Here is a 461,373-nt window from a genome sequence, read left to right as displayed (position 1 = left end):
TTCCGCGCCGTTCAGCCGCACCTGCGATAATCCGGTTAAATGCTTGTATATAGGTATCGTCCAGTTGGTCGATCGATTTGTCATAACGAGCGCCTTCCGCTGTGATATTGATCCAACGAGGAATGACGGCCATGCTGAAGGAAACCTGGCGCTCATCCAAATAGTCGATTACCGCCCTTAACTTGCCCAAGCCTTCGAGCGAGCTGTAATAGCCTCCCGGCCCGATGTCCTCCAACCGCAGCATCATGAATCGCGGCGTATTGTCCGCCCCTTCCACAGTCATCATATGGTACAAACCAAGATACAAGCCGCAGGAAACTGTCCCTGCAACGACATATCGCAGCCATGCGTGTTTATGCAGTAATTGTCTCATCGTGCAAGCTCCCCCAAACATGCTAACCCGATCTGTTAGCTGGTTAAAGATACTATTCGGCCCTCCATAGCCCCTTCTCCTGCTCCAAAAATGCTCCTACAAATTTTGAATACGCTTACAAAATTAACCAAATCATTTATTGGCTTCACTCGGCTTTATCTGTTATTGCCGCCTATCTTATCTTATCACCGCAGCCACAGGTTGAAAATACAAATTGCACCCAGCACGTTTGACTAGACCCATTTGAAGTGCTACAATTCAAGCACATTTGGTTTCATGCTATCCAAAGGGGGGATGACCCTTGCATCGTTTTACTCGAAAGCACCAATGGCAAATATTGGTTTGGATCATTCTCGGCCTTTTCATTTTTCCTTTAACTCCGCCAATATCCCATCACTTTACTAACGATACCGAAGTGCTTGTGCTGGCCAATACGACGCAAGTTCTGACCATACAGGAACCGACGCCTACCAAAAAAACGATTTATACGCTTATCGATGACCTTCATTCTTACAATGACTTCTTTGCTGATTATGAAACGACCGTATTCGTCATCTTTATTGTTTTCATCCTTTCGAAAATATGGCTGCGTTTAAAAGCGATTCTGCTCTCATTCCTGAAATTTTCCTCTGGTTACACGGGCCTCATTTATCATTATTCATAGGCGTAAGATGGAAATGAATTATGGAAAAGAGGAATCTACATGTCTAACCTGTCAACTGGGGCTGAACAAGCCATTTCCAAGCACCAAAAGCTTAGCCGCATCACCTTTCTGCGCAGAATCATGTTCATGATCGTCGGTTCTGCCTTAGTATCCGTCGCTTTGGAAATCTTTCTCGTTCCGAACAATATTATCGACGGCGGGATCGTCGGCATTTCGATCATTTTGTCACATCTGACTCATTTTTCACTCGGTATATTTCTTGTTTTGCTCAATCTGCCGTTCCTGTTAATAGGCTACAAACAGATCGGGAAGACCTTTGCTTTATCTACGCTATTTTCCGTCATCCTGATGTCCATTGGAACCACCCTGCTGCACCCGGTCCAGGCCATTACCATAGATCCGCTGCTGGCCGCCGTGTTCGGCGGGATCATTCTCGGCATCGGTGTCGGACTTGTCATCCGCTCCGGCGGATCGCTCGACGGTACGGAAATCGTGGCGATTCTGGTCAGCAAGAAATCGCCTTTCTCCGTCGGCGAAATCGTGATGTTTTTCAACTTCTTCATTCTCGGCAGCGCCGGCTTCGTATTCGGTTGGGATCATGCCATGTACTCGCTGATTGCTTACTTCATCGCCTTCAAATTGATCGATATTACTATCGAAGGACTTGACCAATCCAAGTCCGTATGGATCATCTCCGATGAGTACAGCAGAATCGGCGACTCGATTACATCGCGCTTGGGCCGCGGCGTTACCTATTTGCAAGGTGAAGGAGCGTTTACCGGCGATGATAAGAAAGTCATCTTCAGCGTCATCACCCGGTTGGAAGAAGCCAAGCTGAAATCCATCGTCGATGAGCTGGATCCCAAAGCTTTCCTTGCCATCGGCAACATTCATGATGTCAAAGGCGGGCGCTTCAAGAAGAAAGATATTCACTAGCGATACCAAAAAGGTTGGACAGGATCATCACCTGTCCAACCTTTTTTTTAACTCCAATAGCTCCTCAGATCCACCTTCTGGCCGCTCTTCGCGCTGTCGAGAGCGCCGAGAACCATCGCCATGCTCTTGATGTTGTCACGGCAGTCGGTCTCTGCACGTCTGCCCGATTGCAGCGCCTCGAACATCTCGTCTAGGCACCCCGCGTGCCCCTTCTGGCCGGTCCAATTGACCTCCGCTTCCACTCTCGTAGATTCGCGGATAAACTTGCCGGTCTGATCGCCGCTCGCCACGACCTCCGCATACGGCACTCCCGCACCGTCCCAGATCGCTGTGCCCTTCTCGCCCGTTACGCGCCATGACGCCTCCCATGAGGTCGGCGCTCCCTCCGCGCACCAGGAACCGCGATAGCAGAACACCGTTCCGTCCGACATCTCATAGATGCAGATCGCGGATGCATTCCCGGCATACCAGGAGCCGGGCGGGTTGAATTCATGGCAGTACACCGTGACGGGATCTGCTCCTGTCAGAAGGCGTGCCTGATCGAAGGTATGGATCGCCATGTCCAGGATCAGCGGGCTTGCCATAGCATCGCGGAAGCCTCCGAAATGCGGGCCGAGGAAGAAATCGGCCCCCACATAGCCGACGCGTCCGATCGTTCCCGCGCGGAGCAGTTCACGCAGCGCGCGGATATTCGGATCGTAGCGGCGGTTCTGCATGACGGAGAGCGAGCGGCCTGTCCGCTCCGATAGCTGCACAAGCTCCCGCGCTTCGGCCATCGTAGCGGCCATCGGCTTCTCGCCGAACACGCTGCATCCGTGGCCAAGCGCCGTCGTCGCAACGGTATAATGGCTCGCCGGGATCGTGATGTCCAGCACGAGATTCGCGCCCGTCGCCTCTATCGCTTGATTCAAATCGGTGTATATCCCGCAGGTCAGACGATGCCGATCCGCCATCGCTTGCGCGAATTCCTCTTTGATATCGACAAGCGCGACAATCGAGCTGTCCGCCCGTTTCAATACATATTCCACCCACACATTGGCCATGCTGCCGCAGCCAACGACTACAATCTGATATGTGCTCACCGTATTTGCCCCTTTCATCCTATCCTATAGATCATCACCGGTAAGATTCGAACAAATCAAACATAAAGTGCATCGCTTCCTCTTCGTCCTTCCCCTTGGTCCAGAGGCGCAGTGTCGTACCGGCCTTGATCGGTATCAAGAGCATGCCCAACAAGCTTTTGACATCCACACTATGAGGCATATGGTCATGCTCAAAATCAATGATAATGTCCGACATAAAATGAGAAGACTTGGATGAAATCTCAATCAAATCATGCCGCTGCAAATCCGCATGGATTTCAAATTCATGTACTCTCATAGACGCGCCTTCCTCATGTATAAAATGTAGGGAAACTAATCATGACAACTAGATTGTACCACGAGCTCTGCGAAAATTCTTCCATTTTCGGTAACTTCTCCGCACAACATTGAGCGCGAAATCGGGGATCTGAATTTTCCCCACCCATGGAAAATAAAACCGGTCATAAGCGCTTTTCAAATCGTCCCACATCGGGCAATATTCGGTCTTCAGAAAATCGGAGACGTCGACAACGAGTCCCCGGCCATCCTTCATCATCACATTCTTGCCATGCACATCGTGGGGATTTAAGCCTCTGCTGACCGCATAAGCCAGGGCTTCATCGATATCCTTAATCACTTGGCGCGGGATTGGTATACCGCGATGCAAGCATTTGTATAAAGTAACGCCCGTCAAACGCCGCAGGACCAAATAATTGCTCCCTGCATGCAAACATTCGGAGTATGCGGGGTGCGGGCCTAACCGGCGGTACACTTCCGTTTCTTCCTCGATCCCCGGCCGGCCTGGCGCATAGACCTTGACCACAATATCCGGATAACTCGGATGCATGACAACAGCCGCATAATTGCCTGACCCAACCACTTTCCAAGGTTTCGGAATATAATGTACAACGATCGGCTCGTACGGTTGTTCGCTATTTAGTTCCAGCTGCGGTAACAATTGATGTTCAATCTCTACTAACCAAGGCTTCAACATATGAGTCGTCTTCTTCCTTCCACCCATCATTGAGCCTACTTGCGCGAACTCCCGGCCCATGATTTGTTAATTCCCGCTATGTGTGGTATTATACAAAGATATTTGTGTAAAGTGAAGTGTTGAATATGCCCTATTTTTATTTACTAGATTATCATATAGAGATTTTCAAAAATCCCTTGACCTGAGCAGTACCCAGGTCAAGGGATTTTTTTTCCTTGGGGAAACACTTCTGTAGGAGGTCATCATTCATGATTACAGACAACAAATCTTCCGTACTCGCAATCTGGCTGTCATTGATCAGCAACATTGTCCTAACCTTGATGAAAGTTATCATCGGGCTATTGTTTCAAAGCGAGGTCTTATTGGCCGACGGTCTCCATAATGCGGGAGATATTATCGCTACGGTTGCGGCGCTTAGCGCTATGCGCATATCCAAGCTCCCGGCCGACGAAGACCACCCTTATGGCCATGGCAAAGCGGAGGTGCTGGGCTCCGGTTTCGTCGCTTTCGTTTTACTCATCGCGGCGCTTTATATCGGCTATCATTCTACTCTTGCCTTATTCCATGAACCGACTTCGCCAAGCTGGATCGCTTTCACGGCCGCCGTCATCTCTACCCTTTGGAAATACGGACTCTATGTATACTGCATGCGAATCGGCCATTCTACCAGCAGCAAAAGTCTTATTGCTACGGCCAAGGATCATCTGGCAGACGTGTATGCATCGCTGGCCGCTGTCGTCGGGATCGGCCTCGCATTTGCAGGAAGAGCCTACGACATTCACTTTCTCGCTTACGGCGATGCAGCGGCGGGAATTATCGTCTCGCTCCTCGTCCTGAAGCTGGCAGTCGAAATGGGCAGGGAATCTTTCGATATTTTGATGGAGAAAACCGTCGATCACGAGAAGCTGCAGCAGTATACCGACCTTATTGAGGCAGTCCCGCAGGTGAAGCGCATCGACCGCATCCGCGCGCGCGAGCATGGGCATTACATTTTGGTAGATTGCAGAATCTCCATTCCGGGGGAACTGACCGTTCAAGAGGGCCACGATATTACCCGGATCATCAAGAAATCGATCATGGACCGGCACAAGGACGTGGATGAAGTACTCATTCATTTGAATCCTTGGTATGATGAATAAACGCATGAAAAAAGACGCCGGCAGGACTTAGTCCTGCCTGGCGTCTTTCTTATTTGCCTTCTTCGAAGAAACGAAGGTAGGCTCCGTAGCCTTCCTTCTCCAAATCGGCTAACGGAACGAACCTCAACGCTGCCGAATTGATGCAATACCGGAGCTTAGTCGGCCCCGGGCCGTCGTTGAAGACGTGGCCCAGATGCGAATCCGCCTCCGTGCTCCGAACTTCCGTCCGGACCATGAAGTGGCTCGTGTCGATTTTCTCTTTCACGTGCCCTTCATAAACCGGCTTCGTGAAGCTGGGCCATCCGCAGCCCGAATCGAATTTATCCATGGACGTAAATAACGGCTCTCCGGACACAATGTCCACGTACAATCCGACATCGTGAGAATCCCAGAACTCGTTGTCGAACGGTCTTTCCGTACCGTTATTTTGCGTAACCTCATACTGCAGCGGCGTTAGCTGCTTTCTGCGCTCCTCTTTATCCCTGGCTGTGTTCCAATGCTTCTCGATGAACGCATCGCGGCCTGAGCCTTTGCGGTACGCTTTGTAACGCATCGGATTTTTGTGATGATAATCCTGGTGGTACTCTTCCCCCGGATAGAAGGCATCCGCATCAATCCGCACGATGTCCGTCACGATCGGCCGATCGAAGCGGCCGCTCGCCTCCAGCGCCTGCTTGGACGCCTCCGCCTCGGCGAAATGCTGGTCGGTATGCGCGAAGATCGCCGTCCTGTAGGAAGAACCGCGATCATGGAACTGACCTCCGGCATCGGTAGGATCGATTTGGCGCCAGTAGGTGTCCAATAATTTATGATAAGGATAGAGCTCGGGATCAAAAGTAATTTGAACGGCTTCGGCATGACCTGTCGTTTCCGAGCACACCTCTTGATATGTCGGATTCTCCGTATGCCCGCCTATATAGCCTGAGACGACAGAGATGATTCCGGGCAGTTTCTCAAACGGCGTGACCATGCACCAGAAGCATCCGCCGGCAAATGTCGCTTTCTCGTATTTGCTTTGCTGAACGTTAGCATCCATGTTCTACTCCACCTCTTTTTCAATAAAATCACTTCTATCATACCAAAAGTTCGCGCGATAACCAAAAGTCGCTGCGAAGTCTCCGTGTACATGCCCCTTCTAGCCCGGCTAACGGACACAGTGGACCTTATTTCGGCGAAGTTGTGCCAATGTATGAATCTAACGGACACCAGCGCAGTTAATCGCCGTTCTGACCGCATTTCGCCTCGATTTCGGCCAAATAAGCGCTGTGGTGTCCGTTGGATACACAACGGGCCGTTCTTCTTTGGGATAACGGCTGTGGTGTCCGTTAGACGTATTGCGGCTGCTTGCTTGTTTGTTGAGGATTGCAGATACCACAGGAGATGGCGATTTACGGTGAGGATGCCTTCGACCTGCAACTACTCAGCACTTCATCTTCGCGTCTGCTACGGGGTAGAAGCCGCCTCCTTGCCCGGCTAACGGACACAGCGGACCTTATTCGGCGATTTTGTGCAACTATGAAAATCTAACGGACACCAGCGCAGTTAATCGCCGTTCTGACCGCATTTCGCCTCGATTTCGGCCAAATAAGCGCTGTGGTGTCCGTTGGATACACAACGGGCCGTCTAACTCTGGGATAACGGCTGTGGTGTCCGTTAGACGTCTGTCGGCTGCTTGCTTATTCGTAGCGGAAGTGTAGAGTGCCGGCAGCAGCAACAAAAAAAGGATGCCCAAGCCATGAAATGGCTTGAGGCATCCTTCCTAGCACTTACAGGCTGTTAAAAATGTCAGTAAGCACCGGTACGATCTGGGACTTACGGGAAACTACGCCTTTAAGCAGAGCTTTGTTGTCGGCAAGCGTTACGTTGTAAGCTTTCTCAACTGCCACCGCTTTGCGGCCCAGCGCAATACCTACGGAATCATTGTTCAAAATGTCCGTTACGACGAACAAGAACAAGTCAAGATTTTTCTCGGCAATGATCGTGTTCAAGGCAGCTTCGATTTCCGCTTGCTTGGACAGCACGTCGTTCACATCAACGGCATTGACTTGGGCAATTTCTACTTTATAGCTGCCCATTTGGAACTCTTTGGCATCCAGGGAGATGAGCTGTGCAACAGTTTTGTCGCTCAGGTCTGCGCCTGCTTTCAGCATGGAAAGACCGTACTCTTCAGCGTTCACGCCGGCGATAGCCGCAAGTTCACGGGCAGCTGCCACGTCTTGCTCAGTGCAAGTAGGGGATTTGAATAACAACGAATCGGAAATGATAGCGGAAAGCATCAAGCCTGCGATTTCTTTGTCAATGGCAACGCCATTCTCTTTGTACAATTTATTCAAAATCGTTGCTGTACAACCAACCGGCTCAGCGCGGTAGTAGAGCGGGTGACTCGTCTCGAAATTAGCGATGCGGTGATGGTCGATAACTTCCACTACACGTACTTGATCGATATCGGTAGCGCTTTGCTGGCGCTCAACGTGGTCAACCAAGATAACGTTCTCCGCTTCGTTCGCAACCGTATCCACTTGGCGAGGCGCCGCAACCTTGAACGTATCCAAGGCGAATTGCGTTTCACCGTTAACGCTGCCCAGACGAACAGCCTCAACCTCTTGGCCCAGTTTCGTTTTCAGCGCTGCATATGCAATTGCGGATGTGATTGAATCAGTGTCCGGATTTTTATGTCCGAAAATAAGTGTTTTTGACATGATACGACTCCTTACAGTTTTTAGTGTAGTGAGAGTTTACAGTCTCTACATACGATTATACTAAAAAATCTTGGTAAATCCATTACTTAACCAAAGCTTTAGTGAGGATTGGAAAATTGCGCGGAAAAACCATCCAGCAAAACGCCAAGTCCATAAAGAAATTCTTTCTCTTCATCGGGGCCGGTCGTATAAGCTGCAAGACGGATCATGTGCGGAAACTGCTCTGCCGGCAAGCTCCGAAAAACAGCTAAATAAGCGGAGCCAAACGCTTCCGGCGGTCCTTCCACACTCCGAGCCATATCTATATGCCTGGCTTCTTCGGCGGCGAAGCTGGTGATGTAATTCTTCAACATCCCGGCAAGCCATGGAATATGCTTGTCCTGAAATCCCGCTTCAGCCAGCACGCCGTAAAGAGTCTCAATATGCCGCAAACGTCCGTAACTGGTCGCAATGGTGCCATTGAATATGTCCACCGAGTCCCGATAGGAAAGCAGCGCCGTGCGAAAATTTATGGCCCAGCCGATGATTCGCTCTTTCCAGTTCATATCCCCCTCCGGCCACGCCAACTGGTCGCTGATATAATCCCCGAGAAGCTGCAGCAGCTCGTCTTTATCTTTCACGTGGTAATAAAGCGATGCCGCCTTTACTCCCAACGAATCGGCTATCTTGCGCATGCTAAGCTCCTTAAGCCCTAACGCATTGAGCTGTTCCAAAGCATGGCGAATGATGCGTTCTTTATCTAATGGCGTATGCAGCTGACCGTCCGCCTCGCTGCTCGTCCCCGTTTGCGCCGATTGAATCCGTCTTCTTCCCATCCACCCGTCTACCGCCTTTGCGCCTTCTTATCATTTATGTATTGACAATTATATCACACTGATTTAATCTAACACCAATAAATTAATTTCTAACACCGTTAGATTAATTGAAATCACAAGCACTCAGCAAAGGAGAAAATAAAATGAAAACTTTAAGCTCTTACCTGCACGACAAAGAACCTGCTATCGGTACCATCGTTAAATATGCCAATTACGTATTAAACGAAACTTGGCAGAACGTACTCAGGACGGAACAAGCTGAGCTTACCCGAATGTTTATCGAATACGGTGACCGTGCTTACGGTGTCTACATTCAGCACTTCATGTCACCATTCTTCGAACAACTGTCCCAAAACGATCTCCACACCCGCCATGGCTTTAATTTGGCAGATTCAATCGAGAACTGGGGTCCCCCCGAAGAGCGGGAGCGCTGTGCCTGGTACGTCATCAAAAAGGCGGACGGCACTCCTATCGGCACTCTCGTGCTGCAAATTTACCACTCGCATGTCAACTTCAACGTCCCGCATGCCCCTCGTGCATTTGCGCTTGAAGTCACCGAACGGGAGGATATTCTTGAAGCCATCAGCTATGCCGTCATGCGTGTTGTCAAACAACCGAAAGACAGCTTCCAAGCTATGCCTGACGTCGATGCCTATTCCAAATGGGAGTACAGCGTAGAAACCGGGCTAGCCGATGCGCTCCGACCTTATAAAGGGCAGACCGGCGGCAATTTTGTTGATTTGGCGCTGGCTGCATGGGGACGAAACGGCTGGGAGCTCGTATCCGTTGTACCGCAAGGTCAGCAGCTTGCCGCTTTCTTCAAGCGGCGGATTGCCGCCACATAAGGAAAGCCCCGAGGCTTATGCCTCGGGGCTAGTATCTTGACCGCATCCGTTATCCGCGTGAATTCCGCATGGCGAATAACAGCTTGAGACAGTCCTGCTGTTGAGTTCCGGCTTCCACAAATTGCCGGTATTGTTCCGATTCCATCGCATATAGGGCGATTTTTCCTTCTTCGTTGAAATGCACGCCCCACCCATGCTTTTTGGGTAGCATAGAAGCCCTTAAACAAGGATGGTTTTTGGAAAACAATGCCGAACGAATTTCATCGCCGTGCAGCTCGCGTTCCTCCTGCGGAATTTGCTTATGCTCCAAGTGAACCTCATAAATAAGGTCGCCTTGAGAATACTTGTACGGATTTTGCGATAGAAGCTCGTATTGGATCCGGTGCGCGGTTTTGCCTTCTTTTTTCATGGCGGGAATCGTTCCCGTTTCTACTGGACAATCCGGAGCTACTTGAATAAATGTATGCTTGTAGCTCATGTGCTCGTCATTATAGGGCATTAAAGTCAACCTCCGCTTGTGCATATTAATTCCCATTATACACCATTTCTTAATCGAGCTTCTAGATATTGAGCTACGCCGTCCTGATCGTTGCGCGCTGCGATTTCAGTTGCCATTTGGAGTAAATCCGGATGGGCATTCGCCACGGCAATCTTCCGACCTGCCGCTTGGAACATCCCGACATCGTTCAGATTATCACCGAAAACAGTGATCTCTTCACAACTACACCCGACATGTTCAGCCCACAGCAGCAGTCCCTCCCGCTTATTCGCTTGCGGATGACTGAACTCCAGGAAATAATGATCTGCAATGTAATTGTCTTTCATCATATGGATATGAATCTTCGAGCCTAACGCTGCTGCTATCGCGTCTCTTAGCGGCTGGACTTCTTCCAGCATGCCTATATAGGTGACGAGCAGCGTCCGGTAATTCTCCGGACAGCTCAATGCCTTCACTTCTGTAAACCGCGGATCCCCCGGCCTGCTGGCGGCAAACTGAAGGTCACCGCTTCTGACCAGCTTTTCATGCAAAACACGCTCCCGATCCTCATGATCCAATGCGAATAAAAGCGGCACCAACCCCATCGTTCGGCCGATCGCAACAATGGCTTCCGTACTTGTCCGATCGAGAAAAAAACCGTCCATCACCCGCTTCTGAATAGGATCGAACAATAAAGCCCCATTATAAAGCACAAGCGGATACCGCCATGGAATTTGTGAGGCAACAGCCATGGAACTTTGATAGCTTCTTGCCGTCGCATAGCTGATGACGGCTCCTTCCTCCAAGCCCTTCGTGACCACACGGGCTGTGTGCTCGGATAGGGTCGCGTTGGAACGAAGCAATGTACCGTCCAAGTCCGTCAAAAAATAATCTTTCATATGGCATCCTCCTTCAGATGTTCCCTTGACAGCTCCTTGCTCCCTTGTTAAATTAATCGGCGAGAGGTGATGATCGTGAAAGCTTTGAAACGTCACTGGTGGAAATGGGGATTAGCTCTCCTGCTGATCTTGATTGCCGCGATTACTTGGCTGCTGCGGCCCTATCAACCTGAATCGGAAGCATTGGCCGCCATGCAATCAACCGGGGAAGTTCAAGTGTCTGAAGATGCCCAGGCATTGTATTTTGAGCCAAAATCTCCGGTTCAACCGAGCATGATTTATTATCCCGGCGGCTTAGTCAAGCCCGCGAGCTACGCTCCCTATGCCGCAGAGCTTGCCAAAGCGGGACATCGTGTTTATATCGTGAAAATGCCGCTCAATCTCGCCATATTCGGCAGTGACCGGGCCTTGCCGATTATAACGGCCAAACATCCGGACGAAACGTTCCTGATCGGCGGGCACTCGCTTGGAGGCGTGATGGCAGCCCGGTTCGCCGCCGCACATGCAGCCGAATTCGCCGGCGTATTTTTTCTGGCCTCGTACCCGGATCCCAAGGGCAGTCTGGTCTCGGCCAATTTGCCCGTCATCTCCTTGGTCGGCTCAAGAGACGGCGCTGTCAACATGGATGCGCTGACAGAAGCCAAACTGTATTTGCCAAGCACGACGGAGTACCATACGCTGCAGGGAGGAAATCACTCCCAGTTCGGCAGCTACGGCTTGCAAAACGGGGACCTTCCAGCCGAAATGACGCCCGAACAACAAAGAGACGAGACGATCAAGCTGCTGCTCGATTGGATCAAAGCATCGGTTCAGCCGGCAAAAACCGGTACATTAAAAGGGCTGTTCTCAAGTCATTCCGATCTTGAGACAGCCCCAGTTTGCTTGTCTGGTCTACGGTTATCTGCTCTTCACAAGCAGCTCAACGGCTTCTTCGATCACTTTGTCCGGTGAATTCCCCTTCTCGAGCTCCTCTTGTATGCAATGCTTCAAATTGGAGCCGATCACGACGCCGATCGTTCTGTCTACCGCCGTGCGGACCGCCGACAACTGTGTCACAACTTCCCGGCAATCCTCCCCCGCTTCCAGCATGCCAAGGATGCCGCGAATTTGGCCTTCCATTCGTTTCAGTCTATTTTTCAGTGCTTTATCATACTCCACGTCCATCTCTCCTTATATAAAGAGATTCAAGCCGGCATCCTCCGCTTCGCCCAAATAACTGGCAACTCCGGCATAGACAATGCCATCTATTAACTCTTCTCTTTTAATACCCATTATATCCATACTCATCGTACATGCAATTAATTTTACGCCGGCCCGGATAGCCCCCTGCATGAGCGACTCGAGTGACTCCACGTTTTTGCGCTTCATCACATGGCGGATCATTTTGGATCCCATCCCGCCCATGTTCATTTTGGACATCGGGAGCTGACGCGTTCCCTTCGGCATCATCATGCTGAACATCGTCTCTAAGCCATCCTTGGCAACCGGCGGCGCCTCTTCTTTGCGCAGCACGTTAAGCCCCCAGAACGTGAAGAACATCGTCACTTGCTTCCCCATCGCAGCCGCCCCCGAAGCAATAATGAACGCAGCGATCGTCTTGTCCAGATCTCCGCTGAAGACAACCATCGTTGCTCCTTTCGCGCTTGCGGCACCGGCATAGGCATCTGCATCGGCATCTGCATCGGTCCTCTGCTCGGGCGATGCCGTCCGTCCTTTGCGTACGATAGCTTTCACGATACCGGACGAGGTATCGATGGCTTCCATCGTGTTCCCTGTTTTATCCGCCCACTTCCGAATATCCGCGGCGAATCCGAAATCGGTCGCATGCACCTCGATCCGCTCCCCTTCCTTCAAGCCCTGCATCGTTTCGTACACGCTCATAATCGGACCTGGGCACTGCAAGCCGCACGCATCGATGAGAACCGGAGGCCGTTCCGCAGGCACAGTAAGTTCCGGCGCGCGGTCCGCACGTTTGACCGATGGAGGCGGCGTTGGCACCTCCTCTTTCATAACGGCATACGTTTTGTATCCGCCATCCACATTTCTGACCTTGCAGCCATGCTGCTGCAGAATACGGGCCGCCAAGTACCCCCGCAGTCCGACCTGGCAGGAGACAACGACGTCCGCTCCTTTTGGAATGTCATGCAGCCGGCTCCGTATATCATTCAGCGGTATGCAGATCGAACCGGGGATATATCCCGTTTCCCGTTCGATTTCGTCCCTGACATCGATCAACAGGCCGCCTTGCTCCACATAGGCGTCGACCTCATGCCACTGCATCGTATCGACGAGACCGCCGATAACGTTGGAGGCTACATAACCGGCCATATTGACGGGATCTTTGGCCGACGAATACGGCGGCGCATAAGCCAGCTCCAGATCGGCAAGCTCTTCTGCCCGCAACCCGCCGCGCATCGCTGTTGCAATCACATCGATACGCTTATCTACACCGTCGGCGCCGACGGCTTGAGCGCCGAGAATCCGTCCGCTTTTTTTGTCAAAAAGAAGCTTGAGCGCCATGGAAGCCGCTCCAGGGTAATAGCCCGCATGCGAATTCGGATGAATATGAACCACTTCATATGGCACGCCCAAGCGGCGCAGCGTCTTCTCGTTATTGCCGGTAACCGCCGCCGTCAAATCGAACACCTTGACGATCGCCGTGCCGAAGGCGCCTTCGTAGCTTGCTTGAAGGCCGTTGATATGATCGGCGGCGAGCCGGCCTTGACGATTCGCGCCCCATGCCAAGGGCACAACCGTATCGAAGCCTTGGACGCGATCCTTTACCTGGATCGCATCGCCTATCGCATAAATCGCAGGATCGCTCGTCTGCAGATGCCGGTTGACTTGAATGGCTCCTTTGACGCCTAATGCCAAGCCGGCATCTTCCGCCAATCGATTCTCGGGCTTTACGCCGACAGATAAAATAATAAGATCGGTGGCAAGCCTTGTGCCTGATTGCAGTTCAACGGTTTTGCCGCTGTCTTTCACCGCCAGGACGCCGTCCTGCATAATCAATTGGACGCCTTTTTGCCGCAAATGCCGCTCAACCGGCTTCACCATCTCCACATCGAGCGGACCCAGCACCTGCGGATTTCGTTCGATAACCGTTACATCCAAACCGCGCTCGCGCAGGTTTTCGGCCATTTCAATGCCGATGAAACCGCCGCCCACTATCGTGGCATGCTTCGGCCGGGCATGGTCGACATACGCTTTAATCCGATCCGTATCCGGGATATTTCGCAGTGTGAATACGTTATCCGCCTCTTGAATCCCTGCGATTTCCGGAACAATCGGCTTGGCCCCAGGCGACAAAATTAAAATATCGTAGGGCTGCTCTTCCAACGCACCGGTAATTACATGGCGGGAGCGTACCTTTTTGGCTTCCCGATCGATCGCCGTAACTTCCGTCTGAACGCGAACATCGATGCCGAACCGGTTCTTCATCGCCTGAGGGGACTGGATGAGCAGCTTGTCGCGGTTCGCGATCGTTTCCCCGATATAATACGGCAGCCCGCAGTTGGCGAATGAAATGTGCTCGCCTCTTTCGTACATAATGATATCATCATTTTCATTCAACCTGCGTAACCGCGCGGCCGCGGAAGCACCTCCGGCAACTCCGCCGACAATAACAATCGTTCTTCTCATGTAAGATCACTCCTGATGTTTAGTATACCCCTATGGGTATACATAATACCCCATGGGGTATACATTTGTCCAGAGCTCATTATTATTTATGAACGGCAGCCGCATTGCCCTTAGGTTTTAGCGTCAAAATGGTATATACTTTTGGCAAATACATATCAGGAGAGAATCGTTCATGGAGCATCTCCCTTCTCATGCAGCTACCAATTATGAAATCGCTCAAGTCTGTTTGCTGGCCGGTAAAATCATGCTGGAGAACGGCGGAGAAACCTACCGGGTCGAGGATACGATGACCCATATCGCAGAAGGCTTCGGTATTCGCAACTCGCACAGCTTCGTGACGCCTACCGGCATTATTTTCTCGATCGACGCTCCCGAGCAGACGACGCGGCTGATTCGCATTTCCGCAAGATCGACGGATCTGCACAAAGTAACCGTCGTCAACGCGATTTCCAGACGGATCGCCCAAGGAAAGTTATCGCCGCAAGATGCTTATAAGCAGCTCTCCGACATCGATGCCGCGAACACGAGCTTTCCTTTTTGGTTCAAAATTGTATCCGCTGCAATTGCCAGCGGCTGCTTCTTGATCATGTTTCAAGGGACATGGTCTGATTTCTTGCCGGCCTGCGTCACCGGAGGGGCCGGGCTGGCCTTTCTCGGCTATTTCCACCGATTGGTGCCGATCAAATTTTTCGCGGAATTCTTGGCCTCACTTCTCATCGGGGGCATTGCGTATTTATTCGTCCGGACAGGAGTCGGACATGACCTGGACACCATTATCATCGGCTCCGTGATGCCGCTTGTCCCGGGCCTTCTCATTACGAATGCCGTACGGGATCTCATGGCAGGACACTTTGTGTCAGGCGTTTCCAAGGGAGCGGAAGCCTTCTTAACGGCTTTTGCCATCGGTGCCGGCATCGCCTTCGTGCTGTCCTTTTATAACGGGGAGGGAATCGCATGAACATGCTGGAACAGTTGATCACGAGCTTCGTATCAACGGCGGCTTTCGCCATCTTGTTCAATGTGCCCAGAAGCACGATTGTTCAATGCGGCTTCGTCGGAATGGTCGGCTGGCTGCTATATATATCGCTGCAGCGGGTCTCGCTGGATGCGATCGTAGCCACCTTGATCGCCTCTTTCATCGTGACCGTCATCAGCCAGCTGCTGGCGCGCATCTACAAAACGCCGGTCATCGTATTCAGCGTCGCCGGAATCATCCCGCTCGTGCCGGGCGGGTTGGCCTACGATGCGATGCGCAACGTCGTGCTCAATCATTATGACGTGGCCGTGCAACTCGCGGCCAAAGCATTCATGCTGTCCGGAGCCATCGCGATGGGCCTCGTCTTCTCCGAGGTGCTGAATCAGCTTGTCCGGCGGAAAAAAGCTTAGTTCACCGACCTACTCCAATAGGTCGCCACACTTTTATAGCTTTTACCTATAACGATGATCGGTTATATATCTTAGCTTTTTCCTCCTTTTCCCTATAGAATGAAGCCAAGATATCCACAGCACCACTTAGGAAATGGAGTTGAAACTCAATGAAAGATCAAGCCAACCAACAGATCACGTCCAAATTCAATGAGATCGCAGAGAAATACGACAGTCAGCGCAGAAAACTGATTCCCTGCTTCGATGATTTCTATCAAACCGCCGCTTCGCTCGTTGAGGCGGATACGGCATCCCCGCGCATCCTTGACTTAGGGGCCGGGACGGGCCTGTTATCCTCATTCATATTGGAAAAGTATCCTGCGGCCAAGGTTACACTGATCGACTTGTCGGAAGGCATGCTCGATGTAGCCAGACTGCGCTTCGAGGGCCAACCGTTCGATCTGACGATTGTTGCCGGTGATTACACGGCTTTCGAGTCCTCCGAACCATTCGACTGCATCGTGTCCGCGCTTTCGATTCACCATCTGGAAGATGAGGATAAACAAAAGCTGTTCCACTGCATCTACCGGCTGCTGAAGCCTGGCGGCATCTTCGTGAACGCCGATCAAGTTCAAGGCGCGAGCCCGTACCTGGATCGTCTGTACCGGTCGGACTGGGAAGCGAAAATCGAAGCCACAGACCTAAGCCCGGAAGCGCTGAAGGCGGCTTACGAGAGAACGAAGCTGGACCGGATGGCCCCGCTGAACCAGCAGTTGAACTGGCTTCAAGCTTGCGGCTTCGCCGACGCCGATTGTATCTACAAGTACTACAATTTCGTCGTCATGTACGCCCGCAAGCCGGCGGACTGAATCCCCGCCATCACCAGAAGCTCGGTTTGGCCACCATGAACCACATCATCGTCAGCGTGATGATCACGTACCAGATCAGCGCTTTGCGCAGTTGATTCACCAGCAAATCCCGGTCTTCATGGGGTGCGCGCAGCTTGCGGAGGAGCGGCGAGAACGCCCTGGCAATGAAATAGAGCGAGGCTACCATAATGAGTACGGTGAAGACGATCCATGAGGTTTTCCACGTCCAGGCGGTCAGCCATGTAAGCAGAATGCCTGTTGCCACCAGCACATGGCCCGCATGCTTCGTGAGCCTCACCGTAATGCGAAACGGCTCCAAATATTCGGGCAGCAGCTCGAAGGGGGCCGTTCTTATTTTCGCTAACAAGGGAAATAGAATGAAGTACGGCCCAATACTGAGCACAACGCTAAAAATATGAATATATAAAAGCCATACGTACCAAGACAACCTCATCATCCATTCTCACGTCAAATTCAACAAACCAGTGCGAATCTCGGATTCGCACTGGTTTGCGCTGTTAAACTTTCTGAAATTCGTGAACCCAAACTTTCATTTGCGGCAGCCACGGCATGCCCGGGTGCATAGCCAAAATACTGTCGCGGTACTCCTCGACCGACTCATGTCCTTCAGCCTTCGCATCTTCCACGGTCAATTCGCCGAGCGACTGCTGATATACCTTCGTTACCTGAAACGTTGTACCCTGAAGGTCCATCGTCTCCCCGATATCGGCATAACGGCCATTGCGTCTGCACGCTGTTTTTTGCCCTGCAAGCACTTTGCTCACTTCAGCTTCCTTCGTAACAAGCCGATCGATCGAGCAAGTTTTTGGCGGTAATGTTTCGTTCATTTTCATTTCCCTCCTTTTACCAGTACTCATTATAGCGAATGATCGCCGTTTTGTCGAACTGTGCCGGGAACCTTACTCTCTTAGTGCTTCTTTCAATTTCGTGGACATGCTGTCCATCGCTCCGGCCGACGTTCGTTTGACTCCGCGAAGCCTCGCGATTTCCTGTTTCAGCCTTTCATTTTCCTGCTTAAGCTTTTCAATCTCTGCAAGTAACTGCTCTTTGTCCATACAGCCCAACCTTTCGATGCAAATACCCCCTTGCCGCTTAGCGAGCATCACGTCGGATTCTCTCCATGCGTCATAGGGGGCATTACGGTAATCTAGGATCTATTTCTTTAATTCAATCGTATAAAGACGTGCGGATTCGCCCCATACTTCACCTGGCTCCAAGCTGACCAATCCAATTTGATCTGCCGGAAGATCCACATTAGGCGCGTTGACAAGATTCATCTGCGGCTCCGGACAGAAGAACCCTTCTGTAGCGCCGTTGTTCCAGATCATCCATTGTTTATAAGACGTTCCGACGTCATAAACCAATTTGACACCTTCACGGGCGTCGGTCAACTCCATGTAGTTGCGGCCGTTTTGCGGCGATGTGGTGTAATGATTATCCATCGATTCGAAGAACGGCGACAGGCCGCCTACTTTCATTTTCGCTTCTTCGTCCGAGAGCGGTTGGTACTCGCCAGTCGGCAGCATTCTTTCGCTCATCGCCCAGCGGTCGCCGATCGTCATTTTGAAGCTGTAGTCGGAAGCCTGCGAATGAGGAGCGAATGGTGCGTTGATGGTCGTATGGTAGGCGATCAAGCAAGGCATTGCCTCTCTGCCCTCATTATGTACCGATATATGCTGGTGCAAACCGAACTCGTTCAACACATACGTAAGGCGAATCGTGAAATCGAACGGCAAATACGTATAAACGGAATGGCCTTCGCGAACGCGCAATGCCAGAGTCACACGGCTCTCGCTTTCATCGGAGCCGAATTTCTCCACTTCCCAAGGAATATCATGGACGAAGCCATGGAGATGATTGCCTGTTTTCGGTTCGTTAACCGGGAATTGAAAAACTTTGCCCTGCCATGGGAATTTGCCGTCTTCATAACGGTTCGGCGGGAATAGCACAGGGATGCCGTGAATAATTGGACGTGCTTTAAACGCTTCCATTTCGTCCAAGGACGGCTCGCGGAGGAAACGGTAATCCTTCTCATTATCTCTAAAAGCAATCAGGTTGGCGCCGATTTCCGGCAGCACAGCGGCTTCGTAGCGGCCCGCCTGCAGCCACACCGCTTTCTCTCCTTGGAATGATCCTTCATAAGCTTTCGTTGTCATCTCGAGTCATCCTCCTACCACATTGTCCATCATTTGGACAAGCTCATATCAATTTACTTTAAAGCATCGGAAACGAAGAAGTCAATGCAAATGCAAGAAAACCGTCCTCCGCAAAGGAAGAACGGTCTTCGCTTATAACCTGTGCCTGCCTAGCGTCTCCACGCAGCCTCGCTCCAGCGAAGTTCATTGCGGAATTGCAGCGGCGATGTATGCTTATTAATAATGGCTACCTCGATGCCGGCAAGATCCGCCCAATCCACCAATTGCTCCGTGCTGACATTGTAAGAGAATACCGTATGGTGCGCACCGCCTGCATAGATCCAGGCTTCCGCCGATTCGCTAAGCGAAGGCTGCGGCTTCCATAAGACGCGGGCCACTGGCAGCTTAGGCATCGCTTTAACCGGCTGTACGGCGTCCACCTCGTTAATCAGCAAGCGGAAGCGGTTGCCCATATCGATCAGCGAAGCATTGAGCGCTGCGCCGGAAGCGCCGTCGAATACGATACGAGCCGGATCGGCTTTTCCGCCGATGCCTAGCGGATGAACCTCGATCTTCGGGCGAGTCGCTGCGATCGTCGGACAAACCTCCAGCATATGCGCACCGAGTACAAGCTCCTGACCCGGTTCCATATGATACGTATAATCTTCCATGAACGACGTCCCCTTGTTGCCGGCAATGATCTTCATGACGCGAGTGAGCGCCGCCGTCTTCCAATCGCCTTCGCCGCCGAAGCCGTAACCTTGCTCCATCAGCCGTTGAACAGCTAGGCCAGGCAGCTGTTTCAGGCCGTGCAGGTCTTCAAAAGACGTTGTGAACGCCCCGAAGCCGCCTTCCTGCAGAAAGCTCTTCATGCCGAGCTCGATGCGCGCCTGCTCGCGGATCGCTTCGCGAACCGGGCCAGCGCTGCGCCCTTCCGGCGTAATATCATACAGCTCGTTGTATTCGTCCATCAATTGGTCCACTTCCGCTTCGGAAATGTCCCCGACACGTTGAACAAGATCTCCTACGCCGTATCCGTTGATGGACCAGCCGAACTTGATTTGCGCTTCAACCTTATCCCCTTCCGTTACGGCAACTTGACGCATGTTATCGCCGAAACGGGCTACCTTCAGCTCGCGTCCTTCAACGAACGCAACCGCAGTGCGCATCCATCCCGCAATGCGGGAGATGACCGCCGGATCTTCCCAGTAGCCGACGACAACTTTGCGGGAAATGCCCATGCGCGCCCCGATGAATCCATATTCGCGGTCGCCATGCGCCGCCTGATTAAGGTTCATGAAATCCATATCGATCGTTTCCCATGGGATGTCGCGATTGAATTGCGTATGCAGGTGAAGCAGCGGCTTGCGGTACTCGCTTAAACCTGCAATCCACATCTTGGCCGGAGAAAACGTATGCATCCAGGTAATGATTCCGGCGCAATTATCGTCCGCATTGGCATCCAGGCACAATCTGCGAATCGCATCCGGCGTCGTCAGAACCTCTTTGAACACCAGCTTGCTCGGAATCGACGCGTCGCGGTCAATTCCTTCCGTAATTTGTCTGGAATGACTCTCCACTTGCAGCAATGTCTCAGGACCATATAAGTGCTGACTTCCCGTAACGAACCAAAATACTTTATCAGAGTGAGCGTTCATGGCGATTAGCCTCCTTGGAATTAAGTAAAAGAGCTTTGGAAATTATAACGGGCCTCCTCCCGGTTCATGCGCAGACGCTTCATAACGTCATTCCCGCCACGACCGGAACGATCATGCTGCTCGCTCGCTGTACGCCTGGTACTCATGAACTGCGACCACTGCATCAAACATGGCCAATACGGCACGACCGGGCTCCGTTCCATCGTTAACACCGATTGCTAACTTATTAGCTATAGAGTGCCCTTTCCAAATCCCAATCTCTACTCCCAGTATAACACTTGTACGTACAAGTTGACCAGAAATAATTTTCCAACCTTAAATCCGCATGGTAGACTCCCTGACGATTAATTCAGGCTTATAGATTCTACCGGTTTCTCTCCCGCTAATGCGCTTATTCTCAATCATATCAAGCAGCAGCTCGGCGGCATCGGACCCCAGATCCGTCTTCGGATGTGTGAGCGTCGTTAACTTCACTTCCGTAGCCGTAGCCAAAAAAGAGTCGTCAAAGCCCACGATCGAAACCTCCTGCGGGACTTGCAGGCCAAATGTACGTACAGCCTCAAGCAGGTGCACCGCCAGCTCGTCGTTGTAGCAAACGAATGCCGTCGGCCTGTCTTCCGCTTGGGCAAGGAGCGAAACGGCGCTCGCGTAGGGCTTCTCCCGTTTTTCTTCAGTTGTGTAATGGATCACGAGCTCCGGCAGCAGCGGGATTTGGTAGTGGTGATGAGCCCGAATGAACCCTTTCAAGCGGTTAACTCCTTGCAAATCGTCCGTCTTAAAAAATCCCGCGATACGACGATGCCCCAGCTCAATCAAATGCTGCGCGGCTTTGAACCCGCCTTCTTCATCGTCAACGACCAGCGACGGACAATTCATCTCCGGATACCGTTCATTGATCATCAAATAGGGGATATGCTGATAATCAAGAGATAGATAATAATTGAGATTGGGATTCCCCTCCGCGCTTTTCGTCGGCTCAATAATAAGCCCGCTGAGCGGTTGGCTCATCATCATGTTGAGGCTTTCCTTCTCTTTCTCCTTGTCATTGTCTGTTGACGACAACAGCAGCCTGTAGCCGCGCGCCCGCAAAGCGGACTCAGCTCCTCTGACGATGTGCGGAAAAATATAATCGGATATATACGTAGTCAGGATGCCGATCGTTTGCACATCCCGGCCTTTTTGCGATTGAGGCGTGGAGACGAAAGTTCCCTTCCCCTGCATCCGGTACAACCAGCCCTCTTGCTCCAGTTCGCCGAATGTTTGGCGAACCGTCTGCCGGCTCATCTGAAATTGCTCCGCAATCTCATTCTCCGACGGCATCTGATCGTTCGGTTTCAGCTTCCCGGTGTGAAGCCACGATAAAATTTCCTGTTTCAACTGCAAGTATTTCGGCATTTGCTTTTCTTTCATGATTCACCTCAGGCGTTTGATTCTCAACGTATTATACACCGCCTCAACTTGTATGTACATATTCGCCTCCCTTCTGCAGGCCGCCATTTCACGCTCTCCTTTGGGCACTATTCCCTTGGCTCAGACTCGGCACGATACGCTTAGAGCACTATCCCCTCGCTCAGGCTCGGATGCGATACGCTTAGAGCGCTATCCCCCTCGCTCAGGTTCGATGCGATACGCTTAGAGAACCATCCCCCTCGCTCAGGCTCGGGTGCGATACTCTTGGAGCACTATTCCCTTCGATCAGGTTTGGCACGATACGCTTAGAGCGCTATACCCTTCGATCAGGTTCGGGCGCGATACTCTTAGAGCACTATACCCTTTGCTCAGGTTCGGTACCATACTCCTGGAGCACTATTCTCTTCGCTTAGGCTCGGCGCGATACTCTTGGAACACTATCCCCTTCGCTCAGGTTTGGCGCATTGCTCTTGGAACACTATCCCCTTCGCTCAGGCTCGCGGCACTGATCGTTGGAGTGACGATAGCGATGGCTGAATCGCTACACTGAGCGATGGGGATAGTGACCATAGCATCAACTGACCCGCTACACTGAGCGGTAGGGATAGTGTCTATAGCGACGGCTGAATCGCTGCACTGAGCGGTAGGGATAGTGTCGATAGCGGAGGCTGGATCGCTGCACTGAGCGGTGGGGATAGTGACCATAGCGACAGCTGATCCGCTAGACTTAGCGGTGAGGATAGTGATCATAGCGGCGGCTAACTCGCTACACCGAGCGGTGAGGATAGTGACCATAGCGGCGGCTAACTCGCTACACCGAGCGGTGGGGATAGTGTCGATCGCAACGGCCGTCACACAGCACTGAGCGATGGGGATAGCGACGACAAAAACCCGTGAAATCACGGGTTCAATTGTTTTTTTCTCGCTATAATCGCTTGATAGTCAGGCTGCATATCCGCCATCGGAAGCACAGCAAAATGCTCGACCTCGAACACCTCGCCAACCTTCTTCTGGATGCGCTCATCCTCGTAAAAGGCGAAGAAACGCTGAGGCCTATACGAATCGTTTTCCCAAATTCCTTCGCTTTCATAACCGCCATACAGCCCCATATAGAAAATGCCGTCGGGCTTAAGAACTCGCTCTACATTCTGGAGCACTTGGACGAGACTGCTTTTGGGCACATGAAGCAGCGTGTTCATGGACCACACGGCATCGAACGATGCGGGAGACAAATGAAGGTCATAGAAGTCCATCGCATGCGCTTCAAAGCCTTTTTCACGGCAGATGCCAACCATTTCTTCCGATAGATCGATGCAGATGACTTCGCAGCCGTGCTCTCGCAGGTACTCCGCCTGATGTCCAGGACCGCTGCCCAGATCGAGCACCGTTTTCCCGCTTCCGCCCAATCTGGTCAAAAAACGGTCAAGCTCTTCGATTTTCCACCCCTGCATCGATTCGCCGTTCCTTTGTCTGGCTTGCTGATCATAGCTTGTCCGGAGAACCTGCTTCATTTCAATATCATCCGACAAATCAATTCCCCCTCTTCTCCTCTAATCCGTCTCCCAAAGTGCAACTATTTCTCAAGCGCTTTAAGCCCTGCTTGGACCAGCAGATCGAACCACTCGTCCTCCTCCAAAAGCTCCTCTACCGCTTCAATCTCTTCTTCCTTACCGGATTCCCGCAAAAAGTTCAGCGCGTAGCTCCAATCATTTTTGCCGCGCGGGCTTTGCAGCGTAATTTCGTACGGGTGTTCATGGCCTTGCACGCTAAATTGCACATGTCCAAGATAGCCATCCTCTTCGCTGTGCTCCATGTCAGCCTTCAAAACTTCAATCATATTCATCTTCCTTTTCAAATTTATGTTCGCCATTCAACTCAAGCTCTTTCAATTGACTTAACCATGCCCAAATCGTTCCGATGGTCGTTTGCATGTTCGTCGTTTCCTGCCATATGTAAGGATTGTGGTCTCTAAAATAATCCGCGTGCCCACCGATCATCGGAATTGTTTGGCGGTGAGAGGGAGCATGTTTCTGTCCATGCCACTGAAAGACCCCGTAGCGCCCCTTGATCCAGCCGCCCCAGGTACCCAACCGCGGGATTGGATCAAGCTTCCGATCCTGCGGATTCGCGCCGTGCAAATAAAGGATGCGGTCCTTCAACGCAGGCGGCACGGCGCATCTCGGCGATCCGATCTGGATTACCCCAAGAATGGGCAAGCCGTGCTCCATGAGCGCCTTCGCAGCTTGAATGGATGCGACGGCACCCGCGCTGTGGCCGACGAGGAGCAGTTGCTGTCCCGGGCGCCAATGCTCGCGTATGAGCTTCGTTAAGTTTTTGCCCCCGTAGCGAGATGGCTTGTTATGGGCATTGTTCCATAGATCGCCGGTGATTTCGAGGAGCTGCCTTCGACGACTCCGGCTCCAGTCACCGTACGGAAAATGGATGACAATGCGGACGCGGGCGCCCGTCTGTTCCGAGAAGCAGCCGGCAAGCGCATCGCCAAAACGGTCGAGAAAATCCGGCGCCGTTGCGAAGCCTGCGGAAATATAAATCACGATCTCTCCGGGGACGGAGTGCTTAGTCATCGGTAACTTCTATCCCTTCAAACGCACAGTATGTGCGTGTGCAATCATTCAAACCCGCGGTTTGGCGCGATTCGTCGGAATCGCCGCCATGGGGTCATCCGGCCAGTAATGTTTGGGATAGCGGCCTTTGAGGTCTTTTTTGACCTCGAAATACGCATCCCGCCAGAAGCTGGCCAAGTCCTTCGTCACTTGAACCGGACGCTGCGCCGGCGACAACAGGTGCAGCGTCAGCGGCACCCGGCCTTTCGCGATGCGCGGCGTATCGGCCAAGCCGAACATTTCCTGCAGCCGGACCGAGAGTGTCGGAGACGCTATGTCGCTATAATCAACAGGAATGCGCGAGCCGCTAGGGACAATGATGTGTGTAGGCGCCCATTCATCGAGTGAACGGCGCTGCTCCCACGTCAGCATGCCTTCCAAAATTTGTGTCAAATTCAAACGACCGAGCGCTCCCTTGCCTGTCATTCCGTAAAGATGAGGGGTAAGCCATTCCTCCAGCGTATCCAGCAGCGCCGTATCCCTCATGTCCGGCCAGTCACCGAAATGGCGGTGCACGAAGATAACGCGTTCCTGCAGCTGACGCGCAGCCCGATTCCAGGGCAGCAGCTCCAATGATTCCGATCGGATACCGGCGATCAAAGCGCCGACGAGCAGGTCGGGATTCGGATTAGGCAGCGGCCTTTCTTTGAATACAATGGCGCCAAGCCGCAGGCGCTCTCTCGCTTTAACGGAGCCGGACGCCGAATCCCAGAGCACCTCCTGCTCCTGCAGCAGGCGTTCCTCGAAAGCGTTCAGCAGCTCCTCCTCGCTGACCGGCGCAGCGAGCAGCACGCGGCTCTCGACACCGCTGTCGTCGAGCTCCGCCGCCACGACGTAGCGCTCGTTCGAGAGCGCCTGCAGTTCCGGCAGCACGGCTCCGCGCCCGCTGCTGAGCAGGAACCGCCCGATCGTGCGCCGCTGCGCAATCCGATCGGGATACGCGAAGGCGAGCAGCACTCCGCTCGCCGCAGACCGCTGCGCGCCAGGCCGTATGCCGAGCGCGCCCATCAATGCTTTGGCTTCCGCCGCAATCCGGCGGCACAAGCCAAAGTCAACATCATCGCGCTGCTCGCCTTGCGCAGCGCGCCAGATCACTTCGATGCGGGTGCGCACATCCGCATCCCGGCCGCGAGCGCCTGCAAGCACATCGCGCTCGCTCAGCATTGCCGCGAGCTCGCACGCCAGCGCGCCGAGCTCGAGCGGAATGGCTTGCAGCACCATGTGCGCAAGCCGCGGGTGCAGCCCCAGCGCCGCCATGCGTTTGCCGTGCGCGCTGGGGCTCCCGCTCTCTTGCAGCGCGCCTAGCTGCAAGAGCAGCTCCTTCGCCTGCTGGTAGGCAGCAGCAGGCGGCGGGTCGAGCCAGACCAGCTCCGCAGGGTCTGACACGCCCCAGGCGGCCAGCTCAAGTGCGAGCGGGGCCAGATCCGCTTCGCGGATCTCCGGCGTAGAGCTCGGTGCCAGCTGGCGCTGCTCGGTCTCGGTCCAGAGGCGGTAGCATACGCCTGGACCGAGACGGCCGGCCCGACCCCGGCGCTGGTCGGCCGAAGCCGCGGACACCGGAACCGTCGTCAGACGGGTCATGCCGGTACGCGGCGAGAAGCGCGGCACCCGCATCAGGCCGCTGTCGATCACGACCGTGACGCCTTCCACGGTCAGTGACGTTTCGGCAATCGACGTGGCCAGGACGATTTTCCGCTTCCCCGACTGGCACGGCGCCAAAGCGCGGTCCTGCGCATCCTGGGGCAGGTTCCCGTACAGCGGCGCAACTGTCGCGACATGGTCAAGCTGCAGCGCGGCGAGAGCGCTGGCTACGCGATGAATTTCCGGTGCGCCGGGAAGAAATACGAGGATGCTGCCTTCATCGGTTTGTAAGGCATGCCTAATGCTTCTGACTACCGTGTTTTCCAGTCTTTCGTCTTGTTTGGACGCGCTTAAGTAATGGGTAGCAACAGGATACGTGCGCCCTTCACTCAAAATGACCGGCGCATCATCCAGCATTGCGGATACCGGTTCGGCTTCGATGGTCGCCGACATGACGAGGATCCGCAGATCGTCCCGCAGCAGCGATTGGGACTGCCGGCTGAGCGCCAGCCCCAAATCGGCATGCAAGCTGCGCTCGTGAAACTCGTCGAAAATAACGATTCCGGCTTCTTCCAACGCCGGGTCCGACTGCAGCATCCGAGTAAGGATGCCCTCCGTAATTACTTCTATCCGCGTTTGCGGACCGACGCACGTATCGTTTTTCACCCGGTATCCGACAGTTTGCCCAACGGCTTCGCCGATAAGACTTGCCATATAGCGAGCAGCTGACCGCGCGGCCAGCCTTCGCGGCTCCAGCATCACGATTTTCTTGCCCTGCAGCCAGGTCTCTTGAAGAAGAGCTAACGGAACCCGCGTTGTTTTGCCGGCACCGGGCTGTGCGACCAGAACGGCACATACATGTGTCTGGAGGGCTTTTTTCAGTTGGGGGAGTACGTCTTCAATCGGTAATTTGCTCATTTGCTCACTTATACCTTCTCTATCATTTGCTATCATTTGTCGATTATTGTTCGGATTTCACCCTGTAAAAACTGTTCCTGCCCTTTACAATCGTGTATACTGGATTAGAAACTGGTCACGAAAGGAGAACTTGAAGATGAATGTACATGAAGCGATTACCAAACATTCGAATGCACAGCATATGCACCTTGTTCATTTCGCCGAACTGGATGCCCAGCGCGAGGAAGCGATCGAAGCTGCCGTCGAATTGTGCCGACGCGGGCTGCCGTTTACCGTAGATGCGATCAATGATGTAACAGCCAAGATCATCGCCCATGCCAAAGAAGGCATTTCTCCGCTCCGTTCTTATGTAACCGAAGACATGGTACGTGATTACGTAAACAAAGGATAGGGAGATCAAGATTCATGGGTATTCTCACGTTTATTTCTATGTTGTTCATAGGGTCGGCTTTCAGCGCGGGTTTCGTGCTGCTGTTTAAGCGTAAAATTGCGCTTGGCATTCTGTGTATCGGACTCTCCATCGTCGGTTATATTGCTTATGCCTACATAGCGAACAAGTATTTTGTCTAACACCTTCGCGTGTTTGGAGAGCCGGTCGGGTTACCCGATTCGGTTCTTTTTCATATCAGGAGGCCATGCTTCCGCAGTGAATTGAACACAAGGTCATAATACGCCGCCGGATGCGGCACCACCTTGTCCAAGGTCACAACCAGTTCGGCTGGTTCAAGCCGGCCGTTCTCGCCGCTCCTAACCCCTCTCGCCTCCAGTTGTTGCGCTTCCCCATGCACCAGACGTTCCAAGCCGGCCGCACTTACTTTGAATAAAGCGGTCACTTCATCGGCCTGCAGCTTGTACTGCGACAACGGTTGATCGCACCGGTAGAGGAACACATGACAATATTCACGATCGATGAGCAGGTCCGACACCAAATCTTCCTCTGCAAAAATGCCGCAAGGAACGAGCTCGCTGAAATCAACGTGAAGTCCCAGCTCTTCCTCGAGCTCCCGCGCCCCGTCTGCCACTGTTTCGCCTGCAGCCAGATGTCCGGCGCAAGAAATGTCCAACAGGTTCGGGAACAAATCTTTATCCGGATGCCTTAGCTGAAGCAGAAGCGCCGGTTCCTCTTCCTCCATGCTAATAATCCAGCATTGAAACGTGCAATGCCAGTATCCGTTCGCATGCACTTCCGAGCGCGGGGCTGCGCCTAGCCAATTCATTTTGTCATCATAAATGTCGAACAGCTCTTCTTGCTTACTCAATGCGGCTATGCCTCCCCTGCTTGTTATCTGCGCGATTTTCTCATGATTTTCATCGCATACAGGTCATCTTCCATCGCACCCATTCGCTCCATCAGGAGTTTGCCTGCATCCTCGACCGCTTGATTATATATAGGCGCATACAGCTGCTGGGCCATATAATCAATTAGCTGTTCAACCGCTAAATTGCCCATCTCGATCCCATGATCGTTCTCCAATTGACCTTGCAGATCGCTAATCAGCGCTTCCTTCTCTTCCTTAGGGATTTTGAACGGCTTCATGGCATTCTCTCCTTATTCGAACTTCGTCAAATCGATCTCTTGAAACCGGCTGACTTCCTTCACCCAGCGCTCGGCAACATACTGCGTATGCACTGGATGCACGTTATAAGCATCATAAGCGGCTTGATTTGCAAAAAACATGGAAAAGCCGTAATCATAATTCGTTTTGGCGCTAACTTGACGAAACACTTCGAATTGCTCTACGCCGGGAATCGCGGCGAGCTCCTCGGCGCTTTCTCTCAAGAACGCCTCTGCTTCCGGTGTATCCTTACCTGCATGCAAATTAAAAACTACCATATGTTTAATCGCCATCGCACTCATCGTCTCATTTCTCCTTTATTATCCAACTTCACTTATTATAGCTGATTTTGTCCGCTCGAACTACACGCCTGCAAGCAGTCCTTCCTCTTCCCTGCTGCAGGGAATAAAATCCTGCCGAAGTGTACACGTTAAGGCTGAAAGTGAAAACCAAACGATGAGAGGATGATGATTCTTGGAGAACAAGAAGCATACCGGCAATTACAAAGGAACGACGAATATGAATGCCAAAAATCAAGACATGGAGTTCGTGAACGACACCTTGGAGAACGCACCTGGCTTAACGCCCGTCAATATAGCCAAAGACGACATCAGCGAAGCGGATGAGAGCCGCCAATTGAACCAGAAATAACGTCAAGATCCGCCGGGCAGGCAGCGTATTCCGAACGTTAATCGGAGAGCTGTCTGCTCTTTTTTTACCTCCCTGAGCTTGGCATCCCCGTTAGGTTGCGTTACTATTAGTTGGGGAAACAGTTATGGAGGGGGTTGTCAACATTGGAACAAGTCATTGTGATCGGGGCCGGACCCTGCGGTCTGTCTGCGGCTGTCGCCTTGCAGCGCGAAGGTCTTTCCCCGTTACTCATAGAAAAAAGCTGCATCGTCAACGCCATCTATCAATATCCGACGTACTTGCAGTTCTTCAGCACGCCGGAGCTGCTGGAAATCGGCGGCTACCCTTTCACCACGCCTAACGATAAGCCGTACCGGCAGGAAGCGTTGGTCTACTACCGCGAGGTCGCACGGCGAGAAAAGCTGCGCATTCATTCTTATGAGGAAGTTGTATCCGTGGAGCGTAATGCGCCGGGCTTCCTAGTACATACAGTGAATGCAGCAGGTCGGAAGACTGAATATGCAGCCGTCCATGTGGTCGTTGCTACCGGGTATTTTGACCACCCGAATCTTCTCGGCATTCCCGGCGAAGATCTTCCGAAAACGACGCACTATTATAAAGAGGCGCATCCTTATGCCGGAGCCAAAGTTGCCATTATCGGCGGGAACAACTCTGCCGTCGATGCCGCCATGGATCTGCTCAAGGTTGGCGCTGAAGTCACGGTTATTTACAGGGGGAAAGACTTCTCGGCCAATATTAAGCCTTGGGTCCGGCCGATTTTCGAAAGCATGGTGAATAAAGGCCGTATCGCAATGTGGTTCGATTCTCAGGTGGAAGTTATCGAGGAGATGAACGTCACCGTACGCAAAGGAAGCGAACGAGTCACGCTCGAGAACGATTTCGTGCTTGCGCTCACAGGCTTCCGGCCTGACCGCACGCTTCTGGATACGATCGGCGTCGTTTTCCACGAAGAGACGAACGCGCCTGTCGTGAACCCCGAGACGATGGAAACGGCCGTACCGGGCTTATACGTAGCTGGTGTTGTCGCTTCATCTAAATACGATGCCAACGAAATTTTCATCGAAACGGGCCGGCTCCACGGCCTGGCGATTACCCGGCATATCGCTGCACAAAAGAACCTTCGATCCGAGTGATTGAAGGTCTTTTTTCTATGATTTTCTATGAAAATATTTCCTTTAATTTTAGAGATTCCTCTTCCAATACGAACATTTGTTTGATATAATGAAAACAAGAACAAATGTTCCGTATAGATGAGGAGGTAGTTAACATGATGAACACCAGTCACAATTTCCGTTTTATTGAGAGAGATTATTGGTACCACAAGGCATTGTGTGAAACTGACCATCTTCTTCCCGGACAGATTGACGCCATGCTTGACGAAACGGACACTCCTTACGCCGACTACACGTTTAAGTTCTATGACGACGGCTCTGTGATTATCATAGATAACGATACGAACAACCGGATCAAACCGAGAGAATTGAAGGGTGCCGTCTACGACTTCTATGTGCGCAAGCGGATTTATTTAATTAAATATAACTTGATGGAGAAACAGCTCCAATATGCCTAAGTGAAGCACACAAAAGGCCATCCGGTTCGGACATTCGTCCTCCTGGATGGCCTTCTCTATTTCGTTCAGCTATGATAACGGAAGCACATTTGATTATGATCGTTGACCATGCCCACGGCTTGCATGTACGCATAACAAATCGTCGAGCCGACGAACTTGAAGCCGCGCTTTTTCAAATCCTTGCTCATGGCGTCGGAAATCTCCGACGTTGCCGGAACCTGCGACATATCCGCCCAATTGTTCTTAATCGGCTTACCGCCTACGAAGCCCCAGATATATCGGTCGAAAGAGCCGAACTCTTCCTGAACCTTCAGGAAGGCCTTGGCGTTCTGAACGACAGCCGCAATTTTCAGCCTGTTCCGCACAATGCCCGGATGCTGCAGCAGTTCAGCCAGCTTCTTCTCATCATACCGGATAATCTTATGAGGATCGAAGCCTTCGAATGCTTCCCGGTAGCCTTCTCGCTTCTTCAGTATCGTATACCAGCTTAGACCGGCTTGAGCGCCTTCCAAATTGAGCATTTCAAACAATTTACGATCGTCATGAACAGGTACACCCCATTCATGATCATGGTAATCGACATATAACGGATCTTCATTTACCCAACTGCATCTGACCGTCATGTATACACGCACCCTTTCAATATAACGAACACTTGTTCTATTTCATTATAGGAGCTGTGCGAACAGATGTCCAGATCCAAATTAACCAACGGTATGAAGGCCATAAAATTGCTTGGTGGTGTGCATGATTCGCTCAGCCACCGCTTCGCTCGTTCTGCCATGCAGCAGGGCGATCTGCTCGATAACGGCATGAATCATGCGCGGATGCGTCATCTGGCCTTCGAATGGTCCCTCGAACGGCCATGGACCGTCCGTTTCGACCATGAGCAGCTCAAGCGGATAGCTGCGAACAAGCGAACGAATGTCATCCTCGTACAGAACGTCAGGCGTGATAGAAATGACGTACCGCGATTGAATCATTCGCTGAATGGTCTGCGGCGAACCTTTGAACCAATGGAAATGCGCCTTCCGAATGCCGTACTTGCGGAGCAGGTCGCACACGATGTCCCCATCCTCATAGACGGCATGAAGGACGACCGGCTTGTCCAACTCCGCAGCAAGACGAAGGAACTGTTCCAGCAGCCGGATATACGGCGCAAGATCCAAAGAACCTCCCTGCTCCTCTGCTTCCGTCCGCATATAATAGGGCAGGCCGATTTCGCCTACCGCCACCATTTCAGCCGCATGCTGCCGGATCCACGCAAGCAGCTCTTGTAGATCCTCCTCTGCAGGCAGCGCCTGCTCGGGATGATAACCATACGCAGCATACACCCGCTGCGGAGCAAGCGAACGAAGCCGCATCGTTGCCTTACACGAGGCAAGATGTCTCGAGACGGCAATTAGCGCCTCGACTTTGTTTGCTTCCAGCTCGGACAGGATGGCGCTGGCTTGCAGCTCATCATACATGTCCAGATGAATATGGGCATCAATGGCTCTGTTCATGATCTCATCTCCTGACGCAGCAAATCTTGTATATGCTGTCGCAGCTCGTGGAAGACGGGCTGCACGGTAACTGTCTCCTGCCGGGGCCGTGGGAATGGCACGGCCAGTTCCTCGATAACACGCGCCGGCTTGTTGGAAAGGACATAGATCCGATCGGACAGGAACAAGGCTTCTTCAATGCTGTGGGTAATGAACAGGATGGATCTTTTGTTCTGCTCCCAGATGTTCAGCAGCCATGTCTGCATGCTCTGGCGGGTCAAAGCATCCAATGAGCCGAACGGCTCATCCAGGCACATGAGCTCCTGCGGGCCCAGCAGAGCTCTCAGGAACGATACGCGCTGCTGCATCCCGCCGGAGAGCACATGCGGAAGCTCCTGCTCGTAGCCGCCCAACCCTACTCTCGGCAGCCACTCCCTTGCTTTGGCCAGTGCGGCGGAGCGCGCTTCTCCGGCTACCTCCTGCGAAAGCGCTACATTCGCTTCAATGGATCGCCATGGAAACAAGGCGGGCTGCTGCGGCATATAGCTGATAAGTCCCTTCCTGCCGGTTACATGGACGCCATCCAGCCAAACCTCTCCGGTGTCGGGTGCAAGCAGTCCGCCGATGATGTGGAACAAGGTACTCTTCCCGCTGCCGGAAGGGCCGATTAGGGAAACGAATTCCCCCTCATCCACATGCAGCGACAGATCGGACAGCACAGCGACCTGTTGTTTTTTGCCTGGGAATGTATGATGAATACCTTTGAGCTCTAATTTGACCTTACGTTCATTCATGACTTCGTTCCTCTCCCTTCCTAAGATGACCGCTTGGCGTTCCACCGGATCACAAGCTTCTCCAACCCTGCGATCAGCCAGAAGAAGAGCAAGCTGAGAATAACGATGATCAGAATGGCAACGAATTCCCGGTCTGCCCGGAATGCCGATTTCTGCAAGATCATGTAATAGCCGAGCCCGACACCCCCGCCAAGCCACTCTGCGATCACGGCTCCCATCACACTGTAGGTAGCGGAAATTTTGAGTCCGGTAAATACGAACGGCATGGCATGCGGCAGCTCCAGTTTATAGAAGATTTGCCGTTTGCCTGCGCCGATCATTTGCATATAGTTATACATGTTTCTATCCGTTTGCATGAATCCGTCCAAGGTAGACATCGTCACAGGAAAGAAACATACGAGCGATATCAAAATAATTTTAGGTAAAATGCCAAAACCGAATAAAATGATCAGCAGCGGCCCCAGCGCGATAACCGGCACGTTCTGCGACAGAATCAACAGCGGATACAATCCCGCCTTCAAGAAGGGGACGCGATGCAGTATGCTTGCAGCAGCGATGCCGCCAAGGCTGCCGACAAGGAAACCGATCAACATCAGACGCACAGTTGCCCACGTATGCATCCATACCCTGGCCATATCCGTTGTGCCGTCCCGCCAGATTTTGAGCGGACTCGGCAGCAGCCAGCTTGCCGTCCCTCCCCACGTTACGGCAAGCTGCCAAATAAGCAAGAGAAGGATGACCACAACAACCGGTGGCCACCCTGCTTTCAATGCGTTCTTCAGCTTCATTATCTGTACTTCTCCGTCAGCTTGTCCATGGAAGCGCCGGATGGATTGAAATAAATTTTCACCTGGGAGATGACGTTCGGGCTGCCCATCTCAATCATCGCTGCATTCATATCCTGAATGATGAGCATCAATTGATCCAGCTCCCCTTCCATCGTTGTCTCAAGCGGGGAGACGAAGTATTTCACACCTGACTTTGCGATGACTTCGATCGCACGGTCCACATAAGGAATGACATCTTCGTTGTTTTTCGTTTTGGGAATGATTTGAATACTGACAAGTGCATTAGCCACATGAACGGCCCCTTTCGGTTTAACGATTTATTTCCGGTATGATGATTATTTCGAGCTTGCAGGCAAGAAGTTGTTCGTAAATGCCGCATCGACATCGAGATTTTTCTCGAGCAGCTTATGTTCCAGCATCCAGTTGGCATAGTTCTCCCATACCTGACGCTTCTGCTCGCCCCAACGAGGCGCATCGTCCTGATAACGCGGACTCAGCCATTTCTGACTGGCCAGCACGAGCTTCGGATCCAGATCCGGTACGGCTTTGATCAAAATATTCGCCGCATCCTCCGGTTTGGAGATGGCAAATTGATATCCTTTGGCGGCAGCAGCGGTGAACGCTTTTACAATTTCCGGTTTTTCTTTGATCATTTTCTCGTTCGTTGCCAGAACCGGCGTATAATAATCCAGCTTATCGGAATACTTGTTCAAATAAATCATGTTGAGCGGTTCGCCGCGAAGTTCAGCGTCCACACCTGTCCATGCATAGTAGATCCAGGCGAAATCGATATCTCTTTTCACGGCTGTGAAGTAATCCGCATCTCCGATGTTCACAATTTTCACTTTGCTCGGATCGGCTTTCTCCGATTGCATCAAGGATTCGATCATTGCGCTTTCCGCCGGAGCTCCCCAGCCTCCATACGTTTTGCCTGCAAAATCCTTCGGTGTGACGATATTTTTCGCAACGGGAGATGCGAAGCCCGAGGTGTTGTGTTGAATAACTGCGGCAATCGAGACGATCGGCACGCCTTGAATACGGCCTTGCGTAATGCCTTCCTGATAGGATACGCCGAACTCGGCGGCTCCTGAAGCAATCATCGCGTCAGCCCCCGCTTCGCCAGGCGCGATAATTTGAACGTTCAGCCCCTCTTGTTCAAAAAATCCTTGGTCTTTGGCCACATATAAGCCCGTATGGTTGGTGTTCGGCGTCCAGTCCAAGACGACTTTCACATCCGTCAGCTTCTTGGCGGTAGCAGCCGGCGCCGTTGAAGCGGCAGGCGTAGCGGGCGACGCTCCTTGCTTCCCGCAGCCTGCGGCAAGGACGGTCAAGCTCACGAGCATGAGTGGTGCAATTTTCTTCCAGTTCATTTCTTGTTTCCCTCTCCCTTTATCTGTATAACCACAAGAAAAAGCCCCCGTTTACCGGGAGCGCCATAGGTAGAAAATGATATTCTCATTCCGAACATTGCGAATGGACATGCATTTGTATGAATTCTCTACGCTGGCATTACCCAGATCAGATTAACGGTTAGTGACATAACGGTCACAATCTCAGCCTGACTCCTCAAGCTCCCGTGGGTTCTTATTGGTTTGATATTACCATACCTCATGTTCGCAATGATTGCAAACATTAATCATTAACTTAGCTAAATAACCATTCCTTCATCCGCGAGCCGATCCGTTTCGCATCTTCATACCCGAGTTCATGCAGCGCTTCCAGCTTCTTCGGACTTTTCTCCATCCGGCCAACAACGACTTTGGACGAGGGGCGGATGACTATCGCGCTTCCATCCTCTTCCATCTTCCTCACCAGCTCAAGCGTTCCGTTATAGATCTCGCTCCGATTGACAAGCACATCCACGAGTCCGTCATACTTCGGATAAAAGCTTTTGGCCAGCCATCTCTGCTTGAAGGGCGTTTTGCGGTAGCCTTCTTCCTTCGTTAACACAATGACGTGCTTACGGTTCCCATCGGCAAGCGATTTCTGCACAGGAATGGGATCGACAAGGCCTCCGTCAAATAAGGTTCGGCCTTCATAATGGATAGGCGTGGCCACAAACGGCAGCGAGCTGGATGCTTGAACGATCGGCATCGTTTGCAGCTGGAGCTGATGCTTCGTGTAGTAAATCGGTTCGCCGGTGTGCGCATCCGTTGTCCCGATTGCAAACTGTTGCGGCGAACTATAGAAAGTATCGTAATCGAAGGGCACCAGCTTATTAGGCAATTCATTGAATATAAAATCCATGCCGAATATGCTTTTGTAGCGCAGTAAATTACGATAGCTTAAATATCTGTGATCACCGATATAATCGATGGTTACTTTCTTATTGCGTCCGCGTTGTTTGGAGATGTATGAAACCGCATTGCAGGCTCCGGCGGACACCCCGACGACATACGGGAAATACCAGTCTTGCTCCATAAAGTATTCCAAGACTCCCGCGGTGTACACGCCACGCATACCTCCGCCTTCCAGTACGAGTCCAATTCCTTCCATGGTGACACCTTCTTTCTCTCTACTCTAGCCACCTCTAAGCATACAGGAAATGTAAAATAAAAGAAATGCTTCTCCGTCTCCGTAAAAGGGACAAAGAAGCAGGTTCGAGCCATTTTATGATGCGGATTCGGGAAATACCCCGGATAAACCGCGTTTTTGACGAATTTTCCGAATGATGAGACCATTGGTTGGCGATAAAAGGAAAGCCAGAACGAACATGGCCCCTGCCACGCTGATCATGCAGCCGGCAATCGAAGCGTCCAACAAATAAGCGACATAATAGCCGACTACCGAGGAGAGCACGCCGATCGTCATACTCCAAACAATCATGACGTTCAGCTTCTCCGTTAACAAATATGCCGTCGCTGCCGGAACGATCAGCATGCCTACGACGAGAATCGCTCCGACGCTCTCGAAGGAAGCTACAGTTGTTACCGACACCAAGCCCATCAAGAGATAATGGAACAGCAAGACCGGTATGCCCACAGCTGCGGCAAGCGCCGGATCAAACGAACAGAGTTTAAACTGTTTATAGAACAGTCCGATGACAACCGCGCTGAGCAGCAAAGCGAAACCTACCGCCCAGACAGCCTTCGGCCCGATGCTGATTCCGCCTACCTCGATGGTGTTCCACGGCACATAGGCAATCTCACCGTACAGCACGCAGTCCAGATCCAAATCGATTTGTCGGGTATATAAACTGACAAGAACAACACCGACCGAGAATAGCGCTGTGAACACAACGCCGATCGAAGCATCGGATTGCAAGCCGCTCTGCTGAAACAGCTGGATGAGGAACACGGTGATCAATCCGATGGCCGCAGCGCCGATCAGCATGAAGATCGAGCCTCTCGACCCGCTGATCAGGAAGGCGATGACGATGCCCGGCAATACGGAATGGCTGATCGCATCTCCGATCATGGCCATTTTACGCAGTACGAGGAAGCACCCGACCAACGAGCAAGCCGCGGCAACGAGAGCAGCCGTCAAAATAATCCAGAAATCATTCAACTTGGCTCACCCCTTTGGCCTTGATGTACGGATCCGAATCCTTCTGCACCTGCTGTTTCAAGGAGGACTGACGGAACAGTTTAACCAGCAGTCCGCGTTTGGGCGCAAAGAAAAGGGAGAAACCGAAGACTCCGGTAGCCGCCAGCACGCTCAGCGGTCCGGTCGGCAAATTGCTGCCCATCGTACTGAGGTAGGTGCCGACAAACCCGCTGAATGCACCGAACAGACCCGCCAAGATGACCATCAGCCCGAGCTTCTCCGTCCAATATCTGGCGGCCACTGCGGGGGTAATGAGAAGAGCGGCCATCAGGACGACGCCAACCGCTTGAATGCCGACAACTACCGCCACCACGATCAGGAACATCATGAAATGATCAAGGAGCCCTACCGGGAAGCCAAGTCCCCTGGCGTATCCGGGATCGAAGCTGAGCAGCTTGAATTCTTTGAAGAACAGCGTACAAATACCAACTAGAACGAAAGAAATTATAGCCATCGTGACCACATCCGAATGCACCATCGAAGCCGCTTGCCCGAACAGAAATTTATCCAAACCGCTCTGGTTTCCGCTGGAGCTGTGCTGAATTTGGGTTAGCAATACGATACCTACCCCGAAGAACACGGATAAGACAATGCCGAGCGCCGAATCCTGCTTGATCTTGGAATGCCGCGTAATCCAACCGATGCTTAATGTAGCTAATAATCCCGCCAGCGCAGCGCCGATCAAGAAGAACAGGATCGATTTGGAGCCTGTTATCATGAAGGCGACGCACACACCGGGAAGCGCTGCGTGCGACAAGGCGTCGCCCATGAGAGATTGCTTGCGCAAATATGCGAAGCTGCCCAACACTCCGCTGCTCAATCCGAGAAGCGAGCAGCCGAGCAAGATCCAGCGCGCATTCGGATCCTGCCATAAATGAAGCAATGTGTCCAACATGGTGATCACCTCATCCTATTCGCGTGTGGGTATCTTCCCGATCCCAAATCGCCAGTTTCCCGCCATACGTTTGCTGCAATTTCTCCTTCGTGAACACCTCATCGGTCGGTCCGATGTCGACGATCCCTACGTTGAGCAATATGACCCAATCGAAATATTCCTTCACTGTCGATAAATCATGATGGACAACCAGCACGGTTTTCCCTTGCTTCTTCAGCTCGCCAAGGAGCGTAATTATCGCTTTCTCCGTCGCGGCATCAACCCCGACGAACGGTTCATCCATGAAATACAAGCTGGCATCCTGTGCTAGCGCGCGGGCGAGGAAGATGCGCTGCTGCTGTCCGCCGGAGAGCTGGCTGATCTGCCGTTCGGCGAAGTCGGCCATGCCCACCTTCTCCAAGCATGCCATCGCGATCTGCTGTTCCTTGCTGCCGGGTCTGCGGAACCAGCCCAAGTGGCCGTACCGTCCCATGGTCACGACATCCAGGGCGTTCGTCGGGAAATCCCAATCGACCGATTCCCGCTGCGGGACATAGCCGACAAGTTTGCGCTGTTCTTTGTACGGCTTGCCGTAAATTTTCACATCGCCTGATAATTTGGGTATAAGCCCGAGCGCGGCTTTGATCAAGGTCGATTTGCCCGCACCGTTCGGACCGACGATCCCGATGAGCTTGCCTTCGGGAATCGTGAGGGATACTTGCTCAAGAACCGGCTTCTTATGATAAGCAACCGTCATATTATGAATGGAAAGCGGGGCATCAGAATGTTTCATTGTCGTTCCTCCTCAATAATGCGAATCTATTCGGTCGCTACTTCAGCGCTTTGACAATGGTATCTACGTTGTGCCGAACCATGCCGACATAGGTGCCCTCCGGAGTTCCGGCCTGGCCCATGGCGTCGGAGAAGAGCTCCCCCCCGATTTGAATCTCATGCCCTTTCTCCTTCGCTCCTTGAATGACCGCTTCGATCGACTTTTTGGGAACGCTGGATTCCACGAACACCGCTTTGATCTTCTTCTCGACCAGGAAATCCCTGAGCTGACTAACGTCCTTGGAGCCGTATTCCGACGCTGTGCTAATTCCCTGCAAACCCTTCACTTGAATATGATAAGCATCTCCGAAATAACCGAACGCATCATGTGCGGTAACAAGAACGCGTGTGGCTTCGGGAATCAATGCGATCTGCTCGGTTGCATACCGGTCCAGCTCTTCGAGCTCCTTCAAGTACGCAGCCGCGTTCTTGCTGTAATCGTCCTTATGTGCCGGATCGTGCTCACTCAGAGAATCCCTCACTTGCTCGGTCGCTTTCATCCAATGCTTCACATTGAACCAAATGTGCGGATCATACTCGGTCGCCATCTCGGCGCCGGAACGCAGCGCCTTGCGATCAATGTTGTCGGAGACAGCGACGGTCGGTTTCTGTTTGCCCATTTTCTCCAAAATCTCAACCATTTTCCCTTCCAAGTGCAGCCCATTGTAAAAAATAATTTGTGCTTCATCCAGCTTCTTAATATCGCCCTGCGAAGCTTTATATAAATGCGGATCGACACCTGCGTTCATTAACCCCGTAACTTTTACATGTTCCTTGCCCACATGCTCCACAATATCCGTAATCATTCCGATCGTTGTTGTTACCTGGATCTCCTTCTCTGTCTTCGCGGCCGGCTGAGTCCCCGTGTTCCCACATGCCGTCACAGTCAACATGATGCTTAGTAAGGCAGCCTGGGCTGCCATCTTCCAAACCCCTCTAATCTTCATTGTGTTCCTCCCCGATTGGATCTTCTTTGCAAATTGGACAAGCGCATATTTGTTTACCCAAGGAAACTTTATCATATGTACATTATTAACCAGAACCACAAATGTTGCAATAGGGAAAAATATTTTCTTCGATACATTTTTTTTATCCACGCCCACATTCCTTCAAACAGTCTTTTATCATGCAGGACAGACACACGAGAGCACGGTTCGTGACACCGCTAGCGCTAACAGTCAAATAAAATAACCAACCGGTCGTGAAGCACACGCCGCTTTCATCAAAGGCTGTAAGGGTTGAACCCTACAGCCTTTGATGCGAGCGGCGTTTTGTATTTCGAGGAGAAAGGAGGGATTTCATGAAGTTTGAACGTGCCTTCGAAATCATCATGGCATCACAGCTTGCTTCGGAGAGGAATGCCCCCAGGCGGGAAAAGTTGGAAAGGGGGTTGGGGCATGGAGAAACGGAGTTTCTGAGAAAGGAGTGGTATCCGGCAATCGGCAGTTTCGATCATTTGTACCCCGAGTGCGAGGAGCGTGATTTCTCGAATGGGTACCGCTACTTGGACTTTGCTTATATGCCTGGCGGCGCCAAAGCTGCCATTGAGATCCAAGGATACGCCACCCATGCGCGCGATATTGAGCTTTGGCGGTTCAAGGATCTGTGCATGCGCCATTGCCTTCTGGGTTTAGATGACTGGCTCGTCATGCCGCTCGCCTACCCTGCTTTCGCGGAAACGCCAAAACAGTGCCAACAGCTGATCCTGGAATTTGTTGGAAAATTTGTTTCTTATTCTAATTCCGATGCCATGAATGGGTTCGAGCTTGAAACTGTTCGCTTTGCACGCAGATTGCTGCAACCCTTCTCTCCTTCAGAGCTCGCCGCGCATCTTCGCGTAAGTCCTCGCCACGCTCGCAACCTTATGCGCAGTTTGTGTGACAAGCAAGTACTCATGGTATCCTTATCTCGCCATTGTTCCTTCAATTTCAGTGGCAAACCGCTCAATAGCGAATCGTATTTCCTCTTCATTCGCAGAATGGGTGAATTTGGGTGAAATAGCGAACTGTATTTCCTTTGCGTTGATGATGCGTGCGACGCTGGAGCTTGTGGGGGTAGACATGCTACCCCTCACCAGCAGTTAGCGGAAATACGATTCCTTATTTCAGCCTGAGAGGGAATTTTGGGGGAGGATGCGGAAATGTAAGACCTTATCTCGCCATTGTTCCTTCAATTTCAGTGGCAAACCGCTCAATAGCGAATCGTATTTCCTCTTCATTCGCAGAATGGGTGGATTTGGGTGAAATAGCGAACTGTATTTCCTTTGCGCTGATGATGCGTGCGACGCTGGAGCCTGTGGGGGTAGACATGCTACCCCTCACCAGTAGTTAGCGGAAATACGATTCCTTATTTCAGCCTGAGAGGGAATTTTGGGGGAGGATACGGAAATGTAAGACCTTATCTCGCCATTGTTCCTTCAATTTCAGTGGCAAACCGCTCATTAGCGAATCGTATTTCCTCTTCATTCGCAGAATGGGTGGATTTGGGTGAAATAGCGAACTGTATTTCCTTTGCGCTGATGATGCGTGCGACGCTGGAGCTTGTGGGGGTAGACATGCTACCCCTCACCAGCAGTTAGCGGAAATACGATTCCTTATTTCAGCCTGAGAGGGAATTTTGGGGGAGATGCGGAAATGTAAGACCTTATCTCGCCGTTGTTCCTTCAATTTCAGTGGCAAACCGCTCAATAGCGAATCGTATTTCCTCTTCACTCGCAGAATGGGGGGGTTTGGGTGAAATAGCGAACTGTATTTCCTTTGCGTTGATTATGCGTGCGACGCTGGAGCTTGTGGGGGTAGACATGCTACCCCTCACCAGCAGTTAGCGGAAATACGATTCCTTATTTCAGCCTGAGAGGAAATTTTGGGGGAGGATACGGAAATGTAAGACCTTATCTCGCCATTGTTCCTTCAATTTCAGTGGCAAACCGCTCAATAGCGAATCGTATTTCCTCTTCATTCGCAGAATGGGTGAATTTGGGTGAAATAGCGAACTGTATTTCCTTTGCGTTGATGATGCGTGCGACGCTGGAGCTTGTGGGGGTAGACATGCTACCCCTCACCAGCAGTTAGCGGAAATACGATTCCTTATTTCAGCCTGAGAGGGAATTTTGGGGGAGGATGCGGAAATGTAAGACCTTATCTCGCCGTTGTTCCTTCAATTTCAGTGGCAAACCGCTCATTAGCGAATCGTATTTCCTCTACACTCGCAGAATGGGGGGTTTTGGGTGAAATAGCGAACTGTATTTCCTTGGTGCTGATGATGCGTGCGATGCTGGAGCTTGTGGGGGAGGCATACAAAAAAAGCTGCCCCCATGGGACAGCCTACAAATTGCTTTATCTATGCTTCGATTCAAATCCGCGCGGTTGCGCCCGGCCATCGATTAATGACATTAACGTTGTTCCTTATAAAGCTCCTTGATCGCCAGGAACTCATCCAAATGCTCCAGGAACAGATCTACAATTACGGGATCGAAGTGACGCCCGCGTTCCGTTCTCAACAGCTCGAGTACACGGTCAAGCTCCCAAGCTTTCTTGTACACGCGATCACTGCACAAAGCGTCAAAGACGTCCGCAAGCGCCGCGATACGTCCATAGAGATGAATCTGCTCGCCTTGCAGCCCTTGCGGATAGCCGGTGCCGTCGAACCGCTCATGATGCTGCTGCGCGATGATCGCCGCCGCATTCAGCACCTGCTTGTTCGAGTGCTTCAACATTTCGTAACCGAGATTCGAATGGGTTTTCATAATATCGAATTCTTCCTTGGTCAGCGCCCCCGGCTTGTTCAGGATCGCATCCGGAATCCCTACCTTGCCGACGTCATGCATCGGAGAAGCGAGCCGAATGACCTCAGCCTCCTGATCGGACAACCCGTATTTCTTGGCAAGCAAGCTGGAATATTCCGCGACCCGCTTCACATGATGCCCTGTTTCCCGGGATCGCGTTTCGGTGATTTCCCCCATCGTATAAATAATTTCCTGCTGCGTGCTCTCGAGCTCTTCGTTCAAATAAATATTTTCAAACGCGACGGAAACATTCGCGCAATAGATGTCGATCAAATACTTCTCCCACTCGCTTAGCGACTTGAAGCCATTCATGTAGATGACGTTCTCCATCCCCATTTTGCTTTGGAAATAAATCACGAAGCGATCCGGCGCGAAAGAGCTCTTCTTCGTGAGGAAAGCCTTCTCGATCTCCTCCAGCACGTTCGCCGGCACGACATCCCGCGCCCGCTCGTCCTCATTGGACGCGTAATCGCCGCTAGCCGCCAGTATGTAGATATCTTCAACGCCCTTCGTTACGGCGAAGGAGCAATGCAGCGCATTTTTGTGCAGATTGACGATCGAAGTCATCTGCGTCAATACGCCGGAAGCGAATTTCTTCATTGATTGCAGCTCGAATAACGTGGCGGAAGACTTAATGATTTCCTCAAGACCGGCTCTGCTCTTCTCGATCGTTCGCAAATCCCGGTAAGACCGCAGCGCCGTTACGACCGTAGTGAACAGCTTCTGAGTCGTAAGCTCCGTCTTCTCCTTGTAATCGTTAATGTCATAATCCATGATGACGGTGCGCTCAGGCGCTTGTCCTGGCTGTCCGGTTCGGAGAATGATGCGTATGGACGTATTTTTCAATTGTTCGCGTATATATCTGACAACCTGGAGCCCGGCATCTTCCTGCTCCATCACGACATCCAGCAGAACCAGTGCCGCATCGGGCTGTTGCTGTAAAATCAGTTTCGCTTCCGCTGCCGAATAGGCACTGTGAAACTCCAGCATTCTGCCGTCAAATTCAAAATCCTGCAGAACCATCTTCGTTACTTGATGGACTTGCTTGTCATCATCGACGATTAAGACAATCCAAGGATCTTGTTCAACGGTCATCTCGCTTACATGGAGGATCTCTTCTTCATCGGCGAATAGAAGCTCATCCTGGTCCAATAACCCATCCTGTCTAGTCATCCTTCTGACTCCTCCTCTTTCGGAATCGTGATCATAAATAAGCTTCCCTGCCCAAGTGTGCTGAAACATTGAATGGTACCGTTCAACGATTGGGTGACAAGGTTATAGACGATATTCATCCCTAACCCGGTCCCACCTTTGCCGCGGCTAGTCGTAAAGAACGGGTCGAAAATCTGATCCAGCACGGCCTGCGTCATGCCTTTGCCATCATCCGAATAGGCTAGCTGAATGTGATCCGCCTCTTCGCTGACCCGGACGCTCAAAGTACCTTCTTCTTCCGGTGCATAAGCATGATTCAGTGAATTCATCACCAAATTCGTGATGATTTGCGATAAAGCCCCTGGATATGTATACAAATTCACGTGACTATCGCCATAAACCTCCACACGCAGGCGCGATTTCTTAAGTGACGGCTTTAGACTGGCGATAATCCCTTCCAAGTATTCGAGCAAATGAAAGGTACGCTTCACTTCAACGCTCTGGTCGACCGAAATTTGCTTGAAGCTGCGAACCAAGGAGGAGGCGCGCTCCAAATTGGATTGTATCATAGCGTTCGTTTCTTCCAGAACGGTAAGAAACTGCTCCAAATCCGACTTTTTCATTTTGCCGGTTGCATATAAGCTGCGGAAATCTTTCGTCTTTTGATCCAAATACGTTACCGCGGTAACCCCGATTCCTATCGGCGTATTGATCTCATGGGAGACGCCGGCCACAAGGTTGCCTAGTGCCCCCATTTTCTCCGATTGGACCAATTGATCTTGGGTGATCTGCAGGGTATGCAGCGCCTGCTGCAGCTCCATATAGCGTTCATCCAGATTGTTGACCATATCGTTGAAAGCTTCCGAGACTTCGGCAATCTCCGGCGACGTCCGGAACTGCAGCTTCGGCAGCTCGCCGCCCTGCTTCACGATCACAGCGGCTTCCCGAAGCCGGCTTAACGGACGAATAACGATCCTGCGCAAAATTAACCAGAGTAACACAGATAAAATCACCGCAATGGAGATGCCGACAATGAGAATAAGCTTCGTACGCTTCTCCAGCAGCGCCGTTTCCTCCGAGGAGTCGAATATAACTTCCACCGCGCCGACGACGAGTCCGTCTTCCTGCAGCGGTGCGGTCAGACGGACGACCGGTCGGTCATTCTCCTCAATCGGCAGGCGGTCGACAATCGTTTGATCCTGATTCGGAATGACCACGGATGATGCCGGCAGCTTGCGGCCGACTTCCGAGCGGTTGGAAGCTGCGAGGATCGTGCCCTCTTTGTTGTACAGTTTCATCTCGATGACACGGTCGTTCTTGTATTCTATGTAGTCAAATATCTGCTGTACGTCGGAAATCGACCGCGATTCTTCATAACGCCCGTTGATGGCGATCGTCATGCCGCTGATTTGACTGACGTATGCTTCTTTGATGGAACGGTTAAGGCTCATCGTGTCGAAAACCATCATCGTGGAAATCATGACCACGGTAACGGAGGTAATCAGAAATACAATTCGCTTCTGCAGGCTCATTCTTTTACGAGGGAGTGACATTGGCGGGCCGCTCCTATTTCACATCGAACGTTATTGTCTTACTAACGTTATAAGGCGTATGGTCGTTGTTATGCAGAGATACCAAAACTTCATGCGGTCCTTTGCTGAGATGCTCCAGTACCTTCTCTTTATCCGTTACGACGATCTTCTCCCCTTTATCCAAGGAGACATGGACATGCCCTTCCCCTTGTACGCGTTGATGATCGTAGTGCTCCTTGGACAACTTGAGGTCCGTAGTAAACTGTAGAGTCGCCGAGTCGCCGTTAACCGTTGCGCTAACCTCCAAAGTCGGTGTAAATGCGCTAGCCGGCGCCGCCGTCTTCTTCGATGTCCCGCAGCCGGAAATTACGAGAGCAAGCGCGGCGGCGAGACACAAGCTTTGACAAATCTTCATCATTTCATCCCCTATTTAGACCCTATTTGTCTTTTCATGTCAAAAAAAGCCATCCTCTCTAGCTTATGAATATTCATACGGTTTGTCTACTTATATTTTAGGAATAAAGTCCTTATTCGACGCAATAGTATCTGTATTCCAAATTTTCAGACTATTACTGTCGAATTTTCTTGAGAACGCTCGCATTTTGCGCTTCCCCAGGAAATAATTTCATTTCCCGATTGAGGAATGATTTCCCCGCATTTGGCGCAATGTAGTAAAGTCGCTATTCATCTTCAACACTTGATCCCAAGGAGGCTCTCCCCTATGACCGACACCCGTGAGTTTTCGATGCAGGTCCAACATGCCGTTGACGCGGCCGATCACGCCATGCTCGCAGCCCAAGAAGCCGAGCATAGACTTCAGCGGGCTATTACTACGGCCAATCCTAGCGAAATCCAATCCGCACAGGCGGCTCTTGTACAAGCCAAGCACAAGGTTAATGACGCGCATGCTCAGCTTGAAGTTTATAACAATGAACAATACGGACAGCAGATCAAGCAGACGATGGAGCAGCTGATCCAGGCTTCCCAGGATCTCGATGCCAATCATGTCAAGTTTCACACGCCGAAACAAATCCGATAAGGCTGCTCCTATGCAAAAGGTGATCGAATTTCGATCGCTTTTTCTTTTTGTACGGACAATATGTTAAACTACTGGGGAAGGTTTTCAAGTTACTTGGGGAGGCACTACATTTCATGCTCGTTATCGGAATTGCCGGAGGTACCGGTTCAGGAAAAACAACAGTGGCCAGATCGATCATCAACAAGCTGGGCTCCACGAACGTAACTCTAATATCGCAGGATAATTATTATCTTCATCATAGCGGTCTGTCGTTCGAAGAACGTGAGCGCATCAATTACGACCACCCTCGGGCGTTCGAGAATGAGTTGCTGCTTAAGCATCTGAACGAATTAAAGAACGGCAATCCCGTCCATATCCCGGTCTATGATTTCTCGCAGCATGCCCGTTCATCAGAGACGATTCGGATTGAGGTCAAGCCGATTGTGCTGCTGGAAGGCATTCACGTGTTAACCGACGAAGAGCTGCGCAGCGCCCTGAACATCAAAGTGTTCGTCGATACGGATCCGGATGTGCGCATTCTGCGCCGGCTTTCCCGGGACATTAACGAGCGCGGACGGACGCTGCAATCGGTCTTCGATCAGTACTTGACGACTGTGAAGCCGATGCACGATGCATTCATTGAACCGTCCAAGAAATATGCGGACATTATCATTCCTGAGGGCGGCGAGAATCAAATCGGCATCTCCATGCTGACGATCCTGACGGAACGATACATGACCGATCAAGCGGCCAGCTACGAAATCGGCTAAACGCAAAGACACTCCGCCTTGCTCAAGGCTGGAGTGTCTTTTGTTTATGATTCGGCTTGTTCTCGACCGGCTTGAACACGACGAAATCGAAGTCCGGAAAGCGCAAAAACGATATAAATGAATCCGAGTACATAAAAAATGCTGGTTACACTCGTATAGCGAATGGCCATGCCGCCAATGAGCGGTCCCGCTATACTTCCGATGCTATACTGTATCGAAGCCAAAACATTCGCCGTAGGCAGCAGATGCTTCGGCAAAATATCCGCCGCATAGGCAAGTCCCAGCGAGAAAAACGAACCGACCATGCCTCCGGCAAGGCCGAATAAGAGGCCGATGCCCCATAGGCTATCCCCGGCGAACGGCATGCAGAGAAAGGCTGCGGCTCCGGTCAAACCGGCGGCGATCAGAATCTTCTTCCTGCCGATACGATCGCTCCAGATGCCCAGCGGCAGCTGCATGATGAGACTGCCGACGCCGATGATGGGCAGCAGTATGCCGATTTCGTGCTCTGCAAGGCCGACCCGCAGGCCATAGAGCGGAAAGTTGCTGTTCATGGACGATTCCATGTATCCGAACAGCAGTGAAGTCGTCAGCGGAAACCAAGCGAGAGCCATCACTTTGGTAGCGCGCTTATGCACGGCTTCCATGCGTTCGCCGTGCTCCGGCCGCTCATTCGGCAGTTTCAGCAGCAGCATGAGGACGACCAGGAAGAAGCCGCTTGTCGTTAAGAACGGCACCCAAATCCCTGCTTTAAGCAGCGTTATGCCGATAGGGCCTAAGCTGAAGCCAATTCCGTAAGCCATCCCGTATAACGAAATGTTGCGCCCCCGGCGCTCCGCGGGACTGGACGAGACGATCCACAATTGCGTGGCATAATGAAGCGCACTGTCCCCAATGCCTACGAGCAGCCGCAAGACGAACCAGAACCCCAGCTGCTGCCAGGCAGGGAACAAACACGTCGCCGTGATGATCAACCCCATGCCGGTCACAATGACCGGCTTATATCCGAAGCGCCGCACCGGCTTCTCAATGAAGAACATCGTGGAGAAGATGCCGATGTAGAGCGCAGCGGCGTTCACGCCGTTCGTATCCGCAGAAACGCCGGAGCGGTCCAGCAGAATCGTCAGCAGCGGCATGAGCATGCCTTGACTCATCCCAGCCACGACGATGACCATAATTAATATGGTTAATTTATTGGACGAAAGTCTAGTTGGAGCTGTCATGTCCGAAACAAACGGTTTCCCAACGTCCTGCATATTCGTCCAGCCTGCTGCTCAGCGGAACATGAAACTGCTCGTTGATATAAAGTCTCAATTTTCGAATCCATTCCTTGAAGGAAGGATAGGTGACGAATTGATTGGCATAACGGTCGCTAAGGCATAAGAAATAAGGTCCCGGGGATTTATCCGTTAAAAAATGAAGCGACGTGTCCATGGGCGTATATTTCTTCCGTTTGCCTTCCCATGTGTCCAAATCCAACTGCACGGTCGTATTCGCACTCTTCAACAAGCTCTCCAAATGCTTCACACGCGCATAATAGGGCTCCTCGCATGTAATCTCCATCCTGCGCAGCGTTTCTTCATGCTGCGGATAGAAAATGGCCCGAACGAACTTCTTCTCTTCCGCCCATGCGGTGCAAGCGTTAATATCCGCCTCGGTCCAGTCCTCGAACGTCTCAAATATAAAAAGCGTGCCCTTCCGGCTCTGCGGCGGGGGTTCGTACCCAAAGGGCACTTTGATTTGCTCTCTTGCCATCCGTGTCCTCCTCTTGTTGTCTGACTTCCTTCACTTATCCAGTCCTCTATTGTAGCATACCCTTTTAAAATTAACGAAATCAGGGGACGATTGGCTTTAGATCGCCCAGTACGATATACTTTCTTTGTATTCATATTCCATTAAGGGAGACCTAAGCATGAGAGATCCACGACTTCAAACTTTTGCTCGCAACATTATCCGTTACTCGGTAAGTCTTCAGCCAGGGGAGAACATATTGATCGAAATGATCGGTGTCAAAGATCCGGAGCTCGCGAAATGCTTCATCGAGGAAGTATACGCCGCAGGCGGCACTCCATTCATTGAGCTGCGCGATCCCATGATCATGAGAAGCTTGCAAATGAAAGGCACCCAAGAGCAATTCAGCGAGTGGGCCGGCTTCGAGCTTGCCCGTATGAAGCGGATGGATGCCTATGTGGCAGTTAGAAGCGGAGACAATATTACGGAATCGTCGGACGTTCCGGACGATCAAATGAAACTGTACTTAAAATATTTCCAGCGCCCTCTCTTCGACGAGCGCATCAACAATACCAAATGGTGCGTCATGCGCTATCCGAATGCTTCTATGGCCCAGCTTGCCGGCAAAAGCACGGAGGAATTCGAAGACTTCTACTTCAACGTCTGCAATCTGGACTACAGCAAAATGGCCGAAGCGATGGAATCGTTGGTTCAGCTCATGAACCGTACGGACCGTGTTCGTCTCGTGGCCAAAGGCACGGACATCTCCTTCTCCATCAAAAATATCGGCGCCGTACCTTGTTCGGGCCGCCGAAATATCCCGGACGGCGAAGTGTACACGGCTCCCGTGAAAGATTCCGTGAACGGCGTTATCTCCTATAACACGCCGACGATCTACTCCGGCACCTCTTTCGAGAATATCGTCCTGCGTTTCGAGAACGGCCGCATCGTAGAGGCGACCAGCAACGATACGAAGAAGTTGAACGACATTCTGGATACGGATGACGGTGCAAGGTATATCGGTGAGTTCGCAATCGGCGTCAATCCGCATATCAAGCATCCGATGAAAGATATTTTATTCGATGAGAAGATTGACGGCAGCATTCACTTCACCCCAGGGCAAGCGTACGAGACCGCGGATAACACGAACCGGTCCTCCGTGCACTGGGACATGGTGCTGATTCAACGTCCGGAATACGGCGGCGGGGAAATCTACTTTGACGATGTGCTGATCCGCAAGGACGGCCGATTCGTCATCCCGGAGCTGGAGAAGCTGAATCCGGAGAACTTAATGTAGTGAAATAAGCAGCCGAAGCTGCCCGGAAGGGTGCTTCGGCTGCTTTTCTGTAATGACATTAACGATAACGGCACGCTATCCAAGCCAGTGGAATACAACGCGCTCCGGAGACTCGTCCGGCCCGTTCCGAACGGCCGGAACGAGCCGTTCGGCGCCTGCAACGGGCTGCAAGCTAGCGGAGCTCCAAGCCGAAGCTTGAATCTGCACTTGTGCCCCTTTCGGGACCCAAGGGAACAGCTGCTGCACATCTTCATTCGACAACCGGACGCAGCCCAGCGATTTATTAGCTCCGATCGAGCTTTCATCATAGGTGCCGTGCAGCGCGATGGACCCGAGCCCGAGCCCCGCCTCTCCGTAGACTTGGGGATGGCTGCCCCGCGGCTGTTTGACGCGGTCCTGTACGATATAATCTCCCTGCGGCGTACGGTCATCGGCGCCAAGCCCGATCGTTTTGTCCCAAAGGACATACTCACCGCTAACCAATCTTAACTGGTGCGCCGCTTTATTGATCTCTATATGCACCGGTGCGTACGGCCAATTCGGTCCTGCAGCGGTATTGGCGTAAAATCTGCGTGCCGGATCAGCCGCAGCGGCATCATAGACCCAACCGCCTTGACCGTTATAAGCCGTTATAACGCCGTTAGAGCCCGTTGAAGCCTCGAGTGGAATAAAGCTTAAGTAGTTGTTCGGATAATCGCCAAGCAGCGCCTCCAGACGTTCTGGCGCGCTTCCATGATCCTTGACGTAGGCTTCCAGAGCCGTCCGAACTAAATTAGCACCAATCGCGTTAAGCGGTTGGTGCTTTTCAAATTCGGCGTTCATGAAACGGATACGGACCGCATCGTCCGTCTCCGGATGATACTGCGCCACGACGATTGCGCTTGCGGCAAGCTGTTGATCCCTTAACAGCAAGGTCTTCCCTTGATTCGCAGCGTCAAGGGAAACGACGCCGTAGATGACGATGTTCGTCTTCGGCATCTCCTTGGCCAGCTCCAATGCCATCTTGTGCAGCTCTGATTCTATTGCTTTCTCCTGCGTCTCGGGCGCTATGTACAGAACGAACGGGGCGTCGACCGTTTCATACGTGATCATACTCCCTGTCCCCCATTCTTTCATCGCCGAGATCGTCTTATAGAGAGGCTGCCGGCCGGCAAATAACAGCACGATCAGAACATTCAACACAAGCAGGACGATAAGCAGCGTCTTCAGGAATGGCGGCAGAAGCCTCTTGCGTTCATCCGGAAAAGCTTGCTGCAGTTGAAGCGCATGCGCGGATTGCTCCGCTTCAATCTGACGCAGGGCCCGGTTAGCCGCGGAATAGAACGGGGACGGATACGTCCGCAGCACTTCTTTGTAATGAAATACGGCCCGTTTCATATTCCCTTTTCCGTGAAATTTTTGCCCGATCTTGAAATGAGCTTCCGGAGAGGTCGCATCCAAATAACGGATCACTTTCTCGTGATACATCGGATCGGACGGAGAGATGAACAAGTTTTTGCGCAAATGAATGAGATGGTCATCGAGATGGTTGCGAAAGCGTTGATTGTGGCGGATCATTCGGCTCCTCTCCATTCCATAAATTGGCTTGTCTCATTCGTGATGTTCGATACATTTAGTATCTCTGATACATAATGTATCACGTTTGGCAGCGGCGTGACAACTGTTTTGTGCTTCCTGAAAGCACCAGCATGAACGCCCCCCAAATGGCACAAGCTGAATCACGGAGGTGATTACGATGGGTGGGAGAAACAGCAAGCCGAAAAACAATGGTCCAGCCGGCAGCCCTTCTCGCTTGGAGCAGTTCGGCGAGAAAGCTGTCCAACAAGAGAAGCGCGAAATGAAAGAACGCCATCACAAAAATTCGTAATCATACCAAAAAAAGACGCTCCGTCCGCGATTACCGCGGATGGGAGCGTCTTTCCTCTGTTAATGTGCCACTTGGTTGTAAGTCATAATCCAAATCGAACCGCCGACGATGGTAATGAGAATGATCAAACCAAAGATCAACGTCATAATATTCCAGCGTGCGTTCTCGCCTTCTCTCACATGCATGAAGAAGAACAATTGCACGACGAACTGCAGAATCGCCATAAGCAGAATCAGAATGAGCGTTCCTGTGCGGCCCATCATATGGTTCATGACCGCTACCAGCGGTATGATGGTCAAAATAATCGATAGCGCGAAGCCGATGACATAAGATTTCATCGATCCATGTCCGTGATTGCCGTGTGAATCCGTATGGTGCTGACTCATCTTACATCACCCCCATTAAATAAACGACTGTAAAGACGAAGATCCAAACAACGTCAAGGAAATGCCAGTACAAAGAAATGACTTCCACTTTCCGTTTGGTTACCGCCGTAATGCCTCTGCGTCTGAGCTGCAGGATCAGTCCTACCATCCAGATCAGACCGACCGACACGTGCATGCCGTGAGTCCCTACCAAGGCGAAGAAGGCGGACAAGAATGCGCTTGTCGAGATTGTCGCTCCCTCATGATTAACCATGCTAATAAACTCAGCTACTTCTAATCCGACGAAGGAAGCCCCGAGAAGCGCTGTGACGGCCAACCAGCCGATCAGCTGTTTCAAGTTCCCTTTGTGCATGCCCAGAACCGCCAGACCGCTTGTAAAAGAGGACGTAAGCAAGATGAACGTCTCGGCAATAATGCCCGGCATCTTGAACAGCTCTTCCGGCGTCGGTCCCCCATTCGTATTCTGATGGAGAACCATATAAGTGGCAAATAAAGATCCGAATAAGATAACGTCGGTAATCAGGAAGATCCAGAACCCGAACGTCTTGAGCGATTCGTGATCATGTTCATGGTCGTGTTCGTGAGCGTGCTGCTCACCGTGCGCGGCTGCATGTGCCATTAGACTTTCGCTCCTTTCAATGCGGCTTCCGTACGTTTTATTTCGTCTACCGGAATGTAGTAATCCGTGTCGTAACTGAACGAACGTGCCAGCATACAGATTCCGACACCGATTAGCGCAGGAATCGTCAGCCACATCCAATCCCAGACGAAGCCGAAGCCTGCGAAGAACCAGCATGCCGATTTGATGAATGGTATCGCCGAATTTTTCGGCATATGAATCGGTTCATAAACGGCCGGAGCCTGTTTACCCGCTTTGCCTTGCATTTTCTGTTTCGTTTCCCACCAGTCGTCGACATCTTTCACTTGCGGAAGAACGGCGAAGTTGTAGAGCGGCGCAGGTGAAGGAATCGACCATTCCAGCGTCCGGCCATCCCACGGATCTCCCGTCACGTCCTTCTCTCTAAACTTGATGGAGTGAGCGATTTGCCATACTTGGAACAAGAAACCGATCCCCATCAAGAAACCGCCGATCGTGGACACCAGGTTGAGCGGCCCCCAGCCCATATCGAAATCGTACGTGTACGTACGGCGTGTCATTCCGTCTAATCCTAAGAAATATTGCGGCATGAAACATACATAGAAACCGATGTTCCACAGCCAGAACGCCCATTTGCCCAAGTGCTCGTTGAGCTTGAAGCCGAACATTTTCGGCCACCAGTAGTATAAGCCTGCGAAGTAGCCGAACGCTACGCCGCCAATAAGCACCTGATGGAAATGCGCAATCAGGAAGTAGCTGTTATGGAACTGGAAGTCAGCCGGCGCAACCGACAGCAAGACCCCGGTCATCCCCCCGACGACGAAACAAGGAATGAACGCAATCGTCCACATCATCGGCGTCGTGAAACGTATTTTACCGCGGTACATCGTGAACAGCCAGTTAAATACTTTCGCCCCCGTAGGAATGGCGATCAGCATGGTCGTGATGGCGAAGAAGGCGTTGACGTCCGCTCCGGATCCCATGGTGAAGAAGTGATGCGCCCATGTGAAGAACGACAGTAAGGAAATAATCAACATGGCGAATACCATCGATTTATAGCCGAACAATTTCTTTTTGGAGAATGTCGCGACAATTTCCGAGAAAATCCCGAATGCCGGAAGTACCACGATGTAAACCTCAGGGTGACCCCACATCCAGATTAAGTTGATATACATCATCGGATTTCCGCCGCCGTCCAGGGTGAAGAAATGTGCTCCGAAGAAACGGTCCAGGAACAAGAGTGCGAGCGTTACCGTCAAGATCGGGAAGGCGAAAATAATCGTAATACAGCTGGATAAAACGGACCACGTAAACATCGGCATTTTCATCAGCGTCATGCCTGGAGCACGCATTTTGAGGATCGTTACAATGAAGTTGATCCCTGTCGCCAAACTGCCGATACCGGAAATTTGAATACCCCAAATATAGAAGTTCTGTCCGACGCCCGGGCTATGCGAAAGCTCTGAGAGCGGCGGATAGCTGAGCCAGCCGGCATCCGGGGAACCGCCGATAACGAACGAGACGTTGAACAGCATCGCGCCCCAGAAGAACAGCCAGAAGCTGAGGGAATTCAAGAACGGATACGCAACGTCCCTCGCACCGATTTGCAAAGGAACGACGATATTAAATAAACCGAACATGAGCGGCATCGCCATGAACAAAATCATGATGACACCATGCGTTGTGAAAATAGCGTTATAGTGTTCTGCTTGCAGAAACTCCGTATTCGGCATCGCCAGCTGCAAGCGCATCAGCAAGGCGTCCACGCCGCCGCGGAACAGCATCAGGATCGAACAGACGATGTACATGATCCCGATCCGTTTATGATCCACACTGGTCAGCCACTCCCGCCAGAGCCAGCCCCATTTCCTAAAGTAGCTCAAGACGAAAATGATGGCGACGAGCGAGAGCCCGATACTTACCTGTGCACCCAAGATGAGCGGATCGCCCGTTACGAAAAATTCGGATGCGAACTGTTTGATTGTATCCAACATGAGCATAACTTCCTTTCATGAAACTTTCTATCGATCACTTTGTCATGTTCATTTGACTATGATCCATTTGATTATGATTCATTGGGGCATTCGTGCCTGATGATGAAGATTTCGCTGTATCTTTGGCGGAATCAGCGGAGCTGGAAGCGCCGTGACCGCTGTGAGCCGGTTGACCGTTCGTATATTTCGTTACGATTTTCTCGAACAAGCCGTCAGGGATCGAGGAGAAATATAGAACCCCAGGCGATTTGCTCGGCTTCGCCAGTTCTTCATAACGTTCCATCGTCAGCTTGGTAGGCACGCTCTTCGTTTTGGCGACGAAGGCATCAAAATCCGCGCGCGAGGTCGTATTCACGTCAAAGGTCATATCGGCGAAATGAGCTCCGCTGAAATTCGCTCCCGTACCGAAGTAATGGCCAATCTCATCGGCCTGCAGATACAGCGTCATGGCCATGCCGGACATCGTGTAGATTTGTCCGCCAAGCTGCGGAACCCAGAACGAATTCATCGGCGCATCCGACGTAAGCTCGAATTTAATCGGCGTATCTTCCGGAATCTGCACATAGTTGACAGTAGCGATCCCTAGCTCCGGATACGTGAACAACCATTTCCAATCCAAGGATGTGACTTGAATGGTGATCGGGTCTTTCTCCGACTTAAGGGCCTTTGAAGGCTCCAACGCGTACGTATATCGAATCGTGATCACGGCCAGTGTAACAATGATGATAATCGGCACCGACCACCATACGACTTCTAATGTCGTATTATGAGACCAATTCGGCTTGTACGTAGCCTTATTGCCTTCTTTATCCCGGTACCTCCAGACGATCCACGCCGTCATCGCAAGTACCGGTATAAGGATAATTGCACACAGTATCGAGGAAATGTAAATCAAATCTCTTTGCTCGGCCCCGACAGGACCTTTGGGATCCAGCACCATCGCTTGATCGCTGCAGCCAGCCAGTAAAACGACGAAGGCGATCATCATGACCGGCAGCAAAGCTTGTACGAGTTTTCTCTTCTTCATCCAATTAACCTCCCAAACCACTTTCTGAAGAGTGCTTTCCATATTTACTTAAGATGCTCTTTTTTATCTAATACTAAGATATCAATTTTCATTTAAAAGTACACTGCCGCTAGCAGGTCTTAACAAATACGTCAAAGGATCGACGTTTTACTGTAAAACAAATGTCACACAACGTTTGTTGACTAATAAAGCAAAGTATGAAAATCCATGAAAACCAAAAAGCCCTTCAAGTTATTCACCTGAAAGGCTGATTTTATTCATGAAATGGTTTTGTTCACTCTGTCTTCGATGCTGCCCGGGAGTGTACCAAATGAATGGCTGTCCGGATCACATAAACATGCACGCTGCCGACCATGAAACCAATTCCGACCATCAATGAAGGGTTACGGTCACTGAAATGATCCAAATTAATTAAGCTTAATAGCAATCCTATGCCAAGCAAAGCCCATGCCGCGATTGTCATTAACTTCACTAATGGCAACACATCACGTTCACTGCGTTCATTGTTAACGTTACTAACCGAAACTGTTCTAACCGCCATTATTATCACTCCAAACTCAGATGTTAAAGTCTTATAAATTTATTATAGCACAAATCTTAAAAAAATGTTCATATTTTATTCACACGTTGATCAAAAAATGGACAAAATTTTGTCGGGGGGTAGGGTGGAAAGTTTCACTTGACTTTATGCTGATAATGTGGTATAATAAAATATTTTATTGACTTCACACCTCCTCTCTAAGTATGATAACCATGTTGTTTTCTATTCATGATCATATTTGGAGGGATCCTATGCGAATCGCAAACGGAATTTACATGTTGGAGCTTGCTGTGCCTGTCATGGGGAGAACCGACGTCATCTACCCGACATTGCTGCACGATGAACATGGCGCGGTCTTGGTGGACACCGGATATCCCGGAACTTTCCCCTTGTTTCGTCAAGCCTTCGACGTGCATCAAGTGCCGCTGCAAGACCTGCACACGATTATCATTACCCATCAGGATATAGATCATATCGGGAGTTTGCCGACATTCCTAAGTGAATTTCCGGAGCAACTTCGTGTACTTGCAAGTGAAGTGGAGAAACCGTATATCGAAGGGGATCACAGGTTGATCAAGGTTACCCCGGAAGCCATCGACCAGGCGGTCGCCAACCTGCCGGCCCATGTGTCGCCTGAATGGCGGGCCGCCTTCCGGGCAGTACTCGAGAATCCTCCGAGAGGCCGCGTCCACGGGCTTATCCAAGACGGCGAGCACCTGCCCTACGGAGGCGGTCTCATGGCCATTGAAACTCCCGGCCATACGCCCGGTCATTTGAGCTTCTACCACATCCCTAGCAAAACACTGATCGCTGCGGATGCCCTGGTCGTGTCGGATGGTCAGCTTATGGGCCCGATCCCCTCCTATTGTGTGGACTACGAATTAGCGGCAGCCTCGCTTCGTAAATTTACCCAGTATGACATCGAGTCTGTGATTTGCTACCATGGCGGCCTATTCACAGGAAATGTGAATGATCGAATTGCCGAGCTGGCGGCGGTAGACGCTTAGGCCGCATACGGCAAAAAAGCACGGCTCCTCCAATAGAGCCAAGCCTCAACCGAGAGTCCCGCCCATAGACGGAATTTCTCCTGTTACATGCAGCCTGGCGGATCCTCGAATGCTGAATAACAGGAATTCCTCCCGTTATTCAGCCCGTACTCGCAGCCTTTACGCGAAATGGGGACGGGGAGGAATTCCCTTTATTCGTACAACTGGGCTAATTTTTCGCGAATAACGGGAGAAATTCCAGTTACGCCCTGCGGCTGACCACCGGTGTCGATGCTCATCCAAAATATTTGCTTCAGCTTCAGTAAGTTCGAGTCCATACCTTCACCATACCAAAAATAAGGGGGAAGCTTCGCTCACCCCAAACCCAAAACATATAAATTCTTATATGTCAAAAAAAAGCAGGTTGCCTGGAATGGGCAGCCTGCTTTCGATTATGTACGTTCGAGCTTACTTCAGAAGCGTATATGCGCCAATAATTGGCAGCGGTTTAACTTGACCTTGCGCCGCGGCGACAATGCCGAGTATCGCAAGCACGAACAACGCCAGATTCACGAGCGGCAGCAGAATCCAGCCGATCACCGGAATGATGCCCAGAACCACGTTCAGGATCACGCAGCACAGGAACAGAGTCAGCCCTTGGTTGGCGTGGTACATGGCAAATTTGGAATCTTTGGCGGCGATAAGCGGGACGAAAAACAAGATGTACGCAATGATGGCCATTCCCTTATTGTTTTGAATATCGCTAGAATCATACATGGACAGCACCTCTTTTCTCAAAGTTTACTATTCCATTATATTCGGAGTTTTCCAGCAATTCTATTGAATTTCATACAATTCAAAAAATAATTTCCGCTCATTTCCGCACCGCGCGCTTAAGCGAGTGACTGCAGAATGCTCTTCGCCTCACGCACCTTGGAAGCATCCACCGGTTCATCCATTCGCCCGTTCCTTCTGACGCCGGTGCCCAAATGCACGACCGGCACCGGCACCGCTTGCACAAAATCTTGCAAGCTGGCTAATGTAAGTCCGGCTCCGGCCATGACTTGCAAGGAATGTCCTGCCGTCAAGGCGACCAGCGCCTTCAACCGGTCTGCGGCATGAAGCGCACTTGCCGCTCCGCCGGAGGTCAGGACGGAACGAATCTGCTCATAAGCAAGCAGAACGCCCAATGCTTCCTCTTGCTGCTCGATCTCGTCAAATGCCCGGTGAAACGTAACCGGAAGCGGCGCAGCGGCCAACAGCGTTTCGAGCGCATCACGATGGATCGTTCCCCTCTCCGTCAGTACGCCCCAGACCAGCGCCGAAACGCCTGCTTGATAAGCCCGCTTGCTGTCGTTCAACATCGTTCGAATATCCGCTTCATCCATTTGAAACGACTTGCTGTGCGGCCGAATCATCACATGCACAGGGATCGACACCGCCCGTGCTATCTGCGCCGCCAAGTCCATATCAGGCGTTAAGCCGCCCTCATGCAGATCGCGAACAAGCTCAATCCTGTCCGCTCCGCCTTCTTCCGCCAGTAAAGCGTCCTCCAAGGAGGTGGCAATCACTTCTAAGCGTACCATGCGTATCAAACCTGCCTTTCTATTGTGGATACGCGATATCCGAGCAGCCAATGCAGCTGCTTCACCGTCACCGCGTCGGGAACGAATCGCAGCACTCGATTGCGGATGCTCATCGCGAATGGATGCTGCATCTGGACCATCCGGGCCATGCGCCGGGACTGCCGCAGCACCCGGTTGGCGCGAGGCAGCCGGATCCCTTCGTACGCACGGTATGCCGCAGCAATGCCTGTCGCTGAGAGTTCCTCGGCTTCCTGAAGACATGCCGCCAGAACGAAAGCATCCTCCATCGCTTGGGCTCCTCCCTGTCCCAAGTTAGGCAGCATCGCATGTGCGGCATCTCCCAGCAGCACAGCCCGGCCCCGGCTCCAATGATCCAGCGGCTCACGGTCATAAATATCATGCCTAAGAATCGAGGCTGAATCGGTCGCCCGCACAACCGCTTCTATGGGCTTCTGCCAGCCGCCGAACTGCTGAAGCACATAGTCCTTCCGATCCGGCACCGCCATCCCTTCCGGCGCATTGATCGCGGCGAACCAGAACACAAGCCCCTCTCCGAGCTGGGAAAACCCGAACCGCTTGCCGCTACCCCAGGATTCGAACCCGCCGCCAGCCTCCAGCGAGTACTCCGCATCCGTGAACGGCGTGACGCCGCGAAAAGCGGTATAACCCGAATAACGGAGCGGACGTATAGGGAACAATTCGCGCACAACGGCCGAATGGATGCCGTCCGCACCGATGAGGACGTCACCGGTCTCTGCCGTGCCGTCCTCGAATCGAGCTGTGATCCGATGCTCATCCTGGTCAACGGCAACCATCGTGCTTCGGAGATGCAATGCCGTTCCCGCTTGCAGGCGGCCGGCTAGTATCGCTTGAAGCTTGGCCCGATGAATCAAATAGCTGTAGGTTCCGTACAGCTCCGCTTGCCGCTTCACCGGAACCGCCGTGATCGGCCGGCCGTCCCATGTCCGGATGTCGGCTTGACCCACGCAAGCGCCGGCCTGCTTCACCTGCTCGGCCAAACCGAGTTCCTGCAGCACGTGGATCGCGTTGGCCGCTAGCACAATTCCCGCTCCTTGGCTGTCCAGCGAGCTTTTTTTCTCGAAAATAACCGTTTCCCAGCCATTTCCCTGCAGAAACAGCGCCGCCGTCAGTCCGCCAATGCCCGCTCCGACGATGAGCGCTTTCTTCCTTCCTGCTGTAACAAGCGCCATGACGGCCTCCTCATCCACCTTTTCCATCTACTTTACCATAATCCGGGAATGTCAAAAACTCCTTATTCCGCAGAACAAGGAGCTAAAGGGGGCCGAAAGAAGAATCCTTCGTTGCTATTAGTTGGCGACTTTCTCCTGCTGCACTTCCACAAGCTCCAGATTGGCAAAAAGAAGGCTCAATTTCTGCATTTTCTCGGTGGCGGCCAGCTTCGGCAGCGGCGGGCACATCGGCTTCCCTTGATAACAAACGATAAATAACATATTGATCACCTTTCCCTTCATAGCTTCGTAATGGGTGTTTCCTCATGATTCGACAGATTAAATGGTAGTTTCGCCAATATTCGATATGTATATGAAATAATTCACGCAAATATGCTAACAATTTCAACTTCGTTAACCTCCTATATAATTCGAAAGACCCCCTCTGAATAGAGGGGGTCTTCTCAATTAAACGATTGCTAATTCCGCTAGCTTGGCACGCACTTGGTCGACCAGCACTCTTGCGTCTTCCGGCCGGTTCACGACATCCACGCGGTCCATATCCACGATCAATACTTCCGAAGCCCGGTAATGATTCATCACCCAGTCGTCATACCCGGACCACAGCTGCTTGTAGTAGTCTACCAAGGACTGGTCCTGCTCGAAGCTGCGTCCCCGAAGTCCGATGCGGTACATAACCGTCTCGAACGACGCTTTCAAATACACCATCAGGTCCGGCGCTTTTTTGGGCAGCTCCGCAAGCTCGGCCATCATGTTATCCGCGAGCCCTTCATAGACGTCGAATTCCAATTGCGAGATTCGCCCTAATTCCCGGTTTACTTTGGCAAAATACCAATCCTCATAAATGCTTCTGTCCAGCACATTACGATTATGTACCAACGCTTGCTTAATTGCCTTGAATCTTGTATTCAGGAAGTGCAATTGAAGCAGAAACGGATACCGTTTCTTCTCAATCTCTTCCGGAGATGACGTGTAAAACAGCGGTAAAATCGGATTATCATCTACACTCTCATAGAAAACGCTTGAATTGAGTTCTTTTCCAAGCAATGTGGATACAGATGTTTTACCGAGACCGATCATTCCCCCAACCACAATCACAGCCATTGACCCCTTTCCCCTTCTGCCCGATCATAATTTACCCACAGTCAATTCTTGCAAAGCTTTCCTATTATACAAGGAATTTATAGTCCTGCAAACCCTATTTTTTTACCTTTATGATCCTTGTGAGGATTCGTTAGTTCTCGTGGTAAGTTCACCTTCGTTTTCGCTCAAATGAACGCTGATTCTCCTGTCCCTGTTTACAAAAATACAACTTTGATTGTACTTCGAGGAAAATGAAAACGCTAGAAAAAATGTTTTGGAGGTTTCCGTGATTGTTTATTTGTTCATACTGTCACTATAGTAAGCGCAACTTTACAAACTAATTAGACAGAGGTGTGAAGATGATTTACGGAACCAAACTACTTGATACAGATACAGAGCTTTTTATTGCAGCCCTGACCAAGACACCCGTTTATGTGTGGTCATTAGATCATATAGGCGTATATTATCAGGTGACTTCCGGGATTATTGTCAAATATACGCCTGATGAAGTACGTATTCACTGTGAACATGACACCTCTATTTCCCAGTGGTATTCCAGAGAATCCTACGAGTTCAGCATCAGCTTCTAACACAAATAAACCGCCTCCCCTCAGGGAAAGGCGGTTTTTTCATTATAACTGGCTAAACGCCGATCATTCCTTGCCCCGATTGGAGCACCGGCAGTAACACGTCGATCACGGTGCCTTCGCCTAAGCGGCTTTGGATCGTCATCGTCCCTTGATGAGCCTCCACGATTTTGAAGCACATCATCAGGCCGAGTCCTGTCCCTTTCTCCTTCGTCGTATAGAAGGGCTCGCCAAGCTGTTTCAGCCTGTCCTCCGGAATCCCGCAGCCGTTATCTTCCGTCCTTATTCGAATCCGATCGCTTCCCTGCATCGAAACGGTGATTCGGATGCGCCCTTCCTTCGGGATTGCTTCCATCGCATTTTTGACCAGATTAATGAACAACTGCTTCAGATGCATCTCCGAACAGAACAACTCCGGAATGTCGGACTCGAATTGCAGCTCCAGCCCCACATCGCACAGTACGGCTTGCGTTTCCAGCAGGGCCGTCACGGTCTGCAGAATGTCTCTCAAATCATTCTTCTTATAGTGAATAGCCTCAGGCTTGGCAATTACCAGAAATTCGCTCACGATGAAATTAATGCGATCCAATTCCGAAAGCATAATGTCAAAATAATGCTGCTTCCCTTTCACATCGCTTTGCAAGAGCTGAAGGAAGCCGCGGAGCGAAGTCAGCGGATTCCTGATCTCATGGGCAAGACCCGCAGCGAGCTGCCCCGCCACGGATAGCTTATCCGATTTGCGCAGCAATTCCTCCGTGCGCTTCCGCTCCGTGATATCTCTCGTAATGCCGGCGAACCCGATAATCTCGCCTTTCTCATTATTAATCGGCGTCTTCGTCACGCTGACGTGCACAATTTGGCCGTCTTTCCGCATCCGAACCGTCTCCAGCCCGGAAATTTGCTTGCCGGCCTTCAGCATTTCATACATCTCTTTGCGCTGTTCCTCCAGATCGTCCGGGTAGATCGGCAATCGTCTCCCCCGCAGCTCATCCTGCCGCCATCCGAAAATATGCTCGTAAGCAACGTTAACGGACACGACCCGGAATCGCAGATCCAGCACACAAATCGCGTCGGTCGTATTGGAGATGAACGATTCCAGCAGTTCCTTCGTCCCTCTCAGCTCCGTCTCCATCTGTTTGCGCTCCGTAATGTCCACACAAGAGCCGATCACTTCAACGACGCGTTCATTCTCAACAATCGGCCGCAGCGATGTCAGGTACGTAATTCCGCGGAAAGTCGACTCGTACATGACGTTCTCTTCGCCGCTCCATGCTCTGCGGTAGTAAGGCTCCATGTTGGCGGCAATCGGGTACGGCCATATTTCGTAGAGATCATTGCCAAGAATGTTCGCCGGCTTATATCCAAGCCGATACAGCAGCTCTCCGTCGCATAAGGTATGAATGAATTTCCCCTGCATATATCTGAACTTCATGGTCATGCCCTGCTGCCTGCGAACCGTATCGTGAAGATCCTGCTGCGCGATTCTTAATGACTCCCGGTCACGATTATGCTGCGTAATGTCCCTTGCAATGACATAGATGCCTTCGTTCATTCCGTCGACGATGATCGGCACATTTTTCAGACCAAGCTCAATCAAATCACCGTTCTTATGCTTCACTCGCAGCATATAGTTATCCGTCTGGGACACGATGCTTTCGACGATGTCTTCGGGATGATGTTCTTGCCGCCAGAACTCGTTGATCGACTTGCCGGTCATTTCCTCTTCCTTATAGCCCAATATTCGCTCCATAGCCGGGTTCAAGCTCTTGATCGTTCCGACCAAATCGCAGGTGAGAATCCCTGCCGGATTGTGCTCGATCAGCGACTTATACCGCTGTTCGCTCTCCGCGAGCTTCCGCTGCATATCCGATTGCTGAGCGAGCAGACTCATTTGTGCTAAAAAGTATAAAGGTTCATTATGCGTATCTCGAATGAGCGCGATGACTAGTTCAGCTCGGGCAAGCTGCCCGTCTTTACGCGTCAAGTCTAGTTCTAGCTGGCAGGAACTCCCCTCACCGGCGACAAGCCGGCCGAACCGGGCTTGGAGCTTCTCCGCCCCATCCTGCAAGAAAATCGAATGCATCTCCCGACCCGCGAGTTCATCTGCCGGGAACCCAATCAAGCCGCTTAATCGTTCGTTGACTTTTAACCACAGACCGTTGAGCGAAATAATAGCCATGCCAATCGTTGTGAATTCGAAGACAGCGGCAAACGACGGCTCGGTACTTGCAAGCAGCCCCTGAATATTGTCAGGATCTGCACGGTTAGCATCCACCGGATTATTGACCCTATTCATCGTTTATCTCCTATCATGTATAAGCGTTAGAAGGCTCCATCACCGTTAATTTTGAATTCGACGACTTGCAGATTATTCCTGCTATAGGAACTGTTGGGTCTTAAATTGTTCGCGAAATGTGCCCTTGGCGCTGTCTGGGTATGATAAAATGTAACTATGCTCACGAATTTCTATTGAAGGAGGAGACTTCGTTGCCAAACATCTGGACTCATCTCATCTTCGGGCAAGAATTAATGAAGCAGCTGGGCCACGCTCATATGCTCAACGATAAGCAGCTGCGCAATGCTTTCTCGCTTGGCTGTCAAGGACCCGACTTCTTGTTCTATCACAATTTCCTGCCGTGGAAAAAAAATAAAACCTTGAACCAGTTAGGCTCTCTGATGCATTCGCAGCATTGCGGACCGTTCCTGGAGGAGTTGCTTCGCCAAGTACATGGCAGGGGGGTGTATAATCCGGCTGTCGTTTATGTGCTTGGATTTCTCACCCATCATATATTGGATCGCAATATGCACCCTTATGTGTTCTATAAATCCGGCTTCAAGAAATGGCACCATCAGCGGTTCGAAATCATCATGGACACGCTCATCGCCGAGCGCAAGCTTGGCGTCCAAACGTGGAAAACCCCGGTTTGGAAAGAAATTTATGTCGGCGAGCAACTGCCTCTCGGCGTAGCGCCGGCACTCATTCAAGCTGCTGCACGGTATTATCCTGACCTAACCGCGGGCATCAAGGAACAAGATTGGAACGACGCGTACCGCGATATGATCCAAGCACAGCGGCTGTTCCACGATCCCAAGGGTATGAAGCGTGTATTAACCTTCGGTAAAATAGCCCCTCTCGTCTATGCCAGACGCGTGGCTCCGCTCGATTATTTGAACGAAGCCAACACCGTATGGAATTGTCCGACATCCCTGGATGAAACCTACACGTACAGCGTATGGGATTTATGGGATATCGCCATGAAGGACGGCGAATCCGTCGTTCAAGCGGCGATTCAAGTGCTGCAGCGGGGTTCCGAGGCCGATGCCGTCGCGCTGCACGATACGCTAGGCAACCGCTCCTACGAAACAGGCAAAGATTGCGACAGCGGCCTGCGAATCACACATGTTCAGCCGATGATTTAGAGCTTCTTATCGTCGATCTGATCCAGCCAACCCTCGATCTCGCCGATGACCGAAGCTACGCAGCCATCTTCGAATGGCGAGATCAGGTCCGCTACCTGAACGAGCTCGGTGAAGCTCAGACTTCCGCCTTGCCGGCAAAGCCGCAAGTAATCCTGCCAAGCCAGTTCCGAATCTTCATTAGCCCGCTTCCAGAACTGAAACGCACATACTTGCGCGAGCGTGTAGTCGATGTAATAGAACGGGCTTTTGTAAATATGCGGCTGCTGCTGCCAGAAGCCACCTCTTTCCAAATAGTCGTTATCCTCATACACGCGGTGCGGCAAATATTTGCGCTCAATCTCGCGCCACACAAGCTTGCGCTCAGCCGGCGTCAGCTCCGGCTGCTCGTAGACCCGGTGCTGGAATTCGTCCACCGCGACGCCGTAAGGAATGAACAAGAGCGACTCGCTCAAATGCTTGAACTTATATTTATCCGTTTCTTCCTTGAAGAACAGGGACATCCATGGCCACGCCAGAAATTCCATACTCATGGAGTGAATTTCGCAAGCTTCCAGAGTTGGAAACACATACTCCGGCACCTTGAATTCCCGGGAGCTGTAACCCTGGAATGCATGGCCGACTTCATGCGTCAACACATCGATGTCGCCGGAAGTACCGTTAAAGTTAGAGAAGATGAATGGCGCTTGATATGTACTGATGTAAGAGCAATAACCGCCTACGCGCTTCCCTTTCTTCGCCACGAGATCCATCAATCCATTGTCCTGCATGAATGTGAAAAATTCATCCGTTTCCGGCGAAAGCTCCGCATACATCTTGGCTGCCTGCTCCACGATCCAGTCGGCATCGCCTTGCGGCGTTGCATTCCCTGACGGGAAGCCGAACTTGTCATCGTAATAATGCAGCGCCTCTACGCCGATCCGCGCTTTCTGACGTTCCTTCAGTTTCGAGGCTGCAGGCACAATGTGCTCCAGCACCTGGTTGCGGAATGCCTCCACATCCTTGGCCGTATAATCGGAACGGTTCATCCGGGCGTAAGCCAGTTCCACGAAGTTGTTATAGCCCAATTTCTTCGCGATGGCCGTGCGAATATGCACAAGCTGATCATACAGTTCGTCCAGCTTTGCTTCATGTTCGATAAAAAAGCTATATTTTACATCATTCGATTCCTTGCGGACATTTCGGTCTGTGGACAATTGAAAAGGCACAAGCTGCGATAAGTTTCGCTCCTCCCCTGCATACACGAGCTTAGCCGAAGCCAGAAGCTTCGAGTATTCGCTCGCCAGCTTATTCTCCTGCACCAAATCGTCGACGATATCCGGTGAGAACGTTTTGAGCGAGAGCGAGGCAATTCGGAACAACTGCTTGCCCCATTTCGTTTCCAGGTCCTCCCGGAAGGCAGAACCGATTAGAGCTCTATAGAAATCCGTGATCAAGCCCTGATATAACGGCTCAATTTCGTCAAAAAACTCCTGCTCGGCCTTATAAAACTCATCTGTCGTATCTACGCTGTGCCGAATGCGGGCAATGGCTTCCATCGACTCCAAGCCGCTGCGCAGCCCCACGATCGCTTCCATGCTGTTATCCTGACTGGCAAAAGAATCGGCTTCCTTAAACCGCTCCAGCAGCTCTTTGAATTTCACTTCAAAAACGCTGAAATCCGGTCTTTCATAGGTAAAGTCTTGAAATTTCATGGACTTCTCTCCTTTGCGAAATGTTCAAACACATGGCGATGAAGTATGAAAACATTGTCCCTCTTCATTATCCATGCTCAAGATGGTAATGCCAATTGTTTTTTCATCCGAATTTGACGTGCTGCCTGTCTGAATCCTCTTGTTCGAGCTCCGTATGCGACAAATTCGGGATTTGCCAATCGATTCCCGGACTTCCCAGTTGGTCGAGCAGCGCGTTCACCTGGGAGAATGGCTTGCTGCCAAAGAAGCCTCTATACGCGGACAAAGGGCTGGGATGAACGGATTTAATCACGTAATGACGCCCTTCATCAATCCATTTCAGCTTAGCCTGCGCATGGCTCCCCCACAGTACAAAAATAACGGGCTCCTCCCGTTCATTCAGTATGCGAATGACACGGTCCGTGAATCGCTCCCAGCCTTTTCCTTTGTGGGAGTTCGGCGTATCTTCCCGTACCGTCAGTACCGTGTTCAACAGCAGCACACCCTGTTCCGCCCATTTGACCAAATAACCGTTATCAGGTATGCGGCAGCCGAGGTCGGTCTGCAGTTCCTTGTACATATTGTGCAAGGAAGGCGGCGTCGCCACGCCTGGTTGTACCGAAAAGCTGAGGCCATGAGCTTGTCCCTTCCCGTGGTAGGGGTCCTGGCCCAGGATAACGACTTTCGTTGCGGCATAGGAAGTCAATCGCAGTGCATTGAAAACCTCTTCCCGCTGAGGATAGACCGTCTGGGTACGGTATTCGTCTTCAAGAAATTCACATAACGATTTGTAATATGGCTCCTCCCATTCGGCGGCCAGCAGGTTTCCCCAATCATTGTTTAATTCGAGCACGCAGCGTCCTCCTTTACTCGATTTCTGTGCCGAGTTCTCCCGTATCCACATTTCTTAGAACGATACGCCCGTCTGCAGCGGTCCCGTCAGTTAGAACCAGCTTCAGCTTCGCCGTTTTCCCTTTATTCACCAGCGCCTGCACTTGCGCATCGGTTAAATTTCGCCCGAAACTTTCTTTCCATATGACGAATTTGCAGCCTTCTTTGTAATGCGAGCAGCCATATCCTTTGCGTCCCATAAACAGCGAACCGCCGCAGCCCGGTCTTGGGCATGCTGCAAGGAATGCGCCGGCTCCATCCGCCGGCTTCGCCGAAGGCGCCGGCTTCGCCGCCGTTTTCGTTCGGGTCCCGCCCGAAGTCGAGGCCGAGCTCGAGCGCGTTCGTTTGCCCGTTCCGGCTGATGGCGTTTCGCCTTCAAAGGCTGTTTTGGCCGCTCTCGGCTGAACGCGGACCTTATCGACGATAAGCGTTGCGAACCGCTTCACGTTATGCATGAACTGCTCGTCCGATGCGGTGCCGCGGGAGATTTCGTTCAGTCGGCGCTCCCATTGGCCCGTCATTTCCGGCGAAGTAAGCAGCTCGATCCCTGCACCGCGAATGAGCTCGACCGCCATTCTGCCCTTCTGCGTAAGGACGATCTTCTTGCCCTGCATCTCGATGTAGCCGACTTTCTTCAGCCGTTCGATCGTCGCTGCCCGTGTAGCCGGCGTGCCGAGACCGGAGTCCTTCATCGCATCGCGCAGCTCCTCGTCCTCAATCTGCTTGCCCGCACTTTCCATTGCTTTGAGCAGAGTTCCTTCATTGAAATGTTTGGGCGGCTGCGTATCCTTTTCTTTCACCACCGCATCGTGGCAGAGCACCTCTCCCTGCGGATCAACGGAGAACGGCTCGCTGACCTCGACCTCTTCGTCTTCTTCCTCTTCTTTCTCTTTCCCCTTCGATTTCGGCTTCTCTTTCTTCTGATCGGCGTAAATCACTTTCCACCCGAGATGGAGCAGCTCTTTGACCGTTGTCTTGAACATTTCCTGCTCAACCTCGGTCATCACCGTATGTACCTTATATTCAGCCGGCGGGTAGAACTGCGACAGGAACCGTCTGACGATTAGATCATACAGCTTCTGCTCGTCCGGACTCAGCCCTGAAGCTTTCTTATTCGTCGGCAGAATCGCATGGTGATCTTCGACCTTTGCAGGATTGCAGATGCTTTTGTTATTTTTGTGCACCAGATTACGGTTAGCTCCCTGCACGAGGTCATGGTAGGCCGTTCCCTGCAATGCGGATAGAGCTTTATGCATTTCCGGTATATTCTGTTCTGTAACATAGTTCGAGTTCGTTCTTGGATATGAAATGACCTTATGCTTCTCATAAAGCGCTTGAGCCGTATCAAGCGTCTTCTTCGCCGAGAAGGCATATTTGCCGTTCGCCTCGCGCTGGAGCAGCGTCAAATCGTACAGTTTGAACGGGTACTCCTTCGTTTCCTTCACTTCGTAAGAAATAATGCGTGCCGGCTTCCCTTTCACCTTGAGGGCCAATGCATCGACTTTGTCCTTCTCCGTCAGCCGCTCCCCTTGCCACATGCCGCGATACGTCGTATCCCCCTGCGAGAAATAGCCCTCCAACTCGTAAAATTTGAGCGAAGAGAAAGCTTCAATCTGTTTCTGCCGGTCGTAGATAAGCGCCAGCACCGGTGTCTGTACGCGGCCAACGGACAGCAGCACGTTATGCTTCGTCGTAAAAGCGCGCGACCCGTTCATGCCGATCAGCCAATCGGCTTCGCTGCGGGAACGCGCGGCGCGGGTTAAATTCTCATACTCCGATCCGTCCTTCAACGTTGCGAAGCCGTGCCGGATCGTCTCCGACGTCAGATCGGAGATCCACAATCGCTTCACGGGATGCCGAAGTCCCAGATGCCGCTGAATCAGCGAGAAAATATGCTGTCCCTCGCGCCCGGCATCGCAAGCATTGACGAGCAAGCTGCACCGCTTGGCTAGTTCATCAATCACTTTCAGCTGGTCGTAAGTCCGCGGATTCGGAATCAGCTTGAATTCGTCGGGAATAATCGGGAGATGGCTGATGTTCCATTTCTTATATTTCTCATCGTATTGATCAGGTTCTGCCAACTCAATTAGATGCCCGATGGCCCAGGTTATAATATACTGTTCACCCTCCAGGTAGGACCTCATGTTTTTGGCTTTAGGCTCTATTGCGGCGGCTATATTTCGCCCCATGTCCGGTTTTTCCGCAATAATTAATGTCTTCAAAAGAGAATCTCTCCTTAATCATGCTACTTGCTTGGTTCACTCTATCGACTCAGTGTATCCCACTTTATACATGGCTGCAATACGACAAAGGTCGAATTTATGAATTCTTCTGTTCTGCTAATATAACCTCTCTAACTCGATGAAGAAATCCTTTATTCCCTATATTCAATACCTGTAACCCTCCATAAATGGTTCTTGGAGGGTTACAGGTACGATCATTTCATCAGGTATTTCGCATATCGCAGCGGCGTTTCATAGGTTTGATAAAACGTTCTGCGCATGTTCGCCTTCTTGAACGAATACCGTTGATCTCTCCCGTTCACCTCGATCAGCTTGACGTTCCCGTTCTGGTCGACGCCAACGTCAAGACCCAGATCAGCCAAGTGCGGCAAATGATTGCTGAGATGCTTAGCAATCGCCAGCGTTGCCTGATGCAGTTCATGCTTCACCTGTTCAGGATTCAAGCCGCTAGCCTTGAATAGCTCCTCGCTCCGTTTCACCGAGCCGCCTTTGGCTACATTGGTCACATGACGGCCCGAAGCGGCGACTTTGCCGACGATCCCCGTAATTTGCCATTGTCCATGTTCACCGCGTTGTACGGAAACCCGTAAATCATACGGCCTGCCTCGGTAGGTGGCCAACGGGATCGCTTCTTGAATCATGTATGTCTTCTTCCGAACGGCATTGCCGATATAGGCAACTGCCTGCTTGCAGGAAACAAGCTTGGGCTTCCGGAATATGCCGTACATTTTCCAAGCTCCGCTCGCATGCCTTGAAATCTTGATAATGCCATTGCCGACACTGCTATTCGTCGGCTTGATAAAAAGCGATGCATGTTTGGTCATGGCATTCTCCAAGCGTCTTCGCGAATATTTCACCGATTCGGGTAAATATTTGCTAAGGGAAGCATGGCCTAAAACCAGCTTGTGAATGAGATGTTTATCGTAGCGGTTCTGCCGGTTAAACACGTTGCTTGAGCGGGAGAGCAGCTTTAATTTCCTTTTCAGATAAGGAGTTAGCGTGATTGCACGGTTATGCGTCACTTTGGGGATGGCCCGGCGAATGAGTTTATATTTTTTACGTTTGTAGGAATAACCGAGGGCCCATTTACCATTCACATAGTGCAAACACATATAGAATGGCTTCAATCCGAGCATTCTGCCTGCCTTGTCATAAAGCGCCAAACGTTCATTGCCTGTTCTCCCTCGCGGAATGCCTTTATAAGTTTTCAGGTCCAGTAAGACCCCCACCGTCCTTGGCACGTCTACCACCACCATCCGGAAATAATAACTATGCCAGTGTATGTCCCTATAACGTCCCCAAACACGGTAAATACCTAAGGTGTAATGAAAGTCGGGCAGGAATTATTTTACATTCGTCGAATTGGATAGGAGTAGGAAAAATGAGGAGGGTGTATATGGCTAAGCGTGTACAGCTGCTGATTGGTACCAATAAAGGCGTTTTTATTTATTCCTCTACGATAGAAAGACGGAACTGGTCTCTGCGAGGCCCATTTCTGCCGGGCTGGGAGGCCTACAGCGTACTGGGCGATTCAAGAAACGGCAATAAGCTATATGCGGGAACCTCACATGCCGCTTACGGCGCAACGATTCGAATGTCGGATAACGACGGCGAGACATGGACACAAATCGCGGAAGGTCCTGCCTATTCTCCTGAAAGCGGTTTCTCATTAAATCGCATTTGGCAGCTCGTGCCGGGCCATGCCTCAGAACCTGAGACGCTCTTCGCAGGGACCGAGGAAGCGGGCATTTTCGTCAGCCGCGATAGCGGACAGTCTTGGCAGGAGCTCGATGCGCTGACCAAGCACCCTACTCGGCCGGACTGGTTTCCCGGCGCAGGCGGCATGTGCTTGCACACGATTCTCATCGACCCTCGCGATGCGAAGCGGATGTGGGTCGGGATTTCCGCTGTCGGCGTGTTCCGAACGTTGGATGGCGGACTAAGCTGGAAGCCTAGTAATAACGGCTTGAATCGCGTTCCGACCGGTCAGCCCGATGAACGTGTCGGCTTCTGCGTGCACAAGATGGTGCTCGACCCGAGTAACCCGGATATTTTGTATATGCAAGAGCATAGCGGCGTTTTTAAATCGGTTGATGGCGGAGATACATGGATTCCGATTGAAGCGGGCCTAACGCTGCGTGAAGGCGATATGCCTTTCGGCTTCCCCATCGCGGTTTCGGCAACCGGCGATCTGTTCCTGATTCCGCTCGAAAGCAGTGAACAGCGCTCCATGCGGGATGGCAAGCTGATCGTATACCGCATGGCACCTGGCGAATCCGCCTGGCAGCCCATCGGCGACGTGCTGCCGGAAGAAGAGCGCCACGTCAGCGTACTGCGCGATGCGATGTGCGTGGACGGCTTGGACCCGTACGGGCTTTACTTCGGGACCACGTCGGGCGAAGTATACTGTTCGCTGAACCGCGGCGAAAGCTGGGAGCGTTTGCCCGGACAATTCTCCCGAATCTTGACGGTGAAGCCGTTTATTACGGAGGACTAGCATGGTCATAGCCGTCAGCATCCCTTCCCTGCTGCGCGACTGCACGGGAGGGCGCGTGAACTTTGAATTGGAGGCGCGAACGCTGCAGGAGGCGCTGGATCAATTGACAGCAAGCTACCCGCAGTTGCGCGTACATCTTTGGAGCGAGTCCGGCCAAGTCCGCAAGCATGTCCTGCTCTACTATAATGACACGAATATCGCATGGCTGAACGACTTCGACATCCAGCTGCAGCCTGGGGACAAACTGACGGTTTTCCAAGCGGTTTCGGGCGGTTAGCCGCGGCATCAAGAAGCTTCATGGTCCTGCTCTATACTTTGCTGTCATAGTAATGATGCACGGCCTGAATCGTGGCACCCAACTCAATGATGCCGTAGGAATAACGGGGCTGGCGGCGCTTGTCCGTAGGCGAACCCGGATTAAACATCAGCATCCCTTCCACGCTCTGCTGATAAGGAATATGCGAATGCCCGAAGATGACGATATCCGGCAATTCTTCCCGGAACGCTTCACGGGCTCTTTCCTCTGTCGTCTTGCGGAAGCCGTCGCCATGAATGAGCCCGATGCGGTATCCGCCGGCCGTCACAATCTTCTTCCTGCCGAACCGCTCGACGATTTCCGGACCGTCATTATTGCCGGCGACGGCCTCGCACGGCGCGATCTCCTCGACCAAGTCGACGACATGTTCGCTCACCCAGTCTCCCGCATGAAGAATCAGCTCGACGCCTTGCAGGCCTGCAAGAAGCGCATCCGGCAGCTTCTGCGCCCGCGCCGACAAGTGTGTATCGGCGATAATACCAATTCGCATAAGCATTGCTCCTTTCTCTGTATCTTTCGATTTTCTCATGAACCGTTTGCGAGTGCAAACGATGCAAACAACCGATCCGCAAATTCGATGTTTGCAGCTCAGTTTGATACAATAAGGGCTGAAGTTAATGCCAAGGGGGACCAACAACCATGAAAGATCCCATCGTCATACAGAACAAACTGCGAGAAGCTATGGGGCATCTCGAGAAAAGGTTCATGGAACGGGAAGAACTTATCCGCGTTCTGCTCCTCGCCATCATGAGCGGCGAACATGTCCTCTTGGTGGGACCTCCCGGCTCGGCGAAATCACAGCTGGCCCGCGCGGCAGCGGATCTATTCGGCAATGAGCCGTATTACGATTATTTATTGACCCGGTTCACAACGCCGGATGAACTGTTCGGCCCTGTTTCTCTTCAGAAATTAAAGCAAGACGAATACAGCCGATTGACGGAGGGTTACTTACCCAGCGCCCGCTTCGCTTTCCTGGATGAAATTTTCAAGGCGAATAGCGCTATTCTGAACTCGCTCCTATCGATTCTGAATGAGCGCGTGTTCTTCAACGGACGGCAAAAACAGCCCTCTCCGCTGCTGTTTTTGATGGCGGCCTCCAACGAGCTGCCTGAGGATAACGAGCAGCTTGCCGCGTTGTACGACCGTTTTTTATTCCGGTTCGAAGTTGAGTATGTGAAGCAAATTGCCAGCTTCGAGCTGATGTTTCAAGCGCCGAATACGCCTGTGCCCGCCATATTGTCGACGGAGCATATTCGCCAGTTAAACAATCAGGCGGCGGACGTCCAGCTGCCGGACGCTCTGGTCTACATGTTGTTTCAGCTGAAAACGGCATTGCAGGAGAAGGACTATGTGCTGTCCGACAGACGCTGGCATAAAATCGGACATGTATGGAAAATCTCTGCAGCCATTCACGGCCGCAGCAGTGTCAACGTTTGGGACACCGTCGTCACCCCTCATATGCTGTGGGATTTCCCTGAGGATTTGACAGAGGTGAGAACGATTTTTGATACGCTGTTCCAAGACATGCTCAAACGCGAAATGGAGCAAGAGCTGCCTCTGCAGATGTACAATTTAACGGTGAAAAAGTGGCTGGATAAAGAGGACGAGCTCCACGCTTTTCAATTCAAAAAAGAGATTGGCGGCGCACTTCACAAAGATGCGGCAGAGCGGCTGAAGCAAAGCCTGGAGGATTGCCGTTCCGAGCTGGAGGACACCGCCCGCAGCTTGCGCGGCAGATTGATCTCCTGGCAGGAAAAGGAGAAGAAATTGCCGGAATGGATTGCCTCGCAATCGATCTTTCTGCAGCATTCCGAACAGTATGCCGTCAAATTCACTCATCTGCGAATCCAAGGAGAGCGTATCCTGCAATCCGTTCAAGGACTGTACCGCACCTTGTTCGACCGTGAAATTCCGGGAATCGCGTACGACTATACTCTCTAAGAGGTACTTCAGCTATGATCATTCGCTGCACCCGGGTCGACCGGTATGTGTTTGAGGGCTATGTCCATTCTTCACGCGTCGCACAGGAATGGATGCGCGAAGCGGTGCGGCAAGCCCCTTGGTTTACACTTGAGCTGTTCGCCGATTTCTTCATGTGCTTCTATTTGCCGAAGCCGGAGATCGACGGGACGGCTCCCGAAACGCCCTTCCACCGCTGGATGGTACTAACATTGACCAGGCAGTACTTCTACGTCTCCATTCACCCTCGAACGATCGGCCAGGTGAACGCCTCGTTCAAGACGGCCCTGAAAGCACTGATGTGGCTGACGGAATCGTACGAGAAAGAAGTGAAGAAAAGGCAGAAGGAACAGCAGCAGATGGGCATCGGCTTGGAGAGAAAACAGCAGATGAGCGGACAGGAGGAGCAAAGCGTCAGCGAGCGGCTCACCGACAAGCAGATCGAGAAGCTGCGGCTCGTCGGCTATACGCTGCAGCAGGGCAAGCGGACTGTCGAGGACAAGCAGGAGGCTGCCGATTCGCGTCCGCTCGTCGCCGAAGAGATCCGTTCGCTGAAGCAGCGGATCTCCGAACTTCAGAGCGAGATGCGCACGGAGTTTATGAAGCGCGACAAGCTGAAGGCGAAGCTCCGCAAGGCGGAGGACGAGCTCAATCGCCGGCAGCGGCAGCTGGACCGCATGAGCGCGAGGGATCTCGCCGCGATGAAGGAGCTGGAGGACGAGCTTGGCGACTGGCTGGGCCGCTCCTTGAAGGAGACGCTGTCCCTCGAAGAGGCGGACAGCTTCAACGTGCACGAGCTCGTGCAGGCGAGCCAGCGTCTTGCGAACCGGCGCTGGGGCAGTGAGCTGGGGAAGCTGCGGCGGCAGACGTTCGAGCATTACGTGCAATGGATCGAGAAGCTGAAGCGCAGCAAAGATCTGGTCGCCTTCCTGCAGGAAGTGGGCCGAAATGTCCACCACCTGCGGGTGGCGCGCAAAAAGCTGCGCACGCCCTACGTGCCCGAAGCCTACGACGATCTGCGCCACTCCGGCGACATCGCGCATTTGCTCCCGAGCGAAGCCAGCTTGCTGGCCGATGAAGATTTCGAGCCGTATTTCCTCGTCAAATGGATGGAAAACAAGCTCATGACATACAACTACACCGGCTCCACCCCGGAGCCTCAGAAGGGTCCCGTCATCTGCATGCTCGACACGTCCCACTCCATGCGCGGCAGCAAGCTGCGGCTGGCGCAATTGTTCACCGCAACGTTCGCCTCCTTCTCCCTCCTGGAACGCCGGGATTTCGTCCTGCTCCTGTTCGGAGCCAAAGGCGAGCTGGTCGAACACGTGCTGTCCTACAAGCGTCCGGACTGGGACCGGTTCTACGGGCTCGCCCAGCTTGCCTTCGGCGGCGGTACGAACTTCGACGCGCCGCTGGGCCGGGGGATGGACATCGTCCAGCACCAGCCGCAGTTTCACGATGCCGACTTCGTGATGGTCACGGATGGCGTCGGTCAGATCTCCAAAGCGACGCTTGGCAAGCTCGCCGCGCTTGGCCAGAAGAAGCAGCTGCGGCTTCATTCCCTCATCATCGGCTCCGCGAGGCAGCATCTCGTCCAGAAATACGAGATACTCGGCGTCTCGCATCAGGTGCGCTTCGCCACCGCATGGGATATGCAAGATCCCGTCAAGGACGAGCTGCTGCTGAATGTGTTTGCAAAGCATTAATAATGCTGCAGCTTCGCCTCTTATGCAGCACGGAAAGAGGGACCAGCACCTTTTGGTGGTGGTCCCTGTTCGTGGCTGGGGCTTTTTCGGCGGCCGGAGGCCATTTGGCAGCAGGGTCTCTAAGAGCAGCCGGAGCTCCTAGAGCGGCAAGACTACTGGCAGCCAGGTCACCTAATGGCGGTCGGACCCCCATTCGGCGACTGGAGCCCTATTGGGCGGTCACCCCCCATTCCGTGGCCGGAGCTCATTTGGCGGTCAGCCCCCCATTCGGCGGCCGGACTTGCTAGAATTCCGAATCGCCGCGCAGGCAACCAACCGATAAATGGAAAAACTCCTGTTATTCCGCTAACCAAGTAGCTTGCTCTATTGGATAACTGGAATACATCCCGTTAAATCTACGATAAATGACCAAATGGCGGCCATTTCGCTGCAATTAGCGGGAGATTTTCCAGTTATGACGCCGGATGAGGCCCAATATGGCTAAATTAATAGGAGAAATTCCAGTTACGCACCTGCCAAGCCGCTCTTCCCTCGCTCCCATACGCAACGTGAAACTTTTTCTTGTTGTCGGAGGATATACATTTGGTAGAAGTGGCTTCGTTTCTACTGTTGCTTCGCGATATCCAATCTGCAGTCTCTCGCATAACAAAACACTGCCTACATGCCCCCCATTCGGCGGCCGGACTTGCTAGAATTCCGAATCGCCGCGCAGGCAACCAACCGATAAATGGAAAAACTCCTGTTATTCCGCTAACCAAGTAGCTTGCTCTATTGGATAACTGGAATACATCCCGTTAAATCTGCGATAAATGACCGAATGGCGACCATTCCTCCATGATTAGCAGGATATTTTCCAGTTATGACGCCGGATGAGGCTAGTTATCGCGAAATTAACAGGAGAAATTCCAGTTACGCTCCTTCTAAGCCATGCTCGGCAACGGCCAGCACAGACCGCTCCCGCTTAGCCAGTGCTGCTCCGGCCAGCACGGTCTCCCGCCGAGCCATGCTCAACTCCTGCCCGCACGAACCGCCCGCTTAGCCATGCTCATCCCCAGCTCACGCGGACCACTACCACTCACCAACCCTCAAAGTTCACGGTTGTTTTTCCCGCAATTAAAAAGGTATTATAGGAAATAACTAGAATTGATAATCATCCAACAGTTAAGGGCGGTGAACCCGTAACCATGGGTTTACATACCTATGTGAACAAAAGCTCTTCATCAGAACGTTCGCACAAGCAAGCACCGGCAGGCAGCACATCCGATCGCATCTCCTCGTTCTCTCCGAACGGCATCGCTCAGCTCCAAAGAACGATAGGCAACCGTGCGGTCGCCCAGATGTTTCAATCCCAGTCCGCGCCGGTTCAGCGCAAAGCAAATAACACCGGCATGCCGGATCATTTGAAGACCGGCGTTGAGAGTCTTTCCGGGATGTCGATGGACGCCGTGAAAGTGCACTATAACTCGGACAAGCCTGCCCAAGTGCAGGCGCTGGCGTATGCACAAGGCAATAACATCCATGTAGGTCCGGGACAGGAGGAACATCTGCCGCATGAGGCCTGGCACGTCGTGCAGCAGCAGCAAGGAAGAGTACGCCCAACCGGGGAGACGGCGCTTGGCTCTTTGAATGACGATCAAGGATTGGAATCGGAAGCGGACGAAATGGGAGCCAAAGCAGCCGATCTAGGCGGAGCAAGCTTGCAAATGAAGGCTGCCCTCCAGACTGGCGAGACGGACTCGGGCTCATCTGCGGGAACGATTCAGAAAGTGGATGCGACGCTTTTCGACGGATTGGATCCCGATAATCCAAGTACCTACGATGTCGGCGGCGGACACTCTTACGCGGACCACGGGGCGCATACGACAGAGGAACAGCAGAGAGAACGGTTAAAAAGCGGAACTGCGCCATCCGGCCGCGTCAGTAAGGTGCCGCCTGGCAAAGCCGCATCGAAATTCGTTTCGGACGACAAGCACAAAGAAGCGTTTCAAACAGCCTATTCCGCACTGGTATCCAAAAATGCGCCGAAGAAAAATCTGGTGGGCATGGGCAGCGTCATAGACGTAGCAGGCGCAGGGGTCGGCTACCTTCGTGACGGTACCGAAGTGGAATGCGACAAGGTACAGCTGGACATTCAACCGTCCGGCGGCAAATTGAAAGTCAATACGATGTTTCCAGTTAGTTAGGAGGAAGCCGCATGCACGCTTTGGACAATAATCGACTGTTCCTTCTTCTACGAGAGTTGGGAGCCAAATTAACGGGCAACCCCCCTTCCACGAAGCAAAATCTATCTTTCGAAGAGCTGATCGTCAATAACGAGCTTGAAGATAACGAAGCTATCCCCACTTGGCTCATGGAGCTGCTATCGAAAGTAAACGCCGGAGAAATCACCGGGGTATGGATTGATTTCACGCGTGATGCAGGTGATGATACGCATGTATTCACTTTCATACGCGAACTGAACGAAGCGCTGCCTATCCAGTATGAAAACAACGAAGAAAGCTGGCTGTTGACATGGCCTCAGCTGAATCTGGAAGTTTGCATCTCCTTCGAAGGATCGTGCTACAAAATTAGCCGCATCGGCGACACCTGGGATATCGAGGAATAAAAAGACGTCTTGGTCCCATTCTGCAATCTCTCGATTGACGTCACCCGTACATATGTACAAATAACCAAAGGCTCTTTTTCAATTGAAAAAGAGCCTCTTTACGTCCTACCCGCTACCCTTCCAGCGCTTCTCCAGATCTTGGCTGCCTGACATCGACAGCCTTCCGCTTCGCGATCAGGAGCGTCAGGAAACCGCTTAGCAGCGTCAAGACCGCCAACGACACGAGGTAGGGCGAGATACCCAGCCAATCCAGACATGCGCCGGTTGCCAGCAACGCAACTTGAAACATCACGCGGTCCAGCATCCCGCGGAACGAGAAGAAGCGTCCCTGCACATCGCCGGGCACTTTAATTTGAAAGAGTGTAGAAATCATAGGAAAGAAAAAAGCGACAGCGCAGCCAAAGATGACGAATGACCCAAGAACGGCATAGCTGCTCTCACTGAAGGACATGCCGGCGAATGCGATGGCAAATAATACCATGAATAACGTAGAACTAGTGACCAGGTTCCGCTTGCCGATCAATCGTTTGGCGAATAAGCCGGCAACCAGAATGCTGGTGCCTTCAAGCGAATAAATCCAGCCCATCAGTTCAGGCTTGTTTTGAATCTCGCTGAACTTCAGCACGAGCAAATTAAAACCGCCGAGAAATAACGTAATAACCCCGCTATTCAGAAGCGCAATGAGAATGGACGGCTCCTGGCGAATGAGCGGGAACAGTTCTGTGAAGCGAATTTTCTCCTTATTGCGGACATTTCCGGAGCTTGCCGTTGCTGCAGACGGAATCTTCAACTGTGTGATCAACACGACAAGAATCATGTAGAAAACGAGCGATAACGCATATACGGTGTACAGATTCATAACGGAAACGAGAATTCCCGCCACAGCCGTACCTCCGATTCGCGCTAAAGTCATGACGTTAAAATTCACGCTGTTAGCTTTCAGCAGCTCGGAAGCAGCCACGACAGAAGGCAATGCCGCTTGCACGGTAGGCATATACACGGTAGCCGCCAGCTGCATGATGACGACGGACAGCAGCATGATCGCAACGGATTCATAATGCAGCGCAGCGAACATGGTCAGCGGTGCCAGACAGCGGAATAAGCCTGACAGCAGCAATATTTTCTTCTTATCATAGCGGTCGGCCCAAACGCCGGCTTGCGGCGAAATGAGCACGCCTAAAAATAATCCGCACATTAAGATCAAGCTTTTGCCTAGATCAGAAGGAACATGGCTTTGCATAAATTGCAAGTTGGCGATAATACTGGTCCATAGCCCTGCGCCTTGGATAGCTTCGCCTATCATCATGTACACAAAAGTTCGGTTTCGAAGCAATGAAGGATTCATCTTTCATCTCCAGTCTTTTTACTCAGCATTCATCCATTATAGCACATACGTTCGCAGTCGACTATTCTTTCCCTCGCAAAAAAACGAAAAAGCAGCTGCCTTTGCAGCCGCCCTCCAATATCTTATTCTTATATCCACAACAGTTCGCTTATGCTTGCATCAAATGTTTGATCGTCTTCAGCGGTACGCCCGTCTGATGATATACCTCAATCAAGGTCGCTCGCGGATGATGGCGAACAAAGTCTTTCACTTTATGCGACTCGGCCAAAAACTGCTGAGAGCATGTTATGCACAGTTTCTCATATTGGGATACGAATACGATTCCGCATGTTTCACAGTTACGAAGCGACATTGCCGGGTTACCCTCCAGTGACCGAATCTTGTACGTTATTGCTTACACCATAAGATTCGATCTCATTCGTCATTATGCGGGGGTAGCAGGCCGAAAGTCATAAGAATGAATTATGAATTTCGACAAGATCGCCCTTTTTCAGTTCGCCGGGACGCTCCACATAGGCTACAATCCCCCTGCTCTTCCAGGCCGCCTTAACGAATCGCTGAGTTAAACTTCTGTCTCCGTAATGATCGGCGATCATTTTGCCCGGTCCGGTACAAGGCTCATTCTCTCCTTCGCAGACCAGACCGCCGCCGCTTGGGAGCATCATCCGGATACCCATCGGCAGCTTGGTCAATTCCGGAGCGCCGCTAATCAGCAGATTGGCTCCCAGCCATTCAGGGCGAATCGTTTCTACCCCTAACCGCTGCGCGATGCCTTGAAGTTCCTCGACGGAAACGATGCTGAGCTGCCGCCGGTTCATAATTTCAGTTCCCCGTTTGTACATAGGCTGTCTCACATTCGCCTTGGCGAATAGGCCGAAATGCCTGTCGCCTTCGATACCGCCGAATTGAAGCTCCACGCCGTCGATTTCCCGGGTGACGAACGTTCCCGGTTCATCTGCGATGAGCACAGCTTCCACTTTTGCAATGATTGACATATCTTGCTCCTCCATCCTTAAGCCCATCTGCTATTCTGATGTTGTGCGTATCTTCGCCTCCGGCCACATGACGCCGTCCTGCCACCCGAGCACGAAGGCTTCCCATCTGCGCGCTTCCGGGAAAACGTCCAAATCGCCGAAGTATTTGGCGATCGCCACATGCTGCGTTGCATGAGCTTTCAGGGCGGCTGCCTTCGTCGCCCAGTCCTTCTCCGTATCCACAATGATTGAAGGCTCATGTCCTTGCTCGCGCAAGCCGTTCGATAACGCATAATAAAGCCTGCGGACGCTCGGGCATTGACCGCTCAGCACCGCCGCCGTCGCCGCTTTGGATATGGTGACATGGTCCGGATGGCCATTGCCGCCATCTTCGGCGAAGCTGAACACATTCTCTATTTCATAACGCTGGATGAACGCGACAACCCCGGCGACGAGACTGTCGAAATCGATGTCCGCCAAGCTTCCGTCCGGCCAGCCCAAATGTTCGATATGCGAAATGCCCAGCACATCCGCTGCCTCAACCATTTCTTGTTCCCGCAATCTCGCCAGTTCCGCTTTATCTGCGGCTCTCTCCAGCCCCTGTCTTCCGGCATCGCCTCTTGTGGCGAGCAGCAAGACGGGCCGGTCTCCCTGATCGGCAAACTGCCGAATCAAACATCCGCTGAGAAACGTTTCATCATCCGGATGCGCATAAATAAATCCATAGCGTTGTCCCATCCCGCTTCACTCCGTTCTTGTTTTTATGTAAAATCCGCAGGCGGATATACCTTCTCAATGACATAAATGGCTTGATCCATCGGCATGGAACCTTCTTGGTGTTCATGGAGATCCGCCAGCTGCACATTCGTTCCGTTCCGATCGTCTACTGCCACGACAAACCGGATACCAAGACCATCCGCCAGCCGTTTGCCGGCTTCTACGGACAAGCTTTCCGTTCTCGCCGCAATGCCTGCCAGCTTCAGTTCGCTCATCATCCGATAGGCTTGCTTGCACGCTGCCTGCGCAAGCAGGATGACCCTCATGCTCTCATCGCTCGATGCATAGCTGTTATCACGACTGCCGACTTCATTCGCGTTCCCTCGATTTGCATTCCCCATACCTTAACCAATCCCTTCTCCCGAGATAAAAAAACGCGCCGGACCCATGGTCCTGCGCGATTTGCTATCCCGCAGGGTGGCCAACGCGAAATGCGTTAGCCCACCCTGATCGTTCCAGGTATGTGCTAACGCTTATGAAAATAATGAAATTGTACGAACCATGCTGTTGATTTCATTCTGATTCGTCTCCTTCACCGTCATGATTATCCTGATTATAGCGGGGGGTTGTCATCATTGCAACTATTTTTTCCTGGATTAGGCAAGTATAGCTTCGATATCACCGGCAATATCTGCAGGCTCCGTTCTTGCACTGTACTGCTTCACGACAATACCGCTTGCATCTACAAGGAATTTCACGAAATTCCATTCGATCTCACCCGTGCGGTATGGCTCCGGCGTATGGCTCAGCAAATACGTAAACAACGGATGCGCATGCTCGCCCTTCACGTCCACTTTAGCAAACATGGGGAATGTCACCTGATAGTTCAGCTCGCAGAAAGCTTGAATTTCCTCATTCGTCCCCGGCTCCTGTCCGGCGAATTGATTGCAAGGGAAGCCTAAAACAACCAGCCCTTTGTCCTGATACTGCTCGTATAAGCTTTGCAGGCCTTTGTAATGAGGAGTAAGTCCGCAAGCGCTAGCCGTATTGACAATTAACAACACCTTGCCTTTGTATGCTGAAAGCGGCTGCGTCTCTCCCTTAATCGTCTGAACTTCGATATCATATATGGACATCTCGATCGGCTCCTTCTCCAAGTAGATTTCGTACATGTCCATTATAGCATTGTTTTCCATCGACCCCAAATACACCTGAACACGGTTACACTTCCCATATCTTAACAGGTGTGTTATATTGTTTACCTGCTTATACGATACGCGATTCTAACTACATCAACTCTTAGGAGGTAACTGATCTTGGACACAAAGACTCAAAGTGCCTATCAAGAAGAACTGCAACGGCTTGAGATAACGAATGCCGAGATTGACAAACAGCTGGCAAGGCTGCGAGCTACACCCGTCTACTACGGACCGGATCTCACAGAGCAAGCGCTGGAGGTTGCCCGCGAGAACAGCCGCCACAACTTGGCCAAAGCCGTCGATGAACCGTATTTCGGCAGGCTTGACTTTCAGGAATCCGGCACCCCCGCCTCGTCGCCGCTTTATATTGGGAAATCCGGCGTAGAAGACGAACGGACCGGCCGCCTGCTCGTTATCGATTGGCGTGCACCTGTAGCCAGCCTCTTCTATTCCTTCACCGGAGGTCTGGACCCCGCGTCCTACGACTCCCCGGACGGCCTCATCGAAGGACTCGTTTATTTGAAGCGCAACCTGGTCGTTCGAAAGCAGATTCTTCAGCGGGTCGTCGATACATACGACCGTAATGAAGATTCCTTAGCCGTTGGCGATGAATTTCTGCTATACCGGCTAGGCGAGAACAAAGATAACAAGCTGCGCGATATCGTTTCGACGATTCAAGCGGAACAGGACCGGATTATCCGTGCAGCCAAAAATACAGCCCTCATCATACAAGGAGTAGCCGGCAGCGGTAAAACAACCGTAGCCTTGCATCGCCTTGCTTATTTGCTTTACCAATACCGTGAACAGGTCCGAGCCGAACGGATGATCATTTTCGCCCCGAACTCCATGTTCCTCGACTATATCTCCGGCGTACTGCCTGAACTAGGCGTGGGCAATATCCAGCAAAGCACGTTTACCGACTGGGCGCTGGATGTGCTGGACCAGGAAGTGAAGCTGGCGGATCAGGCGTTGACACTGCAAACGTGGTTCGCTCTTGGCAGCAAAAGACCGCCGATCGACGATAACGCTCCTGGAAGATTCAAAGGCTCCATTGCCTTTAAAGCGATGTTGGACTCGTGCCTGACGCAATTCGAGGCCGCCTACATCCCGACAGCGGATTATGTTCCATGGGAAGGCAGCAAGCTGCCGCTAGCAACGATCCGCGATTGGTTCTTTGTCGAGAACAAGCATTATCCGGTTGCCAAACGCCGTGAACGGGTCGTAGCCCGAATCAAGCGTTGGACGGACATGCAGCTTGACAAGATATGGGACCAAACGCGAAAAAAAGACTTGAAAAAGAAATCGGGTCAACGACTTCGCACGTATTTAACAGGCTGGCCTGAACATACGGCTTTCAGCTTCTACAAGACGCTGTTCGCCGACAGCACGCCATATCATTTGCTGGGCCAACTGCCGGAGCCGCTCGTCAGTTCCTCCTTGAAGCTGTTCAAGAAGAAAGAAGTGCAGCTTGAGGATCTCGCGCCGCTTCTCTATATACACGCTCGCCTCTATGGCATCCCTTCGGAGCACATTTTCGATCATGTTGTCATCGACGAAGCTCAGGACTTCTCGCCGTTCCAGGTCGCCGTACTCGATCAATACACACGCAACAGCTCGTTCACGATCCTTGGCGACTTATCGCAAGGCATTCATGCCTACCAGGGCATCCAGGATTGGAAAGAATTTTCCAGCCTGTTTGACGAAGGGCAGCAGGGGTATTTCGAGCTGGAACGAAGCTACCGGTCCACGATGGAAATTATCCAATTCGCCAATCTGGTGCTGAAGCGAGGCGTAGAGAATCCTCTGCTGGCGGTGCCCGTGTTCCGAAGCGGCAACAAAGTCCGGGTGCTGCAGACTGCTGCGAAAGACCGGCTGCCGCTCTTGCACCGGGCTATCGCCACGATGCAGCAAGGAAACTCGAGCACAATCGCCGTCGTCGCCAGAACGGAGAAACAAGCGGAAGAGCTTCATGAAGCACTGGCCGCTGCAGGCATCGAGACGAATCTCATCACCTCCAAGCAGCGTGTATACCGAGGCGGCATCTCGGTGCTTCCGGTGTACCTGACCAAAGGGTTGGAGTTCGATGCCGTTGTGCTCATGGATGTCACCTCCGTGCAGTACGAAGCCACGCTGATGGATGCCAAATTGCTGTATGTGGGCTGCACCCGCGCCCTGCATGAGCTGTGGCTCATAGCGGCAGGCGATCTATCGCCTCTTGTCGCTACCGACGATTCGGATATCGTCACAACCGAATATCCCGCATAACGAAAGAAGACACCTGACGGTTCCCCAAGCTGCATGGCTACAGCCAATGCCTTCGGAGATCAGGTGTCTTCTTCTTTAGTAAGCGATCAGCACGCCGCCTTCGCCGGCATACGTGCCGATCACCGTTCCCATATTGGCGAACAATACTCTGCGGAACGGGTGCTTCTCAAGCAGCTGATGCAGCACTTCGCGCGCTCTTTCTTCGCAGTTGCTATGCGCGACCGCAATCACGTCATGCTCGTAATCGTGATGCTTCTCGCCTACTTTGGCAATCAGCCGCTTCAATGCCTGCTGTGTACCGCGGATTTTCTCCGTTACTTCAATCGAGCCTTCCTCGCTAGCTTTCATGAGCAGCTTAATATTCAGCACGGAGGCTACGGCGCCGCGAACCCGGTCAAGGCGTCCGCCTTTGATGACGTTATCCAGTGTGTCCAGGAAGAAGAGCGTGCCTGTCCGGGGGATCCAACCGTGTACGGCTGAAGCCACTTGCTCGAAGGAAGCTCCGGCCGCCGCTAATTTGGCCGCTTTATAGACCAGAACGCCCAAGCCAAGCGATGCTGTTTTGGAATCAATTACCTCAATGCTCCCCTGATAGCCTTCTTCCAGAAGCAGTTCCTTGGCCATTAAGGCATGATGATAGGTGCTGCTGATCGCGGATGAAAGACAAATAACAAGAATATCCTGATCTCTCCCAGCCTTATCCGAATAATTCGATAGAAAGTGCTGCGGTGACGGACTTGAAGTCTTCGGCAGTACGCTTTCCGTTTTCATTCTCGCGTAGAAATCGCATAAGTCCATGTGAGGAGACATGCACTTCTCTCCAAAATGTACGGACAATGGCACGATCGAAATCCCTAGCTCGTCTACTATCATTTTGGGGAGGTCGCAGCTGCTGTCAGTGATAATCTTGATTGTCGTCATGGTGTACACTCATTTCCTAAGTAGTGGCGAATACGATTCCTACCGTTCGAGGTCCGCAGTGAGAGGAAACCACGCAGCCGGTTTCGGTTATGCAGACTTGTTTCACAGAAGTGTGTTGTTCGATTTGTTGTTTGAGATAAATCGCCTCGTCCGCCGCCATCGCATGTGTAATGAACAAATATTCCGCGTCCATCTTGTCCTTGAGGGCGAGCGCATTATTCAGCAATTGTGCGAGCGCTTTCTCGCGCTTGCCCCTCACCTTGTCGGTTAGTGTCATGGCGCCTTCGATCACCTTCACGACCGGCCTGATCTTCAGCAGGCTCCCGATGAAATGCTGTACGCTCGAGCATCTGCCGCCTTTGTGCAAATATTCCAATGTGTCGATGATGAACTCCACTTCGATCCGGGAGCGCAGCGATTCGATCAATGCCTTGATTTCGCCGCTGCTCCTGCCGTCCCTAGCCGCTTGCGCGGCTTTCAAGACGAGAAGACCGATACCGGTCGATAAATTCCGGGAATCTATCACGGTCACTCTATCATCCGGAAAGGATGCAGCCGCAATCGAGGCATTCTGAATGGTTGAAGATAATACGGAGGACAGTCCGATATAGACAATGTCATCCCCGGCTGCGATGACTTTCTCGAACGCCCTCTCGAAATCGGCCGGGGACGGCGCTGCCGTTTGGGGCAGTTTGCCGCGGGCTTCTACGAGCTCGAAAAGCTTGTCGGGCTTGATCGTTAGGCCATCCTTATAGGATCGATCATCAAACACCACATATAAGGGCACCTTTTCAATTTCATTACGTTGAATCAATTCATCGCTTAAATCGCATGTGCTGTCTGTATATATACGCACCCGAGGCATTGCGTCTACCACCTTATCTCATCTATGTGCCAAACTATGAAAGCGCATTACATCTATTGATTGTCTTTCAGTATATAAGATATAGCGTGAAAGCTCAATCATACAAAATGATGCAAATGGACACAGCTTAAGGCTTAGAAGCCATAGATGGTCATACCGCCGTCGACAAACAACGTTTGGCCGGTTATATAATTGGCTGCATCGGAAGCCAGGAACACGGCAGGCCCGACCAATTCCTCCAGCTCGCCGACACGGCGCAGCGGCGTACGCGCAATGATCTCCGCCAAGTAATCCGGATTCGCTAGAATGGTTTCCGTCAGCGGTGTCTTGAAATACCAAGGGCCGATGCCGTTCACGTGAATGCCGAACTTGCCCCACTCCAGAGCGAGCACTTTGGTCATTTGGATCATCGCCGCTTTGGTAGCCGCGTATACAACCCCCGTGCGCAGGGCAACCTGACCGGCAACGGAGGCAATATTGATAATTCGCCCGTAGCCCTGCTCTTTCATCCGTTCGCCGACGATCTGGGAGCATAAGAAAGCCGATTTCAGATTCGTCTGCATGATCTTATCCCATTCCTCGTCCGTCACCGCCAGCGCTTGGCTGCGAATGTTCATCCCGGCGTTATTAATCAGAATGTCGATCCGTCCGGTCTGTTCGACGAGCAGCTTCACGGCCTCATCAATCTGTTCCCTGCTTGTGACGTCGACCCGGAAAGGATAAGCTTGTCTGCCCAGGGCGCGAATTTCGCCGGCAACGCTCTCCAAATCGCTTGCCGTGCGGGCAAAAAGCGCCACATCCGCTCCCGCTTCCGCAAGGCCGATGGCCAGCGCCCTGCCGATGCCTCTGCCGGCACCGGTGACAATTGCAATTTTATTTTGTAATTGAAATGAAGGTAAAAACATATTCGCATCGTCCAATCTATAAGGAGTTGTTATTTCAGAAGGAAAGAAGGGATTTCAGTTGGAATATTCCGTCAAAGAAGAGAAAGCTAACGCCATCTCCCACGGAATCGGCGTTCTATTAAGCATCGCGGCGCTAATTCTGCTCGTGATTCAGGCCAATCTGCATGGAAACGCTTGGCATCTCGTCAGCTTCAGCGTGTTCGGAGCTGCGCTCGTTATCCTGTATACGTGCTCAACCTTGCTGCACAGCGTTAGACATCCGAAGGTTAAGGATGTGTTCGAACTGCTCGATCATTCTGCCATCTATGTCCTGATTGCCGGCACCTATACGCCATATTTGCTGGTTACACTGCGCGGACCTTTGGGTTGGACCTTTTTCGGCGTCATCTGGGGACTGGCACTTGCGGGAATCGTGCTCAAAATCTTTTTCGTGAAACGATTTATACTGATTTCGACGCTTTGCTACATTTTGATGGGCTGGCTCATCGTCGTTGCCTTCAAGCCGCTGTACACCAACCTGCCTCTCGGAGGTATCGTATGGCTCGTCGCCGGGGGGCTTCTATATACATTCGGATCGATCTTCTATGTATGGAGGCGCATCCCTTATCACCATGCCATATGGCATATTTTCGTACTGGCCGGTAGCGCCTGTCATTTCATTTCTATTATCGGATATGTCATCATGTCATGAGGTTGTAACGAACTGCCGCAGGTGTTGAGGAGTAACCGCCTTCTCCACCTGACGCGCCAGTTCGCCGTATCCCAACTCATTCGGGTGAATCGCATCGTCCGCCAAGTAGCGGGTATTCTGCCCGACGAAAGAGTCGTACACTTGCACGACAACAATATGCGGCTGCTCCAATTTACGCAGGAACAAATTAAACCGCTGCACCCAGTAGGCTGCATCCGGTACCTGAGGCAACGGATTATACAAGCCGACTAAAGCCATTAAGTATGGAGTCTGCACGCCCTGCCGAAGCGCCTCAATCTGCAGCATTATCTTTTTGTAATTCGCTTCGTAGGTTTGAAGTGCCGCTTTCAGGAACCCAGGATCGTTTTGGTAAAAAAAGGGAATGGCCGCTTGGATCAAGTCGTTGCCGCCGGCTGTCATCGTAATGATATCCGCGCTGCGGATATCCTGCTGAATTTGCGGGTCGGACTCCATCGTTTGGAGCAGCTCGGAGGTTGTGGCACCGTTCGTACCCGCTTGGATCAAATGTACCGGATGGTTCAGCTCCTGCTCGACCTTCAGCCGAAAGATGTCCACGAATCCAAGGCCTGCCGGCGCTCCGAAACCAACGGTCAGCGAGTCGCCAAATGCCAAATAATTGATGGTCTTAGCCATTGCTATCCTCTCCCTAAAGCCTGACGTAGGATAGTATATGCATAAACGCCTAGTTTGGGAAGAGCGGCGCATGCTCGTTTTTTTATACGTTTACATGCTCTTGAACGAATTTCTCGATCTGCGCTTTCTCAGCGTATGTGAATTGAAACTCACAGTCGCAGCCTTCGTCATGCAGAACGATCTGCACGATGTCCCCTTGCGAGTTGCAAATGACAAGAACGGACGGGTCGACCAATTCCTCCGGAAACCGTTCATCCGCTTCTTTGTGAATGTCCAGGAAGATGTCGAGCCACTGCCCCCGGCTCTCCCGCTCCGCAAAGGACAGCGTAAACCGGTGTTCAGCGTGCTCATCTCCGTATTTCATCATCTGATTATTCCTCCCCGCTGCATCAAATTTTCATCAGGAATTGCCTGTCTTTATTGTAACCCAGGAACGCATCAAGTGGTAGTTTGCCCTCCTTTATACTACAATGGAGGTATGTCCTATTCCATAAAGGAGTTAAGCGAAATATGAAATCTACCATATTCCAAACCATCGATGCCTATGCCGGCAGATTCAAAGCCATCTCCAGTTTCATCGGAGCGAACCCGGAGCTCGGGCATGAAGAATTTCAAGCGGCCGCCCGCCTGACCGTGGAACTGGAATACCACGGTTTCCAGGTTGAACGAGGCGTATTAGACATCGCCACTTCCTTCATCGCGACCTACGATTCCGGCAAACCCGGGCCTGTAGTCGCGTTCTTAGCCGAATACGACGCATTGCCGGAGCTGGGCCACGCGTGCGGGCATCATCTCATCTGTATGATGAGTATCGGTGCGGCCGTCGGGCTTCAATCGGTCATCGCCGAGACCGGCGGGAGCATTCGCGTGTACGGGACTCCGGCGGAAGAGACCAAGGGCGCCAAGGTGCCGATGGCCGAAGCAGGATTATTCCGCGATGTGGATATCGCCTTGATGGCGCATCCTTACTACACCTACGAGAAATCCGGCGAATCGCTGGCGATGGATGCCATCCAATACGAATTCTTCGGACGTCCGGCGCATGCCGCGGCTCAGCCGTACGAAGGCATCAACGCGCTGGATGCCGTCATCCAGCTGTTCAATTCCATTAACGCGCTGCGCCAGCAGCTCAAATCGGACGCGCGTATCCACGGCATCGTCAGCGAAGGCGGCAAGGCGCCGAATATTATTCCGGACTATGCCGTCGCCCAATTCTATATCCGTTCCGCTTCGCGAACTTATACGAACGAGCTCGTGCAGAAGGTGCTTCGCTGCGCCGAAGGCGCCGCACTCCAAACCGGATGTACGCTTAAGACGTCCAATTATGAGTTCTCGTATGACGAGCTGCGTACGAATGAAACTCTGTCTCAGGTGTTCTCGCAGCAGCTGACTGAGATGGGGGTCCGTCCGGAAGCGATCGAAACCGGCAAGGATCACGGCTCGCTGGATTTGGGCAACGTATCCATCCAGTGTCCGACCATTCACCCCTTCGTGAAAGTTGTCGGCGAGAAGCACATGCTGCATACGAAGGAATTCCGCGATTTGGCGCTGCAGGAGCCTGCATTGGACGCGATGCTGTTCACGGCCAAGGCGCTCGCTTCTACAGCCTATGAAGTGTTGATCTCGCCCGAGCTGCTCCAGAAGATCAAAGCGGAGTTTGCCGCAACGGCGAAATAGAGCTTATTCACGGTCAGCGGCCACAAATCAAAAGCGGCACAATCTCCTCATAATGAGTGGATTGTGCCTATTTTGCTTTACGCGGTAATACTCGCCCCCGAAGCCGCAGCAGCTTCTGCCGCTTGATGGCTCCGCTCCGCCTTCGTCTTGCGCTCCTCCAGCTTCGCAAGGATGGCATAGAACATGCCCATGCCTGCGAAGCCGCTGAGACCGATCAGCAGAGCCATCATCCACGAAGCAGCGATGCCGCCGAGAATAACGCCGAACCCTCCGAGCAGCATTGCCCCTTTGTATACCATACCGAATAGGGCCATATAAGAGCTTCTGGCATGGTCTGGCGCAATATTGCCCAGATAGGCTTGTTTAATCGGCACATACATGAGCTCCCCGACCGTTGCGATGAACATGGCTATCATCAGCAGCGACGGCTGGTTGCTGTAAGCCAAGTAACTATAGCCGAGAACATAGCAGGCATACCCGATAAACAGCACTTTACTGTCCGCAAATCTCTTCATTATAACGGTCATGAGGACAGAAAGAACGACGACAAGCACGGTATTTTCCGTACGGATAAAGCCCAGCATTTGGAGCCCGTCAACCGTCCAGGACGATTCCAGCCATGGAAGGAACGGCGCATGGACCATTTCTTTCTCCAACCTGACGCCGACATAGTTCCCGAGGTGAAACTCCACGGAGACAAGCAGCAAAGACGCCGCCGTAAAAATCATAAACGTCTTGTCCCGGAATACTTGCACATAATTGGATAACATGGACGACTCCATCTTGCGATTGCCTTTCTCTTCCTTAACAACCTTCGGCTCATAGACTTCATCGATCCAGAGATAAGTAATTATCAGCGTGATTAGACCAATTACAGCTAAGCCGACGAACAGTTCGAATAAATACGACTTAAACAGAAAAGCTCCTGCGATTCCCGAGATTGCGAACGATAAATTGTTGATCCAGTACATGATCGCATACATGAATTTACGTTCGTTAGGAGCCGTAACGTCCAGCAGCATAGCATCATTGGCCGGCCCATGGATCCCCCAGAACATACTGACGCCAATCATCAGCACGAACGTGATCCATGGCGATGTCATCCACGGCGAATTGGAGGCGGCCATTCCGATGAAACAGAGCATCCATCCCGCTTCCGCGGTCAGCATCAGCCTCTTCCGGCCAATCCGGTCTGCGTAATAACCGCCGACGATACCGGTCATGACACCGGCCAGAATGCCGAGAATGACGACGAGTCCTGCGCTCGTATCCCCTAATCGCCCGGAGAAATAGATGGACATGAAAGGGAGAACCATATTGTTGGCGGTGCCGGATACAAAGGAAAGACCGATTCTTAATCGTACATTGCGATGAAAATCACGAAATCTCACATTATCCCTCCATAGATCAACCCTGCCGCCTTGCACATCTTATTTACCTTTGTTCAATTAAACCAAAAAAATTTTACTGTTTCTCGTTGCTGCGCAAAAACATCCCAACCCCAATCAGCAATATGCAGCCTGCCGCAAGCTGAATCAAGGTAATCTTCTCGCCAAGCAGAAAATAAGCGAGTAGCGAAGCGCCAAGCGGCTCGCCGAGCACGGTCATCGAGACGGAAGAAGCTTTCATATACTTCAGCAGCCAATTGAACACGTAGTGCCCGAATACCGTAGGGACGATTGCAAGCAGCAGAAATACGCCCCACTCCTTAGCCGGATATGCGGTGAAGGATACGCCGGTTGCCACGTTCGTGACGGCTAGTACTAGCCCTGCGAACAGAAAAACCGAGAAACTGTAGACGAAGGCCGAGATGCGTTCTCTCAAGCTTTTGCCCAAGAGCATATGCAGCGCAACCGCAATCGTACCGATTAAGGACAATAAATCCCCTTTGAGCGCATCGCCCGAGAACCTGAAATCTCCCCAGCCGATGCAGATCGCACCGACGATAGCTACGCACATCGCGAAGAAAGCCGCGCGGCTTGTTCGCTGGCCGTAGAGAAGGAAAGCTCCGAGCAGGACGAAAATCGGTTCTAACGTCAGAATCGCCGTCGAGCTTGCCACTGTCGTAAAGCGCAGGGAATCCATCCAGAACAAGAAATGCAGCCCCAGGGCAATGCCCGATGCCGCCGTTCGCAGCCAATCTCTCAATCGGATGCTAGCTATCTCCGATCGATAGTTCCATAGAAAGGGCAGCATTAATACATTTGTCATCAGCAGGCGGTACATCGCGGTGACCGAGGCCGGTGCATCGCTCCATCTGACAAAAATGGCGGAAAACGAGATGGCGATAATGCCAATCAGCAAAAATACCGGAATGGGGACTTTGGTTCTATTCATTGCATTCATGTTGCATAACTCCTTGCTGCTTAGATACCTGTTACTGCCAAATTATTATATAGGAGGATGAACGGCTTGCCAACCTTTTTTAAACACTGTTCAATTACGGCATTACAGCATGGCAGAATAAAAGCCTTGAGCCATTCCCTAACGAAAGGGTGACGACTCAAGGCTTATCCGGTTTGGCTTGATTAATCCAAGACGGCAGTAATATGTTTGGTAGTAACGGACCAGTGCGAAGTGTTCCAGATGGACTCTTTATTTTTGAAATAAAGAATTTGCGGCGATGCGTGCTTAATTCCCAGATCCTCCGCAATTTGATTGGATACCGGGCGGGACTCGATCACTTTCACCAAATAATAATCGACATCGCCGTTCGGTTTCCCGGCCAAATACTCATCATATTCTTCAAGCGCACTGGCGCTCACCGGACATGCTGTACTGTGCTTCAGAACGACCGTCGGCTTGTCGGCGGACCGATCCAAAACCTCCTGCCATTGATCAACAGTGGTTAGCTCTTTCCATGCTGGCATATCAACATCTCCTCGCATTAAATTATAATGATTATAAATTAATAGAGGAATGATTGCAAATGCGATGGCCGCACAATTCGCGTTCACTATGAATCTACTGGTATAATTAGGACAACCAATAGCCTATAGAATAGGAGGCATTCATGAATTCACCTCCCACAATGTCAAGACGCAAGTTTCTCAAAAAAGGAGCGGCGCTTGCCGGCGCATTGCTGGCATCCGGCGGGTTAACCGGCAGCTACGCCGGCTTCATCGAACCGAGATGGTACGAGGTTACTAGATTTCCCCTTTCCTTCGCACGGCTGCCCAACGCATTCCACGGGCTGAAAGTTTTGCAATTCAGCGATACGCATATCGGCCACTTTTTCAATCTCGCGGACCTGGAACAGCTTGTTACGCTTATTAACGCGGAGAAGGCGGACATCATCACCTTCACCGGTGATTTGTTCGACGCCGCCATTACTGAAGACTCCGCTTTGACAAGCAAGCTGCTCGCCTCCATCGAGGCGCCGCTCGGCAAATGGGCGGTTCTCGGCAATCATGACAAATGGATCGATATAAATTACACGCTGCCGATTCTGGAAGATGGCGGCTTCCGGACGCTTCAGAATGCGTATCAAACCATTACCTACAAAAGCCAATCCATCCAACTGGCAGGCGTCAAAGACCGGCTTACCGCCAAACCGGATATCGTGACAACGCTGAGCGGCTCCAACCCGCAAATGTTTACACTCCTGCTCTCGCACTGCCCCGATTATGCGAATGAAGTGACCGGGTATCCCATCGACCTGCAGCTTTCCGGGCACACGCATGGCGGACAGATCCGCCTGCCCGTTGCAGGCGCCCTGCTGACCCCGCCGCAAGGGCGGCACTATGTCGTGGGACTCAATCAAGTGCCCAATTCCAGCATGCTCGTTTACACGAACCGGGGCATCGGCACGACCACACTGCCGCTGCGTTTCTTGTGCAGACCCGAAATTACCGTCATCACCCTGGAAAGGCAAAAGCCCTGAAACGCTCCGACAGCGCTCAGGGCTTGCTTATTTATTGACGCACATGCAGGAATTGGCGAAATAAAAATACGGCTTTTAATTTCAACAAATCGTTCACTTTCTTGAAATCCACTTGCAGCAGGTCGGAGATCTTCTCCAGACGATAGGTGACCGTATTTCGATGGATGAATAATTGCTTGGCCGCTTCGCTCACTTGGCCGTCATTGCGAATGAATACCTCTAATGTGCGTATCATTTCCTGCGAGTATTCGGCGTCTTTCTCCAAGAGCGGGCGCAGCACTTTGGCACAATAGTCTTCCATGGCGCTGGACGATACATGCTGGAAGAGATGTGCGAATTCTATCGTTTCATAATGAACAACACGGTCTGACACCTCGAACCGGGCGGCCATCCGCATCGTCTCCATGCATTCCATGTAAGCTTCCCGCAGCGCCGTCGGTTTGGATTTGGCCTGGCTCGTGTAGAACGTTAATTCACCCGCTTCTTCCAGACAGCCCGCGTCTGCCGCATATTTGGTCAGCAGCTGGCACAATTCCTCTTCCGGGAATCCGTCGGCTTGTTGAGAGGAATAGATCGCAAATAGATGATCCTTGAGGACAAAATGGTTCGCCCGCAAAGCATTTGATTTCGGATGGGACTCCATATAATGCTTCAGCCGTTTCATTTTCCCGGCACGCCCCTCATCCGTCAGAGCATCCGATTGGTTCCTCACCATGACACATTGATAATTCCCGGTAAAGAGCGACAGCCCCCTCGTCTCAGCCTGTTCCAGAAACGCCTCCAGCGAGGTTCCTTTCTCCAGGTACCTTAGGAGGGTATTACACATTTCGCGCTCGGCGGAAGCTTCGACGTGGGACCGGAATGTGTAGCTCATGTGAAAGGTCAAGATGTCCGCAGCCTGCTGGAACAACCCTTCCTCTACGTTGGCTAACAGCACGACTTCCGGCATGATGAGCAAATGCCCCAGCAGCTCTTCGTCCTGCTGATACAGTCCGACCCGGTACGCCCGATCTTTGCCTGCATAGACCCAGCCTGCTTTGCGTTTCGGCCAATTCTGGGCCAGCTGCTCTTGCTTCCAAGCGCTTGTATTGTAGAGAAGCTGCCCTCTCGAACCTATGACAGCCATCGGATAACCAAGGATTTGGCTTATTAACCGAAACATGGCCTCCATGCTCTCTTGTTTCAAGCCGAATTGCATCAGCTTCGTTTGTTTGTCGAGCACGGTTTGCAGCATCTTCGTATTGCGCCGGTATTCCGCATTGAACAGCGCATTCATTTGATCGGAAAACGTGAATTGGTACGGCATTTCGATAATTGGAAAATGCAGCCGGTCCGCTTCTTCGGCGACAACCTTCGGCAGCTCCGTCCAGAACCGCCCCAGCTTGATCCCGAGACCGGCAGCTCCGCGGTCATTCAATTTGCGCAGTAAGTTGACCGTTTCCTGCGGGCTATCCTTCATGGCGAAAGCGGTGGTGAACAGCATCTCACCGGATTTCGTCCAATCGGCGATGTCTGGCGCATCCATGACATTGACGGATTTGACGATGCGGGAATCCCCTTCCTTGCCGGCGACGAGCTTCGCTTCTGTTAAAGGATAGATGGTTAATGCTTCACGAATGGTAAGATGCATCGCGCTTCCTCCCTTAAGCCTTTTTCACGATTATAGGATGATAGCGCCGAGCGCGTCAATGGATTTGTGTCAACTAATATAACATAAATCGAATTTTCTTGAACTTTTTATGTCTATATCGTACTACGATGTTATATTATCTGACATATATGAACAATAAAAAGAGCCATGCTAATGAGCATGCCCCTCTTTCGCTCATACGAATGTTCAAATCACCCGGAACGTCCCCGTTCCCATCGTCCCCAGATTCCCTTCCCGATCCGTCACCCGCCCTTGCGCCGTGATCATCTTGCGGGATTGGTGAACGAGCTCCGCAGTTACCGTCAACCTGCCCTCGTACAGCGGTGCGACAAAGTGAACGTTCAGATTCGTCGTTACAATCTTGTCTTCAGGTCTTGCCATCATGACAACAATCCCCATTGCATTATCCAGCAGCGAAGACAGCACGCCTCCATGAACAATCCCGATCGGGTTCAAATGATGCGGTTTTGCCTCCAAAGCAATCGTGATGATACCGTCCTGCAAACCAACAAACTCACAGCCCAGGAAGCCCCAGAACGTAGGCTCCGCTGCCGCTGCGAGCTGCCGCAACCTTCGATTCACACTCTCTTGAACATCATCCATAGGTTCCCCCTCCACTCTCCTTGTAAAGGGCTAACCCTTATGTGGTCTAACAAGAAGAGTTGATTACGATTTATTCGCTTCCTCTTCTAGTAATTGCCTGCGCAGTACCTTGCCAATCATCGTCTTCGGCAGCGATTGGCGAAATTCAACCTTGCGCGGCACTTTGAACGCGGCGAGACGCTCCCGGCACCAGAGCTCAAGCTCCTTCTCCGTTAAAGACATGCCTGGCTTCAGCACGATGAAAGCTTTCACCGTTTCCCCGCGATATTCGTCCGGCACGCCGGCAACCGCAGCTTCCATAATAGCGGGATGCTCGAACAGCACTTCTTCAATCTCACGGGGATATATATTGTATCCTCCGGCAATGATCAAATCTTTCTTCCGGTCAACGATGGAGAAAAACCCTTCCTCATCCATCCGGCCCATATCCCCGGTATACAGCCAGCCGTCGCGGATCGTCATAGCCGTCTCCTGCTCGCGCTGCCAATATCCTTTCATCACCTGTGGTCCTTTGATAAGCAGCTCGCCGATTTCACCCACCGGCAGTTCCTCGCCGGAATTCACATCGACCACTTTGGCCGTTGTGTCCGGCAGCGGGATCCCGATCGAACCGATTTTGCGATAGCCCCAGATCGGATTGGCATGCGTAACCGGTGACGCTTCCGTTAACCCGTAGCCTTCGATCAGCTTCCCGCCGGTCAACGCCTCGAACTTCTCTTGAACTTCCAAAGGCAGAGGCGCTGAACCGCTTACACATATATTAATAGAAGAAATGTCTACAGCCTTCACCCGTTTATGATTAATAATGGCGATATACATCGTCGGCGCTCCGGGAAAAATCGTCGGCTTCATTTTATTTATAGTATCCAGAATCGTAGCGATATCGAACTTCGGAATCAGAATCAGCATGCCCGCCTGCAGCATGGATTGGTTGAGCAGCACCGTCAAACCGAAAACGTGAAAGCACGGAATCGCCCCCAGGAATCTTTCGGCGCCCGTCTGAATCCGGTAGCACCATTTGGTCGTTTGGTACGTATTCGCGATCAAATTCGTATGCGTCAGCATGACACCTTTGGATATGCCGGTCGTTCCCCCCGTATATTGCAGAAGGGCGATATCTTCATCGGCATTCACATCCACACAAACCGGATTTGGCGAAGCGCTCCGCAGCAACCTTTTGAAGGCATATACGCCTTCCCCCCCATAATCGACATCGAGCTTGACTCCGTCTTTTTTCATCTTGATCGGATACAATACATTTTTGGGAAAAGGCAAATAGTCCTTAATCGAAGTCACGATGATGTACTGTATCGGCGTTCTCGCTTTCGCCTTCTGCACACGGTCAAACAACAGATCAAGCGTAACGATAATTCTCGCGCCGGAATCGGAGAGCTGATGAATCAGCTCCCTCTCCACATACAGCGGATTCGTCATCACGACGATACCGCCCATCATCAGCGTGCCGAAATAAGCGATTATAGCGGAAGGACAGTTCGGCAGCATAATGGAGACCCGTTCCCCCGGCAGCACACCCAGCTGTTTCAATCCATCGGCAAAACGGTACGACGCCTCGAGCAACTCCCGGTACCGCAGCGTTGTGCCCATAAAATATAAAGCAGGCCGGTCCGGATGCTTCTGTGCGGAATCCACCAACAAGCGTGCAAGATTGTGCTTAGGGTATTCGTAAGTCGGCGCCACTTCCTCCGGATAGTGACGCAGCCAAGGCTTTGCTTCGCTCATACAAAACCATCCCCCTCAGGTTCTTCACACGGATGACTAGACGATAAACTTCTCTCCCTGAATAACACGTGCGGCGATGTCGCGCTTGAGTCCGACCGTATTCAAAGCGCTGCGTCTTGTGAGCTTTTTCAAAATCGACAATTGAGTCCGAAGAACATCTCCTTCTTCCATCGTACTTAGTGCTTCCTTCGCGTATGCCTCAATTTTGTCAAAAGCCTCGTGTACGTATACCGCTGTCATCTGAATGGCATTTCTCGCTTTGTCCTCCCCGGTTCTGGCAATCCCTTTCTTCGTCCGCAGAAGACCGCTTTCCGCCGCAAAAATTTGAATCATGATATCGGCCAAGTTACTCAGAATCTCTTGTTTTTTTTCCAGAGCGGCACCGTATTTCTGGACGGCAAGACCGCCAACCATGAGAAAAATTTTCTTAGCCATCGCAATGAGATGAGCCTCTTCTTCCAGTGTGCCGTCAAACGTCTGGCCCGGAACGATCGACAGGAGCTCCGCTTGCAGCGCCCCGGCTTTTTGCAGCAAAGGCAGTTCGCCCTTCATCGCTTTCTTCACCAACGTACCGGGGATAAGCAGACGGTTAATTTCATTCGTTCCTTCGAAAATGCGGTTAATCCGCGAATCCCGGTAAATCCGCTCCACTTTATACTCTTGGATGAAGCCGTAGCCGCCATGAATTTGTACGCCTTCATCGGCGACGAAATCGAGAACCTCGGAAGCGAATACTTTATTGATCGAACATTCCAACGCGTATTCGGAAATGCCTTTCGCAGACACCTTGCCCGCATCCGGACTCGTATGATCGATATCCTTCAGGATGGCGTCCATCAGCCCTGTCGTTCTATACACCATGCTTTCGAGCATGTAGGTTTGAATGTTCATTTCGGCCAACTTTTTGCCGATGAGCGGGAACTTCGAGATCGGCGTATTGAACTGCTGACGCGTATTCGCATATTTGGCCGCAAGCTCAATCGTTTCCTTGGCCGCTCCCAGACATCCTGTAGCCAATTTGTAACGGCCAATATTCAATATATTGAACGCAATCAGATGGCCTTTGCCGATCTCACCGAGCAAATTCTCTACCGGAACGCGGACGTCTTCGAAATAGAGCGGACGCGTCGACGAGCCCTTGATCCCCATCTTCTTCTCCTCCGGCCCCATCGTGAAGCCTGGCGTCCCTTTCTCCAAAATAAAGGCGGTGAAGTCGGTTCCGTTAATTTTGGCATATACGATGAAAATATCGGCGAACCCGGCATTCGTAATATACAATTTCGAGCCGTTTAACACATAATGCCGGCCATCCTCGCTCAGCCGAGCCGTCGTTTTCGCGCCCAACGCGTCCGAACCGCTCGTTGGCTCCGTCAAACAGTACGCTGCGATTTTGGCGCCTGTGGCCAGATCCGGCAAGTACTTCTTCTTCTGCTCCTGCGTGCCGAAGAAGACGATCGGCAGCGTGCCGATTCCGACATGCGCACCGATCGAAAGCGCGAAAGACGAGGCCTTCGCCAAATTTTCGCTAATGATCGTCGAACTGATTTTATCCAACCCAAGCCCGCCGTATAATTCCGGTACATCCGCACCGAGCAGCCCCAGCTCCCCGGCACTTCGCATCAGCTTGACCGTCAAATCGTAATCGAGCTTCTCCAGATGCTCATCTACCGGCAGCACCTCGCCCGCTACGAAATCCCGCGTCGTATCCGCAATCATCCGGTGCTCTTCGGTAAAATCCTCGGGCGTTACGATCTGATTGAAGTCCGTATCCGATATTACAAAACTGCCGCCAACGACTTTCTCTGACATGCTTCATCGCTCCTTCGAATGAATTGGACAAGGGTTAATTAATGCGTGAGACGTGCGTGAGACGTTTGATGGCAAACGCGGTATTAGCGGGAGAATTTCCTGTGACATGTGCCAAAACACCACACCGTTAGGGACATCTCCCGATCCATGCCAAGCAAAACTTCGCTCGCCGATGATAAACTGGAATTTATACCGTTATTTTTGCTGAAACGGCATGAACACCTATTAGCAACTGGAATTTCTCCCGTTAATTCAATGCATTTCAGTCTTAACGAGAGTCAAAAACGCCTTATTAGCGGGAGATTTTCCTGTTACGAGTGTAAATACACTGCCGAATCAGCCAATTAACAGGAGAATTTCCCGTTACGTGTGCGGATGTGCCAAACGAACTCAGCCGCGGTTCGGACCATCCTACCTAAGCGTGCACCTGAAAGACGCCCGCTGCCCCCATGCCGCCTCCGATACACATGGAGACGACGCCATATCCGCCGCCCCGGCGCTGCAGCTCGTAGATCAAGCTCGTCGTCAGCTTCGCGCCGGTACACCCCAGCGGATGCCCGAGCGCAATCGCCCCTCCATTCACGTTCACCCGCTCTTCGTTCAAGCCGAGCTCGCGAATGATCTGCACGCATTGCGAGGCGAACGCTTCGTTAATTTCGAACAGATCCACCTGGTCCAGGGAGATCCCGGCCATTTTCAAAGCCTTCGGAATCGCCTTCACCGGGCCCACACCCATAATTTCCGGCTCCACGCCGGAAAGCGCGAACGCCTTGAACGTCGCCAGCGGCTTCAGCCCCAGCGCCTCCGCGCGCTCACGGCTCATCAGCACGGCTGCCGCTGCGCCGTCCGACGTCTGTGACGCGTTGCCCGCCGTCACCGTGCCGTTCAAGCTGAACGCAGGCTTCAGCTTGGCAAGACCTTCCACGGATGTATCCGGGCGCACGCCCTCATCCACGGCAAACACATACGAACGCTCAAACGCTCCGCCGCGTTCGTCAAACCCCTTCACGCTCGTCGCCACCGGCACGATCTCATCCACGAACTTGCCGGCGGCGATCGCAGCCGCCGCCTTCTGATGGCTTCGCGTGGCGAAGAGATCCTGCGCCTCGCGCGTAACCCCGAAGCGCCCCGCCACGGCTTCGGCCGTATGCCCCATGCCCATGTACACCTCGGGCATCGTTTCAACCAGCCGCGGATGCGGCGAGAGCTTGAAGCCCGTCATCGGGACGTGGCTCATGCTCTCTACGCCTCCGGCGATAATCACCTCCGCGTGACCCAGCATGATGCGCTCCGCCGCATAAGCGATGGCCTGCAGCCCGGAGGAGCAGAACCGGTTGACCGTGATCGCCGGCACGGTCACCGGGAAGCCCGCATAGAGCGCCATCGTACGGGCGAAGTTCAGCCCTTGCTCGCCCTCCGGCATCGCACAGCCGATAATGATGTCGTCGACATCGCCTTTCTCGAGTCCCGGCGCCCTGCGCACGGCCTCCTCCAATACGGCTTTGCCGAGATCCTCCGCTCTCGTTTGAGCGAAGCTGCCTTTCTTCGCACGGCCGACGGCGGTACGCGTTATCGATACAATGACTGCTTCCTTCATCGTCATTCACCTCAAGGATTAGAGTTGGGCTTACGCTATCGTTCAACTCACGATTTAGTTGCGCAGCGGCTTACCATTGGACAGCATATATTGCATGCGCTGCTGCGTCTTCGGCTCCCCACACAGGCTGAGGAAGGCTTCCCGCTCCAGATCGAGCAGATACTGTTCCGTCACGAGCGTCCCGGCAGGCACATTGCCGCCGGCCAGCACGTGCGCAAGTTTATTCGCAATCAGCACATCGTGATCGCTGGCGTAACCGCCCTGCTTCATCGTGTAGGCGCCCACTTGCATAACGGCTTTGCCATTCTCGCCGACAACACGAATTTTCTCCTGCGCAGGCGGCGTGTAGCCTGCCGCATCCATGCGTAGAACGGCTTGCTTGGCTTCATAGATCCGGTAATCCGGATTGATTACGACGGTATCCTGCGGCCGCATGAACCCGAGCCGTTTGGTATCGTGACCGCTTGCGGATACCTTCGCCATCGCCACCGTTTCGAAGCTGGCGTTGATCCACGGCTGCAGATCGACCTCCGGATCGCGCACCTGCGAGCTGGCCCGCAGCGCCAATTCTTTGCAGCCGCCGCCTGCCGGAATTAAGCCGACTCCAACCTCAACGAGACCGTAATAGGTTTCCGACGCGAAAATAATTTGATCTGCCGGCATACACGCTTCGACACCGCCGCCGAGCGTCATTTTGTGCGGTGCGGCAACGACTGGCTTCTCCAACCCTTTCAGCTTCATCATCGCATTCTGGAACAAGCGGATGATGCCGTCCACTTCATCCCACTCCTCGTCCTGCGCTTCCATCAAGAGCAGCATCAAGTTGGCGCCGACGCAGAAGTTCTTGCCTTCATTGGCGACCACAAGCCCGCGGTAATTACGGCGGACCTCGTCCACGCTGTGCTGAATCATCGTGAGGATGTCGCCTCCGATGGCATTGTTCGGCGATTGAAATTCCAGGCAAGCGACACCGTCGCCGATATCGATCAAGTTCGCGCCGCTGTTCGACCGTATGATTTTATTTTGCTGTTTGAGCGCCGCCAGCGAGATGTGCTCCGTCCGGGTTTCGACGCCGCGATATTCGTTTTTCAAGTAGTAGAAGCTCCGCCCCTCTTCTTGCCGGTAGAAGCTGTCATGGCCGGACGCAATCCAAGCTTTCACCCACTCCGGCACCTTGCTGCCTTCCGCTTCCATTCGTTCCACGGAGTGCTTCAGACCGATCGCATCCCAGGTCTCGAACGGCCCCAGATCCCAGTTAAAGCCCCACTTGAGTGCGTTATCGATCTCAGCGATGGAGTCCGCGATCTCATCCAGCTTCTCCGCAGCGTACAGGAGCACAGGCTTCAGAATGTTCCACGCCAGTTCGGAGTACCGGTCCTTCGCACCCAGCAGCGCTTTCAGCTTCGCTCTCGTTCCTTTCGCCTGCTTCGCCGCTTCCAGGGAAGCCGACGAGATTTTGCGGCTCGGCGTATAACCCATCGTGTTCAAATCAAGCGCCTGGATTACTTTTCCAGATTCAGACTTGACTTTCTTATAAAACCCTTGGCCCGCTTTCTCCCCGATCCAGCCTTTGGCCACCATGCTCCGCAACATGTCCGGCGAGTTGAAGATTTCCTTCTCTTGCGGATCATCCACCAGATCGAACACATTGCCGGCCACATGCACGAAGGTGTCTAAGCCGACCAGATCCAATGTTCGGAACGTCGCGCTCTTCGGACGGCCCATCGCCGGACCGGTTACAGCATCCACTTCTTCGACGGAATATCCGCCGGCCGCCATTTCCCTCAGCGTTACGAGCAGCCCGTAAGTTCCGATCCGGTTAGCTATGAAATTCGGCGTATCTTTCGCCTGCACGACGCCTTTGCCCAGCTTCTTCTCACAAAATTCCGTCATATAGGCGACAATGGCCGGATCCGTCTTTTCACTGGGGATTATTTCCAACAATTTCATGTAACGAGGGGGATTGAAAAAGTGAGTCCCGAGAAAATGCTTCTTGAATGCATCACCCGCATTTTGAACCATCGCATTGATGGAGATGCCCGACGTATTCGAGCTCACGACCGTTCCAGGTTTCCATACCGTCTCAATCCGGCTGAGGAGCTGCTGCTTCGCCTGCAAGTTCTCGACAATCACCTCGATAATCCAATCAACTTGGCTCAGCTTCGCCAAATCGTCCTCCAGATTGCCGGGTGTAATCCGTTGGGCGAACTCTTCACTGTACAGGGGTGCAGGGTTCGTCTTCTTGAGCTTATCCAGCGCACTGACTGCAAGCCGGTTGCGCACCTTCGGATGCTCCAGCGTCAGCCCCGCTCCTTCTTCTTGCGGCAGAAGCGCTGCCGGTACGATATCGAGCAGCAGCACGGGGATACCTGCGTTAGCCAAATGGGCGGCAATGCCGGAGCCCATCACACCGGAGCCGATGACGGCAGCAGAACGAATCTTTGTCATATGGATCATCCTCCTACATGAATTATTCAGACTTAGGCTCCGCCGAATACCGAGAGAGCCAGAATTTCAGCGATATCCCGCGCTTTGACTTCGTCCCCAACCTCCTTCATCTTCGTCCCATCCTCCACCATCGTCAAACAATAAGGACATGCGGATGAAATAACAGTCGGTTTCACGCTTAACAGCTGTTCGGTGCGGGCGATATTGACGCGCGTGCCGGCCGTCTCCTCCATCCACATCATGCCGCCGCCAGCTCCGCAGCACATGCTGTTCTCCCGGGAACGCGCCTGCTCGAGAAGCTCCACGCCTGGAATCGCACGTAAGATGCGGCGAGGCTCCTCATAGACTTCGTTGTAGCGGCCCAAATAACAGGAATCGTGATACGTAATGCGTTCCGGCACGTCATACTGCGGCTTCAGACGCCCTTCCTTCAGCCATGCATCGAGCAGCTCCGTATGGTGAAACACTTCGGCATCCAACCCGAATTCGGGGTACTCATTTTTGAAAATATGGTAGGTGTGCGGACAGGTCGTAACGATCTTGCGAACCTTATACTTCTGGAAAGTGGCGATATTGTCGGCACAGAGCTGCTGGAACAAGAATTCGTTCCCCATGCGGCGGGGCGTATCGCCGGAGTTTTTCTCCTCATTGCCGAGTATCGCAAAGGAGATGCCGGCTTCATTCATCAGCTTCACGAAGGCATGCGTAATTTTGCGGCTGCGGTTATCGTAAGCCCCCATCGACCCCAAGAAAAATAAATAGTCGAACTGAGGATTTTCCTTCACAGTACGAACATTGAGCTCGTTATGGGGATCAACTTCCTTCACCCATTTGACGCGATCGTTGCGGCTTATTCCCCACGGATTGCCCTGGCGTTCGATATTTTGCAGCGCGCGTTGGCCGTCATGCGGCATGATGCCCTGAGTCAGTACCAGATAACGGCGCAAATCAATAATTTTATCCACATGTTCGTTGCCTACGGGGCACTGATCCTCGCAATTACGGCAGGTCGTACAAGCCCACAGCTCCTCTTCGGTAATCACACCGCCGATCAATTCCACCTCCAGCGGATTGTGTCCGCTGCTTGCTGCGAAGGCCGCAGCAGGCACCCACGGCGATTTCGACGTGATGGCAGCGCCCTTCTCCGTCAGATGATCGCGCAGCTTCGTGATCAAATGCATCGGGGAAAGCAGCTTGCCTGTCGTATGGGCCGGGCACATACTTGTGCATCGCCCGCACTCAACACAGGAATAGAAATCAAGCATCTGCTTCCGGGTGAAATCTTCGATTTTCCCAACGCCGAACGATTCCGCATCCTCATCCTCCAATTGCAGAGACGCCAGCTTCCCGACAGGCTCCGTGCGACGAAGCCATATATTAAGCGGAGCTGTCAGGATATGAAAATGTTTGGACTGCGGCACATAGACCAGGAAGGCCAGAAGGATCAGCAGATGCATCCACCAGCTCGCATAGAAACCGATCGTTGCGCCCGTATGCGACAATCCGCTGAAAAGGACGGCGAAGACCGAGGAAATAGGGGCGAACCTTGAAATGCCGGCCCCTTCGCGTACCCGCTCGAAGCCACCGCTCACCACGACGGAAAGCATGAGGAAGAAAATAAAGAAAACGACGATACTCGGCTTCCATCCGCGCTTCAGCCTCTTCAGTTTCTCGATATACCGGCGGTATGTGGCGTACCCCATGGCCAGCACAATCAAAGCAACCGTCACTTCTTGAATGAATGTGAAATAGTCGTAGCCCGGAAGCGGCAAACCACGGCCGATTAATCCTTTCAGAATGAGATCGAGTGCACCTAACTGCAGAATAAGGAAGCCGTAAAAGATGATGATATGCATGATCCCGCTCTTCCTATCCTTCAGCAGCTTCGTCTGTCCGAACACTTGGACGGCGAATTCCTTCAGCCGGGCTTTCGCTTCCTGCTTCAAATTCACTTCTTTCCCGAGCTGAATGTACAAATAGCGGTGATATACGACCCTCCAGAACAAGTACAGAGCACATCCCGTAACCGCCAGAAACAATACGAACTGAACGAGCGAAGCAATCATAGAAGACCTCCTTAACCAATGAAGATAGCGCTTACATGCAGACAACGTAAAAAAGCAAGTTCCATATTCCTCTATTGCCAGAGTCTGAAAAATGCTTATCTGCATGGTGTAAGCCGGCTAACTTTCTTACTTGCTTCTTAGGCTGAATAAGTCGTTGACAAGGCGTACGGCGTATTTTATGATGAGAATAAAAATGAATGAGTATTCATTCACCGATATCAGTATCTTAACACCGAGGTGATCTCCTTGACAAGTAGCAAAAAACCAGACAAGTATTACGCTATCCTCGAAGGCGCGCTGAAAGTGTTCGCCGAATACGGTTTTCACAAATCACAAGTATCCCGAATTGCCAAGGAGGCAGGGGTGGCCGACGGAACCATCTACTTATATTTCAAGAAGAAGGAGGATATTCTGACCGGCTTGTTTCAAGAGAAATTAGGCGAGCTTGTAGAGAAGTTCAACCAAGGCGTTACGGAAGAAATGACGGCGAAGGAAGCCCTGCGGAAGGTTTGCGAAATTCACTTCGGCGAACTGGAGGCCAATGTCAATCTGGCTTTCCTTACGCAAATCGAGCTTAGACAGAGCGATCTGGAGCTTCGTCAAGAGATCGGCCAAGCACTCAAGAGATATATTATCCTGATCGAAAATATATTAGAAAGAGGCAAGCGCGACGGAAGCTTCCGTGCCGATATCGATGTGAAGCTCGTCAGACTGCTGATCTTCGGCGGTATGGACGAAGTCGTGACTTCTTGGCTCATCTCCGGGCAGAAGTATTCGCTAACCGCTCAAGTCGGCCCCACCGTTAACTTCTTCATGAAAGGCATCGAGTCTTAAGCGTCCGTATACTATGTATATTCAGGAAGGAGCTTGGCTATGGACATTTTTGTGTTATTGAAGCAAACGTTCGATACAGAAGAGCGAATTGTCCTGCAAGATGGAGCCGTTCAAGAGGATGGCGCCAAATTCGTGATTAACCCGTACGATGAATACGCCGTCGAGCAGGCTATCCAGCTGCGGGACGAATTCGGAGGGAAAGTGACGCTGCTGTCCGTCGGACCCGAACGCACAGCTGAGGCGCTGCGCACCGCGCTCGCCATGGGAGCCGACGAAGCCGTACTCATTTCGGATGAGCGCATTCAAGGCGATGAGTTCGAGGTTGCCGAAATATTGGCGCATTATTTGCGCAGCGAAGCTTACGACCTGCTGCTAGGCGGCAACTTCTCGGTAGACAACGGCGCCGGCCAAGTAGCCATCCGGCTTGCCTCCCTGCTCGATCTGCCGCACGCGGCGTCAATTACGAAGCTTGAAATAACCGGGAGCACAGCGGTTGCGCACCGCGATGCGGAAGGCGACATCGAGGTGATCGAAGTTCCGCTCCCTGCCCTCTTCACGGCGCAGCAGGGCTTGAACGAGCCGCGCTATCCTTCCCTGCCGGGCATTATGAAGGCGAAGAAAAAGCCGTTCCGGCACTTATCGCTGGATGATATCGACGGCGCTGCATCAGCTGTCGCCAAGACGTCGCGGCTCGCCTTGACGCTGCCGCCTGAGCGTCAAGCCGGACGCATTCTCCAAGGCGAGCTTGCCCAGCAGGTCTCGGAATTAGTGCAAGCCTTGCGCCACGAATCCAAAGTGATCTAAGAAGGGGAGGTTACCTGTATGGCGAAAACATTTCTCGTCGTTGCTGAAGCTCGCGGTGGCAAGCTGCGTCAAGTATCCTTCGAAGCGCTGCGCGCTGCGCAGCTGTCCGCCGGGAATGGCGATGCCATCCATGCCGTCTTGATCGGAGGCAGCGGAACCAAAGCGCTTGCCGGCGAGCTTGCCGCCTATGGCGCAGAGTCCGTCTATGCCGTAGAAGATACGGCGCTTGAGAGCTACAACCCGGAAGCCTATTTGAGCGCGCTGCTCGCGGTTATGGCAGAAGCGAAGCCGGGAGCGCTCTACTTCGGCCACACGGCAGCCGGCCGCGATCTTGCGCCGCTGGCCGCTGCGAAACTTGGCGCCGGCCAGCTCTCGGACGTGACGGCGATTGCCCGCAGCGGGGATGGCGTCACGTTCACCCGCCCGCTCTACGCCGGCAAGGCGGTTGAGCAGAAAACGTTCACCGACCCGGACGGCACCTGGGTCGTGACGATCCGGCCGAACAACATCGCCGCGCAGGAGCCGGACGCTTCGCGCCAGGCTTCGGTGATCGATGTTGCTTACCCCACTCCCTCGCTGCGCAGCGTCATTCGGGAGGTCGTGAAGAAAACGTCCGGCACAATAGACTTGGCGGAAGCCAAGATCGTCGTCTCCGGCGGACGGGGCGTGCGCAGCGCCGAAGGCTTCCGGCCGCTCGAAGAGCTGGCTGCCGTCTTGGGCGGCGCTGTCGGCGCTTCCCGCGGAGCCTGCGACGCGGGGTACTGCGAATACGCGATGCAGATCGGCCAGACCGGCAAGGTCGTGACGCCGGAAATCTACATCGCGTGCGGTATTAGCGGCGCCATCCAGCATTTGGCGGGGATGAGCTCCTCGCGCGTCATCATCGCGATTAACAAGGATGCGGAGGCGCCGATCTTCAAAGTCGCCGACTACGGCATCGTCGGCGATCTGTTCGAGGTCGTGCCGCTGCTGACCGAGGAATTCCGGCAGCTGTTGAAATAACAAATCACCCCGCTTAGGCCTTCTTCAGCCTCTGCGGGGTTTATTTTTTACTTGTGCTATGAGATCATTTCCATTACACTCATGCTAATTTACTTACAAGGAGAGTTTCATTATGCCCCTGACACCGACTGAAGTCATTCAGCAATTTTTCCATCATGTTCGTTCCGGAAGCCAACCCGACAGTGCGCACCGCTATATGGCCGAACACGTCCTGGCCCATCAAGTGACCGCGGAGAAGGAAACCACCGTCCGCCGTACGCCGGCGAACTATGCCGACCATGTCCGGGAAATGATCGCCGCCTACGGTTCTTTCCAATTGGAAATCCAGGAGCTAATCGCTCAGAACGACCGCGTCTACGTTCGCTGGAAGCAAACCGGCACGCATATCGGCGAAGTAGACGGATATGCGCCGACAGGCAAACCGGTCGTCGAGATCGCCAGCGCCGTTTATCGCGTCGAGAACGAGCGAATCGCCGAATACTGGATCCAAATCGACCGCCAGGGCATTGCCTTGCAGCTTCAGCGCAATGCCTAGCCGGATAGCCTTATTTCCACAGCCAGCAAAGGCTAAATATGCACTTCTCGCAAATGCCGCTCTATCTCCGGCAAGTCCATCTACGTTATCCGCTCGACTTGCCGGTCCAACCAGTCGGCCAAATCCGCCGTCACTTCCTCACGGTTCACCTCGTTCAGCATCTCATGCCGTCCGCCTGGATACAGCTTGGAGCTGACGTCCTTCAATCCTAACTGCTGGTACGTGCGAATTAAAGCGCGTACTCCCCGCCCGTGCCCGCCAACCGGGTCTTCCTCGCCCGAGAAAATATAGACCGGCAGCTCCTTCGGCACCCTCCGCAGATGGGCGGGACGATGGATCTCCTTCAACCCGCGGAAGAAATCCCGGAAAAAGCCCGCTGTAAACGTTACGCCGCAATAGGGATCCGCCATATAGGCATCAACCTCCGCCGCGTCCCTGCTGAGCCAGTCATACGGCGTACGGTTCGGGGCGAACTTCTTGTTGTAGGCGCCGAAAGATAGCGCCGTCAACAGAGTGCTGCGGTGATGCTCTCCCCACACAGCGGCTTCCGAAGCCGCGAGCAGGATCCCCGCTTGCAGCGCAGCTCCTTCTTTGCCGTTCGAACCGGACAACACGATGCCCTGCACTTGGTCCGGATGCAGCGCCGCATAAGAACCCATATAATGCTGCGTCAGAAACGACCCCATGCTGTGTCCCATAACAAACAGCGGCCGCCTACTCGGATGCCGTTTCCGGATCTGATCGGTAATCTGTCCCATATGACGGACCATTCGATGAAAGCTGTCCTTCCCGAACACCCCGACCGCTTCCGGCGAACCCGCCGTCCGCCCATGACCGAGATGATCGTTCGCATAGACCGCATAGCCTCTACCTGTAAGCTCTTCCGCCAATCGTTCATACCTGGCCGCCGTTTCCGCCATGCCATGTGCGATTTGGACGATGGCTTTGACGGCTGCATCCCCTTCCGGCAGCCATTCGTAAACATGGTGATCCTTCTGTTCTTCATCCCGCCATATGAAATGCTTTTTCTGCATAAAACCCCGCCCTTCTGAACTTCATCCGCTGCTTTCAGTATAGCGTTCTTGGCAAATGAAAACAGCCCCCTTTTCGGAGAAAGGAGGCTGTTCGTTGCATCATGCATGTATAATAGCTAGGCCTTGCTTGTTTGTTTCACAGCTTTCACAGCTTGCAGCTGGGATTGATTCGGCGCGTCAAATCGTCTTCGTTCTGTTTTATCGATCTGTGCGATTTTCCCGTCATGCACGACAATTTGCACAGAACCGTATTCCAATCCGTTTAACATTTGCTTAATTCGATCTACCCATAATTCGTCTAGTTCCAATGGTTTCGCCATGCCCATTCCTCCGCTTCTTATCAGATCGTCCAATCGTTCCAATCATTTTTCCTTTTCTGTATGAAAGTTAACCAGTTGCTCGTCTTCTCCAGCAGCTCCGCCGTGGAACCCGAAGTCGAATACGTGTGATCCGCTTGAAACACTAGATCCAGTTCGCATTGTCCCTCATTGCGCAACCAGAACATTTTCTGATAGAGCGGCGCATAATCGACCGGGATGATTTCATCCGCCGTACCGTGTATGACAAGTACGTCGCCGTTAAACTTGCGCAGCTGTTCGAAAGGCTGGTGCTGTGCCAAAGAATCGAAGAAACGGCTTGATAACGAATAGCCATGATGATCGATCGCACCGCCGGCCGGCAGCTTCTCGTATTCGCTCTTGCCTACGATCCGCACGATATCGTTGTGCGGGTGTGCGACGGCAGACCACAGCACGAGCGTTTTGACCCGGGAATCCTTGGCTGCCGTAAGAACAGCCGTAGCGCCTCCCAAGCTGTGTCCTACCAGGATCACACGGCTCAGATCTACACAATCAATCGTAAAGGCGTAATCAATCACTCTTCTCGTCTGCTCGATCAGAACATCAAGCCCGCCTGAGCCGTACTCGCCGGTGCTTTCACCGCAACCGCCATAGTCGAAGCGCAGTACCAAGTAACCTTTCGAGCTGAACTCACGGGCCGCCTTCACGAATAACCGATCCACCCCTACCCGGCTTCCGATAAAGCCATGGCAGATGATGATGAGCGGCCAACGTTGACAATCTCCAGCGGCTCCTGATTGATTCGTGGGGTAATGCAGCGTTGCGGCTAATTCAATGTCGTCGCTTTGTATCGTGATGGCATGCTCCATGAGACAAACTCCCTTTCGTATAATTCCGATAAGATTAGTGAGGATTAATGTTATACCAATATTAGCATCCGCGTACGAGGGTGTCAATCCTGTTTTTAACATTTTTTTCAGATCATAAAGCTATAATTTGATTAGGGACCCTTGCTGCATATTCACTTCAAGTGAGAGTCTTTCCATTTTCCCCCTTCATTAACCGCACGAATTTATCAACGGGCTTTCACGACCTCCCACGGCGCCCATAATCTGCGCTGCAACCGTCATTTCGGCTATCCTGGGTACAAGCGCATTTGATCGCTTCATCTAATACTCATTCAGCTCTATTCCTGTTCTGCTTTTGATGATTATCAATTTTTTTGAACATTTCCATAAAGAACTGAAATAAATATATTGACAAATTTGACCACACACTGTTATATTCATCTTATTATTCCGAGTAAAACACTATGTTTAATAAAAATGGGTGGTGTAATGTGGTTAAATCGGTGTTTAAAGCTACGGTTCGATCTGTGCTTATCGGCTATTTGATCGTGCTTCTTTTGATCCCGATCGGTTCTATTTATTTCAAAGGATTCTCTTTGGGATGGGAACCATTCTGGAGTGAAGTCACTGGACCTTTAGCCTGGAAGTCCATCTTGCTGACGGTTAAGCTCAGCATTATTTCAACGATTATTCAAGCACTCATTGGCACTATTATCGCGTACGTTCTTGTCAGGTACAGCTTCCGCGGGAAGAGCATTCTCAACAGCATGGTCGATCTTCCCTTCTCGCTTCCGACATCCGTTGCCGGACTCATGTTTCTTACGCTGCTCGGTCCTTCCAGTCCACTGGGCGCCTGGTTGGAGCATGCCGGTATCAAGCTGCTTTACAACCAAACGGCGATCGTCATCGGGTTAGTATTCGTCACATTTCCCTTCGTCGTAAGAACCGTTCAGCCATTGCTGGAGCAGATCGATCCGGCTGAAGAGCAAGCCAGCTTCACGCTTGGCGCCAGCCGCTTCTATACATTCTGCCGCATCGTCTTTCCGGCTGTTCTTCCCGGCATTCTCGCCGGCAGTATGCTTGCCTTCTCTCGATCATTAGCCGAATTCGGCGCCATCTCCCTCATATCCGGTAATTTACCGGGCAAAACGATGGTCGCATCGGTCTATATATACGGTGAAACGCAAAATTACAACCCTGAAGGGGCCGCCGCCATCTCACTCGTGCTCCTTACATTGTCGCTTCTCATTCTGTGGATCATCAATGTACTGACACGCGGAAAGGGGCGCCTTGCATGAGAAAACTATTAATCGGCATTTCGTTCCTGGTCATATTCCTGCTTATCATGCTGCCGTTCCTCGGCGTTGCGTTCGGTGCTTTCGAAGAAGGACCGCAAGCCTTTCTCGATTCGTTGACAAGACCTGAAGCGCTGCACGCTATGAAAATTTCACTCATCATCGTCGTTGTCGTTACACTGCTGAATACGATTGTAGGCGTCTATCTTTCTTTGGAAATCGTAAGAGGTTCCTGGATCTCACGTAAATTGAAACCATTCATCAATGCCATAATTGATTTGCCTTTTGCCGTATCTCCCGTCATCGTCGGTCTAATGGTCATTCTTATCTTCGGTCCGAATACCGCTTTGGGCGCATTCATGGAAGATCATCAGATGAAAGTTGTTTATGCCATTCCCGGGATGATCCTGGCGACTATGTTCATTACGTTCCCTCTCATGGTGCGGGAAGTCGTTCCTCTGCTCGAAGAAATCGGTACGCAATCGGAAGAAGCTTCCGCCACATTAGGCGCAGGTCCTTGGCGTACGTTCTTCCAAATCACCTGGCCGGGCATCCGGTGGGGCGTCGTGTACGGACTTATTTTAACCATCGCCAGATCGCTTGGCGAATTCGGCTCCATTCTCGTCGTGTCAGGCAACATCATTAACCAAACGCAGACGGCAACTACGCTCGTTTATCAAGACGCCGAGCAATTCCAGCTCACAGCGGCGAATAGCGTCGCATTCGTACTAGGTCTTATTTCCATTTCGATCCTTTTAGCGCTGGAGTGGCTGAAACGAAGAAGCGAGAAATTGAGAAGTCATTAAGGAGGAACTCCCATGCATATTGAAGTCAGAAATCTCAATAAACACTTCGGCGCCTTTCATGCCATCAAAGATGTGAATTTCTCGGTTACGAAAGGCCATCTCGTAGGCTTGATCGGACCCAGCGGCGGCGGCAAAACGTCCATCCTGCGCATGCTGTCCGGACTCGAAAGTCCGACGACCGGAGACATTTACTTCGACGGCAAGCTGGCCACGCATCTGCCCGTTCAAGAGCGGGGCATCGGCTTTGTTTTCCAAAGCTACGCCCTCTTCAAGCATATGACCGTGTTCGATAATGTCGCCTACGGCCTCAAAGTATTGAAAAAACCGAAAGCATTCATCCGCGAGCGGGTTACTTACTTGCTTCATCTGATGGGTCTCGCCGGCAACGAGCACAAATATCCGCATCAGCTTTCCGGAGGACAACGGCAGCGGGTTGCTTTCGCCAGAGCTTTGGCACCGGAGCCCCAGTTGCTCCTGCTCGATGAACCGTTCGCGGCGATTGACGCGAAAATCCGCAAAGAACTGCGACTATGGCTGCGCAACCTGATCGACGAGTTCAAAGTTACGACCTTGTTCGTTACCCATGACCAGGATGAGGCTATCGAAGTCGCCGACGAGATCATTATTGTGCAGGGCGGCAAAATCGAGCAGCAAGGCAGTCCATGGGAAATTTACACGCAGCCTGCCTCCTCTTTCGTTGCATCGTTTATCGGTGAATCCAACGTCATTGCCAAGTATGTGCCGCTGAACGGCTTCCCTTACCTGGATACCATCCAGCAAGACGGGCGCTGGCTATCGGATGTGCATGTGCTCATCCGTCCCGAGTCCATCGAAGTGCGTCCTCACGATGTCAGCCATCTTGCGACAGCCGGGGAGAAAGGCAAGGTCACGCATGTACATTTCCGCGGTGATTCCTGGTATTTGGAAATTGCCACAGGCGACCTGAAATTGTTCGCTTATCAATCCGTGAAAGAGAAAATTTATCAACCCGGAGACGAAGTGAACATTCTCATTCACCAAATGTCCGTTTTCACCCAAACCGAGAACATCGTCATTGAGAATCAGGCGAAACAAGATCCGCTGCCTGTTTTTATATAAAAAAATAAACACAATCATGAAGGGGAGTTGTAACACTATGAAATCATTCAAATCACTTGGCCTTGTCACTGCCGCACTCGTAACAGCAAGCATCGCATTGACCGCTTGCGGAACAGGCACCAAATCGGCAAATGCGCCTGCTTCATCGGCAGCTGCAACCACGGCGGCGGCAGCGAGCGCAACGCCAAAAGCAGAAGGCGGTAAAGTAACGATTACGATCGGCGCTTACTCCATTCTGAAGGACTCCTTCGATGTCATCCTGCCCAAATTCAAAGAAGAGTGGAAAAAGAAAACCGGTCAAACCGTAGAATTCCAAGAATCCTACGTAGCTTCCGGTTCCCAAGCTACGGCGATCATTCAAGGTTTCGAAGCCGACATTGCACCGTTGTCATTGGAAGGTGACATCCAGAAAATCGTCGAGAAAGGCCTTATTACACACGACTGGAAAAATAACCAGTTTAAAGGGAATATCACCGCTTCCATTGCAGCCATCGGCGTTCGCGAAGGCAATCCGAAAGGCATCAAGGACTGGGAAGACTTGGCGAAGCCAGGCGTTGAAGTGCTGATCCCGAACCCGAGCACATCCGGCGGAGCCAAATGGGATATCAACGCGATCTACGGCGCCGGTCTGAAAGTTTCCGAGGCTGCCGGGAAGAAAGATCCGGCCTTCGCCAAAGATTATGTAGCCAAGGTGTACAAAAACATCAAAGTGCTCGATAAAAGCGGCGCAGACTCTCTCGCCACCTTCGATAAAGGCGTAGGCGATGCCATCGTCACGTACGAGAACGAGCTTATTTCCCGGATTCAAGCGGGCAAAAAGTATGTGGAAGTGATTCCGCAGTACACGACGTCCATCGAAAATCCGGTTGCCATTATCGATAAAAACGTCGATAAGCACGGCAACCGCGCAGCCGTTGAAGCATTCCGCGATTTCTTGTGGAGCGCTGATGCGCAAAAAGTGTTCGCCGACAAAGGCTTCCGTTCCGTGCTTCCGGAAGTAGCGAAGCAGTACGAGAAAAACTACACCACGCCGGCCGGCCTATTCAACATTGAATACCTTGGCGGTTGGGACAAAGTCAACAAAGAGCTTTACGGCAAAGGCGCCATCTGGGAAACAATCCTGGCAGAGGGCGGAGCGAAGTAAGGAAGGTGTCCCCGGCCATTCGAATGGCCGGGGTTTTTCTTTCGTGTTCTCTCTAACGGTCTCCAGAGCCGCTAAATGGATGAAAATCGCCTGATTTCACTTCTAACGGACACAGGTGACCTTATTTGCGGTTATTTCTCAGCATAAGCCTTGGAATTGTGCAAATAACGGCGTGTGTGTCCGTTACACTCGCTAAATGGCATAAATTCGCAAAATAGCGGCTGCCTCTGTCCGCTAGAATCAAGAAGGCATCGTATTCTGCAAAAAGCACACCAAAAAAAGGTGCTGAGCATCTCCAAGCTGCTCAGCACCTTTTCATTTTACGTCATAAGCATTTATCTGCCGTCGCCGTCCAATAAATTCCCCAAGCCGCCCAGAATGCCGCCTTCTTCCTTCCTGCCGCCTGCGCGAGCTGCGGAAGCCATGCGATCCGCCAATCGGCTGAACGGCAGCGATTGAATCCACACCCGGCCAGGTCCGCGAAGCGTAGCGAAGAATAATCCTTCGCCGCCGAACAGGGCCGTTTTGACCCCTTTGACCATTTCGATATCATAATCGACCTCTTGCGTCATGGCTACCAGACAGCCGGTATCCACGCGAATCACCTCACCTGGGCGAAGCACGCGCTCGCAGATCGAGCCGCCCGCATGTACGAATGCAAGGCCGTCGCCTTCGATCTTTTGCATAATGAAGCCTTCGCCGCCGAAGAAGCCCGCCCCCAGCTTACGCTGGAACGCAATGCCAACCGAGACGCCTTTGGCTGCGCAAAGGAACGAATCTTTTTGACAAATTAACTTGCCGCCTAACGTAGATAAGTCCATCGGAATAATTTTGCCGGGATACGGAGCTGCAAATGTAACTTGTTCTTTCCCGCTGCGGCTTTGGTTCGTGAAAACCGTCATAAATAAGCTTTCGCCGGTCAGCAGCCGCTTGCCCGCTCCGAGCAGCTTGCCCATGAACCCTTTATTATCACTGGAACCATCGCCAAACACCGTCTCCATCTGGATGCTCTGATCCATCATCATCATACTTCCGGCTTCTGCAACAACGCTTTCACCCGGGTCCAATTCAATTTCGACGTACTGCATTTCATTACCTAACACGCGATAATCGATTTCATGAGCATTCATAGAAGAAATAACCTCCGATAATAGGATTCAAAACAAACAAGATTTCCTCATTTCTGTCCCATTCCTTACGAATATCTCGATATTTGGTTTCAAATGCTTCTTATTTTGTGCAAAAAATAGCTGCATAGCATGTAAATCGCGATACCTAAAACAAGGATCGACGCGGATTCGATAAGCATCTCCGATGTGCTGGCAGAGACGCCAAACGACACCTTGCTGCTTAAATGCTCGCTTGCCGAGTATGCCTGCACAATATCGGGCGTGTACTTCATAACCATGTAGTACCCCCATGCCATCTGAATGATGTAGTAGACAACGAGGAAAAGACAAGCGAAAACGATTGATTTGAAAAACGTTCTTGCCATGCGTGTCTCCTTTCGGACGGAAAGTTCTTTTACCATAATAACCCATTTCCTGGCGGATGCCTACTAAAATATGGGTCGCCCGGTGCGCACTTCTCCTCCATGTCCCTTTCATGAGCCAACGGGATCGTAACTGGATGGTCACTCTGAAGAACGCACTCTCTCTGTAAACTTCGCTGTCTCCCCCGGACTACGCAAAAAAAGCAGCCCCCGCGGGGACTGCTTTAGTTACTCATATTTACGCTCTTCTTTTCGCAGTTTGCGCGCGGCATACCGCGTTTCAGCCGTTTCGAAAAGGCGCTTCTCTTCCTCAGTCTCCGGAATAATCCCCGGTACCGGACAAGGCTGGCCGTATTCATCCAACGCTACGAAGGTTAAATAAGAGTTGGCCGTGCGCTTCTTCTCACCGGTCAGCAAATTTTCCGATTCGATTTTCACGAAAACTTCCATCGAGCTGCGATGCGTCCACGTGACGAACGCTTCCAATTGAATCGCTTCGCCCAACTTAACCGGCGCAAAGAAATCCAAGCTGTCGCTCGATGCCGTCACGACTCCGCGCCGCGAATGGCGCATAGAAGCAATGGTTGCCACTTTGTCAATATACTGCATGACACGCCCGCCGAAAACGGTATTATGGTAATTGGTGTCCGCAGGTAAAATAATTTCGGTCAGCACGGTTCGGGAGAGTCTTGCTGGTTTCGCTTCCATGTAGGTTCCTCCTGAAGATGACAAGCAGCTATTATGATTTCTTATCTCTTAATCCCTGACACTTAAAGCACTTAAAGCATCTTAAGAGCCTAAAGTGCCAAAAGAGTCTAAAGCTTTCAAAACCTAAACCTGGCAATCAATCACTCGTAGTTCAGTCTCAGCTTACCTGCCGCTTCCTTCGCAAAGCTGCGCGCTTCTTGAACCGTCGTGCCGCTGCTTAACGCTACGGCCATGCGGCGTCCTACCTTCGTCTCCGGCTTGCCGAACACGCGGACCTGCGTATTGGGCACGGACAAAGCCTCTTCCAAGCCGCTGATCGTGTATTCGACTTGCTCGCGGTCGGCTTTGAGCGTATAGCTGGCTCCCGGCGTCAGCAGACGAATGCCGGTAATCGGCAGCCCCAGAATCGCTCGTGCGTGCAAAGCGAACTCGCTCAAATCCTGGGTTGCCATCGTCACCATCCCCGTATCGTGCGGGCGAGGCGACACTTCACTGAAATACACGCCATCTTTCGTCAAGAACAGCTCGACTCCGTAGATCCCATAGCCGCCAAGCGCGTCAGTGATCGTCTTGGCCATGTGCTGCGCGTCCGCAATTTGCGCCTCAGTCATCTCGTGCGGCTGCCACGATTCGATGTAGTCGCCGTCTTTCTGAATATGACCGATCGGTTCGCAGTAGGTCGTTCCGGATACGGAGCGAACGGTCAGCAGCGTAATTTCCGATTCGAAATGAATGAATTCTTCTACGATCACTCGCGCATTTTTGGCCCGTCCGCCTTCCATCGCGATGTTCCACGATTGTTCCACACCCTCCGGCGTGCGGCATACGCTTTGACCTTTGCCCGAAGAGCTCATGATCGGCTTGATCACACACGGTGTACCGATTTCGGCAACGGCGGCATGGAGCTCTTCCAGCGAGTTGGCGAACGCGTATTTCGCCGTTCTCAGCTGCAACGTTTCCGAAGCCAGCCGGCGAATCCCTTCCCGATCCATCGTCAAGCGGGAAGCGGTAGCCGTTGGAATCACGCGATAGCCCTCTTTCTCCAGTTCAACAAGCTCCGGCGTCGCGATTGCTTCAATCTCAGGAACGATCAAATCCGGTTGCTCTTGCTGGATCAGCGCTCTGAGCTGCTCGCCGTCCAGCATATTGATCACATGACTGCGGTGAGCGACCTGCATCGCCGGGGCGTGCGCATAACGGTCGACGGCAATCGTTTCAATGCCGAGACGCTGGGCTTCAATCACAACTTCTTTGCCGAGCTCGCCTGAACCCAGCAGCATGATTTTTTTGGCTTGTTTCGATAGTGGTGCTCCGTACATGAAATTATTTCCCCCTTAATGTTGTGCCCAACTCCAATAAGCTTATTACAGTTTCACTTGTATGTAAGTATAGATAATCATCATGGCATAAACAGGGTATAGCGCCAACATTCCTCAGCGAATACCCTGATCTATTGTATAAGATTTCGACACTAAAAGATAGATTTCAGCAAAAGTTTGCGTAAAATGGGCACGAGCTGCTCCGTCAACTCGGTAACGTGAGGCACCACGATGGAACTGCGCCCGTACATGTTGCGCATCGCATTCCGCTCCGTCTCATGCACCGTTCCATTGGCCAGAAAGACGGAGATGACTTCGATGCCAAGCCGGCGGGCGCGCAGCACGGCTTCATAGGTGTCGAGGATGCCGACCTCGTTGTAATTCGCTGCCGACGGCTCGCCATCCGAGAACACCAGCAGAATGCGCTGGCGCTCCGCGCGGCGCAGCAGCCGCTCTGTCATACAGCGAATGGCGAAGCCGTCGCGGTTATCCTGCTGCGGCTCCAGCTGCATCAGCGCCGCGCCGCTTCCGCCTAACAGCGACGAGCCGAAGTCGACCGCAACCTGGAACAGGTTGGGCGCTTCGCGCTCCGTCACGCGGTCCGCATCCTCCCAGAAGCCCACGATCTCGTGGGGGATTCGCAGATTTTGCAGGGTCTCGTGGAACAACACGAGCCCCAGCTTGGTTTCGTCCATCTTGTCATACATGGACGCCGAGCAGTCGACGAGCAGCGCGAACGCCGCATCGAGCTGCGGAACCGGTGCGCGCTTCTTATAGAAGAGGCGCGGCATCTCCTGCGTAACGGCTCGCGTCAGCCGCTTATCGAGCCGCCCGAACAGCCGGTCGCCGCGCGGGGCGATCCGCTGCTGCTGCAGCGTGCGCCGAATCGCACGCTGCAGCGGCCTCGCGAGCGGTGCCGCGCGCTCGCTCAGGCGCCTGTAGGCGGCTTCCTGCGAAGCCGTCGGCCGCCCAGGCGCCAGCCATGTCGCCGTCGCGAACGCGGCGACGCCGCCCTCCCCGTGCCCCGCGGCCGCGGGCACGTCGGCCTTGGCGCGCCGCTCGGCGGCGGCGCCGGTGCGCTGGGCGCGCATGGAGCGCCCCTGCTGGATGGCGAGCGCCTGGTCGGCGGCATCGCCCTCGCGGGGCGCACCCCCGAGCGCGGCTGTGCGCGAGCCGCGCTCCAGCTCGAACCGCAGCTGCGAGGAGCTGCGGTCGCTGCTCTCACGGTGCCAGGTCGGCAAGCGCTCCTGGCCCGGCAGTTGCCGCTCCCCTTCTTGCTCGGGGAGCGTGTCCCCGCCGGCGAGCCGCTTCGCGCGTGCAAGCTCGCCCCGGTAACCGGCCGGCAGCGGCTCCGCCGTGCCGCTTCCCGGCTGCATCCAGAAATAGGCTGACACTGCATCCCGCTCAAGTCCATAGGCGATCGATGCCATCATCTCTTCGCAGATTGCGGCGACTTGCGCCGTGTGCTCCGCCTCCTCGATGCGTTCCAGCAGCGGGTACAGCTGCGTTAAGCTAGCCGCTATGCCCACGCCTTGGGCGGCAGACGCACTCCACTCCGCTCCGGTAAACCACCCGTAGATGAACAACAGCATGGCGTCCGCCCATTCTTCCCGGTTCACATGCGTGCGCAGCTTATGACCGTAATACGCGCCATAGATTCGATGCCGGATCGCAAATACCCGGGCGGTTCCTGGCCGGCGCGCGCGGCAAATCCGTTCAAGCCGCACATCCTCGCACAGCGCAAACAACGAATTCGCCAGCTTCGGCATGGACGTCATCTTGCTCCGGTCCAAATACGAGCTTACCGCCTCCGCGCCTGTAAACCATGCACTGCCGATCCCACGCAGCATGACATCGCTCTTCATCCCCGCCGCCTTATCCGCCGGCGGGTAATCCCACCAGAATTGGCTGACCGTCATTCGCGCCGTCAGTTCGTCGTAGTGGGCGTGGAATGCCGCTTCCACTTCAAGCTCTTTGCGCTTGGTAAATATTTTTGCCAAATCGACCAGCTGCATCTGCAGCATGGCGTCGATTTTATCGTCGAGCATACTGATTTTGCCTACAAACATCGCTTAGAACAACGTTTCTGCCGCATTAAGCACGGCAGCACGTTCCCTTTCGTCCTCCAATTTATCGGCAATCGCTCTCGTTACCGCTCGCATTGGAGGAATATAAGCCGTAAGGTCGCATGCATCGAGCAGCGCTCGAACAGATCCGGCTTCATCCGGCAATTGTCCCATTTCAATCAGCGTCAATAGATCCGATGACAGCTGTACATAGGTTCTGAGCAGCTTATCGTCTTGAAGCATGGATTTGCTTTTCAACAGGCGAAATAACGAATCTCCTTGCAGATATGGAACATCCACGGTGACGAACCTGTTTTTCAGCGCTTCATTGAGCGGCACGGTCCCCATATACCCTTCGTTGATGGCAGCTACGACTCTGAATTCGGGGTGTGCGGTAATCACTTCACCCGTAAACGGATTCGTAACCGATCTGCGGTAATCGAGAACCCCGTTGATCAGCGACAGCGTTTCCGGCTTTGCCATATTGATTTCATCGATGTACAAGAGGTGACCTTTCGTCATCGCTTTCATAATCGGTCCCGGGATGAACGCGATTTCCGTGCGTCCCTGCTCGTCATGAGTCAGCGTCTTAAACCCGAGGAGCGCTTCCGCATCCAAATCGGTGGAGCAATTCACGGATTGCATCGGGAGCTCGAACAGTGCGGAAACATGCTCGGCCAGCTTCGTTTTTCCCGATCCGGTCGGACCTTTCAGCAATACGTTCTTACCCAGAAACAGAGCAATTACCGTATCGCTCAAAATATCTTCATTCGGTGCTTCGAACGATGCGGTGCCAATCAGCCTCACATCCTCAGGCGCAGTCCCCGGTTGTCTGAGCCTTCTATTCTGCTCCAACTTCTCTCTTATTGCTTGCGGTAATGATGCGGTAATCATACGAGTTGATGTTCCTCTCCTGATTTGTTGATCTTCTTACTATTCATCAGGAAAGCTTTGGTTGTCAAGCCTGTCAAGGCAGCCAAGGCTCGTCAATGATCGAATGGGCATAGAAAGCCATCGCTTCTCCGCATTTCGGACAGCTCGGCTTCATCTGCGCTTCGTTATAGGATAAGGCCAAAGCATAAGAGGTCTCGCTATTGATAGCCCGAACAACATCTTCCTGATGCACATAGTCGCATTGACGCGAACTGCAGTAGGCTCTGACTTTGTATTTGTTGCTCATGATTCCTGCTCCCCCTTAAACACGTGTTCCATCGTGATAACGACAAAACCCTCAGCAGGGCGCTGAGGGAGAACGTAACGGTCTGCGGCTAATCCTTCTTATCCTTTAAGGCAGCATTCCTTTTTGGCCAGTCGAATAGCTCGGGAACGCATACTGGATCATCGTATTAAACTCATTCATGTACGTGTCCATCTTTTTGTTTTTCAACTGTTGGCCGTCATAATACATCATTCTGTTGACAAAATGCGGATTCGTAGAGATGAAAATGTTGGCATCGGGATAGATGCGTGTCAGCGTATTCCTAATGGCATTCGCACTTTCCGCCGGCAGCGGTTTGGCCGAGAGCCAATCCATCGACGACCCCACACCGGACCCGAACAAGCCCGCTTCATTCTCCGGATCGTTCGTTTTGCTAAGCATTTTGATGCCATCGTCGGCGCTCATCGCCTGCATGCCCCCCATATCCACGGCAACATAAATGTTGTTATCCGTTATGGCGACGGCCGCGGGACCGAGATGCGCGGCTTGGATAATGCCATCCGCCAAATCCCGGCTCATCGTCAAATGCGTGTTCGTATGCGCTTTAACATTGTCAAGCGTGGGCGGCTGCATGGAAGGCAGCGGCCCTTGATTGATGCTCTTGGCGCCTAGCGATGCATCTTCATTGTTTCTCAGTCCCGTATCCCATGTCCCGGCATTCGGATTAGCGGAGCTTGCGCCGCCATGATTGTTCGGGGAGGCAGCCGTACAGCCGGCCGCGATGCTCATGAGCGCTACGGACATGACGATGTGAACCATTTTCTTATTCATTACGTGATTACCCCCTTCTCTCCTTCATTCTTGCTGCTGTTGACCAGCTCTCTCTTCCTTCTCATAGGCAATCAAAGCGACCTCGCGGCCCAACTCATCTTTCATCCGTGACTCCAGGCTCCGCAAATCCTCCAACAAGCTCTCGTGAGGGGACAAATTTGCGTATTGGTACGAGTCAATGCTCATCTCCGTAATAACCTCCTCTCTTACTTTTCGCCAGTAGTGTTAATATGGGCATTTATCCCCATTTTTACTAAACAAAAAAAGCCTGCCGCCGAATCATCGGCCATGCAGGCTTCCTTACCTTCTATTCATCTTTCTTGCGGGTCGCGTCCAAATCTTCAAGCAGTTTACGCACGGCTTCGGGATCCGCCGAACCGCTCTCTTTGAATGCTCTCAGCTTGCTCAGCAGGTCAGCGGCAATCGCTTCATCCTCCGAATGCTGGATTTCGTGCGAGGGATCGAACCAAATATAGAACCCTTCCGGTCCGTTGCGCAGAAACGGTTTGCGCCAAAATTCGGGATAGGCATACCCCTGCTCCCCGAAAATCATTCCCAGTACATCATCGCTGTCGATCGGCAGCAAATAATGAAACGATTCCGGCTCACCGGTGTTCGTGAAATCACGGTGCATATACGCATAGTGCAAATAATGCTCACCGGTTTCTGTATCCTTGGCCACTTCATACAGATCGAGCTCCGTTTGCAGCAGCTCTTTGACCGAGACGATGCGCGCGGCGATCGTTTCGGCGGAAATTTTGTGCTCCTGTGTCAACGATGTTTCCATTGCGCACTCCTCCTTTCTCTCTACTCCATGAATATGGAAAAGAACATCGACTATGAATCGGATCTGCGTGACGATGGCACGACGACATTACGCAAAGAGCGTTTGGGCAGCTTCCATTTATAAAACACGGATAACATTCTTAATATAACTATAAGTGCGAATAGCACGGATAGCTGCCATGCGCCTTGCGACCAGCCCAGACCGACCAATGCGCCTGCGAGCATCCCCCATACCGCATAGATCTCGTCCTTGAGTACGAGCGGTTTGCGCCCCGCCAGCACGTCGCGGACCATACCGCCGCCGATCCCCGTAAGCACGGCTGCGACGATGACGGCGCTTAGCGGGTGCCCCATATTCGTTGCGTAGAGAGCGCCTTGAATGGAGAACGCCGCCAAGCCGATCGCATCGAAGAACGCTTCCCAGGTTTTCCAGACGCGGATGAAACGCACAGGCATCAGAAAGACAAGCGTCATCGCGAATAAGGCGATTTGAAAATACAAGCCTTGCTCCCACAGCAGTACGATCGGTTTGCCAATCAACAAATTACGAATGACCCCGCCGCCGAAGGCTGTGACGAGCCCCAATACGTAGACCCCAAGAATATCATACTCTTCTTCCATCGCAACGATCGCTCCGCTCACGGCGAAGGCGATCGTCCCGATGATACTGAATAACTCCCAGTTCACTTGCTGCAGCTCCCGTCTACTCGATGTCCCAGTTCAATTTCACTTCGTTGCCGGTTTGCGAGGATGTGTAAATCGCATCCAGAATGAGATTGTTCGTATAACCGGTCATGACGGAAGTAATCGGCTGCTGGCCATTTTGAATGCACGACACGAAGTGCTTCATCATGCGAACGCGGGAACCTTCGTCCGTTTCGGGAACGGTTAAGGTCACATCGGCTTCACGGTCGAAAACTTCCGCAAGCAGCTTCCCTTTCGTGCCGCGAATCGACGCGCCGCCCTCGGAGCCGAGCAGCTGCACGTAGGGTTGGCTGTCGGTTTCGATGAGCGCCGCCCAGCTCACATCCAGCGACAGGGTTGCCCCGTTCTCCAGCTTGATCAGCGCAGTCGCCAAGTCCTCCACATCATATTTGCCGTCCCAGTTCGGCGTACCCCAGGTTCCGATGCCTTTCTTGCGCGGACCGAATTCCGCATACGTCGCACCATAGACCGATACCGGCTTCGGATTCCCCATCAAATACAGGGAGAGATCCAGCATATGCACGCCAAGGTCGATCAGTGGTCCGCCGCCGGATTTATCCATTTGAGTAAACCAGGTTCCCCAGCCTGGAATGCCTTTGCGTCTCAACCAGCCTGCCTTGGCATGATAAATGCTGCCGAGGGCGCCTTTCTCAACTTGCTGTTTCACCGATTGCGACAACGCTTCCCAACGGAGCTGATGAGGAATCATGAGCACTTTACCCGCTTTGCGCTCCGCTTCGACGATGCGTCTGGCTGATTCCAGATTGAGTGCCATCGGTTTCTCCAGCATGACATGCTTGCCTGCCTCTAACGCTTGAATCGCAATAGGAGCATGCCATTCGTTAGATACGGCAATTACAACCGCGTCGATGCTTGGATCGGCCAGCAGCTTGTCCGAGCTCTCATATACGCGTTCAATGTTATGCTGTTTGGCTCTGGATTCAGCCAACGGCAAGTATACGTCCGTTACCGCGGCAATCTCTGCTTCCGGCACTTTCTTCAATGTTTCCATATGTACATTTCCGATGTTTCCGGAACCGATAATCCCGATACGGATTGGTTTTCCCGCTGTCATTCTAATTCCCCCAGAACATGTTAGATTACAATCTTTCTTATTATAAATGTGCTTATCTTTCCCCGCAACCGCCAATCTTCCGGTCCGGATGGCTTATACAGCTTGGGCTTCCAAATTTATTCAAAAGATTATTTCAGGAACTAGCCCTCTATCGCTATTCTTGACATATAATAAAATACTAAAACTTTCTTAATAGTTTGTCTTGAACATAACTAACATTTGAAATGTATCCTAAATTTGTAGACCAGTTGTATGCGCCATGCTTACAAGGTTCGTTTTCCGGATGGAAAACGTGAAGGAGGGCTTAATATGCAAGCGATAACGATTCGATTCAAAAACAAATCCATTCCTGTGCTGAATTTCACACATCGCAGCTCCCATATGGAGCTGTTGAACAGTAAGCTGAAGGAATTTGAACTGCACTTCGAATTTCGCAAAAAATTAAAAATGATCTCGATGATTGAGATCATTGGTGATGTCGCCATATTCAAATATAACGACGGAACGAAATTGTATTTGGAAGTTTCTTAATTCGATTGCGGGAAATATTCCTGCTGTAACTGGTGAAGCTCCTGCAGAGAGCGTCGGGCCCATGCTTCCATTTCCGACAGCTTAGAGATTTGCGCCAAAAGCGCTCTCTTCAGCGAATCTTGATACTCCGGAACAACTCCTGCATACGCACGAATCGTCGATATCGGCATTAAGGCAATTTCCTGATTGGACAAGGCTCTTCTCTGATGAAAGAAAGCCACTGTCGGGTCCATCGGATTGTGCAAATCCCCTTGTGTCGGATGCTCCTTCACGGCCAAGATCCGCACTGCCGCCTTCATCGTACTCGACATTTCAACAACCTCACCGTAGTACACCCCGGTTTTGTATTCTGCGATCACACGATCACCGATTTGAAAAGCGCTCATTCCTGAACAACCTCCTTCATTTTACTTGCTGCATAGCGGCAGCAATTTACGATATAGCTCGTCCACGGATTGCATCCGGTACAGCATTTGTTTCTCCTTGCCCCTCTCAACGATAACGATACAAGGGACACTCGTAATTTGCCATTCACGGCTGATTTGCGGTAGAAAATTAATATTGCTTTTGTACAGCGGCAATCCGGGCTGCATCGTCATTATAATGTCCAACATCCGCTCCGTCACTTGGCATGTGCCGCAAAACGGCGTAAATAGAAAGACCGCAAAGCTTTCCGTTTGCTCTTGGTATTTGTCTTGCAATTGCTGTTGGGAAAGCTCCTTCATCCTAACTCCCTCTTTCGTCCAGCCAAACCAGGCTTTCCACTGCATAATCGATCAAATGCGGAAAATCATCCAAATGGCTTTCATCGATTTTGCGTCCGAACGATAACGTGATTTGGTTACGGTACACAACCGGAACTTTGCCATAGGTGTACGATAGCTGCTGCGATATTTGCGGTCGATGCTCCCATATGCGCCCCAATTGCTCCTCGAGATGGCGGCACTCCGCTTCAGGGCTAGTCACTTTGGTGTACAGCTTAATGGTCAGCGTGCAGCCGGGCTTCGCCGTAGGGTTTTCCAGGATTTCCGCAGCCAAATCACTCAGATGCACATGCAGGTTGATTTCCGCTTTGCTCGGTTTGTCGATCTTTCGGGCGAATTCAATGGCATACGTACGTGACATCGACGATAGATCAACAAGATCTTCACGGCGTGTAATTAATATTCGGCCTTCCAGATCTACGTCATACACAGCGCCTTCCAGGACGACCTTGATATTGTCATAGATGGTTGGGTCAAACATGTTCACACCTTCTTTCATCTTTGGTTTGATTCGATTATACTAAAAGTATATCACGTGTAAAGAAGGTGTTTCGATGTCAGACAAGCCTCAAGATGTGCAGGCCGAACAACAGGGCCCTAAGAAAGTAAGCCTAGCCGATGCCATTAAGCAAAAGCTAGCCCAGAAGAAAGCTGATCAAGCCGCAGCGCGCGCAAATCCCAAACAAGCCGGAAACACGAATCAAACCGCGAAAAGCCAAATGACTAAAAAAGTCAACAATCAACGCCGTCGCACCGGCGGCAGCTAGTCGTTAAACAAAAGCGCCCTGAGAGTTCATCTTCAGGGCGCTTTTCATTTTTACGCGTATTGGGCTTCGCGTTGTTTTTTCACTTCATCGCTGTCCAGGTACTCGTCGTAGGTCAACATTTTGTCGATCAGACCTTTCGGTGTAATCTCCATAATGCGGGTTGCGATCGTTTGGATGAACTGATGGTCATGGGAAACGAACAGGATCGTGCCGTCGAAATCAACGAGCCCGTTGTTCAGCGCCGTAATGGACTCGAGGTCCAAGTGGTTCGTCGGCTCATCCAGAATGAGCACGTTGGAACCGCTGAGCATCATTTTGGAGAACATGCAGCGAACTTTCTCGCCTCCGGAAAGGACATTCGCTTTCTTGAGCGCTTCTTCGCCGGAGAACAGCATGCGGCCCAAGAATCCGCGAAGGAACGATTCGTCCGGATCTTTGGAGTATTGGCGCAGCCAATCGACCAGGTTCAAGTCGGAATTGAAATAGTCCTGGCTGTCTTTCGGGAAATAAGCTTGAGAAGTCGTAACGCCCCATGTGTATGTGCCTTCGTCCGCTTCCAGCTCGCCCATCAAAATTTTGAACAGCGTCGTTTTGGCAATGCCGTCCGGTCCGACGAAAGCTACTTTATCGCCTTTGTTAATCGTGAACGAAAGGTTGTTCAACACTTTTACGCCATCAATAGTTTTGGACAGATTCTCAACAGCAAGTAATTGCTTGCCGGCTTCACGTTCTGCCTTAAAGTGAATGAACGGATATTTACGGCTGGACGGTCTAATATCTTCAAGCGTGAGCTTCTCGAGCTGTTTCTTACGGGAAGTCGCTTGCTTGGACTTGGATGCGTTCGCGCTAAATCGTGCGATAAAGGCTTCCAGCTCTTTACGCTTTTCTTCTGTTTTCTTATTAGCGTCTCTGGCGAGGCGAAGCGCCAATTGGCTGGATTCATACCAGAAGTCATAGTTACCGACATACATTTGAATTTTACCGAAGTCGATATCCGCAATGTGCGTACACACTTGGTTCAAGAAGTGACGATCATGGGATACAACAATGACAGTGCCTTCAAAACGGGCAAGGAAGTTTTCCAGCCAGCGGATGGACTCCAAGTTCAAATGGTTGGTAGGCTCATCGAGCAGCAGGATGTTCGGGTTGCCGAACAACGCCTGCGCCAAGAGAACACGGACTTTCTCATTGCCGTCGAGGTCTTTCATTTTCATATCGTGCATGGAGGTCGGGATGCCTAGACCGATCAGAAGCTCGGCGGCATCGGATTCAGCCTGCCAGCCGTCCAGGTCCTGGAATTCACCTTCGAGCTCGGCGGCTTTCATGCCGTCTTCTTCGGAGAAATCCTCTTTTGCGTAAAGCGCATCCTTTTCTTGCATAATTTGGAACAAACGGGCATGCCCCATGACGACCGTTTTTAACACTTCAATTTCATCGAACTCATAATGGTTTTGTTTCAGAACTGCCATTCTCTCGCCCGGAGTGATGGATACTTCGCCGGTATTCGGCTCGATTTCGCCGGAGAGAATTTTCAGAAACGTCGATTTCCCCGCACCGTTCGCACCGATGAGACCGTAGCAGTTGCCCGGTGTAAATTTAATGTTGGCGTCTTCGAAAAGGGCTCTTTTGCCGTAACGAAGCGTCACGTTATTCACTGTAATCATGTGGAATACTTACCTGCCTTTATTATAGTTTCTTCTATCATAACTTATTTCGCTCTATTTCTTCTACCAACTCGGATAAATAAGTCCATCTTTCCATTGCTGCTTCCAAATCGGCGTTGACTTGCTGCTCTTGTTCATACAGATCTCTAACCTTGTCAAAGTCGCTGCCCGCCGCTTCAATTCCCGCTTTCAAGCTGGCGGTTTTCTCTTCCAGCGCTGCGATCGTCCCTTCGATCTCGTCCCATTCCTTCTGCTCTTTGAACGAAAGCTTCTTCGGTCGGTTAGAGCCGGCCGGGGCGCCGGACGCTTGGTTCTGGTTCTGGGCGGCTTGTTTGGCTCCGCTGCTGCCAGCGTTGCTGCTCGCTTGCTTCACCAATTCCCTGCGTGCTTGCTCCGCCTCTTCCTGCTGCTGTTTCTCTTCCAAATACTCGGAGTAATTGCCCGTATACGGTTCGATCCGTCCATTCCCGTCAAACGCGAACAAATGCGTGACCGTCCGGTCCAAAAAGTACCGGTCATGGGATACGGTTATGACAGCCCCCGGGAATTGGTCCAGGTAATCTTCCAGTATGGTCAAGGTTTGGATATCCAAATCGTTCGTCGGCTCATCGAGAAGCAGAACGTTCGGTTCGCCCATGAGTGTCCGCAGCAAATACAGCCTGCGGCGTTCTCCGCCGGAGAGCTTGCCGATCGGCGACCATTGCAGATTCGGGGAAAACAGGAAACGCTCCAGCATTTGCGAAGCGGAGATGGCTTCCCCATCGGACGTGCGGATTACTTCGGCCGCTTCCTTGATGTAGTCGATGACGCGCATCTTCTCGTCCATCTCGGTGTTTTCCTGCGTGTAGTACGCCAGCTTCACCGTTTGGCCGGTCTCGATCGTGCCGCTGTCGGGCAGGATGCGCCCGGCCAGCATGTTCAGCAGCGTCGATTTGCCGCTGCCGTTCGGTCCGATGATGCCGAGGCGGTCCTTCGGCATCACGATGTAGCTGAAGCCGCTCAGCAGCGTCTTCCCGCCCGGGAACGCTTTGGTGACGTCTTCTAGCTCCATCACCTTTTTCCCGAGGCGGCTGCCGGCCAGCGCCATGTCCAGCTTCTCCGCAGGACCGTCCACCTTGCGGTCCCGCAGCTCCTCGGCGCGCTGCACGCGCGCCTTCTGCTTCGTCGTGCGCGCCTTCGCGCCGCGCCGCAGCCATGCAAGCTCGCGGCGCAGCAGGTTCTGCCGCTTATCCTCGCTGGCGGCTTGGGATTCCATCCGCTCCGCCTTCTTCTCGAGGAACGCCTCGTAGTTGCCCTCGTAGCTGTAGATCCTGCCCCCGTCCAGCTCCAGGATGCGGTTCGTCACCCGCTCCAGGAAGTAGCGGTCATGCGTAACGAGCAGCAGTGCGCCGCGCCACTTGCTTAAGAAATCCTCGAGCCAGATGGCGGTCTCGTTATCGATATGGTTCGTCGGCTCATCGAGAATGAGCAGGTCGGCGGGCTGAATGAGCACGCGCGCCATGGCGACGCGTTTGCGCTGACCGCCGGACAGCTCGCCGACGGCCTTGTCGAACTCGCGGATGCCTAGCTTCATCAGCACGGTTTTGGCCAAGGTGCTGGCTTCCCAGGCACCTTGCTCATCCATGCGCGACTGGGCTGCGAACAGCCGCGCCTGCTTTTTCTCGCTGGAGGGATCCTGCTCCAGCTCGGAAAGCGACAGCTCATAGTCGCGAAGCGTCTTCATGAGCGGCGTATCGCCGTGGAATACTTGCTCAAGCACCGTGGAGTTCGGATCGAACTCCGGGTTCTGCGGCAAGTATTCCACCCGGAAATGGTTCGCGTGCACGAGCTTGCCGCGATCCGCGGTTTCCAATCCCGCCAGCAGCTTCAGCAGCGTGGATTTGCCTGTGCCGTTCACGCCGATGAGACCGATGCGCTGCTTCTCGTTCACTGTGAACGTGATGTCATCGAACAACACTTTGTCGCCGAATGTTTTGGTTATATTAACTGCGCTCAAAATATTCATGCTTGCACAGGCTCCATCAGGTAAGCGGCAAGAAGCGCTCCTGTGTTGACTACAGCATCCATATGCGTGCGCTCCATGCTGTGTGACGCATGCACGCCGGGACCGACGAGCGCAGCGCGAATATCACGCCCGCCTCGCAGCGCTGCAGAAGCGTCGGAGCCGTATCTTGGATAAATATCGACGGCGTATCCGATTTCCAGCTTCTCGGCCAGCTCGATCATTCGGGACGTCATCTGATAATCATAAGGGCCGGATGAATCTTTGGCACAGATCGAAACGTCGCGTTCGCTGCCGCTCAAATCGTCGCCCAACGCGCCCATATCGACCGCAATGAAGTCCGTAATATCTTCCGGTATGAAGGCTGAGCCGTGTCCGACTTCCTCATAATTGGAGAAGAACAGCTTCGTCGTAAACAGCGGCTGCATTCCCTCCTCCTTGATCAGCTTAAGCAGTCCGAAGAGAGCGGCAACGCTCGCTTTGTCGTCCAGGTGGCGCGATTTCACATAGCCGTTCTCCTTCACGACGACCCGCGGATCGAATGAGATGTAGTCGCCGACTCGAATGCCCAAATCTTGAACGTCCTTCTTGTTCTTCACGAGCTCATCGATGCGGACTTCCATGTTGGCTTCGTCGCGTTTGAACTCTCTGGCATCTTCATACACGTGCACCGAAGGCCTTGAAGTCAGAATGGTTCCGTCAAATACGCGCCCGTCGCGAGTATGGATTTGCACATACTCATTCTCGATCGCGCCCATCATGAAACCGCCTAAAGAGGTGATTTTGAGCGTGCCGTTCTCCTTAATCGAACGTACCATTGCACCCAGCGTATCCACATGTGCGGAAATGCCGATAGCGCGATCATTGCGCGTGCCGGGAATCGTCACGATGCCGCAGCCTTTGTTCGTATATGTAAGCTCGTAACCTAGCTTATTCACTTCTTGCTCTACTTTTTTCATAATGTGATGCGTATAGCCAGTCGGGCTCGGCGTACGCAGCAGCATCTCGAGTATGTCCGTCATATAAGCTTTATTTAATTTCGACTTCACTCGGGATTCCTCCCTTTTCTTCATAATAGATAGGCTTCCTTGTAAACACACAAAAACAGTGCAGCCCAGGAAAGCGAAGGAAGCTTACAGTACAGCCGTTAAGCTTCCCCTCCTAAGGATACTACACTGTTCCTGGATGTTTTTCAAACGGAATCAGCTTTCAAAGTCGACACATAGGGACGTTCCATCCAGAACCGTTCTCATGTGCGCCTTCACTTCTTCATGTACGGGGTGCGTGTCGTACACTTTGAGATCCTCTAAAGAATCGAACCTCGTGATTAACGCGATATCGTAAGAACGCTCCGAGTGAAGGACGTCGGTGCCGACTTCGATATGACGCAAAACCGGAATTTTACCTTCCATATTCGTAAGAACGGCTTTCGTAACTTCAATAGCCTCCGGGCTGCGATCTTTCAACTTAAAAAATACAACATGCGTTAACATTGGACATTTCCCCCTAATTGGTTATTTCGGCTTTGGCCGACCATTCTTCGACGTTCCACACGCGGCTTACCCAGCCTTCGTAGAAATCGGGCTCATGGCAAACAAGCAGGACGGTGCCTTTATACGCCATCAATGCTCGTTGCAGCTCTTCCTTGGCGACTACGTCCAAATGGTTGGTCGGCTCGTCGAACAAGAGCCAATTGCTCTCGCGCATCAGCAGCTTGCACAGCCGCACTTTGGCCTGCTCGCCGCCGCTTAGCATGCTCATAGCGCGGGTGATGTGCTCGTTCTTCAAGCCGCATCTGGCCAGCGCGCCTCTGACTTCGTTCTGCGTCATATGCGAGAACTCGTTCCACACATCGTCGATCGGCGTCATATTCGGCGCTTTGACCTCCTGCTCGAAATAGGCAGGACTCAAATAATCGCCTTGATACGTCTTGCCGCCAAACGGCTCGATTTTGCCGAGGATCGTTTTGAGCAGTGTCGATTTCCCGACGCCGTTGCAGCCGACGATTGCAATTTTCTCGCCGCGTTCAATGGTCACGTTCATCTTCGGCAGCAGCGGGCGGTCGTAGCCAATCTCCAAATCTTGCGCTTCAAATACTATTCTACCACTAGTTCGTGATTCCTTGAAGTTGAACGTTGGCTTCATGGCCGTCTCCGGACGTTCGATCCGGTCGATCTTCTCCAGCTGCTTCTGACGGCTTTTCGCACGCGTCGAGGTTGAAGCTCGCGCTTTATTGCGGGCAATAAAGTCCTCCTGCTTCTTGATATACTCCTGCTGCTTCTCGTAAGCATCCAAATGCTGCGTTTTGTTCATTTCCGCCATATCCAGGAATTTCTCGTAATTGGCCGTATAGCGTGTCAACTTCGTAAACTCCAAATGATAGATGACATTCACAACTTCGTTCATGAATTCCGTGTCGTGAGAAATCAGCATGAACGCAAACGGATAATCCTTGAGATACATCTTCAGCCACTCAATATGTTCGACGTCCAAATAGTTCGTAGGCTCGTCCAACAGCAAGACAGTCGGCTTCTCCAGAAGCAGCTTGGCCAAAAGCACCTTGGTCCGCTGGCCGCCGCTAAGCGAGGTTACGTCACGGTCCAAACCGATTGCATTTAGTCCTAGACCGTTTGCCATCTCTTCAATCTTCACATCGAGCATATAGAATCCGCCGATATCCAGTTTCTCCTGAATTTCTCCCATTTGCTCCAAAAGAATATCCAGCTCTTCGGGAGAAGCATCCGCCATTTTGTCGGTGATCGCCATCAGCGCTTGCTCTTCCTCAAACAGCGGCAGAAAAGCGTCCCGCAATATGTCGCGAATCGTTTTCCCTTGAGCTAGCACCGAATGCTGATCCAAATAGCCGTATTTGACCCGAGGCGTCCATTCGACCTTACCCGTGTCCTTCAAAAGTTTGCCGGTCAATATATTCATCAATGTGGATTTCCCCACACCGTTAGCTCCTACTATACCTACGCGTTCGCCTGCCAGCAGCCGAAACGAAACATTCTTAAACAATGTACGATCGCCGAAGCTGTGGCTTAAATCTTCTATCGTCAAAAGACTCATTGGGTAATTTAAAACTCCTGTCTATCTAAAATCGCTCTTGCACATGACTATTCATTATACCACTGCTGATGCAAGACAGGAAATAGTTAATTTCATCTAATTCCGTTTCGTTCATGAACTTCGGAAAATAAACGTCCGGCGGACAATGCGGATTTCATCCCCATCAATTAAAGGATAAGGCCGATAGGCGACCATCGGCTCACCATTCAGGCTCGTTCCGTTCGTGGAGCCCGTATCCTGAACCTCGTACCCCTGGCCGTTTCTCCTAATTTCCGCATGAATTCTGGAAACACCCGCTTCCTCCAACACGTAATCCATCGAATGATTGTCATCCCCTCGCCCGATCGAGAATGATTCATTCCTTAATGAGATAAAATTCTTCTCACCCGTCAGGTCTTCCCATTCCAGTCTCGGACCGGGCGATTTATTGATGATGCTGCCCAGGAAAACAGTAGCCTCTGATTGCTTCTGTCGAAGCAGCGTGGTGTGCATATGCAGATTTTGATAATGAGCTTCAAGGTCCGGCGGCTCAGCTGGCGGCTTCTCAGGCTCCTGGCTGGTTCGGCTTTCTTCGATCGTTCGGTAAGCCGGCACACCCAGAAATTTCACAATGAACCAGAGGTCCGTGAAAAGAACGGTGAGCCCGGCACTGAGATGCAGAGAACTCGTCGAGGGCGAGTCCACATAATGACGCCATGTGAAAGCCGCGGCGAGAATGACACCGGTAAGGACGAGCCACTGTGTTCTGGTTCGAACCGGAGTGAATGCAATCCGGTAACCGTATCTCTCAGCGAGAAGCCGCTCAGAAACTATCGGCATCATGGCTTCCGGTTCTTTAAAGCTACCATTCAAAGGCGCAGATTCGCTCTTTTCCGATCGTTGCCGAATCGGCGGCGGAAGCTTGTTGATTTGCCGGCGGTTATGCTCGTTCATCAAATTCAACAGCTTCTCTTTGTACAATTTCGGCTCCATTTCTGGCGGCAATGTATCTAACCAGGCTTCCGCTTCATGCCTTTCAACATCATTAAGCTCCATAGCCATTTGCTTCATGAAATGAAAGAAAGAAGTGTAACGCTCCTCTTCCATGCGGTTCATATCAAGCGGCACATACGTCAAATAGACATCCGTCCAATTGCTACCGATAAAGATGAAATTCTCCTTCAGAACGAAACCCGATTCATGAAGCATATAATTTTTACTTCCCTCTATCGCGGAGAAGACGGTATACACCAGCTTGGCAAAATGCGCAAACGTCAACCCTTCGACTTTCAACACATGGCCAAGCATTCGTTTGGCTCCCAGTTTATACATCAGGCTGATGCGAAAATCCACTTCGTGGATCTCAAGCGGCAGCAGATTCGGAATTGTGTTCGCCTCAAGCATTTTGACTTGCAATGCCGAAAGCTCCTTCTCCGTTAAACTGCTTTCACCTTCCTTGTACAATCTCAGGTAGTGACCATGAAGATATACGAATTCACTGCGCAATCCGAATAGCTCTTTCAATGCGGATTCACCTCTTTTAGACAAAGGAGTAGTACCAGGTTAATGCGGTTCCGGGTACGACAGCATACATAAACGGAAATTTCATGTTACTCTGCCGCTTCATCCCCATCACACTATCCGCTTCCTGCAATATGGCGATTGACATTATCCAGCCCATGAGCTTATAACTTGTAGCTGACAGTTTCTTATGCAGCACGATCAGCACTAGACCAATAACACCTGCACTTAAGATGGAATATAAGATCAGCTGGATTACGAAACTAAATCCCATTAATGCTCCTATCGCCGTGAACAGCTTCACATCCCCGGCACCAAGAGCACCGATCGCATATAACAAGAGCAGGGACATGCAGGCACTGGCTGCTCCGGTAATTGAAAACAATAGCCCGCCCCACCCTTCTGTTATCGTATGTAGACCGACGCCGGCTAGCAGACCGCAGATCGTCAGCTTATTCGGAATAATGGCTTTACGGACGTCCGTCACGAATGCTATTACAAGAAGTATTACAAAAATGGAATGACTCACAAACTCACGGGACCTCCCCCATCCGTATTCGGCTTAAACGCCAACCCATGCTCTTTCGAATGCTTTCTTTTTCAATTGGATGGTTTGACTTATAAATGGCAGCGGAAGCTTGTACGTAATCTGAGCCTCTATGCCTAAGAAAGCTTCGCCGCCGCTCTCCATACTCGGCAAAGTTACCGCGGTCACCTTGAACCCCTCTTTCGGAATCGTCCGAGAATTACAGAACTTATATACGATCGGGGTCATGAACGCTTGCAAACGAGGTTTAAGCTGCTCTTCCAATAAGCTCTCTTTCCCATCACTTACCAATTTTTCTCCAAGCATTCGCTTTTCTTTCTCCCATTTCATGAGTTCAACCAAAGGCTCTGGTATGTATGCGGAATATTGATCAGTTAAGCTCTCCGCATTCTTAATTTGCTCTTTTGCCGATTGAATGTTAGCCATAACTGTATGAAGGATATCGGCAGGGCGGGTTTGCCCCGCCTTCAGCTTCGCTTCCTCGACCAGCAACCGTACCGGATACAATTGTCCGGCAATGGTTTTGGTCGCTTCTCGTACTCCGGCTCCCAGAGCCATTTCCAGCAAGGCGATCTGTATGCAGATGACGAGTCCCATGACGAAAGCAAGGAACACCGGCAGCACCAAAGAAGCCTCCAGCACGATGCCTCCCTTCTGATCCATATAAAAGTTGCGAAGCATAGGATCCCTCCCTTAATAGGCTACGGCAGCCGTGCTCGTCAGCCGACACCGATTGCCGGTAACTTTGCAGTCCAGCAAACCGGATCCGGCTAGCAGCTTCATCATTTGCGGAATAAACCAAAGTCTGACTTCGCTAGCCGCATTCCCTTGGACATAGGTCGTGATTTGCGTTAAATCCTTTCCCGTTTCGAGCTCAATCAACGCCTGCATGCGCGCCATCAGCTTCGTGTTATTGCTGTGCAGCAGCAGGAAAATGCGCAAATAATCCTTATACGTCAAGCTCAAGGCGGGAGATGTAAGTTTGGCAGACAGCTCAACCGCTTCTCCTCTAACGAGCTTCGTCATATCTTGGAAAGCTATGAGCGCTCCTTCTGCGGCAGCAGCCAGAAGCACCAATAACGGCGACCCTGCGTTTAGCAGCTCTTTCTTGGGATCGAGCAGCGCTTCTACCGTACGGATCGCCATTCGGAACGCGAACATCTCCGCATAAGCAGACGAGACATTCGCCACGCATGAGGAGAACCCATAAATCAAATATTCCGCTTCTTGGTTGGCTAACATATGAGTCCCCGGATCGATTCGTTCATAGGAAACTTTCGGGAGGCCTTGATGATCTTTTTCCAGTCCGGTTGTTCGATTGTTAAATTGGGTCAAAGCAAATTCGTTGACATAAAGCTCATTTCGCATCGTTTCTGCCGCGTTATTGAAAGCTTCCAGCATAGACATTGCCTTCAAACTGACCGGCTCTGACTTTTCCAAATCGTATGCAATTTCACTGCCGATCGCGGCGTCTTGCGCGTTGGCTTCCCGGTATTTCTGATAATACCCTTTGGTGGCTGCCGCCCCGCTCCCAGACCCTTGTAGACGAGCATACATCGGGTCGTTACCTGCAACGGCATTCGTTACACTGCACCCGCCGATCGATTGCTTCGCTTGATCGAGAACACTTTGAATTTTATTCCTTTGGAGAGTCTTGTTTGTACGAATTCCCCCGTTTCTATCCATCCGCGTTTTCTCTATTACGCTCTGCTTCCCGTAAAACTCACGCGCTTCCATCCAATATGCATCATTCGTCTGATTCGCTCTTGCCGTATTCTCCGCCTTGTACAGTTGGACGGCATCCACCACTTCTTTAAAAGCCGAGAATAAAGCGGCAATACTGGCTGCAGCCGTTTGATATTTGTAGAAATAGTCGTCGCCAAGCACCGGAACATTGCCAAAAACCTCATTCACACTCGAGACTCCCTGACCTCCCTGATTCGGCGAGGGGAGAATTCCTTCTAATTTCGTTCTAACTTCCGTGTTTCGTTGTTTGGCAGTTCGCAGCGAGGATTCGATGGCTTGCTGCATTTCGCCAATGACGTTGGCGTTGGACTGAACTTCCAGCTTCGTCGCCGTGAGCAGCGCGGCGTACTTCATGATCAGCTCCAGTACATGTCGCAAATCTTTTAGCTTTTGGCTAAGAGCTTCCGCTTGCTCTCCCACCACACGTCTGGATTCCAACAGAGCTTGGATACTCGTAATGGCGCCAGGACCGGCCTGACCGATGGACACAATGGACATATCCATGTCCCTAAGAGTTGTCTGAACGGCCTGCAGCTGCGTTTCTACTTGCGCGATTTCCTTCCGGACTTCATCTGCCGTATGAATGCCGATCTGCGCGGCCAACTGGTCCAATTCCACAATTCGGGAACGGTAATACGTATGATACATGGTCGTTTTCTCGTGCAGCTCTTCGCTTATTTGCCAGGCAACGTCTAGCTCCTTCTCTCGTTCCTCGATGACCTTCTCAACTTCTGCCGCGTTTTGCGAGAATTGACTGCCCATCCGAAATGGCGCTTGGGTTCCGGTTTGTACGCAGACAAAAGTTAACTTACATAATAAAGTTCAAAAACCATTGATTTTAAGGCTTTTAAAAAATTAATACAAAAAACCTCTTTCATTAATAAAAAAACTAACTTTTCTCAACCTTACAACAATCCACTTTCATCAATTGTATGACCTTTGCATAAATATACATTCAGACAATAAGGGAGTTGAATTAATTTGGAAAAATAAAAAAATCCCTGGTGATAGGGACTAATCTGAGTAATTTTTATGTATATTAATCGGTCGTATCGCTTAATCTTAGAATTTAATATTTTGTTTCAATATCTTCGTAAGTCAATTTGCTTCTTTTGATGCCGATTTTCTCTCTTCACATTTCATGTTAATTTGGTGCATTATTAGTGTTCACAACTAAAAAGCACGCATAAAAATAGTACATCTTTAGAAATGATATCTTGCTAGAATAATATTAAGCAATTCATTTTGGTAGGAAGTTGGAAAAGAAAAAATCTTTTTTTTAGTTTCGTTTCATGGTGGATTATTTTTCGAGCGGTTGTCGGTAAATTTTTTGTTTTTTCTCTTTTGTTCTTTCAGCTCATTTTTTAATCTATTAATTTTGATGTAATATTGATTTAATTGCTTTTCTGTCATATCACTTCTTTCAATTAAATAAGCCTCCACCAACAAACCATTTATCAGAATAAGTATTATCTTAGCGTCCAGCTCAAATACTAGAGTAGGTAATGATGATTCATTGCTAAACTCTTTTTCAAACCATCTTTGTTTAATAGCATAAGAACAAGTGTAGAAATTATCATTATGTAATATCCCCTCTTTGGTAATAAAAGATTTAGACCAAGTAATCATGCAACACCTTCTTCCATTTAGCATTTGTAATCTACCCGAATTCATTCAGTGGTTGGTTCCTACTTCATTTTCGAAGACTAAAGTAATTAAATACTACTTTAATATTGTAGACTATAGTCATCATTTTTATACCTATTTACGTTCTTTTTTTGAATACTATAGTCAACTTATTTCTCAATCACATTCCAAATCTTAATAAAATAATTAATTCCTCAAAATGGAGAATAACCAAGCTTTTGACGTAATCATCACAAATAACGAGTTATTATTGCACAATAAAAAATGATGCATTGAACATAAAAGTTCAGCATCATTTTTTTAATCCCAATATTTTTAGGCAAAGTCATAATCGTCAGTATTAATTTATTATCCAAATTGATTTAAAACTTGTTAAATCACAGAGTTTAAGACTTTATGTAACTCCGTTGTTGAAGACAAGCAAAGCTATCACAAGTTCTTCATTCGAATACAAGAGTTTCCTCTCATGGAATTATCAACTTTTCCCTGTCAATATTACCTTATATAAGGAATAATTTCATCCGAATTCCAACTTGAACGATAAATTTAATGTGGTTTCCCCTTGCTATAATGAAGGTTGTTACATAATCCGTGCTCATTACGTAATGCCAACTTCGTTTCTAACCAACTCTTCAATTATTTTGGTTACATTCTCAGATATTTTAAAGTGTCTCCTCGCGCTTAAAGAGGCTCTCGCTTGAACTTTCTTAACTGTTACTCTCTCGTCATTTTCTTTTAGTTTACTAATCGCCCATTTCACTCTCCGTATTTGAAAAGCTTCTCTTGTCTCAAGAATTAATGAAAGATACTCATTAGTGATAGGCAGCTTGGTAAGTGCCTTGGAAAATCTTTTACCTAGCCTTTTTTCTATTGATGATATACAAATCATCACTGGTTTTAAATCATCATTCCAATTTTGGATTACAGATTGAATTTCGTTATTCAACCTCTTATCTCTCCCTCTCCATATCTGCTCCGTTAGATAGTCATCAATTTTATTCACTTTATTACTCTTTTGTTTAGCTTGTCTTTTGTGATTATTTTGTTGATACAGAGGTATTAGGTTTTCTGGAAGTTTTAGAAATGAATCTACAGAACCGGCTAGGTACCGCATCATTAATATATTTCTCATTGGGTGAATTTGTCCATACCTTAAAAAGTCAATTAACCACCCTTCTTTATGACTGATAACTTCTGATTTCAATAAAGCGAGCGTTGTTTCACTATACCTGTTTTTAAAATCCTGTATCACAGTGGCTAGAGACAACAAACCAGCAGCATAAGTGAAACCTTTTAGCTTTAGCAGCATTGTATATACGCCTTTATAATAATTCTTCCCCTTCGGCATCAAATTTTGTTGAAGTAAATGTAAAGCATCTTTAGCTAATTCTTGTAGTTCTAACTTTGTTTTTTCGTCCATGCCATAAATGAGTGGAGTTGATGCCTGCTCTAATAAATCGGCAGTTGGGGATATTAGACGAAATTTGTTTAACAATTTGGTCTCGGTTTTCATTAGCACTGTATAATGACTAGGACAAACATAAACCCCTGGTACTTGATGTATTCTATGCCAGTAAGCTTCTCCAAGAGTTAAAATTTCTTCGCGTAGACATTCAGTGCAGTATCTTAGTGAATAATCAAGTGCAATACCACCTTGTGACAAACCTATCTGTGAATAAAGCCCAGTACCGCTAGAGTTAATCATATTATTTTTAATTTGATTGACTCTAGACTCATCCAAAAAAGGTTGAAACAAAGGAAATAGGGTGTGTTTGCTAATTAAGTCCTCCCCGCTTATTTTACAATTAAATGGAATTAATTTAGAGACCAAAGAACCTAACTGGCTTTGAAAAGCAATCGTTGCTTTTGTAGTCGTGGACCCAAATAATTCATATAGACTCCGATATTCACTTCGATTCCCTGAATATACGTGATATCGAGAAAGGATACTGTATAGTAACTCTTCATCATACGGGGTTGGAAAACAAGAAATCATTTTTTTATATCACCCTACTGTCTCTATTCAATATATGTTAACGCCATTCTTGCTAAAGCAATGACTTCTCTTTCTTCCCCATGCTCAGCAATAGCTCTTGTAGCGTATTCTTGGGCTACGTCTGAGTCGATTCCAAAGTTAATTAATGATGCAATCAACTGTTCCAACTTATTCGTCTTTTTTGACTTGGTCTTTCTTGCAATCAAATCCTCATTCCGGAGCATAGTTTCTTTTCGGTCTAATAATTCATCAATTTCTACTGATACATCTTCAAAGGGTAACAAATCCTCGAATCTAAATATAACCTTTTCTTGCTTATTCTTTGAATATGCTCTAATAGCGTTTAACATTGGCTGTACGAGTCTAAGCTTCTCTTTTGCGACTTTCATTATCAAATCCGGGGTAATTGTCTCTTCCTCAGAATAATGGTTAATAACTTCGGCTTGCGCTAAAATGTAGAGTTTTACGGCGATGTCCATAATCCCCTGACTCTCGTCGTATAGTACATCATTTAACTCCTTTGTTAGTTTGACTTTCGTTCTTGTCCATTGGTACTCCCACATGGTCTCTAACAAAAAATCCCAAACGGAATCTTTCATCATTCGTCCCCACAAAGCATCCCCTTGACCTGAACCCCGTCTTGCTTGACGAAACTGGCGTTGGAGTATGTCAAGTGCTTTTGGCGTTCCAACCAGAATAACGGGTATTCCAATCATATTGACTAGCGTGACAAGAAAGTTTAATATGTCACCACCACTTCGTGTTTTGCATAAATGTTGTACTTCATCAATAATTAGGACTCCCAAACTATGTAAATTGGCGACTTGTACCATGTGTATCCTCATAGATTCCGCTGTAGCTCTTTGCGAGCCAAACTTGCGTTCGTAATTTTCACCCAATATGCTATCAACTGCATTAAAAAAATTCAAACACAATGCTTTTAAAGAATCAGGGCATTCTAACTTCAAAAAAGGAATTTGTTTTTGAATAAGTGGCTCTCCACGATATTCGGAATGAAGGATGACTTTTGGATACAATGAGGTAACCTTGTTAAGAGCAGTCGTTTTCCCTATTCCAGAATACCCAACCAAAGTAAATCCTGCTGAGCTAGTGGGTAAGTCACCAAATGTCTCTGATATTTCTTTTCTTTCTTTGATTGCTTTATAACCCTTTTGTAGGCGAATTGCATATTCTTTCTTCTTTATTGGGTTACGAGCTACATATCCCTCCCTAATTGAAATACCAATGTTCTGCTCTAATTGAATGTGTTCAATTAATGGGAGAAAAAACTTCTTTAATCTCCTTAGACAATGGATTCGTGCAAGTGGACCGAGCTGCCGTTCACTTTCATTATATTGAGGATAGTAAGACAACGCCTCAATAGCTTCATCCATTTCTAGTATCGGCGGAAGAGATTCAATTAAAGGATTACCTCTATAATCAGGAACTTCCTGTTCCGAATACTCTGCTAAAAATCCATTCTCAAACAAGCTCATTATAACCCCCGAAGACTTTTATATTTATTTTCAATGATATTCACCTGTCCTTTTTATTTTTTGACTGTGTTTTTGCAGTTTTTCCAAATAAGAACTCTGCCGTACATCAACCTTAAACACAGCCTGTTCCGAGAATTCAATATTATTGGCACCTCTTTCATGTGATTTATGATTTGAGGGAACAAAACTTTCTTTTAACCGATTCACAGCCTTCTCTGCTGCTGTTCTATCGTTCATATTTTTGGTAGATTTCGGTTCTTCTTTAGACCTAGCCGCAGAAGTCTTCTTTCGATTAAGCTTCATATCTAAAAAATCTACATCTTTTTTTAGTTGCATCTTTTTTTCTCTCGCAGCTTCCCTTTTATCACGTCTTTGGCAGTCAATCACTTCGGTAAAGCTCATATTATAAAATTTCTCTGTATCACGCTCCAATAAACTGCATACTTCCGTATTCCATAGCTTATCTCGATAATAAATTTCATTTACAATTCGCGGGTCATATGAAACTTTAATTTTCCATTCCCCTTCCTTCGCTCTATGGAACCACTTTTCTTCCTCACCTCGTTTGCAAACGTAATGTAGTCCATTGAATTTGATTCCTGCTCTGGTTACTTTCGCAGTTCCAATAGGCATAAGATTTATTTTCAACTTATCGACTTCTTGCCACCTTATCGCTCCTGTTCTTTCCACACCCCAGTTCCAAATTTCAGATGGAATAGGACGTACATTTTCTTTTGTCATAGGCAAGGTTTTTTCATAAGTTGGTAAATATGATTTATTGTGATGTCTTATGGCTTGAATGAAGTACCAAGTAAACTCATCAAGAGTTAATTCAGCATCCAAACGATAATCCGTAGCACCACGGCTACGAGAATCTTTTTGTTCATAGCCAGGTAGGTCACTTATCAACTCGTCCATTTTTTTAAACAGTCTCTCAACTATCCCTTTTAAATCTGCTCGTCCTGGTGGATTGTTCTCAATACGAACTTGATGAGCATTTATCAGGGTTTCTGCATTTTTACTTATCAGTTCTCCTTTGTCTGCTATTATTGCATCCGGTAAACCCTTAGCTTTCCATTCAGATTCATCCAGCTCAATATTATATTCCTTGCAAACCTTGGCTTTGTCAGAAGCTGCGCTGGCTAAAGCCATCATTACTCCTATGTATGAAGGGTTTTCTAGTCCCACATAAAACCCCGCTATAAGACGACTAAATACATCTACCACCAAATAAATCCAAGGTTTACGTAACACCCATGAACGGTTAAATCTAGACACAATGTAGAAATTAGCAGGTGTTGCATCCATTTGATAATAAGAACCCGGACCAGGTACTCCTTGCATTGAAGTACCCAGTATTGGTCTATGATTTCTATCATAGTTACCGTTTCCGTGTCGATGTCTTTTGGATTCCTCTATGTCAAATTCTTTTTTGTACCAATAAGTAAATTGACGGAGGGACGGAACTTTTCCGCTTGTTACTTTGTCCTTAAAATGCTCGTTAATCATTATAGTGTAAAAATATTTAAGTCTAAGATTCTTTTTTTTCGGGTCCCGATGGATATTTTTAAAACATTCAAGAAAAATTATATATATCTCCTCAGTGATATTGACTCCGATTCCAGATTCTTCCGGAAATTCCTTCCTCCTTCCAACTTTTTTATCTCCAAGCTTTTTGTCCACGCCTCTCCCCCCATATTTATGAGAATCTGGCAATAAAGCATTTTTGGTTTGACCACGCTTCCAATATTTTTTTAGATTTGAATAAAAGGTTACGTGGTTTACACCATACTTTTCTTGCAAGAATTTTCCTAATGGACCACGATGTTTTTTGTAGAATATTTGCGGGATATTTTCAGCACTTACAGCCTCTTCAATGTACTGCCAAGTTTTATCTCGATGTTGCTTATCTTTGACTTTTATATCTTCCTCACAAATAAACCGACTGTATGGGTCATATTCGTCTATTTGCACATGCCCATCCTTTAAATCCTTTAATACTAAAGTCAAATTTCTCTGAACTGGTAAAGAATTATCATCTTTATCAATATTTATTACATAAATATCCATATTATCTCGGTCAATAAATAGAACTCTTTCCTTGATAAGGCTGCCGTCATAAGATTGTGAAACTATTATGTTGTTAGTCATCAGTGTTTTTAACATCTTATAAATCCTCCTTTAAAAATGGTCTTATTCACAAACTCCCTTGGAATACAATACGAATAAATTGCATCCCAAGGGAGTTTTTATATTGCTAACGAGTTAATCCAGTACGTTTAAAATGTTCAAACAAGCATCAAAGTCAATCGGTTTCGTTAAATCTACGCGAATTTGTTTCGTAGCTAATAGATGTTTGAATAGATACATAAACACACCAGGCTCAGTTTTATAGTTCTTTTCAAACAAACTAGTTGTTTGTCTTATGGGTAGATTATTCGTTAAAATATATTCTTTTAACTCTTCTACAAAACGATTCAGTTGAATCCTATCGTAACCACGTACGTTTTCAATAAAAAACGCTGGTCGAATCCACAATAAATTCCTTATCTCTGCCTTATTCATATTTTTCTCTGTGATTACTTGCCACTCAATTCCTTTTTCTGTGTAATACAACTTTTCGATTTCAAGTTTCTCAAGAACACGCTTATCCTCCAAATCGAATGATGGTTTTACGGTATGAATAACCGTTTGAGCTTCACCTTCCTGAATTTTTTTAAAACAAAAATCACTTGTTATGACAATAGGAACCTTATTCCTCATAGGGTGTTTGTATCCTAACCTTTTTGCAATAGCAACAGTTTTATCAAACTCAATTATTGGATACTGCTCCCTGATATCAACCACCGAATCATCCCAGTCCAACATGACAAAATAATTACGCTCTAACTTAGACATTAAGTGGTGAACCCGTCCTACAGTATAACTATAATCTCTAACAACCTGACCACGAGAAGAGAATGAGTGTATATTTATCCAGGGCTTATAATCCTTACCTTCCCCTTGTCCACGACCTTCCTTTAAATATCGCTCATATAATTTTAGTGACCATCTTGCGTATCTTCTTCCCATCCTCGCCTCACCTCACCTTCAAACGTTAGGTACCATTTTTGCATCCTTCGCTTTTTCGAGCTTTGGAGTGTCACAAATCTCCCTAAGTTTCTTCCAAAATAGAAATCAAGAAGGGGAAACTTTTTTTGAACAAAGTGTTCTTCTCCATTTTCATCAATGATTGCTAAAGTAAAATATTATGTTAGCATTTTTTCATAGATGTACCGCTCATTGTTCAACTTATTGGTCATTTGGACACCTTTCCTATCTCTAAATGTTTTATTTGCTATAATTGATTACAACGGTCTGAAATAAATTTTGAAACGACGATTTTAACATCAGCTATTGTGGCATCAATCTGATAGCAGGAGCCGTGATTGATTTTAAAATACTTTTTTTCTTCATTTGGTTTCATTAACAATCCCCCTTTTATTTATTACCTCAGCAAAACTCATATCGAGATATTTTGAGTCCACATCCGCTAAGTAACAGGTATCGCAATTTTTACCATCAGAATGACGGTAGTATATCTGGTTTACGAGACGTGGGTCATAGGAAATGTTTATGGTCCACTTTCCTTCATTAGCCTTTTCAAACCATGATTCGGTTAAAGCCTTAGCTGAACGATATATCATACCATTAAATTCAATTCCCCTTTTAGTTACCTTTGCATCCCCCACAGGCATAAAGCTCAGTTTGACCTTTTCTTCCGGTACCCGTAGTAAGCTCCCACTAAAATTTGCAATTCCCCATTCCCAAATATTTTTTGGAATTGGCTGCACATCGTCCTTAATCATCAACGAAGTCCTATCGTAAGACTTCATCAATGAGTTGTTATAGCACAATACTGCCTCGATTACGATTTTTGTAAATTGTTTTAAATCTACTCCAAACCTATAAACATTAACATCAGTTTTTTTATAATCCTTGCTAATAAGCTTCTGAACATTATTTTGAATCAATTTATCAATCTTACATAAAATTCTTTTGAAATCACGATTATTAGAAGGAATATTTTCAATGCGTACTTGAAGGTCAAGTAGAAGAATCACTGCTTCTCTACTTATCAACTCACCTTTACCGCATAAAATTGCATCTGGTAAACCTTTTGCTATCCACTCAGAAGCTTGAATGTCAATATCATATGCTTTACAATAGGAAACTTTATCAGATGCAGCATTAACCAGTGCCATCATAGCTCCTGTCCAAGATGGCTTCTCTAGCCCAACATAAAGTCCGGTTATCATATGACTAAATACGTCTACAACCAAATAAATAGCCGGTCTTCCTAAAACGTATTCCGGATTTATTCTTGAAACGATATTAACATCGGCTATCGTAGTTTCAACTTGGTAGTAGCAGCCAGGACCAAGTATAAAATCATTCATACTCCATGTTTGCTTTTTGATATTTTTTTGAAATACATTTGAATTCGTCATAATCTTCCTCTCATTCTTAATTAATCTCCTCATAGAATTGACATATTTTTTTCTAAGGAGTGCTCTATTCATCAGCGTGTTTTATGTTCAATCAAGTAATCGAGTGTGTCGCATATTTCAATCATTTGATAAATATCAAACCTAAGAGACATCGCTGCAATGACGCCTGATTATGGCTTCTCTTACATAAAATCCGGTTATCATGCGACTAAACTCGTCATCTACGATATTAATACTCGGTCTTCGTAAAATATCTTCCTGATTACTCAATAGAACATTCATACTCCGTGGTTTTTTAACTTACTTTTTTGATAATCATTTGAATTCATGCAATCTCCCTTTCATTAAATTTATACCTTTTTGAGTAATGTCTGCATGTTTCATTACCTGGGAAAATAGCCACAATGACGGCACCTCCTCTAATGTGTTCTCAAATGACAGAGCCAACACATCTCCTCCTAGTAATGTTAACCTCAGTAAAAATACATCGAACTTGCTTGAGTTTCGGATTCTGACATCTGCTCCTACAACCCTAATAGTCATACTCGTTTTATTAACGACAATAACCCTTTCAGTCGTGTGATAGTCATTTTTAGTCAAGTAAAACACCAATCTTCTGTTTAATCCTTCAGTTATCTCCAACTCTTGAACTTGCAAAAAATCAGCCATGTGCTTCGGGAGCGGAATTGTCTTTATCTCCTGGGTATCTAGTATAATTAGACTATTTTTTGCATCAATGAAAAGGACTTTACGCCTTAACACAATGAAATAATAAATCAAAAACGAAATAACGATTTCCATCATTCCAAACCTCTCTTCTTGTGGTAAGAAATTCTTTGATGATGCTACATTAAGCAACGCCTAGTTATATTTCAAAGTAGAGTTGCAAGCAGAATCAAATCATTCCTGTCTAAGTATCAATACTAATTAGCAGCATCCTTTTTCCTCCTTATCTGTATGTACTAAATGACATCAATTTGAGCAACATTTGGACTCTTAATTTCTAATGCGAGGTGCAAATTTCATTATGCAAAAATTTATTGACCAATTTCTGCTGTTTTATACATCGTGTATCACAAAAAAAAATGCTTCATTAATGCAAAGTTTTTGATTCAATGCTTTTGGATAAAAAAAATAAAAAGGATGGGCATCCCATCCTTTGTTTAAGGCATAAACCATTATTCAGTCTGATGTGTTAACACGTCTGATATCGTATAACACCTGTCAACTAACCCAATTCTTTGTGCAGGTGTTACGAATTTCCCATTCCAGTTATCTGGATTCAGACAATAATTAAAAAAGGTCCTGAGTATAGTAAGATTGTATTGGGCATATTTTTCATTAAAATTAGCATATCTGTACGTTTTGTACTTCACTAATCGCTCTTCGTTAGGGAAAATGAAAAGTCGACGTTTAATTTGTTCAATAAAATCACTTTCATTTATGCAATAATGCTCTTCAAAGTATCTACTCATTTCAGTTTTGAATACTGTTGTAAAGCTGTTCGCTTGTTCATCTTTGATAATTCTCCAATAGGGAAAATTCAAAATATCATTTACAGAGCAGATTTGTTTGTTAGCTCTTTCAAGTAGAGTATTTATTGTATTGCCCACTGTTTTCCATTCAACTAAGATATCAGACCGAAATACATAATTTGTAACTTTATCCTCTGTTGATATGATGTTAATTCGAGCAGTTGAGTTTTCTGTATTCGACCATTCATATTCAAGGATGTTTGTTTTAGTAACTAAATAACTGTATTTTTTTTGGTTAAAACGTTTTTCGTTTTGTTCTAAAAAAGCATTACACTTCTCATATACCAATTTTAATTTGCTGTAATAAGTAGCTGGCGAAATGTTTAACAAGTTGCATGTTTGTTTAACAGATGTTCTGCCAAGCAGATATTGTACAAAAGCAGGCATAACATCATTTCGTTTTTGTCTGTAGTTAAAATCAACAATTTTCGGAAGAACGTTGGTTATCTTTTTGCATGATTTACATTGCCATTTTTGAGAGCCACTACTGCTTTTCCCTCTTCTATAAAACAATTTCGGTTGTGATAATGGTGTCATAACTTTATTTAAGCAATTCACTTTATGAAATTCATATTTTGAATATGCAAAATTCGTGTCTTTAGATGCTTTAAGTTTATTACTAGCTTTTTGTTCTGATAGGAAATTTAGATTTTCTAGATATTTATTTTCATGTACTGATGCCATAGAAATATTCCTTTGTGGAAAAGTCTTAATTTTTTTGTATTTTTACTTTTTCTATAAATAGTTTTGACAATCTTAATTTTTTAAAACGTAAAAAATGAAAATAATTACTAAATTATTTTCACTCATTTCCCAAAAGATTTTTAGCTCCTTTTCGAAAAGTTGAAAGAAAATTTAAAAAAAGAAAAAAAAGACTACTCCGGGCTTTGAAAAAATACTTATCATAAAAATAAAAAAACCTTTACCACTTTTAGCTAAATTCCGATACAAATTTATTTTATTAACTGAATATTTGGTCGGATTACATTTAATGTTTGACACTCTAAACTTACATTTAAAAATCCCTTGTTAATTAACCCAACGTTTCAAATCTACCGCGGCAACGCCCGCAGAGAGATTCATGCAACAAATGCGTTTTATAGTTACAACTCTAGTAGCTCCTGGCTTAACTTTGCAGCTGTAACAACAATTGAAGCGAGTATATATCGCCGAGCATTGCTCAAGACCCACCCTCTTCTCTTTTAATGTAATAATTGTTCCACTGACCTATTTTTTTAACGATGAGTCTTTATATTTTCGCTGTCGTTTAAAGCCAATTACCTCTAATAACCTTTTATCCGCAGACCTTTTTTTATAACATAACTTAGTTTACAATAATTGGAGGTCTAGAGAATATATGAAATGAGGGGACTAAATGTTCTTATATCGAGTAAAATTAAAAAATTTCCGTAACTTTGTTGATTCGGAATTTATTTTTAACAAGAAATCGCTAATAATCGGTGCTAATGATGTAGGCAAAACAAACCTCTTAGACGCTATCCGTTTGTTATTAGATAAGTCATTATCGGAAAATGATTTAGAACCGGCTTCTGAAGATTTTTGCGCCCTGAATAATAGCAACACATTTGAAATACTCTTACAATTTGCAGATATTACGGAGGATTGCATAAGGGCAAAGTTCCCCGGCAATATCAGCGACCAAAACCAACTTTTCTTAAAATATACCGGATTTAAAGATGGAAAGCATTATGAACTATCAGCCGGTCGCTCAGAGGATGAGTTAGAAGAAATAAAGGGCAGGTTTTATCTAAAAGTATTAAATCTAAAGTATGTACCTGCTAATCGTCAAATTGATACCTTTTTAAAAAATCAGAAAAATAGACTGCTTGAAAAATTAAAAAGTAATCGAACTGAAGAACAAGTTCGGGAAGATGAATCACAATTGACAAATTTAATATCCTTATTATCTGATGTTCAAGGTTTATTAGACAAACTGTCATTTGTAGACAAAGGAGGAAGCTTACTTAATGACGAACTCAAAAAATTGGCAGAGCATCACGTCTCACAAGAAATTAAATTAGGAATGGATATTCCTAAATCAAATGATTTGTTTCGCAAAGTTCAGTTACTTTCTTATGTTAATGACCAAGCTATCCAACTTGGAGGGGACGGAAGAAAAAATCAAGCCTTTCTCGCTCTTTGGGCTGCTTTAAATGATATTGAAAATAGTGACGGTCAACCTGATGAAGTCTCATTGTTTTGCATAGAGGAACCAGAAGCACACCTGCACCCTCATCAGCAGAGAAGGCTATCTGAATATTTAGTATACAATTTAAATACACAAGTAATTTTGACTAGCCATTCACCTTTCATTGCATCAGAGTTTCAACCTGAGTCCATAGTTCGGTTGTACACTTGTAATGAAGACCACTCGACAAAGGCAGCAAAGAGCGGAGCGTCTGCAGAGATAAAAGCAAAAGTGGAGGGACTTGAATTCCGATTAAATGTATTGTCCTCAGAAGTGTACTTTAGTGATTGTGTCCTTTTGGTAGAAGGTTCTTCTGAAGTTATTTTCTATAAAGCGCTAGCAATAGCTTTAGGAATTGAGCTTGACAGACTTAACATTAGTATCCTTTCTGTAGAAGGGGTTGGGTTTGAGAGATATATCGAGTTGTTCGATATTCTTGGAATTCCTTGGGTAATTAGAACTGATAACGATTACCAATTAGTTACTGCAAAAAAGCAAGGGAATTACTATCGACTGTCTGGAATACAACGGGCTATCAGTGTTTGGAAATTGAAGCATACGCTGCAACCCGCGTCAGCCAATCCAGAACATATAAAATTCATTACAGATAATGAGAATGAATTAACGCATCTTGTTGACTCTGATGAACGGTATAGACAAGAAATGTATCATAAATTCTATGAAGTTCTTAAAACCAGCGGTATATATTTAGCCAACATTGGACTTGAAGAGGACTTATTTAATACATCCGAATCAGTTCGTAATAGTCTCCGACAATTCTATGATTATCCCGTCAAAGACTATTCCGATGAAGCAGTAATAAAAAAGATGAAAGATAAGAAATCAACCCATATGTTCAACTTCGTTAAAATAAATTACAAATGTCTTCCTGACATCAATGGATACGAATTAGCAGAACCTCTAAACCATTGCAAAAAAATTATTGAGGAGTTAAGACGTGTTTAATCCTACTCCTCAACAAATTGATATATTAAATTGTGATACTCATTGTGTTGTAGTTGCCGGTCCGGGAAGCGGCAAGACAACTACACTAGCTCACAAAATTAACCAGGTATTAAAGGATTTACGCTGGTACCAGGGGGTAATTGCAATCTCCTATACAAATAAAGCCAGCAATGAATTGAAACGAAAATCCGAACAACTGAGCGATGATGTAAAAAATTCCTCTTTTAGTACAATTGATTCTTTTTGTATATCAAATATACTCATTCCCTTCGGCAAACATTTTTTTGGATTACCTATACAAAAAGTTACTGTCGACAAAAGCCGTTTTGACATTGAAACCGCCCAAGAAATCAAATACTTTCTTGAAACATTGGTGCTCAAATATGCTGAAGTGTCTATTGATGAGTTAGTGAGTAAAAATATAGAACCAATTGCAGAAATCCGCAAACGTGACCTTGAACTAATTTCCCGGCATTTCCAAGAGGGGAACTTTGATTTAAGACTTATTGGTCATATCTCGTATTTAATATATATTAGTTCGAAGTCCTGTAGGGATTACTTTAAATCACGTTTTAAGTATGTATTTATTGACGAATTTCAAGATTCTGGATTAGAACAGTATCTCTTGTTTATTCGTCTAGCAGAAACCGGGATTATCAGTTGGGCTATAGGCGACGTAAATCAATCAATATTTGGGTTTGCTGAAAAGAGTTCCGACTATCTCTTTCGTTTAATGGAGAATCCCAATTTCGTTAAACTCCCAATGAATATTAATCATCGTTGTCATAAATCAATTGATTTTTATAGTAAAAAACTCTTGAACTTTGATGTAGATTATTCAGGGGAATCAAGGGTATTTGAAGTACATGAGAGCGGGAATGAAACCTCAATCGGGAGATGGTTAACTACAGATTTAAATATCATTAAAGAAGCATTTGGTGTGACACATAATTGTGAGATAGGTGTTTTAGCTAAGACAGAAAGAACCTTAGAGTTATTTTCACAACAATTAGAAGCACCTTTTAAGCTTCATCTAAAGAGCCCAATTGACAACGACCAGACTTTATGGGGAGCATTATTCCGTGAATTACTTCATTTCTCATTAGGCAATATCTCTATTTATGAATTTATTGATAACTGTTTCGATAGAGAATTACCTCAATTACAAATTACAGTTTTGAATGTTAAGCAGTTTTTATTGAAATTAAAAGCTAAGGTAGTGCGTTTTAGAAATGCTGAAACCGCCTTACTTGACGATATCTGCGATTTGTTCATAAAGGTTTCTCTTTTGGTGTATCCTGAATCCAAAAACGATGAATCAATAAAATATGTGAGAGAAATCTTTGAGCAAGAACAACTATTAAATACTTTCTCACCCTCAGATAAAAATCAAATACAACTGATGACTTTGCATAAATCTAAGGGGCTCGAATTTGACGTTGTAATTCATCTAGATTTATATCAATACATTATTCCTGGGTACGATTGGGTAGTAAAGGGAATCAAAAAAGAGTTTCATGAATCGAGGAACCTCCACTATGTTGGAGTTACGCGGGCAAGGAAAGCGTTGTTCTTAGCAACAAGTGATAATAGGTTTATTGCTAAGAAAAAGAATTTTGATACAGCACAACCCTCAGAGTTTCTATTCGATAGCGGTATAGAAGCGTATCGACTAGAATGGAACGAGTTTAAACTTTCGGGGAAGAAAACTTGATTTGCTTACAAAAAAACGGGTTCGCCTTGTAAGATGAAAAATGAGCGAACCCGAGGTATGTCCTCAGGCGGCTGCTCCACAACTAAAAGTCCTCCACATCCTCAAACTACTTTGGACTCTTTACCTAATTGTTGGATTAATTTAAAGTTGTTCTTTAATTCTTGAATAATTTTATTCGAGATTTGTTATAAACTAAATTCATTCTCTCGAATTACCCACCTGAAATTTTTTAATATATGGGGTATAAAACTCTTTACCGTTTGGGTCATATCCATCATGATTCTTATCCACATAATATCCCTTAACATCCCAGGTCAATGATACACCACCATGTTCAACTTCAACAATGTATGGCAAAGCACTCTCAAATTGGTCATACTTTTCATCTATTTCATCTTCTTGAAAAGGACTTCTTTTTTCCTTTTCTTCCTTTTTGTCAATTAAATAATCTAAATATGCACAAAAATTTGTATTCTTGTCGTCAAAATACACAGCTCTAAGCCTTGCCAATACCCCAAATTTTCGTGAAATATCTTCAGCATATTTATGTATTTTCTCTACAATTACAAGTCCTGGGAAATGCATATTAAGCCGCGCAGACAAATAAATGAATGAGTTTTTATAATGCGCTGCCCAAAATGAAGGAGAATTGGTATTATATATCTTCCATCCAACTTTTTCAGAACTTTTTGGAAAAAATTGATTTATTAATTGAAAGTTGGTTGGTGTAAACAATCTGTCCTCAAGTTTGACTTCGTCCCAATAATCAATTTTCAATTTTCTCGAATTCTTTAATTCTTCATATGCCAGAATCAATCCTGAGGATAGTGATGTTGTACACACCAATAAATAGCCATCGGCACTAATTCTTTCGCAGTCTGTTATTAATGAATTTGCCTCTTCCTTACCAATACTCCTTCCAGAATGCGCATTATGTTTACACTGGACAAGCCATTTTCTTTCAAATTTACTTAAGGGACCTTGGACTTTTTCAATAACAATTAAATCACGACCTCCATCTGGACCTTTCCCAGTCCAGTGTACTTCAAAACCTTCACGATGGAAAACTTCTCTTGTCAAACGCTCCAAATCATTTCCATCTTTAGCTAATTCTTTAAAATTTAACATTATCTATTCTCCATAAATTTTTTTAGCTTAATTAGACCATAACCACCACAAAATTAGCTGATTTCCTATTTTTCAAATGAACTATTGAAATGTAACCTGCTTTATTCTAAATCCAATAAAAATTAATCTACATATATGATGAGAAACAGATACGTAGTTGCGCTAAAAATTAATTTATTCTAGAATTTAAGATTCTATAAACATCTTCTTCACTTAGATAATAAGGTATTCTTATTAATTCAATGCTTTTTCCAATGCAATATTCTGTTTTGATTTTATCCCTCCTTTGAACCTCTTTAAAGTCTTCTTTTCCGCCCCACGCTTCAACAGGTTCGAAGTGTTGTCTACCATCATATTCTATAAGACATATTATTTCTTCACTTTGATTATATACCACAAAATCAAAAGGTAGTGGATATTTGTCTCTGCAATCATTTAATCTCTTCTGGATGTCAAAGGTATTTTCACTACTATCCGTTAAAGCTCTAAGCATGTTACCTATCATTCTTTCTCCTCTTGATTCTTTACACTGTAAGCAGCCCTGACCTATTAATAGATTATATGGTCTAGTCCAAAATTCAAAGCCACATTTGTTATGTCTAAATTGCATATTTTCCCTTGAAATCTTATATACACTCAATGTTTCAAATTCATTACCCCATACAGAAAATAATTTAGCTACATAATCATCATGGCTTATCAATAATTTTTGTCTTTTGTTTTCCATAGAACAAGTAGGGCAATTTCTATCTAGTAAGTGTCTAGGTGTGACATTCCATTTCTCTCTACAAGTTGAATGCATTACTTTTATCTTCTTGTTCATTGATATATATTCTTCCAGTAGTACATATTCTTCACCATGAATTTCCTCAACAATCTCTATAAACTCCTTATGAGTTTTCTTTTTATTTTTAGAACAGTTAGGGCATTTATTAGGAACATGAATACTGTTACAGTGATAATCCCACTCATAACCACATGAAATATGTTTCATCAAAACTGTTCTGGACATACCTTCATATTCAGAGAGAACTATATAATCATCACCTAGTACATTTGAAACAACCTCTAAGAATGCCTCATGGGTTTTCTTTTGCTTTCCATAGCATTTAGGACGAGTAGAATCTCTATACAACAATTTGCTTGGCATAACTCTCCACTCATAACCACATTCATTATGTTTCATAAGTATTCTTTCTTGTGAATGTTCGTAAGTTCCAAGTACAGAAAAATAGTGTCCGTATTTTTCTTCGATTCTCTGTACGAATTGTTCGTGAGTTAATTTTACAGAACCAAAACAGTTGTAGCATTGTGTTCCTCTATTTAATAATTGTGTTGGCTTCACTGACCACTCAAAACCACATTTATGTTTAAGTGTAACGTTTTCTTGTGTATTGGTGTAATCGCTAATTAATTCGTAATCATCCCCATGCATCTCTTTTAGTTCTTTTTTAAAATCTTCTTCTGTTCTTTTATAGGTACTGCTACACTTTGGACAACTTTTAATGATAAATAAGGTATATGGCATTGTATCCCACTCATATCCACACACGTTATGTCTCGCTTTTATTTTTGTATTTGCGTCAACATACTCACCAATAACAGCATATTCCAAACCACGTTTTTCTTTTAACTCTATTCTGAAACTCTCCGTTGTCTTCTTTAGTCCATAGCCTTCACAATGAAAACATTCCCGTCTTTCTTCTTTACTCAAAAAATAATTAGGGGATACCTCTATATCTTTCCCACATATTGTATGGGTGAATGGTATCTTGGTGTAATTATTTTTATATTCACCATTTACTTTAAACTCACCTTTCGTTATTTCGAGCACTTGTTGTTCAAGTTCTTGTTGAGTTTTTTTTCTTGGCATTTTAAACCTCGTTTCGTAACATAAATAAGCCTAGTATGCATTCGTCAACATGTCAATATATATGTCGAAAACAATTACTGATAGACCCGTAAATGGAAGTGTTATTAAACTTTTCAGTTTGAAAATACAAATCTTACTTCGAAGAACTAAAAGCAAAACTTAAGAATGACGCAGCAGCAACCGATGGAAGTGTGGAATTAATATGTACTGGTAAGAGATTAAAGAATTTTAGGATGATGTCGGAAATAACGAATATAGCACACACGTTTAGAGAATTTATTAATAGTCTGTAATTGTAAAAAACCAGTCTCCATTTAGATGGATTCTGGTTTTGGCTTTAATGTACACAAAGTAAAAACTATATTGACAATGATTTTGTATCGTAGCCTTCTCTCCCTTCAATTAATTTGTATTGACCTCTCCCTACTCTCACCAGTACACTGTATTCTTCTGGCATTTGTGATGAAGTATTACCGCGCAAGTGATTAGGGACCATATCAGCCATAGTCGTCCCAATACCAGCCCATATTTCCCCATACTTTTTATTTATCCATTGTTCAATTTCTGAAATTGACCTTATACCACCCAAAACCTTAAATGCTTCAATAACAGATTTATGGAGTGTTATCAAAATATTCTCTCCCCTTAAAGCATTAAATAATTACCTAAGCCTTCACCAGTATATTGCAAGGCAACAAATTTGAAATTGACGTTCGATGTATTTGGATACAAATAAAAAAACCCAAAGAACATCATGTCATTAGGTTTTTTCATTGCGAAAAACTTCGTTACCATTTCCCTCGATTGATTTGTCCGTAGACGTATCTATTGCTTTTTGGCACTTCAAGCATCGCGGTTTGGATATGAATCGGTGCTTTTAATTGTTTTTCGGCATCGGCTTTTATTCGGTTAATAAATAAGATTTGTTTTTCGGAAAAAGAAATGATTTTGCTGAAATTTTTGTAAGTGGAAATAAGAAAATCCGTACTTTTTCATTTAACTCAATGTCGCCTTGTGCATGATGAATATTCAGGGTATAGATAAGATTCTTGAGCTCCTTGGTGATGGAAAGTTCATGTCTTCGCTCTTGCACTCTCTTGCGGATTTCCGGGTACAGCATTTTTTTGTAGTCTTCACACTGCTGAAAGAAAACCCGGCTCTCCTGCCGCACGACTTCTTCTGAAAAGAGGTCATACCCGTTATAGATGTCCTCTTGACCCATGTACGATAAAGAAATGGCAACCCGTCGATTTAATGTCCTATCTTCCACATACGGAATTTTGTCAAATAAGATTTCTTGATAGTTTCCATTTCGTTCCCCTAGTTGAATGGCAAAACCAATACTTCCAATCGCCCTGAAATAACTCCATATCGCAAAGGAAAAATGGATGTTATCCGCTTTGGATACATAGGTGACGTTAAACACCTTCACTAGTTCATCCTTAATCGTTGGAATCCAGGCTTTAGTTTCAATTCGGTTAAAGATGTATTTATCATAGAGCCAAAGCTGCCAAACGGGAGCTGGAACTTGGATGAGATGTCCAGTATACGTCCAAACCCTGAGAAACCCCGGAAAATTGTCGGCATTTAGTTTGTGTTTTTGCAGAAGGTCTAGAAAAAGCTTCTTATCTTGTTCCCTTTTTATCATTGATGTGATGTCTGCTAAAGATATTTTTTCATGAAGAATGGTTTTCGCATCAATGACGGCTATTTTGTTTCGATTTCTGACTATCTCTAGCTGTCTCGCGGCATCTCGCTCTTCTCGTCCCTGCCTTTTTAATTCTGCCTGCTGCGCCCTTTCCTCTTCTTCTTTCCGTTTGCGTTCGGCTTCTTCATATGCCATTAATTTCTTTTGTAATTCCTCATTGACCATGTAATGTTTATACGAAAACAACTGATGAAGGTCATCGGTTACATTTTCAATGATGAATGTTGTATCCCAATGGCTATGGTAGTCGGCATTCATCTTATAGAGTAAGCGAACTTCCCTTGTTTCAACATTCAGGAAATAAACAGCTCCATGCTTCAAAAAGATTTCCTTTGGCAGCGAAACAAATTTATGTTTTAACGGGTCGATTTCATGCTGTGTTCGTCCTGTTCGATGCACAGACTCCCCTAACAACCAGAAGTCTTTGATGCCGGCTGATTTGTAAAGCTGATGCCGGTCCCACCAATCTTCTCCCGGTATCTCTGAACATTGCATCTCAAACGCCCAACGCTCTCCATTGGGATGAATACAGATGACGTCAGCTCTTTGACCGGTTTCGATGATTTTATATTCAAATTCCACCTGTGCTTGTGGAAATTTTTCTTTTAAGTACGAATACATCAAGAGTTTCCCTTTGATATGTTCTTCGGTCTCGGGCTCCCAATCATTTTCACATTTGCGAACTCTCCAATGTTTAAAGTGCCCCATCCGTTTAGGACCCGAATGAAATATAACTCTATCCCCACATTCCGGACATTGTAATTTCTTACCCTCAGATAGCAACCTAATTTCGTTTTCGTTTTCAAACTGGAATGGAATAATTTTTTTACCGCTCTCGGTAACAGCTACGTACATGGTGACTTTCCCTTTCATTTAGGCTTTTGGTTCGTGGATTCACAACCATTTATGAAATCTGTTTAAAAAGCGTTGCGTTAACTCTTTTAAAAAAGCTTCCCACTACCTCTTAATCTCATTGGCTATTTTTACCTTCTCATTAGAGATTACTATTTTCCCTATGGAACAAGCAAGAAAAAGAAAAAAATAAAGAATACAACGGAAGAATAAGCTGTTCCCGGTCCATCCGTTTTATTTTTAATAAAAAGCACTATGAAAGTTCGGGTTTTTTTTCACCACAAAAAAAACACTCAAAATGAGTGGCGTAAGTGTTATATTTTTTGAACTATTGTGTCCGATAGCTTAGGTCCCTCTATCGACTGAAAAGGTTATTGATGATAATAACGTTACTTGATACAATTTAAACGTATTTACATCTCAGATATATGCGTGCTTGGAGTAATTTAGGGGGGGATTTTATTGGGAAGTGTTATTAAAATCATGAAATTACCTATTGTAGTATTGTTGCTCTGCATTATCTTGTTAAGCATTTCTTTTCATTCAGAGGTTTATGCTACTTATGGACATTATTCAATACAAGGTAAAGTAATTAACTCAAACACAAATGAACCTATCTCTTCTGGTTGTAAGGTTATTTCAAAAGCAAACGACGCATCTTACTTTATAGAACATGGAATCGGTGGGGTTAATGTAATTGACGAGACAAGCACTAAAGAAAATGGTTCATATAGTGTATTGATTAATAATCCATATTCCGCCTATTATGAGATGCGTGTATTTTGTGGCACTTATCATTCGGAACTAATTAAAGTTATGCCATCAGAAGATGCTCAAAAGATAAACATTTATCTTAGTATCCCAGTAGAACAGCCAACACCAACACCAACGACAACTCCAATACCAACACCAGCACCAACACCAACACCAACACCAACACCAACACCAGCACCAACACCAACAACAACACCAACACCAACACCAACAGTAACAGCAACTCCAATATCAACACCAACAGCAACTCCAATACCAACACTTGCGCCAACACCAATGACAATACCAGTACCAACAGCAACTCCAATACCAACACTTGTGCCAACGCCAATACCAACAGCAGTACCAACGACAACGCCAACGACAACACCAGTAACAGTAACAACACCAACTACAACGCCAGTACCTACTCAATTAGAAACTGTTCCAGCAAAAATTTATCCCGAGAGCGTCTATATTAATAATACATTATTGTATATGGAGCAAAAGCCATTAATGGTAAACAACAGAGTAATGGTGCCAATGCGCGACATTTTTGAGGTATTAGGCGCTGAAGTTGAATGGAATGCAGAGGCTTCGATGGTTTTTGCTTCTAAAGAAAACCTTTTTATTGGGTTAACAATTGGTAATCCAGTTGGTCGCTACTCCACCGATGGAACGACTACTTCATATTTCCTATTAGATGCTGCTCCATTTATTTATAATAATAAGACAATGGTACCTGTTCGATTTGTAAGTGAAGCACTTGGTGCAACAGTTGAATGGAATGACGAATTTAGAAGTGTATTGATTTACACTAATTAAGTTTATAGATAAAAGAGAAGTTCTATTAAAAAAACCACTCCCATTAGGGAGTGGTTATGTCTTTATACTATTGCAAAATTAAATTTGTCAGCTTTTTTTATAACAATAACCTTCACAAAACAACAATTAGCATTTTCTCATTAAGAAGCTCTTCCTAGCGAGACTCGCTTGACCATTTTTAATAACAGGTCGATTGGCATCTAGATTACCACCGTACATCAAGTTCAGAGGATTACTACTGTGATTAAAAAGAGGTGTGGATTTTTCCTCCGGGGGTATCGGGGGCATATCGGTATTCAAGAGACAATGCATGCCCAATTTCGTGGGCTAAAACCCATTTGTTCTGCGGGTAAAGAGCGTCAACGTTAAGGAAAATAACTGCTTGTGGCTTTTTTCCTGAGAATCTATAGCGTGTATTGGCTTCATACCCAATAGTACATCCTAATACAACACCCTTTGGAACTTGATTTTTAAAACACGAAATATTTTTTATTTCCTGGGTAAGCGCATATTACGATTTTCTATGTACTTTAACGACATATAAAATTATTTTTCAACAGTGTAAAATTGACAACATATTTCATCTGACTATTATAGAATAATATTTGCTCTCGAATCCATTAATAGGGGGAAAAGGTTTGAAGACTCGTAGATTTAACGGAATTGAACAAATCGCACGTATGCTTCAAAAGGACGAAAAGTACACCTTCGTAGGTCACACTAGGTACCGAATGCCGTTTCATCATCAAGTCATAGTACGAAAGGTGGAGGTTAAAACAGATGGCTTTTGGGAGTGGTACCAAGGAAAATTAAGGAAACTGAAAACTTTGTACATAGAAGTAGAAAACCCTGCTTACAAAAAAGTTACCCATACCGGCATAAAAGCAGGAGACCGTTTGTTCAACACCAGGGAAGTGCTTCCAAGTGTCTATAAATTAAACATAAAGGAATCTCGCGGTCTCGCAATATTCGAAGGCTGGCACCCAGAGACTAGGATTACTGAGCTGTCGTATAGAACATTCAAGAGTGCATCAGAGGATAAACGAATTCCTTTATTGCAAATTTTTAATTTTATCCCTGTATTCGACGAAAAATTTTTAAGCGTAATAACAAAAAAATTAGGGGTGGAGCCAATTGCATATTTTATGGTGGATAGAAGACGGCTAGTAACAAAGAAACGTGAAGAAATGTCATGTAAGTATGGCTGCGGATATCAACACCATCATCGTGGTGCTATGAATTTACACGAACGCAGTTGCAAACTAAGAACGCAATAATGAGTAAAGTAAAAGGATGCCGGATGGCATCCTTTTTTATTGTCTTTCATTTATTCGTACATGTGAAATTTAGCAAAGCTGTATTACCCAGCGATAAAAGATTAAACGGGATTAATGTAGCTGTTTTTTGAAGGACGGCTACGATGGGAAGAAACTATGTTGCAAATAATGATTTATTATCTGCACTATTCATAAAATTGCTGTTCGAAATAAAATTATGTTTTATATTTATTGTCTCTTTTCAATATTAAATTACTACAGTGATTAATTGCTTTTTTTAAAACTGGAAATACATTTTCTTTAACTTCCTTCGACAACCGAAAGTATCTAGAGGGGTGAACCGAGGAAATTATATAAGGACTCTTATATTGTGTTCCTTCTAAACAGTAAATATTACCATGAAATAATCTTTTTGGCTTTGAAACTGAAATAATTTCAGGATTTGCAAAACTTGTGTCTTTGACAAGATTGAATGATTCAATATTTTGAAAAGCTTTAATCGCATTTTCCCCAAAAGTAATAATTACTTGTAATTCTTCCAAAAAGTTAAGTTCATCCATTAAGAATTTATTTGAACATCTCGAAACGGCATTGGTACCCTTCTCATCCATTATTATCTGCTTATTTCTTGGTCGACATTTCACAATATCAGTAAAGTACACATCATCAACAAAGCCATCCGTCAAATACATATAGAACTCATCATCATCTGATAATTTATATCTTTTTTGTAAGTTGATAATTTCATTTTCTGACAAATAAATTAATATTGCTCTCAGCATATCAAATCGACAAATATCACTTATTTTTTTTCTATTAAACATCCACTCTACCGTACCATAGCGCCAAAATAACAGGGGATTCCCCATTTTATTATTTTCCAAAAACTTTACATAGTTGAAGAATGTTGAATGCTCAGTATCTCCACCTGGGATTTCAAAAATTAAAGCTACTTTATGACGGGTAATTTTGTCATACCCACAAAAAGTGGGTTGTCTGTCATCTTTAGAACCACATTCAATACAATTTTTTATTTTTTCATATAATCCTTCCAAATAAATCCCCCATTTATTTAGAGTAACTTTTTGCAGTTGTAATTCAAATATTTTTCAGAATATAAATAAAATCAAAAAGATGCAGTTTAAGGGATTTTGCTTTGTTACTATTAGCTGCCGCCATTAAGAATTTCTAGTAATTTCATAATCAGCCTGTCAAGTGAATATAAAATCGCAAATTATTGATGTTTTAATTGCTAATCGCGTTGCAAAAAAGTGATACTCGTCATGAAATATTGGAAGAATCAATAAAAAGTGGACAGCAATGCTGTCCAAGCGATTATAAAAACAGTTAAAACTTTGCTGATTGTCACCGCCAATTTAGTCGGCTCAAGGAATCTAATACCAGGTCCTGCTGTTGGTGTTTGTCACAAACACTAATAGGCTAAATCATAATCATCAAAATAACCATTCATGATTGCTCATTAAAATTTTGATACTACGGTTATTTGTGCCGTTTTTAATTAACTCATCAAATATAGTTCCTGAAATCCGATAAATCGGAGTGACTTCAGATGTTATTATAGCTCTATAGTTATTCCCTTTAATTTTAATAAAATATTTTTCATATTTTCACTTTTACATATTACAGATATAATGCCACATTCACATTTACTGTCTACATGATAAATATTATCTACTCTCCAACCATTATCTACAAAATTACATAGTAAAAGATATTTTGCATTATTATACTCAAATAAAACTCGCAAAAGATTCATGGATTTATCAAAACTAACTATTTTTAAAGAATATAAATTACTACTATTTATAAGCTCTATTTTATTCTCAATTCCCCATTTTTCTTCTAAATCAATTATAACTTCTCTAGTTTTTTGAAGTGCTTCTATTAGTTCTTTACATTCCATAAATTCAATCTTAGACCAGCCGAAGTTTAAATCGGTAATTGTATTTATATCTAGATACCCTCTATGCATTATCTTATTTCTCAGTGTATAAATTGCGCTTATTTTCTTATACAACACACTATTTATCTCTTCTAAACTTTTCTTTCTAATATACTTTAACGTCACATTGTAATAACTATGTACAATATACTGATTGGATTTAGTCAATTGCTCTAAAACAATATCATTTGTTTCATTATTCACATATGTAAAATATGATTTGATAAATGATTCTGCTGATATGGCTGCATATATAATAGCATCATGATACTTATGTTCATATAATGCCGTTTTAGCCCTCAATAAATAACCATTAGAAACACGTGCCCAATCAGAATTATCAGCTTTATATTTTTTTAGTAGATTACTACTTAGATGTTTAACTTCTAATTTTTGTGTAAAATCATCATAATATGTAGTTGTCATAATAGGCTTTTCAATTATTGTATCCTCTGTATAAAAGCCAAAGGGGGTATTAACTCCCATAACTCCAGAATGATAATTAATTGGAATAGAATCTAACCAGAACATTCCAGAGTTTTCTTTGATATGATAAATTATCTCATTAAATTTATTAGAAATTAAATCAAAAGCTTTCCTTATCTCTTCATCAGGTATGTTATCCAAAAAGACTATATCCTTCAATTGTACAGGTCCGGATTTCCCAATTATTTTCTGATTATATCCACTAATGTCCCAGTCTTTAATTACACAGTTTATCATTACATACTGACAAAAATTTTTATCTAAATTTAGATTATAAATATCCTCATTATTTTCGTCATTGAATAAAAAGGTCAATTTATATCTTTTAAAAATATCACACGAAAACTGTGGGCTTACTACATCAAAATCACCTTCTAAACGAATAGGATAAGGTAATTTTATTTTGCACAGAACTCTTACAGACATCTTTATCCTTTCTCCCCTTCTAAACTATGGAATTAAATCTTTTTTCCCCAATAGTAGTTTATTTAATCAAATTTTTATATGAGATATCCAAATAATTTATTTTCCTTCAAATCTCATCTCATAATAATATTCATTAGTATAATTTCCCTACCACTTAACTATTTTACTACAAGCTTCTACAATCTTCCATTTCTATTTACTTCTTCTGTCTTACATATTCGAGAAAAAAAATAATTTTTATAGCTACTTTTATAAACACCTTATTTCGAATATTTTAATAAAGATATGAAAAAATTATCAGTTATAAACTTGTACAATTGCTTTGGTAGCGATAGCATTTCCTCACAAGTAAAACCAAGGTTATCTGCCAGTTATAAGAGTGATTTTGCTCAAGCCAAAGTCCCATAATAAACATAAAAAAGAAAGACACCCAAATTAGGATGTCTTAATAATTATCTCATTGTCCCTGAAGCACTTCTTTCAATAAACCTATCGCGTTTTCTTCACTTGGGTCATTTGTTCCAAGCTCACCTCGGTATGCTCTAGAAAGAATTGATTGTTCCAACTTTAAAATCGCATCCAACATCAATTCGATTTTTAACAACGTTTCGCTCTCCGAATTCATATACTTTTCTATGTATTTTACTATCTCTTCTTGTTCTTTTATAGAAGGTATAGGTAATTGCATCTTTTTGAAAATTTCCAAACTAATTTTTTGTTGAGCTACACCTTTAGCCTGTTCTATTATTTGTTTATGAACAAATGGTGCTTGTATTGCATACATTACGAAACTATTAAGGGTCACTTCTGGATTCACTGTAATTTTTATACAATCCGAAGTTATTACAGCCTTTTCAATATATTCTGGGCAGAGAGTAGCGTCCCCAGGCGGGTCTCCCATTTTTGTTATTAATACATCCCCAGATTTTACAGTATGAGCTTCTAGTTCATTTGCCTTATCAACCGAAATATACCTTGGTTCTAAATTAAAATTAGAACTTCTTATATTACGAACAAAAATAAGTGGAATTCCTTCTTCTTTATAATCAGTGACTTTCAAATTACTTCCAAAAGGTCCGATGGCTAATGAATATTTTTCATTCGCGGCTATGGATTGAAAATCTGAAATAACCCAAGATTCAGGAAAAGTTTTACCCTGATTTACTTTTTCAACATTCATTGGCAGAAAAATAAGTTCTGGATTTTCATGTCTCCATTTCTTCGTCAATTCCCCACGAAATGCTTTATCCAAAATAGCTGCCCGACGAAGTTCAAAAGTTTCCTTAGCTTTCTCAATAAACTGCTTTGCTTCTTCAATTTTTTCTAAAAGACTCTTCACTTTTTCAGCTATCCGTTTTTGTTCGTTGAGAGGAGGAAGTGCCATTGGAATTTCTGACATTTTGCTCTTATTTATTATCGAGATAGTTGTAGCTGAAGAACGCTTCCATAGTTGAGTTTGGTAATCGGTATTTAAAACTTGGTAATAATTAAATTTCGGTTCAAGAACTTTATGATTTGGTATCAATGAGTTAATTTGTTGATTAGTTGCTGATTCAATCAAGCTAAAACCAACTTTACCAATTGAACCAATACAGCAGACGAGAGTGGATTCTTTAGGAATTATCCTCGATACCATCTTTCCCTTTTCACTCAAGTATTCATTAGCAATAATAACCTGATTACCTTGTTCTAAATCAGCAGGTTTTATAAAAGGAAAATCTCCGCCATAATAATCTTCATTTGCTTTGGGCGGTGTCGAGCCAGTAATAATATCATTTACTGTTCCAGTTCTTACCCAAATCCAATTCTCCGGCACTCCATAAGGTTGCTCTTCCATAGGTATTAATGCATCTTCTAATAATTCTTCGGATTTCTTTTTCTTGTTGTTCATTTAACCACCTCTTGCGCTTCCAATGCGCGAAGCTCTGCCACAACTTCATTTAACAAATCCATTGCTTGTTGAAGTTTAGCAATTGCCTCCTCAGCAGTTTCGATTGGGTCCGGTAAATTGGCGTATGAAGATAATGACTCATCTGCAATAAGTCCAATATCTAAACTGTCATCCTTTTTCCCTATTTCTTCTCTTGAAAACACATTCCAACGCTCATCTTCAACTTTTGAGCGTTCTTTGGCATTATAAGCCTTGATAAAGCCATCAAAATGCGTATGAATTAGGGGATTACGCTTCCCAAACGAATGCATATTTGTCCGAAGGTCATACACCCATAATTCTTTTGTATTATTCTGGTCAGTTTGTCCTCTGGTGAAGAACAACACATTTGTCTTAACGCCTTGTGCATAGAATATCCCCGTAGGCAAACGTAAAATTGTATGAAGATTACATTTGTTCATTAAATCGCGACGAATTTGTGCACCAACACCACCTTCAAATAGAACGTTATCTGGCAACACAACTGCAGCGCGAGCTTGTCCATTATCTTTTAAAGCATTATAAATGACCTGCAAGAAATTTAACTGTTTATTGGATGTTTCGTAAGTTAAATCCCTGGTGGCACGTTCTCCTCCTTTTTTCGTGCCAAACGGTGGATTTGTCAGGATAACATCAAAACTCTTTAACCAATCTCCGTTTGTAGATAAGGAATCTCCATGTTCCAAACGCCCCTCCATATTATGAAGAAGAGCGTTCATTAATGCTAATCGGTGGGTGTCTTTTACAAGTTCCATTCCTGTAAAGGCTTCTTTCTTTTGAAATTCTGCCTCTTTGGGGTCAAGGTTAAAATAATCATCCGTTTTATTCTTTAAGTACCGGTCCGCAGCAATCATAAACCCGAACGTTCCCGCTGCTGGGTCGTTACAACGCTCACCAATTTGGGGAGCAACAAGTTCCACCATCACATCAATCAGTACGCGTGGTGTAAAATATTGACCTGCTCCGGATTTTTGCTCATTCGCATTTTTCTCTAATAAACCTTCGTAAAGATTTCCCAGCCCTTCTTCTTTCGCGTTGTACCAGTCAAGTGCATCTATAGATTTAATAATTTTCTCTAAGTTTTTTGGTTCCCCAATACTTGTTGAAGCATCACTGTAGATTTGTTGTAGTAGCACGTTACCGCTATTTCCGAGCTCTAATAAAAGTCGTTGATAATATTTCTTTAGGTCAGTACCTTCTTGTTTAAGTAAATCATCCCAACGATAACCTTCTGAGATGACGGCTTCAGTTCCCTGTTCTTTCATCATTTTAAGGAAAAGAAGATACGTTAATTCCGTTACATACTGCTGATATGTAATTCCATCATCACGTAGCACGTTACATAAATTCCATAACTTTTGAACGATTTCTTGATTATTCACTTTTCTTAGCCCCCAAGTAATTTGCTTTGAGTCATGTTTGACTACTCGAATTATGAGCCTTATTATTATAACGCAAAAAGTGCCCCTTGAAGAGGCACAAATTTTTAACTAACATACAAGTTTTCATTTATTGTATAAACAACATTATCAATCAAGTCACCAAACTCACGTTTAAGCGTATTATATCCGCCTTGGCTACGGAACGGTTCTTCTGAGAAAGCATTTTGTGGGGTTGGTGCTAAAACCGGCACTTGAAGTAACTGCTTTTCAATTCGCTCCAACCATTTCTTCTGTCGCGGCGTCCAATCATGCAGAGAGTAAACTTTTTGCATTGCCCTTTTAATACGTGTTTCATGTTCGACAAGTGCTTCACCTAGTGCAGCTTGCCGGATGAAGCTAATAATATCCGCCGCGATATCTTCATTCTTTGTTTGTTTCCACGCTGTCTGTAAATGTGATTGTTTGAACCCTTTCGTTTCCAGGATGGTAATCAGTTCCCGCAAATCTTGTCTTGTTAAATCCTTTGGTCTGGTGCAGACAACATGAAGAGCAGGGATTATGTTTAAATTCTCTTGAATGAAGCTCGCAAAACCATCCAGGTAATCTTCTGGACGATTGTTACCTTCTCCATATCCCCGGGTTACCTCTGTCACTTTATCTTCATGGTTTGAAATGTATCGTTTCTCACTCTGTACTCGATATGTTTCGATATACCCAAACAAAACCGAGTGTTGCTTTGCTTCTTTAGGCGTATAAGATTGAATCTCCTTTACCCATTCATCAAGACTTTTTCCGTTGGATAGCTCTTTAAATTTTTGTTGTGCCTCATCATTTAGTCGTTGTTTACGCCGCTGTAACTTTGCAACTAATTGGTCACGAAAAAATGTTGCTTCATCTTCTGTAGTAGAATTGGCAAGGGATTCATACAATTCTCCGATACTGATGTTTGGCTGTTTAACTACAGGTTTCATTTCAGTGTAGCTTTGTAATCTATTGTAGATTCCAACTGCATCATAAATATTAAAATGCGTCTTCCCAATCTCGGTGCAAAGCCTAGTTGCACGTCCCAGCATCTGGTCATATAGAATACGGGATTGAATCCTTCTTAGGAAAACTAAATTAGTAATAGAAGGAACATCAATACCAGTAGTGAGTAAATCGACTGTAACTACAACATTTGGTAGTCGCTCGTTTTTTAAGCGTTTAATCATAGACAATGGCTTATATATGGACGCAGTTATTTTAACAATAGCATCGTCCTCAATGTCATCGCCGCGCTCTTTAAATGCTTCTTTGAGTAATCGGACAACTAAATCAGCATGCTGGTCAGTGGCTGCAAAGATAAGCGTTTTCTCTTTCCCTGTCGGGTCAATATACTCTGTTAATTTGTTTAATACGGCACGGTTAAACGGTTCTGTTATTACTCGTCTATTGAATTGCTCAACCTCGAAATGGACTGTATCCTCCATTTTCTCCAGTTCTACTTCACCTTTATCAACATCGTAAACTTCTACTTCTTCATCCTTCTCGAAAGTAATACCGAGTTGAGAAAGTTCTGTTTGAAATAGATATGGAGGTTCATGGTCAACTAAAAAGCCATCTAATACTGCTTCACTGTATGAATATTTGTATATAGGCATACCGAATATTTCTGTCGTATGAAGCGCGGGTGTAGCTGTGAGCCCTAAACAGGCTGCATCAAAATAATCTATAACCCTCCGATACTGGCTTATATATTCATTCTGGTCTCGGAACTGTAGCTCATCCTCAGACATTTCTCGGTCACTTGTGTACCCTCTATGTGCCTCGTCGACTATTATGAAATCATATTGTCCTACACTTGGAATCTTTTCAGCCTCATTGTAAAACAGTCTTCGTACCATTCCTTGAACCGTAGCTATATGAACCTTCGTTTCAACATCCGGAGTCATATCTTCCAGTGATTTAATATCATAAATATCAGCAAAAGAATAACCTTCAATCTTGGTATCCTTCAATGCATCTTCAGTCTGTTGACCTAACGAGTTTCGGTCAACCAAAAAAAGAATACGTCGACACTTTTTAGATTTAATTAACCGGTACATAAGGGCAATTGCTGTTCGGGTCTTTCCAGTTCCCGTTGCCATTGCAATAAGCATTTTCCGTTGTCCTTCAATAAGTGCCGCTTCGGCGGAAAGAACAGCAGATTGCTGGTAAGAGCGCAAACCGAACTTTGTAATGTCCTCTGCTTGTAACTTTTTGTTCGCATCAACATCATCTTGGCTAAGAAGCAACTGCAAATCGTCAGGGGAATGCCAACCTTCAAGTGGGCGGGCATGTTCCTTCCGTTTACGTGAGTCCCAAAACCATATTCCCGACTCTTCTTTCAGTTGTTTTAAGTAAGGTCTTCCATTTGTTGCATATAAGAAAGGAACTTTATATGTACCCGTTGTAGGAGTAATAATTTCATTCTCTAATTGAATTACATTTTTTGCGTATACTTTTGTTTGACTTTCCAAAGAAGCTGGTATGTTTATTTTCTTTGCTTTTGCTTCAATTAAGCCAACAAGATTTAATCCAACAAACAACGCATAGTCAGCTCTGCCACCGTCAACTTTCCATTCCGCAATTGCCATGTTATGGTTTTTCCGAGGCAGTGTTCCGTGTTTATGGTGATTGAGCGATGTTGTATTTGCTTCCCATCCTGCTGCGCGAAGTTTTCCGTCAATAATTATTCTTGTTTCTGCCTCTGTTAATTGTTGACCACGAATGAAGTTCTTAGATACTTTTTTGCGCTCATTCTTTACATCAGGTTGTTCTGTCTCTGCCTGTTTACGAATTTTCTCTAATTCTTCCTCAAGCTTCTTTACTTTTTCGTCATATTCATTCTGTAACTGTTCGGGATTGATTGCTTCTTGTTGTTGTTGTTCTATGTACTCTGGTGCTACGAATTCATAATCACCATAAACCTCCATAAACCAAACTGATAAACGAAAGGTCAAATGAACCAAGGATTTAGCTTCTTCAGAACTGCCAAAGCCTGCTTCGTGAACGGCTAAATTTCCTTTGCGTCGAAGCGTCTCGAAGATATCGACTAATTCGGGTTCTAATAAACCTTCTCGCCGTAGTGTATTAATACGGTCGGCTTGTGTCGTTCCAAAAGCCTCTTGTATGTTTTCAGACGCTAATATAAACTTGGTCAATGTTTCCCCAAATAGACGAAGTTTCATTATCGTTGTGTGTGGGTCATGATACAAATTTTTCTCAGCGGTCTCTCCCAGGTTAGCCAGGACATCCCATTTCCCATGAAAAAAAGAAAAGTTGCTACTCAAATTATCACCGCTTTCGAAATAATATTTGTAATAATTATACAACATTGTTACATCGTTTTTAAGAACAATAAGTTATAACATTTTATGGCATATCCTTCACAACACATTCACTTATAATACGTTAGAATAAATCTCCCAGACGTCCATAGCGTTTCCGAATTTATACTCCTCAGCAAGATGTTTATGATGAGTTTCACATTTTGTTTTCGTACATATTTCATCAAAAGAAAAAACCGCATTTATCTACTTAGGCGGGTAAATTCATTTGTGCTTTTTAGAGTAAAGATTCCCTTTACATACTAAAATACTTAGGTTTAATTATCTTAACTACATATCAACCGACAAAAAATATAATCTCTTTGGTTGTTCGTACGAATCCCAAACGAATTTATACTCATGTTTAAATTTCAATTGAATTCCATCCCCAACTTTAGAGTGAACCGTACTGTATACTTTCCCTGGCTTTATAACATAACTATCATATGTTGGGAAATCCTCTCCTGATGTTTCTGGTTGACTAATATCTGTGAATGCTTTTCGATTAGCAAGCATGTAAAATTTACATAAATCAAATCCTTCAGTTTTCAATTCTTTCAAAAGTTCGAGTCTATGTATGTCTTGATAACTCCCAATGCGTCCAATGTCTGTTGCGTCACCGGGTTTTATAGTGTGCTTTAGTTCAATCGCCGCTTTAACTTTTTCATTTAATTCAAAATTTCTTAATTCACATATGATATCGACATCTACCTTTTTATTAAATCCTGTCTGCTTCATAATTGAGTATTCTAAATCAACGTAAAACGCTTCCGTTTTAGTAAAGCAATATAAAGTACCAACTTTCTCTATAATGTTTGCGAAATTATGCTGAAAGGAGGCTTCTTTATGAAGAGGTGCACGACCATATAAACAATGGGCTTTGAACAACTGCCATGATTCTGTTAATATAAGGTCAAGTCGTTCTGTTAAATTTACTTTGGTTATTTGCTCTCCTAACCTCACAAAAGATTCCCCTTTGATTAACATTATTGATGTCACCTTCAAGAACATTAAAACAAAATTCAACAGTGCCAGAGGGTCATTTATGCTGACCTTTTTTTCTTGCGAATCAACTGAATATACACTTGAAAATATGTTCGAATTCGGTCATAGTTTCTCCTTTAAACAGTAAAGAAGGGCAGACCTGATTAATGTCATCTCTCGTTCTTAGGAGTTCGCAGACCTGCATCGCTCTTGTAGGTTTGTCACCACCTTGTACTCCTGCTGGATAATAATTCTCTACTGCGCCTTGCGATAATACATAAGTATTCTCTGCATATAGAGCAATAATGGTATCCAACTTTGAAGGTACTGCATCGAAACCTCTTTGTAAAACAAGTTTTCGCCCTTCATTTTTCTCCTCTGGGAAGAGATGTTCTAGTTCCATTCTCTCATCATCCGATAAAAGCTCACCAGTAGAAATCTTAGTTACATATGTCATGAATTGATTATACCTTGCTCTCCAAGTGTAACTCTGAACAAGACGTACAATCTTTTCTTTCCCTATCGGTACTATCACATTTTCTTGTTCAATTATTCTATCAACCTCATCGAGCATTGTTGCCCTTACTTCAGTAGTTGTTGCCGCGGCTTCCAACTGACCAAATCCACCAATTAATACGTCTAAATCAAGAATACAATGAACTTTAATGCCAAAGTAACCAAAAAACTCCTTAAAACGAGCAACATTCCCCTTACCGTTTAATTTGATTACAGGAATTCCTTTGTTGTCAAAATCCCATTCACTGTTTAATACTTTTGAAATATGCTTGAAAAAGTATATATCCGAATCACCTTCTACTAACAATAATTTCTGTGCAAAAAAAGCCGCTGCATTATTTTCATAACACATTATCTGAAATAAATCTTTTTTACTCATATCATTATGTAAATCAATAAATATTGCTTTAGACATTGGTTTACTACCAGCAATATACTCTTTGCTCATTTTTACAAATACCCCAGTTGAAGTTGGTGAAAAAAATGCTGGCGAATGAGTAGTTGCAACAATTTGTTGCCCAGAAGAAAGATTGGACAATGCTTCAAATAGTATTTTTTGTGATTGCGGATGAAGGAAAAGCTCGGGTTCTTCGAACAAAAAAATGTATTGCTGTCGATTTACGTTCTCAACCGATAATTCAATATTTATTTGCTGCCTTTTCAACTCTACATAACTTCTTAAAATTGAAAACATAACTGCTCGTTTTAAGCCATCCCCTTTTGACTCGATATCTCCAAACACACCATCGTCAACCATAATTTGCGCAGTGGAAAAGACTTGTCTTAATTGTGGTGGAGGTATTTGGAACTCGAGTTTAGCTTTCGGGAAATTCTCTCTTAAATATGTATTTATAGAACTTTCAATATCAATAACTTGCTTAAGTCTATTATCTACGAGGGTACCATCCTCAGCTTCAATTTTGTTTAATAATCCCTTTAGCTTATTAAAGGATTCAACAATTTGTTTAACCTCTTCTGCACCTTCGATTAAATTCATTAATACAGCAAGGAGTTTCCCAAAAGTTGCCGACTCTTTCGTCTTTACATCATCAGTTATATCCTTAACAGCAGGGATTAATATCGGTTCTGGAAGTATCTTTTTTACAATGGAAACGACGCTTGAATTTAAATTTTTGTCTGTTTCTACCAAATGTTCATCCGAAAGGTAACTTATCAATTCCATAGTAACTTCTTTTGCCTTTTTTTGAGTCGTCACCCCCGTGAAGACACTGGCATGTTCCGGAAAAATGCTAAGCATCAACTCTTCAACAGCATGACCGGTTTTTCCTTTCAATTTTTCCTCCAGCTTTTTCATATCATATCGCTCATCAATAGGAGCCTTTTCTCTTATGCAAAATGCACCGACTGTGTCTGCGGAGTCATATCTTCTTATCAATTTCAACTTTCCATCTTGAATAAACGTTTCAATGACAGCTTTCTCGTCAGGGTTCAATAATAATAGTTGATGTTCATCAATCTTAATCTCTACCTCTACCCGTATAGGCTTTGAAGCATCATAAAAGTCGTTAGAAGTTAATTTCGAGCCTGTAATAAATAAACTAATAGCTAACAAGGTCGTAGATTTACCCGCGTTGTTTTCGCCAATAATACAAACAAATGATGACATAGGAATAAATACTTCTTTCAAACCTCTGTAGTTTTCTACTCTCAAAGAGGTAAACACCAACATGCCCCCCAATTATTGGATTTCCACTAACTTCATTATAACAAAAAATGAGATGTTTAATCCTTTTCGTAGAGAGCTTTGGTACAACAAATAAATCACCCGAATAATCCTCACCTCTTAACTAATAAACAGGCAGCCAAAAAACGGCTGCCTGTTTTTAGATGTTCATATATTAAAACTTACAATCTCTTGCTTGATTTCGCTTGTTTTTAAAAACTAGGCTATGTAGAATAATAATGTTTATATTTGAACATTAGATACTACCACCCAAATAGTTTTGATAAGAACGATTTCTTTTGTGGTACTGATAATGGTCTATCCTTAATTGCTCCTGCTTTATAAAGTTCAATGCACTTTTCTTGTCCTCTTATATATCCTCTTTCGTAATCCTCAATATCACTTTGATGTGTCCCTTCAGGAATATATTTAGACAGGTTCCAATAACCATCATGCTGTCCCGCCTCATATAATCCATTGAAACTTAGCACTACTAACCAAAGTTCATATTGCTTTAAAGCGTAAACCTTTCGTTTAAAGTCTTTATATTCAATTATCGGATTACAGTCGTAACACTTATGTCCACCATGTGTATAGTTTCTTGCGAACATTGATTGTGGAGTATGTCCACACTTGAAATCAATTAAAATAGAATTGGCTGAATGGTATTTACCAACAAAAGTATGATTATCTCTTTCAAGTCTTTGTATAATGTCATCTATCACTCCTTTAGATGGTAGTTTTATATCACCATCTTTTTTGACCAATGTCGGACATATTTCGATTCCTTTGTAAGTTGTCATTGAAATTTCCCTTCAATTCATCAACGCTTGTCTTGCTCATTAACTTAATCATAAATCAATAACAAAGATTAACTTAGCCAAAAACTAAGGGGATTACATCATGAATTACTCTGAATTCATTTTTCTCAGTAGGTCGCTTACTTTTAAACATAAAATTCCTTATTATTTCAGTTCCCATATTCAGCAATTGATTGAGCTTGACAGGAAACACTAATAAAATCGCGAACTCTTTGGCTTACATTTGATGGTAAATTCGCCTTCCTAAGCACCATCCATTCTTTAAGCATGCCTTTTTCCGTAGTTAAAATTTTAATAGCCTGCTTAGCCCTTCTCAGTTGAAAGTCCTCGACACTTTCAACGTGCGCTTGCAAAAATGCCATAGATTTAGGGAGTTTTTCTGCATTTTTTTCGAACCAACTAACTTTATTTAATTGTTTTATTACACTTTTTACAGACCGTCTACTTTGATAAGTTTTTTCATCCCACTCATTAAAAACTTGCTTCATTTCTTCAATTAACCCTTCATCCCTGTTCTCCCAATTCACAGTACGTCTTAGTAACTTTCTTTCTGGTGAATTCTCATTTAGCCATATTTTATCGTTTTTATATAACCAGGTATACACATTTGAAGACTTTTCACGTAGTTGGTATCTTAGATAACACGGGTATTTACTTTGCAAATCAAGCCACTGTTCACGATAAAAACGCCTTCTGTCATTGTTGACATTCTGACTTACAGTTTTTACGTTTTTTTTATTTGTTAAAATTACTTTATTTTCTACGTACTGTCTATCTTCTATTTTTTTAATTTGATTAAAAAACTCTATTACACTACCACATAATAATTCCATCATTAAAAGATGCCGCACAGGACTTCCCGCTCCATCACTCCATAATCGTACCATCCATGAAGCATTATAACCAACCCCATCTTCAATATTTAATTGAAGGTATTGTAATGTTTCTTCTTCGAAATGCCTCAAAAGCAAAGATTGTATTTTTTTTTGCTGGATGCGACCATTTGGTGTAATTAAACCTACTTTTTTTAGCTGTTCTAGATAGCATTTTTGAATTTGTTCTAATGAAAATTGTCCTTTCTTAATATTCAATAAATAATAAAAATTCTTTGATAAATTTAAGAGTTGTTTTTTAACCAATACGCTCATGGGATAAACCTCTTCTATATCAAGATGCTCACTTTCAACGTTGAGATATTGATAGTCGTTTATATCTTGTACTGATAGTTTACTTCTTTTTAGAGCAACCTCATGAAATGGGCAAATGAATACCCCTGGGACTTGATGAATACGATGCCAATACCCTTCCCCATAATGAGTAAGGTCCTGCTGTAGACATTCAGAACAATAAAATAAATAATTCTTTTTTAAAGCCCCGTACTTGATTCCCATTTTTCGCTGTACATTAACACCATTCTTCATATTTTTATTTACTAACATCGCTTTTCTACAGTCTAAAAATGGAGCATATATGGGGAAAAGTGTAAAATCATTGATAATTTTTTCTTCGGTAAGTAGACAGTTCGAAGGTAAATTAGCTGTGAGTTTTGTGATATTACTGGGTAAAATTATTGAGGAATTAGTTAATACTCCAAATAAATCTAGTGAGGAATGTTTGAAACCAGGATTACACGAACGTATGTGATACCTAGCAAGAATACTATATAAAATTTCATCTGGATAAGGCGTAGGAAAGAAATTTATCATTTTTAATTTCCTTTCATAACATCTTTTAGCTCATTGTAGGTACATTGACTACATTGACTACATTGACTATCTTCATTCATTATTTTTTCGTTCACGCATTAATCTTTCAAATTTTTTATACTATTGATTTGCTGCTTATCTGTCATTTTTTTAATAAACTCAATTAGATGCTTCTCATCCAATAATCAATTAATAATCATAATAGTTTCATCATTCTCTTCATTAAACAACGCCGGTACTAACAATTTGCCGTTAGTAGCCAAATCAAACAATCTATGTTTTAATGCATTTGAAAACGTCTAAATTTGTTATCTATCCTAATGCATTTTCCCTTGTGTTGTAATAGTCGCTTTGGACATGTTAATCATGGTCCTTCCTCCTTCCGAATAAAAGAATTAAGTTGATGTTCTAGCTCTTCGATTATCAATTCTAATGTCTTCATGTAATTAATTATGTTCTCTTGAGTTCTAACAGTTAAAACACCAGGATATCGTTTTATTTCAAATTCCATATTTGTTTTAAATTCATCACTTCGAAACTTGAATGCTGGTAGCATTCTTTTTTTCCTAAATCTTTCGATAATATTAATTGACCTCTCGAAAACCTCTAGGCTGTTCTGATTAATTATGAGCGTGTAGTAATGCCCACACTCTGTTGTAAATGGATAGTCATAGTGTTTTTTTAGCCGCTGAATTGTGTGCTTATATTGCTGAACAATTGCTTTAAATTCTGTAATTAGCTCTTCCATAATCCCAAATCTCACTCACTTCTGATTTTTTTATAAAAATATTTCAATTACTCGGTTTCCACTTAACTCAGCAAAATTAACGTAAGTAGCAATCATGAATCTAACTGTTCTATCACAATCATGTTTATCAAAAACTCGTAACTCTTCGAAAATAGGAAAAAAACAATTTATATTTTCACAGAAATCTTCCCAGTCCCAAACGCGATACTTTTCCATTTTCAAAATCTCTAATGCGTAACTTACTCTTTCATTTTGCCCCTTATAATTCAATGCTTTCAAAATCATCTCAAAAATTTCACAATCCTTAGTATCAACATTATCCTGAATTAAGCAATTTTCGTTTTTAAAAAAATATTCCGGAAATTGCTTCTTTATATATTCAGATATGGTCATTTTCTCAACTCCAATTTAAACTAATTCCATTATAATTGTAGACTATAGTAATCAAAATTATACATTTAATATCATTATTTTTGTGGACTATAGTCCGTAGACTATTTGTCTCAATTAATTCAGAATTAGAATAAAAGTCTTCACTAAGAGAGGGTAGAGCTGATGGAGATTGAAAATGGATTTGGCATTATTCTTCGTCAATACAGGACAAAGCGAGAACTATCTCAAGAAGATTTGGCTAATAATTGTGATTTAGACAGAACATATATAAGCATGCTTGAACTTGGAAAACGTAATCCTACAGTTAAAACTGTATTTGTTCTTGCAAAAGAGCTAGGTATTTCACCAAGTAAACTAATTCGAGAAGTTGAACAAATTATTGCAACAAAAAAATGATGCTAGGTCAATTCAGACCTTGCATCATTTTTTTGTTGCAATAATTATTCTTGATTGATAAAAACAATATCAATGTTGTTATAAAATCTAATGTTGATTTTCCCTATTTTTGATATGTGAAACTATTTGGTTATCCTCAAAAAACTCGATTTATTTTTCATATTACCCTGAAATAACTCAAATAACCTTAATCCTAATGCATCTGGGTTCCATAACCCTTAAGCACCTCTTTTTCTCCAAGTGCTTTTTATTCCTAAGCTTTATTGAATGAACAATTCATCCTGAAATGATAATGTCCATTGATTTTCACAGTCGTTTCCGAATATCTCTCGACAATCCCTCTTGAAATCATTTCGTCTACAAACCAAACTTCTACAGCGGTTTGAAAGTAAATACAATTTTCAAAGTCTGCGTCCGTCAAAACAGTTCGATTCATAACACTCTATCCCTTCATTAATAAAAATAAAACACTAACCAATAGGAACAACGCATCAGCGTACTACCGCTCATAATAATGACCTTGAATAAATTTCGAAATCACATCATTTCAACCAATGTATAAATATACACATTCGTGCATATTCGTTTTTTTCTAATGTAAGCAGTATTTTCTAAATGTAAGAGCAGTTTTATCAATGTAATTTGATTTTTGTTAATGTAAGAAGTTTTTTATATAACTACAGGTTTTGCGAAATTTGTCGGTGATCTCAAGCGTAAACTCGATGGGTGCCTTCATCTTCATAGCTTCCAATACTTGGCGTTCAAAAATGATATGACTGCCTAACGTATATACAGGTGTAAATCTACTGCTCTGTGCGGCAGGCTTCGTATCCACATAATGGAAAGCACCGGTTGAGATTGCTCCTGACAAATTAGCGGCGAACACTTTCTGAAACAGCTCCTCAGACTCCGTCTGCGATATGCCTAATCCGTACAATCCTATTGCTTGAAGCTCTTGATCGAAAGATGACATGACGGACCGGGTTGCCGCTTGGACCGCCGATTCCGTCTCTTGCTCCGCAAGCTTAACTCTTGCAAAATCGATTAACACAGCCTGAAACAGAAAAATAGGCACGATAACGAGAATCAAATAAACGGAAACTATGCCTGCCGACGAACGAATAAATACGTTCAAACACACCCTCCCTTCTAATTGTGAATCACAACGACAATCCCTTTGCGCTCAAGCTCTCGGCGAAATGCAGGGGACGGCATTCCTTTGCCGCTGGCATCCTTCTTGAAGAAGTGCCAAACAACACCTTTGACTTGCGATCCTTCCTGTAACAGCTCGATATCTTTGGGCAACTGCTCCGTACGGAGCTGCATCTCCGTCATGCTGTAAAAGGCTTGGTGGGCTACGCCACGTGCGTCAAGCGCATCAACCGTTCTGCTTTTTCCTGAGGCCGTGGTCCGAACATGCTCGGTACCGCTTACCAATGATCTTAAGTAGGCTGCAGCTTGGCGTTCCGAACTGATCGTAATCCCGGGTCCGGACAGTTCGCCTGGAGCCGGTTCCACTAACACATCCCTTACCTTCTTAGGCGAAATACGATCTTTGATTGCCCTAAAATACGTTCGCGTTATGTCTGTTAGACGGATAAGCTCAACGGGCTCCACAATATGCGATACCGCTCTGCTCCTTATCCCCTCCGGATTAAACCATTTCCCCATCACAGCGGATATCTGAAACGGTTTGTTCAGTTCCACTTCTATTTGCCGATCCAAGATGTAATTCGAATAAGTTGCCGTTCCGCGAATGCCTGCTGGAAGATACGCTGATGCTTTGGCTAGCTTCGTCCGGGTGAGACTTCCCAAGCGGTCTGATGGCAGTTCGACCTTCGTTCCACCGCCTGACGTCAAGGTTCCGAATAAATCAGCTGCATGATTTGGCGTAAGACGGTGATATAATCCGTCCGTTTCGCTAGGATTAAAGTTTCCGGTCATCAAATCTTTGCGGCTGTTATCCCAGGTAAAGGCTAATCTCTCCGCTGTCGTTCCGGCTATTTGAAGCATGTATACGTTCTGATAAGCATATAGGCTCACGATAAGAAGGGTAACTGTACAGAAGAGGATCATTGGAAAAACGAGGGATGCCTCTAAAGTAAAGCTACCTTGTTCACACCTGCCAAACCGGTCTCTGCATCTATGACTCACAGCTTTTCGTCGGACTCGGCGCACACGGTGTGACTGCGCTGTTATCCTTCAGATCGGAGTTGGCATCTCCGATCAGCTTTTGGAACCACGAGACAATCCACTTCCTAAATATGATGGCAACGGCAACCAGTACAGCGACAATCAACAAAATCTCCAAAGTTCCAAGCCCCTCTTCGTCCTTCCAAAATAATTTCATTCTGCGAGCTATACCCATCATCATTCTCGTCCTCCATTATGATTTCATCATTAGTAATGCCGGCGTGGCGACGATGATCATCACCACGACAAAGATGAGTACCATCGGAAACACGAGCTTGGACGAAGCTTCCTCGCCAAGCGTTCGAGCCACCGACTTCCTACGCTGCCATAGATCCAAAGAGAGGGCTTGCAGCGCCATTACAAAATCGCTGCCTCCCCTTTTGTAATTCAGCAGAATGGCTGAAGTAAACAAAGATACTTCATGCAGTGCACAGCGCTTGCTGAAATCCTCCATGACTTTCGCGAATGAAATATTCATCTCAAGCTCATGGACGGCCTGTGCGAGCTCTCTGTAAAGCGGCGTATGCGCTTTGTGCGGCCTTGCTTCGACACACCGGATCCATGCCCGGTTGACGGTCTCCCCTGCATTAACAAGCAGCACGATCGTGCTTAGCACTTCTGGCAGCTCCAAAATCATTTGCAGCTGTTTCTTGCGGATTCGAACATCCAAGTCCCTGACCATAAAGGCCGGAATCATGACGGAGAGCAATACGCCGAATCCCAGAAGCGATTCGTCTCCGCCAGCCAAAGCCGACAGAAGCGTCGAGAGTAATAAACATATAGTGCTTGTGGATAACAATTCCGCATACAGCCATTTGCTGCCATAGGCCGCATAGCTGCTGCCATGGAGCTTGATCAATTTATGATGGAGCTTGGACGTCAACGCAGGCATTTTGTCCATCACATGAAGTCGGTCTACAAGCAAATAACTGTAAGGAAATAATCGTTTAAACCGAAACGGATAAGGCTGCGCCTTTAATAGATCAGCGTATCGCACCCGTCCCCAAAGCAGAACGGTCAGCACGCCTAGAACTTCTAGACCAAATAAAACGGCGATCCACATATTACACCTGAATCTGCATAATTTTTTGCGTAAGCATGAAACACCCTCCTAACAGCACTAGGCAAACAGTCATAATTAGAACGCCTGTACCGCCGTACATCGGCTGCATGTAATCCGGCGACGTAAAAGCCAATACAGCAACGATAGCGATTGGCGCTAGAACCAATACTCTGGATTCAAAACGTTTCTGCGCAATCATAACGGAAATGTCCTGAGCGATTTCGAGCTTCTCTGCAATGACTGCCGCCGTACGCTTCATGACCTCCACCAGATTGCCGCCGGTACGTTTGCATGTCATCAAAACATCGGTGAAGCTGATCACGTCCTCCAGATGGCTTCTATCCGCAAAGTTTTTCAATGCGGCCTCAATCGGCTCACCGTTTTCCACTCTCCGGCAAATGATGCTGAATTCGATCACGATCAAGCTCGACGCATCCGGATACAAAATCTTCAGATCCTCCAAAGCATCTTTAAAGGCCGTCTCTATGGATTTTCCAACCGTCATGGACGAGGACAGACAGCTTAACGCCTGCTTGAATTGCACATACAGCTTGTTTTTGCGCTGCCGGATGAACTGCGCCCTTCGGAAACGGGGAAACAAGAAGCCAACGCACGAAAACAAGCCCGCCAGCATAAAGCTTTTATAAAAAATGTAGCCGACAAGGAAGGCTGGAATAGCCAGCATCAGAACAGCAACTGCTTTCTCACTCAGGGAAAGTTCATAAATGTTGTAGTCAATTAATGCGTGGACGGCGGGTTTGCTGCGAGGTTCAGGAGCGCGGGGTTGTACTTCTTTCTCTCTGTATATTTGTTTTTTTCTTCGTTCCAACGACCAAATGATGAACCAGCTAAGAGCACCGGTTAGGAGAATGAGATAAATAAGCTTCATCCTATATCACCTCTATCTGCTCTCGTTCGGAAGAGAACCAGTCCGGCAGCTTCTTCCCGGCCATGCGGATTTTGTGCGTGTTAGTTAGTGCGTGCCCCGTATAGGTGAGCGTCCCCGTAACCTGCCGATCCGGCGTTTCCCCTTCCTCCTCGAACAGGAAAATCGGCTGAAGCTGCACGTCCCCATTCTTCATCCCCACGACTTCATGGATTTCGGTTACTTTCCTTGAAGAATCGCGGATTCGGCTGAGATGAACCATGATGTCCAGCGCAGAGGCAATCTGTTTGCGGATCACCTCCACCGGTAGCGGCGCGCTGCTAAGGACCATCGTCTCCAGCCGGCTGAGCATGTCCGCCGACGTATTGCCGTGTCCTGTACTTAAGGACCCGTCATGCCCCGTATTCATGGCAGCCAGCATGTCCAAGGCTTCGCCTCCCCTCACTTCACCGACGATAATCCGGTTGGGACGCATGCGCAGGGAGGCTCGAATCAGATCGCGAATGGTAATTTCCCCTTTCCCCTCGGAATTGGCATTTCGTGTTTCCAGCCTCACCAAATTAGGCATGTTCTGAATTTGAAGCTCAGCGGAATCTTCTATCGTAATGAGGCGTTCATGATTAGGTATCCAATTACTTAAAGCATTGAGAAACGTTGTTTTGCCAGAACCGGTGCCACCGCCTATAAAGATGTTATACCCCGCCTCAACCAGCACCTGCAGAAGCTCAGCCGCGTCTGGCGAGATACTCCCCATTCGGATGAGATCATCCATCCCCAGCGGGCTTTCGGGAAACTTCCTGATTGTCAATGTGGGGCCGCTAAGGGAAACAGGCGGCAGCACGATGTTGACTCTGGAGCCGTCCGCTAGACGTGCATCGACAATCGGGCTCGATTGGTTTACAATCCGATTCACCTTAGAGACGATCGTCTGAATTAGATCTTCAAGCTTCTCCGAACTTTCAAGCGGATACGGATACCGCTCCATGATCCCTTGGCGCTCTAAGAAAATACATGCATGCCCGTTCACCATAATCTCTGTCACCGACGGGTCTTCGATCAGCGGCTGCAGGATGTCCAGCCCTCGAAACGAATCAAAAATTCGTTTGACCGCAGCCTGTATTTCACTGGAGGTCCATCGATGCTCCGCTGCAACTGCAAAAACAGTAGCTTCGATAAGCTCTACTAGCTGGCTGTCTCCCACCGTGACGGATAGGTCGAGCTTCTCCTGAATCTGTCCCTTCAGCTCCATGAACAGACATTGATTCATCAAATAACGGCTCCTCTCATGATCGCCGCAAACATCTCGTACGTTTGCTCCGAGAACAGAATGGATTGCCACACTTGTTCGGCACGACTCATACTTTTCCACTCGGGGATATAAGGGAGCCTATAACTGATTTCTTTCCCCAGCTTGGACCAATCGTTCTCTTGAATGCCTGTAAACTTATTCATTACAAAATGCACGTTCCGCAATGTGCCGATTTGCTCGTACAGCGCTACTGTTTTGAACACATCGTTCAAATCGTCCCGCACCAGCCAAACGATGCAGTCGCTCAGCTCCAAGGCTTTCGAGATTCTCGGATGCACGGACGAATCCAGATCGATGATGATGTAATCATATGTACGGAGCTCTTGCAATGTCTGAATGAGAAGTCCCGTCTGTTCGCCGTTCATATCCTGCATTTCCCGCATATGGTCATTCGGCGACAAGTAATCGAACCGCTGAAGCGGGTCATGCGATTTCAACAGCTGCAGCTTCGGGCCGAGGAAGTCCGGCATACTTCTCATATAATAGATCAGTTGAGAGAACCTGCTCTTGTCTCCTTGCAGCCAAAGTGCAGCTCCGCTAACCGATTCCAGACTGAGATAAAAGACCCGCTCCCCGCGAAAAGAGAGCTGTTTCGCCAAATGAATCGCCGTTATCGTCTTTCCGCTGCTGCCGCAGGCGCTATACAACGTAATAACGCGGGACTTAGTGAGCGCTCCGCTGCTTGCAGAAGGAGTCACTGCTGCGTATAAGGCTTCCAATCGAGTCAATAAATTGGGCAACGATTGAAACCGATAAACCGACGGTATTCGCTCTTCGGCATCATAGGTTTCCTTGAATGTCTCACGAAGTGCGACTTTGACAAGGGATGTTCTCCAATTCAGGAGCTGCTTATCAATAGCATCGGACATTAGAAGCACACCGTCTGCATGAAGACCTTGCTCCATGACCCGCTCCGGCTGCGAGATCAGCTTCACCTGAAAGCGCTCCGCGAACTCGGACGATCGGATAAATGCACTTAACCGCTGAGCATATTCCTCGTCATCGTCTAAAACATAGAGCTGAATTTTTGTCATCCATACCTCCTCTACCCGATCGGGAAACCTGAATATTTGGCATACAACCCACTTCCGATTAACACAAAGCTAATGATCGATAACACGATGGCAATTCGAATCGCTGTCTCCGCTTTCACCTCTCACCCACCCTTGACATGCAGAAAAACAAAAAAAGCACACGCCGATTTGGACACTTCATCTCCAAATCAGCGGTGCTTCCGCATGTTCAATCAATTTATCCAAATTGTACCACATGTAACAAAGAAATCAATCTTTTTTTATTCCCACGGATATTTCATCGTGAAGTAACCGGCCAGCTTCTTGCTCTCGACTCTGCGAATGCGTCGCATCTCCGCCCGCTGCGGTGCCGATTCATGCAGCTTCGTCTCTTCTTCGGTTTCCGGTACAACCTGTGGGACTTCGACCGGTTTCTTATTGTCATCGAGAGCGACGAATGTCAAGAAAGAGGTGGCTGCGATTTTCCTTGCACCGGTCTTCAAATCCTCCGTAACGACTTTAACGAATACTTCCATAGAGCTCTTACCTGTCCAAGTGACGAACGATTCCAAACAGACCGAATCGGACGTATGAATCGGCGACAGAAAGTCAACCGAATCGGTTGAGGCTGTAACTACGGATCTGCGGCAATGTTTGTGAGCGGCAATCGAGGCAATGTCATCAATATAGGACATCAGCTTTCCGCCGAACAACGTATTATGATTGTTCACATCAGTCGGGAAAATGCGCGATGTCTTAAAGCATCTGGATTCTCTGGCAAATCGTTTCTCCATATCGATTCAGTAACCCCTCACCTTTTATAAATATGAAACATCATATCACACTTTCGGCGAATTGGTTAGGGTATATTCGCTACCGCCGCCAAGCAGAAAACCTGGATCTCTTCACCTTGCTCCCGCTAACGCACAAGCTGCTTCCAGGAACGATCTCCTTCAGAAGAGGCGCCAGCGCCGCAATCAACGGCTCGAGAACACCCGGGTCATCCTGAATGAAATCCCCCTTCCAGACGGCGCGCATGACGTCCGTACGCGGCAATTCGGGCAAGCTGCAGATCGGAACCGCGGGCATCGACGCCGCCCACTCCTTGCGCAAGCCCGCCGGCATAGCGCCGTTGGCCACATAGTGGACCTTTTTCCCGCGCTGCGTGTACGCTGCGAATCGTTCAAAGCGCGCGCGCGAGGCAGGCCGATTGCATTTGCCAGGCGAAGGGTCCACTACGACGATGATAGCGTCAGCGCTATGGCACATTTCCTGGACTGATGGCTGCTCCCAATCCGTAGAAACGTCCCAAAGCACGACCTGCTTCCTGATCGTATGCAGAAGCTTGAAGGAATCGGCGGTTTGCCAAGCTCCCTGGAATCCGTCAGGAGGCAAGGGCACCCAAGTCGAGAGGCCGTTCACCCACCCGGGAGAAGCGGAATGTCCCTGCCCGGTCACGCATTGGGCCGCATAAGTGTAATGTCGCGGGGCTTTGACGTCGCCATACAGCAGCATGTACAAATCGGGCGCAATGGTAGGCTGTTCAACAAGCGCATGAGGGACTTGGAGAGCGTGAAGAATTCTGGCTAGAGTAACCGCCAGGAAAGTCGAACCGACACCGGCGTAAAGTCCGCCGATGACAAGTAATTGATCCGGGGGCGTAGCCGATGAATGGTGAAGAGGCTCATTCGAGGGTCTTGGAGGATCCGGGTAAATGGAGCGAAGCCGCAGCTTCAATTCCATCGCGGATTGGCAGCGGTGTTCAGGATGCTCTTGCAAGAGAAGGCGCAGCGAAGAGGTCAAAGCTTCGGGAAGATCCGGCCGCAGCTTCTCCCAAGGCTTATGCGAGAGATAAGCATACTGTCCGCCGGACAATAAATAATAGAGCATGGCGCCCAGCGAATATAGATCCGAACGCGCGTCGGTTTGTAAACCGAGAACCTGTTCCGGGGCCGCGAATCCGATCGTCCCCATCTGCATCGTATCCGAAGGCTTCCCCTGTGTGAAATGCCGGGCGACGCCGAAATCGATTAATCGCACTTGCGACTGCTCGTTCAGCATAATGTTCGCCGGCTTCAAATCACGGTAAATGATCGGCCGAGGCTGAAAGGTATGCAAATAATGCAAGAGATCGCACAACTGGCTGGCAATTTGAATGAGTGTCGGCAAGGGCAATTCTCTGCCTTTTTCTTCAAACAGATCTTGCAGCGTCGGACCTTGGATATAATCCATCACCAGGAAGCCTGTCCCGTCGCACCACAAGTAATCAATCAGCTGCGGGAGCTGCGGATGTTGGAGCCTTGCCAGCATTTCCGCCTCTTCCAGGAAGACGGCCGATTCCTCGTCCGCCTGCACACAGGCTTTGACTGCCCATTTCTTGCCTCTAAGCTTCATATCCTCCGCCAAATAAACTTGACTCATGCCGCCCTGACCTAACAAGGCTTCAATCCGGTATCTCCCTCCTATGCAGGTTCCAATCCAAGCGTTATTCGGACTCAAAATAAAGAAAAACCCCCTTCATCAGGTATATTCACCTTGATTATAGGGGGATTCCGCTTTGAAATCTACATTTTTTACCACATGCTACATCTTCTGCAAATATAACGTCAACTCTTCCCGGTTATGAAAAAGCTGCTTCGCCTTAAGCAGGAACAGCGAAGATTCAAAAATTCGCAGTACATCGCGAACGGTTTGGAACGGTTTCTTGTGCATAAGCTTGACCGTAACAATTGCCGTCCCGCCGCTTTGCAGCGAATATAGCAAATCCGCAACCAAGCGTCCCATCTGGCGCGGGTCCCAGCTCATATCGCATACAAGCAGGTCGAACTCGTTATCCCGCAGCTTCACTTCGCTTGCATTTTTCTTATAGACGCGCAGATTGGGATTACCCAGCAGTCTTGGGCTCATAGCCGCGGGATCGATAGCGGTTACCTTCAAGCCGCGTTCTAACAGCAGAGAGGTCCAGCCTCCGGGAGCAGCTCCGATATCCAGCGCGGTCCGAGCGACACCGAAGTCGATGCCGAACCGCTGCTCAGCCTCCAAGAGCTTGAATTTGGCTCGGGAGATTTGGTCATCTTCCTTCATGAACCGGATCGCCCCGCCCGACCAGTCGGATAAATTGTCCGCCGGCCTGGAAATTCCAGCATAGATTCGCTTCGCGCCAAAGTAAATCGAAAGGATTCGATCGGCATAGCGAACGACCGGCTCAGCCTGAAGGTCATTCACAAGGATCTCATCCAGCGCAGCCTTCACGGCAAAAGGAGCGAAAGGAACGGCAGCCCGATCTTCTTTGCGTACTTGAATGGCTATTTTCTCTCCGTAGAGGATTCTTCCCTCGGAAATAGCTTCCCTCAGCCATGACTTCAGCTGCTCCAGGTCCGCTTCCGTGCCGGTGATTTCCCAGTCCTGAAGAACAGGCTGCATATGTCTTAGGAAGATCGGCTCTTGCTCATGGATGGTCTCCACAGCTCTTGCCGGGTCCATATCCGCAGGCAGTTCAAATAAAAACACTTCCGTCGGAACAAGCAACGTGAACTTGCTGCCCGGAAATAATTTGCGTATTTCGTCCTGCGCATATTGGGCAAAACCGTGATTGGAAGTGCCGATGTAAGTCGTTATTGGTGTCATAGCTGCATCCTTTACCTGCTTTAATCCAAAATTCTGAATTCCATTATCCAACGCATTAATCCAATACTTTAATCCACGGTCTGTCTTGGTACCATTCCAATTCGATATTCACGTCAAAAGCTTTGCGAATGTTCTCCGGTGTCAGCACCTCGTTCTTCGGACCTGCGGCAATGATTTCACCTTGCTCGATGATGGCGACATGCGTGAATAACGGAATAATTTCTTCAATATGGTGGGTCACATAGACGACCGTGATGTCCTGTTTGCTAAGCTCATTAACATCCCGCAAGAAGCGCTCACGCTCAAACAAATCCAGTCCGGCCCCCGGCTCATCCAAAATAAGGATCGACGGCTTCATCATTAGCGCCCGGGCCAGCATCACCTTCTTGCGTTCGCCTTGGGACAGGCTGCCCAGAGCCTGATCGGCCAAATGAGGAATGCGCACCCGCTCCAGCATCACCCTAGCCCTGTCCAGCACGTCCTGCGGAATTTCTTGATAGAAACGCAGAAAGGCATACTCCCCCGTGGCCACAACCTCCAGCACAGGGTCGCTCAAATTTAATTTCTCCATTAAGGACTGCGAAATATAACCGATTTTCTTGCGGATTTCCCGCACATCGCATTGACCGAAGCGGTTGCCCAACACATCTACGGTTCCCCGGCTAGGGAATTCGTAACCGTTCATCATTTCGAGGAGCGTCGTTTTGCCGGAGCCGTTGCGGCCTAACAATACCCAGTGTTCACCGGGTTGGATATGTACATTCACATCGTTTAAAATATGTCGTTCTCCACGAATAAAATGAATATGGGATAAATGGATCATCGAACGTTACATTCCTTTCTTTTACCCTTCGCTGACATACGTGCCTTGCGCGATTTGCAGCTGCAATTCGTCGGGCATCCGGTACGGGTACACTCGCATACCCTCTGCTCCCGCCGTGTATAACATTTGGTACATCGCCTTGCAAGCCGTAGGACTTGATGTATGAATATAAATCGTCTTGGGAAATTTGCGCGTCTGAAGAAGCCATATCACGACGTCCATGCCCGTTTCCTTCGTCGACCAGCCCAGATCATGGTCCAGCGACAAAATATCAACGTCACACGATTCTAGCAGCAGCAAGCATTCTTGAACGTTCTTGGCCAGTGTAAAATTACTTGGGCAAGGGCGCAGATCATCTAAGTATACATGAATCATGATCGGATTTCCTTCCTTTCCTGTTCATGCGGATGGTCATCGGACGCGGTTGAACAGCGTTCGGACGATGGCAACCTCCTGCGCATGCGTGCCGTCACTCCCTTTGCCCGTTTCCAGAACGACCGGAATACGCTGCAAATAAGGCGAGGCCAGCATCCTCTCGAAATTGTCGCGTCCGATATGCCCGGTCCCGATATTGGCATGCCGGTCTCTCCGCGAGCCGTACGGGTACACGGAATCGTTCAGATGCACGGCCTTTAAGTGTGGAAAATAATCCAGCTGCGTTCCTAGCGCTTCGAGCTCGTCCCACGCCTGGCTTCGCCATAGACCGCTGGCAAACGCATGGCAAGTATCGAAGCAGAAGCCGATGGTGTCCGGGTAGTCGCAAAGCTTGCGCACCTGCACCATTTCCTCCATGGTCAGCCCCATCTGCGATCCTTCCCCAGCTTGATTCTCCAGCAGGATGAGCGAGCGGCCGGCATACCCCTTCGCGGCGCTATTCAAACATTGTATTATATTTTTATAGCCTTGTAACGGGTCTTTTCCAACATATTTGCCAAAATGCACCACAAGCCCGACGGAGCCGCACGCATCCGTGATGTCGAGCCCATTGCGGATCAACTTGACCATTAAATCACGGTCCGCCGCATCAGCCGCCGGATTGAGCGGGTAAGGCGCATGACCGATCGAGAGCAAGTCATGCTCACGACATAATAAAGCACAAGCCTCCGCATCGCGGGCATTTACCGTCTTCGTCGAAAGACTGCGCGGATTGACAGGGAAATACTGGAACGCATTAGCCCCTATCGCCAATGCGGTTTTGGCGGCTCCGGTATAGCCGCCTCGCGTACTAACATGCGCGCCCACATACATGTCCATCCGCCCCTCTCACGATTGGCAGTTCGCGCAATAAAAGCATTTGCGGCTGCTGACCTCTGTCTTCACGAGCTCCTGTCCACAACGCAAGCACGGCTCGCCTTCACGATCGTACACACGGCACCGGTCATTGAATCCCCCCGTTAACGTGTCGTTCACGAACAGCGGATCCTCCATATAGCCGCCGTAACGAATAGCTTCGAGCAGCACGGAGCGCATGGCATGGAATAAGCGGCTCTTCTCCTCATCTGTAAGCGTCGGCACTTTGCGGAGCGGCAGAATGCCGGCCACAAAACAAATCTCATCGGAATAACAATTACCGATTCCCGACAGAACCGACTGGTCGACGAGCGTCACTTTCAGATTGCCTTTCTTCCCTTGGAGCACCTTCATCCATTCGGCTAACGTAAAGACCGCCTCCAGAGGCTCGGGCCCTAGCTTACGGAATAAGGCATCAAGCTCCGGCAGAGCGTGCATATGCAAGTAGCCTAATCGGAGTCCGATGAAATACAAGTTCTGGGCACCGAAGCGGATGACGACTTGCGTCGTCCTATCCGGCTTCTGCTCCTCCGATCCGTAGAACATCCAGCCGCCAAGCATGAGATGCAGCACTAACACTTCACCTGTAGCCAAATGAAAAAGCAGATGCTTCGCTCTGCGATCCAAGCGCACTATGCGGTTGCCGGACAGCTTGCGATTAAACAATTCCGGCTCCACATTCAACGATTTGGGCCTGGTCACTTCCGCCTCTTGAATGGGCGAATTCAATATAAGTCGTGATAATTGCTGACGATACGTCTCCATTTCCGGAAGCTCGGGCATTGGTTCGACTCCTTGCCGTTTTCTTCCTTGTATAACCAAATGGCGGGCATCGTAAACGGAAGATGACGGCCAGCTAAATCAGTCCCTCGCTCGCATAGACCGGTTTCAGGCGGCGTGTCTTCGGTTTCGCTTTCACGTTGCCGACCGGCGACGCCTCACAAGCCGTCACCGTTTCATATTTGCGCAATTTGTCCTTCAGCCGGCGGATGCGCTTCTCCAGCGCTTCCTCCAACTCGCTTAGCTTACGGTCTCCGCGCTGAAGCGCCCTTCTGCGCCATAGCTTCGCCCAAGCTTCTTCTGCATAGAAGATCGCTTCGCTCAAATTTTTCTCCCGATGTTCATAATACATCGCCAGCTCCAGGTACGGCTCGATTTGCAGGGCAATACCGGCGCTTTTCAGATGGATCCACCGTTTCCACAGTTGGACGGCACGAGCATACTCGCCCTTCTTCTTATAAAAGGCAGCCAATTCCAGCATAGCCGATTGTTGATCGGCCGAGAGCCCCGCCGCCTGCTCCTGCTCATTCAGCCTTGCATACAAATCGTCGAAATAGAGCTTCGACTGCTCCTCGCACTTCATCTTATCCAGCCAAAGACCTGTGCGGAACAGCTCTTGGAGCTCGATGCCGGCACGATCGGTCTCCCCTGCAAGCAATTTGGCGAAATGGATGGTGAGCGCCGCCAGCGTGACGATATCGTGTTCATTGTGCACGAAAACCCCTTGGAGGATGGCTGGATCCTTCTCCGCCAAGTACTGGAAGTACAAAACGGGCGCCATCGAACCTGGAACATCGTCCACCCGCTCGAAGCCGAGCCGGCTCTCCTCCACCTTGCTCAGACGGCAGGAAGGCAGTGTATGGCGCCAAATGCTTCGGGACGGGTACAGCAGATCGAGCTGAAGCAGCTTCGCATCATCCAGCTTCAGCCGGTTGAGCACGTACCGATTCTTCAGAATCGGCCAATCGAATGTCCGGCCGTTATAAGAAACGATATGCGTAAAGCGGTCGAGCAGCCCTTGCAAATAGTGCAGCATGGCCTGTTCTTCCGCCGGATTGCGGATCAACAGCTGCTCCACCGTGAACAGCTCCCCGGTATAATAGCCGATGCCGACCATGAACGGCACGTTGCCCGCTCCGACACCGAGCCCCGTCGTCTCGGTGTCGAAGAAGAGCAGCGCGTCATGCGCCGCAGCGGTCTCGCGCTCGTGAAAGCAGGTCAGCTGCTGCGCGCAACCGGCCAGCTCCCGCAGCCGGTAAAGGCCGTGCATGCTGTCCGCGCCATACACCCGGCGCCGCATGACGAACGAGCCTTGCGGGCTCGTCTCGATATGGGCGCCGAGCGGTGTCCACTCGTCCGCTGCCACGGGCACGGACGGCGGGGCTGCCGGCGCCGCTGCCGGCGCCGTTACCGGTGCCGCTGCTGTGCCCCGCAGGCGGCCGAGCTTCTCGCGGAGCCCGCTCATCGGGCACCGCCGTTCCGCTGCTCCTGCAGCTTCGGAGCTATCAGCTTGCCGAATGCGTCGTAGGCGGTATTGTTCATCATGGGCATGACCTGCTTTCTTTCATAATTAGCGCTTCAAATAGAAGCCAGAAGTTCCAAGCTTTTATGTTTGGCATGAAGGCCTTCGATTTCCGTCCCGATACAAGACGGGCAGCCGTCCTCGCACGGACATCTGCGAATTAATTGTCTTGCCGAATTTTTAATTTCGTCAAAACGTCTGTAAACATCTTCCGCTAGCCCGATGCCGCCCGGGTAGTGATCGTAAATAAAGATCGTCGGCAATTGCGTATGCTCGGCCCGAATCTGTGAAACGACGTGAATATCGCTGCGGTCACACATGACATGAACCGGCACGATATGTTTAAGAACGTGGGATATGCCCAGCAGCAGCTGCTCCAGCGTTTTGGTGCCGATCTCCGGATCGACTTCCCTTAGCTCAATCCAAGCTCCGCTGGTGTGCAGTTCTTCTTCCGGTAAGGTGATGGGGCCATAACCAATATTTTCGAAAGTAGTCAAACGGATTTTCTTAAACAGGGTTGGCATGGCATTAACCCGGACGTCTCCGTAATGAAGCGATGACGTTCGTCTTGTCTCGGTTCTGTCAATTTCCAATACGACAAGTTTGACGGCCAGATTCGCATCCGTGTAATATTCAACATCGACTTCTCGCACGTAGGCTTTCTTATGCTCCCAATCCAGCTTCTCGACTTGAAATTGCACGCCTTCGTGAAGATAGATCGCCTCATCGTGCAGCAGCGTCATCGCGCTGAATCTGTCCATTTCCCCGATGATTTTGACGTTCGCGACGTTCGACTGGTCAATAATGACGACATTCTCTTGCGCTGCAGAGCGCAGGCTAACCTCGCTTGCAGGAAAGGATTGATTCGCCCAGTAAAAGGAATCCCCAGCCTGATGCAATACCCTCTCTTCGACCAAATACTCCAAAATATCAGCTATCTCCAAGGGGCCGAATTCCTCGCCTTTTTTCAAAGGGAGCTCATAGGCCGCACAGCGCAGATGATCGACAAGAATAATTAAATTCTCCGGATTGATTCTCGCCGATTCGGGTGAACGGTCGAAGAAATACTCGGGATTCTGGACGATATACTGGTCGATCGGCGTGTTGCCGGCTACCATCAGCACCAAGGCTTCTCCATGCCGTCTGCCGGCCCGCCCCGCTTGCTGCCACGTACTGGCGACACTTCCCGGATACCCTGTCATGATGCAAACCTGCAGCTGACCGATATCGACGCCAAGCTCGAGCGCATTGGTGCTTACGACGCCCAAAATTTCGCCGTTCCGTAAACCTCTCTCAATCTCCCGGCGTTGATTCGGCAGGTAGCCGCCCCGGTAGCCTCGAATGGACTTGGCTCCGATTTCGTTTTTGACCAGTTCCTGGATATGGCTTAAAATGACTTCCACCCGGACACGGCTGCGGGCAAAAATGATCGTCTGAACCTTATTCGCCAGAAATTCCCTTGCCAAGTGATTGACTTCGGCGGTCGAGCTCTTGCGAATGTTCAGCGCCTGATTCACGATCGGCGGGTTATAGAAGACGAAATGCTTCCTGCCCCTTGGCGCCCCGTTATCGTCGATAAGCCTCATCGGTTTGCCGGTCAGCTGCTCGGCCAGCTCCTTCGGGTTGGCAATCGTCGCCGACGTGCAGATGAACAGCGGGTTGCTGCCATAAAATTTGCAAATGCGCTGCAGCCTGCGAATGACGTTCGCGACGTGACTGCCGAAGACGCCCCGGTATGTATGCAGCTCATCGATCACAATATATTTCAGATTGCTGAATAAGCTGACCCATTTGGTATGATGAGGAAGAATGGCGGCATGCAGCATATCGGGATTCGTGATGACAATGTGCCCTACGGTTCTAACGAGCTGCCGGATTGCAGGAGCCGTGTCACCGTCATAGGTGAAGCTTTTGATATCGATCCCCATCTCCGTAATAATCTCGTTAAGCTCGCTCCTCTGGTCCTGGGCCAGAGCCTTCGTCGGGAATAAGTACAGCGCACGGCTTCCGTCGTCTTCCGCAATCGCCTGCAGGACAGGCAGGTTGTAGCATAGCGTTTTGCCTGATGCGGTCGGGGTCACGGCTACAATATTCTCGCCTTTGCGTATAGTTTCATAAGCGGTGTGCTGGTGTGTATATAACTGATCTATTCCTCTTCTCGCCAATGCGTCTTTAATTCTGTGATCCACGCTTTCGGGCATCGCACGCGTCTTGGCTTCTTGAGGCTCGACCTCACGCCAATTGACGATATTCTCATTGGTTTTCAAGGCATGGATTAAGTCCGAAAGCGATTTTTTCCTATTCATTTCAGTTGCACCTCATAAGAACGATTGTTCCCCCATTATAACCCCCTGGCGAAAAATAAAAAAGCCCTAGAATCAGGGCTTCTCAATAAATTTGCCTATCCCCGGCTGTTGGCAGGGATCGTTGCGGATCGCGCGGGGCATGGACGGCCTATAGGTCTACATAAGATCGGATGAATCGTCATAATCATACCGAATCCCTTCGTGATCCAGGGTTGCGGTCGGTGCATGAACTTGAAAAGCCTGTATCGCACTCTCTTGCATTTTCGCCAAAACTTCCTGATAATCTCTAGAACGGTGCTCTTCCTTATCATGTTTCATCGCCGTTCTCAATGCTCTTTCAATGATCACAACATCATGACTCGTAAAATTCACGGTTCCTCGCACCTCGTCTCGGTTCTATTGATTTCATAACATCTAGCTTTGCCATTTTTGGGAAAAGCCATACAGCGCCAGCCGATTTTCTAAAACTCGTAATTTGGGATGAAATCAGGTAAAATCAGGAATAACCCAATCCTAAGGAGGAGTTCATAATGACAGCTTCTTTACCGAACGAAGTCGAAACCCATCGCCAGCCGGACCACGAAATCAACCCGCAGTTCCTTACCCGCTGGTCTCCGCGTTCTTTCACCAATCAAGAAGTTCCCGAAGATGTGCTCCTCAGCTTGTTTGAAGCGGCACGCTGGGCACCCTCCGGCAGCAATTTGCAGCCATGGCATTTCATTGTCGCCCGTACGGAAGAGCAGCGCGCCAAGTTCCATCGTTTCATCGTGCCGGCCAACCTGGAATGGTGCGAGAAAGCGCCCGTTCTGGCACTGCTCGTCTCTTATACCAAAACGCCGAAAGGCGGCGACTCCCCAAGCCACGCCTTCGATGCCGGCACCGCATGGGGATACTTGGCACTCGAAGCGAACAACCAAGGCTTAATCACACATGCCATGGGCGGATTCGATCATCAACTGGCCCGTGAAACGCTGCAAATTCCGGACGATTATCAGACGCATGCCGTGATCGCTATCGGCCATCGCGGACCTGTAGACGCATTGCCTGAGCGCTTCCAAGAGCGTGAAGTCCCGTCCCCGAGACGTCCGGTAAGCGAATTTGTCTATGAGGGTACTTTCGGCCAATCCCTATAATTCGCAACCAAAGAACACCTCGTCCTCATCTAACCGATGATAGGATCGAGGTGTTCTTTTACTTTCAATAGGGAAGCGCAACTTTGTCTACTTTGGATTTGTACGAAGGATCGAAATAGGCGGTAAACGTCAGATTAACGGTCAGCTTCCGCGTCAGATCTTTCGGCAGGGTGCCGAAATTCACTGTTTCTACGTTTATCAAACGCGGCAGCGCCTGCAATTGGGTGATGGCGTCCGTCACTTCCTGATAAGTTCCGCCTACAGACGTCGTTACTTTCACTTCCCTTACATTCGGGAAAGCACTCTTATTCGCCGTGTCTCCCTGCTGCGTCTGCATGCCTTTATCGCTTACCGCATAGGCAATGGAGTTGAAAGTAACCTTCGTTTCCGTTTTGATCTTATCGAGATCCAGCGTAAGCTGCTCCGTATTATCCCACAATGGCAGAGCCGCTTGAATCTCCTCTATTGATGGGCCGGGCTCTTCCTTCTTTTCGCTCAACTTTTTGTTAAGCAGCTGGACTTGTTTCTCCACCATGACGATTTCATTCTGCTGGGACTGCACTTTCTCCGTTGAAGGAACCTGCAGGAAATAGTAGAAAGCGAATAGCGCCAAAAACATTATGACGGCAAGGAACAACAGGAGGGTCTGCGTATTATTTTTGCTGGACATTGAGTAGCTCCTCCTCTTTCGCCTGTGTTGTCGTCTTCGTGCCTGTATCTTTCGCAGCTGCCGCTTTCTTAAACGAGATCGTGTAATTCACCGTGTACTGCTTCGCTGCCGGTGTCGGGTTCGCTGCTGCCGGATTCGCCGGATCGACGGTTACCGCAGTATTGCCGCCAGGGCTGCCGCTTGCCGTTTCAGTGATGGACTGCATGAGCGTATTCTCCCCGAACGTCAATCTGCGAAGGTCAAATAAATAGCGCGCTGCGTCTTCCATTTTGGCGAAATTGACCGTTAACGTTATTTGCGATTCGGCCGTATAAGCGATCGAGTTGATTTGGGCGGTTACAGGCAGTGGCTTCTTAATTTCCCCCAGCATCTGGATGACGTCCTTACGATTCGCTCTCGTTAACGTGATGAACGCCGAAGGATCGCCTTGCGAAGCCGGCTTAGCTGTTATTTTCGCCTCTGCCGCCGCCTTCTCCTTATTCAGCGCCGCCAGTCGCGCCGTATTCTGCGTGATGGTTTGCTGATTCTCCCAATACGTCCAGCCGATTAAGCCCGCGCAAGCCCCCCATGCCACAATGGCCAGTAGATACAATAGCACTTTGATCTTCGTCTCGGTCTTCCGATGCGGGAGCAGATTGATTTGCGCTTTGTGCTTGTTGAACAATGAAACGCCGATGGCGATACGAAAAGCATTCGCGCTGAAATCTTTGGTTTTGCCGGCAGCATACTGATCGAAATCGACGGTTTCCACCTTCAGCTCCGGCAGCGCTTGCTGCAGATCGGCATGAAGCTGCTTCCTGCCGCTGTTGGCCCCTGTCACGATAATGTGGGCGATACGGCTGTTCCCCTCTTGAATACTGTACTGGTAAAAGCTCAGCATTCTTGAGATTTCCGCGATGATCTCCCCGGTTTGGTCAGGCGTTAGCTCGTCCTGTTCGGCGGTACCTTGTTCTACAAGTGAAATCGTGCGCATGAAAATCGGATTTCCGTTTTGCAGCATATACACTTCCAACGAACCCCGATCCAAAGACACGAGCATGGATTCTTCAAAAAATTCCTCCTGCTGGGACGAAATCGCCCGTGCCAACGCCGTCGCTGAGATTTCCGCCGCTTTCACGTGCACGCCGGCATCTTCGAACACTTTGACATAGCTCATGATCAGCTTCTTCGGTGCCGCAAATACGAGAACCAGCGTGCTTTCATCGTCATGGCTTACCTTAATGTAGTCGTAGACAGGGTCTTCAAATGGCAGACGAAGCGCCGTCTCCACCTCAAGCTCCACGAGCTGTCGTAGCTCCTGAGGCTTGATGCTCGGGATGCGCATTTTACGAATAATGATCTGCGAGGTCGGTATGGTGATCGTGGCGGAAGCTCCTCTCAGTTTCTCCGCTTTCACCCATTGTTTGACTTGCAGACTCAAGGAATCGCTGTTGACGATCTGATCCTCAACGATGATCCCTGGCGGGATGGGAAGAAAGCCGCTTGCGCCTATTTCCCATGCTTTTTTCTTTTTGACCGATACGTAACGGACCCCTGTCTGGTCTACTGTAATCCCGATTCGCTTGGAAACGAAGCCGAACATAATTATCACACCCTGCTATCCGAGTAATGTTAGGTAAGCCTGTATCAAATCCGAACCATATCCATAGGAAAGAAGTATGCCCATCGCCAATGAAGGGCCGAACGGTATCGGTTGTTTTCTCTGGATGATTTTTAACAGAAGCAGCAAGCCTCCGATGAGACTGCCCATCATACATGCTAAAACGAATGCGATCAAAATATGAGATAAGCCCAGGACTGCGCCACAGACTGCCAGGAGCTTGGCATCTCCCATCCCCATACCGCCGCGTGAAAGAAGGGCAATCACTATTACAATTCCGCCGCCTGCAATTGCGCCTAGTACGTAACTCCACCAAGCCTGTTCGCCGGGGAACACGATGCGTAAAACGGCTAAGACCGGAAAGAAAAACATTAAAACTTTGTTAGGAATCAGCATTGAAGTTAAATCGGAAACGGTGACGATGACGAGAAGACTGACTAATGTAAGTGCAACTAGAGTTTCCGCCGTGAACCCGAAGCGGACGTAGGCCCATACGAATAATAATCCTGTTGCAAGCTCGCCTAAAGGATATAAGGGTGAAACGTTGGTGCTGCAGTATCTGCACTGCCCTTTGGCTGCAAAATAACTGATCACCGGGATCAGATCTCGGGATTTCAGCTGTGTTCCGCAGCTGGGACATGCCGAGGGCGGTTTGACGACCGATTGTTTGGCCGGTATGCGCAGCGCGACGACGTTGAAGAACGATCCGAGTACAAGACCAATGATGAACACATAAACGCCGATTAGGATTGTCATTTGGTTGGGTCGCTTTCTTTGGTTTTAAAAAAGGAATCGGAATGGACCGATTCCTTTTTGGGGGTTGGGTATTAAGTAGTGGGTTTAATTGAAACTGTTGCTCCTGTGGCACTGCTCTTTAGAACATTGGGACCAGTATACTCCTTTGCCAAAGTTGTAGTTTCTATTTTCACTGAAGTTAGTTCACCTGAATCATCATTTTTAAAAACTATTGAAGCACTGCTTAACGGTTCTTTAGTGCTTGGTAACATGATATCATTCTCAATATATTTACCTGTTTTTAAATCTGATAAGGTTATTGTTACGTTTTTAAATACTCCACCTTTTTCAGCAGTTACATAAAGCTTAGCAGCATCATACAATTGGCGAGCAGTAGCGACATCTGCATCATCTTTTGATTTGTTAATTACTCCCAAAATATAAGGAACAGCAATAGCTGCAATAACAGCTAAGATGACAATTACTGCAAGCAACTCAATTAACGTAAATCCTTTTTCCTCTTTTTTCAGTCGGTTCATCATTTTAATCAACATAATCTTTCCTCCTAAAATAAAAATCAACCTAAGTTTGAGTACATACTAAACATAGGTAGCATAATAGCAGCAACAATTGATCCGACAAGCCCTGCTAGAAGAACTAACAATAGCGGTTCCAACAAAGACTTTAATCGGTCAACAGTGTTCTCAACATCCATCTCATAGAAATCTGCTATTTTCTCAAGCATTTGGTCTAAAGAACCGGTTTCTTCTCCAATTGAGATCATTTGTGTAACTAACGGAGGAAAAACCCACGATTGCTTTAACGGTTCACTGAGAGGACTTCCTTGGCGTAATGAATCAGCAGATTTACGAATGTATCTCCCAATAACCTTGTTACCAACAACTTCTTCAACAATGTCCAGGGACTGTAGCACCGGTACAGAGCTTGAATACAGTGAAGACAATGTTCTTGTCATAAGGGCGATCGAGCCTTTCTGCTTCAACTTCCCAAAGATAGGTATCTTTAACTTCATGATATCAATTGCGTAAGCACCAGACTCAAATCTCTTTGCTACTTGATATACAATAATTATTGCTAGTAGTCCTGCAAACCATAAAAACCACTGATGCTGAATACTATTACTCAAAGAAAGTACAGCTCTCGTAATCCAAGGCAATTCCGCATGCAAAGACTCAAAAGTAGTGACAAACTGCGGCACAACAGACTTCAACAGATAGATAACTGCAACCACCGACAATCCAGCCACCGTCGCCGGATACGTCATCGCCGACTTAATCTTCTCACGCGTCACATGCTCCTTCTCGAAAAACTTCGCAAGGCGCTCCAACGTCCCTTCCAAGTCGCCGGTCTCTTCGCCGGCACGGATCATGTTCACGAACATCGGAGGAAAAATCTTCTTATGCTCCGAAATCGAACTCGAAAAAGAAACGCCCTTCGAAATACTCGAAGCCACCTGCACAAGCGCCTTCCGCAGCGGCTTGCTCTCGGTCTGCGCCGCCAAAATCGTCGTCGCTTCCACAATGTTCACACCGGCCCTGATCAAAGTCGCAAACTGCCGGCAGTACACGATGAAATGGATCGTTTTGACAGGATTGCCGATGTAAATCTCCGTTTTCAGCGCTTTGAACTGCTCTTCTTTTAACGAAAGAACGACATAACCCTTTCTCCGAAGCTCCTCCACGGCAGTTGACTTGTCCGATGCCAATATTTTCCCCTTGAGCTGTTTGCCGCCGCTGCTTCGTACTTCATACAGAAATTCGGACATTACATCACACCGCCCTCAGCAAGATAAGCTCTTGCTGCTATTGGATCGATGAGCCCCTGCTGCATCATTTCCTTAATCGACATGTCCAGCGTATGCATGCCCAAGCTGCGTCCGGTTTGCATGATGCTCTTGATCTGGTGGATTTTCTCCGAACGAATCAGGTTGCCGACGGCCGGCGTATTAATCATGATTTCTGTCGCACATGTCCGCCCTATGCCGCCTGGCTTCGGAAACAACCGCTGCGAAATGACGCCGACCAAGACGGCCGCTAACTGAACCCGGATTTGGCCCTGCTGATGTGCCGGGAATGCATCGATGATACGGTCAATCGTCTGCGGCGCATCCGTCGTATGCAAGGTCGCAAAGACCAAGTGGCCGGTTTCGGCAGCGGTCACAGCCGCGGAGATCGTTTCCAGGTCCCGCATCTCACCGACCAGGATCACATCCGGGTCTTGACGCAGCGCGGCTCTCAAACCGTTGGAGAACGACTTCGTATCGCTGCCGACTTCCCGCTGATCGATAATGGAGGAAGCATGCGTATGCAGGAATTCGATAGGATCTTCGAGCGTAACGATATGTTTCTTCTCTTTGCGGTTGATGTAATCGATCATAGCCGCTAGCGTAGAAGATTTACCGCTGCCCGTAGGTCCGGTTACAAGCACGAGTCCTTGTGGCTTCAACGCTAACGAACGGATTACATTCGGCAGTCCAAGCAGTTCCAGCGACGGAATCTTGGTTGGGATCGTACGGATCGCTACACTTACACGGCCTCTTTGGCGGTACGCGTTAATCCGATATCGCGAACAGCCCTCCAGCTCATATGAAAAGTCCAATTCACCGGCTTGCTGGAATCGTTCGATTTGTTCCGGGCTAAGCAAAGCTTCCGCCATGGCTCGGGTGTCTTCCGCTTGAAGGAGCTCACTCCCGACAGGCTGCAGTGTTCCGTGTACGCGAAGAACAGGCGGCGAACCTACGGATAGATGTAAGTCGGACGCCTTCGATTCATGGGCCGTTCGCAGCAAATTGACGATCCGATCTAACGAATTTGACATTTCCCTTCCTCCTTCCCATTTAGTAAGCAACTGTTTCTCTAATGACTTCTTGCAAGGATGTGATGCCTTGCTTTACTTTCTGAACGCCATCATCCATCAGTTGAATGAGTCCATCCTGCACAGCCGCCGCTCTCATCTCTTGTACGGATGCCTTATTGCTGATGAGTTGGCGCATGGCATCGTTCACCGCCAGAACTTCGTGAATAGCCAATCTACCGCGGTACCCTGTTCGGTTGCAGTTGCCGCAGCCCTGTCCTTTATGCAGCTTATCGACATGGATGCCTCTGTTACTCATGAAGATCTGTTCCTGCTCTGTAGGCGTGTACGCAACTTTGCACTCGTGGCATATTCGGCGCACCAAGCGCTGGGCAACGACACCAATCAAAGACGAAGCGATCAAGTACGGCTCTACGCCCATGTCCCGAAACCGCGTGATCGTGCTAACGGAATCGTTGGTATGTAAGGTCGAAAGAACGAGATGACCTGTCAATGAAGCGCGAATTGCAATCTCAGCCGTTTCCGAGTCCCGGATCTCGCCGACCATCACGATATTCGGATCCTGCCTCAGAATGGAACGAAGGCCGGCAGCAAAGGTAAGTCCGATCGTAGGATTCACATGCACTTGATTGATCCCTTCCAACTGGTACTCGACCGGATCCTCAATCGTAATAATGTTGGCATTTTCCTGGTTCAAATGGCTGAGAGCGGAATACAGCGTAGTCGTCTTCCCGCTACCGGTCGGTCCGGTGATGAGCAGAATGCCGTAAGGCTGCTCGATCATCTCGCGGAATGCGCGCATATTGCGTTCCCCGAACCCGAGCTGCTCGATCGGCTTAACGCCTGTTGATAAATCGAGCAGCCGCAGTACGATCTTCTCCCCGTGAATGGTCGGCAGCGATGAGACCCGAATGTCGACGTGTTTGTAGTCCACCTGCATTTTGATCCGGCCGTCCTGCGGCAGCCTGCGCTCGGCGATGTTCAGCTTGGCCATAATTTTCAACCGCGCCGTTATGAAGCCTTGCATTTGCTTCGGAATCATCCGCTCCGTTCGTAAATGCCCATCCACCCGGTATCGAATGACTAGATTCGTCTCACCGGGGTCGACGTGAATATCGGAGACTTTCAATTGAACGGCTTGCTGAATCATCTGATTGACGAGCCGCACGATCGGAGAATCCTCATCCGTAATTTCCGTTTCCTTAATATCTTCTGTTGTAGGCATATCCGTCATCATTTGGCTCATGGAATCCTGAAGTCCATAATGACGGGCAATGGCCCGCTGTAATTCATCCCTGCTCGTAATCGCCGGCTCGATGCGGTAGCCGGTGCTCATGCGCATTTCTTCTATAGCGAAATAGTCCAGAGGATCGGCCATGGCCACCATCAGCTTGCCGCCTTCTTTATGAAGCGGAATGGCTTGATAGCGCCTCGCCATGCTTTCCGGAATGATTTTCGTAATTTCCGGATCTATTTGATATTTGAATAAACTGACGTGAGGAATGCCGAGTTGAAATTCAAGAACCTCAATTAATTGCTGCTCCGTAATATAACCTTGCGTAATCAGCAGGTCCCCCAGCTTCTGTTTAGTCTTACCTTGTTCTTTGAGAGCTTCCTGCAGTTGAGCGTCGGAAATAATCCCGCTTTCTACCAATAAGTCTCCCAATCTTTTTCTAACCAGAGCCATGCCAGATCAACTCCAAACCCATTTTAAGGAAAAAATGTAGGACTAAATACCTAATTTCAACGAAGACAAAAAACATTATACAACAATAGGCAGCACTTTAGTATATGATCTTATCGAATATTGTCGTTTCATACAACAAATGTTCACTAGTCTACAAATTCTGTTCACCGTCCATAAAGTCCTCTCAAAAAAATCATGAAAAATTATGTATTTTTCGTCAAGATTCCTTAATCTTTCTTAAAATATTTACGTTATAATGGACGCAAACTGTATATTTCATAGGCACAAAGGTAGTACAATAGTCTCATATGATAGGCTTGTGTATTTACTATAAAGGAGGAGGGACTTATGTTATCCGCCATACAAAAAAAGATCAGTATAACCCTGATCACCACACTGCTAGTGTCCGTCTGCTCTTTGGCAGGCAGTCCGGCGAAACCGGTTTTAGCCGCCGCCGGCGACTCGATGACCATCGCGTTGAAATCCAAGTATACGCAGCAATACGTCTCACCTGCCGGAAACAGCGATAATGGAGCTTTGAAAGCGAATAGCGAGACGCCGGGGTCCAGCGAACTCTTTCAGCTCATCGAGCAAAGCAATGGCAGTTACGCGATCGAAGCGCTCTCGAACGGGAAATATGTCAACTCGGGAGGCAGCGACGATAGCGCAATCGTACCTAATGCCGGCACAATCGGTTCGGCCGAATTTTATGATTTAATTTACAATAGCGACGGCACGATCTCGTTGAAGTCCCGAACGCATAACAAATATGTGTATGTGGAAGATCCCCAGAAGCCGCTCAAAACGACAAGCGCAAGCATCTATGGCGACCATGAGAAGTTTATTCTGAACGATTTCACGAAGCCGTTCAAAATTCTTGAGATTAAAGATCTCGAAAAGTCGGCCAATGAGTGGTCTGTCGTCTCCGATTTTTCCAAACTATTCGGTTCGAATCAGGCGATTAGCTTGGAAACCATGAGCATCAAGAAGTTTGTCGCGCTGCGCGAAGAGCTCGATGGCAAATATGACGCAGTCTACTTCGGCAAAAGCTTGTTTAACCCCACTTCCGAGACAGGCAGCAACCATGATACCCGCTTCTTGGAAAATGATATGACAAGCCTAAAAGCGACGGAAATTACGGAGAAGTACATAAATAAAGGTCTGCCGGTTATCGTCTATAGTGATGACGCAGCGAAACGCGGCGCCATTTATCAGGGGTTTTTGGACAGCTATAATAGCGACAGATGGACTCAAAAAAAAGGGAATCTATACAACCTGTTTAACCGGTACAAAACGACACCAAAAAGCAATGTGATTTTTGTAAATAATAGTGAAATCGACTCTTTTGCTGCTTTTATTCAGAAAACCAATCTGTTTGCGTATGCGAATGTGCGCCCCCGCATTAACGTTACTAGCCAACCGGCCGACTACACGTTGTCTGCAAACCGCAGCACGAAATATCGCCCAGGCGACACACTCACGTATACATTCGATGTTTCGAATGTTCGCAATCTGAACCAGCGCAACCTGGTTGCTAATCTATATCTCGGGCTCGACAGTGTGCTGAAATTCGATGCCAACCATTTAGTGCAGTCGGTTCCGGTCACATCCTTATCGAACAATACGATCAGCTTTACATTGCCGAAAGGGTACTCCGGACTTTATTACTGGCGTCTTGAGCTTGTAGACCAGACAACCACCGGCATGCTCAAGGATTATGCGGCAGGCGTTTTCCGCTATCAGGATCAGCCGCCGACGATCCATGTGCTGCAGGTCATTCCAAACTCGCAATCGTCTGCCAAAACGAGCAGCTTGCTGTTGGACGCCAACCTCAAACAAAATTACTTGAAGTCCGAAGATTATGAGATTAAAATCTCGGTCATTGATTTCAATACTTTCAATTCCACGGAATACAGCACTTTAAATAGTAAATATGACATGATCATTTTCGGTTTCAACGATTCTTATAACGGCACAGCCAACATTTCGGAAACGGCCGCAGCTGCCGTCAAATCTTATATCGCTACGGGACAAGGGGTCATGTTCACCCATGATACCGTATATCAAGGTAACCAGACGTGGATTACGAATTTCCAGGCAGACACGGGACAAATCGGGCCGAAGACGAATATGGGGCTCAATGCACCGAACACGTCAACGTCCACCGTAAAAGTCAACGAAGGCTTGCTGACGGAATTCCCTTTCTTCATCAGCGAACGGCCGACAGCTGTCGCTACAACACATGATCAGTATTTCCGGCTTGATCTGAACGATCCGAAGGTCATCCCATGGTACAACATCAATGGCAGTCCGCGGGATGTTGAAGACAGCTGGAACCATTACTACACCTATTCCAAAGGCAATGTGACCTACTCCGGTACAGGCCATAACTTCGTCAATACGACCAAGAACAGCTCCTTCCCGGATTGGGAGCAGCAGCTTTTCGTCAACACGATGTACCGGGCGTTCATCGGTTCCAATCATAAGCCGACGCTGGACATTTTGACACCCGCTCCGTTCTCGAACAGTGCGAAGAACTACATTTCAGCCAAAAGCGATATTTCGGTCAGCTTCAGGGCCGACGATCTGGATTTGACTGACAAAACGACCGTATCATCCATCAAATTCGCATACAAGAATGCGAACAATACGGAACAAACGGATACTGTGCTCTCCAATCTGGAGAAGCCGAAAGGCGAGACGGTGACTCGTTCCTTCCCGAATCCGCTCTCCGGAAGAGGCGGCGATCTGACCATCATCGTCACGACAGCCGATAAAAGCGGCGCACTGGAAACGAAGCAGGTTGCTGTGAAAGTCATTGTTCCAACCGGATTGGAACCTGTAAGAACCGTTTCGAGCGACCGCGTCGAGAAAAATACGAATGTAACGATCAGCTATGAGATCAAACCGATCGCCATGAATTACAACCCGGAGATTAATGTCGATGATTTAACGGTGAAACGGATTCATTATAAAGAAACGCTGCCGGCGAACCTGGAGGTCGTCACATTGCCTCAAGGCTTCACGAAATCCGGGACCTTGCAAACAGGCTATACGATCGATGGCAGCATTGAGGACATCCCTTTCAGAAGATCGGGCAATCAATACATTGCCGACAGTAAGACATTTGCCATTACGGTCAAACCGGCAGCTAACGGCGATTATGCCTTGTCCGACGCGACACTGACATTCAAAGATTACAGCACAACGAACGATCAATCCGTATTATTCACGAATCGATTGATAACAGCTTATACCAGACTAACTTCCTTGCAGTTGGATGACAAAATCATCGCTCTTGGCGATACGACCAAGCTTATTCCGAAATTCGGGCCGGCTGACGCTTCTTATGCCCGCGACACGGATTACACGTGGTCCTCCGACGCAGAGGCGATTGCAACCGTCGATGCAACAGGGGTCGTGACGGCCAAAGCCGCTGGCGTCGCGAACATTCAAGCGGTAGCCAAGGACGGAAGCGGCGTACAAGACACGGCCAAGATCACGGTGATTATGCCGGGCTTGAACATTACCGGGCTGAATGTCGCGAGCGTCAATCAACCCATCGAACTGAAATCGGTTCTGGTCAAAACGCCGGATGAAACCATTACCTCCATTGCGTGGAGCTCATCCGACAATAACATCGCAGCATTCGGGGCAACCGATACACCGATAGCCAGTTTGACAGGTATTCGTCCCGGTCAGGTTACCGTAACGCTTACGATAAAGACCGATAAGCCTAAGACTTATACGCAAACTCATGTCGTTAACGTAATCTCCCTCCTCACTTCCCTGGATCTGGAGGGCGAGACGACCCTGGAGATTGGCGATGCGCCTACCCTCCATGCCAAGTATACGCCTGGTTACGTGACGAACCCTTCGTTCGAATGGAAGTCGTCGAATGCTAACGTCATCGAAGTTACGAGTTCAGGCGTGAACAGCGGCGCTCTGGAAGGCTATGCGGCACTTCATGCCAAAGCCGAAGGCGAAGCGACGATTACGGTAAGGGCATTAGACGGCAGCAGCTTAACGGATGAACTGCACATTCAGGTTATCCAACCGGCGATTACCATCAACAGCCCGATCACGATTCATGTGGGAGATGTCCCTTCTCAGCTTGTTGTAAGCAACAATTTCTTGCACGACGAGATTACATCCGTCAAATGGGAAAGAGACGACACCAATGAGAATTTCGTCCGTTTCTCCGGGGAGAAGCAGCTGGAGAGAAACATGGAGGGCAAGTCAGCCGGTACGGTGAATGGGAAAGTAACGGTCGTTTATCGTGGTGTGTCTTATACCAAGGATTTTACGATCACCGTAGATAACCCGGTCAAAGCCGTCACGATCGTCAAGAAAGACGATCCTAACGAATCGGATCCGAACGCCGTCATTACCGTCGACAAAGGGGCTTCTATTGACCTGAGAGCCGTCATCCAGCGGCCGGACGCCGTTCATTCCGGGTTCCAATGGTTTATCATTGAAGAAACCGGGAATGCCTCTTTGAACAGCCCGAACAGCCAGGATGTAACGCTTACAGGCACCGAGAAAGGCACAATCAAGGTCAGGGTGCTGGTAGGCGGCATCGATGACACGAGAGACATCAAGATCACACAAAATCTGACCCGGATCGATCTTCCGGAAGGGCCGATTCGATTAGTGTTGAACACGAGCAAAAACAGCTATGATTTATGGTCCGAAACGACCGTACTCCCGGTCAAATGGCGAGAGGAATTGAAAGACCGCCTGGAGTGGGTGTACGATGATAACGTCGTTACCATCAACAACGGGGTTGTAACTGGAACGAAGGTCGGAGACATTTCCGTAACCTTGCGGTATAAGGATGACCCTAGTGTCTCCGACTCCGTTCGTGTCATTGTTCAGAAGCAATACGACAACCGGTATTAAAGCAAAAAACATCCTTCAGTTCACCATGACTGAAGGATGTTTTTTTATTTGACTAAAACCTTTTTACCTCTGGATAAATTAATACCCTTGACTCGCGGGAGCGCGGATTGCTGGTGAGTAAAAATATCCTTGTTATATTCAATAATAAATCGGGATGATGAATTTTGCATGTTACTCTGGCCGGGTTCGATATATAGGGAAGTTAAATCCGATGATTCTTTCGTATTCCCTCTGACCGCGTTGATTGTCAGGTCGCCTTTGGCGAAAAATCCGCCTTTGATCCAGAAAACAGAACCGACGCCATACAATTCCGCATTGGAATCCGTATAGAAGAAGGCATCGAGCCTCGTAATATTTCCATTCTTCGGATTTTTACCATCGTAACCGCCGCTTGGCAAATCTTTGAATGAATTGACCCTGGAGATCAGCACTTCGCCTTTTGAGAGCATAACAAGCTCCTTGTAATTTTCGCCATCTTCCGTAATTCCGCTAATGCTGGCATCTAAGATATTCGTGCTTCCCAGAACGAAAATCGTCGCATCCATCGTCACATCGCCTTTAATGTTGGCATCCCCTGTCACCAGAATATTCCCTCTTATTTTGATCGGGTCGCGGGGCTTATCATCCAAATTTTCGTTATCGATATTCAAATCTCCGTTAATAATGAACCAATTGCTGGAATAATAGGTTGAACCATTCGCAATCGGTTCCCGGTACGCTTTGGCTTCCTTCGTGAACACGAGCTGGTTGAAGTCTCCGCCGTTCCCGATATTGAAATTGCCTTTATATAAATAGGACCCGCCGGACAAGCCCGCTTGGTCATGGATGGCGGCAATATCGGCAGCGCGCTTCGTTTCATATTCTTCGTCATCGATACGATCATAGACCGCCAGCTTCAGCCTATCCGTACGGCTTTGCAAATAGCTTTCAAGCTGCGTGGGATCGTTGGGGTTATAATTATTTTTGATAATCGCCCGCTCCGTCGCGTTTCCGCTTACCGCTTCCGTCACTTTATCGATGAAAGACTCATCCATATTCAGCTGTACGAAGTCTTCCTGGGATTTCAACTCTACATGATCCTTCTGAACGCCGAGAACGGTCGGGATCGTCGTTAACCCTTTATCCGTCGTGGCATTGATACTCGTGTACTGTTCCGGCGAGCAATTGGGATTCATCCCAGCATCGCAAAACGTGAAATCATCCAGCGTCTGCACAAAAGCTTTACCTTCCAAATACGTATATTTGCCTACGTTGGCTGTACTTATCTCGCCATTCTCGCTGTTGTAGATATATTCAGCTTGATTTTTAATTTGCAGCTTCTTGCCTGCATACAAATCTCCTCCAAGAAAATACGGCGAGCCATTCAGAATCAGATTGCCTTCCGAGCCGGCGGCATAATTCAGCACATCCGGATAAGCGTTGATCCCTACGAGCTGCTCAAGCTTACGCACGACGCCGTCGATGTTCGCCGTTACGGTAATCTTAATTTGCGGCGGAGCGCCATTCTCTTCTTTGATCAACTCGGCACTCGTCACCGGTTCATCTGCGAACTCGGTCTCCACCGTATTGCTTTCAATGGCCGGAAACATACTGGTTAACTCCGCTTCAAGCGCTTCGGGATTGAAATCCTCCCGGCCGTCCAGCGTCGCTTTAATTCTGGCCACCGCCTCATTCAGCGCTTTCTCGGCCAGATGCAGGCTCTGCACATCCTTCTGCTTCGTTTCACTTCGCACCGCGCCGCCAATACTTGCGCTGAGTACAGCGAGTCCGAGCATCGTGAAAATCAATATCATGAACAGCACGATTAACAGCGCGGATCCCCGTTCTTCTTTGAGCCGCTTCAACCTTCTCATCCTTCTCACCCCGCTCAAAACCCGAATCTGCTTTCCATCTTCAGCTGATGCTTGACGTGCTTCTTATCCTCTTGTTCCAGCACCAGCGTAATTCGGATAAGTCCGTCCCGGCATGCGCTGGCGTTGCCGCAGTCCAATTGAATGCTGGAACCGTCCAAGAGGACGGATTGGAGGTGATCTACCTTTCCCGTTCCGTTAGCTGCTGTAGCGTCCGCGATATATAAGCCGGAATTATAAATTTTCATTTGTTTGCGCGGAATTTCCGTACCGTTCAGCTTCGTTGTCCTCGATAGCTCGATGCCGTTCTCATTGGCAATATTCGATACATACTCCGGGCCGTAGGTATACAGCTGGGTCATCACCGCAGACATCATCATATCCGCCTCGTCCCGGAGCGAATTCTCCACTGTCACTTTGTTGTACGCCGTAAAGCCGAAAGTAATAACTGCATAAATCGTGCCCATGACCAAGGATAAAATGGATAACGAGGCGATCAGTTCGACGAGTGAAAGCCCTTTTTCTTCGCGCGCGAAATCAACGAATTTTCTCATTTATCACATATCCTTCCACAGACGTCTGATTCCGCAAGCTTTCGACGGCGCCAAGCGTCTTCACACTTACCCGGATCGGTATCAAATAGTTGCTCATCCGGTCCTCCGTGCTCGGCACGGAAGCATCGGCATGACCTTTTTCAAGTTCAGTCTGGTATGTAACCGTAATCTCATACTCGATCCCATTGACGCTCGGACGCAGTACATTTCCTATTCCGCTGAAGCTGTTCAACAGCTCATGCTTGGCAGGAATCGTACAGTTCACCCCGCCCGTCGGCGCTAGCGTACAATTGTCCATCGTCATAACCGGATCGTTGCCGTCAGCCTCGCCGATTTGACTGAAATATTTCTCAACCGTGCCGAAATTCTGCTTCTCCATATAAAACAACGCGTTCCGCGCCAAATTGACCATCACAGTCTTATTCTGATTCCCTTTATTGTAGGACATCGCGTTAATGAAAAAGGCCATCATAGCCATCGCCGCCACCGACAAAATGACCGTTGCAGCCAAAACTTCAATCAATGTAAAGCCCTCTTCGCGTGGGGTTCTTTTCTTCATTCCGGGTGCTCCTAAGATCGTCAATTTCAAAGCGTGGCTATTCTTCAAATAGGACTATTGCACCATATTTTCGACATCACAAGTCGAAACCCCTGCTCAAAAAATGACAAGAAACGAAAAGCCTCACTCCCTAAGGAGCAAGGCTTCTGCTTACTTACACGTAAGGCGGATCCCACGCCTTCTTATCCCAACCAAGCTTGTCGCTGATCACGTTCATGTCACGGTCCAGACGGACGTTGACGCCGAACGGCAGCTTGCGCTGGTGCCAGAAGCGCACATCGCGCCACTGTACTTCATACCCGTCCGTTTTCTCCGTCCAGCAGACATGGATGCGCTGCGCGAAGTGCAGGAAAGCGCGAACACCATCCGTCGTCATCGTAGCCTGCACAATCGGATGGGATTTTTCTTGTGTATAGTCGATTTTGCTGTACTCAACTTCCACCACAACGTCCCCATGCCTAATTTCCCCCAAGTAAAATTGCGTCTCGCTCTCGATGACGAATTGCCAGCGAAACCAGCTTAGGCTCGGGATGAGGTGACAGACGCCTTGTTCCAGATTCAGCTCTTGCTTCACCAACTGGATGAAGCGTTGCCGCTGCAAACTGCGCACAACAATATAGAACAAGGTTGCCGCATAGATAAGGGCAAACATTTCGCCGATATGGAGCCCGCCGCTTCCGTGCCACACGAGCAGCCAAATGAACACGCCTGCCGTATGCAGAGCGAACAAGAACGGTTCATAGAGACAAAGAGTATCCAGGTGAAACCATTTTGCCGAGAATGGCCGCATGCATTGAACACCGTACACATTGAACAGATCCAGGAACACATGAAAGACAACCGCGATGAATGTCCACAGGTATAAGCTTAACCAATGCTCCCATACGCCGAAAATAGCAGCCAGAGGCACGCTGAGCACGATCGGCCAGATGAACAGCGCCGGCAAGGAATGCGTAATCCCCCGATGAACCCGCAAATAGTTCGTATACCCTTTGAGCCGCGCTAACGTATCGAAGTCCGGAGCGTGCGAGCCGATCAGCGTACCGGCTAATATGGCATGCGTCAAATTCGGGTCCTGCGAGACGACAGGCTCCAGACATGCAAGTCCGGCCAAGGTGATACCGAATAACAAATGGCTTCCCGTATCCATTGTCAAATCACCAGTCCTTTATCTTCGTTGTAGACGTGCGTCTTTCCGTCGTTAACGGCCATGTGATTCTCTTCCCAGCGTTCATGCACATTAAACCAATAAAACCATGAGGCGGGCTGCTCACGTATGACCCGCTCCATGAAAGCGTTAAGCCGCAAATTCGATTCCGCCCGTACGCCACGCCCTGCCTGCCCGGTTGGCAGATCAACAGGAGGTCCGAATACCAGCTTGTGCTTGAAGCCTCTAACCCTGTAACCGTAGAAGGGGACAATAGGAATGCGCAGCTCCAAAGCCAGCATGGCCGCCCCTTCAGGCGTCCTCGTCAATCTGCCGAACAACCGTGATAATGGAAAGGACGCTCGCCAGAAATCGCCAAGCACAAACACGACGCCTCCGGCCTGCAGATGCTTTTTCAAAGTGCGGTACAGCTCCAGCGGAGGCACACTGTCGTAATCCAGCCCCTTGCAGCCCATTGCCTGGAATTTCAAATAAAGCGGCCGAAGCTCCGGGCTTCCCGCCGATGCGACCGTCATGCAATCGTAGCGGCGCGTCAGATACCAGTAGTAATAGAAGAAGTTGCCGAGATGCGGCGTATACACAATGAAGCCTTGATCCTGAGACCGGCGCTTAGCTTCCTGCAAATGCTCTTGGCCCTGCACGTCGAAATCCTTGTGCAGCACATGCAAGCGCCTGCTCATGAAGAGCAGCTCGAACAAGGTGAATACCACATTATGCACATAGTGTCTGGCATGCTTGCGAATATCGCGCTTGGGCACATGATCCAGCAGCTCCTCCATATTTCGCTGAACCGGCCGTAACAGCTTGCTCCGCAGAGCCGCGTAACCGATGTTAGCAGCGAGCGCCAACGCCGCCCGCAGCATCCACAGAGGGAACAATCGGAGGACTCGCTCTATACGGTCGAGCTTGTGTTCATTGGAAGTCAGCTTGGCAATCCAATCATACAAAGGTGCCGGCCTCCCCTCTAGTTAGATAAGAAATGGCGCTTATACCGGCGGGTCACTCTGTCTTTCTGAAGAATAATGAAGAAATCGACCGTCTCAAACACTTCATCATAAGCCGGTTCCCCGCCAATTTCGGCACCGAGCCATTGATAGCCTTTCATTAGCGGAGGCAGCTTGCGGAAAATATCTTTCTCGTTACTAATCGCATCCAGCATGGCGAGTCCCTGAATACGATGCGTCGCAAGCGGCTCGATCCCGAACCGGTCGGTTATAACCTGTTTATGAACGAGCATGGTGTAGATTTCATTCAAGTCCTCCAAACTGCTCATGTGCACACTGCCGCATCCGATCAAATACGAATAATTCCGCTCCGTCATATAACCGGCAATGCCTTCCCACAAGAGCTGGATGGCCTTACCCCCGCGATACGCCGGGTCGATGCAGCTTCTTCCAAGCTCAAGCGTCTGCCGTTTATACTCGGCGAAAGCCGCTAAATTAAACTCTGTTTCCGAATAAAAGCCGATGCCGTCCAGCGCCCGCTCCCCTGGCAGAAGCCGGTAAGTGCCTACGACCTGATCGGTTTCGGCATCTTTGACGATGAGATGATCGCAATACGGGTCATACGCATCTTGCTCAAGACCGTCCTCATTCAGCATGCGCATGTTCTTCTCTTCCTCTACGAAAACTTGATACCTGAGCCGCATAGCTTGCTCAACTTCATGTGCGCTGCCGGCCAGACTAACCGTCAACCTGGCCTGATGAGGCGCTGTATTCAGAAGCGGTCCGTTCATCTTCCTCACGCCTTTCCACTGGATTATCCTCAAACTCATGGTAGCAGAGGTTTATTATGGGGCCGTTTTCGTGTTGTTAAGCTTTTGTAAGGTTTAAAAAATACAAAAAAAACCGCCTCCCGTCACATAGACGGAAAGCGGCAAATATTACAGAGGTCACTGAAGCCACCAATATAGAGGGATGAAGAAAATAGAAGTCATAATGCCGCATAATGCCATCGATAAGCCTGCAAAGCTGCCTTGCCGCTCCGAATCTTTGATGACCTTGGCCGTCCCGATGCCGTGAGCCGCCGTGCCAAGCGCAATCCCGATCGAGATGTCATCCTGTATCTTGAACCATTGCAAAAGCCGGACACCGAACATACTGCCCACCAGCCCCGTCATCGTCGTCAGAACCGCGGTGAGTTCGGGAATTCCCCCTAACCGGTTCGCGATCTCAATCGCAATAGGCGAGGAGACGGATTTGGGCAGCATGCTAAGCACAATTGAACGGCTTCCTCCGAGCAGTCCGACGATCGCCGCGCTTGCACCAATCCCGACAATGGAGCCGCTGATCACACTGACCATGACTCTTTTCAAATTCGCACGTATTAATGACCTGTATTTGTACAAAGGGACGCCTAAAGCAACGGTTGCAGGACCCAACAACAGCGTCAGCACATCCGCACCCTCTTTAAAATACGCGAACGGAATTCGAAATCCGACCAGAATAAGAATAATAAGTCCCGTACATACGAATAACGGATGCATGAACCGCCATCGTTCTTGAATGAGATTAGCGAAAGCGTAGATCACAACACTGAGAGTCAAACCGAAGAAGGGGTGCTGCAGGATACTATCCGCCATACTTCTCCCCCTCCTTCGCGAGTTTGGACGAAATCCATCCCGTGACAAGCAAAACGACGGCCGTCGCCCCCGCGGTGCCGCCTAGTATCGCGACCAAATTCGCTCCGATGATAGGAAGGAATAAGAGAATCCCGACGGTATAAGGGATAAAAAAGAGCATCATATGCCTTGTGAGCAGCGCGGCCGCATCTTCCACCCAAGACAGCTTGACGAGCTTGGCGAACAACGCCCCCGTAAATAGGATGAGCCCGATCACATTGCCGGGAAGCGGCAGGTGCAGGCTCATTTGGATGACATAACCTATGAAATTAAAGCCGAGTAATATAGCAAATCCGAGCATACCTTCCCCTTTTCTCGCTGTCAAGATGACTTATCCGGAGTCTCTATAAGCATTTCTGATTTCTCTTAACATAACATAAAAAATGGAGGACATAAAGATAGAAAGCAGGATTTCCGCCCACGTAATCGCCATGTCATCACCTCGGAGTTAAGTCCTTCGTCACGTTAGTTTATGCGGGAAATTGGCGAAAAAGAATGCGCAAACCGTGAATATTATAGCTGCCGTCGTGGAATTGTATAACAGGATCATCACTCCATCAGGAAGGAGGGAGCATTCACCATGGCTAAACCGGACAATCGCGAGAACAATCCAGCGCGTTTGCAAAATGCAATCGATCATACTATCGCCAACCTGCACGAGGCTGAAGATTATTTAGATGAGCATGCAGACGAAATTACAGCCCAAGAGAAGCAAGACATCGAATCCAAAAATCAACGCCGCAAACAAAGCATCAACGGATTCATCGAAGAAAAGAAAGACGAACAAAACCGTTAATACGGCAGAAGCCTCTTCCATTATAGGAAGAGGCTTCTTTTTTCATCCTTTGCGCGGCACTTCAAAACTCCAGAAGTCCCGGGCGATATGACTGTTCGGGTGATGATGCTGCGCTTCCTGCAGCAGCTCGAGCACGGCGTCGCCTTGGTACCGCGAGCTGATATGCGTCATGATCAGCGCGCCCGCCCCTGCTTCCTGAGCGATCCGCGCCGCATCGGTCGATGTCGCATGATCGAAGGAGTAAGCCAGTTCTTGCTTATCCATGCCGAACGTCGCCTCATGCACCAGCACATCGGCGCCTCGCGCTAGCAGCCGTGCTCCGCTGCAGTACCGGGTATCGCCGAGTATCGTGACGATCCGTCCCGGGATCGGCGGGCCCTGGAAATCGGCCCCGTGCAGCACAGTCCCGTCTTCCAGCTGTACGGACTGTCCGAGCTTGAGCTTGCCATAGATCGGACCGGCCGGTATGCCAAGCGCCGTCAGCTTCTCATGCATCAGCTTGCCCGGCTGTTCCTTCTCCACAATGCGATACCCGAAGCATTCGATTCGGTGCTCCAAGCGCGCCGTTTCGACGAGGAAGGTATCGTCCTCGAAGAGGAGCCCTTCTTCCTGAATTTCTACGATGTCCAGCGTATAACTGAGATGTGCTCCGCTCACTTCGAGCGCCGTCTCCACGAACCGTCGCAGCCCCGGAGGTCCGTACATCGTTAACGCCGTATCGCCCCCCAGATAGGAGCGGCTGGTCAGCAAGCCGGGCAGCCCGTATAGATGGTCGCCGTGCAGATGCGTGATGAACAGCTTCTCGGTTCTGCCCAGCTTCACCGGAGAATTCAGGATTTGCTGCTGCGTGCCTTCGCCGCAATCGAATAGCCAGTATGTTCCCCGCTCATCGAGCAGGTTTAAGGCTATGGATGTTACATTTCGCTGTTTGGAGGGCATCCCTGCCCCAGTTCCCAAGAAATAGAGGTCCAAGTTCTAAACTCCAATCTATTCGCATAATCGCTGATGAGAGCACGGAAAGCGAGGACGCCGCCGAACACAGGTGTTCGTGCAAGCTGCCTCGCTTTATGCTTCATCCTGTTAACCTACATTGAAATAACGCGCTTCTTTGTGTGCGAACACGATCGCCGAAACCGATGCTTCCGGTTCCATCATGAACGACTCCGTCAGCTCTACGCCGATATCCTCAGGCTTCAGCAGGTTGAAGAGCTTCGCTTGATCTTCCAGATTCGGACAAGCCGGATAACCGAACGAGAAGCGCTGTCCGATATATTTGGCCCCGAAGCGTTCCTGCATCGTCATGTCGACTCTGTCGGCGATTCCCCATACGTCCCGCATAATGTGATGGATCCGCTCGGCGAATCCTTCCGCCACTTCCAGCGCAGTCGCTTGAAGGGCGTGTGATTTCAAATAATCACCGTTATCGCGCCACTCTTTGGCCAGCTCATTGATGCCGTGTCCTGCCGTTACGAGCAAGAAGCCGACATAATCCATCTCACCGCTTTCTACCGACTTGAGATAGTCGGCGAGGCAGAGATACGGTTCCTTATCCTGACGAGGGAACGTGAACGTCTCCAGCACTTTGCTCGTATCCTCCGGATCGTACACGATGACGTCGTTGCCCTGCGACTGTGCCGGGAAGAATCGGTACATGCCGTGCGCCTTGATGATGCCATTCGCTTGGGCGGCATATAGAATCGAGTCTACGGTATCCTTCAACTGCATCGCCTTTGTGTCCTTATCGCTGAGCAGCTGCTCGACTTTGCCTTTCAGACCGAGGTGGTGCCCCAGCAGCATCTGCATGTTGACATACGGCATGAGATGGCCGATCGGATAATCTCTCATAATATGGCGTTCCGTATCCTGCGGCACTTGAACCGGGAGATCCTTGGATACAGCGGACGAACTCACGCGAGTGAGCTGCGGCAGTTTGTCTTCCTTCTTCCCTGCCTCCATCACATCGGATTCCTTGCTCTCTCTCAGCTCCTGGATAAGACGCTCCCGCTGTTCAGGGTCGCTTAGCTTGTTGGCGATATCCAGTCCGTCCATCGCATCCTTCGCATACAGCACGACGCCTTCATACTCAGGTTGAATGCGGGTTTTGGTGAACTTCCGCGTCAATGCGGCGCCGCCGACAAGAATCGGCACATCCACACCGGCTGTCCGCAAGTCCTGCGCCGTAACAACCATTTGTTGGGCGGACTTCACGAGCAATCCGGACAAACCGATCGCGTCCGCTTGTTCCTTGCGGTACGCTTCAATAATTTGCTCCGGCGGTACTTTAATCCCCAGGTTAACAATTTTGTAGCCGTTGTTGGAGAGAATGATTTCCACCAGATTTTTCCCGATATCGTGCACATCGCCTTTGACCGTTGCCAGGATGATTTTCCCTTTAACCGCCGTTTCCGACTTCTCCATGAAAGGTTCCAAGTAACTGACCGACGCTTTCATAACCTCGGCGCTTTGCAGCACTTCCGCTACGATCAGCTCGTTATTGTTGAAGAGACGGCCAACTTCCTCCATCCCCTTCATCAACGGTCCGTTAATGACTTCAAGCGGCGAATATTTCTTGAGCGCTTCGTCCAGATCGGGAATCAGACCTTCCTTCGTACCTTCCACAACGTAAGATCCGAGTCTTTCTTCCAGGGAAAGGTTGGAGATTTTCTCTTTCTTCTCCACTTTCTTCTCACGGAAATGCGCGACAAATTTCGCCAAGGTCTCGTCATTCGTATGATAGATCAGCTCTTCAGCCAGCTGCCGCTCCGCCTCCGGAATCGACGCATACCGTTCCAGCTTCTCCGTGTTCACGATCGCATAGTCGAGACCCGCCTTCGTACAATGGTACAAATAAACCGAGTTCAACACTTCGCGGCCGGCATCCGGCAAGCCGAAGGAAATATTACTTAAGCCGAGAATCGTTTTGGCTCTCGGGTACTTCTCTTTGATCAGCTTGATGCCTTCAATCGTTTCTACGGCAGAACCGATATATTGCGGGTCACCGGAACCGACCGGGAACATATTCGGGTCGAAAATGATATCCTCCGGATTCATGCCGTATTTCTCGGTCAGCAGCTCATAGGAACGTGTGGCTACCTCGAGCTTCGCTTCGCGGGAAACCGCCTGGCCGCGCTCATCGATGAGAATACATACGACGGCGGCGCCGTAACGGTGAATCAAAGGCAGAATGCCGGCGAATTTGGTTTCCCCATCCTCCAGGTTAATGGAGTTGATGATCGCTTTCCCTTGGGAATATTTCAAACCAAGCTCAATGATGTGATCATACGTAGAGTCGATCATCAAAGGTACCTTCACCTTCTTGACCACCTGCTGCATAAACTGCTCCATCGCGTAAGATTCGTCAATATCCGTATCCTGCAAGTTGATATCGATGACATGAGCGCCGTTCTTCACTTGATTGCGGGCAATCTCAGAGCCTTCTTCGAACTTACCTTCCTTGATCAAGCGTTTGAATTTGCGGGAACCCGAAATATTCGTCCGTTCGCCGACCATGACCGGGCGGTTCTCAGGCTCGATATACAGCGTCTCGATCCCCGAAACCGCAGGCAAATGCGTACCGTATTCGGTTCTAGGTTTGAAAGCGCTCAGCGTCTCCGCCATGGCGCGAATGTGATCCGGCGTCGTTCCGCAGCAGCCGCCGGCAATATTCAGCCAGCCCTGTTCGGCGAAGCCCGCCATTTTCTTCGCTAGAGATTCCGGCGATTCGTGATAATGGCCATTCTCATCCGGCAGCCCGGCATTAGGGTAGCAACTGATGGCCGTTTCCGCGATCTCCGACAGCGTCCGGATATGATCCCTCATGAATTCAGGACCTGTCGCACAGTTAAGTCCCATCGAAATCGGCTTCAAATGCTCGAGCGAAATATAGAACGATTCGATATTTTGACCGGCAAGTGTTGTACCCATCGGTTCGATGGTGCCCGAAATCATAATCGGCAGCTCGACGCCGAGTGTCTCGAAAGCCCGGCGAATCCCGATGCTTCCTGCTTTCACATTGAGCGTATCTTGAGAAGTTTCCAATAGAATCGCATCGACCCCGGCTTCGGTTAGGGCAAGGGCTTGCTGGTAATAGCTTTCCTCAAGCTCTGCGAACGTAACCCCTCCGGTGACGGACAATGTCTTGGTCGTCGGACCCATCGCGCCTACGACATAACGCGGCCACTCCGGTGTCGAATATTTGTTAGCAGCCTCAATTGCCAACTTGGCTGCCGCCAGATTAAGCTCGCGGTGACGGTCCTGCAGATCATACTCGGCAAGCACGACACTCGTCGAACCGAATGTGTTCGTTTCTATCATATCCGCGCCTGCGGCAAAGTAAGCTTCGTGAATTTTACGAATCACATCGGGGCGTGTAACGCAAAGAATCTCATTACAGCCATCCAAATCGTCACTGCCGAAGTCTTCCGCGGTTAAATTTTCCTGCTGAATCATCGTACCCATGGCGCCGTCGAGGATCATGATCTTTTTCTTTAGCTGCTCTTGAATCGGTGGTTTAGACATGCAATGACTCCCTTTCAAACTATCCTCATAACGATAGCAAATAAAAAATCGACAAATTATGTTAAGATTTAGTGTAACAGAATCCAGCAACTATGAAAAGAATTTGAATTATCATTAATACCTATAGGATTGATCGGATAATCTTATGTTCTTCCATCGACAGGGCGCATCATTTCCACTATAATACAAGTATATTTACTTTAGAAAGAGGGATGTAGTGTGGCACAGATTAGAATCCGCAATACGGATGAACGCATTGTAGGCGAAGAGCAGGTCAAAGCGTTCCTGGATAGTCAAAATGTCGTGTACGAACATTGGGATACAAATAAGCTTCCTGAGGCGCTTCGCGAGAAATTCGTCCTGAGCGACGAAGAGAAAGCGCAAATCATCTCGGCTTATGAGCCGGAAATCCGCGATTTGGCGGCAAGACGCGGCTACGAGATTTGGGATGTCATTTCCCTGTCCGATGCGACGCCTAACATTGAAGATTTGCTTAAGAAATTCGAACAAGTCCATACGCACACGGAAGATGAGATCCGTGCAATCGTATCCGGTAAAGGTATCTTCATCATCAAATCCGAGGAAATCGGCTATTTCGACGTTGAGCTGGAGCCTGGCGATGTGATCTCCGTTCCTGAGAACACAAACCATTTCTTCACCTTGATGGATAACCGCCAAATCGTAGCTGTCCGCCTGTTCATTGAGAAAGACGGCTGGGTCGCTTACAACGTGGATGACCCGTCCTTTATCAAAGCTTAATTACATGATAAGAGCAAAGCCCAACAGCACTGGACATTCGGTCCAATCGCCGTTGGGCTTTGTTCTGTTTGCCGGACTAGGCGTTCGCGATAATCGGCAAAATATCTTGCAGCCTGGAAACCTCGAACGCAGGGACAATCTCATCTCCGCTTTGCAAGCCATGATGATTGATCCAAATGTTCCTCATGCCGACGCTGCCCGAACCAAGAATATCGGTTGTCAGTTTATCGCCGATCATGATGCCTTCTTCAGGTTGGATCCCCAGCAACCCTAATGCATGATGGAAAATGGATACATCCGGTTTCCCAACCCCGAACTCGCCGGAGATGACAATGTGGTCAAAATAGCCGGAAATGTCAGGTACGCCTGCCAGCTTTTCCTTCTGCAAATCGGGAGATCCGTTCGTTAACAAGAGCAGTTGGTACTTCCCTTTCAACGCATCGAGAACGCGGAACGTTTCCTCATAGACGAGCGGCCGCTTGCGGCGTTCTGCCGGGAAAAGCTCCCCAAGCTTGTACCCCAGCTCGCGGTCTTCAATGCCAAGCGCGCGCAGCCCGCGGGTCCACGACTCCGTGCGGTAGCCAGGTGCTAATTGCTGCAGCTTGCGGAAATTCTCATTCTCGCCTTGCGTGAAATTCGCCCATAGTCCCTCGAACGGATTAATGCCAATCATTTTCGTAAACGGGAACGTCTCATAAGATTCATACAAGGCCCGGGCTTCTTTGCGAACGGCAGCTTCCAGCTCCTCCGGGTTAACGGCAGCATGCCGCGCAGCTTCCTCACAAGTCGCATCGAACGCTTCCTGCACACTACGGTCGTCCCATAACAGCGTGTCATCCAAATCAAAAAGTACAGCCTTCAACGTCATCATTCATTTCCCCTTTGAATGTTGTCTCTATGTGAACGAGCAATTACTCTTCGTCCGTGAACTTGATAGAATCAAGCTGAACTTTAAGATTGCCTCGAAAAGCCTCGATATAAATTCTTCTGAGCTCATTGCGTTCATCGATTTCTGCGTCCGTCAAGCCGACGGTTTTCGCTTTGCGTGCTAGCTCATTGATGCGCTCGATGTTTTTCTCCATACTGTCGCTCATAGTGATCCTCCAGTCCAAATGTCAATATGACTATTACTTTGCCATCCCTCTACGGGATTGTCAAGAAAACGACAAAAAGAGCCATCGGATCATGTCCAAGCCTCTTTCAGTTCTTACTCTATTCAGTTTATGCCCGAGAGCTAGGGGAGCAACAGCACTTGCCCTTCATTCAAAGAACTTGTTGCAAGATGGTTTAATGATTTAATCTTATCTATGTAGGAACGTACGTTCTCCTTGCTGTGCTTATTCGCTTCCGCGATAGCCCAGAGCGTATCTCCAGCTTGAATAACGATCTTCTGGTGCACCTCCGCCTTGGAGACCGTGTGAACGGGTACGCTTGCTGTCGGTGATGTCGTGGAAGCCGCATAAGCTTGTACCATAGCACCAAATGAGAACACAGTGCCTAGTATCATTACAATAATTACTAAGCGGATCATTGCTTTCGTGTGACGTTGTTTGATCGTTGTGATTACTTCGGACACTGAAGCGGATCTATGAGGTGTGCGTGATTGATTGTTCTGTGTGTAAGCCATATACATGATTCATCATCTCCCAAACATTTGTTCTGGTATTAGAATAACACGAACACTTGTTTGTGTCAACGGATTTTCTCGAACTTATGTTTGTACGAACTCGGGTTCTATGTTATACTTTGGGTAATGATTCCCAGTATTGGAGTGATAACTATTGAGTAAGATTTCGCAGCGTCAGCAAGCTATTTTGGAATACATTAAGAACGAAGTGAAAGATAAGGGCTACCCGCCTTCCGTACGCGAAATCGGCGAGGCTGTCGGACTAGCCTCCAGTTCTACGGTTCACGGCCATTTGGAGCGCCTTGAGAAGAAAGGTTTGATCCGCCGGGATCCGACGAAGCCTAGAGCTATCGAGATTCTCGGGTTAGACGGCGCAGAAACGCATTTCGCCGTATCCGTTGCGCGCGTACCGCTCGTAGGTAAAGTTACTGCTGGGGTGCCGATTACGGCCACGGAGAACATCGAAGACTACTTCCCACTGCCAGTCAGCATGGTCGGCGACAACAATGTGTTTATGCTCAGCGTTATGGGGGACAGTATGATCGAGGCTGGCATTCATAACGGCGACTATGTCATCGTCAAGCAGCAGCAGACGGCAAATAACGGCGACATCGTCGTAGCCATGACGGAAGATGACGAAGCGACGGTGAAACGCTTCTATAAGGAGAAGGACCATATTCGTCTGCAGCCGGAGAACTCCGCATTGAAGCCGATTCTATTGAAGAACGTCACGATCCTCGGACGCGTTATCGGACTTTTCAGAGATATGTAAGAGAAAGCCGCCTGGCTTGAATAGGCGGCTTTTTTATTTGGAATTGCTTGGAAGCCGGCATCCTTGCCCTGCCGGCCGGTAGCTGGAAAAGCTCCAGTTATTTCAACCTGGTTTCGGCTTCCTGAGTGAATAGCTGGAATTTCTCCCGCTAAAAAAAGCGATTCGAGGTCGATTGCAGGAAATGCCGTGGAAATAACAGGAAATTTTCCAGTTAACTTGCTGCGGGAGCCTCTTTCCCCTTAAATAACGGGAGAAATTCCAGTTAACCCGCTCGGGCGTGTGCTATGCTAAAGATCCAACAAAAAAGCGCCAAAACGACTAAATAACCAGTCGTTCAGCGCTTTTTATTGGGAACATTTTCATGCTTCTGTTCGTTTAATGAATGATAACCCGATCCTGGAGGTCACGCCCATGAGAATCCGTTTCAGTATCCCTTTCAGTATCCCTTTCAGAATTCTTCCTAGAATCCCAACCATGCTGCTCCTAGCGCTCACCATCCTGCTGCTGTCCAGCTGCGGCTCCGCCGATCCTGCCGATCCCGCTCCCCCCTTAACCGCCAAGACGCTCCAAGAGCTGTACCCGGGCGATCTGACCAAGGTAGATGCCATCGAAATCCGCAGCGGATCCACCGGCGAATTGAAATCATTCACCGACCCGGCGAACGTACAGCAATGGATCAACCAAGTACGAGATACGGTATTCCAGCCGGATCCGAATCAAGAAGACCGTGCGGGCTTTCTATACGCGGTGTCGCTGCTGGAGAACAAACAGGTGAAATTCAGCTTCACCCCGAACAGCACAGGCGGCCATTACTATCTATACAATGAACAATTAACGAACAGCATACGAACACTTTTTGAAAGCAAATAATTAAAACGCAAGCGCCCAGTTGCCCGCACGGAAAATAGGCTCCACGCGGCCGTCCGGCAGCTCTCCGTCGATCTCCAGATCGGAAGTTCCAACCATGAAGTCCACATGGATCAAGCTGGTGTTCCCTCCCCTGGCTTTCAGCTCTTCGTTCGACAGCGAGGCGCCGTCTTTCATATTGATCGGATAGCAGCTGCCCAAGGCAAGGTGGCAGGAGGCATTCTCGTCAATTCCCGTATTATAAAAGATCCGCTTCACATTAGAGATCGGAGAATCGTAGGGAACAAGCGCGACTTCGCCCAAATAACGGGCCCCTTCGTCCATCTCCAACAGCCTTGCCAAGTGCTCGTACCCGACTTCGGCTTGGTAATCCACCACTTTCCCGTTCTCGAAGGTGAACGAGAACTTATCGACAAGCGCCCCGTTGATATTAAGCGGCATCGTGCTGGCAACCGTCCCATGAACGCCTGTCCGCTTAGGCATCGTGAACACTTCCTCCGTCGGCATGTTCGCAACGAACCGGATGCCGCTGGCGTTCGCCTTATCGCCGCCCAGCCAGATATGATCCGCCGGCAGCTCGACGCGCAGATCCGTCCCCGCAGCGCGGTATTGCAGCGCGGCATACTGCTTCTCGTTCAGCACCTTCCGAACGCGCTTCAACTGCTCGATATGCGTCCGCCACGCCGCCACCGGATCATCTTCATACACGCGATTGAAGCGGAATACCGCATCCCACATCGCTTCCACCCGCTGATCCTCCGGAAGATCCGCATAAACTTTCGAGGCCCAGGCGGTTGTCGGGGCTTTGATCAAACACCAACTGAACGTACTCGTTCTTACATACTGCTGATATTTGGACCGCGCTGTCGCCGCCGCTTTGGAAGCTCTGGAGATGACGGCGGCATCAAGGCCCGCGTAGAGATCAGGATCAGGCACTTTGATATTCAGCAAAGCCCCGCCGTTCTCGACAAAGCGCTCCAGCATGTCCGTATGCCACTTCGGATAATAATCAAGCGCATCGTCGTGGGCATACGCCAACCGGCTGCGGGTCACAACATCATCCTGCCAGTTCACTTGAACGTAATTCGCACCGGCTTCATAAGCCTTCTTGACGATCATTCTCGTCAACTCCAGACACTCGATCGGCGATTCGATCATGAGGTCTTGACCTTTGTTCAAATTAACGCCGATTCTCACAACCAGTTCGGCATATTTTTCTAAGTTTTTCATAAAGTTGTCCATTCGTCGTTCCCGCTCCTTCGCATGAAAAAGCCCATCAGTCCATGCCAAGCATGTAACTGACGGGCTGATCTATCTAATTGTTACGCTTCGTTCTAGTACAGGGACAGATATTGATCTCTTTCCCACTGATGAACTTGCGTTCTATACATATCCCATTCGATCTCTTTCAATTCGTAGAAATGAGCCAGAGCATGCTCGCCGAGGGTGTCGCAGATCACTTCATCGCGAATCAGTTCGTCCAACGCTTGCTTCAAGTTCAGCGGCAAGCTTGGAATGCCTTGGCTTTCTCTCTCTTCTTCCGTCATCACATAGATGTTGCGGTCGGTTGGAGGAGGGAGCTGCATTTTGTTCTTAATGCCGTCCAGACCTGCGGCCAGCATGACTGCCAGCGCGAGGTACGGATTAGCAGCCGGATCCGGATTGCGCACTTCAACGCGCGTGCTCAGACCGCGGGAAGCCGGGATCCGAATCATCGGAGAACGGTTGCTCGCCGACCATGCTACATAGCAAGGAGCTTCGTAGCCTGGGACAAGACGCTTGTATGAGTTAACGGTAGGGTTCGTAATCGCCGCGAAAGAACGCGCATGGCGCAGTACACCTGCCATATAATGTCTCGCTACGTTACTTAAACCTAACTTGTCGCTCTCGTCATAGAACGCGTTGACATCGCCTTTGAACAGCGATTGGTGGCAGTGCATACCGGAGCCGTTCATGCCGAACAATGGTTTAGGCATGAAGGATGCGTGCAGGCCGTGCTGTCGGGCTACGGTTTTGACAACGAGCTTGAATGTCTGGATCTGGTCAGCCGCTTGGATCGCATCGGCATATTTGAAATCGATCTCATGCTGGCCAGGCGCCACTTCGTGATGGGAAGCTTCGATTTCGAAGCCCATTTCTTCCAAAGTTAAGACGATGTCGCGGCGGCAGTTTTCGCCGAGGTCCATCGGCGCCAAGTCGAAATAACCGCCTTGGTCGTTCAACTCCGTCGTCGGGTTGCCTTTCTCGTCGGTTTTGAACAGGAAGAACTCCGGCTCAGGCCCGACGTTCATGGCCGTGTAACCCATTTCTTCCGCTTGCTTCAGCGCATTTTTCAAAATTTGACGGGGATCCCCAGGGAACGGACGGCCATCCGGCAAGTAAATGTCACAGATCAAACGGGCAACTTTGCCTTCCGTCACCCACGGGAAAATGACCCATGTATTCAAATCCGGATACAGATACATATCCGACTCTTCAATGCGCACATAGCCTTCGATCGAAGAACCGTCGAACATCATTTTGTTGTCAAGCGCTTTCTCCAATTGGCTGAAAGGAATCTCAACGTTCTTAATGCTGCCCATCAAATCCGTAAACTGCAAGCGAATGAACCGGACGTTCTCTTCTTTGGCAATGCGTAAAATGTCTTCTTTGGTAGGATTGTTGTTGTAAGTCAAGTTCATTCTCCTCTCATTGTTACAAGCGCTTACGAAACGTTATTTATAAAACCGGGAGAGCTGACCTTGAATCAATGAAACTTGATCCGGACGTTTTCCCCCGCCGATCAACTGCTGCTTAAGCATTTTGTGCAGTTGGGAATCGGTTAACTCTTTACGCTTAACTTCCGTATGCTCGTTCAAAATCGTAGCATCTTCCGAATCTTTATCGACCGGGATGAGCACTTGCTTGATCCCAGCGATATTCACACCTTTTTCAATCAGATCTTTAATCTCAAGTAGCCGTTCTACATCGTTAAAGGAATAGAGTCGTTGATTGCCGCCTGTTCTGGCTGGAATAATGAGCTCATGCTGCTCGTAATATCGAATCTGTCTCGCGGTTAAATCGGTCAGCTTCATGACGATCCCAATCGGGAATAACGCCATATTTCTACGTATTTCATCACTCATGCTAATCACTCCTGCAAAGTTAAGTACCTCTCCTATATTGTACCTAAGTAACAAAAACGTGTCAAGGAGTGTAAGGTTTGTTCACAGTCTAAAATTTTCAAAGCAATCCCTTGTCTACCATATGTTGGATCGCCGTCAACACCCCTAACTTGCAGTGTGAATAGGTGAGTCCACCCTGCATGTACGCAATGTACGGCTCGCGGATCGGCGCATCGGCGGACAATTCTAAGCTGCCTCCCTGGATGAAGGTGCCTGCCGCCATAATGACGGGATGCTCGTAACCCGGCATATCCCACGGCTCCGGCACGACGTGCGAATCGACGGCAGCCGCCTTCTGGATGCCCTGCACGAACGTGATCAGATGCTCCGCGGACGTGAAGCGGATCGCCTGGATCAGATCCGTCCGCGGAGCGTCCCAACGCGGATGGCTCTCAAAGCCCAGCTGTTCGAACACAGCCGCCGCGAACACCGAGCCCTTGACGGCTTGCCCAACCAGATGCGGGGCAAGGAACAGCCCTTGAAACATGGCTCGCGTCGCCCCGAGCATGGCCCCGACCTCGCCCCCGATGCCCGGGGCGGTCAACCGGTAGGCGGCAAGATCCACGAGGTGCTGCCGGCCGGCGATATAGCCGCCGGACGGGGCGATGCCGCCGCCCGGGTTCTTGATCAGCGAGCCGGCCATGAGATCGACGCCAACCTGCGTCGGCTCCTGGAGCTCGGTAAACTCGCCGTAACAATTATCGACGAATACGATAACGTCCGGCTTGATTTCCTTGACGAAACGAACCATTTCGCCGATTTGCTCAATGGTGAACGACGGCCGCCACGAATAGCCGCGCGAGCGCTGAATGCCGATCACCTTCGTATTCGGCTGGATGGCTGCGGAGATGGCCGCCCAGTCCGGCGCTCCCTCTTCCGTCAAAGCGACTTCGCCGTAGCCGATGCCGAAGTCCTGCAGCGAGCCGGTACCGTCGCCCGGCTTCCCGATCACTTTATGCAATGTGTCATAGGGCTTCCCCGTGATGTAAAGTAGATGTTCACCTGGGCGCAGCACACCGAACAATGCGGTGCCGATCGTATGCGTCCCGGATACGAAATGAGGCCTCACCAGCGCCGCCTCCGCTCCCATCGCATCGGCGTACACGAGATCGAGCACTTCGCGTCCCCGGTCATTATAGCCGTAGCCTGTCGAAGAGGCGAAATGATAATCGCTTACTTTATGTTTCTGAAAAGCACCGATCACTTTCCATTGATTAAGGTCTATCGTTTGTTCGATTTGACGCAAAGCGCTTTCGGCTTGCCGCTCCGCGCTTTCCATCAATTTCATTACTTTATCCCCAAATTGCATGATTAATAAGTCTCTCCCTCGTTGTTGTGAAGCTCCAGTGAAGCTTGTTGGTCATACGCAACCAATTGATATGCCACTTTCACATAATCATCCTTGTTCACGCGGACTTTGAACAGCATATCCTCGCCGTCAACACCGGTCTCCAGCACATCACCGATCCGGTACATGAGCGAAATGACATCGCCTTTGTCCGCCGGGATCCGGAACTCCTTGCTCTCCCCCATCAGCTTCTCTTGGATCGCGAACCGCAGCCGCTCCAAGTCTTCCTCCTGGAATGCGCTGATTTTCAAAAACTCGCCCTCGGCGGTCAGCATCTCGCGCTCTTCCGGCGTGCAGGCGTCGATCTTGTTGAAAACCGTCAGCTGCTCCTTCTGATGCGCACCGAGCTCCTCAAGCACTTCTCCGACGACGCGCATCTGCTCGTTGCGCATATCGGTTGAGCTGTCGACTACGTGCAAGATCAAATCCGCTTCGTTCGCCTCCTCCAAGGTTGCGCGGAAGGATGCAACCAGATCGTGCGGCAAATTCTGAATGAAACCGACCGTATCGGTTAGAACGATTTCCTTGCCGCTCGGCAATTCCATCGTCCTGGATGTCGGATCCAGCGTTGCGAACAGCTGATTCTCAATATAGACGTCGGCTTGCGTTAATTGTTTCAATAATGTGGACTTGCCTGCGTTCGTATAGCCAACCAAAGCGACTTGAAACACCCCGGTCTTCTTCCGGCGTTCCCGGTGCAGGTTGCGGTGGCGTACAACCTCCTCCAGCTGCGCCTTCAATTCGTCGATGCGGCCGCGGATATGCCGGCGGTCCGTCTCCAGCTTCGACTCCCCCGGTCCTCTGGTACCGATACCGCCGCCGAGTCTGGAGAGGTTCTTCCCTTGTCCGGATAGCCTTGGAAGCAAGTAAGACAGCTGCGCCAATTCGACCTGAATGATGCCCTCGCGGGTTTTGGCCCGCTGCGCGAATATATCCAGAATCAACTGCGTGCGGTCAATGATTTTGACATCCAGAGCCGCCTCCAGATTGCGTACTTGAGCGCCCGAAAGCTCTTGATCGAAAATAGCGGTGTTCCCGCCGAGCTCCTCCAGCCTCGCCTTCAGCTCATCGACCTTCCCTTTGCCGATAAACCACTTGGTGTCCTTCGTTTCTTTGTTCTGCGTCATCGTCTCCAAAACCTGCACACCTGCAGTTTCGGCCAATTTCACTAGCTCCTGCAGGGAATACGCAGCGATAGCTTCATTCCGCTTCTGCTGCTGGGTTACCAGACTAACGAGGATGGCGCGGTCATCGATCTCTTTTTCAACCATATGTGAATTTAATTTCATAAGCTTGTCGTCTCCTTTGGCCTCGCGGGTTCACGATTGGAATCGCCCGTCATGCAGCGGATTCCCTCATCAATTGTGGAGGAAATGCTTGGGAAAGTCAATTTGCGTCAGCCGGAAAATTCTATTATAACGAAGGCGCACAAAAAAACCGAAAGGCCTGCAGCCTTCCGGTAGCTTTCCACCAATGTTACACAAATAAACTTTGGCCCAAATAAGATTCCTTCGCGGCAACTCCGGGGAGTACGGCAAAGTAGCCTCCGCCAGTCGTTTCCGTATAGGCCAGCATCTGATCCGGAAGCTTGGGATTCGTCAGACGCTTCTGAATGGATTCGAATTGAGTCTGGATATTCCGGTTGAAACACACAAACAGCAGACCCGCGCTCAGCCGGCCGACACTATCCAAGTTCTCCATGAAATTGTAGCCTCTGCGCAGGATGCGCTCCCTCTCGGACTGCTCACCGTTGCGCGGGTTCGAAAGCCGAATATGGGAGTCAAGCGCCGTCACTTTCCCTGCCGGATCTCCGGCGAAATCAGGCTGGTCCAATTCATTCTGTCCATCGAGCGGCGCACCCGATACTTTCTGGCGGCCGATGATTTCCTCTTGATCGGCGTATGTCTGTTGATCCCAGGTTTCAATCCGCATCTGAATGCGCCTGACAACCATGAAAGTCCCCCCGGCCAGCCATGGAGCGCCATCGCTGCCGTCGATCCACACGTTATTCTTCATGAACGTATCGTCATTCAATGCGGGATTATTCGTGCCATCCTTGAAGCCGAACAGATTGCGCTTCGTACCTTGCGATTTCACGCCCAACTGACCTGTCTGCTGCCAGCGCAAATGAGCCACGCCGCGAGCCGCCTTGGCCAAATTGCGAATCGCATGGAAACAGATCATCGGATCGTCCGAACATGCCTGAATGAGCAAATCCCCGTGCGTCAATTGATCCTGTAACGAATCTTTGTGAAAGATCGGCATCTCGGTCAAACCTGCCGGCTTCCGCGCACGAATGCCGAACCGGTCAACCCCGTCCTTTTCAAAAAGTGTGGCCCCTATTGCAAAAGTTAACGTTAGCTTGCCCGTATCCAGACCGATCTGCTCACCGGTATCTGTCGGGGGAAATCCCGCTTCCTGCGGCTCAGCGGCCAGAGGCTTGCCCGCCATCAGCGTTGCCGCCATTTCCGTCCATGTCTTGAGCAGCTCTTTCAATTCCTGCACATCGGAAGTGGTCACGTCGAACGCCGCCATGTTGGCGAAGTTTTGAGCCGGCGTCAAGACTCCGGTTTGGTGAGGGCCATAGAAGGAGATCGTTTCGTTCGGCGCATCCGCCGAGGCCATGCTCTTCTTCGTACTGCCGGTCACGCCTTCCTGCGCTTTGTCCAGCAATTGACCCAAAACAAGCCCGGCCGCTCCTGCCGCCGTCATGCCTAGAAATGCCCGGCGATTCATTTTATCTGGCATTGCCCGCTCCCCTCCAAGGATTATTTACTGAGCGTTCCCGGCATCTTCACGAGCGGTTCCGCCAGGGCTTCCAATTTATTTTTCAAATCGATCTGCTTGGTCTGATCCAGCTTGCCGAAATCCGTCCACGCTGCACCTGCCGGCGAAAGGGTATTCATCGCTTCTATGACGGCCGTCATACTCTTGGAAATTTTGTCGTCCAGGGCAGCATCTTTCTTCTTCAGCTCCGGTTTGACCAGATCATAGATCGCTTGCGCGCCTTCTACGTTCGCTCGGATTACCGGAATGGTCGCACCGCTCCAGCGTTCCTCTTCACCGGTAATTTTACTGGACTGAGCTTCCTCCATCAGTTCCCCGACTCCAGCGATGAAGTCCGACGCTTCGATCGTTGTTGCCGCAATGGCTTGCTGCATTTTCTTCCCGTCTTCCAACAAACGCGATGAGAACGGCTCAGCCTCTTTCACGCTTTTCTTCACGAACAGCAGATGCTCAATTCGGTGATAGCCTGTGAAGTCGGGATCCTTCTCGTTTTTGAAATCATCTACGCGAGCATCCATAACGCCATCCAACTCACTGAACGTTTCGATAATCGGTTCTATTCTTTCGTATGGCATCCGGGACTGGCCATAGGCTTCCTGGGCTTTTTTCAAATCACCGCTTTTCACGGCGGCATCCAGCTGTTCAAGACCGGCAACCAATTGCTTGCCTTGCTCCTGGACATATTGGTTGTAGGCTTTGGCTGCCGCCTGAAGCTCCTGGGATGCAGCGATCACATCCTTATTCACCGCGCCTTTATTCTCTGCGAAGGACGATGCGAGTTCGGTTAACGCCGTCTTCAGATTGGTATTGAGTGCCGTTAATGCCGCATAATCCAGTTTGTCTTGCTTCAGCCCAGCTTCAAGCGGAATGAGGAATTTCTCCACTTTAAAATACAACTCCGGATATTTGGGCTTCACTTCGTCTTCGAAACTCGCCCACTGCGCTTCAAGCTGCGTGGAGAGTTTCTTCGCATCCTTCACTTTGCTGCTATCAAGCTGCGTTTTCAGCCCGTCTATGCTTGCGATCAAGGCAGCCGACCCTTCCTTGAAAGGCACCTTCGCCACTTCGGCAGGCTCCGTTTTCCCGCAGCCTGCCAGCATCACCGTTGCTGCTGCCGCTAAGACAATGAGTTTTTTGTTCATGAGTGATATTCTCCTCTTACATTAAATTATTTGTAGACCGTACTGTTATTGCTCTGAAAGGCTTTAAGCCGCTGCCACATGACGGCAATCATGGCGCTAAACAGCAGCAGAAGCTGCGGAATCGTGCTCTCCAGGGTCGGATACAAGGCAACGAATTCCCAGCTGGGCAGCCAAGACTCTGTCGTTGCGGGCAAATATCCGGCCAGTTGAAGTCCGTGAACGCCCATCCCGGCGAATTTAAAGCATAAATAAAAGACGAATATGCTGGAAATGAGAAAGAATGGCCGCATCGGAATGCGTAAGCCGATTTTGAGAATAAGGAAAGCCACGAGCAGCAGAATGAACACGCCGATGCCAATTCCGCCTAATAAAGAGCTCAAAGATATCGAGGACGCCATCCCGATCATGAAGAGGACTGTTTCCGTCCCTTCACGGAACACGGCCAGGAAGGCCAGCAAGCTCAGGGACACAAGACTCCCGGTTGCCAGCGCCTTGACACTTTGATCCCGTATGTATTTCTGCCAATTCGAAACGCTGGATTTGCTGTGCAGCCAGTAGCTCATATACAGCAGCATAAGCGCTGCAAAAATACCGGTACAACCGGCAATCAAGAAATTATTGTTACCGAAGGCGCTGGCTGAGAACAGCTGCTGTACAACGACGCCAAGTGCGACGCTGACCAGTAAACCGCCCAGTACACCGAACCAGATCCAACGTTTTTTATCACTGTGACCCGATTTATTTAAGAACCCCAGCAGGGCGATGATAACCAATAGAGCTTCCAAGCCTTCCCGGATCAAAATCGTCGTTGCATCCAGCATCGTATATCTGGTCTTGGCAGCAAGCGGGCTTAGATCCGCATGCATGCGGGCGATCGTTGCCGATGCATCGCTTACCTTCGCAGGAACCGCAGACAACTGGGCATAGGCTGTAACCATATCCCTCTCCATCGAAGAATAGATTTCCGAGGACTGTGTCAGAACGATCCCCTCAATCTGCAGCCAAGAGGACCGCAGCTCTTCAATGCTGGCCGCAGCACCCTGCACATCGTTCTCCTTTAGCTGTCCTGACGCCTTCTCCAGCAAAGTGACGAGGGAAGCCACCGTGACTTGAGCGTCTCCTTGAGCGGCTTGGCCGAAAGCATCCAAATTACCGTCAACGAAGCTCTGGTTGAGCGTATGGAGCTCTTTCAGCCCGGCAATAAGCTTAGAGACATCGACAGGCTGCTTCACGGTTTGAAAGGCGATCTCTCCCATCGCTTGTTCGATCTTTTGATACGCAGCTAGCGAACGCTGCTTCACACCATCCTCATAGCCTAGCCAGTTTATTTGGAACTTGTCGAACCGTTCGGACGCTTCCTTCACGTTGCCGCTCTCCGCAGCCTGTATGGCAAGCACGATGCTCTGATCTTCCTTGGCCAAATCATCCTCCGCTTTCGCCATAACAGTAAATGGCACGGAAAAAAACATGAACAGTGCAATCCAACTGGCTATCAACATTTTGGGCATGTTGTTTCGCCTCCTCGCGAACCTACAATGTCTTCTATCACATTGCTTGATAATGATTATCAGTGTCATAATTACTCTGTCTATTTTACTCGGTTCTTTCAACCTGTCAATTGCTTTATGCAAAATAAAAAAAAAGAGAATGCCAATTCCATCAAAATGGAAGCATTCTCTTGCTATGTTCGCATTCACTGCACATCGAACCTGACTCCCCGAATTCCGGGTAAATCTCATTTGAATCTCATATCCTCCGGCCGTATCGACATTAACTCCGACTTCGACGGCGCGTTCACATATTGGCTCAGAAGCCGCACCGCTTGGTGCCTCATCGCTTTCTCCAGGATGTTGCGCACATACCTTGCATTGCTGAAAGCCCGCCAGGTCGCAGCCTTCTCCTCCGCCAGATGCTGCTTCAACTTCATCACCGTCTGCGGCAAAAGGACGTACTCCCGCTCTTTGGCCATCAGCTCCGTAATCTGCACCAATTGTTCGATCGGATAATCCTCGAAGTCAATCTGAATCGGGAAACGGGAGGGGAGCCCGGGATTCGTCGCGAGAAACTGCTCCATTTCATCGCTGTAGCCCGCAAGAATCAGAATAAAGTCATTCTTCTTATCCTCCATCCCCTTGACCAGCGCATCGATGGATTCCTTCCCGAAATCTTTGTCCCCGCCCCGCGCCAAACTATAGGCTTCGTCAATGAAGAGGATGCCGCCCATCGCCTTTTTCATCAATTCCCTCGTCTTGAGCGCGGTATGCCCGATATATTCCCCTACCAGATCGGCACGCTCCACTTCGATGAAATGCCCCTTGCTGAGCACTCCCATGGCATGAAACATACGGCCCATTAGCCTTGCCACCGTTGTTTTCCCTGTTCCTGGACTCCCTTTGAAAATCATATGGTACACATGTGCATTACTAAGCAGGCCGGCTTCCGCGCGGAATTGCGAAATTTGCAGGAGCGCATAAATTTCGTGGACCAACGCTTTGACATTATCGAGGCCTATCAATTGATTCAACTCTTTGAAAATATCCGATAACGGACCCTCGGAAGGCGTCCTTTTTCCGGTTTGCTGCGGTTCGGCATCAGCCAGCGGCGAAGCGTGAATCGGGTCGCCTGCTCCATCAATCGCTCGCCGATGCTCCGGCTGCCTGAGTACGATGTTAATCTGTCTGGAGGGCAAGCTTCGACCACTCATGAGGATCACCCCGTTTACAAGTTGGTTTCGATGGATGGGAAATGGATGGTATCTCTCCATCCTACGCGGCAATCGGGCTTTTTAGACCGCAGAATTGCCCTGTAATTGGAAGAAGCCTCCGGACGGTCCGGAAGCTTCACCTGTTCAGAAACCAAAGGCTTCGTCTTGAATATGCGATATATCGGCATGAAGGCGAATCCGGGGCTCATTCCGCTCCATCTCGACAAGACTCAGGCAGGTAGGATGATAATAAGGAGGATTCCACAGATCGGCAAGCGCCCGTCCCTCGAAATAAGCCATGATGACCTTCAGCGTGACCGTGTGGGAAACGAGCGCGATCGTCTGCCCTTCATGAGCCGCCAGAAGCCGCTGCAGCGCCGGCAGGACGCGGGCTTGAAGCCCCGCATAGGTCTCGCCCCCTTGTGCAGCCATATACAGCTCGGGCGAACGCCAGAAAGCATGAAAGTTATCCGGTTCTTCTGCCTCGAACTCATCCGAAATACGCCCTTCCCACGCGCCCAAATGCATTTCCCGCCAATCGTCGGAAGCTTGCACGGGCAGGTCGCGGCCGCCTTTGATGATATGGGCCGTATGCAGCGCCCGGCCGCTGCTGCTGGCGTGCAGCGCGTCAAATCGGATGTCTTTTAACGCATAAGACAGCCAGACTGCCTGCTGCTCCCCCAAGGAAGTGAGCGGCGAGTCCATATGCCCCTGCAGCCTTCGCTCTATGTTCCACTCCGTTTCCCCATGGCGGATTAAATAAAGCTTGGTCATGCTCACACGCCCCCCTCCCGGGATGTAGTTAGCAATAATAAATCGATGAGCGAGCCCTCCTCCAGCGCACCGAAGTAGCGGCGCAGATCAACGCCGGCGAGCCGCTCCCGAATGGCGGCTTCCTCATATTTGACGCCCCGCAGCCGATCTTCCAGCTCAGCGACGTCGGAGGCGCCGAAGAAATCGCCATAGATTTTGATCTCCTGAATATGGCCTTCTGCAATGGCCAGACGCACGTCCAGTTTGCCCACGCCTTCGAACCTTTTGAAGTTTTGCACCGTGCTTTTCGGCGATTTGCCATAATTCCAGTCCCAGTTCCCGTAGCGTTCTTCGGAAATTTGACGGATTTGCTTCCAATCTTCCGCGGTCAGCTTGTATGTAGGTACTTCGGAGGCTGCCATGCCGAAGATAGAAGCCAGCAGCCGCAAGCGGAAATCCTCAATCGTAATAGGTTCGCGGAGAAACTCGGCGATATTGGCCACTCTGCTGCGAATCGATTTGATACCTTTGGACTGAATCTTGTCCGGACTGACTTTCAGCGCGGACACGACATTCTCAATCTCGGAATCGAACAGCAGCGTTCCGTGACTGAACATCCGGCCTTTCGTGGCAAATTGTGCATTGCCGGAAATTTTGCGCTCTCCGACCTGAATATCGTTGCGCCCCGTCAGCGCCGCCTCAACGCCCAGCTGGCGAAGGGCTTCCACAACAGGCTCCGTGAACTTTTGAAAATTGTGAAAAGAGTTGCCGTCGTCCTTCGTAATAAAGCTGAAATTCAAATTGCCCAAATCGTGGTAGACCGCTCCGCCCCCGGAAAGCCTGCGAACGACGTGCAGGTTATGCGCTTTGACATAGTCCGGGTTGATCTCCTCCAGCGTATTTTGATTTTTGCCAATGATGATGGACGGTTCGTTTATATAAAAGAGCAAATATGTATCCTGATCCGGAAGATGTCTTAATGCATACTCCTCTATCGCCAAATTCAAGCGCGGATCTGTTATTCCTTCGTTATCGATAAATCGCATGGTCATGTTCCTTCCCTGCTTAAATTAAATCGGCTGACATCGTTCGGTTCAGCGTTACCATTCCAATGGAACGATAAAACGCAACAGCGCGCTCATTAAACTCCCATACATTCAGTTCAAGCGACGAGGCTCCCCGTTCCTTCGCCCACTCAGCCGAAGCCTTATACAGCTGCGTTCCGATACCGCGACGCTGGCAATCCGGCGATACGGCAAGCTCGTTCATATAAGCATACGTTCGAGGAACCAGCGCCTCATAAGACGGGCTCTTTTTCATCTCCAGCATCGCCACGCCAACGACAATTTCGCCGAACTCCGCGACCAAGATCGCTTTATGCTGCACATCGGCGAAGCTCCGGTACCAGCCCATCGCGACGACGCGATCCAATCTTGCGAACCGGTCGGGCAAAGCGGCGGCATGCTCCTCTTGACCGAAGCGAATGATGGCATTCACCGCTTCGTAATCCTCGGCCTGCGCAGGACGAATCCGAATATCCAATGGTTCACCTTCTTTCAGCAACGTTACGATTCACCCCGCTGTTTCATAGCTTACATCAATGAATCCGATTTTTCCACTTTTGTTATTGTATTTTTATACATTAATATGTATATTTATTAGTATTATTTGGATCTGATTCGAAAGGAGTCCTCTATGAAAGATCATCTTACTTTTTACAAAACGATGGATCTCATCGCTTCCAACACATGGCCGGCCGAGACGACGGTCACGCTTGACCGGTGGCTGCTGAGAGCCAATCATGGGGTTACCAAGCGGGCTAACAGCGTTCTGGCTATCGGAGATGTGCCGAGTGAGGCCAATTGGCTGCAGACCGTTGAACGCTTTTATACCGAGCAGGGTCAGCCGGCCATATTTCAGCTCAGCGACGCCTCCCCTGAACATTTGGACGATTATCTGGCGTCGCAAGGCTACGCGAAAGATCTCCCTTGTCTCATGATGTTCGCAAGCTCGCAAGAAGTCGTTACTCAAGCAGGTGAACGGCTCAGGAACACGGCTGACCTCTCGGTCGAGTGGGCGTCCCGCGCGGATGACGAATGGCTCGATGCGTTCCTGCTGCTCGAGTCGTACAATCCGGATTTAAAAAGTATATACAAGGGAATCTGTGAACGCATCAAGCCTACCAAGGGCTTCGTCAAGGTAAGAAGAGGCAACGACATCGTTGCCGTCGGCACGGCCATTGTGGAAAGCGAATGGGCCGGCTTCTTGAATGTTGTCGTCAGCGAGCAAGTACGTGGCCAGGGGCTCGGCTACTACCTTCTGCATGCGCTGTCCGTCTGGAGCCAGAGCCAAGGCGCGTCGCGGCAATATTTGCAAGTCGTCGCCGCCAATACCGCCGCCGTTTCGTTATATGAAAAACTTGGGTATAAGACCATGTATGGGTATCACTACCGTTTGAAGTATGATTTGCCGCCTATTGCACCATCCTAACTAAAAATCCGTTTAGCATGGAAGGAGCCCTGATCATGGCAACAACTACACAACCCAAACCCGCTTTCCCGCCACAGCACCAGAACCAGCAGCCTGGCATCGAATCGCAGATGAATCCGCGTCCTGAGTTTAACAATGCCGCCTACAAACCGGCAGGCAAGCTGAAGGACAAAGTCGCGCTCATTACCGGAGGCGACAGCGGCATCGGCCGCGCCATTGCGCTCGCCTATGCCAAGGAAGGCGCAGACGTCGTGCTGGTCTACTTGAACGAGCATGAGGACGCTGAAGAAACGAAGCGCCACGTTGAGAGCGCAGGCCGCAAATGTCTGCATGTTGCCGGCGATATCGGTGACGAAAGCTTCTGCCAGCAAATGATTAACCAAACTGTGCAAAAGTTCGGCAAGCTCGATATTCTCGTGAACAACGCCGCCGAACAGCATCCGCAGCAAAGTATCGAGGACATTACAAGCGAGCAGCTCGAGCGAACGTTCCGGACGAACATCTTCTCGTTCTTTTACTTAACGAAGGCCGCCGTCAAGCATTTGAAGCCCGGCAGCGCCATTATCAATACGGCTTCGATAACAGCCTATCACGGACACGAGCAGCTGATCGACTACTCGGCAACCAAAGGCGCGATCGTCAGCTTCACGCGTTCGCTTTCGCTACAGCTGAATGCCAAGGGCATTCGCGTGAACGCGGTTGCGCCGGGGCCAATCTGGACGCCGCTCATTCCCTCTACGTTCACGGAGCAGGAAGTCGCGACCTTCGGCTCGACGACGCCGATGAAGCGTGCGGGTCAACCGGCAGAGCTCGCGGCGAGCTATGTTTTCCTGGCCAGCGATGATTCGTCGTATATGGCCGGGCAAGTGCTGCATGTGAACGGCGGAACGATCGTGAACGGTTGATCGGATTGGCAGATGACAAGTGGCAGGCAGCTGGCAGATTATCGGCAGAGTCGGCAGATGATAGACAACCGGCAGATTATCGGCAGACATCGGCAGATGATAGACAACTGGCAGCTCCGTGAAGTTAAGGGGAACTAGAAGCCGCTATTGTGCCGGATTAGGCTAGTTTCTCAAGCTAAGCGGAAATAGAGTACCTTATTGCAGCGAGTTGAGCCGTTTACGGCAAGTTTACGGACGAATAGAGGAACGTATTTCCGCTCAACGGAGCAAATCGCCGGTTTTCTTGCAAATAGCGCATCTCATTTCCTGCAGCAGCAGCAATAGAGGAACGCAACTCCGCTCAATGGAGCAAATCGCCAATCCTCTTGCAAATAGCGCATCTGCTTTCCTGCAGCAGCAGCAATAGTGGAACGCATTTCCACCAACGGGGCAAATCGCCAATCCTCTCGCGACTAGTGCATCTCATTTCCTGCTGCAGCAGCAATTGAGGAACGTATTTCCGCTCAATGGAGCAAATCGCCAACCCTCTTGCGAATAGCGCATCCCATTTCCTGCAGCAGCAGCAGCATATGAAAAAAAGACCTGGCCGCCGGCCAGGTCTTTTTGCTTCTTCCAACTTTTAAATGCCGGCCTTCAGCAGAAGCTTCGTCCAGATCCACTTCGTATAAGCCAGCGTCTCCCGCGCTTCGTGATAAGGCATGAACAGCACCTCGGATTTCGTCGAGGAGACGAGCGGCTCTTTCAAGCCGACGGTCTCGGCAATATCCAGGGAACGCGATCCATGATATTGATGCGTGATGATAATCGAGCTCTCAAGCCCCTGCTCGTCCATAATGTGCTTGGAGAACAGCAAATTCTCATACGTGCTCGTCGCCCGCGGCTCGAGGAGAATACTTTTGGCGGGAAGGCCCATTTTCACCAAATAGTTGCGCATCCCCTCCGCCTCCGTCAGCTTGGAGCCGTTATGATCCAAGCCGCCGCTCACGATCAGCTGCTTGAACTTGCCCTGCTTATACAGCTCCACGGCCCAATCCAGCCGCTCTTGCAAGCCGGGACTCGGAATATCCTTGCGCAGCGACGCCCCCAGCACAATGCCTACATCCACCTGCTTAGGCAGCGCTTGATCCGGGGCTACCTGCACCTTCCATTGAATATAAATGATCCAAGCGAGTCCGATCAGGAAAATGATGGCTGCCGTTCGCAGCAAACGGACGAAGAAACGCCGGAACCCCAGTCTTGGGGCCGGCTTCTTCGGTTTTCCGGGTCTAGGAGCAGCTGTTCGCAGTTTACGGTTCATGCTTGTTTTGACTGTCATCCACATACTCCTTATCCAGAAAAGCGCTGACTTGGCGAAACAGCTCAGCCGCGTCGTCACTATGACAAATGAGGTGATTGGATCTCGGGTGCCAATGAATTTCGCGCCATCCTCTCACTTTGCGGTAAATATACCGCGCGCTCTGCGGATGGATGACATGATCCTTCTCGGACTGGGCGATCAACGTCGGGATTTGGACCTGACTGAGCTCAGGCTTCAAATGGCGAACAAGCCGAGTGAACTGCCATGTAGCCCGAAGCGGAGTCGATTTGGCCTTGTGCAGCGATATTCTCCGCTGGTATCTCCACTCGTCCCGCATCGCTTCCAGCAGCCTGCCCGGACTGACATAGATCACGGCGGTGTTGAGCAGAATCAATCTTCGAACCGGATACCGCACGGCCAAATAGGCGGCCAGCAGCCCTCCCATCGAGAAGCCGACCATGTCGAAGGAACCGTACTCACGCGTCATCCGCTGAGCCTGCTCTTCGGCAGCTCGTACCCAATCCTCCCAATGGGAAGTTTTCAATTGGTTGTAAGAGTCTCCGTTCCAAGGAAGCTCCGGCACCTTGCATACCTGACCGCGTTCCCGCAAATGCCGAGCAAGCGGCTCAACCTCGTACGGCCCACCCGTAAATCCATGGAACAATAAACAGGGTTGTTTCACCCGGCATCCCTCCTGACATCCGTCATCATCTTCATGCTGCCTGCTACTAACATATTCTATTTCTCTTTAATCGTGATGCCGGTAATCGTGACCTTTTCTTTCGGTTTGCTTGGCGTCGCTTCTCCGCCCTTCTCTACAGGCGTTTCCGCAATTTTGGCAATGGTTGCCATCCCTTCCGCCGTTACTTTGCCGAAAATCGTATAGTTGGGCATTTTGTTCAAATTCGCGCAGTCATCGCCTGAGCAGATGAAAAACTGGCTGCCGTTCGTATTCGGACCTGCGTTCGCCATAGCGACCGTACCCGGCTCATATTTGTGCGTCGTCTTCAACTCATCCGCGAATTTATAGCCAGGACCGCCCATGCCGGTACCCTGCGGATCGCCCGTCTGAATCATGAACGATTTGATAATCCGGTGGAACGTCACATTGTTATAGAAGCCTTCCTTGGACAAAAACACAAAGTTATTGACCGTTTTGGGCGCTTCCTTGGCATACAAATCAATAGTGAACGAACCCTTGGATGTTGTAACGTCCGCTTGATACGTTTTGTTCGTATCGATCGTCATGGCCGGCGGTTGGCTCCATTGCTTCGCTGCCGGCGTCGCTGCTGAAGTGGCAGCCGGGGAGGCAGCGGCCGTTGCCGCCGCTCCGCTCTTCGGCGTTGCCGTGCCGCCGGCCGTTTCGGCCGGCTTGTTTCCGCAGGCTGAAGCCGCTACCGTAAGCGCGATGAGGGCAATTGGCATTAATTTCTTCGAATTAAGCAAGTTCATTGTCGTTTCCTCCGTCGATTGTTGAGATTCGAGCTGCTGAACGAATGTTAAGGCTGCTTCGGCGCTATGACTTGACCGTCATCAGGCTTGCCGTCCTTCGGCTTGTCGGCCGCCTCTTCTCCCGGCTTCGGAGTCGGTGTCGGAGTGGGACTCGGCTTCACGCTAGGACTTGGGCTAGAGCTGGGACTCGGATTCGTCCCAGGCTTCCCGGTATTCCCCGGCGTTGGCGTTGGCGTCGGCTTCGTGCCCGGGGATTGCGAAGGCGTTCCCGGATCTTTGCCGTCCCCTGGCGAAGGAGATGGCGACACGCCAGGCGATGGCGAAGGTGACGTTCCGTTCGGAAGCGTATTGTCCTTCGGAATTTCCACCGATGCCACATTCGATTTTGCCCCTTCGACATTCGTGTCCGCATTCACCGGCATTACATAATACTGATAAGTCTCTCCGCTGAATACCGACGTATCGTTCACAGATGGCACAGGAGACTGCGTCAGCAGCTTAGCTTCCGCCTCCTTGGAGCCTTTGCGGTATACATTGTACGTCATCTTGTCGCCAAGTGATGTCCACGTTATTTTAACAGATTTCTTATCAACCTCATAAACCGCCGCCAAATCGGTAATTCCGCTAGGCGTTTCCGTCGGTACGGGCACATTGTCCGGTTTGACGAAGTTCGTTACAGGACGCCCTTCGAGCGACTTGGACATCACCTCTTTGAAGATCGACGACGGGCTTCCGCTGCCGATCGTCACGTAGTGCTTCGCATCAACTTTATCGAAGCCTTCCCAGACTGCCGCCGTCCACTCCGGCGTGTAGCCGACGAACCAGACGTCGCGGTCGTACTGCTCGATGCCTTTGATATCCAAACCGGTCGTTCCGGTTTTACCGGCTACCGGACGATTGAACTTCGCTTTGGTCCCTGTACCGCCCGTCTCAACGACGCCTTGCAGCAGCATCGTCATATAGTAAGCCGTTTTGGGCTGAATAACTTGCTTCTTCTCCTGCTTATAGGCTGCGACTTCTTTGCCCTGCGCATCCGTAATCCGCAGAATGGCATGCGTTTTGTTCTGAACGCCTTGGTTGGCGAATGCGGTGTACGCCGTCGCCATCTCCAGCGGCGACACGCCATCGGTCAATCCGCCTAGGGCGATGGCCAGGTTGCGGTCTTTCTGTGCATTCAATTGAATGCCCAGCTTCTTGGCGAACTCCAGACCGCTGCCTACGCCCATTTGCTCAAGCAGCCAGACCGGCGCCAGGTTGTATGACTTCTTCACCGCCTCCAACATCGTTACTTGACCGTGTGTGACACGGTCATAGTTGCGCGGAGTATAAGTGCCGTTGCCGAAGCTGGTCTTCGAATCGTCCAGAATGGAATACGGGTTATAATTCCCGCTCTCCAGCGCCGGTCCGTAAGCCGCAATCGGTTTGAACGACGAGCCTGGCTGACGCTTGGAATAAACTCGGCTGAATCCGCGCGATTTGTAATCGCGGCCGCCGATGAGCGCCATGAGACCGCCCGTTTTGTTATCCACAATGACCATCGCACTCTGAATCTTCTGCCCGTCGGAGGCATCCTTCTGGAAGAAGCTCGGATTCGCATACGTTGTCTCCATAATTTTCTGAGCTTTCGTATCCATCGTCGTGTAGATGCGGTACCCCTTGGTGAGCAGTTCATCCTCGCTGATGCCGTACATATCTTCCGCTTCATTCATGACATAATCCACATAACTGGCGTAATCCTTCGTCCCCGTTGCAGCTGCAGCCGGCGGCACATAATCCACGGCCGCCGCTTCCGCCCGCTCCGCTTCCGTAATATAGCCTTGATCGGTCATCAACCGCAGCACGACGCCACGGCGTTCCTTGGACAGATCCGGATTCGTTAACGGCGAATAACGGGACGGCGCTTTCGGCAATGCCGCCAAGGTGGCCATTTCCCATACCTTCAGATCATTCAAGTTCGATTTGCCGAAATAGATCTTGGCGGCCGCTTTAATGCCGTAAGCGTTACTGCCGAAGTAAATACGGTTCAAGTACCGTTCAAGAATTTCATCCTTCGTATACTTCTCATCCAAGGCGAATGCGATGGACATCTCCGTCGCTTTACGAAACGCTGTTTTCTCGGAGCTGAGGAATACGTTCTTGGCGAGCTGCTGAGTGATCGTACTGCCGCCTTCGACAGCGCTCATATGAATGACGTCTTTCACTAATGCGCGTCCGATGGCCCAGAAGTCCACGCCGGCATGCTGTTCAAACCTGCGATCCTCCGTCGCAATGAACGCATACTTCAAACGTTCCGGAATGTCTTTGATATCCACGCTCTCGCGGTTCTCGCCCTTATAGATCTTGGCGATTTCCGTGGCCGGCTTATCTTTGCCTTCCTCCTGCGCATAGATCAGCGTCGACTCCGTCGATGTTTCGATCTTATCGATATTCGTTTCCAGAATTTTGAAACCACTCATAATAACAACGATATAAATAGCCATCGCACAAATAATTGCCAGAATCGTTGCAATAATGGAGCCTAAAATTAATTTGCGGAAATTAAATTTTTTTTTCTTCTTAGACCCTTTCTGATTCCCTTGCGGTTTCGTTTTGGTATTCGTGGTCGACTGTCTGTTCGTAGGTCTCTCCAAATCCACCGACTCCCTCGTTGTTCAATTCTTTTTCTATTAACCAACAAAAGAACAACCTTAAACAAGGTTGCTCCCACAAGTTTCTATTCGGTTAGACGGTTCGGTCCATTAAAAAGTTGCAAAATCGAGCGAGTAGAGGAAGATTATTCCGCTGCTTCCGTAGCCGCCATCAGAGAAACAGCACGCTGCGGTGTGAACGTGGAGATGGCGTGCTTGTACACCATTTGTTGGCGACCTTCGCTGTCAATGATAATGGTGAAATTATCAAAAGCACGGATCAGCCCTCTGATTTGGAACCCATTCGTCAAGTAGACGGTTACGGGAATGCTTTCTTTGCGCAGTTGATTCAGAAAATTGTCCTGGATATTAATGGATCGGTTCATCAGTAGGTCCCCCTTAATGGAAAGAAACTATCGCCGGACGGCGCTATTTTCTAGTGGTCATATTTGTTAATTATATTCAATTTTATGTACAAACTTTCCTGCTAGTATATCACTAATCTTCGAGAAATGGGCAGAAAAATTTGCCGATTCCGTCACGTCCACCCAGTGAATGTCCTTCATATGCCGGAACCAGGACAGTTGACGCTTGGCGAAACGCCGCGTATCGCGTTTAAGAAGCGTGACCGCTTCCTCATAATTGAGCTCGCCTTCGAGATAAGCCACGATTTCCTTATACCCGAGCGCCTGCATCGAGATCGCCTGCTTGGGGCAGCCTGCAGCCAGAATCGATTGAACCTCTGCGACAAGCCCTTCCTGCATCATGGCATCAATGCGCTCCTCAATGCGCTTATACAGCAGCGCACGGTCCATCGTCAGTCCGATGATACATAGTTCGTAAGGAGATTCTTTTTTCTGGGAGGCCAAATGGGATGTCATCGTTTCACCGGAAACATGATAGATCTCCATGGCTCGGATGATCCGCCGCCGGTCATTGGCATGAAGCCGGTCCGCACTCGCCGGATCGATCTCGCGCAGCTTCCGGTGCAAGGCTTCGTCTCCATATTGGAACGCATAGGCCTCTTGCTCCTGACGGAACGCTTCATCCATGCTAACGTCCGTGAATTGGTAATTGTAGCACACGGATTCGATGTACAGACCTGTGCCTCCGACAATAAAAGGCAGCTTGCCGCGCGAGTGAATGTCGAGAATCAAATCCTTGACCCGCTCCTGAAATTCTGCTGCAGAAAACGGGTAGGAAGGATCGCAAATATCGATAAGATGGTGCGGAACCAGCTTCTGCTCCTCTGCACTCGCTTTGGCCGTTCCGATATCCATCCCCCGATACACTTGCATCGAATCTCCGGAAATAATCTCGCATCCGAACCGCTGTGCGATTTCTAAACTAAGCTTGGTCTTGCCAACTGCTGTGGGACCAAGAAGCACGAGCAACTTCGGTTTGGCCGATGGGGCTAACACAGTCGAATCACTCCATACGTTGTTTTGGTCGTGGATCGTAATACATGCTCGAACCCCAGACGGGCGAACTCCTTGCTGTCCCGGTTCTCTTTGAGCACAATGGATTTGCGTGCGACACGCTTGGCCTCTTCGATGGATGCCGACGCGATGGCCTCATCGTTGGCATTTCTTCTCAAGTGCGACATGGCATGAGACTCTTCGATCGGCTTGCGGAACATCGGGTCGAAGTACACGATATCCACACTTTTCGAAGCTAATCCCTGCAAATAAGCAAGATGATGCATGCGGTGAACGGTAATGCGCCTCATGGCTTCGTTCAACTCGGCAATCTCGGAATGGTAGCTGGCCAAGCCTTCCTGGATCAGCATAGCCGGAACGCGCTCGCTCTCGATCGCCGTCACATGGCCCTGCGGACCGACCGCGAAGGAGAATACAATCGCGTCCGACGCCAGACCTGCCGTGCAGTCAACGACGGTATCGCCGGTCGCCGCACTTGATGCCTCCATCAAAAGATCGCTCTCGCCTCTTAACATGCGCTTGATGCGTACGAGCGCCATGCTGGGATGGAAAAAAGCGGGTGCATGGTCATCTTCATAGTACCTGATCTCTTCTCTTGTCACAAGCAGAAGAGAAGGATCGTTATAATTTTTCCTAAGAAGTTCCAAAGAATACTTGCCCCGCGGCACGATCCGGCCGCCGTAAACGCCGGCCAGATGCTCCGCCTTGTCCACAATTTCTTGGGACGGATTATAGGATGTCGTTACTAACACGTCGTTACATCACTCTCTTAAACATTTTCTCCAGCTCATAAGTCGTAAAGCTCACCACAATCGGCCGTCCGTGCGGGCACGTATAGGGATTCCGGCAGCCGGCGAGCCGGTCGATGAGCGTTTCCATTTCCAGCACGCTAAGCCCTTGGTTCGCTTTAATCGATGCTTTGCAGGAACACATAATCGCCGCTTTCTCCCGCAGTTTGGCGATGTCGACCGCCTTCTTCTCGCTAAGCACCCATTCGCAGATCTCTTCAATAATTGTCTTCTCTTCCCCCGGCGGAAACCAGTGCGGGTGCGCGCGAACGAGGAACGTATTGCCGCCGAAAGCTTCCATATACACGCCGGCTTGCTCGAAGAGCGATAACCGCTCCGCTATGATGCCGGCCTCCGCAGGGGTGAATTCCAGCGTTATCCCAACGAGCAATTCTTGGCTCGCCTCAGCAGGATTGCCAAAACGCTCGTAATAATATTCATAATTAATGCGCTCATGCGCGGCATGCTGATCAATTAAGTACAAGCCTTCCTCGTTCTGCGCGACCAAATACGTCCCATGCATCTGTCCGATCGGCTCCAGCCGCGGGAAAGCAGGCAGCTTAGGCGTCTCGCTCTCGATACCCGCCGGCAGCGAATCCAGGAAAGCTTCGTTCATGCGGCGCTGCTGCGACAAGCTGACATTCCGCGTCGCGGGAGTCGCGGAAGCAGCAGCGTTCGAAGACGCAGGCATGCGGTTCGACGTTGGGTAGCCGGCACTCGGTGTCGATCTTGGCGCTTCATAAGAAGGCGCCCAAGCTTTGGGCTCGGCTGCTTGCGGCAGGTTCGCTGCCGGTAAAGCCCGCTCCTCCGTATCGTAAGCGGATAGACTTTCTTTCACCTGAGCCTGCGAAGCCTGTGGAACCTGTGGAATCTGCCGAGCTGCTGACTGTGACGATGCCTGCAGCTCGCGCATCGTTGGCTGCAACCCGGCTGATTGCATGAATGGCTCCGCTTGCGCAGGCCGCGCAGGTTGCCCGGATAGCGCAGATGGCGCGGACGACTCGTACGGTGCTGATGGCGCGGATACCGTGAATGCCGTTTCTTCCGGCAGCCGCGGCAGCTCCGCCCTCTCCACAGCCGCTCCTCCAGGAGCCAGACCGGCAGCCGGCGTCTCCAACGTCCTCGTCAAGTCCAGCTGCTCCTGAATGTAAGCGCCTCTCGGCGCAGCTGGCTTATTGCCCGTAGGAATAAGCACCTGCCGGCCAAAGAGCCGCTTCACCTCCGCCTCGATGAGCGCCGTCAGCTCCGCTTCTTTACTGAAGCGGACCTCCAGCTTGGCTGGATGCACATTCACATCCACCAGCGCAGGATCCATCCCGATTTGCAGGACGGCAACCGGGAAGCGGTTGATCGGCAGCAGGGTGTGATACCCCTGCAGCAGCGCTTGATTCAGCGCGAAATTGCGGACATACCGGCCATTCACAATGGTCGAGATGCCGCCGCGGTTCGCGCGGGTCATCTCAGGCTTCGCGACGAAGCCTGAGATCGTATAATCCAGGCTTTCCGCCTGGATCGGGAGCATCTGCTTGCCAATCGCCGTGCCATAGATGCCGGCGATGACTTGCAGCAGGTCGCCGTTGCCCAGCGTCTGCAGAAGCAAATTGCCGTTATGCTTGAGCGTGAACGCAATTCCCGGATGAGCCAGCGCCAACCGGTACATATAATCCGAGATATGACCGAGCTCCGTCTGAATCGTTTTCATATATTTGAGGCGTGCCGGCGTGTTGTAAAATAAGTCCTTCACCGTCACTTCCGTCCCGCGCGAAGCGGCCGTCTCCGTGACGCCGCGAATGGTGCCGCCTTCGATGGTAATTTTGCGGCCCAGTCCGTCATTCGCCGCACTCGTCACACACTCCAGTCGGGAGACCGAAGCAATACTCGGCAGCGCCTCGCCGCGGAAGCCTAATGTGCGAATCGAGAACAAATCTTTGCTCGTCGAAATTTTACTCGTGGCATGCCGCTGAAACGCAACTTCGCAATCATCCAGCGCCATACCGGTGCCGTTATCCGAGACGCGTATCAATTGCAGCCCGCCTTCTTCGATCGTCACGTCGATTCGCGTGCTTTCCGCATCGACCGAGTTCTCAACCAGCTCTTTCACCACGGAGGAAGGGCGCTCCACCACTTCCCCAGCGGCGATCTGGTTCGCAATATGCTCGCTCAAAAGCTGGATTTTGCCCATCTTCCCCATTTCCCCTTCCTAGTTCGCCTTCACAACGCGAATAGAAACATTCTCACCTTGATCATTCACTTTCAGCTGCGGGAAATAATCGTCGAACAGATCTACATTCACGTAGCTGGTCCCATCCTCAATGATCAGCTTATCCGCTTCAACTGGAATGGCATACGTTGCTTGGCCATCCGAAATGTCCACGGTACGGTTCGCTTCGTTCCATGTAATCGAAGCTCCGACCAATGCCGCCAAGCCGCGGGTTGTCGCAAACAATTTGCCGTTATCGCGGAAGTTGCCGAATCCGTTACCTACCTGCGCACCATTGAATTTCACGTCATGCTTGGAAATGTCCACTTGAACATCCGAAATCCCCGCTTCATGAAGCGCGGTAATGAGCTGCGCCGCCGGTCCGTCCACTTTCATATCCGGTGTAATGCCGACTTTATTCACTTTGCGCTGTTTCGGCGTCAAATACTCCTCGATCGTCACTTTCAGCGCGCTGTTATTATCCAATTGAAACAGCTGCTGAACGCTGCCCTTGCCGTACGTCTGCATACCGATCACTTTGGCTACATTGTAGTCCTGCAAAGCGCCGGACAACACTTCCGAAGCGCTCGCGCTATACTCATTGGCCAGCACATAGACGGGAACCGATAAAGCCGTTCCGCCTTCGATCGGTACCGGTTCATCGATGCCGTTGCGATCCTTGGTGTGAATGAGCACGCCGTTTTTCACGAAATGCTTGGCGATGTTCTGCGCCGTCTCCACGAGTCCCCCCGGATTGTTGCGCACATCGAGAATGAGCGATTTCAAGCCTTTAGCCTGTAGGGCTGTGAGCTGCTTGTCAAAATCCTCATCGGCATCGCTGGAGAAATCGGTAATTTGAATATACCCCACGCCATTCGCGAAGCTTGCGCTGTACACTTCCGGCACATTAACGCCTTTGCGCGTGAGCTCGACGGTCAATGGCTTGCCGTCCCGCTCTACCGTTACTTTCACCTTAGAGCCTTCCGGCCCGATGATTTTGTTGCGAACCTCATCGATGGACGTCGTCGAAGCCGTGACGCCGTCGACGGCCCGCACGTAGTCATCGCGTTTGAGGCCGGCGATTTCGGCCGGTGAGCCGGCGAAAATCTCCGACAAGTATACGCCTTTGTCGTCAATTCCGATGCGGGCTCCCATACCCACATAGTTATTTTCGAGAGAGCTGGCGAACTGACCGTACTCTTCCTGGCTGAAGAAAACGGTATACGGATCCTGCAAACCGTCGATCATTTGCTTGATGCTTTGTCCGGCCAGCGCTTCCTCGGTGACTCCGCTCACATGCAGCTTCCCGATAATTTCTCTCACCTGCTGGGTTTGCAGGTCTTCCGCTGCGGACGCGCCGCTTACGGGCAGTATGGTCATAAGGGCGGACGCAAGGGCTAAGGTTACTTTCATCTTCTTCAATTTCGGTTGAGTTGTCATATGCGTCTCTCCTCGGTTATGAGATCATGCAGCTTGTTACTGCAGCTTTTGTTTCCATTCGTACACAAGGTTAAGCGCCTGCAGCGGCGTCATATTGATCAAATCTATCCCTTTGAGCTGGTCGAGCACGGACTGGCTCTTCGCATCCGGCTTCGCTTTCTTGGCGGAGTGAACCTCAGCCCTGTCCTCCTCGAAGAGGGACAGCTGCTGCACGGCAGCCGCCTGTTCCACAGGAGCCGCATGCTCCGCAGCGACCGCCGACGAAGCGGCGGCAACCTGCGCAGCGCCGGCCGCCCGCTCTTCGAAGCCATTCAGCAGCTCGTACGAGCGCTGAATGATCGCCTCCGGCAGCCCGGCGATTTCGGCACAGTAGATGCCGTAGCTCGTGCTGGCTGCGCCGGGGATCAGCTTGCGCAGGAACGTGACCTGCCGGCCGCTTTCCTTCACAGCCATACAGTGATTGCGCAGATGGCCGAGGCTTTCTTCCAGGTGCGCCAGCTCATGGAAGTGGGTAGACACGAGCGTCTTGCAGCCGATCCGGTCGTGAAGGAATTCGATCACGGCCTGCGCGATCGCCATGCCTTCGCCTGTCGACGTGCCGCGGCCGAGCTCGTCGATGATGACGAGACTCTTGCTCGTCGCCTTCTCCGTCATCACCTGAATGTCCATCATCTCGACCATGAACGTGCTCTGCCCGCCGATCAGGTCGTCCGCGGCGCCGATCCGGGTGAAGATCCGGTCGGTCACCGGGATGCGCGCGGACCGGGCGGGCACGAAGCAGCCGATCTGCGCCATCAGGCAGATCACGGCTACCTGCCGCATGTACGTGCTCTTGCCGGCCATGTTCGGACCGGTGATGAGCAGGATGCGGCCCTGCTCCCGCTCCAGGCGCGTATCGTTGGCGATGAACGAGCCGTCCTGAATGACCGCCTCCACCACAGGGTGGCGGCCGTCTTCGATGTGGAGATCGAAGCCTTCGCCGATCTCCGGCTTGCGGAAATGCTGTGCCGCGGATACGGCGGCCAGCGATTGGTACACATCGGCGGTGGCGATGACCTCCGCCAGCTTCTGCAATCTGGAGATGTGCTGGGAAATCCGGTCGCGAAGCTCCGTGAACAGCTCATACTCCAGATCGACCATTTTATCCTGCGCTTCGAGAATAAGCGCTTCTTTCTCTTTCAGCTCCGGCGTCACATACCGTTCCGCATTGGCCAGCGTCTGCTTGCGCTCATAGCGGCCTTCCTGCAGCGCCGACATATTCGCTTTGGTCACTTCAATGAAGTAGCCGAACACTTTGTTGTAGCCGATTTTGAGCGATTTGATGCCCGTCGCTTCCCGCTCCTGGCGCTCCAGCTCGGCAATCCACATCTTGCCGTTCGTGCTCGCTTCGCGCAATTGATCAAGGTACGGCTGATAGCCTTCGCGAATCATTCCCCCGTCCCGGATAGATACCGGCGGCTCGTCCACGATGGCGCTCCCGATCCAGGACATGACATCTTCGCAGAGGTCCATATTCTCGACAAGCTTGCGCAGCGTTGCCGAACCCGAGGCGGCACATATTTCCTGCAGCAAAGGAACCTGCTGCAAGGAATGCTTCAAAGCCACCATATCGCGGGCATTGGCATTGCCATAGGAGATGCGGGCGACGAGCCGCTCCAAGTCGTAAACTTCCTTCAGCGCCTGCTTCACATCATCGCGGACGATGAGCTGATTGTAGAGCAGATCGACAGCTTCCAGCCGCTCTTCGATGCGAGATACGCTCATGAGCGGTTTCTCGATCCAGCGGCGGAGCATCCGCGCGCCCATGGCGGTGACGGTTCGGTCGAGCAGCCAGAGCAGCGAGCCTTTCTTGGCGCGTTCGCGAACCGTTTCGACCAGTTCGAGGTTGCGGCGCGTGAACGGATCCATCGTCATGTATTGATCCGGCTCATACAGCCGAATGTGTTTCACGTGCGTAAGCGCACGCTTCTGCGTTTCTTTCAAGTAAGCGAGCAGCAAGGCCACACCTTGACGGCTTAGCGGGGATAAGCCCGGCAAAGCCGTATCATCGGCGAAATGCTCGTCCAACAGCCGCTCGTCGGCTTGCGTCCACTCCGTCAGCACCGTACTTCGGCCCCAGATTACGCCGGATTCCCGGATGGTGGCGAGCAGCGCTCCGTCCGTAATGATCTCGGACGGGTTGTACACATTGAGCTCGTCCGCCACAAGCTCCCAGGACGGTGCCAGCAGCGTCGTGTATAACTCTCCTGTCGAGATATCGCAAGCGGTAAACGCATAGCCTTGCTCGCGGCTGACTAAGGAGACTATGTAATTGTTGCTGGATTCACCGAGCAGCTTGCTGTCCATCACGGTACCCGGCGTTACGATCCGCACGATTTCGCGGCGGACGACGCCTTTGGCCTCAGCCGGATCTTCCACCTGTTCGCAGATGGCGACCTTGTACCCTTTCTCGATAAGCCGCGACATGTAAGTCTCGGCGGAATGGTGTGGGACGCCGCACATCGGAATCTTCTCGTCGGCACCGCCTTCTCTGCCCGTTAACGTAATCTCCAGTTCTCTCGCCGCATTGATCGCATCGTCAAAGAACATCTCATAGAAATCACCCAGACGGAAAAACAAAAAAGCGTCCGGAACCGTCGCCTTCACGGCCAAGTATTGTTGAATCATCGGCGTATATTGAGCCACCTTGCGTTCCTCCAACCACATTCATTGTCAACTCTATGAAACTATTATTCATTCATTTTCAAATATTCGCATAAACTTTAATAGAAATGCCGAAGGCTCTCCTCCATCTTCCAATGTCCGCCGCTATCGCCGTACGCCGGTCAGGAAATATGAGCCTCCGCCATCTATCGATCTTTCATATCCGTAGAGATAATCTATTATAACATGATTCCTTCTTCAATTGCTTCTTTCCGGCGATACGGGGCAATTTTCCATACCTTGCGAATATCCTCCCGCTCATTCCACGGCTCCATGGACATGAGTCTGGACCGGAACCGGTCCAAGACGCCGGCATATCCTTCGTAGCCTTTCAGCTGCTCGAGATCGTGCCAAAGCTTGGCTGCGATCCCCTGCAGCAACCGCTTATCGCCTCTGTAATAAGCCGCTTGGATGTCCGGTTCCTGCAGCGGCTGTCTCGGCAGCCGCCAATAATTGTCGGCGATCAGCGCCGCCAAAGTGAATACGCCGCGCGTGATGAGCGGCGAGTGCAGCCAGCTCGGCAGCGTGCGGTATTCGAAGCCGCCGTGCCGTTTCTTGCGATAATCGCCGAGAAAGCCGTACCGGGGGCGGCGCCCGCGCGTCGTATCGCTCTCGATCAAGATCAAGGGCAGCGCGAGGTAGTTATCTAGCGCGCGCAGCAGATGACTGTTCAGCCAGCACCGGCTGAAATGGATATGTCCGCCGAGGGGATATCCCCCCACCGGCATGCCGCCCGAGAGCCACGCCAGGCTCTCGTCGGTGATGGACCGCGCAGCGAGCCGCATCGTAGCCAGCAGGTTCCGCGCATGTTCGAGCGGGTCTGTGCTGGGCTTCGGCCGCAGCTCCGCCAGCGGCAGTATGACGCGATGCCCGCTGAGCACGATCGCATCGCAGCCGACCTCGCCTTCGCGCGCCAGAAAGCGGTCGGCGAAGACGACCTTCCCCTGCGGGCTGAGCAGCAGGAACTCGGGATCGCTCCCGAGCATAACCGGCTCCTGGCGCAGCAGCTCCTTCCGCAGCGCCAGCTCGTAGCGGTCGATCGCCTCAGCGAACAGCTGCGCCAGCCGGCCGCTAAGCTTCGGAGCAGGTTCTACATCGAGCACCAGCGTGTGCCCGCCGGGCACGATGCCGATGGTGACAAGCCCGTAGTCGAGCCCGAGCGCATAGATCGCTTTGGCCGCCTCCCGGCTGGCTCTGCGCACGTGAAATCCGGCCTTCTCCGGCTCCACTTCTATGTAGGCGGATTCGGTGCGATACTGCCGCTGGATGAGGAGCGATTTCTCCGACAACAGCAGCGAGTCTTTCTTCTCATACACGATTAACGTCTGCAGATGGAAGATAGCCACTTTGTACTTATGCGTGAAGAACGGGGTCTCCTCCTTCAACTCTCCCAGTCTCTTCAGTTCCCGAACCGTCTTGATGCCGTGATGTGCCAGCAATGCATCCCGCTTCGCCGGCGATTGTGCCCTGACGATCGCCTTAATCGGCTGAAGCGCAGGTACGGACGGCCATTCATCATGAGCAGCGCCCCAGTGGATGACGATGCGGCCCTGCCAATCGGCAGGCAGCTTGCTGCCGCTCGGTATGCGAATAAGGCCTGCGAGCTCCAACGCCTCTTTCTCCTGTGCATGCAGTAAAAATGATTGCATCCCCTTAACCCCTTCACGTCTCATGTGAACCGGGCCGGCCTGACGGACAGCTGCCCATTTGTGCTTGGAAAACAAAAAAGAGGGCGTATGCCCTCTGCCGAACCTTGAACGCCAGCATACACTGGCGTATAAGGTTCATTAACCCAGATCATCTTCAAGCAGTTCGGCATCGAGATCCTCGAAATCTCCATCGCCACCATCATCGAAGTCCACGTGTTTGTCATCGAAGTCGCTCGGTCCATACGGGCTCACGATGACAAACACCTTCGTTTCCGCAATAAGCTCAACTTGGAACTCGCGTTCCACCCGAATCACGACGCCGTCGCCGCTCGACGAGATGCTGGCTTCCACACAGTTGGGCTCTTGCGTTGCGACAGCGGACACCTCGGCTGTCGTCGGCTTATGTCTTTTGTCCAGGTAGCTGAGTCCGACGACTTCTACATAAGATACGGTTTCTTTGGCTACGTCTGTTTTCGTGTTGCGATCGTAAGAATACCAGATGTTGATATCATAAGTACCAACTACCTCTACGCCCTCTCCGGATTGGATCGCCTCGAATTGGTTATTAATAATCCAAGCGCCCAATATACTGGTCGGAGAAAAGGGCGGAGTCACGGTATGACTTACATGCGAAAATTTGCGACCTTTACCGCAGACAGCCTTGGTGATGATCTCTCTGCTTTGCAAATCTTTATCTAATGACATCCTTTCAACCTCCTCCATACAATCATTCATTACAAGTGTATGCAGGACAGTAGTCTAGAGTGACAATTATTTTATATTATTTTTTTTGCAAAAACATATTTATATCTTTAAGAGTCAACCCGCCTCCGAGCGGTGTTTTTTTTGCTTCTTGGCGATCGATAAGTAGTGCATCAGCTCCCGGTTTAGCTGTAAAATCGCGGAACGGACCTCGAATTCTTCGCGGTTTCCCGGCAGCGGCAGCTTTTTGTAGCGGGCATCCAGCTCTTGTAATTCTTTCTCCGCTTTGCCCGTATAGTAGTCTTCCTTGACAGTATGGCTAATATCTTCAAGAATCGCGGCGAGCATCTCCCCTTGCGGCAGCGTCTGATATACTTGCGCAACAAGCAGCATCATCCGGTGAATCGACTCCAGCTGCTCGCCCCTCATGAAGAAATATACGCGCCAATACGGATCCCCTGTCATAAAAAGTGTATTATCCATAGCCCGCTTGGCCAACTGAGCCCCTTTATCGATCTCTTCGCTGACCTCCAGAAGCTCATGGCCATCCCAGATCACGGTATTGTCCCGCAAATGCTTCGCCAAGCTTACAAATATCATAGAAAATAATTCCTCTATCCGAATCTTATGCGCCACCAACGCTTTATCCGCCTTGGGCATATACGCGATATTAATCGCCGTAGCGGTCCCCAAGCCGACCAGAAGCAGCAGCAGCTCATTGCCGACGGATGCCCATCCGGCATCTTCATAGGCAAACAAATGCAGCATGACGACAGCCCCTGTCACCGCTCCCTCCGCTATTCGCAAACGGTGCAGCAGCGGGAACACGATGAGCAGGAAGAGTCCTACGACCCATACACGAAAACCGAACAGCATAAATAGCAAGGACCCCATCAACAAGGCCAGCACGGAAGCGGCGAGGCGATGGAGTGCGCTTTGAATCCCTTTCTTTTTCGTTACCTCAATGCCCAGAATCGCCAGAAGTCCAGCGGCTGCCGGTGTTTTGATCCCCATAAGATGCGCAAGATACATCGCTATCAGAACGGCAAGGGCGGTTTTGAGCACTCGAAAGCCCATAGCGGTTCACCTCTTTACTGGTTATACTATGGGCCCATTATTTCATTTTCGACTTCATGTGGCAAGTGTTACCGGTGTTTCGTCAATCTTTTTTCTAAATTGGAAACGATTTGATACATAAATGTCGCAACCACGGCAATGACGAACAGTGTGGAAATGACAAGCGTAAAATTAAATACTTGGAAGCCATATATAATTAAATACCCGAGACCCATTTGCGAGACGAGAAACTCGCCGACAATAACCCCGACCCAAGCTAAACCGACATTCACTTTCAACGTTGAGACGATGGCCGGGAAGGAAGCGGGCAAGATCACTTTAAGAAAAACTTTCCTCTGATTTCCCCCGAATAATGAGACGACTTTCACATAGTTTTGATCGACCTCTCTGAAGCTGCCATACACGACCAGTGTCGTAATGATAACGGTTATCGAAAGCGTGGTGGCGATAATGGAAAGCAAGCCCGGTCCGAGCCCGACGATAAATAGCGGTCCCAATGCGACCTTCGGCATACTGTTCAAGACGACGATATAGGGGTCAAGCACTCTTGACAGGAATGGCGACCACCAGATGAGAACAGCCAGTGCCGTGCCGAATAATGTACCTAAAGCAAAGCCAAGTATCGTTTCTATAACGGTTACGCCAACATGAGGAAGCAGGCTGCCGTCCAGCAATTTATCCCAGAGCAGTTTGAACACTTTGGTCGGATAGCTGAAGAGGAGCACATCGATCCATTTCAATCTAGCCGCTGCTTCCCATAAAGCAAAAAAGAGGACCAGAATCAACAGCTGAACTATTCTGACTTGTTTCGTTTCTTTCTTCCTGGCCCCGACATATTGCCCGTGAACTTTCTCGACGAGCGCCTGCTCTGAGCCTTCGCCTGCGATTCGTTGCTGCTGCTTCGCGTTCATGCGTCATGCCCTCCAAACTCCTGCCAAATCGTACGAAACAAAGTATGAAACCCGGGCAATTCCCTTGCTTCGAACGGCACGGAGGCGCGAATCTCCTCCGGAATGCTGTAGGTTTGGCGAATTCTTCCCGGATTCGGCGCCAGCACAATAATGCGGTCGCTCATGGCGATGGCTTCTGATATATCGTGCGTCACCAAGAGCGCCGTTTTCTTCTTGGCCCTAAGCGTCTCCACCACCAGATCCTCCAGCTGCAGCTTGGTCTGATAGTCCAGAGCCGAGAACGGCTCATCGAGCAGCAGCAGCTCGGGATCGGTGGCCAGCGTTCTAACGAGCGCTACGCGTTGGCGCATTCCCCCGGAAAGCTGGGAGGGATAATAATCTTTGAAGCTGTATAAACCCATTTCTTCTAATAAATGAAGCACAAGCTCTCTGTTCTCCTTGGTCAGCGTTCCGGCAATCTCCAGCCCGATGCAGGCATTGTCTTCGATCGTCCGCCAAGGAAACAGATAGTCCTGCTGCAGCATATATCCGGCCCTTGTCGACGGCCCGTTCACGGGTTTGCCCGCGACCGACACCGTGCCTGCCGTCGGCCGAATGAGGCCGGCTATGATGGACAAGAGGGTCGTCTTCCCGCAGCCGCTCGGACCGATCAGAGAGACAAACTCGCCGCGTGCTACGGCGAAATCGATTCCCTGCACGGCAAGTGTCGCCCTTTCCTCGGTTACGTACACTTGCGTTACGTCTTTTACCGTCACAGCAGTATCCATGTTCGTACTCCCCTCCGTTTCATCTGCCTGGCCGCTGTCTGCCTTACGGTTGTTTTACGTTCGACTTGGCTTTCTCCGCATACGTGTTATCAACAAGTGTCTTCCACTCCACCCGCTGCTTCAGCTCGCCGGCCGACGACATAACATCCAGCAAATTATTCCATTCCTGCTCATCGACAACCCCATCTGTCGCGAAGGAGCCTTGATCTTTATACCGCTTCACAACGCTTTTCACAATTTCCACATCGATGTCTTTGAAATAAGGCAGGACGGCGTTCGTGATTTCATCCACGCTTTTGGCGGCGACCCACAGCTGTGCCCGCTGGATCGCATTCGTGAATTTCTGCACGGTGGCCGGATTCTTCTTCATGAAGCTCTGTTTGGTCATGAAAACCGTGTAAGGCAGATGCCCGCTCTCCACGCCGAAGGAAGCGATCACGAAGCCTTTGCCTTCCTTCTCGATGATGGAAGCCTGCGGTTCGAAGAGCTGTACATATTCCCCGGTTCCGGACGAGTAAGCCGAAGCGATATTGGCGAACTCGATATTTTGAATGAGCTGCAGATCTTTCTGCGGATCGATTTTATGCTTCTTGAGCGTGAACTCGCCGGCCATTTGCGGCATGCCGCCTTTTCTTTGCCCGAGGAAGACGGACCCTTTCAGCGAATTCCAATCGAAATTGTCCATTTTCTTGCGGGCTACCAGGAAAGTCCCGTCGGTCTGCGTCAACTGCGCGAAGTTGATCACGGGATCGTCGGAGCCTTGCTGCGCAACATAGATGGACGTTTCCGAACCGACCAGCGCCACGTCGATCGCATTCGAGAGCAGCGCAGTCATCGTTTTGTCCCCGCCTGGCGTTGTCGTTAATTCAACATCGAGTCCCTCATCCTTAAAAAAGCCTTGCGATAGCGCTACGTATTGCGGCGCGTAGAAGATCGATCTCGTCACTTCGCCGATCCGCACTTTGGTCGTTTCTTCCGTCTTCGTCCCGCAGGCCGAAACGATGCTGCTCAGCAGCAGGACAGCGGTTAAAGCCGCTCCCCATCTCTTCCGAAACTTCATAAGACGTCCCCCCGAATTAAGTAGTAATGTATCCTATGCAGGAGCCCAGAAGTCGGTTAACGATGAATTCGCAGAAAAACGTTTACACCCCCAAAAAAAACAGCACCCCCGGGCATTCGCTGCCCGAAGATGCTGTTTCGCTTCATTATATACCGTAGACGGCTTGATATTTCTCTTCCAAGTACTGCACTAAATAATCGGGGTTCAAATCCTCGCCCGTTACATCCCGGACGATTTCATTCGGCGTCAACAGCTTGCCGTGTTTGTACACTTTGTCAGTCAGCCAATCCTTGATCGGACCCAAATTCCCTTCGGCTATCAAGCTCTCGAAAGCGGGAAGCTCCTTGCGGAGCGTGTGGGTGAACTGCGCAGCATACATGTTGCCCAGCGCGTAGGACGGGAAGTAACCGAACGCCCCGCCGGACCAATGGACGTCCTGCAGCACGCCCTCGCCGTCATTCGCCGGCACGACGCCCAAATACTCTTCGTATTTGGCATTCCACGCTTGCGGCAAATCCGCCACGGCAATCGTTCCGTTGAACAAGCCTTTCTCAAGCTCATACCGGATCATAATATGCAGGTTGTACGTCAATTCATCGGCTTCGATACGAATTAAAGAAGGCTCGATGTGATTGATCGCTTTGAAGAATGTATCCACATCGACATTGTCGATCTGCGGGGAGAACGTGCTCTGCAGCTCGCCATAATACCGGTCCCAGAACGGCTTGCTGCGGCCTATGACATTTTCCCAGAAGCGCGACTGCGACTCGTGAATGCCCATGGAGGTGCCTGTGCACAGATTCGTGCCGACCAAGTCCTTGGAAATGTTCTGCTCATACAGCGCATGTCCGCCTTCATGAATCGTGCCGAATAACGCGGAGGTGATGTCATTCAGCAGGTAGCGCGTCGTAATCCGCACATCCCCGGGATTAAGCGCCGTCGCAAAAGGGTGCACGGTCTCATCCAGACGGCCCGCTTCAAAGTCGTACTGCATCTGCTTCAGAATCGACAGCGAGTACTGCTTCTGCTTCGCGATCTCGAATTGTTGATCCAAGAAGGAACGGTCGGGTTGGTTCGGTGAAGCCTGAATCCGCTGCAGCAGCGGAACCGCCTTCTCCCGCAGCGCCCCGAATACTTCGTCCAGCTTCTCAACGGTCATTCCCGGCTCATACATATCGAGGAGCGTATTATATTTATGTCCTTCATATCCCCATAGCTCAATGAACTCTTGGGTTGTCGCCACAATTTTCTCTAAGTACGGCTGGAACGAAGCCCAGTCCGAATTATGCTTGGCGTCCTCCCAAGCGGACTCGGCCTGCGAGGTCAGCACGACATAGGCCTGGTATTTCTCGGCCGGAATTTTCTTGGACCGGTCGTATTCTTTCTTGCATTCCAGCACCATCTTTCTGGAGATGGCATCCAGCTTCTCCAGCTCTTCCGGCTGCGTGAAGAACGACAGATAGTCGCCCATTTCATCGGACGTAGACATGCGGAAAACTTCCGTGGACAGCTCTCCGACGACCTCCGAGCGTGTTTCGATCCCTTTCTTGGGAGCGCCGGTGCGCATATCCCAATAAATTAAGGCAATTGCCTCCTCGTACTGCTTCATTTTGCGGACATAGGCCTTGAACGATTCCAGCTTGGCTGGGGCTGTTTGCACACTCATGCGTAAGTCTCCTTCCAAAAGTTTCTTCATTCATCATACTTCGTCCCCTGCATAGAATCAAATTTATGCGAGATTGTGGTAAAATAATGACAAGCCATTTCGCGATGACCGCGGGTGGAACGACTATTTAAGGAGATGACTTGCCGTGAACATTGAATTCACCGATGCAGCTGTACAACGATTAACCCCATATATAGGTCAGAATGAAGCCCTTCTGAAGCTCGCTTTCGATACGGAAGGCTGCGGCTGTTCCGTGAACGGCGTGCCCACGCTTTGGCTCGTTTCGCAGAAGGAGAAGCACGATCTGTCCGCAAAAACAAACGCGCTCTCCCTCCTTTATAAAGAGCAGGATGAGATTTATTTCGAAGCCAATATGCGAATCGACTTTTCTGAAACGGATAAATCCTATATACTAAAGAGTAATAACCAGATTTATAATGCGGGTATGAGCTTAGTCGACAAAAGATAGCTGCAGAATAGATAGACAAGCAGCACATCAATTTTACCTGGAGGGGAAACCATGTCATTAGTTCACGAAATTCTCAAGTACAATGAAGAGTTTGTTGCGAAAGAGCAGTACAAAGAGTTTTTGACAACGAAATTTCCAGACAAGAAAATGGTTGTTCTTACTTGTATGGATACGCGGTTGATCGAGCTTCTTCCCAAGGCGATGAACCTGCATAACGGGGACTCCAAAATTATTAAAAATGCGGGCGCCATCGTCTCCCACCCTTTCGGCAGTATTATGCGCAGCATCATTGTCGCTGTTTACCAGCTCAATGCCGATGAAGTTTTCGTGATCGGGCATTACGATTGCGGCATGACGGGGCTGAATCCGGATCAAGTCATTGCGAATGCGAAGAACCGCGGTATCTCCGATGATGTCATCCAGACGCTCGGTCACTCCGGCATCGACTTGTCCAAATGGCTGACAGGCTTCGAGCATGTCCGGGACGGTATCGAGAAAAGCGTCAATATTATTCGCAATCATCCGCTGCTTCCCAAAAATTTGCCGGTTCATGGCCTTGTGATCGACCCTTCAACCGGACGGTTGGATTTGATCGCTGACGGTTACAGCGCCGTTCAAGCATAATATAGGCAATCGCCAGACAATAGAACCCCCGGGAAATTCCCGCGGGGTTCTTTGGCGTCTTATGGTTGCGGCATCGTTGCCGGTACGTGCTTCTAGGATAGCCGGTGCCGTGCCGGCAAGGTCGTCGGTGTGCGGCAGACCGCGATGTGGGACCGTTTGCGCTGTTGCCGCCAACATGTATGCGCGATTCAATATGAAAAATCATATAGAATTCGCTCTACAAGCGTAAAATCGTGAATTCTATATGAAAATTCAAATAGAATTTGATTTTTGTTCAACGGATACTTGTTGGGTGATGGCGATTGGCTAATGCGTTAGGCAGGTAGTGTTGGGCTGTGGCAGCTGGCGGCATTTTGTACATATCTCAGAATTTGCGGGAAATGAGCTTTACCCTTCTGCTGCCAGATGCATCGATTTCCTGACTGGCCTACAGCTGCAGCTGCTCACATAACAAATGCCCATCCCCAGAGGGGACAGGCATTCAAGCAAGCAGTACGTATTTTACATTTCCAGCGTTTTGATCAAACGTTTGGAGTCGCCATTCGGTGTAGTCACGACCTCATACAGATTAATCTTCACATCGGTATTCAGCTGTTCCGACTTGATGGAGCCGAAGTCGATGAACTGAATGCCGGACATGATCTTCTGCTCGCCGGTGAAGCCCATCGTCTTCGAGCTCAGCAGTCGGCCTTCGGAATCGACGACCTCGAACGCCAGCGTCGAGAAGTTCGCATCCGTGATCACCTGTTCTTGACGCTTCACATCCAGATCCAGACGCAGGCGGTACGCGTAAGACTGATCTTTGCTGTACGTTGCGCTGACATTCGCCTGTTTAATATCGATGCTGAACGGATACAACGATACAGGTCCTGTCTTCGGCACCGGCTGAACAGCCGTCTTGTACGAACCGACAGCCAAGCGGTTGGCATCGTACAGATTAAGGGCAAGCTTATCCGCTTGCTCTGTGCCAGGCAGCAGATACGAATAATTCAGCACATAGCTGGTGTTCGGAGCAATCGTTTTGGCAACCGTAGTTTGACGCGCTCCCGTGTAGGTGTAACCTTCGCTGCTCGTCAGTTCCGTTTGGAAATCAGGCAGCGACACGGATGTCGTTCCTTTGTTCGTCAGCTTGTACTTGGCAACGACGGTTTTGAAGCCGAAGTCCTCGCTCTCGCTCATGCCCATCTCGACCAGCGAGATATCGATATTCGAGTCGAGCAAATTGTTCGCATTCAGCTTGAACGGCGTGCCGATGGTGTACTCTTCCGCAGCGGCATAGGTTGAGACTTCGCCGCCGCTGCCCGCTCCTGCCAGCGTCGTAATGGAGACCGGCAGCGCAGTAGCCGTCTGCTTGTTGTTGCCCGCCGACGTCTCCGTCCCTGTACCGGTCTCGTTACCCGTACCCGCTGAAGTCTGCGTTCCCGAACCGGCTGTACCCGATTTCTCCATCACAACGAGCTGCAGAGCTTCCGTGCTCAGCCCCGCAGGCAAAATGCCGGAGAAACGGAACGTCGTCGATTCGTTCGGCGATAAGTACGACGTGCGTGTTGCATTATCCGTGGAAGCCACCGCTACGGAGCTGCGAACCGCTTGGAACGATCCGGTTAAATTCGGAATCGTAAGAATGCCTTCGCTGTTATTCTTCAGCGTGACGTTCGCCTGCAGATGCAAGCCATCGGACTGCTGGCTCGTCGCCGCCCACGAAGTCGTAATCTGCAAGCCGTCCAAATCCTCATCCGGGTATGGCGAGCCTTCGCCGATTTTGCCGATAACGAACGATTTGGCAACGTTCAAGGAACCTAGAACCGTCGTTTTCACCTTCCCTTTGGGCGAGAACAGCAAGGTTAACCCGCTGGCGTCCAGCGATGCAGGAACGGCTGCCTGAATCGTGGTTTTGAGCGGCTGCTGCGGCAGCAAGGACTGTCCGGACCCTGTCAGGAACTGTGCGGCATACGTTAATCCTTTGTTATCCTGCAAATTAAGCTCAAGCGCATCCGGCAGCTTCAAGGTCGCATCGCTCAGATTCTCAAGCGTCAGATCGGTATACACGACCCATGCGCCATCTTTGAACACTTTGTAGCTATTGCCCAACTGCGCCGTTACAACGGCGTCATCGGCATAAGTAGTGTCGAGCTCCTGCAAATTAATCGCCACCTGCTGCACCGCGCTTTGACCGGCTTCGTCCATGGCAGCCTGGACGGATAGCGCCCCGATGTCATGCATCGCGTTGTAGTTCCATTCGAATATATCGACTTTCAGCTGTCCCGCTGTCAAATTCGCCGGAATGTCGGACGTAAATTTGAACGTTCCGGTTTCCCCGGCTTTCACGCGCGCCGTCACTTTCTCCGTCAGCTTCGCTGTGTAGGAAGTACCGCTAGCGTCAATGACTTTCACTCCGTAATTGTTAAAGTCGACGGCCGACGAGCTGTTGTTGTTCAGGCCCAAGGAGAAGCGCAGCGAGCCGTCTTCGGCACCGGAGGATAAAGTCACTTTATCCAATGTGAAGTAGACGGAATCGCTTAGAAACACGCCTTCCTTCCCCGCGAAAGCTGATGTGGCCAGTGGCAGTGTCAGGAAGCTTGCGGCCGTCAGCATGAGCGCTGTACGGCTTAGCAAGCGTTTCATTTTTCGTTGTTGCGTCACAGGTAGGTCCTCCTCTAAGTTCATCAATCAGATCGTAGTGCGTCGATCGGACGCAATTTGGATGCTTTGTTCGCCGGATATAAGCCGAAAATAACGCCGACCAGGACGGAAAATAAAAAGGCGTACAAGCTAATGTCGACGGACAGACTCGTCGTTTGCTTCGGACTGAAATACGGCAGCGCATAAGCTAATCCTACGCCCAACCCCAGTCCGATAAGTCCGCCCAGACCGCTGATGACAACGGCCTCAACGAGAAATTGAAGCAAAATATTGCGCCGCTTGGCGCCGATCGACTTGCGTATCCCGATTTCGCGTGTACGCTCGCTGACCGTCACCAGCATGATGTTCATAATCCCGATGCCGCCTACAAGCAATGAAATCAAGGCGACCGCTACTAATTGATTCGTGAGGGTGTTCGTCGCTTCGGTCCGTGCCTTCAGCAGCTCATCCTGATTCGTCAGCACGAAGCCCGTATCGCTTTTGAATTTATAAGTCAAATAGGATTTCATCGTCTCCTGGGCGATATAGATATCGTCCTTCGTCGGCGCTTCTACGTACGTGGTGCGGATCTGTCCCAGCTTGAACACGCGTCTTGCCGTTTCCAGCGGGACGATAACCGAGCTGTCGACCGACGCTCCGCCGATATTGGAGCCCTTCTCCTTCAGCGTACCGATCACCGTGAATACGGCGCCATCGATGTTGATTTCTTCACCGACCGGGTTCAGCGTGCCGAAGTACGTCTTGGCCACTTCACTGCCGAGCACCGCTACATTGGAACGGAACTCCAAATCGGCGGGCGACAGGTTGCGCCCCTTATCGATCTGCGCTTTGATAATGCCGAAATACCGGTCATTCGTGCCTATGACGTTATACTTTTCTTGCGTTCGATCGTATTTGATATTGGATCCGTTCTTCGTCATCGTCGGCGCAATGAACTTGAACTCCGGAAAGTTCTCGAAATTCATCAGCTCCGTATAGTCGAGCTGTGTCGCCCGGCCGTTGCCCGTCGCCGTCACGACGAGAAGATTCGTCCCCATATTCTCATATTGCTTGGCGATTTGTTCCGAGGTGCCTTGGCCGATCGCGACAAGCGTGACCACGGAGCTTACCCCGATAATCACCCCAAGCATGGTCAGAAATGTGCGCAGAGGACTGGAAATAATCGTCTGCATCGACATTCTGAGCAATTCACTTGCCTTCATATGCTCACCTCTTGCTTCACGGGGCTGATGTCGGTTCGATTCCGGTAATCGTCGATAATGACCCCGTCACGGAGAGCTACGACGCGCTGCGCATTGTCGGCAATATGATGGTCATGCGTGATGAGAACAATCGTATTCCCTTGCGCATTCAGCTGCAAAATCAATTCGAGCACCTCTTCGCCCGTCCTGGAATCGAGCGCTCCGGTCGGTTCATCCGCCAGAATAAGCGACGGGGAGATGGCAAGCGCTCGCGCAATCGCAACCCGCTGCTGCTGTCCGCCTGACAGCTCGCTGGGCTTATGATGACCCCGCTCGCCCATGCCCAGCATGCCCAGCATATGATGCGCCCGTTCCTTCCGCTCTTTCTTCGGAATGCCGGCATAGATCATCGGAAGCTCCACATTCTCCATGGCGGATAAGCGCGGCAGCAGATTAAACTGTTGGAAAATGAAGCCGATTTTCTGGTTGCGCAGTGCGGCAAGCTCGTTATCGCTCATTTTCTCCGTTACCACGCCATCCAGAATATAGCTGCCCGAGGTCGGCACATCCAGCAGGCCGATCGTGTTCATGAGCGTCGATTTCCCGGAACCGCTGGGTCCGATGATGGCTACGAAGTCGCCCTCTGCCACGGAAAGCGATATGCCCCGCAAAATAGGCAAATCTTCCAAGCCGCGTCTGTACGTCTTCACTATATCTTTCAATTCAATGATATTCATACCGCAATAGCTCCTTTCCCGGCAGTATTATCTGTTCCCCGCACCGCCGGCTCCACCTGCGCCCCCGTTCGTCCTGGTAGCACCACCAGCGCCTCCTGCACCGCCTGCACCGCCTGCACCGCCTGCACCGCCTGCACCGCCTCCGCCTTGGAAGCCGCCGCCGCCGAAGCCGCCAGCACCGCCGCCATTTTGCTGGAATTGCTGTCTCAAGCGGTTGATTTCATCTTGGCTGAGATTTTGCTGTCTTCTAACGGCGTTAGGAAGCACAACTTGATCGCCTTCGTTCAGACCCTCGGTAATTTCAATTTGCGTTTTGGAGCGAATGCCGATTTTCACTTCATGCTCGGCTTCCGTCGTTCCGTCCGCTTTCTTCAGCGTGACGACGCGCTTGCCCTTTTGCAGCTGCAGAGCTTCCGGCGGAATGTAGAGCACGTCTTTTTTATCCTGAATCAGAATTTCGCCCGTAGCCGTCATCCCGTATTTGAGTACATTGTCTTTGTTGTCTGCAGCGAGTACCACATCGTAGAACGTTACGCCGTTCGTCGTCGTTCCAACGGAGGAGATTTGCGTAACTTCCGCCGGGAAAATGCGTCCCGGATAAGAATCCACTTTGATTTCCGCTTTCATCCCCAGCTTGATGTTCGGCAGATCGAGCTCATCCACCTGCACGGGAAGCTGCATTTTGGCGATGCTGGCCACAGCCCCGAGCTGCATTCCGCTGTTCACTTTGGTACCGACCTGCAGAAGACTTAAAATATCATTGCGTTTATTAACAAAGTCCGTGGAGAAAACGCCATCGAAAGGCGCGACAATTTTGAGAGTGTCCACCTTGTCCTGCGCAGCCGCCACCTTCAGCTTCGCGCGCTCGAGTGCGGATTGCTTCGCCACAATATCGTCGCCCAGCGTGTCGTTCGCGAACGTGGCGATCGTATCGCCTTGTTTGACGATATTGCCGGTTTTGAATGGAAGCGTTGACACGGTACCTGTCGTTCCCGCCAATACGGTCGCAATTTTCACATATTGCAGAGCCGCCTTGGCTTGCGAATCGACGGCACGTCCACCGATCGTTACGGTACCGAGAACATCCGTACCTGCGTCCATGGAGTTGTCATTCGGAACGGCAACCTCGACATCGACGACTTTCCCGCCTTTGCCATCGGATTTCGGGTCTTTGGAAATCGTCTGGATCGTACCAGATTTCGTAATCATGAAGCCGTCGATCGTAATATCGACCGGATCGCCCTTATGTAGTTGTGCGGCGTCTTCTACGAAAAACGGCAGCGTAACGGTCAATGCGTTCATGTCCGAGATCGTGGCAATTTTGGTCGATTTGTTAATGGTAGATCCAAGTTCCAAATTCGTCGCATAGGTCAGCTTGCCGGAGATCGGGGCTTTCACACCCATCAGACTTTGCTGGTCCAGCAGCGAATTCAAATCCTTCTCCGTTTGCTCATAGGTCAGCTGCGCGTCCTGCAAATCGCTTTCCAAGCTCGTGCTCGTCAGCTCGAGAAGCACATCTCCGGCTTTCACGGGTTGATTTCGTTTCAAGTTGATCGATTTGATATTTGAATTTTCCGGGATCGAAATGGTTTGTGTATCTTTCGGCTCGAACTGTGCCGTACCGGATACGGACGAGCGGATATTCCCCTTTTTCACCTGGTAGACGGCCTCTTTCACATCCGCTGACTTGGATTTCTTCCCTTTCGACATATACGCGTATGTGCCTCCGGCGCAAACGCATACCGCGATGATAACGATCAACCATTTACTGCGATACCATTTCATGAAGTAACTTCCTCCTTAGAGTTTGGACATAAGTAATTCCATTAACTGCTGCTCCACGCTAATCCCCAGGCTCTTCCGATCTTGCGGCTGAAAGTCGCCGTAGTCACGGTAAGTGAAGACGGAATCGGACTGTCGGTCTGCCATTCTTTTCTGCACAAAGGCTTTCACCCGCTTCTCCCGTTCCTCCGGCGAGAGCTCATCTCCCTTGTTGTCCATGCGCCCCGCTAATCGCGATTTCTCCAGCTTGGACTGTTCTTCAAGAAAAGTGATTTGCTCCGGCTTGAGACCGACGAGCACCTGCGCGCGTTCACTCTCGTTCATACTTCCCTCGTCAATGCTTTTGCGAACGAGCGGAATCATCGCTTCCGCCTGCTTGGCCGTAATCGCCAGATTGGCGTGCCGGTCCATCCGCAGCAGTTCTTGAAAGAGCATGACAAGCTGCATCTCCTTCAAATTCTGCACATCGTCCGCGGGGATGTCCTCAAGAAGTGTCGGCTCGGGCTTTGGAGAGGGGAGGGCGGCGGCCGGCGCTGAAACTTGTCCTGCCAACTGCGTCTCACAGCCACCTATTAGGAAGGAAATGAGCGTCAAGCCTAACGCCATTATCCGAGTGTACTTCATCGACCATACACCTCCAAGACGAAAAAATCCTGTCCAATAAGGACAGGATACAAAGTAAACATGAAAGAAGTTTGCTTAAGTTGTAAAAAAAATGTGAAAAACTACGAAATCCGCGGAAAGGTCACACGGAATTCGGTCCCTTCCCCTACCCGGCTGCGCGCTTGAATGGTTCCCTGCATGCCTGTGACCAAATGCTTCACGATGGTCAGGCCGAGTCCTGTGCCCGTCGGCACATCCGTCCGCGACGTTCTGGCTTCATCCGCCTTATAGAACCTGTCCCAGATGCGCGACAGTTCGTCCTCCGTCATCCCCATCCCCGTATCGCGTATATACAAGTGAACCTCGTCTGCCTCTTCCTCCAGCGCAACGGTCAGAACGCCGCCCTTGGGGGTAAATTTCAAGGAGTTGTAGATGAGATTATGAACGATTTGGGCGAACCGGTCCGGATCTAACGCCACCAGGGCAGGCTCCTTATCAGGCGGCGGCAAAATGAGATGCAGGGAAATAGCGTTCACCGCAATCGGCGCTTTCAATAGTTCGAGCGAATCTTCCAAGACGTCGGCGACGGAAACAGGCCTTAACCGGAATACGTCGACACCATTTTGGATTTGCGCCAGATCCAGCAGATCCGTCACCAATCGCTGCAATCGCTGCACCTCTTGATCGCAGATGCCCAGGTAATGCGAATATTTGTCTTCGGGGATGATCTTGTCATTCATGGCGACGATGAAGCCTCTCAGGGTCGTAAGCGGCGACCGGAGCTCGTGCGATACGTTCGTCAGAAACTCCTGCCTCGTGCCCTCCCATTCCTCCAGCTGCTCCACCATGAAATTGAAGCTCCTTGCTAGCTGACCGAGTTCATCGTGAGACGTCACCGGCACCCGGGTCGTAAAATCGCCATGCGCGAGCTCGAGCGCCGCACGATTCATCTGCTGCAGCGGACCGGCAAGCTTGCGGGATATAAAATACAGGATGAAGCCGACGGCGACAAGGGAGAAAAGCAGCGGGACCAAAATATTGACCCGTACCGCCGAAATCGCCTCGCTGATATCGCCTGCCGGGAAGTGCAAAATAAACACCATCGGCTGGCCGCCCATTTGATAGGGAGCGTGATACGTGAACAAGTTGATGCTTCTGCCGTCCGGCGCCGTTAACGTAACCATGCCGTAGCCGGTGCGTCCGTGCAGGCCGTCGATGAACTGGGCGTCCATCTGCTTCGGAATCGTTCGGCCCTCGCTATCGGAGGAACCCGTCATAATGTTGCCTTTGTCATCGACAAGCCACACCTGCCCGTTAATGCTTCTGGCTAGAATGCGTACGGTATATTTGAGCTCCCGTGTGGAAATCGTGCCGTCCTGAACGGAATTCATCAGCCGGGTGACTTCAACGGCGCGCTTCTCCATCAGCTCGACTTTGTCCTTGTAAAACAAGTCTGTGAAGTAATAGTTCCAGAAAAGGAACAACCCTACGAAAAACAGCACGCAGGTCGCCAGAAACGACAGGAAAATTTTCAGATACAAGCTGTTGTACTTTCCCGCCACCCAAGCCTTAAACATGCTGGACCACCTCGAAGGAGTAGCCTATGCCCCATAGCGTCTGTATGTTCCACGTATCATGCTGTCCCAGTTTCTTGCGCAAGTTCTTCACGTGTGCGTCGACGGTTCTCGTACCGCCCGTGAAATCGAAATTCCAGACATAGCCCAGCAAGTCCTCACGTGTGAAAACGCGGCCCGGATGGCTCGTCAGGAAATGCAGCAGCTCGATCTCCTTCGGCGTCAAATCGATCCGTTTGCCCCCGACAGTGACCCGGTATTGATCCAGATCGATGACGATATTGCCGATTTCCAAAATTTTGCGTACCGCGCTTTGCGAATTGGACGACTCAACCGGCAGCTGAACGGTGCGCCGAAGCACAGCCTTGATACGCGCGATGAGCTCATTCGGATCGAACGGCTTGACCAAGTAATCGTCAACACCCAGATTGAAGCCTCGCAGCTTGTCGATGGATTCCCCTTTGGCCGTCACGAAAATGATCGGCGTTTGATGGTACGGAGCATCCATCTTCCGGATCTGCTCACAGAGCTCATAGCCCGAAATATCCGGCAGCATGATGTCCAGCAGCACCAGACTCGGCCTCTCTTCGACGATCGTACGGAGCACCTCCTGGCCTCGCGGCAGCAAAAGCGCTTCATAGTTCGCATGCTCCAAATACAAACGGACGACTTCGGCTATATTCGGCTCATCGTCTACAACAAGTACTTTTCCTTCCGCGTTCACTTGGCGCCACCTTTTTCCTTCCGAATTTGATATTGTCTCGCTCGTTCCTCAATAACGCCCGAACGGTCTCTTCGCGTATGCTTTTCAGTCAATTCACTGTCTTCAAGCCGGCTGGGCGCCTGCCAATTCAAGCCTCTTCGCCGGCACTCGGCCGTGCACAGCGCAAGCAGCCCGGCATCCGCAATCGGCAGATTAATATCTGCATAGGAATAGCCATCCTGCTCGATCTGAGTCAGCGTGTCCCGAATTAACCGCACCAGTTCTTCGGCGTCCAGCCCGAGCGAAGCCACATGTTCGGCTTGCGCGTTGCGCAGCGAGCTCTGGAGCATTTTCACCGCACCCGGACGGTTCCCCCTGCGAATATGGTACATGCCGACGGCGATCTGGATGAGCGCCACATACGTTTTGCTCCGAACATCGCCGGGATGCTCCTTCCAGAATTCCTCCATAATCTCATGACATTCGAAATAATCCCGCTCTGCGTGAAACTGCAGAAGGTACTCCAAATAATCTTCTGGATATTGCCTCATGAATCGTTCCCCTCGCTTGTTGTCATCCCGAGAATGACTATGTATACCTCATGTTACTCGAAAGTCGTTCCATCGTCCAACATCCATAGGCCCAATTCTGCATTTCCACCATTTGGCGGCGCAACCAATCTATCATTCCATACGTCCAATTACATAGATTAATAGAAAGAGGCGTAAACATGAGAATTGGAAAGTGGCTACTGGTGACGGGCGGCCTGATCGCTTCGCTCACGGTTTTGCAGACTTTGCATGCAGCGGACACCGCAAGCGCAGCTTCTGACAAAACGACCAAATACCGCGTGTATCAATACAATCAAGTATTGATGGAATTCGCCGATTACAAGCAAGCTGAAGCTTATGCCAAAGGATTTACCAACAGTCATGTCGAGGAGATCGGCACACGCAAATGGCTGTGGAACAATTTCCCGCGGTATCAAGTGTATCAGAAGGACACTACGCTGCCTGAGTGGCAGTTCGCTACACTGGATGCTGCGATTGCGGAAGCGAAGAAATGGTCGTACGCCAGCGTACGCGATCTGCAAGCTACCGGGTGGGTATGGAACAACTATCCCCGGTACCAAGTGTACCAGAATGAAATCACGCTCGATTCGTGGAAGTTCCTCACCTTAGACGAGGCCATAGCCGAAGCGAAGAAATGGGGGGGCGCCCACATTATCGATCTGGACAGCCGCGCGTGGGTCTGGGACAACATCTCGGGCGAGGAGAAGAAGGCTCTCCAATCCGGCGATCCCGTCTACAAGGTGTATCAAGGAACTTTCTCCGCAGACAATTGGGCATTCGCATCGCTCCAAGATGCCGTGAACGAAGCGCTGAAATGGGGCAATTCCACCGTCATCAACACAAATACGAAAGCAACCGTATACAGCAATCTTAAGACTTATAAAGTATTTCAGAACGATACGTTCTTGCAGGACTTCACTTCACTCGATGAAGCCACCGCTTATGCCAAGCTATGGGGACATGCCTCCATCTTCATGGATGGACGCAAAATTTGGAACAATTACGCCTCTTATCAAGTGTACCAAAGCTCCTCGCTCATCGGTGAATTCAAGAATCTTCCCGAAGCGCTGAACTACAGCGTGCTCTACAGCAACAGCTCCATCCAAACGCTGGAGCGCCGGGTGGTGTGGGACAATTTCAAAAAGCTGCAGGTCTGGGGCTGGAACGGCCAATCCGGCGGAGAAATGATCAAAGCCCAGGTGAACAACACGATCGGGCTGGATGTCGATTCGCCTACCTATTTCGAACTGGCGGATGCAGCCGGCAACCTGAAGGATATGTCCAACCCGGATACGGTAAAATGGCTGCAAAGTAACGGCTACACCGTGTATCCGCTCGTCAGCAACCAGTTCAACGCAACGCTTACGACCCAATTCCTGGCCGATTCCGCTGCGCAGAATAAGTTCATCCAAGCGCTGGTTGACCGTTCCGTTCAGTTAGGCGTCCCTGGCATCAATGTCGATTTCGAAAGCCTTGCAGGGTCAGACCGCAACGCTTTCACCGGGTTCATCGCCAAGCTAACGGCTTACGCTCACGAACGCGGCCTCGTGATTTCCATCGATCTGCCGCGCGGCAGCGTTAAATGGAACCATCTCTCGGCTTTCGACCACGAGAAGCTCGGCGGCATCGTCGATTATGTCGTGATCATGGCCTACGATCAATACTACCGCGGCAGCACATCGGCCGGATCCGTAGCCGGGCTTCCATGGGCAGACGGCGGTATCCAAGAATTTCTGTCTTACGGCATCCCCCGGGACAAAATCGTACTCGGCATCCCCTACTACGTGCGGGAATGGAAGCTGGATGCAGCCGGCACACTTCAAGGCAATAGAACGCTGCTGATGAAGGATATTCCGGGGCTGCTCGCTTCCAAATCGGCAACGCAAACGTGGGACCCGACCTTTGAGCAATACCGGGTGGAGTATCTAGAAGGCGGCTATACGTATGTATTCTGGCTCGAGGATGCCTCAACCGTCAAAAAGCGGCTGGAGCTGGCCAAAAAATACGATATCGCCGGCGTTGCGGCATGGCGGCTCGGGTATGACCAAGCGGAGCTGTGGCCGATGATTTTGCAAAACAAATGACAGCTAAGAGGGTTATTCAACAGGTTGGTGTATCTGCCTGCGGGATAACCCTTTTGTCGTTGTGGAATTAATTGCTAGATGCTGGGCAAGTTAACCTTTAGATCAATTTGGAGAGGAGCTTACTGAACGGTTATGGACAAATCGCAACGTTACGCCAATATTATCCCAATGGCTGAATTGAACACGAAGGAAAAAAGGCTTCAGCCTTTCCCTGTGTTTAACGAGCTGCGCCAAAAGACGCCGGTTCGTTATGATGAAAGCCGAAGCTGCTGGGATGTTTTCCGCTACGAGGACGTTCACCGGATTCTCAAAGATCCCGCCACCTTCTCTTCCCGGCGGGCCCTAGCCGTCAAGGACAGAGAAACCATACTTACGATGGATCCGCCCCGCCATTCCCAACTGAGAGGGTTGGTGAACAAAGCCTTTACCCCCAAGGTGGTCGCGGATTTGGCATCCCGCATCTCCTCGATTACCGCAGAGTTGTTGGATGAAATTGAACATAAGGCGACGACAACGGCAGACATCGTCTCTGCGCTGGCCGTTCCGCTGCCCGTGATTATTATCGCCGAGCTGCTCGGCGTCCCTCCGGAGGATCGCAGCTTATTCAAGGAATGGTCGGACATTCTCGTCAAGGGACCGGACTAGAACACGGATGAGGCGTTCCTTCAAGTGATCGCCGAGAAGGAGCGGGCTACAGACGAACTGACCGCGTACTTCGCCCATATTGTCAAGCAGCGCCGCAGCGAGCCCCGAGAAGATCTGATTTCCCTTCTGCTGGCAGCCGAAATCGAGGGCGAGAAGCTCTCCGACCCGGAGATTCTCGGTTTCTCGATCCTGCTCCTCGCGGCCGGTAACGAAACGACGACGAATTTGATTACGAACGCCGTCCGCCGCTTGACGGAAGACCCCGCGCTCCAGTCCCTGCTTCGCGGCGATCCGGCGCTTATTCCCGGGTTTATCGAGGAAGTCCTGCGTTACTATCCGCCGATTCAGGCGATTGGCCGGGTAGCGACCCAAGATGTCGAGATCGGAGACAAGCGGATCCGGCAGGGAGAGCAAGTCGTCTCTTGGGTCGCCTCGGCGAACCGCGACGAGGCCAAATTCCCGGAACCGGATACGTTTATTGCCGACCGCAAACCCAATGCCCATCTCTCATTCGGCTTCGGCATTCATTTCTGCTTGGGTGCGCCGTTAGCCCGGTTGGAAGCACAACTCGTCATTGAGGCCCTTGTGAAGAGGTTCGGGGAGATCCGGTTTGTCCCAGGCTCGGAGATGATGTACATCCAGAGCCCGTTCGTATACGGGGTGAAACAGTTTACCGTCAAGCTTTCGCCGCTCGCATAATGACAGAGGGACTGCTCACAGCAGTCCCCACTCGTTAAATATCGTTGCGGTACCGCAATCCGCGCAAAACTTGGCATCCGGCTTATTCACCTTGGAGCAGCCCTTGTGAAGCAGCGTCTTCTCCCGGGTGCACCGGTTTTTGAGCGGGGCTCCGCATTTGATGCAGTAGCGATCCTCTTTCTCCGTAACGAATTTGCAGCGGACGCACTGCTGCAGCTCATTCTTCTCCGCCATGCCTTCACCTTCTTGTCGTAGCTTGTCGTAGCTAACCCTACTCAAGTATATGAGGCATACAGGAGGATTGGTGAGTATCGGAGCTTCCGCTTTTTTTTCGAATTTACATCGTTGCCATGTATAAAAACATGCCAAATTACCCCACCCTATGAGGTAAAGGAGGTGAGGGTAACATGGCAAAGGATGTACTATGCGAAGTAAATTCCTGTAAATATTGGGCAAACGGCAACAAATGCAATGCGTCTTCGATTTATGTCGTGAGTCACCACGGCAGCAATCAAGCGCGCAATTCCGAAGAAACCGACTGCAAAACGTTCGAACCTAAAGTTTAGTCGTTGGAAGAGGCCCTCAGGGGCCTCTTTTTCCTCTACACCTATTGTAACCAATAATGATAATTATTATCAGTCTTCGCGCGAAAGATTTTCAAGCTCTTCGATATCTTGTGTCGGCGAATGGCAGGCGAAGTTCCGGCAGACGTACGCGGTTGCCCGGCCGCCGAGCGGCAGCTTGTCTCCGGCGAGCGGTATCAGCCTGCGCACCTCCTCACCCGCGGCCCCCGGAGGGTGAAGAATCAGCAGCGCATTCGGCACATATTGCCGCTGTACGGCGCGCAGCATGCGCTGCGTATCCGGCTTCGCCGGGTCGCCGGCGATGACGATTTCGCTGGCTTCGCCATAAGCGAAATCAAGCGCGGCCAGCGTCAGCGCATGGCCCGGCGGATGGTTCCGCACCGCTCCGGCGAACGCCTGGAGCTGCCGGTCCGCAGCCTGCGACAGCTTCGCGTCGTAGCTCAGTCTCGCCAGCCGCAGCAAGTTCAGCGCGGCTGCTCCGTTGCCCGACGGCATCGCGCCGTCGTAGATCTCTTTGGGGCGGGCGGGCAGCTGCTCGGCATCGCTGCCGTAGAAGAACAGCCCTCCCCCCTCTTCGTCTCCGAAGAGACGAAGCATGTCGGCGTTCAGCTGGAGTGCTTCACGAAGATAGCGCAGCTCGAACGTCGTCTCGTACAGCTCGAGCAAGCCCCAGACGAGGAACGCGTAATCGTCCACGTAGCCAAGGAAGGCCGCTTCGCCGTCCCGGTAGCGGGCCAGCAAACGCCCGTCTTCGCGGCACAGCTCGCGAAGCAGGAAATCCGCGGCTTTGGCGGCCGCTTCCGCATAGCCTGGCTCGTCCAAGGCACGTGCGGCCTTGGACAGCGCGGCGATCATCAGACCATTCCATGCGGTCAGAATTTTGTCGTCCTTGCCCGGACGCACGCGCCGCTCGCGGTGTTCGAACAGCTTGGTGCGCGCCGCCTCTATGCGCGCCATCAGCTCGTCCGGCGGAATCCGCTTCCGTCTGGCGAACGATTCTAGCGTCGTCTGAAGCAGATTCGGGATGCTGTGCCCCTCGAAGTTGCCTTCATCCGTAATATCGAACAGCTCGCAGAAGAGATCGCTCTCGTCGATGCCGAGCACATCCTCCACTTCATCCGGCGTCCATACGTAGAATTTCCCTTCCACGCCCTCCGAATCGGCGTCTTCCGCGGAATAGAAAGCTCCTGCCCCATCCGTCATCTCCCGCAGCACATATGTGATGATTTGATGCGCAACTTCTGCGTATTTCGCTTTGCCCGTTACTTGATGCGCTTCCGTATACGTCATCAGGAGCAGGGCGTTATCGTACAGCATTTTCTCGAAATGGGGTACGAGCCATCTCTCGTCCACGGAATACCGCGCGAAACCGAATCCGATGTGATCGTACATGCCGCCGCGATGCATGGCGTCCAGCGTCTTCTCGACCATTTCGAGCGCACGCTCGTTCCCCGTTCTCTGATAGTATCTGAGCAGGAACGATAATTGGTGCGCAGCCGGAAATTTGGGAGAAGTTCCGAAGCCTCCGTTGGCTGAATCGAAGGAATGCTCGTACTGACGGAATGCTTCATGCAGCGTCTCCTCATTCAATTCGCCGCCCGTGCGGCTGCTCAGCAGCCTATGCGTCGTCTCTTGCATCACTTGTTCGCCGATCTCGCGGATCCGCTCGGCGTCTTCCTTCCACTTGGCCGCGAATTGGGCGATGAGCTCGACCATGCCGGCCCGGTTGTACTTACGGCTGCGCGGAAAGTACGTCCCGGCGAAGAACGATTTCTTCTCCGGTGTCATGAACACCGTCAGCGGCCAGCCGCCTTGTCCCGTCATCGCTTGGCAAACCGCCATATAGATGTGATCGACATCGGGGCGCTCCTCGCGATCGACTTTGATGGAAATGAAATCCCGGTTCAGCATCTCGGCTATAATCGGATCTTCAAACGATTCATGTGCCATGACGTGACACCAATGACAGGTCGAGTAGCCAATCGATAAGAAAACAGGCTTGTTTTCTTGCTTTGCTTTTGCGAAGGCCTCTTGAGACCAAGGATACCAATCAACGGGGTTGTGTGCGTGCTGCAGCAAATACGGCGATTTCTCAGCGGCTAATCGGTTGGGGTTGCTTTGCGTTGTCATTGAGCACCACCTCTACCAATCTCCATTTGGGATCATATGTAATCTATTCGTTGAAATCGGCGTTTCATGGTCCGGTTTCATTTCAATTCTACTGTTAGATTGGTCGTTTGACAATTCCACATAAGTTCCGAGATACTCTCAGTAAAGCATCCACTTAGGCAATCTTATCATAATCGCTGTTCATAATGCTTTTCACCAGCGACGGCCATTTGGAGTTGGCTTGGCAGTATTTTCCGGCTACTTTCTCAACGCTTGTCAATCCTTTGTCAAAATAAAACGCGGAGATGATTTCACCGAATTTCTTTACACTGTCCCCTTTTGTTTTGAAGCTGATCGCTTTATTATAGGCATCGCTGTCCACAGCGTTAAGTCCGAATAAATTGTTTTTGGTTCTGGCCAGCTGGCTTTTGCCATGTCCGCTTTCCAGCTTCATCACCGCTATCGTGAAGTAGGAATTAATTCCGTACATTTCCTCGATTTCCAGTATCGGCTTCTCTAAACCTTGGCCTTCCAAGGCGGTATTTTCAATGATTTTCGCAATATGCTCTTCCGTCAGCCCGGATGCCGACTTGACCTTGGAGGTCGGTTTGCTAGGCTCGGCCGGTTGGCTATTCTTCTCAGGAGGCGCAGCTTGTACGACAAGGGTGCGTTCAGCGCTTTGCTGGACCGTTTGCAGCTGGGGGGATGGCTTGACGTCTTCTGCGCCGATCAACGCTGCATAACCGCCGTGGACATAGCCCCCGCTCTTCAGTTCGAGCCAGCCTTGGTCTGTCGGGCCAACGACTTCCAGCGTACTGCCCTTCGTTACAACGCCCAATATTTGCGATGTGTTGTTCGCTTCCGCGCGTACGTTGAGATAGTAGGCTGTTACTTCATATTTCGCCTGCTGAACTTCCGGGGCGGCCGGTTCAACGATGGGGCTCTCCACATTCGGACTTGTAGGAGATGATATGTTCACAGCGTCCGCGGCAATCGCGGAAGGCGTGTTCGCTTGATCCTGGGGATCTATCGGGGCGCTAGTCATTATCAACGGATAGTCAGACTCGGCAGCTGCTTTGGAATTCGAAGTTGTCTCAGGATTGTAAGTGTTCTTCCGGGTTACATAATCGAAACCCATCGTGGCGAGAAGCGTTACACATAGCAGGAACGTCAAAATGTAATGTCTTAATGGACTACGCATGTTTACACCTCTTTAACACATGAATTTGGGACATCTTGTAATTAGTAAGCAGAGAAGACGCTAATTATTCCACTCGGAAAGAATTAGATCATATTTTAAATGATTGTACACAAATCCTTGCTATAAACTTGTCACTTTGTCGGTGGCCAAATTGAACTAAATTTGTCGCAATACTATGTATACAGTCAGAGTTGCTAGGTTAACGTCTAATTCATGTTGAAAAAAATGAAAAAAAGCATCCGCAAGGATGCTTTCTAATATTTGTATTGGTAAATATATGGGATTTTACGTCTACTTTTTGAGCGGCAGCTTGTTGTAACCGCGGTCTCCATAGGGCTGCAATTTCTCCAGCCACGGCTTCTCCATGAGCTTGAGCTCCCAGCGCATATCCGTCACTTGGTCCGTTTCCTTCTGTTCCAGCACTTCATAGGTGAAAGAGTCGCCGCCCAATTCGGTCCAGTCTTTCTGCAATTGAAGATTGGCGAATCTCCCCATGTCTAATTGCATCTGTATAGTCATCCATTTATTTTTCAAATTCGAATGGCTATCGATAAATATTTTGCCGTTAACTTGATTCTTAATTTGAATGACGCCCATATAAGTCTTAATTTCTTTGAATTGCTCCTGCAATTCCTTTCGTCTGCTTTTGTCCACGTTGTCGTTCTCCTTTCCTTTCTATACATCCGCACTGCCTTACAAATATCTGGCGATCATGCGAACCAATTTCGCAGGCAGCTCTTGCAAATTCGTAATATCCATGAATCTCTCGTGCCCATAGATGTGACTAATGACCTCTTTGTCCTGGCCGATCGCGGCGGCGGCAAAAGTAATTCCCTTCCGCGCGTATTCCGCGATGGTCATCTGCATGTCTTGCATGGCCACTATGCCGGAGTAATCCTCCATCGCTTTGGGCTGCCCGTCACTGATGCTGATCAACAGCTTCGTCGTCTGCTGCGCCCTCACCAGCCGATCGGCCATAATGCGAAGCGCCATCCCGTCACGGTTGTTGCTTCTGGCGCGAATGCCCATCAGCCTGAAACGATCACGCGGATCGGTCTGTTCATAATCGGCGTAAGCATAAATCGACATCATCTCCAGCTTGGATACGTCCGCCGTATCTCCGTGAATGAGTATAGGAATATCGCACATTCGACAAAACTCATAAACGGCCAGCACTGCACGCTTGGCCGCGTCCAGACGCCCGAAGGCAGCCATGGAGGCGGACTCATCAACTCTTAAGCCAACGACAAGCGACGGAGACTCCGTCGGCGGCCGTTTCTTGGCGAAGTATCTGAAATCATGATACGCGACGCTGTCCGCTTGAAACTTGCTGCCATACAGTTGGTTTCTGGCAAATTCAGGTGCATGTTCATGCTCCAGCAGCGGTAAAGTTTTTCGAGCAATTTCTCGGACGACAGGCATTAGCTCTCTGCTAACACGCTTATATTCCTGCTCATCGGACCCGCTGTAGGAGGGGCGATGCACAATGAGTTTGACCCCCTTATGAATCGAGTCGGATACGATCTCACGGGCGTCACGATTCAATTTCTGGCGGAAATTGCGCTCTTGCTGCTGCTCAATCTCCGTCATAGCTTCGGGATTGGCTTGATGATATTTGGAGGCTCCGTGTTCCCCTTTGTCTGAGCTTTCCATTCTCGTCGAGTCGTCGGCAGCCTGAGAAGCATTGGCTTCGCTATCCGCCGTTCTCTTCAGGGCTATGCCCTCAGCCTCCGCTTGCGTGTCCGGCTCCAATTCGAAGCTGTCCAGCTCACCCCACGACTTCATTTCTGCGGTATCCAAAATCCGTTTTTTTTTTGAAGATCGGACTCCACTTCGTCCAATCCGGCAAGCAAGCCATGCCGCTGCAAGGCTTCTTCCAGTATCTTGATTTCTTCTTCGTCGGTTGTAATTTTATAAATGACTTTATGATACAGAGATTGCTTGACTGAAGCGCCGCCGGCCACGGCATCCCCCCAATAAAAGTAGGAGCGCATGCCGGCCACGCCCTTGATTGCATGAGCCCGGGCCGTTTGGTCCAAAATAATGATCGTATCGGCGAGAACATCCAACACTTTATCGTCTTGGAAGCCTGTCTTCGCCTTAGCCCTTTCAACCATCGTTGCTTTCGCGGGCAGGTCCATCTTCTCCGTATGCTGAACTCTGTCGCGCAGCGCTTCATTCAGCGGTCTCGTTCCTGCATAACTGCGGTTGGTTGTTATAACGGCAACGAAATCCGGATGTCTGCGAATGATCCCGGTCGGCAGATTGATGCTCCCATCCAGCTCTAATGCCGAGTTCAGAGCCATTAATACCGCGGCGTCCCGAATAACGGTCGGTTCTTGAATTTCCAGCAGGTAGCCATTTTGATAAGCGCGGACAATCTCGGAAGGATAAAAGCGGTATTCGACCGCATCCTTCTCATGCTTGGACGCTGCGCTTTGCTCACCATGCTCCTGCGAGTCGGATGTCTCCGGCGGAATGACCGGCAAAATGGAGCCGATAATATCCGATTTATCCATATCGGCGAAACAGGTCACTTTCGTATACGGCAGCCCGAGCTCCGCCGACAATGCTTTGGCCAGCTGCGTTTTGCCGGTCCCGGCATCGCCCTCAAGCAAAATATTGGCGATTTTCATTTCGCCGCGCTGCCAATTCCGCTTGATTTCCCGGCATATTCGGCGTTCTTCTTCACTGACTTTATGGGAGGAGGGTTTGCTCCAAATCAGCTCTCGTTCGCTAGCGGTAAATAGCCTGCCGGGAGACAGCGTATAATCTTCAAGTTTTTCCATAACAATGTTCCTTTCTAGCTCTCATTTCAATAACCCATCTCTTTCAGCAGGCTGGATAAGACGCGAAGCCTTTCGCCGATCATTTCGCCGTCGTCGCCAAGAGCTTGAGCGAATAACTGAATATCTTGGTCGATCATGGGATTGTCGGCACAGACGGATACCGTCATCGCATCCCCTTGCAGACCGATACGGTCAATCATCGTATTCTCGGGATCGTACATTTTGGGGAAGCGATAGGCGTCCTGGAAGTACAGGTTGCTTCTGCATATCAGAATAGCCAGGTCCAGCACACGGTGCATGGGCAGCTCCTCGGATTGCCTCGACCACTTCTCCCCGGTGTATCTCCATACTTTGGCTGAAATATCAACCTTGCCCCGGTCGTTCCATTGGGCGAGTCCTAACGATAAGCCTTGAGCATCCGTGTTGTTGGCATATCTGCCGTCAACCTGCTCGTAATTTTCAGAAACGATAACGGGTTTATGTTTCAAAGATGTTGGAATTTTCATTGGTGGGCACACTCCACTTCAGTTTTTTCATTTACTAAATTACTAATTTACTAATTTACTAAATCTGAAACTTATCATACGCTGCCTTCGACCGTTTGTCAATCCGGGTATTTGTCTTGAAATGCCAAAAAGCCCCAGGAATGATTTCCTGGAGGCCCTAGCTGTGTTACACCGTCCGATGCGACCGTACATATTCAAGTAAACACCATATTTTTCCCGTAAAAAATCTCATCCATCTCCCACTTCACGCTCTTCTCGATCTCCAGCTGCTCCTCCTTGCTCAGCGAATCTTTCGTATAGCCGAACAAATAATTGTTGAGATCAAACTCACGCAGCTTGCATTTGGTGTGGAAAATGTTTTCCTGATAGACGTTCACATCGATCATCTGATACAAGTCTTGGATATCGCTGGGGATATAGTTCTGGATCGAACTGATTTCGTGATCGATGAACAGCTTATGACCATTAATGTCGCGGGTGAAGCCCCTAACCCTATAATCCATCGTCAGAATGTCGTTATCGAAGGAGTGGATGAGGTAATTGAGCGCCTTCAGCGGAGATATTTCCCCGCAGGTGGAGACGTCGATGTCAGCCCTGAAGGTGCTGATGCCTTCATCCGGATGATATTCGGGATACGTATGCACCGTAATGTGGCTGGTGTTCAGATGCATGACGACGGCCTCCGGGAGAGGTCCGGGCGATTCCTCGAACGATTCGTTAGGCGCCTTCTCGATCGGCCCTTCCGAGACCAGCATCGTCACACTCGATCCCTGAGGCTCATAGTCCTGCTTGGCGATATTAAGAACATGCGCACCGATGATATCGGCTACGGATTTCAAGATAGCCGTCAACCGCTCCGCATTGTACTGCTGGTCGATGTAGGCAATATACGCTTCGCGCTCTTCCTTCGTCTTCGTAAAGCAAATGTCGTACATATTAAAACTTAACGATTTGGTCAAGTTATTAAACCCGTGGAGGGTAATCCGCTGCTCCGTCGTTAATTTCATATAAGCTCCCCCTTGCGTCTCATGATTTCTTGATGAACGGCTAGACTTATCATGTGATGCCGGAGGCGCTTCTATTCCATTATTCGGCAGATCGCAATAAAAAAAGAGCAGCTGCTGCTCCTACTCTTCCTCTTCCGTCCGCTTCTCCTTCCGGAATTCCCTGGGCGACACGCCTGTGAATTTCTTGAACATCCGGTTGAACGAATTAATATTCTGATAGCCTGCACGGGAAGCGACATCCTGAATGCGCAAATCCGTTTCCAGCAGCAGCTGCTGGGCTATGCCGACTCGAACTCCATTCACGTAATCAATGAAGTTTTCCCCTGTTTTCTCTTTGAAATACGTGGATAAGTATCCGCCGGTGATATGCAGATGTTCGGCCAAAATGTCCAAACTTATATCTTGAGTATAGTTGTTGGATACGTAGTCAAAAACAAAGTCGATGACAGGGTCGCCGTTCTTCTGATTCCTTCTAATTTCCTCGCAAGCGGCAACAAGCAGCTGGCTGAAAAATTTGCGGTAATGCTTCCCCGAGTAAAAGCTTTGCCCTGTATTGAGCCCGGAGATAATTGGCTGCAGCGCCCGTTCGTCTAAGCGCAGCGTATGGAACGACTTCCGCACCTTCTGAACGATATCGACCAGAAATTCTTGATACTGCAGCAAGGTTTCGCACTTGCGTTCCATAATGGCCAGCTGACGGTCAAGCAGATGCAGCAGCTCCTGCGTGTTGCCTGCAGCCAGATTGGAGTCGAACTGTTGTTCCTGTGCTGCCGTAAGCCGATGCATCGCCGGGCGGCCGTTCGGCTCACGAACGATTTGGGTATCCTCGTTAAGCTTGCGCTCCTTCAACAGCTTAACCGTCTGTTCATAAGCTACCGTGAAATCGAAAGACTGCGGATAGGCCGGTGATAGGGCAATCGTCAGGAAATAGAAATCGGCGTCATGAGCGACGACCTTCAGCAGCTCCGACAGATAAGCTTCGAATCGCTCATCGTCGATTTCGTTAATGACCGACAGTATCTGGAGGCTCTCCACCTGAATCGTTAACGATGCGGGGAATACTTGCAGCAAGCTATGATTGATATATGTATAAATGCTGTACGTTAAAGGTCCGGGCTCTTCTCTCATTTCCTCCCAGAACCTGTCCTTGTAGGTCACTTCATAGACGACGAATCGATATTCCTGTGTGGAAACGATGTCGACGCTTCCCCGCGATCCGCTGTAGATCTTCTTCAGCTTATTCAAGTAATCATAGGACATGAGCTGAATATTTTTCTGCGCGAGATCCGATTGGATCCGTGCGTTCGCTTGGAGCATATCGTCCAGCTTCTGACCGATCAGCTCGAATTCGCGGATATTGCTTTTGAACCGCAGATCCTCTCCGCCCGGCATCTGAAGCGAAGTGACAAGCCGCTTCACAGGGCGGTTAAAGCGTACGCTGAATAATACAGAAACGACGATGCTTACGATCAAGGCTAACACCAGCAGAACGATCAACGTCAAATTAAGCTTGGATACCTGCTCCGATATACTAGCCCCTGGAATGATATTTAAATAGGTGAAACCGCTATTCGCTCCGGTCTGATAGAAGTAATAGGTATTGTCGTGCAAGAAATACGTTTTGCCGGCAGGCAGATTCGGGAGATTCGTGCGGGCTGCCGCTCCGCCTGTAGCGAACAACAACTCGCCTTGTTTGTCCAGAATAACGAAATTGGAGTTGACCGACCGGTGGAACGCGTCGAACAGCTTGTCGGCATCCAGCATGGCCACGAGGTAGAAGTCATCGTTCTGCCAGTGCTTGACAATATACGGGATGAAGCGGCCCATGAACGTCGCATCCCCGGATTGATGGAAAGCATGCTCGTAGAACATCGACATGGGGAACAGCTTGGACGCGTACGTTTCATTGAACTGCTTCTGCCAAAAGGCATCCGGGTAATCCCGGCTGGCATAAAACTTCTCGAACATCGCCACCCTGTCGTTCGTTCCGTTCCTGCTGAGCGTCAATGAACCCTCTTTGAAAACGATGATCGCGTTGTCCACGTAGATGAGGGGATTCCCCACAACCTTAACGATTTCTTGTTTCACCCGATCCAGCAGCTCGAATCGAGCGTTCCCGCTAGCTTTCTGAAGCCGGTTCACATCATCATGGAAATATAGTGCGTACATCTGCTTTTGCACTAATTGAAAATGTTCCTCATACCGCTCGGAGGTAAAGCGAATATTTTGCGCGTTATAACGGATGATTTCATTGCGAATATTGTTTTGAAAAAACGTAAAGGACAAGTAGTTAAACGACATAAGAAGCACAATGACCGTAAGAAACCCAACCAGCAAACGAATGAGCAAGGAAGAAGTTCTGGATTGAAATCGCGTTATTAATCGTATCCTACCCACCTCCGGTTTAGATGCGCTGAACGATCGTTTCCTCCATCCGTCGCGGATAGCAGAAGTCTTACTTAAATAATACGGACAAACCTGCCACTTTGCAATTTCATTCTTTCACGAAAACTTAACATATTTACGGAATTCTTAGAAAGTGGGGACAATTCGGAAATGTCACGGATTACATCCCGCGTGAACGGTGTTATGCTTTTTCCAAGCAGCGGCAACAGCAGCCAAGATGCTCTGTTCGGCAAGGCCAGTGACAGCTCCAACATACCGCGAATAGGAAAGTGAGGGGTATATGCCAATGAATAAGTTAGACGCAGCCGGAGCCAAGTCGGATCTTCCCTTACCGGCCGTGTCCAGTCGAAGGCTCCTATGGAGGAAGATCGCAAGAAGCAAATATTTATTGCTCATGTTCTTGCCTTGTTTGCTGTACTATGTGCTATTTAAGTATTTACCCATGTTCGGTATCGTCATCTCCTTCAAAGACTATAACCTGTACAAGGGGATATGGAGCAGCAATTGGGTTGGCCTGAAGTATTACAACATGTTTTTTAACAGTCCCGATTTCTGGGTGCTGCTGCGAAACACGTTTTTACTCGGGGTGAACAAGCTCATTTTCGGATTCCCCGCTCCCATCGTATTGGCTCTCCTGCTGAATGAGTTAAAACATATGCTATTCAAACGTTTCGTGCAAACGGTCAGTTATTTACCGCATTTCATCTCCAACGTCGTTGTGGCCGGTATGGTCGTCATGTTCCTCTCACCTTCGCAAGGCTTCGTTAATCAATTGATTCAAACTTTCGGCTTGGAACCGATCCACTTCATGGTGAAGCCGGAGCTCTTCCGATTCATCTATGTAAGCTCGGAAATATGGCAGCATATCGGCTGGGAAGCGATCATTTACTTGGCTGCGCTCTCTTCGATCGATCCTTCCCTCTATGAAGCCGCCGATATGGACGGCGCGAGCCGCTTCCGCAAGCTGTGGAATGTCACGCTGCCAGGAATCTCCACGACCATCATTATCCTATTCATCCTGAATGTCGGACGCGTGCTGGAGATCGGTTTCGAGAAAGTGTTCCTTCTCTATAACCCGGCGACTTATTCCACGGCCGACATCTTAAGCACTTACGTCTACCGTACGGGACTTGTCAGCGGCAACTTCAGCTACGCAGCTGCGATCGACATGTTCACCGGCGTCGTCTGCTTCCTCTTCATCTACACCACGAATGCGCTGAGCAAACGCTTCTCCGAAACAAGTCTCTGGTAGACCTTGCAGGCTAAGGAGGATATTCCATAATGAAGCTTTCGAAAATATCGTTGTTCTCCGTCATCAACGTCATCATCCTTCTAGGCGTCGTTGTGATGACCCTGTATCCGTTCATCTACATGGCCGCCGTTTCCCTCAGCAGCAACATTCATGTGCTCAAGGGCGATATTAGCTGGTATCCGAAAGGATTTACCCTCGACATGTATAAAGTAGTATTGAAAGATCCGCGCATCGGAACCGCCTACTGGAACACGATCGTTTACGTCGTAGTTGGTACGGCGATTTCTCTGGTCATCACTTCGCTCGGCGCTTATGCCCTGGCCAAACGGCACATGATATTCGGGCGCGGATTCACTCTGATGATCATTTTCACCCTATTTTTCAGCGGCGGGATGATTCCGACCTTTCTAGTGGTCAAAGAGCTTGGCGTGATGGACACGATATGGGGCATGGTGCTGCCTGGCGCAGTGGGCACTTGGAACTTGCTTATCATGCGTACATTCTTCTCCGCGATTCCGGCGGAGCTGGAGGAATCCGGTCAAATGGACGGATTGAGCGATATCGGCGTTTTCTTCCGGATCGTTCTTCCATTATCGCAAGCGGTATTCGCAACCATCGGCTTGTTCTACGCCGTAGGCTTATGGAATAACTTCTTGCTGCCTCTGCTTTATTTGCGGGATCAGGAGCTCTTCCCTCTGCAGGTCATCCTGCGCAACATCGTGCTTGCCGGCCAGATGAACCAAGCGGATACCACGGCGATCGGCGATGCGAACGTCGTCCTGGAAGAGCCTCTGAAATTTGCGACCATTATGGTTTCCACGGTTCCCATCCTCTTGGCCTACCCGTTCCTGCAGAAGTATTTCGTGAAAGGCGTGATGATTGGGGCGGTCAAGTCGTAGCTATACATAGCAACTGAGCATCCAAGTCTAGGGGAAATGAATAATAACAAAGAGGAGAGATTCAAGCATGATGAAGAAATGGAGTATGTCACTTGGAACGCTCGCAATTTGCACTTCATTATTAGTCGCTTGCTCAGGAACGACCCCCCCGGCGGCGTCGCCAGACGCTGCAGGCTCAGCGAATCCCGCCCCTGCGGAGAAGACGAAACATACGTTTACCATGCTTTTGGAGAGTCATCCGAATTGGCCTTATAACAAGGACTGGGTGGTCTGGAAGTGGATTGAAGAGAAGACAGGCGCCACTTTCAATGTCCAGCTGCCTTCGGGCGAGCTCAAGGACACGATTAATCTGAATGTCGCTTCAGGCAATATGCCGGACATTACCTTCTTCAACCCTCGCGCGGACGCCGATAAATTCGGCCAGCAAGGCGTTCTCGTTAACATTCTCGACTATAAAGACGTCATGCCGAATTTAACCGCTTGGTTAAAGAAATTCCCGGAAATTGCGAAAGCTTCTTTGGCCGCAGACGGTAAAATGTATATGCTTCCGAACGAAGGATTCGGCGAAACGAACCGGATTATCTGGATGTACAGGGAAGATATTTTCAAGAAGCACGGACTGAATCCCCCAACGAACTATGAAGAGCTCATTACGGTCGGCAAAAAACTGAAGGAGCTGTACCCGAACAGCTACCCTTTCTCGTTCCGAAGCGGAGCGAATCTCGGCATCCTGAACTTTACTTCCGCACAGTTCGGTACGACGAACGGCTTATTCCAGGATGAGAAAACAGGCAAGGTGCGTTACGGCCCTATCGAGAACGAGTACAAATCGATGATCGAATTCTTCCAGCGCATGCAGAAAGAAGGCTTGATTCCGCCGGATTGGCTCACATTCAACGTGCAGCAATGGCAGAATGCCGTATCGAACGATCAAACGTTCATGATCCTCGATTACATCGGACGGTTGGACTTATTTAATATCCCGATGAAGAAGACGAATCCGAGCTTTAACCTCGCCTTCATGACACCTCCGGAAGGAGTGCCCGGCTTTAAGGTGAACCCGTATACGCACATTCTCGAAACAGGGATGACCTTCTCCTCCAAATCGAAGAATGTGAAGGAAGCCCTGAAAGCCTTCGACTGGTTCTACAGCGAAGAGGGCAAGCAAATTCTGAGCTGGGGCAAGGGCGACGAAGTGTACACCACGGAGAACGGGCAAAAGAAATTGCGTCCTGAATATTTGGATGTGACCGATGTCCGCAAAAAAACAGGGCTGGCAACGAACGGCGCCTATACTTGGTTCGATTATGACGCCCATCTCATTCCCGCCACACCGGAGCAGCGGAATGCCTACGAATTGGCTCGCAAGCACGATAGCGTTTATCGCGTGAGACCTCAGTACATTGAAAGCGAACTGTCGAATGTCTCCCTGCTCCAAGCGGCTGTGGACAAACACCGCAATGAACAAATTACGAAATTCATTCTCGGCCAACGCAGCATGAGCGAATGGGATCAATATGTGGCCGAGGCCAAGAAGCTGGGCGTCGATGAATTGATGAAAATTACACAAACCGCTTACGACAGGCTTAAGTAATGCCCGGATGAACGCCTTGCGGGGAGCGACTGCTTCCTGCATGGCGTTCTGTACCTTTCCGGCTCAAACCATCGGTATTGACTTCCATACGACGAATGATTGATAAGGAGATCCGTGATGACCATTCAATTAACTTCAATTCAGGAATTCACCTCTGACGGAGCTTGGTGTTTCTTCGCCGACCCGCGCGCCCTCTACTACGAGGGACGGCACCGACGCACGTACGCCGGCTGGTTAAGCAGCGCCGGCGACGTGTGGATCGGTTGTTTCGACCATACGCTGGGCACTAACCGATCGTTCTTGATTCGTCCGGCGCTGCAGCAGGACGATCATGCCAATCCTTCGCTGTATATCGATGACGCTGGGCACATCACGATTTTCTATTCCGCGCACAACGGGGATTCGATGTACTACCGCAGGACACAACTACCGGAAGACTTATCCTCCTTCGGAGCGGAGCAGACGCTGCCGGCGAATACGAGCGGGCATTACGGCTACACGTATCCAACCCCGGTCTATCTGGCGGCTGAAAGGCAGCTCTATCTGTTCTGGCGGGGAGGCAACTTCAAGCCGAATTTCAGCGTGACCTCCGACTTGGAGCTGAACGCGTGGTCTCCGGTGCGCACCTTGATCATGGACAAGGGGCAGCGGCCTTATATTCGTTACGCATCCAACGGCAGGGATACGATTCACTTCGCTTGCACCGACGGACATCCGAACGTTGAGCCTTCTAATAGTATCTATTACGCCCGTTATGCGAAAGGCGCCGTCTACCGTGCGGATGCTACGTTGGTCAAGCAAATGGCGGATTTACCGCTCGAAATAGCCGAACTCGAAATCGTTTTTGACGGTAAGGCGGCAGGCCGTAACGCCTGGATATGGGATATCGCGCACGATGAGCAAGGAAATCCCGTCATCGTCTATGCCGTATTCAACTCCCTCGAAGATCACCGCTATTATTACAGCCGTTGGGCTGGCGGGAGATGGGTGACGAATGAGCTGACGGCCGCCGGACGCTGGTTTCCCCGAACGCCGCAGGGTGCCGTCGAGACGGAGCCTTATTATTCCGGCGGCATCATTCTCGATCACGGCGACCCGTCCGTTGTCTTCCTCTCCCGCGAAGTGAACGGAGTTTTCGAAATCGAGAGGTGGCAAACGGAGGATCTTGGCGCCACCTGGTCTTCGGCTCCCGTCACAGCCAGCTCCCCGTGTCACCAAGTGCGGCCGTTCCTCACCCGTGGCGGTCGTGACGGACACACGCTGCTCTTCTGGATGAGCGGAGAGTATGTGCACTACACGAAGTACAGAACCTCATTGCGGTGCAGCATGCCGGAGTAGCTAACAACGTGCCAAGAGGGTGTCGCCCAGCCGTAATCACGGCTCAAGCGACACCCTCTTGGTTGTTATTGCACCGAACCGTAAGCATCCAGGTCTGTGAACAACGTACAGTCCGGATGTGTCCGCAGGATGGAAGCCGGACAAGCTACCGCCAGAGGTCCGTGCAGCGTCTGGCTAACCGCATCGCGCTTGTTCGGCCCCGGGACGATGCAGAACAAGTGCGCTCCGGACATCATCGTCGGAATCGTCAAGGTGAGCGCATGCGTAGGCACAGCGTCAAAGTCCGGGAAGCAGCCGTCATTGACCTGCTGCTGCCGGCATGCCGCGTCCAGTTCGACCGGCTTCATCATCCGCTCATCCGCGAAATCGGCGACCGGCGGATCATTGAACGCGATATGACCGTTCTCTCCTATGCCGAGGCAAATGACATCGATCGGCGCTTCCGCGAGGAGCTCGCTGTAACGGCGGCATTCCTGCTCGATTTCCGTCGCGCTTCGGATCAGATGCACCTCACCCGGATGAACGAGATCGAACAAGCGATCGGTGAGGAAGCGGCTGAATTTCTGCGGCGCATCGTCCGGCAATCCGATATATTCGTCCATATGGAAGGCAGTAATGCGCGACCAATCGATGCCCTGCTGCTGGACGAGCTCCGCCAGGAATTCGTTCTGTGACGGGGCGGCAGCAAAGATGATCCGCACGTTCTCCTTCCGCGACTGCAGCTCCTTGATCTTCGCCGCTGCCGCCTCCGCCGCAGCGGCCCCCATCCCCCGGCGATTCTCGTACACTTTCACGTTGAGGTGGCCCGCTCTCTCCTCTTGGACCGTTCGATGGTTCAACAGCCTTCGAAGTCCTTCCAGCGACTTCTTCGTTCCGTCCATTTTACTTCCGCCTGGCGGTATGTAATGCGTCTCGATCACGTACAGCCCTTGATAGCCCTGAGCCTCCAGGTCGAGAATTTGCCGCAGATAAGGCACTCGACCCGAGCCGATCGGAACGCAGACGGGGTTGCCCATGCTGTCGATGAAAGCATCCTTCAGATGAACATGGGCCAACAAATCTTTGACCTCGTTGTACACCTTGGGATATGACCAATATACGCCTAATGCTTCATTGCCGGGGTCCCACAATGCTTTCAAACCGGGAGAGCCGATCTCGCGAACGAACCATGCCACTTCGGATGCATAGCCGCCATTGCAAGATCCTTCATTCTCCAGCAGCAGAGTCACACCATGCCGCTCCGCGACAGCTGCAGCCTTCTTCAGATGATCGGCGACTTCATTCGCATATTGTGCGGGATTGCTCTCCCGCCAGAATGAAAAGATGCGGATATAGCTGGTGCCGAGCTTCCTGGCAATGTCAATGACCCGCTCGAGCTTGGCGAAATGCGCTTCTACGCTCTCCTCCGCCTGCCCGAACCGGTCGCCGGAGGCGACGGATCGGGAGGGATCGAGGGCGCATTTGAACAACGGAGAAGCCAATGCGGATATGCGCAACCCGCGCTTGGCGGCTTCCGTCCGAACGCGCTCCACCTGCTCATCATTCAGGTTCGCCGCATTGACGCCGTCCACCGTGCGAATTTCCACGTACTTTAAACCCTCGGCTCTTATCCAGTCCAGCGCTTCTATGAAATCATCGCTGACCTCATCGCTAATGACGCCAAGTCGGTCCTCTATCATCTCTTGTTCGCTCCTTTACATTTGCGTTATAGCCGGCAGATGGCCATACGGCTACAGCAGGACGGTATTGCCGGTGGTCCGGCTCTCGTTGGCCGCTTCCAGGAAACGGATAATCTCGACCGTTTCCTGCGGATCGATCCCAGGAGTTCCCGTTTGGAACATGCGCATGGCGTCTTCCAAAAGTCCCGCGTAGACAGGTTTCTCAGACAGACTGCCGTCAACGAACCGGGTGATGTTCTCGCGATGAATGACCGCACCGAACGTTTTGTTCCCTCTGCGGTTCCCGCGAATCGTCCCGATTCGGCCATCCTGCCAAATGCCGACTACCAATTCGTAGTCTTCATTCGTGGAGGCCGTCACCTGGACGCAGCCTTGGCCCAGTATACGGTACAGCATCTCCGCCGCATGAATCCCATACCAGAACAGCCCGGGCTGCGTAGGCTGTATGTCCATGGGGCCGTAACAGTCAGCCCCGATAATCGGCGACGCTTCCTCTGCAAGCGCGTCAACGAGCCCTTGCTCATAGCGCAGCGAGGATGCGCTCATGAGCGGCACGCGGTATTCGGCGGCCAGCCGCACCATTTCTTGGGCATCCGCCGTCGTCACGGCGAACGGCTTGTCGATGAATACCGGCTTGCCGAAAGGGGCAATACGGCGGAACTGGTCCAAATGCACGCGTCCGTCCACCGACGTCAGCAGGATCGCATCCGACCGTTCCGCGACAGCCTCCGGCGAATCTACTAGCTCGACACCGTACTCATCGCGTAACGTGCTTGTGAACTTTGCCAGCCGCGACCAGCTCAATTCGAAATCAGGCGAACCGCCGGCATACGCAGCGGTTACCTTCCCACCTGGAACATGATAGCCATGGGCAGGGTCATTCAGCAGCTTCGCAAAGGCGAGACAGTGCGAGGTATCTAAACCGATCATACCGATAGTTAACTCGTTCTGTGCAGTCATGCTCAACATCCTCTCTATTCGTTCGTTGTATTCGTTGGCGGTACAGCTGAAGCAGCGGTGTAAACCGGCTTGCCCGACTTATAAGTGCTGAGCAAGCGCAATGAACCGTCCTCCTTGGACTCGAACAGTACGAAATCCGCCGGAGCGCCGTGCTCAAGCCCCTGGGCTGCAGGCAGACCCACTATCGCAGATGGCCGCACCGACGCCATATCCCAAGCGTCAGCCAAGCTGCTCAAGCCATTCTTAACAAGATGCTGAATGCCCCAGAGCATCATTTGGGCGGAGCCGGCCAGCATGTTGGGATTATCCGCCAGATGCAGCTTGCCGCTCGGAGCAAGCATGACTTCGCCGCCAATATGCGTGGTGTACGTGCCCGGCTGAAGTCCGCTCAAATATACGGCATCGCTGACAAGAATCGCCTTATCGCCTTTCACCTTCATGAACACTTTCAACACCGATTCCGGCAAATGAAAGCCGTCGGCAATCATGCAGGCCCATAGCTGATCAGCGGCTAACTGCTCCCAAATATAGTTCGGATGCCGGGGCAGCATCAGATGAGCGGCGTTGCCCAGGTGCGTGGACATCTGCGCACCGGCGGCAATAGCGGCGCGGATCTGCTCAGGCGAGGCATTCGTATGCCCGATCGATACGATCACCCCGCTTGCGGCGCACTGCCGGATGAACAAGTCCGCCTCCGGCCATTCCGGCGACATGGTAACGATCGCAATCCGCCCTTCCGCAGCTTCCTGCCAGCGCTGAAACAGCTCCCAGTCCGGAGCTTTCACATACGCCTTGCCGTGCGCGCCTCGCGGTCCGTCCTCCGGAGAAATAAACGGCCCTTCGAGATGAATGCCGCGAATGCAGCTGCGGGTCAGCGGATCGATGCGGCAAGCTTCGGATATGGCGCCGAGTATTTGCTCGATCGGGCCATCCGCATTCGTGATCACGGTCGGATAATACGAAGTGACTCCTTCGCGCCAGAGCGCATACGTCAGCTCAATCACCGTTTCCTTGGCAAGCGGTGATTGATTGAAGTCCATGCCAAGGTATCCGTTGATTTGCAAATCAACGAGCCCGGGGGCAATCCAAGGCAGCTTCTCTACTTGCCCTTGAGAATCATATGGTGAAGCGTCCGCCATTTGAATTTCTTGCAGGCAGCCTTCGGAAGCGGTTACTTCGATTATAGCGCCTGTACGGTAATGTCTGCCAACAATCGGATCCATATGGATAGCCGTCCTCCTTCGGGCGATGCCAGATCAAGCCAGATCAAGCCTCCACCTGCTCGCCGTCTAGTTCAATGTAATCTCTTTCCCCGTGCGCGCCGACTCATAGATCGCGAGAATCAAGTCGACAGCCTTCCTGCCTTCTTCCCCCGATACCAAAGGATCCCTGTTCTCCCGAATCGCCTGGATCAAATCGTCGACCAGAATGAAATGGCCGTCGTTCGCAATTTGCGCGGGATCGCTGCTTGCGCCCACTCTTGGTACGACTTGAGGCATCGCTTCCTCATGATCCGCAAACTTCCATTGCTTGAAGCCCGAATCGTCAAAGATGATCGTTCCTTTCTCGCCATGCAGCTCAAAACGGGTTTCTTGTCCGGGATAAACGGACGTCGTTCCCTGAATGACGCCGAAGGCTCCACTCTTATATTTCACGACAGCTACAGCCGTATCCTCCACTTCGATCTCGCGCACAAGCGCGGAAGAGTATGCAAACACGGAGTGCACATCGCCCATCAGCCATTGAATCAAATCAATGCCGTGCACGCCTTGATTCATCAAAGCGCCGCCGCCGTCGATCGCCCAGGTGCCGCGCCAGCCTGCGCTTTTGTAGTACTGCGGGCTGCGGTAGCTTTTCTGGTAGGCGTCCCCCAGCACCAGCTTCCCAAGCTTGCCCGATTCGATCGCCTGCTTCGCGACGATGGACGCTTCAGTTACGCGGCGCTGGAATACGCAGCCAAGCTTGACATCCGCTTGGCGGCATGCGGAGATCATTCTCGTCATGCTGTCCGCCGTAATATCGAGCGGTTTCTCGACTAATACATGCTTGCCCGCTTCGGCTGCGGCAATGACTACCTCGGCATGATAGCCGCTTGGAACGGCAACCGTAATCGCGTCAATGTCGTCCCGCTTCAGCAGTTCCTGATAATCCCGATAAACGTAAGGAATGGAGAAATCTTCGGCAAGCTTGTTGGCTTTATCCGGCTCAACGTCCGCAACGGCCACCAGCTCGGCTTCCGAATTACCTGCAATCGCTTTGGCATGGGAAGGAGCGATAACGCCCGCGCCGATGACGGCAAATCTCACTTTTTTATCCATTTCATTCATCCTCCTGAATCGGTATGATAACGAACGGTGGGTTTACACCCGAACAACCTGCTCGGTTCCCGTCCTACTAGAAGCGTACACGCTCTCTATGACGGAGATGACGGACTTGGAGTAGGCGCCTGAACAATCCGGTATATGATTATTTGTTATTGCCTCCATGAGATCCAACAATTGCATGGCCAGCGGTTGACCCGCCGGCTCCAAAGGCACTTGCACATATCCCCCGTTGCGGCTGATGGCAAGCCCCTTACCTGTTTCCAGCTTGAGCATTCCCTTGGTGAAGATAATCTCCGTTTCATTGCGCGACACACCTGGATATCCGGATTGCGCGATTGTCGCCCGAACGCCTGAAGAGGTCTCCAGCCAGATGACGCCGCTGCCCTCCACATCGAAGCGGTCATCCAGATAGCTGACGGAAGCCCTCACCTTGGTCACCCGGCTCTGCGTCATCCATTGAATTTTATCAATGGAATGCGATCCCAGATTCGTTATGATGCCTCCGCCGGATTTCCGCTTCTCCAGAAACCAGGCCGGCCTGTCTTCTCTCAAATAGTGAACATGCCGCGTATCGAGAATCATCACAAGTTGTCCGAGTTCGCCGCTCTCGATGATCCGTTTGGCCTCCCTGTTCTCGGGAAAATAGTGCTGGGTATGGCCGACCATCAGCTTAACGCCATACCGGTCTGCAGCCGCTATAATTTCATCGCACTCCGCCGTATTCAACGCCATCGGCTTCTCAAGCAGCAGATGTACGCCATGCTCCGCACAGTGGATCGCCGCCTCCTTATGCAGGAAATGCGGCAGCGCGATGACCGCAATGTCCGGCTTCTCCTGCTGCAGCATCACCTGGTAATCCGAGTAAGCGCGAATGCCGAATTGCTCGGCTGCCGCCTGGGCGAGAGATGGATTAAGCTCGGCAACCGCTACGGCTTCCAGTCCCTCAACCGCAGCGGCTGCCTCCAAATGTTTCATGCCGATTGCGCCTGCTCCAATAACGGCCAGCTTCATGCCCGCAATCCCTCCTTTGTGCGTTGATGCTGGTACAGATCAACTTAAGCCTAACTATAGACGCGCTTGCGGCGCATTCCAATCCGCAGTAATTCGGATAATGCACATAATTATGGATTATTCGCAAAACAGTGAAACATTCGCAAAACCGACTAAAGCCTTTAACAGCCGTTCCGGCTGCCAAAGGCTTCGTTCATTGCGTTTATTTTTTGACGACCGGGATCCAGATCTCGCTCTTGAACGTCGGCGATGACGTGTCTTTATGCTCGTTCCAGAGAATCTCGGGTCCGTTGACCTGCTCGTAACCGGATGACGGGAACCATTCGCTGTAGATGCGGCCCCACACGTTTTGCAGCGTCTCGGGGAAAGGACCGACGGCTTCGAATACGGCCCAGGTGCCTGCCGGAACTTCAATCGCCGCCCATGGCTCCGGAACATCCGAGGTTGTCGCTGCGCCGATATAATGATCGAGCTCCCCCTTCTCTTGCATGCGTTCCTCGCTGAAGTTCACCGATGCGCTGATTAATCCTTTCGGCGAAATGTTGGACAGCTGCTTGAGCTGAACGATGTTCTCCTCAGTCAAGCTCCCCCACATGGCGGCTATCTCAGGGTTCACCCCTTCGAAAACAATCGGTACCCTTCGCATGATGCCGGCAATTCGAAAAGCTTCTTTCTCTTCCAAACGGTAATTCATAGCGTCTCCTCCCTTAACGGTCAATTGAAATGTCATTCGAGGGTAGGCTTTGAGCGGTTGTCCATGCATCCTTGCTTCGGACGGGGTAATCCCGTGCAGACTTTGAAACGCGCGAGTAAACGCGTCCGGCGAGCTGTACCCATACTTGATCGCAACATCGATGACCTTCGTCTGGCTTTGGCTCAGCTCAAAGGCAGCCAGCGTCAATCGTCTACGGCGAATATATTCGGCCAGCGGTATCCCGGCAAGGAAAGTGAACATCCGTTTAAAATGGAACTCCGAGCATAACGCCAATCTGGCTGCTTCTTGAACGTCAACGTCTTCCGTCAACTGAAGTTCGATATAATTCAAAGCGCGATTCCAATGCTCCAGCATGATCCGGCTAACCTCCCTCTTAATTCAAAATAACAAAACCGGCGGGATCACGTCCGACTTTCTGTGCACGTTTCGGCAGGATGCCAAAAAGCCAGCGATCGCTGGCCTTCCCTTCCTTATTCCCCTTCCCGAAATTCCTTCAGCAGCCGGCTTGCTTCATTACGGTCGACGACTTGCAGCTTGTTCAAAATCATCGACACGTTGTTGGCGACGGTTTTGGCGCTAATATGCAGACGCGCTCCGATCTGTGCATTCGTATCGCCTTCGGCGATCCGTTCCAGTATCTCCATCTCCCGCTTGGAGAGCTCGGAAAGCGCCGGATGCTCCGCTGCCTGGAGGGCTTTGGGCGAGGAGAAGAAATGCATCATGCGCGATGCAATGTCCGAACTGAATACCGCTCCGCCATTTCCAACGATTCGAATGGACTGCAGCAGCTCCAATTCGTCGGCATCTTTAAGCACGTAGCCTTTGGCACCTACGCGCATAGCCGTGAAGACGGATTGATCATCGCGAAACATCGTCAAGATGAGCACCTGAATGTGCGGGAACTTCTCTTTGACCAGCCGCGTCGCCTCAATTCCGTTCAGCCCCGGCATTCGAATATCCATTAGAATGATATCCGGCTGACACTGCTCCGCAAGCCGCAGCACCTCATCCCCGGAAGCCGCTTCACCCACCACTTCCAAATCGTCCGTCGTTTTAATTAAATTCCGCACGCCGCTGCGAAAGATCGGGTGGTCGTCTGCAATCATTATTTTCATCGCTATTGTTCTGCTCCTCATCTTGGCTATTTTTCACTGACTGGCAGCGGCAGAATGGCTAATACCCTCGTTCCGCCGGACGCCGGACGCTCTATCGTACATTGGCCGCCTAATTCGGCCGCTCGCTCCTTGATCGATACGAGTCCGATGCCGCCTTTGCCGCCAACGGCGGCATGGGCCGGCGGAGCACCGGACGGCTTACCGTTATCGGCGATTTCCACCTGCAGCTGATTGGAATCGGACACTTCCAGCCTCACGGCACAAGTGGTCGCTTGGGCATGCTTCACAACATTCACCAAGGATTCCGTCACGATCCTGTACACCGCTACTTCCACGGCGGCTGGCAGAGGGGGCAGCGGCTGCGGAGCATACAGCTGAATGCGCAGCGGCTCTGTTCCTTCTTCACCCGCTAACATGGCTGCGGGCTTGGTCAAAAGCGTGATCCGTTCCTGTATAGCCCCGATCAACCCAAGTTCATCGAGCGTAGGCGGCCGCAAATCATGAACTAGCGTGCGAATATCGTCCACCGTCGAGCGGATGACTTTACGCAGATCCACCAGCATCTCGATGGCTACCTCCGGCTGCTTCTCTACATAGATCTGAGCCGTCGCGGCATTCAGCGCGAGCGCGGCCAGCTTCGGAGCCAGATCGTCGTGCAGATTTTTGCGGATTTGCCGCCTTTCTTCTTCCCGCGCGAGCACAAGCTTCTCCCTGGACTCTTGCAAATCTTGGGCCAGCAGCTTCATGCCCTGCGTCATTTGCCAATTCTCCACGATCGGTCCCGCTTGCCTCAGCAGCACATCCAGGAATTTGTTATCTTCCGACGTGAATAACTCGCCGGACGAACGGCTGGCGATTTGCAGCGTCCCCAACTCCTCGCCGCGATGAATGATCGGCATAACATGGAGCTCGTGCATCGGCTCGCCGGCCGACACGACGAGCGTGTCCTGACCGCCGACACCGGCATAAATCGCTGTGTAGGGCAGACGCATCGCATTCTTCACCGTGAAGACGACGGCGTTCAGCATGGCTTCCGGCGCCTGGGGCTGAATCAGCTGATTCCCGAGCTCAAGCAGGACGGCGTACGGATCGTCGTGACGGCCTTTCATCATGCGGTTGATCTGTTTCTGCAGCCATTCCTTCAAAGGGGCGAAGGCTACGGCTACAACGGCCGTTGCCAGTAAGGAGACTATATAATCCTTGCCCGTTTGGAAGAGCTGTCCCAAATAAAGAACCGTCAACGTATAGATGAGCACAACACATACCGACAGGGATCCGTATACGAGCGTTCGATTCACGAGCGGATCGATATTCCATAACCTTTGCCGTAACACAGCCAACATCAGGGTGATAGGAATGGCCGTCAATGACAAGTTCAGAAATGCATTTAAATACACATACGTCATGGCGGATCCATCATTCATATTCGGGTTAAAAAAAGCGCTCATGCCGATAAACCCGACAATTCCGACCGACGCCCCGTAGACGACCCATTTGGTTTGCTGTCTTTCAGCCGCTGACGCCACATGGCGAAACCGGTAAACCTGCGAATAAATCAAAATCAGCGTGGAGGATCCATACCACAGAAACTGAATGACCGCGGGGATATGAAACGTCTCCCACATGTTCCCTTGATATAAGAGCGAGATGCTGTTCACAATCATAATCATGACAAAAACATACCGCGTCCATTTGGGCACGAACCTGCCGTCCGGAAAAAGCAATAAAAACAAGGACAAAGATGCCCAGCTTATCATGGATACGAATAGAAACCAATAATAAGTAAACATATTATCATTCGATGCTACCATAACCAGCGCCGGAAACGTGGTGCCGAAAGATACCATCGCAACAACGGCCAGCAGGCCCATCGGTTCCCGGAAGCCCTTCCACAATATAATCGCCGATGTCACGTAGAAGGCTAGTGTGAACAAGCTGTCGATCATCACAAAAATGAGCGCAAACTGCTCCAGGGTTAGTCCCTCCGCGGGCACCGGCATGGCCGGGACCAATCTTCCACAGCCTTGCAAAATACATGAATCTACTAATGAATTGTAATAGTCTGGGATCGCTGCTATGAACAGCACGGCTGTCAACGCGCTGAAGCTTAGCACCAGCCATTGAGCCGTCCGGATCTTCCAAGTTGTGGTTAGCCGGGGCGATACCCCATCCTGACTCCCTGCTTTCGTATACTCTGTAAACATGGTGGCACCGCCATTCTAAACTTTCTTTTTACTATTATAGCTTGCCTGGCGGACCTCTGAATACAGTCTGATGCGAAATTCCCGGCGCTTTCCCGACCGTTCCCGATATGGTTCTGGCACAGCTTCCCGAAAATCAGGAATGGGCTGCTCTAGGAACCGTGATGACCTCCCCTGTATGCTAAGTACATGAGCAGCACACAAACAGATTTGGAGGATGATTAACAATGAATGAAGGGTTATTGGTCAAATGGTTTGGGGTTATTTGTATACTGGCAGGTGTATTCCGCATGGGGATGACGCCGGCGTCGCTGATTTGGGGGACGGACAGCACGCAAGAACTGACTACAGGCTTAATCGCATGCGTACTGATGTCGGTGGGGTCCATCGTACTTTACATGGTTCAATCCAGAGAAACAGGCGTCATCGGCATGATTACGATTCTTGCAATCATCGTGGGCAATATTTTGACAACGGCCATGCTCTGGTCCCAATTTGCCGCAGGCGGCGCTAACGCCGTTCAACCGGAGGGGTTGCTGGTCAATATCACGCGGATGTTCGGGATGATCGGCTTTATGGGCGGCACGCTCGTGTTTATGGTTGTGACTTACATGGCCAAAGTGTTTCCTCGTTGGATCCCCGCACTGATTCTTCTGATGATCTTATCCATGTTCCTGCCTATTGAGGATAACAAATATTTCGCCTTCTTCTGGGGCCTGACTTACGTCGGCATGGGGTACTGCATTATGGCGAAAAAGCTTCGCCATTCGAAGACGCTTTCGTCGAACAGCTATTCGGCATAAGGAGGTGCGGCTCGGGGGCGGCTGGCGGGAGAGCTTTCGGCGCAGCATGGGCGACACTGCAGGAGAGCAGAGCTTGCGGCGCAGCTTGGGCGACACCGCAGGAGAGCAGAGCTTGCGCTGCTAGCTCTGGTTCGGTCCGTTCAGCCCGATCGGCGCGGGCTAACGGACACAGGAGCTGTTTTTCGGCTGTTTTCGGCCGAATTGTTGATCTAACGGACACACGTACCGCTATTTGCCCGAAATCCGTGCGATTTCGCACCGGTTCCGGCAAATAGGGTCTCTGGTGTCCGTTAGATTTTTTCGCTCGCGCTTGAGATACATTTAACGGCTGTGGTGTCCGTTAGATTTCGCGAAGCGCGATTGCTGCCTCGGCGGCCTGCCAGCGCCGCCAGAGAGCTTGGGCGCGGCTTGGGCCGCCGCCGGTCGTCGAGCTAACGGACACACGTGCCGCTATTTGCCCGGAATCCGTCGATTTCGCAATCCCCAGTTTACGGCAGCAAGAAAGCGGGATTCGAAGATATAACAGGTGCAGTGGTTGATGTAAATGATGCGTGCGTTCAATGTTATTGAGAGTTCGTGTGGCAGGTAATTGCTGATTACTTGGCGTAGCTAGATTAGTGGGCGCGTTTATGTAACGTAGCGAGTGGTGTGGGATGTCATGTCCGCTAACAGGAATTCATCCTGTTAATTTTACCGAAATGAGCAGTTATAACGGAATTACAGGAATATCTACCGTTAATGAGCCGCCATGCCCCTGTAAACAGGAATCTCCAACTGAAATAACGTGAAAGTTTCCAGTTATGCAGCTAGAAGGAGTAACCATGAAGATATTAGCGGGAGAATATCCCGCTATTCGCCAGCAGGAACAGCCGCTATCGGAGCAATAATGAACTTCCGGCTCCGAACAGTGGTTGATGTAAATGATGCGTGCGTTCAATGTTATTGAGTGTTCGTGTGGCAGGTAATTGCTGATTACTTGGAGTAGTTAGACTAGTCGGGCGCGTTGACGAGACATCAGAGATTCGTGCGAAATAACTTGACACCTATTCCGGAAAATAAGGTCTCGGGTGTACGCTCGTGCATGCACGCACTTAACGGATGTGGTGTCCTCGATTGCTGCCTCAGCCTCCTGTCGCCGACGCCGGGAGAGCTTGCGCCGCAAGCTCCACATCCGGTCCGTCAAGCCGGCTGACGGCTAACGGACACAGGAGCTCTTATTCGGCCATTTTCGGCCGAAATAGAAATCTAACGGACACACGTACCGCTATTCGACCGAAATCCGTGCGATTTCGCACCGATTCCGGCAAATTGAGTCTCTGGTGTCCGTTAGATTTCTACAACCGCGCTTGTCACGCATTTAACGGCTCTGGTGTCCGTTAGATTTGGCTTATCTCTCCATTGGGCTATTTTTGTACCCGAAATCAGGGATAGACTGCCATCTTTTCCGCAATTCATGTGCCGCATATTTCGGCTTGCGATCCCGCGTGAATATGCCTTTCTTATTCCCTTGCACACGAATAACCCCTTGGCTCGTATTGAAATCGGCAAAATTCCACACCTGCTCGCCAACAAAGCTGGCGAATTCATCGAAAACCTCATGATTCGCCTGCAAGTAGGCAGTCTGGAACTCTTCGGTGAACATCACAGGGTCCACATCGTGGAAGCCCGCAACGGTGTCGGCGCCATATTCGGTCATCATGACCGGTTTGCCTGGACAGCGCTTGCCCCAGCCGGTTAATTCAGCGCGAAGCTTATGTTTGGCAGCCTCCAGATCACCGCTTTGCACGTACCAGCCATAGTAGCGGTTAAGCGCCAGCACATCGACCATCTCCGCTACTTTGCACGTTTCCGGAGTAGACATCAGATGAGTCACAATGGTCACCGGGCGCCGCTGAGGATCAAGCTCCTTGGCCAGCTCGACCAGCGGCTTAAAGTAAACATCCGCCCCCTCCTCCTCGGAAGCAGGCTCGTTGGCGATGGACCACATCACGACGCAGGCGTGGTTCTTATCTCGGGCGATCAGCTCGCGAATCACTTGCCGATGAGGCTCATGCGTTGTCAGTTCTTCCCACGTTTTGCGCTTCGTTCCGCCCCCGAACATTCCCATGAAGTTCAGATGCAGCCCAACTGCCGGCGTTTCGTCAATAACGACGAGCCCTTCTTGGTCAGCCAACCGCATCAATTCTTCCGAGTATGGATAATGCGCCGTCCGGAACGAATTGGCGCCAATCCACTTCATTAATCGGAAGTCGAGCACGTTCGCCGCCTCGTCGAAGCCTCTTCCATGAATCGGCGTGTCCTCGTGCTTACCGAAGCCTTTGAAATAGAAGGGTTGATCGTTAATGAGAAATTTGCCGTCCTTGACCTCTACGGTTCGAATGCCGAAAGGCTGCCGATAAACATCAACCACTTGACCGCCTTGGATAAGTTCTATCTTCAAAGTGTACAAGTACGCGTTCAACGGCTGCCAGAGCTGCGCGTTCGCCACTTCAATCGTCCCCTCGGCACCGCTGGCTTCCCCAACGGCTTGACCGTCTTGGTCGAGGATCATCGCCTTAAGTTCCGCCTCGCCGACAATTTCCGCCGAATAATGGACAATGCCCGCCTGCGCGTTCAAGCCCGTCACGATCGTCACGTCTTTTAAGTACGTGTGCGGTGTCGTATATATTTTGACAGGCCTATGAATGCCCGCGTAGTTAAAGAAATCGAAATTCGGGCTGTTCTTGGCGACCCGGCCGCGTCCCGGAAGCTCTTGCTCGCTATAGTGCCCGACAGGCAGCGTCGATTCATCCACGATATTGTTAACAGCAACCGTTAACCGGTTATATCCCGAATTCAAATACGAATGAATCTCCGCTTCGAAAGGCGTGAACCCCCCTGTATGCTCGACCACAAGGTTCCCGTTCACATAGACACGGGCTTTATGCGTTGCGGAGCCGAACCGAAGGACGATGCGTTCCGAGAACAGCAGGTTCTGCACCGCGAAGTCTCGCTCATACCAGACCCAGCCGACATGATTGCGTATGTCCGCCGTCACGCCGACATCATTGAAGGAAGCAGGCACAGCCATAGATATCGTGTCCTTCAGAGGCGAATCGTGCCATGCTTCTTGAAAGCCCTTTCCAAAATCCAGTTTAAACTTCCAAATGCCGTTTAGATCAATAACGCCCCTTGACTCCGTTACAATTGGATATAACATCGGTCATTTCTCCTTTTTCTCGTTTTCAACCCCAACAAATAAGATTATACTGAGATTCAATGAATAAAAATAGAAGTCAGTTAGCGTTATTAGGACAATATTAACACCAAGGAGAAATTATTATGCTTATGCAGCCTCTCCACCTTTCCGCCATCTCCATGTCCATTTTTCATTTGACCGATATCAATACGGTCATTCTCAATCATCACGGAGCCGCATCGCTCCAACACGAGCATGATCATCTGCCGGATTTCTTGAAGGAAGGGCAGCTGGCGAATCTTCGCTCTCTCGGTGCGCAGGCGGCCAAACAGTCCGACACCGTCTGCAAGCTGACGAATGAATGGGGATTAACTTATTTGGCCAAGGCGCTGCATCAGGAGGGAGAGCCGGCGATATGTCTCGTTGTCGGCCCATTCTTATTGCAGGTTCCGGATGTCAACCAGCTGCATGCGACCTATCGAATGGATCAGCCGAAGCGTATTGAGCTCGAAGCGTTCTACCGAGGGTTAAAATTAATCAGCTTGGCCAAAGTGCAGAGCCTGGCTAACATCTTGGCCAACTTGGACTCCTTCGCTCAAGCCCGGATTCAAGAACTGGCGCCGGAACAGCATCCAGAGGCGGCTCTGCAGGAACACCAGCTGCTGCTGCAGCCCGATGAGGAGTACATCGATCTCATCGATCTGCGCTACCAAATCGAACAAGAGATGATGCGTGCCGTACAGCATGGCGATGCGGAACAGCTGCAGCAAGTCCGGGCGAAGATGAGAAACCTGTACGACTTCTCCGATAGGTTTCCGAACCAGCCCGTAAGAGCTCTGCGGAATGCGATTATCATTTTGAATACCTTGCTGCGCATTGCAGCGAGAAACGCCGGCGTCCAGCCCTTCTATCTGCACCAAATTTCAGAGAAATTCGCCAAACGAATCGAGCGGTCCGATACGATCGAATCACTGAATAAACTGATGACGTCCATGTTCAACGACTATTGTTCGCTGGTCCGCTCCCAAGCGGTCAATGGGTTCTCACCTTTAATCCGGAAAGCCGTCCAATACGTATCGCTCCACTCTAACAAGCTGCTGAATTTGGAAGAGCTGGCCGATGCTTGCCGCGTGCATCCGGCACATCTATCACGGCAGTTCAAGAAGGAAACGGGATCAACGATTACGGATTTTCAGCAGCATGTCCGCATCAAGGAGGCCAAATATTTGTTGAAACAGGGCGGCATACCGGTCAAGGCGGTTGCCGAGAAGGTCGGATTTGACGATGCCGGCTATTTCGCGAGAGTTTTCAAGAAGCTGGCCGGCATGACCCCTTCCGAATTTCAGAAAAGCTGACCATTGACGCCACGATACGATAAATTCATATTTCATAAATTGAATAATGGACAAGCAAAATGATACAATATGGAAGTAATTGTGAATGATCAATTGACGAGGAGTGATTGGTTTGTCTTTAGATTTTTACTTGAATTTCAACGGAAATTGTCGTGAAGCGGTGGAATATTACGCGGAAGTATTCGGCTGTGAAACGCCGAAAATAATGACTTTTGGCGATACGCCTTCCGATCCGAATTACCCGCTCCCGGAAGAAGCCAAGTCCCTGGTCATGCACGCGAGACTCACCATTAGCGGCAGCAATGTCATGTTCTCGGACGTATTCCCAGGCATGCCTTTCGTTGCAGGAAACAACATTTCCATCTCACTCATCAGTACGAATCTGGAAGAAATTCATTCGGCCTTCGACAAGCTCAAAGTAGGCGGCAAAATCGTAATGGAACTGCAAGAAACGTTCTGGAGCAAAGCCTACGGCAGTCTGGAAGACAAATTCGGCATTCACTGGCAATTCAATTACGACAACGGCGAAACGGTCTATTAAAACTCAATCGAATCCATGAATAAAAGAAGATCACGCTCTTTCCCTTCGCAGGAGAGATCACGTGATCTTTTTTACGCTTACAAAATGGGGGATATTAATTTCGAGACGGATTCCAGGAACCGGATTCGCAGAGAGCGCTTTTCATATTCCTCCAGCGTCAATTCCATGCATCCTTCCATGTCTTTCCAGAACGTATTCTCCAGCCGCTTCGCCGTCGGTTCATGGTACATCAGCGCATTCGTCTCGAAATTAAGCCGCAAGGAGCGGATGTCGAAGTTCGCGGTGCCGACCGATGCGACTTTGCCGTCCACGACAATTGTTTTGGCATGCAGGAATCCGTAATCGTACAGGTAACATTTGACCCCGGCCTGCAGCAGCTCCCCGACATAATATAACGACGCCCAATGAACAAACAGATGATCCGCTTTCTGAGGAATCATGATCCGCACGTCGACGCCGGATAAGGCCGCGATCCGCAGCGCATTCAGCATGCTTTCTTCGGGAATGAAGTACGGCGTTTGCAGCAGGATCCGGCTCTTCGCCATATGGATCATTTTGAGAAACGTATAGACGAAGTGCGGCCAAGCTTCGTTCGGACCGCTCGCCACGATTTGCATCGGCACCCGCTCCGCTCCATCGGCATGCTCGAGCGCCGGAAAATACGGCATCTCCGTTTCTACCGGAGTCGCAGCGGCCAAATTCCAATCAAGGAAGAACCGGGATTGCAAGGCGCGAACGACGCTTCCCGTCAAACGGAGATGGGTATCGCGCCAGAAGCCGAATCGGGGATCCATCCCGAGATACTCATTACCCACATTGAAGCCGCCGATATAGCCGATCTTCCCGTCAATGACCACCAGCTTCCGATGGTTGCGGTAGTTGACCCGGTAGTTCAAATACGGAATCCGCGAAGGGAAGAAGGCGGCTCTCTGTCCGCCGGCTTGAAGGAACTCGCGAAAGAACGAATCTTTGAGCGAGCGCGAACCGATATCGTCGTACAGCAATCTGACAGTCACGCCTTCGCGCGCTTTCTTCGTCAGCGCTTGCATCACTCTTTGCCCGAGCGAATCATTTTTCACAATATAATACTGCATATGAATGTGATGCTGCGCCGCTTCGATGTGCATCAGCAGATCGTTGAATTTCGTGATCCCGTCCGTAAAAATATGGACATTGTTATCCTGTGTGATAAAGGCATTGTTGGAGGCGACATTCAAATAAATCAAGTCCCGGTATTGTTCGACCATCGGATCCAGATAAGTCATTGTACCGTTCATCAGCGACTCCCGCTGCTCGGAGATAAGCTTCTGAACGCGCTCCAGCATGCGTTTGTTCCACTTGTAGAGCTTGCGGCGGCTCAAATTTTGCCCGAAAATGACATAAAGCAAGAAACCCAGAATCGGTATGAATAACAGGACCATCAGCCAAGACCATGTCGCGGCCACGTTCCGGCGTTCCAGGAATACAACCGTAAGAGCAAGCAAAATATTAATGATAAATAAGACCGTTAATGCATGTGAGAACAAATCCATAGCGCCACTCCCAACCTTTGATGTCAGCGGATCAGGAATATTATACCTTATTTCGGCAAAATTCGAAAAAACCTCTTATTCATATGCCGAATAAGAGGTTTATGCTTAGGCTATGCCGCTTTTTTAATAAGACAAAGCTTTCTCAGATAGTACACGCCGCCTACTTTAATGACGTCTTCCGAATACGCTTCTATACAAGTCCCCGCGTCTTCCATTTCATCGTCAAACCACACCTCAACCGGTGTTTGAAAGAGCATGCACAGATACATATCCGCATCCGTTAAGATCACGTTTGTCGGGTTCATGCTGCACTGCTGCCTCCCCTGCCGAATTTCACCTGACATTATTTTATCGTCAACAGCCGGTGAAAAATGAAGAGAATCAGACCATTTCCCTATACAGCGAGATATACAATTGCGCGGATTTTTTCCAGCTGAAATCGCCCTTTTTCATGTTCTGTGCAATTTTCAACCAAGCATCACGGTCGTTCTTGTAGAAGAAGACCGCACGCCGGATCGTATGCAGCATATCGTGCGCATTGTAATCCCGGAAGGAGAAGCCGGTTCCCTCTCCCGTGAACTCGTTGTAAGGCTGTACGGTATCCTTAAGGCCGCCGGTTTCCCGTACGATCGGCACGGAGCGGTACCGGAGGGCAATGAGCTGGCCGATGCCGCAAGGCTCGAATTGGGAAGGCATCAAGAACAGATCCGAAGCCGCGTAGATCTGATGCGCCAAGGCCTCATCGAACATAATTTGAGCCGATACCTTGTCCGGATTGTTTAGAGCGGCGTCGCGGAACATTTGCTCATATCCGTGCTCGCCCGTCCCTAGCACAACAAGTTGAATGTCCAGCTGAAGTATTTCCTTAAGAACGTGCTGAATGAGGTCTAACCCCTTCTGCTGCACCAATCGCGTGACCAAAGCGATCATGGGCACATCCGGCTTCATCGGCAAGCCGAGCCGCTCCTGCAGCGCCGTCTTGTTCATTTCCTTCTTCGGCAGCGAATCCCGGTAATTGACGGCCAGATGCGGATCGGTCATCGGATCGAAGATATCGTAATCGATCCCGTTGACAATGCCAGTCAGCTGGTCTCTCCGGTGACGCAGCAGGCTGTCCAAATATTCGCCGTAGTACGGCGTTTGGATTTCCTCGGCGTAGGTTTGGCTCACGGTCGTTAACCGGTCCGAATAGAGGAGACCGCCTTTGAGAAAGCTGGCACCGCCATGCAGCTCAAGCGCCGTTCCCGTAAAATGGTCATCCGATAAGCCGAACAGCTCTTTAAACAGATCTTGGCTGAAGACGCCTTGGTATTTCAGATTATGTACGGTCATCACGGTTTTGATCTGGCTAAAAAACGGAAGATGCTTATAGTGAGCCTTCAGCAGCACAGGGATCATCCCCGTCTGCCAATCGTGGCAGTGAATGACATCCGGTTGGAAATCGATCAGCGGCAGCGTCTCGATGACCCCTTTGCAGAAGAAGCCGAAGCGCTCCGCTTCGTCCCCATAGCCGTAAATACCCGGGCGCTTGAAGTAGAATTCGTTATCGACGAAATAAAACGTGACCCCGTCCTGCTGCAGCATCTGAATACCGATATACTGCTTTCTCCAGCCGATATAGATATCATGTGTAACGACAGTCTTCATGGCATCGCGGTATTTCGCGGGGATGTCGCCGTATTTGGGCAAAATAACGCGAACGTCCAACTCCTGTCCTACGAGCTCCTTCGGCAGCGAACCGATCACATCGGCCAATCCGCCTGTTTTAATGAAAGGCACAGCTTCTGAAGCGGCAAACAATACTTTCATCTTTCCACTCCTCGGATAATAGTCGAAAAGCCGCCTATGGAAGGCAGGCTTTTCTCGGCTTTGGTTTCGATTATGAGTATTAAATAACTTTCGTTTTGGCAGCGATAAACGGCGCTTTGTTATCGCCGGTCAGCACCCGCCCGCGGGAGATGAAGACATCCTTATCGAGAATCGCGTTCTCGATGATGACATTCTCCTCAATTTCGCAGTTTTGGAGAATGATACTATTTTTCACATAAGCGCCTTTGCGAATTTTCACACCGCGGAACAAAATGCTGTTCTCCACCTTGCCTTCGATGGTGCAGCCGTTTGCGATCAGCGCATTTTTGGTAGAAGCGGACTCCAAATATTTGGCCGGCGGCTCATCCTTGATTTTGGTGTAAATCAGGTTCTTCTGGAAGAACAATTCCCGCCAGATCGCCGGATTTAGCAGCTGCATGCTATGTTTGTAATAGCCTTGAATGGAGTTCACGATACCGACATGGCCCTCAAACTTATAGCCGTAAACGCTGAGCTTATCGATATTTTTCATAATGCCGTCACGCACGAGATGATCGTAGCCTTGCGCCAAGCATGATTCCACCATATCGAGCAGCAGCGCTTTGCTCATCACGTACATTTCCATGGAAATGTTGTTCGTCCGCAGCCTGCCGGTATGATCTTCCATCAAAGTTACTTGTCCGTTCTCTTTGACCGCCAGACGGCGGAATTTGCCCTGGATATCCTCATCCGTTTGTTTGTAAATGACGGTAATGTCCGCTTGCGTATCCTCGTGATGGCGAACGACGTCGCGCAGATCGAGGTTGCATACCATATGGCTGCGGGAAATAATTACGAGCTCTTCTTTGCCGCGATAGAAATAGTCCCGGTGGCTGTAGAATTGGTACAGATCGCCGCGTGAAACGCCTGTCGGCTCATCCAGTACAGAAGGGAGTACGAACAGCCCGCCTCGCTTGCGATCGAGATCCCACTCTTTGCCGGATCCCAGATGATCCATCAAGGAACGATATTTGTGCTGGGTAAACACGGCGACGTTATCGATGCCGGAATTGACCATGTTCGACAATGTAAAATCGATTAACCGGTAGCGCCCGCCGAACGGCACGGATGCTGGGCAGCGGAAATACGTTAACTCCTCCAGATCATCCGGTTCGTTCACTAAATTAATGACACCCATTACATGCTTCATCTGTGATCATCCCTTCTGTTTGGCAGTCGCGAGTACTCGTTCGTTGCCGCCTATTAGTGTAATTTCCCCGTTTCCATCGACAACGGCGCCGTCTTCCACGACGGTGTTCTCCCCGATAATCGCTTTGTTAATGATCACGTTATTTCCAATTTTGGCATTAGGCATAATGACGGAGTCGCGAATCTGCGTGCCTTCCCCTACTTGAACGCCGAAGAACAGAACCGAATGATCGACATCGCCAAAAATTGCACAGCCTTCGTTCACCAACGAACGCTTGATGTTAGCCGTTGGCGCTACATATTGTGCAGGCTGATACGGATTCTGGGAGTATACGCGCCAATCTTTGTCATTCAGATTAAGCTCATTATTCTCATCCAGCAGATCCATATTCGCTTCCCATAAAGAATCGATCGTACCGACATCCTTCCAGTAGCCTTCGAACGGATATGCGAACATTCTTGCTTCGTTCTGCAGCATCATCGGGATGATATCTTTCCCGAAATCTTTACTGGAATTCGGATTTTCCTCATCGGCGATCAAATACGCTTTGAGCACGCTCCAGTTGAAAATATAAATACCCATCGAAGCCAGATTGCTGTTCGCTTCTTTTGGTTTCTCGGCAAATTCGGTAATTTCCTGATTGTCATTGACACTCATGATGCCGAAACGGCTCGTTTCTTCCCATTTCACTTCAATGACGGCGATCGACGCATCCGCATTCTTCTCTTTGTGATACGACAGCATCTTGTCGTAATCCATCTTATATATGTGATCACCCGAGATGATCAGTACATACTCCGGGTCATACTGCTCGATGAAGCCGATATTGCGATAAATCGCATTGGCTGTACCTTTATACCAGTCTCCGCCCTTTTGTTCCATGAACGGAGGCAATACGGTGACACCGCCGTTCTTGCGGTCCAAATCCCATGAACTGCCGATGCCTATATACGTGTTGAGCACAAGTGGTTGATATTGGGTCAAGACACCTACAGTATCGATACCCGAATTCGTGCAATTGCTTAGGGTGAAATCAATGATACGGTATTTACCGCCAAAGTGTACGGCTGGCTTCGCCAAATTGTTCGTCAGTACGCCTAATCTTCGTCCTTCTCCACCAGCGAGGAGCATGGCAACACATTCTTTACTGCGCATCTCTGATTTCCCCCTTCAACTTCGTCGTCATTCTCATCTTGGAATTGCTGAACACATTTTATATACACAGCCGCAAGCGGCGGAATACACAACGATAAGCTGTAAGGCAGGCCATGCCACGTATGTTTGACACTCGTAATCGGCAGTTTGTTCCCTTGACCGGATCCTCCGAATTCGACTGCATCGCTATTGAAAACAACTTCATAGATCCCGTTGTGCGGAACGCCGATCTTATAGTCCGGATGGACCACCGGCGTGAAATTGCAGACGAGAATCAAATCGTCCTCAGACGAATCGCCTTTGCGCATGAAGGTTACGACACTCTGGCTCTCGTCATGCGGATTGATCCATTGGAATCCGTCCGGGTGATGATCCTTCTGCCATAAGGCCGGCTGGTCCTTATAGAATTGATTGAGCTTCTTCACGTAATGATGCATCTGCTCATGCTTCTCATAACCCCGGAGCAGGAACCAATCCAGCTCTTCCTGGTCCTTCCATTCGTCGAATTGACCGAATTCACTGCCCATGAACAGCAGCTTCTTCCCAGGGTGCCCCGTCATATATCCATATAATACGCGAAGGTTGGCGAATTTCTGCCAATAATCACCCGGCATCTTATGCAGCAGGGAGCGTTTGCCGTGTACGACCTCATCGTGGGAGAACGGCAGCACATAATTTTCGCTGAACGCGTACATGAAAGAGAACGTAATCAGCTTATGGTGATATTTGCGGTAAACCGGATCCAGCTTCATATAGCGAAGCATATCGTTCATCCAGCCCATGTTCCACTTATAGTTAAACCCTAATCCGCCGTCATGCACGGGAGCCGTCACGAGCGGCCAGTCGGTCGAATCCTCCGCCATCATTAACGCTTCCGGGTAGTACGAGAAGACGACCTGATTCAGCTTTCTCAGGAAAGCGATCGCTTCAGGGTTGTCGTCACCGCCCCATTGATTCTTCAGAGGCTTCTCGTTCCATCTTCCGAAATTCAGATGCAGCATGGAAGCGACCGCGTCCACCCGTATTCCGTCGATATGGTACATATCCATCCAGAAGATCGCGTTGGAGATGAGAAAGCTCTGCACCTCCGGCCTGCCGAAATCGAACGTGAGCGTCCCCCACTCCAGCTTCTCCGCTTTGCGGGGATCTTCGTATTCATACAGCGGCTTTCCATCGAACTGCCTGAGCCCGTGGGCATCCTTGCAGAAATGGCCGGGCACCCAGTCCATAATGACCCCGATCCCCTTCTGATGGCAGCGGTCGACGAACTGCATGAACGCTTTAGGCGAACCGTGCCGGCTCGTCACCGAATAATACCCGGTTGCCTGGTAGCCCCAAGAGCGGTCGAACGGGTGCTCGGCGAGCGGCATGACTTCAATATGTGTATAACCCATTTCAACTGCGTAGTCGACAAGCTCCTCCGTCAGCTGCTCATAAGTATATAATTCTTCGCTTTTCTTATCTTTTTTACGCCAAGTACCGAGATGCACCTCATAAATGGACAGAGGCTTATCATAAGACGGATTCAGCTTTTTCTGCTGCTGCCATGCTTGATCCTGCCATTCATAGCCATGGAGATCGGCGACTCGCGAGGCCGTGCCTGGACGAACTTCGGAATAGAAGGCGTAGGGGTCGGCTTTCAACAAAATTTGGCCGGTTTCGCTATGAATCTCGAACTTGTAATAGTCCCCTTCGCTTGCCTCAGGAACAAAAAGCATCCATACGCCAAGCGTGCTGAATTTCTCCATGCGATGCTTACCCGATTGCCATTGATTGAAATCACCGAGCAAATATACCTGTTTGGCATGAGGTGCCCATACAGCGAATCGAACGCCCTCCTGGCCCTTAGCTTTGCTAACATGCGCCCCCATAATCCGATAACTGTGATACAGGGATCCTTCATGAAGCAGAAACAAATCTTCTGAGCTGGGTGTACCAACATTAACCCCCATGTAATCCCTCCCATATTCAACCTAAACAATCAATATATGGATGTAATAAATAATTACATACACCTTTAATACCACATACAAGGCGATAATTCCTTCAACCCCTCATATTAAAAAAAGGAAAATAGTTCGCGCGGGGTGAATTATTAATGTGACTAATAACTGAAAGGTGGAACCCAGGTTATGAAAGACAAGGTAAAAGGACTTATCGTTGGTTTAACGATCGGTTCGTTAATTAGCGGCACGGCCGCTTTTGCGGCTGGCACTCAAATTGAAGTCGCCTTCCGCAGTCTCAAATATATGTTCGATGGTGTCGAGAAGACGCCTGATGGCGGCAAAGGCTTTATTTATGAAGGATCGACATATGTGCCTCTTCGCTTCGTCAGTGAAGCCCTTGGCAAGAAGGTCGAATGGGATGAGGCGAATGAGACGATCTGGATCGGCAGCAATCCGAATGCCATTGTGGCTTCGTACCATGGCGGTACGGTAACCCGCGGCGATTTCGATACGTTCTTCGCGATTCAAGGTTTATTCAACCAATACCATAACGCTTCGAAAGACGATCAGGCGTATCAAAAAAACGTTCTTACCCAATTGATCGGGAACCGAATCTTGTATGACAGATCCTCGGAAACAGAACGCCTTGCAGCCAAAACCGGGGCCGAACAACAAATCAACAAGTGGAAGCAAGATTCCGGCGAACAGCAGTTCCAAGACATACTCAAGAGAGCGAATGTGACGGAATCGCAGCTTCAATATGCTTGGGTCGGACAAGTCATCGCGCAGCATGCAATCAGGTCCACCATTACGGATGCCCAGCTGAAGGCGCAGTACGATGCCAACCTGCAGGCGAACAAGGACGCTTATACGATTGCCTCCGTACGCCACATCCTTATCGGTCTGACCAGCAGCGACGGCACCGTGAAACGGACCAAAGAAGAAGCCCTCAAGCTGGCGAAAGATGTGCAGCAGCGCTTGAAGAACGGCGAAGACTTTGCGAAGCTGGCTCAACAACTGACGGACGATCCAGGTTCCAAGGAGACCGGCGGACTGTATGCGAATGCCGAGGTTGGCCTCTGGGTGCCCGAATTTAAGAAAGCTGCCGTCGAGCAAGCGATTGGAACCGTCGGCGACCCTGTCGAGACGCAATATGGCTACCATGTCATCAAAGTTGAATCGAGATCCGTTAAATCGCTGGATTCCGTGAAGGAATCGTTGAAAGATTCGCTGGAACCGGTCCAGATGCAGCAATTTACCGAAAAAGAACTGCCCGCTTTGATTGAAAAGATCGATTTAAGTCAATAAATGGTGTACAATGGATGTTTGTTAAAGTAAACAAGTTGAAGGATGGAATGAAGCAATGTTTTATGCAAAAGACTGGGTAGATTACGAGCTTCTCGATACCGGCAGCGGCGAAAAGCTGGAACGTTGGGGGACGATCGTCCTGAGAAGACCGGACCCGCAAATCATTTGGCCGTTGGAGAAAGAAACGCAAGCCTGGCGTCAGGCGGATGCTCATTATCACCGCAGCTCCAGCGGCGGCGGGCAATGGCAGCACCATACGGAAATTCCTGAGCGTTGGACGATCACTTATGACCAGAAGCTTACTTTCTATATTAAGCCTACAGGCTTCAAGCATACGGGCTTATTTCCGGAGCAAGCCGTGAACTGGAAATGGATGATTGAGAAGATCCAAGGCGCCAAAAGGCCGATTAAAGTGTTGAACCTGTTCGCTTATACCGGCGGTGCGTCGCTAGCGTGCGCATATGCAGGTGCCGAGGTTTGTCACGTCGATGCGTCCAAAGGCGTCGTCCAATGGGCCAAAGAGAACTTGCACTTAAGCGGCATGGGCAGCCGTCCCGTTCGCTTCATTACGGATGACGTGTTCAAATTCGTACAGCGCGAGCAGCGCCGCGGCAGCAAATACGATGCCATCATCATGGATCCGCCATCGTACGGACGCGGGCCGAATGGCGAAACCTGGAAATTGGAGGAAGATCTCTTTCCTTTCATCCAGACATGCCAAACGATTCTGACCGACAATCCGCTCTTCCTGTTGATCAATTCGTATACAACCGGCATCTCGGCAACCGTGCTGCACAACATCTTGTCCATGGCGATGAAAAGCAAGCACGGCGGCACAATCTCCAGCGGAGAAATCGGATTGCCGATCACCCACTCCGGATTAATGCTCCCTTGCGGCATATTGGGACGCTGGGAGGCTTAACGTGGCCGACACGCAAATACCTATTCTGTTCGAAGACAACCACATTCTCGTCGTGGAGAAACCCGTGAACATGCCGACGCAGGAAGACGATTCACGCGATCCCGACCTGCTGAACGCGCTGAAGGCGGACATCAAGCTTCGGCACAACAAGCCCGGTAATGTATACCTCGGACTTGTTCACCGGCTTGACCGTCCCGTCGGCGGCGTCATGGTCTTCGCCAAGACGTCCAAGGCCGCCTCGCGGCTTTCGGACGCCGTAAGAACGAGGCAGCTCGATAAGACGTACGTCGCAATTGTGCATGGCAAACCGCCACAGCCGTCCGCTACGCTGCGTCACTGGCTCTGGAAGGATACGAAGACGAACACCGTCTCCGTCGTCAAACCGGGCCAGCACGAAGCCAAGGAAGCTGTGCTGGATTATAAGCTGCTCGGCAGCCGTGACGGCTTCAGCTTGGTACAGATCAAGCTGCATACCGGGCGGCCGCATCAGATCCGCGTGCAGATGGCCGCGATCGGCTGCACGCTGTATGGCGACCAGCGCTATGGCAGCGCGGTCAATAAGCCGGGCCAGCAGCTTGCGCTCTGGGCGGCGGCGCTCTCCTTCGAGCATCCGACGCTTAAGGAGCGGATGCATTTCCGCTCGCTGCCTCCGGTGCAGCGGCCGTGGAGCGAATTTACAATTCCGGAATTGTAAGTTCCTTGCCGCAAGACATCAATTCGCAACCTTTCCTAGCAAATAAATGAGCAGTTTCTGATTATGGGCGGACACGCGGCTCAGGTACGTATCGAGGAGTTGTTCCCGGATTAACGCACCGCGCTCGCATTCCGCCCTTCCTTTGTCTGTTACATGAACCCAGACGATCCGGCGGTCTTTCTCATCTCGCACTCTCACGATTAATTCGCTTTTCTCCATACGATCTAATAGAGTTGTAACCGCCGCAGGTGTTGTAGTTAAATATTCGATTAGATCTGAAGGCTTCATACGCTCATTCGTCATAAGCAATTCTAATACATTAAGTTGCCCTTCTGTAATCGTAGGTGCTAATCCTACTTCCATCTGGCTCTTCAATTCCTTAGACAATTTCAGCCACAGCTTTCCAAACTCATCAGAATACAACCTCACATCAACTCGCTTCCAACATCTACTATAAGCCAAGTATAGCACGCATTACCGCTCGTTAAAAGGTTAATGCCATTAATACTTTCCTACAAAAGCTGCGCTTGAATAGGACATGCTGTGGCAGTTTGTCGACGCTCCGCTAACTTTGTCTGTTCCTGTGAGAGGCGGCTTGCCGCTCGACTTTTTTTAACACAACGCCCACTCCCGACATATACTGTGAAGCGGATATTTATCGTGAACTGCCTATGAAGGAGTGTTGTCAAGTGGACGCTTGGAAAATGGAGCTCGGCAAAAAAGCACTGGAAGCCGGCATATTGAACGACCCACAGTGGCTGGATCGGTTGGATGAACCGATGCCCCTGTGGGTCGTATTGGAGTTAGCTTTTAAATTGATGGAAAAGCTGGACCCTCCGTCAATCTCCTATGATTGAGGGAAGCGCAGCACATCGACGATCGACTCCGTCTTGGTCACCGGGATCAGCTGCTTGCCTTGCGCCTTGCGGTCTTCCAAAGGTGCAGTCTCCGTAGAGAAGCGAAGCTTCTCGCCATTGCTCATAATCGCGGTGATCAAATAATCCATCTTCACGATGAACGTGCGGATGAGCGCCGAGCCGTTAGGCCTTACGCGCTTGCCTTCCTTGAATTCGAAGGTAAGAATGCCTTTCCCTCCGCGCCCTTGAATCGGATAATCGACGACAAGCGACCGTTTCGCATACCCGAGATCCGAAATGACGAGCACTTCGCCCTCATCGCCATAAATCCACTCGGCGGCAACGACCTCGTCGTCCTCCTTGAGCTGGATGCCGCGCACGCCACCGGCCGCACGGCCCATCGGGTTCACTTCCTCCTCGCGGAAGCGGATGCTCATGCCCTGCTTCGTGACGAGCAGAATTTCCTTCGTGTTGTCGCTGAGCTGCACCTGCAGCACATCATCCTGCTCGCCGAGCTTGCACGCGACGATTCCGTTAGATCGGTTCGTCATGTACTCTTTGAGCTCCGTCCGTTTCACTTGGCCTCTGCGTGTCACGAACACGAGCGATTTCGCCGGATCGTCGAAGCCTTTCACCGGAATGACGCTGACGATGCGGTCTTCCTTGGCGATCGGGATGACATTCACGATGGCGGTGCCGTTTTCTTTCCACTTGTACTCGGGCACCTGATGGACAGGCAGCAGGTAATAAAGCCCTTTCTTGGTGAAGATCAGCAGATTCTCAATGGTATTCACGTCAAGGAGATAGCGGAGGTAGTCCCCATCCTTAAGTCCCGTATTCTCCAACTCGCCGCCGGAACGAGTAAAGGACAGCTTGCTGGTGCGCTTCAGATAACCCTCATTGGAGAGCGTAACGAATACATCTTCCGGATTAACAAGCACTTCCAGGTTTACCTTGAGCTCTTCAACTTCCCCTTGGATCTCGGAACGGCGGTCGATTCCGTACTTTTTACGGATTTCGCCCATCTCATCCTTGATCACGCCGAGCAGCTTCTTCAAGCTGCCAAGAATGCCGCGCAAATAAGCAATCGTTTTCTCAACGTCTTTCAATTCTTTCTCAAGCGTCGTAATTTCCAGATTCGTTAACCGGTATAATTGCAAAACAAGGATGGCATCGGCTTGGCGCTCGGAGAAGCCGAATTTCTCGACCAGATTATTTTGAGCATCCTGGCGGTTTTTGGACGCTTTGATCGTCGCGATAACCTCGTCCAATATATTTAGTGCTTTCACGAGTCCTTCCAGCACATGAGCGCGGTCTTCCGCTTTCTCCAGCTCATATTGGGAACGGAAGGTAACGACTTCCTTCTGATGCTCGATGTAAGCTTCCAGGATTTCGCGAATCCCCAATTGGCGCGGCGCCTTATTCACAATCGCAACCATATTGAAGTTATACGTGACTTGCAAGTCCGTTTTCTTCAGCAGATAGGCCAGAATCCCCTGCGCATCCGCTTCTTTCTTCAGCTCAATCACGATCCGCAAGCCGTTGCGGCCGCTCTCATCGCGCACTTCCGCGATGCCCTCGACCTTTTTCTCCAGACGAATATTTTCCATCGACGTAACAAGACGCGATTTCACGACTTGGTACGGGATTTCCGTAATCACGATTTGCTGTTTGCCCCCGCGCAGATCCTCAATTGCCGTTTTGGAGCGAATGTAGATCCTGCCTTTGCCGGTGCGATACGCGTCCCGGATGCCTTCTTCCCCCATAATAATACCGGAGGTCGGGAAATCCGGCCCTTTGACGATGGTCATTAACTCGTCGACCGTAATCTCGGGCTTGTCGATCATCGCCGTACAAGCGTCGATAATCTCACGCAAATTATGCGGTGGAATTTCCGTTGCGAAGCCTGCCGAAATGCCGCTCACACCGTTTACGAGCAAATTGGGATAACGCGCCGGAAGCACGACAGGCTCCTTCGTGGAATTGTCGAAGTTGTCCTTGAACAACACCGTACGTTTCTCAATGTCGCGAAGCAGTTCCATCGCAATCTCGGACAGCCTTGCTTCCGTATAACGCATCGCTGCCGGCGGATCGTCGTCGAGCGATCCCCAGTTACCGTGGCCGTCAACAAGCGTATGCCCCATTTTCCACGGCTGCGCCATCCGCACCATGCCGTCATAGATCGACGCATCGCCGTGCGGATGATAATTACCCATGACATCCCCAACCGTTTTGGCGGATTTGCGATACGGTTTATCCGGCGTGTTGCCGGAGTCGTACATTGCATACAGAACACGCCGTTGAACGGGCTTCAAGCCGTCTCTCACGTCAGGAATCGCGCGGTCCTGAATAATATATTTGGAATACCGCCCGAAGCGATCGCCAACGATCTCCTCCAGATAGGCGGGTAAAAACTCTTCTAAAATGCCCAACGTTCAGTCACCACTCTTTTTGGTCTACTCTACATATTCGGTAAAATCAACGTTCTCGATAATCCAGCGCTTGCGCGGATCTACCTTGTCACCCATTAATGTCGTCACGCGGCGCTCCGCTTTCGCAGCATCCTCGATCTGCACTTGCAGCAAAGTACGGCTCTCCGGATTCATCGTCGTTTCCCACAGCTGCTCCGGATTCATCTCGCCAAGTCCTTTATAACGCTGCAATTCGCTGTTCTTGCCCATTTCTTTGACAACCGCTTGCAGCTGCTCGTCCGTCCAAGCATATTTGTACCCGCCGTTTTTGCCTTTGCGCGTCACTTTATAGAGCGGAGGCTGAGCGATATACACCTTGCCTGCATCCAGCATCGGCTTCATATACCGGTAGAAGAACGTAAGCAAGAGCACTTGAATGTGCGCGCCATCGGTATCGGCGTCCGTCATAATAATAATTTTGCCGTAATTCATCTCATCTAACTCAAAATCGGAACCGACGCCAGCGCCGATCGCGGCGATAATCGCTTTATACTCGTCATTTTTCATGATGTCGAGCAGCTTCGCTTTCTCGGGATTCATCGGCTTGCCTTTCAGCGGGAGGATGGCCTGATGCTTGGAGTCGCGGCCCTGCTTCGCCGATCCGCCGGCGGAATCGCCCTCAACGACGAACAATTCATTGCGTTGGAGATCCTTGGATTGTGCGGGAGTCAGCTTCCCGCCCAGGTTCGAGCTTTCGCTCTTGCCCTTCTTCCCGCTGCGAATCTCTTCTCTCGCTTTGCGTGCCGCTTCACGTGCTTTGGAGGCTTGCACAGCCTTCTTCAGCATCATTTGCGCGATTTGCGGATTCTCTTCCAAGAATACCGTCATTTTATCGGAAACGACCGCATCGACCGCACTTCTGGCAATAGCGCTTCCAAGCTGGTCCTTCGTTTGACCGACGAATTCGACCTCGCCCATTTTAATATTGATGACAGCCATCATCCCTTCCCGCAGGTCGGTGCCGTCCAGATTTTTTTCTTTTTCCTTGAGAATTCCCGCTTTGCGGGCATATTCATTCATGACGCGCGTGTACGCCGTCTTGAAACCTGTCTCATGCGTACCGCCGCCGCGAGTCGGGATGGCGTTCACGAAGGAAGCAATCGTTTCGGTGTAGCCGTCATTATACTGCAGGGCGACTTCGACCTCAATCTCATCCTTTTCTGCGGCAAAATGAATGACCGGGTGAAGCACCGTCTTCTCTTCATTCAGGAACTCAACGAATTGGCTAGCGCCGCCTTCATACTGAAAAGACTCCTGTTTGTCCGTACGCTCATCCTTTATATTCACAAGCAGCCCCGAGTTCAGGAAAGCAATTTCCTGCAGCCGCTCGGCCAGCGTATCATAGGAGATCGTTGTCCCGCCTTGGAACACCCTTTTGTCAGGCTTGAACGTAACCTTCGTTCCCGTCCGATTCGTATTGCCAATCACTTCGAGCGGGGTTACAGGCTCCCCGACGTGCTCGACGCCCGCATCGTCCACCCAATATTCGAAGCGCATCCGGTGAATTTTGCCGTCCCGGTAAATTTCAACCTCCAGCCACTCGGAAAGCGCGTTCGTAACCGATGCGCCTACGCCGTGAAGACCTCCGGATTTCTTATAGCCCGACCCGCCGAACTTCCCGCCGGCATGGAGAATGGTGTACACGACTTGCGGCGTAGGCACTCCCGTCTTATGCATGCCGGTCGGAATCCCACGGCCGTTATCCTGAACGGTAATCGATTGGTCCTTATGTATCGTTACGGTTATTTTGGAACAAAACTTCGCCAAATGCTCATCTACCGCATTATCGACGATTTCCCAAACCAAGTGATGCAAACCGGATGAGCTGGTGCTGCCGATGTACATGCCCGGTCTTTTGCGCACAGCGACGAGCCCTTCCAGTACTTGAATATCATCTGCTTCATAATTGGATGTTGGGGCTTTTCCATTCGCTAATTCTAGCTGCTCAGTCATTGAAGCCCTCCTTTGTCTAGTATAGGGTACATCATCAGGAGATCCGCCTCTCCATGTTATCTTTTAATTCAATATATCTTTGCGCGTGAAAACTGTAAAGGACACGATGAGCGAAGCTGCAGCCCAAACGCTCAAAACGCTTAGCGAGAATCCTAAGTCCATCCCCTTGATCGGCGGAAGCCCTCCCGTTAAATACTTGGTTAAATCCAGGTTGACCATAAATAAATATTTGGCGGTTTCCCAAGACGACACCATATTCGAGAGAATCGTACCAGATATCAATACGGCGAGCATTACCCCCATACCTGCTGCTGTGGAACGAATGAGCACCGAGATCATAAGCGACATGAAAGAGACAACCAGCGCAGAGAACCATACCAGTCCGAACTCCATAAGGAGAAAGAACCATTGATCGACGGCTCTGACCAAGGAGAAGTCCACTTCCGTACCATTCACTTGGATCCCGGTAAATATGGGCATCGTCCATCCGTTATAGCCGAACACAAGGCCTGAAATCAAGTAACACATGACCCCTGTGGACAATACGGTGAGCGAAGTAAAGAAAATAACGGTAATTAATTTGCTCAATAGGATTTTCCATCGCTGAACCGGTCTTGTCAACAATAATTTAATAGTCCCCGTAGAATGCTCGGATGATACGATGTCTGCAGAAATCACCATAATGATCAACGGGATGAATAAAGAGACGGCATTTTTCACAAACTCGCGCGTAAACGTAACGGCATTCGGGGAGCTCGGATCGACATCCTGCTCCAAATAATAATTCGCAATTTGAATTTGCACCCTGAGCTGCTGCTTGAACTCGTCCGGGGTGCGCACGGAGCTTAGGCGCTTTTCCCAGTCGATCACTCTCTGACGCTGCTCAGCCTTCCAATCCGTTGTGCCGAATTGCTTCTGAGCGTTTTGTGCGACTCGCATTTGAGCATACGTAAACATAGGAATAAGGGCAAGCAGGATAAGAATAATGACATAGAACCGCTTTTTCTTGATCATTTTGATGCATTCGTTTTTGACAAGCTCATACAAAGTACGCACTTCTCTCACCCTCCCTAATGTATCGTTTCCCCTTCGGTCAGGCTCAAGAACAAATCTTCCAGTGTCGGGTTCTTGATTTCTACGGCAAAGAGGCTAATTCCTGCTTCCATCAATTCGCGGCTTAATTGCGGGACATGCTCTTTATCCATCTGAGTGACGATTTGTTTCACCGAAGACTGGGTGAGATGGTGCTCGTCTTGAGCAATCTCCTCGATGGCATGCACAAGCGGCGACGCATCTAGAAGCCCCTCGGCCTTATCGGCCGGAGACACGGACCACACCACTTTGCCCCCCTGCGCAATCAAATCATCTACGGCTCCTACTTGAATCACTTGCCCGTGACTAATGATCGCGACCCTGTCGCACATTTGTTGAATTTCACTCAATAAGTGGGACGAAACGAACAAACTTAATCCGCCTTCGGCTAACCGTTGGATGAATTCTCTCATCTCCTTAATGCCTTGCGGATCAAGGCCGTTGGTCGGCTCGTCCAAAATAAGCAGGCTCGGCCGGCCCAGCAATGCTTGAGCGATGCCAAGCCGCTGTCTCATCCCGAGCGAATAGGTCCGCACTTTATCGTGAATCCGAGCGTCCATCGAGACAATGTCGACGACCTCCTGGATTCTCTCCTCACCGACATCCGGCAGCATCCGGGCGAAATGCTCAAGATTTTCCCAACCTGTCAAATACGAGTACAGCTCCGGGTTCTCAACGATACAGCCGATGTGGCGCATAGCTTGATTGTGCTGCTTGCGGACATCGTAGCCGCAGATTTCGATGCTGCCCTCCGTCGGACGGATCAGATCGACAAGCATCCGGATGGTTGTCGTTTTGCCGGAACCGTTCGGTCCGAGAAAGCCGAAGATTTCACCTGCATACACGTCGAAGGAAATGCCTTTGATAATCTCTTTATTTTTAATTCGTTTTTTTAAGTTTTTAACGGACAACACGGTTGTAGGAACGGTTGTTGCTGTTGCTGATGTTGTTGCTGATGCTGCCATTTTTGCCTGCCCCCATTACTTCAGAATTTGTAAAATTCGATCCGCAATCCGCTCATAGCCATCCGCATTGGGATGAAAATGATCGCTAGACGACAAATATTTCATCAAATTTTGTTCGAACAAATCGTAGGTCGGGACAATGATCATCTGCGGGTAGCGATTGATCAGTTCGAAGACACCGTTATTCCAGCGCTGAACGATCAAAGAGCCCTCCCTCTTGGCGTCGAGATCCAGGAACGGGTGATACAGCCCGACATAAAGCACGGTTGCTTTCGGATTCGCCTGATTGATGGCTTGCAAAATCTTGTCCATTTTCTCAAGTGCTGGCGTGACGCGGCTAACCGCGGCTTCGGGGTTAAACTCGGTTTGATTGTCCCCTGTGAACAACCCTTCTCCGCCTGCGAATATGTCATTGCCGCCAATCGTCAGCAAAACAATATCGGCCTGAGCCAGCGCATCCTGCGTCTTCTTCAGAGCAAGATCAGCTAACAATTGATCGCTCTTATAGCCCGGAATCGCCAGGTTATTCAGCACAAAGACCGGCTTGCCGGTTTCTTGCTCGAGCTTCTCGCGGACGCGTCCGACGTAGCCTTTGCCCGTGTTGTCGCCTGTACCGGCGGTCAACGAATCGCCGAGCGCAACAATTTGCAGCTTGGCCTTGCTTTCAATCATCGTTTCCTTCTTCGGCGCCTCTGTGTTCAGCTGAAGCGTACCCGATGCTTTCGGAAACCATATCTGATTCGCCGCGTAGCCGAATCCTACCGCGAATGCAATCGTCGTAATGGAGGCTGTCAAGCCAATTGTTCCCCATATGAAGCGAGATGATCTCAAGTCTGTCCCCTCCTGCGAATAAATGGCATAATTCATTCTAAGAGTATAGCTTCCGGCATAAATTTGCAAACGCTGCAATGGGGGGAAGCATCACGATGCGACCGTGCGTTCGCATTTTGTAGTATAGCATATAAATGCCGTTAGAAGAAGTGAACTGCCCTGGTATAGCCAAGTTTGGCTCGTTGCAACCTCTTACTGGGGCAAAGGCTGTTGGATAGCGTGTGGCGATATGCCGTCTGAATGAGTGACGATTGGCTGATTTGGTGGATGGACGAGGAACATAGGTAGAATTAGTGGTGGATCGAGGAAACGCAGATATAACTAGCGGGGATTGTGAAAAGCAACCAGAAGTAGTGGAAGGAACGAGAAAATGCAGACAGGTCTAGTGGTGGATCGATTGGCGATAGGCTGAATTGGTGGGCGTACATGGAAACGCTGGCAGAATTGGTGGTGGATCGAGTGTCGATAGGCTGAATTGGTGGGCGTACGTGGAAACGCTGGCAGAACTAGTTGTGGATCGATTGGCGATAGGCTGAATTGGTGGATGAACGAGGAAACGCTGGCAGAACTAGCGGTGGATCGATTGGCGATAGGCAGAATTGGTGGATGAACGAGGGAATATAAGCAGAAAGCTACCTGTTAACGGCTGCATTACACGGCTAACGGACACCAGCGCCGTTATTTCCCTGTCTGTCAGCGCGCTGCACGGCTAACGGACACAGGAGCTCCTGTTCGCCCATTTTGGGGACGAAATTCAATCAAAATGGACAAATAACGGCGCCGCTGTCCGTTAGAGTTCCTAATCGGCGATATTTCGCCGAATAAGCGCAGCTGTGTCCGTTAGTCGGGCGCGGACTCGATGAAGGCTGCGCTGGCGGACACTGCAACGCTGCGGCATCCACGGCTAACGGACACCAGCGCCGTTATTTCCCTGTCTGTCAGCGCGCTGCACGGCTAACGGACACAGGAGCTCCTGTTCGCCCATTTTGGGGACGAAATTCAATCAAAATGGACAAATAACGGCGCCGCTGTCCGTTAGAGTTCCTAATCGGCGATATTTCGCCGAATAAGCGCAGCTGTGTCCGTTAGTCGGGTGCGGACTCGATGAAGGCTGCGCTGGCAGACACTGCAACGCCGCGACATCCACGGCTAACGGACACCAGCGCCGTTATTTCCCTGTCTGTCAGCGAGCTGCGCGGCTAACGTACACAGGAGCTCCTATTCGCCCATTTTGGGGGCGATATGCGATCAAAATGGACAAATAACGGCGCCGCTGTCCGTTAGAGTTCCTAATCGGCGATATTTCGCCGAATAAGCCCAGCTGTGTCCGTTAGTCGGGCGCGGACTCGATGAAGGCTGCGCTGGCGGACACTGCAACGCCGCGGCATCCACGGCTAACGGACACCAGCGCCGTTATTTACCTGTCTGTCAGCGCGCTGCGCGGCTAACGGACACAGGAGCTCCTATTCGCCCATTTTGGGGGCGATATGCAATCAAAATGGACAAATAGCGGCGCCGCTGTCCGTTAGAGTTCCTGATCGGCGATAATTCGCCGAATAAGCGCAGCTGTGTCCGTTAGTCGGGCACGGACTCGATGAAGGCGCTGGCGGACACTGCAACGCCGCGGCATCCACGGCTAACGGACACCAGCGCCGTTATTTCCTTGCCTGTCAGCGCGCTGCGCGGCTAACGGACATAGGAGCTCCTATTCGCCCATTTTGGGGGCGAAATTCATTCAAAATGGACAAATAGCGGCGCTCCTGTCCGTTAGAGTTCCTGATCGGCGATATTTCGCCGAATAAGCGCAGCTGTGTCCGTTAGAGACGGGCGCGGACTCGATGAACGCTACGCTGCCGGCTAGCTGGCTGCCGTGAAGGCTGCCATTCCATGGCGGGCTTCGCTGACTTTTTCCGTTGACAGACACTTCAACGTCATACCGTCCACGGCTACCGGACACCGGCGCCTCATCACCGCAAAAAAGGGAGCTAAGCGCAGCAAGCCGCCTAACTCCCTTAACCATCCGCTCTGAGAAAATCTTCCACCCCGTTGCGCAAAACCCAATCAAAATGTATATTTGATTTTCTATACGGCATCCTGCAAAAACTTATACTGCGCTTGAATCAAGCCATAGTATATTTTTTGCTCGCGCATCAGCTCGTCATGGTTGCCGATCTCCATCATGCGGCCGTGATCCAGCACGACAATTTTGTCCGCATTCCGAATGGTCGAAAGCCTGTGAGCCACGATGAAGGACGTGCGGCCCGCAAGCAGCGTTTTCAACGCTTCCTGAATTTTCAGCTCCGTATCGGTATCGATACTTGCCGTCGCTTCATCCAGGATAAGCACCCGCGGATTCGCCAAAAGCGCCCTCGCGAACGAAATCAACTGCCGCTGACCCATAGATAGCACGTTCCCGCGCTCCTGCACCTCGGTGTCATAACCGTTCGGCAGTCCTATGATAAAATCGTGCGCATGCACGGCCTTGGCGGCGTTCTCAATTTCTTCATCCGTCGCATCCAAGCGGCCGAAACGGATATTATCGCGAATCGTTCCCGAGAAAATGAACGTATCCTGCAGCACGACACCGATCTGCGAACGCAAGCTCTGGATCGTCACGTTCCGGATATTATGGCCGTCAATTTCTATGCGGCCTTCCGTCGGATCGTAGAACCGGCAGAGCAAATTCATAATCGTGCTTTTGCCTGAGCCCGTATGACCGACCAAAGCAATGGACTGCCCCGCGGTCACATTCAGGTTGAAGCCTTTGAGGGCAGGTCGGCCCGGCTCATATTCGAAGACCAGATTCTCGAATTTCACATTCCCCTGAATGTTCGGCAAATCTTTGGCACCCTCCAGCTCGGCGACCGTCGGCTTCTCATCGATGAACTCGAAGATCCGCTCCGCGGAAGCCATGGCAATCAGCAGCTGCGAATACATTTGGCCAAGCCGTGTAATCGGCTCCCAGAAATAGCCTATGTACGTAGCGAAGGCGACCAGCAAACCGACTGAAATTTCTTCCGTTTGGATCAAATAGGCGCCTAACCAGAACAAGATGCAATAGCCGACCGCACCTGTAATCTCGATGAGCGGACCGAACGATTGGTTGAGCATCGAAGCGCGGTTCCAGGATAACCGGTTAACCATGTTCATTTTCGTAAAAAATTGAATGTTTTCTTTTTCCTGCGTATACGCTTGAGTCACCTTAATCCCTTGAATACACTCGTTCAAATGCGCATTCAGCCTGGATTGCTTCATCGTAACGTCCTGCCAGGCGTGGCGGATTTTTTTCCGCAGCTTGGTGGAGATCAAGAACATGATCGGCACCGTCACGATAATCGCCGCACCCAATTTGAAGTTAAACGTCAACAAAATAATGATGATCCCGACCAACTGCACGACGTCGATCAACAGATTGACAACCCCGTTCGTAAACAAGTCCTGCAGCGAGTTGACGTAGTTCGTTATACGCACCAGAACCGAGCCGGCCGGACGCGTATCGAAGAATCGGAAGGACAGCTTCTGAATATGGCTGAACAGGTCGTGCCGTAAGTCATAAATGACACGCTGGCCGATCATATTCGTATACTTAATACGAAATGTGTTGGCAAGCCATTGAATGATATACACGCTCAGCATGACGCCGACAATGATGAGCAGCAAGCTGGAATCTTTAGGAATGATAGCTTTATCGATCGCTTCCCGGATCAACAGCGGAACCGTCAGCTTCGTGATGGCGCCGACAAGCATCATGATGATGATGATCGGCAGCATTTGTTTCCGATACGGCTTCATATAGCCGAATAATCGTTTTAATTGTCCCCAGTCGAAGGGCTTATCGATCAATTCATCGTCTTGATACACAAATCGTTGGCCAACTTGCGAATCCCGCCCTTTCGCAGTCGCTTGTTCTATCTTCGATTTCGTACTCAATGTGCTAACCTTCTTTCTTGCAAAGAGGAATGGTTACGCGCGTTCATCGTGGATTCTGCGTCGGCGCCGGTTTCATTCGACGTATCCTTAGCCGCAGCAATTTGAGCGCCCGCCGACGTTTCTTTCGGCTGATCGGCATATTGAATATCGTAAGTTTGGCGGTATAGGCCTTCCTGCTGCAGAAGCTCATGATGCTTGCCTCTTTGGACAATTCTGCCTTTATCCAACACGATAATCTCATCGGCATGCTTCAAGGAAGAAATGCGATGTGCGATAATAAAAGTCGTTCTGCCTTCCATGACCTCACTGAAGCCGGCTTGGATCTCATGCTCCGTTTCCATATCGACGGCGCTGGTCGCATCGTCCAGCACAAGAATCTTCGGATCTTTGATAAGCGCTCTGGCAATGGCGATCCGCTGTTTCTGACCGCCCGACAAGCCAAGTCCGCGCTCCCCGACAACCGTGTCATACCCTTCCGGGAGCTCGGAGATGAAATCGTGCGCTTTGGACAGCTTCGCTGCGCGAATAATTTCGTCCATCGTCACGTCTTTGCGCCCATAAGCGATATTATTGCGAATCGTGGACGAGAACAGGAACGTCTCTTGGAAAACGGTCGCAATTTGGTTCCTGTAGCTTTCGACTTGCAGCGAACGGATATCTTTCCCGTCCAGACTAACCTTGCCCTCTTTCACGTTATAGGCTCTCATCAGCAAGGAAATGACCGTCGTTTTCCCGGAACCTGTGCTGCCCAGAAGCCCGATGACCGAGCCTGGAGGCGCATCCAGATTAAAATCGTAAAGAGCAGGCTGCTTCTCCGGATAGGCGAACGTAACATTCTCGAAGCGGACATGGCCTTTCACATTTTCGCTCTTCACTTCAGCAGCGTCCTGCGCATCTTTCACATGCAGGTATTGGTGCAAAATGTCGAGGATTTTCTCGCCGGATGCTTTGGTATTGGTGAAGTTGTTAATATGGAAACCTAATCCCCACATCGGTCCGATGATGTACCAGATTAAGCTGAAGCAGGCAACCAGTTCGCCAAGCGAAATCGTATCCTGGATGACCATGTAACCGCCAACACCGAGCAGAATGACAACACTCAAATTCGCCAAAATCTCCATGATCGGAAAATATTTCGCCCAAATCCCGGAGCTTTCGATATTCATCGCTTTGTAATCCTCGTTGCGAGCCGAGAATTTCTCCACTTCATGAGACTCACGAGCGAACGATTTCACGGTCCGAACGCCGGTAATGTTTTCTTGCACCGCGGTTGTCATCGAACTGAGTGACTGGCGGACCATCCGGAAGGCTGGATGGATTTTGCCTTCAAAGCGTATTGCCGTAAATGCCAGGAATGGCATCGAAATCATCGTAAGTAAAGCTAATTGCCAGTTGATCGAAAACATCATGCTCATCCCGAAAACGAGCATTAATACGACGTTTAGCAACTGAGCGAAACCGAAGCCGATGAATTGCCGGATCGCTTCCAAATCGGCTGTCAGTCTGGACATTAAGTCCCCCGTTCTAGCCTGATCATAGTACTGAAAGGATAAATACTGCAGCTTGTTATAAAGCGCATTCCGCAAATGATAGGCAACCCGATTACCCAATCGGCCTCCGCACAATCCGTGCAAAAACTGAAACATCCCCTTCAGCGATACAACGAGTACAACGACAAGCGCCAGTTTGGGCACGAGATCGAATTGCTTCTTGGCGATCACATCGTCGATCAAATACCTCAGCAAATTCGGATACACGAGACCTAATGCAGTTGCCATTGCCAAACATAGAATTGCTCCAAAAAACAGTTTTTTCTCTGGCCAAAAATAGGGCTTCAGTTGCCTGAATACTTCCACTTTCGTGACCCCTCCTCAAGAAGGCTAATTTGGAAAAGCTCGGTAAGCGTTTTAATACTTAATGAATCTTAACACCATCCCTATATGCGGGCAATCTAGAGAATGCGTGATATAATCGCTTAAAAGCCCATAAGTTCACAAAAACTTGCAGGAATCCCCCCTATTCTTTAAAATCATCCCGATAACCCTCTATGTAAGCCTTTACATGGCACAACAAGGAAAAGGGTTGGTCCTGTTCCAGCGAACAAGTCCAACCCTGCTATTTCCTTAGGAAACAAACGACTTTAATTGATGCTGTTTGGATATTAGTTCGTTCAAATCGATCTTCATTTGCAGGGCATCCCGCATGCCCTCGGCATGCTCGTTCAGCAGCTGCAGCATCTGATTTTTCTGGATTTGCAGCCATGCATCCAACTGATCGGCATAAGCTCTCTCAAGCTCGGATGTTTGCCCTTCAATGAAATGCGCGACAGGCGCGGTCATCCGATTTTCCAAATCGGCCCGGAGCTTGCTTTTGCCATCCCCTTCGAAAAATTGCTTGGCGTTCTTGAAATGGCTTTGCAGCACTTTCGGTGATACGTCCGGCGCTTCCAGCTTCGCGCTGATTTCCGGCGTAGCAAATTGGTTAGGCTCATAATTACCGCCTTCAAAGCCTTCCATAATCTGGCGCAGCTGATCTTCCCAACGCTTGACGCGGGAGCTGGCGATCCCGTTCATCCGATTTTCCACTCGAAGCGTCGTAGCCAGCACTTCCTGGGAGAGATCGTAGCCGATCATGCGCAGCAATTCGTTCCAGGCCGATTGGAGCGCCTGTTTCCCGTCTCTCGCTTCTTCCCGGAAGGTGGAAGGGTTGAAGGCGTAATTGTATAGCTCGCCGAACCGGAACATCGTACGCTGCTTCACATAATACAGAAGCTCTTGAATCTCTTTCTTCAATTCCTTCAGCTCCGCCTCGAATTGCGAGCCGTTCAGCAGCGCCGCGCCGTCCTGCTCGGCTTGATTCAGCGTGAGCAGCTGCTGCTTGCGCTGTTCTTCGCCGGACTGAGCGCTCTCGAGCCACTGCTGCATCGTCGCAATAGCCCGATTCAGCTCCAGATTAGCTGCGTGTATCGCAACATCGCTTAGCTCGTTAAACGTAAATTGCACGAAATCTTGCTCGAACGGGCGAATGCCGGAGCCTTCCACAAGCGCTTCATCGCCTTTAATTTTGCCTTCCGCCGCCAAATAGCTGGAGATCGGATAAATCCGCGGGTTGCGAATGCCGTGCTGAAGCAGATTCGTCTCCACATGCGTAACGACCCCTTCCAGCTCTTCCGGGCTGGCTGCCAAATCTGCGGCGTTGACGATGAAGAACATTTTATCCATCTCGAAGCTGTCTTTCACTCGGCCGAGCTGCAGCAGGAATTCGCGGTCCGCTTGCGAGAAGGCGTGGTTGTAATAGGTCACGAACAGAATTGCGTCCGCATTCTTGATATAATTGAACGCTACGCCGGTATGTCGGGCGTTAATGGAATCGGCCCCCGGCGTATCGACGAAGATGATGCCTTGTTCCGTCAATGGATTGGAATAATATAATTCGATAAATTCAACAAAACAAGACTTGGATTCGTCCGCAACGTAGCTGGGAAACTCTTCTTTCGTAATTTTCAGCTCCGTGCCCAGATGCTGCTCTGCCAGCTGCCAGCCTTTCTCTACCGCCTTCAGGAACGAATAATGCGGTTTCCCTTTGGCGGTAACATCGGAAGGCGACAGTGAACCGATCCGTTTCAATGCTGACGGCATATCGCTCGCTTGGACACCGAGAATGTCCAGGGAATACAGGACGTCCTGCATAATGGCGTCAGCCTTCTTCATCTTCACCTTGGCCGTGCCGTGCGGCCAGCCTTCCTGCGGCGGCATAATTTTGTTGATCGCCGCCGTCGTCGGGTTCGGCGAGACCGGCAGCACCCGTTCGCCGATGAGCGCATTGGCGAACGACGATTTGCCGGCACTGAACGCGCCGAACAGCGCAATCGTGAACGTCCGCTGGCGCAGACGTTCCGATTTGTCGCGCATCGCTCGCGCGATCGACCGCATCGACGGCAGCCCGTCGATGATCTGTGAGGCCGCCAGCAGGTCGGCGGCCTTGCGCTCCATGCGCCCTACGTGTTCACCTGAGGTGAACGCGGCGGGCGCGGACGGCGCTGCCTCCGCAGGGACAGCTGCCGCAGGCGCGGCCGCAGTAGCCTGAGCTGCGGCCTGCAAAATCTTATCCATGGAGGTCACATGCAGCCCGCTTAGCTGGGCGGCCTGCTCCTCCATGGGGATGTACAGCTGCGCGTCCGGCAGTGCCGGCGCAGCCGGTTTCGCCCAGCTGGCCATGCTCAGCAGCCGGGCCGTTGCCGCCGTCTCGGACGCTTCGAGGCGGCGCAGCTCTCGGGCAGCCCCGAGGCGGCTGCCCAGCGCTTCCAGCTCGGCCGCGAGCGCGGCGAGCGCCGGAGCGCTGTGCTCGCGTACCGCGGCCGCGAGCGCGTCGATGACCGCGAAGGCCGCCCGGCGGTACTGCTGCTTCACATCGGAGGCGACCTGCTTCATGTAGTTGAGCGTATACTCCCCGCCGAACGTCGCCCCCGGATTCACTTGCGCTGCAAGCCACTGTGCGGTGACCTCCACGCGCAGCGCTTCGATCTGCGCCATCAGCCCCGGATCATGCTGCCCGTTGCTCTGAGCCGCTTTCTTCAGCGAATCGCGCAGATGCCAATCGAGCTGCGCTTCCACCTGCTCGGCGAAATCCGCCTGAAACGCATTCAGCCGTTTCTCCGTCTCCAGTGCGGTCTGCGCCGCTCTGGAGAAGAAGCCTACCTTGAACCCCGGCTTGCGGCTCTCCAAATAGGCGTGAGCCTGATCCCGGGTCAAGGCCGGCGTAATGTTGGCATTCTCGATGATCGTGCCAACTTCCTTGCGCAGCTGTGCCGTCAACGCTTCCGGCAGTCCCTTTAAAGCCGCCAGCTCCTCTTCTTTCCTTGCGGCGAGCGCTTCGGTCTCCTGCACATCGCCTTCCTGGCTGATCTGCTCCATGAGCTCCGCTTTGAGCGGCTCGTGCTGTTCAGCCAGCCATTTGCCGTGCTCGGCAGCCAAGTAACGCGCGGACGCGTCGATGCTGAATGCGCGCAGCTCGTCACCGCGTTCGATCAGCCGCTTCAGGAGCCATTGCAGCTTCCCATACTCGTTATGAGGATGGTTCGGCTCTTTCATCGTCACGAAGAGCAGGCCGTCCGGCTCGATGCCCCAGTTCAGGAAAGCTTGCTTCGTTCCCTCTTGATATTGCGTGAAAGGAAGCTCCCACTCCTTATGCTTGTCGATCATATTCACGACAAGATAGAGCGGCTTGCCCCACTCCTTCATTTTCTTCGTGAAAGCCAGATTTACTTCGGATTGCACATGGTTGTAATCCATCACATAGAACACAACATCCGCGAGATGCAAGGCGGACTCGGTTGATTTGTGATGGGCGTCATCCGTAGAGTCGATGCCCGGCGTATCCAGCAGCGCCGTATTGTCTCCGAGAAGTGCAATCGGATACGTAATCTCCACCGTCTCGATGTCCGTCCCGTTGACACAGTACGCTTCCAATTCGTCAAGCGGAATCGTGTTCGTTGTGCCTTGCAGACTGGCATGGCGATGCGTAACATGTGCCGCCGGCGATCCGTTCCGGATGCTCACGATATTCGCGCTTGTCGGAATCGGGCTCGAAGGCAGCAGCGCATGCCCGCAAAGCTGATTGATTAAAGTTGATTTCCCCGCGGAGAAATGGCCGCAGAAGGCGATATTCATTCGCCCTGACGCCAGCTTCACGAGCAGCTGCCCGAGCTTGCTCGCGTTATCCAGATCCCCCGCCGTTTGTAAACTCCCCTGCATGTTGCTGATCGCATCCGGCATGACCGAGATGCTTGTATCGATGGCTTGCCTCATTCGTCCGTTCCGCTCCTTATATTTACCGGTCTTTACACAGTATGATGATACAGAAAAAAATCTCCCAGAGGGAGATTTAATTTTAGGACATTACCACTTTTTCTTTTTCCGGCAAGAAAATCTCGAAAACATCGCGGTGCTGCAGGATGGTGATGTCCGAATCTTTCACTTTCATGACAACAACCTCAGTTTTCGTTTTCATTTTGTCTATGTAATTCTGAGGAACTTCACCAGATTCACTGACAGTTACACCTTCAATCACTTTCTCCTCATTATCAGCGAGCGGTGTATTAATGACTTGTTCAAAAATATCGGAAAATAATTCAAAGCTATTGGTATATACGGCGATGCATTTCATTTAAATCCCATCCTTTGTCTGCATATCATTTGTTTGTAATAGTTTTCCTAGTCGAACTTGGTTTCATACGTTTCTTACCCTCGCGGCATTTGTCCAAGAGCGGACAAATGTGACACTGCGGGTTCTGTGCTTTGCAATGGTATCGGCCAAAAAAGATGAGACAATGATGTGTCTGCGTCCATTCCTCGCGGGGAATCTTCTTCATCAGCTTCTTCTCAACCTCGAGAACCGAATCGTCGAGGCCGACTAAGCCGAGGCGTTTGGATACTCGCTCAACGTGCGTGTCGACGGCAATGGCCGGAACTCCGAAGGCGTTCGATACGACGACATTGGCCGTTTTGCGGCCTACACCTGGAAGCTCGACCAGCTGCTCATGCTTCTCGGGAATCTCGCCGCCGAACTTGTCCAGCAGCAGCTGACACAATTTCTGAATATTGCTCGCCTTATTCCGAAATAGTCCAATTCGCCGAATATCTTGCTCCAATTCCTCAAGAGGAACGGCCAAGTAATCTTCGGGACGCTTATATTTCTGAAATAAATCCACGGTCACCTTATTGACGGTTTCATCCGTGCATTGCGCGGATAGCAGTACGGCAATCGTCAATTCGAACGGATTGCTGTGATGCAGCTCGCAATGTGCATCCGGAAATAGTTCTCCAATCGTATCCAAAATATGCCTTACTAACTTCTGCGTCATATCATTGCTTCCTTAAGGTCGTAATATTCTTCAGTTTAGCGAATTGTGACGGTAGAATCAATGCTTGTAAGCGTCAAAATGCGAACATTTTCTAAAAAATTGCCATATTTATTTTAAAAATTATAAAAAAACCGCCTGCAGCGGGAGGTGAAAGCTCTCCTACCATACAGACGGTACGTGCAAACGATTTGTTCAAACTTATTTTTCAATTTCTACAATTTTGTTATCCAAGACATAAACCATAACTTGATCGCCGGATACGAATGAAGCTGGAACCACAGTCTCCGATCCTTTATGGTAATAAGCTCTTGGGAACAAGCTGTACGATGTTTTGTCGCCGGCAGCCGTCGATTTGAGATACATGAGGTTGACGACCGAGCTGTAATTGTCAATTTCCCGCTTGGCAGCGGAAGCCACTTGAATAAGCACCTTGTCGTTCACATCTTTCAATACCTGTACGCGGTCTCCGACTTTAATGGAGGCGAAGCTCCAGTCCGCACCGTTCAATTTAACGCCGTAATTGCTTCCCGCATTAATGACTTGACTCTTGCCTGTGAAATCCTGAACGGTAAGCGATGCGCTTGCCGCGTTCACAGCCGTTACCTTGCCGATGACCGGCGTCGCGATCTCCGCTTTCACGACAGTCGCACCTTTGAACGATAGCTTCACATAGTCATCCAATGCAAAATCGTTGATCGTGCCTGCGCTTTGATCCGGTTTCAAGATCGATACGCCGTCCAAGGAGACGACATACTGCGCATTCGAGCCATCGGTTACTGTAATTTGCTTGGAGTTCACATTCGTCAAAATCGTTTTGTACAAAGCGGTCTTGCTTGTAGTAATTTTGGTTACGATCGTCTGGTCGAAGCTCAGTTGAAGGGAGATGTTATCTCCGACTTTCAAGTCGCTAAGCGTGCTGTTCGACTTATTCGCCAGTTCGACGGTAGGCGCGTACTGCAGTTTAAACGTCAAGCTTTGACCGCTGTCCGTTTTCAACGTAATATCGTTGGTTTGTAGATTTAATTGGGTCAGCTGCCCGTCCAATTGCGACGACATTTTAATTTGAGTTACGTTGTCTTTGGAAACGAGCAGGTCGACATACTTCCCGGCCGTGAACGTGGTGGCGAAGTTAGCGAACGGCAGCTGCATGCCTGCATAAGAGATAGAAACCGTATCTTTCAAAATATAAGCGTGAGGCTTGCCTGAATTATCGAATACCGTTAATAATTTCGATGTCGTGTTATAGCTGTCAATTTTGGCAAAGTATAAATTATCAATAGACCGGTTAGTAACTGTAATCACCGAAACTGTATTGTTCAGAACGTCCAGCTTCAACTGGTCGCCGGGAGCGATATCGTAAATGCTTGCCGTCGCCAAGCCGTTGATGCGAACCTGTACGTTATCGGCCAAAGCGTAAGACGCCAGAGGCGTGCCGGTTGTCTTCGAAATCGTCAAGTACGTTTTGTCCGTACTCAAATCTTTGAGCGTTCCTTCCACGCTGACACCGACATCCGCCTGCTTCTTGACGGCGATTTTCACGACTTCGCTGTTCTTGACCGTATACTCGACAATATCGCCGACGTGCAGCGAATTCAAATCGACCAAGCTGTTATCTGTCGATGTGACGATAATGCTGGAGGAGAAGCTGTAAGATTCCGTTTGCCCCGTTTCCGTTTCGAGCAGGGTCATTTGCGCAGCATCCTTGTTCAACGTTTGGATCGCGCCGTTTCCGGTTTTGTTCACCGGTACCTGCTTTACGATAAGGGACGTATATTTATCCGTTTTGACGATTTTGCTCTTGCGCAGTTGAACCGTACTGCCCGTAACGATATCCCCGAGGCTGAGGCCACGGCCTTCCGCATTCGTCACGGCTGCGTCCGATGCCAAATCGTAGGTCTCGAAGTCGTCTAACGTCACTTTCATCGTGCCCAGATTTAACTTCAGCACCTTCCCTTCACGGATGTCCAACTGCAGCTCGTCTTTCACAATTTCCGCGTAATACACGACGCCGTTCACTTCAATGACGGACACTTCGTACGTTTCTTCGAACGTTTTGGGATCGATAGCTGTATCATTTTTGTTCCCGTAGAAAACGGCATTCGGAGAAAGCTTGTATGTACTTGTATTCCCCTCTTTGTCCATGAGCCCGATCGTCCCGCTCGTAAGGCTTGTCAAATACCCTTTCTTCGCGTGGTTCGGCAATTGCGCCAATTCCTTCTGAGAGCGGCTCAGGAACGCTGCCATCTGAGCGCGGGTAACCGCCCCTTTCGGCTGGAACGAACCGTCTTCGAATCCGTCGACGATTGTCAACGCAACAGCAGCATTGACATAACCGAGGGAATTCGGACTAATCGAATTGTTGTCATTGAAAGCTGTAGGCGTCTGGGAAAGGCTTTGGGCGAATGCGCCTTTGCCAATTGCACGTATGACGACTTCCGCTACCCACTCACGGGTTGCTTTGCGCTGGCCCCATTTCTCTTTGGACTTGTCGTCTTGGCTTCTTTCTTTCTCTTCTTCATTGGTAATCAATCCGTTCTGAAGAGCTACAGCAACATAATTGCGTGCGTAGTTGTCGACAAGCATGAAATCAGGGAAAACGGTCGTGGAAGTCATCGCATTGACATCATCCTGCAACCCCATCATTCGGACAGCCATGATCAGGACATCCTGCTGCGAGACGGAGTTCTCCGCCCGGTACGCGCCATCCTCGTAGCCTTCAATGATCCCTTCCAACGCCAGTTTGGAAATATGGCGAATCCCCCAGTAATCCGACTTCACATCCGGGAAAGAAAGCTTCACATTGTTAGACGACGTTGCTGAGTTTGTGTTTGTGCTTGTGTTTGTCGTCGTCTCCGCTGCCCAAGCTGCAGGCGTGCCTGCCAAACTGGTAACAATTAATGAACTTACAATTGCGCTTGCCAATTTCTTGTTTCTCATCTTCGGTCTTGACTCCTCTGCTCTTCCATTTAATTAGGCCGTTTGATTGGATAAGGAAGCTCCAGATGCCCCATTAAGCTATCCACTTGCTTGCCATCCTTCAATACGAACAAAGCTTTTACTTCCGGGAACTGGAATACGGTTTTCTTCAGCGCTTGGAGAAACATTTCTTCACCAGGCGCACCCAATTGCGTCTTGGGACCGAAAGCAAGATCCAGCTTCAATTCCCCTTTGGCATGATCAAAAGCCACGCTGGTGAATTTCAAATCTTCGAATAACGAAACCGCCTTCGGGTCGTCGCTCTTCTTCAATGCATTCAAGGCTGTCTGGTACACGTCCGCTTCTTTCTTGTACGTGATCGTAACTTCTTTCTCTACCAGCTTCATTTCTTCTTGATCGCTAAAGTAGACTTTCACCTTTTTCTGTAAGGTAGGCACCGGTGTAGGGGTCGGCGCTGCGGACGGCGTGGCGCTTGGCAGCACGGTTACCGCGGGAGACGCCGATGGCTGTGTACCCGATCCGTTCACCAGCTGCTGCTTCTGACCGCAAGCGGTTATAGACAAGGTAAGGGCACCTATGATAAGAGCCCCTTGGATAATGCGTCTCGATTGGTTCATGTCATTCACTCCTTCGCGTTTTGCTTAGCAAAACTAGCATCGCAAGCAATAATAGAGTTCTCGCCTCACTTATTTGAGGCTCAAATATTCTTTGATGGCAGCAACGAGAGCTGAGGCTAACTTGTCCTGGAACGCATCCTTGTACATCGCGGTTTCATCGTTCTTGTTAGACAAATACCCCACTTCCAGCAGGACAGCTGGCATGGTCGTTTTCGTGATGACTCTAAAATCAGCTTCGCGCACTTTGCGGTCGGGGAATCCTGTTGCCGCAACGGCATGTTTGTGAATGATATTGGCGAAATTCAAGCTTTCCGGCCTGTTGTAATACGTCTCCGTACCCGACACGGTAGCTTTGGCACTGTTTCCGTGAATGGACAGGAATAGATCGGATTGAATGTCATTGGCGAATGAAACCCGGTCATCGAGCGGAATGAACGTATCGTCTGAACGAGTCATCAGAACGTTGAGTCGCTTGTCCTGTGAAAGAAGCTGCCCTACTTTCTTCGCCGTAGACAGGGTAAAATCCTTCTCGTGCTTGCCGGTTATAGACAATGCACCCGGATCGTTGTCACCGTGACCTGCGTCAATAACAACCGTCAGGATATGTTCGGCGATGGTCGCCTTCCATTGATTCGGCAGCTTGGAAGTCTGCACTTTAAAGTCCGCAGAACCTTTGGTATCCAGAATAACTCTTACCGTTGCCGGATTATCGTTGAAATTGGAGAAACGAATCTTATCGACGAGCGGATGGTTCGACGGGAGCTCGCCGGCATTCTTCACAAGAAGCTTCTTAAGCGGCTCGTCCAACGTCGTATTCGGGAAATCGAAGACGATGCGGTTCGGATTGCTCAGCTTCATTGTCTTCGGCGTGAGCGTTCCATCTTTGGCAATCACCGTAATGTCTTTGTCCGTCAGCACGATGGAAGTCAATAAATGAACGTTCGGATCCGGCACTTCGGTCCCCGTACCGGCACCTGTACCTGTAACTGTACCTGATCCTGCACCCGTATTCGAACCACTATTAGAACCTGAGCCGGTTCCAGTACCAGGTTTAGGTGTTGCCGTCGGCGTTACCGGCGTTTGGCCATCCGATACATCGACTGGGCCTGTGACCGGTTGGGAGTCGATATCGTCTTTCTTGAACATCTTAACGGATGAAGTGGATGCGTCCCATGTAAATTCAATACCCATCTGCTCGCCAATGAAACGAAGCGGCAGCATCGTATTGCCTTTATCGATGATCGGTGGAACTTCCATGGTCTCCTTTTTCCCGTTAATCAGCGCAGTTTTGCTGTCAATAACCAGTTGGATATGGGTATCGTCCTTCACAATCGTTACTTTGCGTGCGGATTCATCCCATGCAACCTTCGCACCGATCTCTTCTACGATAATTCGGACCGGGACGATCGTATTCCCATTCACGATTCGCGGTTGAACCTCCGCGGAGACCAGCTTCTTTTCATTCATATACAGCTTTATTGCATTAGACGCTTCAGCACCCATCGCGGTTGCAGGCACAAGCATGGAAACGAGCAGCAACAAACAAAATGCAGGAAATTTCATCATTCACCTCTATGTAATGTCGGAATTTAAAGTCTTAATCATCTGGCACACTTATCCGTCTCTCAAAAACTGGCAGCAAAAGTCTATTATTTCAATTTGTTCACTCTACCCGACAGCATGACCCCCGTTCATTCGACAATCTAGTAAACTATTAGACGCTTGAAACTGCCAAAAGTTGCATAAAAAACAGAATAAAAAAAAGACGCAACCAATGGAATCCCATTGATATGCGTCTTCGACCGGTGCTTATTTGTAGGCCAAACGTTTTGCGTGCACTTGTTCGTAAGCTGTGATTTTGTCTTCATGCTGAAGCGTCAAACCGATATCATCCAAGCCTTGCAGCAAAAACTGGCGGCGGTGCTCATCGATATTGAAAGCAATTTCCAGACCGTGGTCGTCTGTCAATTTGTTATTCTCAAGATCGACATGCAGCTTATAGCCTTCATATTTCGCTGTACGGTTGAACAAATCGTCCACTTGCTCTTCGGACAGCTTGATCGGCAGGATACCGTTCTTGAAGCAGTTATTATAGAAAATATCCGCATAAGAAGGTGCGATGATCACGCGGAATCCGAAATCCTGAATCGCCCAAGGAGCATGCTCACGGGAGGAGCCGCAGCCGAAATTAGCTCGGGAGAGCAGGACGGAGGCGCCTTGATATCGATCCTGGTTGAGCGGGAAGCTCTCGATCACGTTGCCCGCTTCGTCCCATCTCCACTCGAAGAACAGGAATTGACCGAAACCGGAACGCTCGATTCTTTTCAGAAATTGTTTAGGAATAATGGCATCTGTATCTACATTGACACGATCCACAGGGCCAACGAGGCCTGTATGTTGTTTGAAAGCTTCCATATTTGCATTCTCCTTAATCAGCCGAAATTAAGCTTGTTGGTATTCTTTGATTTCCCAATCACGAACGTCGTAGAAGTGACCTTTGATCGCTGCAGCTGCTGCCATCGCCGGGGAAACGAGATGCGTGCGTCCTCCGCGGCCTTGACGTCCTTCGAAGTTACGGTTGGAAGTCGATGCGCAGCGTTGGCCGGGCTTAAGCACGTCCGGGTTCATCGCCAGACACATACTGCAGCCTGCATCACGCCATTCGAATCCTGCCTCTGTGAAGATTTTGTCCAAGCCTTCCTTCTCGGCTTGAATTTTCACGCGGCCCGAGCCCGGTACAACGATAGCCGTAACAGACGGATCTACGCTGTAGCCTTGCGCGATTTTCGCTGCGGCACGAAGATCTTCAATACGTCCGTTCGTACAGGAACCGATGAACACATAATCCACTTTCAATTCGGTCATAGGAGTTCCTGGCGTTAAATCCATATATTCAAGCGCTTTTTCAGCAGCTTTGCGTTCATTTTCGGTTTCGAAGCTTTGCGGATCCGGCACAAGCGCATTAACGTTCGTTCCCATGCCCGGGCTGGTTCCCCAAGTAACTTGTGGAATCAATGTATCCGCATCGAATTCAACAACCCAGTCATACGTTGCGCCTTCGTCCGTTACGTATTTGGACCATTCCGCTACGGCTGCATCGAAGTCAGCGCCCTGAGGCACATACTCGCGACCGCGCAGGTAGTTGAAAGTCGTTTCGTCCGGAGCGATCAAGCCGGCTCTGGCGCCGCCCTCGATGGACATGTTGCAAACCGTCATGCGCTCTTCCATGGAAAGACCGCGGATTGCTTCGCCTGTATATTCAATAACATAACCCGTTGCGAAATCCGTACCGTATTTCGCAATGACGCCAAGGATCAAGTCCTTCGCCGTAACGCCCGGCTTCAGCGAGCCGTTGATGCGCACTTCCAGCGTCTTCGCTTTGGATTGCTGCAGCGTTTGCGTCGCAAGCACGTGCTCAACCTCACTTGTACCGATACCGAAAGCAAGAGCGCCGAATGCACCGTGCGTCGATGTGTGGCTGTCGCCGCAGACGATCGTTTTGCCCGGATGCGTCAGGCCGAGTTCAGGACCCATAACGTGCACGACACCTTGGTCGATGCTGTCCAGATCGAACAGCGTAACGCCGAAGTCGCGGCAGTTTTGGGAAAGCGTGTCAATTTGTTGTTTGGAAATCGGATCCGTAATGTTGAAACGGTCCTTCGTCGGAACGTTATGATCCATCGTTGCGTATGTCAAATCAGGTCTGCGGACTTTGCGGCCGGATAAACGAAGTCCTTCGAACGCTTGCGGCGAAGTTACTTCATGCACCAGTTGCAAGTCGATATAGATGATGCTAGGTTTGCCTTCTTCCTGGTTAATTACGTGATTGTCCCAGATTTTCTCGAACATTGTCTTTTTACTCATATCCAGTCACCTCTTGTCATGATCCCGCTCATATTGTTAATGTCTTACCCTCATAACGTAGTTTAGCACGGATATCGTAATTGCTCCAAGATATAATAACTATAAGCTTGATAGACTTCTCCTATAACAATGTGAAAAGAAATGATTGACAATACATTTGATAATGATTATCATTCTCCTTGGCTGGAGTCGCATTACCATCATCTCTGGCACAGAGCAGATACATCGTATTTAGGAGGGTTTATTTGTGCGAAATTTTGTCAAACCATTTACTGTAACGGCTTCATTAATGATGATTTTCCTTACTGCAGCCTGCGGTAACGCTTCAACCCATACGTCCGGCAATTCTGCAGCCAGCCCGGCTTCAAGCGCTGCGGCTTCCGTTCAGCCGTCGGCCGCTCCCGCCGCAGATGCTGTCAAAACGATCAAGCACGATCTCGGGACAACGGAAATTAAAGGAACTCCTAAACGCATCGTAACGTTGGAGTGGTCCTATGCGGAAGATCTGCTCGCCGTCGGCATTCAACCTGTCGGCAATGCGGATAACAAAGGATATGGAAATTGGGTGAACGTCAAGCCTGCGCTGGACGCTTCCGTCGTCGATGTCGGTACGCGCCAGGAACCGAATCTGGAGACGATCACGGGTCTTAAACCGGATCTGATCATTACAAGCACGCTGCGCTCCAGCAAAAATTATGATGCGCTTAGCAAAATCGCTCCGACGATCGCCTTCAATTCCTACCCTGCCGAAGGCAAAGGCGACCAGTACTCGGAGATGGAGAACGCATTCAAAACGATTGCCGATGTCGTTGGCAAAAAAGCGGAAGGCGACAAGGTGCTTGCCGACCTTCAGAAAACCTACGCCGACACCAAAGCCAAGCTGGCCGCTGCGAAGAAGGACGGCGCGGAGATTGCCTTGACTCAAGCGTTCAGCAACCAGAACAACGCCGATCTGCGCATGTTCACGGACAACTCGATGGCGATTCAGATTTTGCAGCGCATCGGTCTCAAGAACGTATTCAAATCCACTAAATTCGAACTGTACGGCTACCAGACAGCCTCTGTAGAAGCATTGCCTGCCGTGCAGAACGCCAGCTTCTTCTACATCGTGCAGGACAATGACAATGTCTTTGAGAAGCAGCTGAAAGACAATGCCGTTTGGAAAGGCCTTGCTTTCGTCAAAGACAATAAAACGTACAAACTGCCAGGCAACACTTGGACGTTCGGCGTTCCGCTGTCCGCCAAAGTATTCGCTGAACTGACCGCTAACGCCTTAACGAAATGAGCCGACTCGTTGTAAGTTCTAAACCGAAACCGCAACATCAATGGAAAGCCCCCCTCGTATTCGGAGGAGGCCTTCTGGCACTGCTGGCCGTTCTGTTTCTGAACATTACGCAAGGCGAAGCGAACATCACCGTTCACACCGTTGTGAGCGCGCTGCTCGATCCGCAGGATACCCCCGACCATCATATGGTTCGGGGGCTTCGCTTGCCACGCGCCGTGATCGGCCTGCTGGCCGGCGCCTCGCTAGCCGTGGCGGGTGCGCTGCTGCAGACGGTCACCCGCAATCCGTTGGCTTCCGCCTCAACCCTCGGGCTGAATGCCGGCGCCTACTTCATCATCGTGTTGGCAGCGGTTTATTTCCCCGGCATCAAGTCGGATCACTCGCTCATCCTGGCGCTCATCGGCGCCTGCGGTGCGGCGGTTATGGCTTATTTCATGTCAGGCGGGCGCCAGAGCACCCCGCTGCGCATGGCGCTCGCCGGAATGATCGTCACACTCGTCTTGTCCGCCTTCACAAGCGGTCTGCAAATCATGTATGAAAATGAAACGAACGGTTTATACATGTGGGGTTCCGGCGCGTTAGCCCAGAACGATTGGCTCGGCGTGCGCTATGCGCTCCCATGGGTGCTTATAGGGCTGATCGTCGCCGCCTTGTTCAACCAGAAGCTGGATATGCTGGAGCTGAGCGAAGATACGGCGGTCTCCCTGGGCGAGAAGGTGAACGTGATCCGGTTCGTAGCGCTGGCCGCGGCGATCCTGCTGGCCGGCGTTACGGTCAGCGTCGTAGGTCCGATCGGCTTCGTCGGGCTCATTGCCCCGCACTTGATCCGGCTGATCGGCTTGCGGAGGCACCGGTTCCTGCTTCCGGGCAGCGCGATCTGGGGCGCGGTCGTCCTGATCGGCGCGGATACGATTGCCAAAATGTTCCGCAGCACATTAGGCGAGCTGCCCGCCGGGTCCGTAACCGCGGTGCTGGGAGCTCCATGGCTCATTTGGCTCGCCGTTCGCGGCTCCAGAATGAAGTCTTCCGCCGACGGCGGCTCGACCATGGGGGTCGGCTATCTCGGCACCAAGGTGCCTTATGGCCTCTTAGTAACGCTTACCACAGCCGCTCTATTCATCCTCATTCTGTGCGGACTTTCCGCCGGGGCGCTAAGCTTCCCGATCACCGACGTGCTCGCCGTATTGACCGGCAGCGGATCCGAAATGGCCGCGAATGTCATTCTTAATCTGCGTTTGCCTCGCGTTCTCGTAGCGGCGCTGGCCGGTGCTTCACTCGCCATAGCGGGCTCCATGATGCAAGGGGCCGTCCGCAACCCGCTCGCCGACCCATCCGTTGTCGGCGTCACGACAGGCGCCGGCATGGGCGCTCTGCTCGTACTGACGATTTGGCCGTCCGCCTCAGGAGCGTGGGTGCCCGTCGGGGCGATGGCCGGGGCCTTATTATCGGCAGGCAGCGTATATGCGCTCGCCTGGAAGAAAGGGCTTAATCCCGTCGTCCTTATTCTGGTCGGGATTGCCGTCTCAGCGCTGGGATCGGCCGTGATCCAATTCCTGATCATTCAATCCAAGCTTGGCGCTGCGCCTGCGCTCACATGGCTGGCCGGCAGCACGTATGCCAGAGGCTGGGGCGACTTCGCGCAGCTGAGCATCGCGATGGCCGTCGGACTGCCCCTTGCCTGGCTGCTCGGCCGCCGCGTCGATCTGCTCGCTTTCGGCGACCTCGTGTCGCTCGGCTTAGGCTTGCAGCTGCAGCGGACGCGCCTGATCGCCGCCGGCATCGGCGTTACCATAGCGGCAATCGCCGTAGCGTCGGTCGGCACCATCTCTTTCATCGGGCTGCTCGCCCCGCACGCCGTGCGCATGATGATGGGACAGCATCATCAGAAGTCCGTCGTCCTATCGGCGGTCATCGGAGCCATCCTGCTGGTGGTCGCGGATATTATCGGGAAAGTCATCGCCATTCCCAAAGAAATTCCATCGGGCATCGTCGTAGCCGTCATCGGCGCTCCGTACCTCCTGTTCCTGATGTACAGGAGTACGGTCAAGCGATAGCCGTTACTTCCAATAGAAGCCGTCCACAGCGTCTGACAACCTGAAGGACGGCCTTTTGGTGCGGATAGGAAATCTGTTATGATATTCCTATCATATCGTCTAGGAGATGTACGAACTTGGAATTACGCCAACTGCAATACGCGATCCAAATCGCAATCGAACGTAACTTTTCGCGGGCCGCGGAGAAGCTTCACATTGCCCAGCCGTCGCTCAGCCAGCAGCTGTCCAAGCTGGAGAAAGAGATCGGCGTTCTGCTGTTTCAGCGCAGTACCAATTCCGTCGAGCTTACGCACGCCGGTTCTTTATTCGTCGAGAAATCGCAGAAAATACTCGACATGGTAGAACAGCTTAAGAAAGAAATGGAAGATATTTCGCAGATGAAGAAAGGGCGTTTGGTTGTCGGCAGCATGCCGATTACCGGATCGACGATTCTGCCTTTCGTCGTGCCCGCTTTCCAAACCGCCTACCCCGAGATCGAAATTTCGCTTGTCGAAGAAACTTCATTCAACCTTGAGACCTTAACGACGAACGGGCAGACCGATATTTCGCTTCTTTCCTTGCCGCTGCGCGAAGACTCGCTCGTCTACGAGACGCTGCTGGAGGAAGAAATCGTGCTTGCCGTCCCTCCCAAGCATCCGCTGACGCAAAGCAAAGAACCGATCCGCATCAAGCAATTGGAGAAAGAATCATTCATCGCGCTGAAGAAAGGCCAAGGCTTCCGCAAGCTGACTTTGGAGCTGTGCCAAAATGCCGGCATCGTCCCGAACATCGTATTTGAATCGAGCAACATGGAGACCGTGCAGTCTCTCGTTGCAGCAGGCATGGGAATCGCATTTGTCCCTTATTTGATCTCGAAACGAAATTATAGCGAGCTGGCCCCCGTACACCTGGCATTAGAAGGCAGACCCGTGCGCACATTAGTCATTGCCTACCGCAAAGGACGCTATCTGTCCAAAGCGGCTGAAGCCTTCGTCACAACGATGAAGGAAGTTATGCGAACGATCGGATAATCCGGGGAGGAAGCCTGTATGAACAAAACACAGCGCTTGATCCAGCTCATGATGGCTGTCAATGAACGCATGGCGTTCACGACGAGAGAGCTCGCTGAGGAGTTCGGTGTCTCGGAACGCACGATGCACCGGGATTTGCAGGAATTGAGCGAAATGGGGATGCCACTCTATACCGAATTCGGTCCTCACGGAGGTTACCGCCTGCTGAAGAAGCGGATGCTCCCTCCGATTCTATTCACGGAGCAGGAAGCGGTGGCGATGTTTTTCGCTTTCCAATCCCTTCAGTTTTATGGAGCGCTGCCCTTCGCAGCGGAATCAGCTTCCGCCTTGAAGAAGTTTTATCACTATTTGCCGACGGATACGCGAGCGAGAATCGATGCGCTGCAGGATCGCGTGTCCTTCTGGACGCCATCCCGGACCCAGAGCTCGCCGTTCCTCGAACAGCTGCTGGAAGCCTCTATCGACGGAGCGGCTCTTCGAATCGCGTATTCCTCTAAGGAAGGAATAACCGAGAGAACAATTCAGCCGATCGGCATCTATTCATCCAATGGCTATTGGTACGTCCCGGCTTTCTGCTTCCAGAAGGACCGCATGCTGCTGTTTCGCGCCGACCGCATCCAGAGCTTGGAGCCCGCCGGAGAGGATCACCCGGCCAAAGACCTCAAGCATCTGACCATCCTCGATTGGCTGACCAACGATCAAGCCGGCCTGCCGGCAGAGCCTCTCAAGCTGCGCGTCTCATTTACACCGGCCGGAGTCCGCGCTTTCGAACGCAGCAATGGCATGGATGGACAGCTTGTGCTTCGGGACGATGGCGGCGGCGAGTTTACGACAACGATGCATCCCGGCAATCTTAAGCACTTCGCGCAATATTTCCTCAGCATGGGGGCCGATGCCAGGGTCGAGGAACCGCCGGAAATGGTCGAGTGGATTCGCGGTCAAATCGCCTCCATGTCGGTCGCTTACGGACCTATGCCGCTTTCTTAATCCTTGACAGCAATTGTCATGGTTATGCTTTAGGATGAAATTGCGAAGGGATCGTTCCTTTCAGCGATGACATGACAGGAGGCAATCATCATGACACATTCAAAGCTGTTGCAAGGTTTCACGGCACTTGTCACCGGTTCCAGCCGAGGTGGCGGAAGAGGCATCGCCCTGGCGCTTGGGGATGCAGGAGCAACCGTTTATGTGACCGGACGCAGTACGCGCGAGCATTCGACAAGACCGGATTTGGGCGGCACCATCGAGGATACGGCTGACGAGGTAACAGCTCGCGGAGGCAAAGGCATTCCCATCCGCTGCGACCATACGGCAGACGAGGATGTCCAGGCTCTCTACGACCGCATTAAGGGGGAAGCAGGCAAGCTCGATCTGGTCGTCAATAATGCCTGGGGCGGCTATGAGGATTACGAGGAAGTCGATTTCTTATTGCCGTTCTGGGAACAGCCGATGAAACGGTGGGACAGGATGTTCAATGCCGGCCTGCGGGCGCAAATGGTCTCAAGCCGGTGCGCGATGTCCGCCTTTTTCCTTGAGCAGCAGCGGGGCCTGATCATAAATACGGGAGTCTACTCCGACATTGGCGGCAACTACCCGGTGAACGTCTTCTACGACACGGTCAAACGCGCCGTCGCGAATATGACTCACGCGATGTCCTTGAACTTACAGGCGAGCGGTCTTCAAGTGACGGCACTCGCGCTTGCCCCCGGATGGATGCGCACGGAAGCCGTATATAAGCATTACGGACTCGAACCCGGCGATCAGAACTTCATGAAGGTCGAGGCTCTGCACCCGACGGAATCCGTCGAATATATCGGCCGCGCCGTCGCTGCGTTAGCCTCTGATCCTCATGTCCACCGGTATGCGGGGAAGCTGCTCGAAGCTGGCGCCCTGGCCGAGCAATACGGCTTCACCGATATCGACGGCAGACGAATCCCTCCGTTCCGTGTGTAAAGCTCCCTTTTTTCATGAACCATTTTTCAAAAAAAAGTTAGACGGTCGGATGCGGCGACTCCAATAAGTCGCCATTATCCGGCCGTCTTTTTCTTTGAACGGCACGTACTTACGGACGGAAATTCCGGGACCGATATTCGCCTTTTTTTCAACAAAAGCACGGCGCATCCTTTAACCCTTTTCGCTCAGCATGCATACAATATAAAAAAAACTTATCATTTCTCTAATTATTATTGATAAAGAGATGTTAAAAGCCTAGGAGGCCGAAGCCATGACATTACTGAAAGCAGTTGAACAGACATTCTGTAAATTGCAGGCACCCGATTTAGAACAATTGGCAGCAGCGCTGCGCTCGCTCGAAACTTCATTTCATGAAATTGCTTCGTACAAAACAGAACCGAATCAACTCCCCTATGGCCGCAATGTCATATACAGAAACGATGATGTGGAAGTGATCGTCATTCATATTCCTGCCTTTTCAGCGACAGCCATTCATAATCACGGTACGTCCGTAGGAGCAGCCTATTTGGCTCAAGGAACAATCGTCAACTCCAAATTCTCCCTGGATTATGCAGGCTACCCGGTCGTACAAGCCGATGACATGATCAAAGCGGGCGAATACTTCACCGCGCCGCCGGATCAGATTCACCAACTGAACAATCCGTTTCACGAGCCGACCGTTTCCCTCCATGTCTATAGTCCGCCTCTGGATGCCGTCAATCGTTACTTGCCCTACAGCGAGGTTCTGGACTATGTCATTTAACATAGAAAACCCCCTGCGAACCGCACTGCTGCGACTCACAGGGGGTTTCTTGCATTAAAATTGCAGCGACTTCTCGATGAAGGCTTTCAGTTCCGCAATCGGCATCCGCGTTTGTTCCATCGTATCGCGGTCGCGAACCGTCACTTGGCCGTCCGTTTCGGATTCGAAGTCATACGTGATGCAGAACGGCGTACCGATCTCATCGTGGCGGCGGTATCTTTTACCGATTGAGCCCGTATCGTCATAATCCACCATGAAATGCTTCGCCAAATCGGCGAATACAGCCTGAGCGCCTTCGTTCAGCTTCTTGGAAAGCGGGAACACGGCAGCTTTGATTGGCGCCAGCGCCGGGTGGAAATGCAGCACCGTACGGCTGTCATCGCCTTCCAGCTGCTGTTCTTCGAAGGCGTCGATCAGCAGTGCCAGCGTCACGCGGTCAGCGCCGAGCGAAGGCTCGATGCAGTACGGTACGTAGCGCTCGTTCGTTTCTTGATCGATATAATTGAAGTCTTCGCCGGAGTGCTCCATATGCTGCTTCAGGTCGAAGTCCGTACGGTCCGCAATGCCCCAGAGCTCGCCCCAGCCGAACGGGAATTTGTACTCGATATCGGTCGTTGCGTTACTGTAGTGGGACAGCTCATCTTCGCTGTGATCGCGAAGACGCAGATTATCGGCTTTGGCGCCAAGCGACAACAACCAGTTATGGCAGAAGCTTCTCCAGTATTCGAACCATTTCATATCTTCACCCGGCTTGCAGAAAAACTCAAGTTCCATCTGCTCGAACTCGCGCGTACGGAACGTGAAGTTACCCGGCGTAATTTCGTTACGGAAGCTTTTACCGATTTGGCCGATACCGAAAGGCAGTTTTTTGCGCATCGTGCGCTGTACGTTTTTGAAGTTGACGAAAATGCCTTGAGCCGTTTCCGGACGCAAGTAAACGACATTGGAGCTCGCTTCGGTTACGCCTTGGAACGTCTTGAACATCAGGTTGAACTGGCGAATATCCGTGAAATCTTTGCTGCCGCAGTCCGGGCATACGATGTTATGCTCAACGATCAGCTTCATCATATCGTCGAACGTCATGCCGTCAACGATGATTTCGATATCTTTCTCGGCCAATTTGTTCTCGATCAGCTTATCGGCGCGGTGGCGGGCTTTACAGTTTTTGCAATCGATCATCGGATCGTTGAAGTTGCCGACATGGCCGGACGCTACCCAGGCTTGCGGGTTCATCAGAATCGCTGCGTCCAAACCGACGTTATACGGGGATTCTTGAATAAATTTCTTCCACCATGCGCGTTTGATGTTGTTCTTCAGCTCTACGCCGAGCGGACCGTAATCCCATGTGTTGGCCAAACCGCCGTAAATCTCGGAGCCTGGGAATACAAAGCCTCTGTGCTTCGCTAACGCTACTACTTGATCCATCGTTACACTCATTGTTCATTCTCTCCTTCAACTTATCTCATATCGAGCGCCTCTCGGATCGGAACGCAAAAAAGGCTCCGCATCCAAAGGCATCTGCATGCCTAGGGACGAGAGCCTTACGCACCCGCGGTTCCACCCTAGTTGATACACCTGAGCAAGCATGTATCCCCTTTATCGAATTGGCTCCGGATTGCCTTTTCCTTGAGCTTCCGTCTGGGCTCTCACCGTCCCCAGCTCGCTGAACAAGAAGTTGTTCAAGTACTATTCATCCCTCACAGCCACAATTGATCATTCAATTGGCTTTAGTTTACAGAAAAACCGACAAAAAATCAAATCCATTCATCCAATTTCGCAAAAAATTAATACAGATGCGGTCTGCGGTCCTCGAAAACGGGAATTTTCGCTCTCACGCGCACCACTTCCTCCAAGTCGATGGTCGCGCGCAGAACCGCTTCGGTTTCGCCGCCTTCCACAAGCACCTCTCCCCAAGGGTCAATGACCATTGAATGCCCGAAGAAGTCCGTCGTACCGCTCGTTCCGACGCGGTTGCAGGAGACGACATACATCTGGTTCTCAATCGCTCTGGCCGTAAGCAGCGTGCGCCAGTGATGCAGACGCGGATGTGGCCATTCGGCAGGCACGAATAAAATTCGCGCCCCGTCCAGCGCCAATTTGCGCGCCAGCTCCGGGAAACGGATATCATAGCAGATCATAGCTCCTGCCGGAACGCCTTCAAGCTCGAAGCGGCCAAGCTGGTCCCCGCTGTGCAAATATTTCTCTTCATCCATAAGACGGAACAGATGAATTTTGGAATACTCCGCGATCTCGGCACCGCTCCGGTCGAACGCATAGATCGTGTTCAGCACACGATCGTCTTGCTTGGCAGCGATAGAGCCGCCGATGATGTTGACGCCATGTTCTTTGGCGAAGCCGCTCAGGAACGATCGGGTTCGTTTCCCGTTCGGGTCTGCCAGCTGCTGAATCTCGGTTAACGCATAGCCTGTATTCCACATTTCCGGAAAGACGATGACGTCAGGCTTGACTGCGCCTTGCACAGCTTCCTGCAGAAGCTGCTCCAGACGGGCGAAATTCGTATCCGGCTCGCCGATCGTAATATTCATTTGAATAAGTGCCAGGTGAAGCTGTTGGGTTTCGGACATGCTGTATTAGACTCCTTCCAGTCGTGAACCTTACGAATTAATATCTCCATCATAATCGAAAAAGGCTTAGAACCCAAGCTCCCGTTAAGAAGGCTTGAACGTTTGGGACTGGCCCCTGGCGATACTGAGCGTTCGCCAGCTTCCGCTTGTCCAATGCTTGCTCAGGAAAACGATCTGGCCGACATGATACCCGTAATGGGAAACCTGCCGCTGAACGGCTCCTATCACCGTGTGCTCTTGCCCGCGAATGCGCACGGTTCGCAGCACATCTTCGGGCGTTAGCGCGCCCAGAGCGTCGAAGAGCACTTGCCAGCCTTCCTCCCACAATGCGAGCAGCTCTTCACGCGAGCTTCGTCCGCCTTCAAATTCCGCATCCCTATTCCGCGATTCCTTCTCGCCGTCGGTGGTTAGAAAGTCCGTCCAGCGGGACAACATATTCCCATGCATATGCTTGATCAGCACTTCCAGCGAATTCGATTCTTCATCCAGCGATTGGTAGAAATGCTCGTCTGCCGTTTGCGCCAATGCGCCATCGCCTAATTTCTTCATGCTTGTGAAAGCACGGATCGATTCCTCCAGAAAAGCGTTCGCAACTTGTGAATGGTCCGACATGTTCTCATCACCTTTCTTCAGCTATCCATTTACTGTAAAACAAGGCTGCCCGGATGTAAAATCGATTTTTTTCATCACTATGAAAAAATGTCTAATCATGATACATTTAGGTTATTGTCTAAAATCCCGACCTTCGGAGTGTGAATTAAAACCGTGACTATCTCATCTACGCAATCAAGCGCTTTTTCCATACAGCCTGCTGAACGGATGAAAGGCCTTCCGACCCAATTCTTCGCCTCGCTCGTCGCGAAAGCGAACGCCCAGATCGCTCAGGGCCACGATGTCATCAATCTGGGCCAGGGCAATCCCGACCGACCGACGCCGCCGCATATCGTCGCCTCGATGCAAGAAGCGGCGGCGAACCCGTTGTATCACAAATATCCGCCTTTCAGCGGTTTCCCGTTCCTGAAGCAGGCGATCGCCCAGCGCTATCAAGAGGATCATGGCGTGCAGCTCGATCCCGATACGGAAGTGGCGATTCTGTTCGGCGGCAAAACAGGCCTCATCGAAATCGCCCAATGCTTGCTTAACCCAGGCGACGTATGCCTTGTGCCCGACCCGGGCTATCCCGACTACTGGTCAGGCGTTGCGCTCGCAGGGGCCGAGATGGCCTTCATGCCGCTTCGCGAACAGAACAACTTCCTGCCGGATTATTCCTCGTTGAAGCAATACGATCTGGACCGGGCGAAGCTGATGTTCATCAATTACCCGAACAATCCGACCGGCGCAACGGCTCCCGCTTCTTTCTATGAGGAAACGGTGGCTTTCGCGCAGAAGCACGGTGTTGTGGTCGCGAGCGACTTCGCTTATGGTGCGATCGGCTTTGACGGACAGAAGCCGGTATCCTTCCTGCAAACGCCTGGCGCCAAGGAAGTCGGCATCGAGTTCTATACGCTGTCCAAAACGTATAACATGGCCGGCTGGCGCGTCGGTTTTGCCTTGGGCAACCGGGAAGTGATCCGCCTCATCAACTTGATGCAGGATCATTACTACTGCTCCTTGTTCGGCGGCATTCAAGCTGCGGCCGCAACGGCGCTTACGGCTTCGCAGGATTGCGTAACCGAGCTCCGCGACGTCTACGAGAGCCGCCGCAATGCGCTGTACACGGCGCTGGCCGGTATCGGCTGGGAGGCCCGCCCTTCGCAAGGCTCCTTCTTCTCCTGGCTGCCCGTGCCGAAAGGGCATACGTCCCAGAGCCTGGCCGACCTGCTGCTCGAAGAAGCCAAAGTGGTCGTCGCCCCGGGCATCGGCTTCGGCACGCATGGCGAAGGTTACGTCCGCCTCGGCCTGCTGTCCCCGGAAGCCAGATTGGAAGAAGCGGTGCAGCGAATCGGCAAGCTTAATTTGTTCGGATAGTCCTTTTCATCTTTACAAACATTTGTACACCGTGCTATTCTATATAGAACCAAAAAAGGAAGTCTTCCATAACTTCTATAATAGCAACGTTATGATGGGAATAGTAGGAACGTGCCGCACGTAACCAGAGAGTAAGCTCCACCGACTGAGAGAGCTTGCCGTGAACCGATCCGAACCCGCCCCTGAACCGTCAACGATGAGTTGAACAGTCCCCTGCTGTTATCAGGGAATCGAAGAGTTGGGCGCAGTCTGTACATGCGCCAATCTAAGGTGGTACCGCGGAAGCTGCAGACTTTCGTCCTTATTGTCATGAGGACGGGAGTCTTTTTTATTTATACCAAAATAAGGATGGGATCTTAATGACACAGCGCATCGTCGTAAAAATCGGCAGCTCCTCTCTCACTTCAGATACAGGCGGCCTGAATCCAGATAAAATCCGTTTTTTCGCATCGGAACTGGCGCAATTGCAGAAGGAAGGCAACCAGGTGCTGCTCGTCACTTCCGGCGCGGTAGCCGCCGGCTTCACCTCGCTTGGCTACCGCACGCGGCCTAAGGTACTCCACGAGAAGCAGGCCGCGGCCGCTGTCGGCCAAGCACTGCTCATGCAGGCGTACCATGAAGCCTTCGCGTCCCATGGCGTGAGCGTGGCGCAAATCCTGCTGACCCGGTACGATTTCTCCAACCGCAAGCGCGTCCAGAACGCGCTGATGACGATCGACGAACTGCTGCAGCGCGGCGTGGTTCCGATCATTAACGAGAATGACACCGTCTCGGTGGATGAATTGAAATTCGGCGACAACGATACGTTGTCCGCCCTCGTCGGCAATTTGGTGAAAGCCGGCAAATTGATCATTATTACGGATATGGACGGCCTGTACACGGACGATCCCCGCAAGAACGCGAACGCCCAGCGCATCGATCGCGTGGCCGCCATCAGCGATGAGCTGTTCAGCTTCGCCGGCGGCTCGGGGAGCGCCGTCGGCACCGGCGGGATGCGCTCGAAGGTAGAAGCCGCCCGGATCGCCATGCGCGGAGGCGTGCCGGTGTTCATCGGGCGCGTCGTGGAGCCCGGCGATCTGCCGCTTGCCGTCGACGGCAGCGGCAAGGGCACGTACTTCGACACCCTGCTGAACAACCTGCCGGTGAAGAAACAGTGGGTCGGCTTCCACTCCGTGCCCCAAGGACAGATCCTCGTAGATCCCGGCGCCAGAACGGCATTAGTCAGCGGCGGCAAGAGCTTGCTCCCTGCCGGCATCATCGGGGCAACGGGCGACTTCCACCCCGGCGACGTCGTCGAGGTCTTAAGCGACGAGGGCACGCTGCTCGGACGCGGCGTCGTCAACTATGCCGCTTGGCAGATCCAGGCAGCCGCCGGGCTGTCCACCGAGGAAGTGCAGAAGCGCGTGGAAGTCGCAAGAATCGAAGTCATTCACCGTGATGAATGGGTTCCGTTGAATTAATTTAAATTCGCCTAAAAGAAAGCGAGGCACCCTGCTATGAAACAACAACGTTTATTGCTTCCGACTTTACGGGATATCCCGGGTGACGCCGAAGCTGCAAGCCACCGGCTGATGCTGCGCGCGGGCTTGATCCGGCAGCTCTCCAGCGGCATCTATTCCTATTTGCCAGTCGGGCTCAAAGCCCTTCAACATATTCAAACCATTATCCGGGAGGAAATGGATGCGGCAGGCGCGCAAGAAATGCTCATGCCGGCGCTGCACCCTTCCGAATTGTGGAAGGCTTCCGGCCGCTGGGACGTCTATGGCCCTGAACTCATGCGCCTCGAGGACCGGCACGGCCGGGAATTCGCCTTGGGCGCCACCCATGAGGAAGTCATTACCACGATTGTGAAAGACGAAATTCAGTCCTATAAGAAGCTGCCGGTTACGCTGTATCAAATTCAAACCAAATTCCGCGATGAGCGAAGACCGCGATTCGGCTTGCTGCGCGGCAGGGAATTCCTGATGAAGGACGCGTACTCCTTCGACACTACGGCCGGCGGCCTTGACGAAAGCTACCGCAGCATGTATGACGCGTATCACCGCATTTTCACGCGCTGCGGCCTTACGTTCCGTGCGGTCGAAGCGGATTCCGGCGCGATTGGCGGCACCGATACGCATGAGTTCATGGCGCTGGCGGACATCGGCGAGGATACGATCGTCCATTGCCCGGCTTGCTTCTATGCGGCTAACCTGGAGAAGGCGATCGGCAAGATGCCTCCTGCCCCGTCGGCCGGAGAAGCGCCACAACCTGTGCAGAAGGTTCATACGCCGCAGGTGACAAGTATCAAGCAGTTAAGCGAATATCTTCGCGCCACGCCCGACCGATTGATTAAAGCAGTCGCCGTCTCGGCGAATGGCGAGCCTGTCATCGCCTTCCTTCGCGGAGATTGTGAAGTCAATGAGATCAAACTCAAAGGCGTGCTGGGAGCTGCGGAAGTGACGATGCTTGCCGAATCCGAAATCGTTCATCTAGGCTCTGTCGCCGGATTCATCGGTCCGATCGGACTGACGGGTGTCAAACTTATTGCGGATACGTCAATTATTGGTATGCAGGACGCCATTTGCGGGGCTAATGAAACCGATTATCATCTCCTTCATGTGAACGTGGAGCGAGATCTCGCCGGAATTCCCTTTCACGATATCCGCAATGTTTCCGAGGGAGAACACTGTGCCAACTGTGGAAATCCTCTGTCATTTGCCAAAGGCATCGAAGTCGGCCACGTCTTCAAGCTCGGCACCAAATACAGCACATCGCTGGGCGCAACGATTGCTGGCGAGAACGGTTCGAACGAACCGATCATTATGGGCTGTTACGGGATCGGCGTATCGCGCGTGCTTGCCGCCGTCATCGAGCAGAATCACGATGAACGGGGCATCGTGTGGCCGTCCGCTATCGCCCCGTTCGACATCCATTTGCTGACGGTACAAATGAAAGATGAAACGCAGCAGCGGGTCTCTGAAGAATTGTACCGGCAATTGACCGAAGCCGGTTATGCGGTGCTTTGGGACGACCGGGATGAACGGGCGGGCGTTAAATTTAATGATGCCGACTTGCTCGGTTTCCCGCTCCGTATCACGGTCGGCAAGAAAGCCTCAGAGCTGCTTGTAGAATGCAAGGAACGCCGCAGCGGCGAGCAATACGAAATCACAACCCGACAGCTTCTCGAACATTGCCAAACCATTATACAAACAGGAGGTCGTGCTTCCCATGAGTGAAGTCGTTCTTAAGTCCAAATTAGCGAAACAAGCCGCCCAGCAGATGGGCAATCTGACAACGGAGCAAAAAAACGCCGCTCTGCTGCTCATGGCCGACGCCCTTGTCACCCGTCAGCAGGACATTATTGAAGCGAACGCCAAAGATTTGGAGCGCGGCAAGCAGTTAGGCACCAGCGCCTCCCTGCTGGACCGTCTGGCGCTGAACGAATCCCGCATCGCAGCGATTGCGGAAGGTCTGCGGCAAATCGCCGAGCTTCCCGATCCGGTCGGCGATACGCTTGAAGATTTCCAACGTCCGAACGGCTTGCGTATTCGTAAGATACGCGTTCCGCTCGGCGTTATCGGCATCATCTACGAAGCCAGACCGAACGTCACGGTCGATGCGGCGGGTCTTTGTCTGAAGACAGGCAACGCCGTTGTTCTGCGCGGCGGATCGGCCGCCCTCTTTTCCAATGAGAAAATCGTAGAGGTGCTCCATGACGCATTGAACCGCTCGGCGCTTCCTGCCGACGCCCTGCAGCTGATCGTTTCTTCGGACCGCAGCTCCGTCGACGAAATGCTGAAGCTGAACGGCTTGATTGACGTTCTCATCCCAAGAGGCGGGCACTCGCTTATTCAAAATGTTGTCAATAACGCTTCCGTCCCTGTCATTGAAACAGGCGCAGGTGTATGTCATACTTTTATAGACGAAAGCGCACAGCTCGATATGGCCATCTCCATCGGCCTCAACGCCAAGGCTCAGCGTCCATCCGTCTGCAACGCCATGGAGACGTTGCTCATCCATGAGAAGGCGGCGGCGAAGCATCTGGGCGCCATTGCCGAAGCGTTCACAGGCGCGAAGGTTGAACTGCGCGGTGACGAGCGTGCCCAAGCTTTGGTGCCGAGCATGCATGCAGCCGGTGCTGACGACTGGGGAACGGAATACGGGGACTACATCCTCTCCGTGAAAGTCGTTCGCGATCTCGATGAAGCGCTCGCGCATATTCGCGAATACGGAACGATGCATTCCGAATGTATCGTCACGGAAGATGCGGCCAACGCGGAGAGATTCCTGCAGGAAGTCGATGCGGCAGCCGTGTATCACAACGCGTCGACACGGTTTACCGACGGCTTTGAATTCGGATTCGGGGCAGAGATCGGCATCTCCACTCAAAAGCTGCACGCTCGCGGACCGATGGGTCTGCCTGCGTTGACATCAACCAAATACCGCATCTACGGAAGCGGACAAATACGCCAATAGATCAACAAACTTTTGAGGAGGAATGAACGATGTCTACTTCACTATCCCAAGCCAAAATCGCTTTTGTCGGCGCCGGCTCGATGTCGGAAGCCATTATTCGCGGACTGGTCCAGACGGAGGTCGCCCAGCCGCACAACGTCTATGTCATGAACCGCTCCAACCAGGACCGCTTGGCGTTCCTGACCTCGGAATACGGCATTCAAGCTACGTCCGACCCTCAGACGAAGGATAAATTTCTGCGCGAAGCCGACGTTGTCGTGCTCTGCATGAAGCCCAAGGACGTCGTAACCGCTTTTGCCGAGCTGAAGCCGCTGTTGAACGAGAAGCAGCTGCTCGTCTCCGTTATCGCCGGGCTTTCCATCGCCAAGATGGAGACGCTGCTGCAAACGAACATGGGCATCGTGCGCACGATGCCGAATACTTCATCGACGATCGGACTCGGCGCAACAGGAATGAGCTTCTCCGCAAACGTGAATGATACATTCAAGCAGCTCGCCACCCAGATGTTTGAAGCGGTGGGCATTGTCTCGGTCGTCGAGGAAGAGAAGCTGGAGATCGTGACCGGCGTATCCGGAAGCGGCCCTGCTTATGTCTACTATTTCATGGAAGCTATGACGAAGGCCGCAATCGAAGGCGGACTTACCGAGGAGGATGCGCGCCAGCTGACGCTGCAGACCGTGCTCGGAGCCGCTCATATGGTTCAGAAGACGCAGGAAGATCCGGCGGAACTTCGCCGCAAAGTGACATCGCCTGGCGGCGCGACGCAGGCTTCCATTGAAGAGCTGGACCGCTACCAATTCACGGAAGCCGTATCGGGAGCCGTATTCCGCTCCGCGGCGCGGGCCAAAGAGATGGGCGAACAGATTGCGGTGCCTAGCCCCGTAACCAAATCATCTTAGATCGCAAGGTCTTATCCTATTAAAGCAGGTGAACGTTTCGACATGAGTGCATATTGTTTAGCCACATACCGGAGTTTCGACGAGAAAGCCGATTTCCATAAGAAAGCGACGGGCATCGCTGTCGGATTGACCGTCGGTTCCTGGACGGAGCTGCCTGAAGCGCAGAAAGCCCAGATGGAGAAGCATCTGGGGAAAGTCGTCTCCGTTGACGTACACGAACCGGCGCCGGGCGAGCCGGCCGCGAACCGCTACGCGGATATTACGATCGCGTATCCCGATGTCAATTTCAGCCGGGACATCCCTGCGCTGCTCGTTACCGTTTTCGGCAAGCTATCCATGGATGGCAGAATTAGGCTGATCGACTTGAAATTCTCCTCCGATTTCATGGCCGGTTTCGCAGGACCCAAATTCGGCATGCAAGGCGTGCGCGACCTTCTCGGCGTGCATGACCGTCCGCTGCTGATGAGCATCTTCAAATCCGTTGTCGGCTATGAGCTGCCGGCGCTGCGCGAGCAGTTTTATTTGCAGGCCGCCGGCGGTGTGGATCTCATTAAGGACGATGAAATATTGTTCGAGAATCCGCTGACTCCGCTGGAGAAACGCATTGAGGTTTGTATGGAAGCGGCGGCACAAGCGTCAAGAGAGACAGGACAGAAGCTATTATACGCCGTTAACTTGACCGGACCGACCTCGAAGCTCGCCTCCCAAGCCAAGAAAGCGATCCGTGCAGGCGCCAACGCCTTGCTGTTTAACGTATTGGCTTACGGCTTCGATGTGCTTCACGAGCTTAGCGCCGATCCGGAGATTACGATCCCGATCATGGCGCATCCGGCAATGGCGGGAGCTACCTACCCTTCCCCGCATTATGGAATCGCGCCTTCCGTGCTGCTTGGCAAATTGATGCGGCTGGCCGGTGCGGACCTCGTGCTGTTCCCTTCTCCGTACGGCTCGGTGGTCATGCCCAGAGAAGAGAACCTGGCGATCAAGCACGTGCTCTTAACGAACGATCTGCATACGGATTATGCGTATAACGCTCCTACGGACGCCAAGCTGAAGCTGGCGGCATCCTTCCCGGTTCCGTCTGCCGGCATACATCCAGGCCTGGTACCGCTCATCCTGCGCGACTTCGGCCATGACGTCATCGTCAATGCAGGCGGCGGGATTCACGGGCACCCGCTGGGGACAATTGCCGGCGGACGCGCATTCCGCCAAGCGATCGATGCCTCGCTGCAAGGCAAGCAGCTTCGCGATTATGCCCAAACGCATCCAGAATTACAATCAGCTATTGATACTTGGGGGATTCGAGAATGAGCAAGGAACGCATCATTTTTTGCGATTTCGACGGTACGATTACCGTAAACGATAACATTGTAGCGATCATGAAGCATTTCAACCCGGACGGTTGGGAAGCGATCGTGGAACGTATTTTGAATAAGACGATATCCATCTCTCAAGGTGTAGGCGCTATGTTCGCGCTGCTTCCGACCTCGCGGAAGGATGAAATCGTCGATTATGCCATCAGCAATGCCGTGATTCGCGACGGCTTCAAGGAATTCGTGGCGTATTGCCAAGAGCAAGGCATCAAGCTGCTGATCACCAGCGGCGGCATCGATTTCTTCATTTATCCGCTGTTGAAGCCTTTTCCGATTCCGCATGAGAACATTTACTGCAACGCGTCCTCCTTCGAGGGGAGCGCGATCGAAATCTTATGGCCGCACAGCTGCGACGAGCATTGCCACACCGGCTGCGGCATGTGCAAAACAAGCATTATCCGCTCCTATGATTCGAGCAAATACGAACGGATTATTATCGGAGACAGCATCACCGATTTCGAAGGCGCCAAGCTCGTGGATACGATTTTCGCCCGCTCCCATCTTATTGAGATGTGCGAGAAACTGGGATATGCGTATTATCCATTCGAGAACTTCTTCGATATTATGAAGCAATTGGAGGCTGAACCTGTAGCATGAGCATTTTACTGGAAGAGAAACAACGCGCATTCGCCGAACTGCGCGACATTAAAGCCAATTTGGCGGCACGCGGCTGGTTTCCTGCGACAAGCGGCAACTTGTCCGTTCGCGTAGGCGGCTTCGAGCCCGAGCAATTCACTTTCGCCATCACCTCCAGCGGACGGGACAAATCCGTACAGACGCCGGAAGACTTCCTGCTTGTGAACGAGAAAGGCGTGGCGACGGAAGCCACTTCCTTGAAGCCGTCGGCCGAAACTTTGATTCACAGTGAAATTTACCGTTTGACTGGCGCCGGTGCGATTTTCCATGTACATACGATCTTCAACAATCTCGTGTCCGAGCTGTACTGGGAGCGCAAAAGCATTCCCGTGGACGGCGTCGAACTGATCAAAGCATTCAATATTTGGGATGAGGAAGCTCAGATCGAGATTCCGATTCTGCCGAACTATGCGGAAATTCCGCGCATCGCCGCACTCGTCGAGGACGCGATCGTGCCGCGCATCCCGGGGATCGTCCTGCGCAAGCACGGCATCTATGCATGGGGCGCCAATGCTTTCGAAGCCAAGCGCCATCTGGAAGCGTTCGAATTCCTTTTCGAATATGTGTATCGCTCTCATGTGCTGCATAAATAAAACCGCTGATAAGCCGGTTCTCCATAGGAGAGCCGGCTTTTCTCATCGGCCGGACAGCAAAAAACCTGAGGCATCTAGCCTCAGGTTTTGTAGTCTCACCGGGATTGTCTGAACCGCTGCGAATATTCCTTCGCTTGATCCACCGTACCGACACGGTTACGGCTCCATTCCAGCAGGATGCGGTCAATATACCGGAAGTGAACTTTGCCGGCAAACACCGCTTCCTTCAGCGCGGTCATAATCAGCTCTTCCTTGTATTGGTCCTTATCCAGCCAGCCGGAGATCGTCTCCAGCTCCATCGGTGTCAACGGCCGGGCGAATTCTTTCTCGAACGTGGTGAAAATATTTCTGGCGCTCTCATCTGCCTGCACAGGCTGCCGCACGGTGGATAGCTTCGCTATCTCCTGCTCGGCCAGCCGCTTGGCCAGCTGCCGGTATAATGGCGTCAGATTATAACGCTCGCTGCGAATTTCGGTCATTTCATCCATCACTTCATCGATCGTGATGAACTGCTCATGAATCAGCTTCTGCAAGGAAGCGATCACCAGATCCGGTGATGCCGACATGCGCGCTTGAATTTCATCCGTAGTCGGAAAGTCATTCTTCTCCTTTTCCAAGAAAGCAATGAGGTGAATGAGCGTCATCACTTCGATTTCGCTTAGCTGGAGCGCTCGGTAATTTTTCAACAGGAGGAGCGGAACCGCGACACTGCCTTCCTGAAAACTGGCCAACAGTACCGCTTCTATTTGCTGCTGCATCACATACGGTTTACTCATCCTGTCCCCTTTCTACTTTCGGTCGATTCAACCATTACGGATATAGACGGTATAGCAGACGAGGGAACGGAATCGTTTCACGGACATGATCCAATCCGCAGATCCAGGCTACCGTACGTTCAAGTCCAAGCCCGAACCCGGAATGCGGCACCGTGCCGTATTTGCGCAAATCCAGGTACCATTGGTAAGCTTCTTTCGGCAGTTCATGCTCTTGGAAACGCTGCTCCATCAGCTCCGGATCGTCAATCCGCTGGCTGCCTCCAATGATTTCCCCATAGCCCTCAGGCGCGATCATATCCGCACACAGTACGACCTCAGGACGGGCAGGGTCCGGTTTCATGTAAAAGGCTTTGATCTCCGTCGGCCAGTGCGTAATGAAGACCGGTGTTTCGTATTCGGCAGCAATCGCCGTTTCGTGCGGTGCGCCGAAATCTTCGCCCCATTGGAATTCATGGCCGTTCTTTTGCAAGAAGTCCACGGCTTGATCGTAAGTAATGCGCGGGAAGCTGCCTTTAATTTTCTCCAGCTTGGACGTATCGCGTTCCAGCGTCTCCAACTCAGCCTGGCAGTTGGCAAGAACGGACTGCACGATGTGCGAGACGAATTGCTCCTGCACTTCCAAGTTCTCGGCATGGTCGACGAAGGCCATCTCCGGCTCGATCATCCAGAACTCAATGAGATGGCGTCTCGTTTTCGATTTCTCCGCACGGAACGTCGGGCCGAAGGAGTACACTCTGCCGAGTGCCATCGCGGCCGCTTCCATATAGAGCTGACCGCTCTGCGTCAGGAATGCATCTTCGTCAAAATATTTGGTGTGAAACAGATTCGTCGTTCCTTCGCAGGAAGACGGTGTCAGAATCGGCGGATCCACCAAGTGGAAGCCTCGTTCGTTGAAGAACTGCTGCACGGCTTGAATGATTTGCGCGCGAATGACGAGCACCGCGCGTTGGCGGGGACTGCGGATCCAGAGATGGCGGTTATCCATCAGGAAGTCAACGCCGTGCTCCTTCGGGGTGATCGGATATTCTTCCGTTACTTGAATGATCTCCACGCCGGTTACATCCAGCTCGTAACCGCCCTTGCTGCGAGTGTCTTCTTTCACTTTGCCGGTTATGTATAACGAGCTTTCTTGGGTCAGCTTGGAAGCCGCTTCCCAGACTTCTTCGCCCACTTCGCTTTTCACGACAACACCTTGTATATATCCTGAACCGTCTCTAAGTTGTAAAAATTGAATTTTACCGCTTGACCGTTTCTTGTTTAACCAACAGCCGATTGTAACAGACTCGCCGACGTGGTGTTTGACTTGACCTATCGTACATTTCATCCTGCTATAGAGCCTCCTTAGCTTTTACGTGAGAACCTTGTAACCGGGAGAAAGGCGCTGTCCGCCATTCCCTCGGCTCTTCTATTGTACACTATTTTCCGCCAAGATTCAGTTGGCGGAGGATGGCGCTGCGGGTGAACCGGCCAGCACCAATTCATACGTATCCCGGGCGATCATCCACTCTTCGTTCGTCGGTATGACCAGCACCTGCACCTTGGAGCTTGCCGTCGTAATGCGGCGTTCCAGCCCTCTGCCCGTGCGGTTGGCCTCCTCATCGAATTCGACGCCAAGGTAAGTCAGCTGTTCGCAGACCGCCTTGCGCAGCACTTCGGCATTTTCCCCGACTCCGGCCGTAAACACAATGGCATCCACGCCGTTCATAGCAGCCGCGTACGCACCGATGTACTTGCGCAATCGGTACTCGTACATGTCGAAGGCCAGCTTGGCATTCTTATCACCGGCGGCCATCGCTTCCGTAATCTCGCGCATATCGCTGGAGATGCCTGAGATCGCTTGCAAGCCGCTGTGCTTGTTCAGCATGGAGGAGACCTCGCCGAGCGTCAAATCCTCCTTGCCCATCGCATAAGGCACGATGGCGGGATCCAGATCGCCGCTGCGCGTGCCCATCATCAATCCTTCGAGCGGAGTCATCCCCATGCTCGTATCGATTGATTGGCCGTGAGCAATGGCGGCGCAGGAAGCACCGTTCCCGATATGGCAGGTAATGAGCTTCAGCTCCTTCAGCGGGCGGCCCAGGAACGCCGCGGCGCGCTCGCTCACGTAGTTGTGCGACGTGCCGTGGAAACCGTAGCGGCGCACCTTGTGCTTCCGGTACAGGACCATCGGTACCGGGTACAGGTAGGCTTGCGCCGGCATAGACTGATGGAAGGCCGTGTCGAACACGACGGCCTGCGGTGTATCCGGCATGTTCGCCTCCACCGCCGTAATGCCCAGCATATGCGCCGGGTTGTGCAGCGGCGCCAAGTCGAAGAGCCGCTTGATCTCCTGCTTCACCTCGTGCGTCACGAGGACGGAGCTCTTGAAGCTTTCGCCGCCGTGGACGACGCGGTGGCCGACGGCGTGGATCTCGGCCGTCGAGGACAGCACGCCGTGTTCGGGATGAACGAGCAGCGCCAGCACTTTGCGGATCGCTGTCGTATGCTCCAGAATTTCACTGACCTCGTGAACCTCGGCCTTCCCCTTCGGCTCATGCGTTAGAATTGCGGTTTCCATGCCGATTCGTTCAACCCGGCCTTTGGCCAGCACCGACTCGTCCTCCATGTGGAAGAGCTGATATTTAAGTGAGGAGCTTCCTGCATTGATGACAAGTACATTCACAGCCGGTCACCGTCCTTATCGTAGCGGAAGAAGCCTTCGCCCGTTTTGACGCCCAGATGACCGGCTCTCACCATTTTTTTCAACAGAAACGACGGACGGTACTTAATGTCCCCATAATCGCGGAACATCCCTTCCAGCGCGTCATGAACCGCATCCAACCCGAAGCGGTCGCACATCTCGAGCGGACCGTATTTGAAATCGTAGCCAATCCGCATCGAATTATCGATATCTTCGGCCGAAGCGACTCCTTCGGATAACGTATGCAGCGCCTCATTGATCAATGTGCAAATCAGCCTCGTTGTAATGAAACCAGGCGATTCATTGACTTTAATCCCTTTCTTTTGGATAAGCTCATCTACGAAATATTTGGTTCGCTCAAACGTTTCGTCCGACGTTTTCATAGCGCGGATGATTTCCACGAGATTGACCTTCGCAACCGGATGCAGAAAATGAAGCCCGATCACACGCTGAGGATTCGTGGTAACGGCAGCAATCTCCGTTACACTGAGTGTTGACGTGTTCGTGGCCAGTATAATATTCTCGTTGCACAGCTGATTTAATTGAAAGAAGACGTGCTTCTTGGTATTCAAGTCTTCCGTGACGGTTTCTATCACCATATCGCATGAAGCCATGTCGGCAAGAGAGCCTGCTTTTTTAATTTTCGCCAAAATGAGCTTCTTCTCCGCTTCCGTTAAGGCCCAACGCTCGATTTGTTTATCCAGGCTGACGGTAATCTGCTCAATCGCCCGGTCCAGCTTCTCGGTTGTTTTCTCTGCGAGGAGCACTTCCAGGCCGCGGGCCGCCAACATTTCTGATATTCCTTGTCCCATCGTGCCGCCGCCGACGACACCAATCGTTTTGAAAACCATGCCCCATTTCCCCTTTGCTACAACTCATTCTTTATCATTCTCATCCTTAGGACATTACAATCTTGGAACTCAAAACTATCATACAATTTTTACTGTCAAATTTCATTAACCGTCACAAAACATTACCCAATCCTCATGAATTCCGACACAATTTGGACGATAATTATTCTCAATTAGAAGCTTATTTATAGGTGTACTGAGAATGAAAAAAAGAAGCAGGCTCTCGCCTGCTTCTGCTTGCTTCTTCCTATGCGGTTTGCGAAACCGATGCGTCGAACAAGGCCCGGAACGTATCACCGGAAATGACTTCTTCCTTCATCAGAATGGCGAAGGAATGATCGAACACGTTACGCTGCTGTTCAAGCAGTGCTTTCGTGCGGATCATCAGCGCCTCCAGAATGGCGTTGTTCTCTTTCATCAGCTGATCCTTGGTCACCATCTCACGGTCAATGATCCCCAGTGAAGTGAGACCGGAATCCATCATATTGCGAACCATCGACAACGCTTGTTCAAAGTCGTTGCGCGACCCTGTGCTGCGGCCGCCATAAAACATTTCTTCAGCCGCCGCTCCGCCCAAGGCGATCATGATCTGCTGCTCGATGTAATCCTTCGTGTAAAGGTAATGATCTTTCGGCGGGTTGTGCCGCACATAGCCCAGCGCTTTGCCGCGCGGGCTCACTGTAACCTGCGAAACGGAGCCGGGGCGCACCAGTTCAGCGACGATCGCATGGCCCAGCTCATGATACGCAACGCGTTCCTTTTCATCCTGGGCCGTTTCTTTATCGGTACGTTCGCCCATCATAATTTTATCGATCGCGGATGCCAGGTGATGCTGCTCAATCTCCGGCTTATCCTCACGCATCGCATAAATCGCCGCTTCGTTCAACACACCTTCCAGCTGCGCGCCGGAGAAACCGAACGTTTGTTCTGCGACAGCATCCAGAGACACTGCCTTAGACAACGGTTTATTTTTCACATGAATATCCAGAATCGATAACCGGCCCTTCTTATCCGGCAAATCCACCTCAATATGGCGGTCGAAACGTCCCGGACGCAGCAATGCGCTATCCAGCATTTCTTTGCGGTTCGTCGCTGCCATAATGAGAATGCGCGGCGCATCATTCGTATGAATGCCGTCCATCTCCGTCAGCAGCTGATTCAGCGTTTGATCGTACTCACGCTGTTGGCCGCCGTCACGCTTACCGCCAATCACGTCAATCTCGTCGATGAAAATAATCGCATTGTCTTTACCCTCTTTCAAGGCGCGAGTTCTCGCTTCCTTGAACAGATCGCGGACGCGGCTCGCGCCGACACCGACGTACATCTCGACGAACTCACTGCCGGATGCCGCCAAATATACGGAATTCGTATAATGTGCGGCTGCTTTGGCCATCAACGTTTTCCCTGTTCCCGGAGGACCGGTCAACAGAATCCCTTTCAACGGACGAATCCCCAGCTTCTTAATTTCTTCGTGCTTGATCAGAAAATCCAGAGCTTCCGTCAATTCTTTCTTCGCGCGGTCTTGTCCCCCGATCTGGTCAAACGTCAGAAACGCGGGAGTACGATTCTTGCTCTTCCGTTCACCGCCGCCTCCGCCGCCGGAGATGCCAATACCGCCGCGCCCTTTGATCATATAGAACAGCGATACGCCAAGGACACCGACGAAGAGAATCGGAATGATATTCACACCCAGGAACGCTAGAAAGATAAGCAATACCGGGATCGCACCGATCCCGATTTCTTTATATATTTTACTCATTCGGCCACACTCCTATCTGCGATGTTCTAGGAAGCATGATGAATTTCGTGGCGTCACCGTCCGTCAGTCGAATATATACGTAAGTCTGGTCCATCTCGCTCTCAACTTTCAAGTTCGGCATATCCGCCGCATATTTCTGCAGTGTTGCGGGAATATCGGCGTAATGCTTCGTCTCCATCGCTTGCGCAACTTCGAACAACGCCTTGGACCACCACTGGTTCAACCCTTCGGAGGGATTGTCCTTCACATGAATATTGACCGTCCGTTTGCCGATAATCGATGCTCCTTCTTCATGAATCCGTTCAACAACCGTTCTTAAGTTCGCATCTGCCTTCAACGTGATTTCTATATCAACTTGGTCTTTGTCCAGTTTCATTGTCGAGCTAGTTACCCCAGGAACTTTGCTGATGATATCGGATAATGGATTTTCCATTGCAAAACTTGTATAAGCAAACCAGCCTCCAAATAAAACGCCGGCGGAAATAATAACGCTCAATACGACAGGTAAGAGACGCAGCTTCATCAGTCAACGTCCCCCTTTCTCGAAATATTTTGTTGCATCCAAGTCCATACGAATAGTATATCATTAGATATATACAACGACCTTATGAAATGAGTGGAAACAACAAAACTCAGCCTATTGCAGGCTGAGTCTGTACGTATCGAGATAGGTTCCGTCTTTAAATTTGTAGTAATCGTAAAAATAGCGGGTGCCGCTGTCGTCTTCCTTCTTATAAAACACTTCCCAGACGTATTCTTGGCCTAGCTTCCCCGGCATGGCGCGCTCGATCTCGAATGCCGGATCTTTCTTCAGCACCGCCTCCCGGGCTTGAGCCTCCGTGAAGCCTTCCGTCGTCATCTCCGTATGCACTTCTTTGTCCGAAACCCATACGATAACTCCTTGGCCCAGTTTGTCTTCTCCATAGACGATCTGGAACGGTTCATCGCCGTAGAAGAAATCGACCTTCGTCGCTTTCGTCAACAAGCTTTTCTCATAAGCCGTCTCCACCGCGGCACTCTTGCTCTTCCAATGTTCACTCTGAACATTCAAATAGAAGCGGCTGAGCACTACGCAGAGCGTCAATACGATAAATATACTTAACGTTATGATTCTTGTTCGCTTCGCATTCATAAGCGCCGCTCACCTCCCCCGTCGAACATACGGCACCTGTTACCCGATGAGCCGGTTGAAGGATTGCGTAAACTCGCGCTTGATCTGCTCTTCGTCCATCGTCAAGCATTCCCCTTTACGGACAATCCAACTGCCGTCTACGCATACGTCGACAACATCTTTGGCACAAGCCGAGTAGACGACATGCGAGATGAAATCCGTCTTCGGCAGGAAATGCGGCTGGTCGATGTCCAGCGCGATGAAATCGGCTTTCATTCCCGGCTTCAGCAGGCCGACTTGATCCAACCAGACGGACTCCGCCCCCATTCTCGTTCCCATGAGAAGCGCTTCTCTGGCAGGGACGGCAAGCGGATCGCCGGAAACGCCTTTGTGAATCAATGCCGCAAGCCGCATCTCTTCGAACATGTCCAGATTGTTGTTGGATGCCGCTCCATCCGTTCCTAACGACACCTTGACGCCTGCTCTCAAGAGTTCAGGCACACGGGCTACGCCGCTGGCTAGCTTCAGATTGCTGCCCGGATTATGAGAGATTCTAACATCGTACTGCTTCAGTACGCTAATTTCTTCATCCGTTAGATGAACGCCGTGCGCAACAAGCGTCGGTCTGCTGAACACGCCGATCTTCTCCAGATGGGCAACCGGACGAAGCCCGTATTGATCGACATTGCCCTGCACTTCACGGGCCGTCTCGGACATATGCGTATGTACCGGCAAATTCAGATCGTGGGCTACTTGTACGATTCGTTCGATATAGTCCGGCGGACAAGTGTACGGCGCATGCGGGGACATCATCGTCGTAATGCGTCCGTTAGCTCCGCCGTGCCAGCGTTTGGCAAATTCGGTCGCTTCCTGCAGCTTCGCGGTTTGCACATCCGGCGGACATAGACCGATCACGCCGCGGGCGAGAACACCGCGCATGCCTGACTCTTCCACAGCGAGCGCCACCTCATGCATATGGTCGTACATATCGACGAACGTGGTCGTTCCGCCTTTCATCATCTCCAGGATGGACAGCTTCGTTCCCCACTTTACATCCTGCGCGGTAAACTTGGCTTCCATCGGCCACATTTTCTCTTCCAGCCAAATTTGCAGTGCCAAGTCATCCCCATAGCCTCTGAGCAGCGACATTGCGGCATGACCGTGCGTATTCACAAGACCCGGCATATACAATTTGTTCGTGCCGTCGATCACTTCGTCATAGCTTTCCTTCGGCGCAGGCAATTCTTCGCCAATATATGTAATAAGATCTCCTTCAATCGCCATATAGCCTTGAATCGATGATTTTCCTTCTTCCAAAGTAATAAAATAACCATTCGCTATTAATGTTTTTTTCATACTAAAAAACCCTCTCTATGCTCATTCTAAGTAAACAACCGCTTTATAAACTTTACCTCTTCGGGCTTGTAAAATCAAGGAAGCCCTTCATATGAAGGTATTGTAAATTGTCACGGAATTTTCGTTGCGTTGAGCACAATTGTTATGATATTTTTAACTTTGTGAGTTTTTTCTACAATTTGGTCTGATTATCTCATAAATTCGATCAAAAACTTGTACATATAGGAAAAATTAGGAGGGTCTTTATGACAACGTTATTCACCAAAAAGAACGAAGTCGATTTTCTGCAACTGCTGATCCGCGCCGCAGAGAACGCGCTGCAAACTGCGCAACTGTTCCGCACAGCCATGATGGGGGACAAATCGCCTGTCGATTACGTGCAATCGATTCACGATCTTGAGCATCAAGGGGACTCTATTACACACGAAATTTTCAAAGGGTTGAACAAAGTTTTCATCACTCCGATTGACCGCGAAGACATTATGGTTCTAGCCTCCAAAGTTGACGATGTGACAGACGGCATTGAAGCCACCATCGCGCGCTTCGATTATTTGAACGTTACGCATACCGATGCCTACATGAGAGATTTCTCCGCCTGTATCGTCGAATCCTGCCAACACATGCTGGATGCATTCAAGCTTCTTGCCAAGAAGAAATATATGCAAATCCCCGAGCATACCGTAGCCATCAACTCCCTCGAAAACCAAGGAGACCGCTTGATGCGCGAAGGCATTCGCCAAATTTTCAGCAAACGCAACGATCCTTATGAGGATTTCAAATTAAAAGAAATCTATGAACGCTTGGAAGAAACGACGGACGCTTGCGAAGACGTAGCCAACATCCTAGACAGCGTCGTACTTCGTTATTCATAGGACATTTACGTACGGCGTCCCTTGTGAACGAAGATCGTTTTCCATGATGGAAAACGCTTAGGAGGAAAACATGTTAACTTATTTAATCATAATCGTTGCACTTGCCCTGTTGTTTGATTTCATCAACGGCTTCCACGATACTGCCAACGCCATCGCGACATCGATCTCCACACGGGCCTTAAGCCCGAAAGTGGCCATCGCCATGGCCGCAATCTTGAATTTCGTTGGCGCCATGGTTTCTTCCAAAGTTGCCAAAACCGTCGGCGGAAGCATCGCGAACCCTGCGCAGATCGAGAACGGTGTACAAGTCGTTATTGCCGCGCTGCTGGCGGCTATTATCTGGAACTTGCTTACCTGGTATCTTGCCATCCCGTCTTCATCGTCCCATACGCTGCTTGGCTCATTGGCAGGCGCAGTAATCGCCGGTGCAGGCTTTGGCGCGGTGAACTGGAACGGATTCACACAAATCATCATCATCTTGATTTTGTCACCAATTATCGCCTTTGCCCTCGGTTACGTGATCATGTTTCTCATTAAACAAATCATCATTTTGTCGGGGAATACGTCCAGATCGAAGCTTAATCGTATGTTCAGAACTTTACAAATCATATCTGCCGCTTTGCTTTCCTACTCGCACGGTGGTAACGATGCGCAGAAAGCGATGGGTATCATCGTTTTCGGTCTAGTCGCGGCCGATATGCAAACCGATCTGAACGTACCGCTCTGGGTGAAAATTTCAGCGGCACTTGCAATGGGGCTTGGAACGTCAATCGGCGGTTGGAAAATCATCAAGACCGTCTCCGGCAAAATCGTCAAAATCGAACCGATTAACGGATTTGCCTCCGACCTGACGTCATCGCTCGTCATCCAATTCTCGACCCATATCGGTAAGCCTCTATCCACTACGCATGTTATTTCCTCCGCCATCATCGGGACAGGAAGTGTCATGCGGTTCCATGAAGTGCAGTGGGGAACGGTCAGCCGGATGCTGATCACTTGGTTAATCACGATTCCGATCTCCATCGTGCTTGCTTATTCGCTTTACTTCTTGTTGTTCAGACTTATTTTTTAAAAATGGGATGCCCTGTTGCCATGTACATGGTTCGGGGCATTTTTTTTGTTTTCTAACGGACACCAGGGACGTTATTGTTGGGATTTCCGGTCTACTGCATCTCTAACGGACACAGATGCTCTTATTTGCCGATTTCAAGGCATAATCAGGCGGAAACCGGTTAAATAGCGTCACCGGTGTCCGTTAGAATCCTGAGACGGCTGTTTTGAACCGAATAACGGCCGCTGTGTCCGTTAGAATTCGAGTCGCAAGATCGACTAGCTCGCAACAGGCTCAAGGGGCCCGGGCCGCCAGTGAAGCTGGCAGCTGGCTCGACTCTGCGGAGCATTAATTTGTTTGGCGGGTATTGTCGGTTGCGTGCGGGTGCGCGTGGGAACGTGCGGAATTGTTACATTTGAGTGGCTCGTTAGTCGGGGAACGTGTGGAGCGCTGAAAGCAGCCGACTCTCCCATTCTAACGGACACCACAGCCGCTATTATAGGGATTTCCGGCCCGCTGCATCTCTAACGGACACAGATGCTCGGACACAGATGCTCTTATTTGCCGCTTTCAGCGCATAATCAGGCGGAAACCGGTTAAATAGCGTCACCGGTGTCCGTTAGAATCCTGAGACGGCTGTTTTGAACCGAATAACGGCCGCTGTGTCCGTTAGAATTCGAGTCGCAAGATCGACTAGCTCGCAACAGGCTCAAGGGGCCCGGGCCGCCAGTGAAGCTGGCAGCTGGCTCGACTCTGCGGAGCATTAATTTGTTTGGCGGATATTGTCGGTTGCGTGCGGGTGCGCGTGGGAACGTGCGGAATTGTTACATTTGAGTGGCTCGTTAGTCGGGGAACGTGTGGAGCGCTGAAAGCAGCCGACTCTCCCATTCTAACGGACACCACAGCCGCTATTATAGGGATTTCCGGTCCGCTGCATCTCTAACGGACACAGATGCTCTTATTTGCCGCTTTCAGGACATAATCAGGCGAAACCGGTTAAATAGCGTCACTGGTGTCCGTTAGAATCCCGAGACGGCTGTTTTGAACCGAATAACGGCTCCTGTGTCCGTTAGAATTCGAGTCGCAGGTCGACTTCCTCGCAACAGGCTCAAGACAGCCCGGGCCGCCAGTAGAGCTGGCAGCTGGCTCGGTCTCTGCGGAGCATAAATTTGTTTGGCGGGTATTGTCGGTTGCGTGCAGGAACGTGCAGAAGTGTTACATTTGATGGCTCGTTGGTCGGGGAACGTGTGGGGCCTGCGGAAAGCAGCCGACTCTCTAAAACCGGTTAAATAGCGTCACCGGTGTCCGTTAGCACGAAACGGCTGTTTCGCCCCGAATAACGGCCGCGGAGTCCGTTCGCACTCCGGATGGATGGGGTTAACCTACATCCATTAATAAAAAAGGTGCCGAGCCCCCACGCTCAACACCTTAATCTTAATCCAAATAATAAGCCAAACTTTGCAGCTCCGTCGTAAAATCCGCGTAATGCACGCGCACCTCCGGCGGCACCTTGATAATGACCGGTGCAAAGTTCAGAATCGCCTCAATGCCGCACTCCACGAACTGGTTCGCCACATTTTGCGCCTCCGCCGCCGGTACTGTAATAATGCCGATCCGCACGCCCAGCTGAGACAGCAGCGCCTTCATCTCCTGCATCGGCTGTACGGTCAAATTATTGATCGTCTCCCCAACCTTGCTGGGCATCGCGTCAAACACGGCAACAATTTTCATATCATTCCGCAAATAAGTATTATAATTGCACAAAGCCCGGCCCAGATTGCCCGCTCCGACGAGCGCAACTTGAATATGCCGGTCAAGCTTCAGAATTTGCCTGATTTTCTCGATCAAATATGCGATATCGTAGCCGATACCCTTTTTGCCGAATTCCCCGAAATAGGCCAGATCCTTTCGAATTTGCGCAGGATTCAAGTCAAGCTTCTGACCCAAATCCTGCGAAGAGACCGTAGCGACATTTTTCATCGCCAGTTCGTTGAGAAACCGCAAATAAATGGGCAAACGCCGTACAACCGCTTCGGATATTTTCTGTGATTTCATCCTCTACGCCTCCCCCATCCACTGCTCAATCCTTGGTAACATTTGCTCCGTTCTCATGTGCTCGATTTTGGGGCCTGGCAGCGAGTAGAGGAAGTGCTTGCCATAATACGTTTCAATAACACGCGTATCGTAGATGATGACAATGCCTTTATCGGATGCGCGTCTGACCAGCCGGCCAAAGCCCTGCTTGAACCGAATAACCGCTTGCGGCACAGAAAACTTCATGAACGGATTCTCATTGCGCTTTTTAATATTTTCGCATTTGGCTTCCACGAGCGGATGGTTCGGAGGCTGAAACGGCAAGCGAATAATGGCTAAGCAGCTTAGAGCATCCCCAGGAATGTCAACGCCCTCCCAGAACGAGCTGGTGCCCAGCAGGACGCACATTTTGTTGTCTTGGAACATCCGGGTCAGCTTGCTTCGATTGCCGCTATCCACCCCTTGACCGAGCACGGTAATGCCATATGCCTTCAAATAGTCCTTCATCCCTGCATAGATCTGCTTCAGCATCCGGTTGGATGTGAATAGGATCAGCATCCTCCCCTTCGTCACGATCGCCACTTCGCTCAGCGACTCGATCAGTGAAGCGATGAACACAGGATCGCCGGCCCCTTTGATCGTCGGAAAATCGCGCGGAATCACGACCAAAGCCTGCTCGCGATAGTTAAACGGCGAAGGCAGCTGCACCGTTTTGAGCTTGCCGCTCTCTTCGTCCTCCGGAATCGCGAGTCCTAATTGATCCGCGGAGTATTGGAACGATTTGTTCACCGACAGGGTCGCGGACGTCATAATGATGCTTTCTTTGGTCTCGAAGAAATGCTGCTGCAGAAGATGGCTGACATCGGTCGGTACGGAGATGAGCTGCAAGGACTTCGCCTTAGCGTACGTGCCCGCTTCCATCCAGTACACATAGCCGTCATCGGCCATTTTCATGAAGAAATGGAGGGCATCCCGTTGTTCGTACAGCTCCTTCACGGTCCCATTAAGATCGGTAACAAGCCCCTGCACGCCAAACACTTCCTGGTGCTCCTTCACGTCGTTAAGCAACTTATCCAGCGTGCGAAGGAGATCGTTGGCGTTCAGATATATATTATCTTCGAGTGACAGCAGGTCATCCCAATAATCAGGAACCGTCTCCGGCTTCATCCGCAGCACATACGATGAATTGTCGGTTTGCGAAGGATCGCTGCGCGAAGAGAGCAGCTCATACAGCCGTTCGCTCAGGAGCTCCCAGTCCTCTTTCATTTTCACGATTTTGGGGAAAAGGCTATCGATCGTCTGACTCCATAACAGAGCGCGTTCCTGCTGCTCATCCGCCTTCTGCAGACGAAACCGGAGCATCGGCAGTTGGCCGCTGCGATTATCTTTGTAGAGCCAAGTGAGCGAATGGTACAACGCCGAGGAATGCAGCTCAATCCCCAGATGCTTGCTGGCCACCTCTTCAAAGTGATGTGCCTCATCGATGACGAGATGCTTGTAAGCCGGCAGAAGGCGGTTCTCCGCTTTCATATCCGTAAACAGGAGGGAATGGTTCGTTATAATGACATCGGCCGTATTGGCATCGTTGCGGGCGCGGTGATAGAAGCATTTTTTGTACCAGGGACACATCCGGTTCAAACAGGAGTCCGTATCGCTGGCAACGGAATACCAGAATTGAGCGCCCTTATTGCCAAAGTGCAGCTCCTCCTCGTCCCCATGCTCCGTTTCGCTCAGCCAAACGACCATTTGCGCCGCAGTAATCGGATCATCTTTGCCATTCTCATAATCGCGCGTCGTCAGCTTCGTTTCGAATTTGCGCAGGCACAAATAATGGCTTCTGCCTTTCAGGACGGCCGCTTTGAACGGTACCGGGAAAATTTCCTTCAACAGCGGAATATCGCGGTCCCTTAGCTGCTCCTGCAAGTTGATCGTATGCGTGGATACGACCACTTTCTTCTCATATTTAATGCCGTAGTATAAGGAGGGGATCAAGTAGCCGAGCGACTTGCCCGTACCCGTTCCCGCCTCAATCATTAAATGCCGGCCGTGCTCGAGCGATCTCTCGACTTCGTGAATCATTTGCTCCTGAGATTCGCGTTCTTCGAAGATTTCGAATTTCGTCTGCAGCGCTGTTTTCAATCCTTGATGGAATTCGTCAAACGACGCACCCAGACCATCCTCATGCGCAGCACCGCGGATCTCCTCTTCTTCTCCCCAATCCCCAACATTCAATGTAAACTGGCGGAAATAGCGGTGAGTATCCGTATCTACGCTTGTGATCGATTCTTTATATAAACAGATTTCCTCCAGAAACCAGCCCAAGTCGCTGGCGCTGTTCTCAAAAATATGCTGCAAGCGCTGAACGGTCAGCAGCGGCAAGCTTAGCAATCTTTCCAAGCAGATGATCCATATGTCGGCCGTCACTTCCGCATCGCTGTCCGCTTGATGGGGCCTTTCGTGATCGATTCCGAAGAGACCGGCAACCATGCTCAGCTGCAGGCTGGCAATCGACGGAAACAGCATGCGCAGCATGTCGATCGTATCAAGCACCCTGCCCGTGAAAGGCGGGTAGCCGGTTTTGGTCAGCCCCTTTTGCAAAAATGAAAGGTCGAAAGCCGCATGATGCGCAACGAGGACGCAATCGAACAGCAGAGGAAACATATCCGACATGACTTTGTCGAGCGTAGGGGCATCCGCCACCATCTCGTCCGTAATGCCGGTAAGTGTTGTAATGGAAGAAGGTATACCGATCCCCGGATTAACCAGGGAAGTATACCTGTCGATAATTTGAAATTGATCTATAATGACCAGTCCAACCTGGATGATCTCATCCGCAGGCTGACTTCCTGTCGTTTCAAAATCCAATACTGCAAATTTCATGACGTGTATCTTCAATCCCTTCGTCCTGCACTTCTCCTAGCATACCAAATCTGCATAGGAAAAGGGAATACCTAGTTCGCCGCTATGGGATTAAGATTCATCCAAATTGATGAGCGGCTCCATACAAGAAGGGTCGGTATGGTACGCTTTCTGGAAATATTCGAAAGCTTTCTCGATGTTCTGATTCTGCACTTGAATGCAGCCCATCGCATTGTAGGAAATAGCTTTCATCTTCGAATTGTCGGTTAAAGGGAGCAGAAATTTGAAATGCTGATAAGCCTCTCCAAACTCCCCTTTGCGCAAATGCCCCATCGCCAAATACACTCTGGCCAGCAAGAAATCAGGCTGCCTGCGAATCAGCGTTTCGAATTCCTTGATCGCTTGATCGTACATGTACAGCTTATAGTAGCCTTGCCCCCGAACAAATTCATCCGTCTGTTTGCCTGACAGGTCGAGATCCATCAGCTCCTTATGAAGGGTTTGGGTGCTGATCGGTACGGCCCCATAGAACTTTCCCAGTTTCTCCTCAAAAAGCAGCCATGCTTCGATGAACTCGTCGCTCATCGCTTTCAACACCTGCAATTGCTCGTCAAGCTCCGCTTTTTTCTCCACATCACTATTCGGATATTCCTTTTGGATTTCTTCCAAAACCTCGTTCATTGTGGAAAATAAATGCTTAAACATTTGGCATCCCACCTTTGCTTCGAAAGCTTACCCTCATTCTTTGTAAACAGAGCCGATTTCATGCATGGAAGTCACGATCTTAAACGACAGTCGAATGCTCTTCCGCTTTAAGCAGTTGGACGACTTTATTGTCAGCTCCCAAGATGGCTACCGTAGGCTGATGCTTCTTGGCTTCTTCGTCGGTCATCATGGCATAGGACATAATAATGACGGTATCTCCAGTTTGGACCAACCGCGCCGCGGCGCCGTTCAAACAGATCACGCCCGTGCCCCGCGGACCCGGAATAATGTAAGTTTCAAGACGCGCCCCGTTGTTGTTATTTACAATTTGAACCTTCTCGTTCGGCAGCATGTCGACAAGGTCCAATAAATCCTCATCGATCGTAATACTTCCGATATAGTTCAGATTGGCTTCCGTCACCGTGGCCCGGTGAAGTTTGGCTTTCATCATCGTACGAAACATGGATCTCACTTCCTCAGTTGAATAATGGCATTATCGATCAGACGCGTTTTCCCGAATTTGACGGCTAATGCAATAATAATGGATGAGTTCGAAGTACTGGAATCAAATGGTTCCAAAGTCGGGTACGTAAGCACCTGCGCATAATCGATGTCAGCTAACGGCGCCGTACGAATATGATCGCTGACAAGCCGCTCAAGCTCTTCCGCCGCGAAAGCTGTCCGGGATTGCACGAACGCCTTCGCTTTCTCCAAAGCCTGAGACAAGACCAACGCCTGTTTCCGTTCTTCTTCCGACAAATACACATTGCGCGAGCTCATGGCAAGTCCGTCCTGCTCGCGCAGGGTCGGGCACGGAACGATCTCTACGTCGAGATTCAAATCCTGCACCATCTGCTCGATGACGGCTACCTGCTGGGCGTCCTTCAAGCCGAAGAACGCCTGATCGGGCTGGACGATATGAAACAGCTTGCTCACGACTGTGGCGACGCCGTCAAAATGTCCGGGGCGCGAAGCCCCGCATAACCGTGAGGTAAGCCCTGTCACGCTGACTGTCGTGCGCGTCGGTGACGGGTACATTTCGCTGACGGAAGGCATGAACACAAGATCTGCACCGGCTGCCTCCGCAACCTGCAGATCCCGCTCCGCATTCCGCGGATACCGTTCGAAATCTTCGCCGGGGCCGAACTGCAGCGGGTTGACGAAGATGCTGAGCACAACCAGCCCGCTCTGCGCCCTCGCTTTGCGCAGCAAGCTCGCGTGACCCTCGTGCAAATAACCCATCGTAGGCACAAAACCAACGGACCCGCCTTGCTTCCGCCGGTATTCTTTAATGCGCGAACGCAAATCGGCAATCGTATGAACCACTTCCATGGTTTGGATCGCTTTCATCCCCATCACTGCTCCTTATCGCCATACAAGTATTGAACGACATCATTGTCCATATGAAACGTATTATCCGGCCCTGGGAACGCCCGAGCCTTCACTTCTTTGACATATTCGCTTATACCTGCTCGAATAGTTTCCCCGATATTGGCATAACTTTTAACAAACTTTCTGGGCGCACTGTCAGAACCATACTGCAGCAAATCGTGATACACCAGAACTTGCCCGTCACAATGAACACCGGAGCCGATTCCGATCGTCGGGATCGACAGCTGCTTCGTGATCCATTCCGCCAATTCATCCGTCACGAGCTCCAGCACGATGGCGAAAGCCCCTGCAGCTTCAATCGCTTTGGCATCGCTCAGCAGCTTCTCCGCCTGTTCCGAATTTCGTCCTTGCACGCGGAACCCGCCAAGCTGATGCACCGATTGCGGTGTAAGTCCGAGATGCCCGACAACCGGTACCCCGGCCTCGGTAATAGCTTTCACGGTTGCGGCAATTTCCGCTCCGCCTTCGAGCTTGACCGCTTTGGCCCCGCCTTCCTGCATCAAGCGGGCAACCCCCTTCAGCGTTGCATCCAAGCTTCCGTGATACGTCAGAAACGGCATATCCGCCACGATGAACGTATTGGAGGCTCCGCGCACAGCGGCACGCGTATGATAAACCATATCGTCCAGCGTTACAGGCAGCGTCGAATCGTACCCGAGCACGACATTGCCCAGCGAATCTCCGACGAGGATGACGTCTACGCCGGCTTCTTCCGACAATCGGGCCGATGGGTAATCATAAGCCGTTACCATCGTAATGGGTACCCCGTCCTGCTTCATTTTTCTCATTCTGGCAGTTGTGAGCGGCTTCCTTTTTTCCATGTGTAATCCCAGCTTCCTCATATAAAATAAAAAACCTTTTAGCTATGAGCTAAAAGGAGCGCGTGCAGAAAGAATCCAATGATCCTTCTGTCTCGGTCCCGTAAGGCTCAGAGCAGAATCCAACATCTTGTTTCACTTTATTCAACTTTCGCCAAACCTGATTGCTTGTATTGCGGAGCAAGTGCAGTTCCTCTAAGGATACCGCCTCGCCATACTATTATACCAAACGCAACTGTCAAATGATACCTCAACTTTTACCTCAATTCGATATCACCGGAATACACTTGCATGCGCTCTCCGTTCTCCTTCACGACGGTTAGCGCACCGGAATCGTCCAGAGACTCCGCGAAGCCTTCAATAAGGCCTGCCGACGTATGCGTGCGGATGTGGCGCTGCAGCGTTACGCTGAACGCTTCCCAGAGCAACCGGATCGGCGCAAAGCCTTCATCCAGATAAAGAGCGTACAGCTCTTCGAACTCCTGCAGAAACGATTGTACGATCGTTTCGCGCTTCAATTCCGCTCCGGATTCAATAGCCAGTGAGGTGGCCACTGTGCGCAGTTCTTCCGGATAATCGCTCACCTTCAGGTTCACCGAAATGCCGATCCCGGCGATGACATACTTCAGCCGCTCATCCTCCCCGCTGCTCTCCAGCAGAATACCGCTAATCTTCTTGCCATGGATCAGCAGATCGTTCGGCCATTTGATTCCGACCTCCACCGGACACACTCTCCGGATCGCTCTGCAGAGCGCGACAGCGCACAGCAGCGTGAGCTGCGGCATGAAATGAACCGGAATCCGCGGCGTCAACACCAGACTCATCCAGATGCCTTTGCCCGGCGGTGAGTGCCACGCGCGCCCCATTCGGCCTCTGCCGGCCGTCTGCGCCTCGGCAAGCACAAGTGTGCCTTCCTGGGCACCTGAGGCCACGAGCCTGTGTGCAATCGTCTGGGTCGAGTCGACCTCGCCGTACACGTGCACCTTCTGGCCAAGCACCTTCGTCTTCAGCCCGCTCAGCAGCTCGGCAACCTGCCACTTGTCCGGCTTGCTGACCAACCGGTACCCTTTGCGCGGGGCAGCTTCGAACTCATAGCCGGCAGACCGCAGCTCCTCAATATGCTTCCATATCGCCGTGCGGCTCACGCCCAGCCTGCGGCTGATTTCCTCCCCGGACAAGTAGGCAGCCGGCTTCTCCTGAAACAGCTCTAGAATGCGTTCATTCAATATCTCTCACTCCTCGTAAAAAACCGCGCTGCGCTGCTACTTCGCAGCACGCGCGGCCTGTAAAAGCATTGCTCGCTCGTTCGGTATTTCCCCGAGCGCGGTTCGTTCCAACAGCTGCTGCAGCAGCACGCCCATCCATGGGCCCGGCTGCAGGCCAAGCTCCGACGCCAAATCCTTGCCGGATATGGCGAGTTCCTTCAGGCTGAAGCAAGCGATCTCGCTCAGCCATCCGTCCCCGCGGCGCAGCAGCTCCGGCGCCGCTTGCTGCAGGAACAGCGCGAGCTCCCCGCGCCGACCATCCTCCTGCGGCAGCACGCGCAGCAGCCGCAGCAGCGCGCGTGCAGCGGCTTCGCCGCGCTGCACCGCGCCAAGCTTCCAGACCCGCTCCAGCTGAGCCGGGTCTGCGGCAGCTCCGGCCAGCGCTTCGCGCATGGCCAGCACGGCCCACACCGCGTCGCTATCGGCGCAGGAGAAGGTCAGCTCCTGGAGCGCCGAGCGGACGATGTCCGCCGGCACCTCCAGGAGCATCAGCAGCATGGCCCAGCGGTCATGCTGGTTCTCCAGCGCGCTGACGCCGTCCAGCGCGTCGTCCCAGGCGAGCCAGCGCTCAAAAGGCAGCGGAAGCTGCTTTTTGAAGTGCGCCGCCAAGCGGCTCGCCAAGAGCAGCCGAACGGCCCGCGCCGGAGCCGGGCCGTCTACCATGCGCTGGAGCTCGCTGCGCACGCGCTCCATGGCGATGTGGCGCAGCAGCGGAGCTTGCGCAAGCAGCGCCTGCCACGTGCTCGCCTCGACCTCCAGCTCGTAAGCCGAGGCGAAGCGAACGCAGCGAAGCATGCGCAGCGCATCTTCGCCGAAACGCTCCTCCGCTTTGCCGACGCAGCGGAGCACACCCGCGGCGAGGTCCTCTTGCCCGGCGAAGGGATCGATGACCCGGCCATCGGCGTCCATCGCCATCGCGTTCATCGTAAAGTCCCGCCGCTTCAAGTCTTCCGTCAAATCCGAAATATAGGCGACGGAAGCCGGTCGGCGAAACCCTTCATACTCGGCCTCCATACGGAACGTCGTCACTTCATACGTCCCTTGAGGAAGTATGACGGTGACGGTTCCGTGCTGAAGCCCCGTCGGGGCTGTCCGCGGGAAACAAGCGATCACCTGCTCGGGACGCGCGGATGTGGCAATATCAATATCTTTGATGGACCGGCCAAGTACGGCATCCCTTACACAGCCGCCGACAAGATAAGCTTCATAGCCGGCCTCTGTCAGCTTGGCGAGCACGCGGGATGCGCCTTGATCCGCCGGCCATCGGTTTCCGGCATGCGACATGTTACTCCTAACCAGCCTGCACCCGTTTATTGACAGGATGAGACTGTAATGCGATGAGATTCCGGAAGTTCCCTTCCAAGTACGCGATAATAAATTTCTTCGTATTGAACCGTCGTTATATCGTTACAGAACGTATAACGGGCGCGATTCAAGCAATTTTGCACAACCTGCTCATACAGCACTTGATCGCTGAGCAAATTCACCACATGGTCCGCCATGGCGTCGGTATCTCCAACGTTGGCCAAATAACCGGTTTCGCCATGTGTGATCAATTCCGGTATGCCGCCCGCATTCGAACCGATGGTCGGCACGCCGCAAGCCATCGCTTCCAGGGCGACAAGACCGAAGCTCTCTTTTTCCGACGGCAGCAGCATAACGTCCGCAAGTGAAATGACCTGGGAGACGTCATCCTGCTTCCCGCAAAACGTCACTTTATCGCTCAAGCCGAGCTCCTTGACCTTGGCAATCATCTTCGACAGGTCCGGACCTTCTCCTACGAAGAGGAGGCGGGATGGGATGCGACTGCTGACTTTGGCGAAGATGTCCACAACGTCCTGAACCCTTTTCACCGGTCTGAAGTTCGAGATATGAATAAGGATTTTCTCCTCGGGCCTCGCGAACTCGCCTCTCAACTTCGTAACGTCCCGCGGGTAGTACACGCGTTTGTCCACGAAGTTGTAGGTCAAATCAATGTTCCGGTCAATATCCAGTAATTCCCTAGTTTCTTTAATTAAATCCTTCGATACGGCGGTTACCGCATCGCTCTCATTAATGGCATAGCGAATCAGATCCGAGATGGATTGATCCTGACCCAGTACCGTTATATCCGTGCCATGCAGCGTGGTGACCACTTTCAACTTGCTGCCGACCATTTGCTTCGCCAGCAGTGCGCACACCGCATGAGGAATCGCGTAATGAACGTGCAGCAAATCAAGCTCCTCCATCTTGGCGACCTGCGCCAGCTTACTGGCCAGCGAAAGGTCGTAAGGCGGGTAACGGAAGACGTAATACTGACTGACTTCCACTTCGTGGTAGAAAATGTTTTTATGAAATTTGCCTAAACGAAACGGCATGCTGTGCGTAATAAAATGGACCTCGTGGCCTTTCTCGGCGAGCAGCTTACCAAGCTCCGTCGCTACAACCCCGGAACCGCCGAGCGTCGGGTAGCACGTAATGCCAATTTTCAGTTTGTCGCTCATCTTGCACCTCTTTTCCCCATCAGTTGAAGCGATCCACTACCAGTGGCAGTTTGGAGACGAAACCTTCCGCGTAAGGAAGCATCCGTTTCTGGCCCATGAGCCTGTCGCGAGCCTCTACGCGTTCTACGTAGCCCTGATTAAGCGGCGTAGCAACTGTGCCCTGTCCCGCAACAAACTGGGAGCGGTAGGCGCTCAGTGCGGCCGTTTTGGTCTCGTAGTAATCGGTCACATTCACGATAAAATCAGCTTCATAGACGTCATTAATGAAATAAAAATACATTTGCTCCACATTTACCGGATCTGTTTCCGGCAAATATTTGCGCAGCTTCGCGTTGAATACGGCTTCCTGAACCAAGGCCGAGCAGGCGATATGGTCCGGATGACGGTCCTGCCAATACGGAGCAAACACAATTCTAGGTTTGAATTTGCGAATTTCTTGCGTAATTAATTCGATATGGCTCGGCGTGACGAAGAGTCCGCGATCCGGTAAACCCAAGTTCGCGCGAGCGGTCAAACCAAGAATTCGGGCGGCTTGATCAGCCTCCTGAACCCGCAGCTCGACGCTTCCGTTGGATGACATCTCCGCATAAGTCAAATCACAAATACCTACCTTGAAGCCGGCAGCGGTATGTTTGGCAATCGTTCCGGCCATGCCGATCTCGGCATCGTCTGCATGTGCGCCAAATATTAAAATATCGAGGGATTCGCTCATCTTATTCAATTCCCGGTTTGTATTTATGTACGAGTTCCCGCCAAGCGAAATCTCCGCGATCGAGCGCTTTGACCAGAATCTCCGCCGTTGCAATGTTCGTGGCGCACGGAATTCCTTGAACGTCGCATAGCCGGAGCAAGGCAATGATGTCCGGCTCGTGCGGCTGAGCCATTAACGGATCGCGCAAGAAAATAATCAAATCCATTTCATTTTGGGCTACCAATGCGCCGATCTGCTGGTCTCCGCCAAGCGGACCCGACATGAAGCGATGGACTTCAAGCTGCGTGTTGTCCATAATTCTCTGGCCTGTTGTACCTGTACCGTATAATCTATGACCTGCAAAAACGTGTTCATAGGCCGTAACGAAATTCACCATTTCATCTTTCTTTCGATCGTGGGCAATTAACGCGATGCTTAACATCCTGAATTCCACTCCCCTAAAGCTTCTTCTTTAATCTATAAAATGCTCGAAACCGTAAATCATGCCGCTGTATGTCAGCACCTTGCGCACAGCTATCGCGACGCCCGGCATATAAGCCGCACGATCGTAAGAATCGTGTCTGATCTTAAGCGCCTGCCCTTGTTCCGCCATTATAACTTCCTGTTGGGCAAAAATACCTGGCAGACGGACGCTATGTATTCTAAACCCATTGTAATACCCGCCGCGCGAACCTTCAATGACTTCTTCTTCTTTGGGGTTCCCCTGTCTGATCTCTTCGCGAACTTCAGAAATCAATTCCGCCGTTTTGACCGAAGTTCCGGAAGGCGCGTCCAGCTTCTGGTCGCCATGGTATTCGATGATTTCCAGATGCGGGAAATATTTGGATGCCTGCGCCGCAAAGCGCATCATTAGAATCGCCCCGATTGAGAAGTTCGGCGCGATAAGCCCTCCGATGCCTTGCTCCCGGCACTGCTTGTCCAATTCGGCAATATCTTCAGGCGTAAATCCGGTCGTCCCCATGACAGGGCGAATCCCCAATCGGATGGCCAGACTTGTGTGGGAAAAGGCCGTTTGCGGACCCGTAAAGTCGACCAAGACATCCGGTTTGGATGCCGTTAGCGCAAGCTCCAAATCCGTGCTTAAGGTCACCCCGCATTCTTCCATTCCCACCATTCTTCCCAAGTCGATTGGGCCTGAGGAGCGGCCTACGCCTGCCACTAACTCCATATCGGACTCCGTGAGCACGGTCTTCACGACCTCTCTCCCCATTCTTCCACTTGCCCCAATTACAGCTACTCGTATTTTACGTTCCATGGCAGCGTTTCTCCTTTGTCTATGTTTCAGTCTCTATTTTTTCATCTTCTGCTGGTAGCGAGCAGCCTGCTGCTTAGCCTGTTCATGATTCGGTTCCAAACGAAGGGCTTCCAACACCGTCTGGTAAGCTCTCCCGTAATCTTGGCGAAAGGCGAAAGCTTCCCCCAGTATCAGATAAGCCTCAATCGCAAGCGGATCGAGGACGATGGCTTCCTTCAATAAGAAAATGGCCCTTTCCGCATGTTCCGTCTCGGTAGTCAGCGCCTTCTGCGCTTTCTCGACCAATTCTCTGGCATGCAGCACTTGCACATGATAGCGGTACGCCTCGTTATCCTCTTCCAGCTGAGCCGCTCTCGTTGCGTGTTCAATCGCTTGCATCAGCTTGTTGCTTCTTGCGAACGTAATCGATAGTTTGTAGTGATAGGCAGCATTGTTCGGTTCTGCAGCTATCGCTTTTTCAAACCATTCGATGGCTTTGTCGAAATCCTGAACCAGTATCGATTCATAAGCTTTCTGTATTTGATCTTCGCCATTCATCTGCCCATCCTCCTTATCGAAAGCGATCTCCCGCATTCAGGGATGGTATAGTTTATGAAGGTTATGTAGTTTCGGTGTTAATTTTAGTCCATCTATTCGCGTCCCGGGTGTTGAACTTATGCATGATTTTGTCGTGCGCTTCCGTCAAATCGATCCCTAGAGAGTTCGCGAAGCAGATCGTGATGAATAGAATATCGCCAAGCTCAAGCTCGATGGAGTTGTCGGCTTCCGTACTTTTCTTAGGCTTCTCTCCATAGGTATGGTTCACCTCGCGGGCCAGTTCCCCGACTTCTTCCGACATTCTGGCCAGCATCGCCAGCGGACTGAAATATCCTTCCTTGAACTGGGAAATATAAGTATCGACTTCTTTCTGTATATCTTTAAGCGTGCGTTCCGACATATTCACCCTTCTTTCCTTCATCTTCACCAAGATATCATTACTATGTTAAACTAAACGAGAAAAGTTGACAAATTTTTTTGGCGGATGCGTCCCCTGAAAGCGGAGGAACAGGCATGATTTTTAAAGAACGGCTGGCCGATCAATTTACCAATTTGCTCGCCATCATGATCGGTACGGCCATCTATGCGTTTGGCTTACATTATTTCGTCATTTCCAATGAGCTGATGGAAGGCGGTGTGACGGGCATCTCCCTGCTGCTCAAATATGTCCTCAATGTGCCTCCGTCCATCTCTACCTTGGCATGTAATATTCCTTTGTTCTATTTAGGCTGGCGTATATTTGGTAGAGGCCCGATGATTTATACCATCTTCGGTGTCGTCTCCCTATCTTTCTTCTTATGGGTCATGGAGCTGCTGATCCGTCTGAATTGGATCGTCCCGTTTCATACGACGCAGGATTACTTTCTGGCTACGCTCTACGCCGGAATTACGCTAGGTACGGGTCTGGGGCTCGTGTTCCGTTTCGGGGGCACGACGGGAGGCTCGGACATTCTAGCCAGAATCGGGCATAAAAAAAGAGGTTGGAGCGTCGGACAAGTCATCTTGATCATCGATGTTCTCGTGATCGGCTCCTCGCTGCTCTATTTGCCCAAAGAGAAGGTGCTCTACTCGCTCGTTGCCGTGTTCGTCACTTCGCGGCTTATCGATTACATATCCGAGGGCGCTTATGCGGCCAAAGCATTCACCATCATAAGCGACCAAACCGCGGAATTGGCCGAATCCATTACGCGTGAGCTGGATCGCGGCGTGACGTTATTCCCGGCCAGGGGGGCCTATTCCGGCAACAACAAGGAAGTCGTGTATTGCGTCGTATACCGCCATGAAACAAGGCGTCTGCGGGAGCTGATCCGTTCGATCGATCCCCGAGCGTTCATTATTATCGGAGATGTGCACGACGTTATCGGCGAAGGCTTCAAAGCGGAATAACAAAAAGGTTGAACAGAGAACTTTCTCCGTTCAACCTTTTTGTTATTCACCCAACTCTCGCTCCCTTGAAGACCTGACAGGCACGATATGTCTCCCCGACTGATACATTCGCCAACCCGCGAACGTCAGCACGCTGACAATGATAAGACCTATCCCTGCGGACCAAATGATCGGCTGCCTCGGGTCGGTTATCGGCACGAACGCAATGGCGTCCTTATTTTTCATGAAAAGCTCATCCAATTGCTGCTCGAGCTGCTGAAGACCGGAGACCAGCTGCTTGCTTGCCATCGGCTGACTGTTCACGCTTTTGCGCAAAAAAGTAAGCAGCGAGTCCAGTTTTTCCACGGCTGAAGGCTCCCTGCTGATCAGCAAGGACGGGCGTATGATCGCCACATGCTGCGAAAGCTTCCCGAAGGCCGCAATTGCCTCCTTCTGATTCCCCGCTTGGACAGTCTCGGTAAGCGCCGCCTTATCGTTCTGCAGTACCTTATGATATTGCAGCCACATCGGCTGATTCTTATGCGTGAGCGCGTCCGTAGCCAGTCTGATTTTGGCCACCGCCATCTGTGCTTCTTCCGGTGAATAGCTGACGGCATTATACACCCGCTTCGCTTGCGTGATCGTTTCGGTAAGCGCGTTCAAGCCTTCTACCGAAGTGATTCCCTCGAACTGGATTTTCGGAATTTGGTCGGACATTTGCATCAGCTTATTGCGCGCCTCGAGCACCTGTCCGTTCATCGTCTGCTTATAGAGCTCGTCGGCAATCTGGTTCAAGAACTCCACCCGCTGAATCTGCTCCGGAGCAACCGGTTTGGCAGCTTGCCCATTCGTGCTCGTAGTCGCCGTACAGGCAGCGCTTATACTTACAACGGCTGCCAGCAGCATCGTGACAGTTAACCGTTTAAATCCCTTCACATTGGCAAACATGGGACATCCCCTCCCTCATCATCATTTTATGGAGGTTTGTCCTGATTTAGACCATCTGCGAAACAGGTTAACGCTGACTTTTCCGACGCATTCCGTAACAGATCAAGGCAATGAGTATGCCAATTATGCTTAAGCCAATCGTAAACGCTTCAATATTGGCATAATAGTTGTCCACAAGCACTTCCGGCAGCCGCGGGAACACGCCGCGTTCGTAATCCATGAAGTCGTTCCAGAGGGTCCAGCCTGCTACCAGCAGGATGGCCGTCAGACGATACGAGTACCACCTGACATACAAGAGCGCTTCCACAGCCATGGCCAAATGCGAGCATGTCAGCATCCAACCGTCCCATCCGACAGGCACGTCCAGCCAAGCCCCGGCCCAAATCATCGTGACCGCCCAAATGCCGTATTTAAATGAGGTGATGAGTGCGAAGGCCTCAATGAAGCCGCGAAGGATTCCGTTCGCCGACCGGCTCCCTCTTCCCTTGGCACGGTCCAAGATCAGATAGCCGACGGATAATGTAAAGAATAGACTGGCGGTCGGGCTGTCCGGCACGAACAACACATACCACAGCGGCTTCTCTGCAACGGTATCGGCCATTTGAAGCCAGTACCATTCATAGCCATAGACGGTTCCCAACAAGTTCGTGATGAACAGCAGCCATAACATCTTCTTGCTCAATAGAATATCTTTGCTCCACAAATAGGAGATCGGCACGCCTTGCTGCAAGAAAGCTCCTCCTTCAGTCATTTAAAAAAACCTGACCGCCTCTTGCGATCAGGTTTTTCAATCTTATTGGGCTTTTTGTTTGGACAACCATTCCGCAAGCTTCGTGATATCCGCATCGGATAACCCTTTATCTATGTTAGCTTGGTACTGTTTCCCCATGTTGCCCTTACCGTTCTTGATAATGTTCAAGATTTCATCCTGGGAATGCTTATCGCCGACACCGAGCAATGCCGGTACGCCGGATGCAGGCATCCCTTTCAGACCTGCGCCGTGACAAGCCAAGCATGTAGCTTTCTTGTAAATCTCGGCGCCAGGATCGTCAGCTGCAACGATCGCAGGAGCTTTCTTCGTTTCCTTGGATGCACCGCCGCCGGAAGCAGCGCCTTTATTCGCGTGCATTTCTTCCTCACGCTTAATGTGCTCAGGAATGATGTTTTTCTCTTTCAGCTCAAATTGGTAGTGATCCCAAGATGTGTACGTCAGATATGTACATGCGATCAGAGACATAATCATCAAGCTGGAAGCAATCGGTCTTCTGTAGAAACGGCGCTCTTTCCCTGTATCCAGGAAAGGAGCCAGCATCAATCCGCCGAACAGCAGTCCCGGTACGACTACCGCTCCGAGTACGACGTAACTTCCGGAAGTATACGGATATTTCAACAATTGATACATGAACAGGAAGTACCAGTCCGGCATCGGAATGAACGCCGTGTTCTTAGGATCCGCCGGATATCCGAGCGGAGCCGGATCGGACATAACCAGCACCAGCATACCGACCAGCACGACAACCCCTACCATCCACTCTTTCAACAAGAAGTTCGGAATGAAAGCTTCCGATTTTCCCGGATACGCGGAGTAATCGCGAGGAATTAATCTTTGTTCAGGTGTTTTCTTAATTACGCGGGAATCCCCAACGTAAACGACTTTTTCGTCAGACTTATGACCATGAGCCACGCTATTCGCCCCTCCCTAAATTATAGCGGTCCGGAAATACCTTGTTTGCGAATCATAAAGAAGTGTCCAGCAAGCAAAGCGAGCAGAACGCCAGGCAGGAAGAATACGTGAATCGCAAAGAAACGTGTCAACGTTTGTGCTCCTACGATTTCTCCACCCTGTAATAATGTTTCGATGTAAGGTCCGATAAGTGGTACCGCAGCTGCGATTTTCATACCTACTTGCGTTGCGAAGTAAGCTTTGTTATCCCAAGGAAGCAGGTAACCCGTGAAACCAAGACCTAACATAACGAAGAAAATGAGCATTCCGACTACCCAGTTCATTTCACGCGGAGCTTTGTAAGAACCAGTGAAGAACACGCGCAGGGTATGTAGGAACATCATAACGATAACCAAACTAGCTCCCCAGTGGTGCATACCTCTGACGATAACACCGAAAGCTACTTTGTGTTGTAAGTAATCAACGCTGGCATACGCATTGATAATATCAGGCGTGTAGTACATCGTTAAGAACATACCTGACAAAATTTGAATAACTGTGATGAAAAACGTCAAGCCGCCGAAGCAATACACGAAAGCGGAGAAGTGATGAGCAGGGTTTACGTGTTCTGGAACCTCGTGATCTGCAACATCCCTCCACATAGGCGTAATATCAAGACGTTCGTCAATCCAGTTGTATACGTTTTTAAACATCTGATTGTGACGCCTCCTTATACTCTTGTGTTAGCATGCAGTTGTCCCACATAAACGAAACCGTTCTCTACTTTGGTTGTGTACTCATCCAAAGGCGCAGGCGCTACCGCAAGGTTCTTGCCGTCTTGTGTATAGTGCGCACCATGGCAAGGACAGAAGTATTGATCTTTGTAAGCCGGATTGTCGTTCCAGTTCACCGTACAGCCTAAATGCTTACAAGTCGGATTCAATGCGAAAAGCTTCCCGTCGCTGCCTTTGGAAATCCATGCTACCAATTCAACGTCGCTTTCGTACCAGCCATCCACCTGATGGATTTGGAACGTAAAGGACTGTGGAGCATTCGTAATTTTGCTTTCTTCGACAACTTTCACCCAATCCGCTGCTTTCTTCTTCTGAAGGACTGGATCTACCGCAAACCGTACCATCGGTACCAGAATACCGGCCCCCATGAATCCTCCAGCGCCACCAAGGGTGTAAGAAAGAAATTGTCGACGAGACATTTCGCGTTTAGTCCCGGGTTTCTTCCCATGCTGTTCTTCTTTGTGATTGTTATGATCACTCATTCTCAGGTCTACCCTCCTACATTGGCCGATGTCCAACCCTCTCGGACGTCAGTTCCCTCTATCACGTGTCGTTCGACATTACACTACATATAACTAGGACATTACTAATAATAGCCTACGACTACTAGGTCGTCAAGAATCCAGAACTCCATTTGAACCCACGAAATCTCGGCCTTCGAACAAATTTTAACGAAATTGTCACAACTCTTTGACAGCCAATGTACGCCATTACTTCCCTTATCCTGCACAATTTTTTTTCCAAAAATACGCTTCAAGGCTAAAGTTAATCATTGTGCGTCCATAAGTGCTGCACTTGCTTCGAGATACTCTGTTTGATTTGTTCGGACTGGCTGTTCCACTGTTCCATATCGACAGCAATCAACAAATCGGTCTGATCGGCTTTCCACTTGGCAGCCTCCGGATCGATGGAGAGTACGATCACAAAGCGGAAGCCCATCCTTTTCAAATGAAGCGATACCGCCTCGAGCTGTTCCTTCATGTTCACCGCCGTTATGTAATGAAGCGCCGGATAGGTCACGACCCTGCCCTTATACGGGATTTCAATGGTTTCCAGCGCATCCCGCAGCCGCTCAAGCGACTGCGTCACCTTCGCCGGATCCTCCAAACCGGTCAGTCCCGTTACAGGCAGCAGACACGTATCCAAATACGGCTTCAAGTCCGGCCAATCCCGCTCGGATATTTCATTAAACTTCACCTTGCTACCCCCTCTATCATTTGCCAAAAAAGCGTTCACTATGTAACAAAAGCCATAGCTTCTTGTACACTTTAATCCGTTCGCATCCGGCTGTCAATCGGATAGCCCGATTCCCCGCGCAAAGCTTGCAGCGCCTCATCCAAATCCTGTTGCTTCACGACCAGGTACGGGCTCTCCCATTCCCCGTTCAGATGAAAGTATTGGACTGTCGCCGGTTTGTAATCACGGTAAGCCAGGGTGAGTGCCCGCAGCTCATCTGCTGGTATGTCCGTTTTGATGGAGCTGCCCATAATATCCAGCACTTTCCCCCAGGCGGTAATGCCGCCAAGTGCCGTCAGCTTATCCATCATTTGATTCAGTACGACCTGCTCTCTCTGATTCCGCTCCGTATCGGACGATTCCGCTGTGCCGAGATTCGATTTGCGGTAGCGAATGAAGTCAAGCACCTGTTTGCCGTTCAATTGCTGGTAGCCTTTTTTCAGACGAATATCGGTTCCGTCGCTCTCGTCCTGGTACCGCATGTCCATATCGACGTCGATCATCATGCCGCCGAGCTCATCCACCAGCTTACGGAAGCCATCGAAATTAACGACAGCCATATAGTCAATCTCGATGTCATACACGCGGCTGAACAATTGCTTCGTTTCATAGAGTGCCGTATCTTTGTTCTTATTATAATAATAAGCATAGAAATAGTTCGCCTTGCGCGAAGTCGACAGACCCGATTCCTCCGCCGTTACTTCGAGATCTCTCGGAATCGACACGACCGTCCCCTGGTGTGTTTGCGGATCGACGCGGAAAAGCATCATGACGTCCGTATTCCTGGAGCCCTCGCTGCCTTCCCGTTCATCAATGGCCGTGAGCAGGAAGGTAAGCGGCTTCTGGCGCTCATCCTCATTCGGCGGAGCCGTATGGGAAGTCTGCGTGACCGGAACCTTGCCCGGGACTGTGTTACCGGCTGCCGCGGCGGGCGGTGCCGCCATTTGGTCGAGCGTCCGGTTCCATTTGTGGTACAGGAACCCGGCATAAGCCGTTGCCGTACCTGCAGCCAGCAGAACCGTAAGCAGTAACAAGGACATTAGTTTACGTTTTTTTATGCTGTTCAATAATTTACTCATGGGTTAAATCTCCTTTTGCCACGCAGTATTGTCTGTTTAATGGACGTACCGGATGACAAATTAGTTCTTTTTCATCACGCAAACAACAAAAAAAGACATATGAATGACCTCACATGTCTTTTTTCTTGTGTGGCTGCCACCACTTTGGATTTATCCGGAAGATTGCAGCGTTTTTAGCTCCGTCGTAAGAGCAAGGAACGTCGGTTGATCCCCTTTGGCTAACGCGAGGTCGATTTCTTTATAGAGATTTTGTTCTTTATATTTGCGAATGGCGTCGTCCCAAACCATTTCCGCGAAAAGTGCCAGCAGCGCGTTGTTAGATACATTCATTTTTCCCATGAGACCTACCTCCAAATGTTGTACGCGGTTTGTCAGGAGCTTCTTTTTCGCAAAAACATGAAAGTCCGTTTCTTGGTGTCTGCCAACCCCTGTGTGCTCCTACTTTATCTTATTCATACGGCACATCAGCGCTTCCTTCAAAAGCCCGGATGACTAGGAATGTGTCTTTACCTACTGCGGCCGTCCTTCACCTTTGAACCGTGCGCTTGCCTGATCCATGAACAGAACGACTTTGTCGTCTTCCGCCACGAACGTGCCTTGAATCACCTTAGCGCCAAGCTTCGTAACCTGCACGACGGCACCGTTCACTTGATCTTCCCCGATCCGAATTAACCCTAGATGCATCATCATTTGCAAAATTCGCTGCTCGACGATAGACTCCGAGCTGTCATAGTAAAAGGGCTTCACCAGCTTGCACAGCACATCGCTCAGAGAGGCTGCTGTCACCCATTGCCCGCTTAACCGTTCAACCCACCCAACCATACTCTGGATGTTAGGTATCGGATTCTTATATAACCTCAACCAAAATTTGTAGACATCAGCCAAGCTTTCCTTTTTGCCTTCCTGCAGACGGGCTTTGCCTTCTTCCGTTATTCGAAGCGATTGGCCATGTTCACTGATCAGCTGCCGGTAATAGCAGTAATCATATAGAAAAGAGAAACGGTTCGGGTATTCCTTGAACATTCGCCCATACCCAAATCGCCAAGCTCCTTTGGTCACCATTTCTTCCTGGACCGAAAGCCGGTCAAGAATTTGTTGCAGCTGTCTTTTGTACATGGCTCCGTCGGCGGTAAGCGGAATTTCCTGGGCCTGCGACAAGTACGTCAGGAAATGGGAAATGTCATCGATGAGCAGCATCTGCTCGTCCCGGTAAACGCCCGGCTCGCCGGTCACATGCAGACGCTGTTTGAATTGCCCGGTCAGCACATCGCTAAACTTTCGCTTCAAATCGTGCGGCACATGAAACAAATACTTCGTCTGCTGGGAATGACCGTTGAACAACCACCCCAACTTCTTGAATTTGACAACCATGTCCCGGGGATTCCATTCAGCCGACTCTTCTTTATGAAATCTTGATTGCTGAACTCTAGCGATCAATTCTTCGATGCTGAAGCTATTTCGAGAATCGAAGAGCAGAGAATTCAAGAATCGGATGTCCTCGATGTTCAAGCTTTCGATATGCTTCTCGAAAATCTCTCTGCGCAGCGCTGTACTCAAAATCGATTGAATCAGCTCGTTTTTTGAATGTCCATTGCACTCGCACTCGTAGGTATGAGCAATTCGGCTCAACTCATGAATATCGGCATAGCTGAGCATGTCCGCTAGGTTCATTTCCATGTGCATCCCCCATTTGGCGAAGCTTTCAGCTCCTTGATTTCTAGTAACCATTATGGGATTTTTTTCCGAAAATATTCCGCAGCTCACAAAAAAAGCATGACTCTATGATCGAGTCACGCTTCCTGTTTGACGCTATTCATGTATCGTTTCCAAATGTGCCATACAATTGTACAGCTTCAATTCCCAACCATTTTCTTGGCGCAGCAGAATCGTTAACGACGTATTTTGCAAAAACTGTTCGCTATCCATCTTCAGCACTCTGAGGATTTGGACGATAAAGCCGCCGTGGGAGACTAGGAGCAGTTTGCGGTCCGGAAACTCTTGCAGCAATTCGGCTTCCAGCGCCATCCACCGCTGCCATAGTTCATCGTCCGTCTCTTGACCCAGCGCCTGCTGCTTCCAATCCGCCCCCCAGCGTTCTTCCCGCTCCGCGACGGTCGTACCTTCGACTTGTCCGTATCTGCGCTCTCGCAGCCGTGCATCTTCACGGATGAACGGAATTCCCGACTGCTCCGAGATGATGTGCGCCGTTTCCTTAGCCCGCTTCAAGTCGCTGCTGATGATCCCGTCCCACGTCTCGCCGGCGAGCCTGACACCTAACCGTTTGGCTTGATCTCTACCCTCGTCGGTCAAATCCGTGTCCAATTGTCCCTGCAGCTTGCCAAGCTTGTTCCACTCCGTGCTGCCATGCCTGATGAATCCGATCGTTGTCATCTCGATATCCTCCGAATTTTCGTCCTATGATAATGAAAAATGCCCCTTCCGGAGCACTAAGCTTTCGTTCGTGATAACCAATTCATAATAATAATTGTCGTAATCAAACCTAGAATCGAGATTACTAATAAATAGTGGGGATACGAATGTATCGGGCCGACATGAAACCGCAGCGGTTCCATGAAGCTTGGATTCAGACTGGCTACTGCATCCACCATCTTATGGCCATTCATCGATTCGGTTCCGGTAGATTTCATCGCTTGCGGTGCCTGCAGGTCAAACAAGGAATTATCCGCAGCGGCAATCGTCGATTCCGGCGTTCCATCATATACAACAGCAAATAGAAAGCTAAATGCAAACAAGGCCAAGAATAGAGCAAAAACCGCTGTCAAGTTACGGCGAAGCTTGTAAGAGATCGTGTACATGCGCTCGGTCACCGGAATACGCCAAGACTCGTCTTCATAAATACGGTTCATGACTTTGCTGGAAACCATCGGTTCATAATCGGGAAGCTCGCCCTCTATGGCGGAAGTCCGAATTAAAATCGTGCTCTCTTCCCATATTTGAAATTCTTCCGCACATTCGGCACAAGTCGCTATATGCTCATCTACCGCGGTACGTCTCAGGTCATCATTCGGCAGATCCCAATACACCCCAAATAATTCCTGGATCTCACTACACTTCATCGCTGTTTCATCCCTTCGATTCTTCGAATATCGGTTCACTGAAGTAAGGATCCAACTGTAACTTCACAGAAGCTCTCGCCCGGAACAACAAGGACTTCACCGAGCTTACAGTTTGGCCTAGTATGTTTGCGATTTCCTGATAATCCATCTGATCGTACTCCCGTAAAATCAGGGCAGATCTCTGCTTCTCCGGCAAAGAATTAATCGCATCCCGAACCATCGACACTTTCTCATTGCGCAGCATGGCTTGCTCCGGCATGGCGTCGAAGGACGCATGCGGCGTCATCCCGCTTTGTTCCAACGAAACTTGAACACTTTTATTTTTGCGCAGCTCACTCAAAACCGTATTCCGGGCAATCGTATACAACCAAGTCGAGAAGGAAGCTTCGATTTCGCGGAAGGAGTGCAAACTGCGATAGGCTTTATAAAATGTTTCATTACACAAATCTTCAGCGATTGCTTCCATTTGTGTACTTTTGAGCATATGAAAAATGAATGCAAGGATTTTACGCTCGTAACGACGCATAAGCTCGTCATATAGCTGAACATTTCCATCCTTGATTTCTCGGATCAATTGGGAATCGGTCATTACGTGGCGGCCCTCCTAACGGTTCCCGGCTACCACTCCAACTGCTCATACATGTTGTACTGCGGTTAGAGTGAAAAGTTGCGTTCATTCGTAAAAAAATTGTGAAATTGTTCATGTATAGAATACGAGCCTCTTAAAATCTTCTCGCTGCTTCGCAATATTCCTGCTAGATTCGACAAAATGTTGAAAAAAATTCATAATTGCAGCTTGTCTGCCGATGTATAAGGCTCACCCTATCCATTATATAATAGTTTCACAAAAATATGGTATGTAGGCAAAAAAAAAAACCGCCAATCATTGGCGGTTGCACTTATGGTGCGATTATCGGATAGGAGTGGAGAGAAACCATACTGTACTTTTATTATATGTATACGGTTACATTTTGTCAACGCTTTTTTGAAAACGTTTACGTGTTTTTTTGGCGGCTAATTGGATGTTACTCGGATTGGCGGTGCTTCTCCTGGTTAATCAAATTGTTGATGGAATGAGGACGGATATACGGACTGCCGGCGTTGATTCGCGGAATTTGCATCGGATCCGTCTGCACGGTCGCAAGCCCTGCCTTGGTTGTAAACGCATAGTGGACACCGGCTTCGTTCAAATAAGAAATCGTATGTTCGTCATAACTGCCAAATGGATACGCATAGGCATCGATCGACTTCGCCGCGTTCACCTCTTTGAGCTTGGTCATGCACGTCTTCGTATCGGCGATTACTCTTCGCTTGAGATCGTCATCCGTTTCCATCGTTCCGTTGATTGCAAATTTGTTGTTCAGCATCGGCTTCCCGTCCTTCATGATATGCAAGGCATCCGAATGCAATTGGAAATCAATATTGGCAAACTCTTTCCGCATGGTCCGAATTTGCTCTCTGGATAAGGATGGCAGCAGCGTCGCGGTCGGATTGTCCAGATCTTTGGTGATGACGAAATTAACGGCCGGCACGCGCATCTTGCGAAGGATCGGATAAGCGTTCGTGTAGAAACTCTCATAACCGTCATCGAATGTGATGAGAACGGCATTGTCGGGGACCTTGGCTCCTTCTTTCATGAATTTCTTGAACTGCTCCATCGTGATGAAATTGTACCCCTGGCGCTGCATCGCAGCCAATTGACGCTCGAACAGCTTGGTTGAGATCGTCACGGAGCCCTGCACTTGATCATCAATGTGATGGTACACGAGCACAGCGACTTCTTTGGAATAAATGACATTGTTCGCGCTGACAAACGAAGGCAAAAAATTCACATACATAATGACCAAAATTAACAAACATTTCCACATCATCCACTTCTTCATTTCGTTCGCCCCGCACATCGATATTTGTAATATTTATATGAACGATGTCATTATAGCATGAACCTATTTATTTGAGAATTAGTTTCAATAGAATGCAAGAAAGCTGATTTCCTCCTCTTGAAGAGAAAGAAACCAGCTTATAATCCACTGCTGTTCGGATGTTAGACGTGGACGGCATACGGGCCGTTGAGCAGCTCTGCTGCGCGGTCTGCGTCTTCCTGGTTGCGGAAGGAAAGTCGGAGAACGCCGGGAACGTCTTCGCGGCTCTCTATGATTTGAATATTGCTCAAATTGATTCTTTCATTTCCTAGTAATGTCGTGATTTGTGCGATAATACCGGGATGATCGGGTACATCGACATAAATATCGAATAAGGATGTGATCATCCCTTTACGCCGTTCAGGCAGTTGGCCCCGGAATTGACCGGCTGCGCGGAATTGCTCGACAATGCCATCGCCGTCACTCTCTTCCAGCAGTCCGATGAAACGGGAAATCTCCACATTCCAATCTTGCAGCAGCTTGAGCAGAACGTCGCGGTTGTTCACGAGAATATCCCGCCAGATCGTCGGCTCGCTGGAAGCGATTCGTGTGATATCTCTGAAGCCGCCTGCGGCCAAATTCTGATACAACGGATTCGATTCGTTATAACCACGCACCTGGTTCACGAGTGCAACCGCGATAATGTGCGGCAGATGGGAGATCGCACCGACGATATCGTCATGCTCGCGAGCGCCCACTTGGACGATCTGCGCTTTGGTCGGTTTGAGCAGCTCGCTCAAACGGTCAACCTCCGCTTGCGGCGTTCCTTCCGCCGGTGTGAGCACATAGAACGCATTCTCAAATAGATGCGATGAAGCCGCCTCGACGCCATGCCGCTCGGAGCCGGCCATCGGATGGCCGCCGATGAAGTAGACGCCTTCTTTCACCATGGATTGCGCGCTCTCGGTTATGGTCGCTTTGGTGCTGCCGACATCCGTAATGATGCACCCCGCCTTGAGAGGCAGCTTCATCAGTTCCTGAACGTACTGTTCCAGCATGCCGACCGGGACGCACAAAAATATGAAATCCGCGCCGTCCACAGCCTCCGCCATGCTCGTAGTAGCGATGTCCACTACGTTTCTCTTCAGCAGCTTCTCCACCGAATTCGGGTTCGGGGAATGGCCCACAACCGTAAATTCGGGTTTTCCTTTGTAGCATAAGGCTAAGGACCCGCCAATGAGCCCTACGCCGAATATCGCAATTTTCGTCATATAATCAACCTTCAATCTGAATTAGGCCTGAACGGCAACCTCAGCCAGCACTTGCTGCAAAGCTGCAATGAATTTCTCATTTTGTTCGCTTGAGCCGATTGTAACGCGAATGGACGTCGGGAAGCCGAGCATATGCCCGCCACGGACGATAATGCCTCTGCGGAGCAAGCCGTTGAATACGTCCGCTGCAGGACGGCCGACATTCACCATGATGAAGTTGCCGTGTGCCGGGAATGCTTCCAGCCCCATCTCGTTGAACTGCTGCGTCAAGTAAGCCAAGCCCGCTGTATTCGCTTCACGGCAGCTCGCAATGAACGCTTGATCCTTGATCGCCGCAAGTGCCGCAGCTTGTGCAAAACGCGTCGTATTGAAAGGCTCGCGCACTTGATTAATGGATCTGATCACATCCGGGTGACCGATCCCATACCCGATCCGCAGGGAAGCCAGACCATAGATTTTGGAGAATGTGCGCAGGGCAATAACGTTCTTGTATTGGCCGATCAATTCGATGCTGTCCGGGAATTCGCCGGTCGTATTGTATTCGCAGTAAGCTTCGTCGAGAACGACGAGCACATGCGAAGGCACTTTGGCCAAGAAATCTTTGATCTCGCGATCGGTATTCATCGTGCCGGTCGGATTGTTCGGATTGCAGATCCAGACGATCTTCGTGCGCTCGTTAATCGCAGCCAGCATAGCATCCAAATCGTGCGTGCCGTCTTTGAGCGGAACCTCGATGGAAACGGCGCCTTCGATCTCACAATTGTGCTTGTATTGCGGGAACGTATGGGAAGCCATAACCGTTTCGTCGCCTTGAACGAGGAACGCGCGCGCCAGCATGAGAATAACCTCATCGGAGCCTGCGCCGAAAATAAGTTGATTCGTCGCCACGCCAAGATACTCGGCGACCGCTTCCGTCAATTGGACCGCGCCGCCGTCCGGATATAGACTGATATTGGCTATTTCCTTCTCAATCGCTTCTCGCGCTTTCGGCGAAGAACCGAATGGATTCTCATTGGAAGCCAGCTTGATCACTTCGGTCAAACCAAGCTCGCGTTTGACTTCTTCAATAGGTTTACCCGGTTGATAGACTGGTAAGTGTACAATCGTTTGTTTCGGTTTCATTGGTAGCCACCTCATCAATTAGTTGTCCGAATATTGTCCCACAAAATTATGAACGTTGCAAAAAGTACGGTTAATAGGCAATCAACACCTAATAGTGTACTGCTTTAACGCTTAACAGTAAATAGGTAATTTAAAATAAAATCCCCCTAGACATAGGGTCTAGAGGGACGGTCTTATTTGCCCTTTAACTGGCCGACGAAGCTTCCGATTTGTTGAAGACCCGCGGGGTGAGCGGCATCTTCTTCGAAATGATGCAGTGCGCTTTCGATCGAGCGAACGATCGCACTTCCGACGACGACGCCGTCGCAAAGCTTCTCAAAGCGCTGCACTTGCTCCCGGTTCGAAATGCCGAAGCCGACGACAATCGGCACATGGGCCGCTTCGCGAACGGTGGATAAGAAATTCTCGATGCCGCCGAAAAACTCCGAACGCTCTCCGGTCACGCCCAGCGAAGATACGCAGTAAACGAATCCGCGTGCTTCGGAGGCAATGCGCTGGACCCGTTCATTGGAAGTCGGCGCCACGAGCGGGATGAGATGAATCCCGAAGGATTCGGCGATCGCTCTTGTTTCGCTGTCCTCCTCAAGCGGCAGGTCCGGTATGATGATACCGCTGATCTCGTTCTCCTGCATCGTTCTGAAGATGCGCTCAAGACCGATTTGCAGAACGGGGTTATAGTACGTAAAAAGAATAAATGGCAGCTTGGAACCTCTGCTTCTTGCTTGCCGTGCAACATCGATCACATCGAAAATGGTGATTCTGCTCTGCAGCGCACGCTCGGAGGAGCGCTGAATGACAGGTCCGTCAGCAAGCGGATCCGAATAAGGAACGCCGAGCTCGATCAAATCGGCTCCGGACCGCTCCATCTCCAAGATCAGCTCCAGGGAAGCCTGAAGCGACGGATCCCCGATAGTCAGAAACGGTATCATCGCCGTTTCTCCGCGCTCTTTCAGTTCGGCAAATCGCTGGTCAATCCGATTCATCGCCTAAACCCCTCCTTCGCCTAGATAGCTCATAATCGATTCCACGTCTTTGTCGCCGCGTCCGGATAGACTGACAACGATGATTTGGTCTTTGGCCATCGTCGGTGCCAGCTTAATCGTCTGGGCGATCGCATGCGCACTCTCCAGAGCCGGAATGATGCCTTCCGTACGGCTCAGCAGCTGCAGCGCATCAAGAGCTTCTTGGTCCGTAATCGGATAATACGAAGCGCGCTCGATGTCCTTCAAGTAAGAATGCTCAGGACCGATGCCCGGATAATCCAAGCCAGCCGAGATGGAATGCGCCGGCAGCACTTGTCCGTATTCATCCTGCAGCAGGTAACTCATCGAGCCTTGGAATACACCTGGAGAACCTTTGGTCATCGTTGCCGCATGTTCATCCGTATGAACGCCCCGGCCCGCCGCTTCCACACCGATCAATTTCACGGTCTCGTCACCGACGAACGGATAGAAAATGCCCATCGCGTTGCTGCCTCCGCCTACGCAGGCTACAACGGCATCCGGCAGTCTGCCTTCCGTTTCGAGAATTTGTTCACGCGACTCGTCGCCGATAACGCGCTGAAAGTCGCGCACCATCATCGGATATGGATGCGGACCCGTCACGGAGCCTAGAATATAGTACGTATCCTGTACGTTACTGACCCAGTAGCGAAGCGTTTCGTTGCAGGCGTCCTTCAGCGTGCGTGTGCCGGAAGTGACGGGAATGACTTCGGAGCCGAGCAATTTCATCCGGAAGACGTTCAATTGCTGTCTCTTCGTGTCCTCTTCACCCATGAACACTTTGCACTCGAAGCCCATTAATGCCGCTACCGTTGCGGAGGCCACACCATGCTGACCGGCGCCCGTTTCGGCGATAATTTTCTTCTTGCCCATCCTCTTCGCCAGCACCGCTTGCCCGATCGTATTGTTAATCTTGTGGGCGCCGGTATGGTTCAAATCTTCGCGCTTCAAATAAATTTTGGCTCCGCCAAGCTTCTCGGAGAGTCTCTCCGCATAATAGAGCGGCGTCGGTCTGCCGGAGTATTGCTTCTGCAAGTACCGAACCTCCGCAATAAACTCGGGATCATCTTTATATCGGTTATAAGCTTCTTCCAGCTCTGTCAATGCATTCATCAGTGTTTCTGGTACGTAACGGCCGCCGAACTTGCCGAATCTGCCGTGCTGATCAGGAACTTGCGTCACTTTCCGGTCACCCTTTCCACAAATGCAGTAATTTTCGCAATATCTTTCACACCGTTCGTCTCCACGCCGCTGGATACATCCACGCCGTCGGGACGATAGGCTTCGACTAATTGGTCGACATTGTCAGGCTGAAGCCCGCCGGCAACCAGCAGCTTGACGCCTGCTCCGCGAGCCCACTCCTGATATACGGGAATGCAGTCCCAGGCGAAAGTCGTGCCGGATCCCCCGCCATATACGGGATCGAACGTATCCAGCAGCGCGGCGTCAACCGCCCCTGCATAAGGGTCCAGCTGGTCCGCCACTTCTTCCAAAGTAGGGATTCTGTTCTCCGATTTGGAGATGGATACGGATTTGAATACCTGAACCTGGAATTGCTCCCGCACCCATCGGCAAAATTCAGGCGTTTCCTTGCTGTGCAGCTGGACGACGTCGAGGGGAGCAGCCTTCATAATGTCCGCAAGCTCCTCCTTGGTCGGGTTCACGAACACGCCGACCGTAAGCGGCACCGCCCTGCCTTGTTCCGCTTCGCCTTTCAAGTAACGGATCAGCTCCCCGGCCTTGCCCGCAGTTACTTGACGCTTGCTTGGCGCAAACACGAATCCGATATGGTCGATCGGCAAATGTATGACTGATTTTAACACTTCAACGCTTTGAAGTCCACAGATTTTTACTGTCGGAGCAGCCCCAGTAACCATTGGTTTCGCCTCTTTCTAAGCCATAGAATTCGTTGTTTTCCCGCGCGGTCCCATCAGGTCGTAGACGGCCTGCTCGACAACCGGCTGACGCATGAAGTGCTCGCCGATCAATACGGCTTTCGAGCCGATTCGCTGCAGATAGTCCATATCCGCAACTGAAGAAATACCGCTCTCACTAACGACCGTAATGCCGGCCGGAACATGCTGAATAAGTTCTTCCGTCGTTGCGAGATCCGTAACGAACGTCTTCAAGTTCCGGTTATTGATGCCGATCAGCTGCGTGCCAAGCTCCAGAGAGCGGTCCAGCTCTTCACGGTCATGCACCTCGACAAGCGCATCCAAGCCCAAATCCTTCGCTAGTGCCAAATATTGTTTCATTTGATCCGTCGTTAGAATTGCAGCGATGAGCAGAATCGCGTCAGCACCGATCAAGCGGGCTTCGTAGATTTGCTTCGGATCAATCGTGAAATCTTTGCGCAATAGAGGCACGTTCACCGCTTGCCGCACAGCCTTCAAATATTCGTTGCTTCCCTGAAAATATTGCACGTCCGTCAGCACCGAGATGCAGTCTGCGCCTGCCCGCTCGTAAGCCTGAGCCAGCCCGACCGGATGGAAATCCTCCCGGATCAACCCTTTGGAAGGGGATGCTTTCTTCACTTCGGCGATCAGCCCCATCGAACGGTTGCTGCGCACGGTTAACGCCTGCTCGAAGCCCAAGCATGGCGGAAGCGCCGAGATCGCTCTCTCCGCTTCCTGGATCGAGAAGTCGCTCATCGCCTCCACTTCCGCACGTTTGGTCGCTACAATTTTATCAAGAAACATGGCAAAGTTCTCCTGTGAATTGGATTAGATCGTTCAATTTCTGCTCAGCACGGCCCGAGTCGATCACATCTGCCGCAAATTTAACCCCTTGCTGAAGACTTCCTACATGTCCTGTCACATAGAAGCATGCAGCCGCATTCGCAAGGACGATATCGCGGTGAGGACCTTTCTCTCCGGCGAATATATGACGAATGATTTCGGCATTGAGCATCGCATCGCCGCCGCCGACATCTTTGATACTGTGCGCCCGCAGGCCAAGATCGTCCGGCGTAATGGAATACGTCTGGATGCAATCGTCTTTAAGCTCCGTGACTTTGGTCGGCGCGGAGATGCTGAATTCATCCAGACCATCCTCGCTCGCAACGACCAAGGCGCGTTTCAGACCGAGCTCCTGGAGCGCTCCTGCAATAAGCTCCGTTTTGGTCCGGTCAAATACACCCAACACCTGGCGGTCTGCGCCGGCAGGATTCGTCAGCGGCCCCAGCAGGTTGAACACGGTGCGGAAGCCAAGCTCCCGCCGCGGTGCAGCTACATGCTTCATCGATTGATGATACGCTTGCGCGAACATGAAGCAAATTCCGGTCTTATCCAAGCACTTGGCGGCTTGCTCGCCGGTCAGCGAAATCTTCACGCCAAGCGCCTCCAGCACGTCTGCGCTGCCGCTTTTACTCGACATCGCCCGGTTCCCATGCTTCGCTACGCGAATGCCTCCGGCCGAAGCTACGATGGCAGCCGTCGTCGAGATGTTGAACGTTTCCGCACCGTCTCCGCCGGTACCGCACGTATCGAGAAGATTGTTCTGCAGGACGTTCACCTGCATAGCTTTCGTGCGCATCGTCTCCGCGAAGCCCGTAAGCTCTTCCAACGTCTCGCCTTTGATGCGCAGCGCCGTGAGCAAGCTGCCGATTTGAGCCGGGGACGCCTCCCCTTCCATAATCTCCGACATTACATTGCGCGCCTCTTCACGGGATAGATGACTTCCTCCGATCACCTTGCCAAGCGCTTGCTGGATATGGATCTGTCCACTCATGACTCGATTCCTCCTCTACATCTTTCCCTTAAGAGTTAACAAAATAATCTTTGTTAATATCACTGACCGGTCTAGGCTCGGGGCTGAACATCGCTTCCGCCATCCGGATCGATTTGAGCAGCGCCGTCGCTTTATTCACCGTTTCCTGGTACTCGTTCTCCGGAATGGAATCCCATACGATCCCTGCACCGGCTTGCACATAGGCTTTGCCGTGTTTGAAGACGATCGTACGAATCGTGATACATGTGTCCAAGTTGCCGGAGAAGCCTAAGTAACCAATCGCTCCTGCGTACGTGCCGCGAGCCTCCGGCTCCAGTTCGGCAATAATCTCCATTGCGCGCAGTTTAGGTGCTCCAGACACCGTCCCTGCCGGCATACAGGAAATAAATGCATCGAAGAAATCTTTGTCTTTCGCAATTTTACCGGATACATTCGAAACGATATGCATCACGTGCGAGTAGCGCTCAATATCCATGAACGTATCGCACTTCACAGTTCCGAACTCCGATACGCGTCCGATGTCGTTGCGGCCCAGGTCGACCAGCATCAAGTGCTCGGCGCGTTCTTTCTCGTCCGCCAGCAATTCTTTCTCCAGCGCCAAATCCTCCTCGGGCGTTTTGCCGCGAGGTCTCGTTCCGGCGATCGGCCGCGTCTCCACCTTCTCCTCTTCGACCCGGACCAGCAGCTCGGGGGAGGTGCCCACGACGACTTCGTCATCCATTTTGAGCACATACATATACGGAGAAGGATTCATCGTGCGCAGCACACGGTACACTTGAAGCGGAGAAACCGTTGTTTCCATTTCGAATCGCTGCGACAGCACAACCTGGAAAATATCGCCGGCACGAATATACTCCTTGGCCTTGTTCACGTTGGCGATGTACTTTTCCTTCGTGATATTGGAGCGAATATCGCCAAGTTCAGGCTCCGATACGATCGGATTATGTGTCATCGTTTCCGTGCCTAGCGGACGTTTGATCTTCTCGATTGTCGCATCGATCTTGGCGCAAGTGGCATGGTACGCACTCACGATATCGCTATCGGTAGCGAACGGCGGGACATGCACATTGGCGATTACTTTAATCTGCTGTTTGAAGTGGTCGAATACGACAACCTGATCGCAAAACATGAATTGGATGTCATTCATTTGCAAATCGTCGATACGATGAGCAGGCAATTTCTCATAGTATTGCAGAAGATCGTAGCCGAAGAATCCGACAGCGCCGCCGGTAAAGCGCGGCAAGTCCGCAAGCTGAGGACTGGAGTAGGATCTTAAGTAAGCCTTGAGCACATCGATCGGTTTCTCGTCTGTCACTTTATTCTCCGTCGCTGTCTCTACGACCGTCTTCCCATGTTTGGCCTTGATCATCAAGAAGGGATCGCTTCCGATGAAGGAGTATCGGGCCCATTTGACGCCGCCCTCCACACTTTCTAACAGGAACGCACGCTTTTCTTGGTACAAATGCTGAAAGACGCGGATCGGCGTTTCTGTATCTGCTAACAGATGACGCACGACAGGAATGAGATTATATTGTTTGGATAGTCGAATCACTTCTTGAATTTCAGGTGTATACATGGTTACATCCCCTCTCAGCTTGGGCTTCCTCCTTCACCGAGGCGCTCCAAACTCTATTGAAATAACAAAAAACCTCTACCGAAGTAGAGGCTGGCTTTTAGTTTTATGTAGAATTTAAAGAGTAAGCTGAAAAAAGATTCTGCGGCAGGTATGATGAAACAACGGCTCATTAAGAGTCGTGTATACACGCATACATCCTTACTCATCTTTCCTCATCTCAACTGGTCTCATCTCTACTTAACTAAACTCTGCTCTACTTACCTAAACTCATCTGTCTCCACTATACTACTTAGCCGCTTCATTTGTCAATTTAACAATATCAGGACGAAGCGCTTTGGCTTCCTTCAAATAAATATGGTTGATCTCCGCTTGGCTCTTCGTTGTATTCACCTGAACCATCAGACGAATGCACTTCGGCAGCGAATTCTCCACCGGAACTTCCAGCGAGCACATCAGCGGAACGAGCTCCCATCCTGCCATGGTGCGAATGGCTCTCGCCGGAAATGTGGCCGTAATGTCCTGCGTCACTGTGATGAATACGGAACAGATGTCTTCCGGACGGAAATCGTTCGCCTCTACAATCGCATGCAGAAGCTCGCCTGTCGCTTCCAAAATTTCTTCCGCTTCATTCTGTTGAACCGTCGTCGCACCGCGAATTCCCCTCAAGAACATCGGTTAGCTCTCTCCTTTAAGAAGCTCGACAATTTGTCTGACCTGCTCCACCGTTACATCCTTGCGAATCTCAACTTTGCCGATTTCCACAGGTACGATGTAGACCATTGTGCCTTCTTTGAATTTCTTATCGTGCATCATCGCACTCATAATGCTGTCCGTATCCAGATGTGCCGGTATCGCGACAGGCAATCCGAATTTCAGGAACAGCCCTTTGGTAACGTGATAAATGTCTTCCGAATAACCGAATTGCTGGGCCAGCTTAGCCGCTCCCACCATGCCGATCGATATGGCTTCGCCGTGCAGCAGCTCGCCGTAACCGGCGACAGCCTCCAGCGCATGGCCTATCGTATGGCCAAGGTTCAAGATGGCGCGCAAATCGTTCTCGCGCTCATCCTGGGATACGACGATGGACTTCACTTTACAGCCGACGTACAGCGCATAGCCGAGCGCTTCGGGATCTAAGGCCAACAGCTTATCGGCATTATCGTCGCACCACTGCGTGAATGCGGCATCCCAAATCAAGCCGTGCTTGATCACTTCGGACAGCCCCGCCTTCACTTGCCGCGGCGGCAGTGTCATCAGCGTATCGATGTCGAAGAGCACGAGCTCGGGCTGATGGAATGCCCCGATGATGTTCTTCGCCATCGGGTGATTGACCGCCACCTTGCCTCCGACCGAGCTGTCGTGGGCAAGGATCGTCGTCGGGATCTGCACGAAGCGGATCCCGCGCATGAAGCTCGCCGCCGCGAAGCCGGCGAGATCGCCGACGACGCCGCCGCCAAGGGCCACGATCGCAGAGCTGCGATCAAGGCCTGCCCGGAGGGCGTCGGAGACGATTCCCTCGAGCTGCGCGAGGGATTTGGATGGTTCGCCTGCGGGTACGACGCAGGCTGTCGCGGCGAAGCCGCCTTCGCGAAGCAGCGTCATGACGCGCTCCAGGTGCAGCGGAGCCACCTCGTCGTCGGTGACGACGAGCAGCGGCGACTTGCGGCTGAGCTTGGCGCGGTCGAACAGCGCCGCGATTTGGTTCAGGACACCTTGCCCGATATATATAGGATAAGACCGTTCCCCTAGCTCTACCGTCAGTTCTCTCATTTTAGTAGCTCTCCACTTGTTTCAAGTAGTTGTTCAAGTTCGCGCGAATTTCCTCCAAGGAATCGCCGCCGAATTTATCCAGGAACGCATTCGCAACTTCCCAGGCGATCACGTTCTCCATGATGACTCCCGCGGCCGGAACCGCACAAGTGTCGGAACGTTCAACCTGCGCGGTGAACACTTCCTTCGTGTCGATATCTACGCTCTGCAGCGGCTTGTACAGCGTCGAGATCGGTTTCATCACGCCGCGCACGACAATTTGCTCGCCTGTGGTCATCCCGCCTTCGAAGCCGCCGGCACGGTTCGTTCTCCGTCTGAAGCCTTCCTCTTCCTTATACAAAATCTCATCGTGTACATTGGACCCTCTGCGCTCGGCAGCCTCAAAGCCGATACCGAATTCAACGCCTTTGAACGCTTGGATCGAAAGCACCGCTTGGGCAATTTTGCCGTCCAGCTTGCGGTCCCATTGCACGTGGCTGCCGAGTCCGACAGGTACGCCTTCAATAATAACCTCGACGATACCGCCCAGCGTATCTCCGTCTTCTTTGGCCGCATCGATCGCCGCGATCATTCTCGCTTCGGCGTCTTTGTCCACGACGCGCACCGGCGAATCTTCCGTAAGCCGAATCAACTCGTCGATAGGCAGATCCTGGCGCTGTGCTTCCACATCGCCGATCCGGATAACTTGTCCCGCCACCTTGATGCCGAACTCCGCCAGCAATTGACGTGCCACCGCTCCGGTAGCCACGCGCATCGTCGTTTCACGCGCGCTGGAACGCTCCAGAATGTTACGCAAATCTTTCTGATTATACTTGAGTCCGCCGTTCAAATCCGCATGTCCCGGACGGGGACGATTCACGCGGCGCTTGCCTTCGTTATCCTCTTCTACAGGCTCGATGCCCATAACCGATGTCCAATGCTTCCAGTCGTTGTTAACAACGACCAATGCGATAGGCGCTCCCGTCGTTTTGCCGTGGCGTACGCCGCCGGCGATCGTAGCCGTATCTTTCTCGATTTGCATGCGGCGGCCGCGGCCATACCCCTTCTGACGTCTATGTAATTGAAAATTCAATTCGTCAAAGTTCAATGTCACATTACTTGGAAACCCTTCAATTATCGCAGTGAGCTGCGGTCCGTGTGTTTCGCCTGCCGTTAAATATCTCACAATCCGTTACCCCGTTTCATCTTCGATTGTCTTCCCAAACGCTTTAGCGCTTTGACGCGCGATTATCTTTTAGTCATTATAGTATAGGTACTCCGGTTTGGCAACAGATTTAAACGCAAAAACACGCTTTGCATGCAAGGGAGATTCCCTTTAGCAAAAGCGTGTCCTCATGTAATCAGGAGCGAAGATTACCCGTGCATATGCTGCTTTTGGACAACTCTCGGCAGTTCGGCCATCTGCGGATCGTTCATCAAACCCATGATTTGCGACGAATCCACGCCCAAAATTTGCGCACATTCCTGAATGGAGATCATTCCCCTGCGATAAGCGGTAATCACTTTGCGTTTGTCCATAAGAGCCCCCTAAGTGTTTGCATCAGCCGTATTTGCATCATCGTCACTGAGTTATGCTACATCTTAGTATTGGAAAATATGGAAGAACTTATACCCCTTTCTTCCGATAAAAGAAAGTATCCGCCGGCTCCAGGTCGTATTGACCCGGAGAGAAAATTTGCTCTGTCGAGCCCACGAACAGCAATCCGCCCGGCTTCAGTGCTTTGGCGAACTTCTGATATAGAACGTGCTTGGCTTCTTCAGTGAAATAGATGATAACGTTACGGCAAACAATCAGATCGAAGCCGGTATCGAACGTATCCACCAGCAGATTCTGCTTCTGGAATTTCACCGATTTCTTCAATTCATCCGTTACATGATACATCAATTGATCTTGGCGGAAATATTTCTTCACATATTTCTCCGGCACATCACGCAGCGAGCGATCCAGGTACACCGCTTTGCGCGCCTTCTCCAAAGCGCCTTCATCAATATCGGTCGCGAGCAGATGCGTTTCCTGCAGAGCGCCTTGCTCCGCCAAGATCATTGCCAGCGTATAAGGCTCTTCACCTGTCGAGCAGGCTGCGCTCCATACTTTCAGGCGCCGATTTTTTTTGAGCATGTCGGGAATGAACTTGGACTCCACAAGCTCCCAGCGGTTCGGATTCCGCCAAAATTCCGATACGTTGATCGTCATCCGGTCCAGAAACTCATAGAACATCTCTTTATTTTTCAACATGGCGTCGAAGAAAGAGACGAATGTGTTGTAGCCGCGTTTCATGCGCAGCGTCGTCAAACGCCTCTTCATCTGCGCTTCCTTATAAAGGGCGAGATCGATAGCCGTATGTTCTTTCACTTTTTTGATGAATAACAGAAAATCCTGATCCTCTTCCATGATGACACCCGCCTTGATATTTGTCTCATATTTACATTCTTTCAGCCCGCGCCAAATTCCTTCAAGCTCCGACAAAAAAAGAACCTGCCACCGCGTAGGTAACAGGCTCCCGCTCATATGTATGGAATGCTAGATCCACTGCTGGATGACTTTCGTATAATCGATAAGCTCGTCCGCCTTGAAGAAGTTGCCGATTTCACGCTCTGCGCTCTCCGGAGAATCGGAACCGTGGATGAGATTGAAATTCGTATGTACCGCATAATCGCCTCGAATCGTACCGGGCAAAGCTTCCAGGGAATTGGTCTTGCCGATCAGTGTACGGGATAGCGGAATTACTTGATCCCCTTGCCAAACCATCGCAAATACGGGGCCGGACGTAATGAAATTGACAAGTCTCTCGTAAAAATCTTTTCCTTTGTGCTCGGCATAATGAAACTCGGCTTGCGGTCTCGATACCATCATGAGCTTGCTGCCGATTAGTTGAAAGCCCTTCTGCTCGAAGCGCTTCACGATTTCACCGATCAGGCCGCGCTGTACGCCGTCTGGCTTCACCATCAAGAATGTTTTGTCCATGTCACGACTTCCTCCTTAGAGTTTTCTTCGGAAAATTGCTTCGTAAGCTTATACTCCATAGGGTTTATTCCATGTATTACCTACCAGTTTACACGTTCTGTCAACATTTCTCAAATTGCATCGACTTCTAGTAGGAACGGTTGCCGAAGAAATGGGCAATTTCCACGAGATCTCTCTTGGCTTGTCCGTTCGGCAGCTTGTCCAGGGAAGCAATCGCCTTATCGATGTACTTCTGAGACAGTGCATCCGCTTGCGCGATCCCCTCGCTGTGGCGAATGATATCGAGGAACCGGCTGACATCGGTCTGTCCGTCCAATTGATGAATCCGATCCAGCTCGCTCAATATCTGCGGTCTTAAACTCGGATTCCGCAGGGCGAACAATACGGGAAGCGTAATGTTGCCCTGCTTCACATCGGACCCCGGGGGCTTGCCGATCTGCTTCTCCGTCCCGATCAGATCGAGAATGTCGTCGCGAATCTGGAACGCCATGCCGGCGTTATAGCCGAAGCTGTACAGCTTGTTGCTGATCCAATCGGGCGCGTCTGCGGCCATCGCTCCCAATTGGCAGGAAATCGCAATGAGCAGCGCCGTTTTCCGTCTAATTCTTAACAAATAATCGCGAATCGTTTGGTCGGATTGAAAAAAGAAACGTATTTGTTCCATTTCTCCGATGGACATCTCGACGATCGCTTTGGACATGATCTGATGAACCGCCGGTTTATGTAATTGTGTAATGACGCCAAGCGCTTTGGCGAATATGTAATCTCCCGTGAACATCGCGACCCGGTTGTCCCATTTGGAACGGACGGTTAATTGGCCGCGTCTCGTATCGGCATCGTCAATCACATCGTCATGTACGAGCGAAGCCATATGAATCAATTCCAACGGAACGGCAACTCGTTTCATCGTCTCTAACCGGTAATCCCCGAACTCGCCGGCCAGCAGAACGAAAACTGGACGAATCCGCTTGCCGCCTGCCTTCAACAGGTGGTTGGAGGTTTCTCTCAGCATCGCGTGATCCGTATAAACGCTTTCTTCCAGCGATTTCTCAATTGCTGCTATATCTTTTTTCTTCCTTGCATAAATATCCAATAAATTTTTCATTCTGTCACCCGCGCCACTTTATTCTCTGACCATAAAGCGATCTCAACCGGCTTCGGCAGGAAACCCAGCTCATAACAATACTTGTAGTAGGTTGCAAGCCCTTCCCATTGTTCGGTACCAAAATCATAGCATAACGTATGAAAATAATGATTCCAATATGAAGCGGTTCCTCCGACGGACGCTTGCGCCTTCGCGATCATTTCTTCGGGATTGGCGTGCGCCTTCGCTTTGCTGGCCATAAATGCTTGAAATACTTCCGCCACCAACTCAGGGTATAAGTTCGCTGTTTCCTTGCGAATGGCCCAAACGGCAAACGAAATCCACTGACCTGTCCATTTCGCCCATTCTTGCCCAAGATCCGTGATCATATACGTTTGGTTGCCCCAGCTCTCCTTGATCGCATCATCGCCGATGAGCAGCGCCCCATCCGCCCGCTCCATCATCCGGTTGACATTCGGCTCGGCATATTCATAGGTTGGTTTGCCGTTATAAAATTTCTCAAGAATAATTTTGAGCAAATTGACGGATGTCGCCGATGTCGTCGGCAGCATGATATGGCCGTCCGCGATCTCCCGCAGCGGCTTCTCGTGGAACAGCAGAATCGAGTTGACTTCGCCGTAGGCGCTGACCGAAAGATCCGGATAGAGCAAATAATTCTCGCAGCCTTCTCCGTAAGCAAAGGAGGAGATCGGCCCCATGTCGATGTTGCCGGCCGCCATTGCCCGGTTCAGAGAGGTGGGCACTTGCTCGATGATATCCACTTCGGAGCTCTGCATCAGCTCCGGGAAATAATAATAGATCGGCCATACGTTGGTATAATTGATACGGCCGATGCGAATTTTAGGGTCAAGGTTATTCATTCGGTTCTCCCCATCTTCGGTACAAGGAATGCTCAATATCCATGCTATCCAGCACTTTACCCACCAAAAAATCGACCATCTCCTCCAAGGAGCGCGGACGATTATAGAAAGCGGGCATCGCCGGAATCATGCGCACGCCCATCCGAGACAAGGTGAGCATGTTCTCCAGATGAATGGCATGCAGCGGCGTTTCCCTTGGAACCAGAATTAATGTTCTTCCTTCTTTCAACATGACATCTGCTGTCCGTTCCAGCAAATTGTCCGATGAGCCGTGCGCGATCCCGGATAGCGTTCCCATCGAACAAGGGATGACGACCATCCCTCGTGTTCGAAAGGAACCGCTGGCAACGGATGCGCCGATATCGGTCACCGGATGATACTGATAAGCGCCCAGGCGGCCGCCGAAGTGCTCCTGCAGCGTCTCTTTGCGCTTCGCGGCGTTCCAGTCCAGCTCATCGTGCAGCACTCTCCAGCCGGCTTCCGTCACCATGAGATGCACATCCAGCCCTTGATCGAGCAGTACCTGGCACAATCGCACGCCGTATGCCGCTCCGCTAGCCCCCGTCATGCCGACGACCCAATTGCCGCGGCTCATGTATACTGCCTCACAAGCACATCCAGCAGCGTGAAGGCGAACATGACAAGGCTAAGCACGCCGTTCATCGTGAAGAATGCGGTATTCAGTTTGGACAAATCTTGCGGGGAAACCAGTCTGTGCTCCTTGTACAAGAGAACATAAGCGATCACAAGACCGATCAGATAGAACCAGCTCAAGTGTGTCATGAAAAATAAAGTGACCAAGCCTACAGCGGTCAGAACATGGAGAACGCGAGCCGTCGTCAACGCGGCCTTAATGCCGAAGCGGCTTGGCAAGGAATGCAAGCCTTCCTCACGGTCGAATTCCGCATCCTGGCAAGCGTAAATCAAGTCAAATCCGGCACTCCAGCAGACGACCGTTAAATAAAAGATGATGGAAGACCACGTGAATTGACCTGTTACGGCGATCCAGCCGCCAAGCGGCGCCAAGCCCAGCGTCAAGCCCAGGAAAAAGTGGCACGTCCAAGTGAATCTTTTGGTATACGAGTAAAAGACAAGAAAAAACACTGCGATCGGCAGCAGTTTCATCGACAATGCACTTAAGTTCGAAGTAGCCCAGAAAAGCAAAACAAATGAAATGATAATATAAATAATAACTTGCGGGATGGAAATGAGGCCCGCGGGTATGGCGCGATTCTCCGTGCGCGGATTCTTCTTGTCGATCGCTTGGTCGATGACGCGGTTGAGCGCCATCGCGGCCGTTCTTGCTCCTACCATGGCCAGCGTGATCCAACCGATTTGCGCCCAGCTGGGCAGATGTCCGGCGAGTACAACGGAGCCGAGAATGGCTCCCATGAACGCAAACGGAAGTGCAAATACGCTGTGTTCGAATTTGATCATTTCCAGAAAAATTTTGAGTTTAGTAAACATATGCGAATTACTCCCCTGATTTCGTTTTCCCCTTGGTGCCAATATGCAAGGCTGCTACTCCGCCGGTAAGCGGGTAAGCCTGTACATGCTCTAATCCTAGGTTCGTAAAAATAGCAGCGAGTTGTTTGTGATCGGGAAAATGGATTAAGGATTCCGGAAGCCATTTGTACTGTTCGTACTTCTGGGCGATCAACTTGCCTAAGAACGGCAGCACGCGCTGGAAATAAAAATAATAAATCGACTTGAACGGCTGCCATGTCGGCTTCGAAAGCTCCAGAGACACAACCAGTCCTCCTGGCTTGACGACGCGCCGCATTTCGCGAATGACTTGCTCCAGATCCGGCACGTTACGCAGGGCGAAGCCGATCGTCGCATAGTCGAACGTATTGTCGTCAAACGGAAGACTCATCGCATTGCCTTGGATCAGCTGGATTTGCTTGTCCAATCCGACTTGCTTGATTTTCTCAGCGCCGTAGTCGAGCATGTTCTGACTGAAATCCAGACCGACCATACGGCCGGTTCCCGATGCCTGTGCCAGCGCAATCGTCCAATCGCACGTTCCGCAGCAGAGATCGATCGCCGTTTGCCCGGGCTGAACGTTCATCTTCTTCATCGTAAATTTGCGCCACGCTTTATGTCTGCGAAAGCTTAAAATGTTGTTCATCAAATCGTACTTCGGCGCGATGCTTTCGAAGACGGCATGTACGAATTCTTCTTTGGATTTACCTTGAGTTTTGGATTTTGTCATCGTCATCTGTCTGGTCACCTCAAATTTCTTCCAGCACTTTGGGCTGCTTCGCTAAAAATCGCAGGAACGGCTCGCCTATGTGAAACAGTTCACTAATTAGTTTGTCCGACCCCAGCTGCTGTACTTTGGACTGCAGCTGTTTGGTTTGAGCATCCAGCATCTCGTACAGCTGCGACGAAATATGATACTTATGCAGCAGCGTACGCACCTTCGCTTGATCCGTGTCCTCGGTTTGAAGCTGTTTGCGCTCTTCCTTCGTACCATGCTGCAGAATGTGCCAGAAGCCCCAACTGCCCATGAACGACGCCGCCGCGGATTCCATGCGGAATATTTCATCGAAAATAAGCTCGCATCTGGCATAACTGCGTAAAATATCCGGCCACGCCGAGTCATAGACCTCAGACATAAACTCAGAGAATGACAAAAACAGCTGAGATTTAATCTCCACCATCTGGTGAATGTAATCTTCTGCCGTTAATTTCAACTGCTTCATTTTCATGTACGTGGTCATCTTCAGCCGGTTCACTTCGCAAATCGCGTTAGCCAGCTGTTTGATCATGTCAATTTGGCCCGCTCCGGCAAGAAGATGGTAGAACCGGGAGCTGAAGTAATCGCCGGCCAGCACTTTCAATTGCCTGGATCTCGCCGCTTTCTTCTCTTTGATATCATTGGAAGCCGTGACGAGATCGTGGGTGTCCAGCGCCAGCTGAACGAGTGAGGTTGCTAACGTATACAACTCACTGGCGGAGCTAAATTTACTGTTTCCGTTCAAGAAAGCAAACAACAGACGCGTGCGCAGCTCCGGAAAATTGGGCAAGTCTGTGTGAATTTGGATCATATCATATTCCGTGTACTGCTTGGCGATCTCTGGGATCCGATAAGAATTCATGCAAAAGCCTCCGTAACCGTGTGCCAAATCTCTTTCATGCCACTCTCTAAGATTCAATTCAAATTATTATATCATAACCCGTTGGCGGACGCACAACTAATTATAACGGATATCTTTGCTGCCATTTCGAGGTATAGGTGATGCGAAACCGGTTCTGCAGTTCTTGTTCGAGCTGGATCAGGCTGAGCTCACTGGGGCTCTTCTCCATATCCTTCCCAAATTCACGTTCGGCAACCATGGCCAGTACAAGCTGAGCCGACGTATTCTCCGAAACGTTGGCATAATCGATAACGCGAACCCATACTTGATTCACATTTTTCGTTTTTTGCAGCATCGTTTGCGCAATCGTATACAAATCCCTGTAAACCGTCGCGGAATCCGCATTCCGGGGCAAGCTCAAGTCAAGCGACAAGCGGGAAGCGCTCAGCTCCACCTTGCGGATGCGCAGCTGCAGCGGCACTTGTACGAGCAGATCCGGCAGGTTACGTTCCGTCAGATCCTGCGCGCGCTTGCTCGACCAACCCGCGGGCGCGCCCAGTCCCGTGGATGCATCCAATTGGGGGAGAATAGACAAACTAATGGCAATAATCGCCGATATCGCTATCATCAAGGTAATTCGCGTCGACCACTTCATGACAAAGCACCTCCAGCACATTGGACAAGAGCCAAACAGCTTGGCAGCACTGCATATGTGTTACAAGCTCTATACACCATTGTACAAACAAAAAAAGCAGGCTATGCCTGCTTTTGCAAATAATCCATCATTCTTCGGTATCGACCGTGCCGTACTTCGTCATGATGATCGCCTTGCCTCTGATCTTGACCGCTGAAGTGTGCTCGGTAAACTGAGCAATCATAACCTCGCCCTTGTCCAACTTCTCAGTATGATGAAAACGCGTATCTTGGCCGCGTGTTAATCCAATAACATGAACGCCGTTATCTTTGGCTTTAATGACGAAATATTCGTTGCCGTTCGTGTTCGGTTGATTCATTTTGCCCGTATCTTCCATTCCCATCCTCCGTTCTTGCCTTAAGGTCACATCTCTTACCTAATGATGCCAAAAAAAGCATCCCCAAGTCAACTAGCGTTAGACGGATATTTCTTGGGAGGACGATTGTACGCCTTGCTGGTAAAATCGTTTGAATTTGCCCGGGACGATCCGGGATGCGCCGACGCGAATCAAGAAATCCGCCAGCTTCACGGTGCCGTAGGCAAACAGCATGCCGGCAATCACATCGATCAGCCAATGAATTTGCAAGTACAGCGTCGAGAAAATAATGCAGGCGCAGTACGTCACCATCATGGTTTTGAAGATGCGGTCCTTCTCTCTAAGGGCCAGCAGCAGCATCGCAAAGGAGATGGAGGTGTGCATGCTCGGAAAACAGTTCATCGTTGCTACGAGCAGCGCGTTCTGGTCCGCGAACACACGATGCAGCAGGTCAGGCTGTTGGTTCACATACCATACTTCCCGCAGCAGTATCAGATTGTAAAAAGGCAAAATCAGCGGGAATTGCAGCATGTGCCCGGATAACGCGTAGGAGAGCATTTTCTTGACGCTCCGCGTCCAGAAGCTCCTAACGATGCAAATCCATAAGGAAAGCACGAAGCCGTAGTTGTATATCCACGCCATGGCCCGGTCCAGGAACGGATTCGCGATCCATCTGGCCCACCCGCCCGTATTCAGCGGAATCGCGTTCATATACGCATCCCAGTGCCACGGGTGGCGGTTATTCTCAAACATCCAATTGGCGATTCGCCACCAGAAGCCGTTGCCGGAGCCGTAAAAATAAAAGAAGATGCCGAGCAAAGGAATGCCGACGACGAAAAAGCGCTTCCAATCCACGTCTACTTGATCCTTGCGGACACCAAGCAGACAGATTAGCAGTAAAATCCAGCATTCCTTGCTCCAATTGCCCACCACGCCGATGCGCCATACCAAATAGATCGAGGCGATGATGCCGAACATTGTCCAATCCTGCGATTTGACGAGCTCGTTCAATTTCAACTTTCTCAAGACTGTTCCCCCTATTATGTCTTAGCCTCAATTCTAACGATGGAACAAGCCCTTCATGAGAAAAAGACATCGAGCTTTCGATGTCTTTTCGTAATCGGAGTAACACGATTCGAACGTGCGACCTCACCCACCCCAAGGGTGCGCGCTACCAGGCTGCGCCATACCCCGTCCTTCGCTCAGTCTTACTCATTCACTTTGTTATTATAGTAGGAGATTTTGGAATTGTAAAGGCATTTTCTGCTAACGATAAATAAAGCCGCGACAGCATTTAGCGGCCACGGCTTTGTAGATATATAACGTTCGGACGTATGTAAAACGCAATTATTGAATGCCATCCTTAAGTGCTTTACCAGGTTTGAAAGCTGGAATTTTGCTAGCCGGGATTTCGATTTCATCACCAGTCTGCGGATTACGTCCTTTACGAGCAGAACGTTCACGAACTTCAAAGTTACCGAATCCAACGAGTTGTACTTTATCTCCGCCTTGCAGCGCTTCGGAAATCGCTTCGAAAACAGCGTCAACCGCTTTCGTTGCATCTTTCTTGGAAAGCTCAGAGGTTTCAGCAACCTTGTTAATCAATTCAGATTTATTCATGCCATTCACCTCCCCCCAAGATTTCTCACTTCCGTTACTTCCTGTTTTCACCGTTTCCTCAGAAAATATACATGATCAAATGAAAAAACGTTGATTTTCTTAGACTAAATGAACTTCGAAAGCAGACGAATAAATTCATAGTAATATACTACGATCTCAATTTCAAGTACGGATTTCCATTTTATGTGGGTATTTTTGCTATAAAACGACAAAAAACACTCTTTCGAGTGATTTTTTGTCTTCATTTTACAAGATAATGGCAATTAACCCGCCAGAGCCTTCATTGATGATGCGTCCCAAAGTTTCCTGCAATTTGTAGCGCGCATTATCCGGCATTTGGGCAAGCTTCCCTTGAATGCCTTCCCGCACGATGGAGTGGAGCGATCTTCCGAAAATGTCCGACTCCCAAATTTTGAGCGGGTTATCCTCGAAATCCTGCATCAGATAGCGGACAAGCTCCTCACTTTGCTTCTCCGTTCCGATAATCGGCGAGAATTCGGACTCTACGTCCACGCGGATCATATGGATGGACGGCGCTGTCGCCCTTAAGCGGACGCCGAATCTCGAGCCTTGGCGAATGAGCTCCGGCTCATCGAGCGCCATCTCAGCCAGCGTCGGAGGCGCGATGCCGTAGCCCGTCGTCTTCACCATCTCCAGCGCTTCCGCGAATTGATCGTATTCCCGCTTCGCATGCGTGAAATCTTGCATGAGCTGCAGGAGATGATCCTTGCCTCGAATTTCTACGCCGACGACCTCGACCAAGATGCGGTCGTAGAGCTCATCCGGCGCGAAGAGGTCAATCTCGGCAACCCCTTGCCCCATGTTCAGACCGGCGAGCGCAGCCTTATCGATAAATTCATATTCAGCGAATTGACTGACAACTCGATCCACATCGCGCAAACGTCGAATATCTTGAACCGTATCGCGTACGGAATTTTCGAATTGAGTCCGCAGCCAGTGGTTCTCAGCAAGAACCATCACCCAGCTTGGCAGGTTCACATTCACTTCGTGAACCGGGAATTCGTACAGCACTTCACGCAGGACGGATACCATTTCTTCTTCGCCTGCATTGGCTACGCTCATCGTAACGACCGGCACATCGTAACGGCTTTGCAGCTCGCTGCGCAGTTCAAGCGCCGGCTCGCCATTCGGCTTCTGCGAGTTGATGATCACGATGAACGGTTTGCCGACTTCCTTCAGTTCATTGATGACTCTCTCCTCAGCCAGGACGTAGGAAGATCTCGGAATATCCGAAATCGTACCGTCGGTCGTTACCACAACGCCAAGCGTCGAATGCTCCTGAATCACTTTGCGCGTTCCGATTTCCGCCGCTTCCTGGAACGGAATCGGCTCGTCGAACCACGGTGTATTGATCATACGCGGGCCATTCTCGTCTTCATAGCCTTTGGCGCCATCGACTGCATACCCTACACAATCAACTAGCCGGACATTCACATTGAGTCCTTCGGCCACGGATATTTGAACCGCCGTGTTCGGTACGAACTTCGGCTCCGTTGTCATGATCGTGCGGCCAGCAGCGCTCTGCGGGAGTTCATCGGTAGCCCGGATCCTATCCGCTTCACTTTGAATGTTCGGAAGCACTACAGATTCCACAAAACGCTTGATAAAGGTTGACTTGCCTGTACGGACTGCGCCAACAACCCCCAGGTAAATGTCCCCTCCCGTTCGTTCTGCAATGTCCTTAAAGATATCCACTTTCTCCAAGAGAATCCCTCCTACAGTTTGGTCGTCAACTGACTTGAGACGGTTACAATTGACTACTCGTACATTCATTTGGACTAGTAAGAAATATATGTACTTTCGATAGAAATATGATAGATGCGCCATATCTTTTTTTTGGAGCTCATATTTTATGAAGCACATATGGCTTTCCTTATAGAACCATGCGCAGGGACGGTTGATCTGCGAGAGATCAAAGACTCATCACACCTGAAAAAATATATGAACGGAATAAGCATGATATTCTGAAAAATGAAAAAAACCTCTTACAGATTCCTGTAAGAGGTTTGCCATTATGGGGTAACTTGCGGAAGTGGCTGACTATTCTGCCAACGATAAGGCACGCTGCGAATCGGGACGAACAGCGTTTGGTTCACGAGCAGTTCACGCAAATCCTGCTCCGCCTTCAGTGTGCCGGCAAGGGACTTGTCTTGAATCAGCTTATGAATATCCATCGCATAATCGATACTGACATCCCCTGTCTGTTTATTGACCAGATAGGTTATGAGGTTCTGCCGGTTATAGACCGATTTGATCTCCGGCGCTTTCATTCCGAGTTTATCGAAATCTACATAATCGAACGCCTCATTAATAGCGATGCCTGCAGGCAGATTGCCGTTATGGCTGACTTTGTAGTCATTGATCTTCTTCTGCACGTCGTCTACGCTCTGGTAGGCCGATAAATCCATCAATTTCACGGTAGGCTTCGTCTCCGGATCCACGAGCACATACAGGAATATACCGCCGCTCTCAAACGCATTGGCCGGGACGGCGCTCAAATAGTTCGCTTTCGTCAATTTGGCGAAATCAATCACATATTTCTCATAGAGCGGTGTGCTCATATCGCTATTTTTGATCGGCAGCACGCCGTGTTTCTGGTGGTAGAGATCAACCGCCTGTTGAACGACCGTAATGAATTCAGCCGGGTTGATCTGATTTTCTTTCCGCAATTCCTTCGGGTAGGCGCATCCGCTAAGCAGCAGGAGCACACTCAAGATCAGCCCAACCCATGTGCCTCGCCCGAGGCAGCTTGCCATTTTCACGATTCCATCATCCTATCTCGGTTACTAAAATAAATCGTCATCCTCAGCGGCTTGTCTAGCAAGCTGTGCGCGAATGGCCGCCTTAAGAGGGTCCTCCGGTATCGTCACCTCTACGGAGCCTGTGACGCGGGCCTGGCACGCCAGCCTGTAGCCCTCTTCGGCCCCTGAGCCAAGCTTCAGCCGCTCATTCACATTCATCGGCGCGAGTCCGCTGCCGGCGGGATCGCTCACCTTCACCTTGCACATGAGACAAGCCGCCTTGCCCCCACAGCGCGTACGGATGTGCACCTTCGCTTTGCGCCCCGCGTCCAGCAGCGTCGTACCCGCCCGGACGCCGATTTGTTTGTTATCCGGCCAAAAATGTACAATCGGTCCATTCATCTGGTTCACCTTCTTGTCTGCGTTCATCCTGATCCGTCAGAGTGAATCTATCAACCGATCCAATTCTCTTCGAAACGGTGTACCCCAGCTGTTTCTTTCAAGCAAATCATGTAACGCCTGCATATGCTGCTCCGGATACTGGCGCATCGTTCGATAAATAGCTTCATAGCGGTCCGGCCGGTTGCGGAGAATGTTAAACACCAGCTCGTGCGCGAGCGGCATCACCCGCAGCTCTTGCCCGCCGATCTCAGTATGGCCGCTATGCCGTTCCCATAAATAGGCCGCTTCCACTTGATACGACGACTCCAGCGCCTGCACTTTGAAATCGCCAACCACCTCAACAGGGTGGCCGTCGATCTGATAGTGGCTCAAAATCGATGCGTAGATCGGTGTTCGGCTGAAAGCCGGCGTGTCGGTCGAATAGCGCTGCAGCGCGCGGTGAATGGCTTCAACATCGTGCACATCCACATAGATATCCAAATCCCTTGGACTTCTCCCGATATCGACCTGATGCATCAAAAGTCCGCAGCTGCCACCGATAAGCCAGCGTACGCCAGGAACTTGCTGTAATTGTGTATGAATGGCCGTAATCGCTTCGAATAACGGTTCCAACAGGACCAAGTTGCCCACACCTTTCAGGCATTATTTGTTAGAAATAAGGCTTATGCGTAACGGAAATACGGCCTGCTTGCTTCACGATGCATTGGCAGGCCAGCCGGTACCCCTGTTCGATTTCTTCCGGCTCCAGGCGGTCCTCCTCCGCTTCGGAAGGCAGCGACAGCAGCTCCCGGCCTTCGGCGACATAGCAGCGGCATCTGGCGCAAGTCCCGCGCGTGCAGGAGAAGCCCCACTCCACATCCGCTTTCAGGGCATGATCGAGAATGCTTAAACCGGGATCCGGCTCTATCGTTTTCTGTGTTTTGCGTGTTTTCAATTCCAGCATGCAAGAATTCCCTCCAAGTTAGAACAATGATAGCAGCATGTATAACAGAATGGGGATAAAGAGGAAAAAGGCGATGGTCGACAGTACGGCTCGGACCCATCCTTTGGTACGCGTTCTGGCGTACGAAATCAACAACGATGCGACAACCATCAAGCCGATGGCTACGAAAGACGCCCACATTTTGTCCAAACTTGACATATTTTTGACTCCTTATGTATAAATCTGCGAATTGAATCACCAGTAAGTATAGCATAGGATGAGAAAAAAAGCATAAAGGGCAGCAAGCTCCCCTTCATGCTTTTTATTTTTTGCCCATCATCATATTCATCAGCTGCTGCATGTTGTTCGAGTCCAGCTTGGAGCTCTTCACCGCTTGAATAATGTCATTCACCGTTTCTTCGGGGACTTTCACGTTCACCAAGCTGGATACTTGCTTGATTAACTGACGGAGCTGAGCATCGCTTTGCAGTGTAGAAGGTTTCACACCGCTGGCCAGTCTCTCGATATCTTTAGGTGATACGGATTTACCCGTTTTCTTCTTGACTACGTTCAATACGTCCTTGGACATATCTTTGTTTGCCAAATGTGCCGCCTCCCTATACCTGATAAGAACTAAAAGCTTATACGGTATAGTATGAGGGCAATCCGGTTGTGGTGTAGGCTACTTCCACACATTTGTGAGCGCGTCCGTGGCCACTTCCTCGAGCTCATGCGTTCGGACGCGTCCCATCAGGTCCTGCGCCGCAAGCTGCGGCGATTTCCCTTCGAACAGCACCTTGTACAGCTCATCGGTAATCGGCATCGTCACATCGTATTTGCGCGACAGTTCATAGGCGGCCTTCGTCGTCTTCACGCCTTCGACCACCATGCCCATTTCCTGCAGCACAGCCTCCAGCGGCGTCCCCTTGGCCAGCTTGTTGCCGGCACGCCAATTCCGGCTGTGCTGGCTCGTGCACGTTACGATCAGGTCGCCGATTCCGGCCAAGCCGGCAAAGGTCAGCGGATTGGCGCCCATCGTCGTACCCAGCCTGGCGATCTCCGCCAAGCCCCGGGTAAGCAGCGCCGCTTTGGCATTGTCTCCGAAGCCCAGTCCGTCCGTCAGGCCGGCCCCCAGCGCGATGATGTTCTTAAGCGCCCCGCCCACTTCAACGCCGGCTACATCCGGGTTCGTATAGACGCGGAAGTACGAATTGATCATCAGATCCTGCGCCGCCTCCGCCGCCGCCAGATCTTGGGCGGCAACGACGACGGTCGTCGGACATTGGCGGATCACTTCCTCGGCATGGCTCGGACCCGACAGCACGACGAAACGGCTTGCGTCCATATCCGGCAGCTCATCGGCAAGCACCTCGGTCATCCGTTTGAGCGTACCGGTTTCGAAGCCTTTGGTCGCATGGACCAAGAGCGCATCCGGCTTCAAATAAGGACGGATTTGCGAAGCGACATCGCGCATGCCGGATGAAGGAACGACCAGAATAATCGTGTCCGCTCCTTCTACCGCCTCCTGCAGCGATGTGGTCGCAACGATCAACGGGGATAAGTCTACATCCGGGAGAAAGCGGCTGTTGCGGTGCTTCTCATTAATCTCTCGGACTTGCTCCTCGTTCCGCGACCATAAGAGCACCTGCTTCCCATTATCCGCGAGTACCGTAGCGAGCGCCGTACCCCAGCTGCCGGCTACCAGAACAGATACTTTACTTGACATGGTTACCACTCCTTCACTTATGTAAGCGGACGCTCTCGCCCGTCTATGCTCGCTTCTGGCCGAGCTTGTTCTCTTTGCCCTGGACGAGCTTCACAATGTTGGTCCGGTGGCGCAAAATCGCAAACGCGCACAGCAAGATGCTGATCCACAGAATTGGCAGCGGTCGATCCATTCCCCAAATAAGAAAAGGTAAAAGTGCTGTTAAAATAAGGGAACCGAGCGATACGAATCGGGTGATCGCAATGATGACAATGGCCGTCAAGCCGGCAATTAACGTCGGAATGAAGCAGAGGGTCGCCATAACGCCGATCGTTGTAGCAATTCCCTTGCCGCCGCGGAAACCGAAGTAAACCGGCCAGTTATGGCCGACGATCGCAGCTAATCCGCACAGTACGCGGATCCATATATCATCCGGGCCGGGAGCCGCCCATATGCCGAGGCATACGGCGGCAACGCCCTTCAGGGCATCCAGAAGCAGCACCAGGATCGCCGGTCCTTTGCCAAGCACCCGCAGCGTATTGGTCGCGCCCGCATTGCCGCTGCCATGCTTGCGGATATCGATGCCCTTGAACCATTTCCCGAATAAATAACTAAAGCTGATGGATCCGAGTAAATAACCAACGACGATTGTTAGGATGGAAACTGTAAGCACCTTGTCACATCTCCTATTCTTTGTCCGATGACTTTCTGCGGCTCAGGATACGAATCGGAGTTCCCTCGAAACCGAAGGCTGCGCGAATTTTATTATCCAAATACCGCTCGTATGAAAAGTGCATGAGCTCAGGCTCATTCACAAAGAGCACAAAGACAGGAGGCTTCACCGCTACTTGTGTAACATAGTTAATGCGCAGACGCTTTCCTTTGTCCGTCGGCGGCGGATTGTATGCCACAGCATCGGAAATCACATCGTTCAGCAGATGCGTCTGAACGCGAAGCGCATGATTTTCCGCTACTTGAACGATCACCGGCAGCAATTTATGCAAGCGTTGGGTTGTTTTAGCCGAAACGAAGACGATCGGCGCATAACTTAAGAACAGGAAATGGTCGCGGATGGTCTGCGTAAAGTGCTGCATCGTTTTATCGTCCTTCTCGACGATATCCCATTTATTTACGACAATGATTACCGCTTTTCCTGCTTCGTGCGCATAGCCGGCGATGTGTTTGTCCTGGTCGATGATGCCGTCTGCCCCATCGATTACAACGAGTACGACATCCGCACGTTCGATCGCTTTCATCGCCCGCATGACGCTGTATTTCTCCGTGTTCTCATACACCTTGCCCCGCTTGCGCATGCCGGCGGTATCAATAATGACGAACTTCTGCCCGTCCCGCTCGAACGGCGTATCGATGGCATCGCGGGTCGTTCCCGCTACGTCGCTTACGATAACCCGCTCTTCACCTAAGATGGCGTTAGTCATCGAGGATTTGCCCACATTCGGCCGCCCGATAAGGGCAAATTTAATAACTTCTTCGCCGTACTCATCGTCCTGCTTGTCCGGGAACAACGCGCAAACCGCTTCCAACAGGTCGCCGATCCCGATCCCGTGAGAGCCCGAAATGCCGATCGGATCACCGAAACCAAGCGCATAAAACTCATAAATATCGTCTTGACGAGCCAGGTTGTCGACTTTGTTCACCGCAAGGACAACCGGTTTCTTGGAACGGAACAACAGCTGCGCCACTTCTTCATCCGAAGGAGTCACCCCAGCCTTGGCATCTACCATGAAAACAATGACATCCGCTTCCTCGATGGCCAGCTCGGCCTGCACGCGAACGGATTTGAGAATCGCATCTTCGCCGTCAATTTCAATTCCGCCTGTGTCAATCACGCTGAACGAGGTGTTCAGCCATTCGCCAACCCCATAGAGCCGGTCGCGAGTAACACCTGGTTTATCTTCCACAATCGCAAGACGATCGCCTACGATCCGATTGAAAATAGTGGATTTGCCGACATTCGGTCGGCCTACAATAGCAAGCACTGGTCTAGCCACTTCATATTCACTCCTTCAAAATTCCATGATCAGCCATGGAAAAATACGCAACTTACATCATAACAAAAAAGACACGGCTTGGCTAATCTCTTTTGTGACTTTCCGTTATGAATTTCATCATGACATTGCCGGCTCAGGAGTGCTTGACCAGAATGATCGTACCGTTTTTCAAATCATGGGCATTGGCATCCAGGATTTTCTCCAACGAGAACGCCATTCGCTGAAGGTCGTCTTCCTGATCCACCGCGAAGATAGGCGCCCCCCCGCCAACCCGATCCTTCGTCAGTGTAACGATAGCGAGAATCTGGGACATCGCGCATCAAGCCTCCTTCTTTTTATTGACACCTGCTTCAGACGGCATACGTACGGCACTTTCCAACACGGGGACCCGGTGCAGGGCGATGAAGGTTTTATCCGGATCCTTCTCCTGAGGCAGCAGCAGGACACCGAGGTTACCGGTATTCATATCCAGCTTGGCCATAGGACGCAGAGCGGGCTCTCCTTCGTCGCGATAGGCGCCGAACAGTGTCGAAATATCGTGGAGAATCGCTTGCCGTTGGCCAAGATTCGCCAAAGTCACCCGAGCGTTGCGATTTTTGGGCTTAACAAGATAGCCTAACCCGTGTTCAGCGATGAGCGACTGGCTATCCTTCAGCCCGACGTTCATAATATAGATGGAACCGACATAGAGATCGGGACCGTCCAACCGGACGGGCACGGGTTCGATATCGGCAATTTCCCCCAGCTTCTTCCCCGACTTGAAATTATTCGCGATCCAGATGGACAGCACACCGGCCAAAACTCCCCAATACCAGGCGAATAAGATGCTGAAGAGAGACCCCAGGAAGGACGAGAAAATGACGAGGTAATTGCGTCCCTCGAAGACCATTGCGATCCCTTCGATATAAGCAGCCCCGCGGGGCACAAGCTCCAGCTCATCGATCTTCGATAAACTTTGTCTCTCCATATTGCGGACATCCCGAAACTGCTGCGCGGCTAGAGACAGGAACGTTACCGCCGTATAATTTTTGTCGAGCAGCGCGGGTACGGCCACCGCCCCAAGCCCGGCAGCGATAACGCCGAGTGAAATGTGGATGATTTTCCCATGCGGATACGTAGGGTATTGCCGGTAGTCCGTTCTCAGCATATTAAGCCGAGCCAAAATACCGAAAATGACACCGATGACGATGCCGATTGTATAACGATGCGAATAAAACCAATCCATTTACTTTCGCCAGCCTCCTTTGCGCTCGAACCAACTCCGTATGAAACTTTTGCAGCCGTTATATATGGCTTGAAGAATGATGGTCACCGATCTGGCTGTAAACACAGAGAGCCACCATTGATCCTGGAACACCGTGTGGCCTAACTCGTGATAGCCCCCGACCGGATGAATGCCCGCTTGATACATGTCGCCCAGCAAATAGCCGATTGAGAGGGTGGCGATCTGCTCCAGCGCGCTGCGCTGCAGAAAGACGACAATGAATGCGAGAAGCAGGGCGACATCCCAATCCGAATTGCGAACGATGAGAATCGGATCCATGGCCAGCAGCTGCTGCAGCAAAAAGTGGAGTGAACCTAGCAGAAGTCCGATCGATAGCAAATGCAGCTTATGTATGAATCCTTGCGTTACGACGAGAATGCCGATAGCTATGAGAAAAACGAGCACATAGACGACATGCACATGCACGTGCTTAAAGGTTACAGAAAAGTAAGAACCTGCCACCCATAAGACAAAAAAAAGAAGCATTCCCTTATGCGATATACTTCCGATGTACAGCTCCTTCCATCCGCTGGCAAACAAGATGAGCGTGATACAAAGGAGAATGAGAGACAAATAACCGGAGTTCATAATCTGACCACCCTACTATGTATAGACAAGCGCAGCGCATGCCGCCGCCGGCCTGCGGATCTGCAGGTTCCCTCCGTTCATGAGAGGGAAGCACCGCCTGATCCTTAGTATGGCAATCTTTTGATTATTTACTCTGGTTCGCTCTATCTGCGTATGAAGTTATGGAGATGCCGCGAGCCCTGCACCATTCCGCCGTTTCGCCCATGATCACAACCGGACATCGGGATAAATCGCGGATCGTCGGCGCACCTAATGCTGTCATAATAAGAATAAGTCCATGATGCAATTCATCTGCAAATTGGTGCAGCGCATCCGCCCCTTCTTCGCGCAGCACCTTCAGGAAGGCGCCTGCCATACCCACGGCTGAGGCGCCGAGGGCAAGCGCTTTGGCCGCTTCCAAAGCGTTCGTAATGCCGCCGGAAGCGATCACCCCGCCAGGCGGATAAACGGTCAGCGACTCCAGCAGCGCGACGCTCGTCGGCGTTCCCCAGTCGTTCAGCCATTCCATGGCGGCCGGACGTCTGGCATTCTCAATAGCGGCGAAATTCGTGCCGCCGGAGCCGCCGACATCGAGTATCCGCACGCCGATGTCCTGCAGCTGTTTGGCGTTCTCCTTCAAGATGCCGAAGCCGACCTCCTTGACGATGACCGGTACGGGAGCATGATGGACGATCGCTTCGATCCGCTTCAGCATGCCGGTGAAGCTGCGATCCCCTTCCGGCATAATCAGCTCCTGCATCACATTGAGATGGATTTGCAGCGCATTCGCCTCTATCATCTCAATAGCTCTCAACGCTTGATCGGCCGTTGCCTCGCTTCCCAAATTCGCGAACACGATCCCCTTCGGGTTCTCGCGTCTCACAACCTGATAGCTTGAGGCCACCTCGCTATTTTTGATAGCCGACATTTGCGAACCGACCGCCATCGCCAGCCCCTTCTCTCTCGCCATGACGGCAAGCTCGCGGTTAATGCTTTCCGTCTCCTGGGCTCCCCCGGTCATGGCATTAATCAAAATCGGCGAACTCATAATGAGATCGCCGATTTGGGTCTTTAATGACATGTGATCCGTGGAAGTCTCAGGCAGACAGTTATGCACAAGCTTGATATCCGACAGCCCTTGCTGTCTGGATTGTCCAAGCTCCAGCGCGTAATGGACATGCTCCATCTTGCGTGAAATGCGCATTGCTATGGTCCCCCTAAACGCCATGTCTCACTTATTTTTTGAATTTGGACAATTTGTCGCCGAAACGTTCGCCAAGTGTCAAGGACATACCTTGGTTGCTCAAGGATACGTTCTCGTTGCCGGCGATTTCTTTCTGATGGCTTGCTGCGTTACCGCGGTCACGGTCGCCTCTTGGTTGTCTTTCTCTTTCCGGCTTAGCGGAAGGAGCCGCTGCTGCAGGTGCTTCAGGAGCTTCCTCTGTTTCTTTGATGCTCAGGCTGATGCGTTTCTCTGCTGCATTGATTTCCAAGATTTTCACTTGCACTTCTTGGCCTTCTTTGAGCACTTCATGCGGCGTGCCGATGTGGCGGTGTGCGATCTGGGAAATGTGAACCAGACCTTCTACGCCAGGAGCCACTTCAACGAATGCGCCGAATGCCGCAAGGCGTTTCACTGTACCCGTTACGATGTCGCCTGCATTGAAATCGGACTCAACTTTGGACCAAGGGCCAGCTTGCGTTGCCTTGATGCTCAGGCTGATTTTGTCGTTCGCAGGATCCAGCTTAAGCACTTGGACCTTCACTTTGTCGCCTTCTTTGACAACGTCGGAAGCTTGCTCTACATGGTGCCAAGCCAATTCGGAGATATGTACAAGACCGTCGATCCCACCGATATCTACGAAAGCGCCGAATTGTGTCAAGCGTTGAACCGTACCGTCCAATACTTGGCCAACTTGAAGACCTTCGATGATTTTCTTTTTGTTCGCTTCGAACTCCTCATCCAGCACATCTTTCTGGGAAAGGATGACTTTGTTTTTCTCGCGATCGACTTCTTTCACACGCAGACGCAGTGTACGGCCTTTGTAAGAAGAGAAATCTTCAACGAATTGACGCTCGACCATGGAAGCAGGCACGAAACCGCGCACGCCGATATCCACAACCAGACCGCCTTTGACAACTTCCGCTACGGAAGCTTCAATAATTTCTTTGCTGTCCAGCTGACCTTGCAATGTTTCCCAAGCTTTTTCGTTATCCACGACACGTTTGGACAGAACCAAAGTTTCTTTGGCGTCGTTGATCGAAACCACTTTCAATTCTACTTCTTGTCCAAGCTGAACCGCTTGCCCTGCATCTTCCAGGCTTACAGATGAAAGCTCGCGAACGGGAATCACACCATCGTATTTATAACCGATATCCACGAAAGCTTGATCTGCGTCAACCTTTACGATTTTACCTTTGACGGTAGCGCCTTTCTTCAGAACGGCAACATTGTTCATAGCATGCTCCGCTTCTGCTTGTGATACGGCTGTTTCTTGCGCTTCTTGCGTTTGATCTTGAACTTTTACTTCATCTGACATGAGATTAGCCTCCTCTTAGTACAACCAACAAGAAATAATTTATGAGTCACAAAGCAGTATGTAAGCTTCTACTCTGTTTCAAACACATTCAGGACTACCATTCGCTTGTAAAGTTAGTATAATTCCAAGCTTTCATTTCCATACATGAAGTTTAAGCTTTGCTATATTCACGATGTAAACGGCGAATTTCTTTCATAATAGCGTCAGTCGCAAGTTCCAAATCTTCCGAACTTGCTCCTTCATAAGCGCTAAGGTCCAGCGGTTTGCCATACACGATGGTCATGCGGCGAAATAATGAATAATTGCCGACAATGGCCACGGGAACGACCGCTGCGCCAGCTTTCAGTGCGAGGCTGGCAGCCCCCTTCTTGCCCATTCCCCCGGCATTGCTACGGGTACCTTCCGGGAAAACGCCTAACATATTGCCATCGCGAAGCAATTGCACGGCGAGGCGTATCGATTCCCGGCTAACGCCTCCGCGTTTGACGGGAAAAGCGCCAACCTTCGCAATGATGGAGCCCAGCACCGGAATGTCGAACAACTCGGCTTTCGCCATGAAGTGAACTTTCCGCTTCAGCGGAGTACCCAAGAACGGCGGATCCAGCAAGCTGGTGTGGTTGCCGCAAAGCACGACCGCTCCGCGCGCAGGAACATTCTCCATCCCGATTGCCCGCATGCGGAAGAATAAAGTGAATAAGCAGCGAAATAAGGCCCTGCCGATGCGGTACAGCATCTTATTTGCCACCTCCGACTTTGTCTTTGCAAAGCCCAAGGATTTCGTCCACAACTTCTTCAATCGTCATTGAGGTGCTGTCCATTAACACAGCATCATGAGCTTGTCTAAGCGGCGAAATCTCTCGTTCTTGATCCAATTGATCGCGACGAGCGATATCCTGTTCAAGTTCGGCCAACGTCATCGTGCATGTCCCGCTGCTCTGCATTTCTTTGAAGCGGCGTTCTGCGCGTTCCTTCACGGAGGCCGTCAGAAAGACCTTGATCTCCGCATCGGGCATCACATGCGTGCCGATATCCCGGCCGTCCATCACGACGCCCTTGGAACTGGCCATTTCTTGCTGAAGCTTAACGAGCAGCTGGCGGATTGCGCCATAACTGGCGATGCGGGACACATGGTCGGTGATGTTCGTCATGCGAATCTCTTTGGTCACATCGACGCCGTCAACGAAAACCTGTTGTCCTGTCTCTCCGGGGATGAGCTCGATCTTCATACGGCTTGCCAAAGCAGCCACTTCGGCTTCTTGATCAGGTTGCAGCCCTTCTTGCTGTACTTTCCATGTTACTGCCCGATACATGGCTCCCGTATCCACGTAAACGAATCCAAGCGCTCCGGCTACTAACCGAGCGATGGTACTTTTACCGGCTCCAGCAGGTCCATCGATGGCAATATTGAACTTTTCCAAGCTGCTGTTCCTCCCACCATACTTCACAATACCTTACGAACAAAAAAGCAGGCACTGCCTGCTAATTGATTCAAATTATACCACACTACATAGGTAGATGCAAAACTTGGCGTGATAATAGATTCGTATTCTGTATGCCTATGAGCGCTCCCCCTTCTCGTTCTGAGGCAGGATATAAGGCTTCCCCTCGAGCGGTTCAACCCGGGTAAAATGTTTGCGCACGTAAGGAATTTGCAGCAGCGCCTGGATGCATAGCAGCGCAACGAAAAAAACGAGCGCGGTCCGGATGATCATCTTCTCTACTTTGGCGGAGAAGAGGATAAACAGCTGCTCGTAGGACTTTGACTTGGAATCGTCGGACATTGGAAGATTCACCTGCTCGTATAGGCATTTTGCTTGGTAGTATGCCCATGCCGAGAAGAATTCATGCGTTTATCTTTTGCGGAAATCCATCTGACGCTCGAAGCAGAACCGGATAATCTTCTGACGGTCGCGGTCGGTTATTTCGACGAAGCTCAGCATCCCCAGCAGCTTGCCCGTATCCATCGGCTTCACACGCACAACTTCGCCTGTGAAAGGAATGTGCTCGATGCTGCCATTCTTATACGTGACAAGCAGCCAGCAGGCAACGGCGGCGCCTACGCCAATCGGCACCTGGCCGTCGTATACGAATGAAATGCCGCCGCCTCCCACGTCTTCTGTCACGCCAATGAACTGAATCTGCGGGGAAAGCTTGACCGCAATTTCCAGTTCGGCCGGCACCCGCAAGAAATTTCGGCGCTGAACCTGGGTAATCGCTTCGGGCTCGGGTTTGCGCAGCTCGATAAGACGAATCACATCCCGCCGCTCACCGATCACCGATGTGGTGAAATAATGCTTCACGCCTCCTTGACCGATGTAAAACGTGCTCAGCTCATCGCCGTGATGCAGCTTCTTAAGCCGGCCTGTTGTCTCATTCATCGGAATTTCGATCACTATCGCGTTATCCGTTACATCCGCAATGCGGGATTTGTATTCAATTTTGGACTCTTCATCATCAATGCTGTTGATTTGGATATGTAAGATCTGATTGACCTTGGGCAGCAATTTCTGCACCTCCGCGACATAATATGACACAATTATACCACGTGGCTTTCATTTGAATAGCATAAAAAAGAAGCGTGGCGCGAAGCCCGCTTCTTTCGCTCATCATTTGGCCGCGTCGGCAGCGGCTTTCGCCTGCTCCGGACGGACGGTCTCGATCTTCTCTTCCACTCCCGAATCCGCATTGATGTAGACACGATAGATGTTATTGTTCATGGTTCCCGTAAACTCATGACAGAGCACTTCTTCGTCGAGCTCGTTATTGATTACTGCAAGCGACTCGCTTGACACCTTCATTTTCGGGCTAAGCTGTTTGCGCGCTTCGGCCGCCGTAACCTTAGGCTGCGGAATGGTGCGCTCCTTCTGGCCGAACAGATAGTCCGACGCCTGAAGGCCGAGCACTTCCAGCGTATCGAGTGCCACCTTGACACTTAACTGCTGCGGATAAATCGTAACATCCTTCTGGCGTTTGGCGAACACAATGTTCGCGATGTTCTGGTACTGGTCGTAGCTGACTGCGCTCATATCTTTATATTCATGCCCGTCCAGAAACTCGTTGGCGACATCGCGCGCTTGCCGCAAGTCATACTTGGTCTCTTTCACATCGCGCGGCCTCATAAAATAAATGAGCTGGCCGCCCTTCTTCGAATAGTCCAGCTGCACGTTGTTGGGGCTGCCGTCGCTGCCCGGAACGACGACGGAGAAGCTTTGATATTCGGGAGCGCCGCCGCCGTTCTCCACGATCTGCATGCCCGACGTATCGTTCAAACCGAGGAACTGCGCAGCTTTCTGCTTGATTTGATCAGCCGTCATATCGTTGCCGGAGAGCATGCTGATATTTTTTTTGGAAAAGACGCTCAAGCTGCCAGGACCCCAGTTCAACTCTTCGTAAGCCCCGACTTTTTTGTCCACGACGGTGAAGCCGTCGATAATCGCGTTATCGTGCACTTCATTCTCGGAGGCCAGCGCCAGCTCCACATCCATCCAGCGCAAGTTGTTCGCCATCACTTTATCCTGAACGCCGCGAATTTCATTCGTAATTTCAGCCGAATGCGTATACAGCGCGTTCAAGGTTTTCATTTCGTCTTCAGTCAGCGGCTGCTTGGTCATATCGCGAACGGACATCCGGTAGGAGAAATTCGCCATATTCGCTAGAAAATCTTCCGTTTTATTGAACGGAAGCAGCGTCAGCGGCAGTTGTGTAATGTCACTCTGCGCCTGGCTGGTCAGCCGCCACACATTAACAAGACCTTTGCGGTAAGAAGGCTCCGACGTTGAGTTCACTGCAAGCGTATTGCCCAGCTCCGTGTGCAGCTTATCCATGTGAAAGGAGAGGTCGTGGAACGCCCGCTGATACTGATTTTCCGCTTTGATCAATATCGTATTTTTCTCCTGATGCTCCAAGTACCCCCACACCCCAACGCCGATCAAAGCGAGCAATAGGAATGGAAACATAACAATGCTTAATCTTTTATACACGCGAATACTCCTTTCATTCCCTAACTTGCGCTTAGTTTTTGCGCGGGAAGACAGGTTTATACAAGAATGACAACAAAAAGAGGCCTATTCGTTAAGAATGGCCTCTCGTTATTCCTCGGTCTCCACTTCAAAATCCTGTTCGTTGCTGCATATGCATTGGCGAAATCCGGTTTCGATTTTGCCCTTTTCCTTCTTTCCTTTGAGGACGAACTTCTCGCCGCATTGGCGGCAGCGAATTTTAACTTTCACGCGTGTTGTCGACATGTACACCCTCCCGAACGGCTTCCGGTCTCCAGCCAGGAATTACCATCTATACCGTTCAGTATTGCCCACTTTTGCTCACTTTAATCTTGTCGTCCCTCGAAGCTATGCGCAGCGGCGAGTGTGCGTTCGCTCGGTCAACCCGCCAAATCGTGCGAATCCATAGAAACGCCATGACCGGGATGATGGCCCAGACCCAGTTCTGTGTGAACAACAGCAAAATATAATCGAACAACCCATGCCAGAAAATAGGCAGCAGCAGCGAGAACCATAAGTATCTCCGGGCCTTATGCGGGACGAATTTCGCTTTCCCCAAATAGTAGCCCATCATGACGCCGAACAGCGCATGCGCCGAAACCGGAAGCAGAGCGCGAATCATGAGCGCCGAGAACGAAGTGGCATGGAGGAAAGCATAAATGATGTTCTCCAACGTCGCATAACCCAGGCTGACGGCAACGGCATAGACAATACCGTCATAGGGTTCGTCGAAGGCCTCATGCCTGAAAATCAAATGATACAGTACGAACCATTTCAGAAACTCCTCAACGCCACCGGACAGAAGAAAGGAAGAGATGAAGGTTCCCTCGCCAAACTCTTCAATCAACGCACGCTGCAGGACCATCGTTGGATAAACGAGCAGAACACCGAATACGAACATTCGAATGACCAAATGAATCGGTTCCGTTTCGTATCGGTCCTTTAAATAAAAGTAAGCGAGCAGTGAGAGTCCGGGGGCTATGGCTGCTAGGATAATCGGCAGTGCTTGCATGGTGCGGCTCCCCCTTTCGCTTCAGACAATCGATTCGCATTCATACGGAATGTCACCTAACATTATAACATGTTCCTATGACATCGCCATGCTTTATTCCGTAAACAAGGCACGATCATTATGGAAAAGCAGCGGAATATTCCCTGTTGTGCCATTGCGGTTCTTCGTCAGAGCCAGCGAAATCGCTTGCGCATCCGCCACCTCCGCTTGTCCCGGCTGCATGATCATGACCACATCCGCTGACGCCTGAACGCGGTCAGGGACGTTCCCCTGGCCCAGCTCCAAGGCGGTCGCCGCAATAATCGGGCAATCCCACTCCCGCGACCATTGCTTGAGCGTATAGGCGATTGCCGCTTGCTGCTGCTGCCAGGTCAGGGCCGCGGCACCCTCTCCAGCCGGGATTCGCTGCAGATGATCGATGAAGATGACCGGCTCTTTGCCGACGATTAAGGCGATTCGCTCAATGGAGGCCGCCACCTGATCCAACGTTGTATTCATCGTACACTCCAGCATCCAGAGCATTTTGGAGATTCGCCCATACTGCTTGTTCGCTTCCGCCACTTGCTCCGGATCCACTTTCCCGCCCAGCACCTTCTGCGGTTCGACGCCAAGGATCCGCGCGATGCTGCGGGACCACAATTCGAAGTTCGTCATGTCCCAAGAGACATAGATAACCGGTGTCTCCTCAAGAGCGATATGATCCGCCATCTGCTTGAGCAGCATGCTTTTGCCGATCGCGCCTGCGCCGGCCAGCAAATACAGGCCGCTGCCGAAGCCGCCGAAGAGCAGATTGTCCAGCTTGGCAAAGCCTGTACGAATGCTGGCCACTTGCCCCCGGAACCGCTTCATATATTCCTCCAGATAGACGGTACTGTTCTTATTATCCGGCGCTACCGGAGCCAGCATCGCTTCTTCCACCGATTGCTGGACTAAGCCGAGGAAAGCCTCCACCGGATTTTGCGCACGTACGAAAAGATCGTTAATATCGCGAATCGTCTCCGGCAAGGAGATGATGTAGGTCTCGTTCCCCTGCTCCCGCAGGAGCGCTTCAATACGTACGGATTCTCTCCGGCCGGAATCGTCATTCCCCATACAAATATAGACGCGCTTCCCTGTGAATAAAGCCAGATGATGCTCCTTAAAAACCCCGTTGTCCGGCACGCAGACGGAAGGAACTTTGGCCTGCGTCAGAGAAAGCACATCGAAGATCCCGTTGCACAGGATGACTTCATCGGATTCTTCAAGCGCCTGATAATTGAACAAAAATTGATCGAGCCCGTACAGCGCTTTGTACTTCGGCTCTTTGTTGTCAATCGACCGTCCGATCAAGTCGACAATCTCGCCGTCGTAATTCCGGACGGGAATGATAACACGGTGCTCGAAATAATCCCCGAGCTGATTCTGATCGACATAGAAGCCGATCTTGCCGATTTCGAAACCGATTCGATACGTCTGCGCCGTGTCCTCGGTAATTCCTCTTCTGTGCAAATAGAGATAAGCCTCTTCACGCATCTGTTTCTGGTAATAAGTCAGCAAACTATCCAAATCAACCGCGGCTAAAGTAGGCGCAAGTCGTTTATGGTCTATGCTCATCATTCGTCTCCCCCATCGTCCCGACACCTGGATGCCTATATTCACTTACAATTAAAAAAAGCATCAACAAAAACAGTCGTTTTTGAAGATGCTTGTTTCATTCAACAACAAAAAAAAGAGAGAAGAGGCGTTTATTTGAAATGTTGACAGAGCACCTTAACGGCATCGTCCGCGATAATCGTCTTTCCATACTCTTCCAGCACCGCTTGGGTCACGGAAGCAGCCTCTCCATATTCGGACAAGACAGCGATTAGCGCTTGGTATTTGGCTTCTTCGAGGTCAACAGGTTCCAGCTGTAAAATATATTTCCCTTTGTATGAATACAGGGTACCGCCTTCTATGAGCAGCGGATTAATTACTTTGGATGCACGCAGCAGATCTTCAAAGTCACGGAACGCATAGGAGATCAAATCGCTTTGTTCAAGCGTTACTTCCATCTCATACACTTCTTCAGGTTCATGATCGTCATAGGCGTCTGAATTCGCATACAGATCGAGCTTGCCTCTGGTCACTATAACGACCATCCCTTGCGCCGGAAGTGCGAACACTTCGACTGCAAGCGGGCCGGACGGGTCGAATCCGAGCTCCGAGTAAGCCTGATCCATCATTTCACTGAATAGCTCGTGTACTTTGGGGATTTCTCTCCACATGTCGTCCTTTTGAATTCCGCGTTCAGTTAAGTCATCGAATGTTAGGAAAATCCGTATCTTATCCTGACTTAAGCGTTCTATTTTCATGATAGGATCCTCCTTTGAGCTTTCCGACTGGAAAGCCTGCATCGAAAGCATGGTCATCTTATTAAAACAGAATATGATAAAAAAGCAAAAATGTGAACCTCGGAAAACGAAATGGACATGTTTCCTCATATCGTTTTCACCTACATGTTAACACTATTTCAATCCAAATGCACGCGCAAGTTATGTATAAAAAGAAAAAGCACAGCCGGCCCCGTGGGTATGCCGTACTGTGCCTTCGCCTTTATCTATTGGATGGTTGACGCTTTTTCCTTGTTTGCTTCAAGAATTTCGTTCACCGTCACTCGCAAATGCGGGTCTTCTTTGACGATTTTCTCCACTTGATTCAGGCCCCCGCTAGCGTTTGCACCGGTGTTTGCCGCAGTGTTTGAAGCTGAATTGGAAGCCATATTCGAAAAGTTTTTGACGGCGGACTCGTTGAAGGATTTGTTTACGAAAGTGTCTTTTGCCTTGTCAACGACTTTCCCCATCGATTCGCTGGAAGAGCTGAACGCGGAGAATAGCATCGATTTGCTTTTGCGATTCCAATAAACGACCGCAGCCGCTCCGGCAATGCCACCTAATAAAAATGCACCTATCTTCATTGGGTCTCCCTCCATGTGAATGTAGTATGAATCCTTCATAGGTTGTGCGAGATGGGCGGAGGGCATACCTCGAGAAAGTAGGAAAACATAGGAGATATGTTCTTCGGCAAATGTGGTACTATATGTAGAGACTTATCCATTGACCTGCAAAGCTAAATAGTCTGAGGGAGAATCGTAGAAAATGAGTAAAGCCAGTGTATTATTAATCAGCATGATGCTGCTGCTAGCAGCTTGCAGTGACAATCCGCCTGCCAAAAGCGCCGCTGCTGGAGACTCGGCAGCGCCTACAACCGCCGCTGTGACAGCGCCGACTGCTTCACCTGCGGCATCGCCGACCGCAACGCCAGCTGCAAGCCCGACGCCGACGCCAGAGCCGTCCAAGCCGCCTGCGGTCACCAAGAATTATCATATGAACAAAAACTATGATATCGTGCCGAATGACCCGAACGGGAATAAAAAAGTCATTCTCTTGACTTTTGACGATGGGCCCAAAGAACTTGAAATGAATCAATCGTTGATCGATATTCTGAAGAAGCATAACGCCAAAGCGATATTCTTCCTGAACGGATACCGCATCAAGCAAAAGCCGGAGCTCGTCAAGCTTATCCACGAGAGCGGCAATATCATCGGCAATCATGCCTGGGATCACGAGAATTTGAAAGACATGCCGAACGCCCAGATCGATCAACAGGTCGATGACGTTCAAAAAATCGTGAAAGAGCTGACAGGCCAGGCTCCGCAATTTTTCAGGCCGCCTTTCGGTTCAGGCAACGATTACTTGAAAGCGAAAGTGAAAGCGAACAACATGCTTTACATGACATGGTCCAACGGCTCGCTCGATTGGGAAATGACGAACCAGAAGAACGATCCGAACAAGGTGATCGAGAATGTGATGAAGCAGCTCCACGGCGGCAGCAATATTTTGATGCATGAATTGCCATGGACGGTCAAAGCATTGGATTCGCTCCTGACGCAGCTTGAAGATAAAGGGTACAGCTTCGTCGATCCGAACTCGATTGAGCTGGAAATGAGATAAACAAGAGCCAGAACGTCCTCGGACATTCTGGCTCTTGCATTGTTTAATAGCTGATATTCACCGTTCTCGTGCTCTCTACATAGGACACATTCGCACCCAGCGTTTCGGCTAGCAGCCGAACGGGAATCATCGTCGTTTCATTGACGAGCTTCGCCGCAGAATCCGTTGTATGCTCCACACCGTTCAGGTTATAAGCATTACGGCTCGTATAGAAGATGATCGTCTTGTCATTTTTCTTGTACACCGCAGCTTTCTTCGCGTCGTCCCATTCCACCGTTGCGCCGAGCGCCGCGGCAAGGTCCCTGATGTATAGATAAGACGTGCCTTCCTGAATGTACGGCTTCTGCTTCATCGGATAGGGAATGAGGTCAACCATGTACTTGTCCGCATCCAATCCGAAGGAAACGAGGTGACTGCGGCTTAGTCCGAAGTTGCCCATCTGCAGCGTGTACGCCGCCGCGTCTTGATGCAGCTTAAGCACGCCCATACCGGCAACCGGCTCTGTACGGAACGACCATTCCTTCGAAAACGGCTGCGTACTGCCATCCGCCATCGTCGCCGTCAGCTTAATTTTGGCCGTGTAAGTGGTATCCAAGGCAAGGGGCTTGGCAGGGAGGAGAATCACCTCTCGGTCCAGATGATCGTCCTTGCCGGGCTCGTTCTTCAACAACGTGACGGCCTGTCCGCTCTCGTCATGCAGCTCCGCTTCGTCCAAGCTGACCCGCTTCACGCGGGGTCCGTTAATCGCCGCCATAATCGGGTACCCGACCGGATAATCCGCTGCGGCGTGGATGCGGATCGGATCGGGTGTCTCGTGCCCGTCGAAGACGGTCGGTACATAGCCGTCATTGCTTCCCGGCGATACGACGAGCTCCGGCGTCACACCGTCGGAGAAACCGAACTCAACGACATGATAATTGCCTTCCTTGTAGACTCCAACCTCCACGAGTCCCGGCACCATGAAGGGAGATCGGTGATAGGGGGCATCGAACAGACTGTCGATGGCTTCTACGAGCGACACGCGATTATAGGCAACGTCCTCTCCGCTCGCCCTCGTATAACCGACATACTGCATGCGTTCCGTAAGTGTCTTGCCGATAGACCCCGGCAGCGATGCATCTTCCTCGTGCAAGGATACCGACGTTCGAATCGGATCAATCTTATTGCGGGCCAAATACTGCGCATGCTTCTGGGCCGCTGTATTCAGAGCGTCGCTGAACTTCACTTTCGGCAGCCCCAGCTTAACGCGGTAATCGTTAATCGCCTGCAGCCCCTGCTGCTGTTCGGGCGTCGTGACCGTGGTGAGTGCAACCGGATTGTTCAGAACCGTGAAATCCCACGTAATCTGTACCGGCTCATAGCCATCGAAGGAGAACGTCAAACGGGCATGATAATTGCCTGGCGCCAGATCAGCTTCCGGTTTATAGACGTATTTGACCGATACGGGGTCATAGGCAATCTTCATCTCCTGATCATTCAAATAAAAATGATAGCTCTGCGGCGAAATCCCTTCGCTCAGTTCAAGATTCACGCCGATGTCCGGCCGCGCGATGCCGACATCCCCCTTCGGGTACGGCTGGTACCCATAAGAGAGCGCATAAGATGGCTTCGCCGTCCATGTGAAACTTGATAAGAACAATAACGTGATCGCCAACATTTGTATAAGTGTCATCCATTTGCGTGAGAACGTGGCCTTCATTTCCATAAATCCTCCTGTCTATGAATAAGCAAAAACAAAAAAGAAACTATGAATCTATCATAGCTTCTCTGCTAGTTATAGACAACTTACCTTCAATTGGGAGATTTTAGCTGGCATATGCATCCGAGTATTTGATTCCCCACACCGTTAATGAAATGACCAGTATGACAAACAGCCAGAGTAAAATCAGATAAAAAATCCGGGTCCATTTCCCCCGTTCAGAGGGATGCACAGCTTTGCGCGGCGGTAAATACGTATCATCTTCTTCGGCTTCTACCGGCCGCCTCCCGGACCTGGAAGGCATTCTTTCCCCTGCATTCATGCGTTCTGTTCTTCCTCCTCCTTGCTATAACGAAGTATGCAGCCCATCACGAAATCTATGATGAAATGGGCGACGATCGGCGTCCACAGGCTCCCGGTCTGCACATAGATCCAACCGAGACCATAGCTGATACTGAAAACCATCCCCGTCATCAGCCAATGCTGCAAGTACCGAATATGGATAGCCGCGAACAAGATACTGGTCCAATAAGGTCCCCAAGCATGCTGAATCGCACCGCGAAACAAGATTTCCTCACAGACCGCGACAATGAAAGAAATGACTGCGATATGCCAGAGCGGCCGATTGCCGAAAATCATTTCATTGATGCCGCCGTCATCCGACACTTCTTTAGGCACCCATCTGGAAATCAGCACGTCGACACCGAGCACGGCAATGGCGAATAAACTCCCCCATATGAATATCGAATAACCGCCTTGAAACGTGAACATCGAAATAATCTTATTATTGCTCTGAAAAAATACGATGATGATTCCGATAATAAGCGTAAGCAGTTGGGTTATGTACAGATTGAGCAATAAAGTTCGGTCATTCAGATCATTCACATCGACCTTGCCGAAGCGGATATTCTTAAAATCGAATTTTTTCATCGATACAGCCTCATTTCCTCGCATATTCCCTTTTATAACTGTTTCACCTATACTAAATGAAAAGAGAGAATAAGGAGCTTGATTATGGATAAGCGTCTTACCCGCACTGATTATTTATTCGCCCTCATGTTTATCTTTATGCTCGTTTGTATACTCGGCGCCTTCTTCTACGGATTGAAAATCGGCCAGGAGAAATCGGATCAGAAGTACGAAAAAGTGCTGAACGCCGACAAAGCGGTCGTGCAGGAACTCGGAGCTTACGACCAGCAGGTACTCGTATCTTATTACCATACCATCTTTTTGCCCTTTAGGGAATTTCAGAATAAATGGTTTGAACTGATGGGCCAAATCGAGAACGGCAATTCAACCGTCGATGCCGCCGCCGTTCTGAAAGAGCTGCAGAAGCTGGCCGATGAGAAATATACCGAGCTCCAAGGCAAGAATATGCCGGCGTCGTCTCCGCTGCTCGTGCAATCGCATCAAAGCTATCTCAAAAGCTTGAAGCTGTTCGCGGATACGCTCAAAAACTTTCAGGCCAAAGCCAACAGCATGAGCGGCCCGCAGCTGCTCGACACGATTAACAAGGACGCGTATATGCTGGAGGCCAAAACACAGGCGCTAACGTCACAGAAGAACTATTATGAAGCGATTGTAGCTTGGAACGGCACGATCGATCCGGATATCGAGAATTTCGATCCCAACAATAATGCGAATTTGGATCAATGGCGCGCCATGAATCTGAATGTCAAAAATTTATACATAACGGCCAAGCTGCTGAAAAACAAAGCCTTCACTCCGTTCTACCCGCAGGATTTGACGATCCGCATCGATGAATTTATCGCCTCCGGCCAAGTGCAGAAAATGAACATCGCCGACGTCAATAAGACGATGGAGCTGCTGCTCAGCACGAATGCCGTGCGAACCGGCGACTTCGTCAAAGGGAAAGCGAAATGGTACGGGAACGAACCGCTGCCGCAATTGCCGTTTTTCTCGGATGTGAACTAATGCCGAAAGGGAGTTAAGCGTCGTATTCGCTTAACTCCCTTTCCGTATTCTTCAATCGTATTGGAAACCACGCAGCATACCAACGGCAGCCATGCCGCCATCCACATTAATGACGCGCTCGAAGCCGTTATCCAGCAAGTACTCCGCCACCCGATAGCTGCGCACGCCATGCGCACACACCAGATAAATATCTTTATCATCCGGGAGTTCCCCTAAGCGGTGCGGAATTTGCCCCATCGGAATGAGAAGAGCCTCCTCCAGATGATAATAGTCCCATTCATGCTGTTCCCGAACATCGATAATTACGCTATTCTTCAATTCCTGCCCCTGCAGAGCTTCGACAAACTTCTGCGGATGCATACTGGTTACTTCCATGTTCGGCACTCCCTTTCGGCTGCTGTCATTCGAGCAGCATCTGTTTATTCAGTACGATATCGAATTATAAGCCAAAGTTCAAGCAAAAATAGCATTGCTTTCTCATCAAGCTTACTATAAAATAAACAAAAAGCTTTGGAGTCAGGCGCCAGACAGTTAATTATTTTTTTCCTGTAAAAATGATTCGACATGTATTGACACGACTTCAAACGCATGGTAATCTAATGAAAATCAAAATTGCATTACAGTAAAGCGTTGACGGAGCCAAGCAAGCAAGTAGCATTCAGAGAGCCAATGGGTGGTGAGAATTGGCAGCGAACTTTTTGCGGAGCACTCCAGAGTTATTGCATTGAACATGAGTAGATGCAATCGGACAAGGAACACGTTACCGTTCCAGGTCGCAAGACCGATTGAGGCTTCCCATGCGAATGGGCGGCGAACTAGGGTGGTACCACGAAAGCAATCTCTCGTCCCTTTGGATATAGACCTACGTGTCTGTTCCGGAGGGTTGGGAGTTTTTTTTATGTTCATATTCTAAGGAGGGTTCTAATTTATGTTCAAGGTTCTAGTATCCGATCCAATTAGTGACATGGGAATTCAAATGCTTTATGATGCAGCTGATGTTGAAGTGGTCAAACAAACAGGTCTGTCCGAAGATGAGCTTGTAGCTATTATCGGCGACTATGACGCCCTGCTCGTTCGCAGCCAAACCAAAGTAACCGAGAAAATCATGGCGGCTGCCGGCAAGCTCAAAGTTATCGGCCGCGCCGGTGTCGGCGTCGACAACATTGATCTGGAAGCTGCAACCAAACGCGGTATCATCGTGATCAATGCGCCGGACGGCAACACCATCGCAACCTGCGAGCTGACATTCGCAATGATGATGTCCACTGCGCGTATGATTCCGCAAGCCTACAAGAAAACGGTCGGCGGCGAATGGGACCGCAAATTTATCGGTGTTGAGCTTCGCTACAAAACACTCGGTATTCTCGGTATGGGACGTATCGGAAGCGAAGTGGCCAAACGCGCCAAAGTCTTCGGCATGGAAGTGATCGGGTATGACCCGTTCTTGACGGAAGAGCGCGCTGAGAAGCTGGGCGTTAAGCTTGGAACCGTGAATGAAATCGTGCAGAAAGCGGACTTCATCACCGTGCATACACCGCTGACGCCAGAAACGCGCCACCTGATTTCGAAGCCGCAATTCGAAATTATGAAACCGGGCATGCGCCTCATCAACTGCGCACGCGGCGGTATCATCGACGAAATGGCGATGGTCGAAGCGATCGATCAAGGCATCGTGGCCGGCGCTGCGTTCGACGTATTTGAGGTGGAGCCTCCGCAGAAGGATCACCCGTTCTTGAACAACCCGAAAATCATCGTCACCCCTCACCTTGGCGCTTCGACAATTGAAGCTCAAGAGAACGTTGCGATCGACGTTTCCGAGGAAGTGCTTCATATTCTGCGCAACGAGCCGTTCAAAAACGCGGTGAACTTGCCTCCGGTCGCACCGAACGTCTTAAGCAAGCTGCAGCCTTACTTCGGTCTCGGCGAAAAAATCGGCTCCATCCTTGGCCAAATCACCCAAGGCGCCGTATACGAAATCGTCGTTAACTATGCCGGCGACCTGATGGATGTGGATACAGGCCAATTAAATCGTTATATCGTCAAAGGTGTGTTCGAAAATCAACTGGAAGGCGTCAACATCGTCAATGCCATGCACTTGGCGAAATCGCGGGATGTCAACATCGTCGTTCAGAAATCGAACACAGCGAGCTCCTTCACGAATCTCGTTACCGTTACGGTCAAAACGAAACAAGAAGAGAAAACACTTGCCGGTACATTACTGGCCGGCTATGGAGAGCGCATTGTACGCATCGACCAATATCCGGTTGACTTCTCCCCTGAAGGCAATCTGCTGCTCATCTCCCACAACGATAAACCGGGTATCATCGGTCGTGTAGGAACGCTTCTCGGCAGCAACAATGTGAACATCGCGACCATGCAGGTCGGACGTAAGGTGATCGGCGGCTCTGCCATCATGCTGCTGACCATCGATAAACCAGCTCCTTCCGAAGTATTGGCTGAGCTGACCAAACAAGCCGAAATCGTGAATGTTCGCGCTCTGACGGTGTAAAGCCGAAGGCTTAAGGTTCAAAGTGTTTCACGAACAACAAGATTTTGTCTGAATATTCTACAAAATGAAAAGGCGTTTGCGGAGAAAACCTCCAGCAAACGCCTATTTTATGTCGAAATTGTGACAAAAGTGTTATTTCGGCTGACATGGCAGCAGCAGCGTAAAGGTCGTCCCTTGGCCTACTGCGCTTTGCGCCGTGACAAGGCCGTAATGAGCCTCTACGATGTTCCTGACGATAGCAAGCCCCAGTCCCGTTCCTCCGGACGAACCGCGTGTGCGGGCCTTATCCGCCTTGTAGAAGCGCTCGAAGATGAACGGCAGGTCGTCGGCCGGAATGCCCTGTCCTTCGTCGGACACTTCGATCCGGATCGCAGGCTTGCCCTTATACGCTGCCTGCTCTCCCTTCATGGCAATACGCGCTCCGGAGCCCGTATGCCGGAAGGCATTATCGAGCAGGTTCGTCAGCACCTGCTCCAGCCGGTCCTCATCCGCACGGCTGAGGATGAGCGGCTCTTCCGGCAGCGCCAGATTCAGTGCGATGCCGCGCTCTTTGGCCAGCACCTGGAACTTGCGCTGCATCCGCTTCAACAGGGAGTCGACTTCGACCTCCCTGAACACCATCTCGAGATGGCCGGCCTCCATCCGGGCCAGATCGAGCAGGTCGCGGACGAGACGTCCCATGCGGAGCGACTCGTCGTGAATGACTTGCACCAGCTCCACGCGCTCCTCCGGCGTGGAGGGGATATCGTCGAGCAGGGCTTCGCTATAGCCCTGCAGCATCGAGATCGGCGTACGCAGCTCGTGCGATACGTTCGCCACGAAGTCTTTACGCATCTTATCGAGGAGCTCCTCCTCCGTTACGTTACGAAGAACGGCTACGGCGCCGCGCACCTGCTCACTCTGCTCGCTCGTATAGAGCGGCGTCATGGCAACGGACCAGACGCTGTTCTGGACGTGAATCTTCGTGGCGGCTTCCTTGGACTCGTCGACGACCGCCTCGAACAGCGGAATGAGCGGCACCGGAATCGGAATCAGATACGGGTTGCTGTAGCTTACCAAGCCCCAATCGCCAAGGGCCGTATCCGGCTTGCGGAACCGCCTCGTTTCTTCCTCGTCCTCGGACCATTCAATCTCGCTCCACTCCTGCACGATCTTCTCCCCTTGGGGATTCGTCAGCATCACGGAGCCGTTCGCATCAAGCGTAATCACGGCGTCCGTCATACTGTGCAAGATGCTTGACAAGTGCTCCTTCTCCTGGGACAGCGCGCGGATGCTTTCCTGCATTTTCTCGCCCATATGATTGAACGTTTTGGCAAGCTCGCCGATCTCGTCTTTGGACACGATGGGCACTCTCGTGCCATACTCGCCCATCGTAATGAAATCCGCCGCTTTCTTCAATTGCTGCAGCGGCCTTGTAATTCGCGAGAACAGGAAGAACGCGAAGGACGTCGTCATGAGGAAGCCGACGATCGAGACATAGATGAACAGCCGCAGCATGTATGCTTGCGTCGCTTCAAGCGACTGCAGCGATTGATAAATCAAGGTCGCCCCTACGATATTCCCCTGTAGATTTCGCAGCGGCACTGCGACAACAAGGTACATATCCCCGTTATCGAAGCGGCCTTTACCCGACTTGTGAATCTGCTTCCCGATGCTTTGACCGCTAAACACTTGGCGAAGCTCGGCTTCCGTATAGAAGTCCGTCGCATGGAAGCTGTCAAGGGTGGATGACTGCGTCGAAGGCATGATCATTTCTTTCATATCCGTGGAAATGACAAGCATCTTGGCGTCTTGAAAGCTCAATAATTCGTTGCTTAATTGATAAAACTGCTCGTTGTACATGTGATGGGAAGCTTCCTCCGAGAAATTCCGGGCCAGCTTCTCCATGTTCTCTTTCTGATCTTTGGCCTGTGAAAAATAATTTCCCATATAATTGACAAGAAAAAGACCTAGTATGAGCAGTACTACCCCAACTAGGCCAATGATCGTGAGCCACAGCTTACCTACGACGCTTCTGAAAATAAACACGTTATTTCGGCACCTCTAGCTTATAGCCTACTCCCCATACCGTCGTAATCATCGCTGCAGCGTCCGGGGAAACTTTGTTTAATTTTTCACGGAGTCTCTTCACGTGGGTATCCACCGTCCGCAGATCTCCGAAAAACTCATAGTTCCATACATCCTTGAGCAATTCTTCACGCGAGAACACTTTGTCCGGCGATACGGCCAAGTAGTGCAGCAGCTCGTACTCCTTCGGAGTCAACGCCACTTCCTGCCCGCCTGCCGTTACCCGGTGAGCGTCGTGCTCGATAATCAAGTTCGGGAACACGATATTGTTGCTGGAACTCGCATCCTTCGACAAGTACGCCGTCGCCGAGGAGCGGCGAAGAATCGCTTTGACCCGGTAAATCACTTCGCGCGGGGAGAACGGCTTCACGACATAGTCGTCAGCGCCGACTTCAAAGCCGGAGACCCTGTTCGTCTCCTCCCCTTTGGCCGTCAGCATAATAACCGGCGTAGACTTCACCTGACGCAGGCGCGCGCACACTTCAATGCCGTCGATGCCGGGAAGCATCACATCGAGCAGCACGAGGTCATAATCCGTTTCCGTCGCCATGCGCAGCGCGGATTCGCCGTCTTCCGCCTCTTCGATGATATAGCCTTCTTTCTCCAAATACATGCGCAGCAGCCGGCGAATCCGTTCTTCATCATCAACTACGAGTATGCTGGCTTTCATTTCCATGGAGCTTCACATCCTTCTCTGAATTAAGTTCGATGAATTATACACCTGCATAGGAGTGCAGCCCTGCAATAACAAGGTTTACCCCAACTAACGTAAACATAACCACGATAAAGCCAATGACCGTGAGCCAAGCGGATTTCTTGCCCTGCCACCCTTTGGACAAGCGAAGGTGCAGGAACACCGCGTAGAATAGCCAGGTGATAAGCGCCCACACCTCTTTGGGATCCCAGCCCCAGAAGCGGCCCCAGGCCTCCTGCGCCCAAATCATAGCGAAAATCAATGCGCCCAGCGTAAAGATCGGATAGCCGATCGCAATCGCCCTGTAAGAGATCTCATCGAGATCCTCGGGATCCATGCCTTTCACGACCGGACCGATCGCAGCGCCCAATGGCTTGCGGGCGACGAGCCGTGCTAAAACGTACAGCACTAGCCCGCCGAGTACCGACCAGATGACCGTATTCAGCTTACGGCCTGCGCTTGCGCCTTCCATCCAGGACGGCGCCGTGAATAGAGGCTCGGTCATGCCGAGAAACGGCTTCATTTCTACAACTTTCGTGTCGTAAGGCTGCACGATAGGCGGCAGTACATACGTTTCATTCGTCGTATTCGTTTGCTGCTGGCCTTGCGCATCCACGACGACCACTTCTTTGGCGAATACCGCTTTATAGCCGGACCCGTTGAATGTGAAAATAGACGCGATGAAGGCGACCAGCATCAAGATGAAAAAGAGCGTAAGCTCGACGCCCCTCTGCTCGCGTTTGTCGGTCTCGGAAGTTCCTTTGTAGTCAACCGCACGCAAGAGGTACATGAGCCCGCCGGCAAAACCGACTCCGAAGAACGCCTCGCCGGCTGCCGCCGTGGTCACGTGAATTTTGAGCCAGTAGCTTTGCAGAGCCGGTATTAACGGCTGAACTTCGCTCGGGAACACCGAGGCGTAAGCGATGATGATGAAGCCGATCGGCAAGGCGAAGATCCCCAGCACCGGCGTACGATAGATCAGGTAGACGATCAAGAAGGCAAACATGATCATCATGCCTAAGAACGTCATGAATTCATACATATTGGAGGTTGGGATATGCCCCGCTTCCGCCCATCTCGTGAAGAAGAAGGTGACTTGGCACGCAAAACCGAGTACAGCGGTCAGGTAGGCGACGAACCCCCATTGTTTCTGATGCTTCTCCGGATCTCTGTTGCTCCATTTCTTCCCTGTGATCGACAGGACGAATAGCAGAAACGCAACCAGGTAAACGAAGAAGGCGATAAGCAAAAAGGTGCTGCTGACGGAATTGAGATTCACCCCTGATTCCCTCCATTATCTAATGATTTCGGCAATACTTCGATATGATTTTTCTTCAAGGCTGCGGCAACCTCGTTGCGCAAACCGAACCAGTTCTTATTCGTATGTCCGCCAAGCGTTAGCTTGCCTCCGTCAATGCGGATCCAAATGCGGCGGTGCTGCCAGTAGAAGCCCATAATGACCCCGATCATGAAGATCGCGGAACCAACCCAAATATACGGCATCGCCTTGTCCACCCGAAGATTCAAATACGTCGTATATTCGGACAGCTTCACGCCTTCCATCGAACCGACGGACAGCTTCAGCTTCTGGGCGACCGCACCGTTAATGGTATCCTGCGAGAATGCTTCTTTATCGATCTGTCTCGGGAAATACAAATACGGTTCGCCGGCGGCCGCAAGACCCGGACCGGTAATCGAGAAAATAAACGCCGGCGCCTTCGGCTCGTTGGACTTGGAAATCGGCTGTCCCTTCTCGAGACCGAATTCCGGGAAGTAGCCTTTCAGCGTCAGCGTGTACGGGCCGACCTTGTAGACATCCTTCGGGTTGTTCATCGGCAGCTCGAAACTGCCGTACTGCTCTCCCGTTGCCGGATTGCTCAGGGTCGGCTTCACCGAGATGAGCAGCGGTGCGTATTTATAATCAAATTGATACGCTTGCAAGCCTTTGTAACTCAAAGGATGATTCACCAAAATATCGGCTTTGTGCACTTCTTCCAGAACCGGTTCCTTGGTGGGATCATCGCAATTGGCCGAACAGTGGTACAGGACAGCTTTGGTTTCATACGTCTTCGCGACCACCTGCCCTTTGGCCTTCACGCTTTCCGGCAATTCCTTCTCATCATAAAGCTCTAACGTGAACTTCTCATTCTTGATAAAATAAGACGTATGCGGAATTTGTTTCGTTTCCCCTTCGAGAACGCCCATGTATTCATCCATGTGCCAACCGGGGATGCTCCGCATAAGCACGCCTAAGAGAAAAATAATCAGCCCGATATGATTGATATAAGGGCCCCAACGGCTGAAACGGTATTTCTCCGCAAGCAGCGCCGATCCGTCCGTATGTACGCGGTAGTTTTTTTTGCGCAAAATTGCCCCGAACTGATTCGTCCATTCGGTTTCATTCGTGCCTGGAGGCAGCTCTGCGGCGAGCGTCACTTTCTGTCTCGTCAAGAAATTGAGATGCTTGCGGATTTGCTGCTTCGATAAAGCCCGGTAAAGCGGCAGCACCCGGTCCAGAGAACAGATGACGAGGGAAGTACCGATCATGAACAAGAGGGTGATGAACCACCACGAACTAAACGTATGTGAAAAGCCGAGCTGATAATAGATCGTCCCCAGCTTTCCGTAGCTTTGCGCATAGTATTGGGCAGGGTCCATATCCAGGAACGTATTTTCTTGGGGATAGATCGTTCCCACAGCCGACGCCAGGAGCGTTATGAAAATGATCCATACCGCTATTTTAACCGAGGAGAAGAAATTCCAGACTTTATCCAGCAGAGAGGGATTCGATTTCTGTGAACGGCGGGCCATCCCGTCATAACGCATTTCCAGAATATCTCGGCCTTCGCTATCAATCAGCGGATTGCCGCAAGATTCGCAGAGCGTTGTGCCGGTGGGATTCTGATGCCCACAATCGCATTTGGTGTTGTAAAACATGACGACCTCCCGATAACTCTATGAACCGTTTCTACGACTTGCCTGCAAGCTGCGCCAGCGTCTCATCGATAAACGGCTCTGTCATTTGACCGATTTTTTTCACGGCGACCTTCCCGTCCTTGCCGATGAAGAACGTCGTCGGGTAGTCCATGACGCCGTATTGCTTGCGCACGACTTCCTTCGCGTCCAGCAGAACCGGCATATTCAAACTGTATTGGTCCATGAAGCTCTGTACGGTAACTTTATTCTTGTCGACGTTGACTTCCAGGAAAACAACGCCTTCCTTGCTCCATTTGTCATACTGCTTCTGAAGCGCCGGCATCTCTTCCTTGCATGGCGGACAGAAAGTCCCCCAGAAATTGATCAGAACCGGCTTGCCTTTGTATTCCGATAAATCATGCGTCTTGCCATCCAGTCCGACAAGCGAGAAATTTGTCGCTTTATCGCCGACCTGCGGATATTTCTTGCCGCCGGCTGCCGACAAATTGGTAATAATGGTAAACACGCCAATAACAAGCACGATCGCGAAAATACCGATCTGTACCCATTTTTTTCTTGCACCCACGGTCCATCACCTTCGCTTTTTTCTTAAGCTATGTTAGCTTTTTCAACATATGGTAATATCCTTATTATAACGAAAAGAAGGCCAATTCTTATTGGCCTTTTTGAACGTTATGTGTCTTGAACGCTTCGTTTCGAAGCTCCTCAACCTCTTTGGGCGTCAAGTGGCGATACTTCGATCGCGGCAGCCCGGTCAGGAAGATCGGTCCGAATTTGATGCGCTTGAGCCGGATCACCGGGAAGTTGATCGCCTCGAACATTCTCCGAACTTGTCGATTCCTGCCTTCATAGATCGTGATCTCGATTGTCGATTCATTCTTGTCCAAATTCACATCCGCATACTCCACCTCGGCCGGCGCCGTCATCCCGTCTTCCAATTGTATGCCCGTTTTGAGCTTGTCTAATAACGTACCGTGCGGAACGCCTTTGACCGTAGCTTGATACGTTTTGGGCACATGGTGCTTCGGATGCGTCAGCAAATGGGCGAATTCGCCGTCATTCGTAAGGATAAGCAGACCTTCCGTATCATAATCCAACCGTCCGACCGGATATACCCGTTCCTTGATGCCCGGCAGGAAGTCCGTGACTACTTTACGGCCCTCCGGATCCGTTGCGCTCGTAATGACGCCTTTGGGCTTATGTAAAATGACATAAATCTTCTTCTGTTGGCCGATGGCTCGTCCATCGACTTTAATTTCGTCCTCAGCCGGGTTCACCTTTACGCCAAGCGTTGTTACAACTTCCCCGTTCACCTGCACGCGGCCAGCTAGGATGATCTCTTCACATTTCCGGCGGGATGCGATCCCCGCTTCGGCTAACACTTTTTGCAGTCTTTCCATGATCCGCTTTTCACCTCATGCTTATGATAACGGAGTTGGCTGCAAATCACAAGGGCGGCACTTAAGTAAATACCAGAAAGCAGATGATAATCGAGGCGATGAAGCCGACGAGATCCGAGATGAGCCCGACCTTCAGTGCATAACTCGCTTTGCGGATTCCGATCGCTCCGAAATAGACCGTTATGACATAGAGCGTCGTATCCGTGCTTCCTTGAACCGTTGAGGCGATCCGTCCGATCATCGAATCGGGTCCGAACTGTTCGATCAGATCCGTCGTGAACGCGAGCGAGCCTGCCCCTGTGATCGGTCGCAAGATAGCCAGCGGCAGCACCTCGGTCGGTACGCCGATGCTCTGAAAGAAAGGGCGCATCCAGCCCAGCAATAAATCCATCGCCCCCGAAGCGCGGAAGACCGAAATCGCAACCATCATCCCGACGAGATGGGGAATGATTTTGATCGCCGTATCGAAGCCTTCCTTCGCTCCGTCAACGAACGACTCGTACACAGGCACTTTCCGGTAAGCGGCATATAGCGGGATGAATACAATCATGACGGGAATAGCCCATGAGGAGATGAGCGATACGAAGGCATACATACGGAATCACCCTTTCAACGGAGGGATGGGAGAACGAGACCTTCGGTACCAGCGATCCACAAAGATTGCGGCTGCTGTCGAGATGATCGTGGCAATCAGCGTCGTCCCAACGATCTCCGCAGGATTGACGGAGTTGTAACTCATCCTTATGGCTATCAGCGTCGTCGGGATGAGCGTAATGCTGGACGTATTCAATGCAAGCAGCGTACACATGGCCGTGCTTGCCGTTTCTTTGTCATCATTCAGCTTCTGCAGCTCCTGCATCGCCTTGATCCCCATGGGAGTCGCCGCATTGCCAAGCCCGAGAATATTGGCGCTCATGTTTGACATGATATAGCCGATAGCGGGATGATCCTTCGGCACGCTAGGGAATAGAAAGCGCACAGCCGGCTGAAGAAGCTTGGCCAGCTTCCTCAAGAGACCGGCGTCCTCGGCGATCCGCATCATGCCCATCCAGAAGACAAGCACGCTGATCAGCCCGAAACAAACCGTGACACCGCTCTTGGCACCGTCGAAGGCGGCCTGGGTGACTGCCTCCACGTTCCCGTTCAGCGCCGCGACGACGAAGCCGACGACAATGAAAAACAACCAAATCCAGTTCACCATATGATGGCCTCCTTATCGCTTAGGTAAAGCTCCATTTAGTCTGCCCATTCCGATCGGGATACCGAAAACAGCTCCTGAATCAGTGTCCGGCAAATCAGGCCATAGTGCTCAAGCAGCGTCTCCTTGTACGGACCGCTTTCTTGGAAGGAAAACGCAGATTGGCTTTGTGCTTGCAGCAGCGGGCTGCCTTTATCGTACATCGGGATCGTCTGAATCAGCTGGGAGCCGAGCGAATACTGCATCGTTCCCCGCTCCGCCAAGCGATAATCCATCGTATTCGGATCGACCAGCGTTACTTTGCGAGTCAGCCGGGCTGCTTCCCCTTCCGCTAACGGATAGGAAAACGTTCGGCCGGCGACCCATGGCGTGCCCTCTACGGCCTCCCCCTTCTTCACGATCGTCTGCAGCGGGAAATAAGTGAAGCCGTACTGCAGCAATCGAGCATGATCGGCCCAATCGTCGCCATCGTTCAGGGTCACGACGGCAAGCTGTTGCCCGTCCCTCGTCGCAGAAGAGACCAGGCAACGCTTCGCCAGCTTCGTATAGCCTGTCTTCACTCCATCCGCGCCTTCGAAGAGCGAGAGCATCTTGTTCTTGTTCAACCACGAATAATCCCAAGCTTCATTCGGATTCGGCACTTTTTTGAGCTTCGTGGACACAATTTCCTTGAACACCGGATTTTTGAGCGCATAGGCCGTAAGCCGCGCCATATCGTTCGGTGAAGCGCGATGCCCCTCGCCCTCGTCAAGACCGGACGGATTCGTGAAATGGGAGTTCTCCATCCCCAGCATCCGGGCTTTTTCGTT

The 461,373-nt window shown here is 50.4% G+C and carries 432 protein-coding genes, 1 tRNA gene, 1 pseudogene and 1 other annotated feature (2 of these 435 running past the window's edge); of the genes and pseudogenes, 90 read left to right on the top strand and 344 right to left on the bottom strand.

Going from position 1 to position 461,373, the window contains the following annotated elements; all coding sequences use genetic code 11:
• Positions 1-373, bottom strand: partial view of a DUF2334 domain-containing protein gene (locus PUT07_RS13255; protein WP_274468546.1) — the 5' portion only. The gene continues 1,547 nt to the left of window position 1, outside the view; only the first 373 of its 1,920 coding nucleotides appear in the window; its start codon is at positions 371-373; its stop codon lies beyond the left edge, outside the window.
• A gap of 301 nt (positions 374-674) precedes the next feature.
• On the opposite strand from PUT07_RS13255, the gene PUT07_RS13250 reads away from it, so the two are divergent.
• The gene (locus tag PUT07_RS13250; protein WP_274468545.1) at positions 675-1,037 is read left to right on the top strand and encodes a hypothetical protein; all 363 of its coding nucleotides are present in this window, start codon (positions 675-677) and stop codon (positions 1,035-1,037) included.
• Positions 1,038-1,157: 120 nt separating this feature from the next.
• Complete coding sequence (locus PUT07_RS13245; RefSeq protein WP_274469311.1) at positions 1,158-1,973, top strand: YitT family protein; 816 nt, start codon at positions 1,158-1,160, stop codon at positions 1,971-1,973.
• Positions 1,974-2,020: 47 nt separating this feature from the next.
• On the opposite strand, the gene PUT07_RS13240 is transcribed toward PUT07_RS13245, so the two are convergent.
• Genes PUT07_RS13240 through PUT07_RS13230 form a run of 3 tightly spaced genes read right to left on the bottom strand, consistent with a single transcriptional unit; the run spans position 2,021 to position 4,049 of the window.
• A complete protein-coding gene (locus tag PUT07_RS13240; RefSeq protein ID WP_379239656.1) occupies positions 2,021-3,073 on the bottom strand; it encodes a Gfo/Idh/MocA family protein in 1,053 nt (350 codons plus the stop codon).
• 16 nt (positions 3,074-3,089) lie between these two features.
• The gene (locus tag PUT07_RS13235) at positions 3,090-3,353 is read right to left on the bottom strand and encodes an HPr family phosphocarrier protein (protein WP_274468541.1); all 264 of its coding nucleotides are present in this window, start codon (positions 3,351-3,353) and stop codon (positions 3,090-3,092) included.
• Positions 3,354-3,401: 48 nt separating this feature from the next.
• The gene (locus PUT07_RS13230; protein ID WP_274468540.1) at positions 3,402-4,049 is read right to left on the bottom strand and encodes a serine/threonine protein kinase; all 648 of its coding nucleotides are present in this window, start codon (positions 4,047-4,049) and stop codon (positions 3,402-3,404) included.
• Positions 4,050-4,297: 248 nt separating this feature from the next.
• Here PUT07_RS13230 and PUT07_RS13225 point away from each other — a divergent pair, with 248 nt between their 5' ends.
• On the top strand, positions 4,298-5,188 hold the full coding sequence (locus PUT07_RS13225; protein WP_274468539.1) for a cation diffusion facilitator family transporter: 891 nt from the start codon (positions 4,298-4,300) through the stop codon (positions 5,186-5,188).
• Between the two features lie 49 nt (positions 5,189-5,237).
• Here PUT07_RS13225 and msrB read toward each other — a convergent pair whose 3' ends face one another.
• From msrB to PUT07_RS13210, 3 genes are all read right to left on the bottom strand, one after another.
• Positions 5,238-6,224 carry a peptide-methionine (R)-S-oxide reductase MsrB gene (msrB, locus tag PUT07_RS13220; RefSeq protein ID WP_274468537.1) on the bottom strand — a complete coding sequence of 329 codons (987 nt, stop codon included), beginning with the start codon at positions 6,222-6,224 and terminating at the stop codon, positions 5,238-5,240.
• Between the two features lie 730 nt (positions 6,225-6,954).
• Positions 6,955-7,887, bottom strand: a complete 933-nt coding sequence (locus PUT07_RS13215) for a manganese-dependent inorganic pyrophosphatase (protein WP_274468536.1) — start codon at positions 7,885-7,887, stop codon at positions 6,955-6,957.
• A 98-nt stretch (positions 7,888-7,985) separates the two neighbouring features.
• Positions 7,986-8,702, bottom strand: a complete 717-nt coding sequence (locus tag PUT07_RS13210; RefSeq protein ID WP_274468535.1) for a TetR/AcrR family transcriptional regulator C-terminal domain-containing protein — start codon at positions 8,700-8,702, stop codon at positions 7,986-7,988.
• Positions 8,703-8,845: 143 nt separating this feature from the next.
• Here PUT07_RS13210 and PUT07_RS13205 point away from each other — a divergent pair, with 143 nt between their 5' ends.
• Positions 8,846-9,547, top strand: a complete 702-nt coding sequence (locus tag PUT07_RS13205; protein WP_274468533.1) for a DUF6022 family protein — start codon at positions 8,846-8,848, stop codon at positions 9,545-9,547.
• A 49-nt stretch (positions 9,548-9,596) separates the two neighbouring features.
• Here the strand turns inward: PUT07_RS13205 and PUT07_RS13200 are convergent, their stop codons facing one another.
• Positions 9,597-10,046 carry a DUF6157 family protein gene (locus PUT07_RS13200; RefSeq protein ID WP_274468530.1) on the bottom strand — a complete coding sequence of 150 codons (450 nt, stop codon included), beginning with the start codon at positions 10,044-10,046 and terminating at the stop codon, positions 9,597-9,599.
• Between the two features lie 35 nt (positions 10,047-10,081).
• Entirely contained in the window at positions 10,082-10,924 is an 843-nt protein-coding gene (locus PUT07_RS13195; RefSeq protein ID WP_274468529.1) for an HAD hydrolase family protein, read from the bottom strand.
• A 75-nt stretch (positions 10,925-10,999) separates the two neighbouring features.
• On the opposite strand from PUT07_RS13195, the gene PUT07_RS13190 reads away from it, so the two are divergent.
• The gene (locus PUT07_RS13190; protein WP_274468527.1) at positions 11,000-11,875 is read left to right on the top strand and encodes an alpha/beta hydrolase; all 876 of its coding nucleotides are present in this window, start codon (positions 11,000-11,002) and stop codon (positions 11,873-11,875) included.
• Here PUT07_RS13190 and PUT07_RS13185 read toward each other — a convergent pair.
• Both PUT07_RS13185 and PUT07_RS13180 read right to left on the bottom strand, forming a co-directional pair.
• Positions 11,822-12,088, bottom strand: a complete 267-nt coding sequence (locus PUT07_RS13185; RefSeq protein ID WP_379239655.1) for a metal-sensitive transcriptional regulator — start codon at positions 12,086-12,088, stop codon at positions 11,822-11,824. The genes PUT07_RS13190 and PUT07_RS13185 overlap by 54 nt on opposite strands.
• Before the next feature lie 6 nt (positions 12,089-12,094).
• Complete coding sequence (locus PUT07_RS13180) at positions 12,095-14,569, bottom strand: CoA-disulfide reductase (protein ID WP_274468524.1); 2,475 nt, start codon at positions 14,567-14,569, stop codon at positions 12,095-12,097.
• Positions 14,570-14,741: 172 nt separating this feature from the next.
• Here PUT07_RS13180 and PUT07_RS13175 point away from each other — a divergent pair, with 172 nt between their 5' ends.
• From PUT07_RS13175 to PUT07_RS13165, 3 genes are all read left to right on the top strand, one after another.
• On the top strand, positions 14,742-15,527 hold the full coding sequence (locus PUT07_RS13175) for a threonine/serine exporter family protein (protein WP_274468523.1): 786 nt from the start codon (positions 14,742-14,744) through the stop codon (positions 15,525-15,527).
• On the top strand, positions 15,524-15,955 hold the full coding sequence (locus PUT07_RS13170; RefSeq protein ID WP_274468522.1) for a threonine/serine exporter family protein: 432 nt from the start codon (positions 15,524-15,526) through the stop codon (positions 15,953-15,955). The genes PUT07_RS13175 and PUT07_RS13170 overlap by 4 nt, the downstream gene beginning before the upstream one ends.
• 149 nt (positions 15,956-16,104) lie before the next feature.
• Positions 16,105-16,803 carry a class I SAM-dependent methyltransferase gene (locus tag PUT07_RS13165; protein ID WP_274468521.1) on the top strand — a complete coding sequence of 233 codons (699 nt, stop codon included), beginning with the start codon at positions 16,105-16,107 and terminating at the stop codon, positions 16,801-16,803.
• A gap of 10 nt (positions 16,804-16,813) precedes the next feature.
• Here PUT07_RS13165 and PUT07_RS13160 read toward each other — a convergent pair whose 3' ends face one another.
• The 10 genes from PUT07_RS13160 to hrpB all read right to left on the bottom strand — a co-directional run bounded on the left by PUT07_RS13160 (position 16,814) and on the right by hrpB (position 27,150).
• A complete protein-coding gene (locus tag PUT07_RS13160) occupies positions 16,814-17,257 on the bottom strand; it encodes a DUF2269 family protein (RefSeq protein WP_274469310.1) in 444 nt (147 codons plus the stop codon).
• A 64-nt stretch (positions 17,258-17,321) separates the two neighbouring features.
• Entirely contained in the window at positions 17,322-17,651 is a 330-nt protein-coding gene (locus tag PUT07_RS13155) for an ASCH domain-containing protein (RefSeq protein WP_274468520.1), read from the bottom strand.
• 72 nt (positions 17,652-17,723) lie between these two features.
• Positions 17,724-17,930, bottom strand: a complete 207-nt coding sequence (locus PUT07_RS13150) for a hypothetical protein (protein WP_274468519.1) — start codon at positions 17,928-17,930, stop codon at positions 17,724-17,726.
• 48 nt (positions 17,931-17,978) lie between these two features.
• Positions 17,979-18,980, bottom strand: a complete 1,002-nt coding sequence (locus tag PUT07_RS13145; RefSeq protein WP_274468518.1) for an aldose 1-epimerase — start codon at positions 18,978-18,980, stop codon at positions 17,979-17,981.
• A 149-nt stretch (positions 18,981-19,129) separates the two neighbouring features.
• Entirely contained in the window at positions 19,130-20,617 is a 1,488-nt protein-coding gene (araA, locus tag PUT07_RS13140) for an L-arabinose isomerase (RefSeq protein WP_274468517.1), read from the bottom strand.
• A 315-nt stretch (positions 20,618-20,932) separates the two neighbouring features.
• Complete coding sequence (locus PUT07_RS13135) at positions 20,933-22,027, bottom strand: GntR family transcriptional regulator (protein ID WP_274468515.1); 1,095 nt, start codon at positions 22,025-22,027, stop codon at positions 20,933-20,935.
• Between the two features lie 899 nt (positions 22,028-22,926).
• Positions 22,927-23,556 carry a class I SAM-dependent methyltransferase gene (locus tag PUT07_RS13130; protein WP_274468514.1) on the bottom strand — a complete coding sequence of 210 codons (630 nt, stop codon included), beginning with the start codon at positions 23,554-23,556 and terminating at the stop codon, positions 22,927-22,929.
• Positions 23,557-23,600: 44 nt separating this feature from the next.
• Positions 23,601-23,864: a hypothetical protein gene (locus PUT07_RS13125; RefSeq protein ID WP_338000751.1), complete on the bottom strand. Its 264-nt coding sequence runs from the start codon at positions 23,862-23,864 to the stop codon at positions 23,601-23,603.
• The gene (locus PUT07_RS13120) at positions 23,857-24,612 is read right to left on the bottom strand and encodes a hypothetical protein (protein ID WP_274468512.1); all 756 of its coding nucleotides are present in this window, start codon (positions 24,610-24,612) and stop codon (positions 23,857-23,859) included. The genes PUT07_RS13125 and PUT07_RS13120 overlap by 8 nt, the downstream gene beginning before the upstream one ends.
• A gap of 48 nt (positions 24,613-24,660) precedes the next feature.
• The gene (gene hrpB, locus PUT07_RS13115; protein WP_274468511.1) at positions 24,661-27,150 is read right to left on the bottom strand and encodes an ATP-dependent helicase HrpB; all 2,490 of its coding nucleotides are present in this window, start codon (positions 27,148-27,150) and stop codon (positions 24,661-24,663) included.
• A 136-nt stretch (positions 27,151-27,286) separates the two neighbouring features.
• On the opposite strand from hrpB, the gene PUT07_RS13110 reads away from it, so the two are divergent.
• Together PUT07_RS13110 and PUT07_RS13105 are read left to right on the top strand one after the other, a co-directional pair.
• Positions 27,287-27,541: a YpbS family protein gene (locus PUT07_RS13110; RefSeq protein WP_274468510.1), complete on the top strand. Its 255-nt coding sequence runs from the start codon at positions 27,287-27,289 to the stop codon at positions 27,539-27,541.
• A 14-nt stretch (positions 27,542-27,555) separates the two neighbouring features.
• The gene (locus tag PUT07_RS13105; RefSeq protein ID WP_274468509.1) at positions 27,556-27,720 is read left to right on the top strand and encodes a hypothetical protein; all 165 of its coding nucleotides are present in this window, start codon (positions 27,556-27,558) and stop codon (positions 27,718-27,720) included.
• A gap of 50 nt (positions 27,721-27,770) precedes the next feature.
• On the opposite strand, the gene PUT07_RS13100 is transcribed toward PUT07_RS13105, so the two are convergent.
• Genes PUT07_RS13100 through PUT07_RS13090 form a run of 3 tightly spaced genes read right to left on the bottom strand, consistent with a single transcriptional unit; the run spans position 27,771 to position 29,008 of the window.
• Positions 27,771-28,409, bottom strand: a complete 639-nt coding sequence (locus PUT07_RS13100; protein ID WP_274468508.1) for an NUDIX hydrolase — start codon at positions 28,407-28,409, stop codon at positions 27,771-27,773.
• Between the two features lie 23 nt (positions 28,410-28,432).
• On the bottom strand, positions 28,433-28,687 hold the full coding sequence (locus PUT07_RS13095; RefSeq protein WP_274468506.1) for a DUF2164 family protein: 255 nt from the start codon (positions 28,685-28,687) through the stop codon (positions 28,433-28,435).
• Between the two features lie 12 nt (positions 28,688-28,699).
• On the bottom strand, positions 28,700-29,008 hold the full coding sequence (locus tag PUT07_RS13090; protein ID WP_274468505.1) for a Dabb family protein: 309 nt from the start codon (positions 29,006-29,008) through the stop codon (positions 28,700-28,702).
• Between the two features lie 172 nt (positions 29,009-29,180).
• Between PUT07_RS13090 and PUT07_RS13085 the strand changes: the two genes are divergently transcribed.
• The 3 genes from PUT07_RS13085 to PUT07_RS13075 all read left to right on the top strand — a co-directional run bounded on the left by PUT07_RS13085 (position 29,181) and on the right by PUT07_RS13075 (position 30,927).
• Positions 29,181-29,357, top strand: a complete 177-nt coding sequence (locus tag PUT07_RS13085; protein WP_274468503.1) for a hypothetical protein — start codon at positions 29,181-29,183, stop codon at positions 29,355-29,357.
• Positions 29,358-29,500: 143 nt separating this feature from the next.
• Positions 29,501-30,490 carry a YpdA family putative bacillithiol disulfide reductase gene (locus PUT07_RS13080; protein WP_274468501.1) on the top strand — a complete coding sequence of 330 codons (990 nt, stop codon included), beginning with the start codon at positions 29,501-29,503 and terminating at the stop codon, positions 30,488-30,490.
• Between the two features lie 134 nt (positions 30,491-30,624).
• On the top strand, positions 30,625-30,927 hold the full coding sequence (locus PUT07_RS13075) for a hypothetical protein (protein WP_274468500.1): 303 nt from the start codon (positions 30,625-30,627) through the stop codon (positions 30,925-30,927).
• Between the two features lie 65 nt (positions 30,928-30,992).
• On the opposite strand, the gene PUT07_RS13070 is transcribed toward PUT07_RS13075, so the two are convergent.
• The 11 genes from PUT07_RS13070 to PUT07_RS13020 all read right to left on the bottom strand — a co-directional run bounded on the left by PUT07_RS13070 (position 30,993) and on the right by PUT07_RS13020 (position 40,191).
• Entirely contained in the window at positions 30,993-31,550 is a 558-nt protein-coding gene (locus PUT07_RS13070) for a DNA-3-methyladenine glycosylase I (protein ID WP_274468498.1), read from the bottom strand.
• A gap of 81 nt (positions 31,551-31,631) precedes the next feature.
• The gene (locus PUT07_RS13065) at positions 31,632-32,432 is read right to left on the bottom strand and encodes a TatD family hydrolase (RefSeq protein ID WP_274468497.1); all 801 of its coding nucleotides are present in this window, start codon (positions 32,430-32,432) and stop codon (positions 31,632-31,634) included.
• Positions 32,429-33,205: an ABC transporter ATP-binding protein gene (locus tag PUT07_RS13060; RefSeq protein WP_274468495.1), complete on the bottom strand. Its 777-nt coding sequence runs from the start codon at positions 33,203-33,205 to the stop codon at positions 32,429-32,431. Before PUT07_RS13060 ends, PUT07_RS13065 begins: the two co-directional genes overlap by 4 nt.
• A gap of 20 nt (positions 33,206-33,225) precedes the next feature.
• Entirely contained in the window at positions 33,226-33,993 is a 768-nt protein-coding gene (locus PUT07_RS13055) for an ABC transporter permease (protein WP_274468494.1), read from the bottom strand.
• Positions 33,993-34,283 carry a thiamine-binding protein gene (locus tag PUT07_RS13050; RefSeq protein ID WP_167054316.1) on the bottom strand — a complete coding sequence of 97 codons (291 nt, stop codon included), beginning with the start codon at positions 34,281-34,283 and terminating at the stop codon, positions 33,993-33,995. The genes PUT07_RS13055 and PUT07_RS13050 overlap by 1 nt, the downstream gene beginning before the upstream one ends.
• Before the next feature lie 45 nt (positions 34,284-34,328).
• Positions 34,329-35,363: an ABC transporter substrate-binding protein gene (locus tag PUT07_RS13045; protein WP_274468493.1), complete on the bottom strand. Its 1,035-nt coding sequence runs from the start codon at positions 35,361-35,363 to the stop codon at positions 34,329-34,331.
• A 274-nt stretch (positions 35,364-35,637) separates the two neighbouring features.
• Positions 35,638-36,489 carry a patatin-like phospholipase family protein gene (locus PUT07_RS13040; RefSeq protein ID WP_274468492.1) on the bottom strand — a complete coding sequence of 284 codons (852 nt, stop codon included), beginning with the start codon at positions 36,487-36,489 and terminating at the stop codon, positions 35,638-35,640.
• Between the two features lie 114 nt (positions 36,490-36,603).
• Positions 36,604-37,500 (bottom strand): metal ABC transporter permease, encoded by an 897-nt coding sequence (locus tag PUT07_RS13035; RefSeq protein WP_274468491.1) that lies wholly within the window; start codon positions 37,498-37,500, stop codon positions 36,604-36,606.
• Positions 37,493-38,434, bottom strand: a complete 942-nt coding sequence (locus PUT07_RS13030; protein WP_274468490.1) for a metal ABC transporter permease — start codon at positions 38,432-38,434, stop codon at positions 37,493-37,495. Before PUT07_RS13030 ends, PUT07_RS13035 begins: the two co-directional genes overlap by 8 nt.
• 10 nt (positions 38,435-38,444) lie before the next feature.
• A complete protein-coding gene (locus PUT07_RS13025) occupies positions 38,445-39,206 on the bottom strand; it encodes a metal ABC transporter ATP-binding protein (RefSeq protein ID WP_274468489.1) in 762 nt (253 codons plus the stop codon).
• A gap of 37 nt (positions 39,207-39,243) precedes the next feature.
• A complete protein-coding gene (locus PUT07_RS13020) occupies positions 39,244-40,191 on the bottom strand; it encodes a metal ABC transporter solute-binding protein, Zn/Mn family (RefSeq protein WP_274468488.1) in 948 nt (315 codons plus the stop codon).
• Positions 40,192-40,544: 353 nt separating this feature from the next.
• Between PUT07_RS13020 and PUT07_RS13015 the strand changes: the two genes are divergently transcribed.
• A complete protein-coding gene (locus PUT07_RS13015; protein WP_274468487.1) occupies positions 40,545-41,240 on the top strand; it encodes a transcriptional regulator in 696 nt (231 codons plus the stop codon).
• Positions 41,241-42,635: 1,395 nt separating this feature from the next.
• Here the strand turns inward: PUT07_RS13015 and PUT07_RS13010 are convergent.
• The 3 genes from PUT07_RS13010 to PUT07_RS13000 are packed head-to-tail and all read right to left on the bottom strand — an operon-like array spanning position 42,636 to position 46,130.
• The gene (locus PUT07_RS13010) at positions 42,636-44,201 is read right to left on the bottom strand and encodes a DUF3369 domain-containing protein (RefSeq protein WP_274468486.1); all 1,566 of its coding nucleotides are present in this window, start codon (positions 44,199-44,201) and stop codon (positions 42,636-42,638) included.
• Positions 44,198-45,733, bottom strand: a complete 1,536-nt coding sequence (locus PUT07_RS13005; RefSeq protein WP_274468485.1) for a sensor histidine kinase — start codon at positions 45,731-45,733, stop codon at positions 44,198-44,200. The genes PUT07_RS13010 and PUT07_RS13005 overlap by 4 nt, the downstream gene beginning before the upstream one ends.
• 13 nt (positions 45,734-45,746) lie before the next feature.
• The gene (locus PUT07_RS13000; RefSeq protein ID WP_274468484.1) at positions 45,747-46,130 is read right to left on the bottom strand and encodes a hypothetical protein; all 384 of its coding nucleotides are present in this window, start codon (positions 46,128-46,130) and stop codon (positions 45,747-45,749) included.
• A 303-nt stretch (positions 46,131-46,433) separates the two neighbouring features.
• Between PUT07_RS13000 and PUT07_RS12995 the strand changes: the two genes are divergently transcribed.
• Both PUT07_RS12995 and udk read left to right on the top strand, forming a co-directional pair.
• On the top strand, positions 46,434-46,751 hold the full coding sequence (locus tag PUT07_RS12995; RefSeq protein ID WP_274468483.1) for a hypothetical protein: 318 nt from the start codon (positions 46,434-46,436) through the stop codon (positions 46,749-46,751).
• Between the two features lie 113 nt (positions 46,752-46,864).
• Positions 46,865-47,500, top strand: a complete 636-nt coding sequence (udk, locus tag PUT07_RS12990; protein ID WP_274468481.1) for a uridine kinase — start codon at positions 46,865-46,867, stop codon at positions 47,498-47,500.
• A gap of 44 nt (positions 47,501-47,544) precedes the next feature.
• Here udk and PUT07_RS12985 read toward each other — a convergent pair whose 3' ends face one another.
• Positions 47,545-48,756 (bottom strand): MFS transporter, encoded by a 1,212-nt coding sequence (locus PUT07_RS12985; RefSeq protein ID WP_274468479.1) that lies wholly within the window; start codon positions 48,754-48,756, stop codon positions 47,545-47,547.
• Positions 48,707-49,255 carry a hypothetical protein gene (locus PUT07_RS12980; RefSeq protein ID WP_274468478.1) on the bottom strand — a complete coding sequence of 183 codons (549 nt, stop codon included), beginning with the start codon at positions 49,253-49,255 and terminating at the stop codon, positions 48,707-48,709. Before PUT07_RS12980 ends, PUT07_RS12985 begins: the two co-directional genes overlap by 50 nt.
• A 157-nt stretch (positions 49,256-49,412) precedes the next feature.
• Here PUT07_RS12980 and PUT07_RS12975 point away from each other — a divergent pair, with 157 nt between their 5' ends.
• Entirely contained in the window at positions 49,413-50,528 is a 1,116-nt protein-coding gene (locus PUT07_RS12975; protein WP_274468477.1) for an aminopeptidase, read from the top strand.
• A gap of 75 nt (positions 50,529-50,603) precedes the next feature.
• Here the strand turns inward: PUT07_RS12975 and PUT07_RS12970 are convergent, their stop codons facing one another.
• Entirely contained in the window at positions 50,604-52,085 is a 1,482-nt protein-coding gene (locus PUT07_RS12970) for a L,D-transpeptidase (protein ID WP_274468475.1), read from the bottom strand.
• A 178-nt stretch (positions 52,086-52,263) separates the two neighbouring features.
• On the opposite strand from PUT07_RS12970, the gene PUT07_RS12965 reads away from it, so the two are divergent.
• Entirely contained in the window at positions 52,264-52,395 is a 132-nt protein-coding gene (locus tag PUT07_RS12965; protein WP_274468473.1) for a hypothetical protein, read from the top strand.
• A gap of 59 nt (positions 52,396-52,454) precedes the next feature.
• Here PUT07_RS12965 and cyoD read toward each other — a convergent pair whose 3' ends face one another.
• The 5 genes from cyoD to PUT07_RS12940 form a co-directional block, all read right to left on the bottom strand.
• On the bottom strand, positions 52,455-52,781 hold the full coding sequence (cyoD, locus tag PUT07_RS12960; RefSeq protein WP_274468471.1) for a cytochrome o ubiquinol oxidase subunit IV: 327 nt from the start codon (positions 52,779-52,781) through the stop codon (positions 52,455-52,457).
• A 1-nt stretch (position 52,782) separates the two neighbouring features.
• Positions 52,783-53,400 (bottom strand): cytochrome o ubiquinol oxidase subunit III, encoded by a 618-nt coding sequence (gene cyoC / locus PUT07_RS12955; protein ID WP_274468470.1) that lies wholly within the window; start codon positions 53,398-53,400, stop codon positions 52,783-52,785.
• Positions 53,400-55,373: a cbb3-type cytochrome c oxidase subunit I gene (locus PUT07_RS12950; RefSeq protein ID WP_274468469.1), complete on the bottom strand. Its 1,974-nt coding sequence runs from the start codon at positions 55,371-55,373 to the stop codon at positions 53,400-53,402. The genes cyoC and PUT07_RS12950 overlap by 1 nt, the downstream gene beginning before the upstream one ends.
• A 34-nt stretch (positions 55,374-55,407) precedes the next feature.
• The gene (cyoA, locus tag PUT07_RS12945; protein ID WP_274468467.1) at positions 55,408-56,400 is read right to left on the bottom strand and encodes a ubiquinol oxidase subunit II; all 993 of its coding nucleotides are present in this window, start codon (positions 56,398-56,400) and stop codon (positions 55,408-55,410) included.
• 274 nt (positions 56,401-56,674) lie between these two features.
• Positions 56,675-56,941, bottom strand: coding sequence for a hypothetical protein (locus tag PUT07_RS12940; RefSeq protein ID WP_274468466.1), 267 nt, complete (start codon positions 56,939-56,941; stop codon positions 56,675-56,677).
• A gap of 251 nt (positions 56,942-57,192) precedes the next feature.
• Between PUT07_RS12940 and PUT07_RS12935 the strand changes: the two genes are divergently transcribed.
• Positions 57,193-57,948, top strand: a complete 756-nt coding sequence (locus PUT07_RS12935; RefSeq protein ID WP_274468465.1) for an MBL fold metallo-hydrolase — start codon at positions 57,193-57,195, stop codon at positions 57,946-57,948.
• A gap of 447 nt (positions 57,949-58,395) precedes the next feature.
• Here the strand turns inward: PUT07_RS12935 and PUT07_RS12930 are convergent, their stop codons facing one another.
• The 5 genes from PUT07_RS12930 to PUT07_RS12910 form a co-directional block, all read right to left on the bottom strand.
• Positions 58,396-58,704, bottom strand: coding sequence for a DUF4870 domain-containing protein (locus PUT07_RS12930; RefSeq protein ID WP_274468463.1), 309 nt, complete (start codon positions 58,702-58,704; stop codon positions 58,396-58,398).
• Positions 58,705-58,820: 116 nt separating this feature from the next.
• A complete protein-coding gene (locus tag PUT07_RS12925; RefSeq protein WP_274468461.1) occupies positions 58,821-59,513 on the bottom strand; it encodes a copper homeostasis protein CutC in 693 nt (230 codons plus the stop codon).
• A gap of 5 nt (positions 59,514-59,518) precedes the next feature.
• Complete coding sequence (locus PUT07_RS12920) at positions 59,519-60,724, bottom strand: FAD-dependent monooxygenase (protein ID WP_274468460.1); 1,206 nt, start codon at positions 60,722-60,724, stop codon at positions 59,519-59,521.
• A gap of 117 nt (positions 60,725-60,841) precedes the next feature.
• Entirely contained in the window at positions 60,842-60,985 is a 144-nt protein-coding gene (locus PUT07_RS12915) for a hypothetical protein (RefSeq protein ID WP_274468459.1), read from the bottom strand.
• A gap of 186 nt (positions 60,986-61,171) precedes the next feature.
• On the bottom strand, positions 61,172-61,828 hold the full coding sequence (locus PUT07_RS12910) for a deoxynucleoside kinase (RefSeq protein ID WP_274468457.1): 657 nt from the start codon (positions 61,826-61,828) through the stop codon (positions 61,172-61,174).
• Positions 61,829-62,166: 338 nt separating this feature from the next.
• Here PUT07_RS12910 and PUT07_RS12905 point away from each other — a divergent pair, with 338 nt between their 5' ends.
• Entirely contained in the window at positions 62,167-62,397 is a 231-nt protein-coding gene (locus PUT07_RS12905; protein WP_274468456.1) for a hypothetical protein, read from the top strand.
• A 52-nt stretch (positions 62,398-62,449) separates the two neighbouring features.
• Here the strand turns inward: PUT07_RS12905 and PUT07_RS12900 are convergent, their stop codons facing one another.
• Positions 62,450-64,690, bottom strand: a complete 2,241-nt coding sequence (locus PUT07_RS12900; protein ID WP_274468454.1) for a PAS domain S-box protein — start codon at positions 64,688-64,690, stop codon at positions 62,450-62,452.
• Between the two features lie 191 nt (positions 64,691-64,881).
• On the opposite strand from PUT07_RS12900, the gene PUT07_RS12895 reads away from it, so the two are divergent.
• On the top strand, positions 64,882-65,814 hold the full coding sequence (locus PUT07_RS12895; RefSeq protein WP_274468452.1) for a zinc dependent phospholipase C family protein: 933 nt from the start codon (positions 64,882-64,884) through the stop codon (positions 65,812-65,814).
• On the opposite strand, the gene PUT07_RS12890 is transcribed toward PUT07_RS12895, so the two are convergent.
• From PUT07_RS12890 to PUT07_RS12875, 4 genes are all read right to left on the bottom strand, one after another.
• On the bottom strand, positions 65,811-67,505 hold the full coding sequence (locus tag PUT07_RS12890) for a M3 family oligoendopeptidase (protein ID WP_274468451.1): 1,695 nt from the start codon (positions 67,503-67,505) through the stop codon (positions 65,811-65,813). The two genes, PUT07_RS12895 and PUT07_RS12890, sit on opposite strands and share 4 nt — an antisense overlap.
• A gap of 103 nt (positions 67,506-67,608) precedes the next feature.
• Complete coding sequence (locus PUT07_RS12885) at positions 67,609-68,337, bottom strand: uracil-DNA glycosylase (protein WP_274468450.1); 729 nt, start codon at positions 68,335-68,337, stop codon at positions 67,609-67,611.
• 13 nt (positions 68,338-68,350) lie between these two features.
• Positions 68,351-70,597 carry a type IA DNA topoisomerase gene (locus tag PUT07_RS12880; protein ID WP_274468449.1) on the bottom strand — a complete coding sequence of 749 codons (2,247 nt, stop codon included), beginning with the start codon at positions 70,595-70,597 and terminating at the stop codon, positions 68,351-68,353.
• Between the two features lie 215 nt (positions 70,598-70,812).
• On the bottom strand, positions 70,813-71,859 hold the full coding sequence (locus PUT07_RS12875) for a YheC/YheD family protein (RefSeq protein WP_274468448.1): 1,047 nt from the start codon (positions 71,857-71,859) through the stop codon (positions 70,813-70,815).
• 155 nt (positions 71,860-72,014) lie between these two features.
• Here PUT07_RS12875 and PUT07_RS12870 point away from each other — a divergent pair, with 155 nt between their 5' ends.
• Both PUT07_RS12870 and PUT07_RS12865 read left to right on the top strand, forming a co-directional pair.
• Positions 72,015-73,115, top strand: coding sequence for a WD40/YVTN/BNR-like repeat-containing protein (locus PUT07_RS12870; RefSeq protein WP_274468446.1), 1,101 nt, complete (start codon positions 72,015-72,017; stop codon positions 73,113-73,115).
• A gap of 1 nt (position 73,116) precedes the next feature.
• On the top strand, positions 73,117-73,392 hold the full coding sequence (locus PUT07_RS12865; protein WP_274468445.1) for a MoaD/ThiS family protein: 276 nt from the start codon (positions 73,117-73,119) through the stop codon (positions 73,390-73,392).
• A 31-nt stretch (positions 73,393-73,423) separates the two neighbouring features.
• Here the strand turns inward: PUT07_RS12865 and PUT07_RS12860 are convergent, their stop codons facing one another.
• Positions 73,424-73,921, bottom strand: coding sequence for a metallophosphoesterase family protein (locus tag PUT07_RS12860; protein WP_274468443.1), 498 nt, complete (start codon positions 73,919-73,921; stop codon positions 73,424-73,426).
• Between the two features lie 149 nt (positions 73,922-74,070).
• Between PUT07_RS12860 and PUT07_RS12855 the strand changes: the two genes are divergently transcribed.
• The 4 genes from PUT07_RS12855 (at position 74,071) to PUT07_RS12840 (ending at position 79,701) form a co-directional block, all read left to right on the top strand.
• A complete protein-coding gene (locus tag PUT07_RS12855; protein ID WP_274468442.1) occupies positions 74,071-75,372 on the top strand; it encodes an AAA family ATPase in 1,302 nt (433 codons plus the stop codon).
• A 14-nt stretch (positions 75,373-75,386) separates the two neighbouring features.
• Positions 75,387-77,096, top strand: coding sequence for a vWA domain-containing protein (locus tag PUT07_RS12850; RefSeq protein WP_274468441.1), 1,710 nt, complete (start codon positions 75,387-75,389; stop codon positions 77,094-77,096).
• Positions 77,097-78,280: 1,184 nt separating this feature from the next.
• Entirely contained in the window at positions 78,281-79,279 is a 999-nt protein-coding gene (locus PUT07_RS12845; RefSeq protein WP_274468438.1) for an eCIS core domain-containing protein, read from the top strand.
• Between the two features lie 11 nt (positions 79,280-79,290).
• Positions 79,291-79,701 carry a hypothetical protein gene (locus tag PUT07_RS12840; protein WP_274468437.1) on the top strand — a complete coding sequence of 137 codons (411 nt, stop codon included), beginning with the start codon at positions 79,291-79,293 and terminating at the stop codon, positions 79,699-79,701.
• 112 nt (positions 79,702-79,813) lie between these two features.
• On the opposite strand, the gene PUT07_RS12835 is transcribed toward PUT07_RS12840, so the two are convergent.
• The 6 genes from PUT07_RS12835 to PUT07_RS12810 all read right to left on the bottom strand — a co-directional run bounded on the left by PUT07_RS12835 (position 79,814) and on the right by PUT07_RS12810 (position 83,873).
• A complete protein-coding gene (locus tag PUT07_RS12835) occupies positions 79,814-81,046 on the bottom strand; it encodes an MFS transporter (RefSeq protein ID WP_274468435.1) in 1,233 nt (410 codons plus the stop codon).
• 148 nt (positions 81,047-81,194) lie between these two features.
• Positions 81,195-81,398 (bottom strand): hypothetical protein, encoded by a 204-nt coding sequence (locus PUT07_RS12830; protein ID WP_274468434.1) that lies wholly within the window; start codon positions 81,396-81,398, stop codon positions 81,195-81,197.
• Between the two features lie 97 nt (positions 81,399-81,495).
• Positions 81,496-82,041 carry an MOSC domain-containing protein gene (locus tag PUT07_RS12825; RefSeq protein WP_274468432.1) on the bottom strand — a complete coding sequence of 182 codons (546 nt, stop codon included), beginning with the start codon at positions 82,039-82,041 and terminating at the stop codon, positions 81,496-81,498.
• Positions 82,042-82,071: 30 nt separating this feature from the next.
• A complete protein-coding gene (locus tag PUT07_RS12820; protein WP_274468431.1) occupies positions 82,072-82,758 on the bottom strand; it encodes a PIG-L deacetylase family protein in 687 nt (228 codons plus the stop codon).
• Between the two features lie 23 nt (positions 82,759-82,781).
• Positions 82,782-83,138 carry a hypothetical protein gene (locus PUT07_RS12815; RefSeq protein WP_274468430.1) on the bottom strand — a complete coding sequence of 119 codons (357 nt, stop codon included), beginning with the start codon at positions 83,136-83,138 and terminating at the stop codon, positions 82,782-82,784.
• A gap of 255 nt (positions 83,139-83,393) precedes the next feature.
• Positions 83,394-83,873: a glutathione peroxidase gene (locus PUT07_RS12810; RefSeq protein ID WP_274469309.1), complete on the bottom strand. Its 480-nt coding sequence runs from the start codon at positions 83,871-83,873 to the stop codon at positions 83,394-83,396.
• 180 nt (positions 83,874-84,053) lie between these two features.
• Here PUT07_RS12810 and PUT07_RS12805 point away from each other — a divergent pair, with 180 nt between their 5' ends.
• Entirely contained in the window at positions 84,054-86,201 is a 2,148-nt protein-coding gene (locus tag PUT07_RS12805; RefSeq protein ID WP_274468429.1) for a HelD family protein, read from the top strand.
• A gap of 75 nt (positions 86,202-86,276) precedes the next feature.
• On the opposite strand, the gene PUT07_RS12800 is transcribed toward PUT07_RS12805, so the two are convergent.
• The 3 genes from PUT07_RS12800 to PUT07_RS12790 form a co-directional block, all read right to left on the bottom strand.
• Positions 86,277-87,122 carry a DegV family protein gene (locus tag PUT07_RS12800; RefSeq protein WP_274468428.1) on the bottom strand — a complete coding sequence of 282 codons (846 nt, stop codon included), beginning with the start codon at positions 87,120-87,122 and terminating at the stop codon, positions 86,277-86,279.
• A gap of 16 nt (positions 87,123-87,138) precedes the next feature.
• Complete coding sequence (locus PUT07_RS12795; RefSeq protein WP_274468426.1) at positions 87,139-87,987, bottom strand: DegV family protein; 849 nt, start codon at positions 87,985-87,987, stop codon at positions 87,139-87,141.
• A 134-nt stretch (positions 87,988-88,121) separates the two neighbouring features.
• Positions 88,122-88,892 (bottom strand): SDR family NAD(P)-dependent oxidoreductase, encoded by a 771-nt coding sequence (locus PUT07_RS12790; protein WP_274468425.1) that lies wholly within the window; start codon positions 88,890-88,892, stop codon positions 88,122-88,124.
• Positions 88,893-88,950: 58 nt separating this feature from the next.
• Between PUT07_RS12790 and trhA the strand changes: the two genes are divergently transcribed.
• Positions 88,951-89,583 (top strand): PAQR family membrane homeostasis protein TrhA, encoded by a 633-nt coding sequence (trhA, locus tag PUT07_RS12785; protein WP_274468424.1) that lies wholly within the window; start codon positions 88,951-88,953, stop codon positions 89,581-89,583.
• Here the strand turns inward: trhA and PUT07_RS12780 are convergent.
• Together PUT07_RS12780 and PUT07_RS12775 are read right to left on the bottom strand one after the other, a co-directional pair.
• Entirely contained in the window at positions 89,578-90,237 is a 660-nt protein-coding gene (locus tag PUT07_RS12780; protein WP_274468422.1) for a GDSL-type esterase/lipase family protein, read from the bottom strand. The genes trhA and PUT07_RS12780 overlap by 6 nt on opposite strands.
• Before the next feature lie 82 nt (positions 90,238-90,319).
• Positions 90,320-90,604: a hypothetical protein gene (locus PUT07_RS12775; protein ID WP_274468420.1), complete on the bottom strand. Its 285-nt coding sequence runs from the start codon at positions 90,602-90,604 to the stop codon at positions 90,320-90,322.
• Positions 90,605-90,747: 143 nt separating this feature from the next.
• Between PUT07_RS12775 and PUT07_RS12770 the strand changes: the two genes are divergently transcribed.
• Entirely contained in the window at positions 90,748-91,914 is a 1,167-nt protein-coding gene (locus PUT07_RS12770) for a M20 family metallopeptidase (protein WP_274468419.1), read from the top strand.
• Between the two features lie 77 nt (positions 91,915-91,991).
• Here PUT07_RS12770 and PUT07_RS12765 read toward each other — a convergent pair whose 3' ends face one another.
• The 3 genes from PUT07_RS12765 to ytxJ all read right to left on the bottom strand — a co-directional run bounded on the left by PUT07_RS12765 (position 91,992) and on the right by ytxJ (position 94,784).
• The gene (locus tag PUT07_RS12765) at positions 91,992-93,305 is read right to left on the bottom strand and encodes an MFS transporter (RefSeq protein ID WP_274468418.1); all 1,314 of its coding nucleotides are present in this window, start codon (positions 93,303-93,305) and stop codon (positions 91,992-91,994) included.
• 73 nt (positions 93,306-93,378) lie between these two features.
• Entirely contained in the window at positions 93,379-94,260 is an 882-nt protein-coding gene (locus PUT07_RS12760) for a DMT family transporter (RefSeq protein WP_274468417.1), read from the bottom strand.
• Positions 94,261-94,442: 182 nt separating this feature from the next.
• Positions 94,443-94,784: a bacillithiol system redox-active protein YtxJ gene (gene ytxJ, locus PUT07_RS12755; protein ID WP_274468416.1), complete on the bottom strand. Its 342-nt coding sequence runs from the start codon at positions 94,782-94,784 to the stop codon at positions 94,443-94,445.
• 143 nt (positions 94,785-94,927) lie between these two features.
• Here ytxJ and PUT07_RS12750 point away from each other — a divergent pair, with 143 nt between their 5' ends.
• Positions 94,928-95,797, top strand: a complete 870-nt coding sequence (locus tag PUT07_RS12750) for a metallophosphoesterase (protein WP_274468415.1) — start codon at positions 94,928-94,930, stop codon at positions 95,795-95,797.
• Between the two features lie 31 nt (positions 95,798-95,828).
• Here the strand turns inward: PUT07_RS12750 and PUT07_RS12745 are convergent, their stop codons facing one another.
• From PUT07_RS12745 to PUT07_RS12715, 7 genes are all read right to left on the bottom strand, one after another.
• Positions 95,829-97,427, bottom strand: a complete 1,599-nt coding sequence (locus PUT07_RS12745) for a PucR family transcriptional regulator (RefSeq protein ID WP_274468414.1) — start codon at positions 97,425-97,427, stop codon at positions 95,829-95,831.
• Between the two features lie 207 nt (positions 97,428-97,634).
• On the bottom strand, positions 97,635-98,051 hold the full coding sequence (locus PUT07_RS12740; protein WP_274468412.1) for a PaaI family thioesterase: 417 nt from the start codon (positions 98,049-98,051) through the stop codon (positions 97,635-97,637).
• Between the two features lie 63 nt (positions 98,052-98,114).
• The gene (locus PUT07_RS12735) at positions 98,115-99,791 is read right to left on the bottom strand and encodes a long-chain-fatty-acid--CoA ligase (RefSeq protein WP_274468411.1); all 1,677 of its coding nucleotides are present in this window, start codon (positions 99,789-99,791) and stop codon (positions 98,115-98,117) included.
• A gap of 36 nt (positions 99,792-99,827) precedes the next feature.
• Positions 99,828-101,600 (bottom strand): acyl-CoA dehydrogenase family protein, encoded by a 1,773-nt coding sequence (locus PUT07_RS12730; protein WP_274468410.1) that lies wholly within the window; start codon positions 101,598-101,600, stop codon positions 99,828-99,830.
• 415 nt (positions 101,601-102,015) lie between these two features.
• Complete coding sequence (locus tag PUT07_RS12725) at positions 102,016-103,197, bottom strand: acetyl-CoA C-acyltransferase (protein WP_274468409.1); 1,182 nt, start codon at positions 103,195-103,197, stop codon at positions 102,016-102,018.
• Positions 103,198-103,251: 54 nt separating this feature from the next.
• The gene (locus PUT07_RS12720; protein ID WP_274468408.1) at positions 103,252-105,645 is read right to left on the bottom strand and encodes a 3-hydroxyacyl-CoA dehydrogenase/enoyl-CoA hydratase family protein; all 2,394 of its coding nucleotides are present in this window, start codon (positions 105,643-105,645) and stop codon (positions 103,252-103,254) included.
• Between the two features lie 32 nt (positions 105,646-105,677).
• On the bottom strand, positions 105,678-107,711 hold the full coding sequence (locus PUT07_RS12715) for a (Fe-S)-binding protein (RefSeq protein WP_274468407.1): 2,034 nt from the start codon (positions 107,709-107,711) through the stop codon (positions 105,678-105,680).
• A 246-nt stretch (positions 107,712-107,957) separates the two neighbouring features.
• On the opposite strand from PUT07_RS12715, the gene PUT07_RS12710 reads away from it, so the two are divergent.
• From PUT07_RS12710 to PUT07_RS12695, 4 genes are all read left to right on the top strand, one after another.
• Entirely contained in the window at positions 107,958-108,545 is a 588-nt protein-coding gene (locus PUT07_RS12710) for a TetR/AcrR family transcriptional regulator (RefSeq protein ID WP_274468406.1), read from the top strand.
• Between the two features lie 39 nt (positions 108,546-108,584).
• Positions 108,585-109,349 carry an electron transfer flavoprotein subunit beta/FixA family protein gene (locus tag PUT07_RS12705; RefSeq protein WP_274468405.1) on the top strand — a complete coding sequence of 255 codons (765 nt, stop codon included), beginning with the start codon at positions 108,585-108,587 and terminating at the stop codon, positions 109,347-109,349.
• A gap of 18 nt (positions 109,350-109,367) precedes the next feature.
• On the top strand, positions 109,368-110,351 hold the full coding sequence (locus PUT07_RS12700; protein ID WP_274468404.1) for an electron transfer flavoprotein subunit alpha/FixB family protein: 984 nt from the start codon (positions 109,368-109,370) through the stop codon (positions 110,349-110,351).
• Between the two features lie 112 nt (positions 110,352-110,463).
• Entirely contained in the window at positions 110,464-110,886 is a 423-nt protein-coding gene (locus PUT07_RS12695; RefSeq protein WP_379239654.1) for an ester cyclase, read from the top strand.
• 80 nt (positions 110,887-110,966) lie between these two features.
• On the opposite strand, the gene PUT07_RS12690 is transcribed toward PUT07_RS12695, so the two are convergent.
• From PUT07_RS12690 to PUT07_RS12680, 3 genes are all read right to left on the bottom strand, one after another.
• Positions 110,967-111,920: an alpha/beta hydrolase gene (locus PUT07_RS12690; protein WP_274468403.1), complete on the bottom strand. Its 954-nt coding sequence runs from the start codon at positions 111,918-111,920 to the stop codon at positions 110,967-110,969.
• A 116-nt stretch (positions 111,921-112,036) separates the two neighbouring features.
• Positions 112,037-112,240 carry a YezD family protein gene (locus PUT07_RS12685; protein WP_274468402.1) on the bottom strand — a complete coding sequence of 68 codons (204 nt, stop codon included), beginning with the start codon at positions 112,238-112,240 and terminating at the stop codon, positions 112,037-112,039.
• 20 nt (positions 112,241-112,260) lie between these two features.
• On the bottom strand, positions 112,261-113,088 hold the full coding sequence (locus PUT07_RS12680) for an alpha/beta hydrolase family protein (protein ID WP_274468401.1): 828 nt from the start codon (positions 113,086-113,088) through the stop codon (positions 112,261-112,263).
• Between the two features lie 443 nt (positions 113,089-113,531).
• Between PUT07_RS12680 and cysT the strand changes: the two genes are divergently transcribed.
• From cysT to PUT07_RS12660, 4 genes are read left to right on the top strand one after another with little or no spacing between them, the layout of a single operon-like run.
• On the top strand, positions 113,532-114,365 hold the full coding sequence (gene cysT, locus PUT07_RS12675; RefSeq protein ID WP_443147235.1) for a sulfate ABC transporter permease subunit CysT: 834 nt from the start codon (positions 113,532-113,534) through the stop codon (positions 114,363-114,365).
• Positions 114,362-115,168, top strand: coding sequence for a sulfate ABC transporter permease subunit (locus PUT07_RS12670; protein WP_274468399.1), 807 nt, complete (start codon positions 114,362-114,364; stop codon positions 115,166-115,168). Before cysT ends, PUT07_RS12670 begins: the two co-directional genes overlap by 4 nt.
• A 12-nt stretch (positions 115,169-115,180) precedes the next feature.
• Complete coding sequence (locus tag PUT07_RS12665; RefSeq protein ID WP_274468398.1) at positions 115,181-116,266, top strand: sulfate/molybdate ABC transporter ATP-binding protein; 1,086 nt, start codon at positions 115,181-115,183, stop codon at positions 116,264-116,266.
• 37 nt (positions 116,267-116,303) lie between these two features.
• The gene (locus PUT07_RS12660) at positions 116,304-117,410 is read left to right on the top strand and encodes a sulfate ABC transporter substrate-binding protein (protein ID WP_274468397.1); all 1,107 of its coding nucleotides are present in this window, start codon (positions 116,304-116,306) and stop codon (positions 117,408-117,410) included.
• A gap of 335 nt (positions 117,411-117,745) precedes the next feature.
• On the opposite strand, the gene PUT07_RS12655 is transcribed toward PUT07_RS12660, so the two are convergent.
• The 12 genes from PUT07_RS12655 to PUT07_RS12600 all read right to left on the bottom strand — a co-directional run bounded on the left by PUT07_RS12655 (position 117,746) and on the right by PUT07_RS12600 (position 127,551).
• On the bottom strand, positions 117,746-118,540 hold the full coding sequence (locus PUT07_RS12655) for a TIGR00266 family protein (protein WP_274468396.1): 795 nt from the start codon (positions 118,538-118,540) through the stop codon (positions 117,746-117,748).
• A gap of 89 nt (positions 118,541-118,629) precedes the next feature.
• Complete coding sequence (locus tag PUT07_RS12650) at positions 118,630-118,905, bottom strand: hypothetical protein (RefSeq protein WP_274468395.1); 276 nt, start codon at positions 118,903-118,905, stop codon at positions 118,630-118,632.
• A 225-nt stretch (positions 118,906-119,130) separates the two neighbouring features.
• Positions 119,131-119,610 (bottom strand): acyl-CoA thioesterase, encoded by a 480-nt coding sequence (locus PUT07_RS12645; RefSeq protein WP_274468394.1) that lies wholly within the window; start codon positions 119,608-119,610, stop codon positions 119,131-119,133.
• Positions 119,611-119,750: 140 nt separating this feature from the next.
• The gene (gene purT, locus PUT07_RS12640; RefSeq protein WP_274468393.1) at positions 119,751-120,929 is read right to left on the bottom strand and encodes a formate-dependent phosphoribosylglycinamide formyltransferase; all 1,179 of its coding nucleotides are present in this window, start codon (positions 120,927-120,929) and stop codon (positions 119,751-119,753) included.
• 152 nt (positions 120,930-121,081) lie between these two features.
• Complete coding sequence (locus PUT07_RS12635) at positions 121,082-122,977, bottom strand: nitric oxide reductase activation protein NorD (protein ID WP_274468392.1); 1,896 nt, start codon at positions 122,975-122,977, stop codon at positions 121,082-121,084.
• Between the two features lie 24 nt (positions 122,978-123,001).
• Positions 123,002-123,889: an ATP-binding protein gene (locus PUT07_RS12630; protein ID WP_274468391.1), complete on the bottom strand. Its 888-nt coding sequence runs from the start codon at positions 123,887-123,889 to the stop codon at positions 123,002-123,004.
• A 73-nt stretch (positions 123,890-123,962) separates the two neighbouring features.
• Positions 123,963-124,175, bottom strand: a complete 213-nt coding sequence (locus PUT07_RS12625) for a hypothetical protein (RefSeq protein WP_274468390.1) — start codon at positions 124,173-124,175, stop codon at positions 123,963-123,965.
• A 105-nt stretch (positions 124,176-124,280) separates the two neighbouring features.
• Positions 124,281-124,985 (bottom strand): YhcN/YlaJ family sporulation lipoprotein, encoded by a 705-nt coding sequence (locus PUT07_RS12620; protein WP_274468389.1) that lies wholly within the window; start codon positions 124,983-124,985, stop codon positions 124,281-124,283.
• Between the two features lie 24 nt (positions 124,986-125,009).
• Positions 125,010-125,171 (bottom strand): hypothetical protein, encoded by a 162-nt coding sequence (locus tag PUT07_RS12615; protein WP_274468388.1) that lies wholly within the window; start codon positions 125,169-125,171, stop codon positions 125,010-125,012.
• A gap of 121 nt (positions 125,172-125,292) precedes the next feature.
• Positions 125,293-125,772 (bottom strand): hypothetical protein, encoded by a 480-nt coding sequence (locus PUT07_RS12610; RefSeq protein ID WP_274468387.1) that lies wholly within the window; start codon positions 125,770-125,772, stop codon positions 125,293-125,295.
• A 50-nt stretch (positions 125,773-125,822) separates the two neighbouring features.
• Complete coding sequence (locus tag PUT07_RS12605; RefSeq protein ID WP_274468386.1) at positions 125,823-126,458, bottom strand: trimeric intracellular cation channel family protein; 636 nt, start codon at positions 126,456-126,458, stop codon at positions 125,823-125,825.
• A gap of 16 nt (positions 126,459-126,474) precedes the next feature.
• Positions 126,475-127,551 carry a Gfo/Idh/MocA family protein gene (locus PUT07_RS12600; RefSeq protein ID WP_274468385.1) on the bottom strand — a complete coding sequence of 359 codons (1,077 nt, stop codon included), beginning with the start codon at positions 127,549-127,551 and terminating at the stop codon, positions 126,475-126,477.
• 309 nt (positions 127,552-127,860) lie between these two features.
• On the opposite strand from PUT07_RS12600, the gene PUT07_RS12595 reads away from it, so the two are divergent.
• Positions 127,861-128,082, top strand: a complete 222-nt coding sequence (locus tag PUT07_RS12595) for a hypothetical protein (protein ID WP_274468384.1) — start codon at positions 127,861-127,863, stop codon at positions 128,080-128,082.
• Here the strand turns inward: PUT07_RS12595 and kapB are convergent.
• Genes kapB through PUT07_RS12580 form a run of 3 tightly spaced genes read right to left on the bottom strand, consistent with a single transcriptional unit; the run spans position 128,079 to position 129,327 of the window.
• Entirely contained in the window at positions 128,079-128,468 is a 390-nt protein-coding gene (gene kapB, locus PUT07_RS12590) for a sporulation phosphorelay system protein KapB (protein WP_274468383.1), read from the bottom strand. The two genes, PUT07_RS12595 and kapB, sit on opposite strands and share 4 nt — an antisense overlap.
• A 21-nt stretch (positions 128,469-128,489) precedes the next feature.
• Positions 128,490-128,807 carry a thioredoxin family protein gene (locus tag PUT07_RS12585; RefSeq protein WP_274468382.1) on the bottom strand — a complete coding sequence of 106 codons (318 nt, stop codon included), beginning with the start codon at positions 128,805-128,807 and terminating at the stop codon, positions 128,490-128,492.
• Between the two features lies 1 nt (position 128,808).
• A complete protein-coding gene (locus PUT07_RS12580) occupies positions 128,809-129,327 on the bottom strand; it encodes a hypothetical protein (RefSeq protein ID WP_274468381.1) in 519 nt (172 codons plus the stop codon).
• A gap of 73 nt (positions 129,328-129,400) precedes the next feature.
• Between PUT07_RS12580 and PUT07_RS12575 the strand changes: the two genes are divergently transcribed.
• Positions 129,401-129,613 carry a hypothetical protein gene (locus PUT07_RS12575; RefSeq protein WP_274468380.1) on the top strand — a complete coding sequence of 71 codons (213 nt, stop codon included), beginning with the start codon at positions 129,401-129,403 and terminating at the stop codon, positions 129,611-129,613.
• 50 nt (positions 129,614-129,663) lie between these two features.
• Here PUT07_RS12575 and PUT07_RS12570 read toward each other — a convergent pair whose 3' ends face one another.
• From PUT07_RS12570 to PUT07_RS12485, 18 genes are all read right to left on the bottom strand, one after another.
• Complete coding sequence (locus PUT07_RS12570) at positions 129,664-131,277, bottom strand: ABC-F family ATP-binding cassette domain-containing protein (protein ID WP_274468379.1); 1,614 nt, start codon at positions 131,275-131,277, stop codon at positions 129,664-129,666.
• Positions 131,278-131,314: 37 nt separating this feature from the next.
• On the bottom strand, positions 131,315-133,282 hold the full coding sequence (locus tag PUT07_RS12565) for an ABC-F family ATP-binding cassette domain-containing protein (RefSeq protein ID WP_274468378.1): 1,968 nt from the start codon (positions 133,280-133,282) through the stop codon (positions 131,315-131,317).
• Positions 133,279-134,301 carry a M42 family metallopeptidase gene (locus PUT07_RS12560; RefSeq protein ID WP_379239786.1) on the bottom strand — a complete coding sequence of 341 codons (1,023 nt, stop codon included), beginning with the start codon at positions 134,299-134,301 and terminating at the stop codon, positions 133,279-133,281. Before PUT07_RS12560 ends, PUT07_RS12565 begins: the two co-directional genes overlap by 4 nt.
• A gap of 180 nt (positions 134,302-134,481) precedes the next feature.
• Positions 134,482-134,772 (bottom strand): Dabb family protein, encoded by a 291-nt coding sequence (locus PUT07_RS12555; RefSeq protein WP_274468376.1) that lies wholly within the window; start codon positions 134,770-134,772, stop codon positions 134,482-134,484.
• Between the two features lie 13 nt (positions 134,773-134,785).
• Entirely contained in the window at positions 134,786-136,348 is a 1,563-nt protein-coding gene (locus PUT07_RS12550) for an ABC-F family ATP-binding cassette domain-containing protein (protein ID WP_274468375.1), read from the bottom strand.
• A 111-nt stretch (positions 136,349-136,459) separates the two neighbouring features.
• Positions 136,460-137,851: a DUF6382 domain-containing protein gene (locus PUT07_RS12545; protein WP_274468374.1), complete on the bottom strand. Its 1,392-nt coding sequence runs from the start codon at positions 137,849-137,851 to the stop codon at positions 136,460-136,462.
• A gap of 16 nt (positions 137,852-137,867) precedes the next feature.
• The gene (locus PUT07_RS12540; protein WP_274468372.1) at positions 137,868-138,377 is read right to left on the bottom strand and encodes an A24 family peptidase; all 510 of its coding nucleotides are present in this window, start codon (positions 138,375-138,377) and stop codon (positions 137,868-137,870) included.
• Positions 138,378-138,410: 33 nt separating this feature from the next.
• Entirely contained in the window at positions 138,411-139,076 is a 666-nt protein-coding gene (locus PUT07_RS12535) for a TadE/TadG family type IV pilus assembly protein (protein WP_274468371.1), read from the bottom strand.
• A 12-nt stretch (positions 139,077-139,088) separates the two neighbouring features.
• Positions 139,089-140,903 (bottom strand): hypothetical protein, encoded by a 1,815-nt coding sequence (locus PUT07_RS12530; RefSeq protein WP_274468370.1) that lies wholly within the window; start codon positions 140,901-140,903, stop codon positions 139,089-139,091.
• A 528-nt stretch (positions 140,904-141,431) separates the two neighbouring features.
• Positions 141,432-141,770: a hypothetical protein gene (locus PUT07_RS12525; protein WP_274468369.1), complete on the bottom strand. Its 339-nt coding sequence runs from the start codon at positions 141,768-141,770 to the stop codon at positions 141,432-141,434.
• 616 nt (positions 141,771-142,386) lie between these two features.
• Positions 142,387-143,784 carry a TnsD family Tn7-like transposition protein gene (locus tag PUT07_RS12520; RefSeq protein WP_274468368.1) on the bottom strand — a complete coding sequence of 466 codons (1,398 nt, stop codon included), beginning with the start codon at positions 143,782-143,784 and terminating at the stop codon, positions 142,387-142,389.
• Positions 143,785-143,807: 23 nt separating this feature from the next.
• Entirely contained in the window at positions 143,808-145,280 is a 1,473-nt protein-coding gene (locus tag PUT07_RS12515; protein WP_274468367.1) for an ATP-binding protein, read from the bottom strand.
• A 30-nt stretch (positions 145,281-145,310) separates the two neighbouring features.
• Positions 145,311-147,446: a Mu transposase C-terminal domain-containing protein gene (locus tag PUT07_RS12510; protein WP_274468365.1), complete on the bottom strand. Its 2,136-nt coding sequence runs from the start codon at positions 147,444-147,446 to the stop codon at positions 145,311-145,313.
• A 99-nt stretch (positions 147,447-147,545) separates the two neighbouring features.
• Positions 147,546-148,352 (bottom strand): TnsA endonuclease N-terminal domain-containing protein, encoded by an 807-nt coding sequence (locus tag PUT07_RS12505; RefSeq protein WP_274468364.1) that lies wholly within the window; start codon positions 148,350-148,352, stop codon positions 147,546-147,548.
• Between the two features lie 265 nt (positions 148,353-148,617).
• Positions 148,618-148,746: a hypothetical protein gene (locus PUT07_RS12500; protein WP_274468363.1), complete on the bottom strand. Its 129-nt coding sequence runs from the start codon at positions 148,744-148,746 to the stop codon at positions 148,618-148,620.
• Positions 148,733-149,770, bottom strand: coding sequence for a Mu transposase C-terminal domain-containing protein (locus PUT07_RS12495; protein WP_274468362.1), 1,038 nt, complete (start codon positions 149,768-149,770; stop codon positions 148,733-148,735). The genes PUT07_RS12500 and PUT07_RS12495 overlap by 14 nt, the downstream gene beginning before the upstream one ends.
• A gap of 315 nt (positions 149,771-150,085) precedes the next feature.
• Complete coding sequence (locus PUT07_RS12490; RefSeq protein ID WP_274468361.1) at positions 150,086-150,574, bottom strand: hypothetical protein; 489 nt, start codon at positions 150,572-150,574, stop codon at positions 150,086-150,088.
• A gap of 374 nt (positions 150,575-150,948) precedes the next feature.
• Complete coding sequence (locus PUT07_RS12485) at positions 150,949-151,989, bottom strand: hypothetical protein (protein ID WP_274468360.1); 1,041 nt, start codon at positions 151,987-151,989, stop codon at positions 150,949-150,951.
• A 691-nt stretch (positions 151,990-152,680) separates the two neighbouring features.
• On the opposite strand from PUT07_RS12485, the gene PUT07_RS12480 reads away from it, so the two are divergent.
• Together PUT07_RS12480 and PUT07_RS12475 are read left to right on the top strand one after the other, a co-directional pair.
• Positions 152,681-154,480 carry an ATP-dependent nuclease gene (locus PUT07_RS12480; RefSeq protein WP_274468359.1) on the top strand — a complete coding sequence of 600 codons (1,800 nt, stop codon included), beginning with the start codon at positions 152,681-152,683 and terminating at the stop codon, positions 154,478-154,480.
• Positions 154,473-156,194 carry a UvrD-helicase domain-containing protein gene (locus PUT07_RS12475; RefSeq protein WP_274468357.1) on the top strand — a complete coding sequence of 574 codons (1,722 nt, stop codon included), beginning with the start codon at positions 154,473-154,475 and terminating at the stop codon, positions 156,192-156,194. Before PUT07_RS12480 ends, PUT07_RS12475 begins: the two co-directional genes overlap by 8 nt.
• A 198-nt stretch (positions 156,195-156,392) precedes the next feature.
• On the opposite strand, the gene PUT07_RS12470 is transcribed toward PUT07_RS12475, so the two are convergent.
• The 4 genes from PUT07_RS12470 to PUT07_RS12455 all read right to left on the bottom strand — a co-directional run bounded on the left by PUT07_RS12470 (position 156,393) and on the right by PUT07_RS12455 (position 161,758).
• Positions 156,393-157,322 (bottom strand): restriction endonuclease, encoded by a 930-nt coding sequence (locus PUT07_RS12470; protein WP_274468355.1) that lies wholly within the window; start codon positions 157,320-157,322, stop codon positions 156,393-156,395.
• A 169-nt stretch (positions 157,323-157,491) separates the two neighbouring features.
• Positions 157,492-159,195 (bottom strand): DUF2726 domain-containing protein, encoded by a 1,704-nt coding sequence (locus tag PUT07_RS12465; RefSeq protein ID WP_274468354.1) that lies wholly within the window; start codon positions 159,193-159,195, stop codon positions 157,492-157,494.
• Positions 159,196-159,553: 358 nt separating this feature from the next.
• A complete protein-coding gene (locus PUT07_RS12460) occupies positions 159,554-159,826 on the bottom strand; it encodes a hypothetical protein (protein WP_274468353.1) in 273 nt (90 codons plus the stop codon).
• A gap of 270 nt (positions 159,827-160,096) precedes the next feature.
• On the bottom strand, positions 160,097-161,758 hold the full coding sequence (locus PUT07_RS12455; protein ID WP_274468352.1) for a competence protein CoiA: 1,662 nt from the start codon (positions 161,756-161,758) through the stop codon (positions 160,097-160,099).
• A gap of 459 nt (positions 161,759-162,217) precedes the next feature.
• Here PUT07_RS12455 and PUT07_RS12450 point away from each other — a divergent pair, with 459 nt between their 5' ends.
• The gene (locus PUT07_RS12450; RefSeq protein ID WP_274468351.1) at positions 162,218-163,333 is read left to right on the top strand and encodes a copper amine oxidase N-terminal domain-containing protein; all 1,116 of its coding nucleotides are present in this window, start codon (positions 162,218-162,220) and stop codon (positions 163,331-163,333) included.
• Between the two features lie 638 nt (positions 163,334-163,971).
• Entirely contained in the window at positions 163,972-164,610 is a 639-nt protein-coding gene (locus PUT07_RS12445) for a hypothetical protein (protein ID WP_274468350.1), read from the top strand.
• Positions 164,611-164,825: 215 nt separating this feature from the next.
• Here the strand turns inward: PUT07_RS12445 and PUT07_RS12440 are convergent, their stop codons facing one another.
• The 11 genes from PUT07_RS12440 to PUT07_RS12390 all read right to left on the bottom strand — a co-directional run bounded on the left by PUT07_RS12440 (position 164,826) and on the right by PUT07_RS12390 (position 180,996).
• The gene (locus tag PUT07_RS12440; protein ID WP_274468348.1) at positions 164,826-165,665 is read right to left on the bottom strand and encodes a uracil-DNA glycosylase family protein; all 840 of its coding nucleotides are present in this window, start codon (positions 165,663-165,665) and stop codon (positions 164,826-164,828) included.
• 521 nt (positions 165,666-166,186) lie between these two features.
• Positions 166,187-167,485, bottom strand: a complete 1,299-nt coding sequence (locus PUT07_RS12435) for a hypothetical protein (protein WP_274468347.1) — start codon at positions 167,483-167,485, stop codon at positions 166,187-166,189.
• A 457-nt stretch (positions 167,486-167,942) separates the two neighbouring features.
• Complete coding sequence (locus tag PUT07_RS12430) at positions 167,943-169,376, bottom strand: restriction endonuclease subunit S (protein WP_274468346.1); 1,434 nt, start codon at positions 169,374-169,376, stop codon at positions 167,943-167,945.
• Positions 169,373-170,797, bottom strand: coding sequence for a class I SAM-dependent DNA methyltransferase (locus PUT07_RS12425; RefSeq protein WP_274468345.1), 1,425 nt, complete (start codon positions 170,795-170,797; stop codon positions 169,373-169,375). Before PUT07_RS12425 ends, PUT07_RS12430 begins: the two co-directional genes overlap by 4 nt.
• A 104-nt stretch (positions 170,798-170,901) precedes the next feature.
• Complete coding sequence (gene hsdR / locus PUT07_RS12420; protein WP_274468344.1) at positions 170,902-174,153, bottom strand: type I restriction-modification system endonuclease; 3,252 nt, start codon at positions 174,151-174,153, stop codon at positions 170,902-170,904.
• Positions 174,154-174,435: 282 nt separating this feature from the next.
• On the bottom strand, positions 174,436-175,131 hold the full coding sequence (locus tag PUT07_RS12415) for a hypothetical protein (protein WP_274468343.1): 696 nt from the start codon (positions 175,129-175,131) through the stop codon (positions 174,436-174,438).
• A gap of 82 nt (positions 175,132-175,213) precedes the next feature.
• Positions 175,214-177,328, bottom strand: coding sequence for an ATP-dependent nuclease (locus PUT07_RS12410; RefSeq protein ID WP_274468342.1), 2,115 nt, complete (start codon positions 177,326-177,328; stop codon positions 175,214-175,216).
• Between the two features lie 263 nt (positions 177,329-177,591).
• Complete coding sequence (locus PUT07_RS12405) at positions 177,592-178,131, bottom strand: hypothetical protein (protein ID WP_274468340.1); 540 nt, start codon at positions 178,129-178,131, stop codon at positions 177,592-177,594.
• 167 nt (positions 178,132-178,298) lie between these two features.
• Positions 178,299-179,855: a TnsD family Tn7-like transposition protein gene (locus PUT07_RS12400; protein WP_274468339.1), complete on the bottom strand. Its 1,557-nt coding sequence runs from the start codon at positions 179,853-179,855 to the stop codon at positions 178,299-178,301.
• 364 nt (positions 179,856-180,219) lie between these two features.
• A complete protein-coding gene (locus PUT07_RS12395) occupies positions 180,220-180,603 on the bottom strand; it encodes a hypothetical protein (RefSeq protein ID WP_274468337.1) in 384 nt (127 codons plus the stop codon).
• A gap of 30 nt (positions 180,604-180,633) precedes the next feature.
• A complete protein-coding gene (locus tag PUT07_RS12390) occupies positions 180,634-180,996 on the bottom strand; it encodes a hypothetical protein (protein WP_274468335.1) in 363 nt (120 codons plus the stop codon).
• Between the two features lie 162 nt (positions 180,997-181,158).
• Here PUT07_RS12390 and PUT07_RS12385 point away from each other — a divergent pair, with 162 nt between their 5' ends.
• Positions 181,159-181,392: a helix-turn-helix domain-containing protein gene (locus PUT07_RS12385; protein WP_274468334.1), complete on the top strand. Its 234-nt coding sequence runs from the start codon at positions 181,159-181,161 to the stop codon at positions 181,390-181,392.
• 652 nt (positions 181,393-182,044) lie between these two features.
• Here PUT07_RS12385 and PUT07_RS12380 read toward each other — a convergent pair.
• The 17 genes from PUT07_RS12380 to PUT07_RS12300 form a co-directional block, all read right to left on the bottom strand.
• The gene (locus tag PUT07_RS12380) at positions 182,045-182,527 is read right to left on the bottom strand and encodes a TadE/TadG family type IV pilus assembly protein (RefSeq protein WP_274468333.1); all 483 of its coding nucleotides are present in this window, start codon (positions 182,525-182,527) and stop codon (positions 182,045-182,047) included.
• A 14-nt stretch (positions 182,528-182,541) separates the two neighbouring features.
• Positions 182,542-183,405 carry a hypothetical protein gene (locus tag PUT07_RS12375; RefSeq protein ID WP_274468332.1) on the bottom strand — a complete coding sequence of 288 codons (864 nt, stop codon included), beginning with the start codon at positions 183,403-183,405 and terminating at the stop codon, positions 182,542-182,544.
• Between the two features lie 130 nt (positions 183,406-183,535).
• Positions 183,536-183,766 (bottom strand): Flp1 family type IVb pilin, encoded by a 231-nt coding sequence (locus tag PUT07_RS12370; protein ID WP_274468330.1) that lies wholly within the window; start codon positions 183,764-183,766, stop codon positions 183,536-183,538.
• 12 nt (positions 183,767-183,778) lie between these two features.
• Entirely contained in the window at positions 183,779-184,648 is an 870-nt protein-coding gene (locus PUT07_RS12365; protein WP_274468329.1) for a type II secretion system F family protein, read from the bottom strand.
• Between the two features lies 1 nt (position 184,649).
• Positions 184,650-185,537: a type II secretion system F family protein gene (locus PUT07_RS12360; protein ID WP_274468327.1), complete on the bottom strand. Its 888-nt coding sequence runs from the start codon at positions 185,535-185,537 to the stop codon at positions 184,650-184,652.
• Between the two features lies 1 nt (position 185,538).
• Positions 185,539-186,801 (bottom strand): CpaF family protein, encoded by a 1,263-nt coding sequence (locus PUT07_RS12355; RefSeq protein WP_274468325.1) that lies wholly within the window; start codon positions 186,799-186,801, stop codon positions 185,539-185,541.
• Positions 186,801-187,877, bottom strand: a complete 1,077-nt coding sequence (locus PUT07_RS12350) for an AAA family ATPase (protein WP_274468324.1) — start codon at positions 187,875-187,877, stop codon at positions 186,801-186,803. The genes PUT07_RS12355 and PUT07_RS12350 overlap by 1 nt, the downstream gene beginning before the upstream one ends.
• Positions 187,878-188,137: 260 nt before the next feature.
• Positions 188,138-188,650: an acyl-CoA thioesterase gene (locus tag PUT07_RS12345; protein ID WP_274468323.1), complete on the bottom strand. Its 513-nt coding sequence runs from the start codon at positions 188,648-188,650 to the stop codon at positions 188,138-188,140.
• Between the two features lie 79 nt (positions 188,651-188,729).
• Positions 188,730-190,355 carry a serine/threonine protein kinase gene (locus tag PUT07_RS12340; RefSeq protein ID WP_274468322.1) on the bottom strand — a complete coding sequence of 542 codons (1,626 nt, stop codon included), beginning with the start codon at positions 190,353-190,355 and terminating at the stop codon, positions 188,730-188,732.
• A gap of 84 nt (positions 190,356-190,439) precedes the next feature.
• A complete protein-coding gene (locus PUT07_RS12335) occupies positions 190,440-191,483 on the bottom strand; it encodes an SAM-dependent methyltransferase (protein ID WP_274468321.1) in 1,044 nt (347 codons plus the stop codon).
• Between the two features lie 55 nt (positions 191,484-191,538).
• Positions 191,539-192,306, bottom strand: coding sequence for an ABC transporter ATP-binding protein (locus PUT07_RS12330; RefSeq protein WP_274468320.1), 768 nt, complete (start codon positions 192,304-192,306; stop codon positions 191,539-191,541).
• 21 nt (positions 192,307-192,327) lie between these two features.
• Complete coding sequence (locus PUT07_RS12325) at positions 192,328-192,681, bottom strand: cyclic-phosphate processing receiver domain-containing protein (protein ID WP_274468319.1); 354 nt, start codon at positions 192,679-192,681, stop codon at positions 192,328-192,330.
• A 36-nt stretch (positions 192,682-192,717) separates the two neighbouring features.
• Positions 192,718-193,554 (bottom strand): deoxyribonuclease IV, encoded by an 837-nt coding sequence (locus PUT07_RS12320; RefSeq protein ID WP_274469306.1) that lies wholly within the window; start codon positions 193,552-193,554, stop codon positions 192,718-192,720.
• A gap of 15 nt (positions 193,555-193,569) precedes the next feature.
• Entirely contained in the window at positions 193,570-194,379 is an 810-nt protein-coding gene (locus tag PUT07_RS12315) for an Fpg/Nei family DNA glycosylase (protein WP_274468317.1), read from the bottom strand.
• 73 nt (positions 194,380-194,452) lie between these two features.
• Positions 194,453-195,841 (bottom strand): ribonuclease H-like domain-containing protein, encoded by a 1,389-nt coding sequence (locus PUT07_RS12310; protein ID WP_274468316.1) that lies wholly within the window; start codon positions 195,839-195,841, stop codon positions 194,453-194,455.
• A 113-nt stretch (positions 195,842-195,954) separates the two neighbouring features.
• The gene (locus PUT07_RS12305) at positions 195,955-198,204 is read right to left on the bottom strand and encodes a DEAD/DEAH box helicase (RefSeq protein ID WP_274468315.1); all 2,250 of its coding nucleotides are present in this window, start codon (positions 198,202-198,204) and stop codon (positions 195,955-195,957) included.
• Between the two features lie 156 nt (positions 198,205-198,360).
• Positions 198,361-198,576, bottom strand: coding sequence for a hypothetical protein (locus PUT07_RS12300; protein WP_274468313.1), 216 nt, complete (start codon positions 198,574-198,576; stop codon positions 198,361-198,363).
• Positions 198,577-198,734: 158 nt separating this feature from the next.
• Here PUT07_RS12300 and PUT07_RS12295 point away from each other — a divergent pair, with 158 nt between their 5' ends.
• Positions 198,735-199,337: a nitroreductase family protein gene (locus tag PUT07_RS12295; RefSeq protein ID WP_274468312.1), complete on the top strand. Its 603-nt coding sequence runs from the start codon at positions 198,735-198,737 to the stop codon at positions 199,335-199,337.
• 64 nt (positions 199,338-199,401) lie between these two features.
• On the opposite strand, the gene PUT07_RS12290 is transcribed toward PUT07_RS12295, so the two are convergent.
• The 7 genes from PUT07_RS12290 to PUT07_RS12260 all read right to left on the bottom strand — a co-directional run bounded on the left by PUT07_RS12290 (position 199,402) and on the right by PUT07_RS12260 (position 206,864).
• Positions 199,402-200,007, bottom strand: coding sequence for a hypothetical protein (locus PUT07_RS12290; RefSeq protein WP_274468311.1), 606 nt, complete (start codon positions 200,005-200,007; stop codon positions 199,402-199,404).
• Complete coding sequence (gene pilM, locus PUT07_RS12285; RefSeq protein WP_274468309.1) at positions 199,991-201,589, bottom strand: pilus assembly protein PilM; 1,599 nt, start codon at positions 201,587-201,589, stop codon at positions 199,991-199,993. The genes PUT07_RS12290 and pilM overlap by 17 nt, the downstream gene beginning before the upstream one ends.
• Positions 201,590-201,604: 15 nt before the next feature.
• Positions 201,605-202,363 (bottom strand): prepilin peptidase, encoded by a 759-nt coding sequence (locus PUT07_RS12280; RefSeq protein WP_274468308.1) that lies wholly within the window; start codon positions 202,361-202,363, stop codon positions 201,605-201,607.
• 71 nt (positions 202,364-202,434) lie between these two features.
• Positions 202,435-202,896 (bottom strand): type II secretion system protein, encoded by a 462-nt coding sequence (locus PUT07_RS12275; protein WP_274468307.1) that lies wholly within the window; start codon positions 202,894-202,896, stop codon positions 202,435-202,437.
• Between the two features lie 23 nt (positions 202,897-202,919).
• Positions 202,920-204,128: a type II secretion system F family protein gene (locus tag PUT07_RS12270; protein WP_274468306.1), complete on the bottom strand. Its 1,209-nt coding sequence runs from the start codon at positions 204,126-204,128 to the stop codon at positions 202,920-202,922.
• Positions 204,128-205,180: a type IV pilus twitching motility protein PilT gene (locus PUT07_RS12265; protein ID WP_274468305.1), complete on the bottom strand. Its 1,053-nt coding sequence runs from the start codon at positions 205,178-205,180 to the stop codon at positions 204,128-204,130. Before PUT07_RS12265 ends, PUT07_RS12270 begins: the two co-directional genes overlap by 1 nt.
• 19 nt (positions 205,181-205,199) lie before the next feature.
• Complete coding sequence (locus PUT07_RS12260; RefSeq protein WP_274468304.1) at positions 205,200-206,864, bottom strand: GspE/PulE family protein; 1,665 nt, start codon at positions 206,862-206,864, stop codon at positions 205,200-205,202.
• A 348-nt stretch (positions 206,865-207,212) separates the two neighbouring features.
• On the opposite strand from PUT07_RS12260, the gene PUT07_RS12255 reads away from it, so the two are divergent.
• Positions 207,213-211,766, top strand: coding sequence for a DUF5057 domain-containing protein (locus PUT07_RS12255; protein ID WP_274468303.1), 4,554 nt, complete (start codon positions 207,213-207,215; stop codon positions 211,764-211,766).
• A gap of 44 nt (positions 211,767-211,810) precedes the next feature.
• Here the strand turns inward: PUT07_RS12255 and PUT07_RS12250 are convergent, their stop codons facing one another.
• The 8 genes from PUT07_RS12250 to PUT07_RS12215 form a co-directional block, all read right to left on the bottom strand.
• Positions 211,811-213,619 carry a pilus assembly PilX family protein gene (locus PUT07_RS12250; RefSeq protein WP_274468301.1) on the bottom strand — a complete coding sequence of 603 codons (1,809 nt, stop codon included), beginning with the start codon at positions 213,617-213,619 and terminating at the stop codon, positions 211,811-211,813.
• A 14-nt stretch (positions 213,620-213,633) separates the two neighbouring features.
• Complete coding sequence (locus PUT07_RS12245) at positions 213,634-214,170, bottom strand: prepilin-type N-terminal cleavage/methylation domain-containing protein (RefSeq protein WP_274468299.1); 537 nt, start codon at positions 214,168-214,170, stop codon at positions 213,634-213,636.
• Entirely contained in the window at positions 214,154-214,729 is a 576-nt protein-coding gene (locus tag PUT07_RS12240) for a type IV pilus modification PilV family protein (protein WP_274468298.1), read from the bottom strand. The genes PUT07_RS12245 and PUT07_RS12240 overlap by 17 nt, the downstream gene beginning before the upstream one ends.
• Before the next feature lie 154 nt (positions 214,730-214,883).
• Positions 214,884-215,879, bottom strand: coding sequence for a metal-dependent hydrolase (locus PUT07_RS12235; RefSeq protein WP_274468296.1), 996 nt, complete (start codon positions 215,877-215,879; stop codon positions 214,884-214,886).
• 2 nt (positions 215,880-215,881) lie between these two features.
• Positions 215,882-216,844, bottom strand: a complete 963-nt coding sequence (locus PUT07_RS12230) for a lysophospholipid acyltransferase family protein (RefSeq protein WP_274468295.1) — start codon at positions 216,842-216,844, stop codon at positions 215,882-215,884.
• 17 nt (positions 216,845-216,861) lie between these two features.
• A complete protein-coding gene (locus tag PUT07_RS12225; RefSeq protein ID WP_274468293.1) occupies positions 216,862-217,632 on the bottom strand; it encodes a GNAT family N-acetyltransferase in 771 nt (256 codons plus the stop codon).
• A gap of 156 nt (positions 217,633-217,788) precedes the next feature.
• A complete protein-coding gene (locus PUT07_RS12220) occupies positions 217,789-218,478 on the bottom strand; it encodes an LrgB family protein (protein ID WP_274468292.1) in 690 nt (229 codons plus the stop codon).
• Positions 218,468-218,842 (bottom strand): CidA/LrgA family protein, encoded by a 375-nt coding sequence (locus PUT07_RS12215; RefSeq protein WP_310190000.1) that lies wholly within the window; start codon positions 218,840-218,842, stop codon positions 218,468-218,470. Before PUT07_RS12215 ends, PUT07_RS12220 begins: the two co-directional genes overlap by 11 nt.
• A gap of 255 nt (positions 218,843-219,097) precedes the next feature.
• Here PUT07_RS12215 and tlp point away from each other — a divergent pair, with 255 nt between their 5' ends.
• A complete protein-coding gene (gene tlp / locus PUT07_RS12210; RefSeq protein WP_274468290.1) occupies positions 219,098-219,313 on the top strand; it encodes a small acid-soluble spore protein Tlp in 216 nt (71 codons plus the stop codon).
• Positions 219,314-219,355: 42 nt separating this feature from the next.
• Here the strand turns inward: tlp and rnz are convergent, their stop codons facing one another.
• Both rnz and metH read right to left on the bottom strand, forming a co-directional pair.
• Entirely contained in the window at positions 219,356-220,285 is a 930-nt protein-coding gene (rnz, locus tag PUT07_RS12205) for a ribonuclease Z (RefSeq protein WP_274468279.1), read from the bottom strand.
• Positions 220,286-220,393: 108 nt separating this feature from the next.
• Entirely contained in the window at positions 220,394-223,831 is a 3,438-nt protein-coding gene (gene metH / locus PUT07_RS12200) for a methionine synthase (protein ID WP_274468278.1), read from the bottom strand.
• Positions 223,832-224,050: 219 nt separating this feature from the next.
• On the opposite strand from metH, the gene PUT07_RS12195 reads away from it, so the two are divergent.
• Complete coding sequence (locus PUT07_RS12195; RefSeq protein WP_274468277.1) at positions 224,051-224,590, top strand: 1,2-dihydroxy-3-keto-5-methylthiopentene dioxygenase; 540 nt, start codon at positions 224,051-224,053, stop codon at positions 224,588-224,590.
• A gap of 76 nt (positions 224,591-224,666) precedes the next feature.
• Here the strand turns inward: PUT07_RS12195 and PUT07_RS12190 are convergent, their stop codons facing one another.
• From PUT07_RS12190 to PUT07_RS12180, 3 genes are all read right to left on the bottom strand, one after another.
• Positions 224,667-225,458 carry an HAD family hydrolase gene (locus tag PUT07_RS12190; RefSeq protein ID WP_274469304.1) on the bottom strand — a complete coding sequence of 264 codons (792 nt, stop codon included), beginning with the start codon at positions 225,456-225,458 and terminating at the stop codon, positions 224,667-224,669.
• A 43-nt stretch (positions 225,459-225,501) separates the two neighbouring features.
• Positions 225,502-225,684, bottom strand: a complete 183-nt coding sequence (locus PUT07_RS12185; RefSeq protein WP_274468276.1) for a DUF896 domain-containing protein — start codon at positions 225,682-225,684, stop codon at positions 225,502-225,504.
• A gap of 140 nt (positions 225,685-225,824) precedes the next feature.
• Positions 225,825-226,223 carry a LysM peptidoglycan-binding domain-containing protein gene (locus PUT07_RS12180; RefSeq protein WP_274468275.1) on the bottom strand — a complete coding sequence of 133 codons (399 nt, stop codon included), beginning with the start codon at positions 226,221-226,223 and terminating at the stop codon, positions 225,825-225,827.
• 148 nt (positions 226,224-226,371) lie between these two features.
• Here PUT07_RS12180 and lexA point away from each other — a divergent pair, with 148 nt between their 5' ends.
• Together lexA and PUT07_RS12170 are read left to right on the top strand one after the other, a co-directional pair.
• Positions 226,372-226,989: a transcriptional repressor LexA gene (lexA, locus tag PUT07_RS12175; protein WP_127451671.1), complete on the top strand. Its 618-nt coding sequence runs from the start codon at positions 226,372-226,374 to the stop codon at positions 226,987-226,989.
• Between the two features lie 411 nt (positions 226,990-227,400).
• The gene (locus tag PUT07_RS12170; RefSeq protein ID WP_274468274.1) at positions 227,401-227,859 is read left to right on the top strand and encodes a hypothetical protein; all 459 of its coding nucleotides are present in this window, start codon (positions 227,401-227,403) and stop codon (positions 227,857-227,859) included.
• Here the strand turns inward: PUT07_RS12170 and PUT07_RS12165 are convergent, their stop codons facing one another.
• The 12 genes from PUT07_RS12165 to PUT07_RS12110 form a co-directional block, all read right to left on the bottom strand.
• The gene (locus PUT07_RS12165; RefSeq protein ID WP_274468272.1) at positions 227,860-229,098 is read right to left on the bottom strand and encodes an aminopeptidase; all 1,239 of its coding nucleotides are present in this window, start codon (positions 229,096-229,098) and stop codon (positions 227,860-227,862) included. It abuts the gene before it with no gap.
• A gap of 92 nt (positions 229,099-229,190) precedes the next feature.
• A complete protein-coding gene (gene glnA, locus PUT07_RS12160; protein WP_379239653.1) occupies positions 229,191-230,531 on the bottom strand; it encodes a type I glutamate--ammonia ligase in 1,341 nt (446 codons plus the stop codon).
• Positions 230,532-230,570: 39 nt separating this feature from the next.
• Positions 230,571-230,981 carry a MerR family transcriptional regulator gene (locus tag PUT07_RS12155; RefSeq protein WP_127451665.1) on the bottom strand — a complete coding sequence of 137 codons (411 nt, stop codon included), beginning with the start codon at positions 230,979-230,981 and terminating at the stop codon, positions 230,571-230,573.
• Positions 230,982-231,078: 97 nt separating this feature from the next.
• Entirely contained in the window at positions 231,079-232,299 is a 1,221-nt protein-coding gene (locus PUT07_RS12150) for a methionine gamma-lyase family protein (protein WP_379239783.1), read from the bottom strand.
• Between the two features lie 32 nt (positions 232,300-232,331).
• Complete coding sequence (gene hflX, locus PUT07_RS12145; RefSeq protein WP_274468267.1) at positions 232,332-233,657, bottom strand: GTPase HflX; 1,326 nt, start codon at positions 233,655-233,657, stop codon at positions 232,332-232,334.
• Between the two features lie 187 nt (positions 233,658-233,844).
• Positions 233,845-235,116, bottom strand: coding sequence for an iron uptake transporter deferrochelatase/peroxidase subunit (gene efeB, locus PUT07_RS12140; protein WP_274468266.1), 1,272 nt, complete (start codon positions 235,114-235,116; stop codon positions 233,845-233,847).
• 20 nt (positions 235,117-235,136) lie between these two features.
• A complete protein-coding gene (locus tag PUT07_RS12135) occupies positions 235,137-236,297 on the bottom strand; it encodes an EfeM/EfeO family lipoprotein (RefSeq protein ID WP_274468264.1) in 1,161 nt (386 codons plus the stop codon).
• Positions 236,298-236,323: 26 nt separating this feature from the next.
• The gene (locus PUT07_RS12130; protein WP_274468263.1) at positions 236,324-237,805 is read right to left on the bottom strand and encodes an FTR1 family iron permease; all 1,482 of its coding nucleotides are present in this window, start codon (positions 237,803-237,805) and stop codon (positions 236,324-236,326) included.
• 227 nt (positions 237,806-238,032) lie between these two features.
• Positions 238,033-239,001, bottom strand: coding sequence for an AAA family ATPase (locus tag PUT07_RS12125; RefSeq protein WP_274468262.1), 969 nt, complete (start codon positions 238,999-239,001; stop codon positions 238,033-238,035).
• 144 nt (positions 239,002-239,145) lie between these two features.
• Positions 239,146-239,775: a histidine phosphatase family protein gene (locus tag PUT07_RS12120; protein ID WP_274468261.1), complete on the bottom strand. Its 630-nt coding sequence runs from the start codon at positions 239,773-239,775 to the stop codon at positions 239,146-239,148.
• A gap of 2 nt (positions 239,776-239,777) precedes the next feature.
• On the bottom strand, positions 239,778-240,800 hold the full coding sequence (locus PUT07_RS12115) for a lipoate--protein ligase (RefSeq protein ID WP_274469303.1): 1,023 nt from the start codon (positions 240,798-240,800) through the stop codon (positions 239,778-239,780).
• 19 nt (positions 240,801-240,819) lie between these two features.
• Entirely contained in the window at positions 240,820-241,296 is a 477-nt protein-coding gene (locus tag PUT07_RS12110; protein WP_274468259.1) for a GNAT family N-acetyltransferase, read from the bottom strand.
• 153 nt (positions 241,297-241,449) lie between these two features.
• On the opposite strand from PUT07_RS12110, the gene PUT07_RS12105 reads away from it, so the two are divergent.
• Together PUT07_RS12105 and PUT07_RS12100 are read left to right on the top strand one after the other, a co-directional pair.
• Positions 241,450-242,244: a GNAT family N-acetyltransferase gene (locus tag PUT07_RS12105; RefSeq protein ID WP_274468258.1), complete on the top strand. Its 795-nt coding sequence runs from the start codon at positions 241,450-241,452 to the stop codon at positions 242,242-242,244.
• A gap of 35 nt (positions 242,245-242,279) precedes the next feature.
• The gene (locus PUT07_RS12100) at positions 242,280-243,149 is read left to right on the top strand and encodes an SDR family oxidoreductase (RefSeq protein WP_274468257.1); all 870 of its coding nucleotides are present in this window, start codon (positions 242,280-242,282) and stop codon (positions 243,147-243,149) included.
• A gap of 619 nt (positions 243,150-243,768) precedes the next feature.
• On the opposite strand, the gene PUT07_RS12095 is transcribed toward PUT07_RS12100, so the two are convergent.
• The 17 genes from PUT07_RS12095 to PUT07_RS12015 all read right to left on the bottom strand — a co-directional run bounded on the left by PUT07_RS12095 (position 243,769) and on the right by PUT07_RS12015 (position 264,927).
• Positions 243,769-244,464 carry a SanA/YdcF family protein gene (locus tag PUT07_RS12095; RefSeq protein WP_274468256.1) on the bottom strand — a complete coding sequence of 232 codons (696 nt, stop codon included), beginning with the start codon at positions 244,462-244,464 and terminating at the stop codon, positions 243,769-243,771.
• Complete coding sequence (locus tag PUT07_RS12090; RefSeq protein WP_274468255.1) at positions 244,436-245,128, bottom strand: alpha/beta hydrolase; 693 nt, start codon at positions 245,126-245,128, stop codon at positions 244,436-244,438. The genes PUT07_RS12095 and PUT07_RS12090 overlap by 29 nt, the downstream gene beginning before the upstream one ends.
• A gap of 56 nt (positions 245,129-245,184) precedes the next feature.
• Positions 245,185-245,898, bottom strand: coding sequence for a peptidylprolyl isomerase (locus PUT07_RS12085; RefSeq protein ID WP_274468254.1), 714 nt, complete (start codon positions 245,896-245,898; stop codon positions 245,185-245,187).
• Between the two features lie 47 nt (positions 245,899-245,945).
• Entirely contained in the window at positions 245,946-248,528 is a 2,583-nt protein-coding gene (locus PUT07_RS12080) for a transglycosylase domain-containing protein (protein ID WP_274468253.1), read from the bottom strand.
• Positions 248,529-248,671: 143 nt separating this feature from the next.
• Complete coding sequence (hfq, locus tag PUT07_RS12075) at positions 248,672-248,911, bottom strand: RNA chaperone Hfq (RefSeq protein ID WP_274468252.1); 240 nt, start codon at positions 248,909-248,911, stop codon at positions 248,672-248,674.
• Between the two features lie 66 nt (positions 248,912-248,977).
• Complete coding sequence (gene miaA / locus PUT07_RS12070; protein WP_274468251.1) at positions 248,978-249,946, bottom strand: tRNA (adenosine(37)-N6)-dimethylallyltransferase MiaA; 969 nt, start codon at positions 249,944-249,946, stop codon at positions 248,978-248,980.
• Positions 249,940-250,716, bottom strand: coding sequence for a class I SAM-dependent methyltransferase (locus PUT07_RS12065; RefSeq protein WP_274468250.1), 777 nt, complete (start codon positions 250,714-250,716; stop codon positions 249,940-249,942). The genes miaA and PUT07_RS12065 overlap by 7 nt, the downstream gene beginning before the upstream one ends.
• 4 nt (positions 250,717-250,720) lie before the next feature.
• Positions 250,721-252,934, bottom strand: coding sequence for a DNA mismatch repair endonuclease MutL (mutL, locus tag PUT07_RS12060; RefSeq protein WP_274468249.1), 2,214 nt, complete (start codon positions 252,932-252,934; stop codon positions 250,721-250,723).
• 18 nt (positions 252,935-252,952) lie between these two features.
• The gene (locus PUT07_RS12055; protein ID WP_274468248.1) at positions 252,953-254,392 is read right to left on the bottom strand and encodes a S41 family peptidase; all 1,440 of its coding nucleotides are present in this window, start codon (positions 254,390-254,392) and stop codon (positions 252,953-252,955) included.
• A gap of 36 nt (positions 254,393-254,428) precedes the next feature.
• Positions 254,429-257,077, bottom strand: coding sequence for a DNA mismatch repair protein MutS (gene mutS, locus PUT07_RS12050; RefSeq protein WP_274468247.1), 2,649 nt, complete (start codon positions 257,075-257,077; stop codon positions 254,429-254,431).
• A 197-nt stretch (positions 257,078-257,274) separates the two neighbouring features.
• Positions 257,275-258,744, bottom strand: coding sequence for a putative amidoligase domain-containing protein (locus PUT07_RS12045; protein WP_274468245.1), 1,470 nt, complete (start codon positions 258,742-258,744; stop codon positions 257,275-257,277).
• Positions 258,745-258,882: 138 nt separating this feature from the next.
• Entirely contained in the window at positions 258,883-259,449 is a 567-nt protein-coding gene (gene cotE / locus PUT07_RS12040) for an outer spore coat protein CotE (RefSeq protein WP_274468244.1), read from the bottom strand.
• Positions 259,450-259,563: 114 nt separating this feature from the next.
• Positions 259,564-260,523: an aromatic acid exporter family protein gene (locus PUT07_RS12035; RefSeq protein WP_274468243.1), complete on the bottom strand. Its 960-nt coding sequence runs from the start codon at positions 260,521-260,523 to the stop codon at positions 259,564-259,566.
• Positions 260,524-260,591: 68 nt separating this feature from the next.
• Positions 260,592-261,434: an ABC transporter permease gene (locus PUT07_RS12030; protein WP_274468242.1), complete on the bottom strand. Its 843-nt coding sequence runs from the start codon at positions 261,432-261,434 to the stop codon at positions 260,592-260,594.
• Positions 261,431-262,201 (bottom strand): ABC transporter ATP-binding protein, encoded by a 771-nt coding sequence (locus tag PUT07_RS12025; protein WP_274468241.1) that lies wholly within the window; start codon positions 262,199-262,201, stop codon positions 261,431-261,433. Before PUT07_RS12025 ends, PUT07_RS12030 begins: the two co-directional genes overlap by 4 nt.
• Before the next feature lie 43 nt (positions 262,202-262,244).
• Positions 262,245-263,261 (bottom strand): ABC transporter substrate-binding protein, encoded by a 1,017-nt coding sequence (locus PUT07_RS12020; RefSeq protein WP_274468240.1) that lies wholly within the window; start codon positions 263,259-263,261, stop codon positions 262,245-262,247.
• Between the two features lie 145 nt (positions 263,262-263,406).
• On the bottom strand, positions 263,407-264,927 hold the full coding sequence (locus tag PUT07_RS12015; protein WP_274468239.1) for a carboxypeptidase M32: 1,521 nt from the start codon (positions 264,925-264,927) through the stop codon (positions 263,407-263,409).
• A gap of 145 nt (positions 264,928-265,072) precedes the next feature.
• On the opposite strand from PUT07_RS12015, the gene PUT07_RS12010 reads away from it, so the two are divergent.
• Both PUT07_RS12010 and PUT07_RS12005 read left to right on the top strand, forming a co-directional pair.
• Complete coding sequence (locus PUT07_RS12010; protein ID WP_274468238.1) at positions 265,073-265,396, top strand: iron-sulfur cluster biosynthesis family protein; 324 nt, start codon at positions 265,073-265,075, stop codon at positions 265,394-265,396.
• Between the two features lie 51 nt (positions 265,397-265,447).
• A complete protein-coding gene (locus PUT07_RS12005) occupies positions 265,448-266,020 on the top strand; it encodes a beta-class carbonic anhydrase (RefSeq protein WP_274468236.1) in 573 nt (190 codons plus the stop codon).
• A 501-nt stretch (positions 266,021-266,521) separates the two neighbouring features.
• Here PUT07_RS12005 and PUT07_RS12000 read toward each other — a convergent pair.
• The 8 genes from PUT07_RS12000 to PUT07_RS11965 all read right to left on the bottom strand — a co-directional run bounded on the left by PUT07_RS12000 (position 266,522) and on the right by PUT07_RS11965 (position 275,794).
• Complete coding sequence (locus PUT07_RS12000) at positions 266,522-268,663, bottom strand: hypothetical protein (protein ID WP_274468235.1); 2,142 nt, start codon at positions 268,661-268,663, stop codon at positions 266,522-266,524.
• Between the two features lie 23 nt (positions 268,664-268,686).
• Positions 268,687-269,865: an ABC transporter permease gene (locus tag PUT07_RS11995; protein WP_274468234.1), complete on the bottom strand. Its 1,179-nt coding sequence runs from the start codon at positions 269,863-269,865 to the stop codon at positions 268,687-268,689.
• Positions 269,862-270,581 carry an ABC transporter ATP-binding protein gene (locus PUT07_RS11990; RefSeq protein WP_274468233.1) on the bottom strand — a complete coding sequence of 240 codons (720 nt, stop codon included), beginning with the start codon at positions 270,579-270,581 and terminating at the stop codon, positions 269,862-269,864. Before PUT07_RS11990 ends, PUT07_RS11995 begins: the two co-directional genes overlap by 4 nt.
• Before the next feature lie 27 nt (positions 270,582-270,608).
• Positions 270,609-272,366 (bottom strand): efflux RND transporter periplasmic adaptor subunit, encoded by a 1,758-nt coding sequence (locus PUT07_RS11985; RefSeq protein ID WP_274468232.1) that lies wholly within the window; start codon positions 272,364-272,366, stop codon positions 270,609-270,611.
• Positions 272,367-272,381: 15 nt separating this feature from the next.
• Positions 272,382-272,987: a hypothetical protein gene (locus PUT07_RS11980; RefSeq protein ID WP_274468230.1), complete on the bottom strand. Its 606-nt coding sequence runs from the start codon at positions 272,985-272,987 to the stop codon at positions 272,382-272,384.
• A 101-nt stretch (positions 272,988-273,088) separates the two neighbouring features.
• Positions 273,089-274,543: a sensor histidine kinase gene (locus tag PUT07_RS11975; RefSeq protein ID WP_274468229.1), complete on the bottom strand. Its 1,455-nt coding sequence runs from the start codon at positions 274,541-274,543 to the stop codon at positions 273,089-273,091.
• Positions 274,536-275,264, bottom strand: coding sequence for a response regulator transcription factor (locus PUT07_RS11970; protein WP_274468228.1), 729 nt, complete (start codon positions 275,262-275,264; stop codon positions 274,536-274,538). Before PUT07_RS11970 ends, PUT07_RS11975 begins: the two co-directional genes overlap by 8 nt.
• A complete protein-coding gene (locus tag PUT07_RS11965; protein WP_274468227.1) occupies positions 275,261-275,794 on the bottom strand; it encodes a DUF309 domain-containing protein in 534 nt (177 codons plus the stop codon). Before PUT07_RS11965 ends, PUT07_RS11970 begins: the two co-directional genes overlap by 4 nt.
• 179 nt (positions 275,795-275,973) lie before the next feature.
• On the opposite strand from PUT07_RS11965, the gene PUT07_RS11960 reads away from it, so the two are divergent.
• The gene (locus tag PUT07_RS11960; RefSeq protein WP_274468225.1) at positions 275,974-277,899 is read left to right on the top strand and encodes a glycosyl hydrolase family 18 protein; all 1,926 of its coding nucleotides are present in this window, start codon (positions 275,974-275,976) and stop codon (positions 277,897-277,899) included.
• Positions 277,900-278,031: 132 nt separating this feature from the next.
• Positions 278,032-279,243: pseudogene (locus PUT07_RS11955) on the top strand (cytochrome P450).
• 15 nt (positions 279,244-279,258) lie between these two features.
• On the opposite strand, the gene PUT07_RS11950 reads toward PUT07_RS11955, so the two are convergent.
• Positions 279,259-279,477: a double zinc ribbon domain-containing protein gene (locus PUT07_RS11950; protein WP_274468223.1), complete on the bottom strand. Its 219-nt coding sequence runs from the start codon at positions 279,475-279,477 to the stop codon at positions 279,259-279,261.
• A 173-nt stretch (positions 279,478-279,650) separates the two neighbouring features.
• Between PUT07_RS11950 and PUT07_RS11945 the strand changes: the two genes are divergently transcribed.
• Entirely contained in the window at positions 279,651-279,809 is a 159-nt protein-coding gene (locus PUT07_RS11945) for a DUF1540 domain-containing protein (RefSeq protein WP_145655172.1), read from the top strand.
• Positions 279,810-279,878: 69 nt separating this feature from the next.
• On the opposite strand, the gene PUT07_RS11940 is transcribed toward PUT07_RS11945, so the two are convergent.
• The 8 genes from PUT07_RS11940 to PUT07_RS11905 form a co-directional block, all read right to left on the bottom strand.
• Positions 279,879-281,957, bottom strand: a complete 2,079-nt coding sequence (locus tag PUT07_RS11940) for a thioredoxin domain-containing protein (protein ID WP_274468222.1) — start codon at positions 281,955-281,957, stop codon at positions 279,879-279,881.
• A gap of 154 nt (positions 281,958-282,111) precedes the next feature.
• Positions 282,112-283,137 (bottom strand): glucosaminidase domain-containing protein, encoded by a 1,026-nt coding sequence (locus PUT07_RS11935; RefSeq protein WP_274468221.1) that lies wholly within the window; start codon positions 283,135-283,137, stop codon positions 282,112-282,114.
• A gap of 291 nt (positions 283,138-283,428) precedes the next feature.
• Positions 283,429-283,791, bottom strand: coding sequence for a GIY-YIG nuclease family protein (locus tag PUT07_RS11930; RefSeq protein ID WP_274468220.1), 363 nt, complete (start codon positions 283,789-283,791; stop codon positions 283,429-283,431).
• A 39-nt stretch (positions 283,792-283,830) separates the two neighbouring features.
• Complete coding sequence (locus PUT07_RS11925) at positions 283,831-284,922, bottom strand: vWA domain-containing protein (protein WP_274468219.1); 1,092 nt, start codon at positions 284,920-284,922, stop codon at positions 283,831-283,833.
• Positions 284,919-285,926: an AAA family ATPase gene (locus tag PUT07_RS11920; protein WP_274468218.1), complete on the bottom strand. Its 1,008-nt coding sequence runs from the start codon at positions 285,924-285,926 to the stop codon at positions 284,919-284,921. The genes PUT07_RS11925 and PUT07_RS11920 overlap by 4 nt, the downstream gene beginning before the upstream one ends.
• A 26-nt stretch (positions 285,927-285,952) precedes the next feature.
• Positions 285,953-286,432, bottom strand: coding sequence for a DUF6530 family protein (locus PUT07_RS11915; protein ID WP_274468217.1), 480 nt, complete (start codon positions 286,430-286,432; stop codon positions 285,953-285,955).
• Positions 286,433-286,626: 194 nt separating this feature from the next.
• The gene (gene speD, locus PUT07_RS11910; RefSeq protein ID WP_274468215.1) at positions 286,627-287,439 is read right to left on the bottom strand and encodes an adenosylmethionine decarboxylase; all 813 of its coding nucleotides are present in this window, start codon (positions 287,437-287,439) and stop codon (positions 286,627-286,629) included.
• A gap of 120 nt (positions 287,440-287,559) precedes the next feature.
• Positions 287,560-289,788, bottom strand: a complete 2,229-nt coding sequence (locus PUT07_RS11905) for a helix-turn-helix domain-containing protein (RefSeq protein ID WP_274468214.1) — start codon at positions 289,786-289,788, stop codon at positions 287,560-287,562.
• Positions 289,789-290,131: 343 nt separating this feature from the next.
• Between PUT07_RS11905 and PUT07_RS11900 the strand changes: the two genes are divergently transcribed.
• From PUT07_RS11900 to PUT07_RS11885, 4 genes are all read left to right on the top strand, one after another.
• Positions 290,132-291,097, top strand: coding sequence for an ABC transporter permease (locus tag PUT07_RS11900; RefSeq protein WP_379239652.1), 966 nt, complete (start codon positions 290,132-290,134; stop codon positions 291,095-291,097).
• Positions 291,098-291,126: 29 nt separating this feature from the next.
• Positions 291,127-291,996, top strand: a complete 870-nt coding sequence (locus PUT07_RS11895) for a carbohydrate ABC transporter permease (protein WP_274468212.1) — start codon at positions 291,127-291,129, stop codon at positions 291,994-291,996.
• A gap of 67 nt (positions 291,997-292,063) precedes the next feature.
• A complete protein-coding gene (locus PUT07_RS11890) occupies positions 292,064-293,590 on the top strand; it encodes an extracellular solute-binding protein (protein ID WP_274468211.1) in 1,527 nt (508 codons plus the stop codon).
• A gap of 117 nt (positions 293,591-293,707) precedes the next feature.
• Complete coding sequence (locus tag PUT07_RS11885; RefSeq protein ID WP_274468210.1) at positions 293,708-294,928, top strand: BNR-4 repeat-containing protein; 1,221 nt, start codon at positions 293,708-293,710, stop codon at positions 294,926-294,928.
• 65 nt (positions 294,929-294,993) lie between these two features.
• Here the strand turns inward: PUT07_RS11885 and PUT07_RS35425 are convergent, their stop codons facing one another.
• The 8 genes from PUT07_RS35425 to PUT07_RS11840 form a co-directional block, all read right to left on the bottom strand.
• On the bottom strand, positions 294,994-296,607 hold the full coding sequence (locus tag PUT07_RS35425; protein WP_310189949.1) for a TIM barrel protein: 1,614 nt from the start codon (positions 296,605-296,607) through the stop codon (positions 294,994-294,996).
• A gap of 51 nt (positions 296,608-296,658) precedes the next feature.
• Positions 296,659-297,567, bottom strand: coding sequence for a Gfo/Idh/MocA family protein (locus PUT07_RS11870; RefSeq protein ID WP_274468209.1), 909 nt, complete (start codon positions 297,565-297,567; stop codon positions 296,659-296,661).
• A gap of 14 nt (positions 297,568-297,581) precedes the next feature.
• Positions 297,582-298,790: an N-acetylglucosamine-6-phosphate deacetylase gene (locus PUT07_RS11865; protein WP_274468207.1), complete on the bottom strand. Its 1,209-nt coding sequence runs from the start codon at positions 298,788-298,790 to the stop codon at positions 297,582-297,584.
• A gap of 66 nt (positions 298,791-298,856) precedes the next feature.
• Complete coding sequence (locus PUT07_RS11860; RefSeq protein WP_274468206.1) at positions 298,857-299,885, bottom strand: Gfo/Idh/MocA family protein; 1,029 nt, start codon at positions 299,883-299,885, stop codon at positions 298,857-298,859.
• A gap of 42 nt (positions 299,886-299,927) precedes the next feature.
• Positions 299,928-300,902, bottom strand: a complete 975-nt coding sequence (locus PUT07_RS11855) for a Gfo/Idh/MocA family protein (RefSeq protein ID WP_274468205.1) — start codon at positions 300,900-300,902, stop codon at positions 299,928-299,930.
• Between the two features lie 202 nt (positions 300,903-301,104).
• Positions 301,105-301,971: an AraC family transcriptional regulator gene (locus tag PUT07_RS11850; RefSeq protein WP_274468204.1), complete on the bottom strand. Its 867-nt coding sequence runs from the start codon at positions 301,969-301,971 to the stop codon at positions 301,105-301,107.
• Between the two features lie 116 nt (positions 301,972-302,087).
• Positions 302,088-302,732 (bottom strand): response regulator transcription factor, encoded by a 645-nt coding sequence (locus PUT07_RS11845; RefSeq protein WP_274468203.1) that lies wholly within the window; start codon positions 302,730-302,732, stop codon positions 302,088-302,090.
• 26 nt (positions 302,733-302,758) lie between these two features.
• Positions 302,759-304,936 carry a GAF domain-containing sensor histidine kinase gene (locus PUT07_RS11840; protein WP_274468202.1) on the bottom strand — a complete coding sequence of 726 codons (2,178 nt, stop codon included), beginning with the start codon at positions 304,934-304,936 and terminating at the stop codon, positions 302,759-302,761.
• A 224-nt stretch (positions 304,937-305,160) separates the two neighbouring features.
• On the opposite strand from PUT07_RS11840, the gene PUT07_RS11835 reads away from it, so the two are divergent.
• Positions 305,161-305,736, top strand: coding sequence for a hypothetical protein (locus PUT07_RS11835; protein WP_274468201.1), 576 nt, complete (start codon positions 305,161-305,163; stop codon positions 305,734-305,736).
• Positions 305,737-307,123: 1,387 nt separating this feature from the next.
• On the opposite strand, the gene uidA is transcribed toward PUT07_RS11835, so the two are convergent.
• Positions 307,124-308,935: a beta-glucuronidase gene (gene uidA / locus PUT07_RS11830; protein WP_274468200.1), complete on the bottom strand. Its 1,812-nt coding sequence runs from the start codon at positions 308,933-308,935 to the stop codon at positions 307,124-307,126.
• A gap of 122 nt (positions 308,936-309,057) precedes the next feature.
• Between uidA and PUT07_RS11825 the strand changes: the two genes are divergently transcribed.
• Positions 309,058-310,269: a helix-turn-helix transcriptional regulator gene (locus PUT07_RS11825; protein ID WP_274468199.1), complete on the top strand. Its 1,212-nt coding sequence runs from the start codon at positions 309,058-309,060 to the stop codon at positions 310,267-310,269.
• Between the two features lie 112 nt (positions 310,270-310,381).
• Positions 310,382-310,810, top strand: a complete 429-nt coding sequence (locus tag PUT07_RS11820) for a VOC family protein (protein ID WP_274468198.1) — start codon at positions 310,382-310,384, stop codon at positions 310,808-310,810.
• A 77-nt stretch (positions 310,811-310,887) separates the two neighbouring features.
• Here PUT07_RS11820 and cls read toward each other — a convergent pair whose 3' ends face one another.
• The 6 genes from cls to glgB all read right to left on the bottom strand — a co-directional run bounded on the left by cls (position 310,888) and on the right by glgB (position 318,447).
• Entirely contained in the window at positions 310,888-312,342 is a 1,455-nt protein-coding gene (gene cls / locus PUT07_RS11815; RefSeq protein ID WP_274468197.1) for a cardiolipin synthase, read from the bottom strand.
• 110 nt (positions 312,343-312,452) lie between these two features.
• The gene (locus PUT07_RS11810; RefSeq protein WP_274468196.1) at positions 312,453-312,647 is read right to left on the bottom strand and encodes a hypothetical protein; all 195 of its coding nucleotides are present in this window, start codon (positions 312,645-312,647) and stop codon (positions 312,453-312,455) included.
• A gap of 76 nt (positions 312,648-312,723) precedes the next feature.
• A complete protein-coding gene (gene glgA, locus PUT07_RS11805; protein WP_274468195.1) occupies positions 312,724-314,151 on the bottom strand; it encodes a glycogen synthase GlgA in 1,428 nt (475 codons plus the stop codon).
• 79 nt (positions 314,152-314,230) lie between these two features.
• Positions 314,231-315,340 (bottom strand): glucose-1-phosphate adenylyltransferase subunit GlgD, encoded by a 1,110-nt coding sequence (glgD, locus tag PUT07_RS11800; RefSeq protein ID WP_274468193.1) that lies wholly within the window; start codon positions 315,338-315,340, stop codon positions 314,231-314,233.
• 6 nt (positions 315,341-315,346) lie between these two features.
• Complete coding sequence (locus PUT07_RS11795) at positions 315,347-316,495, bottom strand: glucose-1-phosphate adenylyltransferase (RefSeq protein WP_274468192.1); 1,149 nt, start codon at positions 316,493-316,495, stop codon at positions 315,347-315,349.
• Positions 316,438-318,447 carry a 1,4-alpha-glucan branching protein GlgB gene (gene glgB / locus PUT07_RS11790; protein ID WP_274468190.1) on the bottom strand — a complete coding sequence of 670 codons (2,010 nt, stop codon included), beginning with the start codon at positions 318,445-318,447 and terminating at the stop codon, positions 316,438-316,440. Before glgB ends, PUT07_RS11795 begins: the two co-directional genes overlap by 58 nt.
• 180 nt (positions 318,448-318,627) lie before the next feature.
• On the opposite strand from glgB, the gene PUT07_RS11785 reads away from it, so the two are divergent.
• Genes PUT07_RS11785 through PUT07_RS11775 form a run of 3 tightly spaced genes read left to right on the top strand, consistent with a single transcriptional unit; the run spans position 318,628 to position 321,365 of the window.
• On the top strand, positions 318,628-319,749 hold the full coding sequence (locus tag PUT07_RS11785) for a peptidylprolyl isomerase (protein WP_274468188.1): 1,122 nt from the start codon (positions 318,628-318,630) through the stop codon (positions 319,747-319,749).
• Positions 319,750-319,804: 55 nt separating this feature from the next.
• Entirely contained in the window at positions 319,805-320,671 is an 867-nt protein-coding gene (locus tag PUT07_RS11780) for a class I SAM-dependent methyltransferase (RefSeq protein ID WP_274468187.1), read from the top strand.
• A 1-nt stretch (position 320,672) separates the two neighbouring features.
• Positions 320,673-321,365 (top strand): RluA family pseudouridine synthase, encoded by a 693-nt coding sequence (locus PUT07_RS11775; RefSeq protein ID WP_274468186.1) that lies wholly within the window; start codon positions 320,673-320,675, stop codon positions 321,363-321,365.
• An 18-nt stretch (positions 321,366-321,383) separates the two neighbouring features.
• Here PUT07_RS11775 and PUT07_RS11770 read toward each other — a convergent pair whose 3' ends face one another.
• Entirely contained in the window at positions 321,384-321,788 is a 405-nt protein-coding gene (locus PUT07_RS11770; RefSeq protein WP_274469300.1) for a MarR family winged helix-turn-helix transcriptional regulator, read from the bottom strand.
• A 266-nt stretch (positions 321,789-322,054) separates the two neighbouring features.
• On the opposite strand from PUT07_RS11770, the gene PUT07_RS11765 reads away from it, so the two are divergent.
• Positions 322,055-322,222, top strand: a complete 168-nt coding sequence (locus tag PUT07_RS11765) for a hypothetical protein (protein WP_274468185.1) — start codon at positions 322,055-322,057, stop codon at positions 322,220-322,222.
• Here PUT07_RS11765 and gyrA read toward each other — a convergent pair.
• The 15 genes from gyrA to leuC form a co-directional block, all read right to left on the bottom strand.
• Positions 322,213-324,654 carry a DNA gyrase subunit A gene (gene gyrA / locus PUT07_RS11760; protein WP_274468183.1) on the bottom strand — a complete coding sequence of 814 codons (2,442 nt, stop codon included), beginning with the start codon at positions 324,652-324,654 and terminating at the stop codon, positions 322,213-322,215. The two genes, PUT07_RS11765 and gyrA, sit on opposite strands and share 10 nt — an antisense overlap.
• A 24-nt stretch (positions 324,655-324,678) precedes the next feature.
• Positions 324,679-326,646: a DNA topoisomerase IV subunit B gene (gene parE, locus PUT07_RS11755; protein ID WP_274468181.1), complete on the bottom strand. Its 1,968-nt coding sequence runs from the start codon at positions 326,644-326,646 to the stop codon at positions 324,679-324,681.
• A 63-nt stretch (positions 326,647-326,709) separates the two neighbouring features.
• Positions 326,710-327,702 carry an ABC transporter permease gene (locus tag PUT07_RS11750; protein ID WP_274468179.1) on the bottom strand — a complete coding sequence of 331 codons (993 nt, stop codon included), beginning with the start codon at positions 327,700-327,702 and terminating at the stop codon, positions 326,710-326,712.
• 14 nt (positions 327,703-327,716) lie between these two features.
• On the bottom strand, positions 327,717-328,703 hold the full coding sequence (locus tag PUT07_RS11745; RefSeq protein ID WP_274468177.1) for an ABC transporter ATP-binding protein: 987 nt from the start codon (positions 328,701-328,703) through the stop codon (positions 327,717-327,719).
• Between the two features lie 15 nt (positions 328,704-328,718).
• Entirely contained in the window at positions 328,719-329,534 is an 816-nt protein-coding gene (locus PUT07_RS11740) for a GDSL-type esterase/lipase family protein (RefSeq protein ID WP_274468176.1), read from the bottom strand.
• 2,082 nt (positions 329,535-331,616) lie between these two features.
• Complete coding sequence (locus PUT07_RS11735) at positions 331,617-333,446, bottom strand: ABC transporter ATP-binding protein (RefSeq protein ID WP_274469299.1); 1,830 nt, start codon at positions 333,444-333,446, stop codon at positions 331,617-331,619.
• A 14-nt stretch (positions 333,447-333,460) separates the two neighbouring features.
• Complete coding sequence (locus PUT07_RS11730) at positions 333,461-335,320, bottom strand: ABC transporter ATP-binding protein (RefSeq protein WP_274468174.1); 1,860 nt, start codon at positions 335,318-335,320, stop codon at positions 333,461-333,463.
• 267 nt (positions 335,321-335,587) lie between these two features.
• Positions 335,588-339,271 (bottom strand): dynamin family protein, encoded by a 3,684-nt coding sequence (locus PUT07_RS11725; RefSeq protein WP_274468173.1) that lies wholly within the window; start codon positions 339,269-339,271, stop codon positions 335,588-335,590.
• Between the two features lie 82 nt (positions 339,272-339,353).
• Positions 339,354-339,629 carry an NAD/NADP transhydrogenase alpha subunit gene (locus tag PUT07_RS11720; RefSeq protein ID WP_167053925.1) on the bottom strand — a complete coding sequence of 92 codons (276 nt, stop codon included), beginning with the start codon at positions 339,627-339,629 and terminating at the stop codon, positions 339,354-339,356.
• Positions 339,630-339,654: 25 nt separating this feature from the next.
• Complete coding sequence (nth, locus tag PUT07_RS11715; protein WP_274468170.1) at positions 339,655-340,326, bottom strand: endonuclease III; 672 nt, start codon at positions 340,324-340,326, stop codon at positions 339,655-339,657.
• A 198-nt stretch (positions 340,327-340,524) separates the two neighbouring features.
• Positions 340,525-343,263 (bottom strand): S-layer homology domain-containing protein, encoded by a 2,739-nt coding sequence (locus tag PUT07_RS11710; RefSeq protein WP_274468169.1) that lies wholly within the window; start codon positions 343,261-343,263, stop codon positions 340,525-340,527.
• A gap of 29 nt (positions 343,264-343,292) precedes the next feature.
• The gene (locus PUT07_RS11705; RefSeq protein WP_274468168.1) at positions 343,293-343,880 is read right to left on the bottom strand and encodes a GerMN domain-containing protein; all 588 of its coding nucleotides are present in this window, start codon (positions 343,878-343,880) and stop codon (positions 343,293-343,295) included.
• A gap of 69 nt (positions 343,881-343,949) precedes the next feature.
• Complete coding sequence (locus PUT07_RS11700; RefSeq protein WP_274468167.1) at positions 343,950-345,443, bottom strand: N-acetylmuramoyl-L-alanine amidase family protein; 1,494 nt, start codon at positions 345,441-345,443, stop codon at positions 343,950-343,952.
• 246 nt (positions 345,444-345,689) lie between these two features.
• Entirely contained in the window at positions 345,690-346,295 is a 606-nt protein-coding gene (gene leuD / locus PUT07_RS11695; RefSeq protein WP_274468166.1) for a 3-isopropylmalate dehydratase small subunit, read from the bottom strand.
• Between the two features lie 27 nt (positions 346,296-346,322).
• On the bottom strand, positions 346,323-347,744 hold the full coding sequence (leuC, locus tag PUT07_RS11690; RefSeq protein WP_274468164.1) for a 3-isopropylmalate dehydratase large subunit: 1,422 nt from the start codon (positions 347,742-347,744) through the stop codon (positions 346,323-346,325).
• A 247-nt stretch (positions 347,745-347,991) separates the two neighbouring features.
• Here leuC and PUT07_RS11685 point away from each other — a divergent pair, with 247 nt between their 5' ends.
• The 6 genes from PUT07_RS11685 to PUT07_RS11660 all read left to right on the top strand — a co-directional run bounded on the left by PUT07_RS11685 (position 347,992) and on the right by PUT07_RS11660 (position 354,809).
• Complete coding sequence (locus tag PUT07_RS11685) at positions 347,992-349,029, top strand: ABC transporter substrate-binding protein (RefSeq protein WP_274468163.1); 1,038 nt, start codon at positions 347,992-347,994, stop codon at positions 349,027-349,029.
• The gene (fhuB, locus tag PUT07_RS11680; protein WP_274468162.1) at positions 349,026-351,083 is read left to right on the top strand and encodes a Fe(3+)-hydroxamate ABC transporter permease FhuB; all 2,058 of its coding nucleotides are present in this window, start codon (positions 349,026-349,028) and stop codon (positions 351,081-351,083) included. Before PUT07_RS11685 ends, fhuB begins: the two co-directional genes overlap by 4 nt.
• 116 nt (positions 351,084-351,199) lie before the next feature.
• Positions 351,200-352,093 carry a LysR family transcriptional regulator gene (locus PUT07_RS11675; protein ID WP_274468161.1) on the top strand — a complete coding sequence of 298 codons (894 nt, stop codon included), beginning with the start codon at positions 351,200-351,202 and terminating at the stop codon, positions 352,091-352,093.
• Positions 352,094-352,111: 18 nt separating this feature from the next.
• A complete protein-coding gene (locus PUT07_RS11670) occupies positions 352,112-353,080 on the top strand; it encodes a helix-turn-helix transcriptional regulator (RefSeq protein WP_274468159.1) in 969 nt (322 codons plus the stop codon).
• 90 nt (positions 353,081-353,170) lie between these two features.
• On the top strand, positions 353,171-354,046 hold the full coding sequence (locus PUT07_RS11665; RefSeq protein ID WP_274468158.1) for an SDR family NAD(P)-dependent oxidoreductase: 876 nt from the start codon (positions 353,171-353,173) through the stop codon (positions 354,044-354,046).
• Between the two features lie 271 nt (positions 354,047-354,317).
• On the top strand, positions 354,318-354,809 hold the full coding sequence (locus tag PUT07_RS11660; protein WP_274468157.1) for a cysteine dioxygenase: 492 nt from the start codon (positions 354,318-354,320) through the stop codon (positions 354,807-354,809).
• A 54-nt stretch (positions 354,810-354,863) separates the two neighbouring features.
• On the opposite strand, the gene PUT07_RS11655 is transcribed toward PUT07_RS11660, so the two are convergent.
• The 3 genes from PUT07_RS11655 to PUT07_RS11645 form a co-directional block, all read right to left on the bottom strand.
• Positions 354,864-356,246 carry a glycine--tRNA ligase gene (locus tag PUT07_RS11655; RefSeq protein ID WP_274468156.1) on the bottom strand — a complete coding sequence of 461 codons (1,383 nt, stop codon included), beginning with the start codon at positions 356,244-356,246 and terminating at the stop codon, positions 354,864-354,866.
• Positions 356,247-356,593: 347 nt separating this feature from the next.
• Positions 356,594-357,394 carry a carbon-nitrogen family hydrolase gene (locus PUT07_RS11650; RefSeq protein WP_274468155.1) on the bottom strand — a complete coding sequence of 267 codons (801 nt, stop codon included), beginning with the start codon at positions 357,392-357,394 and terminating at the stop codon, positions 356,594-356,596.
• A gap of 84 nt (positions 357,395-357,478) precedes the next feature.
• Complete coding sequence (locus PUT07_RS11645; RefSeq protein WP_274468154.1) at positions 357,479-358,006, bottom strand: DUF1572 family protein; 528 nt, start codon at positions 358,004-358,006, stop codon at positions 357,479-357,481.
• Between the two features lie 153 nt (positions 358,007-358,159).
• Between PUT07_RS11645 and PUT07_RS11640 the strand changes: the two genes are divergently transcribed.
• The 8 genes from PUT07_RS11640 (at position 358,160) to mtnB (ending at position 367,321) form a co-directional block, all read left to right on the top strand.
• Positions 358,160-359,362, top strand: a complete 1,203-nt coding sequence (locus tag PUT07_RS11640; RefSeq protein ID WP_274468153.1) for a pyridoxal phosphate-dependent aminotransferase — start codon at positions 358,160-358,162, stop codon at positions 359,360-359,362.
• Between the two features lie 359 nt (positions 359,363-359,721).
• Positions 359,722-360,822 (top strand): glutamate 5-kinase, encoded by a 1,101-nt coding sequence (proB, locus tag PUT07_RS11635; protein ID WP_274468152.1) that lies wholly within the window; start codon positions 359,722-359,724, stop codon positions 360,820-360,822.
• Positions 360,823-360,858: 36 nt separating this feature from the next.
• Positions 360,859-362,580 (top strand): proline--tRNA ligase, encoded by a 1,722-nt coding sequence (locus PUT07_RS11630; RefSeq protein ID WP_274468151.1) that lies wholly within the window; start codon positions 360,859-360,861, stop codon positions 362,578-362,580.
• The gene (locus tag PUT07_RS11625; protein WP_274468149.1) at positions 362,573-363,820 is read left to right on the top strand and encodes a glutamate-5-semialdehyde dehydrogenase; all 1,248 of its coding nucleotides are present in this window, start codon (positions 362,573-362,575) and stop codon (positions 363,818-363,820) included. Before PUT07_RS11630 ends, PUT07_RS11625 begins: the two co-directional genes overlap by 8 nt.
• A gap of 29 nt (positions 363,821-363,849) precedes the next feature.
• Entirely contained in the window at positions 363,850-364,719 is an 870-nt protein-coding gene (proC, locus tag PUT07_RS11620; protein WP_274468148.1) for a pyrroline-5-carboxylate reductase, read from the top strand.
• Between the two features lie 42 nt (positions 364,720-364,761).
• On the top strand, positions 364,762-366,030 hold the full coding sequence (locus PUT07_RS11615) for a 2,3-diketo-5-methylthiopentyl-1-phosphate enolase (protein WP_274468147.1): 1,269 nt from the start codon (positions 364,762-364,764) through the stop codon (positions 366,028-366,030).
• Positions 366,027-366,689 (top strand): 2-hydroxy-3-keto-5-methylthiopentenyl-1-phosphate phosphatase, encoded by a 663-nt coding sequence (locus tag PUT07_RS11610; protein WP_274468146.1) that lies wholly within the window; start codon positions 366,027-366,029, stop codon positions 366,687-366,689. Before PUT07_RS11615 ends, PUT07_RS11610 begins: the two co-directional genes overlap by 4 nt.
• Positions 366,686-367,321, top strand: a complete 636-nt coding sequence (gene mtnB, locus PUT07_RS11605) for a methylthioribulose 1-phosphate dehydratase (protein WP_274468145.1) — start codon at positions 366,686-366,688, stop codon at positions 367,319-367,321. Before PUT07_RS11610 ends, mtnB begins: the two co-directional genes overlap by 4 nt.
• 95 nt (positions 367,322-367,416) lie before the next feature.
• Here mtnB and PUT07_RS11600 read toward each other — a convergent pair whose 3' ends face one another.
• The 8 genes from PUT07_RS11600 to PUT07_RS11565 all read right to left on the bottom strand — a co-directional run bounded on the left by PUT07_RS11600 (position 367,417) and on the right by PUT07_RS11565 (position 375,854).
• The gene (locus PUT07_RS11600) at positions 367,417-368,097 is read right to left on the bottom strand and encodes a DnaD domain-containing protein (protein WP_274468143.1); all 681 of its coding nucleotides are present in this window, start codon (positions 368,095-368,097) and stop codon (positions 367,417-367,419) included.
• A 34-nt stretch (positions 368,098-368,131) separates the two neighbouring features.
• Positions 368,132-369,421, bottom strand: coding sequence for an asparagine--tRNA ligase (gene asnS / locus PUT07_RS11595; protein WP_274468141.1), 1,290 nt, complete (start codon positions 369,419-369,421; stop codon positions 368,132-368,134).
• 108 nt (positions 369,422-369,529) lie between these two features.
• Positions 369,530-370,759, bottom strand: a complete 1,230-nt coding sequence (locus PUT07_RS11590) for an acetate kinase (protein ID WP_274468140.1) — start codon at positions 370,757-370,759, stop codon at positions 369,530-369,532.
• Positions 370,756-371,628, bottom strand: coding sequence for a 3-hydroxyacyl-CoA dehydrogenase family protein (locus tag PUT07_RS11585; protein ID WP_274468139.1), 873 nt, complete (start codon positions 371,626-371,628; stop codon positions 370,756-370,758). Before PUT07_RS11585 ends, PUT07_RS11590 begins: the two co-directional genes overlap by 4 nt.
• Positions 371,629-371,875: 247 nt before the next feature.
• Positions 371,876-373,387: an AAA family ATPase gene (locus PUT07_RS11580; protein ID WP_274468138.1), complete on the bottom strand. Its 1,512-nt coding sequence runs from the start codon at positions 373,385-373,387 to the stop codon at positions 371,876-371,878.
• Complete coding sequence (locus PUT07_RS11575; RefSeq protein WP_274468137.1) at positions 373,380-373,910, bottom strand: hypothetical protein; 531 nt, start codon at positions 373,908-373,910, stop codon at positions 373,380-373,382. Before PUT07_RS11575 ends, PUT07_RS11580 begins: the two co-directional genes overlap by 8 nt.
• 114 nt (positions 373,911-374,024) lie before the next feature.
• Positions 374,025-374,519 carry a cell wall elongation regulator TseB-like domain-containing protein gene (locus PUT07_RS11570; protein ID WP_274468135.1) on the bottom strand — a complete coding sequence of 165 codons (495 nt, stop codon included), beginning with the start codon at positions 374,517-374,519 and terminating at the stop codon, positions 374,025-374,027.
• Between the two features lie 39 nt (positions 374,520-374,558).
• Positions 374,559-375,854, bottom strand: coding sequence for an amidohydrolase (locus PUT07_RS11565; RefSeq protein ID WP_274468134.1), 1,296 nt, complete (start codon positions 375,852-375,854; stop codon positions 374,559-374,561).
• Positions 375,855-376,099: 245 nt separating this feature from the next.
• Here PUT07_RS11565 and PUT07_RS11560 point away from each other — a divergent pair, with 245 nt between their 5' ends.
• Together PUT07_RS11560 and PUT07_RS11555 are read left to right on the top strand one after the other, a co-directional pair.
• Positions 376,100-376,726, top strand: coding sequence for a DUF47 domain-containing protein (locus PUT07_RS11560; protein ID WP_274468133.1), 627 nt, complete (start codon positions 376,100-376,102; stop codon positions 376,724-376,726).
• A 70-nt stretch (positions 376,727-376,796) separates the two neighbouring features.
• Positions 376,797-377,798 (top strand): inorganic phosphate transporter, encoded by a 1,002-nt coding sequence (locus PUT07_RS11555; protein ID WP_274468132.1) that lies wholly within the window; start codon positions 376,797-376,799, stop codon positions 377,796-377,798.
• A 1,413-nt stretch (positions 377,799-379,211) separates the two neighbouring features.
• Here the strand turns inward: PUT07_RS11555 and PUT07_RS11550 are convergent.
• The 14 genes from PUT07_RS11550 to PUT07_RS11485 all read right to left on the bottom strand — a co-directional run bounded on the left by PUT07_RS11550 (position 379,212) and on the right by PUT07_RS11485 (position 392,237).
• On the bottom strand, positions 379,212-379,832 hold the full coding sequence (locus tag PUT07_RS11550; protein WP_274468131.1) for a redox-sensing transcriptional repressor Rex: 621 nt from the start codon (positions 379,830-379,832) through the stop codon (positions 379,212-379,214).
• Between the two features lie 3 nt (positions 379,833-379,835).
• Positions 379,836-382,691, bottom strand: a complete 2,856-nt coding sequence (gene dinG / locus PUT07_RS11545; protein ID WP_274468130.1) for an ATP-dependent DNA helicase DinG — start codon at positions 382,689-382,691, stop codon at positions 379,836-379,838.
• 90 nt (positions 382,692-382,781) lie between these two features.
• The gene (locus PUT07_RS11540; protein ID WP_274468128.1) at positions 382,782-383,375 is read right to left on the bottom strand and encodes a tetratricopeptide repeat protein; all 594 of its coding nucleotides are present in this window, start codon (positions 383,373-383,375) and stop codon (positions 382,782-382,784) included.
• Between the two features lie 79 nt (positions 383,376-383,454).
• On the bottom strand, positions 383,455-383,838 hold the full coding sequence (panD, locus tag PUT07_RS11535; RefSeq protein ID WP_274468127.1) for an aspartate 1-decarboxylase: 384 nt from the start codon (positions 383,836-383,838) through the stop codon (positions 383,455-383,457).
• 5 nt (positions 383,839-383,843) lie between these two features.
• Positions 383,844-384,707, bottom strand: coding sequence for a pantoate--beta-alanine ligase (panC, locus tag PUT07_RS11530; RefSeq protein WP_274469298.1), 864 nt, complete (start codon positions 384,705-384,707; stop codon positions 383,844-383,846).
• A 23-nt stretch (positions 384,708-384,730) separates the two neighbouring features.
• A complete protein-coding gene (panB, locus tag PUT07_RS11525) occupies positions 384,731-385,588 on the bottom strand; it encodes a 3-methyl-2-oxobutanoate hydroxymethyltransferase (protein ID WP_274468126.1) in 858 nt (285 codons plus the stop codon).
• Positions 385,589-385,842: 254 nt separating this feature from the next.
• Positions 385,843-386,811, bottom strand: a complete 969-nt coding sequence (locus PUT07_RS11520; RefSeq protein WP_274468125.1) for a biotin--[acetyl-CoA-carboxylase] ligase — start codon at positions 386,809-386,811, stop codon at positions 385,843-385,845.
• A 36-nt stretch (positions 386,812-386,847) separates the two neighbouring features.
• Positions 386,848-388,134 (bottom strand): CCA tRNA nucleotidyltransferase, encoded by a 1,287-nt coding sequence (locus tag PUT07_RS11515; RefSeq protein WP_274468124.1) that lies wholly within the window; start codon positions 388,132-388,134, stop codon positions 386,848-386,850.
• 26 nt (positions 388,135-388,160) lie between these two features.
• Positions 388,161-389,333, bottom strand: coding sequence for an N-acetyl-alpha-D-glucosaminyl L-malate synthase BshA (gene bshA, locus PUT07_RS11510; RefSeq protein WP_274468123.1), 1,173 nt, complete (start codon positions 389,331-389,333; stop codon positions 388,161-388,163).
• 19 nt (positions 389,334-389,352) lie between these two features.
• On the bottom strand, positions 389,353-390,045 hold the full coding sequence (gene bshB1 / locus PUT07_RS11505) for a bacillithiol biosynthesis deacetylase BshB1 (RefSeq protein WP_274468122.1): 693 nt from the start codon (positions 390,043-390,045) through the stop codon (positions 389,353-389,355).
• Between the two features lies 1 nt (position 390,046).
• Entirely contained in the window at positions 390,047-390,466 is a 420-nt protein-coding gene (locus tag PUT07_RS11500; protein WP_274468121.1) for a methylglyoxal synthase, read from the bottom strand.
• Positions 390,467-390,496: 30 nt separating this feature from the next.
• Positions 390,497-391,300, bottom strand: a complete 804-nt coding sequence (gene dapB, locus PUT07_RS11495; RefSeq protein WP_274468120.1) for a 4-hydroxy-tetrahydrodipicolinate reductase — start codon at positions 391,298-391,300, stop codon at positions 390,497-390,499.
• 33 nt (positions 391,301-391,333) lie between these two features.
• A complete protein-coding gene (locus PUT07_RS11490; RefSeq protein WP_274468119.1) occupies positions 391,334-391,837 on the bottom strand; it encodes a tetratricopeptide repeat protein in 504 nt (167 codons plus the stop codon).
• Between the two features lie 61 nt (positions 391,838-391,898).
• Positions 391,899-392,237: a nucleotide pyrophosphohydrolase gene (locus PUT07_RS11485; RefSeq protein ID WP_274468118.1), complete on the bottom strand. Its 339-nt coding sequence runs from the start codon at positions 392,235-392,237 to the stop codon at positions 391,899-391,901.
• 113 nt (positions 392,238-392,350) lie between these two features.
• On the opposite strand from PUT07_RS11485, the gene PUT07_RS11480 reads away from it, so the two are divergent.
• Positions 392,351-393,223: a YitT family protein gene (locus tag PUT07_RS11480; protein ID WP_274468117.1), complete on the top strand. Its 873-nt coding sequence runs from the start codon at positions 392,351-392,353 to the stop codon at positions 393,221-393,223.
• A gap of 42 nt (positions 393,224-393,265) precedes the next feature.
• On the opposite strand, the gene PUT07_RS11475 is transcribed toward PUT07_RS11480, so the two are convergent.
• The 63 genes from PUT07_RS11475 to PUT07_RS11165 all read right to left on the bottom strand — a co-directional run bounded on the left by PUT07_RS11475 (position 393,266) and on the right by PUT07_RS11165 (position 445,089).
• Complete coding sequence (locus PUT07_RS11475) at positions 393,266-394,150, bottom strand: sporulation protein YpjB (protein WP_274468116.1); 885 nt, start codon at positions 394,148-394,150, stop codon at positions 393,266-393,268.
• Between the two features lie 67 nt (positions 394,151-394,217).
• Positions 394,218-394,880 carry a DUF1405 domain-containing protein gene (locus PUT07_RS11470; RefSeq protein WP_274468115.1) on the bottom strand — a complete coding sequence of 221 codons (663 nt, stop codon included), beginning with the start codon at positions 394,878-394,880 and terminating at the stop codon, positions 394,218-394,220.
• Between the two features lie 63 nt (positions 394,881-394,943).
• The gene (locus PUT07_RS11465) at positions 394,944-395,834 is read right to left on the bottom strand and encodes a menaquinol-cytochrome c reductase cytochrome b/c subunit (protein ID WP_274468113.1); all 891 of its coding nucleotides are present in this window, start codon (positions 395,832-395,834) and stop codon (positions 394,944-394,946) included.
• Positions 395,835-395,854: 20 nt separating this feature from the next.
• Entirely contained in the window at positions 395,855-396,526 is a 672-nt protein-coding gene (gene qcrB / locus PUT07_RS11460; RefSeq protein WP_274468112.1) for a menaquinol-cytochrome c reductase cytochrome b subunit, read from the bottom strand.
• A 17-nt stretch (positions 396,527-396,543) separates the two neighbouring features.
• The gene (locus PUT07_RS11455; RefSeq protein ID WP_274468111.1) at positions 396,544-397,089 is read right to left on the bottom strand and encodes a QcrA and Rieske domain-containing protein; all 546 of its coding nucleotides are present in this window, start codon (positions 397,087-397,089) and stop codon (positions 396,544-396,546) included.
• Between the two features lie 283 nt (positions 397,090-397,372).
• On the bottom strand, positions 397,373-397,804 hold the full coding sequence (locus PUT07_RS11450; RefSeq protein ID WP_274468110.1) for a DUF2487 family protein: 432 nt from the start codon (positions 397,802-397,804) through the stop codon (positions 397,373-397,375).
• Positions 397,805-397,875: 71 nt separating this feature from the next.
• Entirely contained in the window at positions 397,876-398,922 is a 1,047-nt protein-coding gene (locus PUT07_RS11445) for an LCP family protein (RefSeq protein ID WP_274468109.1), read from the bottom strand.
• A 150-nt stretch (positions 398,923-399,072) separates the two neighbouring features.
• Positions 399,073-399,261 (bottom strand): IDEAL domain-containing protein, encoded by a 189-nt coding sequence (locus tag PUT07_RS11440; protein WP_274468108.1) that lies wholly within the window; start codon positions 399,259-399,261, stop codon positions 399,073-399,075.
• Between the two features lie 171 nt (positions 399,262-399,432).
• Positions 399,433-400,593 (bottom strand): hypothetical protein, encoded by a 1,161-nt coding sequence (locus PUT07_RS11435; RefSeq protein WP_274469297.1) that lies wholly within the window; start codon positions 400,591-400,593, stop codon positions 399,433-399,435.
• A 138-nt stretch (positions 400,594-400,731) separates the two neighbouring features.
• The gene (locus PUT07_RS11430) at positions 400,732-401,313 is read right to left on the bottom strand and encodes a histidine phosphatase family protein (RefSeq protein WP_274468107.1); all 582 of its coding nucleotides are present in this window, start codon (positions 401,311-401,313) and stop codon (positions 400,732-400,734) included.
• A 56-nt stretch (positions 401,314-401,369) separates the two neighbouring features.
• Positions 401,370-401,999, bottom strand: coding sequence for an anti-sigma factor family protein (locus PUT07_RS11425; RefSeq protein ID WP_274468106.1), 630 nt, complete (start codon positions 401,997-401,999; stop codon positions 401,370-401,372).
• 7 nt (positions 402,000-402,006) lie between these two features.
• Positions 402,007-402,588, bottom strand: coding sequence for an RNA polymerase sigma factor (locus tag PUT07_RS11420; RefSeq protein ID WP_274468105.1), 582 nt, complete (start codon positions 402,586-402,588; stop codon positions 402,007-402,009).
• Positions 402,589-403,024: 436 nt separating this feature from the next.
• Complete coding sequence (locus PUT07_RS11415; RefSeq protein ID WP_274468104.1) at positions 403,025-403,882, bottom strand: polysaccharide deacetylase family protein; 858 nt, start codon at positions 403,880-403,882, stop codon at positions 403,025-403,027.
• Between the two features lie 161 nt (positions 403,883-404,043).
• Positions 404,044-405,132 (bottom strand): prephenate dehydrogenase, encoded by a 1,089-nt coding sequence (locus PUT07_RS11410; RefSeq protein ID WP_274468103.1) that lies wholly within the window; start codon positions 405,130-405,132, stop codon positions 404,044-404,046.
• 21 nt (positions 405,133-405,153) lie between these two features.
• A complete protein-coding gene (gene hisC, locus PUT07_RS11405) occupies positions 405,154-406,254 on the bottom strand; it encodes a histidinol-phosphate transaminase (RefSeq protein ID WP_274468102.1) in 1,101 nt (366 codons plus the stop codon).
• A gap of 173 nt (positions 406,255-406,427) precedes the next feature.
• Positions 406,428-407,237, bottom strand: a complete 810-nt coding sequence (gene trpA, locus PUT07_RS11400; protein ID WP_274468101.1) for a tryptophan synthase subunit alpha — start codon at positions 407,235-407,237, stop codon at positions 406,428-406,430.
• 3 nt (positions 407,238-407,240) lie between these two features.
• Positions 407,241-408,437, bottom strand: coding sequence for a tryptophan synthase subunit beta (trpB, locus tag PUT07_RS11395; RefSeq protein WP_274468099.1), 1,197 nt, complete (start codon positions 408,435-408,437; stop codon positions 407,241-407,243).
• Positions 408,434-409,132 (bottom strand): phosphoribosylanthranilate isomerase, encoded by a 699-nt coding sequence (locus PUT07_RS11390; protein ID WP_274468097.1) that lies wholly within the window; start codon positions 409,130-409,132, stop codon positions 408,434-408,436. The genes trpB and PUT07_RS11390 overlap by 4 nt, the downstream gene beginning before the upstream one ends.
• A gap of 15 nt (positions 409,133-409,147) precedes the next feature.
• Entirely contained in the window at positions 409,148-409,954 is an 807-nt protein-coding gene (gene trpC / locus PUT07_RS11385; RefSeq protein WP_274468096.1) for an indole-3-glycerol phosphate synthase TrpC, read from the bottom strand.
• The gene (gene trpD / locus PUT07_RS11380) at positions 409,944-410,984 is read right to left on the bottom strand and encodes an anthranilate phosphoribosyltransferase (RefSeq protein WP_274468095.1); all 1,041 of its coding nucleotides are present in this window, start codon (positions 410,982-410,984) and stop codon (positions 409,944-409,946) included. The genes trpC and trpD overlap by 11 nt, the downstream gene beginning before the upstream one ends.
• Positions 410,985-411,012: 28 nt before the next feature.
• The gene (trpE, locus tag PUT07_RS11375; RefSeq protein ID WP_274468094.1) at positions 411,013-412,560 is read right to left on the bottom strand and encodes an anthranilate synthase component I; all 1,548 of its coding nucleotides are present in this window, start codon (positions 412,558-412,560) and stop codon (positions 411,013-411,015) included.
• 285 nt (positions 412,561-412,845) lie between these two features.
• Positions 412,846-413,232 carry a chorismate mutase gene (gene aroH / locus PUT07_RS11370; RefSeq protein WP_274468093.1) on the bottom strand — a complete coding sequence of 129 codons (387 nt, stop codon included), beginning with the start codon at positions 413,230-413,232 and terminating at the stop codon, positions 412,846-412,848.
• Positions 413,233-413,235: 3 nt separating this feature from the next.
• Positions 413,236-414,330 carry a 3-dehydroquinate synthase gene (gene aroB, locus PUT07_RS11365; protein ID WP_274468092.1) on the bottom strand — a complete coding sequence of 365 codons (1,095 nt, stop codon included), beginning with the start codon at positions 414,328-414,330 and terminating at the stop codon, positions 413,236-413,238.
• Between the two features lies 1 nt (position 414,331).
• Positions 414,332-415,495, bottom strand: a complete 1,164-nt coding sequence (aroC, locus tag PUT07_RS11360) for a chorismate synthase (RefSeq protein ID WP_274468090.1) — start codon at positions 415,493-415,495, stop codon at positions 414,332-414,334.
• A 188-nt stretch (positions 415,496-415,683) separates the two neighbouring features.
• Complete coding sequence (locus PUT07_RS11355) at positions 415,684-415,848, bottom strand: hypothetical protein (protein WP_274468089.1); 165 nt, start codon at positions 415,846-415,848, stop codon at positions 415,684-415,686.
• Positions 415,849-415,936: 88 nt separating this feature from the next.
• On the bottom strand, positions 415,937-416,722 hold the full coding sequence (locus PUT07_RS11350; protein WP_274468087.1) for a CheR family methyltransferase: 786 nt from the start codon (positions 416,720-416,722) through the stop codon (positions 415,937-415,939).
• A gap of 129 nt (positions 416,723-416,851) precedes the next feature.
• The gene (gene ndk, locus PUT07_RS11345) at positions 416,852-417,295 is read right to left on the bottom strand and encodes a nucleoside-diphosphate kinase (protein ID WP_274468085.1); all 444 of its coding nucleotides are present in this window, start codon (positions 417,293-417,295) and stop codon (positions 416,852-416,854) included.
• A gap of 127 nt (positions 417,296-417,422) precedes the next feature.
• Positions 417,423-418,400 carry a polyprenyl synthetase family protein gene (locus PUT07_RS11340; protein WP_274468084.1) on the bottom strand — a complete coding sequence of 326 codons (978 nt, stop codon included), beginning with the start codon at positions 418,398-418,400 and terminating at the stop codon, positions 417,423-417,425.
• Complete coding sequence (locus PUT07_RS11335; protein ID WP_274468083.1) at positions 418,397-419,260, bottom strand: menaquinone biosynthesis protein; 864 nt, start codon at positions 419,258-419,260, stop codon at positions 418,397-418,399. Before PUT07_RS11335 ends, PUT07_RS11340 begins: the two co-directional genes overlap by 4 nt.
• A complete protein-coding gene (locus tag PUT07_RS11330; RefSeq protein WP_274468081.1) occupies positions 419,253-419,855 on the bottom strand; it encodes a UbiX family flavin prenyltransferase in 603 nt (200 codons plus the stop codon). The genes PUT07_RS11335 and PUT07_RS11330 overlap by 8 nt, the downstream gene beginning before the upstream one ends.
• A complete protein-coding gene (locus tag PUT07_RS11325; RefSeq protein ID WP_274468079.1) occupies positions 419,852-420,727 on the bottom strand; it encodes a UbiA-like polyprenyltransferase in 876 nt (291 codons plus the stop codon). The genes PUT07_RS11330 and PUT07_RS11325 overlap by 4 nt, the downstream gene beginning before the upstream one ends.
• Before the next feature lie 7 nt (positions 420,728-420,734).
• A complete protein-coding gene (locus tag PUT07_RS11320; protein WP_274468078.1) occupies positions 420,735-421,481 on the bottom strand; it encodes a demethylmenaquinone methyltransferase in 747 nt (248 codons plus the stop codon).
• A gap of 13 nt (positions 421,482-421,494) precedes the next feature.
• Positions 421,495-422,364 carry a heptaprenyl diphosphate synthase component 1 gene (locus PUT07_RS11315; protein ID WP_274468077.1) on the bottom strand — a complete coding sequence of 290 codons (870 nt, stop codon included), beginning with the start codon at positions 422,362-422,364 and terminating at the stop codon, positions 421,495-421,497.
• Between the two features lie 100 nt (positions 422,365-422,464).
• Positions 422,465-422,998 carry a hypothetical protein gene (locus PUT07_RS11310; protein ID WP_274468076.1) on the bottom strand — a complete coding sequence of 178 codons (534 nt, stop codon included), beginning with the start codon at positions 422,996-422,998 and terminating at the stop codon, positions 422,465-422,467.
• 127 nt (positions 422,999-423,125) lie between these two features.
• Positions 423,126-423,374 carry a trp RNA-binding attenuation protein MtrB gene (mtrB, locus tag PUT07_RS11305; protein ID WP_274468075.1) on the bottom strand — a complete coding sequence of 83 codons (249 nt, stop codon included), beginning with the start codon at positions 423,372-423,374 and terminating at the stop codon, positions 423,126-423,128.
• Positions 423,375-423,452: 78 nt separating this feature from the next.
• Positions 423,453-424,379 carry a phosphatase PAP2 family protein gene (locus tag PUT07_RS11300; protein ID WP_274468074.1) on the bottom strand — a complete coding sequence of 309 codons (927 nt, stop codon included), beginning with the start codon at positions 424,377-424,379 and terminating at the stop codon, positions 423,453-423,455.
• A 94-nt stretch (positions 424,380-424,473) separates the two neighbouring features.
• Positions 424,474-424,547 (bottom strand) — tRNA-Pro (locus PUT07_RS11295).
• Between the two features lie 153 nt (positions 424,548-424,700).
• A complete protein-coding gene (locus PUT07_RS11290) occupies positions 424,701-424,973 on the bottom strand; it encodes an HU family DNA-binding protein (protein WP_145655310.1) in 273 nt (90 codons plus the stop codon).
• Positions 424,974-425,219: 246 nt separating this feature from the next.
• The gene (spoIVA, locus tag PUT07_RS11285) at positions 425,220-426,698 is read right to left on the bottom strand and encodes a stage IV sporulation protein A (protein ID WP_274468073.1); all 1,479 of its coding nucleotides are present in this window, start codon (positions 426,696-426,698) and stop codon (positions 425,220-425,222) included.
• Between the two features lie 308 nt (positions 426,699-427,006).
• Positions 427,007-427,750 carry a DUF3939 domain-containing protein gene (locus PUT07_RS11280; protein WP_274469296.1) on the bottom strand — a complete coding sequence of 248 codons (744 nt, stop codon included), beginning with the start codon at positions 427,748-427,750 and terminating at the stop codon, positions 427,007-427,009.
• Positions 427,751-427,780: 30 nt separating this feature from the next.
• Positions 427,781-428,137, bottom strand: a complete 357-nt coding sequence (locus PUT07_RS11275; RefSeq protein ID WP_274468072.1) for a 2Fe-2S iron-sulfur cluster-binding protein — start codon at positions 428,135-428,137, stop codon at positions 427,781-427,783.
• Between the two features lie 36 nt (positions 428,138-428,173).
• On the bottom strand, positions 428,174-428,758 hold the full coding sequence (locus tag PUT07_RS11270) for a nucleotidyltransferase domain-containing protein (RefSeq protein ID WP_274468071.1): 585 nt from the start codon (positions 428,756-428,758) through the stop codon (positions 428,174-428,176).
• 28 nt (positions 428,759-428,786) lie between these two features.
• Positions 428,787-429,080 (bottom strand): 2Fe-2S iron-sulfur cluster-binding protein, encoded by a 294-nt coding sequence (locus PUT07_RS11265; protein WP_274468070.1) that lies wholly within the window; start codon positions 429,078-429,080, stop codon positions 428,787-428,789.
• A gap of 18 nt (positions 429,081-429,098) precedes the next feature.
• A complete protein-coding gene (locus PUT07_RS11260; RefSeq protein WP_274468069.1) occupies positions 429,099-429,278 on the bottom strand; it encodes a DUF2768 family protein in 180 nt (59 codons plus the stop codon).
• A 103-nt stretch (positions 429,279-429,381) separates the two neighbouring features.
• Positions 429,382-429,648, bottom strand: a complete 267-nt coding sequence (locus PUT07_RS11255) for a stage VI sporulation protein F (protein ID WP_274469294.1) — start codon at positions 429,646-429,648, stop codon at positions 429,382-429,384.
• 93 nt (positions 429,649-429,741) lie between these two features.
• Positions 429,742-430,785 carry an NAD(P)H-dependent glycerol-3-phosphate dehydrogenase gene (locus tag PUT07_RS11250; RefSeq protein WP_274468068.1) on the bottom strand — a complete coding sequence of 348 codons (1,044 nt, stop codon included), beginning with the start codon at positions 430,783-430,785 and terminating at the stop codon, positions 429,742-429,744.
• Positions 430,786-430,828: 43 nt separating this feature from the next.
• A complete protein-coding gene (gene plsY / locus PUT07_RS11245; protein ID WP_274468067.1) occupies positions 430,829-431,437 on the bottom strand; it encodes a glycerol-3-phosphate 1-O-acyltransferase PlsY in 609 nt (202 codons plus the stop codon).
• A gap of 13 nt (positions 431,438-431,450) precedes the next feature.
• Complete coding sequence (der, locus tag PUT07_RS11240) at positions 431,451-432,776, bottom strand: ribosome biogenesis GTPase Der (protein WP_274468066.1); 1,326 nt, start codon at positions 432,774-432,776, stop codon at positions 431,451-431,453.
• Positions 432,777-432,909: 133 nt separating this feature from the next.
• Positions 432,910-433,089 (bottom strand): capping complex subunit for YIEGIA, encoded by a 180-nt coding sequence (locus PUT07_RS11235; RefSeq protein ID WP_274468065.1) that lies wholly within the window; start codon positions 433,087-433,089, stop codon positions 432,910-432,912.
• 6 nt (positions 433,090-433,095) lie between these two features.
• Positions 433,096-434,001: a YIEGIA family protein gene (locus PUT07_RS11230; RefSeq protein ID WP_274468064.1), complete on the bottom strand. Its 906-nt coding sequence runs from the start codon at positions 433,999-434,001 to the stop codon at positions 433,096-433,098.
• On the bottom strand, positions 434,002-434,628 hold the full coding sequence (locus tag PUT07_RS11225; RefSeq protein ID WP_274468063.1) for a YphA family membrane protein: 627 nt from the start codon (positions 434,626-434,628) through the stop codon (positions 434,002-434,004).
• A gap of 124 nt (positions 434,629-434,752) precedes the next feature.
• A complete protein-coding gene (gene fni / locus PUT07_RS11220) occupies positions 434,753-435,811 on the bottom strand; it encodes a type 2 isopentenyl-diphosphate Delta-isomerase (RefSeq protein WP_274468062.1) in 1,059 nt (352 codons plus the stop codon).
• 31 nt (positions 435,812-435,842) lie between these two features.
• On the bottom strand, positions 435,843-437,147 hold the full coding sequence (gene rpsA, locus PUT07_RS11215) for a 30S ribosomal protein S1 (RefSeq protein WP_274468061.1): 1,305 nt from the start codon (positions 437,145-437,147) through the stop codon (positions 435,843-435,845).
• A gap of 151 nt (positions 437,148-437,298) precedes the next feature.
• Positions 437,299-437,880: a lysophospholipid acyltransferase family protein gene (locus tag PUT07_RS11210; RefSeq protein ID WP_274468060.1), complete on the bottom strand. Its 582-nt coding sequence runs from the start codon at positions 437,878-437,880 to the stop codon at positions 437,299-437,301.
• A gap of 1 nt (position 437,881) precedes the next feature.
• On the bottom strand, positions 437,882-438,565 hold the full coding sequence (cmk, locus tag PUT07_RS11205) for a (d)CMP kinase (RefSeq protein WP_274468059.1): 684 nt from the start codon (positions 438,563-438,565) through the stop codon (positions 437,882-437,884).
• A gap of 138 nt (positions 438,566-438,703) precedes the next feature.
• The gene (locus PUT07_RS11200; RefSeq protein ID WP_274468058.1) at positions 438,704-438,928 is read right to left on the bottom strand and encodes a hypothetical protein; all 225 of its coding nucleotides are present in this window, start codon (positions 438,926-438,928) and stop codon (positions 438,704-438,706) included.
• Between the two features lie 69 nt (positions 438,929-438,997).
• Positions 438,998-439,681 (bottom strand): flagellar brake protein, encoded by a 684-nt coding sequence (locus PUT07_RS11195; RefSeq protein ID WP_274468057.1) that lies wholly within the window; start codon positions 439,679-439,681, stop codon positions 438,998-439,000.
• Positions 439,682-439,753: 72 nt separating this feature from the next.
• On the bottom strand, positions 439,754-441,127 hold the full coding sequence (ypeB, locus tag PUT07_RS11190) for a germination protein YpeB (protein ID WP_274468055.1): 1,374 nt from the start codon (positions 441,125-441,127) through the stop codon (positions 439,754-439,756).
• A 108-nt stretch (positions 441,128-441,235) separates the two neighbouring features.
• Positions 441,236-441,391, bottom strand: coding sequence for a hypothetical protein (locus PUT07_RS11185; RefSeq protein ID WP_274468054.1), 156 nt, complete (start codon positions 441,389-441,391; stop codon positions 441,236-441,238).
• A gap of 55 nt (positions 441,392-441,446) precedes the next feature.
• Entirely contained in the window at positions 441,447-442,157 is a 711-nt protein-coding gene (gene prsW, locus PUT07_RS11180; protein WP_274468052.1) for a glutamic-type intramembrane protease PrsW, read from the bottom strand.
• A gap of 93 nt (positions 442,158-442,250) precedes the next feature.
• Positions 442,251-443,753, bottom strand: coding sequence for a DnaB-like helicase C-terminal domain-containing protein (locus PUT07_RS11175; RefSeq protein WP_274468050.1), 1,503 nt, complete (start codon positions 443,751-443,753; stop codon positions 442,251-442,253).
• Between the two features lie 128 nt (positions 443,754-443,881).
• A complete protein-coding gene (locus PUT07_RS11170) occupies positions 443,882-444,487 on the bottom strand; it encodes a genetic competence negative regulator (protein WP_274468049.1) in 606 nt (201 codons plus the stop codon).
• Between the two features lie 245 nt (positions 444,488-444,732).
• Positions 444,733-445,089, bottom strand: a complete 357-nt coding sequence (locus PUT07_RS11165) for a hypothetical protein (RefSeq protein ID WP_274468048.1) — start codon at positions 445,087-445,089, stop codon at positions 444,733-444,735.
• A gap of 181 nt (positions 445,090-445,270) precedes the next feature.
• Between PUT07_RS11165 and PUT07_RS11160 the strand changes: the two genes are divergently transcribed.
• A complete protein-coding gene (locus PUT07_RS11160; RefSeq protein ID WP_274468047.1) occupies positions 445,271-446,125 on the top strand; it encodes a polysaccharide deacetylase family protein in 855 nt (284 codons plus the stop codon).
• Positions 446,126-446,168: 43 nt separating this feature from the next.
• Here PUT07_RS11160 and PUT07_RS11155 read toward each other — a convergent pair whose 3' ends face one another.
• The 3 genes from PUT07_RS11155 to PUT07_RS11145 all read right to left on the bottom strand — a co-directional run bounded on the left by PUT07_RS11155 (position 446,169) and on the right by PUT07_RS11145 (position 448,754).
• Positions 446,169-447,824 carry a stalk domain-containing protein gene (locus PUT07_RS11155; protein ID WP_274468046.1) on the bottom strand — a complete coding sequence of 552 codons (1,656 nt, stop codon included), beginning with the start codon at positions 447,822-447,824 and terminating at the stop codon, positions 446,169-446,171.
• Between the two features lie 106 nt (positions 447,825-447,930).
• Positions 447,931-448,146: a hypothetical protein gene (locus tag PUT07_RS11150; RefSeq protein ID WP_274468045.1), complete on the bottom strand. Its 216-nt coding sequence runs from the start codon at positions 448,144-448,146 to the stop codon at positions 447,931-447,933.
• Entirely contained in the window at positions 448,143-448,754 is a 612-nt protein-coding gene (locus tag PUT07_RS11145; RefSeq protein ID WP_274468044.1) for a CPBP family intramembrane glutamic endopeptidase, read from the bottom strand. The genes PUT07_RS11150 and PUT07_RS11145 overlap by 4 nt, the downstream gene beginning before the upstream one ends.
• 84 nt (positions 448,755-448,838) lie before the next feature.
• Between PUT07_RS11145 and PUT07_RS11140 the strand changes: the two genes are divergently transcribed.
• Positions 448,839-449,759 carry a hypothetical protein gene (locus PUT07_RS11140; protein WP_274468043.1) on the top strand — a complete coding sequence of 307 codons (921 nt, stop codon included), beginning with the start codon at positions 448,839-448,841 and terminating at the stop codon, positions 449,757-449,759.
• A 51-nt stretch (positions 449,760-449,810) separates the two neighbouring features.
• Here PUT07_RS11140 and PUT07_RS11135 read toward each other — a convergent pair whose 3' ends face one another.
• Positions 449,811-450,134 carry a rhodanese-like domain-containing protein gene (locus PUT07_RS11135; protein WP_274468042.1) on the bottom strand — a complete coding sequence of 108 codons (324 nt, stop codon included), beginning with the start codon at positions 450,132-450,134 and terminating at the stop codon, positions 449,811-449,813.
• A gap of 246 nt (positions 450,135-450,380) precedes the next feature.
• Positions 450,381-450,612: a binding site (T-box leader), on the top strand.
• A gap of 75 nt (positions 450,613-450,687) precedes the next feature.
• On the opposite strand from PUT07_RS11135, the gene serA reads away from it, so the two are divergent.
• The gene (gene serA / locus PUT07_RS11130; RefSeq protein WP_274468041.1) at positions 450,688-452,268 is read left to right on the top strand and encodes a phosphoglycerate dehydrogenase; all 1,581 of its coding nucleotides are present in this window, start codon (positions 450,688-450,690) and stop codon (positions 452,266-452,268) included.
• 132 nt (positions 452,269-452,400) lie between these two features.
• Here serA and PUT07_RS11125 read toward each other — a convergent pair whose 3' ends face one another.
• From PUT07_RS11125 to PUT07_RS11085, 9 genes are all read right to left on the bottom strand, one after another.
• Positions 452,401-454,296 carry an ATP-binding protein gene (locus PUT07_RS11125; protein ID WP_274468040.1) on the bottom strand — a complete coding sequence of 632 codons (1,896 nt, stop codon included), beginning with the start codon at positions 454,294-454,296 and terminating at the stop codon, positions 452,401-452,403.
• Between the two features lies 1 nt (position 454,297).
• A complete protein-coding gene (locus tag PUT07_RS11120; protein WP_274468039.1) occupies positions 454,298-455,011 on the bottom strand; it encodes a response regulator transcription factor in 714 nt (237 codons plus the stop codon).
• A 37-nt stretch (positions 455,012-455,048) separates the two neighbouring features.
• Entirely contained in the window at positions 455,049-456,308 is a 1,260-nt protein-coding gene (gene ccsA / locus PUT07_RS11115) for a cytochrome c biogenesis protein CcsA (RefSeq protein ID WP_274468038.1), read from the bottom strand.
• Positions 456,305-457,966 (bottom strand): cytochrome c biogenesis protein ResB, encoded by a 1,662-nt coding sequence (gene resB / locus PUT07_RS11110; RefSeq protein WP_274468037.1) that lies wholly within the window; start codon positions 457,964-457,966, stop codon positions 456,305-456,307. Before resB ends, ccsA begins: the two co-directional genes overlap by 4 nt.
• Before the next feature lie 31 nt (positions 457,967-457,997).
• On the bottom strand, positions 457,998-458,531 hold the full coding sequence (locus PUT07_RS11105; RefSeq protein ID WP_274468036.1) for a redoxin domain-containing protein: 534 nt from the start codon (positions 458,529-458,531) through the stop codon (positions 457,998-458,000).
• Between the two features lie 88 nt (positions 458,532-458,619).
• Entirely contained in the window at positions 458,620-459,366 is a 747-nt protein-coding gene (locus PUT07_RS11100; protein WP_274468035.1) for a pseudouridine synthase, read from the bottom strand.
• Between the two features lie 61 nt (positions 459,367-459,427).
• Positions 459,428-459,961, bottom strand: a complete 534-nt coding sequence (locus PUT07_RS11095) for a spore maturation protein (protein WP_274468033.1) — start codon at positions 459,959-459,961, stop codon at positions 459,428-459,430.
• 6 nt (positions 459,962-459,967) lie between these two features.
• Entirely contained in the window at positions 459,968-460,567 is a 600-nt protein-coding gene (locus PUT07_RS11090; protein WP_274468032.1) for a nucleoside recognition domain-containing protein, read from the bottom strand.
• A 35-nt stretch (positions 460,568-460,602) separates the two neighbouring features.
• Positions 460,603-461,373, bottom strand: the 3' portion of a protein-coding gene (locus PUT07_RS11085) for a D-alanyl-D-alanine carboxypeptidase family protein (RefSeq protein ID WP_379239651.1). 423 nt of this gene lie beyond the right edge of the window; only the last 771 of its 1,194 coding nucleotides appear in the window; its start codon lies off the right edge, out of view; it ends in the stop codon at positions 460,603-460,605.

The sequence above is a fragment of the Paenibacillus sp. MAHUQ-63 genome, from assembly GCF_028765165.1.
Classification (GTDB): Bacteria; Bacillota; Bacilli; order Paenibacillales; family NBRC-103111; genus Paenibacillus_E.
The sequence above is the reverse complement of the archived record's forward strand: the minus strand, read 5'-3'. Positions and strand labels throughout refer to the sequence as shown.

Excerpts from the sequence above, each read along its gene's own strand:
- ndk (WP_274468085.1), bottom strand. The coding sequence starts at position 417,295 with ATGGACAAAACATTCTTGATGGTGAAGCCAGACGGCGTACAGCGCGGC.
- PUT07_RS12400 (WP_274468339.1), bottom strand. The coding sequence starts at position 179,855 with ATGATAAATTTCTTTCCTACGCCTTATCCAGATGAAATTTTATATAGT.
- PUT07_RS11745 (WP_274468177.1), bottom strand. The coding sequence starts at position 328,703 with ATGGCAGCATCAGCAACAACATCAGCAACAGCAACAACCGTTCCTACA.
- PUT07_RS12560 (WP_379239786.1), bottom strand. The coding sequence starts at position 134,301 with ATGACGGACATACTCGAGATGCTGCTGCGTACGCCGAGCCCGACTGGC.
- proB (WP_274468152.1), top strand. The coding sequence starts at position 359,722 with ATGACACAGCGCATCGTCGTAAAAATCGGCAGCTCCTCTCTCACTTCA.
- PUT07_RS12035 (WP_274468243.1), bottom strand. The coding sequence starts at position 260,523 with ATGGGCTTTCGAGTGCTCAAAACCGCCCTTGCCGTTCTGATAGCGATG.
- PUT07_RS11560 (WP_274468133.1), top strand. The coding sequence starts at position 376,100 with ATGACAACGTTATTCACCAAAAAGAACGAAGTCGATTTTCTGCAACTG.
- cls (WP_274468197.1), bottom strand. The coding sequence starts at position 312,342 with ATGGATTTGTTCTCACATGCATTAACGGTCTTATTTATCATTAATATT.
- PUT07_RS13205 (WP_274468533.1), top strand. The coding sequence starts at position 8,846 with ATGAAAACTTTAAGCTCTTACCTGCACGACAAAGAACCTGCTATCGGT.
- metH (WP_274468278.1), bottom strand. The coding sequence starts at position 223,831 with ATGTCTAAACCACCGATTCAAGAGCAGCTAAAGAAAAAGATCATGATC.
- PUT07_RS11445 (WP_274468109.1), bottom strand. The coding sequence starts at position 398,922 with ATGAGTAAATTATTGAACAGCATAAAAAAACGTAAACTAATGTCCTTG.
- PUT07_RS11945 (WP_145655172.1), top strand. The coding sequence starts at position 279,651 with ATGGCAAAGGATGTACTATGCGAAGTAAATTCCTGTAAATATTGGGCA.
- PUT07_RS11865 (WP_274468207.1), bottom strand. The coding sequence starts at position 298,790 with ATGGATCCGATTGTTGGCAGACATTACCGTACAGGCGCTATAATCGAA.
- PUT07_RS13165 (WP_274468521.1), top strand. The coding sequence starts at position 16,105 with ATGAAAGATCAAGCCAACCAACAGATCACGTCCAAATTCAATGAGATC.
- PUT07_RS12510 (WP_274468365.1), bottom strand. The coding sequence starts at position 147,446 with ATGTTAAAAACACTGATGACTAACAACATAATAGTTTCACAATCTTAT.
- PUT07_RS12725 (WP_274468409.1), bottom strand. The coding sequence starts at position 103,197 with ATGAAGGAAGCAGTCATTGTATCGATAACGCGTACCGCCGTCGGCCGT.
- panD (WP_274468127.1), bottom strand. The coding sequence starts at position 383,838 with ATGTTTCGTACGATGATGAAAGCCAAACTTCACCGGGCCACGGTGACG.
- PUT07_RS12290 (WP_274468311.1), bottom strand. The coding sequence starts at position 200,007 with ATGTCCAGCAAAAATAATACGCAGACCCTCCTGTTGTTCCTTGCCGTC.
- PUT07_RS12925 (WP_274468461.1), bottom strand. The coding sequence starts at position 59,513 with ATGGTACGCTTAGAAGTGATTGCCACCTCCTTGGAGGACGCTTTACTG.
- PUT07_RS12685 (WP_274468402.1), bottom strand. The coding sequence starts at position 112,240 with ATGGCGAAACCATTGGAACTAGACGAATTATGGGTAGATCGAATTAAG.
- PUT07_RS11655 (WP_274468156.1), bottom strand. The coding sequence starts at position 356,246 with ATGAGTGTAACGATGGATCAAGTAGTAGCGTTAGCGAAGCACAGAGGC.
- PUT07_RS11320 (WP_274468078.1), bottom strand. The coding sequence starts at position 421,481 with ATGACGATGACAAAATCCAAAACTCAAGGTAAATCCAAAGAAGAATTC.
- PUT07_RS11175 (WP_274468050.1), bottom strand. The coding sequence starts at position 443,753 with ATGATGAGCATAGACCATAAACGACTTGCGCCTACTTTAGCCGCGGTT.
- PUT07_RS12845 (WP_274468438.1), top strand. The coding sequence starts at position 78,281 with ATGGGTTTACATACCTATGTGAACAAAAGCTCTTCATCAGAACGTTCG.
- PUT07_RS13065 (WP_274468497.1), bottom strand. The coding sequence starts at position 32,432 with ATGAACAGAGCCATTGATGCCCATATTCATCTGGACATGTATGATGAG.
- cyoA (WP_274468467.1), bottom strand. The coding sequence starts at position 56,400 with ATGAAGAAGAGAAAACTCGTACAAGCTTTGCTGCCGGTCATGATGATC.
- PUT07_RS11440 (WP_274468108.1), bottom strand. The coding sequence starts at position 399,261 with ATGGGAAAAATGAATGTATCTAACAACGCGCTGCTGGCACTTTTCGCG.
- PUT07_RS12690 (WP_274468403.1), bottom strand. The coding sequence starts at position 111,920 with ATGCAGAAAAAGCATTTCATATGGCGGGATGAAGAACAGAAGGATCAC.
- PUT07_RS12655 (WP_274468396.1), bottom strand. The coding sequence starts at position 118,540 with ATGAATGCTCATGAAATCGATTATCGCGTGTTAGGTAATGAAATGCAG.
- PUT07_RS12750 (WP_274468415.1), top strand. The coding sequence starts at position 94,928 with ATGAATTCACCTCCCACAATGTCAAGACGCAAGTTTCTCAAAAAAGGA.
- PUT07_RS11895 (WP_274468212.1), top strand. The coding sequence starts at position 291,127 with ATGAAGCTTTCGAAAATATCGTTGTTCTCCGTCATCAACGTCATCATC.
- PUT07_RS12320 (WP_274469306.1), bottom strand. The coding sequence starts at position 193,554 with ATGTATGTGGGCGCGCATGTTAGTACGCGAGGCGGCTATACCGGAGCC.
- PUT07_RS13030 (WP_274468490.1), bottom strand. The coding sequence starts at position 38,434 with ATGTTGGACACATTGCTTCATTTATGGCAGGATCCGAATGCGCGCTGG.
- PUT07_RS11120 (WP_274468039.1), bottom strand. The coding sequence starts at position 455,011 with ATGGAAATGAAAGCCAGCATACTCGTAGTTGATGATGAAGAACGGATT.
- dapB (WP_274468120.1), bottom strand. The coding sequence starts at position 391,300 with ATGGAACGTAAAATACGAGTAGCTGTAATTGGGGCAAGTGGAAGAATG.
- PUT07_RS12415 (WP_274468343.1), bottom strand. The coding sequence starts at position 175,131 with ATGTTAATCAAAGGGGAATCTTTTGTGAGGTTAGGAGAGCAAATAACC.
- PUT07_RS11915 (WP_274468217.1), bottom strand. The coding sequence starts at position 286,432 with ATGAAAATTCCAACATCTTTGAAACATAAACCCGTTATCGTTTCTGAA.
- PUT07_RS11885 (WP_274468210.1), top strand. The coding sequence starts at position 293,708 with ATGACCATTCAATTAACTTCAATTCAGGAATTCACCTCTGACGGAGCT.
- PUT07_RS11980 (WP_274468230.1), bottom strand. The coding sequence starts at position 272,987 with ATGAAGTACACTCGGATAATGGCGTTAGGCTTGACGCTCATTTCCTTC.
- PUT07_RS12900 (WP_274468454.1), bottom strand. The coding sequence starts at position 64,690 with ATGAATAGGGTCAATAATCCGGTGGATGCTAACCGTGCAGATCCTGAC.
- PUT07_RS11540 (WP_274468128.1), bottom strand. The coding sequence starts at position 383,375 with ATGTTTAAGCATTTATTTTCCACAATGAACGAGGTTTTGGAAGAAATC.
- PUT07_RS11455 (WP_274468111.1), bottom strand. The coding sequence starts at position 397,089 with ATGAGTGATCATAACAATCACAAAGAAGAACAGCATGGGAAGAAACCC.
- PUT07_RS11985 (WP_274468232.1), bottom strand. The coding sequence starts at position 272,366 with ATGAAATGGTATCGCAGTAAATGGTTGATCGTTATCATCGCGGTATGC.
- PUT07_RS11600 (WP_274468143.1), bottom strand. The coding sequence starts at position 368,097 with ATGAGTAAACCGTATGTGATGCAGCAGCAAATAGAAGCGGTACTGTTG.
- PUT07_RS12385 (WP_274468334.1), top strand. The coding sequence starts at position 181,159 with ATGGAGATTGAAAATGGATTTGGCATTATTCTTCGTCAATACAGGACA.
- PUT07_RS12615 (WP_274468388.1), bottom strand. The coding sequence starts at position 125,171 with ATGAGCATTGACTCGTACCAATACGCAAATTTGTCCCCTCACGAGAGC.
- PUT07_RS13135 (WP_274468515.1), bottom strand. The coding sequence starts at position 22,027 with ATGAAAGAAAAGCAAATGCCGAAATACTTGCAGTTGAAACAGGAAATT.
- PUT07_RS11780 (WP_274468187.1), top strand. The coding sequence starts at position 319,805 with ATGTTTTATGCAAAAGACTGGGTAGATTACGAGCTTCTCGATACCGGC.
- PUT07_RS11950 (WP_274468223.1), bottom strand. The coding sequence starts at position 279,477 with ATGGCGGAGAAGAATGAGCTGCAGCAGTGCGTCCGCTGCAAATTCGTT.
- PUT07_RS12345 (WP_274468323.1), bottom strand. The coding sequence starts at position 188,650 with ATGGAGAAACGATTTGCCAGAGAATCCAGATGCTTTAAGACATCGCGC.
- PUT07_RS11990 (WP_274468233.1), bottom strand. The coding sequence starts at position 270,581 with ATGAATATCATTGAATTGAAAGATATAGTGAAGACGTACAGACGCGGC.
- PUT07_RS13025 (WP_274468489.1), bottom strand. The coding sequence starts at position 39,206 with ATGAAACATTCTGATGCCCCGCTTTCCATTCATAATATGACGGTTGCT.
- PUT07_RS11935 (WP_274468221.1), bottom strand. The coding sequence starts at position 283,137 with ATGCGTAGTCCATTAAGACATTACATTTTGACGTTCCTGCTATGTGTA.
- PUT07_RS12965 (WP_274468473.1), top strand. The coding sequence starts at position 52,264 with ATGGGTGGGAGAAACAGCAAGCCGAAAAACAATGGTCCAGCCGGCAGC.
- PUT07_RS11610 (WP_274468146.1), top strand. The coding sequence starts at position 366,027 with ATGAGCAAGGAACGCATCATTTTTTGCGATTTCGACGGTACGATTACC.
- PUT07_RS13105 (WP_274468509.1), top strand. The coding sequence starts at position 27,556 with ATGGGTATTCTCACGTTTATTTCTATGTTGTTCATAGGGTCGGCTTTC.
- PUT07_RS12405 (WP_274468340.1), bottom strand. The coding sequence starts at position 178,131 with ATGACAACTTACAAAGGAATCGAAATATGTCCGACATTGGTCAAAAAA.
- PUT07_RS11795 (WP_274468192.1), bottom strand. The coding sequence starts at position 316,495 with ATGCGCAGTAAAGAATGTGTTGCCATGCTCCTCGCTGGTGGAGAAGGA.
- trpC (WP_274468096.1), bottom strand. The coding sequence starts at position 409,954 with ATGTTTCTTGATAAAATTGTAGCGACCAAACGTGCGGAAGTGGAGGCG.
- PUT07_RS12735 (WP_274468411.1), bottom strand. The coding sequence starts at position 99,791 with ATGAGCGAAGCAAAGCCTTGGCTGCGTCACTATCCGGAGGAAGTGGCG.
- PUT07_RS12490 (WP_274468361.1), bottom strand. The coding sequence starts at position 150,574 with ATGATGGAAATCGTTATTTCGTTTTTGATTTATTATTTCATTGTGTTA.
- PUT07_RS12920 (WP_274468460.1), bottom strand. The coding sequence starts at position 60,724 with ATGGCGCTTGTTACAGCAGGAAGGAAGAAAGCGCTCATCGTCGGAGCG.
- PUT07_RS11860 (WP_274468206.1), bottom strand. The coding sequence starts at position 299,885 with ATGGATAAAAAAGTGAGATTTGCCGTCATCGGCGCGGGCGTTATCGCT.
- cyoC (WP_274468470.1), bottom strand. The coding sequence starts at position 53,400 with ATGGCACATGCAGCCGCGCACGGTGAGCAGCACGCTCACGAACACGAC.
- PUT07_RS11965 (WP_274468227.1), bottom strand. The coding sequence starts at position 275,794 with ATGAGGCAATATCCAGAAGATTATTTGGAGTACCTTCTGCAGTTTCAC.
- PUT07_RS12495 (WP_274468362.1), bottom strand. The coding sequence starts at position 149,770 with ATGACGAATTCAAATGTATTTCAAAAAAATATCAAAAAGCAAACATGG.
- PUT07_RS11705 (WP_274468168.1), bottom strand. The coding sequence starts at position 343,880 with ATGAACCAATCGAGACGCATTATCCAAGGGGCTCTTATCATAGGTGCC.
- PUT07_RS11845 (WP_274468203.1), bottom strand. The coding sequence starts at position 302,732 with ATGAAAATAATGATTGCAGACGACCACCCGATCTTTCGCAGCGGCGTG.
- hfq (WP_274468252.1), bottom strand. The coding sequence starts at position 248,911 with ATGAACCGATCCATTAATATCCAGGACAATTTTCTGAATCAACTGCGC.
- leuC (WP_274468164.1), bottom strand. The coding sequence starts at position 347,744 with ATGAGTAAAAAGACAATGTTCGAGAAAATCTGGGACAATCACGTAATT.
- PUT07_RS11420 (WP_274468105.1), bottom strand. The coding sequence starts at position 402,588 with ATGACCGATTCCCAATTGATCCGAGAAATCAAGGATGGAAATGTTCAG.
- PUT07_RS12760 (WP_274468417.1), bottom strand. The coding sequence starts at position 94,260 with ATGAATGCAATGAATAGAACCAAAGTCCCCATTCCGGTATTTTTGCTG.
- hsdR (WP_274468344.1), bottom strand. The coding sequence starts at position 174,153 with ATGTTGTATAATTATTACAAATATTATTTCGAAAGCGGTGATAATTTG.
- PUT07_RS13060 (WP_274468495.1), bottom strand. The coding sequence starts at position 33,205 with ATGAATGAACGTAAGGTCAAATTAGAGCTCAAAGGTATTCATCATACA.
- nth (WP_274468170.1), bottom strand. The coding sequence starts at position 340,326 with ATGACGCAGAAGTTAGTAAGGCATATTTTGGATACGATTGGAGAACTA.
- PUT07_RS12970 (WP_274468475.1), bottom strand. The coding sequence starts at position 52,085 with ATGATCCGCCACAATCAACGCTTTCGCAACCATCTCGATGACCATCTC.
- PUT07_RS13175 (WP_274468523.1), top strand. The coding sequence starts at position 14,742 with ATGGAGCATCTCCCTTCTCATGCAGCTACCAATTATGAAATCGCTCAA.
- PUT07_RS12465 (WP_274468354.1), bottom strand. The coding sequence starts at position 159,195 with ATGCCAAGAAAAAAAACTCAACAAGAACTTGAACAACAAGTGCTCGAA.
- PUT07_RS12695 (WP_379239654.1), top strand. The coding sequence starts at position 110,464 with ATGCCCCTGACACCGACTGAAGTCATTCAGCAATTTTTCCATCATGTT.
- PUT07_RS12870 (WP_274468446.1), top strand. The coding sequence starts at position 72,015 with ATGGCTAAGCGTGTACAGCTGCTGATTGGTACCAATAAAGGCGTTTTT.
- PUT07_RS12130 (WP_274468263.1), bottom strand. The coding sequence starts at position 237,805 with ATGCCCAAAATGTTGATAGCCAGTTGGATTGCACTGTTCATGTTTTTT.
- PUT07_RS12370 (WP_274468330.1), bottom strand. The coding sequence starts at position 183,766 with ATGATGATGGGTATAGCTCGCAGAATGAAATTATTTTGGAAGGACGAA.
- PUT07_RS12935 (WP_274468465.1), top strand. The coding sequence starts at position 57,193 with ATGCGAATCGCAAACGGAATTTACATGTTGGAGCTTGCTGTGCCTGTC.
- PUT07_RS12045 (WP_274468245.1), bottom strand. The coding sequence starts at position 258,744 with ATGCAATCATTTTTACTGCATGCACAGGAGAAAGAGGCGTTGGAGCTC.
- PUT07_RS12005 (WP_274468236.1), top strand. The coding sequence starts at position 265,448 with ATGTCATTAGTTCACGAAATTCTCAAGTACAATGAAGAGTTTGTTGCG.
- PUT07_RS11230 (WP_274468064.1), bottom strand. The coding sequence starts at position 434,001 with ATGGATTGGTTTTATTCGCATCGTTATACAATCGGCATCGTCATCGGT.
- PUT07_RS11570 (WP_274468135.1), bottom strand. The coding sequence starts at position 374,519 with ATGAATGCGAAGCGAACAAGAATCATAACGTTAAGTATATTTATCGTA.
- PUT07_RS12375 (WP_274468332.1), bottom strand. The coding sequence starts at position 183,405 with ATGCTTCAAATAGCCGGAACGACAGCGGAGAGATTAGCCTTTACCTGG.
- PUT07_RS12305 (WP_274468315.1), bottom strand. The coding sequence starts at position 198,204 with ATGAATAGGAAAAAATCGCTTTCGGACTTAATCCATGCCTTGAAAACC.
- PUT07_RS12700 (WP_274468404.1), top strand. The coding sequence starts at position 109,368 with ATGGCGAAAACATTTCTCGTCGTTGCTGAAGCTCGCGGTGGCAAGCTG.
- PUT07_RS11475 (WP_274468116.1), bottom strand. The coding sequence starts at position 394,150 with ATGTTTGCCAATGTGAAGGGATTTAAACGGTTAACTGTCACGATGCTG.
- PUT07_RS12115 (WP_274469303.1), bottom strand. The coding sequence starts at position 240,800 with ATGCGATTTATCGATAACGAAGGAATAACAGATCCGCGCTTGAATTTG.
- PUT07_RS12555 (WP_274468376.1), bottom strand. The coding sequence starts at position 134,772 with ATGTTAACGCATGTTGTATTTTTTAAGTTGAAAGATCGCAGCCCGGAG.
- PUT07_RS11785 (WP_274468188.1), top strand. The coding sequence starts at position 318,628 with ATGAAAGACAAGGTAAAAGGACTTATCGTTGGTTTAACGATCGGTTCG.
- PUT07_RS11500 (WP_274468121.1), bottom strand. The coding sequence starts at position 390,466 with ATGTTAAGCATCGCGTTAATTGCCCACGATCGAAAGAAAGATGAAATG.
- PUT07_RS12890 (WP_274468451.1), bottom strand. The coding sequence starts at position 67,505 with ATGAAATTTCAAGACTTTACCTATGAAAGACCGGATTTCAGCGTTTTT.
- PUT07_RS11430 (WP_274468107.1), bottom strand. The coding sequence starts at position 401,313 with ATGACAACGATCGGATTCATCAGGCATGGCAGCACGGAGTGGAACAAG.
- PUT07_RS12705 (WP_274468405.1), top strand. The coding sequence starts at position 108,585 with ATGGACATTTTTGTGTTATTGAAGCAAACGTTCGATACAGAAGAGCGA.
- PUT07_RS12580 (WP_274468381.1), bottom strand. The coding sequence starts at position 129,327 with ATGTTTGACCCAACCATCTATGACAATATCAAGGTCGTCCTGGAAGGC.
- PUT07_RS11280 (WP_274469296.1), bottom strand. The coding sequence starts at position 427,750 with ATGGCAAGCTGCCTCGGGCGAGGCACATGGGTTGGGCTGATCTTGAGT.
- asnS (WP_274468141.1), bottom strand. The coding sequence starts at position 369,421 with ATGAAATGTACGATAGGTCAAGTCAAACACCACGTCGGCGAGTCTGTT.
- PUT07_RS12660 (WP_274468397.1), top strand. The coding sequence starts at position 116,304 with ATGAAATCATTCAAATCACTTGGCCTTGTCACTGCCGCACTCGTAACA.
- PUT07_RS12810 (WP_274469309.1), bottom strand. The coding sequence starts at position 83,873 with ATGTCCATATATGATATCGAAGTTCAGACGATTAAGGGAGAGACGCAG.
- PUT07_RS11515 (WP_274468124.1), bottom strand. The coding sequence starts at position 388,134 with ATGTCGCATGCCGGAAACCGATGGCCGGCGGATCAAGGCGCATCCCGC.
- PUT07_RS12275 (WP_274468307.1), bottom strand. The coding sequence starts at position 202,896 with ATGTTGATTAAAATGATGAACCGACTGAAAAAAGAGGAAAAAGGATTT.
- PUT07_RS12645 (WP_274468394.1), bottom strand. The coding sequence starts at position 119,610 with ATGGAAGCGAAACCAGCAAGACTCTCCCGAACCGTGCTGACCGAAATT.
- PUT07_RS12860 (WP_274468443.1), bottom strand. The coding sequence starts at position 73,921 with ATGCGAATTGGTATTATCGCCGATACACACTTGTCGGCGCGGGCGCAG.
- PUT07_RS11140 (WP_274468043.1), top strand. The coding sequence starts at position 448,839 with ATGGATAAGCGTCTTACCCGCACTGATTATTTATTCGCCCTCATGTTT.
- PUT07_RS11900 (WP_379239652.1), top strand. The coding sequence starts at position 290,132 with ATGAATAAGTTAGACGCAGCCGGAGCCAAGTCGGATCTTCCCTTACCG.
- PUT07_RS11670 (WP_274468159.1), top strand. The coding sequence starts at position 352,112 with ATGAACAAAACACAGCGCTTGATCCAGCTCATGATGGCTGTCAATGAA.
- PUT07_RS13000 (WP_274468484.1), bottom strand. The coding sequence starts at position 46,130 with ATGATGAAGATTTGTCAAAGCTTGTGTCTCGCCGCCGCGCTTGCTCTC.
- PUT07_RS11555 (WP_274468132.1), top strand. The coding sequence starts at position 376,797 with ATGTTAACTTATTTAATCATAATCGTTGCACTTGCCCTGTTGTTTGAT.
- PUT07_RS11325 (WP_274468079.1), bottom strand. The coding sequence starts at position 420,727 with ATGTTTACTAAACTCAAAATTTTTCTGGAAATGATCAAATTCGAACAC.
- PUT07_RS11225 (WP_274468063.1), bottom strand. The coding sequence starts at position 434,628 with ATGAACTCCGGTTATTTGTCTCTCATTCTCCTTTGTATCACGCTCATC.
- PUT07_RS13110 (WP_274468510.1), top strand. The coding sequence starts at position 27,287 with ATGAATGTACATGAAGCGATTACCAAACATTCGAATGCACAGCATATG.
- PUT07_RS13070 (WP_274468498.1), bottom strand. The coding sequence starts at position 31,550 with ATGACGGTCAGATGCAGTTGGGTAAATGAAGATCCGTTATATGTCGAT.
- PUT07_RS13230 (WP_274468540.1), bottom strand. The coding sequence starts at position 4,049 with ATGTTGAAGCCTTGGTTAGTAGAGATTGAACATCAATTGTTACCGCAG.
- PUT07_RS11810 (WP_274468196.1), bottom strand. The coding sequence starts at position 312,647 with ATGAACCCGACAAACGTGATCTTAACGGATGCGGATATGTATCTGTGC.
- PUT07_RS11625 (WP_274468149.1), top strand. The coding sequence starts at position 362,573 with ATGAGTGAAGTCGTTCTTAAGTCCAAATTAGCGAAACAAGCCGCCCAG.
- PUT07_RS11490 (WP_274468119.1), bottom strand. The coding sequence starts at position 391,837 with ATGAATGGCGAAGATCAAATACAGAAAGCTTATGAATCGATACTGGTT.
- PUT07_RS11850 (WP_274468204.1), bottom strand. The coding sequence starts at position 301,971 with ATGCTGGAGCATTGGAATCGCGCTTTGAATTATATCGAACTTCAGTTG.
- PUT07_RS13170 (WP_274468522.1), top strand. The coding sequence starts at position 15,524 with ATGAACATGCTGGAACAGTTGATCACGAGCTTCGTATCAACGGCGGCT.
- PUT07_RS12180 (WP_274468275.1), bottom strand. The coding sequence starts at position 226,223 with ATGTATATGGCTTACACACAGAACAATCAATCACGCACACCTCATAGA.
- PUT07_RS12980 (WP_274468478.1), bottom strand. The coding sequence starts at position 49,255 with ATGGCAAGAGAGCAAATCAAAGTGCCCTTTGGGTACGAACCCCCGCCG.
- PUT07_RS11145 (WP_274468044.1), bottom strand. The coding sequence starts at position 448,754 with ATGAAAAAATTCGATTTTAAGAATATCCGCTTCGGCAAGGTCGATGTG.
- PUT07_RS12775 (WP_274468420.1), bottom strand. The coding sequence starts at position 90,604 with ATGATGAAATACGGAGATGAGCACGCTGAACACCGGTTTACGCTGTCC.
- glgB (WP_274468190.1), bottom strand. The coding sequence starts at position 318,447 with ATGGGGGTTAATGTTGGTACACCCAGCTCAGAAGATTTGTTTCTGCTT.
- PUT07_RS12630 (WP_274468391.1), bottom strand. The coding sequence starts at position 123,889 with ATGATTACCGCATCATTACCGCAAGCAATAAGAGAGAAGTTGGAGCAG.
- PUT07_RS12825 (WP_274468432.1), bottom strand. The coding sequence starts at position 82,041 with ATGTCAATCATTGCAAAAGTGGAAGCTGTGCTCATCGCAGATGAACCG.
- PUT07_RS13240 (WP_379239656.1), bottom strand. The coding sequence starts at position 3,073 with ATGAAAGGGGCAAATACGGTGAGCACATATCAGATTGTAGTCGTTGGC.
- PUT07_RS12100 (WP_274468257.1), top strand. The coding sequence starts at position 242,280 with ATGGCAACAACTACACAACCCAAACCCGCTTTCCCGCCACAGCACCAG.
- PUT07_RS12280 (WP_274468308.1), bottom strand. The coding sequence starts at position 202,363 with ATGACAATCCTAATCGGCGTTTATGTGTTCATCATTGGTCTTGTACTC.
- PUT07_RS12085 (WP_274468254.1), bottom strand. The coding sequence starts at position 245,898 with ATGAACTTGCTTAATTCGAAGAAATTAATGCCAATTGCCCTCATCGCG.
- PUT07_RS11960 (WP_274468225.1), top strand. The coding sequence starts at position 275,974 with ATGAGAATTGGAAAGTGGCTACTGGTGACGGGCGGCCTGATCGCTTCG.
- prsW (WP_274468052.1), bottom strand. The coding sequence starts at position 442,157 with ATGCAAGCACTGCCGATTATCCTAGCAGCCATAGCCCCCGGACTCTCA.
- PUT07_RS11995 (WP_274468234.1), bottom strand. The coding sequence starts at position 269,865 with ATGAAGGCAAGTGAATTGCTCAGAATGTCGATGCAGACGATTATTTCC.
- mutL (WP_274468249.1), bottom strand. The coding sequence starts at position 252,934 with ATGGGCAAAATCCAGCTTTTGAGCGAGCATATTGCGAACCAGATCGCC.
- PUT07_RS11700 (WP_274468167.1), bottom strand. The coding sequence starts at position 345,443 with ATGAAATTTCCTGCATTTTGTTTGTTGCTGCTCGTTTCCATGCTTGTG.
- PUT07_RS11250 (WP_274468068.1), bottom strand. The coding sequence starts at position 430,785 with ATGTCAAGTAAAGTATCTGTTCTGGTAGCCGGCAGCTGGGGTACGGCG.
- PUT07_RS12485 (WP_274468360.1), bottom strand. The coding sequence starts at position 151,989 with ATGGCATCAGTACATGAAAATAAATATCTAGAAAATCTAAATTTCCTA.
- PUT07_RS11410 (WP_274468103.1), bottom strand. The coding sequence starts at position 405,132 with ATGACGAAAATTGCGATATTCGGCGTAGGGCTCATTGGCGGGTCCTTA.
- araA (WP_274468517.1), bottom strand. The coding sequence starts at position 20,617 with ATGAACGCTCACTCTGATAAAGTATTTTGGTTCGTTACGGGAAGTCAG.
- PUT07_RS12240 (WP_274468298.1), bottom strand. The coding sequence starts at position 214,729 with ATGAAGAAAAGAACCCCACGCGAAGAGGGCTTTACATTGATTGAAGTT.
- PUT07_RS12520 (WP_274468368.1), bottom strand. The coding sequence starts at position 143,784 with ATGATTTCTTGTTTTCCAACCCCGTATGATGAAGAGTTACTATACAGT.
- hisC (WP_274468102.1), bottom strand. The coding sequence starts at position 406,254 with ATGAAACCGAAACAAACGATTGTACACTTACCAGTCTATCAACCGGGT.
- PUT07_RS11290 (WP_145655310.1), bottom strand. The coding sequence starts at position 424,973 with ATGAATAAATCTGAATTGATTAACAAGGTTGCTGAAACCTCTGAGCTT.
- PUT07_RS12740 (WP_274468412.1), bottom strand. The coding sequence starts at position 98,051 with ATGGATGATGTTCAAGAGAGTGTGAATCGAAGGTTGCGGCAGCTCGCA.
- uidA (WP_274468200.1), bottom strand. The coding sequence starts at position 308,935 with ATGTTATATCCAATTGTAACGGAGTCAAGGGGCGTTATTGATCTAAAC.
- PUT07_RS12800 (WP_274468428.1), bottom strand. The coding sequence starts at position 87,122 with ATGACGACAATCAAGATTATCACTGACAGCAGCTGCGACCTCCCCAAA.
- PUT07_RS12850 (WP_274468441.1), top strand. The coding sequence starts at position 75,387 with ATGATCATTCGCTGCACCCGGGTCGACCGGTATGTGTTTGAGGGCTAT.
- pilM (WP_274468309.1), bottom strand. The coding sequence starts at position 201,589 with ATGTTCGGCTTCGTTTCCAAGCGAATCGGGATTACAGTAGACCAGACA.
- PUT07_RS12635 (WP_274468392.1), bottom strand. The coding sequence starts at position 122,977 with ATGCTCGACGATAAAATCGACGCCATGCTGCAGATGCAGCTGGTCGAT.
- PUT07_RS13180 (WP_274468524.1), bottom strand. The coding sequence starts at position 14,569 with ATGAGAAGAACGATTGTTATTGTCGGCGGAGTTGCCGGAGGTGCTTCC.
- PUT07_RS12570 (WP_274468379.1), bottom strand. The coding sequence starts at position 131,277 with ATGATTACAGTGAATAACGTGACGCTTCGTTACGGCAAAAGAGCCCTT.
- PUT07_RS12950 (WP_274468469.1), bottom strand. The coding sequence starts at position 55,373 with ATGTTGGATACAATCAAACAGTTCGCATCCGAATTTTTCGTAACGGGC.
- PUT07_RS11565 (WP_274468134.1), bottom strand. The coding sequence starts at position 375,854 with ATGAAAAAAACATTAATAGCGAATGGTTATTTTATTACTTTGGAAGAA.
- PUT07_RS12155 (WP_127451665.1), bottom strand. The coding sequence starts at position 230,981 with ATGAGTGATGAAATACGTAGAAATATGGCGTTATTCCCGATTGGGATC.
- trpE (WP_274468094.1), bottom strand. The coding sequence starts at position 412,560 with ATGTATACACCTGAAATTCAAGAAGTGATTCGACTATCCAAACAATAT.
- PUT07_RS11155 (WP_274468046.1), bottom strand. The coding sequence starts at position 447,824 with ATGAAGGCCACGTTCTCACGCAAATGGATGACACTTATACAAATGTTG.
- PUT07_RS13045 (WP_274468493.1), bottom strand. The coding sequence starts at position 35,363 with ATGAACTGGAAGAAAATTGCACCACTCATGCTCGTGAGCTTGACCGTC.
- purT (WP_274468393.1), bottom strand. The coding sequence starts at position 120,929 with ATGTACGGAGCACCACTATCGAAACAAGCCAAAAAAATCATGCTGCTG.
- PUT07_RS11255 (WP_274469294.1), bottom strand. The coding sequence starts at position 429,648 with ATGTCCAAGGACGTATTGAACGTAGTCAAGAAGAAAACGGGTAAATCC.
- ytxJ (WP_274468416.1), bottom strand. The coding sequence starts at position 94,784 with ATGCCAGCATGGAAAGAGCTAACCACTGTTGATCAATGGCAGGAGGTT.
- PUT07_RS11435 (WP_274469297.1), bottom strand. The coding sequence starts at position 400,593 with ATGAACCTAGCGGACATGCTCAGCTATGCCGATATTCATGAGTTGAGC.
- PUT07_RS13245 (WP_274469311.1), top strand. The coding sequence starts at position 1,158 with ATGTTCATGATCGTCGGTTCTGCCTTAGTATCCGTCGCTTTGGAAATC.
- msrB (WP_274468537.1), bottom strand. The coding sequence starts at position 6,224 with ATGGATGCTAACGTTCAGCAAAGCAAATACGAGAAAGCGACATTTGCC.
- PUT07_RS13040 (WP_274468492.1), bottom strand. The coding sequence starts at position 36,489 with ATGGAAGGAATTGGACTCGTACTGGAAGGCGGAGGTATGCGTGGCGTG.
- PUT07_RS12565 (WP_274468378.1), bottom strand. The coding sequence starts at position 133,282 with ATGAATATTTTGAGCGCAGTTAATATAACCAAAACATTCGGCGACAAA.
- PUT07_RS12665 (WP_274468398.1), top strand. The coding sequence starts at position 115,181 with ATGCATATTGAAGTCAGAAATCTCAATAAACACTTCGGCGCCTTTCAT.
- PUT07_RS12840 (WP_274468437.1), top strand. The coding sequence starts at position 79,291 with ATGCACGCTTTGGACAATAATCGACTGTTCCTTCTTCTACGAGAGTTG.
- PUT07_RS12865 (WP_274468445.1), top strand. The coding sequence starts at position 73,117 with ATGGTCATAGCCGTCAGCATCCCTTCCCTGCTGCGCGACTGCACGGGA.
- kapB (WP_274468383.1), bottom strand. The coding sequence starts at position 128,468 with ATGAGCGCTTTTCAAATCGGTGATCGTGTGATCGCAGAATACAAAACC.
- PUT07_RS12315 (WP_274468317.1), bottom strand. The coding sequence starts at position 194,379 with ATGCCCGAGCTTCCGGAAATGGAGACGTATCGTCAGCAATTATCACGA.
- PUT07_RS11355 (WP_274468089.1), bottom strand. The coding sequence starts at position 415,848 with ATGGACAAACGCAAAGTGATTACCGCTTATCGCAGGGGAATGATCTCC.
- cotE (WP_274468244.1), bottom strand. The coding sequence starts at position 259,449 with ATGTCATTAGATAAAGATTTGCAAAGCAGAGAGATCATCACCAAGGCT.
- PUT07_RS11835 (WP_274468201.1), top strand. The coding sequence starts at position 305,161 with ATGAATGAAGGGTTATTGGTCAAATGGTTTGGGGTTATTTGTATACTG.
- PUT07_RS12430 (WP_274468346.1), bottom strand. The coding sequence starts at position 169,376 with ATGAACAACAAGAAAAAGAAATCCGAAGAATTATTAGAAGATGCATTA.
- PUT07_RS12390 (WP_274468335.1), bottom strand. The coding sequence starts at position 180,996 with ATGACCATATCTGAATATATAAAGAAGCAATTTCCGGAATATTTTTTT.
- PUT07_RS12670 (WP_274468399.1), top strand. The coding sequence starts at position 114,362 with ATGAGAAAACTATTAATCGGCATTTCGTTCCTGGTCATATTCCTGCTT.
- PUT07_RS12585 (WP_274468382.1), bottom strand. The coding sequence starts at position 128,807 with ATGAAGGAGCTTTCCCAACAGCAATTGCAAGACAAATACCAAGAGCAA.
- PUT07_RS11825 (WP_274468199.1), top strand. The coding sequence starts at position 309,058 with ATGCTTATGCAGCCTCTCCACCTTTCCGCCATCTCCATGTCCATTTTT.
- PUT07_RS13145 (WP_274468518.1), bottom strand. The coding sequence starts at position 18,980 with ATGACAACGAAAGCTTATGAAGGATCATTCCAAGGAGAGAAAGCGGTG.
- fhuB (WP_274468162.1), top strand. The coding sequence starts at position 349,026 with ATGAGCCGACTCGTTGTAAGTTCTAAACCGAAACCGCAACATCAATGG.
- PUT07_RS12470 (WP_274468355.1), bottom strand. The coding sequence starts at position 157,322 with ATGTTAAATTTTAAAGAATTAGCTAAAGATGGAAATGATTTGGAGCGT.
- PUT07_RS11160 (WP_274468047.1), top strand. The coding sequence starts at position 445,271 with ATGAGTAAAGCCAGTGTATTATTAATCAGCATGATGCTGCTGCTAGCA.
- PUT07_RS11330 (WP_274468081.1), bottom strand. The coding sequence starts at position 419,855 with ATGAGCCGCGGCAATTGGGTCGTCGGCATGACGGGGGCTAGCGGAGCG.
- PUT07_RS12730 (WP_274468410.1), bottom strand. The coding sequence starts at position 101,600 with ATGTCAGAGAAAGTCGTTGGCGGCAGTTTTGTAATATCGGATACGGAC.
- PUT07_RS35425 (WP_310189949.1), bottom strand. The coding sequence starts at position 296,607 with ATGATAGAGGACCGACTTGGCGTCATTAGCGATGAGGTCAGCGATGAT.
- PUT07_RS12250 (WP_274468301.1), bottom strand. The coding sequence starts at position 213,619 with ATGAGAAGGTTGAAGCGGCTCAAAGAAGAACGGGGATCCGCGCTGTTA.
- serA (WP_274468041.1), top strand. The coding sequence starts at position 450,688 with ATGTTCAAGGTTCTAGTATCCGATCCAATTAGTGACATGGGAATTCAA.
- PUT07_RS12910 (WP_274468457.1), bottom strand. The coding sequence starts at position 61,828 with ATGGCTGTGATTGTGGTTGGGGGAATGATCGGTCTCGGTAAAACATCT.
- PUT07_RS11665 (WP_274468158.1), top strand. The coding sequence starts at position 353,171 with ATGACACATTCAAAGCTGTTGCAAGGTTTCACGGCACTTGTCACCGGT.
- PUT07_RS12120 (WP_274468261.1), bottom strand. The coding sequence starts at position 239,775 with ATGACCAAGCTTTATTTAATCCGCCATGGGGAAACGGAGTGGAACATA.
- PUT07_RS11335 (WP_274468083.1), bottom strand. The coding sequence starts at position 419,260 with ATGAATAACCTTGACCCTAAAATTCGCATCGGCCGTATCAATTATACC.
- PUT07_RS13075 (WP_274468500.1), top strand. The coding sequence starts at position 30,625 with ATGATGAACACCAGTCACAATTTCCGTTTTATTGAGAGAGATTATTGG.
- PUT07_RS11185 (WP_274468054.1), bottom strand. The coding sequence starts at position 441,391 with ATGTCGACAACACGCGTGAAAGTTAAAATTCGCTGCCGCCAATGCGGC.
- PUT07_RS12190 (WP_274469304.1), bottom strand. The coding sequence starts at position 225,458 with ATGACGTTGAAGGCTGTACTTTTTGATTTGGATGACACGCTGTTATGG.
- trpD (WP_274468095.1), bottom strand. The coding sequence starts at position 410,984 with ATGAGTGGACAGATCCATATCCAGCAAGCGCTTGGCAAGGTGATCGGA.
- PUT07_RS12235 (WP_274468296.1), bottom strand. The coding sequence starts at position 215,879 with ATGGATACGGGAAGCCATTTGTTATTCGGTATCACCTTGGCCGGACTT.
- PUT07_RS12515 (WP_274468367.1), bottom strand. The coding sequence starts at position 145,280 with ATGAGCTTGTTTGAGAATGGATTTTTAGCAGAGTATTCGGAACAGGAA.
- PUT07_RS12480 (WP_274468359.1), top strand. The coding sequence starts at position 152,681 with ATGTTCTTATATCGAGTAAAATTAAAAAATTTCCGTAACTTTGTTGAT.
- cyoD (WP_274468471.1), bottom strand. The coding sequence starts at position 52,781 with ATGAGTCAGCACCATACGGATTCACACGGCAATCACGGACATGGATCG.
- PUT07_RS11940 (WP_274468222.1), bottom strand. The coding sequence starts at position 281,957 with ATGACAACGCAAAGCAACCCCAACCGATTAGCCGCTGAGAAATCGCCG.
- PUT07_RS12745 (WP_274468414.1), bottom strand. The coding sequence starts at position 97,427 with ATGCATCTTACCATTCGTGAAGCATTAACCATCTATCCTTTAACAGAA.
- PUT07_RS12815 (WP_274468430.1), bottom strand. The coding sequence starts at position 83,138 with ATGGGGAATGCAAATCGAGGGAACGCGAATGAAGTCGGCAGTCGTGAT.
- PUT07_RS11425 (WP_274468106.1), bottom strand. The coding sequence starts at position 401,999 with ATGAAGTGTAGTGAGATCCAGGAATTATTTGGGGTGTATTGGGATCTG.
- PUT07_RS12650 (WP_274468395.1), bottom strand. The coding sequence starts at position 118,905 with ATGGCAAGAACGTTTTTCAAATCAATCGTTTTCGCTTGTCTTTTCCTC.
- PUT07_RS11340 (WP_274468084.1), bottom strand. The coding sequence starts at position 418,400 with ATGAAAAATTTATTGGATATTTATGCAAGGAAGAAAAAAGATATAGCA.
- PUT07_RS13125 (WP_338000751.1), bottom strand. The coding sequence starts at position 23,864 with ATGATTGAAGTTTTGAAGGCTGACATGGAGCACAGCGAAGAGGATGGC.
- qcrB (WP_274468112.1), bottom strand. The coding sequence starts at position 396,526 with ATGTTTAAAAACGTATACAACTGGATTGACGAACGTCTTGATATTACG.
- PUT07_RS12770 (WP_274468419.1), top strand. The coding sequence starts at position 90,748 with ATGAAATCTACCATATTCCAAACCATCGATGCCTATGCCGGCAGATTC.
- PUT07_RS13055 (WP_274468494.1), bottom strand. The coding sequence starts at position 33,993 with ATGAAGCTGAAGAACGCATTGAAAGCAGGGTGGCCACCGGTTGTTGTG.
- PUT07_RS12030 (WP_274468242.1), bottom strand. The coding sequence starts at position 261,434 with ATGAACGCGAAGCAGCAGCAACGAATCGCAGGCGAAGGCTCAGAGCAG.
- PUT07_RS12135 (WP_274468264.1), bottom strand. The coding sequence starts at position 236,297 with ATGAACAAAAAACTCATTGTCTTAGCGGCAGCAGCAACGGTGATGCTG.
- bshB1 (WP_274468122.1), bottom strand. The coding sequence starts at position 390,045 with ATGAGCGAATCCCTCGATATTTTAATATTTGGCGCACATGCAGACGAT.
- PUT07_RS11260 (WP_274468069.1), bottom strand. The coding sequence starts at position 429,278 with ATGTCAAGTTTGGACAAAATGTGGGCGTCTTTCGTAGCCATCGGCTTG.
- PUT07_RS13005 (WP_274468485.1), bottom strand. The coding sequence starts at position 45,733 with ATGTCACTCCCTCGTAAAAGAATGAGCCTGCAGAAGCGAATTGTATTT.
- PUT07_RS12985 (WP_274468479.1), bottom strand. The coding sequence starts at position 48,756 with ATGCAGGACGTTGGGAAACCGTTTGTTTCGGACATGACAGCTCCAACT.
- PUT07_RS12325 (WP_274468319.1), bottom strand. The coding sequence starts at position 192,681 with ATGATTCATGTATACTTAGATGATCTGCGCCCTTGCCCAAGTAATTTT.
- PUT07_RS12500 (WP_274468363.1), bottom strand. The coding sequence starts at position 148,746 with ATGAAACCAAATGAAGAAAAAAAGTATTTTAAAATCAATCACGGCTCC.
- PUT07_RS11890 (WP_274468211.1), top strand. The coding sequence starts at position 292,064 with ATGATGAAGAAATGGAGTATGTCACTTGGAACGCTCGCAATTTGCACT.
- hflX (WP_274468267.1), bottom strand. The coding sequence starts at position 233,657 with ATGAAATTAAATTCACATATGGTTGAAAAAGAGATCGATGACCGCGCC.
- PUT07_RS13160 (WP_274469310.1), bottom strand. The coding sequence starts at position 17,257 with ATGAGGTTGTCTTGGTACGTATGGCTTTTATATATTCATATTTTTAGC.
- PUT07_RS12930 (WP_274468463.1), bottom strand. The coding sequence starts at position 58,704 with ATGTATGATTCTAGCGATATTCAAAACAATAAGGGAATGGCCATCATT.
- cysT (WP_443147235.1), top strand. The coding sequence starts at position 113,532 with ATGTTTAATAAAAATGGGTGGTGTAATGTGGTTAAATCGGTGTTTAAA.
- PUT07_RS13195 (WP_274468529.1), bottom strand. The coding sequence starts at position 10,924 with ATGAAAGATTATTTTTTGACGGACTTGGACGGTACATTGCTTCGTTCC.
- PUT07_RS11135 (WP_274468042.1), bottom strand. The coding sequence starts at position 450,134 with ATGGAAGTAACCAGTATGCATCCGCAGAAGTTTGTCGAAGCTCTGCAG.
- PUT07_RS12455 (WP_274468352.1), bottom strand. The coding sequence starts at position 161,758 with ATGTACGTAGCTGTTACCGAGAGCGGTAAAAAAATTATTCCATTCCAG.
- PUT07_RS11725 (WP_274468173.1), bottom strand. The coding sequence starts at position 339,271 with ATGAGGCAAGCCATCGATACAAGCATCTCGGTCATGCCGGATGCGATC.
- mtrB (WP_274468075.1), bottom strand. The coding sequence starts at position 423,374 with ATGGAAGATACGGGCAAAATGAATCAACCGAACACGAACGGCAACGAA.
- glgD (WP_274468193.1), bottom strand. The coding sequence starts at position 315,340 with ATGAAGCATGTAATGGGTGTCATTAATTTAGTGAACGAACCGGATGAT.
- PUT07_RS11615 (WP_274468147.1), top strand. The coding sequence starts at position 364,762 with ATGAGTGCATATTGTTTAGCCACATACCGGAGTTTCGACGAGAAAGCC.
- PUT07_RS12020 (WP_274468240.1), bottom strand. The coding sequence starts at position 263,261 with ATGAAGTTTCGGAAGAGATGGGGAGCGGCTTTAACCGCTGTCCTGCTG.
- panB (WP_274468126.1), bottom strand. The coding sequence starts at position 385,588 with ATGGAAAAAAGGAAGCCGCTCACAACTGCCAGAATGAGAAAAATGAAG.
- PUT07_RS12185 (WP_274468276.1), bottom strand. The coding sequence starts at position 225,684 with ATGAGCGACAGTATGGAGAAAAACATCGAGCGCATCAATGAGCTAGCA.
- PUT07_RS13015 (WP_274468487.1), top strand. The coding sequence starts at position 40,545 with ATGAAGTTTGAACGTGCCTTCGAAATCATCATGGCATCACAGCTTGCT.
- aroB (WP_274468092.1), bottom strand. The coding sequence starts at position 414,330 with ATGAGAGAACTGACGGTAGAGCTAGGGGAACGGTCTTATCCTATATAT.
- PUT07_RS12830 (WP_274468434.1), bottom strand. The coding sequence starts at position 81,398 with ATGTCGCTTCGTAACTGTGAAACATGCGGAATCGTATTCGTATCCCAA.
- tlp (WP_274468290.1), top strand. The coding sequence starts at position 219,098 with ATGGCTAAACCGGACAATCGCGAGAACAATCCAGCGCGTTTGCAAAAT.
- PUT07_RS12310 (WP_274468316.1), bottom strand. The coding sequence starts at position 195,841 with ATGAGCGGGCTCCGCGAGAAGCTCGGCCGCCTGCGGGGCACAGCAGCG.
- PUT07_RS12055 (WP_274468248.1), bottom strand. The coding sequence starts at position 254,392 with ATGACAACTCAACCGAAATTGAAGAAGATGAAAGTAACCTTAGCCCTT.
- PUT07_RS13200 (WP_274468530.1), bottom strand. The coding sequence starts at position 10,046 with ATGCCCTATAATGACGAGCACATGAGCTACAAGCATACATTTATTCAA.
- PUT07_RS12245 (WP_274468299.1), bottom strand. The coding sequence starts at position 214,170 with ATGAGAAAATTCGTTGATTTCGCGCGCGAAGAAAAAGGGCTTTCACTC.
- speD (WP_274468215.1), bottom strand. The coding sequence starts at position 287,439 with ATGAAATTAACGACGGAGCAGCGGATTACCCTCCACGGGTTTAATAAC.
- PUT07_RS12795 (WP_274468426.1), bottom strand. The coding sequence starts at position 87,987 with ATGCCTCGGGTGCGTATATATACAGACAGCACATGCGATTTAAGCGAT.
- PUT07_RS11645 (WP_274468154.1), bottom strand. The coding sequence starts at position 358,006 with ATGTCGGACCATTCACAAGTTGCGAACGCTTTTCTGGAGGAATCGATC.
- PUT07_RS12575 (WP_274468380.1), top strand. The coding sequence starts at position 129,401 with ATGTCAGACAAGCCTCAAGATGTGCAGGCCGAACAACAGGGCCCTAAG.
- PUT07_RS12525 (WP_274468369.1), bottom strand. The coding sequence starts at position 141,770 with ATGATTACTTGGTCTAAATCTTTTATTACCAAAGAGGGGATATTACAT.
- PUT07_RS11200 (WP_274468058.1), bottom strand. The coding sequence starts at position 438,928 with ATGTCCGACGATTCCAAGTCAAAGTCCTACGAGCAGCTGTTTATCCTC.
- leuD (WP_274468166.1), bottom strand. The coding sequence starts at position 346,295 with ATGGAAGCTTTCAAACAACATACAGGCCTCGTTGGCCCTGTGGATCGT.
- PUT07_RS11920 (WP_274468218.1), bottom strand. The coding sequence starts at position 285,926 with ATGGAAAAACTTGAAGATTATACGCTGTCTCCCGGCAGGCTATTTACC.
- PUT07_RS12620 (WP_274468389.1), bottom strand. The coding sequence starts at position 124,985 with ATGAATAAGAAAATGGTTCACATCGTCATGTCCGTAGCGCTCATGAGC.
- PUT07_RS12260 (WP_274468304.1), bottom strand. The coding sequence starts at position 206,864 with ATGGCTCTGGTTAGAAAAAGATTGGGAGACTTATTGGTAGAAAGCGGG.
- udk (WP_274468481.1), top strand. The coding sequence starts at position 46,865 with ATGCTCGTTATCGGAATTGCCGGAGGTACCGGTTCAGGAAAAACAACA.
- PUT07_RS12835 (WP_274468435.1), bottom strand. The coding sequence starts at position 81,046 with ATGAATCCTTCATTGCTTCGAAACCGAACTTTTGTGTACATGATGATA.
- PUT07_RS12395 (WP_274468337.1), bottom strand. The coding sequence starts at position 180,603 with ATGGAAGAGCTAATTACAGAATTTAAAGCAATTGTTCAGCAATATAAG.
- PUT07_RS13155 (WP_274468520.1), bottom strand. The coding sequence starts at position 17,651 with ATGAACGAAACATTACCGCCAAAAACTTGCTCGATCGATCGGCTTGTT.
- PUT07_RS12505 (WP_274468364.1), bottom strand. The coding sequence starts at position 148,352 with ATGGGAAGAAGATACGCAAGATGGTCACTAAAATTATATGAGCGATAT.
- PUT07_RS11100 (WP_274468035.1), bottom strand. The coding sequence starts at position 459,366 with ATGGAAAGACTGCAAAAAGTGTTAGCCGAAGCGGGGATCGCATCCCGC.
- PUT07_RS12365 (WP_274468329.1), bottom strand. The coding sequence starts at position 184,648 with ATGTGGATCGCCGTTTTATTTGGTCTAGAAGTTCTAGGCGTGCTGACC.
- PUT07_RS13010 (WP_274468486.1), bottom strand. The coding sequence starts at position 44,201 with ATGACTAGACAGGATGGGTTATTGGACCAGGATGAGCTTCTATTCGCC.
- PUT07_RS12680 (WP_274468401.1), bottom strand. The coding sequence starts at position 113,088 with ATGGAGCATGCCATCACGATACAAAGCGACGACATTGAATTAGCCGCA.
- PUT07_RS12265 (WP_274468305.1), bottom strand. The coding sequence starts at position 205,180 with ATGTCAAATTCGTTAGATCGGATCGTCAATTTGCTGCGAACGGCCCAT.
- PUT07_RS11090 (WP_274468032.1), bottom strand. The coding sequence starts at position 460,567 with ATGGTGAACTGGATTTGGTTGTTTTTCATTGTCGTCGGCTTCGTCGTC.
- PUT07_RS12535 (WP_274468371.1), bottom strand. The coding sequence starts at position 139,076 with ATGCTTCGCAACTTTTATATGGATCAGAAGGGAGGCATCGTGCTGGAG.
- PUT07_RS12025 (WP_274468241.1), bottom strand. The coding sequence starts at position 262,201 with ATGGATACTGCTGTGACGGTAAAAGACGTAACGCAAGTGTACGTAACC.
- PUT07_RS12170 (WP_274468274.1), top strand. The coding sequence starts at position 227,401 with ATGAGAATCCGTTTCAGTATCCCTTTCAGTATCCCTTTCAGAATTCTT.
- PUT07_RS11710 (WP_274468169.1), bottom strand. The coding sequence starts at position 343,263 with ATGAGAAACAAGAAATTGGCAAGCGCAATTGTAAGTTCATTAATTGTT.
- PUT07_RS12595 (WP_274468384.1), top strand. The coding sequence starts at position 127,861 with ATGCAAGCGATAACGATTCGATTCAAAAACAAATCCATTCCTGTGCTG.
- PUT07_RS12610 (WP_274468387.1), bottom strand. The coding sequence starts at position 125,772 with ATGGAAACATCGTTGACACAGGAGCACAAAATTTCCGCCGAAACGATC.
- PUT07_RS12625 (WP_274468390.1), bottom strand. The coding sequence starts at position 124,175 with ATGAGCAACAAATACAAAGTCAGAGCCTACTGCAGTTCGCGTCAATGC.
- PUT07_RS12435 (WP_274468347.1), bottom strand. The coding sequence starts at position 167,485 with ATGTCTGTAAGAGTTCTGTGCAAAATAAAATTACCTTATCCTATTCGT.
- PUT07_RS13185 (WP_379239655.1), bottom strand. The coding sequence starts at position 12,088 with ATGGACGTGGAGTATGATAAAGCACTGAAAAATAGACTGAAACGAATG.
- trpA (WP_274468101.1), bottom strand. The coding sequence starts at position 407,237 with ATGAATCGGATTGACCAGCGATTTGCCGAACTGAAAGAGCGCGGAGAA.
- PUT07_RS11480 (WP_274468117.1), top strand. The coding sequence starts at position 392,351 with ATGATTTTTAAAGAACGGCTGGCCGATCAATTTACCAATTTGCTCGCC.
- PUT07_RS11265 (WP_274468070.1), bottom strand. The coding sequence starts at position 429,080 with ATGCTGGAATTGAAAACACGCAAAACACAGAAAACGATAGAGCCGGAT.
- mtnB (WP_274468145.1), top strand. The coding sequence starts at position 366,686 with ATGAGCATTTTACTGGAAGAGAAACAACGCGCATTCGCCGAACTGCGC.
- aroH (WP_274468093.1), bottom strand. The coding sequence starts at position 413,232 with ATGTTCTTGAGGGGAATTCGCGGTGCGACGACGGTTCAACAGAATGAA.
- PUT07_RS11975 (WP_274468229.1), bottom strand. The coding sequence starts at position 274,543 with ATGTTTAAGGCTTGGGTGGCGGGAAAGTACAACAGCTTGTATCTGAAA.
- PUT07_RS12550 (WP_274468375.1), bottom strand. The coding sequence starts at position 136,348 with ATGAGTCTTTTGACGATAGAAGATTTAAGCCACAGCTTCGGCGATCGT.
- PUT07_RS13020 (WP_274468488.1), bottom strand. The coding sequence starts at position 40,191 with ATGAAGATTAGAGGGGTTTGGAAGATGGCAGCCCAGGCTGCCTTACTA.
- PUT07_RS11235 (WP_274468065.1), bottom strand. The coding sequence starts at position 433,089 with ATGTCCCAGATTCTCGCTATCGTTACACTGACGAAGGATCGGGTTGGC.
- PUT07_RS12995 (WP_274468483.1), top strand. The coding sequence starts at position 46,434 with ATGACCGACACCCGTGAGTTTTCGATGCAGGTCCAACATGCCGTTGAC.
- PUT07_RS12015 (WP_274468239.1), bottom strand. The coding sequence starts at position 264,927 with ATGAGTGTGCAAACAGCCCCAGCCAAGCTGGAATCGTTCAAGGCCTAT.
- PUT07_RS11210 (WP_274468060.1), bottom strand. The coding sequence starts at position 437,880 with ATGCTGTACCGCATCGGCAGGGCCTTATTTCGCTGCTTATTCACTTTA.
- PUT07_RS12125 (WP_274468262.1), bottom strand. The coding sequence starts at position 239,001 with ATGAGTGGTCGAAGCTTGCCCTCCAGACAGATTAACATCGTACTCAGG.
- PUT07_RS12355 (WP_274468325.1), bottom strand. The coding sequence starts at position 186,801 with ATGAATCAATGTCTGTTCATGGAGCTGAAGGGACAGATTCAGGAGAAG.
- PUT07_RS12095 (WP_274468256.1), bottom strand. The coding sequence starts at position 244,464 with ATGACAGTCAAAACAAGCATGAACCGTAAACTGCGAACAGCTGCTCCT.
- PUT07_RS11350 (WP_274468087.1), bottom strand. The coding sequence starts at position 416,722 with ATGGAAGAGGATCAGGATTTTCTGTTATTCATCAAAAAAGTGAAAGAA.
- PUT07_RS13120 (WP_274468512.1), bottom strand. The coding sequence starts at position 24,612 with ATGACTAAGCACTCCGTCCCCGGAGAGATCGTGATTTATATTTCCGCA.
- PUT07_RS12715 (WP_274468407.1), bottom strand. The coding sequence starts at position 107,711 with ATGATTGCTTCGCTCGTTCAGTTCGTATTGTTTCTGGCGGTTACGGGA.
- PUT07_RS12780 (WP_274468422.1), bottom strand. The coding sequence starts at position 90,237 with ATGGCTAAGACCATCAATTATTTGGCATTTGGCGACTCGCTGACCGTT.
- PUT07_RS11660 (WP_274468157.1), top strand. The coding sequence starts at position 354,318 with ATGACATTACTGAAAGCAGTTGAACAGACATTCTGTAAATTGCAGGCA.
- PUT07_RS12165 (WP_274468272.1), bottom strand. The coding sequence starts at position 229,098 with ATGGACAACTTTATGAAAAACTTAGAAAAATATGCCGAACTGGTTGTG.
- PUT07_RS11580 (WP_274468138.1), bottom strand. The coding sequence starts at position 373,387 with ATGAGTAAAATATATAAAGAAATCGGGATCGGTGCGATCCCGGTATTG.
- bshA (WP_274468123.1), bottom strand. The coding sequence starts at position 389,333 with ATGAGCGACAAACTGAAAATTGGCATTACGTGCTACCCGACGCTCGGC.
- PUT07_RS11925 (WP_274468219.1), bottom strand. The coding sequence starts at position 284,922 with ATGAAGTCGTGGGGTGAGCTGGACAGCTTCGAATTGGAGCCGGACACG.
- PUT07_RS12530 (WP_274468370.1), bottom strand. The coding sequence starts at position 140,903 with ATGGGCAGTCAATTCTCGCAAAACGCGGCAGAAGTTGAGAAGGTCATC.
- PUT07_RS13210 (WP_274468535.1), bottom strand. The coding sequence starts at position 8,702 with ATGGGAAGAAGACGGATTCAATCGGCGCAAACGGGGACGAGCAGCGAG.
- PUT07_RS11275 (WP_274468072.1), bottom strand. The coding sequence starts at position 428,137 with ATGAATGGACCGATTGTACATTTTTGGCCGGATAACAAACAAATCGGC.
- PUT07_RS11650 (WP_274468155.1), bottom strand. The coding sequence starts at position 357,394 with ATGTCCGAAACCCAACAGCTTCACCTGGCACTTATTCAAATGAATATT.
- PUT07_RS11485 (WP_274468118.1), bottom strand. The coding sequence starts at position 392,237 with ATGTCGGAACGCACGCTTAAAGATATACAGAAAGAAGTCGATACTTAT.
- PUT07_RS11840 (WP_274468202.1), bottom strand. The coding sequence starts at position 304,936 with ATGTTTACAGAGTATACGAAAGCAGGGAGTCAGGATGGGGTATCGCCC.
- PUT07_RS11315 (WP_274468077.1), bottom strand. The coding sequence starts at position 422,364 with ATGAATTCTTATCGGATCCCAGAGATCGCCAAGCAGTACACGGAATAT.
- PUT07_RS12720 (WP_274468408.1), bottom strand. The coding sequence starts at position 105,645 with ATGACAAAGATTCGTTCTGCTGCCGTCATCGGCTCCGGTGTGATGGGC.
- PUT07_RS13095 (WP_274468506.1), bottom strand. The coding sequence starts at position 28,687 with ATGAAGCCGTTCAAAATCCCTAAGGAAGAGAAGGAAGCGCTGATTAGC.
- PUT07_RS11390 (WP_274468097.1), bottom strand. The coding sequence starts at position 409,132 with ATGGTTACTGGGGCTGCTCCGACAGTAAAAATCTGTGGACTTCAAAGC.
- fni (WP_274468062.1), bottom strand. The coding sequence starts at position 435,811 with ATGCGCATTTCACGCAAGATGGAGCATGTCCATTACGCGCTGGAGCTT.
- PUT07_RS12905 (WP_274468456.1), top strand. The coding sequence starts at position 62,167 with ATGATTTACGGAACCAAACTACTTGATACAGATACAGAGCTTTTTATT.
- PUT07_RS12270 (WP_274468306.1), bottom strand. The coding sequence starts at position 204,128 with ATGTCCGAATTTCTGTATGAAGTACGAAGCAGCGGCGGCAAACAGCTC.
- PUT07_RS12600 (WP_274468385.1), bottom strand. The coding sequence starts at position 127,551 with ATGACAGCGGGAAAACCAATCCGTATCGGGATTATCGGTTCCGGAAAC.
- PUT07_RS11150 (WP_274468045.1), bottom strand. The coding sequence starts at position 448,146 with ATGAATGCAGGGGAAAGAATGCCTTCCAGGTCCGGGAGGCGGCCGGTA.
- PUT07_RS11575 (WP_274468137.1), bottom strand. The coding sequence starts at position 373,910 with ATGAAGCTGCGTCTCTTACCTGTCGTATTGAGCGTTATTATTTCCGCC.
- glgA (WP_274468195.1), bottom strand. The coding sequence starts at position 314,151 with ATGAAAGTATTGTTTGCCGCTTCAGAAGCTGTGCCTTTCATTAAAACA.
- PUT07_RS12225 (WP_274468293.1), bottom strand. The coding sequence starts at position 217,632 with ATGAACGGACCGCTTCTGAATACAGCGCCTCATCAGGCCAGGTTGACG.
- PUT07_RS12855 (WP_274468442.1), top strand. The coding sequence starts at position 74,071 with ATGAAAGATCCCATCGTCATACAGAACAAACTGCGAGAAGCTATGGGG.
- PUT07_RS12790 (WP_274468425.1), bottom strand. The coding sequence starts at position 88,892 with ATGTTTTTACCTTCATTTCAATTACAAAATAAAATTGCAATTGTCACC.
- PUT07_RS12335 (WP_274468321.1), bottom strand. The coding sequence starts at position 191,483 with ATGACACCAATAACGACTTACATCGGCACTTCCAATCACGGTTTTGCC.
- PUT07_RS11630 (WP_274468151.1), top strand. The coding sequence starts at position 360,859 with ATGAAACAACAACGTTTATTGCTTCCGACTTTACGGGATATCCCGGGT.
- PUT07_RS12295 (WP_274468312.1), top strand. The coding sequence starts at position 198,735 with ATGACAGCTTCTTTACCGAACGAAGTCGAAACCCATCGCCAGCCGGAC.
- PUT07_RS12975 (WP_274468477.1), top strand. The coding sequence starts at position 49,413 with ATGAGAGATCCACGACTTCAAACTTTTGCTCGCAACATTATCCGTTAC.
- PUT07_RS11720 (WP_167053925.1), bottom strand. The coding sequence starts at position 339,629 with ATGAAATGCATCGCCGTATATACCAATAGCTTTGAATTATTTTCCGAT.
- efeB (WP_274468266.1), bottom strand. The coding sequence starts at position 235,116 with ATGCCAGATAAAATGAATCGCCGGGCATTTCTAGGCATGACGGCGGCA.
- PUT07_RS11170 (WP_274468049.1), bottom strand. The coding sequence starts at position 444,487 with ATGAAAATAGAACGCTTAAGTCAGGATAAGATACGGATTTTCCTAACA.
- PUT07_RS12150 (WP_379239783.1), bottom strand. The coding sequence starts at position 232,299 with ATGGAAAGCGCGGAGCGGCAAGCCGAAAGCGCTTTGCGTCAAATCGAA.
- PUT07_RS12350 (WP_274468324.1), bottom strand. The coding sequence starts at position 187,877 with ATGACAAAAATTCAGCTCTATGTTTTAGACGATGACGAGGAATATGCT.
- proC (WP_274468148.1), top strand. The coding sequence starts at position 363,850 with ATGTCTACTTCACTATCCCAAGCCAAAATCGCTTTTGTCGGCGCCGGC.
- PUT07_RS11415 (WP_274468104.1), bottom strand. The coding sequence starts at position 403,882 with ATGAAGAAGTGGATGATGTGGAAATGTTTGTTAATTTTGGTCATTATG.
- parE (WP_274468181.1), bottom strand. The coding sequence starts at position 326,646 with ATGACTGAGCAGCTAGAATTAGCGAATGGAAAAGCCCCAACATCCAAT.
- PUT07_RS12330 (WP_274468320.1), bottom strand. The coding sequence starts at position 192,306 with ATGATCCATTTATCCCATATTCATTTTATTCGTGGAGAACGACATATT.
- PUT07_RS11165 (WP_274468048.1), bottom strand. The coding sequence starts at position 445,089 with ATGAAGATAGGTGCATTTTTATTAGGTGGCATTGCCGGAGCGGCTGCG.
- PUT07_RS11095 (WP_274468033.1), bottom strand. The coding sequence starts at position 459,961 with ATGTATGCCTTCGTATCGCTCATCTCCTCATGGGCTATTCCCGTCATG.
- PUT07_RS11855 (WP_274468205.1), bottom strand. The coding sequence starts at position 300,902 with ATGAAGCTGGCCGTTATTGGAGCAGGCGCAATCGGCATGAAACATTTG.
- PUT07_RS13215 (WP_274468536.1), bottom strand. The coding sequence starts at position 7,887 with ATGTCAAAAACACTTATTTTCGGACATAAAAATCCGGACACTGATTCA.
- PUT07_RS13235 (WP_274468541.1), bottom strand. The coding sequence starts at position 3,353 with ATGAGAGTACATGAATTTGAAATCCATGCGGATTTGCAGCGGCATGAT.
- PUT07_RS12255 (WP_274468303.1), top strand. The coding sequence starts at position 207,213 with ATGTTATCCGCCATACAAAAAAAGATCAGTATAACCCTGATCACCACA.
- PUT07_RS12820 (WP_274468431.1), bottom strand. The coding sequence starts at position 82,758 with ATGGGACAACGCTATGGATTTATTTATGCGCATCCGGATGATGAAACG.
- rpsA (WP_274468061.1), bottom strand. The coding sequence starts at position 437,147 with ATGTCAGATGAAGTAAAAGTTCAAGATCAAACGCAAGAAGCGCAAGAA.
- PUT07_RS12220 (WP_274468292.1), bottom strand. The coding sequence starts at position 218,478 with ATGGCGGATAGTATCCTGCAGCACCCCTTCTTCGGTTTGACTCTCAGT.
- PUT07_RS12940 (WP_274468466.1), bottom strand. The coding sequence starts at position 56,941 with ATGGCGGTTAGAACAGTTTCGGTTAGTAACGTTAACAATGAACGCAGT.
- panC (WP_274469298.1), bottom strand. The coding sequence starts at position 384,707 with ATGGAAGTGGTTCATACGATTGCCGATTTGCGTTCGCGCATTAAAGAA.
- resB (WP_274468037.1), bottom strand. The coding sequence starts at position 457,966 with ATGTTTTACAACACCAAATGCGATTGTGGGCATCAGAATCCCACCGGC.
- PUT07_RS11550 (WP_274468131.1), bottom strand. The coding sequence starts at position 379,832 with ATGAAATCACAGAAAATATCCGAAGCGGTTGTACGGCGTTTGCCCATT.
- PUT07_RS12105 (WP_274468258.1), top strand. The coding sequence starts at position 241,450 with ATGAAAGATCATCTTACTTTTTACAAAACGATGGATCTCATCGCTTCC.
- PUT07_RS11310 (WP_274468076.1), bottom strand. The coding sequence starts at position 422,998 with ATGAAGTGGTCGACGCGAATTACCTTGATGATAGCGATATCGGCGATT.
- PUT07_RS12915 (WP_274468459.1), bottom strand. The coding sequence starts at position 60,985 with ATGTTATTTATCGTTTGTTATCAAGGGAAGCCGATGTGCCCGCCGCTG.
- hrpB (WP_274468511.1), bottom strand. The coding sequence starts at position 27,150 with ATGAGCAAATTACCGATTGAAGACGTACTCCCCCAACTGAAAAAAGCC.
- dinG (WP_274468130.1), bottom strand. The coding sequence starts at position 382,691 with ATGAAATTTGCAGTATTGGATTTTGAAACGACAGGAAGTCAGCCTGCG.
- PUT07_RS11870 (WP_274468209.1), bottom strand. The coding sequence starts at position 297,567 with ATGACTGCACAGAACGAGTTAACTATCGGTATGATCGGTTTAGATACC.
- PUT07_RS13225 (WP_274468539.1), top strand. The coding sequence starts at position 4,298 with ATGATTACAGACAACAAATCTTCCGTACTCGCAATCTGGCTGTCATTG.
- PUT07_RS11585 (WP_274468139.1), bottom strand. The coding sequence starts at position 371,628 with ATGGTTTTCAAAACGATTGGTGTCGTCGGCGGCGGCACGATGGGACAA.
- PUT07_RS12360 (WP_274468327.1), bottom strand. The coding sequence starts at position 185,537 with ATGAAGCTTATTTATCTCATTCTCCTAACCGGTGCTCTTAGCTGGTTC.
- PUT07_RS13090 (WP_274468505.1), bottom strand. The coding sequence starts at position 29,008 with ATGAGTGCGATGGCGATTAAACATATGGTAGTTTTTAATTTGCATGCA.